Raw genomic sequence first — 350,646 nt, forward strand, 5'->3', positions numbered from 1 at the left:
GCCAGCGTCAGCACGAAGCCCGCAGGCAGAGCGCCCTTGGCCGCGATGTCGGAGAGGTTCACCCGCAGCGCCTTGCGCGCCAGCGTGTCGGGCGGATCATCGGGGAGGAAATGCACGCCCTCGACGATGGCATCCGTGGTGACCACGATGTCCTCGCCGGCCGCCCGCAGCGCGGCGGCATCATCGTCGAGACCGAACGCGCCCGGATCAGTCGCCAGCGGCTTGAAATAGCGCGCGATCAGGGAGTCTTCGCCGGAGGGATTATCGTGACGCTCTGCCATATCGTGCGCCTTACCCTCAGCTGTCATCGCCCGGCTTGACCGGGCGATCCAGTACGCCGCGGAAGCCGTTGTTGCCAATAACCGCCGCGGCGTACTGGATCGCCCGCATGCGCGGGTGATGACGACGGAAAATGTGGTTCAGTTCCGCACAAACTCGTCGCCGCGGAACTGGCGCGCGATCTGGTCGAGCACGGCATTGACCATGCCGGTCTCGTCCTTCTCGACAAAGGCATGCGCGACGTCGACATATTCGGACACCACCACGCGGCCCGGCACGTCCTTGCGATGTTCGAGCTCGTAGGATCCTGCGCGCAGCACCGCCCGAAGGATCGCGTCGATCCGCTTCAGCGGCCAGCCCTTCGACAGCGCCTCGTCGATCAGGGGATCGAGCTTGGCCTGGTCGCGCACCACGCCGGAGACGACGTCGCGGAAGAACGCGGCTTCCGCCGGCAGATATTTGTCACCCTCGACCTCGTTGCCGAGCCAGTGGCTCTCGAACTCGGCGAAGATGTCGTTGATCCCGGCGCCGCCGATGTCCATCTGGTACAGCGCCTGCACAGCAGCGAGCCGCGCCGCGCCGCGCCGGTTGGCTTTCCTGTCAGCGGGTTTGCCGGGTTTGTTGTTCTCAGCCATGGTCAGGCCTTTGCCAGGCGGCGTTTGATCCGCAGCATCGCGATCGCCGCGCGCGCGGCGTCGCCGCCCTTGTTCAACTCGCTGGCGCGCGCCCGCGCCCAGGCCTGCGCCTCGGTGTTGACGGTGAGGATGCCGTTGCCGAGCGGAAATTTTCGGCTCACGGCCAGATCCATCAAGCCGCGCGAGGACTCCATCGAGACGATCTCGAAATGGATGGTGTCGCCGCGCACCACGCAGCCCAGCGCGATCGCCGCGTCATAGGGCTTGCCGTTCGCTTCAGCGGCATCGATCGCAATCGCGATTGCGGCCGGAATCTCAAGCGCGCCGGGCACCGTGATGACGTCGTGGCTGGCACCGGCCGTCTTCAGCTCGGCGAGCGCGCCTTCCAGCAGCGCATCCTGGATGTCGTCATAAAACCGAGCCTCGACGATCAGCACGCGAGCGCCTGTGATGTCGGTCTGGTCCTTCAGGGGTGCGCGCCGCGCGTCAGCCATTTTCGTTCCATATGTTCTGCATGTTGACAGTCAACGCCCATGTAATTTGTCAACGGGCGTGTTTGTAGTCGCCGCGAGGCGGTATTCCAAGCACGAATGCGCCTGACGCCGTCATTCCGGGGCGATGCGAAGCATCGAACCCGGAATCTCGAGATTCCCCGATGCACAATTGTGCATCTGCGGTCTGGTCCTTCGGACCATCCCGGAATGACCGCTGCGTGACGGCTACGCCGTCATTTCATCTCCGACAGCCGCGCGGCGTAGCGGGCCATCAGATCGACCTCGATATTGACCTCGCTGCCGGCCTTCCAGCCGCTCAGGGTCGTGACGCTGAGCGTATGCGGGATGATCAGCACCGAAAACGTGACGTCATCGACCGTGTTCACGGTCAGCGACACGCCGTCCAGCGTGACCGAGCCCTTTGCCGCGATGAAACGCGCCAGTTCGCGGGTGGTTCTGAGCTCAAAGCGCGCCATGTCGGGCAGATCGTCGCGCTTGACGATGGTGGCGATGCCGTCGGCATGCCCGGCCACGATGTGACCGCCGAGCTCGTCGCCGATCTTGAGCGCGCGCTCGAGGTTGAGCTTGCCGCCCTGCGCCCAATGCTTGGCGGTGGTCATGCCGAGCGTCTCGGCCGCGGCATCGACGTCGAACCAGGTCTTGCCGTCGGCGGTGCCGGAGGCGACCACGGTGAGGCAAACGCCGTTGCAGGCGATCGAGGCGCCGTCGGCGATCGTAGTCTGGTCGTAGTCGCAGGCAATCCGCAACCGGTGCAGCTGCCCCTGCGCCACTGGCTTCAGGCTGGTGATCTCACCGATATCGGTGACAATTCCGGTAAACATTACGCACGCTCGTAGATATTGAGACTGTCTTTGCCGAGGGTTTCGCTAGCACGAAGGCGGAAGGTCGGCGACTGCGTGATTGCGTCGAGCGGCATTGCGTCCAGCGCGGGAACGCCGTCGGCGCCGATCGCATCAGGTCCGCGCAACAGCCAGATTTCATCGACGAGGCCCGCCGCCACGAAAGAATTTGCCACGCGAGACCCGCCCTCGACCAAGAGCCGCGTGATTCCCTTCTCCGCCAGCGCATGCAGAACGGCGGGCAGATCGAGCCCCGCAGGCGTGCTGGCGGCAACGCGGATCACCTTAGCACCGGCAGCGCCGAGCTTCACCGCGGCGGGGGCTTCCGCCATGTCTGAGGTCATCACCCAGAGCGGCGTCTCGCGCGCGGAATGCACCATTCGGCTGTCGCCCGAGATCCGCAGCGCACGATCCAGCACCACACGCACCGGCGAACGCGCCGCCATGCCGGGCAGCCGGCAGGTCAGAAGCGGATCGTCGGCCTTGACCGTGCCGATCCCGACCAGGATCGCATCGCACTGCGCGCGCAGCAGATGCACGCGGGTCCGCGCCGCCTCCCCTGATATCGCAACCGGCTTGTGCCCGTGCGCCGCGATCTTGTCGTCGGCGGATACCGCGAGCTTGAGGATCACATGCGGGCGCTTGTCCGTGATGCGACGGAAATGTCCGGCATGGTCGCGCGCGGCCTCCGCCTGGCACAGCCCGACATCGACCGCGATGCCGGCGGCGCGCAGTTTCGCGTGCCCCTTCCCGCCGACCTCCGGATTGGGGTCCTCGATCGCCGACACCACGCGGGCGAGCCCCGCCGCGACCACGGCGTCCGCACAGGGCGGCGAGCGGCCGAAATGCGAGCAGGGTTCGAGCGTGACATAGAGCGTGGCGCCGCGGGCCGCGTCGCCCGCGCGGCGGAGCGCCTCGACCTCGGCATGCGGCCGGCCGCCTGCTTGCGTCCAGCCGCGGCCGACAATCACGCCGTCCTTGACGATCACGGCGCCGACCGCCGGATTGGGCCAGGTGCGCCCGAGCCCGCGGCGGCCGAGCGCCAGCGCGAGCTGCATGAAGCGCAGATCGGCGGCTTTGGCCTCTTTGGATTTCTGCGCGAACTGGTCTTCGAGAATGCGAAAGATCATTTTCGCAACGTTGCGAGCCGCGGGTCCTCTTCGCCGGTCAACTCGTCGAGCACAGCCTCGAAGTCCTTGGCCTCGCGGAAATTGCGATAGACCGAGGCGAAGCGCACATAGGCGACGTCGTCGAGCTGGCGCAGATGCTCCATCACGATCTCGCCGATCGCCTCGGATGAAACCTCCGCCTCGCCGCCGCTTTCGAGCTCGCGAACGATGGTGGACACCATCTTCTCGACCCGCTCCGACTCCACCGGGCGCTTGCGCAGCGAGATCTGCAGCGAGCGCACCAGCTTGTCGCGGTCGAACGGCACGCGGCGGCCGTTGCGCTTGATCACGGTGAGCTCGCGCAGCTGCACCCGCTCGAAGGTCGTGAAGCGGAAGTTGCAGGCCATGCACACACGCCGCCTGCGGATGACGGCGGAGTCCTCGGTCGGACGCGAGTCCTTGACCTGCGTATCGAGAGAATTGCAGCTCGGGCAGCGCATCCGACGGGACCTTTATTTGCGCATGATCTATTCGGAAAACCGGTACCCACTTTTCCGGATCATGCGACCCCTTCTTACTGGTAGATCGGGAAGCGATCGGTCAGCGCCTTGACGCGCTCCTTGATCGCTGCCTCGACCAGCGGCGCCTTGCCGTCCGGCGACTGCGCCAGCGCGTTCAGCACTTCCGCGATCATGCCGCCGACCTGCTTGAACTCGGCGACGCCGAAGCCACGCGTGGTCGCAGCCGGCGTACCGAGCCGCAGGCCCGAAGTGACGAACGGCTTCTCGGGATCGAACGGGATGCCGTTCTTGTTGCAGGTGATGGCGGCGCGCACCAGCGCCTTCTCGGAGATGTTGCCTTTCAGGCCCTTCGGCCTGAGGTCGACCAGCATCAGATGGTTGTCGGTGCCGCCGGACACGATGTCGAGGCCGTGACTGCGCAGCGTCTCGGCCAGCGCCTTGGCGTTTTCGACCACGTTCTTGGCGTAGACCTTGAAGTCCGGCCGCAGCGCCTCGGCGAACGCCACCGCCTTGGCCGCGATGACGTGCATCAGCGGGCCGCCCTGCAGGCCGGGGAAGATCGCCGAGTTCAGCTTCTTGGCGAGCGTCTCGTCATTGGTCAGGATCAGGCCGCCGCGCGGACCGCGCAGCGACTTGTGCGTCGTCGTCGTGGTGACATGGGCGTGCGGCACCGGCGAGGCATGCACGCCGCCGGCGACGAGGCCCGCGAAATGCGCCATGTCGACCAGGAGATACGCACCGACCGAGTCTGCGATCTCGCGGAAGCGCTTGAAGTCCCAGGCGCGCGAATAGGCCGAGCCGCCGGCGATGATCAGCTTCGGCTTGACCTGCTCGGCCTGCTTCTGGACCTCGTCCATGTCGATGATCTGGTCCTCGCGGCGCACAGTGTAGTGCGCGGCCTTGAACCACTTGCCGGACATGTTGACCGGCGAGCCGTGGGTGAGATGGCCGCCGGCGGCGAGGTCGAGACCCATGAAGGTGTCGCCGGGCTGCAGCAGCGCCAGAAACGCCGCCTGGTTCATCTGGCTGCCGGAGTTCGGCTGGACGTTGGCAAAGCCGGCGCCGAACAGCTTCTTGGCGCGCTCGATCGCCAGGTTCTCGGCGACGTCGACCCACTCGCAACCGCCGTAGTAGCGCGCGCCCGGATAACCTTCCGCGTATTTGTTGGTCATCACCGAGCCCTGCGCCTCCAGCACGGCGCGGCTGACGATGTTCTCGGAGGCGATCAGCTCGATCTCATGGCGCTGCCGGCCGAGTTCGCCCTTGATCGCGGCGGCGATCTCGGGATCGGCCTCGGCGAGGGTCGCCGTGAAGAAGGAATCGGGCGCGGAAGCGGTCTTGGAGGATGAGGTCATCGGCGAAATATCTCCACCGCCGCAAGCCTTTACTTAGGATGCGGACGGTCACGAGTGGCGGTCGAAGCTGGTTTCAGAGGGTTATCACATCGCCCCAAAATGGCCAAGCGGTTGCGGTCCCCGGCGGTCAATTATGCCAGATATGGTGGGGATGGCGGGGATTGCCAGCCAGCCGGGGCCTGCCCCGGGGGCTCGGTTCCGGCCGGCTCAGGGCGCGCGCGACTGTCGTGGCCGGCAGACTTAGCACTCACTTACGATGAAGTACTTCCTTACGATGAAGTACTTCGTCGGCCGCCCGGATAAGATCATCAACCTTCGCTTGTTCCGATGAACTTAGCTCGTTTCTGTCCTGAGCCCGGATGCTCTTGAGCGCAGCCGCCAACTCACCCCAACCGTCGGTCATGCCGTTGAAGGCAAGGAATGGACTAAGGATGCGCGATAGAGGCGAGAGCAATCGTCGCTCACACCAGCCATCGATCAGGCCCTTCAACTCCGCAGAAAATTCATCGCTCGATCTGTAAGCCATCGCCGAACCTGCATTAGGACGCTCTGATGATCAACATGGGCGGCAGGACTGTATCCCTTTTTCGACGCGAGCCAATGTGTTCGCTCGATCATGATCCATCGGATTACGAGACGAATTTTGAATCGTTCTTTGAATCGTTCAACACTGGATTGATTCAAGCGTCTCACGCGAGGCGTGCAATTGCGCGTCGTACTCCGTTGTCGCACAGTCACACACGCGAGCTTAGCGCACGGCTTAAATAGCTTCTAACCGCGCGCAGGCTGTCAACGAAGATCACCGTGATAACGACGCCGAAGAAAATTCTCTTCGGGGGCGTTGAATGACGGACGGATGGATTCGGCCGCAGCGGTTTGCTGCTTCGGCGTTGGTGGTGTTTTCGGTTGCTGCAGCGGACGAGGTGTTCGCGCAGACGCAGTTGCCGTCGGTGACGGTCGATGCGCCGTCGCATCGGCAAGCGGCGCGATCGCAGCAGCCTTCGCAACGGACCACGCGCGCGCGGAGCGCCTCACGCCGCGCAACAGTCGCCCCGGCGGGAGCGCAGCCGCAGGCCACGCAGCAAGCCGCCCGCACAGGCGGCGGACACGAGCGCGCCAACGGTCCGGTCGCCGGCTATCTGGCGCGGCAGAGCGCTGTTGGCACCAAGACCAGCACGCCGATCATCCAGACGCCGCAATCGGTGACGGTCATCAGCGCCGAGCAGATCCGCGACCAGAAGGTCGTCAGCAAATTCGACGAGGTGCTGCGCTACACGCCCGGCGTCGTCGGCGGTACCTTCGGCGCCGATTTCCGCAATGACTGGTTCCTGATCCGCGGCTTCCCCGCGCAGAACGAGTCGCTGTTCCTCGACGGCCTGCAGCTGTTCTACACCTCCTATGCGAGCTGGAAGCTGCAGCCCTTCAACCTCGAGCGCGTCGAGGTGCTGCGCGGCCCATCCGGCATCCTGTATGGCGGCTCGGCGCCGGGCGGCCTCGTCAACGCGGTGAGCAAGCTGCCGTCGGCCGAGCCCGTTCGCTACATCGAGACCGGCGTCAATAATTTCGGCAACGCCTATACCCAGTTCGACATCGGCGGCGCGACGGCACCGCCCGGAGGCGGCCAGGTGCAGTATCGCCTCGTCGGCCAGGCCCAGGGCGGCGGCACGCAGACCGATTATGTCTACGACAACAATTTCTTCTTCGCCCCGTCAGTAACCTGGCGGCCCGATGCCGACACCAGCCTCACCGTGTTCGGCCTGGCCTCGCACAGCAACACCCGCGCAGTGAACTTCCTGCCCTATGTCGGCACAGTCACCAACGCGCCGTTCGGCCGGATTCCAACCAGCCTGTTCGCCGGCGATCCCGGCGTCGATCAGTTCCGCCGCGATCAGGAGATGGTCGGCTACCAGTTCCAGAAGAGCGTGACCGACAGCGTCGACTTCCGCCAGAACGCGCGCATGGCCCATGTCGACGTCTATTATGCCGGCCTCTACGGGCTCGGCTACGCGACGACGCCGGCGGCCGCCGACATCAGCCGCGGCAATTTCTACACCCGCGGCATCGCCACGCAGCTTAACCTCGACAATCAGCTCGAATATCGCTTTGCGACCGGCGCGCTGCAGCACACCGCGCTGGTCGGCGTCGATCTGAAATATTACGGCATCGACGACCGCCAGGGTTTTGGCGCGGGCACCAACCTGAACGTGCTCAATCCGGTCTACGGCAACAACCTGCCGTTCAGCGGGGCGCTGTATCAGAACGGCTATCTCACCCAGGGCATGGCCGGGCTCTATCTGCAAGATCAGGTCCAGCTCGACCGCCTGACGGTCGTGCTGTCGGGGCGTCAGGACTGGGTCGATCTCACCAACAACAACCGGATCGGCGCCTCGCAGGGCCGCGACGACAGCAAGTTCTCCGGCCGTGTCGGCGCGATTTACAATTTCGACAGCGGCGTTGCGCCCTACGTCTCCTACATGACCGGCTACAATCCGGTGATCGGCACCAACGCCGCCGGCCAGTTGCTGCTGCCGGAAACCTCCGCGCAGACCGAGGTCGGCGTCAAGTACGAGCCGGCCGGGCTCAACGCGCGGTTCGGCGTCGCGTATTTCGATCTCAAGCGCAAGAACGCGTTAACGACAGATCCGAACAACACCCTGTTCCAGACCCAGAATGGCGAAGTCACCTCGCGCGGCGTCGAGCTCGAGGCGGTCGCGAACATCACGCGGGATTTCAAGCTGGTGGCGAGCTACACCAATTACGAGCTGTTCGTCAGCAAGGACCTCAATCCCGCACTGATCGGCACCGTGCCGACCAACACGCCTCGAGAGCTCGCCTCGGTCTGGACCGACTACACCTTCCGCGAGGGTCCGCTCACGGACTTCGGCCTCGGTGGCGGCGTGCGCTATGTCGGCTCGTCCTTCGCCGACACCGCGAACACCGCGCGCGTTCCGAGCGTCGTGCTCGGCGACCTCGCCTTGCACTATGAATGGGACAACAATTGGCGCGCGGCGCTCAATGTCGTGAACGTGACCGACAAGATCTACGTCGCAAGCTGCGCCACCATTGGCTCCTGCTATTACGGCGACCGCCGGCGCATCACGGCAAGCATCGCCTATAAATGGTGAGCACGCCGCGAAACATTTCGTTCACAAAACTATAATCGAGAGGCGGCGTTCGGCCGTCTCTCCTTTTTTCAGCGCCGTCAGGGTGGTGTCAGCATGTCGCGCTAGGTTTGCGCTGCGGCAACGCTTTGCCGCGCCCAGACTGGCCCGCTCCGAAATGCGAGCCCCGGAGCGGGCCTTTTACGTGCCGAGGTTCCCGCTGCCGCCGAGCGCGGGTCGACGTCAGAAGGCATTCCTGAACTGCGCGACATAGTCGGGGCTCCCATAGACCCACATCGGCTCGTCGCATTGTTGCGATCCAAGATCGTTCGTGCAGGCCGCACTCCACGGCGGCGCTGCGATCTGGCGGCCGACGATCCCGTATCCCTGCGATCGGCTGCCGATGATCGGTTGCGCGCCGGCGCGCGCGAGATGGCCGCTCTTGTCGGTTCGCACGTGCGCCACGGCTTGGGGCATCAGAACCTGGGTCGTGAGCGATGGCGCCAGCAGCAGCGCCGCCAGAAGGTATGTGGTCTTCATCGTTCAGCCGCCTTGATTGAGCCTCGCGGAGCGAGGCATGTACGTTGCTGAACGGAAGACTGGGACCGCAGTCCGGATATTTCCGGATCACGCGAATGTTTTGGCGGTGTCGCACCGCGCGCTAATCCTCGTTGGCCTTGAACCGCCCGAGTCCCCTGAGCACGAACGGCGCCAGCAACGCGATCAGCGCGATGCCGAGCAGCGTCGCCGACATCGGGCTTTGCAGCAGCACCATGGGATCGCCGAGGCTGATCGCCAGCGCGCGGCGCAGCTGGCTTTCCGCGATCGGCCCGAGGATCAATCCGATCACGACAGGTGCGATCGGGAAATCGAACCGCCGCATCAGGAAACCCATCACGCCGAACGCCGCCAGCATCGACAATTCGACGACCGACGGTTTTGCCGCGATCGTACCCATGGTTGCGAACACCAGGATGCCGGCATAGAGCCATGGCTGCGGGATCGCGAGCAGCCGCACCCACAAGCCGACCAGCGGCAGGTTGAGCACCAGCAGCATGCCGTTGGCGATGAACAGGCTCGCGATCAGACCCCACACCAGATCGGGCCGCTCGGCGAACAGCAGCGGCCCCGGATTGAGGCCATATTGCTGGAAGCCCGCCAGCATCATCGCCGCGGTGGCCGAGGTCGGCAGTCCGAGCGTCAGCAGCGGCACCAGCGTGCCGGCGGCGGAGGCGTTATTGGCGGCTTCGGGTCCAGCGACGCCCTCGATCGCGCCCTTGCCGAATTCCTCCGGATGTTTGGTCAGCCGGCGCTCGGTGGAATAGGACAGGAACGTCGGGATCTCGGCGCCGCCGGCCGGCAGCGCGCCGATCGGAAAGCCGAACAGGGTGCCGCGCAGCCACGGCTTCCACGAGCGTCGCCAATCCTCGCGCGTCATCCACAGCGAGCCGCGCACCGGCTCGAGCTTCTCCTCGGCGTGATGGCGGCGCGAGGCGACATAGAGCGCCTCCCCCACCGCGAACAGGCCGACCGCGAGCGTCGTCACCTCGACGCCGTCGAGCAGCTCCGGAATACCGAACGCAAGCCGCGCCTGACCGGTCAGCTTGTCGATGCCGACGAGGCCGAGCGTCAGCCCGATGAACAGGCTGGTGAGGCCACGGACCGGCGAGTCGCCGAACGTCGCCGACACCGTGACGAAGGCGACGCACATCAGTGCGAAATAATCCTCCGGCCCGAACCGAACCGCGAAATCGACCAGCCAGGGCGCGAGGAACGCGAGCCCGATGGTGGCGATGGTGCCGGCTACGAACGAGCCGATTGCCGAGGTCGCCAGCGCCGGGCCGCCGCGGCCGGCCTTGGCCATCTTGTTGCCCTCGAGCGCCGTCGCCATCGACGCGCTCTCGCCCGGCGTGTTGATCAGGATCGCGGTGGTCGATCCGCCGTACATGCCGCCGTAATAGATGCCGGCGAACATGATCAGCGAGCCGCCAGGATCGAGCTTGTAGGTCACCGGCAGCAGCAGCGCGACCGTCAGCGCCGGGCCGATGCCCGGCAACACGCCGACCGCGGTGCCGAGGAACACGCCGATCAGGGCGTAGAGCAGATTCATCGGCTGCATGGCGACCGCCATGCCATGCGCCAGCGCGGCGAAGGTGTCCATCACAGCAGTCGCTCCAGCGGGCCGGCAGGAAGGCTCAGCGTCAACAGTTTGTCGAACGCGAGGTAGATGAGCGTCGTGATGACGAGCGCGATGGCGGAGTCTGCCAGGACGGCGCGTCGGCCGAACGCGGCCGACGTGGTGACGAACAGCGCCGAGGTGGCAAGGATGAAGCCGCCGCCGAAGCCGATGATGCCGATTAACAGCGCCAGGCCGCCGATGATCAGCCACACCGGCATCGGATCCATGCTCTCGCGCGGCGGCAAGTTGCCGCGCAACGCGTCGATCAGATTGCCGACCGCGAGGATGACGAGGCCGATCGCGATGACGACAGGCATCGCTTCCGGCCCCATGCCGTACATCGTGGTGGACGGCAGCTTGCTCGCGTCCCACACCAGCACCGCGGCGAGCACGGCCAGCGCGGCCGCGATGACGACGCCGACGCGATCGAGGCGCCGAACCGGCGCGCGCGGCAGGTTTTCGGAAGCCGTGTCCGGCGTCATGACTTCACGAGGCCGACCGACTTCAGCACCTCGGTGACGCGCGCGATTTCCTTCTTCAGGAAATCCGCGAACGCGTCGCCGCCGAGATACGCATCATCCCAACCCTTCTGCTTCAGGATCTCCTTCCAGGCATCGGACTTCACCATCTTCTCGACGGCATCGCTCAACACCTTGCGCTGCTCCGGCGTGATGCCAGGCGGCGCCACCACCGAGCGCCAGTTCGCCAGCACGAGATCGATGCCCTGCTCCTTGAAGGTCGGGATGTCGACGCCGGGCAGACGTTGCGCAGAGGTCAGGCCGAGCGCCCGCAGCTTGCCGGCCTTGATCTGGCCCTCGTATTCGCTGAGGCCGGAAATGCCGGCCGTGACCTTGCCGCCGAGAATCGCGGCAAGGGATTCACCGCCACCGGAGAACGGAATGTAGTTGATCTTCTTCGCGTCGGCCCCGACCGCGCCCGCGAACAGCGCCGCCATCACGTGATCGACGCCGCCGGCCGAGCCGCCGGCAAAGGTCACCTTCGCGATATCGGCCTTGACCGCGGCGGCGAGATCCTGCGCCGTCTTCAGCGGTGAATTCGCCGGCACCACGATGACCTGGATCTCCTCGGTGAGGCGCGCGATCGGCGTCACCTGATCCAGCGTCACCGGCGACTTGTTCATGGCGAGCGCGCCGACCATGACGAAGCCGTTGACCATCATCTGGTTGCCGTCGCCCTTGGCGCCGTTGACGAACTGCGCGATGCCGACGCTGCCGCCGGCGCCGGGAACATTGGTGACCTGGACGCTGCGCGCGACGCCGGCGGCGACCAGCGCCTGCTGCATCGAGCGCGCGGTCTGATCCCAGCCACCGCCCGGCGCCGCCGGCGCCATCAGCTTGAGCTCGAGCTGCTGCGCGGCCGCCGGGCCGCTCGCCCCAACAAGCAGCGCGACGACCGCGCCGAACAGGCGCATGCGGGACGAGATCATGGGGCTTCCTCCTGAAATTTTCAGATGCAGCCCGCCGATCGCTGGCCGCATCCGGTCATGTGGTCGCATCGCCAGCCAGAAGCGTGGTCCCATCGGGTATGGAATCGCTCGTCGGTCGCGCGTCTGCGTACCCCTAGCGACCATTCGCCTCAGCATTCGGCAAGCCGGGCAGCGCAGCCAAGCCGTGCAGCAAATCGCCGCACCTCGCCGGTCCGTTTTCGCTTGCCTTGACTGGAGTCGTACGGCGGCAGGACGCCCGCCGGCTCCGGCGCGTTGCTAGGAATGTCCGTTCAGGCGGCTTCGCCGCGGCCGACCGCCTGGATCTTCTCCCAAACGTGGTCAGGCTTGGGAACGTCGATGTTGAAGATCGTCTTGAACGTATCGGCGAGATGATCCGCGCTCGTGATGCGTTGTTCGCTCACGCTGTCTGCCGTCACGCGACATAGGCAGTCGTTCTTCAAGGCAACATAGCCATTCTCGGTATGCAGAATGAGCGCCAGCGCGCTTGTGAACGGCGAGCCGGGATCCTGCGTCAGCCAGCAAAGCGTAGCAGCCATCTTGGCCTCATCGCTGTAATCGGGCTGAAAATCGAAACTGTGCGCCATGCCGCGCGCATGGTTCTTGAAGCGTAGCCAGCCATCGTCTGTCGGTACGATCGAAAACTCGAAACCACGGTCGCTGATCGGTCCGGCGGCGAGAGGCACCGGTTCGACAATGGCGTCCCCCAAGCCGACATCGGCAAGGTACGGCCGGTCGAGATCGACACGCAGAGCCAGATGATTGCCGATGACGAGGTCGCCCATGACCTCACGGTCGACGGCGCCGCACAGGCGGGTCACGCGGAAACCGAGCGCGGTGAGCGCCGCGCCGAACAGACCGTTCATCTCGTAGCACCAGCCGCCGCGCCTGCCCTCCACCATTTTGGCGAAGGCTGTGGCCGGGGCGATCGAGCACGGCCATCCCATGAAAGCATCCAGCGCGTCCCAGGTGAAGGCCATCAGATGGGCGCGGTGAAGTCTCGACAGGCTGTCGACATCGAGAGAGACCGGCCGGCCGACCCCGATCCTCGCGAGATAGGCGTCCAGTTGGCCGGACGTCAGGGTCATTCCATTTTCGCTTGAAGAGACGTGTGTCATCCTTCGGTTTCCTCTCGATGGACCGATTTCGAGGTTTCAGCCTCGATCAGCTTGTGCCAATCACGCAGCGGACGGAGCTCCCTGGGAAGACCTCAGTACGAAGTCTTCGATTTCTGCGACGAGCCGTGCAGGCGCCGGGCCTTCCGCAGCGATGGCACGCGCAAGAACCACCGCCCGCTCTGCAAAGCTCGGCTCGGAAAGGACGCGCCGCACGGCCTCGCCGATCATTTGCGGAGTTGCTGAAAGATCGAGGCGCAGACCCGCGCCGTGATAGTCGACGCGCGCGGCGTTGTCGTTCTGATCGCGCCCCATCGGCAGAACGACGAGAGGGACGCCGTGGCTCAGCGATCGCATGACCGTTCCGTGCCCGCCGTGGGTGACGACGACGCGGGCTTTGGTCAGGATGTCCTCATGCGCCGCACTGGGAAGAATGGTGACATTCGCCGACGATTGAAGGCGTAGTCCCTCGAGGGCTTTGCCAAGGGTGACGACCACCTCGACCGGCTCGTCCGCCAAACCGGATATCACCCGCTGCAGCACATCGGCCTGCCGCTGATTGGTGGTGCTGAACGACACGAGCACGAGAGGCCGCCTCTCGCGCGCCGGCGGGCTCGTCCAGCGTTCGCGGGCCCAGCTCGGCATCTCCAGCAGCGGCCCCACATAGCGCACATGATCCGGCAGGCGCTCGGTGGGAAAATCGAAGCTGCTGCTAGTGGCAAGGAGATGGCGGCCGGCGCTCAAGGGCTGTTCGTGGACATGGGCCAGGGGCGCGAGGCCGAAATGGGCACGGGCAGCGTTGAGGCTCGGCAGGAAGCCGTCCCATAATTGCTCGGCCGTGGCCGAGGCCTCGGCGTCGCGCGCTCTGTCCGCCGCCGAGCGGGCGGGCTGAAAGCCCGGACCGAACGGTGGATGTCCGGGGAGAGGCCAAAGCGAGATGTTGCTTGCGAGCAAGGCCGTCGGAACCTTGGCAATTTCGCCCGCCAACATGCTGCCGAACAGCATATCCGTGCCGAGAAGGATATCGGACGGCTCCGCTGCCAGCGCTTCGAGAATATCCTCGGCATGGGATCGCGCTGGTCCGACGAAGACCCGTTCGCACCCTCTTTGAAAGCCGGCCAGGGGATCGGTGGTTTCCCAATCGCGCACGTAGCAGCTTTCGGGTGCGCGATCGCGACGGTTCGGCGCGCGCTTCCAGGGCAGGAATCGAGCCCCCGCCTCGATCGCCTCCGCTCGCATCGTGTCGTCGGCGATCAGCCGTACGTCGTGGCCCCGAGCGACGAGGGCGCGCACGGCCTCGAGCGTCGGCGGCACGTTGCCGCCACCTTCCCAACTGACCGCCACGATGCGCAGATGCGGCCCCGCATCCGTCGTTTCCGTCATTGCGTTGGTCCTTCTCGATGCAGACCGGATCAGTTCGCCCTGCCCTCACGCAGCAGGCGCTCGATCGCCTGCGTCATGAGCCGGTGGGTCTTCGCCGCCGAATGTCCTTGCGCCCGACGCAGCAGATGCCAGATCCAAACATCGGTCTGGACCAACAACTGCGCGAGCCGATCGCCTCGAGCCTGGCCATCGAGCTTGTCGAGCCATGCCCCGAATACGTCCTCGATCCACTTGCGATGAGCTTTGCGTCCGCGATCGAGGATGGCAGCGAACTCGGGAATGCGCGCTTCCTGGCTGAGGGTTCGCACGATGATGTCGCCGGTGCGTTCGTAATCGTCCGTCAGGAGCCTGACGATGTCCGCCACGCTTTGGGCCGGCGTGCTCCAGCGTTGGGCCTGGATCGAGACGTCCATCTGGGCAGCCATGGCGCTGAGCACGCCGGTCTTGGAGCCGAAGCGCCGTATCACGGTCTGGCGGGTGGTGCCGGCCGCCGCAGCGATGTCGTCGAGAGTGATCTCGTCGAACCAGCGTTCTTCGAGGAGCGCTCTCAATGCGTCGACGATCTGCCGCTCGGTATCCTGAACTGCATCGGCGCGCGCCGACTGGCGATAGGCTCGCGGAGACATGCGTCGATCCTTCAAAGCAATCACTTGGTCGCCCGGTACACCATGCAACTCCCGCGTTCGAGCTTCCAGTTCAAATTGATCATACCGCGCGCGTTCTGCGGTGAGCATGACGAAAAGCGCTTCATGAACTTCGTCCTGTCATTGGCACGCGATGCTCACATATGCCGGCCGGGCTATTCGATGGGAGCGTTGATCATGCTGCATTGGATTTTGACCGCCAGCATGTTGTCCGGTTTCGTGTCCTGCGGTGGGACCACCGCGACAGCGGCCTCAGCCTCCGCTTTGGGCATGCCTACGCCGCCGACCAGGATATCGAGGGCCATCTTCTTGCTGCTGTCGATCAGGCTGGGGTCGTGTTTGAAGGCGCTGCACAGCTGACCGGCTTGGACGAGTCCTAAGGCATACTCTTTGATCATCGCCTTTTTCTCTTCAGGCGTGAATTCCGGAATCTTCATTCCAGTCTGCCTTTCGATCTGTTTGGCTCTCTCTTGCGCCTGGCGCAACACGTCGCTGTGGCCGTCGGTCTGCTGGGCGTGAAGCAGCTGCGCGCCAGGGGTGAGCGCCGCTGTGACAAGCAGGGCAAGAAGGCCACCGCGAGCTATCAGGATCGTCCGCATTTGATACCCTCGCGGTGTGTCGTCCTTCCGGGAGCCGTCAGAATCCCCTCCGCCGTCGCTCCGCCTGCCATGCCTTGTCTTCCCTGCTGCCTGGAACATAAGGAGACACAAGAATCCCGCCGATCATCGTTCCGCCTCGCTTCATTTCAGCGATGCGTCGCGCTCGTTCCGCCGGCGAAACAAAATTCCGACCGGCCTTGTATGGCTGTCCGGGACCATCATGGGTGGTCATACAAAGCGGCTCACCGCTCCTCGAGCGGCCGACCACTTTGCAGGCACTGGCGGAATCCATCTGGAGCGCAAACAGCGGCGCCAGAGCGAAGAGCAAGACGTATTTTCTGGTCATGACTTTTCCCTTTTCAAGGAGCCGCACCTTCAGTCGATCAAGGCACCGAATGTCGTCGCGCGCCGCGTAATGAGTGCGCTTCGCTTCCGCGACGTTGGCGATCTCGTGTCTTGTTCGGCATGTCCGTCAGCCCGACCATGGTCAGGCCGCCGGAGATGCGTTGTGACGGCGTACCGTCGTCATGGCCGACACGCTTCACCGCCAGCCGCCGCCATAGCTGTCGTCGCTATAATGGCGGCCTCTGGAGCCCCAGCCTCCGGAGCTTCGGTTTCCATAGCCTCCGCCCCAACCCCCAGCATCCCGTCGGCCGTAGCGTCCGCCGGATTCCCAGCCGCTATCGGAGCCGTAATGCCGACCACCGGAGCCCCGACCGCCCCAGCCGTCGTCGGTCCGGCGGCCGTACTGTCCGCCGCCGGAGCCCCAACCGCCGGAGTCCCCGCCGCCATAGCCGCCGGAGGTGGAACGGGAGCCGGATTGACCCCAGCGTCCAGCACCCTGGCCGGGCCCGCCACCGACCCTACTGGAGGTCCAGCCCCCTTCACCACCGGAACCCCAGTTGCTGGAATTCGTGCCGCCGCCCCAGCCGGTCCCGGAGGAAGGGGCGGTACCCCAATGGCCTGAGCCCCAGCCCTCCGCCTTGGCGCCGATGGGGATCAATGACACGCAGCCAGCGAGCAAGGCGGCCGCAAACCCCGTACGCAAAGTCCTGTTCATGATCATTCTCCTGTCTCAGTCTTTCCTAAAAAAATCGCGCGTTCTGCCCGGACGTCCGCAGGGTGATGTCGTCGCCGCTGCGCGCGACGATGCCGGCTGCAGCAGCGATGTCGTCGAGAGTGATCTCGTCGAACCAGCGCTCTGCGCGGAGCGCGATCGAGGCGTCGACGATCTGCGGCTCAGTATCGTGAACCCCATTGGCGCGCGCCGATTGGCGGCCATCTCGCGGAGACATCGTGTTCACCCTCAATTTCGTGTTACATTAAGTAACCCCAAATAGAACGGGTGTCAACGGGGCTCCGACGCGCGGCGTTGCAATGTTGGGCTGTGCTCGGTTGTGATGCCGGGAGAACCGCTGCTGCGACCATTTTCGTTTGGAGAGATGTATGACGTGAAGGCCGGGCAACACACTCGGTGTCGTCCCTGCGAAAGCAGGGATTAGGCAGGGACGACGCGCGGGCAGAGTTGTGTACGCACTCCGGTGTCATCGCCCGGCTCGACCGGGCGATCCAGTACGCCGCGGCCATCAGTTCAATAACGACTGTCTCTGGAATACTGGATCACCCGCATGCGCATGCGCGGGTGATGACATGGAGCAAGCTCGATGGCCGCGCAACATGCTCGCTGTCGTCCCTGCGGAAGCAGGGACCCATAACCACGGATGGTTATTGTTGCGCGATGCTGGAACGACGAGTCTCTTCCACTACATCTGCTGCGGCGTATGGGTCCCTGCTCCCGTGCGCAATTGCGCACTAGGCGCGGACGACGCGCGGGCAGAGTTGTGTACGCACTCCGGTGTCATCGCCCGGCTCGACCGGGCGATCCAGTACGCCGCGGCCTCTCGGTTCAATAACGACTGCCTCTGGAATACTGGATCACCCGCTTGCGCGGGTGATGACACCGGACAAGTTGTTTGACAGTTGAATCAGAAGCCCTACCCGTCTCATTGCGAAGCAAATGAGGTGCGGAGCGACGTTCTACAGCCCGGTATACCCGGCCTTCACATGGTCGGTGCTGCCGTCGAGCTGGCGCAGATAAGTCAGGCCGCACACCGTCAACCGATGCGTGTCGCGCTCACCCGCATCGAACAGCGTTTGCACGTACTCTGTCACCTTCGCGCGCGCCTCGTCGCTTGCAGCGGACGTGCGGTTGAGCAGCAGATCATACGTCTGCATGATCCGATCGATAGCGGCTTCCATTGAAGTCTCCGGGTTGACGCTCAGGCGACCACCAGCGTCTCGGCCTCGAACTTCGCGATCGCCTTGTTGGCGAGGCGAAGCCGGTTCAGCTCACCGCGCTGGTACAGCTTCACGATGATGCCGAGCAGGCGCTCATTGGTGGCGAAGGTGTCGGGAATGGCGCCGGATTTGCGCAGATAGTTCGAGGCGATCGCGTAGGCGTCACCGACGACCTCGACATTCAGCACCTCGATCTCGCGCTCGACCAGCATGTCCTGCTTCTCCGTTGGGAGACGGAATAAAGCGCTGGGAACGTCTTGGTTCCTCGCGAGGCCCCATTTATTTTCGCAGGTGCAACATGAAAAACGCATCGGCCGGGCATGACCGATGCGTTGGTTGAAGCAAGGTTGGACTGGAGGAGGCTGCCGGTCTTCTAGGTGGCCGGCTTGGCCATCAGGCGAAGAGAGGAAGGCTCAGAGGCGATACAGGATCTGGTCGGTCCAGAAGCGCTCGAGGCGATGCAGCGACTTGTTGAGGCTCGCGAACTCCTCGTTCGAGATACCGCCGACCTGCTCCACCGTCTTGACGTGCTTCTGATAGAGCGCATCGACGATGCGGCGCACTTCCTGGCCCTGCGGGGTCAGGCGGATGCGGACCGAGCGGCGATCGACGCGCGAGCGCTGATGATCGAGGAAGCCGAGCTCGACGAGCTTCTTCAGATTGTAGGAGACGTTGGAGCCGAGATAGTAGCCGCGGGTGCGCAGCTCGCCGGCGGTCAGTTCCTTGTCGCCGATATTGTACAGGAGGAGTGCCTGCACCGAGTTGATGTCGGCGCGGCCGCGACGGTCGAATTCATCCTTGATGACGTCGAGGAGCCGGCGATGCAGCCGCTCCACCAAAGTCAGGGCTTCGAGATAGAGCGGCTGCACCGGAGCTTGACCGGTAGCGCGATCAGCGGCATCCGCCGCCGTTGTCGCAACGGCTTTCATCATGACACTTCCCCTGTTTGTCGTTTTTATCGACTTTATTCGACGAAACTTGTGTCCCGCCTGATAGGTCCAACGTAAGGGGGCCGTTTGAATATCCGCTTAAATAAGAGAATAAAGAGATCATGAATTTAAGACAGTGAATCGTGGATTAAGCCCATGGATCAAAGGCTTTTCGCAACTTTTCATTGACGGTGGCAGACCCTTTGTTCACGCTTCGTCTGCCCCTCCTGTCACATTCGGAAACAGCACCGTCTGAATTCGAAACGACGGCGTAACGAGTGTGAGGGAACCCTTTACGGTGACCGATCGGTTACCGGAAAATTCTTTGAAAATTTTATCGGAGTGCATCGCGGCGGAACACGCGCGATACGCAAGCCGCCAACATCGGGTACGGGGTGAGACCGGCTCCGCCGTCGGCCCGCGCAAAGCCGGCCGGCACACGCACCGAGATCCGGTGAAATGGATCCCGACGGCAGGTCCCGTGGAGATGCTCCGAAAAACGGGGCGCCTCGAAAGGGATGCGATCTGTCGGCATCCACCTAGCAGAACCAGCGAAGCTGTCTTCTCGTTGCGCGCACGACTGCCGGATATCGACAGCCGCCGTCAGCAATTCATCGCGCTGTCGCGGCAGGGCAACAGTGCATCGGGCCGTCCCTGCACGCGGCCTATGGCGGGCGTTCGCGCGCCGACATCCAGGCCAGCGCGAGATAGGCGGCAAGCATCACGGCCTCGAGCCCGACCACGGTGAGGCTGCCGCCATAGATGCCCGGAAACATCAGCTCGATGACCGCCATCGACACCACGGTGGTCAACCACACCACGGCGCCCCAGGGCGTTGCAAGCCAGAGCCCGACCGCGGCGACGAGCTCGATGACCGCGAAATAGATCGTGGCGGTCTGCCAGGCCATCGACTGGTTCTCGAAGGCCTCCTCCTCGCCGCCGACGAAGCCGGTCACCTGGGCCCAGTGATAAAGACCCTTGGCGACCGAGACGACGGCCATGATGCGCAGGAAGATGACAAGGCGCCGCGTCCACGCATTGTCGTCCGGCTCGATCCGGTCGGACGAGATCGCGCTGACCGAGATGGCGTTGTCCCGCGCCTGATCGCGTGCAGAGGTGTCAGACATCCGAATCGCCGCATGACGGCTGCAAAATGGGGTTCATGGCGCAGTCTTGGCCCGCCGGGGACGCAAAATCAATTGCCGTTGCGGCAAATCAAGGGCGCTTCGGGCGCAAGGGCGGCGCAATGACGGCGCCCCTGTGAGGTGCTAGAACCGGACCTATATCAGGTCCAAACCAGCCGTCCGTCGAGGAGAACAAGACATGGCGATCAAATTCGGGCGCCCGATCGAATTGCGCGACACACCGCGGCGCCAGACCGATGCCCTCGCCGCCCCCTCGCTCGACCTTGCGATCCGGATGCGCCGCAACCGAAAGTCCGAATGGGCCCGCCGCCTGGTGCGTGAGAACGTGCTGACGACAGACGACCTGATCTGGCCGATGTTCGTGGTCGACGGTCACAACACCCGCACGCCGGTGGCCTCGATGCCCGGCGTCGACCGGCTCACCGTCGACCAGATCGTCCGCGACGCCGAGCGTGCCGCAAAACTCAACATCCCCTGCATCGCGCTGTTTCCCTTCACGGAGCCGGCGCTGCGCGACGAGCAAGGCTCGGAGGCGCTCAATCCCGACAATCTGGTTTGCCAGGCGGTGCGCGCCATCAAGAAGGAGTTTCCCGATATCGGCGTGCTCTGCGACGTCGCGCTCGATCCCTTCACCAGCCACGGCCATGACGGGCTGATCGAGGATGGCAAGATCCTCAACGACGAGACCGTCGCGGTGCTGGTGAAGCAGGCGCTGACCCAGGCCGAGGCCGGCTGCGACGTGATCGCACCGTCGGATATGATGGACGGCCGCATCGGTGCGATCCGCGAGGCGCTCGATGACAACGGCTTCGGCGACGTGCAGATCATGTCCTATGCGGCGAAATACGCCTCGGCGTTCTACGGCCCGTTCCGCGACGCGATCGGCTCGGCCAAGACGCTGACCGGCGACAAGCGCACCTATCAGATGGACAGCGCCAATTCCGACGAGGCGCTGCGCGAGGTCGAGCTCGACATCGCCGAGGGCGCCGACATGGTGATGGTCAAGCCCGGCATGCCCTATCTCGACATCGTGCGCCGCGTGAAGGACCATTTCGCGATGCCGACCTTCGTGTACCAAGTGTCCGGCGAATACGCGATGATCGCGGGTGCCGCCGCCAATGGCTGGATCGACGGCGAACGCGCGATGATGGAAAGCCTGGTCGGCTTCAAGCGCGCCGGCGCCGACGGCATCCTGACCTATTTCGCGCCGAAGGCCGCCGAGAAGATCAAGGCGGAGACTTGAGCTAGGTCCGGCCCGCGGCCGGCGTTGCCGGATGCGGGCCGCACAGCGGGCGCAGTGCATCGCGCTGCTGTTGCGTCAGCACGGTCAGCGGATAGATCGGCTCACCGGTCTCGCGCCTGAAGAACGGATGCGGCCACGCCTTTCCGCGCAGGCGCCAGCCCAGCACCTTGCCGATGGCGCGCGCGATCAGCGCCAGGTTCAATCCGGTCGAGCCCTTCGGCGCCTCGCCGACCGCGTATTTCCCTTGGATCGCGCCGATCGGCTTGCCGAACGCTTCATCGGCGCGCGGCGCGCCGCCGTCGAACGCCTGCGCGACAATTCCGACGAACGGGACCTGTGGCGTCAGCGTATTGCCGACCGGCGTGTTGCAGCACGTCGTGTGCCAGCGGAACAGCCCCTTCGGCGTCAGCCGCACGCCCGCGATCTTGTCCTGGCCCTGCACGAAACTGAGCGAGGACGGCGCGACCTGGACGATATCGGTGCCGCCATGCGCATCGAGCAGATCGGCGCGGCCGAGCTGGTGCATGAACGCCTGGCAGTCGTCGCAATAGCAGACCACGCGGTTGGCGGACTGCGGCGCGGCGTTGCTGACCGTGCCTCGCACGGCCCCGCAGCGGCAGCGCAGTTCCAGCTGTGCGCTCATTGCGTCCTCCCGTTGCAGCTCGGCGACGCAAACGTGCAGCCGTCGGCCCGCAGCGCCTCGCCTGATGCCCGACAGTAGCGGGCGGGCGGTGCGAAAGCCATCTGGGGGCGACCGGTTTGGCCGCCGAATCGCCGGAATATTTCGGCTAGTTAATGTTCGCGCAGACTTGGCAGGCGCCCGTCCTGTTCCCATGTCCTGCGCGGGAGTTTCTTCGGAGGTTGGTCGTGTCTTACGGCAGTGACGGTGGTGCTTGGCGCAACGAGGCTTGGCGCAATGACGGCGGCGTTCCCCCGCATGCGTTCGATCCGTTGATGCAGCCGGAACTGTTCCGCGGCGTGCTGACGCGGCGCGTGTTCGCGTTCCTGATCGATCTCTTCGTGCTGTCGGTGCCGGTGATCCTCGCCGTGATCTTCATTGCCGTGTTTGGCCTCGTCACGCTCGGCCTCGGCTGGGCGCTGTTCTGGCTGGTGTCGCCGGCGTCGATCGTCTGGGCCATCGTCTATTACGGCGCCTCGATCGGCGGCCAGCACTCGGCCACGATCGGCATGCGCATGATGGATCTGGAACTGCGCACCTGGTACGGCGCGCGCGGCTATTTCGTGCTCGGCGCCACCCACGCGGTGCTGTTCTGGGTCACGATCTCGTTCCTGTCGCCGCTGGTGCTGCTGGTCGGGCTCGTCAACGGCCGCCGCCGGCTGCTGCATGACATCATCCTCGGAACCGTCATTATCAACAGCTCGGTCCGGACCCAGGTATCTCCGGCCGCGCGGGCCTCCTATTAGGCTCGCCTAAACCAATTGACCGTTAGCCTCCGGGGGGCGATGCTAACTCGGCTGCCTGTACTGTTTGTGGAGCCCGACGATCAGACGTGACCCAGCACTCGCGTGATACCCCTCAGTTCTATCTGACGGCGCCCTCACCCTGCCCTTATCTGCCGGGCCGGCACGAGCGCAAGGTTTTCACGCACCTGGTCGGCGACAAAGCGGGCGATCTCAACGACTTGCTGACCCATGGCGGCTTCCGCCGCAGCCAGTCGATCGCCTACCGCCCGGCCTGCGACCAGTGCCGGGCCTGCGTCTCGGTCCGGGTCGTCGCCAACGAATTCCGCCCCTCCCGCAATTTCCGCAAGGTTCTGGCCCGCAACGCCGACGTCATCGGCGAGCAGCGCACCGCGGTGCCGACCTCGGAGCAATATTCGGTGTTCCGGGCCTATCTCGACCGCCGCCACCGCAACGGCGGCATGGCCGACATGACCGTGCTGGACTACGCGATGATGGTCGAGGACAGCCATGTCGAGACCCGGATCATCGAGTACCGCAAGCGCAACGCCGACAGCGCCATCACCGGCCGCGGCGACGAGCTGATGGCGGTGGCGCTGACCGACGTGCTCAGCGACGGGCTGTCGATGGTCTATTCCTTCTTCGAGCCCGGGCTGGAGGCCCGCTCGCTCGGCACCTTCATGATCCTCGATCACATCGCCCGCGCCCGCCGGCAGGGCCTTCCTTACGTCTATCTCGGCTACTGGATCGAAGGCTCCAAGAAGATGGACTACAAGGGCCGCTTCCTGCCGCAGCAGCGGCTCGCGCCGTCGGGCTGGCTGCGCGTCGACGCGTCAGGCGAAGGGCTGGCCGAGCCGCAGGACTGATCTGGTGAGTTTTCGGGATCGTGCCGCGCACAGCGGCGCCTTGGTCGCATCGCTCCTCGTGACGATGATGACGAGCCCCTCGGCCTTGGCCTGCGATACCGGTCAGGAGGACTACTACGGACGTTGCGTCAAGGACGAGTCCGCACCTGCCAAGCTCCTCACGTTCCTCAATGGCTACGGTCGACGCGCAAATGCGGTCGGCGACGTTGCCGATCTCTTCGCTCCCGATGTTCCCTTGTTCGACAAGCTCGAGCTGGGCCGCAAAGTCGTCCACACCTGGAAGCGTCCGAATGCTGACGTCGAATCCGAAGCCAGGATCGAGAAGGTCCTGCCGGATTTCTACTATGTCACCGTGAGCATTTATGAGGGTCCGACCTCGTGCGGCATCGAGGAATACAAGCTCAAGGGACCGAAGACCACGCTGCGAGGTTACGTGCCCAAGACCAACCCGCAAGGTGTGCCGTCGCTCTGGATGTTCCGGCACATGACCGGGCTCTGTTAGCCAGCCAGTGTCGCTGCCGGCTTCTTCAGCCGAAGATCGTGTCGTAGAGCAGCTTCACGTTCAGGATCACGATCAGGCCGGCGACGATCCACGCCGTCACCGCAACCGGCATTGAAATCGCGAACGCGCCCATCTTGCGCTTGTCGGACACGAAGCGCACCAGCGGGATCACCGCGAACGGCAGCTGCATCGACAGCACGACCTGGCTGAACACCAGGAGTTGCGCGGTGCCGCTCTCGCCATAGAGCGCCGCGACCACGATGACCGGGACGATCGCGATGCCGCGCGTCACCAGCCGCTGCAACCAGTCGGGCAGCTTGAGGTCGAGAAAGCCCTGCATCACGATCTGGCCGGCCAACGTCGCCGTCACGGTCGAGTTGAGGCCGGAGGCGAGCAGCGCCACGGCAAACAGCGTCGAGGCGATGCCGAGGCCGAGCAGCGGCGACAACAGCTCGAAGGCCTGAGCGATCTCGGCAACATCGGAATGGCCGCTCTTGTGGAAGGTCGCGGCCGCCAGCACCAGGATCGCGGCGTTGACGAACAGCGCCAGCATCAGCGCGATGGTGGAATCCGTCGTCGCCCATTTGATCGCGTCGCGCCGGCCCTCCTCGGTGCGCGGATAGGCGCGGGTCTGCACGATCGAGGAATGCAGATAGAGATTATGCGGCATCACGGTGGCGCCGATGATGCCGATCGCGATGTAGAGCATCTCCGGATTGGTGACGATCTCGCGCGACGGCATGAAGCCGCCGAGCACGCCGGCGATCGGCGGCGCGGCGGCGGCGATCTGGACCACGAAGCAGACCGCGATGACGATCAGCAGCGCAATCACGAAGGCCTCGAGGAAGCGGAAGCCGCGGTTCATCAACAGCAGCAGCAGGAACGCATCGAGCGCCGCCAGCAGCGCGCCGGCGATCAGGGGAATACCGAACAGCAGCTTCAGCGCGATCGCGGTGCCGATTACCTCGGCGAGGTCGCAGGCGATGATCGCGGCCTCGCAGGCGAGCCACAGCAGCAAGTTCACCGGCCGCGGATAGGTCGCGCGGCAGGCCTGCGCCAGGTCGCGGTCGGTGGCGATGCCGAGCCGTGCGCTGAGCGCTTGCAGCAGGATCGCCATCAAATTGGAGAGCAGGATGACCGACAGCAGCGTGTAGCCAAACTTCGATCCGCCCGCGAGATCGGTGGCCCAATTGCCGGGGTCCATGTAGCCGACCGAGACCAGATAGCCCGGGCCCGCGAAGGCCAGCAGCCTGCGCCACCACACGCCCGTGCTCGGCACCGCAACGGTCGCATTCACCTCGGGAAGGCTGCGCGCGTGTCCGGCATCGCCCCGCCAGCCGCTAGGCATGGCGTCGGGAACGGAAACGGAAGACATTTCAGGAGTTCGAGCGTCCATACGACGAGGATGGCCGATCTCTCCCGTTATTGCAACTCATTTGCAACTGCATCTAGGCTCACGAAAATGATACCAGTCGCGCTGCTTGTAAAGCACTGAGGAAGTGCTTTACGTTAGATGCATGATCAAGCTGCCTGTCGAGACGCCGACCGCAACGCTGCGCTACGCCCTCGCCCCCGACCCGTCGGGCATCGAGGCGATCGAGGCGACCTTTGCGGCCTATGACCGGATGATGGCGATCCTTGCCGAGGTCGCTCCCGTCGGCGCCAATCTCGTGTCGCTGCACGCCCAGGCCTATGAGCGGATCCGCAAGGAAACCGGCCTGCCCGCGCGCCTCGTGACGCTCGGCCTGCGCGATCGCGCCAACTACGTCGCGGGCGCCGCCGTCCGCCGGATACCGCTCGACGACAAGTTGTTTGCGATCAAGGGTCCAACTTCACTGACCATTAGCACTGTCAGCGGACGCGTCTTGGTGCCGTTCGACGTGCCGGGATATGTCTCGGGCTGGGAAAGCCCCTTCCCGGCGCATTTGATCTCGGATGGCCGCGGCTACGAAATCCACATCGCCGTCAAATCGAAATCAGCACAACCGGAGGAGAAGACCATGCTTCACGAAGGCATCCTTGCGCGCATGGGCCGGCTTCTTGCCGCCATCGCGAGCCAGACCATCGACAATGTCGAGAGCAACAACAAGGTCGCGCTGGTCAAGCAGGCGATCCGCGAGATCGACGCCGGCGCCGATGAAGCGCGCTATGCGCTCGGCAAGTCGCGCGCCGAAGAATTCCGTTTGAAGAAGCGGCGTGAAGAACTGGATACCGAAACCGCTGGGCTCAACGAGAAGATCCGTCTCGCACTTGCGGAAAATCGCGAGGATCTCGCGCGCGCCGGTGTCGCACGGCAAATCGACCTGGAGTCGCAGGTGATCGCGCTGGAACGCGCGATGGATTTCATCGAGCTCGAAATCGACGAGCAGACCAAGGCGCTGCAAGCCATGCTCGGTGCGCGCCGCGAGGCGGAGGCGCGATTGGCCGATCTCGAACAAAGTCTGATCCGCGAGGCCAAGGACGAAACCAGCCGGGGCCCATCGACGACCAATACATTGAGTGCTGAACGCGCCATGGCGGCGATCGCCCGGGTCACCGGTGTTCCCGCTTCCAGCGTGCTCGGCGACAAGGAGCTTGACGAACTCGATCGCCTGCACCGCGAAAAGGAAATCGCGGCGCGGCTTGAAAGGATCAAGTCAGAAAAATGAGTGCAGTTGGCGACATCCTGCTCGCCCCCGACGTACGGCCCTTCGCGGTCGCGGCTGCGATCATGGTGGCACTTGGCGGCATCGAGCTGCTGACCACCATGGTCGGACTTTCGATCAGCGAACTCATCGGCAAGGAGTTCGCGGTCGAGGCCGAGAGCCACAATGCTCTCAGTGGCCTGTTTCTCTGGATCAACGCCGGGCGGCTTCCCCTCCTGATCCTGATCATCCTGATACTCGGCATCTTCTCGATCGGAGGCTTTCTGCTTCAGGGGCTGGCGCATGCCATAGGCGCCGCCATCCCGGTCTCGATTGCCGCGGTGGTTGCTGCTGCCGGCAGCCTCCCCGTGATCAGAAACACCAGCCGCGGCCTCGCCCGCATCATTCCGCGCGACGAGAGCTATGCGGTCAACGACAGCGACTTTGTCGGCAAGGTCGCAACCGTGTCGGTCGGCCCGCTCGATCAGGGCCTGCCCGGCCGGGTCCGTCTCAAGGATGTCTTCGGCAACTGGCACACCGTGTCGGCGCGTGCCAGCGCAGAGTCCGGGGCATTGCCGGTCGGCGCCAGCGTGCTGCTGGTCGATCGCGATGCCAAAGGCTTCATCGCGATTGCCGCTCCCTCCGATCTCGTCGAACAACAATCTTCCAACAGGGCATAACACATGTGGGAACTTGCTATACCCGTCTTTATTGGCGTCCTTGCCATTCTCGTTATCGGTCTGCTGTTCGCAAAACTCTACAAGCGCTCGACGCGCGATGAGGCCTATGTCCGCACCGGCCTCGGCGGCCAGAAGGTGGTGCTCGACGGCGGCTCGCTGGTGCTGCCGATCTTCCACTCCACCGCTGCGGTGAACCTGAAGACGCTGCGGCTCGAGGTCGCGCGCGGCGGCCCGGACTCGCTGATCACCAAGGACCGCATGCGCGTCGACATCGGCGCCGAGTTCTACCTCCGCGTCAAACCCGATAGCTCGTCGATCGCCCTCGCCGCGCAGACGCTCGGCAACCGCACCAATGACGCAGCCGAGCTGCGCGAGCTGGTGGAAGCCAAATTCGTCGACGGCCTGCGCTCGGTCGCTGCGACCATGAACCTCGAGGAGTTGCAGGAGCAGCGCGCGACCTTCGTCAAGGCGGTGCAGGACGCGGTCGGCGCCGACATCCAGAACAACGGTCTCGAGCTGGAATCGGTCTCGCTGACCAAGCTCGACCAGAGCGACATCAAGCACTTCAACCCGAGCAACTTCTTCGACGCGCACGGCCTCACCACGCTGACCAAGATCACCAAGGAGCGCGAGCAGGAGCGCAACCAGATCGTCCGCACCACCGAGGTCAATATCGCCCAGCAGGACCTGGTGGCGCGGCAGACCACGCTGACGATCGAAAGCACCAAGCGCGAGGCCGAGCTGGCCCAGCAGCGCGACATCGCCAACAAGACCGCTGCGATGCGCGCGCAGACCGCGCAGGTCGAACAGACCGCGTTGCAGAACGAGGCCGAATACCGCATCCAGCAGGAGCTCGCGGTCGCCAACAAGCAGACCGAGGCCAACCAGGCCCGCGACACCCGCAAGATCGAGGCCGATCTCGCCGTCAAGCGCCGCAACACCGAGATGGAGCGCGACCTGCAGATCGTGGCGCAGGAAAGCGCGATCGCGGTCGCGGCCAAGAGCAAGGAGCAGTCGGAAGCCCAGACCATCGCCGAGACCGCGCGCGCGGTTGCGATCGCCGCGGAGGAAAAGGTCACCACCGCCCGCGCCACCGAAATCGCCGAGCGTGACAAGATCATCAACGTGATCGCGGCTCGCAAGGCGGCCGAGACCGATGCGATGCCGATCACGGTCATGGCCGAGGCGGAACGCCAGGCCGCCGCCAACAAGGCGGAAGCCACCAACGTGCTCGCCAAGGCCGATGCGGCCGCCGCCACCACCCGCGCTGCCGGCGTCAAGGCACTCGGCCAGGCCGAGGCCGAAGTCGCGACGATGAAGGCGGAGGCGCGCAACAAGCTCAGCGCCGAGATGATCGACTACGATCTCAACCTGGCGCGGATCAACGTGATCCCGAGCGCGCTCGCCGAGGCGGTGAAACCGATCGAGAAGATCTCCGATATCCGGATCTTCGACACCGGCAGCATGCTCGGCCGCGGCGGTACCAACGGCCATGCCAATGGCAATGGCGGTCTCGGGCTCGGCGACGGGCTCGCCGCGCAGTTGCTGTCGGTCTCGGCATTCAAGCCGATGATTGACAAGATCCTCTCGGAGGCCGGCTTCCCGGCAGGATCCGACGCCCTCACCAGCCTGACCAGCGCGCTGGCGCAGCGCAAGGCCGAGGTCGCCGCGGAGCCTGCGGTGAGCAACGATACACGGCCGGCCACCTTGGTCGGCACCATCACCGGCCAGCTCGCGCCCACGCCGCAATGATGTGAGCGCGCATTGAGATCAGCGACAAGGCCCGCCCCTCCGGCGGGCCTTTCTTTTGACGTTGTCGGGAAACGGGTGGGATCGGACGTCTTCCAACCACACACTATGGCCAGATCGAATTTTCCTTGAGGATTCTGCCATGTCTGCCGATACGCCTCGCCTGCCAAGCACCTTCAATCGCCTGGCCTGGTCCAACCTCGCCGCGCAATCGGCCGAACAGATCGCGCTCGCGGCCGCGCCCATCGTCGCCGTGCTGGTGCTCGGCGTCGGTGAAGGCCAGACCGGCCTGTTGCAGACCGCGCTGACGCTGCCCTTCATCCTGTTTGCGATTCCGGCCGGCCTGCTCGCCGACCGCGTGTCGCGGCGCTGGGTGATGGCCGGCTCCGAAGCGCTGCGCGCGGCGGCATTGGCCGCGATCCTGCTGCTGCTCTGGCTCGGCGCGATGACCTTGCCGTTGCTCGCCTTGCTCGGCTTCATCGCGGTCTGCGGGACGGTGGCCTATAGCGTCGCTGCGCCCGCTTTGGTCCCGTCGCTGGTGACGTCGCAGCAATTGCCGGCAGCGAACGCCCGCATCGAGCTCGCGCGCACCGTCGCCTTCGCCAGCGGTCCCGCGCTCGGCGGCGTGCTGGTCGGCTGGGTCGGCGCCGCGCCCGCATTCGGCTTCGCCGCGGCGCTGTCGGCGATCGCGGTGGTGCTGCTCGCCGGCCTCTATGAGCCGGCACGTGCGCCCGCCCCGCGGCGTCATCCGTTGCAGGACATCAAGGAAGGCGCGGCCTTCGTGATGCATCACGCCCTGCTGCGGCCTGTTTTCATCACCCAGTTCATCTTCAACACCGCATCCTTCCTGCTGCTCGCCGTGTTCGTGCCCTATGCCGTGCGCCATCTCGGGCTCAGCGCCACCGGTGTCGGCACGACGCTTGCGATGTACGGGGTCGGCATGGTGGTCGGCGCGCTGTTCGCAACCCGGGTGATGAAGCGGCTGGCGTTCGGCACCGTGATCGGGCTCGGCCCGGTCACCGGCCTCGTCGCCTCGCTGGTGATGGCGCTGACGACCTGGATTGCGACGCCGCTGCTCGCCGGCCTCGGCTTCTTCCTGCTCGGCGTCGGCCCGATCCTGTGGGTGATCTCGACCACCACGCTGCGCCAGTCGGTGACGCCGCCCTCGCTGCTCGGCCGCGTCTCGGCGATCAACATCATGAGCTACGGCGCCCGCCCGCTCGGCTCCGCGCTCGGCGCCATCGTCGGTGGCTTCTACGGCGCCGAAGCATGCCTGTATCTTGCCGCCGCGATCTTCGCCGCGCAGGCGCTGGTGATCCTGCTGTCGCCCGCGGTGTCGCTGACCCGGCAGCCCGACATGGTCGGCGAGCCGGCGCGCTGCTAGCGTTCGTCATTGCGAGCCAACGGGTCGCGCGAACGCGCGCCCAATGACAGGCTCCACGAAGCAATCCATTTTTCCGCATATGCGGGACGATGGATTGCTTCGTCGCTCCGCTCCTCGCAATGACGGTGAGAGAGTCTAGCTCGCCAGATAGCGCTCGTATTTCCCACCGACGACTTCGTCGGCGGCAACGGCCGGATCCAGCGTGTAAAGATCCTGCGCATGGCCGATGCCGCGCAACACGAAGCGGCCGGTGGAGACCAGATAGTTGCGGCCGGCGGCGTCGAGCCCGGCGCGGAAGGCGGTCGAGGTCAGCAAGTCGCGGTCGACCGAGGCGCACATCGAGGCGATCCGACTGACCTCGTTGACAGCAGGCCCGACCACCGTGAAGTCCAGCCGGTCCTCGCTGCCGATATTGCCGTAGAACACTTCACCGACATGAAGGCCGACATAAGCTGTCGTCGTCGGCTGTCCGTCGGCGGCGCGACGCTCGTTCAACGCATCCATGTTGCTGCGAAATTTGTGCTCGGCCCGCAGCGCCGCGCGCTTGGCACCCGCCAGGTTTTCGCCGGTGAACATCGCCAGCACGCCGTCGCCGATCAACTTCAGCACCTCGCCGCCGGCGTCATGGATCGCGTCGATCGAGGCCTGGGCATAATCGTTGAGGAACGGAATGATCTCGTCGGGGCCGATGCGCTCGCTGATCGCGGTCGAGCCGCGCACGTCGGAGTACCACAGCACGGCCTTGATCTTCTCGGTGATGCCGCGCTGCATGCGCCCGCGCAGCACCTGCTCCGCCGTCTCGCGGCCGAGATAGACCCGGCCGAGCGTGCGGGCGATCTCGACCTGCGCGGCGGATTTGATCGCGAGCCCGAGCACGGGCACCAGGTCACGCAGCGACGCCATGTGGTTCTCACCGAAACCGTCCGAATGCCGGGTGGTGTAGTAGGAATAGAAGCAGTCCATCTCGCCGATCGTGCCGGCCTCGCCGAAGCGGTGCACGAAGGCGGCAAAATGCTTGTGGCCCTTCTCGGCGAGGTCGCCGATCATCGAGAAATCGTGTGGCGCGGCGAGGTCGATCACCATCTCGTCATGGCCGTTTTCGAGCATGTGATGGAACGCCGACTGCCGCCACTTCTGGCCGGCTTCGCCGGTGCTGGTCGAGCCGTATTCGAAGATGTCGGCCTCGTTGCTCTCGCCGTCGTTCCAGCGGAAGCCGCGCCCCTCGAAGATCGGATGCAGGGTGTCGATGAAGACGATGGCCCGCGACAGCGGCATGCCGGCGGCCCGGCAGCGCTCGCAGAAGCCGCGCAGCAGGTCGTTTTCCGGCAGGCCGGTCAGACCCTGGCGGACCAGCCAATTCATGAGGCGCAAACGGGGCGTCAGTTCCATACGTTGGATTATGCCGGGCAATTGGTGCGGGAGGAAGGGCTGGTCGTCGCGTGACAGATGCGGATGCCCATGCGGCATTGCAAGGCCGCCCGGCCGCATCGTTTCACCGGGAACAGCGCCGCGGGAGCCGGCGATTCCGCTTTCCTTTGCCCCTGGCTTCGCGCACAAGGAGCGCATGGACAACACTGCCGGCCCGCAAAATCCGATCCGACGCCTCATGAAATGGGCGATCACTCCGCCGCAATCCTATGGGGTCTATCTTGGCGGCATCATCCTGGTCTACGCCCTGTCGTTCTACGCCGGCACGCTGAAGCCGAAGCACGTGCCTGGCCCGCCGGTGACCGCGCCGTCCACCCCGCACAGCTGATCAGGCCGGCTTGGCCTCCGACGTCGCGATCCAGATTCCGGCGCAGACCGCGATCAGGCCAACGACCAGACTGACCGTGATCGGCTCGCCGATCAGCTGCTTCGCCAAAAGCCCGGCTGCGATCGGGTTGACCGTCATGGTGTTGGCGACACGGGTCGGCGAGGCCCGCTCGAGCGCCAGCACCCACAGGATGAAGGCCAGCGCACCGCCGGCAATTCCGAGATAGAGCCCTGCGATCCATTGCGATGCGCCGAATTCGCGCAGCGTCGCCGGGCTGCCGGTGAACGCACCGACCGCCACCAGCACAGATGCCCCCGCCCCCATGCCGACCGCTAGGAAGCCGAGCGCGCTGGAGCGGCGGATGAATGGTCGCGACAGCACGTTGTAGAACGCCATGCAGAGCACCGCGGCGGCCATGATCAGCTCGCCGCGCCATGCGCCCGGTGGCGCCGCCGACAGCCCGGATGCGAGCGCGGCGGCGACGCCGAGCACCGCAATCGAGACCCCGGCCGATTTGCGCAGCGTCAGCGGCTCGATGCCGAGCACGGCCCCTACCACCATGGTGGACAGCGGCAATGTCGCCAGCGCCAGGCTGGCGCGCGCCGCCGTCGTGTAGGACATCGCGAGATTATAGAGCACGAAGAACACGCCGAAGAAGGCGATGCCGAGCGCCGCGACCGCCGGCCAATCCTCACGCCGCGGCCACTTCGCCCCGAGCAGGACCGCAACGGGAAGCACGCAGAGGAAACCGATCGCCCAGCGCAGGATCGCAAGCGTGATCGGGTCGGCATTGCCCGCGAGGTAACGCGTGATCGCCGCCGCCGTGCCGCCGAGGCAGCTCGAGACCAGTGCAATCGCAACGCCGATCCACTCGCCCATCCTGCTCCCCATGCGTTTCGTGCCCGCTTGTGGCATCTTGCCCGGCGAGATTGTTTCGACAACTACCTGACAGGTACTCATGTCACAGCGCGATTTTGCAGCCAGCCTGCGCTGGTGGCGGCAGCGCAAGGGCCATTCGCAGCTCGAGCTCGCCGGGCGCGCGGATATCTCGCAGCGCCATCTGAGCTTCCTCGAGCTCGGCCGCGCGGCACCGAGCCGCGACATGGTGATCCGGCTCGCCGCGGCGCTCGACGTGCCGCTGCGTCAACAGAACGCGCTATTGGTCGCGGCGGGCTTCGCACCGGTGTGGCGGCAAACCGACCTCGCAGCGCCTGAGCTCGCGCAGGTCCGTTACGCGCTGGATTTCATCCTGGCGCAGCAGGAGCCCTTTCCGGCGGTCGTGGTCGACCGGCACTGGAATCTGCTGCTTGCGAATGCCGGCGCCGCGCAGCTGGTGGAATTCCTGGTCGGGCCGCTGTCGCCCGGCACGCCGGTCAATCTCGCCGACGCACTGGTCGCGCCCGGCGTGCTGCGGCCCTATCTCACCAACTGGACCGAGGTCGCCAGCTACTTCGTGCGCAGCGTCGAAGCCGACGCCGCGAGCGACGGCACCACCGCGACGGCGGAGTTGCTCAAGCGCCTGATGGCCTATGACGGGGTCGAGGCTGCGTTGGCCACGCCGCCAGCAGGACCTGCGTCGGGACCCGTGCTGCCGATGCTGTTCCGCAAGGGCGACGTCCGCCTGCAGCTGTTCACGACCATCGCAACGCTGGGGACGCCGCAGGACGTCACGCTGCAGGAGCTGCGGATCGAGAGCTTCTTTCCGATGGACGAAGAGACCGCGCAGATTTTTCGAGGCTGGTCGAAAGCGCGCAGTCCCAAAGCGGCTCAGTCATAGAACTCCGGCGACATTTTCAGCCCGTCGCGCTGCGCCTTGTCGTGGTTGATCCAGAGCTGCGCCTTCTCTTTCGTCAGCGTGTCGGCGATCTTCTGCATCGAGGCCAGCGTCTGCTCCTTGCTGGCGTTCAGGCTCGGTACGCGCCGATTGTCCCAATTATCCTTGAAGTGAACGGCATCGCCGGTCAGCACGACCGCGCCGCTATTCGGCAGCTTCACCAGCAGCGACTGGTGGCCGGGCGTGTGGCCCGGCGTCGAGAGGATGGTGATGCTGCCGTCGCCGAACACGTCGCGGTCGCCCTCGAGCTTGGTGACGGGATGCTCGGGCTTGAAGCGCGGCCCGTTGTTGACGCCGGGCCATTCATACTCGGCCTTCTGCACATACAGCATCGCGGCCGGGAACAGCTCCACATTGCCGATGTGATCGGGATGGGTGTGCGAGACCGCCATCGCCTTGATGTCCGACGGCTTGACCCCGAGCTGGTCGAGCTGCGCGGCGAGCGTCTTCGGCCGTCGCCACGTGATCGCCTTGGGATCGGCCGGCGCAAGGCCGTTCGGCATCGCAGCGACCGCGTCGGGGATGCCGGTGTCCCACAGGAACCAGCCCTGCGCGTGCTTGATCAGGTAGCAATTGTCGACGAAGTCCATCGACTTGCCTTCGTTGACGCCGGGCGACCAGCGCGAGATGTCGCCGGCAACACCCTCACCGCAGTTGAGGATATAGAGCCGCTCGACGCCTGATTTCGCCGGCTGGGCGTCCGCCTGCGGGGTCGTGCCGACGACCCAGAGCAACATTGCAAGACTGATTGCCTTCCTCACATTGCCCTCCATCGATCGAGCCCGTCATTGCAACGCGCGCGGTCGCAATCTGCCGTCTTGTCGCCGACCGTGGAAGACGTGGAGATCGGCTTAACCGATCAATTGAATGCGAGTGCGTGAGGCGCCGGCTAGACCATTTCCGCCGGGGCCAGCCGGCAGGTCTCGCTGCTGATCTCGACCTGCAGCGTGGCGTGGTGGATGCTGAACCGCTCCGACAGCTCGCCGCAGACGCGATGCAGGAAGACATCGTCATGTCCTCCGGGCCGCACCAGATGCGCGGTCAAGGCGGTCTCGCTCGTGCTCATCGCCCAGATGTGCAGGTCGTGCACCTCGGTGACGCCTTCGAGCGCGGCGAGATAGTCCCTCACCCGCTTGAGATCGATCCCCTTCGGCACCGCGTCGAGCGCGAGGTTGACGCTGTCACGGGCAAGCTCCCAGCCGCTCAGCAGCACGGCCACCGCGATGACGAGGCTGATCGCCGGATCGAGCCACTGCCAGCCGGTCGCCATGATCAAGAGCGCGGCGATCACGACGCCGAACGAGACGCCGGCATCCGCCGCCATGTGCAGGTAGGCGCCGCGGACGTTGAGGTCGCTGTCGCGGCCGCGCATGAACAACAGCGCGGTGCCGCCATTGATCAGGATGCCGAGCGCCGCGACCCAGACCACGGTCCAGCTTGCGACCTCCGCAGGCTCGCGGAAGCGGTTGAGCGCCTCGACCGCGATGCCGCCGACCGCAATCAACAGCAGCCCGGCGTTGAACAGCGCCGCCAGGATCGAAGCCCGGCGGTAGCCATAGGTGTGGGTGTCGGTCGGGCGCCTGCCGGCGAGCCACGCCCCGCCCCAGGCCAGCAGCAGCGCGATGACGTCGGAGAGATTGTGAACGGCGTCGGAGACCAGCGCGAGCGAGTTGGCGGAATAGCCGAAGATCAGCTCCGCGACGACGAACGCGGTGTTGAGCGAGGCGCCGATCGCGAACGCCGTGCCGAAGCTGGCGGGCGCGTGGCTGTGCCCGGCGTGGGAATGTCCCGCGTGGGAATGTCCGCCGTGAGAGTGCCCGTGAGAATGACCGCCGTGGTCATGGTCGTGGTCGTGATTGTGCGCCATGGCAACCGTCGCCCGTGATCGTTGGCGACGGTTATAGCGCGGTGAAATGTGGATACTATCACACCGCGCTGTTCGTAAGCGTAGCCCGGATGGAGCGAAGCGCCGTATGGCGGATTAGCCAACGGCGTAATCCGCCGCGCCGCGACGAGAACGGCGGGTTACGGCTGCGCCTAACCCGCCTTACGCAGCACTACTCCACGCCGCGGTTGAACTTGTTCGACTTCGGCAGGCCATGGGCGAGCCGGCCGGCGTCGGCGCGGTTGCCGCGCCAGTCGGCCAGTTCCTTCATGGTCATGCTGTGCTCGCGGCCGGCCGAATCCTTCCAGGTCAGGCCGGTCTTGGAGTCGAACACCGCAACATCCGACAGCTCCGAGCTGGTGTATTTCTGCAGCCGCACGCCACGGCCGCGCGCCATCTCCGGCACCTGATCGAGACCGAACAGCACCATCTTGTGGTTGGTGCCGATCACCGCGACGGTGTCGCCGTTCACGGTGGTGATCGCACGGGCCTCGTTCGGCATCTCGACATTGAGCACCTGCTTGCCCTTGCGGGTGTTGCCGACGCAATCCTCTTCCTTGACGATGAAGCCCTGGCCCTCGCTGCTCGCGATCAGGAACTTGCGCTCGCCCTTGTTGACGAACAGCGAGATGATCGCGGCGTCCTGTTCGAGGTCGATGAACATGCGGATCGGCTCGCCATGGCCGCGGCCGCCCGGCAGCTTGGCAACGTCGAGCGAATAGAACTTGCCGTTGGTCGCGAACAGCAGCAGCTTCGAGGTGGTCTCGGCAAAGAACGAATGCTCGAGCTTGTCGTCGGTCTTGAAGGCGAGCCCCGAGAGATCCTCGACATGGCCCTTCAGCGTGCGCACCCAGCCTTTCTCGGAGATCACGACGGTGCACGGCTCGCGCTCGACCAGGGCTTCCTCGATCGCGGCGAGATCATGCTCGGGCGCATCGGCGAAGGTGGTGCGGCGCTTGCCGAGCGGCGTCTTGGGCCCGAAGATGTCGCGGACCTTGCGCACCTGCTCGCCGACCTTGGCCCATTGCTCGGTCTCGGAGCCGAGCAGGCCCTCGATGCCCTTCAATTCCTTGCGAAGATCCCTGTCCTCGGTGCGGATCTCCATCTCCTCCAGGCGGCGCAAATTGCGCAGCCTCATGTTGAGGATGGCTTCGGCCTGGATCTCGGTGAGCTTGAAGGTCTTGATCAGGACCGGCTTCGGCTCGTCCTCGGTGCGGATGATCTTGATCACCTTGTCGAGGTTCAGATAGGCGACGAGGTGGCCGCCCAGCACTTCCAGGCGATGCTCGATCTGCGTCTTGCGGAAGTTGGAGCGGCGGACCAGCACGTCGCGCAGATGGTCGAGCCATTCGCGCAGGCACTCGGCGAGGCCGACCACCTTCGGGATGCGGCCCTTGATCAGCACGTTCAGATTCAGCGAGATCTTGCTTTCCAGCTCGGTCAGCCGGAACAGCGACTCCATCATCAGCGCCGGATCGACGGTGCGCGATTTCGGCTCGATCACGAGCCGCACATCCTCGGCCGACTCGTCACGGACGTCGGCGACCAGCGGCAGCTTCTTCTCGTTGATCAGTTCGGCGATCTTCTCGACGATCCGCGACTTCTGCACCAGCCACGGAATCTCGGTGACGACGACCACCCAGGTGCCGCGCGCGCCCTCCTCCTGGGTCCAGCGCGAACGGGTGCGGAACGAGCCGCGGCCCGTGGTGTAGGCCTCGATGATCGCTTCCTTGGAATCGACGACGATGCCGCCGGTCGGGAAGTCCGGACCCTTGACCCATTTGAGAAGAGCCTTCGACTTGGCGTCGGGCTTCTCGATCAGATGCAGCGCGGCGTCGCAGAGTTCGGCCGCGTTGTGCGGCGGGATCGAGGTCGCCATGCCGACCGCGATGCCTTGCGCGCCGTTGGCGAGCAGGTTCGGGAAGCCGCCGGGCAGCACCACCGGCTCTTTCGACTGGCCATCGTAGTTCAGGCGGAATTCGACGCCGTCCTCATCGATGCCGTCGAGCAGCAGCCGCGCGACCTCGGTCATGCGCGCTTCGGTGTAGCGGTAGGCGGCCGGATTATCGCCGTCGATGTTGCCGAAATTGCCCTGGCCGTCGACCAGCGGGTAGCGCGAGGAGAAATCCTGCGCCAGGCGCACCATGGCGTCATAGATCGCCTGGTCGCCGTGCGGATGGAACGAGCCCATCACGTCGCCGACGATCTTGGCGGATTTCTTGAATGCCGCGCGCGGGTCGAGCCCGAGCAGGTCCATGCCGTAGAGGATGCGGCGGTGCACCGGCTTCAGCCCGTCGCGGGCATCCGGCAGTGCACGATGCATGATGGTCGAGAGCGCATAGGCGAGATAGCGCTCCTCGAGCGCGTCACGCAGCGGCACCTCATGAATTTCGGCCGGCTTTTCCGGCGGTATCTGACGTTTTCCCATGGGGAGGCGTTAAACCTTGGCGGTGAATCGGGCAAGCCGCGAATCAGCGGGAATTTAGGGCCCGAATCGGCCTTACGGAACCGCCGTTCGGCTCCGCCGCCTGGTCACGGCGTTGATGAACCCGTCGCGGGCATCGGAATGGCCCTGACCGCGGGGCTCCAGCACGTGGCGGAGCAGGAACAGGCCGGTGATCGTAAAGCCGTCGCGCAGGTCCTGGTCCGACCAGCTGTTGGCGCCACCCTCGCCTTCGCGCAGGAACGCGGGCAACGGCAACAGCCGGTCGCGCCACGGCTCGCCCGCGGCCCGCGACACGGCGCCGCCGGATTTCGGCGACACGTAGATCAGGTCCGTGGTCTCCCCGGTGGCGGCGCAGTTCTCGAGGTCGAGCCCGAACCCGAGCTCGGTCAGCATCGCGAGCTCGAACCGGATCAGGTGCACGGCGGCAACGCCCGCGTCGTCGAAATCGTCGAGCGTCCCCTGCAGCATCCCGTAGATGTCTTCATGCGGATCGCGCTCCGGCAGCAGCCGTGCCAGCGCAGCAAGATGGGTGACGCCGTAGACGGCATGCGACGAGGCGAGCAGCGTCGCCGCGCGCAGCCGGGTGCCCTCCAGGGTGTACATGCCGAGATGCTCGTCGAGCCGCGCCCGCCACACCGCGGTGACGCTGTTGCCGGGTTGCAGCAGCGGCCGCATCCGCGAGCTGGCGCCGCCGCGCACCAGGCCAAGATGGCGGCCGTGCTCGCGCGTCAGGAGCTCGACGATGGCGGAGGATTCGCCATGCCGCCGCACGCCCAGCACGATGCCTTCGTCGGTCCATTCCATGGTCGCGATCTTACAAGATTTCGGCCTTCCGCGCAGTCATCGTGCACTGTCATTCCGGGGCGATGCGAAGCATCGAACCCTCAGGTGCGCAATTGCGCACCGAGAATCTCGAGATTCCGGGTCTGGTCCTGCGGACCATCCCGGAATGACAGCAAAAGGCTACGCGTTGAACCAGCCCTGTGCGTCGCCGGTGAAGGAATAATACAGCCCGGCCGTGGTCAGGATGCAGGACACCACCTCGATGGCGCTGTCGAGCTCCAGGCCCCTCTCGCCGATCACCTGTACCAACGACAGCACCGATATCACCAGCATCGCGGCCAGCACCCAGCGCGGCCAGTTCTTGCGGTGCTGCGCGGCGAGCCGGACGAAATACACCAGCAACAGGATCATGCAGCCGGCCGTCAGGGTCTCGCCCGTGATGATCTGCTCGGTTCTCTCGAAGGTCGGCGTGCGGTCCTGGAATGCCACCGACAACGCATCGAGCGTCAGCGACAGATAGAGCAGCACCTCAAACCACAGCACATTTCTGGGCACGTTCATTGCGACGCCGGCTGTTATTCCTTGGGGAAGTCCAGTCCCATTTCCTTGTAGCGGTCGGGATCGTCGCCCCAGTTCTCGCGCACCTTGACGAACAGGAACAGATGCACCGGCACGCCCATGATCTCGGCGATCTCGGCGCGCGCCTGCGCGCCGATCGACTTGATGGTGGCACCGCCCTTGCCGAGCACGATCTTGCGCTGGCTCTCGCGCTCGACAAAGATCGTCTGCTCGATGCGGATCGACTTGTCCTTGCGATCGGTCCAGCTGTCGGTCTCGACCGTCGACTGGTACGGCAATTCCTGATGCAGGTGGCTGTAGATCTTCTCGCGGGTGATCTCGGCCGCCAGATGCCGCATCGGTGCATCCGACATCTGGTCCTCGGGATAGAGGAACGGTCCCGCCGGCACCATCTTCGCCAGCGCCTGGCGCAGATCGTCGACGCCGTCACCCGACAGCGCCGAGATCATGAAGGTGTGCTCGAAGCGCATCCGCTCGTTGGCGGCCTGCGCCAGGGCCAGCAGCTTCTCGCGCTGCACGAGATCGACCTTGTTGAGCACCAGTATCTTCGGATGCGCGACGGTTTCGAGCTTGGCCAGGATCGCGTTGGCCTCCTCGTCGATCCCCGACTTGGCGTCGAGCAGCACGCAGACCAGATCGGCATCATGGGCGCCGCTCCAGGCGGTCGACACCATGGCGCGGTCGAGCCGGCGCCGCGGCGCGAAGATGCCGGGCGTGTCGACCAGGATGATCTGCGCGTTGCCTTCGATCACGATGCCGCGGATCAGCGCGCGCGTGGTCTGCACCTTGCGCGACACGATGGTGACCTTGGAGCCCACCAACGCGTTGACCAGTGTCGACTTGCCGACATTGGGCGCACCGATCAGCGCGACGAAGCCACAGCGCGTCGCGTCCCCCTGCCCTTTGGCTTCGTCAGTCATTGGTACCGACGCCTTCACGCTCGATCATCGCGGATGCTGCTGCCTTCTCTGCCGCGCGCTTGTTGCCGCCGAGGCCCTCGGCGGAGGCGAGGCCCGGCAGGTCGACCGCAACGCGGAATTGCGGATCATGGTGCGGGCCGGTGCGCTCGACCTCGCGATAGACCGGCGTCGGCAATCCCTTGCCCTGCGCCCATTCCTGCAACACGGTCTTGGGATCGCGCAGCGGCCGGCGCAGCTTGTGCATGCGCTCGGTCCAGTTGCGCTCGACGAACTGGCGCGCGGCCTCGTAGCCGCCGTCGAGGAAGATCGCCCCAATCACCGCCTCGCAGATATCGCCGAGCACGGACTTGCGCAGCCGTGCGCCCTCGACCGCCTTCACCATTCCGAGCTTGATGTCCTCGAGCAGCCCGAGCGACTTGGCGACATCGGCGCAGCTCTCCTTGCGCACGAGATCGGCGAGCCGCTTCGACAATTCGCCCTCGTCGGCCTTCGGGAACGCCCGGAACAGCATGTCCGATACGATCAGCCCGAGCACGTGGTCGCCGAGGAATTCCAGCCGCTGGTAGCTGTCGGCGCGGTTGCGGGTCGCGGGCTTCAGCGCGGACACGTGGGTGAACGCAGTGGTCAGCAGCGCGGCATCCGAGAACGTATAGCCGATGCGCGCCTCGGTGCCGGCGATCGCCGCCCTCTCTTCAGCCGCCTTGGCAGCCTTGCTGCGCCGCTTCTTCGGCGCGGCTGTGCTTTCGGCGGCAGGCGTCTGGCTCGGCTCGCCGGTCGGCGCTTGATCGTTGATGGCTGCGGTATCGTCGTTCATCGCACGATGGAGAATAGGCGATTCCACCGCACCGCGAACGGCCAGCGCCAGACCATCCAGGCCTGCTCACCCTCGGCGATCGAGAAGAAGATCATCTGGGCACGCCCGATGATGTTCTCGAACGGCACGTAGCCGACCTGCGACAGGAAGCGGCTGTCGGTGGAGTTGTCGCGGTTGTCGCCCATCATGAAGAAATGCCCGGGCGGAACGGTGTAGACGATGGTGTTGTCCATGTAGCTGTTGTCGGTGCAGTCCAGCGACTCATAGCTGACGCCGTTCGGCAGCGTTTCCTTCCAGCGCTTGACGCGGGCGGTGGCATCCGCCGAGCCGCAGGGATCCTCGCCGACGAAATCGCTCAGCCGCTCGCGCTTGATCGGCGCATCGTTGATGTAGAGCAGCCCGCCCCTCACCTCGATGCGGTCGCCCGGCAGCCCGATGACGCGCTTGATGTAATCGGTGGAGTCATCGCGCGGCAGGCGAAACACCACGATGTCGCCGCGGTTCGGCTCCGAGCCGAAGATGCGGCCCGAGAAGATGTTCGGCGAGAACGGGATCGAATAGTGGCTGTAGCCGTAGGAATATTTCGAGACGAACAGATAGTCGCCGACCAAAAGTGTCGCCTTCATCGACCCCGAGGGGATGTTGAATGGCTGGAACAGGAAGGTGCGGATGACGAGCGCGATCAGAAGGGCATGGATGACGACGCGGATGGTCTCGCCGAAGCCGCTTTCAGTTTTGGTCCCGGTGGTCACGCTCATTGCTTTCCCAATTCCCGTGGGCCGATGTCCACGCGGTGGCAGAACGTTCTCTTCGCGCGAAGCGTCAGGCCCTCGCGTGAGGAAAATGGCCTTGATTCTGATCTTGAGGGCAAACTCCGGCCTAAACCCGGAATCCGCGTCTCGATTTACCCTGCGGCGTTTTAGACGGTTGTTTGCGGAGGCGCAATCAATCGTCGCCTCAAAACTTCGCAATTCATTGAAATATCAATGATTTTTTAGTTTTCTGAAGTTTTCCGGCAGATTCCGGCGCCGCGCGCTCATCTGGCGGGGGCAACCGCCGAAATTATGACGAAGGCCTGCGCCAGCGGCCAATCGTCCGTGATCGAAAGGTCGATCTGCGCCTGCATGCCCTCGGGCGTCAGTTCCTGGAGCCGGGCCAGCGCCCCGCCGGTCAGCCGCATCGACGGCCGCCCTCCGGGCAGGTTCACCACCCCCATGTCCTTCCACCACACTCCGCGCCGGATACCGGTGCCGAGCGCCTTGGAGCAGGCCTCCTTGGCAGCGAAGCGCTTGGCGTAGGTTGCGACCACCATCTTCTCGTTGTTGGCGCGGCGCAGCGCCTTGGCGCGTTCGGCGTCGGTGAAGATGCGATCGAGGAAGCGCTCGCCGTGCCGCTCGATCACCTTGGCGATCCGGGTGATGTCGATCAGGTCGGAGCCGATGCCGATAATCATGCGCCGGCCGCACCCTGCGCCTTGGCCCGGCCGCGGTCCATTGCCGCACGCATCTCGCGCACCGTCCCGGCGATGCCGACGAACAGCGCCTCGCCCATCATGAAATAGCCGATGTTGAGCTCGCGGATTTCGGGCAGCGCGGAAATCGTCTCCGCGGTCTCATAGTCGAGCCCGTGGCCGGCATGGACCTCGAGCCCGGCCGCCTGCGCGAGCCTCGCGCCGGCGACGATGCGCTTCCATTCGGCCTCCGCCTTGTCCTTGTGACCGTCGACCACGGCATCGCACCAGCCGCCGGTGTGGATCTCGATCACGGGCGCTTTGAGCTTGGCGGCCATCTCGATCTGCCTGGGATCGGCGGCGATGAACAGCGAGACCCGGATGCCGGCATCGCTGAGCCGCGCGATGAACGGCGCCAGCGCATTGTGCTGGCCGACCACGTCGAGGCCGCCTTCGGTGGTGAGCTCCTGGCGCCGTTCGGGTACCAGGCAGACCGCGTGCGGCTTGGTCGCGAGCGAAATTCGCAGCATGTCGTCGGTCGCAGCCATCTCGAAATTCAGCGGCTTGGAGATCTCGGCCTTCAGCCGCGCCATGTCCTCGTCGCGGATGTGACGGCGATCCTCGCGCAGATGCGCGGTGATGCCGTCGGCACCGGCCGCGATCGCGGCAAGCGCCAGCCGCACCGGATCGGGCCGCGCCCCGCCCCGCGCATTGCGCAGGGTCGCGACGTGATCGACATTGATACCAAGACGGAGCGGAGCAGCCTTCGACATTTCACCAACCTGCAATTCTAGCCTGTCATGCGCGGGCGCGTTTCCGCTCGCCGATGCCCAGCCATCCTACCCGTTGACGCGCTCGACCTTTGCGACAACGGCCTTGGCGCGCAACTGCGCAATGATAGCGCTGAGATGCTTGAGGTCATAGACCTCAAGGTCGATGGTCAGCTCCGTGAAATCGGGCGATTGGCGCGACATGTGGATGTTGTCGATATTGCCGTCGTGCTCTGCGATCACGGTTGCGATCTGGGCAAGGCTGCCGGGCTCGTTGACATTGTGGACCAGAATGCGCGCCGGAAAGCGCTGCGGCATGGTCTCGTCGATATCCCAGCGCACGTCGAGCCAGCGCTCAGGCTCCTCCTCGAAATCCTTCAGCGCCGGCGCCTGGATCGGATAGATCGTGATCCCCTCGCCCGGCGTGACGATGCCGACGATGCGGTCACCCGGCACCGCGCCGCCATTCGGCGCGAACTTCACCGGCAGGTCGGAATTGATGCCGCGCACCGGGATCACCGAGGTGGCGCGGGCCGGATGCGGCGGGTTCTGCGTCTTGAGCTTCGCGGTGAGGCTCTTCTTGGCGCCGTAGCGCACCAGCCGCTCTTCCTTGTAGTCGGGATACATCGCACGCGCGACGTCCGAGGCCTTGATCTCGCCGCGCCCGACCGAGGCCATCACCTCCTCGATCGAGGTGCGCGCGAGCCGCGGCAATGCGCCCTTCAGCTTGTCGTCGGCATATTCGATCTTGGCGCGGGCAAACAGGCGGTCGACGATACGGCGGCCGAGACCGGCATACTGGTCGCGCACCGCATCGCGGGTGGCGCGCCGGATCGCGGCGCGCGCCTTGCCGGTGCGGGCGAGCGCCTCCCAGGCCGACGGCGGCGCCGACTGCGCCTTCGAGGTTAGCACCTCGACCTCGTCGCCATTCTGCAGCTCGGACGACAGCGGCGCGAACTTGCCGTTGATCTTGCAGCCGACCGCGCTGTTGCCGACGCCGGTGTGCACTGCATAGGCGAAATCGATCACGTTGGCGTTGCGCGGCAGCGCGATCAATTTGCCTTTCGGCGTGAAGCAGAACACCTGGTCGTGGAACAGCTCGAGCTTGGTATGCTCGAGGAACTCCTCCGGATTGGAGCTCTCCGAGAGGATGCCGATGGTGTGGCGCAGCCAGGCGAAGGCGTTGGACTCGTGCTTGAGCCGCTCGTGCGGTGAGCCCGCCCCGTCCTTGTAGAAGGCATGCGCGGCGATGCCGAACTCGGCGATCTGGTTCATCTCCTCGGTGCGGATCTGCAGCTCGACGCGCTGCTTGCCCGGGCCGATCACGGTGGTGTGGATGGACCGGTAGTCGTTCTGCTTCGGGGTCGAGATGTAGTCCTTGAAGCGACCCGGCACGACCGGCCAGGTGGTGTGGACGATGCCGAGCGCGCGATAGCAGGCGCCGACATCGTCGAGGATGACGCGGAAGCCGTAGATGTCGGACAGCTGCTCGAAGCCGACCGACTTGCGCTCCATCTTGGTCCAGATCGAAAACGGCTGCTTGCGGCGGCCGAACACCCGCGCGGTGATGCCGTTCTTCTGCAGGTTCTTGGAGAGCTGGGTTTCGATCTCGCCGATCAGGTTGCGGTTGCGCTCGGCCAGCGAATCGAGCCGCTGCTTCACCACGGCATAGGCCTCGGGATCGAGCACGAAGAACGACAGGTCCTCCAGTTCCTCGCGCATCTCCTGCATACCCATGCGGCCGGCCAGCGGCGCATAGATATCCAGTGTCTCCTCGGCGATGCGGCGGCGCGAGGCCGGCGGCATGAACTCCATGGTCCGCATGTTGTGCAGGCGATCGGCGAGCTTGATCAGCAGCACGCGGACGTCGTCGGCGATCGCCAGCAGCAGCTTGCGCAGATTCTCGGCCTGCTTGGCCTCGCGCGACACCAGTTCCAGCCGCTTCAGCTTGGTCAGGCCCTCGACCAGCGCGCCGATCTCGTGGCCGAACACATGATCGATCTCGGCCCGCGTCGCCTCGGTGTCCTCGATCGTGTCGTGCAGCAGCGCCGCCACGATGGTGGCGTCGTCGAGCTTGAGGTTGGTCAAGATCGCCGCGACCTCGAGCGGATGCGAGAAATAGGGATCGCCGGAGGCGCGCGTCTGCGTGCCGTGCGCCTTCATGGCGTAGACATAGGCGCGGTTGAGCAGGTCCTCGTTGGTGTCGGGGTTATAGGAACGGACGCGTTCGACGAGGTCATATTGTCGCATCATGCGCGTCCGCGGCTTGACCGGCCTCTCCGCTGCGGACGACGCCGGCGCCACCGCGACCGTTTCGGTTGCAGCCTGCATCTGGATGGAACTGCGGCGTCGATACGCCATGAACTCGCTGCCTCTCGCGCGGGACCCTAACGTCCCCTTTTCCTCAATCTAGTGCGCTTTCGAATGAAGCTGCACCCCGCACGGGCCCTGGAACCATTCAATTTCCCGCGCCCGCATAGGACGCACCGTAACAGCAAAATTGTCAACAAAAGCAAAGGCCCGGAGCAATGTCCGGGCCTTTTTCAAATCCGTTCGAACCGGGAGCTGAAAGACGAGCCTACTCGTCTTCCTCGGGCTGCTCTTCCGGGGGCGCGAGGCCCTCGAGGCCCTTCAGCAGCTCTTCCTCGGTCATGCGCTCGACCGCGACCTCGGTGTCGTCGGCGTCGACGCTGGCACCAGCGGAACCGATCAGCGGCACAGTGTCCGGCTCGGGCTCGTCCACCTCGACGAACTTCTGCAGGGAGTGTACCAGTTCCTCCTTCAGATCTTCCGGCGAGATCGTCGAATCGGCGATCTCGCGCAGCGACACGACCGGGTTCTTGTCGTTGTCGCGATCAACCGTGAGTTGCGATCCCGACGAGATCATCCGGGCGCGATGCGCAGCCAACAGGACGAGGTCGAAACGATTGTCGACCTTATCAATGCAATCTTCGACGGTGACGCGAGCCATCTCGAGGCGCTCCGTGGTAAAAGGGACCGAACATGTAGGTTATGAGGGTTAGTTATAGGGCTAGCCCCCGTTTCGCAAGGTAAAATTTGTGATTTGCCTTCCCAACAGGCTCTGATAACCCGGTCTGCCGGGGCCAGAAGGGCCGGAGCGTCTGACGACATGGCTAGGTTGCTGTCCCAGACAAGTAAATCTCTTCATTGCAATGTCAAAGGTCTAGGCTTTTTGCCCTCGCCTCACCATAATTGCGGTGGTGACTGTCGTGGGGAAAGACTCACTGTACTTTAGGCAGCAACGCCGGAAATTGCGCGCGGTTGATCACCGCCGCACTAAGAACACTAACAACCACGCGAGAACACTTTGATGTCGTCACCTGTTTCCAACAAGATCGCGCTCTTCATCGACGGAGCGAATCTTTACGCCACCGCAAAGACGCTGGGCTTCGACATCGACTACAAACGCCTTCTGAAGGAATTCCAGAGTCGCGGCACGCTGCTTCGCGCGTTCTACTACACGGCGATCATCGAGGATCAGGAGTATTCGTCGATCCGTCCGCTGATCGATTGGCTCGACTACAACGGCTACACCGTCGTCACCAAGGCGACCAAGGAATTCATCGACGCCAGCGGCCGCCGCAAGGTGAAGGGCAACATGGACATCGAGCTCGCGGTCGATGCCATGGAACTCGCCGAGCACATCGACCAGATGATTCTGTTTTCCGGCGACGGTGACTTCCGCTCGCTGGTCGAGGCCGTGCAGCGCCGCGGCGTTCGCGTCACCGTCATCTCCACCATTGCCAGCCAGCCGCCGATGATCGCCGACGAGCTGCGCCGCCAGGCCGACGTCTTCACCGACCTCGTCGAGCTGCAATCCAAGCTTGGCCGCGATCCGTCGGAACGCCCGGCCCCGCGCGAACCCCGCGAACCGCGCCATCACTCCCCGCAATTCCTGCAGCGCGCGACCACCATGGCCCCACGGGGAGCCGATGACGATTTCGACGAGTAATCTCGTCGCCGCATCTCAGCGTCCCGACAGCAACTGTCAGCTCTGCGTCAGGCTGGCCGACTTTCGCGCACAGGCGCGCGCACTCCATCCGGACTGGTTCAACTCGCCGGTGGAATCCTTCGGCGATCAGAATGCGCGGCTGTTGATCGTCGGGCTCGCGCCGGGCATGCAGGGCGCCAACCGCACCGGCCGTCCCTTCACCGGCGACTACGCCGGCGACCTGCTCTACGCCACCCTGCTCGAATATGGCTTCGCCAGCGGCGTCTATCAGGCGCGCCCGGACGACGGCATGAAGCTGGTCGACGCGCGGATCAGCAACGCGGTGCGCTGCGTGCCGCCGCAAAACAAGCCGCTGCCGGCCGAGATCAACACCTGCCGGCAGTTCCTCAGCGCCACCATCGCTGCGATGCCGAAGGTGCGGGCCATCGTGCTGCTCGGGCGCATCGCCCACGAATCGACCCTGAAGGCATTGGGGGTTCGTCTGGCCGCAGCGCCGTTCGTGCATGGCGCCGTGCATAGCGTCGGCAAGTACAAGCTCTACGACAGCTATCACTGCTCGCGCTACAACACGAACACCGGCGTGTTGACGACCGAGATGTTCCGCAAGGTCTTCGCGACGGTGCGCAAGGAACTGGGCTAGCGCCCTTTCCGGTATCCGCTTTGCCAACCGCTATCCGAAGCCCGCAAACGCCGCAGGACGCTCGCGAACTTCGGAGTAACAGAAAATACTCCTGAGTTGCCCGACGTGTCAAGTTTGTCTGGAGGAATGCCGGCCGCCGCCGGCTCCTTTGCATGGGGTTGTTTTCGATATTTTGGCAGCCCCTGCGACGGCTGCTCCAGCTAGTCCTTCCGCGGATTGTCCTTCAGCCATTCCAGCACGTCACCAGCGTTCCGGTCGGGTGGGAACACCGGATAGAACACGTGCGTGATGCGCGCATCGTCGATCACAAGCGCCAGCCGCTTGATCAGGGTCAGACCCGCCACCGACATCGTCGGCAATCTCAGCGTGTGCGTCAGTTCCAGCGCTTCGTCCGACAGCACCGGGAACGGCAGGTGCAGGCGCGACGCCATCTCGGTCTGATAGTCATTGCTTTGCGTCGACAGCCCGAACACCTGGGAAGCACCGGCCGCCTTCAGCTCGGCGAACAGGTCGCGGAAGGCGCAGGTCTGCGGCGTGCAGCCGCGGGCGCCGGGGATCATGTCCCAATCGTCGACCAGCCCGATCTTGCCGGGCTCACCGGTTCGCGGATAGGCGAACACCACGGTGCGGCCCTCGAGCGCCGACAGCGTCACGGACGTGTCGTTGGTGGCCCGCAAGGTCACCGGCGGGATCGTCATGCCGGCGAGGTGCGCCGCGCCGCCATCATCGGTGGGCGCCGGGATCTTGCTCCAGTCGACGTCGGTGAGGCTGCTCTGGGTCATGGCCTGCATCTCCATCCGTCGTCATCGCAATGACGGCGCGCTATCCCCGCGCCCGCATCAGGCGGCCCTTTTCGCGGGACCAGTCGCGCTTCTTCTCGCTCTCGCGCTTGTCGTGCAGCTTCTTGCCCTTGGCGACCGCGAGCAGCAGTTTGGCACGGCCGCGCTCGTTGAAGTACAGCTTTAGCGGAATGAGCGTCATGCCCTCGCGATCGACCGCGCCGAGCAGCTTGTTGATCTGCTTGCGATGCAGCAGCAGTTTGCGCGGCCGCTTCGGCTCGTGGTTGAAGCGGTTGGCCTGCAGATATTCAGGGATGTTGGCGTTGATCAGCCACAGCTCGCCGTTCTTGGAATCCGCATAGGACTCCGCGATCGTGCTCTTGCCGCTGCGGATTGACTTCACCTCGGTGCCGGTCAGCGAAATACCGGCCTCGATGGTGTCCTCGATTGCATAGTTGAAGCGGGCCTTTCGGTTTTCGGCGACAACCTTGATCGGGCGTTCGTTCTTCTCGGCCACTTTAGCTCTTCTTGAGGAGGTCGCGGATTTCCGTCAGCAGCACGACTTCGGCCGACGGCTTCGGCGGCTCGGCGGGCGCAACCGCTTCCTTGCGCTTGAACTGGCTCATCAGGCGGATCACCATGAACAGCACGAAGGCGACGATGACGAAATTCACGATCAGCGTGATGAAATTGCCGTAAGCCAGCACTGCTCCCTGCTTCTTGGCATCGGCCAGATTGGTGGCAGTCACGTTCTTGGCAAGCGGGATGAAGTAATTGGAGAAGTCGAGGCCGCCGATCATGCCGACGATGGGCATGATGATGTCGCCGACCAGCGAGGTGACGATGGCGCCGAAGGCCGCGCCGATGATGACTGCGACGGCGAGGTCGACGACATTGCCCTTCATGGCGAAATCGCGGAATTCCTTCAGCATTCCCATCCCCTTCTGTTCGACACTGCGCACGGCATTATTCACGACAGTACGGCCCCGGTCAGTTGATCAGGCCGGCATGCACCATGGCGCTGCGGACCGCCTGGCGGGTGGATTCGGCGACCGGCACCATCGGCAGGCGCAGCTTCTCGTCGAGCTTGCCGAGCAGCGACATCGCATACTTCACCGGCGCCGGATTGCTCTCGATGAACAGGTTGGTGTGCAGCGGCATCAGCTTGTCGTGGATCTTGAGCGCGGTGGTGACGTCGCCCTTCTGCCAGGCGGTCTGGAACTCGGAGCACAGCCGCGGCGCGACGTTCGAGGTCACCGAGATGCAGCCATGGCCGCCATGCGCCATGTAGCCGATGATAGTCGCATCCTCGCCGGACAGCTGATTGAAGTCCTCGCCCATCGCGGCGCGCTGCTGCGAGACCCTCACCATGCTGGCGGTCGCGTCCTTGACGCCGGCGATGTTCTTCAGCTCGAACAGCCGCTTCATGGTGTCGACGGACATGTCGATCACCGAGCGCGGCGGGATGTTGTAGATGATGATCGGAATGTTGATCGCATCGTTGATCGCCTTGAAGTGCTGGTACATGCCTTCCTGGGTCGGCTTGTTGTAGTACGGCGTCACCACCAGCACGGCATTGGCGCCGGCCTTCTCGGCGTGCTCGGCGAGCTCGATCGCCTCCTTGGTCGAATTCGAGCCGGCGCCGGCGATCACCGGCACCCGCCCCTTGGCCTCTTCGATGCACCACTCGACCACCCGTTTGTGCTCGTCGTGACTCAGCGTCGGGCTCTCGCCTGTCGTGCCGACCGGCACCAGGCCGTGCGTGCCCTCGGCGATCTGCCAGTTCACGAGACCGCGGAACGCCGCCTCATCGACCGAGCCGTTTTTGAAGGGCGTCACCAAGGCAGTGAATGATCCCCGGAATTTTGTCTTGGCTGCCATGGACTTCCTCCAAACGCTTCAGGCTAAAGGCTAGGTCGACGGACCCTTGTTGTTGTCGTGCTTTACGTCCGTGCAACCGGCACCCGGTTGATGCGAAACGCCATGAAAGGCAATTCATATCGGGTCTGGCCGACAGGCGAAAGGGCCGTACCGTACCTATTCCCAACGGTAATCTGCGGCGCGCGAAACCGCTCCCAGCCGCGATTTTGCCGTTGTGCTGGCGCAAACAGCCGCACCGGCAGGCTTCTTAGTATTTTGTCTACGTTTTCAATCAAATAAGAACCCAGGGCCCAAACGACCAGATGATTCGGGGCCGCAGAGGACTTCTGTGATCCGTTCCGTTCGCGCAGGCACATTGCGATCGACGGCGTTGGCGACGAGCCTGGCGCTCGTTGTCGGCCTTGCCGCCATCACGCCCGACGCCCAGGCCGCCGAGGATGTTCCAACCGCAAAGCCGGCGGCCCAGGACACGGCTTCCAAATCCAATGCTGCGAAGCCTGCCGCCCCGAAGACGGCGGCTTCCAAGAGCGCCACTCCCAAGGCCTCTACTTCGAAGCCGGCAGCTTCCAAGCCAGCCGCGACCAAGAGCGGCGAAGCCAAAAGCAGCGAAACCAAGCACAGCACAGCCAAGACCGACGCTGCCAAGACGGTTGCTTCCAAACCGGTCGCTTCCAAGTCCGGCACGCCCAAGACAGACGGAACCAAGGCCGCCCCTCCCAAGACCGAGGCGCACAAGACAACAGCTCCGAAGTCCACCGAACCAAGGACCACCACGTCCACAACGTCAAACCACGCCTCGCCGGCGGCAACGGGTACGGTCTCGAGCAGGTCAGTGGCCGCCCCCGCGCTGGTTCCGGCGACCCGCCAGCATGCCGCGCCGATCGCGCGCAAGCCGGTGCAGCCTGCGGCCGTGGCCGCAACGTCGTCGACCTCGCAGTCGGACAAGGAAGCGCTCGCCAGCGTCGTCGAACTGCTGCGCAAGCGCAGGCCCTCTGACGCGACCGATGCCGAAGCCTCGATCTCCGATCCCGTCGCGCGCAAGCTCGCCGAATGGCTGATCCTGCGCAGCGAGGACAATGGCGCCTCGGCCGAGCGCTACCGCGCCTTCCTCGACGCCAATCCGAGCTGGCCCTCGCAGACCTTCCTGCGCCGCCGCATCGAGGCCTCGCTATGGGACGACCATCGCGACGACTCCGCGGTCTGGGCCTGGTTCCAGAATGAATCGCCGGTCTCCGCCAAGGGCCGGCTCGCGCTCGCCAAGGTGATGGTCGGACGCGGCGATCGCGGCAATGCCGAGCGCCTGGTCCGCGAGGCTTGGCGCAATGACGGGATGAGCGAGGAGACTGAAGCCACCGCGCTCGAGATGTTCGGCTCGTTCCTGACCGCCGCCGACCACAAGGCGCGCATGGACACGATGCTCTACGGCACCGACAACGAGGCTGCCGGTATCCGCGAGGCCAGGCGGCTTGGCTCCGGCTATCTGGCGCTCGCCAAGGCGCGCATCGCCGCCAACCGCAAGGGCTCGAACCTGCGCGCGCTGCTGGAAGCAGTGCCGAGCGAACTGTCCGGCGACACCGGCTATCTGTTCGCCAAGATCCAGCTGCTCCGCCGCGAGGAGAAGTTCGCCGAGGCCGCGCGGCTGATGCTGAGCGCGCCGCGGGACGCCGCGCGCCTCTACAACGTCGACGAATGGTGGGTCGAGCGCCGCCTGCTGGCGCGCAAGATGATCGACGTCAACGAGTTTCGTACCGCCTATCTGATCGCGCGCGATGCTGCGCTGCCGGCCCGCGACATCTACAAGACCGAGCAGGAATTCACCGCGGGCTGGATCGCGCTGCGCTTTCTCAACGATCCCGCCCTCGCCGCCCAGCATTTCGCGCGGATCGGCGTCGGCAGCGCCAACCCGACGGCGCTCGCGCGTGCCGGCTACTGGCAGGGCCGCGCCGCGGAAGCCGCCGGCCGCGGCCAGGAGGCGCGTGCGGCCTATGCGCGCGCGGCCGAGCAATCCACCAGCTATTACGGCCAGCTCGCGCGCGCCAAACTCGGCCTGCCGCAGATCGAGCTGAACAGCGCGCCGCGCGGCCGCGGCGCCGATCGGCTGGAGATCGTGCGGGCGGTCGGGCTGCTCTACGAAATCGACGCGCGCGAGCTCGCGATCCCGATCTTCGGCGACATGGGCGACAACGGCGATCCGGAAGCGCTGGCCGGCCTCGGTGAGCTCACCGCACGCCATGGCGATGCCCGCGGCATGCTGCTGATGGGCAAGTCCGCCCTCAACCGCGGACTGCCGTTCGACCACTATGCCTATCCGGTGAACGGCATCCCGTCGTTCCGCCAGGTCGGGCCGGAAGTCGAGCAGAGCGTCGTCTACGCAATCGCGCGCCAGGAGAGCGCATTCAATCCGGCGGTGGTGTCGCCGGCGCAGGCCTACGGTCTGATGCAAGTGACGCCGGACGCCGGACGCTATGTCTGCAAGCGGGCCGGCATCGGCTTCGATCTCAACCGGATGAAGACCGACCCGGTCTACAATGCGATGCTTGGCGCGGCCGAGCTCGGCGGCCTGCTCGAGGACTATCGCGGCTCCTACATCCTGACCTTCGCCGCCTACAATGCCGGCCGCGGCAGCGTGAAGAAGTGGATCGAGCGCTACGGCGACCCGCGCGATCCCAAGGTCGACGCGGTCGACTGGGTCGAACTGATTCCGTTCTCGGAAACGCGGAACTACGTCCAGCGCATCATGGAGAACCTGCAGGTCTACCGCGCCCGCTTCGGCGGCGGCACCAAATTGCAGATCGAGGCCGACCTGCGCCGCGGCGCCAGCGTCGAGTGAGCCGGCGCAAGGCGGTTTTCAACAGCCTTGCGACAGGCCGCTTCCGATTCCGGCCAAATATCGATCCAACTAATTGTTATTACTTATCTTTCTGACGAAAGACCGGGCCAGAGCCGCCAAACCGCCGCGCAATATAAAGGCTCGGCGCCTGCTTCGGGGCGGCTCGCGACCGAGCTGCCACCAAATCACGTTGTCGCAATCTGAATCTGCCGCTTGCGGCTCAGCCCCCACTCGGGCATATCGGCGCCATTGGAGAGGTGGCCGAGTGGCTGAAGGCAACGCTTTGCTAAAGCGTCATACGGTCTCAAGCTGTATCGAGGGTTCGAATCCCTCCCTCTCCGCCAGCCCCACCACAACCGGCTACCCAATCAATGCTGGTCCCTGGGGATCTCCGTAGAGACATTCGGGCGTCGGCCCGCCCGGTATGAACCGCCAGTCACCTCCGCGTGAATGAAGCATCATTCCCGGCGCCACGAAGCGAACGCGCAACAAACCGCGCGCAGCATCCCCGCATTGCTTCTTTCACCTGAACAATTCCGGGGTAAAGCCATGCAGCACGACGATGGCATTCAATTCCAGGATCTCGACCAGGTTTTGCGTAACGCCCAGCTTCGTCGCTCCTCCGATTTAGGCCTCTGGTTAGGGCAACGCTTCTCAGCCACAGCAGGCAGGATCGTCATCGCAACGTCGTTGGCCTGCATGGTTGTCGCGCTGGCAATGGCTGCTGCGCCGCGGCCCGTCTCGAGCGCTGCGCTCGGCAGCGAGTGGCAATGCAGCAAGGCGGCGTTTGTCTTGACGACCTGTCGTCAAGCCGACCCTGCGCGCTCATAGCAAGCGGCCTCATCCCTTCAGGGAGCGTCGCCCGTTGCAGGCACTGCGTATGCTCGCAACGTCAATTTGCCGGTGAAACCATGTGCCCGGCAACTCCGTAGCTGGAGCGCCGACCCATTTCTTCCATTTTTGGTCCTACGGGCCGGCTGGGGCCGTTCGGTCTTTTCCCAGTCTCGAACGGCCTCATCTTTGTGTCCGTCTGTGAACTATGTCAGCGGCAGCGTGGTCGATGTGCGAACCTTTCGCGCCAGAGGTCGCGGCAGGCTTCCCGTCGGTGTGATTATTTGGCATCAAATGAACAGGAAGCCCGCACGAAGAAGCCGCCGATTAGCGAGATCGGGCTGAAGGCGAAGAACCAAGATGGATGGCTCAAGCCGCGGTCTCAGGTTAGCGATCCGCTTCGCATTGGTACTCGTGCTGCCGGCCGCGCAGACGCCGCCGACGGTGCATTCGCGGGACGAGCGGCGTGTGGTTGGCAAGGAATGTCGCGATGTCTTGCCTGCGCAGGCAAAGATACGGGCATGCCTCAACCTGCTGAGCGATCGACGACTCTCGACCGCCTATCTTGCGCCGATCAACGGCGAGATATCGGGCACGTTCCAGAGCTTGCGGGACTACGACAACGCCATAAAGTATAAAAAGATCGAAATCGAACGCGCGAACACCGCCGGGAAGCAACCTTCTTCGTCGGACGAAGCACTTCCTGCAAGTCTCGGCGCGATGTCGCTGCGGTACATGGAGCTCGGCTCACTCCAGTCGCTCAATCGCCTCACCAACTTCAACAGCCAGTCGGATGAAGCGCGCCGGGTCGCCATTGAGGAGCAAAGCAACTACAATCAGGCGCTTTCATATAACCCGATGAACTACAGGGCCTATCGATACCGGGCTGAAATTTACAGCCTGTTCTGCGACAGCGCGTCCGCCGCCCAAGACATGGAGGCCGCGGTCAGGTTTGCCGAACAGGCCGGCGATCAGGACGCCGCCCGCGACTACAAGCACGTCACGCTCGGCGCCTGCATTCCGGCGTGGCGTCGCGACTAGTCTGCGAGACCGGTCAGGCTGTGCCCCCGGTGGCTCACCCCGCGCCAGACCGTCCCGACCGTATTGTTACGGAGCCGCGACTGGCAGGTTATTTGCGATGCATCCGTGAATAGTTCGGCGCCGGCGGTTCTCGGTGTGCCGAACTCAGACATTCGGAGCACGCATATGAACATGCACCATCGTTTTGAGACAGCTCGCGGACACGCCGGACGAGAGTCGACGATCAGCAAGATGCTGTCCGATCTTGTCCTGGCCTGCCAGCAGATCGAAGCCGACATCGCGACCGAAGAAGCGCGCGCGGGAATTCATGACCGGTCGGACGCCAGGTACCCGATCTTGGCAAGGTCGCTCAACGAGCGGTACGCCAATCTCAAGGGAACCATCGCCACGCTCGAGAAGCGAGTCACCGAGAGATCTCAGCACAGGCTGGTCACCGACGCTGCATAGCCGATCCGTTTGACCGACGTCCGGTTCGATGGAGAACGGTTTCGTCCGCCTCCGCCAGCCGCACTGAAATCAGCACCTGAGTCCTGGAAACAAAGGGGCCCGCTGCGAGCGGGCCCCTGCTTCCCTACTGAATTCCGAAGCACTGCCGCTTGCCGTCGTTCGGGCAGTAGAAGCAGGCCTTCGAGGAACAACCCGACAGGTCGCCAGCCTTGTTCAGGGTGTAGTTGCATCCTGCGGTTCTGTCGCACGCCTTCACGACTGCCCCGATCGGGGCGGCTGAGGCCGACTGACCGAACGTGAATAGAGCAATCGCAGTTGCAACGGCGAAGCTCAGCGAAATTGAGCGCATGATTTACCCTCCTCCACAATTGGGCCGACGCACCATTGCATCACCCAGGCGAGACTCTTGCAGGACTGTTCAGCAATTGATGTGAGGCGGGTCACTCAGGCATTTCACCTACATGCGGCGGTGCAGCGCTGACCGACGTCAACCGCTGCCGCGGGTCGATGGATCGAGGTTGCGGTTCTCGCCCGGCGGGATCGGCCCGAAGCCTGGATACACGTAACGGTCCGGAGCGACGACCGGTTCAGTTGGACGGAAGATGAGATGCTGTCGCACGCGGCGATGATGCACAGTTGCGGCGTCAGCGGCGCCGCTGCTCAGGATCACAACGGGCAACGTCAGGGCCAGGGAAACTCGCAAGCAAATACGTAAGGCGACACGCATCGCGATCACTCCGTTTCAGTGAACAGATGATCGCCGATCACGGCGTTCTATTCTGCCCTCACCTCTCACGTGCGATCAAAACCGCGAGATCACCGGGCTGCGACGTGCCGCGTATCACGCCTCGCGCGCGGTCTTCAGCGGTCGTGGAAACGCCTGTGCGCAGGCGACACCGAGCAGCGCAAGGCCGCCGCCGATGACGTGGAATGACCTGACCGGCTCGCCCAGCATCACGATCGCGGCCGCGGCGGTCAGCACCGGCAGCAGATTTATGAAGATCGCGCAGCGGTTCGGGCCGAGTTGGGCGACACCGCGGATCCAGAGGAACGGCAGCACCACCGAGGCCAGCGCGCCGGCATAGACGATGAGCGGCCAGGTTTCGGCATTGACCTGACGCAGCGGCGCCGGCGTCGCGAGGAATGCAGGAAACATCACCGCCAGCGCGCACAGCGCCTGCATGTAGGTCGACTGCCATCCGGTGATCGGCAGATTCCAGCGCTTCAGCAGCACGCCGTACAGCGCATAGACGATCGCGGCCAGCAGCATCAAGGTGTCGCCCGCATGCACACCGTTGTGCAGCAGCGACGGCACGTCGCCGCCGCTGACGAGATAGATGAGGCCCGCAAATGACAGCGGTGCGCCGCAGATCATGCCAAGCGTCGGCTGCTCGCCGAGCAGCGCGGCACTCAGCGCGACGGTCAAGAGCGGCGTCAGCGCGGTGAACACGGCCATGTTGGTCGCGGTGGTGGTCTCGGCCGCGAGATATGACAGGCTCTGGAACAGGCACATCGCCAGGAAGCCGAGGATCGCGAGCGGCCCGAGATGCGGCCAGATCGCGAGGCGATTGCGCCATGCGGCGCGCGCCACGAACGGCGACATCAAGAGCACTGCGACCAGCAGGCGATAGAAGGTGATCGCCTGCGGACCGATCGTGTGCGCCGAGAGACGCGAGACGATGACGTTGCCGGCCCACAGCACGATGGCAACGAAAGGGTAGAGAAGTGCAGCATTCTTCCTGAGCATGATTTGGCAGCGTGTTGGTGAAGGACCCACCAGCAACTACCTGTCGCGTCAGCGTCCGTCTCACGCTAGAATGACCTCACCTAGCGAGATTGGGACATCCAAGAGACGTGTTGGACGAGCTGATCACACGGCACCTCGACTATCACGCCACGGCGCGGCCGATGGCGGCGATGGAGATCGACTATCCGAGCGGCGCGTCGACCGGCCTGCATGCGCATCCGCGCGGCCAGCTGCTGTACGCGATCGAGGGCGTGATGATCGTGCGCTGCGTCGAGGGCACCTGGGTGGTGCCTCCCAATCGCGCGGTGTGGCTGGTCGCCGGACTTGAGCACGAGGTCCGCATGTGCGGCGCGGTCAAGATCCGAACCGTGTTCGTCGATCCCGCCGCGGCACCCAATCTGCCGCGGACAAGCTGCGTGTTCACGGTCTCGCCGCTGCTGCGCGAGTTGTTCGTCGCCGCGATGCGCGTGCCGCTGGACTATGCGCCCGGCACCTCAGACGAACGCCTGATGCGCGTGCTGCTCGACCAGCTGCGCGAAGTCGACGTGCTGCCGCTGCACCTGCCGATGCCGCACGACCAACGGCTCGCACGGATCTGCGCGGCGCTGCTGGCCCGCCCGGATGACGCCTCGACCGCCGAGCAGTGGGCGCGCCGGCTGAAGCTGACGTCGAAGACGATCCACCGCCTGTTCACCAGGGAAACCGGCATGACGTTCGGCGAGTGGCGTCAGCAGGCACGCCTGCTGTTCGCGCTCGAACGGCTCGCGCGCGGCGCGCGGGTGGTCGATGTCGCGCTCGATGCCGGCTATGCCAGCCAGAGCGCCTTCACGGCGATGTTCCGCAAGCATTTTGGCGTGCCGCCCAACGCGTTCTACCGATAGACGGTCACCGCGGCGGACTAACGCTCCGCAGGCTGAGACTGCGCCGCCGGCCCCAGGATCCATTCCCTGAACGCTGCGATCTTCGGAAGCCCCTGTCTGTTGTCGGGGCAGACGAGATAATACGCGAACTCCTCCAGATGCGCGGTCTCGAGCAGCTGGATCAGCTCGCCGTTCGCGATCTCGTTTGCGACCATCGCCGCCGGCAGCAGGCCCGCGCCCTGCCCGGTCAGCACAGCCTTCAGCAGCAGGCCGCTGTCGTCGAACGACGGACCGCGCGGCGCGCGAACCTCCGCGATGCCGTTGGCCTGAAACCACAGGCTCCAGCCCTTGCGATCGGCGTCATGCACCTGCGGCCAGCCTGCGAGTTCGCCGGGAGATGCCGGCCGCCCGAGACGCGCGACCAGCGACGGCGATGCGACCGCCACCATCTCGACCGTGACGACACGGTCGCTGCGCAGCCCCGGATAACGGCCAAGGCCATGGCGCACCGCGACGTCGATTCCGCTGCGCGAGAAATCGACCAGCGTGTTGCTGGTGACGATCTGCAGATCGATCTCCGGATGCGTGCTCTGAAACGACGCCATGCGCGGCACCAGCCAGGCCGATGCAAAGAACGGCGTGACGCTCACCGTCAGCGTGCCGACATCGACAGATGCAGCGACGCGGCGCGACGCCTCCGCGATCTGCCGAAACGCATTGCGGATCGACGGCAGATAGTCGCGTCCGGCGTCGGTGAGATAGATGCCGCGCGGCACCCGCTCGAATAGCTTGACGCCGAGATGGGCCTCCAGCGTCTTGAGCATCTGGCTGACCGCGCCCGGCGTCACGTACAGCTCCTCGGCCGCGAGCTTCACCGAAAGATGGCGGGCGGCGGATTCGAACGCCTTGAGCGCGTTCAGGGGCGGAAGCCTGCTTTCCATGATTTAGATTTTCTAATCCTTACTGCGCAGCAAATCTGGTTTGCCAAGCCAGTTATCTGAGCGCTCTATCAGCCTATCTTAATGCTGGTAGCCGCGTCAACGCAGAGAAAGCCGAACCAAGAAGATTAGATTATCTAATCTTTATCTCCAGCGCTGCGGGCGGCTTTCGGCTCCTTGATGAAGCCAGGACTGATGGAACCAAGACATGATTGAGGCCACACATAGACTCGCTCTGCACGAGGTCGGTGCGGACGGGCATCCCAGCCAACTCGTCGATCGCATCAACGCATCGCAAGCCGGCAGCCTGCCCGGCCTGCTCGACTTTCAATGGCTCGAAGCCGGACGCGGCCACGTCAGCGGTCGCTTCGAGATCGCCGCGAAGCACTTCTCGCCGCACGGGCTGTTGCACGGCGCCAGCATCGTCGCCCTGGCGGACACCGCATGCGGGTTCGGCTGTCTCGCCTCCTTGCCGGACGGCGCCATCGGCTTCGCGACCGGCGAACTGAAGACGAATTTCATCGGCGCCGCGCGCGAAGGCGGCGTGAGCTGCGCGGCGCGCCTCGTGCACGCCGGGCGCACCACCCAGGTGTGGGACGCGGAGATCAAGAGCGAGGTGACGGGCAAGACCATCGCGCTGTTTCGCTGCACGCAGATGCTGCTTTACCCGCCGGCCAAGGCTGGCGGTCGCGCGACACAGGGAGAACGAACATGAGGGACACCGTCATGCACGCCGGTTATCAGAGAGCAAAGCCGTTCTACGGCTGGGTCGTCGTCGCTGCGGCGTTCATCGTGACCTTCATCGGCTTCGGCAGCGCCTACACCTTCTCGTCCTTTGTCGAGTCCTTGCAGCGCGAGTTCGGCGCCTCGCGCGGCTCGGTCTCGCTGGTATTCTCCTTTGCGGGCTTCCTGTATTTCGGTCTCGGCATCGTCTCCGGCCCGCTTGCCGATCGCTGGGGCGCGCGCAGACTAGCGGCCATTGGAATGGCGCTGGTCGGTCTCGGCATGGTGCTGGCGGGACAGGCGCAGACCATCCTTCAGGTCTATGCCGCCTACAGCATCGGGATCGGCGCCGGCGTCGGCTGCGCCTATGTCCCGACGCTCGGCGCCGTGCAGCGCTGGTTCGTGCGGCGGCGTGGTTTTGCGTCGGGCCTCGCGGTCAGCGGAATCGGCGTGGGGACGCTGGTGATGCCGCCGCTCGCGACTTGGCTGATCACGAGCCTCGGCTGGCGCGATGCCTACGTGGTGCTTGGCGTCGTTGCTGTCGCCGCCGGGATTGGCGCATCGCTGCTGATCGCCGACGACCCGCGCCGCTACGGCACCGGACCGGACGGCGATCCGCTGGAGGCAGTCTCCAGCGCGCCACTCCGCCAGGGCGTCTCGATCCGCGGCGCGGTCAGGACCGCCCGCTTCGCCGGGCTCTATGCGGCCTGCCTGATCAGCGCATTCGGGGTGTTCGTGCCGTTCGTGCATCTGGTGCCGTTTGCGGTCGATCATCAGGTCGCGCCGACGCTTGCCGTGTTGCTGCTCGGGATGATCGGTGTCGGCAGCACCGCCGGCCGCTTCTTCCTCGGCGGCATCGCCGACCGCGTCGGCCGCGACGCATTCCTGATCGCGATGTATCTCGGCATGGCGGTCTCGCTGGCGATCTGGGCGATCGCCGGCAGCTTCTGGTCGCTTGCGGTGTTCGCGCTGCTGTTCGGTGTGTTCTATGGCGGCTGGGTGGCGATCCTGCCCGCCGTGGTCACCGACCATTTCGGCGGCCGCAATGTCGGCGGCATCATCGGCATCCTCTACACCAGCGTTGCGTTCGGTACGCTGCTGGGTCCGAGCGCCGCAGGCTTCGCCTACGACGTCAGCCACAGCTACTTAATTCCGGTGGCAATCAGCGCAGCCGCCAACGTTGTCGCCGCCCTGATCGCTGTCGCGACGATACGAACGGCTTCGCCGATCGCCTCGGTCGCGCGGCCATGACGCCTCATGACGGTCGGTGACGTCAGTGCTACGCTTCGCCATGACCAATGGCTGGACTTATCGGCGAGCCGACCATGACGACATCGTCGAGCTGGCATCGTGGCGCGGAGCCGGCTCGCTCGGCCTCAGGCCGCATTTCCATGACGAAAGCCAGCTCGTGCTGGTGCTGTCGGGGTCGCGTAGCTTTCGCATCGATAGCGAGACCATCACCGTGCCTGCCGGCCATGCCGCGCTGATCCCGGCGGGGATGATGCATGCGCCGATGCCGACGCCGGACGAGGAGACGGTTTGCCTGAACGCCTACGTTTCGGCGAGCCGCGCCTGCTCGTCGCTCCGGGTCGTCAGCTTCGGGGCTCGCTGGCAGCGCGTCGGCGAGATCTCGCCCGAGCACATCCTCGAGATCGCGGACGACATCCTGTCGCGCGCGCCGTCTGCTTCGATCGGGCGCTCCGGCCGGTCCAAGCTCGGCGCCGCCCTGACGGAGAGCCTCGCGCCGATCGGCGCAGTTGCCGCAGGCTTCGGGCGAAGCCGGGAAGGGTTCAGCCGCATGGTGAGCCGCGAGCTCGGCGTCGCGCCGCATGCGTTCCGCCTGCTCGCCCGGCTCAACCTTGCGCGGCAGTTGCTGCGCGCCGGCGAGCCGATCGCAGCCGTAGCAGTCGACGCGGGCTTCTCCGACCAAAGCCACCTCACCCGGCTGTTCCGCCGCACCTTCGGCACGACGCCGGGCGTCTATTGGCGCGACTGAGGCGACGTCACAGACGTTCCAGACGGACCGCGGCTCCGCCCGCTAGCCTGCTCACCCTCGAATCGGGTGACGCATGGATATCCAGACAAGTCTTCTGCTGCTCGCCGCCGGTATCGCGGGAGGCATCATCAATGCCCTGGCGGGCGGCGCGACGCTGATCACGTTTCCGGCGATGCTCGCGGCAGGCTTGCCCGCCGTCTCCGCCAACGCGTCGAATGCGGTGGCGATCTCGCCGGGGCATCTGATCGCAGCGCTCGCCGATCGCGGCAAGTTGCCGCCGCCGACGCGGCGTACGATCAGCTTCGTCCTGGTCTCGACGCTCGGCGGCGCGATCGGCGCCGGCGTCCTACTGCTACTTCCCGAGCGGCTGTTCGTCCTGCCTGTGCCGGCTCTGATCGGCTTCGCGACGCTGTTGTTTGCCTTCGCGCCGCAGATCCAGACACCGCAAGCCAAGACCTGGACCATCGGGCAGCAGAAGACCGCGGCTTTGCCGTCGACCGCTGCAAGCGCCGCCGTCCTCGGACTGGCGTGTGTCTATGGAGGGTTCTTCGGCGCCGGTCTTGGCGTCATCCTGACCGCGGTGCTGTCGGTCACCGAGCCCAACGACATCAGGGCGATCAAGGCGTTGAAGAACCTGCTCGCGACCTGCGTGTCGCTCGCCGCCACACTGATCTTCATCGTGCAGGAAGCGGTGCGTTGGCCGGAGACCTTGGCGATGCTGCTCGGCGCCATGGCCGGCGGCTATGCGGGAGGTCACCTGATCCGGGTTCTTCCCGCGCCCGTGGTCCGCCAATTCGTCATTGTGGCCGGAGCGGTGATGACCGTGATCTACGCCGCGCGATACTGGTTCTAGATGGAGCGAGGGAGCCGAGGCTCCCGGCTCGATAGCTGTTGGGCTGGAGGTTTTCGAGCGAAGCGGATACCGGTTCGCGCGAAGAAACCGCGCCAAACGAAACCTAATGCGTCGTCATCCAGGCGCGGGCTTCGCGCTGGGCAGCCGCGATCTCGACGTCGGACATCTGCTCGGCGACTTCGCGGCGGTGCGCGATCGCGTCGGTACGTCCCTTGAGCGCCGCCAGGTTGAACCATTTGTGCGCCGCGACGAGGTTGACCACGCCCGACCGGCCGCTTGCCCAATACATGCCGCGCTCGAACAGCACATCCTGGATTGCGGTCGCAGCAACCGGGACAGCGCTTTCCTGATCGATGACCCCCTGAAACATTGTCGTCATTCCCCTTTTTGTTGTTGGCCGCCCTCCCCCGAGCGCGGCCCCCGTCCACTGTTGAACTACCCTGTTATTCGCTCGCCGTTTGCCGGCTTGTTGGGATGATCATGGCCCATCAAATTTGAAGAGCGGTTTAAGTATCGCGATGAACGGGATGTAAACCGGCGCCGCCGGGGGCGCGGCGCGAAATCGCAGAAGTGCCTGTGCCGCAGGCACTTCCTTGCATTCGTGAACGCCGGTTTACCCTGGTATTTCGGACAACGATAACCATCGCGGACAATGGCCGCGCCTGCCGGCCGGCCCGCGCCGGCGATCAGTCTCGAAATTGACGGAGGGGTGCGAGGCCCGGCGGACGATCCGCGGACGGCGCGCGCACAAAAGCAACGCGAGGCCGTCAGGCCCAACGTCGATCCAGAACTGGGATGTTGGAAAGTGGCGCCGGGCGCGGACTGCGCGGGCCGCCGGAACGAGGGGGTCGGCGAACACGTCAGGACCAGATTTCAACTCGGCATTCTCGCCGGTGAAATTGCGGAACCAAGCGGGTCCCGCACCGAACGAAGAAATCTCTGTTTCTTCTGCCGGACCGGTTTTGGGAAGGTCACCCTCTCCGAAATTCGATCCAGCCGTTTGACCTGATGTCTCGCCGACACCCTCTTTCGTCAACCAGAGCCTTGGGGTGGGATGTGCCTCTCAGCAGTCCGTCCGCTGGCTCTCGCGACGTGCCGGCGTCAAGCCGCCGGCAATCCTCTCAAGGCGAGAGGCTTACTTCTTCTTGGCGACCTTGCGGGTCTTCTTCGCAGTCTTCTTCACTGCGCTCTTCGCCTTCTTCGCCTTCTTCGCCTTCTTTGCCTTCTTAGCCATGTTGCCCTCCAGTATGTGAGATGGCTCTTACTTCGCTGCGTGCACTCGGGAATCGATATGCACTACTTCCCGAATACACCAACAGACCGAAAAAAACAGTGTCCCGCTTAAGGAAGTGTTGACGCAGCGATGGCAGTGCGCACAGCGCGCGCCGCCGATCAAATCGACGATGCATTCGCGCGACGATGCAAGAAGTGCAACGGCTGCCGACATCGGCATTTGTCAACGTTGCAGGAAATGCCTTGTATTGTAGCCTTTTCTTGAATTCGCATTAAAGCGATCGACGCGCGATCGTCGTTGCGCTGAGTCGCGCGCGACGACGAAAAGCGGCGCGTCGCCGACGCCGAGTCGTAGTTTTTGGCAACGAAAAAATTTTCGTGGGAAAGACCGCTTTTGCCTCGTTTGCGGTCATCCGAGCCGGTTTCGCGAACGAATCGCAGTTCCGGCGATTCGGCGCCGAGAGGCATCGTCATGCCCGTCGAGGGAGGGTGTGAGGCAGGATCACGCCGCGTTCACGCGCGCGCGACGACGCCAAAGGTGATCGCGCGGGAGCATGATCCGGTTGGATCATGCTCCAAGGACAACATCATTGTCCTGTTCGTCAGATGCCGAGCTTCGACTTCAGGAGATCGTTGACCGCTTGCGGGTTCGCCTTGCCGCCCGACGACTTCATCACCTGACCGACGAACCAGCCGACCAGTTGCGGCTTCGCCTTGGCCTGCTCGACCTTGTCGGGGTTGGCAGCGATGATGTCGTCGACCACCTTCTCGATCGCGCCGAGGTCGGTGACCTGCTTCATGCCGCGCGTCTCGACGAGCGCGCGCGGATCGCCGCCTTCCTGCCAGACGATCTCGAACAAGTCCTTGGCGATCTTGCCGGAAATCGTTCCCTCGCCGATCAGATCGACGATCGCGGCGAGCTGCTGCGCCGACACCGGCGATGCAGCGATCGCAACGCTCTCCTTGTTCAGCCGGCCGAACAGCTCGTTGATCACCCAGTTGGCGGCGAGCTTGCCGTCGCGCGCCTTGTCGGCGAGGCCTGACAGCACCGTCTCGTAGAATTCGGCGCTCTCGCGCTCGGCGACCAGCACGCTCGCATCATAGGGTGACAGGCCAAAGCCCGTAATAAAACGGGACCGCTTCTGATCGGGCAGCTCCGGCAGCTGCGCCTTGAGGCCGTCGACGAAGGCCTGGCTGAACTCGAGCGGCAGGAGATCGGGATCCGGGAAGTAACGGTAGTCGTGCGCCTCTTCCTTGGAGCGCATCGAACGGGTCTCGCCCTTGTTCGGATCGAACAGCCGGGTCTCCTGGTCGATGGTGCCGCCGTCCTCGATGATCTCGATCTGACGCCGCGCCTCGTACTCGATCGCCTGGCCGATGAAGTTGACCGAGTTCATGTTCTTGATTTCACAGCGGGTGCCGAACGCGGTCTCGCCGTAGCGGCGCACCGAGACGTTGACGTCGGCGCGCAGATTGCCCTTCTCCATGTCGCCATCGCAGGTGCCGAGGTAGCGCAGGATCGAGCGCAGCTTGGTGACGTAGGCCTTGGCCTGCTCAGCATCGCGGATGTCGGGCTTGGAGACGATCTCCATCAGCGCGACACCGCAGCGGTTGAGGTCGACATAGGACATCGTCGGCGACTGATCGTGCAGCAGCTTGCCGGCGTCCTGTTCCAGATGCAGCCGCTCGATCCCGATCGTGACGCTGCGGCCGCCGTCGAGCTCGAGCGACACCTCGCCCTCGCCCACGATCGGCGACTTGTACTGGCTGATCTGGTAGCCCTGCGGCGAGTCCGGATAGAAATAGTTCTTGCGGTCGAACACCGAGCGCAGGTTGATCTTCGCATTCAGTCCGAGGCCGGTGAGCACCGCCTGGCGGACGCACTCCTCGTTGATGACGGGCAGCATGCCCGGCATCGCGGCATCGACCAGCGAGACATGGGAGTTGGGCTCGCCTCCGAACGCGGTCGACGCGCCGGAGAACAGCTTGGAGTTCGAGGTGACCTGGGCATGGACCTCCATGCCGATCACGACCTCCCAATCGCCGGTGGCGCTCTTGATCAGTCTATGCGGGGCGGCAGATGCGGTCATGGATCTCGGTTTCCGGACAAGTGATATCTGGGATGGATTGGGCTTCGCGCAACCGACCGCGCCAGTCAAGCCGCCTTGCTGTCCCCTTGCCGCCCCTTGCGGCCTGTAGCGGCGCATTGAGGCGCGGATCAGAGCCCGCGCCGGAACTGCTGGTAGGCCTTGCTCGAGCGCAGCGCGTCCGCGCCGCCCGCAATCAGCTGATCGACCTGCTCGGGCGGCAGCGACAGCCGCGTCGGGATGGCGTTCAGGATACCGGCGCGGTCCGGTCCCAGCCGGTCGAAGCGGAGCCGCTCGACATAGATCGCGACGTCGCCGCACTTCCAGCCGGCGCCGACGCCAAGCCGGCTCCGATCCGCCGCCGACAGGCCGCAGCGCCAGCGCTTCAGCTTGCCGGACCAGTCGCTGGCGAGCGACGTGAAGGCGGCGTAGCTCGAACGCACGCTGGCATCGATTGCGGTGTCGGCGGCCGCGGACACCAGCTCGACGCCGTTCGGTCCTTCGAGCGTCTGCACAAAGTCGCCGGAGACGCCGCGGCCGGCATCGACCACCAGGAACAGGATGCGCTTCAGCTTGGCCGCCTGCCGCTCGTCGAGCGGCTCGTAAGGACGCTGCGCGGCGAGCAGACCGATGCTGAGCGCCGACAGTCCGTAATTGTCGACCAGCCCGCCATCGAGCAGCTTGACGTAGCGCATCGAGCCGTCGCGGTAGCGCGCCTGGGCCTCGGCGTAGGAGCGCAGCAAAGGTTGCGCGTTCGGATCGTTGCGCATCCGATCGTACCAGGGCGGCAGCGGCGCGGCGCAGCCGCCGGGATAGGTCTGCAGCACGATCGGCGCAAATGCCAGCGGCACCGCGGCCGACGCCGCCACCGCTTCAGCGACGCGATAGGAGCGGATATCGCTGCACAGCGCGTCGAAAGAGGTCTTGCCGAACACGAACGGCGTACGGTTGTAGATGTCGGAGGCGTTGATCCACACCCGCGGCCGGCGGTCGTCGGGCAATGCCTCGAACCGCGCGCCGTCGAACAGATTCTGGTCGAGCCAGTCGGTGAACTGGCTGTCGTTGACGCCGCCGCCCAGCGCGCGCCCGATATTGCCGAGCGAGATCCTGGTCTTCAGTCCCTCCTCGGCATTGCGCAGCAGGAATCGTTCGCGGAAATCGGCAAGCGCCGCGCGCCGCTTCAATCCAAAATAAGCGGCGGTGACCGATCCGCCGGAGACGCCGGAGACGAAATCGACGCGATCGAGCAGCGTCCTGCTGCCGGCGGCGCTGGAGTGCACCCGGTCGAGCTCTTCAAGCACGCCGAACGAAAACGCCGCCGCGCGCGTGCCGCCGCCGGAGAACGACAGCGCGAGCAACAGATCATCTTCATAAGTCGGATAGTCGCGGGCGCTGCTGTTGTCGGCGAGCGCGGCACCGAGCGGCACGTTGCCGGGCAGATTGTACACGGAGGCGCAGCCAGCAAGGCCCGCTCCCACCACGGCCACCAGCAGCGCTGACAGCCATCCCCCTATGCCCGACCCACGCACGAATACTCTCTTTGCCACTGGCCCCCGCCCGGTTCCACCAGCCTATCACGGTCAATCTGGGCGGCGGCATGGCGGCCGAAACACGGTTAATGCTCGCGGTGTCAAGACACCAGCAGCTGCGCGGTAGTTCAAGCTGAAAGTGCGGACACAATCCGCTCCCACTCGGCCTCGAGCGTGTCCTTTGCGACCGGCTGTCCGGCCCGGCGATACCAGTAGCCGGCATTGCCGAGGTCGCCCTCGACGCGATGCAGATGGGCGTGCACCCAGGCAGAGTTGGCGTCGCTCTCGTCTTGCACGATGCGGTGCGCCTGGTCCCAATCGCCCTTCTTTGCCCACCACAATGCGGCGAGCGGCGGCGATAGCGCCGCATCGGGCGCTGCGTCAGCGAGAGTGGCGCGGAAGTCCGCCATCGCTCACCACCATTTGGGCGCCGTGAAGCGGCCGGCCGCCTGCTCGATCACCTCGCCGAGCGAGAACAGCGTATCCTCGTCGAACGGACGGCCGATCAGTTGCAGGCCGAGCGGCAGGCCCTGAGTATCCTTGCCCGCGGGCACCGCGATGCCCGGCAGGCCCGCCATGTTCACGGTCACCGTGAAGATGTCGTTGAGATACATCTCGACCGGATCGGCGCCGCCCTTCTCGCCGATGCCGAACGCCGCCGACGGCGTCGCCGGGGTCAGGATCGCATTCACGCCCTTGGCGAAGCAGTCTTCGAAATCCTTCTTGATCAGCGTCCGCACCTTCTGCGCACGCAGATAATAGGCATCGTAATAGCCGGCCGAGAGCACATAGGTGCCGATCAGCACGCGGCGGCGCACCTCGTCGCCAAAGCCATCGGCGCGGGTGTTCTCGTACATCTCGATGATGCTCTTGCCCGGGTCGCGCAGCCCGTAGCGCACACCATCATAGCGCGCGAGGTTCGACGAAGCCTCCGCCGGCGCCACGATGTAATAGGCCGGCAGCGCGTATTTGGTGTGCGGCAGCGACACCTCGACGAGCTCGGCGCCAGCGGCCTTCAGCCACTGCGCGCCCTCGCTCCAGAGCTTTTCGATCTCGGCCGGCATGCCGTCGAGCCGATACTCTTTGGGAATACCAATCTTCATGCCCTTCACGGACTTGCCGATCGCGGCCTCGTAGTCCGGCACCGCGATGTCGACCGACGTGGTGTCCTTTGGGTCGTGACCGGCCATCGAGCGCATCAGGATCGCGGCATCGCGCGTGGTGCGCGCGATCGGGCCGGCCTGGTCGAGCGAAGATGCGAACGCCACGATGCCCCAGCGCGAGCAGCGGCCATAGGTCGGCTTGATGCCGACGGTCGCGGTGAACGCGGCCGGTTGGCGGATCGAGCCGCCGGTGTCGGTCGCAGTCGCGCCCATGCAGAGCAGCGCCGCCACCGCCGAGGCCGAGCCGCCCGATGAGCCGCCCGGCACCAGCGTGGTGTTGGAGCCCTCGCGGCGCCACGGGTTGGTGACCGGACCGAAGCACGAGGTCTCGTTCGATGAGCCCATCGCGAACTCGTCATTGTTGAGCTTGCCGAGCAGCACGGCGCCGTCACGCCAGAGCTGCGAGGTCACCGTCGACTCGTAGGGCGGGATGAAATTGCCGAGGATCTTCGAGCACGCCGTGGTCCTGATATCGCGGGTCGCGAACAGATCCTTGATGCCGAGCGGAATGCCTGCCAGCGGTCCGCCCTCACCCTTTGCAATTTTCTCGTCGGCGACCCTGGCCATCTCGCGCGCCCTGTCGGGCGTCTCGAGTACATAGGCATTGAGCACGCGCGCGGCTTCGATGGCGGCGAGATGCGCGTCAGTCAGTTCGCGGGCGGTGAAAGACTTGCTCGCCAGGCCCTCGCGGGCCTCGGCGATCGTCAGCGATGTCAAATCGGTCATTTATTGATCGGGCTGCAGAAGAACGGAGACAAGGTTTTGTCGTTGGCGGGGTCGTCTTGGCGCGCTTTGGCATTTTCCTTGGCGCGGGCGGCATCGAGCGCCTCGAGATGGTCGAGCACGGCGTCCATCGCCGCGTTGGGATCGGCGACCTTCCCCTTGCGCTCCATCGCATCGAGGAAGTCCATATAGGCCTTGTAGGCCTTCTCATCGTCGCAGAGCAGACACATTGGACTTATCCGATCGGGCTCTTTACTCGACCACCTTCGGCACCAGGAAGAAGTCGTTCACGGTGTCGGGCGCATTGCGGACGATGATTTCGGCGATCTCGCCGTCATTGACCACATCGGCGCGCTTCTTCATCTCCATCGGCGTCACCGAGGTCATCGGCTCGACGCCGTCGATATTCACCTCCGACAACTGCTCGACAAAGGCCAGCATCGCGTTCAGCTCGCCCTGGAGATGGGGAACTTCGGCGTCGCTGACCGCGATCCGCGCCAGATGCGCGATGCGGCGGACAGTCGTGGCATCTACGGACATTATATAGGGCCTCGGGTGGTCAGGCTGAAAGGTCAGCCTGCCGTATAGCAGAGGCCGGTTTTGCGCCGCAACCGCGGCCCCGGGGGCTTAACCGACCCCGCCGGCCCCCGGCGAGACATTCCGGGCGCTCATTGAGGGCTGCAAAACCCCACGACGAAACCACTTCCTGCCCGCCACGAAGTGGTCCGGAAACATTGCCGGCGCCTACTGTCTCCAAACAGAAAAGTTCGGAGCGCGTCATGTCAATGCTCGAAAGCCGCCCCCGGTCGGAGGGCTGGGACCCCGCCTTGTGGTCGATCGGCACAGTGCTGGGGATTGCGATCCTTTACGTGGCCTGCCTGGTCTGAGCGAGGCAAGCCATGGCCATCTCCCAGGCAAAGGCTCTGCAGGAAAAGGCCGAGATGTTCGAGCGCCGCGCCGAAAGCGCCGCGGATCCGATCTCCCGCCAGCATTACAAGGAAATGGCGGCGCATTATCGCAGGCTCGCGACCGAGCATCTGGAGATCATCCGGGACGAGCCGGCGCGTCAGGCCTGAGACAGCGCCCCCATCCGCGCCAGCGCCGCGCCGGCGAGTGCGCGGGTCAGCTCCGCGGCCGGCATCTCCTTGCCCATCCGGACCGCCTGGCCAGCCCAAAGATTGGTGAAATCGACCTTGCCCTGCTTTTCGGCAGCCGCCTTCAGGGGTCCGAGGGCGGTCGCCGCATGCGGGAATGCCGGCGCGTCAGGCGAGATCGGGCCGACCTCGCGCATCACGCGATTGGCGACGCCGCGCGCCGGGCGACCCGTCATCACATTGGTGATAACGGTCGATTCATCGCTGGCCTGCGCCAGCGCGATACGGCCCGGTGCGGTCACCTTGGACTCCGGACAGCGCAGATAGGCCGTGCCGATTTGTACGGCTGATGCGCCGAGCGCGAAGGCCGCCGCGATGCCGCGTCCATCGGCGATGCCGCCGGCCGCGACGACCGGTACCTTCACCGCATCCACCACCTGCGGCAGCAGCGAGAATGTGCCCGGCTGCTCGGCAATGGTTTCGGTGAGGAACATGGCGCGATGGCCGCCGGCGTCGGCGCCCTGCGCGATGATGACGTCGGCGCCGTTCTCCTCGAGCCAGATCGCCTCCTTCACGGTCGTCGCCGACGACATCACGATGGCGCCCGCTCCCTTCACCCGCTGCAACAGTTTTGGCTCCGGCAGACCGAAATGGAAGCTGACGACCTCGGGCTTCAGCTCCTCGACCACCGCGCAGAACGCCGCATCGAACGGCGCGCGGTTCGCCGCGCTGATCGGTGCGTTGGGATCGAGGCCATGCTCGTGGTAGTAAGGCGCCAGCCGCTGCCGCCATGACGCCTCGCGCGCCGGATCGGCGTCGACCGCCTTGTGGCAAAAGAAGTTGAGGTTGACCGGCGCGGAGACGCGCTGGCGGATGATGTTGACTTGCTCGCGCGCCTTCTCGGCCGACAGCATCGCGCATGGCAGCGAGCCGAGCCCGCCGCCCTGCGCCACCGCGATCACCAGCTCCGCATCCATCACGCCGGCCATCGGCGCCAGCACGATCGGGAATTCGGTCTTGAAACGATCGATCAATCGACGGTCCGGCCACATGGTGTGCCTCACACTTGTTCAGATCAAAGAGGAAAGAGAGTTGCGCCGGCCCTGCAACGACTGCTCGGCTTCGGCAACGATGCGGCCGACGATTTCGGCCGCGGGAACGATATCATGGATCAGGCCGACGGACTCGCCGGCAAACACTGCGGCAATGTCGAAATTGCCCGCTTCCCGCGCAGCGGCATACTCCACAGCGATCTCGTCTGCGCGCTGCATCAGCTCGATCTCGCGGCCAGACCACCGCCGCAAATGATCGTTGGCAAGCGAGCGCGCGGTGAATGGCGCCGGCCACATCAGCTTGCGCGACCAGTCCATCACCACGCCGCGCACCGTCTCGCCGCTCTTCGTCGCGCGGATCAACTGCTTCGCCTGCTCGGGCGCGCCGGCCTCGACGCTGGCATAGAAACGCGTTCCCATCAGCACGCCGGCGGCGCCGAGCATCATCATCGCAGCCAAGCCGCGGCCATCAGCGATGCCGCCGGCCGCGACGACCGGCACACGCCCTGCCGAAAAATCGATGATCGCCGGTACGATATCGAGCGTGGTGCGCGACGCACCGTGACCGCCCGCCTCAGTCCCCTGCGCAATCAGGATGTCGGCGCCGCAATCGAGCGCCGCTTGCGCCATCTCCTCATTCTGCACCTGGCAGATCAGCAGCGCGCCGGCGGCTTTGATATCAGGCACGAACGGCGCGGGATCGCCGAATGACAGCATCACGGCGCGTGGCCGCGCCTGTAGCGCGATATCCATCAGCTCGGGTTGCTTCGCGAGACTCCAGGTGATGAAGCCGATGCCGAACGGACGGCGAAATCCGCTGAGCGCTGCAGTCTCCGCCTCGAGCCACGCTCTGTCGCCGTAGCCGCCGCCCAGAATGCCGAAGCCGCCCGCCTCGCTCACCGCCTTCACCAGCCGGCTCCCCGTGATCATGGCCATCGGCGCCGCCAGGATCGGATGTTCAATGCCCAGACGCGCCGTCAATTCGGTGCTGATCGGCATGCGCTTGCTCCCTGTTCTGGACTTGCTGTTCTGGACTTGCAGCCTAAGCGGGCCTATCATTCTCGGATAATGAATACTAGAGAACGCAGCCATCTCTAAATTGAAACGGTGGTCCAGATGGAATTGACCGACCTGCTCACCTTTTCCACGGTCGCCCGGCTCGGCGGCATCACCCGGGCCGCCGACGAGCTGAATACCGTGCAGTCCAACGTCACCCAGCGCATCAAGGCGCTGGAGGCCGAGATCGGCACTGCGCTGTTCGAGCGGCACAGCCGTGGCATGTCGCTGACCGGCGCCGGCCGCCGCCTGCTGCCGTATGCGCAGCGGATGGCGGCGCTGTCGCGCGAAGCCGTGCTCGCCGCGCGCGACGATGGCGAGCCGAGGGGACCGCTGTCGATCGGCTCGATGGAGACGACCGCCGCCGTTCGGCTGCCAACACTGCTTGCCGAGTTTCACCGCCGTTACCCGGCGGTGCGCCTGACGCTACGCACCGCGCCGACCACCGATCTCGTCGCCGCCGTGCTTGACGGCTCGCTCGATGGCGCCTTCGTCGCCGGTCCGATCGAGCACGCCGAACTGTCAGCGACATCGGCCTTCACCGAGGAACTGGTGCTCGTCACCGCGCAGCGCTGGAAATCGCTCGCCGCCTTGCGCGCCGGCACACCGGAGTCTGGTCCGACCGCGCTGGTGTTCCGCACCGGCTGCACCTACCGGCAGCGCCTCGAACAGGTGTTCACCGAGTTCGGCTGGCCGTCGGCCGCGCGCTTCGAACTCGGCACGCTCGACGGCATGGTCGGCTGCGTCGCCGCCGACATGGGCGTGACGCTCTTGCCGCGCGCGGTCGTCGAACGCGACCACGTCCAGCGCGACGTGAATATCCACAAGCTCAATCCGCAGCATGCTCAGGTCGAGACGCTGTTCATCCAGCGCCGCACCGCGCACCAGTACAGTCCGTTGCAGGGGCTTGTCGCGTGCCTCGGCGGCGACGATCGGGTGATCGCCGCCTGATCGGCGTTTTCGCATGGACGGCCGCCCGCATCCGGGCTTTGCCTCGGCGCGCGGCTGCGTGCTAAGCGCAAGGCCATGCCCGCCCTCATCCTTCCCCTGATCGAAGCCGCGCCGCACTGGCCCGACCGTGGCGCGCTCGTCGGCCTCGACCTCGGCACCAAGACCATTGGCGTTGCCGTCTCCGATCCAGACCGGCGGCTCGCGACCGGCGTCGAGACCATTCAGCGCAAGCAGTTCAAGGTGGACGCGGCGCGGCTGCTCGCGATCGCGGCCGAGCGCAACGCCGCAGGCTTCGTGCTGGGCCTGCCGATCAACATGGACGGCAGCGAAGGCCCGCGCGCGCAATCGACCCGGGCCTTCGCCCGCAACCTCTCAAACCTCACCGTGCTGGCAATCGGACTATGGGACGAGCGCCTGTCGACCGCGGCGGTCGAACGCGAGTTGATCGGCATGGATGTCAGCCGCGCCCGCCGTGCCGAGGTGATCGACGAGCACGCAGCGATCTTCATCCTGCAGGGCGCGCTCGACCGGCTCGCGAAGCTGCGCGGAGACCGCTGACCATGGCCGTGGTGATCGCGGCGTTGTTGCCGGTGTTCCTGCTGATCGTGCTCGGTTTCGTCCTGAAGCGCACGCTGATGCGGCTCGACACGCAATGGCACGGGCTGGAGCAGCTCACTTACTACGTCCTGTTCCCGGTGCTGCTGGTGCAGACGCTGGTCAAGGCCGACCTGACCAAGGTACCGGTCGCTGGTGTCGGCGGCGCGCTGTTGCTCGCGGCGCTCGTGATGTGCCTGCTCTGTCTTGCGCTGCGGACCGCGCTCGCCCGGGCCGGCGTCGACGGCCCCGCCTTCACCTCGATCTTCCAGGGCGCGACGCGCTGGCAGACCTATGTCGCGCTGTCGGTGTCGCGCAATCTCTTTGGCAGCACTGGACTTGCGCTGGCCTCCGTTGCGATGGTCGCCATCATCCCGCTGGTCAACGTCTTCAGCGTCGCCGTGCTGGCGAAATATGCCTCCTCGAAGAAGCGCTCTGCCGGCGCCATCGTGATGACGATCGTCAAGAACCCGCTGATCTGGGCCTGCGTGATCGGGCTCGTCATCAACGTCGCGCACATCCCGCTGCCGCAGATCTGGCACGATGTCGCCGACGCGCTCGGCGGCTCGTCGCTGGCGATCGGCCTGCTGGTAACCGGCGCCGGGCTGCATCTGGAAGGCATCTTCCGCCCCAGCCTCGCGGCCAGCATCGCGCTGGTGCTGAAGCTGGTCCTGATGCCCGTGCTCACCGTTGCGCTCGCGGTGTGGTTCGGCGTCACCGGCGCCAATCTTGCCATCGTCGCCGCCTGCGCCGCGGTGCCGACCTCGCCGTCGGCCTATGTGCTGGCGCGCCAGATGGGCGGCGACGCCCCGCTGCTCGCCCAGATCATCACGCTGCAGACGATCCTCGCTGCGATCACGATGCCGATCGTGATCGCAGCGGTCGGGCCCTAGGCGTGTTGGGGCGGGGCTAGCGTCGTAACCAGATTGGGCTGGACCTGGACCGAGCTGCCGCCATGGCCGTCGCTGGAGACCGCGAAGGTTGAGGCCATGTAGTTGCCGAGCAGCGCAATCTGGGCCGTGTTCGCACCATCGGTGATGCTCAACGTCCCCTGCGAGCCATCGCCGGAATAGCTCGCCTTGGTCGTCGAACCGAACCCGATGTCCCTGAGGTCCAGCGTATCGGTCCCGCTCATGCCGGCCACCGTGCCGCTGAAGCCGGCAAAATGGTCGATCTGCAAGGTCCCGGCATCGCCGGCAAAGATCGCATGCCCGGCATAGGCGTTGGCGAGCTCGACCGTCGTCCCCTGCGCGATCGTCACGGGATCGACCACCGTGAACGACTGCCAGCCGGTTGCGGTCCCGTTGTTCAGGATCAGCTGCGCCCACAATGTATCGGTGTTGCCGGTCGTGCCCTCGTTGAACACCACGTTACCGACATTGGCCGGGCTGACGTCGATCGCATGGCCGCCGGTCTGCGTCACGTTGTTGACCACGAACTGGCCGGTGGCAGCCGTACCGTCAGAGTCCCACAGCTCGAGCTTCTGATAGCCGACGTTGCCGGGATCCGAGATCGTGACCAGGTTCGACAGCGCGATGGTCTGCCCCGGAGTTGCGGTCGTATAATTGTGCACGGCCACCGTTGGGTTCGGCACCGTGACCGAGAACTGCTGCCAGCCGCTTGTCGTGCCGTTGCTCTCGACGAGCTGCGCCCACAGCGTGTCGGTGCCGGCGCCGGTGCCGGCATCGAAGACCACGGTGGCGCCGCTCGGCACGTTGATCGCATGGCCACCGGTCTGCGGCGTGCCGTTGATCAGGAACTCGCCGCCCGCGGCTGACCCGTTCGAGTCCCACAGCTGCAACTGGTACGTGGCATTGCTGGGATCGGAGACCGTCACCAGATTCGACAGCGCGATCTGCGCACCAGCCGTGGCCCTGGACACACTGGTCGTGCTGAGCGTCGGGGTCGGCACCGTGACCGAGAACTGTCGCCAGCCGCTTGGCGTGCCGTTGCTCTGAATGAGCTGCGCCCACAGCGTGTCGGTGCCGGCGCCGGTACCGGCATCGAACACCACGGTGGCGCCGCTCGGCACGGTGATGGCATGGCCGCCGGTCTGCGGCGTACCGTTGATCAGGAACTCGCCGCCTGCGGCTGACCCGTTCGAGTCCCACAGCTGCAACTGGTACGTCGCATTGCTGGGATCGGAGACCGTCACCAGGTTCGACAGCGCGATCTGCGCGCCGGCCGTCGCATTGGACACGCTCGCCGTGCTGAGCGTCGGCGCCGGCACCGTGACGGTGAACGCCTGCCAGCCGCTTGGCGTACCGTTACTCTGAATGAGCTGCGCCCACAGCGTGTCGGTGCCGGGGCCGGTGCCGGCATCGAACGCCACGGTGGCGCCTGACGGCACGGTGATCGCATGGCCACCGGTCTGCGGGGTGCCATTGATCAGGAACTCGCCGCCCGCGGCTGACCCGTTCGAATCCCACAGCTGCAACTGGTACGTGGCATTGCTGGGATCGGAGACCGTCACCAGGCTCGACAGCGCGATCTGCGCGCCGGCCGTAGCATTGGACACATTCATCGTGCTGAACGTCGGCGCTGCCACCGTGACCGTGAACGGCTTCCAGCCACTGGGCGTGCCGTCGCTCTGAATCAGTTGTGCCCACAGCGTGTCGGTCCCTGAGCCGGTGCCGGCATCGAACGCCACGGTGGCGCCAGACGGCACGGTGATCGCGTGGCCGCCGGTCTGCGGCGCGCCGTTGATCAGGAACTCGCCGCCCGCGGCTGACCCGTTCAAGTCCCACAGCTGCAGCTGGTACGTGGCATTGCTGGGATCAGAGACCGTCACCAGGTTCGACAGCGCGATCTGCGCGCCGGCCGTCGCATTGGACACACTCATCGTGCTGAACGTCGGCGCTGCCACCGTGACCGTAAACGGCTGCCAGCCAGTTGTCGTGCCGTCCTTCTGAATGAGCTGCGCCCATAGCGTGTCGGTGCCCGAGCCGGTGCCAGCATCGAACACCACGGTGGCGCCTGACGGCACGGTGATCGCATGGCCGCCGGTCTGCGGGGTGCCGTTGATCAGGAATTCCCCGCCCGCGGCGGTGCCGTTCGAATCCCACAGTTGCAGCGACTGGTAGCCGAGGTTGCTCGGGTCGCTGATCGTGACAAGGCTCGACAGGTTGATCGCCTGGCCGGCGGTCGCACTGGCGATGCTGTTCACGGCCAGGGTTGGAGGCGCGCGATAGACCGTCGCCGTGAAGTAATGCGGGACGCCGTGCGTGCCGTACAGGTTCACGGCGGAGTCGTAGTAAATTCCGATGAGGTCGCCGGCATCGTTGACGCGTTCGAGAAACGTGCCATTTGCACTCTGGCTCGCAGTCTGGGCAGCCCCCGGTTCATCGATCGTGGTATAGACGCCGTTCAAATAGGTGAAGCCGTGGTAGACGCCCGCGGTCTGGTAATAGCCGACGACCTCCCCACTATTGTTCATCGACGTCGCGACGGTCGTCCCCGCAGTCGCGTTCGGATCAACGATGGAAACGAAGTTTCCGCCGGTATCGAGAAAATAGGTCGCGCTGGTGTTGCTGGTGAAGCGGCCGAGGATCTGGCCCGCATTGTTGATCGACATCAGATACGTGTTGTTGCCGGTACTCGCAGCGGGGTCGTCGACCGTGACCACCGTGGGATTGACGGCGTTGGGATCGTAGAAGAAGCCGTGGCTGATGTTGCTGGAATCCGTGTAGTCGCCGACGATCTGATCGGAATTGTTGAGTGCGACAGCAGAACGATTGAAAAGCGGAGTGAGCAGGGTCGTCGCGCCGTTCGAATAGAGGAACGGAAAGAATCCGGCGTCATCCCGAAATGCCCCCAGGATCGTGCCGGAATCGTTCACCGCGTAGGCATAGGTGAAATTCGAGTACCCATTCGGCGGATTAGGAGCATTGGGCGGAATGGTCGGGCTGAAATCGCTCGCCGCGGGAGAGCTGCCGACATAGCCGATGAAATAGGGATCGTTGCTCTGTTGAGAAACGGTCCCAATCACCTCGCCCGCATTGTTGAGATAAATGCCAGACTGGGTGGTTTGGCCCGACGGGGCAGCGACGGTCGTCAACACACCATTCGCGTAGACGCCGCCAAAGGAAAACAGCGCCACGTCTGCGTTGTTGAAGCCTGTCAGTTGGTAGTAGCCGGAGGTTTGGTAGCTCGAAAGAATGGTCGTGTACGTATACCCTGCCATCTGCCCCTACTCTTCAAAATGGAGGGGTCTTCACCGCCGCTGCGGCGAGAACCCGTTTGAAAAAAGCGCTCACGGAATCGTCATTGACGCGTGAAATTGTCGCGCAATATGAATCAATGTCTACCCTTTATGTGACTTAGTTGCAACAGTCACACATAATCTCACACTTTAGCACAATGAACTTCGGCCGCTGCTGGTATGCCAGATGGGCAGCCACGCCCCTGCTCGCCCAGGTCCTTGCCGCTGCGGATCATGCTGATCGCGGCGATCAGGTCGGGCCGCAGGCTTACCCGCGGGCATCACCACTCCGGCTGTGGACTCCCTGCCCGCCACGGCGCGATCGGCTGGAACAACAGGCGCCCGACGAGCTTCAGGCTCGGAATGACCGAGTAGAAGGCAAGCGCGCCGATCACGAACCCGATCAGCACGGAGAATGTTTGCGTCCGAATGGTCGGATAGAACACGACCAGGAGAAGCACGACTTCCGCGAAGTAGAGCGGCACCGACGAAAGCCCCGGATTGGGCCGAAAGCCCGCATTGTTGAGCGCGATGTGCGAGAACCAGCCGTCCGACAGCCGGCACCCGATGATTGCGCCGAGGCAGCCGAACGCAAGCGGCGTTTGCCAGAGCACCGTACCGGCAATGCCGAGCAGCCCGACGATCCACAGCGCGATGGTCAGACCGCCGAAGAACGAGATCTGACCGAAAGCATCGGGTATCTTCACCCCGGCGATCGCGCCGAAGTAGCGCCACAGCCGGCCTTTGCGCTCCTGCAACGAATGCAGCAGCGTCAACGCCAGGTCGATGATCTGCAAGACCGCTAAGGCAACGACCGTAGCGCTTGAACCAAGTATCCAGATGTTCTGCAAATTCTCGTCCATCTGCATCACCCTGCGAAAGAGCCAAGTGAAGGATAAGAATCGCGGCGTGTCGCCGAGCCATCCGCCGCGCGGTAGTTGGACAACGTAGCGCGAAGCCTCGCGTGGAGTTTGGATTTTGTGAAGGTCCGAAACGGTCATCAACCGGTTCGATCGGGCCACCATTGGTCGCCGGGAGCGCTGTCCTGATCAGGACGTGCAGCTACAAAATAGGACGCGCGCGAGTTGCAGGAATCAGCAATGATCGTTCCGGTACGGAGCGTGACCGATGCGTGCCAACAGATTCAAGAGCTGGACCGAGAACGAAGAGCGCCTGCTGGTTGCGCTGCACGAATCCGGGATGAACCACCGGCTGATCGCGCTCAAGCTGCGCCGGACCGAGGCCGGGGTCGATAACCGGCTCGCGCAAATCATCCACCGGCCGAGACCAGTTGAGGACGCGTCTCGCGCCTGACCATCGTCGCGCTGCCCGGTGACAGCTATTTGCTGCGCGCGTCGGTGAACGCCGTATCGAGCACATCGCCGATCGGCTGCCAGCTGCGGCCGTCGAATTGAAGCAACCGCAATTGCTCGACCGGTCGAAAGTGACCGGTGTTGATCCTGATGCCCGGGAGCAAGGCGGATGCCTGATAATCCCTGATCGCCGCCGCCTGCTTCATGACGTTTTCGCGCGACAGATCGTTGCCGCATTGCTTGAGCACCTGGACCATCGTTTCGGCGGCAGCATAGCCGTAGACGGCGGCAGCGTCGTCCTTGCCGCCGGCTTTGGTATATTTGTCCAGGAAGCTGTGCCAGGCGCCCTGATCTTCCCTCCAGGCCGGATCGCTCGCATCCTTCAGGAAGGTGGCGGTGATGACGCCGGTCGCATTCTCCGTGCCGGCCGGCTTGAGCACCGTCTCGATCGATGCCGCCATCTGGTTCAAGACAAATACCGGCCGCCAGCCATGATCGGCCGCCGCCCGGATCACCTTGGCAGCATTTTCCGGCACGCCGGCAAACACGAAGACCTCGGCGCCCGATTGCTTCAGGATCGATATGTGGCCGTCCAGATGCTGATCGTCGACGTCATAGGCGATGTCGACCCTGATGTTGTGGGCGACGTCGCCCAGCCCTTGCACCAGCCCCTTGAACAATTCACGGCCGAACTGGTCATTCTCCCAAAGCGCCACGATCTTCTTTCCGGGATAGAAGGCCTGGATGTAGTTGGCGTAGATCCGCCCCTCCTCGCGGTATGAAGGCTGCCAGCCCATGGTCCACGGATAGGCCGACGGCTCGCTGAAGTCCTGATCGCCGGAGGCGACGAAAAGCTGGGGGACCTGCCGTTCGTTGAGATACTTCCGCACGGCGAGATTGTCCGGCGTCCCGAACGAACCGAACATCAGGAGCACATTGTCGGTCTCGACCAGAATGCGCGTGAGGTCCATGGCATTGGAAGCATCGGACAGATCGTCGTAGGACATGAAGCGGATCTTGCGGCCGCCAACTCCACCGCGTTCGTTGATCATGTCGAAATAAGCAGCTTCCGCCTTGCCGATCTGGCCGAAGATCTCCAGCGTGCCGCTATACGGCATGAGATTGCCGATCCGGATTTCGGTATCGGTGACGCCCTGGTCGCGCACCTGCTGCGTGATGGCGCCGAGCGACACCAGCGCGACGACGCCGGCCAAAAAAGTTCGGAATAACGTAGCCATGGGAAGAGCTCGCACGACGGCAGCCGCCGCTGCCTGGTTTCCATCCGGCCCGCGCTCGTTCATTGATTTAGATCATAGCACTTTGACCCGATCGCCACCTAGCGTGGATATCTGTGGCCGTAGACCGAAAGTACGCGCGCCTACGCGACTGGCTTAGTTTCTGGCCAGATTACCAAGTCGGAAGTTGCGGCGCGCGTTGAAATGAGATGGGAGGGAGCGTTCGCTCGTCGAGGGGATGCCATGGTCGAGGAACTCTTTGGCTTGATAGAAGAATATCCAACCATACGGCTTCGTGATCGTGGCTTCGCGCACAATGCGAGCTCGCCCCTCGCAACAAATGTCCACCCACGCAATTGCTAGTGCAGCCGCCTGATCGAAATCCATCGCGTCAGTGTTCCAAGGACCTTGAGAACGTCTGTCACGCTCAGGATATGGTCCGAGCGCAAAAGCACGATTGACCGAATGGCCTTAGGAACACAAGGCTGTGACATCTTTCGTGCAGAGAAAGTGACCAGCCTACTGCCCCGCCAGCCACCAGGTCTGGATCGTCGCCGCCAAATTATTCAGCCCATGCAGCAGGATGGTCAGCCAGGTCGAGCCGGTGCGGAAACGCAGATAGCCGAACAGGAGGCCGATCGTCAGCACCTGGCAGAGAAAGAACCAGTCGTACTGCAGGTGCATGATCGTCCAGACCAGCGATGACAGCAGGATCGCGCCATACGGGCCGAGCGCGGATTCCGACCAGCCGCGATAGAGCCAGCCGCGCGCGAACAGTTCCTCCCAGAGCGGCGCAGCCACGGCGAAGGCGATCACCAGAAGCCACAGCGCGCTGTGCTCCTGCGCCGATTTCAGCACGTCGCCCATGAAGCCCGGCGTCACCTCGCGGCCGGCGGCGCGGGACACCATGTCCCAGGCGCCGACCAGCACGATGAGCGAGACGATACCGATGATCACGTTCTTCCACGACGTCCCGCGCAGCCCGAGGTAATCGGCGAACGAGATCCGGGTCCGGCGGATCGCGAACCACAGCACCAGCAGCACCATCGGCAGGCCGGCGAGGACCGAGAGCGAGATCGTCAGGCCGTCGGCAACCACATGGGTGATGCCGGCGGCCGACAATTCGCCGCCCTGCGCGATGATGCGATAGACGATGACGGCGACCTGGCCGAGGAACATCGCGGCGAAGATCAAAAAGCCCCACAGCGCGGTGCCCCAGAACTTCCAGACCCGCGGGGGACGTGGCGCCGGATCGATAGCGGCCGGTGGAGTGTCGGGATTGAGTGCGTCCATCAGTAAACCTTCATGGCAACGCCCGCGCCAGCAGCGCGCGCTGATCGGCATCGGACAGGTCCACCGCGCCGTACATGCCGGCGTGGCGTTCGGCAAGCCGTGTCGCCGCGAACAGTTCGGCATTGTCAGGCGAGACCTGGTTGAGCGCCGCGGCCGCCGCCAGCAGCGCCAGCTTCTCGACTGCAAGCCGCGCGATGCGCTCGCTGTCCGGACGGCGGAACGATTGTCCGATCGACGCGACAGCCTCGGCCGCGCCCGGCAGGCCCTTGGTCTCGTCGGCGAGTGCACCCAAGACGGCGAGCGCGGCGTCGGCCTCGCGGCCGAGCGCGCGCAACACGTCGAGGCACATCACGTTCCCTGAGCCTTCCCAGATCGCGTTGACCGGCGACTCCCGGTAATGCCGCGCCAGAATGCCCTCCTCGACATAGCCGTTGCCGCCGAGGCATTCCATCGCCTCATAGAGGAAGCCGGGCGCGCTCTTGCAGGTCCAGTATTTGATCGCCGGCGTCAGCAACCGCATGTAAGCGGCCTCGCCTGCGTCGCTGGGCGCGCGATCGAAGGCGCGGCAGAGCCGCATTACCAGCGCGATGGACGCCTCGACATGCAGCGCCATGTCCGAGAGTACCGCCTGCATCAACGGCTGGTCGGCGAGATGCTTCTGAAACACGCTGCGATGCCGCGCGTGATTGAGCGCATGCGCCAGCCCCGAGCGCATCAGGCCAACGGATGCGATCGCGCAATCCTGCCGCGTCAGTTGCACCATCTGGATGATGGTGCGGATGCCCTTGCCCTCCTCGCCGATCAATTCGGCATACGCGCCGTGGAATTCGACCTCCGAGGAGGCATTGGAGCGGTTGCCGAGCTTGTCCTTCAGCCGTTGGAAGTGGATCGCGTTGACGGTGCCGTCGGGCGCAAAGCGCGGCATGAAGAAGCAGCTCAGGCCGCCGTTGGCCTGCGCCAGCACCAGGAATGCGTCGCACATCGGCGCCGACATGAACCATTTGTGGCCGGTGATGCGCCAGGCGCCGCCATCGGGCTCGGCGCGCGTCGTGTTGGCGCGCACATCGGTGCCGCCCTGCTTCTCCGTCATGCCCATGCCGAGCGTCATGCCGCGCTTGGTCCACCACGGCGCAAAGCTCGGGTCATAAGCGCGCGTGCCGATGACCGGCATCGTCTTCGCCAGGATCTCCGGCTGCGAGGCCAGCGCCGCGACCGAGGCACGCGTCATCGTGATCGGGCAGAGATGGCCGGTCTCGACCTGGGAGGCGATGTAGAATTTCGCCGCGCGCACCACCTCGGCCGCGCCACCGGCCGGCTTGCCGTCCATGGTCCAGGTCGAATTGTGCACACCGGCATGGGCGGACTGCGCCATCAGCTCGTGATAGGCCGGATGAAACTCGACCTCGTCGCGGCGATTGCCCCTGGCATCGAAGGTGCGCAGCTTCGGCGTGTTCTCGTTGGCGACGCGGCCGCGTTCCGCCATCACGGCGGAGCCCCAATGCTTGCCGAAATCGGAGAGTTCAGCTGACGCCGACGCCCCGCCATTGGCGGCCACCGCGGCCGCGAGCGGTGCGTCCGCTGTGAAGAAGTCGACGTCCTCAAAGGGCGGCGACTGGTTGAGGACGTCGTGCGTGGCAAACGGAGCCTGCGTCATGGTCTCCTCGAGAGCGATCTCGCGTCGCCGATGCGGCCCGGACGACAGCCGCTTCGGCCGGGATCACGAGCCAATCGTGGCGCAATGGAATCGGGGGATCATAGGCCTGCGCACCGGCGCCGGGCAGCGAAAAATGCGTCATCGCTCGATGCTTCAGCGGCGATGGCGATCAAGCCGTAAGGGCCCGGGCACATGATTGAACTCCCGTCCAGCCGAACCGTCGTGACGGTCAGGTCAGACGCGTCCTGTCCACCTTGGTCCTGGAAGCCAGTACCGGAAGCAGGTCGCCGGCGTGCAGCGGCTGGCCGCAGGGGAAGGACGACATCCGCAGCACCGACTGATGCGTGACCCCGTCGACCGGCGAGACATAGACGACGCGCAGCTCGATCTTGTGCCTTACGTTGTAGCCCTGCCACTTCGGGTTCTCTTTCCGCAGCAGTTCGGCACCGTCACAACGGACCATGCCGGAGGTCCACTTCGTTTTGCTGAAGATCCCGCGCTCGACTTTTTCCAGATAGCATTGGTCGTTGACGCCGCTGACGCGCGCATCGACGCGCTTGTAGTTGGTGGTCTTGTCGTACTGGTCGTAGGCCACGATGCCCACGGCACTGGCCAAAATGATCGCAAGGCCTGCCAGACGCATGTTCCGTGCTCCCGCTCTGTCCGCCATGATAGGCGGGGCAATTAAGGAGTGTTGAACGCGCGCGCCGCTACCTTTGCGAGGGCAAGCAATGTGTTGCGAACATGCTTCGGATTTGAGGAAAATCCCGCGCTATCGTGCCCGCACGATCGGGAAGTCGTAGGCCGCTGCGCCCGCCCCCGGCAACGAAAAGTGCCACCATTCCTTTGAATAATTGGCAAATCCCTGCCGGGCCATCGCCGTGACCAGCATGGTCCGCCAGCGCCTCTGCGCCGGCGTGATCGAGCCCGCAGCGGTATGCGCCTTGACGTCGGAACAGTCATAGCCGGTGCCCATGTCGACGCTGCCTTCCGGAGCGCGCGCGGCGACCGGCGCAGTGCAGTCGGCATAGTCCTTGGCCGGATCGAACTTGCGCGAATTGTCGGCGCCAAGATCGACCAGCGTGAGATCGACCGCGGCGCCGGTCGAATGGCCGGAATGGGTGGCGATATAGCCGAGGCGGAACAAATCCGCCTTCGAGAACGCCGGATTGTAGCGCCGTTCGGCGGCGGTCTCCTTGCCGTTCCTCGACCACGCCACCATGTCGGCGACCGCGCGGGCCGGCCGGTAGCAATCGAACATTTTCAGCGACAGTCTTTGTCGCGCCAGTTCCCGCTGCACGGCCTTGAGGCGAAGGCCCACGTCCCGCTTCACCACGCATTCCGCCGCGTCATAGCCCGCGATCGGCCGGCCCATGAAGTTGTTCGCGCCGGCGTAGCGAATGTCCTGGATGATGGTCGGATCGATGTCGCGCAGAAACGCGAAGTCGCCCGGAAGGCCCTGGGCAAGGACCGGCGAGACCAAGCCCGCAACAGCGACGAGGATCCCGACAATTTGCAAGCTCTCGCTCCAGCGCAGCCGCCGGGCTGGTCCCGGCCGTCCCCGTCTTGTTCCGGAAAGACCAGCAAAAGCAAGCCATCGGTGGCCCGCCAGGCGCGGAGCATGGCGGCCGAGAAGGCGGCCCCATCTTACTCGGGGAAAACTCATCTGGCCCCTCTTCGCGCTTGCCCCACCGGCCATCCGCGCCTATAGCTCTGGCTTTAATGACCCCATCATTGAAATCGACTTTTGTCCTCGGTCACCGGCATCTGCTGGGCATCGAGGGCCTTTCCGCTGACGACATCACGGGCCTGCTCGACCTCTCCGAGGAGTATGTCGAGCTCAACCGCCAGGTCGACAAGAAACGCGCCAGTCTGCGCGGCCGCACCCAGGTCAATCTGTTCTTCGAGGCCTCGACCCGGACCCAGTCCTCGTTCGAGATCGCCGGAAAACGCCTGGGCGCCGACGTCATGAACATGTCGGTGTCATCGATGTCGACCCGAAAGGGCGAGACCTTGATGGACACCGCGGTGACGCTGAACGCGATGCACCCCGACATCCTGGTGGTGCGCCATCACGCCTCCGGCGCGGTCGAGCTCCTGGCGCGCAAGGTTGACGGTTCCGTGATCAATGCCGGTGACGGCAGCCACGAGCATCCGACCCAAGCGCTGCTGGACGCGCTGACGATCCGCCGCAACAAGGGCCGGCTCGAAGGGCTGACGATCGCGATCTGCGGCGACGTGCTGCATTCGCGCGTTGCGCGCTCCAACATCATCCTGCTCAACACGATGGGCGCGCGCGTCCGCGTCGTGGCCCCCTCCACCTTGCTGCCGCCCGGGATCGAGCGGATGGGCGTCGAGGTCGCGCGCGACATGCGCGAGGGGTTGAACGGCGCCGACATCGTGATGATGCTGCGGTTGCAGCGTGAGCGCATGAACGGCTCCTTCGTGCCGTCGTCGGGCGAGTATTTCCACTATTTCGGCCTCGACCAGAAGAAACTCGGTTACGCCAAGCCGGACGCGCTCGTGATGCATCCGGGCCCGATGAACCGTGGTGTCGAGATCGACACCTTCGTTGCCGACGGCGCGCAGTCGCTGATCCGTGAACAAGTTGAAATGGGTGTGGCAGTGCGCATGGCGGTGCTGGAAGCGCTCGCCCGCAACCTGCCGAACGCGTGAGACCGATGCTGACCGATCGCCGCCCCATCCTGCTCGCCAACGCCCGCGTCATCGATCCGTCGCGCGACTTCGACGGTCCGGGCGATGTCCTGATCGCCGACGGCGTAATCCGTGACGCCAAGCGCGGCATCGGCGCCGCCGGCGTCCCCGAAGGCACCGACATCGTCAATTGCGCCGGCAAGATCGTGGCCCCAGGCCTGATCGACATGCGCGCCTTCGTCGGTGAACCCGGCGCCAGCCACCGCGAGACCTTTGCGTCCGCGAGCCAGGCCGCCGCCGCCGGCGGCATCACCACCATCATCTGCCAGCCCGACACCTCGCCGGTGATCGACAATTCGGCGACCGTCGACTTCGTACTGCGCCGCGCCCGCGACACCGCGATCGTCAACATCCACCCGATGGCGGCGCTGACCAAGGGCATGCAGGGCCAGGAGATGACCGAGATCGGTCTCTTGAAGGCTGCCGGCGCGGTGGCCTTCACCGATGGCGACCGCAGCGTCACCAACGCCCAGGTGATGCGGCGCGCGCTGACCTACGCCCGCGATTTCGACGCGTTGATCGTGCATCACACCGAGGACCCGCATCTGGTCGGCGAAGGCGTGATGAACGAAGGCGAGTTCGCCACAAGGCTCGGCCTTGCCGGGATTCCGACCGCCGCCGAGTCGATCATGCTCGAGCGCGACATGCGGCTCGCGGGCCTGACCGGCGGGCGCTATCACGCGGCCTCGCTGACCTCGACCGAGTCGCTGGAGATCCTCAAGCGTGCCCGCGACGCCGGTCACAATGTCTCGGCCTCGGTCTCGATCAACCACGTGACCTTGAACGAGAACGACATAGGCCCCTACCGCACCTTCCTGAAGCTGGCGCCACCGCTGCGCACCGAGGAGGACCGCAAGGCGCTGGTCTCAGCGCTAGCCTCCGGGCTGATCGACGTCGTGATGAGCGATCACAATCCGCAGGACGTCGAGGTCAAGCGGCTGCCGTTCGCGGAAGCGGCGAGCGGGGCGGTCGGCCTGCAGACCATGCTGCCGGCAGCGCTGCGGCTGATCCACAATGGCGAGATGGACTTCAAGACGCTGATCCGGGCGATGTCGACGCGGCCGGCGGAACTGCTCGGCCTGCCGGGCGGCACGCTGCGCGCCGGTGCGCCGGCCGACGTGATCGTGATCGACGCCGACACCCCTTGGGTGCTCGATCGCGACGACCTCAAATCGCTGTGCAAGAATACGCCGTTCGACGACGCCCGCTTCTCGGGCCGCGTGACGCGGACGATCGTCGGCGGACGCACCGTGTACGAACACGTCTAAATCGGAGTGGAACCTAACGCGCCGCGAGTTGCGACATCGCCTCCATCGTCGTTCCAACGACGATAGCCGCGACGTAAACGACAAACAAAGCCTGCTCCAGCCGCCTGCGAACAGAAGCCATGATAAGCTCCCTCATTTCCACGGCCATGGTGCGGATCGATGGTTAATATTTCATTGATGGATTCGTCCAAATTGGACCGGACCGGCCGTCCAGGGAGCCACCGCGATGTCTGCTGACGCGTTCCTGCCGGTCGCCTTGCTGATCGGCTATCTCCTGGGCTCGATCCCGTTCGGCATGGTCCTCACCCGCCTCGCCGGCACGCAGGATCTGCGCACCATCGGCTCCGGCAATATCGGCGCCACCAACGTGCTGCGCACCGGCCGCAAGGGCCTCGCCGCGGCAACGCTGATCGGCGACATGCTGAAGGGCACGGTCGCCGTTATCATCGCGGGCACGATCGACGGCCCGAACGCGGCAATGCTGGCGGCGCTGGGAGCGTTCCTTGGTCACCTCTTCCCGGTCTGGCTGAAATTCCGCGGCGGCAAGGGTGTCGCGACCTATCTCGGCGTGCTGCTCGGGCTGTTCTGGCCGGCGGCGCTGATCTTTGCCGTGATCTGGCTCGGCACCGCCTACACCACACGCTACTCGTCGCTGTCAGCGCTGATCGCCGCGTTCGTGACGCCGCTATTCCTGTGGTGGTTCGGCCACAACGCCCTCGCCTCGCTGTTCGCCGTGCTGACGCTGCTGTTGTTCTACATGCACCGCGAGAACATCAAGCGCCTGCAGGCCGGCACCGAAGGCAAGATCGGCGAGAAGAGGTAGTTTGCCGTCATTCCGGGGCGATGCGCAGCATCGAACCCGGAATCTCGAGGTTCCGGACTCGCTTCGCGCCCCGGAACGACGGTGATCATCCCCTCAGCGCATCCTCGACAAAGCTCGCCGCGGCCAGCGCCTTGGCGTCGTCGCCGAAGCCCGCAACCACGGTCACGCCGACGGGCAATCCGCCCTCGGCGGTCAGCGTCGGCACGTTGACGCAGGGCACACCCATCAAGGTCCAGAGCCGGTTGTAACGAGGATCGCCGGTCGACGTCAGGCCCTTCGGCGCCGCTCCCGGCGCCGACAGCGTCAACAGCACGTCGACCTCGGTGAGAACAGTGGCGAGCGCCTGCCGCGCGCGCAGCGTAACATCCATCGCCGCGTCGTATTCCGCCGGTGTGCCGCCCTTGCTCTCGTCGAGCCGGCCGCGCAGCAGCGGCGGCATCGCATCGTAGTTCTGCCGGTATTCCCAGGCGAGCGACTGGTGCGCCTCGAACTCCTGCACGTCAGGATGGATCCGCCACGCCTCGGCGATGACGTCAGACACGGCAATCTCCCGCACCGTCGCGCCCGCCTGCTCCGCAGCGCGCGCGGCCCTCCGCAACGCCTCCGCGCCGGATGGTTCAGGCGCGCCGGCGAATGCCTGCGTCACCACGCCGATGCGCGGCGCCGCGAGCTGCGATGGCACCACGAGGTCAGGCCGCCTCGTCATCGCAGCCAGCCCCAGCGCGACATCGCGCACGCCGGCGCCAAACAGCCCGACAGTATCGAGCGTCCATGAAAAGCACTTCACGCCGACGGTCGGCAGCAGCCGGTAGCTCGGCTTGATCGCGGCGACGCCGCAGAACGAGGCCGGCCGGATCACGGAGCCGCCGGTCTGCGTGCCCAGTGCCAGCGGGATCATGCCGGCGGCGACCGCGGCCGCCGAGCCCGACGACGACCCGCCCGGGGTGTGCGCGTGATTGTGCGGATTGACCGTCGCGGTCGGATCGTTCGCCGCGAACGCGGTCGTCGTGGTCTTGCCGATGATGGTCGCACCGGCCTGCTTCAACGCCATCACGACCGGCGCATCGGCGCGCGGCTGATGGCGGCGATAGATCGCAGAACCCATCTCGGTCGGGAAATCGGCGGTATCGATGATGTCCTTGATACCGACTGCAATACCGCGCAATGGCCCGGCAGTTTGCGCTCGGGCGCTCTTGTCATGGCAAACAAAGGCGCCGATCGCCTCGTCCTGTGCACCAATCGCCTGCAGCGATTGATCAATGGCCGCTTCAGGCGACAGCGTACCCTGCTCGATACGCGCTTGGAGGTCGGCAAGTGAGATCATGGGCAGCTTCCCTGGCATTGGCGGCTGCTTTTAGCGCGTTGCGCCGAGCTGCGCCAATGTCGCAGTTGATCACAATCTCAGGTTGGGCGAAGCTGCACCCCGCATGCATGACCGGTCCCCCAGCGCACCAAAACTCACCGACGCCGAACGGCTCAACCGCCTGCGGCTGATCCGCTCCGACAATGTCGGCCCGCGCACCTTTGCATCGCTGCTCCGCCATTTTGGCGATGCGGCGCACGCACTGGAGCGCCTGCCGGATCTCGCGCGCCGCGGCGGCGCGTCAGGCCCCTCGCGCATCTGCACCGAGGCTGACGCGGCCGCGGAGCTTGCGGCCTGCCGCAAATTCGGCATCGACCTTGTCGCGCCTGAAGAAGCGCACTATCCGGCGCGGCTTGCCACCATCGACGACGCGCCGCCGCTGCTCGGCGTGCGCGGTGACCGCGGCAGTCTGATGCGGCCGATGATCGCGATCGTCGGCTCGCGCAACGCCTCCGGCGCCGGGCTGAAATTCGCAGGCCAGCTCGCGCGCGATCTCGGCGACGCCGGCTTCGTCGTGATCTCGGGCCTTGCCCGCGGCATCGACCAGGCGGCGCATCGCGCGACGGTCGCAAGCGGCACGGTCGCCGTGCTCGCCGGCGGCCACGACAGGATCTATCCGCCGGAGCATGAGGATCTGCTGGCCGCTTTGCTCGCGCGGGGCGCGGCGATCTCGGAGATGCCGCTCGGCCACGTGCCGCGGGCGCGCGACTTCCCCCGCCGCAACCGGTTGATCTCGGGCGCCTCGCTCGGCGTCGTGGTGGTGGAGGCCGCGCATCGTTCGGGCTCGCTGATCACGGCGCGAATGGCGGCCGAACAGGGCCGCGAGGTGTTCGCGGTGCCGGGCTCGCCGATCGATCCGCGCGCCGCCGGCGCCAACGATTTGATCAAGCAAGGTGCCACGCTGGTGACCGAAGCTGCCGACGTCATCAACGCGGTGACGCCGATCATGGAGCGGCCGATCATGCTCGCCGCGCGCGAAGACGACGAGCCGATGGACTTTGCGACTGATGGCGGCGATCGTGCCCGCATCATCAATCTGCTCGGGCCGAGCCCGATCAGCCTCGACGATCTGATCCGGATGGCGGACGTCTCACCCGCCGTCGTCCGCGCCGTGCTGCTGGAGCTTGAATTGGCGGGCAAGCTGGAGCGTCACGGCGGCGGGCTGGTGTCGATGATTTAGCCGGCGAGTTGGCAGGCTCAAATGTCAGTCCGTCATCCTGAGGAGCGCGTAGCGCGTCTCGAAAGATCGACGGCCGTGCATCCTGGCCACCGGTCGGGCCGTGCATCCTTCGAGGCTCGCTCCGCTCGCAGGATGACGGATAACGATCACTCCGCATTGCGCGCATCAAAGTCGTTCCGCGCGCCCTCGATCTCCGGCAGATGCGTGAACGCCCACTGGCCGAGCGCCTTCACCGGCTCTGCCAGCCCGCGGCCAAGATCGGTCAGCTCATAGTCGACCCGCGGCGGGATGGTCGGGAACACCGTGCGGGTCACCAGCCCGTCGCGCTCCAGGCCGCGCAGCGTGAGCGTCAGCATCCGCTGCGAGATGCCATTGATCATGCGCTTCAATTCGTTGAACCGCTTCGGCCCGTCGATCAGCATCATGATCACGAACACGCTCCATTTGTCGCCGACCCGCGCCAGCACGGAGGCCACCGCGCGGCAATCGCTGTGGTCGGGACTGGGCCGCGGCGGCGGAGCAGTTACATCAATGTTCTCGGGTCTCATCGGTGTGCTCGGGTTTCAAAAATGTGCGTTCTTGCGGAGATTTAGGGCGGTCACTCATATAGCGCCAGTTACAAACCTATACCAAAGGTGACCCTGCCATGAAACTTCTGCACATCGACTCCTCGGTCCTCGGCCCTCACTCCGTCAGCCGCCAGGTCTCCGCCGCCGCCGTCGAGCGGCTGCGCCAGGCCAATCCCGGCCTCGTCGTCAGCTACCGCGACCTCACCCAGACCCCACTCGCCCACCTCTCCGGCCTGCACCTCGCGGCCAGCCAGGGCGCAGCACCCGATCCGTCGGTGCGCGACGACATCGCGACCGGCCAGGCGGTCCTGGACGAATTCCTCGCCGCCGACATCGTCGTGATCGGCGCTCCCATGTACAATTTCACCATTCCGAGCCAGCTCAAGGCCTGGATCGATCGCGTCGTGGTCGCGGGCAAGACCTTCAAATACGACGCCGGCGGCGTTGAGGGATTGGCCGGCAACAAGCGGGTCATCATCGCGATCTCGCGCGGCGGCTATTACGGCGCCGACACGCCGATGGCCGCGCTCGAGCACCTCGAGACCTATCTGCGCGGCGTGTTCGGCTTCATCGGTGTCAGGAATCTCGAATTCATCCCCGCCGACGGCATCCAGGTCGGCCCCGAGCATCGCGAGAAGGCGGTCGCAGGCGCGCTGCAGGCCGCCGGCAGCCTGAACGCCGCCTAGCTCCGGAGAAGCTGCCGTCACCCGCGAAAACGGGTGACGCGCTGTTCCAGAGGGGTCGTGATTGAACCGATGGGCCGCGGCGTACTGGATACCTCGCATCCGCGGGGTATGACGGATGTGGACGGAGCCTCAGAACCAGACGCCTTGGATGCCGCAGATGACGGCGACGAGCGAAATCAACAGGCCGATGCCGGAAAACAGCGCAACCGTCACAAGCTGTGCCGAGTCTGACGAGTCTGAATTGTCGGACGCAGACGAAACCTTGATCGGGGTCGCAATACGAACTGCTTTCGGCATGACAGCACTCCAAATGATTCCGTGGTGAAAAAAATCCCAGCCCTGTTCAAGAGTCCCGGGAACACGTCAAAGGTTCAAGCATGGTCCGGAAAAGTGCGAAGCGGTTTTCCGAAGAGATCATGCTGAGACAACGAAGCAATGATAGTCGCGCACGACAGCGGCCGGCGTGATCCGTTTCACACCGGCCGCTCCGTACAATGAGAAACAAATCAGAGCGCTTTCGAGCGAAGTGGGCACCGGTTCGCGTGAAGAAAACGCGTCAGAACAAGATCGAGAGCCCCGTTCCGATTTTAATCGGAACGGAAAGGCTCTACCCGCGATAGATCGGCGCGCCGGCGGGCGACGCCGTTGAGCCGCCATCGATGAACAGTTCCTGACCCTGCACATGCGCCGCGTCGTCGGACGCGAGGAACAGCACGGTCTTCGAGATGTGATCGGGTTCACCGATCCGCCCGAGCGGGGTGGTCATACCGATTCGCTGCTCGAAGGCCTTCTCGGCCTCGGGCGTTGCGATCGCAGCGCCCCAGATCGGCGTCCGCACCGCGCCCGGCGCCACCACGTTGACACGGATGTTGCGCGGCGACAGTTCTGACGCCATCACCCGCGCCATCGCGCGCACACCGGCCTTGCTCGCGGCATAGGCCGAGTACCCGGGATTGCCGAGCACCGAAATCACCGAGCCGTTGAGGATGATCGACGCGCCGTCGTTGAGATGAGGCGCGACCGCCTGCACGGTGAAGAATACACCGGTGAGATTGGTGCGGATCACATTTTCGAATGCGGCGAGCGTGGTGCCGCCAACCGGCGTCTGGCCGGGAATGCCGGCATTGGCGAACAGCACGTCATATTTGCCGAACTTCTCGGCGCCCTGCTTCACTGCGGCCTCCAGCGCCGCAACGTCGGTGGCGTCGGCCACCACCGCGAGCGCGTTCGGCCCGAGTTCCTTCGCCGCCACCGCCAGCCTCTCCTTGTTGCGCCCGGTGATGACGACCTTGGCGCCTTCGGCCACGAACAGCTTTGCTGTCGCGAGCCCGATGCCGCTGTTGCCGCCGGTGATCAACGCTGTCTTGTTTGCCAGTCTCATGTCCGCCTCCAACGTGGTTGCATTATTAAACTTCGTTGCCTACCTAGGGCATCAGGTTTAATATTGCAACCACACAAGGTCGTGATGCCCGAAATTCCTGGAGACGGTCGGTGAAGAGAACCAGCCTTGCAGGCGACAGTTGCCCGGTGGCACGCGCGCTCGACGTGTTTGGCGACTGGTGGTCGCTTTTGATCATCCGCGATGCCAGCCTTGGCCGGCGCCGCTTCGGCGAATTCCAGGCCAGCCTCGGGCTTGCAAAGAACATCCTCGCCACGCGGCTGCGCACGCTGGTCGAGCGCGGCATTCTGAAGACAGTCCCCGCCTCCGACGGCAGCGCCTATCAGGAATATGTGCTGACGCCGAAGGGCCACGGCATCTTTCCGATCCTGGTCGCGCTCCGGCAGTGGACCGAGGAGTTCGACGAGCATCCGGACGAGATCGCGACCATCATGGTCGACCGCGACAAGGGCAAGCCGGTGAAGAAGCTTGCTCTCTATTCGCAGGACGGCCGCGTGCTTGGCGCGGCGGATACGACGCTGAAGCTGAGGCCAGCTCGGAAGACGGCGCGGCGCCTCGCGACTGCGTAGCTTGCGTGGAGCGCGGGCGATGACCGTCAATGATATCCGCGGAAGGGAATTGATGGGTTTTGCGAAGCTGCGTCCCTACTAAAACTGTCATCGCCCGGCTCGCCGCCTCCGCTAAAGCTTCGGCGCGCCTGGGATGCATGGCCTCGTCGAAGCCTTGGCGGAGACGGGACCGGGCGATCCAGTACGCCGCGGCCTCTCTGCTCACGCACCGCTGCCTCTGGAATACTGGATCACCCGCGAAAGCTTTCGCGGGTGATGACACCGCATGTTTGGCGGCTTGAATCGAGAACCATGCACCGCCGTCGTCATGGCGCAAGCCAGGACGACGGACGGAGAGTGCCCAGCACGCGAGGCCGGACCTATCGTCCCGAGCCTTCACCTCACGACAGCTTCCGTCGGCTGCGCGCGCGCAGTTGCTCGTCGGCCTCCAGGCGGGTCATCGCGAGCAGATGGTCCAGGACTTCGAATTTGTGGCGCTGAGCGAGTTTGGCGAGTTCGGACGCTGCGGCTGCGATCAGGATCAGGGCGTCATCCGGGCCGCCCTCCCCACCTGTCTCGTCGCTTGCCGGTCGCCGCCGGCCGGGCGGCTTGCGCTTCCGGCCGCCCCCTATGGTGCTCAAAAGGCCTAATCCGATTCCCACCCCATATATAAAGAGATACGCCCTTTCCGGGCGCAACTCTAGGACGCATTTTTCAACCTTTGAGATAGGAACTCCACAGTTTGAGCCCCACCTCCAATATCTGGCGATTTGACACCGACCGCCCCAGCACCCATGTTCGCCCCGACACGGCGGGCCGCGAGTCTAGCGGATGCCACCTTCAAGTTTTCCCGTAAGCTATTGGAATGACATGAATATCGTCATTGTGGAGTCGCCGGCCAAGGCCAAGACGATCAACAAATATCTGGGGTCCTCCTATGAGGTCCTGGCGTCGTTCGGCCATGTTCGCGACCTCCCGGCCAAGAACGGTTCCGTCGATCCGGACGCCAATTTCCAGATGATCTGGGAGGTCGATGCCAAGGCCGCGAGCCGGCTCAACGACATCGCCAAGGCGCTCAAGGGTGCCGACCGCCTGATCCTCGCAACCGACCCTGATCGCGAGGGTGAGGCGATCTCCTGGCACGTGCTGGAGGTGATGAAGGAGAAGCGCGCGCTGAAAGACCAGAAGGTCGAGCGCGTGGTGTTCAACGCCATCACCAAGCAGGCCGTCTCCGAGGCCATGAAGGCGCCGCGCCAGATCGATGGCGCGCTGGTCGATGCCTATATGGCGCGCCGCGCGCTGGACTATCTGGTCGGCTTCACCCTCTCCCCCGTGCTGTGGCGCAAGCTGCCCGGCGCCCGCTCCGCCGGCCGCGTGCAGTCGGTCGCGCTGCGGCTGGTCTGCGACCGCGAGCTAGAGATCGAGAAGTTCGTGCCGCGGGAGTACTGGTCGCTGGTCGCGACGCTGCTGACGCCGCGCGGCGAAGCCTTCGAGGCGCGGCTGGTCGGCGCCGACGGCAAGAAGATCGCCCGGCTCGACATCGGGTCCGGCGCGGAAGCCGAGGACTTCAAGAAGGCGATCGAGGCCGCGCTGTTCAAAGTCGCGACCGTCGAGGCCAAGCCGGCGCGGCGCAACCCGCAGGCGCCCTTCACCACCTCGACCCTGCAGCAGGAAGCGAGCCGCAAGCTCGGCTTCGCGCCGGCGCACACCATGCGCATCGCGCAGCGGCTCTATGAAGGCATCGACATCGGCGGCGAGACCACCGGCCTCATCACCTATATGCGAACCGACGGCGTGCAGATCGCGCCCGAGGCGATCACGCAGGCCCGCAAGGTGATCGGCGAGGACTACGGCAACGCCTATGTGCCGGACGCGCCGCGCCAGTACCAGGCCAAGGCCAAGAACGCGCAGGAAGCGCACGAAGCGATCCGCCCGACCGATCTGTCGCGCCGCCCGGCCACCATCGGCCGCAGGCTCGATGCCGATCAGGCGCGGCTCTATGAACTGATCTGGAAGCGCACGATTGCGAGCCAGATGGAGTCAGCCGAGCTCGAGCGCACCACCGTCGACATCGAGGCCAAGGCCGGCGCCCGCGTGCTGGAGCTGCGCGCTTCCGGCCAGGTCATCAAGTTCGACGGCTTCCTCGCGCTCTACCAGGAAAGCCGCGACGACGAGGAGGACGAGGACTCGCGCCGCCTGCCCGCAATGAGCGAGGGCGAAGCCGTGAAGCGCCAGAGCCTTGCCGTCACCCAGCATTTCACCGAGCCGCCGCCGCGCTTCTCGGAAGCGTCATTGGTGAAGCGGATGGAAGAGCTCGGCATCGGCCGTCCCTCGACCTATGCCTCGATCCTGCAGGTGCTGAAGGACCGCGGCTACGTCAAGCTCGAGAAGAAGCGGCTGCACGGCGAGGACAAGGGCCGCGTCGTGGTCGCGTTCCTCGAGAATTTCTTCTCGCGCTATGTCGAGTACGACTTCACCGCCGATCTCGAGGAGCAGCTCGACCGCATCTCAAACAACGAAATCGCCTGGCAGCAGGTGCTGCAGGATTTCTGGCGCGGCTTCATCGGCGCGGTCAACGACATCAAGGACCTCCGCGTCGCCGAGGTGCTCGATGCGCTCGACGAGATGCTGGGTCCGCATATCTATCCGCCGCGCGCGGATGGCGGCGACGTCAGGCAGTGCCCGACCTGCGGCACCGGCCGGCTCAACCTCAAGGCCGGCAAGTTCGGTGCATTCGTCGGCTGCTCGAACTATCCGGAATGCCGCTACACCCGCCCGCTCGCGGCTGATAGTGCCGAGAGCGCCGACCGCGTGCTCGGCACCGATCCCGACACCGGGTTCGACGTCACGGTGAAGGCCGGCCGCTTCGGCCCCTACATCCAGCTCGGCGAGCAGAAGGATTACGCCGAAGGCGAGAAGCCGAAGCGCGCGGGGATTCCCAAGGGCACCTCGCCTGCCGATGTCGATCTCGAACTGGCGCTGAAACTGTTGTCGCTGCCGCGCGAGATCGGCAAGCATCCGGAAACCGGGCAGCCGATCACCGCCGGCCTCGGCCGGTTCGGGCCGTTCGTCAAGCACGAGAAGACCTATGCCAGCCTCGAGGCCGGCGATGAGGTGTTCGACATCGGCTTGAACCGCGCCGTGACGCTGATCGCGGAGAAGATCGCCAAGGGCCCGAGCGGCCGCCGCTTCGGCGCCGACCCGGGCAAGCCGCTCGGCGATCATCCGACGCTCGGCGCCGTCGCGCTGAAGAACGGCCGCTACGGCGCCTATGTCGCGGCCGGCGGCGTCAACGCGACGATCCCGAGCGACCGCACGCCCGACGAGGTCACGCTCGCGGAGGCGATCGCGCTGATCGACGAGCGCGCGGCCAAGGGCGGCGGCAAGAAGGTCAAGAAGGCGGCAAAGCCTGCCAAGGCCAAATCCGAAAAGAAGGCCGACACAGCCGACGGTGACGCCGAGGCCAAGCCCGCCAAGAAGGCTGCGAAGAAAGCCGCCGCGAAACCGAAATCGGATGCGACCAGCAAGGCGCGCGCGCCGGTCGCTTCGGGGGCCAAGACATCGCCCGCAAAGTCATCGACGTCAGCGAAAGCGCCCGCGAAGAAGAGCGCCGGTAAGGCACGAGGATAAGTGAAACGAAAACCCGACCATGGCTTTCCGGGCCGGGACGCCATCGTCGCCTTCATCCGCGCCAATCCAGGCAAGGTCGGCACCCGCGAGATCGCGCGCGAGTTCGGCCTGAAGAACGCCGACCGCATTGAGCTGAAGCGGATCCTCCGCGAGCTCGCCGACGACGGCACGGTCGCCAAGCGCGGCCGCAAGATCCACGAGCCGGCGGCGCTGCCGCCGACCGTGCTCGCCGACATCACCGGCCGCGACAGCGATGGCGAATTGATCGCAACGCCCGCCGAGTGGGACAGCGAAGAGAACGGCACCGCCCCGAAGATCCGCATCGAGACGCCGCGGCGGCCGAAACCCGGCACCACCGCCGGCGTCGGCGACCGCGCACTGCTGCGCGTCGAGGTGACCGACGAGCAAGACGGCACACCCTATCGCGGGCGTGTCATCAAGGTGATCGATCACGGGCGCACGCGCATCCTCGGCATCTTCCGCCACAACCCGGATGGCGGCGGCCGGCTAATCCCGGTCGACAAGAAGCAGGCCGGCCGCGAGCTCAACATCGCCAAGCCGGATACCGGCGGCGCCGAGGACGGCGACCTCATCAGCGTCGATCTGATCCGCACCCGCAGCTTTGGGCTCGCCTCCGCCCGGGTCAAGGAGCGGCTTGGCTCGATCGCGAGCGAAAAGGCGATCAGCCTGATCGCGATCAACACCCACGACATCCCGCAGGTGTTTTCGTCGTCTGCGCTCCGCGAGGCCGAAGACGCGCAGCCCGCGACATTGCAGGGCCGCGAGGACTGGCGCGACGTGCCGCTCGTCACCATCGATCCGCCCGACGCCAAGGACCACGACGACGCCGTGCATGCGGAGGTCGACACCGATCCGAACAATGCGGGCGGCTTCATCGTCCACGTCGCGATCGCGGACGTCGCCTACTATGTGCGGCCTGGTTCGGCGCTCGACCGTGACGCGCTCCAGCGCGGCAATTCGGTGTACTTCCCCGACCGCGTGGTGCCGATGCTGCCCGAGCGGATCTCCAACAATCTCTGCTCGCTGGTGCCGGGCGAGCCGCGCGGCGCGCTCGCGGTGCGGATGGTGATCGGCGCCGACGGCCGCAAGCGCTCGCACACTTTTCATCGTGTGCTGATGCGTTCGGCCGCGAAGCTCGCTTACGCGCAGGCGCAAGCCGCGATCGACGGCAGGCCCGATGACACCACCGGCCCCCTGCTCGAGCCGATCCTCAAGCCGTTGTGGTCGGCGTACGAGTTGGTCAAGCTCGCACGCAACGAGCGCGATCCGCTCGATCTCGATCTGCCCGAGCGCAAGATCCTGCTGAAGCCGGACGGCACCGTCGATCGCGTGATCGTGCCGCAGCGGCTCGATGCGCACCGGCTGATCGAGGAGTTCATGATCCTCGCCAACGTCGCCGCGGCGGAGATGCTGGAGAAGAAGGCGCTGCCGCTGATCTATCGCGTGCATGACGAGCCGAGCCAGGAGAAGGTGCACAACCTCCAGGAATTCCTGAAGACGCTCGACCTGCCCTTCACCAAACAGGGCGCGCTGCGTCCCGCGCAATTCAATCGCGTGCTGGCGCAGGTTGCGGGTGAGGATTACGAGCCGCTGGTCAACGAGGTGGTGCTGCGTTCGCAGGCGCAGGCCGAATACTCCGCCGAGAACTACGGCCATTTCGGCTTGAACCTGCGCCGCTACGCGCACTTCACCTCGCCTATCCGCCGCTACGCCGATCTGATCGTGCATCGCGCGCTGATCCGCGCGCTCGGCCTTGGCGAAGGCGCCTTGCCGACCGACGAGAGCGTGGAGACACTGGCCGAGATCGCCGCGCAGATCTCCGTCACCGAGCGCCGCGCGATGAAGGCGGAGCGCGAGACCACCGACCGGCTGATCGCGCATTTCCTTGCCGACAAGGTCGGCGCCTCGTTCCAGGGGCGCATCTCCGGCGTGACGCGCGCCGGCCTGTTCGTGAAGCTCGACGACACCGGCGCCGATGGCCTGATCCCGATCCGCACCATCGGCAGCGAGTATTTCAACTACGATGAGACGCGCCATGCGCTGATCGGCACGCGCAGCGGCGCCATGTATCGGCTCGGTGACGTCGTCGACGTGCGGCTGGTCGAGGCAGCACCAGTGGCGGGCGCACTGCGCTTTGAGCTATTATCCGACGGCCAGGCAATTCCGCGTGACAGAAAACGCGACGGCAAGAGAGCCGAGCGCCGCGCCGCGGGATTCGGCAAGGGCCCGAAGGGATCGGGCAAGAAAGCGCACAAGGAGCGGAAATCGCGCAACAAGAAGGACCGCAAGCCGGCGAAGTCGAAGCCCGGCAAATCGAAGCGAGGCAAGTCATGGAAGTGACACCGCCGACGGTGGTCTGGACCCGCGATGCGGCCGAGTCCGAGAAGCGCGACGTGTGGAGCGCAATGAAGCGCGGGTTCCGCAGCTGCTGTCCGCGCTGCGGAAAAGGCAGGCTGTTCCGCAAGTTTCTGAAATGCGACGGCCACTGCCCGGTCTGCGATCTCGATTTCTCACCGCATCGCGCCGACGATCTGCCCGCCTATCTCGTCATCGTCATTGTCGGCCATATCGTGGTACCGACCGCGCTATGGATCGAGACCAACTATTCGCCGCCGGTGTGGCTGCAACTTGCGATCTATCTGCCGCTCACGCTGTTCGCATCGCTGGCATTGTTGCAACCGGTGAAGGGAGCCGTGATCGGCTTGCAATGGGCCCTGCGCATGCATGGCTTTGACGAGAATCCCCCTAGCGACATCCCGCCGGTCTAGCTAAACCGGACGATAAGAAGAAATGAAAGGGATGAAATGACTGAAGCCGCCGCCCCTGCCGCCGTCGTCCACCAGGGCGAAAAAGAAGCCGATCATCACGCGTATTTTCGGCCGAAGGATGCCGCGACGCTGATCCTGATCGATCGCTCCGGCGCCAAGCCGAAGGTGCTGGTCGGCAAGCGCCACGACAAGGTCGTGTTCATGCCCGGCAAGTTCGTGTTTCCCGGCGGCCGCGTCGACAAGGCCGACAACCGCGTGCCGGTCGCAGCCCCGATCACGCCGGAGCTCGAAGCCAATCTGTTGAAGGGCAGTCCGAAGATCACACCCGGCCGCGCGCGCGCACTCGCCAATGCCGCGATCCGCGAAGCCTGCGAAGAGACCGGGCTTTGCCTCGGCCGCAAGGTCGAGAAGAGAGCGAAGCTCGACGGCCCGTGGGCGCCGTTCGCCGACGCTGGCCTCTTGCCCGATCCGTCCGGCCTGTTCCTGATCGCGCGCGCGATCACCCCGCCCGGCCGCGTTCGCCGCTTCGACACCCGCTTCTTCACGGCAGACGCCTCGACAATCGCGCATCGCGTCGAGGGCGTGGTGCATGCCGATGCCGAACTGGTTGAGCTCGTCTGGGTCGAGATCGGCTCCGAGCCGCTCGCGGACGCGCATGCCATGACCAAGAACGTGCTTGCCGAGCTCGACCGCCGTCTTGCCACCGGCCCGCTCCGCCACGACGCGCCGGTGCCGTTCTTCCATTTCTACGGCGGCAAGATGCAGAAGGACGTGCTGGGGGCGTAGGCCAGCCCCGTCATTGCGAGCGAAGCGAAGCAATCCATCTCACCGCTTGTTGATCTATGGATTGCTTCGTCGCTTACGCTCCTCGCAATGACGATCAGGGGATCGACTGCAGACTTATCCTCCCGCCGTCCCTCAAATTGCAAAAATCTTCTGGCGCTGTCGGGATGGCGCGCCGCAAAGCGCCTCCCTATCTGTTCCGCTAACGACATCAAGAACGGAACGGGGCAATGGCGAAGCGTCAACTCAAGCTCGGCGCATTCATGCGGCCGATCAGCATCCACACCGGCGCCTGGCGCTATCCCGGGGCCTGGCCCGACGCCAATTTCAACTTCGACCACATCAAGACGCTGATCCGCAAGCTCGAGGCCGGCAAGTTCGACGCGTTCTTCATGGCCGACCATCTGGCCGTGCTCAACATGCCGATCAATGCGCTGAAGCGCAGCCACACCGTGACCTCGTTCGAGCCGTTCACGCTGCTGTCAGCACTCTCCGCCGTGACCGAGAATATCGGCCTGATCGCGACCGGCTCGACCACCTTCGACGAGCCCTATCACGTCGCCCGGCGCTTCGCTTCGCTCGATCACATCTCCGGCGGCCGGGCGGGGTGGAATATCGTCACGACATCCAATCCGGATGCGGCGCTGAATTTCGGCCTCGACGATCACATGGAGCATGCGGAGCGCTACAAGCGCGCCCGCGAGTTCTACGACGTCGTCACCGGCCTGTGGGATTCCTTCGCCGATGACGCCTTCGTGCGCGATGTCGAGTCCGGGCTGTTCGTCGATCCCGACAAGATGCATGTGCTCAACCACAAGGGCAAATACCTCTCGGTCCGCGGCCCGCTGAACATCGCCCGTCCCGTTCAGGGCTGGCCTGTCATCGTGCAGGCCGGCGCTTCCGACGACGGCAGGCAGCTTGCGGCCGAGACGGCGGAAGCCGTGTTCACCGGCGGCGGCAGCTTGGCCGACGGACAGAAGCTCTATGCCGACATCAAAGGCCGCATGGAGAAGATCGGACGCGATCCCGAGCATCTGAAGATCCTGCCCGGCGCCTTCGTCGTGGTCGGCGACAGCGTCGAGGAAGCCAAGGAGAAGCGCGCGCTGCTCGACAGCCGCGTGCATTACGACAGCGCGATCGCCTCGCTATCCGTGATCCTCGGCACCGATGCGTCCGGCTTCGATCCCGACGGTCCATTGCCGCCGATCCCGGAAACCAACGCCAGCAAGAGCGGGCGGCAGCGCCTCGTCGATGTCGCCGCGCGCGACAAGCTCACCGTGCGCCAGCTCGCCCAGCGCGTTGGCGGCTATGGCGGGCTCGCTTTCGTCGGCACGCCGCAGACCATCGCCGACCAGATGGAGGAATGGCTGACGAGCCGTGGCAGCGACGGCTTCAACATCATGTTCCCCTATCTGCCGCAGGGCCTGTTCGAGTTCGTCGACAAGGTGGTCCCGGAACTGCAGAAGCGCGGAATCTTCCGCAAGGAGTATGAAGGGCGGACGCTGCGCGAGAATCTGGGCCTGCCGCGGCCGAAAAACCAGTTCTTCGAGGGCTAATCGGCCGGAATCGGGATGATTTCGGCCCGGAAATCCTTGACTTTGAGCGGTTTGTGGCTAGTTTCCGGGCCAAACGCGGGCCGATTTGGCCGGCTCCCGATACCCCTTCATTTTCGAGGATTTGCATATGGCCAAAGCGGTCACCATCAAGGTCAAGCTCGTGTCGACGGCCGATACCGGCTTCTATTACGTCGCCAAGAAGAATTCGCGCACCATGACCGACAAGCTGGTCAAGAAGAAGTACGACCCGGTCGCGCGCAAGCACGTCGAGTTCAAGGAAGCCAAGATCAAGTAAGATCGCCTGCTTCTGACGTTTCGAACGGGGCCCTCGCGGCCCCGTTTTTGCTTTGTGGCCTAGCGTCGTCCCTCATGTCTTTCGGGCACGTCCCGGGCGCAGGGCTCACATGATCGCAAGCTTGGACGAGGGAAACGTCGGCGGCTACTCGGTCGCCTACGGCCGCGAGGACATCTACTTTCCGGTCTATGTCACGGCCGCGCTTGCCGCGGTCTTCCTGACAGCGACGTGGATCACGGGCGCGATCTACTGGCTGACGCTGGCGGCCGCCGCCGCGGGCTTCACCTACTACAACATTCCGCTGCTGGAGGCCGGTCGTCCGACCATCGGGGCCAACCAGTACGGCATCTTCATCCAGGCCTTCGGGCTGATCCGCTGGCGCGCTATCAAGCAGATCGACCTCGTCGAGATCGCAGAGCGCGCGATGACCGTCCACGAATTGCAGATCGCGCTCAATGTGCCGCTCGGCAGCGCGCTGGTGGCTGACTGGCGCAAGCGGCCCGCCTATCGGCTGCTGATGCGCTTGCCGTGGCGCATGGACCATCGCGGCGTGGTCCGCGTCAATCTCGAGCCATTCGACCGGACGCCCGACGAGATCCACCGGACGTTCCTGAGGATGTGGCGCTACTACCGGAGCTAGCCTTTGAACGCCTCATCCGGCAGATGCGCATCCGCGATCTCTGCATCCGGATTGTGTGTGATGGTCATGAACCAAACGAGGCTGAAGAACAGCGACCACGCTGTGTTCCAATAGAACCAGTTCATCGGATCACCTCGAACAGCTTTGATCCGTGCCAGCCGGCAACGATCGCCGGCCGGCGCGGAATGCCGCCAAGTCTACTGCACGACCTCGCCGTGCAGCGCCAGATCCAACCCTTCGCGCTCGATGTCGCGCGTCACGCGAAGCCCGACGAAGAGATTGATCACGAACAGGATGATCAGGCTCACGACGGCATCATACACGAAAACCGTCGCGACGCCGATGCATTGATTGAGGAACTGCCCGGCATTTCCCTCCAGAACGCCAGCCGTTCCACCATACTGCTCGACCGCGAACACGCCGGTCAGCAGCGCTCCGACGATGCCGCCGAGGGCATGAACGCCGAAGCAGTCCAGCGCGTCATCGTAGCTGAACATGCGCTTCAAGCCGGTGCATCCCCAGTAGCAGCAGACGCCGGCGGCGATGCCGATCGCGAAGGCGCCGACCGGCCCGACGAAACCGGAGGCCGGCGTGATCGCGACGAGACCTGCGACAGCGCCCGAGCAGATGCCGACGACCGTCGGCTTGCCCTTGAGTGCCCACTCCACCAGCATCCAGGTGAAGCCCGCCACTGCGGTGGCGATCTGGGTCACCAGCATCGCCATGCCCGCCTGCATTCCGGCGGTGACGGCGGAACCGGCGTTGAAGCCGAACCAGCCGACCCACAGCAGCGAGGCGCCGATGAAGGTCAGCACCATGTTGTGCGCCGGCCCCGTCTCGACGCGCTTGCCGAGCATGATCGCGCACATCAGGCCGGCGACGCCGGCATTGATGTGCACCACGGTGCCGCCGGCGAAATCGAGAACCTTGACATACGCAGCGTCGTTGCCCGCGGAGAAGATGCCATCGGGCCCCCAGACCCAATGCGCGATCGGCGCATAGACGAAGATCGCCCACAGCCCGATGAACCAGAGCATTGCCGAGAACTTCATCCGCTCGGCAAACGCACCGGCGATCAGCGCCGGCGTGATGATGGCGAACGTCATCTGGAAGCAGATGTAGACGGCCTCAGGGATGGTCGCGGCGAGCGGATTGGGATTGCCGATGCCACCCTTGCCGATGTCGCTCAGGATGTCCTTGAGGAACATGCGATCCAGGCCGCCGATAAACGGCGTGCCGGCACGAAACGCCAGGCTGTAGGTGATGACGGCAAACAGGATCGTGACCAGGCAGGTCACCGCGAAGCTGGTCATCACGGTATCGCCGACGTTCTTCTTGCGCACCATGCCGCCGTAGAACAGGCCGAGCCCCGGCACCGTCATCATCAGGACGAGCGCGACTGACGTGAGCATCCAGGCGGTGTCGCCGGAATTCGGCGTGCACTTCTCAAGGATCTTGCCGCCGCAGGCCGGCGGCGCCGCCGCATCCTCAGCCAGCGCAAGGTCACTGAATAGCAGGCAAAGAAGCGCTACCCCCAGCAGAGCAACCACGATTCTCACGAGCTTCGGGCGCGTGTATGTCGCAGACTCCATCATCGTCCTCCCATCACAAGAAATGCTGGTGTTCGGAATCGGCGCGGCGCGTTCGGAGCGCGAACGCCGAAAGACAGCGCGTGCTCGGCTGTCGGGATCTCTCGAAGTGCCGTGCGGCGGATGGCGCGATACAGCGAAGACGCAGCGGCGTCGGGCCGGGCGTGAGGCACAACGGTCTCCTGCTCGGCGGCGCGGCGAAGGCCGTGGTGCGCGGATGGCTGGAGAATGACGGCGACTAGCCTCATCGCGGCCAGCCCTTCCCATGGGTCCCCAAGCCGGAAAACCTCTGCAACGGCTTCCGGCACGATTTCTAGCCAAATTCAATCAAGATTCGTGCCACCGGCGCGCGCCGAGCAACACGTTGAAGACACTGCGAATTCAATCTACGCGCGCAACGGCTTCGCGCTCCACTGCACGTTCCCGCAGCAAGTGATCGCTGGAAAAATAGGCAGCAATCGGCGGCTGCCCTCGTATGCGGCAGCCGCCGATTTACTGGATCGGAAGCTCAGGCGGCCTTGAGCAGCGGCGGCTGCGCCGGCCGGATCAGCGCGAAGGCAAGCTGGATGATGCCGCCGGCAAGCCCGAGCGCGACGCCGATGCGCCAGGCCATGGTGTAGGAGCCGAGTGAGTCGTAGATCACCCCTCCTCCGTAAGCACCGAGGAAACTGCCAACCTGATGGCTCATGAAGGCAAGGCCCTGGATCATCGCCTGCCAGCGCAGCCCGAACATCTCGGCCACCGCGCCCGCGACCAGCGGACCGACGCCCATCCAGAGGAAGCCCATGATGGCGCCGAACAACAGCGTCGAGCCAGGCGTTGCCGGCAGCATGAAATACCAGGCAAGCGCCAGCGAGCGCAGGATGTAGATGCCGCCGAGCAGCGCGAGCTTGTTCCAGCGCTGGCCGGCCCAGCCGAAGAACAGCGAGCCCAGCACGTTGAAGCCGCCGATCATGCCGAGCGTCTGCGCGCTCAGCATCGGGTCGAGCCCGCAGATCGCCAGATACGACGGCAGATGCGTGGTCAGGAAGACGAGCTGCATGCCGCAGACCATGTAGGCGCAGGTCATCACCACGAACGACGCGTTGCCGAACGCGGTCTTCGCCGCAGTCGCGGCCGTCGCGTTGCCGATGTCGTCGCCCGCAGGCTTCGGCAACGGGATCTTGTCGACGCGCCCGGCGTACAAGGCTGCTGGAATCATGAAGACCGAGAGGATGACGAAGCCGGCAAGCCCGACGCGCCAGCCGAACCCTTCGTTGAGCATCTGGCCGATCGGTGCCGACAGCAGCGCGCCGAGCGAGCCCGCGGCGGAGACCATGCCGAGCACGGTCGAACGCACCGTCTCAGGCACCGCGCGCGCCGCGACCGACATGGCGATCGCATTCGCGGTGCAGGCGAGCGAAAGGCCGATCAGCACACCGGCGCCGATCATGATGCTGACGAGGCCATGCGCCGTCGTCATCAGCACGAGGCCCGCGATGTAGGCCAGCGCACCGACCACCATGATCGGGCGGAAGCCGTAACGCACCGTCATCGCGCCAGCGAACGGCTGCAGAAAGCCCCAGGCGAGGTTCTGCACCGCCAGCGCCAGCGTGAAATGGGACACCGAGATGCCGATGTCGTGCGTCAGCGGCTGCATGAAGATGCCGAGGCTCTGCCGCAGCCCCATGCTCAGCGTGAGCATGATGGAGGCGCCGATCAGAATGGGAAGCGTGGGACGCAGGACCTGCAGCAGGGGCATTGTTCTTGTTCTCCCAAAGGGCGCGGCGCGAGTGCCGCAGCCTGCGAATCCCGCTTATTTTAGGTACACAGACCTGTGTAATTAGGCTATACGGAGGCGGTGCTGTCAAGCGAAGAGGATCACGGCCGGCGCATGGCTTCCCCGCCTCCCAAACAGACCATGAAAGAGCGGATCCTCGAGACCGCCGACAGACTGTTTTACCTGCGGGGCATTCGCGCCATCGGCGTCGACACCATCGCGGCCGAGATCGGCATCAGCAAGCGCACGCTCTACAATCACTTCCCCTCGAAGGATGCGCTGATCGAGGCCTATCTGCAGCACCGCTTCGTGCAGCCCCGCCCCTCCGACAAGCCGCCGGCCGAGCAGATCCTCGCAACCTTCGATTCGCTGGAGCGGCGCTTCGCGGCGAAGGATTTTCGCGGCTGTCCGTTCGTGAACGCGGTGGCCGAGCTCGGACCGGAGGACGAAGACCGTACCATCAGAAACATCGCGGTTGCCTTCAAGGAAAGCCGCCGGATCTGGTTTCGCGATCTGCTCCGGCAGCTCGGTGTCGCCGATGCCGAGGGACTTGCGACCCAGCTCACGCTGCTGGTCGACGGCTCGATCGCACAGGACCTGGTGCGCGACGATCCCGCGATGGCGCGCGCGGCCAGGGAAGCGGCGCGCGTGCTGCTGGCAAGCGCAGGCGTCAAGGTCGCAAGCTCCACAGACAAGAAGCGCGGCGGATAAATCCGGTTGCGCAAACAGGTTCCGTTTGGTTGGTAGCGCGAACCACGCGCGACGGCCCGAGCGGATATTCCGTCACGCGAGATGGCCGACGACCGCGCGAACGGCGCGGCGCAACAGGGGAACGACCATGGAAGATCTGAAGGTGACGGCCACCGGCTACGATTTCGCGCCGGCGCGCGCCGCCATGCAGCGCTACATCGACAACAATCTCCTGTCCGGCATCTCGTCTGCGGTGATGGTGGGTCGCGACCTCGTCGATGTCTCCTGCGTCGGTTGGGCCGACAAGGAAGCGCAGATCCCGCTGCGCACCGACCATATCTTCCGGGTGTTCTCCAACACCAAGCTGGTCACCTCCTGCGCGGCACTGCTGCTGTTCGAGGAAGGCCGCTTCCGGCTCGACGATCCGATCGAGACCTACATCCCGCAGCTCGGAAACCGGAAGGTGCTGCGGCCCGGTGCGACGTCGATCGGCGACACCGAGCCGGCGCGGAGCTCGATCACCATCCGCCAATTGCTGAGCCACAGCGCCGGCCTGAGCTACGGCTTCTTCGATCCCGGCACCGTCATCTTCAAGGCGCTCAACGAGCGCGGCGTGCACAATCCCAACACGACCCTGGCCGAGATGGTCGATGTGCTGGCCGGTCTGCCGCTGATCTATCAGCCGGGCACGTCGTGGGAATACTCGCTCGCGATCGACGTGGTGGCGCGCCTCGTCGAGGTGGTCAGCGGCCAGAGCTTCGACAAGTTCATCAAGGCGCGCATCCTCGATCCGCTCGGCATGGTCGATACCGGCTTCGTCGTTCCCGAGCAGGATCAGGGGCGCCTGGTCGCATACTACGCCGGTGCCGATCTCATGGAGCCGATGAAGCCGGGTCTCACCCGCACCGACAATGCGCCCTTCCCCGGCGCCTATCTGCGTCCGGTCGCGCGGCTCAATGGCGGCGGCGGCCTGGTGTCGACGCTGCCCGACATGGTCGCATTGATCCGCAGCCTGCTGCCGGGCGGACCGACGCTGCTGAAGCCGGATACCATCGCAGCGATGATATCCAACCAGTTGCCCGACGGACAATGGATCCGCTTCGCGATGATGGGCGAGCAGCCCGGCAAGGCGCATGGGCTTGCCGGTGGCCTGATCCTCAACCCCTCGCCGATCGATCATCCCGATGCCGCCGGCGAGTTCTACTGGGGCGGCGTCGCGGGCACCCAGTGGTGGATCTCGCCCAAGAAGGGCATCGCCGGCGTGATGATGGCGCAGCGCCAGATGGCGTTCGTCCATCCGTTCTCGTTCGAGTTCAAGCGGATGGCCTATGACGCGGTGAAGCGCGGCCGTTAGGCCGCCGCCGAGACCACGCGGTTGCGGCCGTCGTGCTTGGCGCGATAGAGCGCTGTGTCGGCGCGCTTGAGCACGTCGGAAACCGGCTCGCCCTTGCGCTCCAGCGTGGTGAGACCGATCGAGATCGTCACGGTGATCCGCTTGCCGCCCTTGTCGACGGCAAAGGGCTCGCCCGCGACCGAGCGGCGCAGCCGCTCGGCAACCATGCCGGCGACATGAAGATCGGTCTCCGGCATCACGATCACGAACTCCTCGCCGCCGTAGCGGCAGGCGAGATCGATGCCGCGGATCGACTTGCGGATACGGACGGCGAATTCGCGCAGCACGTCGTCGCCGGCATCGTGGCCGTAGGTGTCGTTGATCGCCTTGAAGTAGTCGATGTCGAGGATCATCAGCGCCAGCGGCTTGCCGCGGATCGAGGCCTGCTCCGCGAGCGTCGCGAGGTGGCTCTCCATGTAGCGCCGGTTGTTGAGGCCGGTCAGCGCATCCGTGATCGCCATCTCGATCGAGTTCTGCACATTGTCGCGCAGATGATCAGTGTAGCGGCGGCGGCGGATCTGGGTACGCGCCCGCGCCAATAGCTCGTTCTTGTCGACCGGACGCAGCAGGTAGTCGTTGACGCCGATCTCGAGCCCGCGCATCAGCCGCGTGTTGTTGTCGGCATCCGAGATCGCAAGGATCGGCACCTGACGCGTTCGCTCCAGCGAGCGGGCCTGGCTGCACAGCCGCAGGCCGTCGAAATTGTCGAGGCTGAGCGACACGATCAGCAGGTCGTAATTGCCCTCGGCGGCATGGAACAGCGCTTCAGACGGATTGGTCTCGACGTCGACGGTATGTTCGGCGGAGAGGATCGGCGCCAGCTTCTCGTAGGACGACGGCCGGTCATCGACCAAGAGGATGCGGCCGCCGGTACCACGATCCGCGATCGCGCTGCGCTCGGGCGCCTGCATGCCGATCTCGAGCGAGGTGATGGCGCGCATCCGCAGCTCGTCGGTCATCATCTTCAGCCGCGTCAGCGAGCGCACGCGCGCGATCAGCACGACGTCGGATACCGGCTTGGTCAGGAAATCATCGGCGCCGGATTCAAGTCCGCGCACGCGATCGGCCGGACTGTCGAGCGCGGTGACGATCACCACCGGAATGAAATGCGTCGCCGGATTGGACTTCAGCCGGCGGCAGACCTCGAAGCCGTCCATGTCAGGCATCATGACATCGAGCAGGATGATGTCGCATTCGGCGCGCGCGCAGATTTCCAGCGCCTCGCTCCCGTTGGAAGCGGTCAGCACATCGAAATATTCGGCCGACAGGCGGGCTTCCAACAGCTTGACGTTCGCCGGAACGTCATCGACGACGAGGATACGCGCGGACATTGCACCACAACTCCCCTATCCGATAAAGCGTCGGACAGTCTCAATAAATTTGCCGACCGAGATCGGCTTGGACAAATAGGCTTCGCAGCCGCCCTCGCGGATGCGTTCTTCGTCGCCCTTCATGGCGAAGGCGGTGACCGCGACCACCGGAATCGTGCGCAGATCGGGATCGTCCTTGATCCAGCGCGTGACCTCGAGGCCGGAAACCTGGGGCAGTTGAATATCCATCAGGATGAGATCGGGCCGCAGCTTGCGGACGAGATCGAGCGCTTCGAAGCCATTGCTGGTGCCCGAAGTCTGATAGCCATGCGCTTCCAACAGATCGCGAAAGAGCTTCATGTTGAGCTCGTTGTCCTCCACGATCAGGACGGTTTTGGCCATCCCGTCCCTCCCAAACCCAGGAGACGGGCCCTGCTGCGGCGCCTCACGCACCGCGCTCGGGACGCGTCGAAAATGTGAATTCAAACTAGCGCCAGAATCGCTCTAACCCGTTAACCCGTTAGTCCAACTTCCGCAGCGTGGTTTCCGTTGCTTGAACACATGCGGAAGACTCGGGCATGATGGGCCTCTCAATAGAGACCATAAGTTAACGGAAAGGCAAACCGGCGCGTTGAAAAAGCCTGTTCACAACCCCCGGGAAGTTGCTGAAATCGTTGCGATTCAGGCGCTCGGTTTCATTGCCGGCGATCCCGAGCGGCTGGGCCTGTTCCTGGCCGAAACCGGAATCGGTCCGGAGACACTGCGGAACGCGGCGTCCAATCCTCAATTTCTTGCGAGCGTGCTCGATTTCGTGATGCGCGACGATGCCACAGTGAAGGCGTTCGCAGCCGCCTCCGAATTGCATCCGACCAACATCGCCGCCGCCCATCAGGCGCTGGGTGATCCGAGATGGGAGCGCGACGTGCCGTGACGACGGCAGCGGCAGCTTCCGACGGCCCCCTCAGTTTCTGCCGAGACTGCCTCGGCGATCTCGACATCAAGGTGAAGCGGTGCAGCCATTGCGGCTCGCCGCGGCTGGTGCGGCATCGCACCCTGCCCGCGCTCGCGCTGGCGCATATCGACTGCGATGCGTTCTATGCCACCGTCGAGAAGCGCGACAATCCTGAGATCGCCGACCGCCCCGTCATCATCGGCGGCGGCAAGCGCGGCGTGGTGTCGGCCGCCTGCTACATCGCCCGCACCTACGGCGTCCGCTCGGCAATGCCGATGTTCAAGGCGCTGGAACTCTGCCCCGACGCCACCGTGATCCCACCCGACATGGCGAAATATGTCCGGGTCGGCCGCGAGGTGCGCCAGGCGATGCAGGCGCTGACGCCGCTGGTCGAGCCGCTGTCGATCGACGAAGCCTTCCTCGATCTCTCCGGCACGCAGCGCGTTCACGGCATGATCCCGGCCAAGGTGCTCGCCAAATTCGCCCGCGAGATCGAGCGCGATATCGGCATCACGGTGTCGGTCGGGCTGTCCTGCAACAAGTTCCTCGCCAAGATCGCCTCCGATCTCGACAAGCCGAGGGGTTTTGCCGCGCTCGATCAGGACGAGGCGCGCGAGATGCTGGCCAGCAAGCCGGTCGGCTTCATCTACGGCGTCGGCCCGGCGACGCAGGAGAAGCTGGTGCAACGCGGGTTCCGCGTCATCGCGGACCTGCAGCGCGCCGACGAGAACGAGCTGATGAAGCAGTTCGCGAGCGAGGGCCGCAGGCTGTGGCGGCTGGCGCGCGGCATCGACGACCGCAGCGTGGTGCCCGATCGCGGCGCCAAGACGATCTCGAGCGAAACCACCTTCGAGACCGACATCCGCGATTTTGCAATCCTGGAAAAACTGCTCTGGAAGCTGTCGGAGAAGACCTCGGCGCGGCTGAAGAGCAGCGATCTCTCAGGCTGCACCATCACGCTGAAGCTGAAGACCGCGGACTTCCGCCAGCGCACCCGCTCGCAATCGATCCAGACCCCGACCCAATTGGCCGCAAAGATCTTTGCAGTGACGCGCGAGATGCTGGCGAAGGAGATCGACGGCACCGCCTTCCGCCTGATGGGCGCCGGCGTCAGCGCGTTGCGCCCGGGCGCGCAGGCCAACGATTCCGACATGCTCGACCGCCGCTCGGCCCACGCCGAACGCGCGATGGACAATCTGCGCAAGAAATTCGGCAATGCCGCGGTGATCCGGGGCATCGCCTATGAGGGGCCGGCGAAGAGCGTCGAGGAGTGAGAGACTGTCATTCCGGGATGGTCCGAAGGACCAGACCGCAGGTGCGCAATTGCGCACCGGGGAATCTCGAGATTCCGGGTTCGATGCTTCGCATCGCCCCGGAATGACGACGCGCTGAATCAATCCGCGACCGCAATCGCCTCGATCTCGATCAGCCATTCCGGCGCGGCGAGCGCGGTGACGCCGACCAGCGTCGAGGCCGGCGGCTCCATGCCCTCGAAGAACGCCGAGCGCGCCTTGCCGATGATCGGGCGCAGCTCCGGCTTGTAGCCGACCACAAAGGTCGTGATCTTGACGATGTTGGAATAGCTGGCGCCGGCGGCCTTCAGCGCCGTGCCGAGGTTCTGCATTACCTGCGTCGTCTGCGCGGCGAGATCGCCTGCGCCGACCACCCGGCCCTCCTCGTCCGTGGACACCTGTCCCGAAATGTAGATCGTGCGCGCGCCCGAGGCGACCACGACGTGGGAGTAAGCCGGATTGTGATGCAGGCCGCTGGGGCGAAGATGGTCGCGCTTGCTCATGATGTGCCTCCCTGACACGCGTGTTTCGGGAAGCGTACTCGTGTCTGACGCATTCGACCAGCGACACCGTCATTCCGGGATTGTCCGAAGGACCAGACCCGGAATCTCGAGATTCCGGGTTCGATGCTGCGCATCGCCCCGGAATGACAACTGCGTTGTCACTTACACGGCTTGGAATCCCTGACGTCGAACTTGTCGAGCGCGCCGGAGATCACGAAATCGTTGTAGTCCAGCACCAGCGCGCGGGAGACGCCGTTCTCGTAGAGCTCAAACGACATCGCGTAGACCGGCGTCTGCTCGCCGTCCTTGGCGCGCGCGTCGCTGTCGTAATAGCTCACCGTCACCGGCCAGCGCGTCATGGTCTTCATCGCATCGCTCGCCGTCGACGGATCGGGCGATGACGGCGCGCGATCGCCTGCAATCGGGCGGCCGATGACGGTCAGCGTGTTGTAGATCTTCTCGCCATTGTCGGACCCGTCATAGACGGTCTGTTCGAGCACCGACTTGCCGTCACGGGCGGCGGCGATGATGTGCTGGATCTGCTCGGTCGGGAACACGATCTTGCCGTCGATATTGAACGTCTTCTTCACCGGCTGCGTCAGCTTCACGGTGATATGATCGCCGACCCGCTCGGCGATGCCGTCGACCGGCGACGAGGCACCGTCGTTCATCCGCGTGTCGATCTTGAAGCGGTAGCTCTTGCCCGACGCGTCCTCCCAGGACGTGGAACGCAGATCGGACAGCGTCACCTTGCCCTCGCCGCTGTCGAGCTCGGACACCTGGCGGAATTCGGAAGTGTAGCCTTCGCAGGAACTGCCGGAGAAATTGTAGAGGATGCGCCCGCGCGCATCGCTGACCGAATTGGAGCCGCGCGATTTCACGAGGCTCAGATCGTACAGCGCCTGGTGCGCGAGGAACGGCCCGCTTGCCGCCGCAGCGGCCGACCCTTGAGCCAAAGCGGATCCTGCGGCAACGGCGATCGAGAGCACCAGGGCACGCGACGGAGTCCGGAACAGCAAGGTCATGGCTTTTCCTCGGGGAGGCAGGGATTCGCCACAATAGTGACGGTGGTATTGCGCCGCAACTGGGGCAAGTCTGACAAAATCGCAATGTACGCCGCGAAATTGCCGGCGTTTTCAGCAGTTTTCCATGCGATTTGGCACGCCATGGCCGCCCGGCCCTCACGTGACCGTCGCTTGCAACCGGCGGCACGATGCGCGAAACAATCGAAACAAACTTGGCCCTGACCGCGTTTCAGGCTTCGTGCAATCCAATTGGGGGACAAAAAATGGCGGGTACCGTCGAACAGAAACTGGCGTCACAGGGCATCACACTTCCCGAGCCGACCTCCCCGGTCGCAAACTACGTCCCCTTCGTCCGCAGCGGAAACCTGCTGTTCATCTCCGGCCAGGTTTGTTTCAACGCCGAAGGCAAGCTGATCGCCAAGGGCAAGCTCGGGGCCGGCGTCACGCTGGAGCAAGGCGTTGCCGCGGCGCAGGGCTGTGCGATCAACCTGCTCGCCCAGATCAAGGCCGCGCTCGGCGACCTCGACAAGGTCGTGCGCGTGGTGCGATTGGGCGGCTTCATCAACTCCGCGCCTGACTTCTTCGACGGCCCGAAGGTGCTGAACGGCGCGTCCGACCTGATGGTCGCAGCCTTCGGCGACAAGGGCCGCCATGCCCGGACCACCGTCGGTGTCGCCTCGCTGCCGGCAGATGCCGCGGTCGAAGTCGAAGGCGTGTTCGAAGTCGCCTGATCGATGCGCGCCCCTGATTGGCTGACGAAACGGCCGGTCGCCCATCGCGGCCTGCATGATGCCGCACGCGGTGTCATCGAGAACATGCCGGCCGCGGCCACCGCCGCGGTCGCCGGCAACTTCGCAATCGAGTGCGACATCCAGCTCACCGCCGACGGCGAGGCGATGGTGCATCATGACGATGCGCTCGGCCGCCTCACCGAGGGGTCGGGCCTGCTGGCGACCAAGACGGCAGCCGAGCTGAAGGCGGTCAAGTTCAAGGACACCTCCGAGCAGATGATGACGCTCGGCGACCTCTGCGCGCTGGTCGCCGGCCGCGTCCCGCTGGTGGTCGAGGTGAAGAGCCATTTCGACGGCGACCGCAAGCTGGTAGCCCGGATGGCCGAGGTGCTGTCGTCCTACTCCGGCCCCGTTGTCGGCATGTCCTTCGATCCCGACCAGGTGCTGGCGCTGCGCGAGGCCATGCCCAATTTGCCGCGCGGCATCACCGCCCAACGCACTTACGACGACAGCTCATGGACCAAGCTGACGCCGGCCCAGCGCGACAGCATGCTGTATCTGCGCCACGGCTTCAGGACCGAGCCGCATTTCGTTGCCTTCTGGGTCAACCAGTTGCCCGCGCCGGCGCCCTGGATCGCCCGCAATGTGTTCGGGTGCCCGCTGCTGGCCTGGACGGTGCGGACGGCGGAACAGCGCGAGCGCGCGGCCCGCTACGCCGACCAGATGATCTTCGAGGGCTTTGTGCCGGGAACCTGACATGCCGCAGAGAGCCGCGTTGCAGTCTTGAACTCGTCGCTGCGACGCACGATGTTGTCGGGAGTTGGTCGTCATCGGCGATGGCGGAATGCGGAGCATGATCCGGAAATGGAGCCAGCTGTTCCGGAAAGATCATGCTCAAAAGAGACACCGGTCTTCACTCTCGATGGCGTCGTCTGAAATCACCCTAGAGGCTGTGGCTGACATCGGCGGCGTTCCGGCCGCCGAGTGGGATGCCTGCGCCAATCCAAAGCCGGACGCGGACAGCATTCACACCCTCGACACGCTGGCCTCGCCCGCCGCCTCAGGCGATTGCCAGACCGCCGCAAGTTCGAGCTATAACCCGTTCGTTTCCCACGCTTTTTTCTCCGCCGCGGAAGCCTCCAATTCGGCCTGCCCGCGCACCGGCTGGGGCCCACGGCATCTGATCGCGAAGCTCGACGGCCGGATCGTCGGCGTAGTGCCCTGCTATCTGAAATCGCACTCGCAGGGCGAATACGTGTTCGACCGCGGCTGGGCCGAGGCCTATCACCGCGCCGGCGGCAGCTACTATCCGAAGCTCCAGGTCTCCGTTCCCTTCACGCCGGCGACCGGACCAAGGCTGTTGATCCGCGACGGGGTCGACCGCGAGGTGATCGGCTCCGCGCTGGCGCGGGGCCTGCGGGCACTCTGCAACGCCACTGAAGCTTCCTCGGTGCATGTGACGTTTGCCCGCGAGGGCGAGGCAAGGTTCCTCGGCGCGCACGGCTTCCTGCAGCGAACCGACCAGCAGTTCCACTGGCACAATGACGGCTACAAGACCTTCGACGATTTTCTGGGATCGCTGAACTCGCGCCACCGCAAGGGCATCAAGCGCGAGCGCCGCGAAGCCGTTGCGGCCGGCATCACCATCCACTGGCTGACCGGCTCAGATATCACCGAAGACGCCTGGGATGCCTTCTTCGAGTTCTACATGGAGACCGGCTCGCGCAAATGGGGTCGGCCGTATCTGACTCGAGAGTTCTTCTCGCTGATCGGCGAGAGCATGGCCCGCGACGTGCTGCTGGTCATGGCCAAGCGCAACGGCCGCTGGATCGCCGGCGCGATCAACTTCATCGGCTCGGACACGCTGTTCGGCCGCAACTGGGGCGCGATCGAGCATCACCCGTTCCTGCATTTCGAGGTCTGCTACTACCAGGCGATCGATTTCGCGGTTCAGCGCGGGCTCAAGGTGGTCGAGGCCGGCGCACAGGGCGAGCACAAGCTGGCACGCGGCTACCTGCCGCAGACCACCTACTCGGCGCACTTCATCGCCGACACCGGGCTGCGCCGGGCGATTGCCGATTACCTCAAGCGCGAGCGCGACTATGTCGCCGAGGTCGGCCGCGAGCTCACCGAGGCCGGCCCGTTCCGGAAGACCGTCGAGGACGACGCTTGACGTTTCGGCCGTGACCTAGACATTAGAGTGTTTTCGAGCGAAGTGGATACCGGTTCGCGTGAAGAAAACGCGTCAAAACAAGAGTCTAGAGCCCCGTTCCGATTCAATCGGAACGGAGTAGGCTCTAGCGCAATAAAATTGAGGAGCCGCCGCCATGCCCGCCTACGACAACAACAATCCCTTCGCAAAAATCCTGCGCGGCGAGTTTCCGTCCTACAAGGTCTATGAGAACGAGCACGTGCTGGCCTTCCTCGACATCATGCCGCGCTCGCCCGGGCACACGCTGGTGATCCCGAAGGCCCCTGCCCGCAACATCCTCGACATCACGCCGGATGATTACGCCCATGTCGCGCGCGCGGCGCACAAGATCGCCGCCGCCGGTATGAAGGCGTTTGAGGCCGACGGCATCACCGTGCAGCAATTCAACGAGCCCGCCGGCGGCCAGGTGGTTTTCCACCTGCACATGCACGTGATGCCGCGCAAGAACGGCGTCGCGCTGCTGCCGCCTGCCAGCCACAAGGAGGACGGCAAGGTGCTGGAGGCGCATGCCGCAAAGTTGATTGCGGCGCTGAAGTGACGCCGAAGGCGTCATTCCGGGATGGTCCGCAGGACCAGACCCGGAATCTCGAGATTCTCAGGTGCGCAAGTGCGCACCATAGTTCGATGCTTCGCATCGCCCCGGAATGACGGCCTACTCCGTCTCGAAATCCCCGGCCTGCGGCGGAGCCAGCGGGGTGAACTCGCAGCGGTCGGGCTTGACGTCGATCAGCGGCGTCTCGTCGAGGCAGTCGAGGCCGCGCACCAGGATGACGTTGCCCTCGACGCCGACCAGCTTGACGATCGAGCTGCCGATCGGATTGGGCCGCACCGGCGAGCGCAGCGAGAAGGTGCCGCGGGTGTTGCCGTTGTTCTTCGGGCTTTGCAGCACGATGTCGCGGCGCGACTGGTGCAGCCAGTACAGCACTTCGAGGTTCGAGTAGAAATCGACGCCCTTGATCGCGGCGACCCAGGGCTCGAAAATCTCGAGCCGGCACACCGGGCCGTCATGCCGCCCCTGCCGCGGCGTCGCCAGCCGCGAAGTCCAGGGCGTGCGGATGCGGCCGATGAACACGAGCCCGGCATCGCGCGGCGCCGGCATGTCGACAGCGACCTCGCCCTGGCGCAATTCCATTTCACGTACCATGTGTCAGTCCAGCGATATGTTGAGCGCTTTGACCACGCCCGCCCACCGCGCGCGATCGGTATCCACGAACTTGTCGATCTCGGCCTGGCTCTTCGCACGCAGCGGCGGGAAACCGATCTTGACCAGCGAAGCGCGGAACGCCTCGTCGTTCAAGGCCCGGTCGAGGCTCGTCTTGATCTTGCCGGCGATCTCGTCAGGCACCTTCGACGGCGCTGCAATACCATACCAGACGCTGACCGCATAATCAGGGTAGCCGCTCTCGGCGATCGTCGGCAGGTCAGGTAAATCCGGGATGCGCGCGGTTGAGCTGACGCCGAGCGCGCGCAGCATGCCTGATTTGACCGGCGGCAGCGCGGTGCCGAGCGTGTCGAACATCAGCTGGATGTTGCCGGACAGCAGATCCTGCAGCGCGGGTCCGGCGCCCTTGTACGGCACGTGGGTCATCTCGACGCCGGCCATCTGCTTGAACATCTCGCCGGCGAGATGAACCGTGCCGCCGGTGCCGGCCGATCCGAAATTGAGCTTGCCGGGATTCTTCTTGGCGTAGGCGACGAACTCGGCGATCGTCTTGGCAGGTACGGACGGATTCACCTCCATGATCATCGGCGCATCCGTGATGACGGACAGCAGCCGAAAATCCGTGGCCGGATCGTAGGGCAGCTTCTTGTAGAGCAGCGGATTGAGCACGAAGATCGAGGCCGCCGTCACGAACAGCGTGTAGCCGTCGGGATCGGAGCGCGCCACGGCCTCGGCGCCGATCGCGCCCTGCGCACCGGCCTTGTTCTCGACCACGACCACCTGCTTGAGATCGCGCCCGAGATATTCGCCGACGATGCGGCCGAGCACATCGGTCGGTCCGCCCGCGGCATAGGGCACCACGAGCTTGATCGGACGCGTCGGATAGTCCGCGGCATGCGCCGGCTGCACCGCCGCCAGCAAGGCCGTCAGAGCAACAATGAAGAGCGATGATGCGCGCCGCTGCATGCCGTTTCCCCGTTGTTTTGTTCTTGGGAACGAGAGTAGCGGATAATGCGCTCGCCGCAATCAGCCGAGCCAGTATTTGCCCGCGATCATCACGACTTCGCCGACGATCACGCCGGCGAAGATCGACTTCCGCGCCAGCATGAACGCGACAAAGCCCGCCGCGACGGCACCGTAGCGCAGCCAGTCCGGCACGCTGGCGAGCGCGCCCGGCGGCTGCACCACGATCTGCGCGATGATGCCGGCCAGGATCGCGGTGGCGACCGCCCTCACCCAGACCAGCAGTTCCGAGTTCTCGTCGATGCCGCCGCCGAACCACAGGCCGAGCATGCGCCAGATCTGGTTGGGGATGACGCCGGCCACGAACAGGATCGCGAGCGCGTGCCAGTCGCCGATGAAGGTGCTCATGCGCGCGCCCTCACGATGCCCGCCCGCGCCCGGTGGACGCCGTAGGCAATCGTTCCCGCGACGACGCCGCTGACCAAGATGTCGACGCCGCTGTTGAGCATCGCCGCCAGCGGAAACAACAGCAGACCGAGCACCAGCGCGATGACGTCGGCGAGCTCGCGGCAGTTGCGCGCGGTGGAGAACAGGAACGCGAGCGGCGTCAGCATCAGCATGCCGGCGGCGAGCAGCGGCGTCAGGTTGGCCGCGAGCGTATAGCCGATCGTGTTGGCGATCAGGCAGACCGAGACCAGCCCCAGGCCGAGCCCGTGGATGAAGGCGATCCGCCGGTTGCGTGGCACCTGCGGCAGGAAGCGGTAGCATTCGACCCACAGCGTCACGGCCGTGAGATGCGCCACCAGGATCAGATGCCGGCGTTTGGTCTGTTCGGTGCGCATCAACGGCAACACCGAGACCACCATCGGAAACAGCCTGATCGCGCTGACGGTGACCGCGATCGCCGATTGCAGCACGGTGGCGCCGGAGCCGAGCGTCGTGATCACGATGATCTGCGCGGGGCCCGCCCAGACGAACGCCGTGCTCGCGAGGGTCCAGCCCAGCGAGAAGCCGGAATCATGCGCCAGCGCGCCGATCCCGAGATAGGTCGCAAACAGCACCAGCGTCAGCACGGTCGCGCCGATCGACCGCGCGCCCCACAGGAAGGCGCGGAACGAGGTCTGCCATTGCGGAGAATCGAGCGGAGGAAGCGCCACGGTGAACCGGATGGTTTTGCAACCGCGGCGGCTTAGGGCGCTGACAACGTAGGGTCAAGCAAGAGACGGCACAGCGCTGCTATGCAGCGGCGATAGCCCCACTCGTCATTGCGAGCGGAGCGAAGCAATCCATTGCTCCGCTTGCTCGGCCAGATGGATTGCTTCGTCGCTTCGCTCCTCGCAATGACGTGGAGAAGTCGGTGGCTCACGCCCTGTTCTTCAGCACAAAACATGCACCGCCCGCCTTGCGGATGCGGTTGCACAGGCCGTCGGCCTCGGGACGGGTGTCGGCGCCGATCCGCACCTGGTAGAACGTCGCGCTGCCGCGGCTGCGCAGTCGCGAACCGAGCAGGCTCGGATCCTGATCGCCGATCACGTTCGACAGCCGCTTCATCGCGCGGGCGTACATCGCAAGCGCCTTGTCGCGGCTGAAGCCGGCGGCGAGCTGCACGCCCCATACCTTGGCCGCCGACAGCGTGATGTGCTGCTCGAGCCCGGCCACGAACGGGTTGGGTGCGCGCTTCAACAGCGCCATCAGCTCGCGGCAGCTCTTGGCCGGCGGACGTTCCGGCATCTTGCCGTTGTTGCGGGCGGCAGCGGCCCAGTCGTCGACGCTGGAGCCGGTGATCGCGGAGACGTAATTGCGCGTCTCCTGCGGCATGTAGCCGGTGCCGGCAAGCCAGTCCAGCACCCGGCGCGGGCCGGCATTGTAGGCGGCGGCCGCAAGGCCGAGATTACCGAACTGGTTGCGCAGCTCGCTGAGGAATTCGGCCGACTTCGGCAGCGCCTGCACGGGATTGAAGGGATCAAGCAGCCCCCGCTCATTGGCGGTGCCCGGCATGAACTGCGCGATGCCCTGCGCGCGCTCACCGCTGCGGGTTATCGGACCGACCGCATCGGCCTGGAAGCGGCTCTCCTGCCAGATCACGCGCGCGAAGAACTCGAGCGGCAAATCGTTGGCCCGCGCCGCCGACTCGATCATCAGGCACATCGCCTCGCGGGTGTCGCTCTCGCGCGCATCGTCCGCGGGCTTGTCGGTCGCGGCCGCGGGCTTCCCGGACGTATCGCCCGGTGCCGCAGCAGGCTTGTCGGCAGGCGCTGCGGGGGTGTCCGCTGGAGGCGCGGCAGGTTTCTCGGCCTGCTCTCCCGGAGGCGTTGCAGACGGCTCCGCCGGCGCGGCCGCTGGTTTCTCGGCGGGCGTTGCGGGCGGCTCGGCGGCTGGCGGCGTCGGCGGGGCTGCGGCGGGCGTGTCCTCCGCGCCGGCGCCGAGCGTCGGCACCAGCATCACAAGCAGGACCAATGCGGCGCAAAGACCTGTTCGCATGGCAAATCTGTTCCCGCGCTGGCGCGGCTTGACACCGCAAGCTCGTGGTCTAGCTATGGACTGAAATGATGGCGCGCAAAAGGGAGCGCAAAATGGCCGCAGCTACGGACGACCAACTCGGCTTTGCCCCCGACGACGACGCCCCGATCGGCTACATGAAGCGGACCCGCGATTATTACGCGGCGATCGGCTACACCACCCCCTACCGCTGGGCGCATTACACCTCCGCCGCGTTCCAGCCCCTCAAGAAGCCGCTGAACCAGTCGCGCGTCGCCATCATCACGACGGCGGCGCCGTTCGATCCGGCCAAGGGCGACCAGGGTCCCGGCGCGAAATACAATGGCGGCGCAAAATTCTATTCGGTCTATGACGGCGACACGTCGCAGCAGCACGACTTAAGGATTTCGCACATCGCCTATGACCGCACGCATACCACGGCGACCGACAGCGGCACCTGGTTCCCGCTGGCGCAACTCAAGCGCCTCGCCGCTTCAGGCACAATCGGCGAAGTCGCGCCGCGCTTCTTCGGCGCCCCGACCAACCGCAGCCATCGCGTCACCATCGAGACCGACGCGCCCGAAATCCTCAAGCGCTGCCGCGACGACAAGGTCGACGCTGCGGTGCTGGTGCCGAATTGCCCGGTTTGCCACCAGACCGTCAGCCTGGTCGCACGACACCTCGAGGCCAACGGCATCCCGACCGTGGTGATGGGTTGCGCCAAGGATATCGTCGAGCACGCCGCGGTGCCGCGCTTCCTGTTCTCCGATTTCCCGCTCGGCAACTCCGCCGGCAAGCCACATGATGTCGCCTCGCAGGCGCTCACGCTGGAGCTCGCGCTGCGCGTGCTGGAGTCTGCGCCGGGTCCACAGACCACGGTGCAGTCGCCGCTGCGCTGGAGCGAGGATGCGTCCTGGAAGCGCGATTACAGCAACGCCGACGCGCTGAGCGCCGAGGAGCTGGCCCGCCTGCGCCGCGAGTTCGATGCACAGAAGGAAATCGCCAAGGGCCTGCGCGTGGCGTAGCGCTGGGCGTTTGCGACCGTCGCTCGCCAATCTGACGGCGTCATCGCCCGGCTCGACCGGGCGATCCAGTATTCCAGAGACGCCGGTCAGTCACGGAGAAGCCGCGGCGTACTGGGTCCCGCGGTCAAGCCGGGGGACGACACTGGTGGTGAATGCCTACGCGTGCAGGGGACGGCATCACGTGACGTCTCTTGCTCAGCCCCTGCATAACGGCGCGCGAGCGCGGCGCAGGTCATCAGCTGGATCTGGTGAAACAGCATCAGCGGCAGCACGATCAGGCCGACCGACTGCCCGGCGAGCAGCACGCTCGCCATCGGCAATCCGCTCGCCAGCGACTTCTTCGAGCCGCAGAACATGATCGCGATGCGGTCGGCGCGCGAGAAGCCGAGTAGCTTGCTGCCGAAACTGGTGATCAGCAGCACGATTGCCAGCAGCACCGCATCGAGGCCGAGCACGATAGCCATCTGCGTTGCATTGACCTGATGCCAGATGCCGTGGCTGACGCCATCGCTGAACGCCGTGTAGACGATCAAGAGGATCGAGCCGCGATCGACCAGGCCGAGCATCGCATGGTGCCTGGCGACGAAGCCGCCGATCAGCGGCCGCGACAATTGCCCCGCAATGAACGGCAGCAACAGCTGCACGACGATGTCGAGCGCGGCATTGCCGGAGAACCCGCCATGGCTCGAGAGCAGCACGCCCGCCAGCAGCGGCGTCGCGACGATGCCGAGCAGATTGGACGCGGTCGCCGAGCACAGCGCCGCCGACACATTGCCGTGCGCGATCGAGGTGAAGGCGACCGACGACTGCACCGTCGACGGCAGGATGCAGATCAGGATCACGCCCGCCCACAGCGCCGGCGTCAACAGATGCGGCGCCAGCGCGTGGGCGGCGAGCCCAAGCAGCGGGAACAGGGCAAAGGTCGACAGGAAGATCACGAGATGCAGCTTCCAGTGCCGCGCACCGACCAGCGCCTCGGTCGTCGAGAGGCGCGCACCGTGCAGGAAGAACAGCAGCGCGATCGCTGCGTCGGTGGCGTAGCCGCCGATCACGGTGCCCTGTCCGTGCAGCGGCAGCAGCGTGGCAAGGCCGACCATGCCGACGATGGCGGCGATGTAGGGGTCGACGGACACGAATGATCGGAGGCGGTTGAGGGTCATGGCGGGTTCCTTTCCTTGGCTGAAAGGTGCTCTCCGCGAGGCTGATTGTGAACTGCGCTTACCAATGTTACTGTCATTACGTTATGTAATTATGGATCGCTGCATGCTCGACCCGACCCAGCTAGAGACCTTCCTCACCGTGGTGCAGACCCAGAACTTCACCGAGGCCGGCCGCCGCCTCGGCCTGAAGCAGTCGACGGTGAGCCAGCACATCCGCAAGCTCGAGGCCGCGGCCGGCCGCCGCCTGTTCGTGCGTGACACCCATTCGGTCGTGCTCACCGCCGACGGCGAGGCGATGACCGGCTTCGCGCGGCCGATCCTCGAGGCCAATGCGCGCGCCCGGGATTACTTCGCCGGCTCGCAGGTGCGCGGCAAGGTCCGGTTCGGCGCCGCGGAGGATTTTGCCAGCTCCCGCCTGCCAGATCTTTTGCGCGATTTCGTCCGCCGCCACCCGCAGGTCGATCTCGAGCTGACGATCGGCCTCAGCGCCGTGCTGTACCAGCAGCTCGATGCCGGCGAGCTCGACCTCGTGCTCGGCAAGCGCCGCCCCGGCGACGCGCCGGGGCAGCTGGTGTGGCAGGACCGCCTGGTGTGGACCGGCGCGCCGGGCATGCGGCTCGATCCCGAGCAGCCGTTGCCCCTGATCCTCTACGCGCCGCCGAGCGTCAGCCGCAGCGTCGTGCTGGAGGCGATGGAGCGGTTCGGACGGCCGTGGCGCATCGTCTGCTCCAGCGGCAGCCTCAGCGGGCTGCGCGCCGCGGCGCTCGCCGGCCTCGGCATCACCCCTCAGGCGCAGGGCCTGATCCCGGACGGACTGGAAGCGATGCCGGCGTCAGGCCTGCCGCCGCTCGGCAGCGTCGAGTTCGTGGTCCGCACCGCGCGGCGGACCAGACGCGGCCCGGCCGTGGAGCTGGCACAGGCCATCACGACGCATGCCGGCCGGTTGCGTCCGTAGTCACGGCAGTGTGGATCGGTCCCGCGGCAAACTCGCTGCACCTCTCCCGCTTGCGGGGGAGGTCGGATCGCATCGACAGATGCGATCCGGGTGGGGGCTCTCTCCGCGACACGACTCGCGGAGAGAGCCCCACCCTGGCCCTCCCCCGCAAGCGGGAGAGGGAATGCACTTCCAACGCGGCCAGCGCTCGGGCGATCCGAGCAAGTCGAACGTCAGGCAGATTGATCTGCCGCCGCGAGCTGCACCGCGCCCAGCATGCCGGTCCGGTCGTGGCAGCCGAGATATTCGAAGAACTGCTCGTCGGCGGCGGCGACGGTGACCTCGTGATACAGCCTGAGCTTCGCGGCCGGCCCCAGCGTCGACAGATACTTCATCGCCGCGCCGAAGATCCTGACATGGGTCGGGTGCGATTCCGCCCAGCGCTCCAGCGCCGCGAGGCTCTTCCACCAGCTCTGGCCGTAGGATTTTTCGGTCGGCCTTCCGTCCGCATCGACCACGCGCATATAGCGGTTGGCGTAGCAGCCGATCGGCAGGCCGTCGTCGCGCAGGAAATCCATGCCCTCGCGCAGCACCGGCTCGACGTCGTCGAGATACATCTTGCGCTCCGACGCCTCGGTGTCGCTCCAGTCCTGTCCGGAGCGGATCAGGCAGAGGTTGTCATGCGCCACCACACGGATGCGTGCGCCGTCGCGGATCAGGCGCGGCTCGCCGCCCGGCGTCATCGCATCGGTCTGCGACAGCGGGATGCGGTCGCGCATGCCGCCCCAATAGGCGTGCTCCTGCACCTCGGCGCTCATGCCGTCGGCGAGCACGGCGACGCCTTCCAGCCGGCCGAGCGAGGAGAACAGCGTCTCGTAGCGCGCAACATGCGGTCGCAGCACCTCGATGAAACGGCCGACGCCATCGCTGGCGCTGCTGCCGGTCCAGGCCTCGCGCGCACCGCCGAACCAGGCGTCGAAGCGCCCGGCATCGTCCCAATAGGCAACCGAGACGACATTGGTGAAGCCGGCCTGGTCGACATATTGCGCGCGGTCCCAATGGGTCGGGCCGTTCTCGCCGGCAAAGCGTTTTGCGGTCTGCGCCAGCGCCGCGGTCGCGGCGGCGGTCGGCTCGCCGCGAAACTGCACGCCGAAATAGGCCATGATCACGCTTGCGACCGCGGGCTTGTGGCGCGCGACGAAGGACGGATAAGGCGGCGCATAGTCGTCAGGCACACGACGATGACGAGAGCGCGCCGTCTGCAAATGAGGAGGAATCGCGGATTCCATGGCAGTCACCTCCGGTTGGATGTTGCCTTGAAGCGTTAGCTCGCGGCCGCGTCGATCTCCTCGAAGCTGTCGAGCGGCAGTGCGAAATGCTCGACGCGTTTGGATGGCTTCTTGTTCAGCAGCAGGCGCGTGACATCGGGCCGCGAATAGTGCCCGGCCGGATCGGCGGCGTTCTTGGCGATCCCGATCGCGCCGAGATCGATATCGGCGAGCAGCAGGCCTTCCTGATCGGGCGGCAGCTTCTCGGCGATCGAGCTGCCGTCGGGCCCGTAGATCGCGGCGTGGCCGCCGCCGACATGCAGCAGCGCGTGCTTGTCGTCGCGGTCGCACATCTCGTCGACCATCGCCTGCGAGACCGTGGCGCAGGGCGCCAGCACGAAGCACGAGCCCTCGACGGCATAGACGCGCGAGGCCGCGTTGTTGACCTCCCAGCCCAGCGCCGGCGCGAACGGGTCGTACAGCGAGAAGCTCGGCCAGGCCGCGACGTGCACCTGCTCGTTCTGGGCATACATCGCGTATTTCGACAGCGGCTGCAGATGCTCCCAGCAGCACAGCGCGCCGAGCCGGCCGATGCCGGGGCGGTCATGCACCGCAAGGTCGCTGCCGTCGCCCTCGCCATAGACGGTGCGCTCGGCATGGGTCGGCCGCAACTTGCGTCGCTTGGCGATGGTCTCGCCGTCGGGTCCGATCAGCCATTGCGCGAGATAGAGGCTGCCGCCGTCGCGCTCGGACAGGCCGAGCACCGCGGTCATGCCGGCCTTCTTCACCGCGAGCCGCAGCTGCTCGGCCTGCGGGCTGTCGTAGCTCAGCGAATTGTCGAAATAGCGCTGCACGAAGCCGCGCCCGATCGCCCAGGCCGGCGAGTCCAGCCAGATGTACCAGGGATAGCCGGGGATGAACGCCTCCGGGAACGCGATCAGCTTGGCCCCCTTGGCGGCGGCCTCCTCGATCAGCGCAATGGACTTGGCGATGGACGCGTCGAGATCCAGCCAGGCCGGCGCGGCCTGCACCACCGCAACGCGATATTTCGGGTGTTCGATGCCCATGATGTCCTCCTCGCAGCCGGCCGCTGCGGCCGGTTCGGTCTTGATCGGGCCTAGCGGCCTCTGACATCATGCTGCCCCGGGACCGGGACCACCGTTCGACCAGGACGGAAGGAAAATTCGACTGCGGAGGAGATTCCCCCAGCGGTCTCCGGTACAAAGCTTGCTTTGTTTGTGCGGCCAGCGTTTGCACTCGTGAAGGGAGGAAATCATGCCGGCCCTGTTCACCACGGACAACGCGCCCACGCATCGACGCCTCGCGCTCTGGCAGGACATCGTCTGCGACGTGTTCGTGCAGCTGGATTGCAAGTCCGACCTCGGCTCCGCCTTCCACGGCGCCATCACCAGCACGCAGCTGGGTCCGGCGAAGTGCTCGGTCGTATCATCGAGCCGGCAGCGCGTGCTGCGCACACCGTCGCGGATCGCGCGTGCCAGCGAGGATTTCGTTCTGTTCGCGCTCGGCCGCAGCGGCTCGGGCGGCGTGGTGCAGGACGGCCGCGAGACCGTGATCCAGCCCGGCGAGTTCGCATTCTACGACACCACGCGGCCCTATGAGCTGCGCTTCAACGACGACTTCACGCAGACCATCTTCCAGGTGCCGCGCGCAATGCTGCACCGGCGCTTTGCCGGCACTCAAGGTCTGACGGCGACGACGTTCACGTCGGATCGTCCGGTGCAGCGGCTCGCCTGGCAGTTCATCTCGGGACTCGCTGATATCGCCGACAGGCTCGATCCGGACAACGCGATCCGCCTTGCCGATCAGGCCGCGGACCTGCTCGCGATGGCGATCAGCGAGCGCATCGGCGGCGCCGCGCTGCCGGCCTCGACCCACCGCTCCGCCCTGCTCTACCGGCTGAAGGCGCACGTGCTCGCGCATCTGCCGAACCCTGAGCTTGGCCTCACCGAAACCGCAGCGGCGCTCGGCATCTCGCCGCGCTATGTCAACAGCCTGCTCGCCGACGAGGACACCTCATTCCAGCGCTTCGTGCTGGCGGAGCGGCTGGAGCGCTGCAAGCGCGACCTTGCCTCGCCGGCACATGCGCATCGCCACATCAGCGAGGTCGCGTTCGCCTGGGGCTTTAACGATCTCTCGCATTTCGGCCGCGTGTTCCGCGATCATTACGGCCTGTCGCCGCGCGAGTGGCGGCAAAGCCGGCTGCCGAACTGACGAGTACCGCTTCATCCGACAAGTTGATGGCGAGCACGATGAGCAAGCGCGGCTCTTTTACCGCAATATTCTTTCTTGCGTGTGTTGCAGCCCTAGATCGTTGCCCGTAACGGTCGTACCCATACCCATCCTGGATACCTCGTTAGCGCGATCGGGGCGACCGTCGATTGGCGTTCGGCTGGGCAGCGACCAGCAAGGACGCCCGGCAGTTGTCTTCGGCCAGACAGGGTGCCCTCCCCCAGCCGCGCGTCATGCCTCCAGGACGGGCGAAGGGATACTGTGGCGGGCGAGCGTGTCCGTCGGGCGGGATCTCTTAATCAACCGAGAGTTTTCGCCTTGGCGCCGCACATCTTCCCGAACATCCGGCATTGGCAGGAGCGAGCCGGAGGGATAGGCTTGGTCTTATTGTAGCGAAAACACTTTCAGTTCGTCTCACAGGAGGAGTGCGGTGAGGCTGATTTATATTTCCGTCGGACTCTTGATTGGATTCAGTTGTTCCTCTATTTCCGCGGCCGAGAAGCCAATCGTTGAACTTCTAGCAGCCTGCGATCAAGTTGCGGCTCATCCATTTGATAGGACGCGACCAGCGGGAGTCGCTGGCGTCAGTTCTGAAAAGATCGTCGCACAGGTCGCAATCGATGCATGCGAACGCGCAGCGAAGGTCGCCGCAAAAGATCCCAGGATTGCCCTGCAGCTAGGTCGGGCATATCAGGCCGCAAAGAACGTTGATGCGGCTCGGCTGCAATACGCCAAGGCGTTCGAGGGTGGCAGCGTTCAAGGCGCGGCCAACCTGGCGTCGCTCTATCTGATTGGAGAGGGCGGCATCCCGAAGGATGACGCCGAAGCGCTCCGCCTCTCGAAATTCGCTGCAGATCACGGGAACGCGCAAGGTCAAAACGACCTTGGAGTTCTTTATCTAGCGGGACGTGGCGGGCTTGCCCAAAGTGATAGTGAAGCCGCCCGTCTTTTCAGGCTTTCCGCAGATCAGGGCTTCGCGCCGGCGCAATATAATCTCGGCAGATTGTATCAAACGGGACGGGGCGGCTTAGCCAAGGATGAGTACACGGCCGCCCGTCTATACAGAACGGCAGCAGAGCGCGGTAACGCCTTCGCGCAAGTCTATCTCGGGATCTTTTATCTCGAGGGACGTGGCGGAGTCACCAAAGATGAACGCGAAGCGGGCCGACTGTACAAATTATCGGCCGACCAAGGTAATGCTCTCGGAGAGGCTTATCTCGGGCTTGCCTACGCGCGAGGTCACGCAGGGGTATCAAAAGACGAGCGTGAAGCCGTACGACTTTTCAAGCTTTCGGCTGACCAAGGTAACGCCGTTGGCCAGGTGAACCTCGGGTTTGCCTATGAGCATGGAGCGGGCGGGCTAGCAAGAGACGAGCGTGAAGCTGTGCGTCTCTACAAGCTGTCAGCGGAACAAGGCAACGATCAGGCGCAAAATAACTTGGGCGCTGCGTATTTGCACGGCTCCGGTGGGTTAACTAGGGACGAGACCGAAGCTGTACGGCTTTATAAGCTCGCAGCAGAACACAGGAATGCGCAGGCGCAGGCGAATTTAGGACTTGCCTATTTGGCTGGGGCGGGAGGACTGCCGAAAGATGTTGTAGAGGCTGTACGGTTTTTCAAAATGTCTGCAGAGGGTGGCAACGCTCAAGGTCAGGCAAATCTAGGATCTGCATACGAGCGCGGCGATGGCGGGTTAGTAAAAGATGAGCGCGAAGCCGTCCGCCTGTACAGGCTAGCCGCAGATCATGGAAATCGTTTTGCCCAATCGGCGTTGGCCCGTCTCATTGGAGTTCGGCCCGCGGCAACTCAGATAGTGACCGAACTATCCGAGGGCGACGCGCGCGTGAGGATGGTTTCAGGCAATGGGACCTTTTACGTGCCCGCTCTCATAAACGACACCCTGAAGTTAAACTTCGTTATTGACAGTGGAGCCTCTGACGTTTCGATCCCAGCCGATGTTGCTCAAACCTTGATGAGGACCGGCACGATCAACGAAAGCGACTTTACTGGATCGGCGAACCATCGCCTTGCTGATGGTTCGATTGTCTCATCGAGGACATTTATCATCAGATCTTTGAAGGTTGGGGATCGAACGGTGACCAATGTTCGCGCCAGCGTCGCACGCGCCAATGCCCCTTTGCTGCTTGGACAGTCCTTTTTGAAACGGTTCAGGTCTTGGTCGCAAGACAACGTAAACCACGAACTTGTCCTTCAATAAGGTCTCACACTCGCGGGTGATCTCATCGATGTCCTGACTGATCAAGTCACGCCCGAACCCTACACCCTCCCCGTCCAGTGGTAGAGCCATGCATCAAACGATTCGCACCAAACATTCTGCAGCGCGACATACATGGGTGCTGTCGGTCGTCGTCTTCGCGCTGTCAACATCGGTTCCTCTCGCTGAAACGGTCGATGTCAAATATCGCGGCGCGGTCGACCTCAAATCGTTCGCGTGCACCGACATTACCCGTAGCAGCTTTATTCAGCGTGCCTGCTACGACAAGGCGCAGAGCTATAATCGCGCCTTCCTCCAACAAGCCCGGACGCGCGTCACATGGACATAAGGAAAAATGTGCCGAAGGCGAGCAAACCGAAGGATGCCACGACTACGCCGTCGAACACCGCACAGAGAAGGTCGAGTTCGCGTTCGTCCATCTGACAATCCTATTTGCTCGCGGACTGTTTCTCCCAATTTAATACACCCAGCTTAAGCTCATCCCCCAGCGGCTAAGGGTGGTACCGTAATCACACGGGGCGCAGTCCCGCGCCTGAGATTTGAGGACCGCTAGGTTGGAGCGGCAGGCGTCGTCGGTACCAACCTCCCGGCGAGCACCAGCCCCGGGCACCGGCGCTAAACGCACCATCGGCACGCTGAACCAAAGCTTGCCGAATGGCTTGTGTGTGAGAAGCGTCACAGATCGCCAAGCTCAAGGTCGACCGCCTGCACCGCCAACTAGAGAAACCAGAGGTTCAGATCCCCTCACAGGCTTTGCCCAGCCGCGCGTTACGGTGTCCTTATGGCCACCAGGCATGAGCCTCCGGGACTGGATCGGGATGAACCCGAGCTCCCGCATGATTGTCGCCAAGCGGCGGCTATTCTGGGTGGTTCTACGGGTCCCTACGATATCCAAGAGCGCGGCCGTGGACATGGCCTCCATACCCTTTAGAACTCGAACAGGTAGTATTGGACGAGATTTAAGTCCAGCGCGAGGACTGGCAAATGTTCAAAATCGCGATGGTCCCGGATTGGCCGCGCAATTCAGATGGGGATGTGCTTCGCAGCATGGCGAAGCGCGGATTTGACTTTTCTCTGCCCCACGAAATCGATTTCAATATCGACTTTCAAGCATGGCCACCGCCCGCTGAAGCTACCCAGCTCCTTCGGTCAAAGTGTCAGGACGTCAAAATCTATGACGAAGGCCAGTACGTGCAGCTTAGAATCAATGCGCACGTCACCTATGAATTCGTTATCCGGACCCAAGCCGACTTATCGGAACAAATGAAAGCCTTCGGCGGCGTCTGTGAGTCATGGGGAGTGTTCTACATGCCATTTAAGCCGGAGGCGTAAGGGCTTGTGGCGTTTGCGCCGTAATGCCGCGTTTTCGAGCGAAGCGGGTACCGGTTCGCGTTAAGAAAACGCGTCAAGACAAGGCGCCGGAAGCGCTTTGCGGCGCAAAATAGCCGGGAATCCGGGCCTTCACAGGTGCAAACAATTTACACTAACTGCAACGGGTTCCGTTCGTGCCCTTCTTTTCGCAGGTCCGGACCGGTACAGTTGTGCCGTTCATTTGAGGAGGATTTCCCATGCAGGACCGGCGCCAGAGCCCACGCGACAAGGTGTTTTACGGTGCGGTTGCGGAGATCAATGAACGCGGCTCGACGATGGATTGCGTCGTCCGCAACATCAGCGAAGGCGGTGCCTGTGTCGAATTTGGCGATGCCGCACAGCTGCCCGAAGAGATGAATCTCAGCGTCGCGCGCAAGGGCCGCTCGTTCCTGGCGCGCCTGATCTGGCGCCAGGCCAACAAGGTCGGCCTCGCCTTCCGGATCATGACCTCGGACACGCCGGTCAGCGACCTCGACGAGCGGGTCCGCCGCAGCGAGATCAAGAAGCGGCAGCTGCAGCGGCGCATCAAGGAACTGCTCGGCCAAGGCTAACGAGCAAGGCTAACGATCGAGGTTGAGCCCTTTCCGGTGTTCCCCGGCCTCGTTTTCGGTGCACCCGGAGCGAACATTTCGGGGGTTGCAAAGGTCAGGTTAATCCAGCATCCGATAGGCCCGCCAAGCTGGAACCGAGAGCAACCTCACGACATGTCGTCCGCGATTATTGAGCATCCCGACGGGCTGCCGCAGCCGCAGCGCAATTGGGCCATTCTCACGATCGCGCTCGGCCTCGTGATGGCCGTCGTCGACGGCTCGATCGCCAATGTCGCGCTGCCGACCATTGCCCGGGATCTTAACGCCAGTCCCGCCTTCTCGATCTGGATCGTCAACGGCTATCAGCTGGCGATCACGATCTCGCTGCTGCCGCTGGCCTCGCTCGGCGAGATCATCGGCTATCGCCGAGTCTATTTGGCGGGCTTGCTGCTGTTCACGCTGGCGTCGCTGTTCTGCGCGCTGTCGCATACGCTGCCGCTGCTGACGATCGCCCGCATCCTGCAAGGGTTCGGTGCCGCCGGCATCCTCAGCGTCAACTCCGCGCTGGTCCGCTTCATCTATCCGCATTCGCTGCTCGGCCGCGGCATCGGCGTCAACGCGCTGGTCGTCGCGATCTCGGCTGCGGCCGGCCCGACCATCGCCTCGTTCATCCTGGCAGTCGGCACCTGGCCCTATCTGTTCGCCATCAACGTCCCGCTCGGCATCGTCACGCTGGCGCTGGGCTGGCGCTTCCTGCCGCACACCAGGCCCGCCGTGCACGCCTTTGACTGGCTGAGCGCCGGCATGAGCGCGATCGCGTTCGGGTTCGGCATCAGCGCGATCGACAGCGCCGGCCATGGCGAGGCGCTCTATGTCTGCGCCCTGGAATTCGCCATCGCCGTGGTCGCCTCGCATCTGCTGTACCGGCGACAGCTGAATCTGCCATCGCCGCTGCTGCCGGTCGACCTGTTGCGGATCCCGATCTTCGCGCTCTCGATCGGCACCTCGATCGCCTCGTTCTGCGGCCAGATGCTGGCCTTCGTCGCGATGCCGTTCTACCTCGAAAACCATTTCGGCTATTCGGCGGTGCAGATCGGCCTCCTGATCACGCCGTGGCCGATCGCGGTCGCCTTTGCCGCGCCGATCGCGGGCTGGCTGGTCGAGCGCTATCCGGCCGGCCTGCTCGGCGGCATCGGCCTGCTGCTGTTCGCGCTGGGATTGGGCACGCTGGCGTTCATGCCTGCCAATGCCGCGCCAATCGACGTGATCTGGCGCATGGCGCTCGCCGGTGCCGGCTTCGGCCTGTTCCAGACCCCGAACAACCGCACCATGATCGCGGCCGCCCCGCGCGAGCGCTCGGGCGGCGCCAGCGGCATGCTGGGCACCGCGCGCCTGCTCGGACAGACCATCGGCGCCGCCTTGGTGGCGATGCTGCTGGCGCGCTATCCGGCCGACGGCACCAGGATCTCGCTGATGGTCGGCGTCGGCTTTGCCGTCGTCGGCGCCGTGCTCAGCACGCTGCGGCTGTCCTCCGCCGGCAGCCGCGGCGCCGAGCGGGTGCGGGTCCAGGAGGGGCAGCGTTTGAAGGGCGAGTGAGGCGCGATCCGTCGGGCAACAATCCGTAATACGATGGGGCGCGACGGTCCCCGGAACAGCCCCTTCCCCGCTGGTTCGAGCTTGGTAGCGAGCCACAGGTACGCAGCGATGCAGAACTTCAATCGAAGCGAGTATGCGCAGCTCAAGAATTTCTTTTCGTTCTACGTTGAACGATACATGCCGATGGAATCTTTGCCGCCGGAGAAGCATCCTCTGGCTGTCTTGGAGGCGATCGAAAAGAAGAGTCCCCGACTGGCCTTCCAGGGGTTGCGTCAAGCGATTAATGATTGTGTGGAGCGATCCTCGTCTTTTGATCCAGCTGAAGTTGCAAATTTGGATGCCGAGCTGATCAGCCGCGGGATCATCACGCTCTCCGAATTGCGCAAACGCTACTCGCGAGGTTACGCCAATATCCTCAAGCGAGGGAGGATCAAGAACGATACCGAGTTCTATTTGCTTCAGAACGTCATCAATGATCCGACCGAAAAATCCCCTGACGAACTTGAACTGCTTGCAAAGCTGCTGTCCGATTATGAGGGAGCTTAAGCAGCGGCTCAGCTAGACTAAAGCCTGATGAGATTAGGTTGAGCTGGAACGGCGTCGAAGGTTCACCTCTCCCTTGGGAGAGGTCGATTTGCGCAGCAAATCGGGTGAGGGGTTGCGGTCCATCGAGAGAGCAAGAGCCCTCACCCGGATTGCTTCGCAATCCGACCTCTCCCCAACGGGGAGAGGTGAAGCAAGACGGCGCCGAGCCAATTCAACCAAAAACTCATCCCAGTTTAGCTGCCTGTACTCCGGCCGTACGATCGCAAACAAAAAGGCCGGCTGTTAAGCCGGCCTTTTCAATTCATAGCGCTTTCGCCTCAGACCTTGACCATCGGCCCCTTCGAGACCGGCCCCTTGGTGCCGCCTCCGCCACCGTTGTTCGGGCCACCTTTCGGCGGCTTGCGCTTGCGCGGCGGCAGGTTCTCGGGCTTCGGCGTGACCGGGCCCTCGACATATTCGAAGCCGATCTTGTCCTTGGCGGTCGCCTCGTCCTTGACCAGGATGACGCGGACGTGGCCGCCGCCCTTCAGCTGGCCGAACAGCACTTCATCCGCGAGCGGCTTCTTGATGTGCTCCTGGATGATGCGCGCCATCGGACGTGCGCCCATCTGCTCGTCATAGCCGTGCTCGATCAGCCAAGCCTTGGCGGGCTCGGACAGCTCGATCGTGACGTCGCGGTCGGCGAGTTGCGCCTCGAGCTGCAGCACGAACTTCTCGACCACCATGCCGATGACGTCGGCATTGAGGTGCGCGAAGGAGACGATCGCATCCAGCCGGTTGCGGAACTCGGGCGCGAACTGCCGGTTGATCGCCTCGTGGTCGTCGCCTTCCCGCTTAGAGCGGGTGAAGCCGAAGGCCTGCCGCGCGAGATCGGCCGCGCCCGCATTTGTGGTCATGATCAGGATCACGTTGCGGAAGTTGACCTGCTTGCCATTGTGGTCGGTGAGCCGGCCATGGTCCATGATCTGCAGCAGCACGTTGTACAGGTCCGGATGCGCCTTCTCGATCTCGTCGAGCAGCACCACGCAATGCGGATGCTGGTCCACGCCATCGGTGAGCAGGCCGCCCTGGTCGAAGCCGACATAGCCGGGAGGTGCGCCGATCAGGCGCGACACGGTGTGCCGCTCCATGTATTCGGACATGTCGAAGCGCAGCAGCTCGACGCCGAGCGTCGCCGCCAGTTGCTTCGCCACCTCGGTCTTGCCGACGCCGGTCGGACCCGAGAACAGGTAGCAGCCGATCGGCTTCTCCGGTTCGCGCAGGCCGGCACGCGCCAGCTTGATCGACGCCGACAACGACTCGATCGCCTTGTCCTGGCCGAACACCGTACGCTTCAGGGTCTGCTCGAGATGCTTCAGCACCTCGGCATCATCCTTCGACACGCTCTTCGGCGGAATCCGCGCCATGGTCGCGATCGTGGTCTCGATCTCCTTGATGCCGATCGTCTTCTTACGCTTGCTCTCGGCGACCAGCATCTGCGCCGCGCCGGACTCGTCGATCACGTCGATCGCCTTGTCGGGCAGCTTGCGGTCGTGGATGTAGCGCGACGACAGCTGCACGGCCGCCTCGATCGCCTCATTGGTGTATTTCAGCCGATGGTAATCCTCGAAATAGGGCTTGAGGCCCTTGAGGATCGCGATGGCGTCTTCCACCGTCGGCTCGTTGACGTCGATCTTCTGGAAGCGCCGCACCAGCGCGCGGTCCTTCTCGAAGTGCTGACGGTATTCCTTGTAGGTGGTCGAGCCCATGCAGCGGATCGTGCCCGAAGCCAGTGCCGGCTTCAGCAGGTTGGACGCATCCATCGCGCCGCCGGAGGTGGCGCCGGCGCCGATCACGGTGTGGATCTCGTCGATGAACAGGATGGCGTTCGGATGCGCCTCCAGCTCCTTCAGGACCTGCTTCAGCCGCTCCTCGAAATCGCCGCGGTAGCGGGTGCCTGCGAGCAGCGTGCCCATGTCGAGCGAGAACACGGTCGCGGCCGCCAGCACCTCAGGCACGTCGCTGTCGACGATGCGCTTGGCGAGGCCTTCGGCGATCGCGGTCTTGCCGACGCCGGCTTCGCCGACGAACAGCGGATTGTTCTTCTGGCGGCGGCACAGCACCTGGATCGCACGGTTGATCTCGGCATTGCGGCCGATCACCGGATCGATCTTGCCGTCGCGCGCCTTCTTGTTGAGGTTGACGCAATAGGTCTCGAGCGCCTCGCCCTTCTTCTTGGAGTCCTCGTTGCCCTTGGTCTCGGTCTCCTCGTCGACGCCGCGCACCGGCCGCGCCTCGGAGACGCCGGGCCGCTTGGCGATGCCGTGGCTGATGTAGTTGACGGCGTCGTAGCGCGTCATGTCCTGCTCCTGCAGGAAATACGCAGCGTGGCTCTCGCGCTCGGCGAAGATCGCGATCAGGACATTGGCGCCGGTCACCTCCTCGCGACCGGACGACTGAACGTGAATCACCGCGCGCTGGATCACGCGCTGGAACCCGGCGGTCGGCTTCGCGTCATCCGCGCCGTCCGTCACCAGGTTTTCGAATTCGGTCTCGAGATAGTTGACGAGGCTCGTCCTCAGCTTGTCGAGATCGACACTGCAGGCCCGCATCACCGCCGCCGCATCCGAGTCGTCGATCAGCGACAGCAGCAGATGTTCGAGCGTCGCATATTGATGGTGACGCTCGTTCGCGATCGCCAATGCACGGTGCAGCGATTGTTCAAGGCTTTGAGAAAAAGTTGGCATTCGCGTCCTCTATGGCCCCCGGCCATCATGATCGCCATTACCGGGTCAGGCAATAACAACCTTCGTGATCGCCATTGATATAGTTACGACGGATCGTGGCGAAAGACCGGTCCCGCGGTGATGGTTTTCTTCTAAATTTCGGGCGCTCGAACGTCGCCCGGCCGCGCCCGTGGTCATACGGGAACGCGGTTCGCCACCGTCACAAAACGCGATGCAAGACCCGTTCCGCTCCCCGCGGCAGGTCACTCGTTCCCGCCGACTACTTCTTTTCCATCACACATTGCAGTGGATGCTGATGCTTGCGCGCGAAGTCCATGACTTGTGTCACTTTGGTCTCGGCGATCTCATAGGTAAACACGCCGCACTCACCGATCCCGTGATGGTGAACGTGCAGCATGATCGTGGTCGCGGCCTCGGCGTCCTTGTTGAAGAATCGTTCCAGCACGTGAACGACGAACTCCATCGGCGTGTAGTCGTCGTTCAGGATCAGGACGCGATACAGGTTCGGGCGCTTGGTCTTCGGCTTGACCTTGGTGATGACCGAGGTCGACGGGCCGCTGCCCGCGCCATTGCGGTTGTCGTCATTGCTCATTTTCGGCACCGGCGCGGCGGGCACCGCCGGCATGGACGAAACCGGCTCGAAGATCGGGACTGTCAACGTGGGTCGCAACATGGCTCAGGCGTTCGAATTCCCCAAGGGAGACCGGCGGAAACCGGATGGCGATTGGCTGGGTGGTCGCGATTGCCGCAGGACTGATCGCGGAACCCCAGCAATGCTTTCCAGATTGCCGCTCCCGGTCCGATCCGGCGGCCGGATCGGTCTCCCGAATATGGGCCTCACGACGCCCTGCCGCAAGCGCAGACCCGCCGTAGCCCACCGGTCCGATTCCCGGCGCGGCAACCCTCGGAAGGTTAATCATTTCTGCCTGATTTGACAAAGGATCGGGGCAGCCAATTTAGAGGGCATTGAGGATAGCGCGTGCTTTTGCCCTGCTTTTGACCGCCACCGGCGCCCCCGTGCGGGTTTGCCCGACCCGATTCATCATCTGTTTAGCTGCGCGCGTAGACATGGCCGCGCATTCCACTTCGACGAGAGCGCCAATGCTTGGTTCAACCATTTCCAATCGCGTCCGCGCGGCCGCCCGCCGGTTTTCCGGGTCAAGGAGCGGCAACGTCGCGGTGATGTTCACCTTCGCGATGCTGCCGATCCTCGCCTTCGTGGGGGCCGCAATCGACTATACCCGCGCCAACAGCGCCCGCTCCTCGATGCAGGCGGCGCTCGATTCCACCGCGCTGATGCTGTCCAAGGACCTGACCATGGGCAACATCACGGCCGCGCAGATCCCGAGCAAGGCCCAGTCCTATTTCAATGGCCTCTACACCAACAAGGACGGCCAGGGCCTTGCGGTCTCGGCCACCTATACGACCCCGACCTCGAGCGCGGCGGCGACCATCCTGCTGAGCGGGTCCGGCTTCGTCAAATCCGATTTCATGCAGCTTGCCGGCTTTCCGAAGCTGAATTTCAGCAGCTCGACCACGACCACTTGGGGCAACGCCAAGATGCGCGTCGCCCTCGCCCTCGACAACACGGGATCGATGGCCGACAACGGCAAGATTGTCGCGCTGCGAAACGCGGTGGCCGGATCCGGCGGCCTGATCGACCAGCTCAGCGCGCTGAGCAAGAACAACGGCGACGTCTACATCTCCGTCATCCCGTTCGCCAAGGACGTCAATGTCGGCTCCAGCAACTACGGCCAGAGCTGGATCGATTGGACCGACTGGCTCAATCCGCCCACCACCCAGCCCAACAACGGACAGAGTGTCGCGACGCTTCCCATCAACTGGCATGCCGTGGGACCTGGTGCGAGATGCCCGTTCACCAACACCACTGGCAACACCAATGGCGCCGCGAACGGTGGCTTCGTTTGTAAAACAGGTCCCACGGCAAGCGACAGTTCGACCACGTCATGGATCCCGTCGACGACTGTCACAGTGAACGGCGCATCCGTCAAAAACCCAATTTGCCCGACCGCCGATACCAACACCCAGACAAAGTACAACGGCTGCTGGAGCAGCGAACCAACCGGCCTCCAGGAGAAATTCTGCAGCGGAAGCTCGAACTGCAGCTGCCCAAAGAACGCCTCTGGCTCCAGCGTCTCGGGTTGCACTTGCAGCGGCACCGGCAGCGGCAAGTACTGTACCGGATGGACCTATGTTCACAACTGGACACAGCCTGGGCCTAACGACCTGACGGACAATCCGAACCAACCCAGGGTTTCCGCCATCGTCGGTTTCAAGGATAACAGCAATACCCCGAACAAGGACCACGTCTGGACCCCCAACGCTGTGGGGGTCGCAAATGACTGGCGCCAGCCCTCCACCAACCCGATCAGCACCTGGACCGGCTGCGTCGCAGACCGCACCCAGCCGAACGATGCGACGGGCGCGCTGCCGGTGTCGTCGGACGTTACGACGCTGTTTCCGGCCAACGAGTATTTCGACACCTGGGGTGGCAACGCCTTTTGCAGCAGCAGCGCATCTCCACCGCTCGAGCCGGTCATTCCGCTAAGCTACAATTGGAGTGCGCTCAAGACCGCCGTCAATGCGATGCAGCCGACCGGCGGCACCGACCAGTCGATCGGATTGGCCGTGGCGTGGCAGTCCCTTCTGGTGGGCGGTCCGCTGAACACACCGGCCGAGGACTCCAACACCACCTACAACCGGGTCATCATCCTGCTGTCCGACGGTTTGAATACCCAAGACCGCTGGCCCGATTACGGCGACGGCAGCTCGCAGGCCTCGGGCAATCCGATCGACGCCCGGCAGACCCTGCAGTGCCAAAATCTGCAAGCGGCGAAGGACGCCAATGGCGCGCCGATGTACACCATCTACACGATCCAAGTGAACACGAGTTCGCCCGCCGATCCGACCTCGACCGTCCTGAAGAACTGCGCCAGCAGCCCCGACAAATTCTTCATGCTGACCAGTTCGACCCAGATCGTGACGACCTTCAACACGATCGGCACGGCCCTCAGCAAGCTGCGACTGGCGAAGTAACCGCCCGCCTCCCGCCCAACAAAAAAGCCCGGCCGAAACGGCCGGGCTTTTCGTTTGGCTTGGTCAAAGCATGATCCGAAAAGTGCGAAGCGGTTTTCCGAAAAGATCGTGCTCAAACAAGGAGCTAAAGCGCGATAACGATTCAATCGAATCTTATCGGGCTTGAGCAGCGCTTACTGAGCGGGCGCGAACTTGGAGACCAGACCCTCATAGGGCTTGAAGGTCTGCTTGGCGCAGTCGCTGTACAGGCCGGCGATCTTCTGCGATTCCGCGACGAAGGTCTCGTAGGAGGAGCGCAGGTATTCGGTCTGCGCCTCGAGCGCCTTGTCCAGCGACTTCACGCCCGACAGCTTCTCGACGAACGACTTGGTGTCCTCAAACGACTTCTTGGCGTAGTCGCCGTAAGCGGTGGCGATCGCCTGGACGCCGCTCTGCAGGTTGTTCGCAGACGCGGTGACCGACTCGAAATGCTCTTTACCGTAGTTCTGAATGTCTTCGATCTTGACCATGGATTGGAATTCCTTTTCCCAGACTTGAAGGCGCAAATTCCCATTGCCGGGAAGCTCCCGGCCCCCTGACTTGATTAGAATACCGCATCGCACAATAAAGTCAACAAATATTGTGCAACGCACAATCAGACAGCGCGAATCCGAGGCATTTGCGCTAAACCCCGGGGGACTACGCAACGGTTGCTTAATCTTTTGGAAACTCGGTCCGCCTAACCTGATTCCCGGACTTTGTTCGCCTTCCGACGGGCAGCCTTGAAAGCTGTTTGTGAACAACACCTTAGCTAGAAGAGCGACCTGAGCCGCCACGAGGGCCGATGGTTCTGCCCGAAGTGGTCTGTTGCGCAGGCAAGGATCGACGGCCGCCGGGCACAATTTCGCCTCACGGGCCAGTGATCTAGATAGAAATTGGGACGGGGAAGTAGATGCTTCGAACAACCTTTGCCTCCTCGCGGGCGCTGCGAGTTGGTGTTCTTGGGCTCGTGACCGTCACGACGGCGATCCTGATCACCAGCGATAGCGCGGAAGCGCGCCGCCACCGGCGCCACACCGCCCGCCACCACCACAGCGAGGAAGCGCGCGAAAGCTACAGCCCGCAATTCGCGTCGATCATCGTCGACGGCAACACCGGCTCGGTGCTGACGGCAAACAGCCCGGACGGCCTGCGGCACCCCGCCTCGCTCACCAAGATCATGACGCTCTATTTGCTGTTCGAGCGCCTCGATTCCGGAAAGATGAAGCTCGACACCGAGATGCCGGTTTCCGAGCATGCTTCCGAGCAGGACCCGACCAAGCTCGGCCTGCGGCCCGGCCAGACCATCAAGGTCGAAGACGCCATCAAGGGCCTCGTCACCCGCTCCGCCAATGACGCGGCAGTCGTGATCGCCGAGGCGATCGGCGGCAGCGAAGACGACTTCGCCCGCATGATGACCCGCAAGGCCCGTGCGCTCGGCATGAGCCGGACGGTCTATCGCAATGCCTCCGGTCTGCCCAACGACGAGCAGGTCACCACGGCGCGCGACCAGTCGACGCTCGGCCGCGCCATCCAGGACCGCTTCCCGCGCTATTACCGCTACTTCTCGACGACCGCGTTCAATTTCCGCGGTCACACCATCACCGGTCACAATCATCTGCTCGGCAGCGTCGAGGGCGTCGACGGCATCAAGACCGGCTACACCCGCGCCTCCGGCTTCAACCTCGTGACCTCGATCCACCGCGGCAATCGCTTCCTGGTCGGCGTGGTGCTCGGCGGCCGCAGCGGCGGCTCCCGCGACGCCATCATGCGCAACCTGCTGGCCGAGAACATCGGCAAGGGCGCTACCAACCGCACCGTCGCTGCGATCACCGAGCGCAACCCGGCGGACGCCAATGTCCAGGTCGCCGATGCCGACGATGCGCGCCAAGCGGATAGCTCGCCGGTTGCCGCGTCCGAGCCCGCCCCCGCTCCGTTGCCCGCGCCGCGCCCGGCCAGCAAGCCTTCGCTGATGGCCGCCGCCGCAGCCGCGCTGCCGCCGGCCCCAGCAAAGCCGGAGCCGCAGGCCAAGCCCGAACCGGCGCCGCTGACCTCAGGCGTGATCCAGACCCAGCAACTCGCCGCGATCCCCGGCTCGGCTGAACCGATGAAGCCGGTCAAGGTGAAGACCGTGCAGGTCAAGGCCGGCCAGATCAAGCTCGCCGCCGCCGGCCCGGCACAGTCCGCGCCGCCGATCACCAACACGATCCCGTCGCGCGGCGAGATCCCCGAGACCTCCAACGCGATGATGGCGCGGGCCGCCGAGACCTCGAGGCCCGAGATGCCGCCGCAGCCGGCCAATTTCGGCACCGGCAACGGCATCCTCGGCGTGCTGCCGGCTTCGTCGGTGCATGCACCCGCCGCAGCCCCCGCCCCCCAGGCCGTAGCCTCGATCGAACCGACCCGCAGCCTCCCGGCCGCCCCGCAGACCAGCACCGTCAAGCCGGGCGCCGCGCATTCCGGCTGGATCATCCAGGTCGGCGCGCTGGAGTCCGAGGGCGAAGCCAACAAGCGTATCGACCTTGCGCGCAGCTCGGCCCGCGGCCTGCTCAGCAAGGCTGACCCGTTCACCGAGGTCGTCGCCAAGGACAATCGCAAGCTCTACCGCGCCCGCTTTGCCGGTCTCGAGCGCGATCAGGCCGAAGCGGCGTGCAAGACGCTGAAGCGTGCAGAGATCTCCTGCATCACCGTTCGCAACTGATCGACACGATCGATTGATCTCAAAGGGCCGGCGCCGCAAGCGCCGGCCCTTTTGCTTTGCGTGCAGCGCGCAAGATCGACTGGCCCATCCGCACGCGGCGCCGCCATGAAAACTTCTCGTCAAGATTTTACGGTTAAGTTTTCACGAAAGAACGATCGGCCACGCCGGACAGCGGCGGGCCAGACGGGGCATCAATCAGAAACGGAAGGCAGCTCTCGGCTGTGGCGTCAGTCGCGTAGCCGGAGTTAGAGATGCGTGCGAAGCAGAGTATCCTTGGCCTCGTTCACACGGGCAGCGAGATACGTCGAGCCCCCCTGGTCGGGATGCAGTTTCTTCATCAGGGTGCGGTGAGCCCGGCTGATGTCGTCGCGCGACGCCCCCGGCTGCAGGCCAAGGATCTGATAGGCCTCCTCGTTCGTCATTTTGCCGCTCGTCGCCGTACGGCCTTGCCCCCCTGCCCGGTCGCCCTGTGCGTCCTGACGCCAGGCGGGAAAGCGGCGGTCCAGATAGCTTTCAAGTAGCGCAACGCTTTCGGCGTCGAAGCTCGGCACCATCGCAAGCAGCTGCGACAGGTCGAACTCGTCGAGCATCCGGCCGGCCTGCGGTCCCGCCACGATCTGCCCGGTGAGCACGCCGCTGCCGTGATCGAGGCTCATGTCGAGATAATGCGAGCGCACCCGCGAGCTTTGTCCGGGGCTGCGCGAACCGCCGAACATGCCGCCGAAATTGGGAAGCCCGGTGTTCCCGAACGGCGACCAGCCGAGCAGTCCGGCGCCGAAGATGCCGAGCGGGATGGCCACCGCCAGTTCGCCGCGCACGCCGGTAAACGCCGCGACCGCCAGCGCGAGCACCCCGCCGCCGATCTTGATCGCACGCGCAAGCACGGCGGGATTGGCCGCACGAAACATCTGCAGCGCTGAGTAAAGGACGACAACGGCGACGACGCCGGCGATCAGGGTTGGCATGCGCGGAATATAAGCGGCCCGGCGGCAAAAAGCATGCGAAGCTTCGTCTCACCGGAGCGTGAAGCACACCGCGTGGCGCCGCCCCCTGCGATTGAGTAGCCTGCGGCAACCGCGCTGGAGCAAACCTGATGGCGATTGACGGACTGATCAGCCTTCGTAGCAATGTCGGGCCGAGGGAGACTGCCGATCGGCTCAAGGCCGAACTTCAGGCCAGTGGGCTGACCTTGTTTGCGCAGATCGATCATGCTGCGGGCGCCGCCGGCGCCGGCCTCGCGCTCCGTCCGACCGAGCTGTTCGTGTTTGGCAATGCGAAGGGCGGCACGCCCTTGATGCAGGCTGCGCAGACGATCGGGATCGATCTGCCGCTCAAGGCGCTGGTCTGGCAGGACGACGCCGGTGTGTGCTGGTTCTCCTACAACGATCCGGTCTGGCTCGCCGAACGGCACGGCGTCGCCGAAGCGGCCAAACAGGTCACGGCCAACATGTCGACGCTGCTCGGCGCAATCGCAAAAGCCGTGACCGCCGGCGGAACCTGATCCGACGGGCCGCCTATTTCATCTGCCCGATCAATTTGGCCGCGCCGCTCGTCGTCTTCGCCAATTGCAGCAGCGCCTCGCGGCCGCCGGCCGCATAGGCCGCGGCGGCACGCAGCAATTCGCGGAGCTGTGCAGCCGCGCCGGGATCGAACCTGCACCAGGCGCCGCCGGTCAGCCGCGCGATCTCGCGAAACGTCTGCTCGGCGGTGGCGTCCGCGCCCTCCTGGAACATGAACACCGGCACCTTGAGCAGGCCGAGCTCACCGGCGCTTGCACACAGCGCGTCGGCGTTCTCCTCCATCGCATCACCTACGAACACCAGCGCGCGCACGCCTGCCGCAACCGCCTCGCGGCGCGTCTCCGACAGCACCTTGCCGATCTGGGTATTGCCGCCCTGGCAGTCGATCTTGCTCATCAGCCGCGCAAGCTGCGCGCTGTCGGAGATCCAGCCCGAGGCACGGCACTCGTTGAAGCCGCGATAGTAGACGAGGCGGACGTCGAGGCTGCCGAGCGCGCCGGCCTCGCGGAACATGTCCGCTTGCAGCGTGCACGCCAAGTCCCATGTCGGCTGCCGGCTCATCGTGGCGTCGAGTGCGAACACCAGCCTGCCGCGCGCGCCGGCGCGATGCGGCGACATCGCCCGTGCCTTCGCCACGAACGCGGCGATGTCGTTGGAACTCGACGTCGGCACGCCAGGCGCATTGGCCGGGCGCACCTCGCTTCCGGATGTCGGTTTGATCGTCTTGCCAGCCATCAGCGCTTGCCTCGTACAGCAAACACTATGTGGGCCGCAGCATCGGATTGGTCAACGTGACGAGCCCGCCTGCCCGGATCGGATCCCGGGCGGCCTGTCAGTTCGTAACCGACGGACCCTTCTTGGTCTCGGTCTTGGTCAGCGAGAGCGACTTCTTGAGCTTCTCGCCGAAGGTCTGGGGCGGCTTCTCGACCGGCACGTAGAGCGAGACCGGGCCGGGCTCCAGGATCTTCGGCGGCGAATTGCGCGTGTCGACCGGCGCGACGGCGCTGTCGGTGTCGGCCAGGAATTTATCGAGCATGGCCTGGATCGAATCCTTGGCCTTCTCGGGTCCGGTGTCGCGCATGTCGTTGTGCTGGAAGTTGGTGTTCACGACAGTGATGCCGGCCTTCTCGCACTCCTCCTCGTCCGGCACCACGCCGGGATCGGGCTTGAACTGCTGATCATGCGAACGGAACGACAGAATCTTGAACTTGCCGTCGGTCATGAACGGCACACGCAGATTGTCCAGCGTGACGACCTTCTTGATCTCGTCCGGATACTGCTTGGCGAAATACATCGCGATGTCGCCGCCATTGGAATGGCCGACCATCGTCAGCTTGCTGTAGTCGGCGTTCGGCTGACGCTTCTTCATCTCCTCGATCGCGAATTTGATGTTGGTGATGCCGCGCTGATACTGCGGCAGACGGCCGACATAGAGCTCGCCGACCTTGGTCACCATCGGTCCATCCGACGGCAGATCGTTCTGAATGCTGATCGTCAGATAGCCGCGCGCCGCGAACACGTTCGCGAGGAAGGAATATTCGGTGAATTTGACGGTATTGCCATGATTGAGGATCGCAACCGGAAGCTTGATCATGCCAGCGTCGGCCTGCATCTCCTTGTCGAAGCGCACGGCAACGTCGACCGCGACCGGCCGCTCATCGCGCGTCGGATCCTTGAACATGATGGTTTCGTGACGGATCGCCCACTTGCTCGCGGTGAAATACGCACCCGTGATCACCACGGAGAGCGAAAGCAGAACGAGAATTCCACGCTTCATGACGTCCTCGAGGTGCCCGCCTTGAAAGGGCGATTTTGGCCGGAGGCTCTTCGGCCTCCTTTTGAGAATATATGTCACAGCGCCGTGACAGGAAGTCCAAATATTGTGGCTTCCGTGGCATAACGTTGTGCGTTGCACCTATAGTTTGTGCAGATGCACACCACCAACGCGACGGCTCGCACTCTCCTCTTACCCCTTTGACGTGAGTTTCCAAGGTTGTGTTCGAGCCACGCTCGTACCTTGGATCGACGTTGAGGGGAAACCGGATTCCGGCACCTTTGTTCCGGCTTTTTGGCCGCTCTGTGACAAAAATCACCGGAAAACCACGGATTTCAACGGATTTCGGTGTAAATGATCAGTTTTAGGCCCGGATCGTCATTTGCCTGGAAAGTGGCATATTCGAAGGTCAGCCGGCCACGCTTGGGGTGATTGAGCATCTTTGTTCCCGCGACGCTGACGCTGACGTCGTGGGTTCCCCACCAGCCGTCGAACTCCGGACAGCCTGCGCGAAGTCGCGCCTGCAGATCGACGAAGGCCGGATCGCCGGCCCAGAGGTCGTGCGTCCGGCGGAACTGGGTCACGATGCGCCGTGCCTCTTCGGTCCAGCTTGCGCCGAACAGCTGCCGGCTCTTGGGATTGGTCAGCACGAAGAGCAGCGTATTGCGCGCGTCCTCGGGCAAGCGGCCGAACGCGAAGACCTCTTCCGCGGCAGCGTTCCACGCCAGCACGTCCCATCGCCGCCCGGTGACATAGGCCGGCTGGTTGAGGCTTTCGACGACGCGCCGGATCGCAGGCGGCACGGTCTCGGCCGCAAATGGCCGGCGGTCGCCATCCTTTGCAAGCGCCCGCAGATGCGCGTGCTCGGCCTTGCTGAGGCGCAGCGCCCGCGCCAGCGCGTCGATCGTGGTGGCGGACGGGCTGACGGAGCGGCCCTGCTCGAGGCGGATGTACCAATCGACCCCGATGCCGGCGAGCTCGGCCACCTCCTCGCGGCGCAGGCCGGGCGTTCGGCGCCGCCGCCCGGCCTGAGCGCCGGTGAGCTTGGGCGTCAGCTTCTGCCGCCGCGATCGCAGGAAATCGCCAAGTTCGCTTTGCCGCGCAGTGGCCATCACCGGGCTCCCGAGTAGGACTGTCAATCCTAGGATAATACCAGGTCTTCCTGGCTGCAACGGAGCGCGGGATGATGCCGATCTCAGCAAGGGATGAGATCAGATGAAAGCAGCAGTTCTAAAGTCATTCGGCTCGCCGCTCGCGATCGAGGAGATCCCCGCACCGGTGATGGGAACGGGCGAAGTCCTCGTCGACGTGGCCGCAACACGCGTGCTGTCCTACACCAACGAGGTGTTCAGCGGTGACCGCCGCTACCTGCTCGAGTTGCCGGCCGTTCCGGGTCTCGGCGCCATCGGACGGGTTCGCGCGGTGGGGCCCGACGCAACCCACCTCGCCGCCGGCGATTGGGTGTACTGCGATCCGACTTTCCGCTCGCGCGACGACAGCATCTCGCCGGACATCACCTTGCAGGGCTGGAGCGCGCGCGGCGAAGGCGGGCTGCGCCTGCAGCGGCACTTCCGTCACGGCACGTTTGCGGAGCAGACGCTGCTGCCGACCGAGAACGCCAAGCGGATCGGCGCGATCGATCCGGCCGACGCGCCGTCATGGTGCGCGCTCGGCACCTGCCTCGTACCCTATGGCGGATTCCTGGCCGCGCGCCTGCAGCCGGGCGAGACCGTGCTGGTGAACGGTGCGACCGGCAATTTCGGCAGTGCCGCGGTTGCCGTCGCGCTCGCGATGGGCGCCGCCTGCGTGGTCGCGCCCGGCCGCAACGAGAAAGTGCTGGCCGATCTGGTCCGCAGGTTCGGACCGCGCGTGCGCACCGTGACGCTCGGCGGCAACGAGGACGACGATCGCGAACGCATGCGGCGCGCCGCCCCCGGTCCCATCGATTGCGTGCTCGACCTGATGCCGCCATCGGTGACGACACCGACCGTCCGCGCGGCGATTATGACGGTGCGTTCCTATGGCCGGGTCGTCTTGATGGGCGGCGTCGGCATGCTGGGCGGACCGGGGCTCGACCTGCCCTATCCCTGGATCATGCGCGAATGCATCACCATTCACGGCGTCTGGATGTATCCACCGGAAGCCGCATTCGGCCTCGTCAACCTCGCCCGCGCCGGGCTGTTGCGGCTCGATCAGTTCGAGGTCACGACATTCGATCTCGACCACGCCAATGACGCGGTCGCGCATGCCGCCGCCAATAGCGGGCCGTTCAAGATGACGGTGCTGACGCCGAACTAGCTAGGCCGTGGACTCATTACGGGCAGCCAGCCATATCCGGATGGATGCGAGTTGGACGAAGGCAAAGTAGTTTGCCGCAAGCTTGTCGTAGCGTGTCGCGACCCGGCGACATTGCTTGATCCGATTGAAGAACCGTTCAACCCTGTTGCGGGCGCGGTAGAGATAAGGGCTAAAGCAGATCGGATCGTTGCGATTGCGTTTGGGTGGGATGTTGGCCCACGCGCCCTTCTTCATGGCAAGCTCTCTGATCCAGTTGGCATCATAGCCACGATCAGCAAGCAGCATTGACCCGGATTTCAGACGAGACAGCAGTTTTCCGGCATGTCGAATGTCGTGGGCCTCACCGGGGCTCAGCGCCAGCCGTACCGGCAGACCGTTGCTATCGACCAACGCATGAATTTTGCTGGTCAATCCGCCGCGTGACCTTCCCATCAACTGGCGCTCGTTCCTCGTTATGCACGATCCATGCTGATGCACGCGGACCATGGAAGTATCGATCATCTGGACAGCGGCATCATGGGCGGCGGCAAATGCATCTATGATGCGGCTCCAGACGCCGGCCCGCCTCCACCGAACGAAGCGGTTGTAGCAGGTCGTGTAGGGTCCAAACGCCTCCGGTAGATCGCGCCAGGGGGCTCCGGATCGTAAGACCCAGAAGATGCCATTGAGGACACGACGGTCATTTACCCGGGGAACGCCACGAGGCTTGTTGGGCAGCATCGGCTTGATTGCAGCCACTCTTCGTCAGTGAGTTCGTACCGCATGATTCGGCCCCTCGATCAGAAGCTTGAATCACAGCTCGGAGCTTGGCTCAACTTGGCCGACCAAGGGATGGGTCGGTCGGTATGCACCGAAAGTAGACCTATTATGCTCACCTTGAGTTTTGTCGTTCATGAGCGGTGGCGGACATGCCGACCTTGGCAACAGGCCGCCGATTTTGCATAGCGGTGTGCCCTTTGCTCTCGCTAACATTCAGGCGCGCCAAGGTGCCTTGGCTTTCAAGCTTACAACGGGGGCGAGTATGAGCTCAGCAGCTATTGTAATGGACGGCCGGGCCGACATAACGCCAACAGCACTTAGTTGGAAGTTCATCCGTTGGGGTCTGGGGCTATTTATCACGGGATTTCTGACCGGCTTTATTCCCATCGCCCACTACATGGTTGGCGCCATAGCCGGAGACGTGGGTCCGGACTTTCTGAGAAACATCACGCTCTGGTGGGGCTGCCCGGCAGTCTTGGCAGAGTTGACTCTCAAGACAGGCGGCCTCGGCATGGTTGCCATCGGCTTTTGTTATCAGGCAATCCATCGGCAGGGTGGGTCACTAGATATTTCGAGCAACGAGCGGATTGCGCCTTTGCTTTGTGCGTTCGGATTAGTTTGCACGCTCGTATCTGCAGCCGCTGGCTACGTAATTTGCAACTATTTCTGGCCCAACTTTTATTATCATGCCATTCCGACCGGAAAGAATGTGTGGCTTGCGGCGCAAGGGCTGAGCATAGCGGTCTACGTGGTTGGCGTTTGCTATTCCTTCGCCGGCATTCGTAGGGCGTCGGTACACTTTCGATGACATCCTGTTCAGGCGATTTTTCAACCGAGAGCGGTTCGCCACGAAGACGGTCACGGTTTCCGCGTTGGTCGTGGCACGCAGGGGGCTGGTCGGTCATCGGATGGCTGTGTGGGATCGCAACGGGTGCACTGTGGATTTATTCCGGTATGCCTATGATTTGTCATTGAGCGACGGTGTTTCTGCTGCGACGTCGGGCCATGTCCGCTATTCCGCCGCGGTTGGGGGTTGAGCGGACATCAGTCAATTGCCTTAGTGAGTACACGCCCTAGGCCGGAGGCGAAATCCCTTGCAGGACGTCCTTGAAGACCCCGTACTGCGCTTGAAACGCCCGCGGGCTGTAGTCCTGGTAGTATCCCCCGGTGACGACGACGACGAGATCGAGCTCCGGGACGACGCGGATCGATTGCCCGCCGCGACCCAACGCGCCGATCCACTGGATCGCACGCCCATTGAACTGGGCGCGACCAAGCCACCACAGGTATCCATAGGATTGATGGTCCGTGGCCTTGAGTTTCGATTGCGTCGAGCTCTCGATCCATGCCTTTGGGACGATCTGGCGACCGTTCCAGCGGCCGCCTGCGAGGACAAGCTGGCCGATCTTGGCCATGTCGCGAGGTCGCAGGCGCAAGCCGCCACCGGCATCGCTGTCCCCTTTGAACCGGTTCCATTCGAAGTGGGTAATGCCCAGGGGCTCGAGCAATTCGGTGCGCGCAAATTCATCGAGCGGATGTCCGGTCGCCTTGCGGACAATGGCCGATATCAGCGTCAGCGCGCCGGTGTTGTAGAAGAAAGCCTCTCCCGGCGCGGTCGTTGCAGCAAGACCGAGCACGTAACGGCACGCATCCGGTGCCAGATGCATGCGCACCTCGTCGTTGTCGTCTCCGGTCGCAGGCGTCGCCTCGACCCACGCCAATCCCATCGACATGGTGAGGGCGTGCACGAGCTGGATGCGGTCCTTTTCGGGGGATCGCAGGTCTGACAATTCCGGGAAGAAGCTGAAGATCGGCTCGTTGATGCTGCGTATCAGCCCCCGATCGATCGCGATCCCGACGGCGAGCGACGCGACGCTCTTCGAGACCGACTTCAAATTGTGCAGTGTATCGGCATTGAAGGTGACGTCTTCGACCCGGCTGCCGTAGAAGCGGCCCGGGACCTCGTCGTGGCCCCTGAAGTAGCGCTCGAACTGCAGTTTGCCACCACGAACCACCAGCACGGAATGGATGTTGCCGTCGCTCGTGGCCGCGATCCGATCGGCCATGGCGCACAGCGCCTGGCGATCAATGAGCTTGTCCTCAGTCACGGTGGCGACGGGCCAGCCGTCGTCTCGCCCGACCGGAACGCTGCAGCCGTCGGCGGGATCCGCATAGACCGGCAAGCTGGAGAGCGGTGCCAACGCAGCTCCGCCGAGAAGTGACATGAATTGGCGCCGTTCCATTCAATCCTCGCTTCGCAGCTTGCGACCGCCCAAACCGATCGTTCGGAAAATCTGCCCGAAAACGTCAGTCCACGCCCGCCGGCTTCAGAATTCGGCTGGCCGATTCCTCAGCTCGGTTGGCCGATTCCTGGGCGGTCGTCCGTTTGCCTGGATCGGGAGCCACCTTGGCCAGCGCAAGCTGCCTGAATTCGGTCGGGGTCAGATCGGTGGCCGCCTTGAAGGCCCGGTTGAACGGCAGGACGTGTCTGGACGTTCAGCGGCAACGATCATAATGACTGCCGCGGTGATCGCCAGCAAACCGATTTCGTTGCGACGGCCGGCCAGCACATTACGGAAGCATGCGAATGCCCCATGCCCTCTCGGGACGAGCGCCCGCACGCAATTTCGGAATATTAGAAATATACCTGTGAGTTGCCCGACGTGTCAAGTAACCTGGCCGAACGCTGGCCACCACCGGCTACTTTGCATGGGGTTGTTTTCGATATTTTGGCCACGCACCTCCCGCGCGAGCGATGCTGAGGGCTGCCCCTGTGACTTCACGATCGCTAGCTGCCGATGATGTCGTCGACTTCGAGCGGCTTGTCGACCTGGCTGAACCATTCGGCCCGGTTGGCGGCGCGGCGGCGGCCGCGTTCGTCGAGCGGCAGCTTGAGCTGACGCAGCAGGCTCATCACCTCCTCGCGGGCGGTGACGTGGCCGAGGTTCGGGCGGGTGCCCAAAGTCGCCTCGTCGATCTCGTCGAGCGCCGTCAGCCCGCGGGGGAAGAATTCGCGATAGACCACCCGTTCGGCAAAGCCGTCGACCGCCCGGAACCCGAGCCGGAGCGACAGCTGCTTCAAGCCGTCGGCGACCAGCTGCTTGTTGCGCGAGCCGAGCATCGACAGCCGGTTGCGCACCACGATCCAGTCGGTCGAGGCGCCGTCGAGCTGGCGGCGCTTGCGTCTAGTGTCGCGCACCATCTCGGCATAATGGCTCTCGCCGATCACCGAATAGGTCGCCGGATCGACGGTGCCCAGCACGTCGAAGTCGAGGAAGCTGTCGTTGATCGGCGTCACCAGCGTGTCGGCCATCGAATGCGCGAGCCGCATCAGGTAGCTGTCCGAGCCGGGGGTATCGATGACGATGAAATCATAGGCACGTTCGACCGCGCTCACGGCGGCCATGAACTGCTGGAACTCGGCGTTCTCGTTTTCCTCGATCTGCATCGTCTCGCCGTACTTGATGCAGTGGTGTGCGGGGAGTTCGAGATCGAGCCCGGAGCGGCGCGCCCAGGCCTGGCGATTGCTGATATAGCGGGTGAAGCTTTGCTGGCGGCAGTCGAGATCGATGGTGGCGACGCGCTGTCCGGCCTTCAGGAGCGCAACGGCGATATGCAGGGCGGTGGTCGACTTGCCCGAACCACCCTTCTCGTTGCCGAGCACCACGACATGTGCGGAGCCGGATTGACCCTGACTAGCCTGCACCAACATGATTCAATCCCCGCGATGATCTTCAAATCGTGCACGGCTGCGGTCAAGTGAAATGCATCACTGCGAGAGGAAATCAATTGCAGCCGACCTTAATGATGAATCGAACGAGCAGGCCGGCTGCGTCGATCGGCGGCACGAGGCCCGCGATCCATGCGCGTTCGAGATCGGGCAATGCTTGTACGGCGGTTTGCCGATAGCGGTTCGGACTTGGTAAGCTGCGCTACCTGCCGAACACCAAACACCCCACCCGGATTGCCCCACGAGTCGAGACCAGATGCCGAGAAATCCCACCGTTGTCCGTACCGTCCCCGCCCTGCGTCGCGCCGTCGACACCCTGCGCGCCAAGAAGGCGACCGTCGCGCTGGTCCCAACCATGGGTGCGCTCCATGACGGCCATGTGTCGCTGGTGCGGCTCGCCAAGCGCCGCGCCAAGCGGGTCGTTGTGTCGATCTTCGTCAACCCGACCCAGTTTGCGCCGACGGAAGATTTCGGTTCGTATCCGCGCACCTGGAAGGAAGACGTCGCCAAGCTTGCCGCCGAGGGCGTCGACCTGATCTGGCACCCCGAAGTGAAGGCGATGTACCCCGACGGCTTCGCCACCCGAATCGTGCCGGAGGGACCGGCGACCGCCGGGCTCGAGGATCGCTTCCGGCCGCATTTCTTCGGCGGCGTCGCCACCGTGGTCGGCAAGCTGTTCACCCAGGTCCGGCCCGATGTTGCGATCTTCGGCGAGAAGGACTTTCAGCAGCTCCGGGTCGTGACCCAGATGGCCGCGGACCTCGACCTCGGCGTCAAGGTGATCGGATCCAAGACGGTGCGCGAACGCGACGGCCTCGCGATGTCCTCGCGCAACGTCTATCTCTCGCCGGAGGAACGGCGCGCGGCCCCCGCGCTCAACCGCGTGATGAAGGAAGCCGCAGGCCGCCTGCGCGCCGGCGAGGACACCGCAACCGCAATGGCCGCCGGCGCCGCTGACATCACCAAGGCCGGCTTCGTACTGGATTATCTCGAGGTCCGCCACGCCGCCACCCTGGCGCCGATCGGATCGCTGAAGGACGGCCCGATGCGGATGCTGGTGGCGGCTAGGCTCGGCAGCACGCGCCTGATCGACAACATCGCGGTCTAGACCGGGATCCGTAAAGTGTGATGCGGTTCACGCGCAGACAGGCTGCGAACCTGTAATGAAGGCCCGGGCCTCATCTGCGCGGCCGGGTCGTGCTTGCGCCACGCTCGCGACGCAGGGATGATCGCGCCTTTCACAGGCGGTCGGAATGAGCAGGTATTTCAGGCAAGGCATTCTTCTCGGCATCGCGCTATTGGCCGCTGGCCCGGCGCAGGCGCAGACCCGGCCGCCGGTCGGCGGGGTTAATTCGGTGCCCGGCGCGATGATCTTCTATGTTGCGCATGGTGGGTCCGATGCCTGCGGCCCAGGCTGCTCGGACTGGATCGCGGCCGAAGGCTCCGTGCAGTGGGACACCTACAAGCGCCTGCTGGCGATCCTCGACCGGCAGAACGGCCGCAAGCTCCCGGTGGTGATCAACATCAAGGGGAACTCCAACCTCAACGTCGCCGCCAGCCTCGGCCGCATCCTGCGCGATCGCAGCATCGATGCCGTGGTCGCGGCGACCGAGGTCGAGGCCTGCAGCGGAAAATCCGAGGAGGAATGCTTCGCCCTCAAGCGGCCCGGCGGCCCGCTGGATGCGAAGGAGAAGCTGTCCGGCATCGCCTGCGATTTCGCCTGCGTGCTGATGCTGTCGGGCGGCGTGCACCGCAGCCTGCTGGCGGGCAGCCACGTCGTGCTGAGCGGCATGGCGATCCAGAACCGGCTCGCGCCCAACGTCTCGGCCGAGCATCGCGAGAGCCTGACCTCGATCTTCACCGACCAGTTCCGGCGCTATCTCGGCGAGATGGGAATAGATCACGCGCTGCTCGATGTCGCCGTCAGCAATGCCGGCGGCGGCCGCTATGTCGAGATTCCGGCGTCCGAATGGAGCCGGCTGCATCTCGTCACTCAGTAATTGCTCACAGCAATCCGATTGCTCAGAGCAATCCGAGGTCGCGCAGCTCGCGGCGCATCGGCTCCGGCATCGACGCCACGCTCGCCGCGCTCGACTTGGTGAGATCTGATGGCGCGGAGTCCGCGGTCAGATAGCGCCAGCCCTGGAACGGCCGCATCGGCCGCGGCGAGACGGCGATCACCTTGGGCTGCATCACGATGCGGCAGCGCCCGATGCCGTCCTTGTCGCGGAACGGCTCGATCGCGATGATCTTCTCGCGCGCCGCGATCTCGCCGCGGATCACCCAGTACAGCGAGCCGCCGGCGAGGATCTCCTCCTCGCGCTTCGGCGTCATCCGCGTGATGTGGACGTGACGGAGCGGCAGGCCCTTTTTCTTGGCGGTCGCCATCCGTTCGGCGACCCAGCCCTTGAGTTCCTTGACCGAGTCGCAACCGACGGCGAGCTTGATGAGATGAAGCGGCATACGGCGGATGTAGCGGCCGGCGCGCGCTTTGGAAAGGGAGCGATCGAAGCGGCAGTGGATATCGGGATTAGCGCCGGGAACAATGCAATGACGGCGGCTCAGGCCGCCGTCATCACGCGCAGGCCCGCGCTTAGTCCTGGCTCGCGGCCGCCGGCGCGCTTGCCGCGGCCGGGGATGCCGCCGGCGCCGGCGCCGGGGCGATCTGGACCGGACGCTTCGCGGCAGGCGGCCGCTTCGGGGCAGCGGGCGGCGCGGCGGCAGCGCGCGCGGCCGGCGCCGCAGCCGACGGCTTCGCCGGTACGGGCGTCATGATGCTGACCGGCGGGGTGTCCGCCGAGCTTGGAAACTCCGCATTGGTCGGCTTGCCCGTGGGCATCGACGGCGGCAGCGCCGCGACCAGGCCGGCAGCAGACGGCTGGGCGGCCATGGCAGTCGCGTTCCAGGACGACGCGTAGCGCGTGACCAGGTTCTCGTAGGTCCGATCGTTCATGTTGGCGACGATCTGATGGTTGTCGCCGAGCGAGCGGAATGCGGGGCACGCCGTCGGCGTGCAGTGGTCGCGCGCCATCAGCGCATACGCCACCAGGCCGTACCGGTCGTGCTCGATGGCGCGGCGCAGCGCCTGCAACTCGGTGGTCGAATTGCGCTCCGCGGTTGCGAGGTCGCCGAGCGCCGTCAGTCGCGAGATCTGCGCCGCCGCGTAGCTGACCGCCGCCGCGGCCGTATCGGACGACCCGAACAGCACCTTCTCGCAGGCATTGAGAACGGCGTCTCCGGCGAGGTCGTCGACGCAGGCCAGCGCCGGCACCGTCTGGCTGGTCAATTGCGCGGTGCGAGTCTCGCTTGGCGCCGCCGCCTGCCCGCCCGGCCCGAAGCCGCGGATCGTCGCGGCGACCGCGACCGCGATCGACAGCAGCGTGATGACGGTCAGCGCGCCGTTGGCGACGGATTTTTCCGCGCGCAGCAGCGTGACCAGAACAACGATCCCAAAGAACCCCGCGGCGGCCAGCGTCAGCCACATCGGGAAGGTCGGTGAGCGCCAGATCTGATCCAGCGAGGAAGCCCAATTCATGCGCGATGTCCCTCAACGCAGCGTAAGCACAATCGGCGACGGCCAACGTCGCCACCCCGACGTCCAACCTTCAGCACAATGGGTCTGCGAACAGGGCCTTTTGACGGCGGCGGCGGGAAACCCGCTCCAGCTGCCGGCTTGCGCACAACTCGTTCAGGACAGCGCGAGCTGGCTCTCCTTGGCCACCCGTTCGAAAGCTTCGGTCGAGCTCTTGATGCGGTACTGGCAGTCGTCCCCCTCGGTCGGCAGCAGGCGGATCACCTCATAGGTGCCGCTCGCAGCGGGGCGCGCCACGTTGCTGGCCGTGAAATAGACGATCTCGCCAATCGAGTACTTGTGCTTCAACGCCCTCTCCATTTTCTTAGAGATTGCTGGCCGAGCTGACAGTCCCGATAGCTCTGGCCGGCATTTTGAGAACCCTGCGGCAAGCTAGCACATCGCCCTGCCCCAAATCCAGCAAGATTGGGGCATGGCGAACGCGCTATTTTTGCAGGTTTTTCAGGGTGATAGACAGCAATTTACGTGCCAGCCGGAAATTGCCGCCCGGGCCTCGGCGGGAACCCGGTTCCACCGGCTCAGGCCGTGTGCGGCAGCTTGCCGTTCGGGCTCGCGCTATCGACCGCACCCGGAAGCTGCTGGGCCAGCACCTGGGACAGCTGGTCGACCGGGATGTTGAACCTGGCGGCGAGTTGCTTGACCGTGTCGCTGCCCAGCACCTGCTGGAGCTGCTCGGCCGTGATCGGCAGGTTCTGGCCGGTGCCGATCCAGGACTTGACCTGCTCGCCGAGGCCGGCCTGCTCGAGCTTGGCCACGATCGCGGACAAGCCGCCCTGCCCGCCGTTGCCCATCACCTCGCCGAGCACGACGGGGATCACGGCCGCGCCGAGCTGGCCGAGCATGCCCTTCAGCTCCGGCGAATTCTCCAGGGAATCCAGAATGCCCATGGTCTAAGTCCTTTCACGACTTGCGAAACCAGCCTGTCGGATTCGACGCCTTCGGCCCCGCGGCGTCAAGCCGCGATCTTTGTGAGTGCTGTCACAATTCGGAAGTGCAGCGTCAGGCGTCCTCGAATCGGTCGATCCGCAGCGTCTCGGCAAGGCCATCACGGGTCCACTCCTGGAACGCCGGCAGCTGCATCATGGCATCGACATAATGCTGCGCCTCCGCCTTCACCGGGATCGCGTAGGTGCGGAAGCGATGCACCACGGGGGCGTACATCGCGTCCGCGCCCGTGAATGCCCCGAACAGGAACGGGCCCTGCTTGCCGTAGCGCGCGTGGCAATCGGCCCAGATGTCCTGGATCCTGGTCACATTGGCCTTTGCATCGTCCGACAGCGCGATGGCACGGATCGGCCGGTGCAGGTTCATGCCGCATTCGCTGCGCAGCGGCACGAAGCCGGAATGCATCTCCGCCGAGATCGCGCGAGCGTGCGCGCGCGCAGCGCGATCGGCCGGCCACAGCTTCGCCTCGGGAAACCTCTCGGCGAGATATTCGATGATCGCCAGCGAATCCCACACCGTGAGGTCGCCATCGATCAGCGTCGGCACCTTGCCGGCCTTGCTGAAAGAGAGGATGCGGTCCTTGTCGGCCTGGTCCGTGTAGAGCGGGACGAAGACCTCTTCGAACGGGATGTTGTTGGCGCGCAGCGCCAGCCATGGCCGCATCGACCATGACGAATAGTTCTTGTTGCCGATGACGAGCTTGAGCATGTCCGGGGAATCCTGTTGCTCGCATAGTTTGCCATAGTGCATTGCACGCGTTCAACCTGTACATGACGCGGGATGCAACGCGGCGCGGATTGGCGCACCGCGCGTTCACGAAGGAAGGCACCATGACCGGCTATTGGGTCGACATCCTAGCGGTCAGCTTCTTTGCGCTGGAATGGCTGGTCTATGCCATCACGCTGGAGCACACCGCCTATGGGCGCGACAGCCTGTCGGCGCGGATGCACGTCTATCGCGAGATCTGGGTGCGGAACCTGCTCCACCGCGACGCGCGGATGGTCGACATGCAGATCATGGCGAGCTTGCAGAACGGCACCGCGTTCTTCGCCTCGACCAGCCTGATCGCGATCGGCGGCGCGCTGGCGCTGTTGCGCGCCACCAACGACGCGCTCGCGGTGCTCGGTGCGCTGCCGGTCAACCTGACGCCCTCGCCCGCGCTCTGGGAGGTCAAGTGCATCGGCTTGATCCTGATCTTCATCTACACCTTCTTCAAATTCGCCTGGGCCTATCGCCTGTTCAACTATGTCGCGATCCTGTTCGGCGCGATGCCGCCGGCTGGCCAGCGCGATACGCCCGAGGCGGAGGCCCATGTGATCCGCACCACGCGGCTGTTCGAAACCGCGGGCCGGCATTTCAACCGCGGTCAGCGCGCGTTCTTCTTCGCGCTCGGCTATCTCGGCTGGTTCGTCAGCCCGTGGGTGCTGTTCGTCACCACCGCCGCGGTCGTGATCGTAATCTGGCACCGGCAGTTCGCCTCCAACGCCTGGCAGGCGATGGGAAGCTGAACAAGCCGCCTGTCATTGCGAGGAGCGAAGCGACGAAGCAATCCATCTATCCGTTTCGCGGAGGCATGGATTGCTTCGCTTCGCTCGCAATGACGCCTCCACTCACGACGCGAAATCGCGCGGCGTGAAATCGAGGTCGAGCACCTTCCATTCGCCGTAGCGATCGCGCGGCAGCATCGCATAGGGCTGGCAGGTTTGCAGCGCGTCGGTTGCGCTCTTGAGCAGCAGCGGACCCTTTTCCGATGCGGTGGCTTCGATCAGCAAAGGCGATGCGGCGAGCTTGCCGTCGGGCTTCATGAACACCCGAAGCTTGATCTTGACGTCATCGCTCGTGCTCAACGTCGCCGGAAGCTTCATGCAGGTCTTCAGATGGCGGCGGAATTCGGCGACCACGCTGGAGCCGACGTCGGCCTGCTCGGTGGCCGCGGCGTCGAAATTATCCTTGCCGGGGCCCGGACCGGACGGCGCTTCGGCCGGCGGCTTCACGGAGATGTCGGGCGGCAAGCCAAGCATGACATTGTATTTGACGGACAGGTCCGGCTCCGGCTGCGTATACGCAGGCGGTGACGCCGCCGCCTGTTGCTGCGGCACCGGCGGCGTCTGAGACGCGGGCGGCTCTACCGCAGCATGTTGCGGAGCCGGGCTGGGCTTGGGCGCCGGTGTCGCCTGCTTCTGCGCGGGCTGCTGCGGCTGCGGTGGGGGCGCTTGCGCTGCCGGCTCGGGCTTGGCGGTGTCCACCGGCTTGTCGAGTGACGGCAACTGCAATTCGGGCGTCGGCGATGGGCTCGGAACCGGATCGGGTTCGGGCTTGATCTCCGCCTTAATCTCCGCCTTGGCGACCTCCTGCGGCGTCACGATCTCGACCGGCACCGTGTCAGCGGCGACGGGATCGAACTGATGGACCTCCGAATAAAGGAAAATCAGCGCGAGCAGCATCAGGTGCACGAACACCGACGCCATCATATCCGCGTTTGGCCGAAACTTCATCCCGCTCGATCACATCGGTGTCGTCTCCCCACCGGCTACAATACCGGCTGGAACCCGCCTGCCTCAATCCCCCATTCGCGATCCAAAACCGCGATCCGCCCGCGGGCAATAGCACGATCCGGACCGGTGCCTAGCCATTTTCCGCGACGCGATGCTCAGGCCAGGATCCGATGGGCCATCAGGCCGTCAGCGCGCCGCCGTGCTCCCCATCGCCGTAATCTCGCGCATGTCCTCATCCGACAGCTCGAAATCGAAGATGTCGATATTTTCCTGGAGCCGCTCGAGCTTCGAAGTGCGCGGGATCGCCGAGACATTCTGCTGCACCAACCAGCGCAGGCAGATCTGGGCAGCCGTCTTGCGATAGCGGTCGCCGATCCGCGCCAGCGCACGGTCGCCCTTGGCGCGCCCTTTCGCGATCGGGCTGTAGGCGACGAACGCCATGCCATGGCGTATACAGGCCTCGATCACATCGGCCTGGCCGAGATAGGGATGGTACTCGACCTGATCGCAGGCGAGCGGTTCGGGACACGCCGCAACTGCCTCCTCGATCTGCGCCTCGTTGAAGTTCGAGAGCCCGATATGCCGCGCCAGTCCGGCCTGCTTGACCCGCGCCAGCGCACCGAGCGTCTCGGTAAGCGGCACGTGCGGATTGGGCCAGTGCAACAGCAACAGATCGACCTCGGTCAAACGCAGCCGCGCCAGGCTCTCCTTGGCGGAACGTTCGAGATCCTTCGCCATGAAATGCGTGGTCCAGACCTTGGTGGTCACGAACACATCGTTGCGCTTGATGCCGGAAGCGCGCAGCCCCTCGCCGACCTCGCGCTCATTGTCGTAGATCTGCGCGGTGTCGATGTGCCGGTAACCCAGACGCAGCGCCTGCTCGACGATGCGGGCGCAGGTTCGCCCGCGCAGCTCCCATGTACCGAGCCCGATTGCGGGGATTCTTGCGCCGTTGCCTTCGACGACATGCATCCGCCCATTATGCGCCCATGCCGATGACCTGCCAACTGACGTGTCGGTTCCACGACGGACGGTGGCAAGCCGCTCACCGCTCCGGCTGGTAGCCGTCGGTCAACGTCTTCAGGAAGGCGATGATGTCGGCTTCATCCTGCGCCGTCATCGCAGGCGTATCGCCCAGATGGCGCTCGAACGGCGGATCGCTGACGTCGACATTGCCGTGATATTTTTCCGGCAGGTCGTCGTATTTCCGCACCGTTCCGTCGGCCGCGCGCGGATACACCTTGTCCGGATTGGTATCGCGGAAGTTATAGAAATCGAGCACCTGCTCGAGGCTGGTGAAGACGCCGTTGTGGAAGAACACGCGGCGCCTTGCCGCGTTGCGCAAGGTCGGCGTCAGAAACATTCCGCAATACTGCGTCTGCTCGGCAATGTCGGTGCGGTACGGGCCGCAGACCCCGAGATCGAAATAGTTGGGATCGCGGTTGCTGCCGAGCGCGGCGTTGCGCGGCGCGCCGAGCGCCTCATACTGATGGTCGGTGAACAGCGGCGGCAGGCCGTCGCGGGTCGGCGCCGAGGTGTGGCAGCCGGCGCAATTGGCCTTGTCCGGATCGTTGAACAATTGCAGGCCGCGCATCTCGCTCTCGCTCAAGCGAGCCTTGCCCTCCAGCCAGTAGTCGAACTTGCTGGTGTAGGGATGGAAGCTCGGCTCCTCGACCTGATAGCGTGCGACCGCAAACATCGCCTCCGCGACCAGCAGCCGCGTATTGTCGAAGACGCCGGCGCCGAACAATTCGGCAAAGCGCGGGGCGTAGCTCGCCTGGCGCAGCTTCTGCGCCACCACCTCGATGCTGCCGCCGTCCATCTCATTGGGATCGAGCAGCGGGAAGATCGCCTGGTCCTGCAGCGTATCGGCGCGGCCGTCCCAGAACAGTCCCCCCTGTGGCACGATGTTGACCGCCGACGCGGCGGTCCCGGTCGCAACCTTCTTGGCGCGCGCGGCCTGTTGGCCCGCCGCCGCCAGTTGCGCGAAGTCGACGACGTTGTCGTCCTCGTCCTTCTCGGGCCCGATGCTGAAATTGGGTTGACGCTCGAGATAGGTCAGGCTTGGCACGGCGCGCGTCCCTTGCCGGGACTGCGTGGGCCCGCCGAGCATGACCGCCGCATCATTGGGCGGGCCGTAGGCGTGGTCCGGACTGTGACAGGACGCGCATGACAATGCGCCGGACGACGACAGCGACGCGTCGAAGAAGATTTTCTGGCCGAGCTGCGCCATTCCGGACAGCGGAGCCACAGGCGGACGCCTGAGCTGCACCGGGTTCGGATTGGTGCCCGGAAGCCCTTGCGCCTCGACTGCCACAACGGCGCCGGCCATGCAAAGCAGGCCGGCGCCGAGAAGCCACAACATACGGCCGTTCATATGACGTCCGGTGATCCCAAGGGCGCCAGTCCCAGTGCGTTAATGATGGTGATGATCGTCAGCGCTGACGACCACCGTGCCCGCCGTCGGATCGAGGAACAGCTTGTTCTGCCGATCGTCATCGTCACGATCGTGACCGTGATCGAAATCGAACATGTCCGTGATCGATTCGACGCTGTCGTCGAACGAGCCGCCGCCGAGACGCTGGCCGCGCAGCCAGTTGTCTTCGATGAAGCGCACGACCGACGCCTGCGAGATACGGGTGTGGCTGACGAAGTTCTTCTTGGCGTAGGGCGAGATCACCAGGAACGGGACGCGGGTACCGGGACCGCAGCGGCCGTTCACCGGCTGGCCGTTGAGGCCGTTCGGCTGGGTCTGCTTGCCGACACCGCGGCCGCACTGGCCGGGACCGTTGACCTGATCGGCGGTCGGATCATACGAGGCGCTGGTCGGCGCGATGTACTGGTGGTCGTACCAGCCGTCGCTGTCGTCATAGGTGATGATGACAGCGGTCTCGCGCCACTCCTTCTGCGTCTGCAGGAAGTTGATCAGCTCGACATTGCCCGCCTGCTCGTCGAGCGGATCGGAGTTGCCGGGATGACCGTCCTGATAGGCCGGCATCTTGATGTAGGAGACGGCCGGGAAGTTGCCGGCTTTCACCGAGGCGTAGAAGTCCTCGAGATCGTAGGCATGATTGGCCGGGTCGACCGTCTTGCTCCCGGGAACGTAGGTGTGGCCGATCGCGTTCACCGAGCTCGGCCGCGCATGGGTCGGGTTGGCGGTCGACTTGTAGTACTGGAACCAGGCGTGGTGCGGGATGTAGTCCACGATGGTGCCGTTGACGTTGCTCGAGAAGGTGCTGCGGCCGCAATTGGTGGTGCCGTTGCTGTTCTTGAGCGTCAAGTCGAAGCCGCCCATGAAGCTGCCCCAGCTGATGTGCTCGGCGTTGAGCAGGTCGCCGATGTTCTTGCTGGTCATCAGGACCTGGCTGGACGTGCTCGAGCAGGAATCGTAAGCCGGATCGGTATCGCCGATCAGCGTCAGGCCGCCCTGGCCGTCGGCGATCGAAGACGACGTGCCGACGATGTTCTGCGCGCCGTTGGTCTGGCCGGAGACCACTTCGAGCGCGCCGGGCGTCGACGGACCGAAAGTGTCGGTCCAGTTGTTGTCGCTCATCGCGAAGTTCTGGGCGTAGTTCCAGAATGCGGTGACGGTGTTGCCGTCGAAATAGCCCATCACCTGGCCGTTGGTGCCGAACGCGCCGACGCCGCCGGCGGTGCCGCGACCCGTGAACTTCGGAAACAGGTCTTCGCTGCCGTTGTCGACCGCCTGCTGCTCGGGCGTGTAGGCGTGGTTCTGCGAGCGCGTGTTGGCCTGGGTGCGATCGAGGCGGAACGGATTGGTCGCGCCGGTGCCGTTGGCCGGATTGAGGTTCGGGTTGTTGGTCAGCAGATTGGCGTTGGCGAGGTTGTTGACCTTCGGCGTATGCGGCTTCGCCGTGAACGGAATCGAGCCGGTCGGGTTGGCTGCGTTGGGATAGGTCGCGAAGTAATGATCGAACGAGCGGTTCTCGTTGAAGATCACGACGAGATGCTTGATCGGCGTTGCGGTGTGGATGTCGTGCGGATGACGATGATCGTGATCCCTGTCGTCCTGAGCGGCGGCGCTGCACGCAATTGCAGCGGCGGCGACCAGACAGACTCCGACCGTCGAAAGAAATTTGGCTTTCACCGTAGTGCCCCTTGATTTTACAGATTTGTGACGTCGACCTGCGACAAGTTATCCATTGCCGATGACAGCCCTGTGTAAGATTTGTGCGAGCAACATTTCGTCACAACGATTCATCATCGCGCGTTCGACTCACGCGTCGGTTGCAGCGCTTGCAACGATGCTGGATTGATCGTTATGACGCACGCGCGTCACGAATCGATCTGCTCTCGCGCGTATTGCGCGGCGACGATCCGACATGACGGAGTGCGCGAAGAAATTGGCGGAAATGGACGAGGCACCAGAGTGTGCCGCAAGCAACAATCCGGTTGGCTGATCGCGCACGAGCATTTGAGCAAGGGGCAATGGAGCCCCTCGCATTCTCACGCAAGCCGCTGCCGATGAGTACGCACCCTAAAGCCTGATGAGATTTAGGTTGAGCTGGAACGGCGTCGAAAGTTCACCTCTCCCTTGGGAGAGGTCGATTTGCGCAGCAAATCGGGTGAGGGGTTATGGTCTATCGAGAGGGCAAGAGCCCTCACCCGGATTGCTTCGCAATCCGACCTCTCCCCAACGGGGAGAGGTGAACCGAGACCGCGCCAAACCGATTCAACCAAAACTCATCCCGCTTTAGTCCTTCATCCCCGTGATCGAGGCACTCACGGCACGGGGATCGCGCTGCGGCCAGCGGCCGCTTTCGACCTGGGACAGGAATTCGCCGACGATCCGGTTGTACTCGTCAGGCTCCTCGATGTTGATGGCGTGGCCGCAATTCGGCATCACCGCGAGCGCGGCGGACGGGATGCTCTGCTTCATCAGGATGCCCGGTAGCAGGCACGGCCAGTCCTCGTCGCCGGTGATGATCAGCGTCGGCACGTTGATGCGCTTCATCTCGTCGACCAGCGTGTAGAGCGAGGGCCGCTCCTTCTGCACACCCTGCTGGGTGTTGGCCGATCCGACCGCCGAGTGCTCGGCCAGCATGCGCTTGAACTCGGCGTGGCCGCGCGGGTCCTTGTTCTCGTACTGCACGCGGGTCGGCCCATAGGCATAGCGCTCGGCGAAGGCCGGCATCCCCTCTTTGCGGATCATGGCAGCGATCACGTCGGCCTCGGCGCGGAACGTCTCGCGCTTGTCGAGCTCGGCGCCGTAGCCGCAACCGCCGATGCACAGCGACAGCGCCCGCGCCGGGTGACGCAATCCGAAATGCAAGGTCGCGAAGCCGCCCATCGACAGGCCGACGACATGCGCCTTCGGCGCGCCGATGTGATCGAGCACCGCCAGGATGTCGTCGGCGGCGCGCGCCTGCGAGTAGGACGAGACCTGGTCCGGCACATCGGACGGCGGAAAGCCACGGGCATTATAGGCGATGGTGCGGAAGCGCTTGCCGAAATGCCGCATCTGCGGCTCGTAGCTGCGCAGGTCGCCGGCGAATTCGTGGACCAGAATCACCGGATGACCGGATCCGGTCTCCTCGAAATAGAGCCGCACGCCGTCATCTGTTGTCGCGTAGGGCATGGTGGTCTCCTGCCTTCTTGCTTTGGGTGTTACGGGATGGTCGCTCCCGCCGGAGGTTTGGCACGCGGCAAATATGTGCCGTGCTCCTTGCTGCCGACAAGGGTGCCGTCATCAACGACCACCTTGCCGCGCACCATGGTCAGCACCGGCCAGCCGGTGACCTCGAGGCCTTCATAGGGCGTGTAGTCCGAGCCGTCATGGATCAGCTCGTGGCGGATCGTCACCTTGCGCTTGGGGTCCCACAGCGCGATGTCGGCATCGGAGCCGACCGCGATCGTGCCCTTGCGCGGATAGAGGCCGTAGATCTTGGCGTGGTTGGTGGCGCTGAAGGCGACGAAGCTGTTGAGATCGATGCGGCCCTTCACCACCCCCTCGGAGAACAGGATCGGCAGCCGCGTCGCGACGCCGGGGATTCCGTTCGGCACCCAGCGGAAGCTGGTGCGCCCTTTCGGCGCGAGCTTGCCTTTCGGATCGTCGTAGCGGAACGGGCAATGGTCCGACGAGAACACCGAGAATACTTTCTGCTGCAGGCCCTCCCAGCACGCCTGCTGGCTGGCGACGTCGCGCGGCGGCGGCGAGCAGACGTACTTTGCTCCCTCCATGTTGAGCTGGTCGAGATCCTTCTCGGTCAGCATCAGATACTGCGGACAGGTCTCGCCCATCACCCGCAAGCCGCGCTGCTGCGCGCGCCGGATTTCGTCCATCGCCTCGCGGTTCGAGACGTGCACGATCATGATCGGCACATCGACGAGCTCCGACAGCGAGATCGCGCGATGGGTGGCCTCGCGTTCGACCGGGATCGGCCGCGAGGTCGCGTGGAAGCGTGGCGCGGTATTGCCGGCGCGCTCCAGCCGGTCGGTGAGGAAACGGATGGCGTCGAAGTTTTCCGCATGCACCATCAGCATCGCGCCGGTCTCGCGCGCGACCGACATGGTCTCGAGCAATTCGCGGTCCGAGAGCGCCAGCCCCTCATAGGTCATGAAGACCTTCAGCGAGGTATAACCGTCCTCGACCAGCGCCGGCAGCTCCTGGCCCAGCACATGCTCGGTCGGGTCGGTGACGATCAGATGGAAGGCGACGTCGACATGGCATTCGCCTTCGGCCAGCGAATGGTAATGCTTCAGCGCCTCGCGCAGCGTCTGGCCCTTCTCCTGCAGGCAGAACGGCAGCACGGTGGTGTTGCCGCCGAACGCCGCCGAGCGGGTGCCAGAGGCAAAGCCGTCGGCCATCACGATGCCGTCGCCCGACGGCTGGGCGAAATGGACATGACTGTCGATGCCGCCGGGCAGCACCAGGCGGTCGGTGGCGTCGATGATCGTGGTCGCATTGCCGAGATCGTGACCGAGCGCCGTGATCTTGCCGTCGCGGATTCCGACGTCGCAGGCAAAGGTGTCGGCAGCGGTGACCACGGTGCCGCCGCGGATGATGGTGTCGAAGGACATCAGTTTGTCCCCTCTTTCGGTGAGCGATGTTCGATGATGGCGGCCAGCGGCTCGGCCAGCCCGATCGTCGGTTTCGGATCGGGACGGCGGAAGGTACCGGCCACCGCCTTACGCGGCTTGAGTACGGCAAGCGTCTCGGCCTGGCGCACAGCAGCCGCGACCGGATCGACCACCGGCACCGGAATACGGTCGCGGACCTTTGCGGCAAGTCCGGCGAGCGGCGCGCCTGAGAGAATGACGACGTCGGCTCCATCCTGCGCGACCGCCTGATTGGCGAGCGCGACGAGGAGCTCTTCCTTCTCGGCCTGCACGTCGGAGATGGACTGGAAGCTGCCGTCGAGGGTGCGGATGCCGGCGCAGCGCGCGCTGAGGCCGTGCATGGCGACGCATTCCTCGTACCAGGGCGCCAGCGCGCCGGCGAAGGTCACGATCGCAAACCGCCGGCCGAGCATGCAAGCGGTGAGCATCGCCGCCTCGGCCAATCCGACGACCGGAAACGCGAACAGCTCGCGCGCGCCGAACAGGCCGGGATCGCCGAACGCGGCGATGATGGCGGCATCGATCCCGGAACCGGCTTCCGCCAACATCTCCAGCGCGATCGCGCCGCCGATCTGCGCCTCGGCACGGGTCGCAATATAAGGCACGCCGCGCGCCGCGGTGACCGGCACGAGCTCGGTACCGGCCGAGGCGACCTTGCTGCCGGCGGCATGCAGCAGATCCGTCACATCCGCCGTCGTGTTGGGATTGAGCAGCAGGATCTTCATGACACAACGTTCCTCGCCTTGCGGCCGCGCGGCTTGGCGGGTGCGTCCGGCACTCCAGCCTCATCTCCCTTGCCATCCAGCGTCTCGGCGACGATCTCGCCGGTGCGACGGACGTGATGGGCCAGGATCTGCCCGGCCAGCGCTGCATCGCGGCGCCTGAGCGCGGCCAGGATCTCCTGATGCTCGCGCACCGATTCATCCCAGCGCCCGAGCACCGAGAGCGCGAAGAAGCGCGCACGCTCGGCCCGTGCCAGCAGCGCTTCATGGGTCGCCTTCAGCACCGCGTTGCGGGCGAAGCCGACGATCGCCGAATGGATCTGCTGGTTGGCCTGGAAATAGTCGCGCAGCTCGCCGCGGCCGTGATGCCACTCGATCTTGTCCTGCAGCGCCTCGAGCCGTTCGAAATCGGCGTCCTCCATGCGCAGTGCGGCGAGCTCGGCGGCGCAGCGCTCGATGCCGCTGACGGCCTCGAACAATTCGGCGAGCTCGGCGCGGCGGAACGGCGTGATCACGGCGCTGTGGTTGAGCCTGAGCTCGACCAGGCCCTCGTTCGCCAACTGCTTCAGCGCCTCGCGCAACGGGGTGCGCGAAATGCCGAGCGCGTCGGACAAATCAGCCTCGCCCAGCGATTGTCCCGGCGCCAGCTCGCCGCGCACGATCATGGTGCGCAGCCGCGTAGCCGCCTGCTCGTGCAGCCCGACCCGCGGCACGCGCAGACGGCGCCGTTGCAGCGCCGTCATCGCGCGCTTGGGCTCCTTGCTACGTCGGGTCGGCTTGGTTTCGCTCTTGGCCTCAGTCACTGCACGCCTTCATTGTCTTGATCGGAGATCGCGCTCGCCGCGCGCAGATCGGGGTTCGTGAACAGGCTGCCCCAGCCATGCACCCGCGACGGATCGCCGCCCGTCTTGGCGAGGCACGCCCACAGCGTCACCGCAATCGAGTCCAGCACCGGCACGCCAAATCCGCGCTCCAGCCGTTCGGCCGCGCCGGCGCCGCGCATATTGGTGCAGAGCACGACGGCGGCATCGCAGCCCTCGCGCACGACCTCCTCGATCATCCCTGCAACCTCGGCCTCGCGGACCTCGGCAAAGGAGAAATTGTCCTGCAGCGACAGATGCCGCTCGGCGAAGCAGTGCAGCCCTTCCGAATTCCAGTTGGCGATGATCCTGTCCTGCACATCCCGGCGATACGGCGTCACCAGCCCGATGCGCCTGGCGCCGATCCGCCGCAGCAGGTCGCGATAGGCCAGCACCGTGGTGCAGGCCTTGATCCCCGTCGCCGCCGTGATCTGCTCGCACAGGCTCTCGTCGCGATCGAAGCCGAGCCAGCTTGCCGAGGTGCCGTTCCAGGCGATCACGTCGACCTTGGCATGGGCGAGCAATTCTGCTGCGCGCAAAATCTCGCTGGCGTCGAACTGGCGCAGCGCCTGCTCCGACAGCGCGATCTCCGTCACCTTGAAGCGCGAGAAATGCGCCGAGACGCCGTCGATCCCGGCCAGCATCGCGCAGGTGATCGGCTCGAGTGCGGTGTTCGACGACGGCGTCAGCATGCCGAGCCTGATGGGACGTGTCATTCGCGAGGCCTCATCAACCGGCCGAACCCTTGACGGGCTCGGCCGCACTTCGATTCTAGACCGGGAGCTTGCGGCTGTAGTCGATCAGGGTCGAACAGATCAACAGCGCAATGCCCGCGGCAGCGAAATACATCAGGGCGAGGAAGTAAGAACCGGTGGCCTGCACGATGAAGCCGACGATCAACGGCGTCGTGATGCCGGCGATGTTGCCGCCGAGATTCATGCAGCCGCCGAGGAAGCCGGACTTGCCGCGGCCCGCCAGCGCCGAGGGGATGGCCCAGTACATGCCGCACCAGCGCAGGAAGAACAGCGTCGTCGACAGCAGTACCACCACCGCAACCGCATTGGTGACGTAGGCGACGAGGAAGATCGAGACGGTCGCCATGATCGCAGCGATGCCGAACAGCGTGCGGAACACGGTGTTGGGCGCCCCGCCCCGCGCGCGCCAGCCATCGCCGATCCAGCCGCCGACCAGTTCGCCGACGAAGCCCGCGAAGAAGATGATGAAGGAGGCGCCGCCGAGCGCCTTGATGTCGAAGCCGTGCACCTTGAACAGATAGGTCGGCATCCAGGTCAGCAACCCATAGAAGGTGGTGTTGAAGAACATCCAGCCGAGGCACATGCACCACACCGAGCGGAAGCGGAAATAGGCCATCCCGCTCGCGCCTGACGAGGGCGGCGTCGCCGCGTCCTCGATCGCATGCGCCTCCTCGAGATAGCGCGCCTCGGCTTCATTGACCGACGGATGCTCGCGCGGCACGTTGCGGATGTAGTACCAGGCCCACAGCCCGCACAGCATGGTGCCGATGCCGGCGACGACGAAGGCGACGCGCCAGGAACTGAATGCCGCCATCAGCCAGGCGATCACGATCGAGCCGAGCGCAGCGCCAAGCGGCGCACCGCCGTCCAGCAAGGTCGCGCCGCGGCCGCGTTCGGTCTGCGTCATCCAGATCGCGTTGAGCTTGCCGCCGGCCGGATAGATCGGCGCTTCCGACGCGCCGAGCCCGAGCCGGGTCATGAGCAGCAGCATCCAGCTGGTGGACAGCGCCGCCAGCGCCTGGAAGAAGCCCCAGAACAATGTCGCGAGCGCGATCACGATGCGCGGCTTGAAGCGATCGGCAAGCATGCCGCCCGGCACCTGCATCAGCGCGTAGGTCCAGAAGAACGAGCTCAGGATCAGGCCCTGCATCGCCGGATCGATATCGAACTCCTTGGCGATGACCGGCATCGCGACCGACAGCGAGGCGCGATCGATATAGTTGATCGAGATCAGGAACAACATCAGCAGGAAGATCTTCCAGCGCACGCCGCTGGGCTTCGCCGTATCTGCCATTGCGATGGTGGACACCTGATCGCTCATTGCTCGCTCCTCTGCCGGCAGATTGCTTTTTGCCCTGGCGTGCCCTCGTCCCTGAAGGTCACTGGCCTCTCCTGCCCCGCAAGAAGTCTGCTTCAACCGAGGTGAAGCGACAAGCACATTTTGTATTCTGCATACAATTTTCTATATCATATTGATAATACTATGTATTACGTATTCTTTGCCTCGATATTGATCCGGTCATGGCGAGGAATTGGGCGCCAGTTCACCTGCCGCGCCGGGATTTCTTCAGCGACTTGGCCCGGCGTTGCGGCTACGGCAATCGCGCTCAACGGTGGCCTTCATCGATACGGTGCGGCGGATGAAGAGCAGCGACAGCAGCAAGTGACGGCGCCCGTCGCAGGCTATGCGTCCTCGTCGAAGCGAGCCAATGCTGCCTCGATGAGTTCGATCTCCTCGCGGAGCGTGTCATTCACGACCGTTGGCCTGAAGCCCGGGACGCTGTGTGCTCGAACGCCGTCCAACAGGCGTTGGCGATGGTCCCTGAGCTCTTCCAGCGCTTGACGATTCTTCAGCGACACGTAGCCGGCAATAATTTGCTCGATGGCGTTCATTGGAAATCCACGATTCTAAAAATAGCGTGCTGTAATCCCTCGATTAAAGCGGGCAAACCGCTTTCCTGGCAAGCCCCGCGACGCTGTGCGGGGAGCGTTAATGCCGGCGGCCGGCTCACCCTGAAATCGCCAATCACTGAGTTGCCCAACGGCGCAAGCCCCCGCCGCACCCTCAACTGTCATCGCCCGGCTCGGCCGGGCGATCAGTACCCCGCGGCCTATCCGCTCAAGCACAAACGTCTCTGGAATACTGGATCGCCCGCTTGCACGGGTGATGACTGCGCGTGTTTGACATCTTGAATCGAGAACCATCCTCACCGTCGTCCTGGCGAAAGCCAGGACCCATTACCCCAACTGCGCATTGTTGCGCGACGCTGGGGCCGCTGTCTCGCTCATCATCCGCTGCGGTGGTTATGGGTCCCGGCTTTCGCCAGGACGGCGGCAGTGGATGCAGCGCATAAGCATGATCTATCGGCTGACAATGACGGCGAAGCGCGCGGTATCGGCTCAAGCCGCGGTCGGCTCGCTCGACAGCGCGGCGAACACCGTTTCCGGCGAATGCGCGATCACTGCGAGCAGCGCGCGGGCAGGTCCCCGCGGGGCGCGCTTGCCCTGCTCCCAGTTGCGGATGGTCTCGACGGGAACGCCGAGCTTGGCGGCGAATTCGAGCTGGGTCAGCTGGGCGCGGCGGCGCAGATCGCGCACTGCGGGTCGCGCGGCCGCAGGGTGCATCGCCGCCTCGGCCGGATGTGCCGGCCCGAGCGGGATTTCCTGCCCGTCGCGCAATTCGACGATCCGTCCGTCCGCCTTGAGCCGCAACCGCTGCATGATGGCCCCCGTGATGGCCCCCTTGAAGATAGGAGCATCATCCGCCAACCCCGTTAAGGCGCGATTAACGATAAACCGGCCGTCAGGCCCCCCTCTCAGCATGATCTCTTTCGAAAAACCGCTTCGCACTTTTTCGGATCATGCTCTATTTCAGCCCGAACCACAGCGTGGCGATGCCGAGGAACGAGAAGAAGCCGACCACGTCGGTGACGGTCGTGACGAAGGTGCCGGAGGCAACCGCGGGGTCGGCGCGCACCCGTTCCAGCACCATCGGAATCAGGATGCCGCCGAGCGCGCCGGCGACCAGGTTGCAGATGATCGCAAGCCCGATCACGATGCCAAGGCCCGGGATCTTGAACCAGGCCACCGCGGCGATGCCGGTGATGACGGCAAAGGCGATACCGTTGACGAGCCCGACCATGGTCTCGCGCAGCACCACGCGCATCGCGTTGAACGCGCCGAGCTCGCGGGTGGCGAGCGCGCGCACCGCGACCGTCATGGTCTGGGTCGCGGCATTGCCGCCCTGGCTCGCCACGATCGGCGCCAGCACCGCGAGCGCCACCATCTTCTCGAGCTGTCCCTCGAACAGGCCGAGCACCGACGAGGCCAGGAAGGCGGTGGCGAGATTGACCAGGAGCCAGTTGAAGCGGCCGCGGGCGATCGTCCAGACCGTGTCGGACAGCTCTTCGGGATGGGTGACGCCGCCGAGCGCCTTGAGGTCCTCGTCGGCCTCCTCCTCGATCACGTCGACGACGTCGTCGATGGTGATCACGCCGACCAGCCGGTCGATGGTGTCGACCACGGGAGCTGCGACCAGATTGTACTTGCCGAACACCCGCGCGACCTCTTCCTGGTCCTCCAGCGCGGAGACCCGGCGACGGTCCTCATCGATCAGGTCCGCGATCGGAACCGGGCGGCGCGTGCGCAGCAGCACGTCGAGCGGCACCGCGCCCAGCAGGTGCTTGTCGGCGTCGACCACATAGATCTCGTAGAAGCGGTCCGGCATATCCGGCGTATCGCGCATGTAGTCGATCGCCTGCCCGACGTTCCAGTCCGGCGTCACCGCGATGAACTCGGTCTGCATCCGCCGGCCGGCGGAATTCTCTGGATACAGCAGGCTGCGCTCGATGTCCTCGCGCTCGGCCGCCGGCAACTTCTCCAGGATCTCTTCCTGGTCCTCCTCGTCGAGGCTTTCCAGCAGCTCGACGGCGTCGTCGGATTCGAGCTCGCGGACGCCCTCGGCCACGGTCTCCGGCTCGAGTTCCTCGAGGATCTCCTCGCGGACCGTCTCATCGACCTCGTTGAGCGCCGAGAAGTCGAAGTCGGTGCCCGTGATCTCGACCAGAGTGACGCGGTCGTCCGGCTCCAGCGCCGCGATCAGGTCGCCGAGATCGGCCTCGTGCAGTTCCGCCACCACCTCGCACAGCAGGGGCCGATCGGCGGCATGGATGGCTCGGGTGATGCCAGCGACGAATTCGGGGCGGAGTTGGCCCTCCTCGTCCCGCATCGGCATCCGGGCCAGCGGATCGCCCTCGGCGGGTTCGGCAACGTCGAAATTCTCGGCCATGCCGTGTTTCGCCGGTTTGACAGGAGGGGAAAAACTGGTTGGATGAGTGCGGAACGGATTACCTAATCGGTGGGGCCCTGTGCAATGAGAAAGAAGTCGAGCGCACCGCGACCGATCCTCAACGTTGTCGCGGCGCTGATCGCGCTCGCACCTTGCGCGCTGACCGGCGCGGCGAAGGCCGCCGAGTGCACGCGTAAGGATGCGCTCGGCACCTCACGTGTGCTCGAGGTCGATCCTGCGACCTATCCGCGCGTCGGGCTGAAGAGCTTTCCGCAGACCCTGCCGCTCCGGGATGGCGAAGTGGTGCTGACCTTCGACGACGGGCCGACCCCCGGCGTCACCGACAAGGTGCTGACGGCGCTGGCGACCGAATGCGTGCAGGCCACCTTCTTCATGGTCGGCCGCAACGCGGCCGATCATCCCGATATGGTCCGCAAGATTGCGCGCCTCGGCCACACCATCGGCTATCACAGCTGGGACCATCCGCACCTCAACAAGATGCCGCTGGATCAGGCCGAGGCGAACATCAACCGGGGGATCGAAGCGGTCGGGAAGGCCCTGCGCGGCACCGTGAGCACGGTCCCGAGCACGCCGTTCTTCCGGTTCCCCTATTTCGAGTCGACGCCCGCCCTGCTCGAGCGTCTGGAAAAGCGCGGTATCGCGGTGTTCGGAGCCGATTTCTGGGCCAGCGATTGGAACAAGATGACCCCCGATGAGGAACTCAAGCTGCTCACCGGGCGGCTCGAAGGCCACCGCAAGGGAATTATCCTGCTGCATGACCCGCAAATGCGGACAGCCGAGATGCTGCCCGCCTTTCTAAGGTATCTGCAGCAGCATAATTATCACGTCGTCCACATCGTCCCGGCAGCGATGAAGACCGTGTCTGACCGGACACATTGAACCCGGCACCCAAGGTGGATTACAGACCGTTAAGGCGGCATTCATGGGGCCGCCCTTAAGGATTCGTCAGTGCGTTTGGACTGCGGCCGAGATTCGATGATTGCAAACGTCCTGGTGATGATCCGGAAGCGGTCGCGGACCGTGATCGGCGCGGCACTGCTGGGCTGTTGCTTCATGACGCCGCAGGCCGCCCTCGCCGCGGATTGCCCGGGTAACCCCAACGCGCTCGGCACCTCGCGGACCATCGTCGTCGATCCCAGGGAGCATCCGCGGATCGGCACCATGCAGTATCCGGAGACGCTGCCGCTCGCCGACCACGAGGTGGTGCTGACCTTCGACGACGGGCCGCTGCCGAAATACAGCAACCAGGTGCTGGCCATCCTCGCCAGCCAGTGCGTCAAGGCGACCTTCTTCACCATCGGCTCCCAGGCCCGGTTCAATCCGGAGGGCGTGCGCAAGCTGATCGCCGCCGGGCACACCGTCGGCACGCACAGCCAGAACCATCCGCTCACGATGAACAAGATGCCGCTCGAGAAGGTGCGGCAGGAAGTCGACGACGGCATCGCCTCGACGCTTGCCGCGCTCAACGGCGACAAGAGCAAGCTCGCGCCGTTCTTCCGGATTCCCGGCCTGATGCGCGCCGAGATCCCCGAGGCCTATCTGGCGTCGCAGGGCATCCAGGTCTGGAGCGCCGACTTCCCGGCCGACGACTGGCGCCACATCTCGCCGCAGCGGGTCTATGACCTCGCGATCCAGCGGATCGAGGCCAAGCACAAGGGCATCCTGCTGCTGCACGACATCCAGCCGCGCACCGTGGCGGCGCTGCCGCGCATCCTCAACACGCTCAGGGAGCGCGGCTACCGCATCGTCCATGTCGTGCCCGCGACCGCCGACCGCCCGGCCACGCCGACCCAACCGCAGCAATGGTTCATGCATCCGCCGACCGAGACGGTGGCAACCACGCGCTGGCCGAGAATCCCGAACTTCGTGTTCACCGCGACGCGGACGCTGCCGGCACCTGTCTTTGCCGACATGGATTGGCGTGATGCGGACGTTCTCGACCACGCGCAGCGCGCACGCGTCGGTGTGCCCGTCCGCACGCTGTGGCCGCAGCCGCAGGTCGCGCAGCTCGCACCGGTCTCGACATTGCCGATACCAGCAGCCGACGTCTTTCGCGTTCCCGAAGCGCTCGACCTGACCCTGCTTGCGGCGCGCTCGGCGACGAATCGCCGCGTCGCAGCCGCCGGCGCACCGCGCGCGCAGGCGATCTCGGCGCGCCAGGCCAGGCACCCGAAGCAGGCCGCGCATCAGGTCCCCGCGGCGGCGCATGGCAGAAGCCGCGGCGCGCCCCTGCATGTCGCGCCGCCGGCTGCGAGCAACGCGGCAGTCCACGTCGCCAAACGCACTCCGCGCGCTGAAGCCTCGGCGGCCGGCAAGCGCGTGCCTGACTAGAGCGCTCTAGCTGGCCACGATCTTGGCGACGCAGAGCAGGATCACCAGCGCCAGGAAGAAGATGTCGATATAGGATTTGATCTCGCCGGCATGCCTGAGCTCGGTGACATCGGCGACGATCTGCTTGCGCGAGGCTGCGGCATTGGGCCCCTCGCCGGCCGCAGCGGCCAGCCGCCGTGTCTCACCTTCGAGGCGCTCGATGCGCTGGAAGAAATAGAACGAGCGCAGGCCGGACAGTGCATGCATCACCGCATAAACCAGGACCAGGATCGCGACAGTCGCGCGCTGCTCGTATTTCTCCAGCAGGTTCAGCGTGAAATAGACCAGCCCCAGGAACACGAAGTTGGAGACGGCGCGGTAGACGTAGCTGGCAAAGATCATCGGGAGCTCCGGGTGGGGCAGGCTTGGGCCGCGTGATCGAAAGATGCGGCCTGCAGTCGGCAGCGCCATACCAGCGAGGCCATCCATCCGCCACTCTACCCGACCGGTGTTACAGGATCGCATCGACCGCACCTCCACGTCACACACCGGCTCGAGCCGGTACGGCCGGCGCATCGTTATATTCCGCCGCACCAGTCGCCCCATTGACGCGGCGCGCCCGGCTTGCGATGTAATCCGCCCCGGACATCCCAGGGTGGTCAATGCACGTCGTTCGCTCGGTTCGCCTCTGGATGAAGGAGGGCAGATCCGACAAGCTCTATGAAGTCGATCTCGTCGATCTGGAACGCGCCGACGACGACGCACGGTATCTGGTCAATTTCAGATATGGCCGTCGCGGCACCTCGCTAAGGGATGGAACCAAGACCCCATCGCCGGTCACCCGCGCGAATGCCGAAAAGCTGTTCGATAGTGTCGTGGTGTCCAAGATCAACGACGGCTATCGCCGCATCGACGGCGATGCACCGCCGCTGACCGTTTCTGATACCGATGTCGATACCAACGGACGCGACACGGAATTGCTCAGGAAGCTCGCGGTCTGCGCGCGCAGCGCGTGGCCAGAGAATGAGCGCGACCGCCTGTTCTGGCGCCTCGGTGTGATCCGGCTCACAGCCGCCTATCCCCAGCTCGCCGCCATCGCCGAGAAGACCGGCGCGGCGAACGCGAGCTACAGCCTCGTCTATGCGCTGGCGCGCTGCGGCGGCGCCGACGCCGCCGATCTGCTGCGCCGCTGTGCCGACGTCAATGTCAGCCTGATGACGCGGGACTACGCGGCCTATGCCCTCGCAAGTGAACTGATGGGCGCGCGGCGAGCGTCGCCGCGGCTGTCGCTGCCGCGAACGACGGATGCCGCGGCGACCCGCGACATCGAGATGGCGCTGGCGAACGGCAACGGCGCGGGCCTGATCCAGGCCCTGCTGGCGGCGAATTCGGTTCAGCCGGGTTTCGCCAATCAGTTCCTCATTGCGCTCGCCCACCATGCGCTCGCAGACAGCGCTGCGCGCAAGACGCTGCTCGCGGCTGTGCACGCGATGAGCCCGCGACCGCCCTATGTGCAGGTGCTGCGGCGGCTGTTCAAATATGCCGATCTCACCGACGACGGCCCGCTGTTCGCTGCAACCGCGCGGCAGTTCGAGCTGGCGACGCCGATGTATTATCGCGGCCGGGTCTACAACGACCGCGTCTGGCTGCCCGGTTCGCGCCAGGCGCTGAAGCTCAGCGAGGAACTGCAGAGTGCGGCTCCGCGCGTCGCGCTGTCCGACCAGACCCTGCTCTACTTCAAGCGGCGCGCCTGGCGCATGCTGCGCAAGCGCGCCGAGCTCGGGCAGGACGCGTTCACGGCGATGGCGAGCGAGCTGCTCCTCGCCTTCACCGACGCCGACGGCATCAAGCCGGCGACGTGGACCGAGCATATCCGGATCGAACGCAGCTATCGTCCTGTCCCTCATGCCGCCGAGGCGCTCAGCCGGGTTTGGAGCGTCAGCCACCTGCTGCATGCCGCGGCCCCGACCAGCCACTTCAATACCAGGGCTCTCACGCATCGCCATGTCGGCGACCGTGCGCCGGCGCAGCGCGAGGAAGCCTTCCCCACGCTATGGGATGCCCGGCCTGAGCGGCTGCTGCGCATCGCGACACTGGCGCGCAATCACGCGGCAGCGCGCTTCGCGGCCGAGGCGCTGCGGCAGGGCCCGCCGCGGCCCGAGACGATGGACGTGGCCGCGATCGGCGGCCTGCTCGCCTCGCCCTATCCCGAGGTCACCACACTTGCGGCCACGATCGCACGGCGCCTGATCGATGCCGGCAAGGCCGATGCGGCATTGATCGCCGCGCTGCTTGAGACCACCGCACCTGAGATGCGCGATTTGGCCATCCGCGCCATTGACGACCGCGCCGATTGGCCGTGGGCCGACCCCGCCCTTGCGCGCGCCGCGCTGACCAGCCCGCACGACCACGTACAAGCCCGCACGCGCGGCTGGCTGCGCGACCGCACGCCCTCGCGGGAGCAACGCGCCCGCGCGACGGAAGCGTTTGCGGCCTGGCTCGCGCACTTGCCGTCACAGCTTGACGAGCTGCAGCGCGCCGGCCTCACGTCGGCTCTCGCGCTGCTGCCGCAGCTCTGGCCGGATCGCGACTGCCCGCTGCAGCCGGAGGTGATCGAGAGCCTGACCGGCCACGCCAGCCCCGACGTCCAGGCAGCCAGCATCCAGCTCATCGCGGTGACCCCGACACGGCCCGGCGACCTGCCGGAAGCGTTCTGGCAGGCGATCCTGCAGGCTGATGCGCCGGAAATCCGCATGGCTTCGATGAGCCTCTTGGCGCGGCTCGACGACGCCGCGCTCGCGCAACATCGCGATGGCATCGTGCTGGCCGCCACCGGCGACCATGCCGGGCTGCGCGCGGCCGCGCGGCCACTCGTCACGCGCCTTGCGGCGAGCGACGAGGCTTTCGCCATCCGGCTGCGCGACATGCTGATGGCCGGCTTCTTCCGCGCCGAACCTATCGAGGGCCATGCGGCCGACATGGTCACGCTGTTCGTCGAAGCGTTGCCGCAAGCCGCGGCCGCCATCGACGACGGCACGCTGTGGCGCCTGTTGCAGGCGCGCGCATCCGGCGCCCGCATGCTCGGCGCCAAGCTTTTGGAAAGCCGCGCCCCGTCGCGCTTCTCGGTCCGCCAGCTCGCCCGCCTCGGCAACCATCCGTTCGCCGCCGTGCGCCGCTTCGCACTTGATGCGTTCACGGCTGACGAGCCCCGCTTCCGAGCCGACCCGCAGAATGCGGTGCTGCTGGTCGAGAGCGAGTGGGATGATGTCCGCACGACCGCGGTGAACCGCCTCACGGCATGGCCCAGCGATGCGCTGCCGGCGGCGGCGCTGGCTGTGATGGCCGACTCGACCGTGCCTGCGGTGCAGGACGGCGCCCGCCTGCTGCTGCGGCGCAGCCTCGCCGACAGCGATATCGCCGAGGTGTTGGGGCGCGTGCTGGAGCATCCCTCCGGCAGCTTCCATCTCTTCGTCACCGAGCTGATCACAGGCGAGTCGCTGGCGGATGCGGCGATCTTCGCCAAATTCCTCACCCAGGCCCGCGTCATCCTGATGCAGATCAACCGCGGGCGCATCGCCAAGGACCGGATCTTCACGGCGCTGCGCAATGAGGCGCTGGCGCACCGGGACCGCGCAGCGGCGATCGCGCAGCTGCTGCACGACTTCACGCTCAGCGTAACCCTGCGTGACAAGGCGCCCGCGCTGATCATCCTGCGCGACATCGCGCATGCCTGGCCGGATCTGCCGCTGCCCGTCACCGTGGCCCGCGCCGGCCGCACGCCGCCGGGCGGCGGCTCGCAAACCAGCGGGACCGCCGCATGAATTTCGCATATCGATTTCTCGGCAGCACCAGCGCCTCGTCCGACGCCGCCTCGTCGTCGTTCGCCTTCGCGCCGGACACGCTGCGCCAGCCGACCTTCTTCACCGGCAAGGTGGCGCGTCATCTCGCCTTCCGCGAGGCAATCTCCGCGCTGCATCACGTCGTGGTGTCGGACCTGCGCTTCAAGCCGCGCGATCGCACCGCCTATTTCGAGTGGCTGAAGCAGAACGAGGCCAATTTCCTCGCCGAGGCCACGGCGCAGTCGGCGGCGCTCAAGCCGCGCATCGCGGACTTGCAGGACCGCATCCGTGGCTTCGACCGCGAGCGCGATCGGCAGATGAAGCCGTTCTGGGCGGCGCGGCAGGCTTATTTCAACTACGTCTACAAGCAGAACCGCGATGCCTGGATCGTGCTCGATCCGGTGATCACGGTGCACCCGGACGAGATCTTCTTCGAGTGCTTCAGCCTCGACGAATCGAGCTACGGACGGCTGTCCTGCGACCACGACGTGTTCGAGAGCCTCGGCGAGATGGCGTTCGGCACCACCAATATCGACTACAGCCACGCCCTCTACGACGAATTCCAGAAGATCCGCTCCTATCGCGACACCACCCTCACCATCGATCCCTCTGGGTTCGAGGTGCAGACCGGCGACGATCTCGACTTCCGCGAGGAGAAGATCGACCTGCCGGACAGTTGGGTGCGCGGCTTCCTGCAGGTGTCGAGCGCGATGACCCTGCCGGCGCATGTGTTCGAGCTGCATCCCGTGGACATGGCCAACATCCTCACCCGCCTCGCGCAGAAGAAGGAAAAGGCCGGCCCGCGCTCGCTGCGGTTCGTGCTGAAGCCAGACGCGCCGGTAGAGGTGGTGATCGAGCCGTGGCACGAACGGCTGACCTTCCGCCGCTCGATCTATCGAGGCACGGCCCCCGCCGAGATCCGCATCTGGGGCCGGCGGCGGCTTGGGATCCTCGAGCGGGCGCTGCCGCTGGCGCGATCGGTGCGGGTGCATCTGACCGGGACCGGCCTGCCGTCGTTCTTCGTCGTCGACTTCGGCGGCCTGCGCTTCACGCTCGGCCTGTCCGGCTGGACCGCGAACGACTGGTCATCCGCCGGGCAATTCGACCTGCTCGCGCCGCGCCACAAGGTCGACAACGACACCGCGCAGCGCATTTTCGCGGCACTCGGCAAGTCGCATGCGGCGACCGCCGCTGAGCTCGCGCGGCAGACCGGCGTCGACCAGACGCTGGTGCATGCGGCGCTCACGGCCTACACCCAGGCCGGCCGCGTGATGTTCGACCTCGACAAGTCGCTCTACCGCCTGCGCGAGCTGACGCGCGAGCCGCTGTCGTCGGCCCAGCTGCGCTTCGCCAGCCCGCAGGAGGAGAAGGCCGATCGCCTCATCAACGCCAACCTCGTGACGATCGGCAACATTGATCGCAACCAGGGCGTTCGCAAGATCAACGGCAGCGTGCTCGACAACGCGCGCACCGAGCAGGTGAGCCTCGTCATCGACGACGACGACCGGCTCGTCGAGGCGCGATGCAGCTGTCATTTCTATGGCCACAACAAGATGATGCGCGGCCCGTGCGAGCACATCCTGGCACTGCGCCGGATCTTTCATTCGCAAGTCGAGGGCGTCGCCCAGGATGGGCCCGCCATCGCATGAGTGACATGAAACCCTTGATCCGCAGAGCCGGCTTGTGCCGGCGACGGCAATTCGCGTATCACTGCATTCGGAAGGGCGCAGGCCGGTCAGGACCTTGCAACCCGGGCGGCGTATCGCCGTCCTTGCACCATGACCACGCATGCGTCACTGGCCCGATCTTCACTGGGCCGGGGCAGTCCACCCCTACGCAATCGCAGAATGGGTTCCTTGAACCCAATTGCGTAGGGGTGGACGCCCCGGCGTCGAGTGGATCGATCCAGTTCTTAGAAGAGACGAAGGCAATCCGGCCTGCGCCCTTTCCGATCCCCCTCCGCAAGGCCGCCGCACTCCTGACCGGAGGGCTGGCCGCGTGAACGAGACCGTTGCTCCCGGCACGTTGACGCGCCAGGAACTCTACGACCGCATCCGCCAGTCGTCGAAGGACGAGGTCATCCTCGAGGAGATGATCCGCCTCGGTTTCTGGCCCGATGGCGAGGATGCGCCGGCGCCCGCCGCGGACGCGATCCGCGGCCGCGCAGAGGCGATGCGCGAGCTCACCGAACTGCAGCGCCAGAACGCCACGCTCGCCGATCCCGAGCGCGCGCTGAAGGAAATGCACAAGCGCCGCAAGGCCGAGGCGATGGCGCGGCGGCAGGAGACCAAGCGCCGCAACGCGGAGGCGCGCCAAAGCCGGGCCTTCGCCTGGTACGACCGGCGCAAGCGCGACGTGCTCTATCTCGGCGAGGACGTCTCGCGGGGCCTTCATACCCGTACGACCACGACGCCCTTGCGCGACGGCCTGCCCCCGCTCGCCGATGCCAAGGCGCTGGCCGACGCGATGGGCGTGCCGCTGGGCGAGCTGCGCTTCCTCGCCTTCAACAGGAAGGTGGCATCGGTCAATCACTATCAGCGCTTCACGATCCCGAAGAAGAGCGGCGGCGAGCGGTTGATCTCGGCGCCGATGCCGCGCCTCAAGCGCGCGCAGTATTGGGTGCTGGACAACATCCTCGCGCGGGTGCCGCTGCATGATGCCGCGCACGGTTTTGCTCCTCAGCGCTCCATCCTGACCAATGCGCGCAACCATGTCGGCCGCGACGTGGTGATCAATCTCGACCTCAAGGATTTCTTCCCGACCTTGACCTACGCCCGCGTCAAGGGCCTGTTCGAGGCGCTGGGCTATGCCGAAGCGGCCGCGATCCCGCTCGCGCTGTTGTGCACCGAACCGATGGTCGACGAAGTGGCGCTCGACGGCGAACGCCACTTCATCGCAGACGGCCCGCGGCTGCTGCCGCAGGGCGCGCCGACCAGCCCCGCGATCACCAACCTGATCTGCCGCAAGCTCGACCGACGCCTTGTGGGGCTCGCGCGCACACTTGGTTTCGTCTACAGCCGCTACGCCGACGACCTGACCTTCTCCGGCTCGGGCGAAGCGGTGAGAAAGATCGGCACCTTGCTCAAGGCCGTGCACGGCATCGTCGCCTCCGAGGGGTTCACGGTCCATCCGGACAAGACGCGCGTGATGCGCCGCTCGACGCGGCAGGAGGTCACCGGCCTCACCGTCAACGAGGCGGTGGCGGTGCCGCGCGACCTGCTGCGCCGTTACCGCGCCGTGCTGCAGCAGGTCGAGCGCCATGGACCGGAAGGCAAGCACTTCGGCCCCGGCAAGGACGTGATCCGGTCGCTGCTCGGCTTCGGCCATTTCGCTGTCATGGTCGATCCGGAAAGCGGCGCGCCCTTGCTGCAGCGAGCGCTGCACCTCGCCGCGCAGTACGCTCCCGCCCCGTCCGCGCGGCGCCCGACCCGCGCTGCATTCCGTAAGGCTGCGGCCGCCGGCCAGACACCGCCCGGCCGGCAACGGACTCCCGCGGAGCGACCGCCGCCAGCACCGGACCCGGTCTTGGTCGCGCTGGCGCGACAGGACGCAAAGAAGCGGGCTGCGCAAGCCCGCACTGCTGCGCCCAGTCCGTCGCGCCCGCCCAATGTTCCGCCACCACCGGCAGGCGTCACGCGCCCGGATGGCCCGCCGCCCGCACCCGCGGCGGGACCGGCGACGGCACCGAACAGGAAACGGCCGTGGTTCGTCACGGCACTGGTAATCCTGTTGGCGCTTGCCTTGCTGCCGCTCCCTGGCGGCCCCGCCATGGCTGGTGCGTTGCTGTTTCTTTACTTCAGCCGATGGTGGAAGCGGTAAGCGGCCGGAGCTTTCGCGTGAGAGCCAGCTAACGCACTAGCTCTGAGGTTTGGACAGGAACGAGTCCTGTGTCCAGCCAGCGCCACCCATCGCTACAGCGATCGAACCGCCACCGGCTCGACCAGAGCTACTTGCCAGATACTGGTTCAGAAGCGCAAAGCTGCTGCCAGCTTGAGATGCGGCGGTCGTGCCTTGATCTCCCCACCCAGAAGTTGCCTGCGGCGCGGCGGCTGCCAACGAGGTCGGCTGCGCAAAATCCTGGTTTGCCCAGCTTCCAGTGCTTGCGCCGGTCGTGCTCGCCGACCAGCCGGACGATGATGTCGGCGCCAGTCCCATGGCGGCTAGCATCGCTCCCATGGGGCCGGGGTCGGTCGTTGCAGCGGTCGGCGATGGGTCGACCGCCGCGGCCACCGGCGAAGTGGTGTCCGGGATGACAGTTGGCGCGACAATGGCGGTTGTCGAATCGGTCGCGGCCGGGTTGGTCGCAACTGGGGTCGTCGTCGTGGTCGGCTGGGTGGGCGGTGTGGTCGGGTCTGTCGAGGCAGTGACGTTGGCACCGGTGACGGTGTTACCGCTGCCGGACGGCTGATAGAGCTGGACCTCGGCGATCTGCATCGGCATCGACGATGGGGTCGAACTGTCCAGCGCAGTATGCCATCCGGCCGCGTTTGAGTTCGCGACCTGATTGCTCATGATCAGCTGCATCGGCTCGTTCGGAATCGGGACCTGCGCGCTGGTCGCCGTCGCAATCTGCTTGCCGTCGAGATACCAGGTGATCGATTGGCCGGGCACCCAGTTGATGCCGTAGGTATGGAAGCCGGCCGTGAGGTCGATGCCGGTGTCGACCGTGCCGCCGACCGTCCCTGAGGGCGTGTGAAGATGCCAGGTGAAGGCCTGGTTGGCCGGCCCATTGCCGGTATATCCCCCCTCCTGGATATCGATCTCGAAATTGTCGCCGCTGCTCGAGCCTGCGCCGGGCATCAACCAGAGTCCCGGCCATGCACCGTCGCCGCTCGGCGCCTTCATGCTGATCTGAAGATAACCGCCGTCAAATTCGAAGTTGCCATAGCTGCTGACGGCACCGGACGTGATCGGAAACGTTTGTGCGGTGCCCTGATTGATGCCGCTGACCTGCTGCGTGGTCGCCGTGAGATCGAGAATGCCGTTGCTCACGCTCACCTGGCTCGGCATGTCGTAGTCGGCGTCGTACGGGCCGCCCGGCCCGCTGCCGCCTGATCCATTGCTATTCCACGCCGAACCATTGGCGGCGTTGCTCGTGATGTAGTTGTGCCAGTAACTGTCTAGCGTCGTTCCAGAGAAGCTCTCCTGGTAAACGAGATTGCTCGACGTGAAACCTGCTGGCGCGGCAAGTGCCATTCCATGTTCCTTCCAGAGATTGAACGAAGAATTCCACTGTCGCGAACTGCGCGACCATTCCACTGCCGCGAACCGCGCGACATACCACATGCCCGGCGCGCGCGCGGCGCGGGCACATTCCAACGCAGAGGAGATTTCGAGGTACGCTCCCTCGACTGCTCGTCGATTGGCTAAAGATCAAGTATGGCGAAAAATGGCTTCAAAATGATCTTCACATGGGCGGTTGCGCAGCGGCTCGCCTTATTCGCACGAGACTTTCGCACGTGGGCTTCCGATTGGTTGAGATTTAATTCGCGACTGCGCTCGCGACGATGCCTTTGAAGGCGTGGCCGCGCATGCGCGCTACGGCCTGATCAGGGGCCGCGTGCGCAAGCTCAGTCGCGACACCGCCGCCAATCCGACCGCGGCTCCCGGCAGTGCCGCTACGCTGATCACGCAAATGAAAATCCACGTCCGAGTGTTCGCCGGCAAAGTCGTGCGCGGGCGAGTCCGGCCGATAAACAAGGCATGGGCGGCCACAAGTTCAAGAAGTACGCGGTCCTGGCCGGCGTCAACGAGGCAGAGTTGCCATGGTGTGCGCAAGGGCTCGTGCCGAAGTGGCTACCTACGCCGACTGCACCAAGAGCCGGATGATAGCGACGTTCGGCCGGACCGCCCCGAAAATGCCCGTCCATTACATCGCGCAGGCGAATCGAGTGAGGCTTGGCATCAGTGGAATGGAGAAAATCGCCACGTTCGATCGGGGCCAGTCACTGGACGGCCGGCTGGCGGTGCCGCAAGCGAATAGTGCGCCGGAACGGCGTGGTCCCATTCCCAGAAAAAAATCCTAATTATTTCAATGGGAAATGTTAATTAATGGTGCGCTCGGAGGGACTCGAACCCCCACGGTGTTACCCACTGCCACCTCAAGGCAGCGCGTCTACCAATTCCGCCACGAGCGCTAAGGATGTCGGATGGAACCCTAAGGCGCCGCCGCATCGACGGGGCCATGTAACAAATCACGGATGCAGGGACAAGGCGATTAATGCGCGAATTAACTGCGAACCCCGGGAGATTTCGGCAGCATCTGCTTGACCTCGACCGCAATCCGGTTGCGGTCGACCAGGACCACGCCGCTGGCGACCGGCAGGTTGTTGGCGAGGATCTTGACCTCGTCGGCCTCGGTGGCATCCAGTTCGATGATGGCGCCGCGGGACAGCCGCATGACCTGATGAATCGGCATGGTGGTGGTACCGAGAACCACCATGAGATCGACGCTGACTTTATCGAGCGTGGGCACTTCTGAACCGCCGAACGGGAACTAAATTGTGGGTTCACCTGACCACGTTAGGGTTAGCTAATGGTTAACGACCGCCAAAGCCTCGATTTGACGACCTTTGCGCGCCCTTCGGGCGGCGAAGCGGTCGAGTGGCTGATTGCCGACCGTCCGGTGCCCTACCCCGATTCTCTCGCCGCCATGGACGCCCGGGTGGCGGCGATCGCCGACGGCGCGGCGCCCGAACTGGTGTGGCTGCTGGAGCACCCGCCGCTCTATACCTCCGGCACCAGCGGCAAGGCCGACGATTTGCTCGATCCGCGCTTCCCGACCTTCCAGAGCGGCCGCGGCGGCCAGGTCACCTATCACGGCCCCGGCCAGCGCGTGGCCTATGTGATGCTCGACCTGAAGCGGCGCCGACCGGATGTGCGCGCCTATGTCGCCTCGCTGGAAGAGTGGATCATCCGCACGCTCGCCGCCTTCAATGTCCGCGGCGAGCGCCGCGAGGACCGCGTCGGGGTCTGGGTGAAACGCCCGGACAAGGGAGCTGGCTTTGAGGACAAGATCGCCGCGATCGGAGTGCGGCTGCGCCGCTGGGTCTCGTTCCACGGCATCGCGATCAATGTCGAGCCCGACCTCTCCCACTTCCAGGCGATCGTGCCCTGCGGCGTGGTCGATCCGCGCTACGGCGTGACCTCGCTGGTCGATCTCGGACTGCCGGTCACGATGGCCGATGTTGACATCGCGCTCCGGCAGGCCTTTTCCGAGGTGTTCGGCGACACCGCGGCGCGCCTGCCGGAAGCGACTGGTTAGAACTCACGCCGCCTTCTGCGGCGCGACGTCGAGCTTGCCGGCGATGTAGCGGCGCTCCTGGGTCAGGCCGCCGAAGCCGTAGGCATCGCCCTTCACCTCGTCGACATGAGCGTAGCTCTCGGTGTGGAGCGGGCCGAGCAATTCGCCCATCCGCTTGAACAGCGCGGCGAGATAGGCGGCCTTCTCGTCCTTGGTGTTGGTGCCCTCGCTGACGTGGACGTCGAGCCAGTAGCTTGCGAGCCCCTGCTCGGCGAGCGACTTGCCGCCGGCGAACCAGTCGGCGGCGTCTGCGGACTTCGCGATGACAGCGGTGACCTTGGGATCCTTGTGCAGAATCCGTGCGGTCAGCTCCGACACCGCGGCGGCGATGTCAGACTTCAGCGACGGCGACTGGCGCGAGGTCGCGTAGGTGACGGTGATGAGCGGCATGATCGGTCTCCTTGAATTCGGTTGGCGCGGTCAATAGCGCCTCCTCTAGCTAGACCTTCCCGCATCATCTTGGTATCTTATCCATACGGATAGCAATGATAACGATTACTGATCATGACCACCACACTCGACATCGACACCGTGCAGGCCTTCCTCCTCGTCGCCGAGCTGCAGGGTTTTACCCGCGCCGCCGAGGCGCTCGGCACCACGCAGGCGGCGATCAGCATGAAATTACAGCGGCTCGAAGCCGTGCTGGGCAAGCGGCTGGTCGAACGCTCGCCGCGCGCGGTGCGCCTGACCGCCGACGGCGCTTCCTTCCTGCACCACGCCCGCGCGCTGATCGAGGTGCACGACCGTGCGCTGTCGGGCGAGAAGCCGGCGCGGCAGCAGCTGACGCTCGGCATCAGCGATCACGCCGCCGGCCCCGAGCTGGTGCCGCTGCTGGAGCAACTGCACGCGATGGCCTCGCAGCTTGCGCTCTCGGTGACCATCGGCTTCTCGCGCGAAATGCTCGATGCCTACGATGCCGGCGAGCTCGACGCGGTCATCGTGCGCCAGGAAGGCAGCCGGCGCGGCGGCGAGAAGCTGACCGAGGATGAATTCGGCTGGTTCGCCGCCAAACGCTTCGTCTGGCCGCGTGGCGATGCGCTGCCGCTGGCGACCCTCGCGCCGCCCTGCGGGGTGCGCGCCCTCGCGGTTCGCGCGCTCGACAAGGCCGGCATCGCGTGGAGTGAAAGCTTCGTTGGGGGCGGCGTCACTGCGGTCGTGGCCGCCGCGCTCGCTGGCCTTGCGGTCGCTCCCCTCGTCCGCCGCATCGCGCCACCTAGCCTGATCGATATCGGTCCCGCCCACAAACTGCCGCGGCTCGGCGCGTCAAAGGTGATGCTGCATTCGAAGGTCAGCGATCCCGCGAAGCTCGCGGCGCTCAGGACGCTGGCTGCGACGTTTCGGAGCGTGGCGTCTGCGGCCTAACGCGAACGACGCACATGGGCTCACGAGGTACACTCGCCGGCCTCGAGCTCTCGCACGACAAACCAGTAGGTCAGACCTGCGACGAATCCGGCTATGGCGAACAGACAGCCAAATCCCGATGTCCAGACTGCCGGAGATCGCAGCAGCAGGCTGATGCTCAACACTCCGATCACGGTGCCTGCGCAGCCGAAGAACACGGCCGATCCAATCAGAAGCCGATCGCCCAGCCAGATGACGATCGCCGCAGGAATCGCGGTCAGTAAACACGTGACGGCGAAAACCAGGAATGAGGGAAGGAGAAGCGCGACGATGCCTCCCAGCAGCCTCGTCATATCACCGCCCGACGCGATCATCAGAAGGGTCTGGGCGACGCCGGACAGCACCGCAGTCGCGGCGCCACAGCCCGCCAACCAACCTCCGAATGCACGTGAACAGGCGCTGGACATCGTGCCCTCCTCTATAGGATCGCCTCGAACGCGCTGCGCAAGGTTTCGTGCCGGAACACAAAGCCGTTGCTGAGTGCCTTATTCGGCAGCACGCGCTGACCGCCAAGCAGCAGCTCGTCGGCGAAATCGCCGCCGACGGCGCGGAGCAGCGCGGCCGGCACGCGGAAGACCGCTGGCCGGTGCAAGCGGCGCCCCAGCTCCTCGGTGAATTTCGTGTTGGTCACCGGGATCGGTGCGGTCGCGTTGATCGGCCCCGAAAGCTCGGGCTTCGCGATCACGTGGGCGATCAGGCGCACCAGATCGTCGCGCTCGATCCACGACATCCACTGCCTGCCCGAGCCGAGCGGCCCGCCGAGACCGAATTCGAACGGCGTCAGCATCCGCGTGATGAAGCCGCCATCGGTGCCGACCACGAGACCGATCCGCAAATACGCGACGCGCACGCCGTGCTCGGCGGCGGGCTTGGCCGCATTCTCCCAGGCCTCGCATAGTTCGTGACTGAAGCAGGCATGGGACTTCGCCGACTCGGTCAGCACCTGGTCCTGCCAGAGCCCGTACCAGCCGATCGCGGAGCCGCTCACGAGTACCGACGGCTTGCGCTCGAGGCGCGCGATCAGCTTGACGACATCAGCCGTCATGTCGATCCGCGAGACGATGATCCTGCGGCGCTTGGCCTCGGTCCACAGGCCGTTGCCGATCGGCTCGCCTGCGAGATTGACGATGGCGTCGATCCTGGTCTGGGCGGGCAACTGGTCGAGGCTGGTGATCAGCGTCACCGGCGGCGCCAGCATCTCCGCTTTCGCCGGATTGCGGATCAGCGCAATCACCTGGTGGCCTGATGCTGTGAGGCTTGCAACCAGACGGCTGCCGATGAAGCCGGTCGCGCCGGTGACCAGCACGGTCTGCCGCGGCGGCAATTTCTCGACCAGCGTTGCGGCCGGCCGGCTTGCCATTCGTCCGAGGCGGCTCGCCGCGGCAAAGTCCCGCGCGCCGAACAGCGCGGCGCCGGAGGCCGCAGCCGTTGCGAACAGGCTGAGGAGACCCGCATAAGCCGGCACAACAGCGGTCGGCAGCATCGCCCGGCCGATCAGGACCGGCACCAGCAGCACGAGGATGGCGCCGTAGTTGATCGCGAGCAGCGTGTGGTTGATTCGCTCGCTCGGCGGAAGCTTGCGGCTCAGATCCTCCTCGACGAAATCCATCAGCGTGATCACGACTTCGACCACCAGCACGGCCAGGATGGCGATCGCAAGAATGCCGTGGACCTCGAGCCAGCCGAGCACGAGGAACAACAGCGCATAGAGCATGTTCCGCACGCTGTGCAGCTGAAGCTCATGGCGCTGCGACGGACGCCAGGCCAGCCGCTCGGTGAATTCGTGGTGATAGAAGGTGTCGAATGCGCCCATCGCGATCTGGATGGCGACCAGGGTCCACAGCAGCGGCGTCATGACGAGGCCTCCCTGAACACGGCAGACTGACGGATCAGCCGGCCGAAACGCGGGTGGATGATCTCCAGCGTGAAGCGGAAGTCGCCGCACCCGAGATCGGAATGGGTCACTGTGAGATCGCCCGGCGTGAGCCATTCGGGCAGCGGCAGGCGAAACGGACCAAGCCGCAGCGAATAACCGACACTGCGAAACACCAGCGCCTCGTGCTCGACCGCGATCGTCAGCGCCATGCTGACGCCGAAGCCGACATACTCCTCGAGCCCGGTCGGCCCGGCAAAGCGCTTGGCGGAATGGATCACCTGCGGGAAGCCGTCGCGGCGCGCGCAGATCCGGGTCCAGACCTGACCGCCGCTGGCGGCGTCCTCGGTGACCGTGACGATCATCGGCACGCCGGTCTCGCGGCCGGTCGGGAGCGGTCCGCCGATCAGCCGTGCGGCCTGTGCCAGCCACCAGCCGGCGCGGCTGCTCGCGGCCTCCTCGACCTCGCCGACATAGACGACGGTGTTGCCGTCCTCGAACCGCTTCGAGAAGCGCCGCCAGATCGCGACCGGCAGGCGGCCCCAATCCTCGTCCGACAGCAACGCGCGGAAGCGATGGTCGTCGAGCAGTTTGGTATCGGAAGCAGGAGCTGTCTTTAAGGTGGATATCCTTGCTGACGCCATCGTACACTCCCGTTACGCCGTGGCCCCTATTTGGCCCTGCCTGTGGGCAAGAAACTCACGATCTTCTCGCCGAGCTTGATCAGCGCGACCAGCCGCGGCCGCGGCACGTTCAGCATCTGCGTGTACCAGCGGTCGACCAGCTCGGTGAATGTCAGCATCTCCTTCAGCCGCTTGCTGGCGAGCGGAGAGATGGCGGGATCGTCGGCCGCGTCGGAGACGCAGGCGCGCAGCGCCGCGAGCGCAGGATCGATCTCGCGCTCCTTGCGCCCGGCCGCAATCTTGGCGGCGACCTCCCAGATGTCGGTCTCGGCCTCGAAGTGGTCGCGGCGGTCGCCGAGGATCGGCACCCGCCGGATCAATCCCCAGGACAACAATTCTTTGATCGAGTTGGAGACGTTGGAGCGCGCCATACCGAGCGTGTCGGCGATGTCTTCCGCGGTCATCGGCGCCTCGGCGAGGTAGAGCAGCCCGTGGATCTGGCTGACCGAGCGGTTGACGCCCCATTCGTCGCCCATGTCGCCCCAATGCAGGATGAAGCGCTCGACGACGGCGGGAAGTTTTCTCTTGGCTGTTATTTCTGTCATAACAGAAATATCAGACTGTTCGGAGCAGAAGTCAAGGGCCGCGATCGGTGCCGCGGAATTGGGTTACGACACCATTCGAGGCGTTGGCGCGGACGGATCGCTGGTCCATACTTCGAACGCGGCTTCTGCCCGTGACGGCCATCTGCTTTTTGCGAAGGAATGCATGATGACGGCCCCCCTTTCCGACAAGGTATTCGCGGGCTCGGTCCCGCAGCTCTACGACCGGCTGATGGTGCCCATGATCTTTGCGCCGTACGCCCGTGACCTCGCGCAGCGCATCAAAGGCCATCGGCCGCGCGACCTGCTGGAAATCGCAGCCGGCACCGGGGCCGTCACATCAGTCCTGGCTGCCGAATTGCCCGATACAAATATCACCGCGACCGATCTCAACGAGCCGATGCTGGCGCAGGCGAAGACGCGCCTCGCAGGCAAGCCAAACATCCGATGGCAGCAGGCCGACGCGCTGTCACTGCCGTTTGGCGATGCCAGCTTCGATATCGTCGCCTGCCAGTTCGGCGCAATGTTCTTTCCCGACCGCGTCAAGGGTTACGCCGAGGCGCGGCGTATGATCAGGTCCGGCGGACACTATTTCTTCAACGTCTGGGACAGGATCGAGGAGAATGATTTCGCCGACGTGATGCAGCAGACGATGTTCAAGGTATTTCCCAACGACCCGCCGCAATTCATGGCGCGGACACCGCACGGCTATCACGATCCCGAGCGCATTCGCGCCGATCTGACCGCTGCAGGCTTTCGCGACATCGCCATCGAGGTGGTCACCCTTCGCAGTCCCGCGGCTTCACCAGAGGATGTCGCCATCGCCTATTGCCAGGGCACACCGATGCGCGGCGAGATCGAGGCGCAGGGCCAACCGACGCTCGAGGCTGCAACACAGCGCGTGGCTGAGGCGCTGGCGCGGCGCTTCGGCAACGGTCCTCTCGACGGCAAGATTCAGGCGCTGGTGATCTCGGCCGCTTAGACCGTCGGCAGGAACGCGAACCGCTCGCCTGCCCCGCGCAGGTTCAAAAGGTCTGATGTGCCGTCATCGGCCTGTACGCTGCCGACGCGCGCCGAGATCGGCCCGCGGCCGCACGCTTTGATCATGTCCGCAACGATATCTTCGGGGCCGGCGAACACCGCCTCGACGCTGCCATCACGACGGTTGCGGACCCAGCCTTCGAGACCGCGTGCATTGGCGTTTTCGTGAACCCAAGCGCGATAGCCGACGCCCTGGACGCGTCCAGTGATCGTAACGTGGCGGATCACGCCGCTCACTTCTTCAAGCCGAGGAATTCGCCGCTGCGCGCCTTGGTCTCCGCCTCGCGCATCACGCGGCTGGTGAGTTCGGACGAAGCGATACCCTTGAGGTTCTTCGGCGAGGTGCCTTCGCGCAGCGCCTTCAACGTCTCGTAGACCGCCTGGGTCGCGGCCGCGAACGGCGCGTGGCCCTGCAACGCGATCCTGACGCGTTGGCTTGCCAGATAGTCCAGCGCGGTCATCTCTTCCGGCGCGCCGCCGAGCACGATCGGCAGCGAGGTCGCGGCCGACAATGCCTCCAGTTCGCCACGCGATTTGATGCCGGTGAAGAACAGGCCATCGACGCCCACTGCCTGGTAGGCCCGCGCGCGTGCGATCGCATCGTCGAGATTGGTGATCGAGACGGCGCCGGTCCGGCCCAGGATGACGAGCGACGGATCGCTGCGGCCGTCGAGCGCGGCCTTCATCTTGCCGACGCCCTCCTCGAGCGAGATCAGATGCGTCTTGCCCTCGCCGAACGCCTGCGGCAGCAGCGTGTCCTCGATGGTGAGTCCGGCGGCACCTGCGGCTTCCACCTCCTGGACGGTGCGGCGGACATTGAGCGCGTTGCCGTAGCCGTGATCGGCATCGACCAGCACCGGCAGCGTCGATGCGCGCGACATCCGCCGGATCTGCTCGGCGAACTCAGTCAGTGTGATCAGCGCAATGTCGGGATCGCCGAGCACGGCGAGCGAGGCGACCGAGCCGCCGAACATGCCGAGCTCGAAGCCGAGGTCCTCCGCAATCCGGATCGAGGTCGCGTCGTAGACAGAGCCCGGACAAATGCAGGTCGATCCGTTGAGGATGGATCGCAGTGCTTCGCGGCGTTTGCGGAAAGCCATAAGGACACCCTTTCTCAACGTCATTCCGGGGCGATGCAAAGCATCGAACCCGGAATCTCGAGATTCCCCGATGCGCAACGCATCTGAGGTTCGCGCGTGCCGCATCGCCCCGGAATGACGGTGCTATGCGAACTCCAGGATCAGCGCATCGACCGCAAGCGTGGCGCCGGCGGCGGCGTGGATCTTCTTCACCGTGCCGTCGCGCTCCGCGCGCAGCACGTTCTGCATCTTCATGGCTTCCACGACCGCCAAGGTCTCGCCGGCCTTGACCTCCTGGCCCTCGGTCACCGCGATCGAGACCACGAGGCCCGGCATCGGGCACAGCAGCTTCTTGCCGGTGTCGGCCGCCGAGACCACCGGCATCAGCTGCGCCGAGGTCGCCTCGGTCTCGGTGAAGACATAGACCGGCACCTCAAAACCCTGATGCGCGAGGCGGAAGCCGTTGTTGATCGCCCGCACCTGCACGGCGACGAAGTTGCCGTCGATGGTGCCCTGCCAGACCGGCTCGCCCGGCACCCAGCTCGACACCAGATTGTGCGGATTGCCAGGCAGCCCGTCGTCGCCGATGAAGCGCACCGCAATGGCGTCGGCCTCGCGCGCGACGTCGAGCGCGATCTCGGTCCGCTCGAGCCAGACCGCGCGGCGGCGCTCGCGGAGCACCACGCGGCCGCCCATCTGGCCGGAGATCTGCCGCTTGCGCTCGCCGAGCACATGATCGATGGCGGCACCCACGGCCGCCAGTCGCCGCGCGATCTCGCCCTCGGGCGCGCGCGCGGAAAATCCCTTGGGGAATTCCTCAGCGATGAAGCCGGTCGAGAGCCGGCCCTCGCGCCAGCGCGGATGGTTCATCAAGGCCGATAGGAACGGAATGTTGTGCCTGATGCCGTCGACATAGAAGGCGTCGAGCGCAGTCGCCTGCGCCTCGATCGCGGCGGCGCGCGACGGAGCATGGGTGACGAGCTTGGCGATCATCGGATCGTAGTGGATCGAGATCTCGCCGCCCTCCTGCACGCCGGTGTCGTTGCGGATAGTGATGCCGTCATGGCTGGCTTCGGCCGGCGGACGGTATTTCACCAGACGGCCGATCGAGGGCAGGAAGTTGCGGAACGGGTCCTCGGCATAGACGCGGGATTCCACCGCCCAGCCGGTCAGGGTGACGTCCTTCTGCGCGATCGCGAGCTTTTCGCCGGCGGCGACGCGGATCATCTGCTCGACGAGGTCGATGCCGGTGATCAACTCAGTGACGGGATGCTCGACCTGCAGGCGGGTGTTCATCTCCAGGAAGTAGAAGCTCTTGTCCTGGCCGGCGACGAATTCCACGGTGCCCGCCGAATCGTAGTTCACCGCCTTGGCCAGCGCGACGGCCTGCTCGCCCATCTTGCGGCGGGTCTGCTCGTCGAGCAGCGGCGACGGCGCCTCCTCGATGACCTTCTGGTTGCGGCGCTGGATCGAGCACTCGCGCTCGCCGAGATAGATCACATTGCCATGCTTGTCGCCGAGGATCTGGATCTCGATGTGCCGGGGATCGACGATGAACTTCTCGATGAAGACGCGGTCGTCGCCGAACGACGATTTCGCTTCGGCCTTGGCGAGGTTGAAGCCTTCGGCGACCTCGGCCTTGGAATGCGCGATGCGCATGCCCTTGCCGCCGCCGCCGGCCGAAGCCTTGATCATCACCGGATAGCCGATCTCGTCGGCGATCTGGACCGCGTGCTTGTCGTCCTCGATGACGCCGAGATGACCGGGCACGGTCGAGACCTTCGCCTTCGCGGCGGCCTTCTTGGATTCGATCTTGTCGCCCATCGCGGCGATGGCGCCGGGGTTCGGGCCGATGAAGACGATGCCGGCCGCTTCCAGCGCGCGCGGAAACGCTTCGCGCTCGGACAGGAAGCCGTAGCCGGGATGCACGGCCTGTGCGCCGGTCTTGCGGCAGGCCTCGACGATCTTGTCGATCAACAGATAGCTCTCGGCCGCGGCGGGCGGGCCGATCAGCACGGCCTCGTCTGCCATCTCGACATGCAGCGCGTCGCGGTCGGCCTCGGAGTAGACGGCAACCGTCTCAATTCCCATACGGCGCGCAGTCTTGATGACCCGGCAGGCGATCTCGCCGCGGTTGGCGATCAGGATTCGTTTGAACATGCTCTTCTTGCTTGGGCTTCTTCGGAATTGGGCTTTGGCAGGATTTCCTCCCCGCGCAATCCGGCACGGGCGTAACCACTCCGTTGGTACAGCAAATTACCCCGGAGGCAACGGTCTAATGCGATCCCTGCCGGCGCTTGGCCGATCCTTGGCGGTAGCCCGAGGGGGACTTCAGCCCGAATAGGTCTTGAAGCGGCCGCGGGAATGGGCCTTGGCAACGGCTTTCATCAGCTCGCTGACCTCATTCTCCAGAAATTCATTGGCCACGATCAACGCCCGGATGGTCGCGCGCAGATTCCCGCCGCAGGCGGAAATGGCCTGCTCGACAGCCGCTTCCAGCCCGTCATCGTCGTCAGATTCGGGCCGTGCAGACATCATGATGTATCCGGGATTCAAGCGGCGCATCATGTTCCCATTTTGTTCTCATCAAGTCAATCGGATCTTTGATCGGATGCCGCCACTTCGGCGGCCTGTTTCTTCCGCCGCCAGCGCGCGAGACATTGCAGGGTCCAGATGTCGGTCACGACGTCGACGATGACGTTGATGATGAACTCGGCCATGTCAGCATCCCTTCAATGACAATGGACCTCCGTTCTACGCCGCGGAAAGCCGGCCAGGATGTGACGGCGCGCACGCACCGTTCGCGAACAGTCCTTGGTTGGATCGTACCGGCCTGTGCTAGAAGTCCGGTTGCCCGCCAAAGATCTGAAGTGAGAAAATGCGGTTTCGAAATCCGGTCATCACGACGCTTCTCCTGACATGCCTGTCCGCGAACCCCGTCCCGTCTGCGACGGCCGGCCCCGCGGTCACCGCGGTCATCAAGGACGCCGGCACTGTTCAGCTCGGCAACACGACCTATCGGCTCGACGGCGTCGACGCGCCGGCGGTCGACCAGCTCTGCATCGACGAGCACGCCGACGTCTGGACCTGCGGAATGGAAGCGCGCGACCAGCTCACCAAGCTGATCGACGGCAAGCCTGTTCACTGCGACGATATCGGCGTCGATCCGAGCTTCAAGAAGCGCCGCCTCGGCGTCTGCAAGATCGAGGGCGACCCGACGAGCCTCAGTCAGGTGCTGGTGCAGAAGGGCTACGCTCTCAATCTTGAGGGGTCGGCCACCGGCCGATTCAAGCCGGATGAAGCCACGGCCAAGGACAACCGCGCCGGGCTGTGGAAGGGCTGCTTCGTGGCGCCGCGCGATTTCCGCACCGCCAGGAAGGATGGCGCCCTGTTCGGCAACGCCTGCCCGGCCGATCGCGACACCCAGATCCGCGACGCGCTCTTCCCCGCCGACCTGCCGATGCCGGCGAGTTGCAACATCAAGGGCAAGTACGCGGTGCGCGCCCGCGTCACCGGCAATATCGGCATCTATCATTTGCAGGCGTGCCGCAGTTATCCGGGCCTCGGCAATCCGGATCGCTGGTTCTGCTCCGAAGAGGATGCGCAGGCCGCCGGGTTCCGCAGGGCCTATAATTGCCGTCCGCCCAAGAACAAGTAATGCGCAAGTGATGGCAAGTGACGAGCAAGTGAGCGCCGTAAATCACGCTGGCAAAGCCGCCTCGTCCTGTGTGAGACTGCGCCAAGAGGTTGCCGGCGCGAATGACCCCACCCGATCCCTCTGATGTGCTTCCCGAAGCTGCGGCAGCCGAACGGCTGCGGCAGCACCTCGAGGAGATCGCGCGCGAACGCGATCGCGCGCATCGCGAGCTTCAGGAGCGCGAGGCCGAGCTGGCGCGGATCCAGCGCATTGCGCGGGTCGGCGGGCTCGAGATCGATTTCCGCGACGGCGTGCGCAACCGCCGCTCTCCCGAATATCTGCTGGTGCACGGCCTGCCGCCCGAGGAGGTCAACGAGACCTATGAAAACTGGGTCGCGCGCATCCACCCCGACGATCGCGAACGCACGATCAAGCACCTGTTCGAAGTACTCAAGGCCGGCGGCGAGGATTACACGGCCGAGTACCGCATCATCCGCCCGAACGACGGCGAGAGTCGTTGGATCCGCGTCGTCGCCAAGATCGAGCGCGACCGTAGCGGCCGCGCGCTGCGGCTGGTCGGCGCCGATCTCGATGTCACCGATCAGATGCTGGCGCAGGAAACCTTGCGCGAGAGCGAGGAACGCTTCCGCCTGATCGCCGACAGCGCGCCGGTCCCGATCTGGGTGACCAAGCTCGACCGCACCCGCTCCTTCGCCAACCAGGCCTATCTCGACTTCCTCGGACTGCCGTTCGAGGAAGCGATCGTGTTCGACTGGCGCAAGGCGCTGCATCCAGACGACCTGCCGCAGATCCTGCAGGAGCAGATCACCGGCGAATTGTCGCTCAAGCCGTTCGTGCTCGAGGCACGCTACCGGAACGCCAAGGGCGACTGGCGCTGGCTGCGTTCGGAGTCGCAGCCGCGCTGGGACCCCAACGGCAAGCATATCGGCTTCATCGGCGTCGCCCACGACATCACCGCGGCCAAGGAAGCCGAGATCGAGCTGCGCAAGCTCAACGAATCGCTGGAGCGGCGCATCCTCGAGCGCACCGCCCAGCTCGAGTCCCGCGAGGCGCAGACGCGCGCGATCCTGGAAACCAGCCATCAATATCAGATGCTGCTCAACCGCGATGGCGGCCTGCTCTACACCAACCAGACTGCGCTGGCCGGCATCCGCGCCGAGGCCACTGACGTCGTCGGCAAGCCGTTCTGGGACACGCCGTGGTTCACTGCGACCGACGGCGTGCCGCGGGTGATCCAGAATGCGTTTGCGACCGCGATGCGCGGCGAAGAGGTCAAGATCGAGCTGCAGCTGCAGCTGCCGATCGGCGAGCGCTATTTCGATTTCGCGATGCGGCCGCTGCAGGACCAGCACGGCACGATCGTCGGCGCCGTGCCCGAGGCCGTCGACATCACCGAGCGGCGCCTCGGCGAGGAAGCCCTGCGGCAATCGCAGAAGATGGAAGCGGTCGGCCAGCTCACCGGCGGCGTGGCGCACGACTTCAACAACCTGCTCACCATCATCCGCTCCGCGACCGACTTCCTGCGCCGCCGCGAGCTGCCCGACGAGCGGCGCCGCCGCTATATCGACGCGATCGCCGAGACCGTCGAGCGCGCCTCCAAGCTGACCGCGCAGCTGTTGGCGTTCGCGCGCAGGCAACCGCTCAATCCCGAAGTGTTCAATGTCGGGACCCAGGTCGATAGCGTGACGCAGCTGATCCGCCCGCTGGTCGGCGCGCGGATCCACATCGAGGTCAGGATCGAGGACCCCGACTGCTTTGCGATCGCCGATATCGGCCAGTTCGAGACCGCGATGATCAATCTTGCAGTCAATGGCCGCGATGCCATGAACGGCGAAGGCCAGCTGACGATCGGCGTCAGGAAGGTCAAGCACATCCCTGCCCTGCGCGCGCAGGCCTCGCGCAGCGGCGACTTCGTCACGGTCTCGATCCAGGATACCGGCACCGGCATCTCGCCGGAAAACCTCGACGCGATCTTCGAACCATTTTTCACAACCAAGGAGGTCGGCAAGGGAACGGGCCTCGGGTTGAGCCAGGCCTTCGGCTTCGTCAAGCAATCCGACGGCGACATCGAGGTCACCTCTACGCCGGGGCAAGGCGCGACCTTCACGATCTATCTGCCGCAGGCGATGCGCCCGGTCGACGCCAAGGTCGCGACCAGCACGGGTACCGAGCAGGCCTCGATCGGCCGCGGCTATCGCGTCCTCGTGGTCGAGGACAACGACGATGTCGGCCAGTTTTCCACCGAGCTGCTCGAGGATCTCGGCTATTCGGTCAAGCGCGCAGCGAATGCCAACGCCGCGCTGTCGATCCTCACCGAGAACGAGTTCGCCGCCGACCTCGTGTTCTCCGACGTGATCATGCCCGGCATGAACGGCGTCGAGCTGGCCGGCGTCATCCGCGATCGCTTTCCCGGCCTGCCGGTGGTGCTGACCAGCGGCTACAGCAACGTGCTCGCCGAGAATGCGCATAGCGGCTTCGAACTGATCCAGAAGCCCTATTCGGTCGAGGCGCTGTCGCGCACGCTCCGCAAAGCGATCGCCGAGCAGCGGGCGACCGCCTCCAAGCCCTGACCTAACGTCCAGCGCGCGCTACTCGATCACCACATGCGCGACGCCGAGCTGCAGGATGCCGAGCGCACGGGCCGCGGTGGTCGACACATCGATGATCCGTCCGCGAATGAACGGGCCACGGTCGTTGACGCGGCAGCGGATCGATTTGCCGTGATAGGACACGATGATCATGCTGCCGAACGGCCGCCTGCGATGCGCGCAGGTCATCTCGCCGCTTCTGCCGATGCCATGATAATAGGACGCAAGGCCACTCTCTGCGTTCGCCATGCACGAGGTAAACAGCAGCATGGCCGCGGACGTTATTGCGGTCTTCATTGATTGCCTGCCGGTCGAGCCCCGCATTGGAACGCGGTTCCACGATTTCGGTTCCGCGTCAGGCGCATCTGCAGGTCGATTTTTTGGAACTTTTCGGCTGGAAGCTTACGGCGGCCGAGTTCCCTGCAATGGAATCGGCGCCCCCTCAGGCGGCGTCCTCGACCCCTTCGCCCGCAAGCAGCGTCCGAACGTCCTGCGCGGGAACCGGCTTGCTGAACAGATAGCCCTGCATCTGCGTACAGCCGAGCATCTGCACGGTGTCGCGCTGCTGATCAGTCTCGACGCCTTCGGCTGTCGTGATCATGTTGCGGTCGGCGGCGATCGAAACCACCGCGCGGATGATCGAGGCCGAGCCCGAGTTGCGGGTGACTTCCTTGACGAAGCTGCGGTCGATCTTGATCTTGTCGAACGGGAAGCGCTGCAGATATTGCAGCGACGAGTAGCCGGTGCCGAAATCGTCGAGCGCGATATGAACGCCGAGCGCACGGAGTTGGCCGAGCGTGACCAGCGCCGCGTCGTCATCGGCGATCAGCACCGCCTCGGTGATCTCGAGCTCGAGCCGGCGCGGGTCGAGCCCGCTCTCGGCCAGCGCGCTCGCAACCTTGAGCGCCAGCGTCTCCGACTTGAACTGGATCGGCGAGACGTTGACCGCGAGGCGCACATGCGCCGGCCAGGCTGCCGCCTCGATGCAGGCGGTACGCAACACCCACTGCCCGATCTCCTCGATCAGCCCGGTCTCCTCGGCAAGCGGGATGAACTCCGCCGGCGAGATCATGCCGCGCACCGGATGACGCCAGCGCAGCAGCGCCTCGCAACCGGTCACCTCATCGCTGCGCAGATCGACCAGCGGCTGATAGTGCAGTTCGAAGCCGCCCTCGGCCAGCGCGGTGCGCAGATCGGATTCCAGCGCGCGCCGCAGATTGGCCTGCTTCTCCATCGCCGGGTCGAAGAAGCGATAGGTCCTGCGGCCGGCCGCCTTGGCCGCGTACATGGCGAGGTCGGCGCATTTGAGCAGGCCGAACAAATCGGAGCCGTGGCGCGGGGCGATCGCAATCCCGATGCTGGCATCGCTCGACAGCCAATGGCCGAGGCAGTCGAACGGCGTACGCAGCGACTGATAGACCCGCGCCACCAGATCGCTGACGTCGTCGTCCGAGGTGATGTCATGCTGGACGATCGCGAACTCATCGCCGCCGAGGCGTGCGATGAAGTCGTTCAATCCGACCGACTGGCGCAGCTTCTCGGCCACGCGCCGCAGGAATTCGTCGCCGATCAGATGGCCCAGCGTGTCGTTGATCCGCTTGAACTCGTCGATGTCGATGTAGTGGATCGCGAATTCGCGGACGATGGTCTCGCGCAACAATTCTTCGGCGTGGCGCTGGAACAGCGTCCGGTTGGGCAGATTGGTCAGGGCATCGTAGTGCGCGAGATACTCGATCCGCGCCTGCGCGCGACGCCCGTCGGTGACGTCCTCGAGTGTGGTGGCCCAGCCGCCATCCGGCGCACGCTTGTAGATCAGACGGATACTGCGGCCGTCGGGCGTCATGATCACGGAGTCCCGGATCTCGTCACCCCTGGGATTGGTGAAGCGGGCGCAATATTCATCAACGTCGCCGACGAATGAACCGATCGCCTGGCGATGCAGGATCAGGTCGCGCAGATGGCACCCGGGCCTCACGACATCGGCCGACAGGCCGAACATGTCGATGTATTGCTGGTTGCAGATCACGAGCCGCGCCGAGGCGTCGAACAGCAGCAGCCCCTGCGTCATGGTGTTGATCGCGGTGTCGAGGTGCTGGCTCTTCTCCGACAGCCGCCGCTGCGCCGCGTCGTGCTGCCGTTGCAACTGACGGACGATCTGGAAGATCGTCATGACGACAATCAGCACCGCAAGCACCGCGGCGCAGAACTGCAGCTTGGTCTGGGCACGCCAGTCCTCCAGCGCGCTGGAGGTCTTGGTGGTGGCAAGGATCATGATCGGAAAGTGCGACAGCGATCGCACCGCGCCGACATTCTCCTCGCCTGAGGCGCCGACGAACCGGCCCGACGTGTTGCCGCCGAGGCCGATGACCTTCCGAAACAACGGCTGGTCGCTGATGTTGCGGCCGACCACGCCGGCATCCTGCGGATAGCGCGCGATGATCGTGCCGTCGCGATGGATCATCGAGATCACGGTGTCGCCGTTCAGCGCCAGCGAGGCCACGAAATCCTCGAAATGGCTGGGTTCGACACCGCGGCTCGCAAAGCCGATGATCTCGCCGTTGCGTCCGGTGATCTTGCGCGCAAAGATCGTGGTCCAGTTGCCGGTCACCTTGCTCATCGCGGGTTCGACGATCACGGGCGATGTCGGCCGCCCCGAGGTGAACTCCTGGAAATAGCGCCGGTCCGCAATGCTGATATCGGGCACCGGCCACATCTCGGACGAGTTGATCAGCCACCCCTTGGCATTGAACAGATTGAGCCCGCCGACATGCGGCAGCGCCGCCAGCCGCGTGCGCAGCATCTCGTGCGCGCTCAGGAGCGACATATTCTTCTCGAACTGGTCGGCAGTCTCGACCTGCTCCGACCGCAGATAATTCAACACGTCGTCGTGGACGTGCTGGAGGTCGCTGAGCTGCTGGTCGAAATGCCGCGAGAGCAGCAGTGCGGTGTTGTTGAGCTCGCGTTCGGACGTCTCCAGCGTGCGCTCGCGAAACTGCAGCGCGAGATAGCCGGTGCCAAGCGCAATCGCGAGCACCAGCAGCGCGGCACTCAGGACGAGCCACTGAATGGCGCCGAACCTGGCCGCACGCAACACACCTTTGATCGACAGCCGCCGGTGTTCCGGCATCATGCTGTTCGTTGAGACAACCGACATTTTCCTGCCCCTGCGCGTGCCCTTCTACGGGAACACAACCCAAGGGGTCGTTAGGAAAATCAGTTATCGGACGGTTAAGGCGGATACACACATGAACGCGAGCGGCAGGAAGATCGTCAGGAGGCTGCCGCCGGCGCCGCCGTCTCCTTCAGGCTGCACTCGATTAACGCGCCCTCGATGGTGAATTTCGAGAATGGTGACATCGGGGTCACGGCCTTGAGCGCAGCGAAGAATTGCGCGTCACCGGGGCTCTTCAGGAGAAACCTGATGTGGTTGGCCGACAGCGCATCACGCGACAGCCAGACGACGCCGGAGAACAGCGCAACAAGCATCTGCGCATAATCGCCGATAGCAGCGAGGCCGAGATCGTAGATCGGAGACACATTGACGAAACGCGCGCTGAGCGCCGGCGCCGAATATCGGCTCATCAGGAGACGCCTGATCTGGCAGACCGCATGGACCCGTTCGCCATCGGTCAGGTGATACAGCCCCTGACCGTCGCCCTCCCTCGCCGTCAGCGCCTCAAACGCGCTCATGCCGCCGAAGGTGGCAAAGTCCTCTCCGACGCCTTCAGCGTCCTTCTTCCATTGTGCCTTGATCTGACGCCAGGACCGCTCAGGATCCTTGAGTGGCAAAAGCCGCATGGTTAAGGGGCTGTTAGCGCGGAGGGAAGTCGTCGTGGGATAATATGTCGCAGGCATTAAGCCTTTGCTTACGGCGGTAGCCGGTTGCGCCGACGCCGCGGCTGCCCTGGCTGCCCCTTAGCGCTGCGTAGCCCGGATGGAGCGAAGCGCAATCCGGGGAGCTGTATCAGCGGTCGGCGCGCTCCCGGATTTCGCTGTGCTTCATCCGGGCTACCAGAACTTTTTGGCCGCTTGGCGTTGATGTGTTCGGCCGCCGCGGACTCACAACGGCGACGTGAACATGCATGCGCTTCATGGGACAGCCCCCTTCGGGCGGCGACGCTGCATGGACATTCCATCCCAAGCGCGCTCAGATATCAACATTGTTGCAACAGGAGTTCTACTTGCGGAATGGATGCGCTGACGCTGTTCGGATTGTTCGCCGTGACCATGATGCTCGTCTGCTACGCGGCCGAAGATCGCAGCCCCTGGTTCATCCTGATCTTCGCGGTCTCGTGCGCGCTGGGCTCCGCCTACGGTTTCCTGCAGGGCGCCTGGCCGTTCGGCCTGGTTGAAGCAATCTGGGCCGTCGTCGCGGCGCGCCGATGGCTGATGCGCCGATCCGCGGACAGCGTGTAACGTTATAGTATCCACGGCCAATCTGTCGCGGCGCCGAACTTGAATGCGCGCGCTTGCGGCGCTAAGTAGGCCGCATGGCCGCTTCGCGCACCATGATTCAGTCTTCCGCTCATGCAACGAGGCCGCGCCGCTGGCGCAGCCTGCTTGCGGGACTGATCTCGCTTGCGCTGGTGCTGTCGTTCTTCCACGGCTGGACCTCCGACCGTGATGACGACGCAGCTCCCGTCGCCTCGATCGCACAGTCGATCAACGACACCGGCGGCAAGGCTCCGGCGCATCCGGCCTCGCTTCACGGTGATCATTGCCTGACGCACGTCGCCTCGGTGACCCCGCAGGAGACCGCGTTCCCCATCGCCTATGCGCCGCATAGCTATGGCGACAGCCGCATCGAGCTGCCGGCGTCGGCCGATCGCCTCTCTCCATTCAAACCACCCCGCGCCTGATCCGGTCGGCATGACCGGCCGTGTGCCGCTGCCATCAGGCCGCGCGCACGCTTCCGCACAGATCGATGTCGCGACAGCGCATGGCCATCCGCCTGCGCTGCGGAGAGGCGCATATGAAACGGGTTGTTCTATTCTTCGCCGGCATGGCCGCCGGCATTACATTGGTCGTTCTGGCGGCCGGATGGATCGGCTGGCCGGTCAAGTTCCCGGCCACGACGCAGGAAACTGCGACCGCGAGTCCAGAGAAAGCCGAGGCCGAGCATGAGGCCCCCGGACATATCGAGCTGAGCGAAGATCAGATTCGCGAGGCCGGCATCACGCTGACGCAGGCCGGCGGCGGCATGCTGAAGCGGCATTTCCTTGCGCCGGGATCGCTGATCCCCGACGCCGACCATATCGGCCGCGTCTCGGTGCGCGTGCTTGCGACCGTCACGGAACTGCGCAAGCGCCTCGGCGACGTCGTCGAGAAGGGCGAAATCGTCGCAGCGATCGAGAGCCGCGAGGTCGCCGACGCCAAGAGCGAATACCTCGCCGCACGACTCACCAACGATCTGCAGCAGACCCTCTACGCGCGGCAAAAGACGCTGGTCGAGACCCGCATCGTGTCAGAAAACGAATTCCTGCGCACGCGGCTGACCGCGAACGACGCCCAGATCAAGCTCGACGGCGCGCGGCAGAAACTGTTCGCGCTCGGCCTGTCGGAAAGCGAGATCGCCGACCTGCCCAACCAGCCCCCCGAAAGCCTGCGAACCCAGTTCCTGCGTGCGCCGATCAGCGGCCGGGTCTCCGAACGCCGTGTCGATCTCGGCGGATTGATCGGACGCGAGGGCCAGGAAAGCGAGCTCTATGTCATCGTCAATCTCGACGATATCTGGGTCGAACTGGCGGTTTCACCCGAGGACATCAACGCAGTCCGCGAAGGTGTTTCGGTGAAGATCCGCGCCATCGGCACCGAGGATGAAGCCAGCGCCGGCGTGATCTTCGTCAGCCCCCTGCTCGACCGCGAGACCCGCAACGCCCGGGTGATCGCCACCATGCCCAACAGGGATCACCGCTGGAAGCCGGGCACCTTCGTCACCGCGGAGGTGCCGCTGTCCGGCGCGCCGTCGACCGTCATCGTGTCGAAGAAGGCGCTTCAAACCATCAAGGGAACGCCGACCGTGTTCGTGCGCGATGCCGACGGCTTCGAGGCAAGGTCCGTGCGGACCGGCCGCGAGGACGACGACGATATCGAGATCGTTTCGGGTCTCGCCGCCGGCGAGACCATCGCGGTGCAGAACACCTTCACGCTGAAGGCGGAGGTCGAAAAGGACGAGGCGGAGCACGGCCATGATTGAGCGCATCATCGGTCTTGCGATCCAGCGGCGCTGGGTTGTCGTCACCCTGGCGGCAATCCTGATGTTCCTCGGCGGCCTCGCATTGACGAAGCTGCCGATCGACGCGGTGCCCGACATCACCAACAAGCAGGTCCAGATCAACACCGTGGCGCCGGCGCTGTCGCCGGCCGAGATCGAGAAGCAGATCACCTTCCCGATCGAAACGGCGCTTGCCGGCGCGCCGGGGCTGGAGAGCACGCGCTCGCTCTCCCGTAACGGCTTCTCGCAGATCACGGCGGTGTTCAGCGAAGCAACCGACATCTATTTCGCCCGCCAGCAGGTCGGCGAGCGCCTGACCGAAGTCCGCGCGCGCCTGCCGCAGGGCATCGAGCCGCGGATCGGGCCGACCTCGACCGGTCTTGGCGAAATCTACATGTGGACCGTGCATTACTCCGGCGAGACCGTGCAGAGCGACGGCGCGCCGGGCCTGCAAAGCGACGGCCGTTTCCTCACGGCGGACGGCCAAACGTTGCAAAGCGAGGTCGAGAAGGACGCCTATCTGCGCACGGTGCAGGACTGGATCATCAAGCCGCAGATCAAGATGGTGCCCGGTGTCGCCGGCGTCGATTCAATCGGCGGCTACCTCAAGCAGTACCAGGTGCATCCCGATGCGGCGAAACTGATCGCGCTGGGTCTGACCTTTGCCGACGTTGCCAAGGCGATCGAAACCAACAATGTCAGCCGCGGTGCGCGCTATATCGAGCGCAACGGCGAAGGCTTCGTGGTCCGCTCCGGCGGCCGCCTGGAGAACATCGAGGAGTTAGGTGCCGTCGTCGTCACCACCCGCGGCGGCGTCCCGGTCCGGATCCGCGACCTCGCGACGCTCTCGATCGGCGGCGAAACGCGCACCGGCAGCGCCAGCGAGAACGGCCGCGAGGTCGTGGTCGGCACCGCGCTGATGCTGATCGGCGCCAACAGCCGCACCGTGTCGGCCGCGGTCGACGCCAAGCTGCGGGCGATCACGCCGTCCCTGCCGGCCGGCGTCAAGGTCGAGACGGTGCTGGATCGTACCCAGCTGGTTGATGCGACCATCGGCACGGTGGCGCGGAACCTCTCCGAAGGCGCGCTGCTCGTGATCGCAGTGCTGTTCGTGCTGCTCGGCAATTTCCGGGCGGCATTGATCACGGCGCTGGTGATCCCGATAGCGATGCTGATGACCGCGATCGGCATGTGGCAAGGCCGCATCAGCGCCAATCTGATGAGCCTCGGTGCGCTGGACTTCGGCCTGATCGTCGACGGCGCCGTCATCATCACCGAGAACAGCCTGCGTCATCTCGCCGAGAAGCAGCACGCGCTCGGCCGCGTGCTGACGCGCGACGAACGGCTGGCGACGGTGCGGGCGTCCGCTGTCGAGATGGTACAGCCGAGCCTTTACGGCCAGGCCATCATCCTGCTGGTCTATCTGCCGCTGCTCACCTTCACCGGCGTCGAAGGCAAGATGTTCGAGCCGATGGCGCTGACCGTGATCCTCGCGCTCGCCTCAGCCTTCGTGCTGTCGCTGACGCTGGTCCCCGCGCTGATCGCGATCGGCATCACCGGTCGGGTCCAGGAAAAGGAGAACTGGCTCGTTGCCGCGTTGAAGCGCTGGTACAGCCCGCTACTCCGGCGCGCGGTTGCAACGCCCCTGCCCGTTATCGCGGCGGCGGTCGTGCTGTTCGCCGCCGCCCTGTTCGGGTTCTTCCGCCTCGGCCAGGAGTTCATCCCCTCGCTCGACGAGAAGAACATCGCCATGCATGCGCTCCGGATTCCGAGCACGGCGCTGTCGCAGTCCCAGGCGATGCAGCTGTCGGTCGAGAAGGCGGTCAGCCACTTTCCGCAGGTGTCGTTCGTATTCTCCAAGACCGGCACCGCCGAGGTGGCAAGCGACCCGATGCCGCCGAACGCGTCCGACACCTTCATCATCCTCAAGCCCCGCGCGCGGTGGCCGGATCCATCGCTGACCAAGGAGCAGCTGATCGAGGACATCTCGAAGGCGGTCGGCCGGCTGCCCGGCAACGTCTATGAATTCACCCAGCCGATCCAGATGCGCTTCAACGAACTCCTCGCCGGCGTTCGCGGCGACATCGCGGTGAAGGTGTTCGGCGACGAGTTCGAGCCGATGCAGAAGGCCGCCAACCAGATCGCAGCCGTGCTGCGCGGCGTACGCGGCGCGACCGACGTCAAGGTCGAGCAGGCCGGCGGGCTGCCCGTGCTCGAGATCAAGGTCGACAAGGCGGCGATCGCCCGGCGCGGCCTCAGTGTCTCCGAGGTCCAGGACGTGATCGGTGCCGCGGTCGGCGGCCAGGACGCCGGTGTCGTCTACGAGGGCGATCGCAGCTTCGACATCGTGGTGCGGTTACCGGAGAGCGTGCGCTCCGATCTCGAGGCGCTGAGCAATTTGCCGGTCGCCTTGCCGAAGGCAACGCCGAGTTCGCCGGTGCAGAGCTTGCCGCTCAACCGCGTCGCGCAATTCTCCTTCACCGAAGGGCCGAACCAGATCAGCCGCGAGAACGGCAAGCGTCGCATCGTGGTGACCGCCAATGTCCGCGGCCGCGATCTCGGCTCTGTGGTCGAGGAAGCGCAGGCCAAGGTCGTGCAATCCGTGGCGCTGCCGCCCGGCTACTGGATGACCTGGGGCGGCCAGTCCGAGAATCTCGCCGCGGCGCGCCAGCGCCTTGCCGTCGTGGTGCCGGCCTGTTTTGCGATGATCTTCCTGTTGCTGCTGGCGGCGATGGGCGCGGTGCGCGATGCGCTATTGGTGTTCAGCGCCGTGCCGCTGGCGCTGACTGGCGGCATCGCGACGCTATGGCTGCGCGGCATGCCGTTCTCGATCTCGGCCGCAGTCGGCTTCATTGCGCTGTCCGGCGTTGCGGTGCTGAACGGGCTCGTGATGCTGAGTTTCGTCAGGCAATTGCGCGAGCAAGGCGTACCGATGCGGGAAGCCATCGAGCAAGGCGCCCTCACCCGCTTCCGGCCCGTGGTGATGACCGCGCTGGTGGCTTCACTCGGTTTCGTACCGATGGCATTCGCCACCGGTACCGGCGCCGAGGTGCAGAAGCCGCTCGCCACCGTCGTGATCGGCGGCCTGATCAGCGCGACCCTGCTGACGCTTGCCGTGCTGCCCGCGCTCTATGCAAGGTACGGGCATGCCGGCAGCGCTGCGCGCAACGAGACATCAGCGATTCAGCCTGCGGAATGACCGCGCGCTGGCCGGCAGTCCGCGCGAAAAAACGGCAGTTACAGCGCCGAACCAGCGCTGTAACATTTCTGTCATATGGCAAAACTAAACGAAGGCAGCGGCGGGCTGCCGCAGGGCTTCATCAGGGGGAGTAACAAAATGCGCCGTGCCATTACATTGTTGTCCGCGAGCATGATCGCGCTTTCAGCCGGCGCCGCCTCCGCGCAAAATGCAAAACCCCGCAACCTGATCCTGTTCGTCCCCGACGGCTTGCGCGGCGGCATCGTGACGCCGCAGACGGCCCCCGCGATGGCCCAGATCCGCGACAAGGGCGTCCACTTCAAGAACTCGCACTCGCTGTTCCCGACCTTCACGATGGCGAACAGCTCGGCGCTGTCGACCGGCCACTATCTCGGCGACACCGGCACGTTCTCCAACACGATCTTTACCGGCTACACCTCGGTGCCCGCCGGCGACACCGTGGTGCCATTCATCGAGAACGACGCCGTGCTCGCCGACATCGACGATCACTTCAATGGCGACTACCTCAACGAGGAGACGCTGCTGAAGATGGCTCGCGGCCAGGGTTTTAGCACCGCCGCCATCGGCAAGGTCGGCCCGACCCTGCTGTTCGATCACACCGATCGTGGCAAGAACACGATCGTGGTCGACGATTCCACCGGCGGCAAGACCGGCGTGCCGCTCTCCGACGAGATGAAGGACGCGCTGACCAAGGCCGGCCTGCCGCTCGCGACGCCGAGCCGCGGCGACAACGCCAAGGCAGGCGATGCCAAGACGCCCGGCACCACGGTCGCCAACATCGCGCAACAGGCCTACATGGCCGATGTCGCGACCAAGGTCGTGCTGCCGATGTTCAAGGCGCGCAACAAACCGTTCGTGCTGGTGTTCTGGTCGCGCGATCCGGACGGCAGCCAGCACAACACCGGCGACAGCCTCAACACCATCACCCCCGGCATCAACGGCCCGACCTCGATGGCCGGCATCAAGAATGCCGACAACAACCTCGCCCAGCTCCGCAAGGCGCTCGACGAGCTCGGGCTGTCCGCCACCACCAACATCATGGTCTCCTCCGATCACGGCTTCTCGACGATCTCGAAGGAGAGCAAGACCAGCTCCTCGGCCAAGATCGCCTACGACGACACGCCGAAGGATTTCCTGCCGATGGGCTTCCTGGCGATCGATCTCGCCAAGGCGCTGAACCTGCCGCTGTTCGACCCCAACGACAAGAATGCCAAGGTCGCCGACAACGCCCATCCGAAGGCCGGCAACGGCGTGCTCGGCCAGGACCCGGCCAAGCCTGACGTCGTGGTCGCGACCAATGGCGGCTCGGACCTGATCTACCTGCCGAACCGCGACAAGAAGCTCGCCGACCGCGTGATCAAGGCGCTGCTCGAGCAGGACTATGTCAGCGGCCTGTTCGTCGATGACAAGCTCGGCACCTTCCCCGGCACGCTGCCGATGTCGAATCTCAACCTGAAGGGCAAGGCAGTGACGCCGAACCCGTCGATCGTGGTCAACTTCCGCTCCTGGTCGAGCGGCTGCGAGATCCCGACCAACTGCTCGGTGCAGATCGCCGACACCGTGCTGCGTCAGGGCCAGGGCATGCATGGCAGCTTCAGCCGTGGCGACACCTACAACTTCACCGCGGCGATCGGCCCCGACTTCAAGGCGGGCTATGTCGATCCGCTGCCGGTCAGCAATGCCGATGTCGGCATGACCGCCGCCCAGCTGCTCGGCCTGCGCACCCCGAACAATGGCGGGTTGATCGGCCGGGTGATGTCGGAAGCGCTGCCGAACGGCATCGTGCCGAAGATGGCCGAGGGCACCCTCATGTCGAAAAAGCCGTCCGCCAACGGCCTGCGCACCGTGCTGAAATTCCAGCGCGTGCTCTCGACCCGCTATTTCGACGTCGCCGGGTTCCCGGGGCGGACGCTCGGGCTCGAGGAGACCGACGGCAAACAGAAAACGGCGGGGAAGTGATCCCCGCCGCTCTCGCCTGAAGCCTTTTCGTTCGGGACGATGCACGCATCATCCCCGGTGATCACATCACCTGGGATGAAGGTCACATCATCCCGATGTCGAACACGTTGGGCAGCTGGGTCGCGAGCGGCAGCGCGGCCGCGCCGACCAGCGTCGCCACCATCGCCGCGAGCGCACGGCCGGTGCGGCGCTGACCGCGCATCCGGCCGGCGATCCACTCCAGAACCTTGGTGTCGATCTTCGTTCCCTGGGTCGGCGCCCAGCGATCGATCTCGGTGTCCGCCGACAGCGCCACCGTGCGCGGCGGCACCGGCAGGCCGGACTCGGACGCGGCGTGGTGGGCGATCGCCTTGGCGAGCAGATCGTCGAACCGGCCGCCATCGCTGCGCTCGGCAGCCGCCTCGTTGATCGCGAGCAGCGCCTCGATCTCGGCCCGGCTGACCGGCTGATGCTCGACCGCGGCCGCCGTCAGGATGCGCGCGCACCAGGCAGCGTCATCGGCATCGAGTGACCGGGAGAAATGGATACGGCCCTTGGTGGTCGGGCCTTCGCCTGTGATGACCCCGTCGCGCACGATGGTCAGCGCATGGGCGGCGGTCTTGCGGCAGGACGGATGCAACGCACCGCTGAGAGCCTCAGCGGTCTTGGTACTTGGGGTAGACATTGTGGGAGCTTTCAATTCCTATCTCAGGCCAGCTTTTCCATGCGGGCGTAAACGAGTGGTTAATGATTCGGAACTTGAGTTCCGAGATTTTTAGATGGTTGCTATTTGGTCGCTTTGGAAGCTGTCACGGTTCAGTCCTATAGCAGCCGGGGCCGGCGTGATGACGGCGATAAGCGGCTTTATCTGGGCATTTCCAAGCTTTTGTGCCGCATCTGATATTTCGTCGCACAGGATTGGATCAAAACAAGTTGCATGGAATTCCGCGCTCAAGGAGAAATGTTTCACCTTTTTTCAGAACCCGTTCACTTAAGCCTTTTCCAGTCCTATACTGGAACAGACCACCTCAAATACAAATTTTGCAGCAACTTCAAAGCGATGAGGTAAAATCATGGCACTTCAGATTGGCGCCGTCGCCCCCGACTTCGAAGCCGAGACCACCGAAGGAAAGATCAAGTTCCACGACTGGATCGGCAGCAGCTGGGTGCTTTTATTCTCCCATCCCAAGGACTTCACCCCCGTCTGCACCACCGAGCTCGGCGCACTCGCCCGCCTGAAGCCGGAATTCGACAAACGCGGCGTCAAGCTGATGGGCCTGTCGGTCGATCCGGTCGACCGCCACGCCAAATGGTCGGAGGACATCAAGGAAACCCAGGGCGCCGCGCCGAACTATCCGATGATCGGCGATACCGACTTCAACGTGTCGAAGCTGTACGACATGCTGCCGGCCTCGACCTCGGGCGATCCCCTCACCCGCACCGCCGCCGACAACCAGACCGTCCGCAACGTGTTCGTGATCGGACCGGACAAGAAGATCAAGCTCGTGATGGTCTATCCGATGACCACCGGCCGGAACTTTCAGGAGATCCTGCGCTCGATCGACTCGCTGCAGATGACCGCCAAGCATCGCGTCGCCACGCCTGCCGACTGGAAGCAGGGCGAGGACGTGATCATCGCGGGCTCGGTCAGCGACGACGAGGCCAAGACGATCTACCCGCAGGGCTGGAAGGCGCCGAAGCCCTACATCCGCATCGTGCCGCAGCCGAAGTAACGGCAGGTACGCAGCGTCCGGGTGGCCAACGCGCAGCCTGTCATCGTCTGGTTCCGCGACGATCTGCGGCTGTCGGATCACCCGGCTTTGCATGAAGCGGCCAGCCGCGGCGCGCCAGTGGTTGGCCTTTATGTCCGCGACGAACAGAGCCACGCCCTGAAACCTCCAGCCGCGCGCCCCCTCGGGGGCGCGACGCGCTGGTGGCTTGCGCAATCGCTGCGCGCGTTCGGCAAGAGTCTCAATGCCATCGGTGGAACGCTGGTGCTGCGCACCGGGCCCGCCGCCGCCGTGATCGCCACCCTGGCGCGCGAGACCAATGCGCAGGCCGTGTTCTGGAACGACATTGCGCAGGCGCCGTATCAAGCTGTCGCTGAAGAGGTTGAATCCGCGCTCGCAAATGACGGCATAGCTTCGCAGATTTTCCCCAGCGACCTCCTGGCCGAACCCAAGGCAATCCGCAACAAGGACAACCGCGGTCTGCGCGTGTTCACGCCGTTCTGGCGGCGTGTGCAGGGCCTCGGCGATCCGCCAAAACTTTTACCGGCTCCGAAGAAGCTTGCTTCGGTCAGCGGCGTCGCGAGCGAAGCCCTCAGCGATTGGAAGCTCGAGCCGACGCGGCCGGATTGGGCCGGCGGCCTGCGCGAGAGCTGGACACCCGGTGAAGCCGCGGCGCAGGTCCGGCTGAGGGCGTTCCTCGATGAGACCATTCGCGGCTATTCCGACGACCGCGACCGGCCCGACCGCGACGGCACCTCGCGCCTGTCGCCGCATCTGCGCTTCGGCGAGATCAGCCCGCGGCAGGTCTGGCACGCGGCCCGCTTCGCCGCCGCCGAGCACCCGCGCCTCGCCGGCGACATCGAAAAATTCCTGAGCGAACTCGGTTGGCGCGAATTCTGCCGCCATCTGCTGTTCGACGTTCCTGATCTGGCTGAGCGGAATTTGCAGGCGCAGTTCGACGCCTTTCCGTGGCAGCGTGATGCGCGTGCGCTGAAGGCCTGGCAGCGCGGCCTCACCGGCTATCCGATCGTCGATGCCGGCATGCGCGAGCTCTGGCACACCGGCGTGATGCACAACCGGGTGCGCATGGTGGTCGCCTCGTTCCTGGTCAAGCACCTGCTGATCGATTGGCGCGCCGGCGAACGATGGTTCTGGGACACGCTGGTCGATGCCGATGCCGGCTCCAATCCGGCGAACTGGCAATGGGTCGCCGGCTCCGGCGCCGATGCCGCGCCCTATTTCCGCGTGTTCAATCCGATCCTGCAGGGCGAGAAGTTCGATCCCGACGGCGCCTATGTCCGGCGCTGGGTGCCGGAGTTGGCGCGGCTCTCCAACAATGTGATCCATCAGCCCTGGACCGCGACGCCGATCGAGCTCGCCAGCGCCGGCGTCGAGCTCGGCAAGACCTATCCGCAGCCGATCGTCGATCACAAGCAAGGCCGCGAACGCGCGCTCGCGGCCTACGCCAAGATCCGTGGCAAGGACTAAGCGCGGCGGTTGACCAGCAGCACCGCGGCGGCACAGGCCGCCATGCCGGCAATCGCGACGGTGTCGAGCTTCTCGCCGAACAGCATATAGGCCATCAGCGCGGTCGTTGCCGGCACGAGATAGAACAGGCTCGCGACCGAGGTCGCGGCATGGTGACGGATCAACCAGTACAACAGCCCGATCGAGCCGATCGAGAGTGCGAACACCAGCCAGGCGATCGCCAGCACGAACTCGGTGGTCCAGTGCACGACATTGGTTTCGAACAGCCAGGCGCCGATGCCGAAGAAGATCGTCACCGCGACGTACTGCACCAGATTGCCGGCGCGCCAGTCGATCCGGTTGCAGTAGCGGCGCTGATAGAGCGTGCCGAGCGTGATGCTGATCAGCGAGACGCCGGAGGCAAGCCAGCCCCATCCGGCGTCGCCGGTCATCGGCCGCTCGTGCAGGATCAGGACGACGCCGGCGAGGCCGAGCACCAGCCCGCCCCATTGCAGCGGCGTGACACGCTCCCCTAACCAGCGGTTGGCGATGGTCGAGGTCAGGATCGGCTGCAGCCCCGGGATCAACGCCGACAAGCCTGCGGGAATCGAATGCGCGATCGCGATCGCGGTGCCGCCGAGATAGAAACCGTGCACCAGGATGCCGGCCACCGCGCTGTGAAAGACGCCGGTGCGGTCCGGCCATTTCGGCCGCGTCACCGCGGCGATGACCGCCATCACCACCACAACGAACGCCATCCGGATCGCCAGATAGGTCAGCGGCTCCGCACTGTTGATGACGTATTTGGTGCCGATGAATCCCGTGCTCCACAGCACGACAAAGATCGCCGGCGCCAGACGAGCGGCAGTTTCCTCGAAGCTCTTGTTCATTGCAGGCCGTCATTGCCTGAAGATGCGGCAGCCGGCAATCGCGATTTTCGCCGGGGTTGCTAAGGCGATGCTTCATCTACGCTGTCGTCCCTGCAAAAGTAGGGACCCATAACCACAAGCGTTGATTGTTACGCACCACCGCAACGACGAGCCCCGTTGGCGACATCGGCCGCGGAGTATGGGTCCCTGCTTTCGCAGGGACGACACCGAGGATGGCTCTCGATTCAAGATGCCAGACAACCGGTGTCATCGCCCGGCGAAAGCGGGTGATCCAGTATTCCAGAGGCAGCAGTGCGTGAATCGAGAGGCCGCGGCGCACTGGATCGCCCGGTCGAGCCGGGCGATGACAGCTTTAGTGGGGACGCAGCTTCGCGTGGTCGCGAAGGAGCTGCATCGCCGCAATCACGGCGATTTGTCCTCAACGATGCCATGCAGGTTTGTCGGATGCGGCATCCAGTCCTCGCGGATACGCTTCAACGCAACTTCGCAGCCGCCGGTTGCGGCGTGTTCCGGCTCGCGCCGGGATCTGCCGTCGCCGAATACCGGCGGCCAAAAAACACTGCACAAGAAGAGCCGGCCACGAGCCGGACAAGAAAAAGAAAATGGACCAGGTGACATCGGTCGTCGTTCGGGCCGTCGAGAGCGGCGCGACGACGACAAAGGAAATCATCGGCGCGACCGGATTGTCCCGTCTCAAGGTCGAGCGCGCGCTTGGCACGCTGGAGAAGCAGAAGTTGGTGTTCCGCGAACGCCAGGGCTCGTGGACCCTCGGTATTCCAGTGGCACCGACGGTCCGGCAATGCGGATCATGCACCCTGTGCTGCAAGGTGCTTGAGGTGACCGATCTCGGCAAACCGGTGAACACCGTCTGCAACCACATCCTGGCGGGCGGCGGATGCGAAATCTACCACGAGCGTCCCCGGCAATGCCGATCCTTCAGTTGCGCCTGGCTGCAAGGCCATCTCGATGATGACTGGTTTCCCGAGGCCGCGGGCATGGTGCCGCATTTCGGGCTCGACGCGCTGAATGTGCAGGTCGACCTCGATGATCCCGACCGCTGGCGCAAGGAGCCCTGGTTCAGCAGGCTGTGCGAACTCTCGCTGAAGGGCCTCAGGGTCAGTGCGGGACGCCCCTATCCCACCCTCGTCATCGTCGGCGACGAGCGCTACTTGCTGCTCGGGCGGACCATCGTGCCCGATCCAACGCTGTTCGGCACTGCCTTCGTGCCGATCACCCATGACACCTTCCGCTACTGGAAGGCCAGATCGCTCGAGCATCTGCAGCGGTTGAACGATCGCGTGAGGGAGATCCAGCGCGTCCAGCAGGAGTTCGGCCATTGCGCCATCCCCGACGACGACGACCCCTCCCCGCCTTACCGGCCGACGCTTCTCGAGCTGTCGAAGGAAATCGGCGTGATACGCACGACGTGACTGTAACCGGACACAACGCACGTCGACTCGCGGGTTCAAGGAGCAAGCGGCCGTGATCCGTCAACCGGTGAGACCCGCCTTGCGCAATCCGTCGAGGAAATGTTCGCGATCGCAGGGATTGCGATATCGGTCGGCCCTGGCCTGCGCGAGCTCGAGGGTACTCGCGGGCACGGCGCGGCCATTCGCCTTCAATTCGCGACATCGCTGGCTGACGAACGCGTCGGCCTCGGCCTGCGCCTCGTCGATCCGTCCGATCTGCGCATAACAGGCTGCAAGGAGGCCGTGCGACCACCTGTCGAACGACCGCGCTTCCATCACCGCCCTGACCGCCTGCTCGTACTCGCGCCCCGAATAGAGGGCGAGCGCGTGATACCAATGGTACAAATTGGGCGGAAACGGATTAAGCCGCTTGGCTGTCCCGATCCACGTCAGCGCCTCGCGCCAGCGTCCCCAGTAGACCAGGATGTTGGCGAAGACCGCAGCGACGTCGGCATCGTTTGGATTGAGCGCAAGCGCGCGGCCGAAATGGATTTCGGCCTTGGCGTCATCCCTGCTCAGGAACAGCAGCTGCGCAAACACGCCATGGGACCAGGCGTCGCCATCCTCGATATCGAGCGCGGTCTCGATCTCGCTCCGCGCCTCTTCGAGCGTCGCAGTGGTGGGCGATTCGAGAAACACGTCACAGACGATGGTCCACGCGATGTTGACGTGGGCGCGGGCATAGTGCGGGTCGAGCGCGACGGCGCTTCGAAAATAGTCCCTGGCCTGCGCCATCGCCGTCACGGTCAGCTGACGCCATCGCTCGTTGCCGAGCAGGACCAGATCGTAGGCGGTAATGCTGGAGGTCGGCTTGCGCCTTGCGATCTCGCGACCGGCGTCCTCCATCCTACCCGGCAGCGCCGCGACGATCGCCCGGACAATCTCGTCCTGCAGGGCGAAGATGTCCTCGAGATCGCGGTCGTAGCGCTCGGTCCAGAGACTGTAGCCGCTCGCGGCATCGAGCAGCTGGATGACAACCCGCATACGGCTGCCGATCGTGCGCACGCTGCCTTCGGCCACGTAGCGGACCCCGAGCTCGCGCCCGACCCGTTTGATCTCGGGTGTCCTGCCCTTGTAGGCGAAGCTGGAGTGACGGGCGACGACGAACAGCGACCTGAAGCGCGACAGTTCGGCGATGATGTCTCCCGTGATCCCGTCGGAAAAATAATCCTGCGCGGGATCGCCGCTCAGATTCGACAACGGCAGCACCGCGAGCGACGGCTTGTCGGACAGCGCCGGCGCTGACGATACGGGCGAGCCCGGATCGGACACGCTCGCAACCGGCGGCCCGACATAGCGATAGCCGCGGCGCGGCAGCGTCTCGATCCAGGTCGCGCCGCCGTCGAGGTCAGCAAATGCCCGCCGCAGCGCGGCGATCTGCACCGTCAGATTACTCTCCTCGATCACAAGCCCCGGCCAGGCCGCCTCCATCAACGCGTCCTTGGAAACGGGCGATCCGGCCCGCTCGACGAGCAGCCGAAGCAGCACCACCGCGCGTCGTCCGAGCGCCACCGGTTCGGACTCCCTGAACAGCGTCTCGGCCCCTGCGTCGAGGCGGAAAGGACCGAACTGGTGGATCGTCGCCATGGCTCTGCAGACTACATTTTTTGCAACTTTTTCGGAACGGATTCAGGACCTGCGGAAAGCGGACGATCATGCTGCGGGTCGAACAATGTCGAGGATTGCACGATGCGCGATTCATCCCATGCGGTGGAGACGGACGAGCCGACGGCTCGTTCCGGTTCGAACGTGATGGCCGGTGCCCCGGACCGGGGGCACCGCGAGCTTGAAGCCGTCCAGGCGCTGGCCCCGCTGATCGCTGCGCAGCGCAACGCGTGCGACCGCGAACGGCGGTTGCCGGACGCGGTTTTCGCCGCGCTGGCTGATGCCGGCCTGTTCCGCCTGTGGCTGCCGCAAGCCCTCGGCGGACCTGAGCTATCTCCCTTCGCGTTCGTGCGCGTCGTCGAAGCCGCCTCGGCGGTCGATGGCTCGGTCGGCTGGCTGGTCGGCAACGGCGCCGGCATGAGCCGGATTGGAGGTTACCTCGACCAGTCCGTCGTGCGCGAGTGGTATGCCGACCCGCGCGCCTTTGTCGCAAGCGCGACCGGTGCGGTCGGCACCGCGACCGCCGTCGCAGGCGGCTATCGCCTGTCCGGGCACTGGCCGTTCGGCAGCGGCGCGCATCACGCGACGCGCTTCATGGTGCTGGCGAGCGTCAAACCCGACGATCCGGCTTCGCCGCTTCTCTGCTGCTATCCCGGGCGGGAGGATGCGACCATCCTCGACAATTGGCACGTGTCCGGACTGCGCGGCACCGGCAGCTGCGATTTCGAGGTTCGGGACATCTTCGTCCCGGCCGCGCACGTCCATCCCTTTCTCGGACTGCGACCGACCCAACCCGGACTGCTCTATCGCATGCCGCCGTCATCGGTGTTCGCCTGGAGCATTTCCGGGGTGCCGCTCGGCATCGCGTCCGGCGCCATTACCTCGTTCGCGGAGCTCGCCACAGGCCGGCCCGGAAGCCGAGCCGCGCTCCGCGATCGCGAAATCGTTCAGGCGATGGTCGGGCGGACTCGCGCGATGCTTCGCGGCGCCCACGCCTTTCTGATCGATGCCATGACCGAATTGATGGCGGCCACCGACACGGGCGGCCAACGGCTGGTGCAGGCACGTGCGGACATCCGGATCGCCAACGCCCATGCCGCGGAGACTGCGACGTCGATCACCGAGATGCTGGCCGCCAGCGCGGGCGCCGTCGCCATCTTCGAGACCTGCGCCCTCGAGCGGACGGTCGGCGATGTGCGCGCCGCGGCGAAGCATATCGCGATGAGCCCGAACAATTACGTCACCGCCGGCCGGCTGGCGCTCGGGCTCGATCCCGACACCGCGAGGTTCTGAAAATACCCGGCCAGCTACGGAGTTACCGATGTCAGTGGTTTGCCGGCCGGCGCGTCCGGATGATCTGGAATTCGCCGACGCCCTCGTCGTCGCCAGCATCAACGATCTGACCGAACGGCACGGCTTCGGCCCGATGGCGGCTCCGTCTCCGCCCAAATTCCAGCTGTTCTCCATGAAGGAGGATCCCGATGGTCTCTGGGTGGCGGAGGAGAACGGGCGGATCCTCGGCTTCGCCTGGAGCTGGGTGTGCGGCGACATCTGGTTCCTGGCGCAACTGTTCGTGTCGCCCGATCAGCAGGGGCGAAACATCGGGAACGAACTGATCAAGCGAACCATCGCGCACGCCGAGAAATCAGGCGCATTCAACCGCGTGCTCATCACCTTCAGCTTCAACACGGTCTCGCAAGGGCTCTACATCCGTCACGGACTGCTTCCGCGATTTCCGATCTACAGCGTCGGTGCATCGCGCGAACAGCTGCTCGCTCACTTGCACGGTCCGCGATATGCCGTCACGCCGCTCACGCTGGAGGCCGCGACCTTGCGCCGCCTCGTGCAAGCGGACGAACGGATCCTCGGCGTCTCGCGCGAAAAGCATCATCGCTATCTGATCGGTGGCGGCGCGGCGACCGGGTTCAGTCTCCACGATGGAAACGATTGGATCGCTTACGCCTACGTGGATGCCGGCGGTCATATCGGACCGCTCGCAGTCGCGGAGCCGCATGCCATGGCTCCCGCCCTGAGAACAGCGCTGTACCTGGCGGCCGAGAGCGGCGCGTCACGGATATCGGCATTCCTGCCCGGCGCAGGCAAGACGGCGCTCGATACCGCGATGGCGCTGGGAATGCGGATCAAATGTCCGATGCTGCTGATGTCGTCACAGGAGTTCGGCAATTGGGGGCAGTATCTGCCGCGCAACCCGGGCTTCATGTGACCGGCGCGGGCCTCGATTCGACCGCCACGCAGCGCCGATCGTCATCTGAGGTGATACTTCCTGCCGTTCGTGTTCGGATCGGTATTGTCGCTTGTCGAGAACAGCAGGACGGGACCGAAAAAGCTCTTGTTGTCCCGGAAAAGCTGGAATCGGCCGCCGCCCTTGGTGGCGATCTCCTGCCGTTCGCTGTTTGCCGGGCCGAGCAGCTTGTCATCTTCATACAGCCGGGCAGCACCGAGCTCGCCGTCCAGAAATTTGACGGGAATTTGGTACGCATGCCCCTCCAAGAAATAGAAGGTACCGCGGAGCAGGTTCCTGTCGATCGGACTTGGCGGAAGCAGATAAAGGAACGCACTCGACGCCAAGGCAAAAAGAGTCGATCCCATCACGATGCCGGTATTGGCGGATATCCTCAACGACGTGTGTCCCATGTTCTTGCTTGCGAGGCGTCTCTGTAGCGCGCGTCTTCGTCGCATACAACCGACGGGCATCCGCCAAGCACCGTTCACAGCCGGCGACAGCCGCGGGACCGATGCGGCAGGGACGCGGATCCGCCTGCGGCATCTCTCAGCGACTTCGTGCAAGGCCACGGCCCGGCTTTCGCGGCGTGATGCATACCGGCGCAGCCCTCCGATGATAGGAACGCCTGCCCGGCACAGGCGTTTCCAAATGATCGGAGGCGCACCGCATGCGAGCCCAATGCGGGGTCATCGCGACGTCACACAGCGAGCTGGCGCGTCACCGAACCAGACCAACAATTTGGGATGAGCGCATGGTCGAAACCGGCAAGATCTTTCGTGTTCGCTGCGTCGACAACACCTTGCAGCGGGACACGCTCTCGCTCGGCCATGTCTACGACGTGACGCAGGATAACGAACGTGACGGCTATTACGAGCTCAGTGGACTGGGTCGCTTCAGCCGGTCCAGATTCGAGGTCGTAGAGGCGCCAAACGCTACCGAGACCCGCGGGAAGTCAGGGTCGAGATAGCCTGGGAGTCTGTGCCGGGCATCGTCACACCAGCCGGAAGGCATGACCGGGCGTCTGAGGCGGCGCCTCGCGAACGCGTGATCGGGCGCCGCCCCCGGTTGCCTTCATTTGGGCACCGATCGGGAACAGGCTTGCCGGGCGAGAAGCAAAAGCGGCCGCCGCAGGGGGTGCCTGCAATTGACCTATCGATCCCAGAGCAGCTGGCAGGACGTGGATCTGCGCAATCTCGTCCGGGTCATCTCGGCCTGTACCCTCGGTCTTTGGGCATTTGCGGCCGGCCTGCTGATCGGGACCTTCCTGTTTTGACGGTTGGTCCGGCGACACTCGCCGGCCCTACCCGCCGCTCAGATGATGGGCGGCGACGAACAAAGCGAGCGCGCTCAGCACCAGCGCTGACGTAGCGCCGGCGACGCTGCGCGCAAGTTCAGCCTTCGAAAGATTGGATCTGGTTGCCATCACAACCTCCTGTGCGTGCGAGTCGAGGCCTGACCGCCTCGGCGGTGAGGCTCGCGCTCGGGCTCACTCTTGGGACCACAATCGCATCACGAGGATGAACGCATCATGAGTGAAACGAACGGCCGGAGCCCCGGTTCCAAAATCTGACCGTGTGGATCGCTTTCGGAACCCGGGCGTTGACCGCTTGCGGCAAACGGGCCGGGCCGCGCTGGAATTTGGCAATCGGAGACGCAATGCTGATCCGCTGGGGGCGGCTTCAACCGACGATCTGGGCGGTCGTCATGCTGCTTGCGACCGTCACCGCAGCCGACGCCGCCGGCGACGAGGCAGCGAAACCTTCCGAGTTCATCCTGCTCGCCCAGATCGCGCTGCTGATCGCGGTCGGACGCGGCCTCGGCGAGGTGATGCAACGGATCGGCCAGCCCTCAGTGATCGGTGAACTGCTCGCTGGCCTGCTGCTCGGCCCGTCGCTGTTCGGCTGGCTGTGGCCGTCGGCGCACAGTGTCGTCTTTCCGCCGTCCAGTGAGCAGAAGGCACTGATCGACGGAATCGCGCAGTTCGGCATCCTGCTGCTGTTGCTGTTGACCGGCATGGAGACCGACCTCAAGCTGGTGCGCAAGGTCGGCCGCGCCGCGGCGACGATCTCGGTTGTGGGCATCGCGGTGCCGTTCGCCTGCGGCTTTGCGCTCGGCGAATTCTTGCCCAACAGCCTGTTGCCGCATCCCGAAGCGCGGCTGATCGCATCGCTGTTCCTCGGCACCGCGCTGTCGATCTCGTCGGTGAAGATCGTCGCGGTCGTGGTGCGCGAGATGAACTTCATGCGCCGCAATGTCGGCCAGATCATCGTCGCCTCCGCGATCATCGACGACACCATCGGCTGGATCATCATCGCTGTGATCTTCAGCCTCGCCTCGCGCGGCACCCTGGATGTCGCCTCGGTCGCCCAGGCGCTGTTCGGCACGCTGGCTTTCCTCGTGGTCAGCTTCACGATCGGCCGCCGGCTGGTGTTCCGGCTGATCCGCTGGGCCAACGATAATCTGGTCTCGCCAGCCGCTGTGATCACCGTGATTCTGCTGCTGATGAGCGCGATGGCTGGCATCACGCATCTGATCGGCGTGCATACCGTGCTCGGTGCCTTCATCGCCGGCGTGCTGGTCGGGGAGTCCCCGATCCTGACCCGGCAGATTGACGAGCGGCTGCGCGGGCTGATCTCCAGCCTGTTCATGCCCGTGTTCTTCGGCCTCGCCGGCCTCGCCGCCGACCTCACCGTGCTCAGGGATACTCAACTCCTGCTGCTGACCGCGGCGCTGATCCTGATCGCGAGCATTGGCAAGTTCGGCGGCGCCTTCGTCGGCGGCGCGCTCGGCGGGCTGACGAGGCCGGAATCCTATGCGCTGGCGAGCGGCATGAACGCACGCGGCTCGACCGAGGTGATCATCGCCACCATCGGCCTCTCGATGGGCGTGCTGAGCCAGACCATGTTCTCGATGATCGTGACCATGGCGATCCTGACCACGATGGCGATGCCGCCGATGCTGCGCAGCGCGCTGGCGCGGCTGCCGCTCGGCAAGGACGAGAAGGAGCGGCTGGAGCGCGAGGAAGTCGAGCAGCGCGGCTTCGTCGCCAATATCGAGCGATTGCTGCTCGCGGTCGACGAGAGCAACAACGCGAAATTCGCCGCCCATGTCGCTGGCCTGCTCGCCGGTGGACGCGGCCTGCCCATCACGGTGCTGCATGTCGGCGCCAATGCCAAGCTGCAGGAAAAGAACCGCGCCGACGAGGAGAGCCCCGAGGCCGCAGTCATCAAGGCCGCCAAGGCGAGTGCAAGGGCCGAGGCCGACGGCGGCGGCGGCGGCGACAATGTCGACGTCATCAGCCGCGCCCGCGAGGAGACGGCGGCGGAGGCGATCGTGGAGGAAGCCAGGAAAGGCTTCGACCTGCTCGTGGTCGGCATGGACAAGGTCGCCGGCCCCGACGGCGGCTTCGACCGGCGGATCGACGAGCTGACCTCCGGCTTCGACGGTCCGCTGGCGATCGCGGCCGCCAAGGGTGTGCATGAGAAGGAGCCGACGGCGAATGCGCGGAAGATCCTGGTGCCGGTCTCGGGCAGCAACGTCTCGCGGCGCGGCGCCGAGGTCGCGATCGCGCTGGCCCGCCTCAGTGCCGAGCCGCTGCAGGTGGTCTACGTCTCGACCACACGCGACAAGGGCGCCCGCCGCTCCAGCCCGAGCATGTCGCTGGCGAGGGAGGAAGCGATCCTGAAGGACATCGCGGCAACCGCCGCGCGCTATGACATCAATGTCGCGACGCGGCTGCGCGCCAGCACCGCCCCTGAGGTCGCCATCCTGCAGGAGATCACGGCAAGCCGGGCCGATCTCGTCGTGGTCGGCGTCGACCGCATCCAGGGCGACAGCCTGAATTTCGGCAGCGTCGCGGCCGCCGTGCTCGGCAAGTCGACGGCGTCGGTATTGCTGGTGTCGGATGGCGACGTCAGACCGAAAACCTGACGACAGGACCTGAGGCGGGAACGGCTCGCGCCTACCACTCTTCCGGACAGGGATCGACGATCTTCCAGAGATCGACCCCGTTCTTGATCTTCTTCATTTCGGTGGTCAGCCCGCCATTGCGGCGGATCCAGTCCTTCACCGTATCGGGGTAATAGGACATCAGGTCGGAGGTGCCCTCGAGGCTGGTGACCTTGATGCCGAAGGTGAAGGCCTTGTCGTAGTAGGCCTGGTGGAAGCCGATGCTGGCCTTCGGCGTCACGCAGATCTTGTTCAGCGGCACGATGCCGAACACCAGCGTGCAGGCCGAGTTGCAGATGCCGTCGATCACGACGCGCTCGCGGCGGTCGCGGATCAGCTTGTACTTGGCCTTGTACTCCTCCACATAGCCGCCATGGTCGCGCGTGATGTGCAGCACGGCCCGCGCTGGCGTGACCGCCAGGACCGAGAGCAGCGAGGCGACAAGGGGCGTGATGCGCATGAAATGTTCTAAACCGAGGGAAAGGCGGCCCGGGCGGACCTGACCGCAAGACTCTGGCCGGACTGTGTTGGCAATCCGTTAAGCATCCGCAAAAAGGCAAAATTTGGCGCGCTGTGACTGAATTCCCGCAGCTTTTGGCCGGATTCCGGGTTAAATGAGTCGCTACAGGACCTTGGAGCGGCCGGTGACGCCGATTCCAGCGTGAATGCCCGGAGGCCGCCAATGACCAAGACCAAGCTTTTCGCCGCCCTCGCCCTGACGATTTCCTTGGCCGTCCCGGCCGCTGCGGCCGATCTCACGGCCACCCCGCACCACCGGCATCACCATCACCGGCACGCCTATTGGGGCCTGCCCTACCACATCAGCTATCTGCACAATTACGGCCCGGGCTCGGCGGCCGGCAGCTTCGCCTATTACGACGGCCCCTCGACCAACAAGTGCTACCAGAGCTCGGCCGCCTATATCGGCCAGGACCGCCGCCGGCATCCCTGCTTCTGAAGGCCGGCGGGCCAACGGCCGGCGCTCGGCGCCGACACCTCCCGGTGCCGCGCAAGGCTGCTGGCCCTGTCCGCCCAAGTCTGATAATCGACCCCCGCGGCGCTCGTAGCTCAGCTGGATAGAGCATCGGATTTCGATTCCGAGGGTCGGGAGTTCGAATCTCTCCGAGCGCGCCACTGGCACACCACCCAGACAGTTTTGACCTGTCGCGTGGACTTGCTTCGTCTCCTGCCCCGGCCGGCGAGCTGGAGCGTGCCGGTTCGTGTTCCCGCTTAACTGTCCCGTTTAACGCCGCCGCCGTTTGGGCTTTCCTTCCTATTGACGCCGTCCGGAGCCGAGGTGATAGGCTACCGGCATTTCAGGGCGGCCATTTTGAATGCGCGATCTATTGGGATTGAACCAGCTCTTGCTGGCGGTTTTGATCTTCGTGCCTTTCGAGCGACTGTTCGCTGCGAGGCCTCAGAAGATTCTCAGGCGTGGCCTGCTGACTGATATGGCCTTCCTGTTCATCAACGGGTGGCTGGTGCTGGCCGGCGTGATCGCCATCACGACGGTGGCCATTCTGGTCAATCGGTCGGTCCTGCCTGCGGCGGTGACGCAGACGATCGGTAATCTTCCGTATCTGGTCCAGGTGCCGATCGTGATCCTGCTCGCGGACCTCGGCATCTATTGGACGCACCGCATCCTGCACATCGTTCCCGCCATGTGGCAGATCCATTCGGTTCATCATGCGGTCGAGGAACTGGACTGGCTCGCTGCCATTCACCAGCACCCGCTCGACGTGATCTTCATGAAGGCCGGCGCGCTGTTTCCGCTCTACGCGCTCGGCTTCTCCACGGAAGCGATCGGCACTTACCTCCTCGTCTATTTCTGGCAGACCTGGCTGGTCCACGCCAATGTGCGCCTGAGCTACGGACCACTGCGCTACATCCTGGTGTCGCCGGAATTTCACCACTGGCACCACAGCAGTGAAGCCGAAGCCAGGGACAAGAACTTCGCCGGATTCATCTCGTTCTACGATGTGCTGTTCGGGAGCGCCTACCTTCCGACGGCGCAGAAGCCGAAGACGTTCGGCGTCGATCATCCAATGCCGTCAAACTACCTGGCGCTGCTTGCCTACCCGTTCATCGCGTGGGCCTCGAAGCGAAAGCGCAACGATCCCTCGGTCGTCCAACCTCAGTTGTCGAACGGCAGCGAGCCTGCGCAGGCGCGCCACAGTGCGCCGCTGCGCTAACCCCGCATCCCCTTCGCGCCGAACCAGCGCCGGCAGGCCCGGCTGAAGCTCGTCGCATCGGTGTAGCCGAGCGCGGCCGCCATCTCGTCGCGCGACTGCGTGCGTTCCGCGAGCATGGCCCGCGCCCGCTCGCGCAGCACGCCATCGAGCAGCGGGCGGAAGGCGCAGCCCGCCTCCGCCAGCCGCCGCACCAGCGTCCGCCGCGAGGTGCCGACGAGGCGCGCGGCTTCCTCCTCAGCCAGGCGATGCGGCAGCCGCGCCGCGATCAGGCTCTCGACCATCCGCGCCAGCGCCGCAGTGTCCGAGCGCGGCCTCTCGACCGCGTCTAGGGCTTCGATCGCCTTGGCGTGCAATTCCGGATCGGCAAACGGCGAAGGCCGCGCGCACAGCTCGTTCGGCACGTCGAAGATGAAGGCCGCCGCGTTGAACTCCACGGCGCATGAATAATGCTGCACGAGCCGCTCCGCGCCCGCAGGCGGCCGCCAGGGAAACTTCAGCGTCGCCTGTCCGATCGCATCCTCGAGCAGCTGCGCATAGGCGGCGTGGATGTTGAGACTGACGGCCAGCGCCACGGCGCGCCACAACGCGCCTTCCATGGGCACAGCCGGAGCGATTTCAATCTGGATCGAGCGCGCGGTCTTGCGCAGCTGGTTGCGGATGAAGGGTGCGCGGGTCGACCCGAAGCGCGCGCCGATGTTCAGCGCATCCGCGATGGTCGGCGCCGTCCTGGTCGCGACATCGAGCGCACCTTGCAGCGACGTCGACCAGACTGCCGCAGCCGACAGCGGCCACAGCTCGCCATGCGCCCGGGTGATGTTGGCGGCCAGCATCACCAGCGCGGAGACCGGCATGTGGGCACCCGGCTGGTCGAGCAGCTCCTGTTCGACGCCGGTGCCCTTGAGCAGTTCGTCGCGCTCGCCCCGCGTCTTGCCGAACGCCCGCACCAGCGCCCGCGCATAGCTCGCGGACACCGGCACGCGAAGGGCATCCGTCTCCGATCCCTGCATGGCGTTGGCGCCCTCCCGAGCGTCCGGCCGAATGGCTTGGCGCAAAATGCCACAAAATTGGCCTATTGGGAACTGGCGGCGCAGGCTCGCCTCGCGGCATTCTTGGCGAAACAACGGCGAATGCCGCCTCGAAAGAGCAGCTGGAGGGAATGCGATGATCTTCACGGGCACCAACGCCGCTGGCGAAACCATCACCTATAAGGACGGCAAGCGCTATCTCTGGATGCTCTCGTTCATCCCGCCGATGATCCCGCTGTTGTCCTATTGGCTCTTCCTGCGGACGCACAATCCGCTGGTGACGCTGATCCCCTTCGTCTTCATCTTCATCCTGATCCCGCTGCTCGACGTCCTTATCGGCGAAGATACCCACAATCCGCCGGCGGAAGTGGTCGCGGCGATGGAGGCCGATCCGTATTACCTGCGACTTGCACGCATCACCGTGGCGTTTCCCTGGATCAACTACGTCGCGCTGATCGCCTTCTTCGGCACGCAAGAGCTGCCGTGGTGGTCCTATGTCGCGCTGCTGCTCGGCGTCGGCACCATCAATGGCGGCGCGCTGTTGATCGGGCACGAGCTCGGCCACAAGTCCGATCGGCTCAACATCTTGTTCGGCATGCTCGCCAATTGCGCGGTCGGCTACGCGCATTTCCGCGTCGAGCACAATCGCGGCCACCATACCTGGGTCGCAACGCCCGAGGATCCCGCCAGCGCGCGGTTCGGTGAATCGATCTATGCGTTCGCAACGCGCGAGCTCCCCGGCGCCTTCAAGCGCGGCTGGCGCAATGAGGCCGAACGGCTGACCCGGCGCGGCGAGCCGGTCTGGTCGGTCAACAACGAGATCCTGCAGGGCTTTGCACTGACGCTGGTCGTCGCGGCCATCCTGATTGCAGCGTTCGGCTGGAAGGTCGCACCGTTCATCGTCGCGCATCACTTCCTCGGCTGGTACGCGCTGACCCAGGCCAATTATGTCGAACACTACGGCCTGCTGCGCGAGAAGTTGCCGAATGGCCGCTACCAGGCGGTCGAGCCGCGCCACTCCTGGAACACCAACCATATCGTCTCGAACCTGATGACGTTCCACCTGCAGCGTCACTCGGATCACCACGCCAATCCCATGCGCCCCTACCAGTCGCTGCGCGATTTCGACGACATCCCGCGGCTGCCGAACGGCTACACCGGCATGTTCGGGCTGGCCGCGATCCCGCCGCTCTGGTTCCGCGTGATGGACCCGAAGACATTGGCGTGGGCCGGTGGCGACAAGAGCAAGCTGAACCTGGGCGAGCGGCCGGCGGATGCGTGATCGCGACAAGCGCCGGCGTCCGTTCCTACGCCTGCGCTGACCGCCGCTTCATCGCGCCGATGCCGAGGAACGAGCCGTTGACGGACGGATACTGGCTGGTGAATTCGAACGCATCGAAGCTCGGTGCTTCGAATTCCCTGAGCGCCTTCCAGAGCCATGTCGTATCCGGACAGGCTTGGGAGTGGATGTCGTGATGAACGATGATGCTGGCATTGGCGCGCACCAGGAGGTGATCCTGCATCGCACCGCGCAGGCTGTGATCGCCGTCGATGAAGACGAAGTCGGGCTTCAGCCGGTCGACATGCGCGGCGACCCGCGGCGAGGTTGAAAACGCCTGCATGTAGATCGGCTCGATCCGAGCCTGCTCCTGCAGCAGTTCGAAATAGGTCGCGATGAACGGCGTCGGCGCGATCGGATCGAGGGCAATCACCCTCTTGAGGTCGGCGCCGCCGGTCCTGAGCCACTCCGCGACCAGGATGAACATGCCGCCCCAGCGACAGCCGATTTCCATGTACGAGGTGATGCCGGCCGCGTTGCGCGCAAGCCAGGCGAGATAGGGCGCGAGCTGGTTCGGATACCGCCAAAGGTGCAGGCCCTTGCCACAGCTCGGCGCCAGCTCCGGCGGCTGCTCGTGCAGCAGCTCGTCATTAAGTCCCAGCCCGTTCGAGGAAGTCCACATCGACCCGCTGGGCCGGGCTCAACGCGGCGATGGTGTCGATCGCTTCACGGACGAACGGCGCAAGATCGGCGAAACGCTGGTATCGGTCGTCTGGAGCCTGCCGGGCGTTGAGCATCGGTGCGATCGGGCCGGCCGGTTGGACACGCCGGAGACCTGCCGGCTGTCAGTGTCCCCGATGCTTCAACGGCGCAAGCGCCCGTCTCGGGCGCTGAATCTTGCTTTCCGCGGCAGTTGCTGTGTCCGTCCGCCGCGCGCCGTCCGCCGTGTTGCCTGCCTTCAGCCGCTCGGGATCTTCCGGCGCACCGCCTCCATGCCGGCATCGGTGACGCGATATCGCCGCCCCAGCTCGGGGACGATCCAGCCCTTGTCGATCATTCCGGCAATGGTGCTCGGGCCGACGCCCGCGGGAAACGAGCGGCGGTTTCGGATCGCGTCGATCGCCACTCTTTCGAGATGGGTGGCGACATGCGAGGGGCGCGCGCGAAACGCCTTCGCCATGATGAGCACCGACAGGACCTCGGCGCGTCGCCGCACCGCCGAAGCGCTGCGGGTCAGTTCGTTGCTGATCTCGAGAGCATTCTTGCCGGCCCTGGCGAGTTCTCTGAGCTTCTCGTCCTCGTCAGAGCTCCAGCGCCGTACGATCCCCATCTGCCCCTCACCGCCTGGATACCCATCTCTAACGATCGATGCATACGCAGGCGGCGCTGATTTGCCATGTGACTTTTGGCACCTCTTGATGTGACGTTGGAGACTGTCGCCATCAGGAAAGGCCGATGCGGTGCCGCCCGGTGCGGCACTCGGAGCATGGTCCGATCGAATCGGATCATGCTCTCAATCCCCTGATCCGGTCGCATTCTCCTTGCGCGAACCCGAAGCGCTTCAGTGCTTGCTGGGTTCAAGCATGATGAGCACGCCGGTCGGCTCGGGCTCGTGCGGCCGAAGCGAGGTCAGCTCCGGATCGCTCCATTCGGCAAGGCTCACCACCTCGCCGGTCTGTCCCGGCATGTCGGAGCTCTGCGCCGGTTCGAGGACCTTGAGTCCGCTGGTATCGACGAAGAATGTGTGCTCGCCAAACACGCTGTTCAGTTGCGCCACCGCCGGATGATCGTCCGGAAGCACCTGGGCGTTCATTTGCGACATGGTCTGTTTGACTTGCGTGGAATTAAGCTTCATCCGCTGCTCCTTCTTGTTGGTTCCGGCCGTGACCGCTTCCCTGGCTGGTTCCTCCCCGCCCGCACCTCTCGCCGGGGGCTTCAAAGTCTCGAACCGATCAGGCAACGAAACGTTCCGCGCGCGCGACGCATTGACCGCCCGCGCGCGGGTTCCACATCCACATCTCTGCGTGAAGGAGCCGCGCGGCGTCGCGCGCACCCGCTCATGACGCGGCGGAAGGCTTCTTCTTCCTGACGAGCCCTTCAAGATGCACGCGGCGCGCGGCGGATTTACGCACGCGTTCCCTGGTGCGGCAGGCGCGGCAGCGCGCGGCCTTGGTGAACACGTCGCCCTTCGCGGCCTCGTACCACCATTTCTGCTGCAACGGTGTCCAGACCTCGGCGACACCGCAATCCTTGCAGACGAAAGGCTCGGGCCGATAGGTTCCGCGTTCGACGAAATCAGGAATCGAATAACTGTTCGAGGGTGCGAGCCGGCTCGTCACCACCGGAACCTCGTCGCGCGCCAGCGCGATCTTGTAGTCGCGCAGGCGTTGTCGCTCGGCGGCGCGTTGCGCCAGCGTGTGGTGCCATGCCGCAGCCTTGCGCTGCTTGGCCTCCATCTCCCGGCGTGTCTGCTTGCTGCGCTTCACGTCCGCACCATCCGCCCTGCACCTCATCGGCGAACTTGCTGCCCGTTCAAGGACGATGTCATTGATGCGCTGCAGTTCGGCCGCAGGCTCGCCATACTAGCTGCGGCATTGCGCGGCGACCAGATCGACGACCAGCGATCGGTGCGGCGCCTATGTCCGCGCCTGCTCCACGGGGCGCATGTGGATCAGCGCGTCGAGCACGAGGACGAGCACGGGACGCTGCTCGTCGTTGACGAGCTCGGTCTTGAAGATCACGACGGCGTCGCGCCGCTCCGGCCTGATGGTGATCTTCTGGATCTGGGATTGGCCGGTCAGCGTCGTTCCCGGGCGGACCGGGCTCGGCAGACGGATCTCGAAGCTTCGCCCGACAATGCCCGCCACCTTGCTCCAGATCGCCTCCACGACGAGCCGCTGATAGATCGCAATGGTGTTGAAGCCGCTTGCGATCAGCCCTCCGAACGGGCCCGCCGCAGCGGCGACGGGATCGGTATGGATCGGCACCGGATCATACTTTCCGGCGAACTCCAGGATCTCGGCCTCGCCGATCGTGTAAGTCCCGAGCTTGAATGTCTGGCCCTCGGTGAGATCTTCCGCATACAGCATCGCACGCCTCCGTCTGTCGCAAGACGATAGCCGAACGCTGCGGGCTTTCCATTACCTCCGAGGTCATGAACTTCGCGCACCGCACGCGAGCGGCACCGGCCGCTCGCATCTCGCCGCGGGCGTCCCGCGCTATTGCAGCCGGGCCGCCCTCGCCTTGGCGGCCTTCACGGTGTTCTCCATCAGGCAGGCGATCGTCATCGGTCCGACGCCGCGCGGCACCGGCGTGATCGCGCCGGCAACGTGCACCGCCTCGTCGAAGGAGACATCGCCGCATACCGCGTAGCCGCCTTCCGGCTTCTCGACGCGCGTGGTGCCGACATCGATCACGATCGCCTGCGGCTTGATCCAGTCACCGCGCACGAGGCCCGCCTTGCCCACCGCGCTGACCAGGATGTCGGCCTGACGGCAGAGGTTGCTGATGTCGCGGGTGTGGATGTGGGTCTGCGTCACGGTCGCCTGCTCCTGCAGCAGCAGCGCGGCCATCGGCTTGCCGACGATGTTGGAACTGCCGATCACCACGGCATGCGCGCCGGTGAGATCCGATCGGATCGACTTGATTAGCCTGAGACAGCCGAGCGGCGTGCATGGCACCAAAGCATCGTCGCCGTGAAACAGCCGGCCGGCATTGAGCGCGTGCAGGCCGTCGACATCCTTGGCAGGATCCACCGCCGCCATCACGCGCAGGGCGTCGATATGCGCCGGCAGCGGCAGCTGGATCAGGATGCCGTCGATATCGTCGCGCGCGTTGAGCGCCGCGATCCTGGCAAGCAGATCGGCCTCGCTGGCGTCGTCCGGCAGGCGCTCGACCTCGCCGCGCAAGCCAAGCCGCTCGGCCATCCTGACCTTGCTCTGCACATAGATCTGGCTGGCCGGGTCGTCACCGACCAGCACGACCGTAAGCCCGGGCGCGCGGGGCAACCGGTCCAGTTCACTTGCAACCTTGTCGATGACAATTTGGGCATGTGCATGCCCATCAAGAATGTTCGCCGTCATGGCACCTCCGTTTCGAAGCGGTGCCCAGGCGCGCGGCGTTCAGTCTCTGCGCTCCCCGATGGTGGTCCATCCAAGCGCCAGTCGCGCAGATGGCGCCGTGATAGCCGGTGGGCCCCGCAAAGGCAAATCACGCTCGGTTGCGGTCGAACCGGCGACGAATTGCCCCTGTTTTTGCCGGTGGATCGGTGTCGGGTGGGTCGTCTCTGGGGGTAGGATTCGGGCAGAACTTGCGATAAGCCTCGGCGCTTGCCGGGCTTTTCCGATCCCCGGCGCCATCCTTCCGGTCATCACGCCATTTCGGACAATTTCAACATGAGACATATCATCATCGCGCTGGCGCTCCTCTGCCCGGCTGCCGCGCTTGCCCAGGGCACGGCTCCAGCCACCACGCCACCGCCGGCGGCCGACAAGCCGGCGGCGGCCTCACAGCCGATGGTCGGCGACAAGCCGCTGGTCCAGGTCGGCAAGAAGTCGGCGGCCAAGAAGGGCGAGAAGGCTGCCGCTCCCGGCAAGCCGCAATCGGTCGCGCAGAAGCTCCAGGCCTGCCAGGACATCGACGACGCCACCAAGGAGCGGCTGATGTGCTACGACGAGATCTTCAAGCCGCAGCCGAAGCCGAAGGCCGCCCCTGCCAAGGGCGTCAACGAATGCCGGTTCGTGAAGGAAGAGGACGAGCGGCTGACCTGCTACAACGGCTTCGCCGACAAGATTCCGCGCCTGCCGCGCTAACCGGCGTGAATGGCCCGTACGACTATTTGCGTCCGGTTGCCGGCTGATCTCGCGGACATGAAAATGCCGCCGCAAGCATTTGCGGCGGCGTGCTGGTTGCCGGCTGCGTCGCGACCCTGCCTACCAGGTGCCGAAACCGCCGAAGAAGCCCATGCGCGGCTGCTGCTGCGCGACGCGATAGGGCTGATACATGCCGGGCTGCGCCAGCCGCATCGGCTGCTGCGGATGGGCATGGTAACGCGCAACCTTGTGCTTCTTCGGAGCCGGCGGCTGAGCCTGGGCCGGCTGGTCGGCCGGTTTCGCCTCGGCCACGGCCTTCTGCGCGTCAGCCTTCTCGGGAATGAACTGGGCAAACGTGTTGCGGACGCGGGCCTGTGCCGACGCGTCGCCCGTTGCCGGCGGGACGGCCGCGGCAACCGCGTTCACCTGCGCCGGAACGATGATCGGCTGGCTGGTATCGTATACCACCCGCTCCGGCAATTTCTGCGTCGACCTGATGCGGACCATGGTCTTGTCGGCGCCCGGCGATGAGATGGCCTGGCTTTGGCCGGGAACCGGGGCCTCCTGCGGCACGATGGCACTGACGACGAAGAGCAGCGCGAGCAGCACTCCACCAACGAACAGGAAATAACGCGCCACAGGCATTTTGGTAGCTCCCCCCGCGCACGGGCGCGGTTCATCTCGGCGCGACGACATCAGTCATCGCGCAGCGAATTCATCGTCTGCGCATGATCACCCGGACAGTCGCCATCCCGCGCTTCCGGGTCGTTCTCTAACGGTCGGCTTATTAGTTAGTTCCTGCCTGGCCGTTACGGTTCACCCGGCAAGTCAATTCCTGCTCACTTTTTCGAGATGCAGGGTTTAGGCGCGGCTGGCGGTCACGACAGAGCATTTCGCCTTGTTTGCGTTAACATTTACGAAGCCGATCAGCATCTGCGAGTAGGTCTTGCGGCTCTTCATGGCGATGGTGTCCGGGATCAGGCGCTTGCGCTCGGTCATCGGGCTGCCGTCGCGGCGGATGAAGGCGCAGGCGATCTCGATATCCTTGACCGCGAAATCATTGGCGTTGCGCAGCGTCAGGGTGACCAGCACCTTGGACCCGAGCCCGCCGCGGCGCCACGATTGCGAGGCGATCCGCACCCGGTCCAGCGGCGATCGTTCGGCGCCCGGCTGGGACGACCTGGCCTCCTCGGCCGGCTGCGGGGCGGTGGCCATGCCAACCGTGGCCGGCTCGTCTGCCGGTGCGGCCAGCGCCTCCTTCCTAGGGGCCTGGGCAGGCTGCACCCCGGTCGGCACATCCTGCGCGGTGCGGATGACGGCCGAAGACACCGGCCAGATATCCTGGTCTCCGGCGTCGCTCGGCTCGGGGAGCATGAACCAGGCGGCGATCCCGGCGATTGCGATCAACGACAGCAGCAGGCTGGCGTAGAAGCCGCCGTCACCGAGACGTCCGGCGGCAACATTTCGAAACGACGCCAAGCCGATCCGCATCGTCGTGCCCTCACCCTCAACGCCCGACCAGATCCCGCCAGCACAGAGACCGCAGCCATCGCCGCATGCGGCATCCGGGACGACCGCAGGTCGAGCGGCCACGCGAGAACAATCGCCATCGGCCGGAATGGTTTCATTCCGGGACGACAATCTTGCGACGTGCAGCACGGGATGGCATCACAGCCGGCCGATCGCTAGATTTGCACCGCGCGAGAGCGAGTGCCGCGCGCCGACGCGGCGCGAGAACAACAAGGAGATCGCAATGCCTGTCGTCACCTGGGACCACGTCCATCTGCGCAGTCCCGATCCGGAAGCCACCGCGACCTGGCTGCGCGACATTCTCGGCGGCGAGATCATCCGTGGCCCAGGCCGCATCGACGTCCAGCTCGGCGGCGCCAAGGTGTTCATCGCGGAGGTGACGCAGGGCGACGGCGTCAACGCACCGCCGGCGACGCCGTATCAGGGGCTCGACCATTTCGGACTAACGGTGAAGGACATCGATGCGGTTGCGGCCGAAATCAAGGCCAAGGGCGTCGAGTTCACCAAGGAGCCGACCACGATCCGCCCGGGCGTGCGGATCTGCTTCATCCGCGGCCCGCAGGGCATCTCGATCGAACTGCTCGAGCGCGACAAGAAATACGTGTGAGCGACTGTCGCGCTACGTCATGCTGCCGGGCATGAAGCAGCGGATCGTCACGCCCATGTAGCTCTTGATCGGCCACACCATCGCGCGGCCGGCCCGGTTGGGCTCAGTGACCACGGCCTCGTCGGGGACGTCGATCCAGATCCCCTCGAGGCGCACACGGTAGTGCCCGTCCTTCGACTCCCAATCGACATCGCTGACCGCAGTGCCGTCGGCATCGGAGCAGCACGGCCCCTTGCCGCTGCGCAGACCGTCGAACCACTCCTTCAGCGGCGAATTAGCGTAGCGGCCGTCGGGATCGCGGGCCTGCGCTAGCTGCGCAGCCGCCACCGACACGAGCACGACGAGGCCGAGCGGCAGGTACACCCGCATCCGGCTCCTGCGATGGCCGGCCAAGGTTTCGGAATCGTCGTCGGGGCCCGCCAAGCGGCCGCCAGCTTCTATCCTGTCTGTCATGTGTGTTGCTCCAGCACTCACCGGCCAGTGCAACCAGAGCTATGCATTTCGCGGGCCAGTTCGAGTCGCGCGCACGGTCCGCTGTCATCGCGCCGTCACACCGCCTGGCAGGAACCGAGGGTTCACGGCCACTCCGGACACCCGGAATCAACCTGCCGCATTGCACGAGGTTGCTCGCTTTGGCATAAAAAACCAATCCGGATTGCTGCGGGCGCGGCAGCCGGTCCATGGGACGTTATGAAGAACGGGCTGTACTCAATCCACGTCACCCTGCTGGACGGACGCGTCGGCAAGGGCAGCGGAGTGATTCTCTTCCGCGACGGACAGATTCTCGGCGGCGATGCCTATCTCTATTACACCGGCAGCTACACGGTGAAGGGTGACGCATTCAAGGGCGAGGTCCTTGTGCAACGCCACACCACGCCGCGCGACACCGACAACCCGCTGTTCGGCGGGCCCGCGCCGGTCGGCATCGGCGTCTCCGGCACCTTCACCGACACCCGCGGCACCATGAGTGGAACCGCGCTGGTCGGCAAGGCGAGCCTGATCTTCGGCGCCACGCTGCACAAGCTCGCGGATATCAATTAGCGCACGATAAGGTTGCGCTTGAATCGTGTTTGAGCGCTTTCGGACCGTCATACTGAGGTGCGAGCGCAGCGAGCCTCGAAGGATCGACGGCCACCAGCCGGGCCGTGCACCCTTCGAGACGCGGCTTCGCCGCTCCTCCAGCGACAAAGGCGAAGCCTTTGCGCGGGGATGACGGTGCTGGCACATGTTTCTGCCGTTCTCCCTATTCACGTCGCGCCGTGCGCGTCGACGTAGAGCGCGTAGATCGAATGGCAGGACGCCATGTAGAGGCGGTTGTTCTTGGGTCCGCCGAAGGTCAGGTTCTCGCAGCGCTCCGGCAGGCGGATGAAGCCGAGCGGCTTGCCCTGCGGGTTGAACACCATCACGCCGTCGAGATCCTCAGACCGGCCCTTGAGCTGATAGACCTTGCGGCCGTTGACATCCACAGGCTCCGATTGCAGCGCGCCGTTGCTGCCCCAGCCGCACCACAGATTGCCGTCGCGATCGACGCGGAAGCCGTCGAGCGATCCCTGGTCGGCGGCGTCGATCAGCTTGCTCTTGTTGCGGACGCTGCCGTCGGGATTGACGTCGTAGCTCCAGATGCTGCGGCTCGGCGTGCCCTTCCACTCGACGACGTAGAGCTTCTTCTCGTCCGGCGAGAACGCCAGCCCGTTCGGATTGACCAGATCGGTGATGACGGCCGTCAGCTTGCCGTCGGTGCCGATGCGGAACACGTTGGTGTTGTCCTGCTCGCGCTTGGCCTTGAAGCCCTCCCACTCGCCGGCGATGCCGAACACCGGATCGGTGAACCAGATGGTGTCGTCGGACTTCACCACGATGTCGTTCGGCGCATTGAGCCGTTTGCCCTCGAAATTGTCGGCGAGCACGGTGATCTTGCCGTTCTTCTCGGTGCGCGTGATCCGCCGCGTCACCGAATGCTCGCAGGTGACGAGCCGGCCCTGGCGGTCGCGGGTATTGCCGTTGGCGAAATTGGCGGGGCTTCTGAAGACGCTGAGGCTACCGTCCTTCTCGCTGTACTTCATGATGCGGTTATTGGGGATGTCGCTGAACAGCAAATAGCCGCCCTCGGGGAAATAGGCCGGCCCTTCCGCCCAGCGCAGGCCGGTCGCGACCTGCTCGAGCGTAGAACTGTAGAGCCGGTACTTGGCAAAGCTCGGGTCGAGGATTTCGACCGCCGGATCCGGATAGCGCTGATTGGGCTTGAACGGGAACGACTGCGCCATGGCGCGGCTGGCCGCTGCGCTCGCCATGCCCGCGCCGATGCCGGCCACCAGATTGCGCCGTGAGATCATGTCTTCCTCCCCTGCTCGCACCGCCCGCTGATCGCTGGATCGGTTGAGCGAGCCGTAGGAGCGTTGTCGCGGACGGTCCAATGCCGTTCGCGCATCGATCGATACTGATCGAATATCGATCGTCGGGCCCGTGATCGCGAGGGCGCAACACGACCGTCTCGAAGAATCGACGGCCGCCATCGGGGCCATTGATCCTCAAGGCTCGCTTCGCAAGCGCCGCAGGAGACGCCGATGCAGCCCGGCTATCCGGGCTGCTGATTTCGTCTCATGATCTTGAGCACGAGCAAGACGGCACCCAGCACCAGAAGCAGGATGCCGATAACGGTCGTATCGGTAGACTCGAACGTCACACCCACCGCTGTCAGCAGGCATCCGGCTATGATCGCGAACAGGCCGCCAAGCTTCTTGAACAGGAACAGATGTCCGTCACTTGTTTGCGCCACCATGGTACATCTCATTGCTACGGTTGATGCCCCGCGCCTCCCACACTCACTTCGGCTCGCACGCACGCGCCGCAATCGTACTCCCTCAAACGAAAACGTTGCAATCGGTCGTTGATTGCGCGCCGCAGCGACGTCCGCCGTTTGATTCAAACTGAAGCGATTGCGGATGCGTCGGCAGTTGAAAAGAAATCGCGTCAGCCTCACTGACTTGAACATCACCTCAGGTGAATTGTTCGCAAATGTTGATAGCTGGATTGCAGCACCAGGCTCCGGTTGTAGGTTGACTCAACTAAAACTTTGGCGCTGACTGTCCGGACGCATCGTGTTCTAGAATGGAACCGGCCACCGTTGGGTCCGTTCGGACGGAGAGATGCGATGGCGTCGCCTTCGGTCGATCAGCGAGAGCAGGCCTACATCTCGACCGGTCATCTACCCGGTCCGGAGATGGTGCAGGCGCTTGTCGAAGACGCGTACCGGCGATTCAAGTCGAACACCGATGGAGCGACGTCGCAGGTTTACCCGGCACTCGCACGGGTTCCGGCGGAGCTGTTCGGTGTTTGTGTCGTCGGAACCGGTGGCCGTGTCTATGGCGCTGGAGACGTCGACCACGAATTCTCGATCATGAGCGTCTCGAAGCCGTTCCTGTTTGCGCTGATCTGCGAGACGATCGGCCCGGAGGCAGCACGCGAAAAGCTTGGCGCCAACGCCACCGGTCTTCCCTTCAACTCGCTCGGTGCGATCGAGCAGGGAAACGGGCGCACCAATCCGATGGTCAACGCCGGCGCCATTGCTGCGACCAGCCTCGCGCCGGGCCGGTCCGTCGAGGACCGCTGGCAATTCATCCACGACGGGTTATCACGCTTCGCCGGCCGGCCTCTCTCGCTCAACGAGGAGGTCTATGCATCCGCCTCCGAGACCAATTTCCGCAATCGAAGCATCGCGCGTTTGCTGGAGAGCTACGAGCGGATCTACAGCGACGCCAGGCAGGCGACTGATCTTTACACGCGGCAATGTTCGCTGAATGTCAGCGCCAGGGATCTGGCCGTAATGGGCGCGACCTTGGCCGACGGCGGCGTGAACCCGGTGACCAGGCAACGGGTGGTCGACGCAGCCGTATGCCACTACACCCTGGCAGTGATGGTCACCGCCGGATTGTACGAGACATCGGGCGATTGGCTCTACGATATCGGCCTGCCGGGAAAGAGCGGCATCGGCGGCGGCATCGTCGCGGTATCCCCGGGCAAAGGGGGCTTCGGCACGTTCGCCCCGCCGCTGGATGCCGCCGGCAACAGCGTGAGGGGCCAACTCGCCGCAAAATTCCTGTCACAGCGACTCGGGATGGATCTGCTCGTGTCGCAGCCGGACGGCTGAGCGGTCGTCGCAAGATCGGCATTGCCGCGGGCGGGCCGATCGTAGAAGCCGAGAAGATCGGAGGACGCCATGGCGCAGACAATATCGATCGGCGGCATCCACCAGGAGGAGCGCGCATCTTGGGTTCCGATGATTGCGATTGCGCTCGGCCAGATGATCATGTCGTTCAATGTCGCATCGCTCCCGGTTGCCATGGGCGGCATGGTGACAAGCTTCGGCGTGCCCCCCACCACGGTGGCGACCGGCATAGTGGCCTATTCGATGCTCGTGGCCGGCTTCGTCATGCTTGGCGCGAAACTCGCGCAAAGATTTGGCGCGCTGCAGGTGTTCCGCCTTGCAGTTGTCCTGTTCTTCGCATCGCAGCTCCTGATGACATTCAGCCCCACGGCCACCACCATGATCTCGGCGCAGGCGCTTTGCGGTGCCGCCGGAGCGGTGATCGTGCCTTCGCTCGTCGCCCTGATCGCCGAGAATTATGCCGGGCGCCAGCAGGCCACGGCCCTCGGCGCGCTGGGCTCGGCGCGTGCCGCTGCCGGCGTGCTCGCATTCGTGATCGGCGGAGTGTTCGGAACCTATATCGGCTGGCGGCCGGCGTTCGGAATCCTGATCGCGGTGTCGGCGATCGTCTTCCTGCTGAGTTTTCGCTTGAAGCCCGACCGCGGCCGCCCCGACATCGAGATCGATCTGGTTGGCGTTGCCCTCGCCGCCAGCGCGATCATTCTGATCAGCTTCGGATTCAACAATCTCAACGGCTGGGGGCTGGCCCTCGCCCGTCCCAACGCGCCGTTCGATCTGTTGGGCGTTTCGCCGGCGCCGATCATGATCGTGATCGGCATCGTGCTCGGACAGGCATTTCTGAGCTGGACGCACCGGCAGCAGGCCGCGGGAAAAACCCCGCTGCTGGCACTGGAGGTGATCGACTCGCCCGAGGAGCGCTGCGCGGTCTATGCGCTGTTCGCGGTGGTCGCGCTGGAGGCTGCACTGAACTTCACGGTGCCGCTCTACATCCAGATCGTGCAGGGACGCTCGCCGATCGCCACCGCGATCGCGATGATGCCGTTCAACCTCACGGTCTTCTTCTCGGCGATGCTGATCGTCAATCTCTACGACAGATTGACACCTCGCCAGATCGGACGTTTCGGCTTTGCGCTCTGCACCGTCGCGCTGCTGTGGCTCGCCTTCGTCGTACGCAACGATTGGAGCGAGATTCCCGTTCTGCTTGGTCTCGTCCTGTTCGGCATCGGCCAGGGCTCCCTGGTGACGCTGCTGTTCAACGTCCTGGTGACGGCCTCGCCCAAGGTGCTGGCGGGAGACGTCGGGTCCTTGCGCGGGACCACGCAAAACCTCGCGGCCGCGGTAGGTACGGCGGTCGCCGGCGCCCTTCTCGTTGGTCTGCTGAGCACTATCGCCCTCGGCAAGATCACGGCCAGCCCGGTGCTGACGAAGGAGCTGCAAAGCCAGGTTGACCTCAACAACATCACTTTCGTCAGCAATGACCGGCTGCGCAGCGTGCTCGAAGCCACGAGCGGCACGCCACAGCAGGTCGAGGAAGCGGTCCGGGTCAACACCGAAGCCCGGCTGCGGGCACTGAAGATCGGGCTGTTGATCATGGCGGGCCTCGCCCTCCTCGCGGTCATTCCGGCGGGGCAGCTGCCGAACTACCGGCCGGGAGAGATTCCGGATGACAACGCGGCGGACAACCGCGAACGAACCAGCTGATCCGCGCCGGCCGGACCGGCCGATCCATGCGCATCACCCGCTGGAGCAAGACAACGACGTCCCGGCAACAACGGAAGGAGCAAGCCATGCATGACATCGATCGCCGGACGGCACTGCGGAGCATACTCGGCGGTGTCGTTGTCGCAGGCCTGGGTACAAGTCTGTTGGCAGAGAGCGCGAAGGCGCTGCCGCTCGCGCTGGAAAAGGACCTCGTCACCAGGGCGGACGATGCCGGGCCGAATGTGCATAGAGTTGCCACCAGCCGGCGACCGCGGCCACGGCCGCCACCGCGACCACCCCACCGCCGTCATTGGCATCGCCGGCGACGCTGGTCCTGCTGGTGGCACCGCGGCCGTCGTCGCTGCGGGTGGCGCTGGTAATCCCAGGCGCGGCTTCCCGCTCCGCTCGAACGGCACGGATCGCCGCGCCGGCCAATCCGCGACGCGTTTCCCGGCCCGGGAATTGAGGAGGATAACATGGCGACCACCGACAACAGTTCCGCGTTAGGTCTCACCGGCATCGCGCCGCCGCCGCTATGGATGTGCGTCCTGCTCGGGATCGCCATGATCGTCGCGGGCGTCCTCGTCCTCGGCGATGTCGTGCTCTTCACCGTGGTCAGCGCGATCTTCATCGGCTGGACGGCGATTTTCGCTGGCGGCTTCGAGATCGTGCACGCCTTCTGGACCAAGGGGTGGGAGGTTTCCTGTGGCAGCTGCTGCTCGGAGCCCTCTACATTGCATCCGGAATCGTGCTGTTGAGCCAGCCGGTGACCGGCGCGCTGATCCTGACCTACGTCCTCGGCCTGATGCTCCTGGTGTCCGGGCTCGTCCGCGTGACGATCGGCATCGGCCATTGGCGGCAGTCCGGCTGGGTCCTGGCGGCCTCCGGGGTGTTCGGCGTCCTCGCGGGCCTCATCATTTTGAGCGGATTTCCGGCAACCGGGCTCTGGGTGCTTGGACTATTACTGGGCATCGACCTGATGTCCCACGGCATCGGCTGGTTGACCTATGCCTTGCGGCCCGCCGACCGGCCGGCGTAGCAGCATTTTGGGGGGAGACCGAACGTGTCAGGTGTGAGAATAAAGAGCGGGATCGTCCGGATTTCCGTGCTGCTTGCGGCGATCGGCATGAGCCTCGGCGTTTTGCCGGCGGCGCAGGCACAGGATTCCGCGGTCCTGTTCCAGAACGTCCGCATCTTCGACGGCAACAACAGCACACTGTCCGCGCCATCGAATGTGCTGGTCCGCAACAACAAGATCGAGACGATCTCGACCTCGGCGATCACGGCCGATGCGCAGGTGATCAATGGCGGCGAGCGCGTCCTGATGCCCGGGCTGATCGACGCGCATTGGCATGCGATGCTGGTGCGCCCGACGCCGGCGGCTGCGATCGCGGGTGACGTCGGCTACAACAATCTGCTCGCCGCGGCGGAAGCGACCGACACATTGATGCGGGGCTTCACCACCGTTCGCGACATGGGCGGGCCCACCTTCGGGCTCAAGCGGGCCATCGACGACGGACTCGTGGCCGGGCCCCGCATCTACCCGTCAGGCGCTGTAATCACCATCACGGGCGGCCATGGCGATTTCCGGCAGCTGTCCGATCTGCCGCGAACGATCGGCGGCATGCTCAGCCGCATGGAGAAAATCGGCGGCAGCATGATCGCGGACAGTCCAGACGAGGTTCGCGTGCGCGCGCGCGAGCAGCTCATGCAGGGGGCCTCGCAGGTCAAGCTCACCGCGGGCGGTGGTGTCGCATCGCCGTTCAGTCCGCTCGACGTATCGACATTCACCGAACCGGAGCTGCGTGCCGCCGTCGAAGCCGCCGCGAATTGGGGCACCTACGTTGCCGTGCACGCCTATACGCCGGTTGCGATCCAGCGGTCGATCGCGGCGGGCGTCAAGTGTATCGAGCACGGTCATCTCATGGACGACGCAACGGCCCGCCTGATGGCCGAGAAGGGAATTTGGCTGAGCACGCAGCCCTTCCTCGATCTGGCGGGCGCCAGCGCACTGGGGCCCGCGGAACAGGACAAGATGCGGCAAGTGGTTGCCGGGACCGAACGGGTCTATGCGCTGGCGAGGAAATACCGGATCAAGACGGCATTCGGCACCGATGTCCTGTTCTCGAAGGCGCTGGCCGATCGGCAAGGCACTATGCTGGCCGACCTCACCCGCTGGTACACGGCGGCCGAAGCGCTGACGATGGCGACATCGACCAACGCTGAACTGCTCAGTCTGTCCGGGCCGCGAAATCCATATCCCGGCAAGCTTGGCATGGTCCAGGAAGGCGCGCTGGCCGACCTGCTGCTGGTCGACGGCAATCCGATCGAGAACATCAGGCTGATCGAAGATCCCGCAAAGAACTTCCTGGTCATCATGAAGAACGGCAAGATCTACAAGAACCTGCTTGCCGGCGAGATGAAGAAGTAACGGCAGTCCTCGAGATGACGAAGCCCGAGCCGGAGCCCGCCTACTCCGCCGCCTGCTCCAGCGGGGCGACGCGCGGCAGGATCATCTGGATGCGCGTGCCGTTGCCCGGCGCGGAATCGAGCGAGAGCCGGCCGCCGAGCCGCGTGGTGACGATGCTGTAGACGATGTGCAGCCCGAGCCCGGTGCCGCCCTGGTCGCGCCGCGTCGTGAAGAACGGATCGAAAGCGCGGCGTCGCACGTCGAGGCTCATGCCGCAGCCGTTGTCGGCGAAGATCACCTCGACATAGTCATTGCCTGAGGCGTGGACCTGAATCTCGACCTCGCCGGCCTTGCCGTCCGGGAAGGCATGCGCGACCGCGTTGAGGAACAGATTGGTCAGCACCTGGCCATACGGTCCGGGATAGGAATTCATCATCAGGTTCGGCTCGCAATCGACGTTGAGCGTCAGATTGTGCTTGCGCAGGCCCGGCCGCAGACTCATCACCACCTGCTCGGTGAGATCGCCGAGATCGAAGGTGCGCTGGTCGGAATAGTTGCGGTCGGCTGCGACCTGCTTGAACGACTGGATCAGCTCCGCGGCGCGGTTCAGATTGGCGACGAGCTGCGAGGAGGCATCCCGCGCCGTGCTCAGGAAATCGTTGAGGCTGGAGCGGCGCAAATCTCCGCGCTCGACCTGGGCCTCGAAGTTCGCGGTCTTGCGCTCCAGCGCGGAGGCCACCGTGAGGCTGATGCCGACGGGATTGTTGACCTCGTGGGCGACGCCGGCCACCAGGCGGCCGAGCGCGGCGAGCTTCTCGGCCTCGATCAGCGAATTCTGGGTTTCCCGCAGGTTGCGCAGCGCGGCCTCGGCGGAATCCCTCGCCTTGCGCATCTCCTGCTCGGACCGCTTGCGCTCGCCGATGTCGAGCGCCACCGTGACGATGTTCTCGATGTCGCCCTGCGCATCGAGGATCGGCAGCTTGTTGACAAGCCATTGCCGCATGTTGCCGGCTGCGTCCTTGTACTCTTCCTCATAGAAGCCGAGCTCGCGCCGCACCGACAGCACGCGCTTGTCGTTCTCGTCGGTCTTGGCGGCGCCATAGCGCTGCATCAGCTCCGCGGTGGTCCGTCCGATCGCGTCCTGCGGCTCGACGCCGAAGATGCCCGCCATGTAGCGGTTCATCAGCACGTAGCGCAGATTGCGCTCCTTGACGTTGATGACGGCGGGCACCGTGTCGATCACCATCTGCAACATACGGCGGCCTTCGGCGACGGCATCTTCGGCGCGCTTCTGGTCGGTGATGTCGCGCACCGTGCCCTCGTAGCGGATCACCTCGCCCTCGTCGTTGCGCACCACGGTCGCGGAATCGGACAGCCACAGCACGGTGCCGTCGCGCGAGCGCACCTGGTACTCGTAGTCACGCACCGTGCCGTCGCGCGCCATCAATTGCTGGTACTGCTCCCGCGCCGCCGGATCGACATAGACGGTGGAGGCGATGTCGCCGATGCCGTTGATCAGGTCCTGCGGCGTGGCATAGCCCATCATCCGCGCCAGCGCCGGATTGGCGTTGAGCAGCGTGCCGCCCGGCGTCGTGACGTAGATCCCGTCGACCGATGCCTCGAACAGCTTGTGGTAGCTCTCCTCGGCGAGCCGCTGCTCGGCGAGCGCGCGCAGTGCGGCCTCGCGCGCGCTGTCGGCGTCGACCAGGGTCTGGCGGAATACCTCGGCGGCGCGCGCGATGTCGCCGATCTCATTGTCGAGGTCGGCGCCGGGGATGAACGCGCTCTTCTCGCCGCCCGCGACCTTGCGGATCGAGCCCGCGATCCTGGCCAGCGGGCGGACGGTGCGGCGCACCACCAGCACGGAGGCGAACAGGCCGATCAGCACGCCCGCCGTTCCGAGCACGATGCTCTGCCATTTTGCCTCAGCCAGCGTCCGGGCAAAATCGCGCGACAGCACATGGCCGCGGCGCGAGCTGAGCTCGCGCAACAGCTCGGTGACCTTCTGGATCAGGCGGCCTTCGGCGCCGAGCACCTCGCGGTCGATGTCGGCGATCTGGCCCTCGCGCACCGAAATCGCGCTGATCGCCTCGGCATAATTGTCGACCGCGCTGCGCAGGCTGGGATCGGCGATCGTCATCGCCCGCATGCTTTGCGCGGCCTGCTCGGCGGCCGACGTGTTGTGCGCCAGCAGCGCGGTGGCGATGCGGCTCTGGATCTGCGACAGCGTGTTCGCAAGCGTGGCGTCGTTGCTCTCGGCGACCGCCTTGTCGAAGGCATCGCGCAGCGGCGGCAGCCCGGCGACGATCTCGGCGCGGCGGCTGAGCAGCGCCGAGATGCGCTCGATCCCGCTGCGATAGGTCGCCAGCCGCTGGGTGACGCCGTCGATCATGTCCTGCTGCTCAGGCGCCAGCTCGATCCGGGTCTTCTTCAGGATCTCGCTCAGCGACTGGGCCGCCTGCGCGACCTGGGCGGACTGGTTGCCTGGCTCGGTGACGAAGTCCCGCGCCGCCAGCCGCAGCTCGTTGGTGCGGCGGTCGATATCCTCGGCGATGTCGCCGACGCTTTGCAGTCGCTGCAGCTCGGCAAAGGTCGTATCGATGTGCCGGATCGCGATCACGCTGGCCGTGGATGTGATGATGATAACAGCCAGAACCAACAGGAAGCTGCCGAACGTGAGCTGGCCAATCGAGAGGGAGAACGCACGCGGCGCTTGCGAATTCGGCGGCAATTCAGCGGTCATGTCATCAAGGCCGGGGTCCAATGCACCCCAATATACGAGAAATTACGGGCGTTGGGGAAACATGCTGCGGGCTTGGGCGTGCCGGCGGTGTGACCTCTGTCACCCGGCCAGGCACAGGTGGCCGATTCCGGTACAAGGCAGCGCCGGGCCAGTCCGGCGGGATGCCGGCCCCCTCCACCGCCCTGGCCCGGATCGCGCAAGCCATGGCGGTCTTTCGTGCCGGAATCGTCATCCCGGGCGATGGCCTCAGGCCGTGGCGATCTTTCGCGCCGGCATCGTCATGGCGGCGACGCCGATCACGACGCAGGCGAGCCCGACCCACGCCGTCGGGCTCAGCCGTTCGCCGAGGAATGCGACGCTGAGCGCAACCCCGATCGGTACCCGCAGGTAAGCCTGCGCGGTGGTGCCGACCGAACCGAGGGTCTGAATCAGGCGGAAGTAGATCACGAACGCGATTGCGGTCGAGAACACCGCAAGCGCCAGCAACGCCAGCAGCGACGTCGTCGACGGTGTCAGCGTCCATGGCCGTTCGACGGCGAGGCTGAGCGGGATCAGGATCGCAGCGCCCGCGAGCAGCGAGCCCGCCGCCGGCGCCATCGGATCGAGGCCCTTGAAGCCGCGGCTGAAGATCGCGGCGCAGGCGTAGCAGATCGTAGCGACGACAATCGCCACCTCGGCCACGATGCCCTGCCCGAGATCGCGGAAGGCATCGACGCCGACGATCAGGCAGATGCCCGCCATCCCGGCAATCACCCCGACCAGCTTGCGCGGGCTCGCGGCCTCATGGCGGGTGATCGCGGCGGTGAACAGGAAGGTGAAGATCGGCGAAGCCGAATTGAGGATGGTGGCGAGCCCGGCGTCGACGAAGCGCTCGCCCCAGGCGATCAGGGTCCACGGGATCACGCTGTTGAGGCAGGCCTGGAAGATAAAGCGCCGCCAGGTCGCCCCGTCCGCCGGCATCGTCACGCCGCGCATCCGCATGATGACGAGCAGCAGCAGGCCCGCGATCGCGGTGCGCGCCGCGATCAGCGTGATCGGCGGAATGGTGGCGACGCCGAACTTGATGAAGGTGTAGGAGCCGCCCCAGAGGGTGGCGAGCGCCAGCAGCAAGGCGAGCTCGAAGGCCATGTTGGGCTGGTGCGAGGTGGTGGTCATGGGCTGGGATTCCGTCTCGAAGATCGAGCCGGAAGCTACCTTGGCGAGAGGCAATGATACTTCGCTACAGGCCGAAGTATGGAGAAGCGTTTCTCCCTCGTCGTCCCGGCGAAAGCCGGGACCCATTGCCACAGGGTTGTGTTGTTGGAAAAATGTGCGGCCCCGGCGTCGCGCAACAATGAAGATCGGTGGTTATGGGTCCCGGCTTTCGCCGGGACGACATCGAGTGTGTTTGCGCCACTCGTAGATCGTGCACCCTCGACATCCCGGGGTGATGGAATCACCCCATCGCGCCGACGTCGAACACTTCGCCGTCGTAGCCCGCTTCCTTGGGGATGCGGAGCTGGCGGCCGGTGGCGGTCTTGGTCATCACGGGCATCACCGTGACGATCGACTTGCCACGGCTGTCGGCGAGCGCGGCGCCGACATTCGGCTGCTTGCCGAGCCGGATCAGATTGCGCGTGGTCGGGAACGGCAGCTTGAAGCGCCCGGTCTCGCCGCCCTCCAGCGCCTCGCGCGTCGAGACCCAGATCGAGTCGGTCGATTCCTTGCCGTCATGGGCACCGAGCTGTTCGGGCGGCGCGGCCGCCAGGAAGAACCAGGTGTCGAAGCGCTTCGGCATGCCCTCCGGCGTGATCCAGTGCGCATACGGCACGAGCTCGTCAAGCGCGAGCACCATGCCGTTGTCCGTGAGCACCTTGAGGAACGTGATCTTGCCTTCGTTCAGCGCCGCACGATGCGCGGTCGCGATCTCGTTCGCACGCTTCGCATCGACCAGCTCCTTCGAGCCTTGCGGCCGCGCCAGCAGGATGCCGCTCTCTTCAAACGTCTCGCGGATCGCCGCGATCCTAAAACCCAGCGCGTCGCCATCGAGCTCTGCCCCGCCCGAATAGAGCGCGGGGTCGGCGGCGATCTCCTTGTCGTTCTTGTCGACACTGCCGCCGGGAAACACCAGCGCGCCCGAGTTGAACTCGATCTGGTGATGGCGGACCATCATGAAGACTTCGATCTCGCGGCTGCTGCCGTCACGCAGCAGCAGCACGGTCGAGGCAAGGCGCGGAGCAACGATCTCGGTCATTATTATCCTGCTGCACTGGATTGCGGTTGCAGATTGGCGCGGCGGTCGACGCGCGCCACGCGGGAGAGCAGATAGTCGACCTCCGCCTTCGCCTGCGCCGTGATGACCGCACCGGGCTTGCGCTGGGCGCTGGAGGAGATGATGCCGCGCTTCTGCAGCACGTATTTGCGCACGGTGAGACCAACGCCCGGCTGCTGCTCGTAGCGGATCAGCGGCAGGTGCGCGTCGAACAGATCATGCGCGGCGTCGCGCTTGCCCGCCTTCGACAGATTGACGACGTCGATCAGGAGTTCGGGGAATGCGTAACCCGTCATCGCGCCATCGGCACCGCGCTCCATCTCGAAATCGAGGAACAGGCCACCATTGCCGACCAGGATCGACAGCGGCCGCAACGAGCCGTCCTTCTGGAAGTTGCGCAAGGTCGAGATCTTCTCCAGGCCCGGCCAATCCTCGTGCTTGAGCATCACGCAGGACGGCGAATCCATCACGATCTTGCGGATCACCGCGGGCGTGAACACGACGGTGAGCGTCAGCGGATAGTCCTGCAGCACCCACGGAATATCGTCGCCGATGGCTTCCTGCGCCTGCTTGAAATAGCCTGTTATCTGGTCGTCGGTGCGCAGATGCGGCGGCGGTGCGATCATGACGCCGGCGGCGCCCGCATCCATCGACTTCTTCGCCAGCGAGCGCATGGTGGCAAAGCCCGGCGCCGAGACGCCGACGATCACCTGCAGCTTCTTGGCGCGCTTGACGAAGCGCAGCGCGACTTGCTCCGCCTCGGCGGCATCGAGCTTCGGCGCCTCGCCGAGAATGCCCAGCACCGTGACGCCGTCGCAGCCGACCTCGGTGTAGAAATCGGTCAGCCGGTCGATCGATGCTTCGTCGATCCGGCCGTCCTCATGGAACGGGGTCGGTGCGATCGCAAAGGTTCCTGCGGCCTGGGCGGTGAGTTTGGTCATTTGTGCCTCATCTGTTTCCGCCCTCTATACAGCGTCATTCCCCGGTGCGCCATTGCGCACCGGGAAGCTCCGCCCCCGGGGGGCGGCTCATCAATTCCGGTCCGATGACGCACTTCGCATCGAAGCGGCATTTGCCAGGCCTACTTGAACCGCCGCGCCGACTTCTTGATCTCTTCTTCGGAGAAGAAGATCTCCTTGGCGTGGGTCACGATATCCTCCGCCTTCCATCCCGTGAACGGGGGCGTCCAGCCCTCCATTTCCATCATCCGCATCTCGCGGACGCCGCGCGGACCGGAGACGCCGAGCACCTTGCCGGTCTGGTCGCCCGAGAGATCGCTGACCATGTAGAGCACGGCCGGCGCGATGCCGTCAGGACCGAGCGCCGCACCGGGGTTCTCCTTGTAGCGGGGCAGGTCCGCTGTCATGCGGGTCAACGCACCCGGCGCCAGCGTCCAGATCCGGATGTTGTACTTGCGGCCCTCGATCGCCAGCACGTTGGAGAGGCCCCAGATGCCGCCCTTGGCCGCGCCGTAATTGGTCTGGCCGAAATTGCCGATCAGGCCTGAGGTCGAGGAGGTGTTGACGATAACGCCGCCGCCATTGTCGCGCATCCATTTGAACACCGGCTGGGTGCAGCAGAAGGTGCCTTTGAGATGCACCTTCATCACCTTGTCCCAGTTCTCTTCCTTGGCCTTGTGGAAGGTCTCGTCGAGCAGGATGCCGGCATTGTTGACCAGGATGTCGGCGCTGCCGAAATGCTTGATGGCGTCGTCGAACACCGACTGGCCGCCGGCCAGTGTCGAAATGTCGGCGCCGTTGGCGACCGCACGGCCGCCCTCGGCCTTGATCGCGTCGACCACCTTGTCGGCCATCGACTTGTCGGAGCCCGAGCCATCGCGCGGGCCGCCAAGATCGTTCACCACCACAGCCGCGCCCTCGCGCGCGAACAGTTTTGCGTAGGCCTCACCCAGTCCGCCGCCCGCGCCCGTGATCAGCGCCACCTTGCCGTCGAGTAATCCCATGGTTGTTTCTCCGTTGTTATTGATTGCCGTCATTCCGGGCCGCGCGCAGCGCGAACCCGGAATCTCGAGATTCCGGGTTCGATGCTCCGCATCGCCCGGAATGACGGAGTATTACGCCAGCACCGTCCTGCCGCTCTTGATCACGGTGACGCCGCGCGACTTCACCTTGGCTTCGAACGACACCACATTGCCGTCCTTCCACAGCTCCATCGTCACTGTCTCGCCGGGAAACACCGGCGAGGAGAACCGCGCCGCGTGCTGCTTGAAGGCCGTGGGGTCATAGTCGGCATAGGTCTGCAACACACCGCGGCAGGTGATGCCGTAGGTGCACATGCCGTGCAGGATCGGCCGCGGGAAGCCGGCCTTCTTGGCGAATTCCGGATCCGAGTGCAGCGGGTTGCGGTCGCCGCACAAGCGGTAGATCAGCGCCTGGTCGGGCCGCGTCGTGATGTCGACCACCTTGTCCGGCGCGCGCTCCGGCACCTTGTGCGGCTCGGGCTGGCCGTCGGACGGGCCGCCGAAGCCGCCATCGCCGCGAGCGAAGCGCGAGGCGACGAGCGTTGCAAGCTTGTCGCCCTTCTCATCCCTGAGCACGGTCTGGTGGCGGATCACCGCGCCCTTGTCCTTGCCCTTGTCGAACACGTCGAGCACGGTGGAGTCGGCCGTGATGTGGGCCGCGGTCGCGAACGGCTTGTGGAAGGTGATGTCGCGCTCGCCGTCGACCACCATCACGCGGTTGAGGTTCATCTCGCCGGGACCGGCGCCCCAGGCCGCGACCGACGCGAAGGTCGGCACCACCTTCAAGGGGCGAGGCGTCAGCACGCCCTCATTGACGAAGGCGAGCTCCTTCTCGTCCATCGGATCGGCGCCGAGACCGATGCCGTAGGCATAGAGCATCACGTCGCGGTCGCCGTAGCTGTATTTCTGGCCGAGATTCTTCAGGGCCATCAGCTGTTCGTACACGATTGGCATTGTTGTTTTCTCCCCAAACATCTTCTCTGGCACGGTGCCCATTGCAGCGCCCTCTCCCCTTGTGGGAGAGGGCTACACCGGCATCAGTCACAAACTCACTTGGGAGAGGGATTGCCTCCGCAGGGAGACTCGATCCGTGGAGAGACACCCCTCTTCCGGCAGCTTCCATAGCCGATGCAGGGCATCGGCGTTAGTTGAACGGCGGCCGAAGGCCGCCTACGCACCTTCCCCCGCAAGGGGGGAAGGTACTTTTTAGGCCGGCGTGAAGAACGGCAGCGGAGCGCCGTCGGTCGGCTTCCACACCACCTTGACCTTCTGGCCGATCTTCACCGTCTCCAGGTCGCAATCGACGATGTTGGTCTGCAGCGACGGGCCTTCCTTCAGCGTCACATAGGCGATCGCATAGGGACCGGTCGGCGACTTCCGCATCAGGCTGAAGGTGTAGACCGTGGCCTCGCCGCTCGACTCTTCCCACACCGTCTTGTCGGAGAAGCAGAACGGGCAGATCGCGCGCGGGAAGTAATGCGCCTCGCCGCAGGTGGTGCAGCGCTTGATCATGAACTTGCCGGCTTTCGCCGCTTCCCAGAACGGCGCGGTCTCCGGATTGGTCACCGGGGCATTGTACTTCTTGGCTTCAGACATCACGCACGCTCCAGAATACAGGTTGACGCGGCGTGGCGAACGCCGAGCAGGCCGCCGGTGCCGTGGGCGATCGCGAGGTCGCAGTTCTTCACCTGCACCTTCGGATGCGCTTCGCCGCGCAACTGGCGGACGGCCTCGAGGATCTTGGTCATGCCGCCGCGATTGACGGGATGGTTGCTGCACAGGCCGCCGCCATCGGTATTGAACGGCAGCTTGCCGACACCCGAGATCAGATTGCCGTCGGCGACGAACTTGCCGCCCTCGCCCTTCTTGCAGAAGCCGAGATCCTCGAGTTGCATCAGCACCGTGATGGTGAAGCTGTCATAGATCGAGGCGTATTTGATATCCTTCGGCGTCACGCCCGCCTCTTCGAAGGCGCGCGGGCCGGACCACACGCCGGCGGAATAGGTCAGATCGAGATCCTTGCCGCCGCGCGGGCCCTTCGCCGCCTCGCCATGGCCGATCAGGCGCACCAGCGGCTTCTTCAGGCTCTTGGCGATCTCCGGCGTCGTGACGATCATCGCGCCGCCGCCGTCGGTGACGACGCAGCAATCCATCCGGTGCAACGGTTCCGAGATCATCGGCGAGTTCAGCACGTCCTCGACGGTGACGACCTCCTTCAGCATCGCATGCGGATTGTATTGCGCGTGATGCGAGGCGGCGACCTTGATCCAGGCAAGCTGCTCGGAGGTGGTGCCGTAGTCGTGCATATGGCGCATGGCACACATGCCATAGGCATTGTGCGTGGTAGCCCCGTAGGCCAGTTCGAAATCGGCCTCGGCGCCGGAGGCGCGCGGCGGCATCGGACCGGTGCGCGGCTTGCCTGCCAACGTCACGAGAGCGACCGAGCACTTGCCCGCGGCGATCGCCTCGGCGGCGTGGCCGAGATGGATCAGGTAGGAACAGCCGCCGGTCTCGGTGGAGTCGACGTGACGCAGCTTCTTGGTGTTCAGGCCGAGATAATCGACCATCGGCCACAGCCCGCCCGGCGCATCGCCGGCGCAGAAATAGCCGTCGATGTCGTCCTTGGTGAGCCCGGCGTCCTCGATCGCGCCCTTGGCGACCTCGGCGTGAAGCTGTGCTGTTGATTTATCGGGTGCATGCCGGGTGGGATGCTCGTAGATCCCGGCAATGTAGGCCTTGCCCTTGATGGTCAAATCGCTCTCCGCTGGCGTTTTTCGCTCCAGCGTTTTTCTGAACCGGCGACGCGACCTTGGCAAGCGCGGAAATATTCCGTCAGGCGAGACTGCAATTGATGCGCGATATGCGCGCCCCAAAAACCGGTGTCGTCCCGGCGAACGCCGGGACCCATAACCACCGCTGTTCATCGTAGCGCGACGCTGGGACCGCAGCTCGATCCAACAACTCGACCCTGTGGTTATGGGTCCCGGGTCGCGCTTCGCTTGCCCGGGACGACGTTGAATTTGCGACGACGCTTACTCCGCCGCCATCTGCCGCGGCGCGGGCGGCGGGTTGGCGAGGTCGGCGGCGAGTTGCGCGTAGCGAACCTTTGCCTGCTTGATCGCCTGCTCCTTCACCGGGCCGTAGCCGCGGATGCGCTCCGGCAGCGACAGCAGTTCGACCGCGATGTCGTGATTGAGCGGCGACAGCACGCTGAGCACCGTCGCGACATCCTTCTCGTAGCCCGCGATCAGATCGCGCTCGAGCCTGCGGTCGGCGTTGTAGCCGAAGATGTCGAGCGGCGTGCCGCGCAGGAAGCGGAATCGCGCTATCACCTTGAACACAGACATCATCCACGAGCCGAAGGCGCGCTTCTTCGGACGGCCCTGCGCGTCGAGCCCGCCGCCGAGGATCGGCGGCGCCAGATTGAAATTGAACTTGAAATCGCCCTCGAATTGGTCGCGCAGCTGCTTCTCGAAGCGGCCATCGGAGAACAGCCGCGCCACCTCGTACTCGTCCTTGTAGGCGAGCAGTTTTGCGTAGTTGATCGCAACGGCGCGCGGCAGCGCTTCGCCATAGCCACCCTTGGTGGCGGCATCGCGGACCTGGTCAACAAGCTTGCGATAACGTTTAGCCAGACGCGTGTTCTGATAGTCGGTCAGAAGCCCCATTCGGTGGGTGATGATCTCGTCGAGCGACATCGCATCCAGCAACTTGACCGGGGCAGCGTCGTCATCCTGCCCCTTCATCATCGCGGCAAGTCGCGCCGGATCGGCCGCGGCCAGGCGCCCGAGCTGGAATGCCTGCGTGTTCATCTTGATCGAGACGCCGTTGACCTCGATCGCCTGCTGGATCGATTCCGCCGACAGCGGCAGCAGCCCGCGCTGATAGGCAAAGCCCATCATCATGATGTTGGTGGCGATGGAGTCGCCGAGCAGCGCCTCGGCCGGCTTGGTGAAGTCGAAGAAAGCGGAGTCCTTGCGCAGCTCGGTCTCCAGCACGCCGGTGACCTTGCGGCTCTGGAAATTGAAGTCGCGGTTCAGGATGAAGTCCGCGGTCGGGATGATGTGGCTGTTGATGATGCCCACCGTGCGGCTCGCCTCGCACAGCGTCATGGTATCCTTCGACACCGCCACGACCTCGTCGGCTGCGAGCACGAGATCGGCCGTTCCGGTGACGATGCGTGAGCAAGTCACGTCGGCAGTATGCTCGGAGAGCCGAACATGACTAAGTACCGCGCCGCCCTTTTGCGCGAGGCCGGACATGTCGAGGATCATCGAGGCCTTGCCCTCGATATGCGCGGCCATGCCGAGCAGCGCGCCGATCGTCAAGACGCCGGTGCCGCCGACACCGCCGACCGCGATGTTGTAGGGCCGGTCGAGCGCGGGTTTCGAAGCCGGCTCCGGCAAGGCGCCGATGTCGCCAAGTTCAGTCGGCGCGCGACGCTTGAGGGTGCCGCCATCAACCGTGACGAAGGACGGGCAAAAGCCCTTCACGCAGGAATAATCCTTGTTGCAGGTCGACTGGTTGATGGTGCGCTTGCGTCCCAGTTCCGTCTCCAGCGGCTCGACCGAGATGCAGTTCGACTGCACCGAGCAATCGCCGCAGCCTTCGCAGACGGCCGGATTGATCAGCACGCGGCGCGCCGGATCCTCCATCAGGCCGCGCTTGCGGCGACGGCGCTTTTCAGCGGCGCAGGTTTGCACGAACACGATCGCCGAGGTGCCCTTGGTGTCGCGGCACATCTTCTGGACGTTCTCGAGCTCGTCGCGATGGAACAGCTTGACGCCGGGCGCGATGGTGTCGGCCGGATAGGCGCCGGGATTTTCCGAGACCAGATAGATCTCGCGAATGCCTTCGGCGTGGAGCTGGAAGGTGATCTGCTGCGGCGACAGATCGCCGTCGTGGCGCTGGCCGCCGGTCATCGCGACCGCGTCGTTGTAGAGGATCTTGTAGGTGATGTTGGCCTTCGAGGCGATCGACTGGCGGATCGCGAGAATGCCGGAGTGGAAGTAGGTGCCGTCGCCGAGATTGGCGAAGATGTGGTTCTCGTTGGTGAACGGCGCGATGCCGACCCACGGCACGCCCTCGCCGCCCATATGGGTGAAGGTCTCGGTCGAGCGGTTCATCCACAGCGCCATGAAGTGGCAGCCGATGCCGCCGAGTGCACGGCTGCCTTCCGGCACCTTGGTCGAGGTGTTGTGCGGGCAGCCCGAGCAGAAATACGGAGTGCGGCTGACCGGCGCCGTCGCCTGCATCTGGGTCGACTGGCGGCCGTTGAACCAGTCGGCCTTGGCGCGCAGCATCTCGGCGATTTCAGGATTGAGATTAAGTCGAAGCAGCCGCTCGGTCAGCGAGCTCGCAAGCGAGGCCACGCTGAGCTCGGCGGCGAAGGTCAGAAAGCGCTTGTCGTGATCATCCATCTTGCCGACGATGCGCGGGCGCACGTCGTCGCGCCAGTTGAACAGCTCCTGCTTGACCTGGTTCTCGACGATCTCGCGGCGTTCTTCGACGATGAAGATCTCCTCGAGGCCAACAGCGAAGTTGCGCACGCCCTCCGGCTCCAGCGGCCAGGGCATGCCGATCTTGTAGAGGCGGATGCCGATCTTGGCGGCGATCTCCGGCGTGATGCCGAGTTCGCGCAGTGCCTGGCGGATGTCCTCGTAGCTCTTGCCCGAAGCCATGATGCCGTAGCGCGCGTTCGGCGAATCCATGGTGACGCGGTTGACCTTGTTGGCGCGGGCAAAGGCGATCGCGGCAAAGCCCTTGTAGTCCTGCAACCTGCGGTCCTGCTCGAAACGGTCGTCGGGCCAGCGGATGTTCAGCCCGCCCGGCGGCAGCTCGAAATCGGCCGGGATGATGAACGGCGTCATCTCATCGGTGAGGTCGATCTCGGCCGTGGTCTCGACCGTCTCGGTGATCACCTTCATGCCGACCCAGCAGCCGGAGTAGCGCGACATCGCGATACCCAACAGGCCCATCTCGATCATTTCGTGGATGCTGGAGGGATAGAGGTAGGGCATCAGCGCGGAGATGAAGGCGTGGTCGGACTGATGCGGGACGGTGGAGGACTTTGCGCCGTGGTCGTCGCCGGCAAGACAGAGTACGCCGCCATGTTTGGCGGAGCCCGCCGCATTGCCGTGGCGGAACACGTCGCCGCAGCGGTCGACGCCGGGGCCCTTGCCGTACCAGATGCCGACCGCGCCATCATATTTGGCGCCGGCCGACAGCCCGAGCTGCTGCGAGCCCCAGATCGCGGTGGCCGCGAGGTCCTCGTTCACGCCGGGCTGGAATTTAATGTTGTACTGCTCGAGATGCTTGCGGGCGGCGAACAGCTGCTGGTCGTAGCCGCCGAGGGGGGAACCGCGATAGCCGGAGATGAAGCCTGCCGTATTGAGGCCTGCGGCGCGGTCGCGTCTGATCTGCGCCATCGGCAGGCGGACCAGCGCCTGGATGCCGGTCATGAAGACGTGGCCGGTGCCTTGGGTGTATTTCTGGTCGAGGCTGATAGGCCCTTGGTTGATTCCCATTTAGCCCTCTTTTCGCTGGTCGCGACGGCTGCTTTTTAGCTAGTCATCCGAACTTGTTAGAACCAGTCTATGTCGGATTTTCCGGCCCGCGCAGCACAATTCTGGGCGACCGAGCCCGTCGCTCAAAAATCGCAATATCGTGCCGGGAATATCAGAGGGCCGTTTCGGTTTCTGTCGCAGGATCGGCTCGCGGCGAAATGGCGTAACGCGTCTTGTGGACCGGAAGGTGCGGAAGGTGAATGGATGCGGCGACGATTTCGAACGACCGGTGCGATTCTGGTCGTAGCGCTGTTGTGCAGTGCGTTCGCGGCCCGCGAATGCTCCGCTGCGCCGACCGACGACATCATCGCCCGCGGCAAGGCGCTCACGATCGCCGGCGACTGCGCGAGCTGCCACACGGCCGATCCGGCAAAGCCCTTCGCCGGAGGCAAGCGGATCGACACGCCGTTCGGTACGGTGTTCTCTGCGAATCTCACGCCCGACCGCGATACCGGCATCGGCGGCTGGAGCGACGACGATTTCCTCCGCGCGCTACGCAGCGGCGTCTCGCCGAACGGCAAGCATTATTATCCCGCCTTCCCGTACCCCTCCTTCACGAAACTGATCCGCGACGACATCCTGGCGATCCGCGCCTATCTCGCGACGCTGGCGCCGGTCAGCGACAGGGCGCCGCCAGCGCAGCTGCGCTGGCCGTATTGCTACCGCGTGCTGATGCGGGCGTGGAATGCGCTGTTCTTCACGCCGGGCATCATCCAGCCGGACCAGAGCAAGGGCGCGGACTGGAATCGCGGCCGCTATCTGGTCGAGGCGCTCGCCCATTGCGGCGCCTGCCACACGCCGAAGAATGCCTTCGGCGCCGACAGGCGCGACCGGGCCTTCGAGGGCAGCATGGTCCAGGGCATGTTCGCACCACGGCTCGATGGCGCCGCGCGCGGCGGGCTGAAGTCATGGAGCGCTGACGACATCGCCGAATATCTGCAGAGCGGCCGCAATGGGCACAGTCATGCCGGCCCGCTGATGTCCGAGGTGGTGGTCAACTCGACCTCGAAGATGAGCGATGCCGATGTGCGCGCTATCGCCACCTATCTGAAGAGCCTGCCAGCCGGCGCACCGGAGCCGCAGGTCACCCCGCCCTCGCCGGCACAGATGAGCAACGGCGAGCGGATCTATCGCGGCGCCTGCGTCGCCTGCCATGAACTCGACGGCACAGGCAGCCCGCGAATTTATCCGCCGCTGCCCGGCAACGCCAATCTGCAATCGGCCAATCCGGCGAGCACGCTGCGCATCATCCTCGACGGCGCGCAGACCTTGACCACGCCGCGCGCGCCCAACGCCGGCTCGATGCCGGCCTACCCGAAACTGACCGATCAGGAGATCGCGGACGTTGCGACCTATATCCGCAATTCCTGGGGCAATGCGGCGCCGGCCGTGACCGCGGACGAGGTCGCCGAAGCGCGGACGGCGAAATAGCGCTCACCGCTCCTCGTCAGAGAACACGAATTTCGGCATCTCCCATCTGTAGCGGATCGCGAGCATCCGGAAGCTCAGGCCGAGCGCGAAGGTCAGCAGGGTCCAGACCGGTGGGTTGAGGTTCAGTCCGAACGCGGTCGCATAGAACAGCCCTGTCACCACGGAGACGCTGGCGTAGAGCTCGCTGCGAAACAGCAGCGGCACCTCGTTGCAGAGGATGTCGCGCAACACGCCGCCGGCGCAGCCGGTGATCATGCCGGAGACGATCACGATCGGCAGCGAGGCGTCGACCTGCCAGGCCACGTCGCAGCCGGCCATGGTGAACACCACGAGCCCGATCGCATCGAGCACGAGGAATGCGAGATTGAGCCTGACCACCAGCCGCGCCAGCAGGATGGTCGCGAAGGCGCCGGCCGCCGCGACCGCAAGGTAGATCGGGTTCGCGACCCAGAGCAGCGGATAATGCCCGAGCAGCACGTCGCGGATGGTGCCGCCGCCGAGCGCGGTGATCGCGCCTAACATGCAGACGCCGGCCCAATCCATGCTGCGCCGGCCGGCCGCCAGCGCCGCCGTCATCGATTGCGCCGCAACGGCAATGAACGAGAGCACGTGCAGCACCGAATCGGTGGGCGGCATGGTCCACATTGAAAAGGCCTCATGGAACAGGTTTGGAACCGCTGGGAATCGCCGGTTCCTGGATGGACTGGTTGCAACATTGGCGCGGAACATCCGAACGCGCCAGCCATTGTCCCCTGTGTTTAGCTTTGAGGTGCTAACGGAGGAACTTTGCAATGGCTTACAACCCTGACGATCCGTATCGCGCCAACCTGACCGATGACGAAATCCGCCGTCAGGCGCGCTTCAACAGCCTGGACAACGAGTTGCAGCCGGACCCGGAACTGCGGGAGGGATCGGCAAGCAGCACCAAGATCGCGATGTTCGCAGTTGCGGTGGCCGTGGTGCTCGGCGCGCTGTTCTACGGGTTGAACAACACGTCGGTCCACGAGGCGGGCACGACGCCGTCGACGCAGACAGCCCAGCAACAGCCGGCCAATCCGGCCGGGGCGCCTCCGGGCATGCGCGACGTGACGCCGAAGCCCAACAGCCAGCCCGGCGTGACCACGGGCGCGGCACCGGCGCAGCCGGCCAGCCCGCCGTCGGACATGAACAAGTCTGACATGAACAAGCCGGCCGCCCCGCCGGCCGAGAATTCGAAGCAATAACTGACGACACTGACCAGGCGCGAGCAGCGGGCCCAAGCGGTCCGCTGCTTTTTTGCACGCAAGGTCTACTTGAACATCTTGTTGAGCTCACCGCCGGGATAGCCGTTGGCGAATTCGGTGAAGGTGCCTTTCTCGGCCATTTCCTTCGCCGCCTTCATGACGCCGGTCCAGGCCATCCGCGCCAGCGCGCCGCCGACACTGATCCGCCGTACGCCGAGATCGGCCACCACTTGCAACGTCAGCTCCGACGCGCCGCCGATCAGGAGATTGACCGGCTTCGGCGCCACCGCCTTCACGACTGCGGTAATTTCCTCTTTCGTCGAAATGCCCGGCGAATACAAAACATCCGCGCCGGCTTCCGAGTAGGCCTGCAGCCGTTCGATCACCAGGTTGAGGTCCCTCTTCCCCCACAGGAACGCCTCGCAGCGGCCGGTGAGCAGCACGCCGCTGTTGTCGGCATCGATCGCCTTGCGCGCCGCTTTGATCCGCTCGACCGCGAGCTTGTGCTCGAACAGCGGATTGGCCGCATCACCGGTGGAGTCCTCGATCGACAGCCCGGCGACGCCGGTCTTGACGCCGCGCGCGACATTGATCGCGACCTTCTCGGGCTCGACGGCGAAGCCGCCCTCGAAATCCGCATTGACGGGAATATCGACGGCCGCGCAGATCGCCGTCAGGTGATCGCAGACGTCGTCGACGGTAACGCGGTTATCGGCCTTGGCGATGGTCCAGGCGAAGCCCGCGCTGGTCGAGGCCAGCGCCTTGAAGCCGAGATGTTGCAAGGCGCGCGCGCTGCCGGCATCGAACGGGTTCGGAATGATGAAGCACCCGCTCTCGTGCAGCTTCTTGAAGGCGGCTCGTTTGTCAGCAGTTGTCAGTGGCATGGTTCGCTCCCTGGCGTCGTTGGCCGCGCACAGATAGGCACGCAGGCTGCGCGGTGCTAGTGCGGCTCATGCACCGCGCGACTATCTTTCGGTGCCTGCTCGCGCTCGTTCAGTCCGTAATCCCGGATCACGCTTGCCACACGCAGGCGATAGTCGTCAAAAATCCGCGCGCGCCCCTTGGCCTGGGTGCGACGGTGCTCGATGGTGTTGCGCCAGGCTTCCACCGCGGCCTCGTCGCGGAAGAATGACAGCGACACGAACTTGCCCGGCTCGGTGAGGCTCTCGAACCGCTCGACCGAAATGAAGCCGTCGATCTCCTGCAGGATCGGCTTCAGCTCGGCGGCGAGGTCGAAATACAGATTCCGGTGCTCCGGCTTCGGCCAGACTTCGAAGATCACGGCGATCATGGGCGCCTCCGCTCATTGTTGTCGTCGAGCGACTATAGCTCGACTTTGCGCAGAAATGTGCGCTCCTCGGCAAGGATGAAGCGGTTTTGTTCGGCGAAGTTGAAGTTCGCCACGCCCTCGCTGTCCTGGCGCAGCCGCGCGCGATAGGCCTCGTAGGCGGCAAGGCTCTCGAACGAGATCAGCGCGAAGCCGATGTTGTTGGTGCCCTCATGGGGCATCCAGTAGCCGAGCAGATCGCCGCCGCAGCGCGGGATGATCGACAGCCAGTTCCGCGAATACTCCTCGAACATCGCGCGCTTGAACGGATCGAGCTGGTAGCGGATGAAGACGGTGATGGTCATTTATGGCCTCCTGCTGGTTCCGTCATTGCGAGCGTCAGCGAAGCAATCCATCGCTCCGCATATGCGGGAAGATGGATTGCTTCGTCGCTTCAGCGCAAAATTGCTTCGCAATTTTGTCGCGAGCTCCTCGCAATGACGAGGTGGTGAGACACTATCGCCTTGCCCGACCTCGATGCTTCGGCTATCATCGAACTATGAAAGCAGGACCCGACATCTCCCGGATCGCCGCCCTGGTCGGCGATCCCGCACGCTGCAACATGCTGACCGCGCTGATGACCGGCCGCGCGCTGACCGCGAGCGAGCTGGCGCAGGAAGCCGGCATCACGCCGCAGACGGCGAGTTCGCATCTCGCCAAGCTCGAGGCCGGCGGGCTGATCGAGCCCGAGAAGCAGGGCCGCCACCGCTACTATCGCCTCAGTGATCCCGACGTCGCCGACGTGCTGGAAGGCCTGCAGGGCATCGCCGCCCGCGCCGGCCACATGCGCGTGCGCACCGGGCCGAAGGATCCGGCACTGCGCCGCGCCCGCATCTGCTACGACCATCTCGCCGGCGATCTCGGTGTGCAGATGCTCGACAGCATGAAGCGACAGAAGCTGGTGCGCCAGAGCAAGCAGGCGATCGAGCTGACCGGCGAAGGCAAGCGCTTCATGGCCGAGGAGCTGCAGATCGACGCCGATGCGCTGACCCATCCGCGCCGTCCGGTGTGCAAGGCCTGCCTCGACTGGAGCGAGCGGCGGCACCACCTCGCCGGCACGCTGGGCGCTGCGATGATGGACCGCTTCACCGAATTGAAATGGGCCGCGCGCGACGCGACGCCCGGCAGCCGCGTCGTCAATTTCTCGCGCAACGGCGAGAAGCGGTTCGCGGCGCTGTTCGGCGCAGGCGAGTAACATCGCGCGTTCAAGTCAGCCGTGGCGCGGTCATTCGCGAAGCCCCGGTCTCGCTTGTCTCGCTCTCCGATACATTTGGCACCCTCGCCGCTGCGCGCTTCGTGCTGCTCGCGCCCTTGCGAAATATTTTGAAACGATACTGAGCATGCTTGCGACGCACTGACGCAGCTGTGACGCGCAACATTCATGTCGCATTCAGTCCGCAACATTATGGTCGACGACATCGGGCACGGCTTCTGCAATGATCCCGCCGGGCGAATCGGTAATCTAAACGTTTGTTGCGGTGCCGCAGCGCGGCCCAAATAAAGGAGAAGTCATGAAGTATCTTTTTGCAGCAGCAGTTTTGGTGACGACCGCATTCGCCGGCATCAGCGCCGCTGACGCGGCTGGTGGCTGCGGCCCCGGCTGGCATCGTGGTCCCTATGGCGGCTGCGTCAGGAATCGTGGTCCCGTCGTCGTTGCCCCCGGCCCGGTCGTGGTTGAGCGCCCCGTCGTCGTCGCGCCCGGCGCGGTCGTGGTGGCGCCGCGCGTCCGCGCCTGCCCCTATGGCTTCGCCTGGCGTTACGGCCGTTGCCGCCCGATCTGATCGCGGCGCATCTCGAGTAAACAAAACCCCGCCTCGCGCGGGGTTTTTCTTTTTCGACATGGAGTCGATATCACCAGCGGCGCCAGTGATGACGGCGCCAGTGACGGCGCCAATGACGGCGGCGCCAACCCCAATGCCTGTGGTGCCAGCGCCGATGATGCCAACCGCGATGCCAACGCACCTGCTCGGGCTTCAGGCGATTGACCTCGTCGCCCGTGGTCACGGCGGGATGCGCATCGTTGGTCGCCGGCGAGCGTGCATCCTGGTTGAGGGGAAGCGGCGCGAGCGGCGCCGCCTGGGCCGTCGCTGCGAAAGCGGCTGCACCGGCGGCCGCACCGAAGGCGATCTTCAGAAAATCCCTGCGTTCCATGAGCGTTTCCCTTTGTTGCTGAGTTGGACCAACCGCCCCCCTTGAGTTTTTGCGCCCCGACCTGAACGTTCGCTGAACCGCACGATCACGTTTCGCGGAACTCGACGTCTCGCTGCGGCATCCACAACGCCGTGACGTCACGCAACAATCACGATCCGACGGCCTCGTCCGCGCGCATCGGTCATGCTCGTTCCGCCGGTTTCGTGAAACGTCGAACCGAACTAGCATCGCAGCACAACGACATCTCCGGGAGGCCGCCATGAAGTCAGGACAACCGCTCAAGGATGCCAGCCACCTCTACGAAGTCGAACGCCGTGCCCTGCACGCCGCCCGCCCCGGCTTTCGCATCATGGAGTTGCAGCTCTCGCCGACCCAGAAAGTGCCGTGGCACACCCACAGCAACATCTCCGACACGTTCTACGTGCTGGAGGGCCAGATGCGGCTGTTCCTGCAGGAGCCGAAGGAGGAGCTGAACCTGAAGGTCGGCGAAGTCTACGCCGTGCGCCCCACCCGCCCGCACCTCGTCACCAACGCCGGCACGACGTCGCTGACGTTCCTGATCCTCCAAGGCGTCGGAGAGTACGACTACGTGCCGCTGGCGTCTGAGTAAGGAGCGCGTGACTTTCTCCGATTGTCGTCCCTGCGAAAGCAGGGACCCGTAACCACGGATGCATGTTGCGAGAGGGATCGTCGCTCCAGCGTCGTGCAAAAATCGGCAATTGGGGTAATGGGTCCTGGCTTTCGCCAGGACGACGAGGAGGATGGCTTTCGATTCAAGATGTCGAAGAGCGCGGTGTCATCACCCGCGAAAGCGGGTGATCCAGTATTCCAGAGGCAGCAGTGCTTGAGCCGAGAAGCCGCGGCGTACTGGATCGCCCGGTCGAGCCGGGCGATGACAGCTGTAGGTGCGGATCGAGCTTCGCGTTCTCGCGACATGAATCGTCCGAGCTTTGCTCTTCGTTTCCGCCCGCTTGAAGAGAGCGCGGCAAAAGCCGGGTGCCGATTGACTTGCACGCCCCCAAATCAGCGCGCGGCTGAGCGCCTCACATCAGCTTCAGCGGCGCATCGTGCACCAGGCGCAGGTCGATATTGCCAATCAGCCGCGCACGGCGCGCCTCGGCGGTGCTGATGGCGGCCTCGGTTTGCCGCAAGGTGCTGACGTTCGATCCGAGCGACACGATGCCGCCGAGCACCAGCGCAATCGACCCGAGCGCCGCGGTTTCTCCTGAGCCCAACAGGCCGAGCAGCGTGACGAGCAGCAGCACGAACCCGCCGGCGATTGCCACCTTCGATCCGAGAATGATCCGCCGCGACCGTTCGGCGCTCTCGGCAAGCTCCTCGATCTGCGCCTCGATCTCGGAGATCTCGTCGGCCGGCTCGTCTTCGGTCATGACTTCTAACTCTAGAGAGGATTAGGCGACTGCGTCCTCCGTAGCTCAACGAGCGAACGCGGACGCCGTGACGCGCCGCCGATCGTGCCGGAGGTGGTGGATTACGCTTGGGCTAACCGTCTCGCTCGCTACTCGCTCGCTCATCACGGGGAATATCCGGGCCTTCGTTCTTACGCTTCTTAACGAATTCGGACGAAATTGAGAGCGGCATTCGATCAATTCCTGGCTTCCCACAATACTTCTCCCGCAGCTCCGCACTCTCACGCTCCGAAACAAGGCTGTACTTTAGTAAAGGCGGTGATCATGGCCCGCGAGTGGAAATTGCGAATCGCGCGAATGGATCGAACGATGAAGCGCGCAACAGCGTCCATCCCCTCACCTATATCACCCCGCCGCGCACGCTCGAAGATTGGTCGACTTAGTATCTCCTCCGAGAACTCAAACAACGTCACACCGGACATCCGGCCCAAAATCATGCGGAGCGGATGACTTCCGTCCAACTTGTCTAGTGATTCTGCAGCAAATTTCGCGTCATAGTGAAACGACATCGTGTTTCTCTGTATGCGGGCCCAATCTCCGGCTTTTAGGCTCGTGGCAATCTGCTCGTATTCCTTCTTCAAATCTCTATGAAACTCGTCAGACATCATATCCTGCCGAAAGAACTTTTGGCAAAGATCATGGTATTCGACGATCTTCGACACAATAATCCGATCAATAGTATATCTCCGCGCCAAAATAAGAGCTGACTCGACATCATTTGTGCTCTCAAGCGACTGCTCAAAAACGATGTAGGGCATTAGCGACACGAGCTCGTTGCAACAATGACTGGACGCGACTAGAAATCCGAGAGCTTGGCGCTCAATCTTTCTCAGATCGCCGGCAGTGAAGCGGAAGACGAATACCTCCATCGATTCCTCACAATGGCAAATGTTGCACGCAATCCGGCGTCTAGACCTACTTACCTTTCACCCATCAGCTTCGAAATTGCGAGACTCTTGATCGCGTCGGGACTTCTGCCATCCCGCCCGCGTGTCACCTGGAAGCGGACTTCTTGGCATGCCGCAGCAAAATTGGGACCGCGTCCTCTAACCTTAGTAAGCGCCCATCTGCGGAGCCCTTTGCCTTTCGCCACAAGTCTTGGGCTGCAGACTTCAGTACGCGCCTATCTCGTGCCGACAGTCTGTAGCCGAAGCCATCATCCCTCGAACCCAGCACATAGGTTATGCTCGTCTTCTCACCGTCTGCAATGATTGGCCACGCCTTCTTCGTGTTGAAAGTCCGACAATGGTAGATGTCGGTGAACGTACGGCCCTTGATACGACAGCTAATGAGGAAGGTGTCTGCGGGCAATTCCGGCCAGTTCGAAAACCAATCCAGCCTTCGAAAATCCCTCCTATCGATCTTGAGGGTCTCCTCTAGCGTCTCCGCGCTCTCCCTGAAATGGCGCCGCGCTTCTCCATTCTCAGCCTGCGAAGTGTAGTCAGTCCAAAGTGCGAAGGATATCTTCTGCTGCTTAAATTCCTGGGCGGCATTGTCCTCCAGGGCCTCGATGAAGCTACGCCGAACCCTCGGCTTTCCCCATACTTTCACTAATCGAGCTTCTCTGGCCTTGCGAAGATCCGTAGCGCTAATTCGCTTGGCAGCTTTGTACTGCCGATCGAACCAAGCCGCGATCTGAACAAGCTGACCAGCGTCAGTAACCATGAGGCCGGCCTCAATAAGACCACCGGCGCCTTCCTCTTCCTCTGGCAAACCGTTCGAGGAGATATTGGCCGAGCTCACGATGGCTTGCCGCTCGGTCCAAATTACCTTGGCGTGCAAGAAATCATTCTGACGGGCTCGAGCACCAAATTTCCTGATGACATCGGGATCGGAAGCTCCACCGCTTAAGCAGCAGATAAGCCTTACGCTGCGCTGCTGAGGTCTGAGCCGAGTGAGCTTGAGGGCATCCTTTCCCCAATATGCGACCGCGAGATTTATTCGACCCTTAGTGCTACAAATTTTCTGGATTTCGCGAGTTAGAGCTCTTCCGTGCAAAAACTTCATGGCTTTGGTTCACCTTGGAAATTGGCAGCAAGACAACCCGCCACAACCGCCAAATCGGTTGGTCGACCAGGCATTGTGCAGCGCAGCAAACGTCATTATTGCCCACCACTTCAATTTCGACCAAGGGTAGCATGGTCACTGATTCTCGCACTTTCATTTTGGGAATTTTGGTCATAAGGGTAAGAGATGCCACCTACCTCGAAGTCGTCAGACCGTAGCTGCGAGCTGTCGACATTCGGACCGCGCATCGAGATAAACGGACATTACGACATCACTCAGTTCCGCCGGTTGGTGGGAGCGATCCGCGAACTAGCCGTTGATCGCGGATATATGGATATAATTCTAGACTTCTCAAACTGCACCTTCACGCACGCGCCACCGATGTTAGCGTTGGCGGCCGCTACCGAATACTATCGAGATAATAAGATCGACTTTGAACTCCGGTTACCGACAGACGATAATCTCGGCAGACTTTTTCGTAATTCGAATTGGGCTCATATCATAGAACCGGACAAGTACGCTCACTCTGAGTTTACGAGTCCGATCCACTTACCGGCGCTGCGATACCGCACTTCGGACGAACAACATCGGATCGTAGACGACATCCTGAACAAGATACTCGCAAGCATAACCGATTTTAATCGCTCTCATTTCAAGGCGATCGAGTGGTCCATCAATGAAATAACCGACAATGTATTGGTTCATTCTGAATCGCAGCGGGGAGGCTTGATCCAACTCACCTCACTTAGAAGTAAGAAGCGAGTTGAGTTTGTGGTCTGCGACAGCGGCATTCCAAAGTCTTTGAAATCGTCCGGCCTCAGGATCGGTTCTGACGTAGACGCTCTAGCAAAGGCGATCGAGCAAGGCGTTACGAGAGACAAGTCAATCGGTCAGGGCAATGGGCTCTATGGAAGCTATCAGATTGCCGTACGGAGCGGCGCAAACTTCAGCCTCCACTCCGGGAATGCTACACTCTACTACGCTCCGAAAACCGGTATGCACACGCGAAAAGAGCCCGTCTACTTGCCGGGGGCAGTTGTTGTTTGCGCCATCGACTATACTCAACCGCTGCTTCTCGAAGAGGCTCTCAACATACGGTCACGCGGCCATACGCCGGTAGACATGATTGAACTAAAGTACGAGTCAACAGCAGATGGAAATATCCTGTTTGTGTTGAGGAATGAAAGCGCTTCATTTGGCTCGCGGCCGGCCGGAACTCCGGTTAGGAATAAGCTCAAAAATCTGATCAGCTTCCTCGAAGGAAACAAAGTTGTCGTTGACTTCGCGGACATTCACCTCGTATCGAGTAGTTTCGCCGATGAGGTCTTCGGAAAGCTTTTTTTGGAGCTTGGGCCTGTCGAGTTCTCCACTAAGCTCGAGCTCAAGAGCATTGACCCAACGGTCAAGCTCCTAATCGAAAAGGCGATCGTCCAACGCATAGCCGCCGGAAAGTAATCCAGCTTCCATGCCGTCGATTATTGCCTGTCGCCACAAGCCGCTTGCTCACACACCAGCCGGACGTAGGGCCGGAGTTAGCGTGCCTCATCAGCGCTCCCTATCGTGACAGTCGGGTGCGTTACACCACCAAAGCCGTAACCCGCCACTGAATCATGCCGGACGAAGGTGGAGGGTTACGCTTGCGCTAACCCACCCAACGACGTTTCTATAACGGCAGATTGTCGTGCTTCTTCGCCGGGATCTCGACCTTCTTATCCCTCAGCATCGCCAGCGCCCGCGCGATCCGCCGCCTGGTCGAATGCGGCATGATGACGTCGTCGATGTAGCCGCGTTCGGCGGCGATGAAGGGGGACAGGAAGCGGTCTTCGTATTCCTTGGTGCGGGCGGCGATCTTGTCGGGGTCGCCGATGTCGGAGCGGAAGATGATCTCCACCGCGCCCTTGGCGCCCATTACGGCGATCTGGGCGGTCGGCCAGGCGTAGTTCATGTCGGCGCCGATTTCCTTCGACGCCATGACGTCGAAGGCGCCGCCATAGGCCTTTCGGGTGATGATGGTGACGAGCGGCACCGTGCACTGCGAATAGGCGAACAGCAGTTTCGCGCCGTGCTTGATCAGGCCGCCATATTCCTGCGCGGTGCCCGGCAGGAAGCCCGGCACGTCGACGAAGGTGACGATCGGGATGTTGAAGGCATCGCAGAAGCGGACAAAGCGCGCGGCCTTGCGTGACGCGTCGCTGTCGAGCACGCCCGCCAGCACCATCGGCTGGTTGGCGACGAAGCCGACAGTGCGGCCGGCGATGCGGCCGAAGCCGGTGACGATGTTCCTGGCGAAGGTCTCGGAGATCTCGAAGAAGTCGCCCTCGTCGACGACCTTCAGGATCAGCTCCTTCATGTCGTAGGGCTTGTTCGGATTGTCGGGGATCAGCGTGTCGAGCGACATGTCGACCCGGCCGATATCGTCGAAGCTGGGCCATTCCGGCACGCCGTCGGTGTTGTTCGACGGCAGGAAGTCGATCAGCCGGCGCATCTGCAACAACGCATCGACGTCGTTCTCGAACGCGCCGTCGGCGATCGAGGAGCGCGTCGCGTGCACCGAGGCGCCGCCGAGCTCCTCCGCGGTTACGACCTCGTTGGTGACGGTCTTCACCACGTCGGGGCCGGTGACAAACATGTAGCTGGTGTTCTTCACCATGAAGATGAAGTCGGTCATCGCCGGCGAATAGACGTCGCCGCCGGCGCAGGGGCCCATGATGACGGAGATCTGCGGGATCACGCCCGAGGCCTGCACGTTGCGGCGGAACACATAGGAATAGCCCGCGAGCGCGGCGACGCCCTCCTGGATGCGCGCGCCGCCGGCGTCATAGAGGCCGATGATCGGCGCCCTCGCCTTCATCGCCATGTCCTGAATTTTTGTGATCTTCAGCGCATGGGTTTCCGACAGCGAGCCGCCGAACACCGTGAAGTCCTTGGCAAAGACAAACGTCTTGCGGCCGTTGACCGTGCCCCAGCCGGTGACGACGCCGTCGCCGGGGATCTTGCTCTTCTCCATGCCGAACTCGATCGAGCGGTGCTCGACGAACATGTCGAATTCCTCGAACGAGCCCTTGTCCAGCAGGAGCTCGATCCGCTCGCGGGCGGTGAGCTTGCCGCGGGCGTGCTGCGCCTCGATGCGCTTTTCGCCGCCGCCCAGCCTGGCCCCGGCGCGCCGCTCTTCAAGGGTATCGAGGATATCTTTCATTTGTTTCCGCCCGTGTTAGCTACAGTCCGCGTCCCGGTGCGAGCCGGGTCCGCTTCGTTCGGAATGGCTTTAGCACGGCCATTTCGGAACCGGAAAGGCGCTTGTGGGCGGTATTGAGCGCCAAAACGGTAGGATTTTCCGATATCTGGGGAGACTGCAATGACCGACATGACGACTGAAGCGACTGGCGCCGCGACCGGCGGGGTGCGCACCCTGCTCCGGCTGGAGGGGCTGGTGCTGTTCGTCGGGATGACCGTGCTCTACTACAAGTGGGAGGGTTCCTGGCTGGTCTATGTCCTGCTGTTCCTGGTGCCGGACTTGAGCTTTGCCGCTTACCTGATCAGCCCGCGGGTCGGCGCGATCGCCTACAACGCCGCCCACACGTATCTCGCGCCGGTGGCGCTGATGACGCTCGGTTTTGCCGGCGAAGGACCCTTGGTGCTCTCGATCGCGATGATCTGGCTCGCCCATATCGGGATCGACCGCGCGCTCGGCTATGGGCTGAAATATTCGAGAGGGTTCGGCTACACCCATCTCGGGCGGATCGGGAAAGCGCAGGAGCCGGCCTAGGGCTCGCTTTCTCGTCCTGGTGCCGGCAATTGCGGATTTCACAAACCCGGGTGTGGATTGCTTGAAAAAAGGCCGGACGTCGGAGCCGGACTCGGGCAGCGTGGGCATCGAAGGGAACCTACCGATGCCTACGCACCATCCTCTCCATAAGGTTCACGCTAGTTCCGCTACCGCTCGGATATTGCCTGAGACGCCGAACAAGGCGCAGCTGATGCTTTGCTCGTGAACGGAGATTTCCTTTCGGTCGAGCTTTCTCGGCTCGAATTGAAGCGATTAGTTGCGAGCGCTGAGCGCGCAATGAGCGAAGTTCCGCCGCTATCTCGACGCGCGTCAGGCGGGAGCCGTCCGGCCATTTCCCGGAGCAAATGATGCAAGGGCAAGTGCGATCCATACCCTAGGAACGAAGGGTAGTCCCATTACTTGTCCCTCCCACAAGGATTCCCGCGTCGAGCTCGGCCCGCATGTCGGCGGCAACCCGGCCACCGCGCTTGAGGCCCGCAAGGCGGTGAGCGATTTCCCGCAAGCGCTGTTCAAGCTGGGCTGACTGACACCAATGCTTTGTACTACCGTCATTGCGAGGAGCGATAGCGACGAAGCAATCCATTTCTCCGCGTGCGGAGCGATGGATTGCTTCGCTTCGCTCGCAATGACGTGGCTGGGATCGCGTGCCGCCTCCATCACCTCTGAGGAGTAGTCAAGCAAAACGCCGCGCGAACACCACGCAGACGACGATGAGCATGGTCGCTGCGATCATCGACCAGGCGACCGGCTCGCGCAGCAGCAGCCCGGCCAGCGCGAGGCCGAAGAACGGCTGCAACAGCTGCAACTGGCCGACGCTGGCGATGCCGCCGAGTGCAAGGCCGCGATACCAGAACACGAAGCCGACCAGCATGCTGAAGATCGAGACATAGGCGAGCCCGAGCCAGGCCGGCGCGCCGATGCCCTGCCAGCTCGGCGGCAGCGTCATGATCGTCATCAGCAGCACCACCGGCGCCGAGAACACCAGCGCCCAGGAGATCACCTGCCAGCCGCCGAGCCGCCGCGACAGCGCCGCGCCCTCGGCATAGCCGAGGCCGCAGACGATGATGGCGGCAACCATCAGCAAGTCGCCGGTCAGCGACGCCGATCCGTCGCTCGACAGGGCGAAGGCTCCGACCGTCGCGCTGCCGACGCAGGAGAACAGCCAGAACAGCGGCTTCGGCCGCTCGCCGCCGCGCAGCACGCCGAAGATTGCGGTCGACAGCGGCAACAGCCCGACGAACACGATCGAATGCGCCGAGGTGATGTGCTGGAGCGCCAGCGCGGTCAACAGCGGGAAGCCGATCACGACGCCGAGCGAGACGATGGTCAGCGACACCAGGTCGCGCCGCTGCGGCCAGGGCTGCCGCAGCACCGCGAGCAGCATGGCGCCGAGCAGTGCCGCGATCGCGGCGCGCGCCGAGGTCAGGAACAGCGGCGAGAAGCCGGCCACCGCGACGCGGGTCGCCGGCAGCGAGCCGCTGAAGATAATCACGCCGAGCAGTCCGCTGCCCCAGCCGTCGATCGAAGCCTTGTCCATCGCACCTCACCTTCCGAACGCGGAACATAGCGATCGGAGGCTCGCCAAGGCAGCTACAGATCAGTACAATACGGCCAAACTGTATGGGCAAAGGTAGGCATACACTTGCAACAGCAATCCGATCCGCCGAAGGCGACGCGGACCACCGACGTGATGAATGCAATCCGCACCAAGATCGCGAGCCGCGCGCTGGTCGCCGACGACCGCCTCCCCTCGATCCGCGGCCTTGCCGCCAGCATGGGCGTGTCGCCCTCCACCGTCGTCGAAGCCTATGACCGGCTGGTGGCCGAGGGCCTGATCCGCCCCCGGCCCGGCTCCGGCTTCTACGTTTCTTCCGCGGCGCTGCCGCCGCTGGCGCTGACAAAGGACCAGCCGCAGCGCGACCGCGCCGTCGATCCGTTCTGGGTGTCGCGGCAATCGCTCGATGCCGAAACGGGCGCGCTGAAGCCGGGCTGCGGCTGGCTGCCGGCCGAGTGGATGCCGGCCGAAGCGCTGCGGCGCGCGTTGCGCGGCCTGGCGCGGGCCGACGATGCCGTGCTCGCGGACTATGGCGCGACGCGCGGCTCGCTCGTGCTGCGCCGGATCCTGATGGCGCGGTTTGCCGACGAGGGATTGGAGGTGCCGCCGGAGCAACTGCTGCTCACCGCGTCCGGCACCCAGGCGATCGACCTGATCTGCCGCTTCCTGCTGCGGCCGGGCGACACCGTGCTGGTCGACGATCCCTGCTACTTCAATTTCCGCGCCCTGCTGCGCGCGCATCAGGTTCGCATCGTCAGCGTACCCTACACCGCGTCGGGTCCCGACGTCGCAGGCTTCGAGGCGGTGCTCGCCGCCGAGCGGCCGCGGCTCTATGTCACCAATTCGGCGCTGCATAATCCGACTGGTGCGACGCTGTCGCCGCAAACCGCGCACCGCGTGCTCAATGCCGCCGCGGCCCACGATCTCACCATCGTCGAGGACGACATCTTCGCGGATTTCGAACCCGAGCCGTCGGCCCGGCTGGCGGCGCTCGACGGGCTCAACCGCGTGATCCGGATCGGCAGCTTCTCCAAGACGCTGTCGGCATCGGTGCGTTGCGGCTTCATCGCCGCGCGGGCCGACTGGATCGAGGATCTCGTCGATCTCCAGGTCGCGACCGGCTTCGGCGGTCCCAGCGCGGTCGCAACCGAGATCATCGCGAGCGTGCTATCGAGCGGCTTCTATCGCAAGCATGTCGAGGAGCTGCGTCGGCGGCTTGCCCGCGCCCGCCGCGACGTCGGCGAGAAATTGCAGCGCATCGGCATCGAGCCCTGGCTGATGCCGCGCGGCGGCTTCTATCTGTGGTGCCATCTGCCCGACGGCCGCGACTCCGCCAACGTCGCGCGCGCTGCGCTATCAGACAACATCGTGCTGGCGCCCGGCAATGTGTTCAGCGCCTCGCAGACCGCTGCGGCCTTCATGCGCTTCAACGTCGCGCAATGCCGCGATCCGAAGCTGATGCCGGCCTTGCAGCGGGCGATTGCGCTTTAGCTCGCGCCGGCCGCGGAACCGCTTTTGCGATGCGGTTCCAGGGTAAGAACCTTCGGAACCTTGCCGCGTTAAGAGGCATCAACCGCTAGAGGAGGCCAAGATGTCTCGATCAACACTCGCGAAGACCAGCCTCGTGCTGCTGTCGCTCGGCGTATTTGCATCGCCCTCGCAGGCCGCGCCTGCCTCGCCTTTGCTCGCCATGGCGGGCTCATGGTCCGGCGGAGGCACGCTGACGACATCGGACGGCATGCAGGAGCAACTGCGCTGCCGCGCCAAATACGACGTCGACGGCACCGGCGCCGAACTTCGCCTGTCGCTCAAATGCGCCAGCGCGAGCTATAATTTCGATCTCACCAGTGACGTCGAATATCGCGGCGGCGCGATCTCCGGTGCATGGACCGAGGCGAGCCGGAATGCGTCCGGAACGATCTCGGGGCGCGCGACCGGCGATCGCGTTGAAGCTGCCGCGCGCGGCAACAATTTCTCTGCCGACCTCTCGCTCACCACGCGTGGCGGCAAGCAATCCGTGTCGATCCGTCCGCAGCAGAGCAACGTGACGGCGGTTTCGCTGGCGCTCGCGCGGCACTAGCGCGTGATGAGACCAGGTCGAGCGGCGACGGCACTGCGCTGCCTCGCCCCGCTCTTTACGGGCGAGGTGAAGCGCAGTGCGCGTCGCTACTTCTCGCCAATCTTGAACGGCTCTTCCTTACCCGGCGGCACGGTCTCCTCGGCCATCGCCAGGATCATCGCCACCATCACGTAATTGCCGGCGAGCGCGGTGAGATCGACGATCTGCTGATCGTTGAAGATCGTCTTGGCCCGCGCATAGGTCGCGTCCGAAACCTTCTTGGTCGTGGTGAGCTCGGTGACGAAATCGTACACCACAGCCTCATCGTCGGCCATTTTCGACGGACGGTTGCCGGCCTTCAGCTCGGCGATCACGTCGGCCGACAGCCCGGCCTTGGCCGCGAGCGGCGCATGCGCGAACCATTCGACCTGCGAGCGCCACTGCCGGCCGATGATCAGGATCGCGAACTCGTTCAGCCTGGTCGGCACCGAGGTCTGCCAGCGCAGGTAATAGAACAGATCATAGAGACGCTGGCCGAGCACCGGGCTGCGGATGATCGGATTGTAGGGCCCGCCGATGCCGACGCTCGACACCTTCATGATCTGCTCGCCGAGCGGCTTCTGCAGGTCGTTGAGCTGATCCATCGTCAGCTGCGGGAAGCGCGGCTCCTTGCTGGTGGCCGGCACTGATGACACCGTGGCCGCAAGCCAGCCGCCGGCCGCCGCCAGCGTGAGCGACGAGAGCCAGACTGTTGCTGAACGCATGATTCCTCCGCTTTTTGATTTATCGGAGGATGCTAGTCGAGCTGCGCGACGCCAACCAGAGATGATCGCGCAGATCAGATGATCACAGCGCGACGATATCGGTGAGGCATTGCTGCGTGACGCTCATCCGCGCGTCGATCTGCGCCTGCGTCTTGCAGTCCATGTTCATCGCGAACACGGTGATGTCGCTGCCCTTCTCGGACCAGCCGACCAGCCAGCCGAGCGAGCCGTGTTCCTTGTCGGTGAGGCCGGTCTTGGCGCGTATGACGGCATCGCCGACTTTCGTCACCGGGAGGATGTCGCACACCAGCTGCTGGCTGCGCTTGCCGACCGGCAGCACGCCGCGGCGCAGCCGGTCGAGGAAATCGATCTGCTGCACCGGATCGATCCGCAGGTTTCCCTTGACCCAGAACTGGTCGATGCCGCCGCCGATGTCGCGATTGCCGTAGTCGATCGTATCGAGATACTTCTTCATCCGCTCCTCGCCGATCCGGCGGGCGATCTCCTGGAACACCGGGAATGCCGACACCGCGATCGCCGAGCGCAGCGTGTGGTCCTTGTTCCAGGCCTCGATGCTGCGGGTGACGCCGTCCCACTTGAAGACATCCTTGTCGGGATCCTGCACCACGTCGGTGTCGAGCGCGATCAGCGCGTTCGGGATCTTGAAGGTCGAAGCCGGCAGCCTGCCCTCACCCGAACGGACCTTGTCACTCGCGATGATGAGATAGTCGTCGATCTTGTAGCCGACGAAGGTGCCTTCGGTGCCGAGATCGAAGAACCGCTTTTGTAGGTCCTCGCGAAACTCGCTGCGCTGGTACGACACATTCGCAAAACTGCGCGTCGGCAGGACGGTGGCGGCAGCAAACAGACCGAGCGCATGGCGGCGATTGATCACGACGAGACCTGAACAGTTTCGGGTTGACGACGATGCTGATGCCATCGTGGTAAAAGGATGGCAATGAAGCCTTACTTGTTTGACGCGTTTTCGTCACGCGAACCGGTGCCCGAAAACGCTAGCGCTACCGCGCCCGGCCCGACATCCGCAGCACGAACACCAAGACCTCGGCGACGGCCTTGTAGAGCTCGGCCGGGATCTCGTCGCCGAGCTCGACATTGGAGAGCGCGCCGGCCAAGACCTCGTTCTCCTCGATCGGGATGTCGTTGGCCTTGGCGACCTCGATGATCTTGGCGCCGATCGCGCCCCTGCCTTTGGCCACCACGCGCGGCGCGCCGGCGTGATCGTAGTGCAGCGCGACCGCGAGCTGGTTCTGTGGCTCGCTCATGATGCGCGGTCCAGGAAATGGCCGGCGCGTGCGGGCGCAGGTTGCGGCGGGCTGCCGTCGCGGATCTCGATATCGCCGGGCAAAAGCTCAGCCCTGGTCAGCGCCTGGCTCAGTTCGGACGCGCCGGCGCGCAATTGCGCGGCGGTCGAGGGGCGCTCGGCCCACATCCGCACCGAGGTGCGCTCGCCGTTCAGCGAGACCAGCGCGTGCACCGGGCCGGCCGGCTCGACGTCGAGCGTGAAGCGCGCCCGCCACACCCGCTTGGCGGCCTCGACTTCATTGCCTCCGCCGTCGCGGGAAATCTCGAACTGCGCCATCGCCGTACCCTGCTGAGTCAGGAACGGGATCTCGAAATTCCAGCGCGGCACCATCGCGTCGAGCTGCGGACGCGTGCCATCGCCGTGGCCCGGCAGCGAGGCGACCTGCAGCAGTGTCTGCCGCGCCAGCGCCGCGTCGGTGTTTTCCAGCAGGCGATGCGCTGTGGTTGCGAGCGGCGCGCCCGGCGCGATCGAGGCCTCGGCGACGGCCTGGGCCGACGGCAGCGCGCCGTGAAACGGCGGTGGCGGCGCGTTGCTGCGAACGGTCACGTCGCCGGGCAGCATCTCCCGCGGCGCGGCGCCTTGCCGTGCCGGGTTGCCGAGCTCATGCAGCGCTTCCTGAATGAGGTTGAGCGCGCCACCCGAAGACGGGCCGGTATCGAGCGCATCCGCGAGCGCGCCTGCGAGGCTCATGCTGCCGCGGGTCAGATCCTCGGCCACCGGTACGCGGGCCTGCGGCAGCAGGATTTCCTGGACCTCGAGGCCGGGCGTGCCTGATGGTACGAGGCTCGGCGCCGCTCCGGCGCTGGGTAACGCCGGTTGCTGCGGCGGCGTGGACGCAGGCCTCGCGGCATCGCCCGCGCCGAGCGAAGTCAGCGCCTGGCGCAGCACGATCAGCGCGGCCTTCAGGTCAGGCGCATTGCCGCTCGCCGGCGCGACGCCCGATGCCAGCGTCGCCTCCATCAGCAGGCCGGACTTCCGGAAGCCGGCCTTGACGGCATCGCCGCTCAAATTCTCGTCGAGACCGGTCTGCTGCGCCAGCACCTGCGCGACGGCAGCCTGCAGCTTTGGCGGCAGATTAGCCGAGGCGACCGCGGTCAGATTGGCAAACAGCGGGGCCTGACTGCCCTGCACCGCCGCCGCATGCTGCGCCGTGGCGGTGATGGTGACGCGCTCGAGCGGCGTCAGCGCGGTCTTCGGCGCCGCGGCGACAGGTTGCGGTGCGGCAGTGGCGTTGGCCGCGCCCGGCGACAGTTGCACCGCATCGCCGGTGTCCGCGCCCGATCCAACCAGTTGCAGGCGGATGCCGTCATTGCTCTGCGACACCGCAAGCTGCAGGTTCTGACCCTGCTGCAGCGGCACCTCGGTCTGGACATCGATCGACAGGCTCGCGATCGCGATCCGCACCAGATCGGCGGACAGCACCTTCAGGACCTGCGCATTGATGACACTGCCGGCCTCGAGCGTGAGGTCCGGCGCGACGCCGTCCGCCTCCTTCGAGGCGAGCACCGGCAGCACGGGATTGACGGCGAGTGCCATGTCGGAGGTCTCGGCCAAGCGCGAGGGATGTGCCGCAAGCTAGCCCGGCGCCGTAAAGGTCTCGTTAACCCGGCCTGAACTCCCTGAGGACGCCGGCGGCGGCCTTGAAATCGACCTGGCGGGCGGCGCGGCGGGCGGCGACCTCCTCGTCGACGCCCCATTTCTCGATATTCCAGTCCTCGTCGACATGGGCGGCGGCCCAGATCTCGTCCTCGTCACGGACGCCGTGGGCCAGCGCCAGCGCCAGCAGCGCCGAGCCGGTCAGCGTCGTCACCACATGGAGCGCGGCGACCGGCCAGGGATCGGTCGGGAACGCGGCGCGCGCTGCCTTGATCGCGGGCTCGGGCTGGCCGACATGCATGACCCCCTCGGCCATCACGAAATGGGCGCCGAGCGTCTCGGCGGCCCAGAACAGGATCGGGTCCCAATGCTGGGCCTCGCGCGCCACCAGCGTCTCGGGATGGCCGGCGCGGTAGAACAAGAGATCGCTGCCGAGGAATTTGGCTGCGTCATCGGCGACCTCGTCGACGCGGTCGATCACCCCCTCGACCACGCTGTTGGCGAGGCGCGTCAGCGGCATGGTCACGGGATCGATGGTCTCGCCCTGCGCGTTCCATTCGGCCGCGACCGCATCTGCAATGGCGCGGGTCGGCACCATGATCGGCTTGCCGGACGGCGAGCGGATCTGCTTGCCGTCGAGCGTGATCGAAAATCCGCCGTCGGCCTCGGCGACGCCGGCGCTGGTGTAGAACCGCTTGCGCTTGGGCGTGCGGATGTGGCGCCGCACCGCCTCCTGCGGATCGAGCGGAGCTTGTTCAGGGATATCGTCGAAGAGTTCGCGCATCGCGCCGGCCGGCTTTCGTTTCCAGGGATTTCCCTGCAAGATATGTCAGGGACTACGGCAAATAAAGCTGATGGAACGCGCCCAAATCCTCGCCGGTTCTCTGCTCGTTGCGGCCTTTTTCGGGGCCGCCCGCGCCGACGCCGGGTTCCGCTCGCCGGAATCGCTGATCCGCAACGTCTACGCCTTCTATGGGAAAGGCAGCCCCGCGTTTTCCAACGGCCTGCCGCGCGACGACGAAACGGCCCGGCAATTCTTCGATCCCGGCCTGCGCGGCGCCTGGACCGCCCTGCACGATGCGCCGTACGATTTCCTGGTGCAGAGCCCGACCTGGCGGATCGGCCCGATTGCGATCGCAACGCCGCGCCGCCAGTTCGACAAGACCGACGTGACCGTGAGCTTCGACAATGAGGGCCGTCCGGTCACGCTCAACTTCATCGTCGTCAACGGCCCCGACGGCTGGGTGATCGCGGATGTCGAGAGCCCGCACGATTCATTGCGCATGTTTCTGACGCAGTTCAGGCGCTGATCTCACTTGTCGGCACGACGGCAGATGACAGGATCGGCGACACCGAAAAAATTTCTGCCGATTGCCTGCGCGTCTCCGTATCTCCGCAATTCAGTTCGTGAATGCGCCATCCGATTGATCGCTCAGCAGGTTTGAACGCTGCGCACGCCGCTGCGTCGAAGTGCCGCAAATTCCTGTCATCCGCGCGTTAAAAACCTGCCAGATTTCGGCAACAACGCGCGGCTAGCGTCCCGATACCAAACAGAAGCATTTGCCGACCATTGCGGTCGCAAGACGTGAACTGACGTCACGCGTGGCGTCGGTTGCGCGCTTGCGCGCGCGTGGCGGCGTATAAGCGGGGCGGCGTGGCACGACGACTTTCGACCGTTTGTTGTGTCATCGCCGCAGCTTGCCTCGGGCTTGCTGCGAGCGGCATGACGACCTGGCTCGCCGCCGCAAGCTTGCAGGATGCGCCGCGAACGCAGCAGGACGTTTGTGCCCGGCCCGCTCCCGGAAGCGCGATCGACGAACCCGCCGAACTGCACAGCCGCGAGGGTGTGCTCGAAACCGACCTCAGCATCCATGACCAGAAGCTGCCCGACGGAACGAGCCGCTACTGCTACCTGACGCCGGACGGCAAGCCGTCGCCGACCCTGCGGCTGAAGCCTGGCGATCAGCTGGTGATCCACTTCAAGAACGACCTCGTCGATCTCGATACGGCAACGCCCGCGATCGACCGTCCACTCGCCGGCGCGCCGATCTGCACGACGCGGAAGCAGGCCGAGATTTGCGAGAGCGGCGCGATGACGCCGATCTCGACCAATCTGCACTTCCACGGGCTGACCGTGCCGCCGGTCTGCCATCAGGATGATGTGCTGAAAACCTCGATCCAGCCCGACGATGCGCCGTTCGAGTATCGTTTGCGGATTCCAGACGACGCAGCACCCGGCCTCTATTGGTATCACCCGCATCTGCACGGCTTCAGCAAGACGCAGGTGCTCGGCGGTGCCTCCGGCGCCATCATCATCGAGGGCATCGAGCGCGCCGACCCACAGCTCGCCGGCCTGCCCGAGCGCGTGCTCGTGATCCGCGACCAGGATCTCGTCAATCCGGACGCACCGCCGTCGAAATCCGAGCCGGTCATGACCAAGAGCCAGCTCGACAATGACGGCGACGTCGCCAACTCCGGCACCGGCTTCGGCAAGCCGTCGAAGGATCTCTCCGTCAACTTCGTGCCGGTGCCCTATCCGAACTATCCGCCGGCCAGGCTGACGATGAAGCCGGGCGAGCGCCAGCTCTGGCGCGTGCTGAACGCGTCCGCGATCACCTATCTCAACCTCGCGCTGCTGGTCGGCCGCGCGCCGCAGCAGATCGGCATCGTCGGGCTCGACGGCGTGCCGCTGCAATTCCAGGACAGCCCGTCGCCCTCGGTGCAATGGGTCAACCATATCGGCCTGCCGCCGGGCTCGCGCGCCGAGTTCATCGTCGAGGGACCGCCGGCCGGCGCATCGGCTTTGCTGGTGACGCGCGCGGTCGACACCGGCCCGGCCGGCGAAAACGACCCCAACCGCGCGCTGCTCGCCATCACGTCTTCGACCACTGCGAGCGAGCCGCAATCCGCGCTGCCCGCTCACGCCGAGCCGCTGCCGCGACCTGAGCGGCCGTGGGTCGGCAACGTCGCACCGGTGCGCGTCAGAAAGCTGTTCTTTTCCGAGCAACCGGAGAACCCGAACGACCCGAACAGTCCGACCAAGTTCTTCATGACCCTGGACGGCGAGACGCCGAAGCCGTTCGATCCGCAATCGGACATTCCCGACATCACCGTGCGGCAGGGCGACGTCGAGGACTGGATCATCGAGAACCGCTCAATGGAGCTGCATGATTTCCACATCCATCAGCTTCACTTCCAGCTGCTCGACTGGTCCGGCATCGCGGTCAACGAGCCGTTCCTGCGCGATACCGTGAACGTGCCTTACTACAACACCCGGATGCTGAAATATCCGAGCGTGCGCCTGCGCATGGATTTCCGCGATCCCAACATCGTCGGCACCTTCGTCTACCACTGTCACGTCCTCGAGCATGAGGACGGCGGCATGATGGGGCGGATCAAGGTCGTGCCGCGAGACACTGCAAGTTCTACCAAGCCGCTCAACCAGCAAAAAGGAGAGCTTTAATGCGCGACAAGCGGAAGTCACGTTGGCTGCAGAGTTGCCGCCTCACCCTCAGCGCATTGGCGCTGGGCCAGTTCACCGCCGGCCCCGTCCTTGCGCAGGACTGGGATCACCACGGTGGACACGAGACCCGTTCGCCGATCAAGCACGTGATCGTCATCATCGGCGAGAACCGCAGCTTCGACCACGTGTTCGCGACCTACGTGCCCGAGCGACACGGCGAGAGCGTGTTCAACCTGCTCTCGCAGGGCATCGTCAAGCTCGACGGCAACAAGAATGCGATCCCCGGGCCGAACTTCGAAAAGGCGCATCAGCACGCGGCGATGGATAACGGCCCGAACGATGCGTTCCTGCTGAGCCCGCCGAAGCAGAACTTCCCGAAGGATCAATTGCCGGCTCCGCTGGTCGGCGGCCCCAAGGTCTCCTACATCCCGAACAAGTGCGGCAGCTCGCCCATCACCACCTGCGAGGCCTCGCTGGTGCTGGCGCAGCAGTCGGAATCCGGCCTGCCGTCCGACTACTACCAATTCCTGCTTTCCGGCGGCACCGGTCAGTCCTCACAGACCCCCGATCAGCGCATCACCAATGTCAGCACGCTGCCGGCCGGTCCGTTCCAGCTGACCAACAGCGATGCGATGCCCTACGACTCCTATTCGGCGAGCCCGGTGCATCGCTTCTACCAGATGTGGCAGCAGCTGAACTGCAACCACTCGGCGGCCAGCCGCGACAATCCGTCGGGCTGCGGCGCCAATCTGTTCGCCTGGGTCGAAGTGACCGTCGGCGCCGGCGCCAACGGCGCGGCGCAGCCCTCGAACTTCTCCACCGACTATTCGCCGACGGCGACGACCACGGGTGAAGGCTCGACGGCGCTCGGCTTCTACAACGTGCAGAAGGGCGACGTGCCCTACTTCACATCGCTGGCGCAGAAATATGCGATGAGCGACAACTTCCATCAGTCCGTCAACGGCGGCACCGGTGCCAACCACATCATGTTCGGCCACGCCGACATGCTCTACTTCAGCGACACCTACGGCAACGCCGCCGTCCCGCCGAACGGCACGCAGGTGTTCGGTGGCACGCCGAATGCCGGCATCGTGCATGAAATCGAGAATCCGAATCCGGCCGCGGGCACCAACAACTGGTACACCGAAGACGGCTACGGCGCCGGCGGCAATGGCGGCTTCCCGCCGCCCTTCCAGACGAGCCCGGTGTCCGGCGGCGGCTCCTACAGCGACTGCTCCGATCCGACCCAGCCCGGCGTCAAGCCGATCCTGGACTACCTGAAGAACATCCGGATCAATGCGAATTGCGAGCCGGGCCACTATTACCTGTTGAACAACTACAACCCGGGTTACTTCGGCAACGGCAAGAACGCCTACACCGACACCAATCCGTCCAACACGCCGTTCACGATCCCGCCGTCGACCCGCAAGAGCATCGGCGACAGCCTGAACGAGCGCAATATCTCCTGGAAGTATTACGGCGACCAGTGGAACAACTACGTCAACGATCCCTACCAGCTCAACTGGGGCGTAGCCGGTCCGACCGCCGACGAGTACTGCAACATCTGCAATCCGTTCCAGTACGACACCTCGATCATGTCGCATCCGGAACAGGTCGCAGCCCATATCAAGGACTCGGTTGATCTGTACTCCGACCTCTCCAAGCACTCGCTGCCGGCGGTTTCCATCGTCAAGCCGAGCGGCTTCACCGACGGTCACCCGTCGTCGTCCAAGCTCAACCTGTTCGAAGGCTTCGCGAAGAAGATCATCGACCAGGTCCAGGCCTCGGACTACGCCAAGGATACCGCGATCTTCATCACGTTCGACGAAGGTGGCGGCTACTTCGACTCCGGCTACGTGCAGCCGCTCGACTATTTCGGCGATGGCACGCGCATTCCGCTGATCGTGGTGTCGCCGTACGCGCGGCAGGGCCACATCTCGCATGAATATGCCGATCACGTCTCGATCATCAAATTCATCGAGCGGAACTGGCGCCTGGAGCCGATCACCCATCGCAGCCGCGACAACTTCCCGAACCCGGTTGCGGCGCCCGGCAATCCCTACGTTCCGGTCAACAGCCCGGCGCTCAGCGACCTGTTCGACTTCTTCGACTTCGACGGCGGCGGCCATCACCACGGTGGTGACGGCGACGATCAGGGCGGCAACGGGAACAACTGACGACCGCTTTTGACGACGCACCAATCCGCCGGCCCGCAAGGCCGGCGGATTTCGTTTGTGCCAAGCTGGATGTCCTTCTCCTTCGCGAGCCTGTAACGTGCCCGGTGACACCGATCCCGTCCCGTGGAATCCCGTTCAATGACATCCATCGCCTTCCGCCAGGCCCAGCCCGCCGACCTTCCGGCGATCATTGCGCTCCTCGCCAACGATGTGCTGGGGGTGCAGCGGGAGGATGCGAGTTCGCCACCGAACCAGCGGTATGTCGCTGCGCTCGAAGCCATCCTCGCCGATCCCAACCAGTTGCAGGTCGTTGCGACCCTGGACGATGCGGTGATCGGCTGCTTGCAGCTCACCTTCATCCCCGGACTGGCGCGCATGGGGTCATGGCGCGGACTGATCGAAGCGGTCCGAATTGCCGAAACGCAGCGGAGTTCAGGCGTTGGACAGCAGATGTTCGAATGGGCGATCGCGCAATGCAGGGCAAGAGGCTGCGACCTGGTGCAGCTGACCACCGACAGAGCGCGCCCCGATGCGCACCGCTTCTACGAACGGCTCGGATTCGTCGGCAGCCACATCGGCTACAAGCTGAAGCTCTGACGTCCGCTGGCAATCAGTCACGCGTGTTGGCGCAGGATCGCGAATAGGCGGCGCGGTCGCTCTGGTTCAGGCCGCTGGCTGCGGCGTCGTCGAGACACCGGCTGACACGGTCGCCGAACGAGCTGCGCGCGGGAGCACGCAGGTTCGGCTGCGTGACCGCGTCCATCTTGGGGATCGGAGGCACCTCGATCTTGGGCGGCGGAGGTGGCGGTGGCGGCGGCGGCAGAGTTGGATTGTAGATCGAACCACCGGGCCCGAGGATTATCTGCTTTTGCGCAAAGGCGCTCGGCGCGCCGATGACGCAGAGCAAAGTGCAGGCAACAATCAAGGATCGCTTCATGGCCTATATCTCGTGACGGCGCGGCACTGGTTCAAGTGATTGCCAGATGCGTCAACGCCGCCCTTGATATGCGAGTTCCCCGGCCCGGCGTTCACGGCTTCTGATAGATCACGTGACCTGCGCGGATGGTGCTGCTCACTTTCGCGAGATTGGCGACGTCGCTGAGCGGATCGCCGTCGAGCACCACGAGATCGGCGTCGAAGCCCTGCTCCACCCTGCCCTTCTTCGCAGCCTTGAAGTACCGCGCCGGATTGGTCGTCAGCGAGGCCAGCACCTGGCGCTCCGACAATGCGCGGTGCATCAGCTGATATTCCTGCGTGGTGTCGTACAGCTTGGTGAAGCCGACATCGGTGCCGAACAGCACCGCCCCGCCATTCTCCGAGAACTGCTTGAGCTGGTTGACGGTCGCGGCCAGCAGCCGGTTGGTCACGGCGGGATCCAGGACAACGGTCGTGAACAGCGACAGCGTCGGGATCAGTGCAATGCCCTGCGCCTTGAACCGCGCCAGCTGCTCCGGCGTATATCCGGCTTCGCTCGGGTCGGTGTGCGCCATGATATCGACGCCGGCGGTGATCACCGTCTCGACGCCGGTCTTGTTCTGCGGATGGGCAAACGCCGGCTTTCCCTGCGCATGCGCCACGTCGACCGCGGCCCTGGCGATCGCCGGGTCCATGTTCACGACCGGCTTGTTTCCCTTGTAGACGCCGGTGAACAGCTTCACGCCATCGAGGTTGAGGTCCATGTAGCTGCGCGCCAGTTGCGTGGCCTCGTCCGGCGTCGATGCCTCGGGCAGCTGCATGTCCGCGGGCAGATAGGCCGGATGGCCGTCCTTCGGGAAGATGCTGGCGGCGAGGAAGATGTTGGGACCGGCGACCTCACCCGCGGCGATGCGCTTGCGCAGTGGCAATATGTTCCGCGGATCGGAGCCGAGGTCCCAGACCGTCGTGAAGCCCCACCGCGTCAGCATCTCCTGCATGTGCTGCGTCAGCGGCGCGGCCGGCGTCTCGCCGGCGTTGTGCCAGACATGCTCGGTGAAATGCACATGGCTGTTCCAGAACCCGGCAACCACGGTCTTGCCGCTGCAATCGATGACGCGCGCGTCCGCGGGCGCCTTGACGTCGCCGGTCTTGCCGACCGCGCTGATGACGCCGTCCGAGATCACGATCACAGCATCCGGCAGCGCAGCCGCGTCGGCCGATGCGTAGAGCGTGCCGCCGCGGAGCACCACCGTCTCGGCATGCGCCGCCACCGAGGCAACGGCTGAGCCGATGAGAAAGAGCGCGATGCGTAGCCAGGTCCCGGTCATGGACAGCCTCTTTGATGATGGCATGCCGGCAACCACCGGCGCGCGGCAACATAGAGGTTGTGCGCGGCGCGGTTTGATCGTTCTTGCTGTCCGCGACGGCCCGGCCCGTCACTCCTCGGGCGCGTTCTCGATCGGGTCGAACCGGTCGGCCTCGAGCCCGAGCAGATTCCAGGATTGCAGCATGTGCGGCGGCAGCGGCGCGCTGACATCGATCACGCCGCCGCGCGGATGCGGAATCACGATGCGGCGGGCGAGCAGATGCAGCCGGTTCTGCAGGCCGCCCGGCAGCTGCCAGTTCTCCTTGTTGAAATATTTGGGATCGCCGACGATCGCGTGATCGATATGTGCCATGTGGGCGCGCAATTGATGGGTGCGGCCGGTCACCGGCTTGAGCGAGACCCAGGCGAGCTTGGTCGCGGAAGCCTCGACCACGGCGTAATAGGTCACGGCATGGCTTGCGCCCTCGTCACCATGCTCGGCGATCCGCATGATGCTGTCCTCCTCGCTCTCCTCCTTGGCGAGATAGGTCGAGATCCGGCCCTGCTTCGGCTTCGGCACGCCGGCGACCAGCGCCCAGTAGATCTTGCGCGCGGAGCGATGACGGAACGCGCCGGTGAGGAACGATGCAGCGAAACGCGTCTTGGCGATCAGCAGGCAACCGGAGGTCTCCCGGTCGATACGATGCACCAGGCGCGGCTTCTGCCCCTTAGCGTCGCGCATCACCTCAAGCATCTGGTCGACATGGCGCGTCATGCCGGAGCCACCCTGCACGGCGAGACCGGCGGGCTTGTTCAGCACCAGCACGTCGTCGTCCTCGTACAGCGTCATGTCCTTCAGCGCCTGCAGCGTCTTCGCCTCGGCCTCCGAGAGCGTGCCTGAAGTCTTCGGCGTGTCGAGCCGCAGCGGCGGAATCCGGACGCTCTGGCCCTCCTCCAGCCGGTCCTTGGAATCGGCGCGCTTGCCGTTGACCCTGAGCTCGCCCTTCCGGACGATGCGCTGGATATGGGAGAACGACAGGCCGGGAAACCGCGCCTCGAGGAAGCGATCGACGCGCATGCCGTTTTCGTCGGTCGTGACGACGACGGTCTGCACCTTGGTCGGCAATGGCTGCTCGGCCGCCTGCTTTTCAGCGGCGGGCTCAGGCCGCTCGTTGCGGTCGCGGCGCGGCTCGGCAAAGCGCGGCGGCTTTCCGGGCGCGCGGTGCGCGAACGGACGGTCGCCGGACTTGCGCTCACCGGACTTGCGCTCACCGGATTTGCGCTCGTCCGGCTTGCGGCTGCGTTGCGCCGATCCGCCCTTGCCACGATCGCCGTCACGGCTCTTGTCGCGTCCCTTGGCGCGCTCTTTGGCGCGATCGCCCGGCGATGTGGTTCTCTTGATACGGCGGCTCATGGTGGTTTTTCGGCTCCAGACCTGCATTGTGCCTAGCGCAAATGCCGCGAATCGTCACGGCGAAATCGGTGTGAATCCTGCGCGACTCGGCCATGTTGGGCCGCTTGCGGCAATCGAGCAGAGCCTCGGAAGGAGCTTTGGAATGAGCCTTGGAATGAGACTGCCGATGGCGGCTTTGGCGGCGGCCCTGATGCTCACGGGCCCGGCGCTGGCCCAGCAAAGCCCGATGCCGGAAGACTTGGCCTGGAAGCTCCTGGAACTCGGCCGCGTCGTCGACCCGCCCAAGACCGCGGCGCTCTACGCGCCGCTGCAGCAGAAGGAGCCCTATCAGGGCGTCAAGGTCGAGCGCGACGCCAAGTATGGCCCTGCCGACCGCCATCTGCTCGACGTCTTCACGCCGGACACCACGGCACCGCCGCGGCCGGTGCTGATTTACATCCATGGCGGCGGCTTCACTGCCGGCAACAAGCGCAACCCAGGCAGCCCGTTCTACGACAACATCATGCTGTGGGCCGTGAAGAGCGGCTTCGTCGGCGTCAATGCCACCTACCGCCTCGCGCCGGCCTTTCCATGGCCGGCAGGCGCCGAAGACGTCGGCGCGATCGTGCAGTGGGTCTCGGAGAACATCGCCAGCCGCGGCGGCGAGCCCAGACGCATCTTCCTGATGGGCCAGTCGGCCGGTGCGGTCCATGTCGCGAGCTATGTCTCGCACGGCGAATTCCACAAGGTGAAGGACGGCGGCCTGGCCGGCGCGATCATGGTGTCGGGCATCTACGATCTGACGGCCTCGCCGGCCGGCGACGCCGAGCGCGCCTATTACGGCTCAGACCCGTCGCGCTACACCGAGCGCTCCTCGCTGCAGGGCCTGATGGCAAGCCCGATCCCGTTCCTGATCACCGCGGCCGAGCTCGACCCGCCGCGCTTCGTCGAGCAGTTCGAGCTGTTGAAGCAGGCCACCTGCAAGCGGCCGAGCGGCTGCGCGCGCAGCTTCATGCTGCCGCAGCACAGCCACATGTCGGAGGTCTATGCGATCAACACTCAGGACACGCGGCTGACCGACGAGATCGTGGAGTTCGTGAAGAGCGTGAAGTGAATGAAGTTAGGAGCCGTCGCAGCGGGCGCCGCCAAAATATCGAAAACAACCCCATGCAAAGGAGCCGGCGGCCGGCGCTCGACCAACCAACTTGACACGTCGGGCAACTCAGGGATATTCTTCTATTATTCCGAAATATCGTCACAGCCCAAGACTACCGCGTATGGCATTTGCGGGCTTCGGCAACTGACGCTTCCACGCCGCAAACAACGGATTGCGCGCTATTCGCGGCCACAGCTTCGTCTCGTCTTGCTCTAAAGCATGATGAGATTAGGTTGAGCTGGAACGGCATCGAAGGTTCACCTCTCCCTTGGGAGAGGTCGATTTGCAAAGCAAATCGGGTGAGGGATTATGCTCTATCGAGAGAGCAAGAGCCCTCACCCGGATTGCTTCGCAATCCGACCTCTCCCCGGCGGGAGAGGTGAACCAAGACCGCGCCAAGCCGGTTCAACCAAAACTCATCCCGATCTAGCTCCCGCCCCGCTCCTTGCGGAGCCGCGCCCAGTAATCCAGCCGCTTGCGGATCTCGCGCTCGAAGCCGCGGTCGGGCGGATCGTAGAAGGTCTGGCGGCCCAGCGCTTCCGGGAAATAGTCCTGGCCGGAGAACGCGTCGGGCTGATCGTGATCATACTGATAGCCGGAGCCATAGCCCTCCGACTTCATCAGCTTGGTCGGCGAATTCAGGATGTGCTTCGGCGGCAGCAGCGAGCCGCCTTGTTTTGCACTCTGCATCGCCGCGCCAAACGCGGTGTAGACCGCGTTCGATTTCGGCGCTGTCGCCAGATAAACCACGGCCTGCGCGATCGCGAGCTCCCCTTCGGGCGAGCCCAGGAAATCATAGGCATCCTTGGCGGCGTTGCAGACCGCGAGCGCCTGCGGATCGGCAAGGCCGATGTCCTCAACCGCCATGCGCACCACGCGGCGCGCCAGGAACAGCGGATCCTCGCCGGCATCGAACATCCGCGCGAGGTAATACAGCGCCGCATCCGGATCGGAGCCGCGAACCGACTTGTGCAGCGACGAGATCAGGTTGTAATGGCCGTCAGCCGACTTGTCGTAGATCGGCGCGCGGCGCTGCAGGATGGCCTGCAACTGCTCGGCGTTGAACACCTCGCCCTTGCGCGCGGCGCGCCAGACCTCTTCGGCCAATGTCAGCGAGGCGCGGCCATCGCCGTCGGCCATCCGCACCAGCACGGCGCGCGCTTCCGCATCGAGCGGCAGGGCCTTGCCCTCGATCTTCTCGGCATTGGCAAACAGCCGTTCGATCGCAGCCGTATCGAGTGAGTGAAACACCAGCACGCGGGCGCGCGACAGAAGCGCCGCGTTGAGCTCGAACGACGGGTTCTCGGTGGTGGCGCCGACCAGCACCACCGTGCCGTCCTCCATCACGGGCAGGAAGGAATCCTGCTGCGCGCGGTTGAACCGATGCACCTCGTCGACGAACAGCAGCGTGCCCTTGCCGGTCTCGCGGCGGGCACGTGCAGCATCGAATGCCTTCTTCAGATCGGCGACGCCGGAGAACACCGCGGAGATCTGCTCGAAATGCAGCTCGGTGGCATCGGCCAGCAGCCGCGCCACCGTGGTCTTGCCGGTGCCGGGCGGGCCCCAGAACACCAGCGAGCCCAGCGTGCGCGTCTCCAGCATGCGGGTCAGCGCGCCGTCGGGGCCGAGGATGTGATCCTGGCCGACGACGTCGGCCAGCGTGCGCGGGCGCAGCCGGTCCGGCAGCGGGTGTGGCGCGTCCTGCTCCATCCCCGCGGCGGCGAACAGGTTGCTGGCCTCGCGCGGTTGTTTCGGGCTCATCCGCCGAGCGTCACGTTGATCTGCTGGCCGCCGCGCACCAGCGTGACGCGCCAGATCCGCGAGCCCGCCTTCGATACCTTGTCGAGGTCACTGGTTCGCACGATCTTCTCGTTGTTGACCGCCAGGATGATGTCGCCCTTCTGGAAGCCGACATTGGCGGCGGTGCCGTCATCGGCGAGCTCGGTCACCACCACGCCCTCCGCGCCAGCGTCGAGATGCAGCTCATCGGCCAGCGCCGGCGAGATGTTGGCGACCCTCGCGCCCTGGAACGGCGAGCGCGCGGTCAGCACGATCTCGTCGCGGTTGGTGTCCGGCGCGGTCTCCAGCGGCACGGTCAGCTTCACCGGCTTGCCGGCGCGCTGCACCTCGATCTCGGCGTTGCCGCCGAGCGGACGGGTCGCGAAGCGGTAGTCGAACGCGTTGGGATCGTCGATCGGCGTGCCGTCGATGCCGATGATCAGGTCGGACAGCTTCAGCCCGGCCTTCGCCGCGGGGCTGTTCGGTGCCACGTTGGCGACCAGCGCGCCGGTCGGCAGCTTCAGTCCCAGCGTCTCCGCGATCTCTGGCGTCACCGCCTGCAGCCGCGCGCCGAGCCATGGCCGCTTCACGGCCTTGCCGCCGCTCTTGGCGGAGGCCACCACCACCCGCACCATGTTGGCGGGAATCGCAAAGCCGATGCCCTGCGAGCCGCCGGAGCGCGAGAAGATCGCGGTGTTGATACCGGCGAGCCGTCCGGTCATGTCGACCAACGCGCCGCCGGAATTGCCGGGATTGATCGCGGCGTCGGTCTGAATGAAGAATTGATAATCCGTGATCCCGACTTGAGTACGCGCCAGGGCCGAGATGATGCCGTGCGTCACGGTCTGGCCGACGCCGAACGGGTTGCCAATCGCCAGCACCACGTCGCCGACCTGCAGCTGATCGGAATTGGCGAAGTCGAGGGTCGCGAATTTCTCCTTGTTGGTGCCCTTCAGCCGCAGCACCGCAAGATCAGTGCGGCTGTCCTTCAACACGATCTCCGCCTCGTATTCGCGCTTGTCGGCGAGCGAGACCTTCACCTGGTCGGCGCCCTCGATCACGTGATTGTTGGTGACCACGAGGCCGGAGCCGTCGACCATCACGCCGGAGCCGAGCGAGCGCTGCATCTGCTCGGGCTGCTGGCCCGGCGCGCCGAAGAAGCGGCGGAAGAACGGATCGTCCATGAACGGGTTGCGGTTCTGCACCGTCTTGGCGGCGTAGACATTGACCACCGCGGGCTGCACCCGCTGCACGATCGGCGCATAGGACAGCTGGAGCTCAGCCTGCGACGACGGCACGCGACGATCCTGGGCCGCGGCCGGGGACGGATTCCCTATGAAAGCCAAGGCGCACAGAGCGAATATTGCAGCGAATCGGACGGGTTGGAGCATTCTCACCTCTCGTGGAAACGCCGGAATATAGGCGTGTTCGCCGGGCAAATGAAGGGCGCCGGGGCGGATAACTGGTCCCCGCCGGACCGGTGCAAAACCCCTGGCCGCCGCGTTGAAGCGCACCGCCAAGCATCTATGATGGCTGTCATCTCACTGCGCCGCTCCGCTTGTTGCCCGCGGACAACAAGCGGAACTGCGAAGCCTGGAAGCACTGTCGTGCGTCAGTCACGTTCGACTCCTAGGACGTCTCAGTGAGTGAGTGGGGACTTCAAACACAACAGGGGTGCACAATGGGTGCGACAAAAGTTGGTGCAATCGCCATCGGGCTGGCAGGGGCGCTCGCCGCCTCACCGGCCTATGCGCAATCGGCCGGAGGCGGCAGCGACGCGGAGATCGCGCTGCTGAAGCAGCAGCTGAAGATGCTCGAGCAGAAGCTCGACAAGCTGCAGAAGCAGACCAATGCCAACACCGCGACCGCAGCCAGTGCAAACGCCAACGCGAAGGCGGCGGATGCCAAGGCCGCGCGCGTCGCAAGCGCCAATGCCGCGATCCCAGTGAAGGGTCCGGTCGCACCGTCCGGCGTCGTGGTGACGATGCCGAACAACCGGCCGACGATCTGCACCGCCGACGAACAGAACTGCGTTGCGATCACGAGCCGCGTGCATTGGGATGTCGGGGGCTACGACTATCGTCCGAACACCGCGAACACCTCGCCACAGAAGCTCGACAGCGGCGAGAACCTGCGCCGCGCCCGCATCGGCATCGTCGGCAAGTTCTTCGGCGACTGGAATTACGCGCTGATCTACGACTTCGGCGGCTCGGCCGATGGCTTCGGCGGCGCGGCACCGGGATCGCTGCCAGGCGGCGGCACCTCGGGCGTCGAGAATGCCTATCTGAGCTACACCGGCTTCAAGCCGTTCGGCGGCAAGATGGCGATCGAAGGCGGCATCATGGACATCCCGTGGACGCTGGACGAATCGACCAGCTCCAACGACATCCTGTTCATGGAGCGCGCCTCGGTCGGTATCATCGCGCAGAACATCGCCGCCGGTGACTTCCGTTCGGGCGCCGGCACCCGCTGGTGGAACGACCAGCTCTGGATCGGCGGCTATGTCACCGGACCGACGACAGGCGCGATCCACTCCGCATCCTCGGTCACGCCGGCCGGCACGTCCGAGCAGTATGGCGGCGTCGTCCGCGTTGCCGGCAATCCGATCAGCGGCAAGGACTATTCGGTGCATATCGGCGCCGACGCGGAATGGCTGGTGCAGCCGCCGCGCAACCAGCTGACGCAGGCGCAGACGCTGACGCTGAGCGACCGGCCCGAGCTGCGCATCGACCCGACGACGCTGATCTCGACCGGCACGATCGCCAACGTCTCCGGCGCGCAGGTCTACGGCGTCGAGGCGGCGGCGACCTACGGCCCATTCATCGCGCAGGGCGAATACTACTGGTTCAATGTCGACCGCTCCGCGAATACCGGGCTGCCGCCGTTCGGCGCGCCAAGCCTGAAATTCGACGGCGGCTACGCGCAGGTCGGCTACGTGCTGACCGGCGAGAACCACGCCTACAACCCGGCAACGGCCTCCTATGGCGGTATCAAGCCGCACGATCCGGTATCGCTCGCCGGCGGCGGCTGGGGCGCCTGGGAAATCGCCGGCCGCGTCAGCACGATGAACCTCAACGACCAGGTCGGCCAGGCGGTCGGCGTCGCGGGTGGACGGCAGACCGTCTACACCGCCGCGCTGAACTGGTACGTCAACAACAACGTCCGCTTCATGCTGAACTACCTGCACGGCGACATCGCCAAGCAGGTCTCGACGACCTCGCCTGCCGACGCCGGCTCGAAGTTCGACGCGGTCGCGCTGCGCACGCAGGTTGCGTTCTGAGGCGACTTACCTCTCCCCAACGGGGAGAGGTCGAATTGCGAAGCAATTCGGGTGAGGGGTGCCGCTTCCTCGATGGAGCGTAATCCCTCACCCGGATCGCATCTTGCGATGCGATCCGACCTCTCCCTCCGGGAGAGGTGAAGCGCGAGTGCTGATCAGGCCGCGCGCTTCTTCTTCACAACGACCTCCGGCGCCGGCGCACAGGACAGCCGGTCCTGATGGCCCTCGCCCCAGGCTTTCAGAATATCGATCACCGGACGCAGGCTCTCGCCGAGTTCGGACAGCGTGTATTCGACCCGCGGCGGCACTTCGGCGTAGACCTTGCGGATCACGAGACCGTCGTCCTCGAGCGCCCGCAGCTGCTTGGTCAGCATGCGCTGGGTGATGCCGGGCATCCGCCGCCGCAGCTCGCCGAACCGCTGCGTGCCGGCCTGCAGGTGGTACAGGATCACGCCCTTCCATTTGCCGTCGATCAGGTCGAGCGCGGCCTCGACCGCGCAGCCCGGCCGGCGGGCAAAATTCTTCCGTTTCATCGGCAATTTCCCAATAGTATACAAACAGGGACTAGTTCCCTGATTTTACAGTACTTGCCAAAAGGACGCCAGCGCGACAGGTAAGACGGCAGGCAATCGCCCACCAGGGAGACCAGGCATGAAGGCCGTCGGATACCAAAAATCGCTGCCGATCGAGGCGGCGGATTCGCTCGTCGATTTCGAGATCGCCAAGCCCGAACCCAGGGGGCGCGACATCCGCGTCGCGGTGAAGGCCATCTCGGCCAACCCGGTCGACTACAAGGTGCGCAAGCGTGCGGCGCCGACCGATGGCGGCTACAAGATCCTCGGCTTCGATGCGGCCGGCGTGGTCGACGCGGTCGGGCCCGACGTGTCGCTGTTCAAGCCCGGCGATGAGGTGTTCTACGCGGGCTCGATCCTGCGCCAGGGCACCAACTCGGAATTCCATCTGGTCGACGAGCGCATCGTCGGCAACAAGCCGGCGTCGCTGTCCTTCGCGCAGGCCGCCGCCCTGCCCCTGACCTCGATCACCGCATGGGAGCTGCTGTTCGACCGGCTCGGTGCGGTGCCGGGCAAGAGCCTCGATCCGCGCACGCTGCTGATCACCGGCGGCGCCGGCGGCGTCGGCTCGATCCTGATCCAGCTCGCGCGCCGCCTCACCGGGCTGACCGTGGTTGCGACCGCGACGCGGCCGGAGTCGCAGAAGTGGTGCCTCGATCTTGGCGCACACGCGGTGATCGATCACTCGCAGCCGATGAAGGAGCAGATCGAGAAGCTGAAGCTGCCGCCGGTCGGCCTCGTCGCCAGCCTCACCTTCACCGACCAGCACTACAAGTCGATCGCCGACTTCATCGCACCTCAGGGCAAGTTCGGCCTGATCGACGATCCCGCCGAATTCAACGTTGCCGCGTTCAAGGGCAAGGCGGTGTCGATCCATTGGGAGTCGATGTTCACCCGCTCGTCGTTCCAGACACCCGACATGATCGCGCAGCATCATCTGCTCAACGACGTTGCCGACCTGATCGACAAGGGCGTGCTGCGCACCACGCTCGACCAGACCTTCGGTACCATCAACGCTGCGAATCTCAAGCGCGCCCATGCGCTGCTCGAAAGCGGCAAGTCGCGCGGCAAGATCGTGCTGGAGGGGTGGCAGACGATTCCGTAGGGTGGATTAGCCGACCACGTCCGCCGTAGCTCAACGAGCGAAGGCGGAAGGCGTAATCCACCGCGCCGCGCGCAAAGGCGGCGGGTTCGCTACGCTAACCCGCCCTACGCACCAACCGCCCTACGCACCTCCCAAGATATCCCCACAGGCCGGCGCGGCGCTTTTGCCAAAGCCACCACGGCCTGTATGATCCGCGGCAACGATCACCCCGTCCTCAATCCGGCCGTGCAGGACACGGCCGGAACGGTGGTGACGCCCCAAGGGGATACAGGGGATGGGAGGAAACCGATGAGTTTGCTCACGGCCGATCCGTCGCGGATCGATCCGGAGTGGATGACGCGGGCGCTGCGCGAAGCCGGCCTGATCGACCAGGCCAGGGTCGTCGGTCTCGTCTGCACGCCGGTCGGCAATGGCCTCGTCGGCGACAGCTATCGGTTTCATCTGACCTATGACGGCAACGAGCCGCGCGCGCCCGCAAGCGTCGTCGGCAAATTCCCTGCTGCGGATCCCGACAGCCGGCGCTCCGGATCCGCGCACACGCTTTACGTCCGCGAGGTCGCGTTCTATCGCGAGCTGGCTGCAACCGTTGCCATTCACACCCCGCGGCCGATCTTCGCCGAGATCGATCCGGCGACCGACGACTTCACGCTGATCCTGGAGGACCTCGCGCCCGCGCGCCCCGGCGATCAACTCGCCGGCTGCTCGATCGAGGATTGCCGGACGGCGCTGATTGAGGCGGCCGCGCTGCATGCGCCGCGATGGAACGATCCGACGCTCGACACGGTGCAATGCTTCACGGTTGCCGCCAGCCGGCGCAGAGACCTTCGCGCGGTGCTGCCCGGCATTATCGGTCACTACAAGGAGCGCTATCGCGGCGTGATCGAGTCGGAATTTCTTGATCTGATCGACAAGCTTCCGGACGCGATACCGCGCTACCAGTCCGATCGATCAGTGCCGCGAACGCTGCAACATGCGGACTTCCGGCTCGACAACATCCTCTTTGACGTCCGCGGCAACACCCGTCCGATGGCGACGCTGGATTGGCAGACGCTGACGGTGGGGCCTGGGATCGTCGACGTCGCCTATTTCCTGTCGGCCGGCGTCGATCCATCCGAGCGGCGATTACATGAAATTGACCTGGTGCGATTCTATCATTCGGAGCTGATCCGCCGCGGCGTGCGGGACTATGGCTGGGATCAATGCTGGCGGGATTACCGGCGCTACACGCTGCATGGAATCATGATGGGCGTCGTCTCCGCGCTCAGCGTCCAGCGCTCCGAGCGCGGCGATGCGCTGTTCCTGAAAATGACCCGCGGCGCCTGCGCGCAAGCGTTGAACCACGACAGTTTCTCATACTGGCGGGACTAACATCGAAAGGGATCGGCGTGCTCAACAAACTTGACGACTTCCCCATCCACCAGACGCCGGAGCCGATCGCGGTTCCCTCGACCAGCGACCGCAATGTCTATGACCGGACCTGGTTCAATGGCTATACCGCCGACGGCGCGTATTATTTCGGCATCGGGATCGCGATCTACCCTCACCGCAAGATCCTCGACTGCGCCTTCAGCGTGGTGGAGCGCGGCGGACGGCAGCACTGCTTCTACGGCTCGCGGCGCGCGCCGCTCGAGCGCACCGAGACGCAGGTCGGTCCGTTCCGGCTCGAGGTGCTCGAACCGATGTTGCGGACCCGCGTCGTGCTCGACGACAACGCGACCGGCCTTGCCTGCGACCTGACCTTCTCCGCGCGCACGGCGGCGATCCAGGAAGCCCGCCAGACGCTCTGGTTGGGCGACCGCCGCGCGATGGATTCGACCCGGTTCGACCAGTTCGGTCGCTGGAGCGGAGTCGTGCATCACCCCGACGGCGGGATCAAGGTCGACGATCGCACCTGCTACGGCACCAAGGATCGCTCCTGGGGCGTGCGCAATGTCGGCGAGCGCGATGTCGGCGGCGCGCCGATGCCGCCACCGAGCGTGTTCTTCCTGTGGGCGCCGCTGGTCTGGGACGATCACATCTCGCACGCCATCTTCTTCGACGGCACGCAGGGCGAGGCACTGGTCCGCGAGGGCATCACCGCGCCGCTCTACCGCAGCGAGGCTGAGATCCCCGGCGTCGTTGACGGGCTCGACCGCCGCATGGCGACCGCGCGGCACCGCGTCAAATACGTGCCGAACACCCGGCTGGCGCAGTCGGCCGAGATCGACCTCGTCGATATCGACGGTCACACCACGACCATCGCGCTCGACCCGATCCTCAAATTCCAGATGAAAGGCCTCGGCTACGGCCATCCTCAATGGGGCCAGGGCATGTGGAAGGGCGAGCTCGAGATCGGCGGCGAGTCGTTCGATCCTGCGACGCTCGACCCGCTCGCCCGCGAGAACGTGCACGTGCAACAGGTGGTCCGCGCCCGCCAGGGCAGCCAGACGGGAATTGGCGTGCTGGAGCAGATATGCTTCGGCCCCTACCGTCCGGCAGGGTTCAGCGAGTTCCTGGACGGCGCCAAGGGATAGTTAGCTTGGCGGCACACCCTCAACGAACAGCAGCCGGCGTTCGAGCGCAGTTGCGCGATGCTTCAGCGCTTCGGCGTACTCCGCAGATGCGTACCATTCGCGCAGACGCACCATGGTCGGAAACTCGACGATGACGATTGCGTTCGGCGATGGACCGCCCTCCACCACCTCGGCGGCGCCACTGCGCACGATGTAGCGACCGCCATACTGTTCGATGGTTTTCGCCGCCAGCGTTCGATAGGCCTCGAATGCCGCAGCGTCCCGCATCTCGACCTCTGAAATCACATAGGCCGCCATGCACCCTCACGCGATGGTATTGACGATGCCGCCCTCGGCGCGCAGCGCAGCGCCGTTGGTCGCAGACGCCTGCTTCGAGCAGGCATAGACCACGAGGTTGGCGATCTCCTCGGTGCTGGCGAAGCGCTGCAGCAGTGAGGTCGGCCGGTGCTGCTTGACGAAGTTGGCGGCCGCCTCCTCGACCGACTGGCCGTTCTGCTTGGCGAGATCCTTGACGAAGGTCTCGACGCCTTCGGACATCGTCGGTCCGGGCAGCACCGAGTTGACGGTGACGGCGGTGCCGCGGGTCAGCTCCGCGAGCCCGCGCGCGATTGCAAGCTGCGCGGTCTTGGTCATGCCGTAGTGGATCATCTCGGTCGGGATGTTGAGGCCCGATTCCGATGAGATGAAGACGATGCGGCCCCAGTTGCGCTTCAGCATGCCCTGCATGTAGCCGCGCGACAGCCGCACGCCCGACATCACGTTGACCTCGAAGAAGCGGCTCCAGTCCTCGTCCGGAATCTCGAAGAAGCCCTTCGGCTCGAAGATCCCGGCATTGTTGACGAGGATGTCGACCTCGGGAAGCGCCGCGAGCAGCGCCTTGCAACCGGCCGCGGTCGAGACGTCGGCGGCTACGCCGCGCACCTTCGCACCCGATACCGCCTGCGCGATCGCGGCGACCGCGGCATCGACCTTGGCCCGACCGCGGCCATTGACCACGACCTCGGCGCCGGTTGCCGCCAGCCCCTTGGCAATGGCGTTGCCGATACCCGCGGTCGAGCCGGTCACCAGCGCAGTCTTTCCGGAAAGGTCGATTTTCATGAGAGGTCTCCTGTGAAGCGTACCGGACATATTTGGATGCGCGCGCGCCGATGCAACCGGGGTGCGAGCAGGCGCATGCGCAAATTCGCGGCAGTGCGGACCGGCATCTCGGCACCGCCGGCGACCGACGGCAACCATGTCGCGCGGATGACGCGTCAGGCACGGCGCGCATTTTCGTCGCGAGTCAAATCGTCGCGCAATTTGGTTGATGCATCGTCACTGCGACCTTCATCCAATCTTCATATGAAACATCGCGCGCACGCGGGTTGCTTTCACACATTGTCAATTCGCCGCCGCTAAGCGTCGCCGCAAACAGCGCGAGCTGTTGTGTTGGCAACCGGACGCGACCTGCTCTTCAACAACGACGTCCGGATCTCTGCGACTGAACAGGAATGCATCAGATGTTCGTTGTGTCCAGGATCAAGCCGTTCGCCGCTGATATCCTGAAGCGATTTCGCCCCAGCCTCAAAAGCCAGATCGCGATGCTCGGGATCGGCGGCGTCGCCATCATCAGCGTCACCTGCCTCGGCGGCCTCGACTACGCCGCCAATGTTCAGCGCGAGTCGGACGAGAACATGCGCTTCAGGGCGCAGCTGTCCGAGCTCTCGGACGGCTTCCTGGAGACGCAGCAGATCGCGGCCCGCTTCCTGAAGTCGCGCGATGAGGGCCTGGCGAAGCAGCTCGCCGCGCGCGTCGCCGATGAGATCGCCCTACTCGACAAGCTCGAAGCCTTCGCGATGGCCGCGCCGGAGGGTGATCCGATCCGGCAGGTCGCCTCGCTCCGGAGCGGAATCAATCTCTACGCGACGCGCTTCCAGAACATCGTCGGCGCCCAGCGCGTCCTCGGCATGACTGCGAACGACGGCTTGCAGGGCAAGCTGCGCAGCGCGGTCCAGCAATTCGAAGCCAAGGTCGGGCAAGCCGATCAGCCGCCCCTGACCGTCCTGCTGCTGACGATGCGTCGTCTCGAAAAGGATTTTGCGCTGAGTGGCGAGGAGCGGTTCGGCGACCAGCTCAACGCGCGCGAGGACGAGTTCGAGACCGCGTTGGCGGCATCCGCGCTCCCCTATGAGGTGAAGACCGAGCTGCTCGGTCTTGCCCGCGCCTACAAGCTTGCCTTCGCCGGCTTCCTGGTCTCGCGCCAGACGCTCGACGATCAGCTCGACGACCTCAGCCAGATCTTCGACCGCACCCGCCCAGTGCTGGTCAAGGTCGCGGACGCCGCCAACGTCCGTGCCGAGCTCGCGCAGCGCAAGGCCGACGCGTTCAGGCAGACGTTCAGCTGGCTGATCGGGATCGTTGCGTTCGTCCTGACGCTGCTTGCGATCCTGTTCGGCCGGCGGGTCGCGGGCCTGATCAGCCGGATGAGCGCGGCGATGCGGCAACTCGCCGAAGGGCAGTTCGACGTCGTGCTGCCCGGCCTCGAGCGCAGCGACGAGATCGGCGGCATGGCGCGGGCGGTCGAGAGCTTCAAGACCATGGCACAGGACAAGGCGCGCGCCGAGCTCGACGCCCGGCTCGAGGAAGACCGCCGCGCCGCGGGTCGGCACAGGGCCGAACTGGCGCGGCTCGCGGCGGCGTTCGAGGCCAGCGCCGGCAACGTCATCGCGACGGTATCAGCGGCCTCCGAGGAGCTTGCGGCGTCGGCGCGCGATCTGAGCGACACCGCCCATCACACCCAGGACCTCTCCGCCAATGTCGCGGCCGCCTCCGAGGAGGCCTCCGATAATGTCAGGCGGGTTGCGGCGGCGACCGAGCAGATGATCGCATCGGCCTCCGAGATCGGCCGCCAGGTCGGCGAATCGGCCAGCTTCGCCAGCGACGCGGTCGCACAGGCACAGCAGACCGACGCGCGGATGGCCCAGCTGGCATCGGCCGCAGACCGCATCGGCAACGTGGTGCAGCTGATCGCCGCGATCGCGCGGCAGACCAATTTGCTCGCGCTCAACGCGACCATCGAGGCCGCGCGCGCCGGCAACGCAGGCTCGGGCTTTGCCGTGGTCGCGCAGGAGGTCAAGACGCTCGCCAGGCAGACCGCCGAGGCCACCGAGGACATCCGCGCGCAGATCGCCGATATCCAGGCGGCAACGCGGGAGTCCGCCGGCGCGATCAGCGATATCGCAGGGATCATCCAGCGGATCGCGCGGATCGCCACCGATGTCGCCAACGCCATCGATACGCAAGGCAGCGCGACGCGGAGCATCGCGGAAAACGTTCGGATCGCCTCGGAGCGAACCTCGCAGGTCGCCGTCAGCATCGGACAGGTGGCCAGCGGCGCCTCGAGGACCGGCAGCGCCTCCTCCAAGGTGCTGAGCTCTTCGCGCCTGCTGTCCGACGGCAACGTCCGCTTGAGGCAGGAGCTCGACAATTTCATCGCGACGATTCGCGCGGGTTAGCGCAACAAAACAAAAACGGCGCCCGAAGGCGCCGCTTTCAAATCCTTGGCTCGAAGCCGGCTTACGCCGCCTCGGCTTCCTTGTCCTGGGCGGGACCGGAGTCCCGGCCCTTGGCGTCGACGTCGCGGTCGACGAACTCGATCACGGCCATCGCCGCGTTGTCGCCGTAGCGGAAGCCGGCCTTGATGATGCGGGTGTAGCCGCCCTGGCGGTCCTTGTAGCGGGTCGCCAGCGTGTCGAACAGCTTCTTGACCTGGTCCTGGTCGCGCAGCTCCGAGATCGCCTGGCGGCGCAGGGCGAGGCCGCCCTTCTTGCCGAGGGTGACGAGCTTCTCGACGATCGGCCGCAGCTCCTTGGCCTTCGGCAGCGTGGTGACGATCTGCTCGTGCTTGATCAGCGCGGCCGCCATGTTGGCGAACATCGCACGCCGGTGCTCGGCGGTGCGGTTGAGCTTCCGATGAACCTTGCCGTGACGCATTGACTTCTTCCTTCTTCAATTCTGTCGCGGTGGTTCAGCGACAAGTGCAGGCGGGCATCCTGCGTTCGCCCTGGGACGTCATTCCGGGGCGGCTCGCAGAGCCGAACCCGGAATCTCGAGGTTCCGGGTTCGATGCTTCGCATCGCCCCGGAACGACGAATTCTTAGTAGTGATCCTCAAAGCGCTTGGCGAGCTCGTCGATGTTCTCCGGCGGCCAGCCCGGCACTTCCATGCCGAGGTGCAGACCCATCTGGGCCAGCACTTCCTTGATCTCGTTCAGCGACTTGCGGCCGAAGTTCGGGGTGCGGAGCATTTCCGCTTCCGACTTCTGCACGAGGTCGCCGATGTAGACGATGTTGTCGTTCTTCAGGCAGTTTGCCGAACGCACCGACAGCTCGAGCTCGTCGACCTTCTTGAGGAACGCCGGGTTGAACGCGAGATCGGGGATGATCTCCTGCGTGACTTCCTTGCGCGGCTCTTCGAAGTTGACGAACACGTTGAGCTGATCCTGCAGGATGCGCGCGGCATAGGCCACCGCGTCCTCCGGCGTGATCGCGCCGTTGGTCTCGATCGTCATGGTCAGCTTGTCGTAGTCGAGGATCTGGCCCTCACGGGTGTTCTCGACCTTGTAGGAGACCTTGCGGACCGGCGAGAACAGGCTGTCGACCGGGATCAGGCCGATCGGGGCGTCCTCGGGACGGTTGCGCTCGGCGGCGACATAGCCCTTGCCGGTCGTGACCGTGAATTCCATGCGGATCTCGGCGCCGTCGTCCAGCGTGCAGAGCTGCAAATCGGGGTTGAGCACGGTGACGTCGCCGACGGTCTGGATGTCGCCGGCGGTGACGGCGCCCGGGCCCTGCTTCTTCACGACCATGCGCTTCGGGCCTTCGCCCTGCATCTTGATAGAGATGTCCTTGATGTTGAGGACGATGTCGGTGACGTCTTCACGGACACCGGCGATCGAGGAGAACTCGTGCAGCACGCCGTCGATGTGCACCGACTGCACCGCCGCGCCCTGCAGCGAGGACAGCAGGATGCGGCGCAGCGCGTTGCCGAGGGTCTGGCCGAAGCCGCGCTCGAGCGGCTCGGCGACCACGGTGGCGAACCGGCTCGCGTCCGAGCCCGGCGTCACCTGCAGCTTGTTCGGTCGAATGAGTTCTTGCCAATTTTTCTGGATCGTCACTTTTTCACCCTTTGCCGGTCATCGGGCCAATCGATCGGCCAAACCTGGCGTTGGAGATCGCGGATCAGTCCGCGCGGTCAATTCCAAAAACCATCGCGGGGCGGCAGATGCCGCCCGCGACTTACAGATCAAACGCGCCGACGCTTGCGCGGACGGCAGCCATTGTGCGGGATCGTGGTCACGTCGCGGATCGAGGTGACGGTGAAGCCCGCAGCCTGCAGCGCGCGCAGCGCCGACTCACGGCCCGAACCCGGGCCGGCCACTTCAACCTCCAGCGTGCGCATGCCGTGTTCCTGCGCCTTCTTGGAGACGTCTTCAGCCGCAACCTGCGCGGCATAGGGGGTCGACTTGCGCGAGCCCTTAAAGCCCATCGTGCCGGCCGACGACCAGGCGATGGTGTTGCCCTGCGCGTCGGTGATGGTGATCGTCGTGTTGTTGAACGACGAATTCACGTGCGCGATGCCGGAGGCGATGTTCTTGCGTTCGCGGCGGCGTACGCGGGTGGCTTCCTTGCCCATTTCAAACCTTTCCTGTGATCTCAACGCCGCCGTAGTGCCAGCGGCTACACCTCAAAACGCAAATGGCGAGTAGCGAATTTCGATTCGCTACCCCCCACCTGCAATTCGCAAAACTTACTTCTTCTTGCCGGCGATCGCCTTGGCCGGCCCCTTGCGCGTGCGCGCATTGGTGTGGGTGCGCTGGCCGCGCACCGGCAGACCGCGGCGATGACGCAGGCCGCGATAGCAGCCGAGGTCCATCAGCCGCTTGATGTTGATGCCGACCTCGCGACGGAGGTCGCCCTCAACCAGATAGTCGCGGTCGATGACTTCGCGGATCTGGAGGACCTCCTGGTCGGTCAACTGGTTGACACGACGATCCACGGGGATCTTCACCTTCTCCATGATGTCGGCAGCGTTCTTCTGGCCGATGCCATGGATGTACTGAAGCGCGATCAGGACGCGCTTGTTGGTCGGGATGTTGACGCCGGCAATACGGGCCACGGACTTCTCTCCTGTCGCCGCTCCATCACGGATACGGGCTTCTCAAGTTCTTGCTACCTGCGGGCTTGTGTCCACAAACGCGAACACGACGCCCACCCCTCGTGTCCTTTGGGGCCCGGCATCGTCATAAAACTATCCGACTTGGATGCGGGGCTTATTAAAGGATTCATGTCGGTTTCGTCAACCGCTCCTAGCGTTTAGCTCGCTTTTTCGTGAGCTTTTTTGCTGCCTTTTTGGGCGCTTTTACCCCCTTCCGGGCATTCGCAGCGCTGGCGGCCTTCTTTCCAGCCTTCTTGGCGGCTTTCTTCGTCCCCCTGGTGTTGGAGACCGCCTTGGTGGCCTTCCGGGCTGGTTTGGCGGCCTTCTTGACCGATTTAGCAGCCTTCTTGGCCGCCTTCTTCGCGGTCTTCTTGGCCGTCTTGGAGGCCTTCGACGCGCTCTTGGCAGCCCGCTTGGGCTCCTCGTGCTCCTTCGGCTCCAGCGCGCCGAGCGCGGTCAGGATCCGGTTGATCTCGCGGGTGACGTGCTCGATGGTCATCATGCCATCGACCGTCAGCAGCTTCCGCCGTTCCGAATAATAGTGAATCAGCGGTTCCGTCATGGAACGGTACTGCGCCAGGCGCTTGGTCAGCACTTCCGGCGTGTCGTCGAGGCGCACTTCCTCGCCGCGCGCACGGGTTTCCTCGGCACGCTTCTCGACTCGGGCGAGCAGCGCGCTCTCGTTGACGCGCAGCTCAACGACGGCATCAAGCTTCAGGTGCTTCTTCTTGAGCAGTTCGTCGAGCGCTTCGGCCTGCGGCACGGTGCGCGGGAAGCCGTCGAGAATGAAGCCCTTCTTGGCATCCGCCTCCTCGATTCGGTCGGCGATGATTCCCACCACGACCTCGTCGGGAACCAGGCCGCCATTGGCCATGATCTCCTTGGCCTGCAGGCCGACCGGGGTGCCTGCGGCAACCGCCGCGCGCAGCATCTCGCCGGTCGAGAGCTGAACGATGCCATGCCGGTGCACCAGCCGCTGCGCCTGGGTTCCCTTGCCCGAGCCCGGCGGCCCCAAAAGGATCAATCTCATATCTGTTTCGCCCCCCGGCTAGGTGGGCGACGTCCGCACACCTGTGTTTTGAGTTCGAAGCCGCGCCGCAATCAGCGGCGGCGGCCTCCCCTGAGCTTCGACTTCCTGATCAGCCCTTCATACTGATGAGCGAGCAGATAGCCTTGCACCTGCGACACCGTGTCCATCGTCACGCTGACGACGATCAGGAGCGAGGTGCCACCAAAGTAGAACGGGACCGAGGCATAGGAAATCAGAATTTCCGGAATCAGGCAGACGATCGCCAGATAGATCGCGCCGAGCACCGTGATGCGCGACAGCACGTAGTCGATATATTCCGCCGTGCGCTCACCGGGCCGGATGCCCGGGATGAAGCCGCCATGCTTCTTGAGATTGTCCGCGGTCTCGGTCGGGTTGAACACGATCGCGGTGTAGAAGAAGGCGAAGAACACGATCAGCGCCAGATAGAGTAGCAGGAACAGCGGACGGCCGTGGCTGAGCTGGGTGGTGAGCCACTGGAACCACTCCGGTCCCTTGCCGGCGTTGAAGTTCGCGACCGTGGTCGGCAGCAGCAGCAACGACGAGGCGAAGATCGGCGGAATCACGCCCGAGGTGTTGAGCTTGAGCGGCAGATGCGAGGACTGGCCCTCGAACATCTTGTTGCCGACCTGGCGCTTCGGATACTGGATCAGCAGCCGGCGCTGGGCGCGTTCCATGAACACGATGAAGGCGATCACGGCGACCGCCATCACGATGACGATCAGGATCAGGCCGGTCGACATTGCGCCCTGGCGGCCGAGTTCCAGCATGTTGGCGAGCGCCGACGGCAGCTCGGCGACGATGCCGGACAGGATGATCAGCGAAATACCGTTGCCGATGCCGCGCGAGGTGATCTGCTCGCCGAGCCACATCAGGAACATGGTGCCGCCGGTCAACGTGATCGCGGTCGAGATCCGGAAGAACATGCCGGGGTCGCTGACGACGTTGCCGGCGCCTTCGAGGCCGATCGCGATGCCGTAGGACTGGAACAGCGCCAGGATCACCGTCAGATAGCGGGTGTACTGGTTCAGCGTCTTGCGGCCCGCCTCGCCTTCCTTCTTGAGCGCCTCGAGCTGCGGTGACACGGTGGTCAGCAGTTGCACGATGATCGATGCCGAGATGTACGGCATGATGTTGAGTGCGAAGATCGCCATGCGGTGGATGCCGCCGCCGGCGAACATGTTGAACATGCCGAGGATGCCGCCGGACTGGCTGCGGAACACCTGCTCCCAGATGTTGGGATCGATGCCGGGCAGCGGGATGTAGGTGCCCAGCCGATAAACAAGCAGCGCACCCAGGGTGAACCAGATGCGCTTCTTCAGCTCGTCGGCTTTCGCCAGCTGTCCGAAATTGAGGTTGGCGGCAAGTTGTTCGGCTGCTGAGACCATGTTCGGCTTTCTCCCGGAGCCCGCTTCGCCGACGCCCCAAGAACTCGTTCTATCGGGGCAATCGGCAGACACCGGACATTATCTGGTGCTCGGCCTCGATAAGTCCATCATTCGATCTGCGGATTGCCCGCGCCGTGCGCGGGCAATGACGCAGATGTTACGCCGCCTCGCCTTCTTCCTTGGCGGGGGCCAGGATCTTGACCGAGCCGCCGGCCTTTTCGACCGCGGCAATGGCCGACTTGGAAGCGCCATGCGCTTCGATGGTCAGCTTGGTCTTGATCTCGCCGCGGCCGAGCAGCCGCAGGCCGTCCTTGGCGCGGCGCAGCACGCCGGCCTTGACCAGCGTCTCGACGGTCACGGTCTCGCTGGCGTTGACCAGCTTGTTGTCGATCGCTTCCTGCAGACGGTCGAGATTGATCTCGGCGAAGTCGAGCCGGAAGATGTTGTTGAAGCCGCGCTTCGGCAGACGGCGATGCATCGGCATCTGGCCGCCTTCGAAACCCTTGATGCGGACGCCCGAACGCGCGGTCTGGCCCTTGCCGCCGCGGCCCGAGGTCTTGCCCTTGCCGGAACCGATGCCACGGCCGACACGCATGCGCTTCTTGCGCGAGCCGGCGTTGTCGGCGATATCGCTGAGCTTCATCGCCCTTCTCCTTATCTCTGCTTACTCGCCGACGACGCGGACGAGATGCTGAACCTTGCTGATCATGCCGCGAACTTCAGGAGTGTCCTGCAGCTCGGCAACCCGGCCGATCTTGTTGAGCTTGAGGCCGATCAGCGTCGAACGCTGCGAGTGATGGCGGCGGATCGCGCTGCCGGTCTGCTCGACCTTGATCGTCTTGCTGGCCTTGGCCATGACAGTAACTCCGAATAGCGCTTCGAAAAGCGCGCGTTGTTATTCCGCCACCACTTCGGCGTCGCCGCCGACGCGGCGCGACTGCAGGGTGGAGACCTTGATGTTGCGGCGCGCAGCCACCGAGCGCGGCGAATCCTGATGCTTCAGCGCGTCGAAGGTGGCGCGAACCATGTTGTAGGGATTCGACGAGCCGATCGACTTCGCCACCACGTCCTGGATGCCGAGCGTCTCGAACACCGCGCGCATCGGGCCGCCGGCGATGATGCCGGTACCCGCCGGAGCGGTGCGCAGATAGACGCGGCCGGCGCCGTGACGGCCGGCGACGTCGTGATGCAACGTGCGGCCTTCGCGCAGCGCGACGCGGGTCAGGTTGCGCTTCGCCGACTCGGTCGCCTTGCGGATCGCTTCCGGAACTTCGCGCGCCTTGCCGTGGCCGAAACCGACCCGGCCCTTCTGATCGCCGATCACGACCAGCGCCGCAAAGCCGAAGCGCTTGCCGCCCTTGACGACCTTCGCCACGCGATTGATGTGGACGAGCTTGTCGACGAACTCGCTGTCGCGCTCCTCGCGCTCCCTGCTCCGTTCGCGTCCGCCGCGTTCGCGTTCACCTGCCATGGTGTTTTCCAATCTCTAGGAGGCTTGCGCCTCTTTCCTCGTAATCGTTCAAATTCGGTTAGAAGCTGAGCCCGCCTTCGCGCGCCGCATCCGCGAGCGCCTTGACGCGCCCGTGATAGATGTAGGCGCCGCGATCGAACACGACTTCCTTGACACCCTTCTGCGCCGCGCGTTCCGCCAGCAGCTTGCCGACGGCCTTCGCCGCATCGATGTCGGCGCCGGTCTTGCCGGCGTCGCGCATGGTCTTCTCCAGCGACGAAGCGGAGGCGAGCGTCTCGCCCTTCTGGTCGTCGATGACCTGGGCGTAGATGTGCTTGGACGAGCGGAACACCGACAGCCGCGGACGGCCGCCTGCCGAGCGGCGAAGCGCAAGGCGCACGCGCTGCTTGCGCCGGGCATTCGTAACCTTGAGTGACATGACCGGCTCCGTTACTTCTTCTTGCCTTCCTTGCGGAAGATGAATTCGTTGGCGTACTTCACGCCCTTGCCCTTGTAGGGCTCCGGCGGACGGTAGGCGCGGATCTCTGCGGCGACCTGGCCGACGCGCTGCGGATCGTTGCCGGTGATCGTGATCTCGGTCGGCTTCGGCACCGCGATGGTGATGCCTTCCGGGATCGCGTAGACCACGTCGTGGCTGTAGCCGAGCGCGAGCTGCAGGTTCTTGCCCTGCATCGCGGCGCGGTAACCTACGCCGGTGATCTCGAGCTTCTTCTCGAAGCCCTTGGTGACGCCCTCGACGAGGTTGGCGACCTGCGCGCGCGCGGTGCCGTACATCGCCTGCGCACGGTTGGTCTTGACGCGCGGAGCGACCTTGACCTGGCCGTTCTCGAACTTCACCTCGACGTCGTCATGCACGACGAACTGAAGCGCGCCCTTCGGCCCCTTCACCTTCACCGTCTGGCCCTCGACAGTCGCCGTCACACCCGACGGGATCGTCACCGGCCGCTTGCCGATACGTGACATCGCAATATCCTTCCTCAGAACACCGTGAAGAGAACTTCGCCGCCCACATTGGCGTCGCGCGCCTCGTGGTCAGCCATGATTCCCTTCGGCGTCGACAACACCGAAATGCCGAGACCGTTGTTCACGCGCGGCAGGTTCTTCACCGAGGCGTAAACGCGGCGGCCCGGCTTCGACACCCGCTCGATCTCGCGGATCACGGGCTCGCCGTCGAAATACTTCAGCTCGATCTCGAGCTCGCTGCGGCCCGAGGCATGCTCGACGCTGGCGTAGCCGCGGATGTAACCCTCGGACTTCAGCACTTCGAGCACGTTGGCGCGCATCTTCGAGCCGGGGCTCGAGACCTTGGACTTCGAACGCATCTGCGCGTTGCGGATGCGGGTGATGAGATCGCTGATCGGATCGTGCGTAGACATTGTTCCGACCCTCCCCTTACCAGCTCGACTTCACGAGGCCGGGAACCAGGCCCTTGGAGCCGAGTTCACGCAGCGCGATGCGCGAGAGCTTGTTCTTGCGATAGTTCGAGCGCGGACGCCCGGTCAGCTCGCAACGGTTGCGGATGCGCGTCGGCGACGAGTTGCGCGGCATCTCGGCGAGCTTCAACGTCGCCGCGAAGCGCTCTTCCATCGGCTTGGTCTTGTCGGCGATGATCGCCTTCAGCTTCTCGCGGCGCGGGCCGGCGTTCTTCGCCATCCGCTTGCGCCGGTTGTTCTTCTCGACTGAACTCTTCTTTGCCATGCTTGGCTCCTGGGTATCCGCGTTTGAGTGGCTTTGGCTCAGCTACTCACTGCCGGAACGGGAAATTGAAAGCGGTCAACAAGGCACGTGCCTCGTCGTCGGTCTTGGCGGTGGTGCAGACCGTGATGTCCATGCCACGCGCTTCCGAGACCTTGTCGAAGTCGATCTCGGGGAAAATGATGTGCTCCTTGATGCCGAGCGAATAGTTGCCGCGGCCGTCGAAGCTCTTCGGGTTCAGGCCGCGGAAGTCGCGGACGCGGGGCAGCGCCACGTTCACCAGGCGGTCGATGAACTCGTACATATGGGCCTTGCGCAGCGTGACCTTGCAGCCGATCGGCTGGTTCTCACGCAGCTTGAAGGTCGCGATCGCGATCCGCGAATAGGTCACGATCGCCTTCTGGCCGGCGATCTGGGTCAGCTCGGCGGCGGCGGTCTCGGCCTTCTTGCGGTCGTTGACGGAGTCGCCCACGCCCATGTTGAGCACGACCTTGTCGAGGCGCGGCACCTGCATCACGTTGGCATAACCGAACTTCTCGGTCATCATGCCGCGGATCTTCTTGTCGTACTCCGCGCGCAGACGCGGCGTGTAAGCTGTATCAGCCATCGATCTCTGCTCCCGAGCTCTTGGCAACACGAACCTTCTTGCCATCGGCCTGAATCTTGAACCCGATGCGGGTCGGCTTTCCGTCCTTGCCGACATACGCAATGTTGGAAAGGTCGATCGGCATCTCCTTGGAGATGATGCCGCCTTCCTGGGTCTGGGTCTGCTTCTGGTGACGCTTCACCATGTTGATGCCGCGGACGAGAGCCTTGTTCTCGTCCGGACGCACCTCGAACACCTCGCCGGTGCGACCCTTGTCGCGGCCGGTGAGCACCATCACCTTGTCGCCCTTGCGGATCTTGGCAGCCATCACAGCACCTCCGGCGCGAGCGAAATGATCTTCATGTGGTTCTTGGCGCGCAGCTCGCGCGGCACCGGCCCGAAGATACGGGTGCCGACCGGCTCGGACTGATTGTTGATTAGCACGGCGGCGTTGCGGTCGAAACGGATGACCGAACCGTCGGCGCGGCGGATGTCCTTGCGGACCCGGACCACGACGGCCTTCATCACGTCGCCCTTCTTCACCTTGCCACGCGGAATGGCTTCCTTGATCGACACAACGATAACGTCGCCCACGGTGGCATAGCGGCGCTTGGAACCTCCAAGAACCTTGATGCACATGACACGGCGTGCGCCAGAATTATCGGCCACGTCGAGGTTGGTCTGCATCTGAATCATTGATGCACCTCGTCCTCTTTCTGCGCTTTAGCGCGCTCAAAATTTCCCTGAATGACTTCGGCCAGGCCGAGGTAATCAGGCCGTTTTCTTGTGTTCGCCCCGGACCACGGTCCAGCGCTTCAGCTTCGAGATCGGCTTCGATTCCTCGATCCAGACCATGTCGCCCGGCTTGAACTGGTTGTTCTCGTCGTGCGCGTGGTAGTTCTTGGAACGGCGGATCGTCTTCTTGTAGATCGGGTGGGTGAAGCGGCGATCGACGCGCACCACGATGGTCTTGGCTTGCTTGTCGCTGACGACCACGCCCTGCAGAGTACGTTTCGGCATAGCTGGCCCCTTACTTCTTCTTCGCGCGCAGCTGCGCGGCGATGGTCTTGATACGAGCGATGTCGCGGCGGGCTTCCCGCATCCGCGACGTGTTCTCCAGCTGCCCGGTGGCGCGCTGGAAACGCAGGTTGAAGCGTTCCTTCTTCAGGTTCAGGACCGCGTCTTCCCGCTGGTCGTCGCTCATCGCGCGAATGTCTTCAACTTTCATCTCGGCCATGGCGATTACTCCGCAATGCGCGCGACGAAGCGCGTCTTGATCGGCAGCTTGGCGGCGGCCAGCGACAGCGCTTCCTTAGCGGTCTGCACCGGCACGCCGTCGATCTCGAACATCACGCGGCCCGGCTTGATCCGGACCACCCACAATTCCGGCGCACCCTTGCCGGAGCCCATGCGGACTTCGGCGGGCTTCTTCGACACCGGCACGTCCGGGAACACGCGGATCCAGACGCGGCCGGCGCGCTTCATGTGACGGGTCAGCGCGCGGCGGGCGGCTTCGATCTGGCGGGCGGTGACGCGCTCAGGCTCCATCGCCTTCAGGCCGAACTGGCCGAACGCCAACGTCGCGCCAGAGGTCGCAACGCCGTGGATACGGCCCTTATGCGCCTTCCGGAACTTCGTTTTCTTAGGTTGCATCATGGCTTTAAGCCCTCAAATTCCTGCTTTGCCTCAAGCGGCGTCGCGGCGCGAACGCGGCGTGCTGTCGCCCTCGGCCATCTTCTTGTCCTGGGCCATCGGATCGTGCTCGAGGATCTCGCCCTTGAAGATCCAGACCTTGACGCCGCAGGTGCCGAAGGTCGTGAACGCGGTGGCAACGCCGTAGTCGACGTCGGCGCGCAGCGTGTGCAGCGGCACGCGACCTTCGCGATACCACTCCATGCGCGCGATTTCGGCGCCGCCGAGACGGCCCGAGCAGTTGATGCGGATGCCCTCGGCGCCGAGACGCATCGCCGACTGCACGGCGCGCTTCATGGCGCGGCGGAACGCGACGCGGCGCTCGAGCTGCTGGGCGATCGATTCAGCGACCAGGGTCGCGTCGAGCTCCGGCTTGCGGATTTCGACGATGTTGATCACGACGTCCGACGAGGTGATGTCGGCCACCTTCTTGCGCAGCTTGTCGATGTCGGCGCCCTTCTTGCCGATCACGACGCCCGGACGGGCCGAGTGGATCGTCACGCGGCACTTCTTGTGCGGACGCTCGATCACGATGCGGGCGACGGCCGCCTGCTTGAGCTCCTTGTGCAGGATCTCGCGGATCTTGACGTCTTCGTGCAGGAGCTTGCCGTATTCCTGCTTGCCGGCGAACCAACGGGAGTCCCAGGTCCGGTTGATGCCGAGACGCAGCCCGATTGGATTGATCTTTTGACCCATCGTCTTCTCCTGCGCCCTTCTTAAGCGCTTGCCTCGGCCTCGACCTGACGAACCACGATCGTCAGGTGCGAGAACGGTTTGAACACACGGCCCGAACGGCCACGGCCGCGCGGAGCAAAACGCTTCATCACGATGCCGTTGCCGACATGCGCCTCGGCGACGATCAGATCGTCGACCTCGAGGTCATGGTTGTTCTCGGCGTTGGCGATCGCCGATTCCAGGCACTTCTTGACGTCGACCGCGATCCGCTTGCGCGAGAACTGCAGGTCGGCGAGCGCAGCGGACGCCTTGCGGCCGCGGATCAGCTGCGCCACCAGGTTCAGCTTCTGCGGGCTGACGCGCAGCATGCGGGCGACGGCCTTGGCCTCATTGTCCGCGAGGCTACGTTCGCGCTTTGGTTTGCTCATCGTCTATTCCTCAAGCCTTCTTGGCTTTCTTGTCGCCCGAGTGGCCGTGGAAGGTCCGGGTCGGCGAGAACTCGCCGAACTTGTGACCCACCATTTCCTCGTTGATCGCCACCGGCACATGCTTCTGGCCGTTGTAGACACCGAAGGTCAGGCCGACGAACTGCGGCAGGATGGTGGAGCGGCGGCTCCAGATCTTGATGACGTCGTGACGGCCGGACGCGCGGGCGGCATCTGCCTTCTTGAGCAGAGAACCCTCGACGAACGGGCCTTTCCAGACTGAACGAACCATGTCCGGCGTTCCTTACTTCTTCCGCTTGTGGCGGCTGAGGAGAATGAATTTGTTGGTCGACTTGTTGGTGCGGGTCTTCTTGCCCTTGGTCGGCTTGCCCCACGGAGTAACCGGGTGACGACCGCCCGAGGTACGACCCTCACCACCGCCGTGCGGATGGTCGATCGGGTTCATGACGACGCCGCGGTTATGCGGACGCCAGCCGAGCCAGCGGGTACGACCGGCCTTGCCGATCGAGATGTTCATGTGATCCGGGTTCGAGACTGCACCGATCGTGCCGCGGCAACGGCCGTGCACGAGACGCTGCTCGCCCGAGTTCAGGCGGACGATCACGTAATCCTGGTCGCGGCCGACGATCTGGGCGTAGGTGCCGGCGGAGCGCGCCAGCTGGCCGCCCTTGCCGATCTTCAGCTCGATGTTGTGCACGATCGTGCCGACCGGCATGTTGCCGAGCGGCATGACGTTGCCCGGCTTCACGTCGACGTAGTTGCCGGCGACGACGGTGTCGCCCGCGGCCAGACGCTGCGGCGCCAGGATGTAGGCGAGCTCGCCGTCCTGGTACTTGATCAGCGCGATGAACGCGGTGCGGTTCGGATCGTACTCCAGCCGCTCCACGACCGCCGGCATGTCCACCTTGTCGCGGCGGAAGTCGACGGTCCGGTAGGCCTTCTTGTGGCCGCCGCCGCGGAAACGCACGGTGATGCGACCGGTGTTGTTGCGACCGCCATTGCCGAGCTTGCCCTCGGTCAGGGTCTTCACCGGCTTGCCCTTGTAGAGCGCCGAACGATCGACCATGACCAGCTGGCGCTGGCCCGGCGTCGTGGGATTGTAGGTTTTCAATGCCATCGTCGTTGCGCCTTATAGTCCGGTAGTCACGTCGATGCGGTGGCCCTCTTCCAGGGTCACGATCGCGCGCTTGGTGTCCGACTGCGAGCCGAGATTGCCGCGGAACACCTTGGTCTTGCCCTTGCGAACGAGCGTGTTGACGCTCTTCACCTTGACGTCGAACAGCTTCTCGACCGCTTCCTTGATCTGCGGCTTGGTCGCCTTGCCGGCGACCTTGAACAGCACCTTGTTGTGCTCGGAGGCGAGCGTCGCCTTTTCCGTCACGACCGGCGAGATGATGACGTCGTAGTGGCGCGGATCGATGTTCTTCATTTGAAGCGCGCCTCCAGCGCATCAACCGCAGCCTTGGTCAGAACCAGCTTCTGGCGGCGGAGAATGTCATAGACGTTGATGCCCTGGATCGGCAGCACGTCGATGTTCGGGATGTTGCGGGCCGCGGTCGCGAAACCGGCGTTCAGCTCGGCGCCGTCGATGATCAGCGCGTTGGTGAGCCCGAGGCCGGAGAAGTGACCGAGCAGCGCCTTGGTCTTGGCGGCCTCGAGCTGCGCATTGTCGATCACGATCAGCCCGCCGTCCTTGGCCTTGGCCGACAGCGCATGCTTCAGCGCGAGCGCACGCACCTTCTTCGGCAGGTCGGTCGCATGGGAGCGAACCACCGGACCGAACGCACGGCCACCGCCGCGGAACTGCGGCACGCGAGCCGAGCCGTGACGGGCGCCGCCGGTGCCCTTCTGCTTGTACATCTTCTTGCCGGTGCGCCAGACGTCGGCGCGGCCCTGGGCCTTGTGGGTGCCGGCCTGACGCTTGTTCAGCTGCCACTGCACGCAGCGCTGAATGATGTCGGCGCGGGGCTCGAGACCGAAGATCGCATCCGAGAGCTCGACGGATCCGGCGTCCTTGCCTTCAAGGGTCGTGACTTTCAGTTCCATCTCACGCGCCCTCCTTCTCGGCGGCAGCCTCGGCAGCTTCGCCGCCGGCAACCTTGAACTTGCCGGGCTTCGGGGCTTCCTTCGGCAGCGGCTTCTTGACCGCGTCGCGCACCGAGATCCAGCCGCCCTTGGAGCCGGGAACGGCGCCTTCGACGAGGATCAGGCCGCGCTCGACGTCGGTCTGCACCACGCGCAGATTGAGCGTGGTGATGCGGTCGACGCCCATGTGGCCGGGCATCTTCTTGTTCTTCCAAGTCTTGCCGGGGTCCTGACGGCCACCGGTCGAACCGATCGAGCGGTGCGAGATCGACACACCGTGGGTGGCGCGCAGACCGCCGAAATTCCAGCGCTTCATGCCGCCGGCGAAGCCCTTACCGATCGAGGTGCCGGTCACGTCGACGAACTGGCCGACCACGAAATGGTCCGCCTGGATTTCCGCGCCGACCGGGATCAGCGCGTCCTCGGACACGCGGAACTCGGCGACCTTGCGCTTCGGCTCGACCTTGGCAACTGCGAACTGGCCGCGTTCGGCCTTGGGCATGTACACGGTCTTGCGGGCGCCCGAACCGAGCTGCAGAGCGACATAGCCGTTCTTCTCGGTCGTGCGGTGGCCCAGCACCTGGCAGTTGCCCAACTTCAGCACGGTCACAGGGATATGCTCGCCGGTCTCCGTAAAGACCCGCGTCATCCCGACCTTTTGTGCGATCACTCCGGAGCGCATCGGCGTGCTTCCTGTCTTTCTGTCCGCAAGCGGCGGACGTAAAAATCCAAAACCTTAGAGCTTGATCTCGACGTCGACACCGGCGGCCAGGTCGAGCTTCATCAGCGCATCGACGGTCTGCGGGGTCGGATCGACAATGTCGAGGAGGCGCTTGTGAGTGCGCATCTCGAATTGCTCGCGGCTCTTCTTGTCAACGTGCGGCGAACGGTTGACGGTGAACTTCTCGATGCGGGTCGGCAGCGGAATCGGTCCGCGAACCTGCGCACCGGTGCGCTTCGCCGTGTTCACGATCTCGCGGGTCGACGTATCGAGGATTCGATGGTCGAACGCCTTGAGACGGATGCGAATATTTTGGCCGTTCATTGCCGTATTCTTTCTTTAGTGAGTGGCGAGTAGCGAATAGCGAATGGTGCCCCACCCGCTACTCGCCATTCCCTATTCGCGTACTTACTCGATGATGGCGGCGACGACGCCGGCGCCGACGGTGCGGCCGCCTTCGCGGATCGCGAAGCGCAGCTTCTCTTCCATCGCGATCGGCACGATCAGGTGCACTTCCATCGCGATGTTGTCGCCCGGCATCACCATCTCGGTGCCTTCCGGCAGATGCACGACACCGGTCACGTCGGTGGTGCGGAAGTAGAACTGCGGACGGTAGTTGGTGAAGAACGGGGTGTGACGACCGCCCTCTTCCTTGGTGAGGATGTAAGCCTCAGCCTTGAACTTGGTGTGCGGCTTGACCGAACCGGGCTTGCACAGCACCTGGCCACGCTCGACTTCCTCGCGCTTGGTGCCGCGAAGCAGCGCACCGATGTTGTCGCCGGCCTGGCCCTGATCAAGCAGCTTGCGGAACATTTCGACGCCGGTGACGATGGTCTTCTGGGTGTCGCGGATACCGACGATTTCGATTTCCTCGCCGACCTTGATCACGCCGCGCTCGACACGGCCGGTGACGACGGTGCCGCGGCCCGAGATCGAGAACACGTCTTCAACCGGCATCAGGAACGGCTGGTCGATCGGACGCTCCGGCTGCGGGATGTATTCGTCGACATTGCGCATCAGCTCGAGGATGGCGTCGTGGCCGAGCTTCTTGTCCTTGTCTTCGAGGGCGGCGAGCGCCGAACCCTTGATGATCGGAATGTCATCACCCGGGAACTCGTACTTCGAGAGCAGCTCGCGAACTTCCATCTCGACGAGCTCGAGCAGCTCCGGATCGTCGACCATGTCACACTTGTTGAGGAACACGACGAGCGCGGGCACGCCGACCTGGCGGGCGAGCAGGATGTGCTCGCGGGTCTGCGGCATCGGGCCGTCAGCAGCCGACACCACCAGGATCGCGCCGTCCATCTGCGCGGCGCCGGTGATCATGTTCTTCACGTAGTCGGCGTGGCCGGGGCAGTCGACGTGAGCATAGTGGCGGTTGGTCGTCTCGTACTCGACGTGAGCGGTCGAGATCGTGATGCCGCGCGCCTTCTCTTCCGGCGCCTTGTCGATCTGGTCGTAGGCGGTGAACGTCGCGCCGCCGGTCTCTGCAAGCACCTTGGTGATCGCTGCGGTCAGCGAGGTCTTGCCATGGTCGACGTGACCGATGGTGCCGATGTTGCAGTGGGGCTTGTTACGCTCGAATTTTGCTTTGGCCATTTGACTCTCCGTTCAGTCGTTAGCTGCTAACCAACGACAATCAAGCAAACTTTTTCTGGACTTCAGCCGACACGTTCGCCGGAGCTTCGGCGTAGTGATCGAACTGCATGGTGAAGGTCGCGCGACCCTGGCTCATCGAGCGCAGGTTGTTCACGTAACCGAACATGTTCATGAGCGGCACCATCGCGTTGATGACGTTGGCATTGCCGCGCATGTCTTGGCCCTGGATCTGGCCGCGCCGGGAATTCAGGTCGCCGATGACCGAACCGGTGTAGTCTTCCGGGGTCACCACCTCGACCTTCATGATCGGCTCGAGCAGAACGGACTTGCCCATCTGCAGCGCCTCGCGGAAGCAGGCGCGCGTGGCGATTTCGAAGGCCAGCGCCGACGAGTCGACGTCGTGGAACTTGCCGTCGATCAGCTGCACCTTGACGTCGACGATCGGGAAGCCCGCGACCACGCCGGAGGACAGCACGCTCTCGAGACCCTTTTCGACGCCGGGGATATATTCCTTCGGCACCGCGCCGCCGACGATCTTCGATTCGAACTCGTAGCCCTTCCCGGCTTCGTTCGGCTCGACGATGATCGTCACGGCCGCGAACTGACCGGTACCGCCGGTCTGCTTCTTGTGGGTGTAGCTGTGCTCGACCCGCTTGGTGACACGCTCACGGAACGCCACCTGCGGCGCGCCGATGTTGGCGTCGACCTTGTAGGTGCGCTTGAGGATGTCGACCTTGATGTCGAGATGCAGTTCGCCCATGCCCTTGAGGATGGTCTGGCCGGACTCGTGGTCGGTCGACACGCGGAAGGACGGATCCTCCGCGGCGAGCTTGGCCAGCGCCACGCCCAGCTTCTCCTGGTCGGCCTTCGACTTCGGCTCGATCGCGATCTCGATCACCGGCTCCGGGAATTCCATCTTCTCGAGGATGACAGGCTTGTTGGGATCGCACAGCGTGTCGCCGGTGCGCGCTTCCTTCAGGCCGGCCAGCGCGACGATGTCGCCGGCATAGGCTTCCTTGATGTCTTCGCGGTTGTTCGCATGCATCAGCAGCATGCGGCCGATACGTTCCTTCTTCTCGCGGGTCGAGTTCACGACGCCGGTGCCCGAGGCAAGGATGCCCGAGTAGATGCGGCAGAAGGTGATGGTGCCGACGAAGGGGTCGTCCATGATCTTGAACGCGAGCAGCGCCAGCGGCTCCTTGTCGTCCGCCTTGCGCACGACCTCGTTGCCATCCTCGTCGGTGCCCTTGATCGCGGGCACGTCGATCGGCGACGGCAGGTAGTCGACGACGGCATCGAGCAGCGGCTGCACGCCCTTGTTCTTGAACGCCGAGCCGCACAGCACCGGATAGAACGCACCGGTCAGCACGGCCTTGCGGATCAGGCGCTTCAGGGTCGCCTCGTCCGGCTCCTTGCCGTCGAGGAAGGCGGCCAAAGCGTCGTCGTCGAGCTCGACGGCGGCCTCCACCATCTTCTCGCGATATTCCTTGGCCTGCTCGACCAGATCTTCCGGGATGTCGACATAGTCGAACTTGGCGCCGAGCGATTCATCGTTCCAGATGACGCCCTTCATCTTCACGAGGTCGACGAGACCCTTGAAGTTGCTCTCGGCGCCGATCGGAAGCTGGATCGCGATCGGCTTGGCGCCGAGGCGGTCGACGATGTCGGACAGGCACTTGAAGAAGTCGGCGCCGGTCTTGTCCATCTTGTTGGCGAAGACGATGCGCGGAACCTTGTACTTGTCGCCCTGGCGCCAGACGGTCTCGGTCTGCGGCTCGACGCCCTGGTTTGAGTCGAGAACGCAAACGGCGCCGTCGAGCACGCGCAGCGAACGCTCGACTTCAATGGTGAAGTCGACGTGGCCGGGGGTGTCGATGATGTTCAGGCGCTTGCCGTTCCAGAACGCGGTGGTCGCAGCCGAGGTGATCGTGATGCCACGCTCCTGCTCCTGCTCCATCCAGTCCATCGTCGCGGCACCTTCGTGCACTTCGCCGATCTTGTGGCTCTTGCCGGTGTAATACAGGATGCGCTCGGTGGTCGTGGTCTTGCCGGCGTCGATATGCGCCATGATACCGAAGTTGCGGTAGTCCTCGATGGCATGTTGGCGGGGCATGAGACTGTTCCTTAGATTCCGTTGTTCGCCTTACCAGCGATAGTGCGAGAACGCGCGGTTGGCTTCCGCCATCCGGTGCACGTCTTCACGCTTCTTGACCGCGTTGCCGCGGTTGTTCGAGGCGTCGAGCAGCTCCGCCGAGAGGCGCTCCGTCATAGTCTTCTCGTTGCGCTCGCGGGCAGCCGAGATCAGCCAGCGGATGCCGAGCGCCTGACGGCGCACCGAACGGACTTCCACCGGAACCTGGTAGGTCGCGCCGCCGACGCGGCGGGAGCGAACCTCGATGGTCGGCATCACGTTCTCGAGCGCCTGCTCGAACACGCCGAGCGGGTTCTGCTTGGTCTTGGTCTCGATCATGCCGAGCGCACCGTAGACGATGTTTTCGGCAACCGACTTCTTCCCGGCGTACATCACCGAGTTCATGAACTTCGTAATGATGATGTTCCCGAACTTCGGATCCGGAAGAACTTCACGCTTCTCGGCAGAATGGCGACGCGACATCTGATCGTTTCCCGCTTACTTCGGACGCTTCGCGCCGTACTTCGAACGACGCTGCTTACGGTTCTTGACGCCCTGGGTATCCAGCACGCCGCGGAGGATGTGGTAGCGCACGCCGGGCAAGTCCTTGACGCGGCCGCCGCGGATCATGACCACCGAGTGCTCCTGAAGGTTATGGCCTTCACCCGGGATGTAGCCGATCACCTCGAAGCCGTTGGTCAGGCGCACCTTGGCGACCTTACGAAGCGCCGAGTTCGGCTTCTTCGGGGTCGTGGTGTAGACGCGCGTGCACACGCCGCGCTTCTGCGGCGACTGCTGCAGCGCCGGCACCTTCTTACGCGACTTCTGCACTTCTCGCGGTTTTGCGATCAGCTGGTTGATCGTCGGCATGCAGCCTTCACCCTTTAGTTCGCGCGAAAACCTTGAATGGCTCCGCAAATTTCTTCTCGGGACTAGCCGCCCCGCACGGCCCGCTCGACGCGAATCAAATACCCGCGCAAAGCGAAATCGCGCCAACCACTCATCGCTGAGCGGAAAGCGCATCGACGCCACAGAGGACCGCGATCCCGAACCGTTCAGCGTTCGCTGTCCGGTCCGCCACCGAGGTCATGCATCCGAATTCACTCTCAAGAGGACGTGCTCAAGAGAACCAAAATCGTCCTGGCATTGCCTAGCTATCATCGACAGCGTTTGAGCGGCATTCGTCGAGGTTGGTGCCCGTCCGGCTCCTGAAAAAGGGCCTTCGGGTGTTCCGTTCCGACGCTGGCGTAGCTCACCGCCTGTCGTTAAGTGGGCGCCTTGTATAATCGAGAGATAGTGAAGTCAAGCAAAACGACAAGCAAAGAAACGCCTCTGCCGCTTGCGGATTTCGCATTCCGCCGACGCCCGCCGGGCGACGAAATATGACAGCTTCCATGCCTCCCCTCGCCCAATCCGAATCGTCGGCACGACAACGGGCTCATGTTTCACCCGGGTAAAATATGAATAGAAACAATTCTCCCCAGTTTCGGCCTGAAGGCAAATTTCGAAACTAAGCCTTTATTTGCCATTCGCAGCGCAAAAATCGCGACTACGGCCACGGAAGCTCTCATGCGGTACACCGACATCGCGATCATCGGCGGAGGTCTTGCGGGCTCGATCGCAGCCGCCATGCTCGGCCGTGCCGGAATACCGACCGTGCTGATCGACCCGCACCGGGTCTATCCCTTCGATTTCCGCGTCGAAAAGATCGGCGGCGACCTCCAGCTCGAGCGATTCGCCAGGACCGGCCTTGCCGAATCCGTGCTCCGCTCGGCGACACTGGACGGCGAGAACTGGATCGCGCGATTCGGCTTTCTGCTCGACCGGCAGCCCAGCCGGCAGTACGGCATCATGTACGACGCGCTGATCGCGGCGATTCGGGACGAAATCGCGGGGCCGGCGGAGTTCATCTGCGACAAGGTCGTCGACGTCGCGACCAGCTCCGAACGGCAGAAGGTCGTGCTTTCCAACGGCGAGGAGATCTCGGCACGCCTCGTGGTGCTCGCCAACGGCCTGAACGTCGGGCTGCGCCGGATGCTCGGCATCGAGCGGCTGGTCACCAGCAATTGCCACTCGATCTCGCTCGGCTTCGATTTCGTCCCCGTCGGCCGGCCCGCCTTCCCGTTCGCGGCCATGACCTATTTCTCGGAGCGGCCGAGCGACCTCATCCCCTACATCACGCTGTTTCCGATCGGAAACCGGATGCGCGCCAACCTCTTCACCTACCGCCAGGCCGACGACCCCTGGCTGCGGACGATGCGGCGCAATCCGGTCGAGACCCTGAACGCCGCGCTGCCGCGGCTGCGCCGGCTCACCGGCGAATTCGGCGTCGCCGGCGACATCAAGGTCCGGCCCGCCGACGTCTATGTCAGCACCGGCTATCGGCAGGCCGGCGTCGTCCTGGTCGGCGACGCCTTCGCCAGCACCTGCCCGGTCACCGGCACCGGAACCGACAAGGTGTTCACCGACGTGTCCCAGCTCTGCAACGTCCATATCCCGGCCTGGCTTGCCACCGACGGCATGGGCGAGGAGAAGATTGCCGCGTTCTACGACGATCCGGTCAAGACCGAATGCGACGCCTGGTCGAACGCCAAGGCCTTCAGCTTCCGCGAGGTATCGATCGGCAGCGGCCCCTACTGGCAGGCCCAGCGCTGGGCGCGCTTCCTCGGCTATCTCGGCCGCGGCACGCTGCGCCGGCTGCACCGCCCGCAGGCGGCCTCGGCAACACGGACGGCCAATCAGTTCCGGCAACGTCCGCAGGCGGCGGACAGGGCGTAGCGACCGGAGGTCACGAGCCACGAGGCGCGGGCGTCACGCCTCCTCGTCTTCGTCCTCATCCTCGTCGTCTTCATCCTCGTCGTCTTCGTCATCGTCGTCATCGTCGTCTTCGTCGTCCGCATCGTGATGCACGTGTCCCTGGTCGTCCCACAGCTTGCGGTACACGCCATTCCGGGACAGCAGCGCCTCATGCGAGCCGCGCTCGATCGCCCTGCCGCCTGAGATCACGATGATCTCGTCCATCTCGACCACCGAGGTCAGGCGGTGCGTCGACCAGATCATGGTGCGGCCCTCCGCGACCTTGAGCAGCGTGCGGTTGATCGCGGCCTCCGTCGTCTGATCCAGCGCCGAGGTCGCCTCGTCGAGCAGCAGCACCGACGGATTGCGGATCAGCGCGCGCGCGATCGCGATGCGCTGGCGCTGGCCGCCGGACAAGGTATCGCCGCGCTCGCCGACCGACGTGTCGTAGCGCTGCGGCAGGCTCATGATGTAGCGATGGATCTCGGCCTTCTTCGCGGCCTCCTCGACCTCCGCGTCGGTGGCCCCTTCCTTGCCGAGCCGGATGTTCTCGCGGATCGACATGTTGAACAGCATGTTCTCCTGGAACACGACCGCCATGTTCGCCCGCAGCGACTCGCGCGTCACCCGGCGGATATCGACGCCGTCGATGGCGACGCGGCCCTCGTCCGGCACGTAGAGCCGCAGGATCAGGTTGATCAGCGTGCTCTTGCCGGAGCCGCTGGGACCCACGATCGCAATGCTCTTGCCGGCATTGAGCTTGAGGCTGAGATTGTCCAGCACCGGCGTCTGCGCCCCCTCATACTGGAAGGTGACGCGCTCGAACGAGATGTCGTTGGTGATCCGCGGCAGGTCCGGCGCACCGGGACGGTCGGCGCCGCGGGTCGGCTCGTCGAGCAGTTCCTGGATGTGCCGCACCGCCGCCGCCGACGAGATCGACACCGGGATGAAATGCATGAGATGGGCGATGTTGTACGACACCTCCCAGAACGCGCTCTCGAAGGTCACGAAGGTGCCGACCGTGATCTGCCCCTTGGTGGCGAGATAGGCGCCGATCGCCAGCACCACGAGGTGGAGCAGCAGCACCGCGATGGTGACGGTGCGCTCCACCATGGTCGACAGGAACATGGCCGAGGCGGCCTTGGCCCGGACGTCGCGGTTGCGCAGCGTGAACCAGCCGAGCGCCCGGCGCTGCAGGTTGAACGCCTTCACCACCGCCTGCGCGGCGACGTTCTCCTGCACGGTTCCGAGCAACGCGGCTTCGTTCTGTTTCTGCTCGTAATTGGCCTGCACCGCCTTGGGCGTCAGGATGCGCGGCCCGATCAGCGTGATCGGAAACACCAGCAGGGCGACCGCGGCCAGCTGCCAGTTCAGGAACAGCATCAGGATGATGCCGGCGATCAATTCGAAGCCCGGCAGCGCCGCGCTGTTGGCGAAGGTCTTGACCGAGCCCTCGAAGGCCGACAGGTCGATCGAGAAGCGCGACAGGATCTCGCCGCGCTTGGTGCGCGCGAAATAGGCCGACGGCAGGTTCTGGACGTGCTCGAAGATGCGGGTCCGGACGTCGGCGATGATGCCGGCGCCGAGCCGCGCATCCCAGCGCTCGTACCAGACCGCGATGATCGAGGTGACGATGCCGGCGACCGCGAGCACGCCGAGGATCTTGTAGAGCGCCTGGAAATCCTCTTCGCCGAGCGCGTCGTCGATCAGGAATTTCAGGCTGAGCGGCATGATGACGTTGAACAACGTCTCGACCAGCACGCCGATGGTGACGAACGCGAGCGGCTTCTTGTAGTTGGTCAGGATCGGCTTGATGAAGCCATAGATCGTCGACAGCGCGCCGGCGGCTTCCCTGGCGGTGAAGACGACGAGATCCTCGTCATCATCATCGTCAAGCTCGAACTCGTCCTCCTCCTCGTCGTTCTCATCTTCGTCGTCGGCCGGTGCCGCGGCCGGCTTCGCCGAGGCTGCCGCTGCAGGCGGACCGGCCACCGGCGCCGGCTTCTTCTTCAGCTCGGGATCGTCGGCCGCCGATCTCGTCGGATCGTCTGATGCAGGAGGTCTTGATGCAGGAGGTCTTGGCGCCATGAAACCAACCGATGCTCCACGGCCGGCATGACCGCAAATCGAACCCGCAGCTGACAACGCTGCGGCCGCAATTCTATGCGATCACAGAGAATTCGGCAAAGCGTTTGCAACAGCGCGACGCGCAGCGACACCCTCCCGTGGATTCGGGATCACAGGTTGGGCCGTCGTTCGACAATTGGTTGGCGCAAGGCCGATCGCCTTGCATCGCACCCTGCTTGTCTTGTCGCTAGTCGTCGAGGTCGGCCTCGACCTTGTCGAAGAACGAATAACGCAGGCTGTCGGAGTCGGCGTACCACTGCCCCGGCCCCTTGTTGGCGGCGAGCGTCAACGTCCACAGCGCATCGGTGCAGTCGCGGCGGTGCATCGACAGGTCGAAGCCGTTGCCGAAGAACAGTTCCGACCATTCCCACCAGGTGCCGAGCTTCTTCACGCCGCGCAGCAGATCGTAGCGATCGATCACCGCCGGCGCCATGTCCGAGGTCACCGACGCGAATACGACGCCGGTCTTGACCACGCGGTTGAGCTCGCGCACCCCGCGCACGACCTGCTTCTCGCCGAGATGGCACAGCGAGGTCTCGAACACGAAGTCGAACTCATTGTCCTTGAACGGCATGTCGGCGATCGAGCCGAGCTTGTTGTACTTCTTGAGCGCCTTCGGCGTCTTGCCGTGGATGTAGCGGTTGTTCTCGATGCCCCAGGCATCGATGCCGCGCTCGCGCAGCGCGCCGACCAATTCGCCGCTGGCGGAGCCGGCGATCAGCAGCTTGTAGCCCTTCGCCCTGCCCCAGACCGTCTTGATCAGGTCGGTCAGATAGGCCGGGTCGGTGAAGTTGCGCCAGACTTCGCCGTAGGGACCGGCGCCGCGATAATTGTCGAAATAGGCGCGGTCGATCTTGTCGGACAGCGTGCCTTCGTCCTGCGCGCGGGCGCGGCGCAGCCGCATCATCTCGGTGACGACGATGTCGGTAGCGGCATCGGAGGAATCGAGCAGCCCGTTCAGCGTCGAATCGAACAGATAGTCGCCGACTACCACGAGGCCGGGGTGCTCCTTCGGCTCGGGACGATGGTTGGTCATGACGTCGCGCACCGGCAGGCCACCCGGCAGCGCATTGACCGACGACAGCCAGCGGTGGGTCTTGCCCTCGAGGAAGTGTTCGCGGGCATCGCCGAGCGAGGCCGGCAGCGACTTCAGCGCGGCGTCGATCAGTTCCTCGTCGCTGAGATTGGCGTAGGCGAGCGCGTCGGAGCCGGCGATCAGCCAGTTCAGCACGCCGTGCTTGCCGACGTCGTGGCGCGCGCCCTCATTGTAGACGCAGCAGCCGCCGAACGCCTCCGACATGAACCAGGCGCCTGGGATCTTCTCGCCCCAGAACGGCTCGTCGAACAGGATCGAGACACGCAGATAGTGCGCGGGCCGGTCGAAATAGGCGACGTGCTTGACCATCGACTTGCGCAGCTGCTCGCCGTCCCAGCGCATGGTCGCGAGCCAGGAGTGCGGCAGGCAGACCAGCACGAGGTCGAAGTCGCGCGTCTCCGGCCCCTTGCCGTTCATCATGTTGAGCTGGTAGCGGCCGGCCGCGGTCTTGCCGACCTTGAGGACGCGATGGTTGAGCTGGATGTCGGCGCTGACCTCCGAGCGCAGGCAATCGATCAGCTGCTCGTTGCCGTTCTGGATCGAATACAGGCCGATATAGCCGTCGACGTCCATCACGTAGTTCTTCAGCGCGTTGAGGCCGTTGGTGTTGTGGCTCTCGGTCGCGATGTCGGAGCGCGCCATCACCTTGAAGAACCGCTTGGCGGTCGCGTCCTCGACCTCCTCGTCGAGGATCTGCTCGGCGGTCTTGTAGGCCCAGGGATGCTCGTTGTCGTGGGCGCCGATGCCCTCGTAGTACTCGTGCGGCGACACCAGGTCGGCGCAGCGCTTGCGGAATGCCTCGATCGCGGCCGCGGTCTTCGCGCCGTATTTGCGGCGCATGCCCGGGACGTCGGCGAGCAGCTCGCCGTCGAGGTGCACCTGCTCGGCATCCATGGGGATCGTCTGCAGGCCGAAATGCTGGATCAGCTCGCGCAGCGGGTCGGGTCCCGTCATCGAGTAGTCGTAGATCTCGGCAACGCCGGCCTCGTACATCGCCGGCGCGCTGTCGAATTTGCGCGTGACGATCTTGCCGCCGAGGCGGTTCGACGCCTCGAAGATGGTCACGCGGCAGAGGTCGCCGAGTTTGCGCTTCAAATACCAGGCGCTCATCAGCCCCCCGGGGCCGCCGCCTACGATAGCCAAGTCGAGCATATGGATTCCGTCGCTTCCGGCAGCCAAACGGCCGGTCTAAGTCACCCTAGCAAAAGCACTTTTTTGCCTGAAGGGAAGATGAACAAACTGCGTCCCAGCACCGCAGCAGGGAAAGAAAGCAGCAAAAAGGCCGGCAAAACGCCGGCCTTCTCGCCATTACCGTAGTCTTGCGGAGGCCTATTCCGCGGGCGGCAGCGCCAGCGGCTCCGCTTCCGGAGCCGTCGGCACGATCGCCGCCTGCTGCTTCTCGCGCTCGTCGAGGATCAGCTTGTCGCGCTTGACCGCGACCTCGCGGATCCGCGCCATCGAGGCGCCGGTGCCGGCCGGGATCAGGCGGCCGACAATGACGTTCTCCTTGAGGCCTTCGAGCGGGTCGATCTTGCCGTTGACGGCAGCCTCGGTGAGCACGCGCGTGGTCTCCTGGAACGACGCCGCCGAGAAGAACGAGCGGGTCTGCAGGCTCGCCTTGGTGATGCCGAGCAGAACCGGCGTACCCGTGGCGGGCTTCTTGCCCTCCTCCTTGGCCTTGGTGTTGAGCGCGTCGAACTCGATCTTGTCGACCTGCTCGCCCGAGATCATGTCGGTGTCGCCCTGGTCGGTGACTTCGACCTTCTGCAGCATCTGACGGACAATCACCTCGATGTGCTTGTCGTTGATGAGCACGCCCTGCAACCGGTAGACCTCCTGGATTTCGTTGACCAGATAGGCAGCGAGTTCCTCGATGCCCTTGATCGCCAGGATGTCGTGCGGCGCCGGATTGCCTTCGACGATGAAATCGCCCTTTTCGACGATGTCGCCGTCCTGAAGGTGGATGTGCTTGCCCTTCGGGATCAGGTACTCGCGCGGCTCCTCGGTCTTGTCCATCGGCTCGATCGAGATGCGGCGCTTGTTCTTGTAGTCGCGGCCGAAGCGGATCGTTCCCGCGGTCTCCGCGATGATCGCCGCATCCTTCGGCTTGCGAGCCTCGAACAGTTCCGCCACCCGCGGCAGACCGCCGGTGATGTCACGCGTCTTGGCGCTCTCGGTCGAGATACGCGCCAGGATGTCGCCGGGCATCACCTTCGCGCCGATATCGACCGACAGAATGCCGTCGACCGACAGCATGTAGCGGGCATCGCCGCCACGCGCGAGCTTCAGCACCTTGCCGTCCTTGCCCTTGACCACGATGGCCGGACGCAGGTCCGAACCGCCGCGCGTCGTGCGCCAGTCGATGACCACGCGCTTGGCAATACCGGTCGATTCGTCGAGCGTTTCCGAGATCGACTGGCCTTCGACCAGATCCTCGAAACCGATCGTGCCCTCGACTTCGGTAAGCACCGGGCGGGTATAGGGATCCCACTCCGCGATGCGCTGGCCGCGCTTGACCATGTCGCCTTCGTCGACGTGCATCTTCGAACCGTACTGAATACGGTGGGTTGCACGCTCGGCGCCGTCGGCATCGACGATCGCAACGACCATGTTGCGCACCATCGCGATCAGGCTGCCTTCGCTGTTGCGGGCGATGGCCTTGTTCTTGATCACGATCTTGCCGTCGAAGTTCGATTCGACGAATGACTGCTCGTTGAGCTGGGCGGCGCCGCCGATGTGGAACGTGCGCATCGTCAGCTGCGTACCGGGCTCACCGATCGACTGCGCCGCGATGACGCCGACGGCCTCACCGTGGTTGACCGGGGTGCCGCGGGCCAGATCGCGGCCGTAGCACTTGGCGCAGATGCCGTTGATCAGCTCGCAGGTCAGTGCCGAGCGGATCTTCACCTCCTGGATGCCGGCCTGCTGGATCGCGTCGACATGGCTCTCCTCCATCAAGGTGTCGCGCTTGACGACGACCTCGTTGGTGGCGGGATCGCGCACGTCATCGCAGGCCGTGCGGCCCAGGATGCGCGAGCCGAGCGAGGCGACCACGGTGCCGGCATCGACGATGGCGCGCATCTTGATGCCGAGCTTGGTGCCGCAATCGGTCTGCGTGATGATGCAGTCCTGCGCGACGTCGACCAGACGACGGGTCAGGTAGCCGGAGTTCGCAGTCTTCAACGCGGTGTCCGCGAGGCCCTTGCGGGCGCCGTGGGTCGAGTTGAAGTACTCGAGCACCGACAGACCTTCCTTGAAGTTGGAAATGATCGGCGTCTCGATGATCTCGCCCGACGGCTTGGCCATCAGGCCGCGCATGCCGGCGAGCTGGCGCATCTGCGCCGGCGAACCACGCGCACCGGAGTGCGCCATCATGTAGATCGAGTTGATGTCGGCATCGGCTCCCGCCGCCGTCTTCTTGGTCGACGAGATCTCCTTCATCATCGCCTTGGCGACTTCTTCACCGGCCTTCGACCAGGCGTCGACGACCTTGTTGTACTTCTCGCCATGGGTGATCAGGCCGTCATTGTACTGCTGCTCGAAATCCTTCGCCAGCGTACGGGTCTGGTCCACGATCTTCCACTTCGACGCCGGCACGACCATGTCGTCCTTGCCGAACGAGATGCCCGCCTTGAAGGCGTTGTAGAAGCCGAGCGCCATGATGCGGTCGCAGAAGATCACCGTCTCCTTCTGACCGCAGTGCCGGTAGACCTGGTCGATCACGCCGGAGATCTCGCGCTTGGTCATCAGCTTGTTGATGATGTCGTACGAGATCTTGGTGCTCTTCGGCAGCAAATTGCCGAGCATGACGCGGCCGGCGGTGGTCTCGATCCACCGCTTGGTCAGCTTGCCTTCGTCGTCGAGGCTTTCCCACCGGTACTTGATCTTGGTGTGGAGGTGGATGACCTTCGAATGCAGGGCGTGCTCGAGCTCGGCCATGTCACCGAAGATCTTGCCCTCGCCGGGCAGGCCTTCGCGCATGATCGAGACGTAGTAGAGGCCGAGCACGATGTCCTGCGACGGCACGATGATCGGCTGGCCGTTCGCCGGATGCAGGATATTGTTGGTCGACATCATCAGGACGCGCGCTTCCAGCTGCGCTTCGAGCGACAGCGGAACGTGCACGGCCATCTGGTCGCCGTCGAAGTCGGCGTTGAACGCTGCGCAGACCAGCGGATGCAGCTGGATCGCCTTGCCCTCGATCAGCACCGGCTCGAACGCCTGGATGCCGAGGCGATGCAGCGTCGGCGCGCGGTTGAGCAGCACCGGATGCTCGCGGATCACCTCATCGAGGATATCCCAGACCTCCGGACGCTCCTTCTCGACCAGCTTCTTGGCCTGCTTCACCGTGGTGGACAGACCCTTGGCGTCGAGCCGCGAGTAGATGAACGGCTTGAACAGTTCGAGCGCCATCTTCTTCGGCAGGCCGCACTGATGCAGGCGCAGCTCGGGACCGACCACGATCACCGAACGGCCCGAATAGTCGACGCGCTTGCCGAGCAGGTTCTGACGGAACCGGCCCTGCTTGCCCTTCAGCATGTCGGCGAGCGACTTCAGCGGGCGCTTGTTGGCGCCCGTGATGACGCGGCCGCGGCGGCCGTTGTCGAACAGTGCGTCGACGGCCTCCTGCAGCATGCGCTTTTCGTTGCGGATGATGATGTCCGGCGCACGCAGCTCCATCAGCCGCTTCAGGCGGTTGTTGCGGTTGATGACGCGGCGATACAGGTCGTTGAGGTCCGAGGTCGCGAACCGGCCGCCGTCGAGCGGCACCAGCGGACGCAGGTCCGGCGGGATCACCGGCACGACCGTCATGATCATCCATTCCGGCTTGTTGCCGGAGACGCGGAAGGCCTCGACGATCTTCAGACGCTTGGCGAGCTTCTTGTGCTTGATGTCGGAGTCGGTCTCCGCCATGTCGGCACGCAGCGTCGCCTCGAGCTTCTCGAGCTCGAGACCCTTGAGCAGCTCGCGGATCGCCTCGGCGCCGATCATGGCGGTGAAGCTGTCCTGGCCGTACTCGTCCTGCGCCTTCAGATACTCGTCTTCAGACAGCAGCTGACGGTCCTTCAGTGCGGTCAGACCCGGCTCGAGCACGACGTAGTATTCGAAGTACAGGATTCGCTCGAGATCCTTCAGCGTCATGTCGAGCAGCAGGCCGATGCGCGACGGCAGCGACTTCAGGAACCAGATGTGGGCGACCGGGGCCGCCAGCTCGATATGGCCCATGCGCTCGCGCCGGACGCGCGACAGCGTCACCTCGACCGAGCACTTCTCGCAGATGATGCCCTTGTACTTCATCCGCTTGTACTTGCCGCACAAGCACTCGTAGTCCTTGATCGGCCCGAAGATGCGTGCGCAGAACAGGCCGTCGCGCTCCGGCTTGAAGGTGCGGTAGTTGATGGTCTCCGGCTTCTTGATCTCGCCGTACGACCAGGACAGAATCTTCTCCGGAGACGCGATCGAAATCCGGATCTGGTCGAAGACCTGAGCCGGCGTCGTCGGATTGAAAAGATTCATAATCTCTTGATTCATGGTCTTCTCCTCGCGTGCCGATCGTCACCGGCAGCAAATTCGAAAGTTTTAGTCAGCGCGCGCCCCACTCAACGTCCGAGCAGAGCGCGAAGGCCCGGCGCGTCTCGCGCCGGGCATCAATCACAGCGTTACTCGGCCGCTTCCGACGTCGGCGCCGGTCCCACCTTGGAATTGTGCAGGTCGACGTTGAGGCCGAGCGAGCGCATTTCCTTGACCAGCACGTTGAACGATTCCGGAATACCGGCCTCGAAGGTGTCGTCGCCGCGCACGATCGCCTCGTACACCTTGGTACGGCCGGCGACGTCGTCCGACTTCACGGTCAGCATCTCCTGCAGCGTGTAGGCGGCGCCGTAGGCTTCCAGCGCCCAGACCTCCATTTCGCCGAAGCGCTGGCCGCCGAACTGCGCCTTGCCGCCCAGCGGCTGCTGGGTGACGAGCGAGTACGGACCGATCGAACGCGCGTGGATCTTGTCGTCCACGAGATGGTGCAGCTTGAGCATGTAGATGTAGCCCATCGTCACCTTGCGATCGAACGCATCGCCGGTGCGGCCGTCATAGACGGTCGACTGGCCGGAGGCGTCGAAGCCCGCGAGCTTCAGCATCTCCTCGATGTCGGCTTCCTTGGCGCCGTCGAACACCGGGGTGGCGATCGGCACGCCGTGGCTCAGATTGCGGCCGAGCTCCAGCAGTTCGTTGTCGTTCAGCGACTTGATGGTTTCATCCTCGCCGTAGATCTTCTTCAGGGTCTCGCGCAGCGGCTTGAGATCCTGCCTCTGATAATAGGCGTCGATGGTCTGGCCGATGCGCTTGCCGAGGCCGGCGCAGGCCCAACCGAGATGGGTCTCAAGGATCTGACCGACGTTCATGCGCGAAGGCACGCCGAGCGGATTGAGCACGATGTCCGCGTGGGTACCGTCCTCGAGGAACGGCATGTCCTCGATCGGCACGATCTTCGACACCACGCCCTTGTTGCCGTGACGGCCGGCCATCTTGTCACCGGGCTGGATCTTGCGCTTCACCGCGACGAAGACCTTGACCATCTTCATCACGCCGGGCGGCAGCTCGTCGCCACGCTGCAGCTTCTCGACCTTGTCGAGGAAGCGCTGCTCGAGGCCCTTCTTCGACTCGTCGTACTGCTTCCGCATGGCCTCGATCTCGGCCATCAGCTTGTCGTTCGGCGAGGCGAACAGCCACCACTGCGACTTCGGATACTCGTCGAGCACCGCGCGGGTGATCTTGGTATCCTTCTTGAAGCCCTTCGGGCCGGCGATGCCCTGGCGGTTCTCCAGGAGCTCGGCAAGGCGGTTGTAGACGTTGCGGTCCAGGATCGCCTGCTCGTCGTCGCGGTCCTTGGCCAGACGCTCGATCTCTTCCCGCTCGATCGCCAGCGCACGCTCGTCCTTGTCGACGCCGTGGCGGTTGAACACGCGGACTTCCACGATGGTGCCCTGCACGCCCGGAGGCACGCGTAGCGAAGTATCGCGGACGTCGGAGGCCTTCTCGCCGAAGATGGCGCGCAGCAGCTTCTCTTCCGGCGTCATCGGGCTCTCGCCCTTCGGCGTGATCTTGCCGACGAGAATGTCGCCGGCGCGGACTTCCGCACCGATGTAGACGATACCGGCCTCGTCGAGGTTCTTCAGCGCTTCTTCCGAGACGTTCGGAATGTCGCGGGTGATTTCCTCAGGGCCAAGCTTGGTGTCGCGGGCCATCACCTCGAATTCTTCGATATGGATCGACGTAAACACGTCGTCCTTCACGATCCGCTCGGAGAGCAGGATCGAGTCCTCGAAGTTGTAGCCGTTCCACGGCATGAACGCGACCAGCACATTGCGGCCGAGCGCGAGCTCGCCGAGATCGGTCGACGGACCGTCAGCGATGATGTCGCCCTTCTTGACGATGTCACCGACCTTCACCAGCGGACGCTGGTTGATGCAGGTCGACTGGTTGGAGCGCTGGTACTTCATCAGCCGGTAGATATCGACGCCCGACTTGGTCGGATCGAGATCCTCGGTGGCGCGGATCACGACGCGGGTGGCGTCGATCTGGTCGATCACGCCGGAGCGGCGGGCGGCGATCGCAGCACCGGAGTCACGGGCGACCACGCCTTCCATGCCGGTGCCGACGAACGGCGCCTCGGCGCGAACCAGCGGCACCGCCTGGCGCTGCATGTTCGAGCCCATCAGCGCGCGGTTGGCGTCGTCGTTCTCGAGGAACGGGATCAACGCCGCGGCGACCGAAACCAGCTGCTTCGGCGACACGTCCATGTAGTCGACCTTGTCCGGCGTGACCGGCAGCACTTCGCCGGCATGACGGCAGACCACCAGATCGTCGGTGAAGCGGCCCTTGGCATCGAGCGGCACGTTGGCCTGCGCGACGCGGTAGCGGCCCTCTTCCATCGCCGACAGATAGACCACCTCGTCGGTGACCCGGCCGTCCTTGATCTTGCGATAGGGTGTCTCGACGAAGCCGTACTTGTTGACGCGCGCGAACGTCGCCAGCGAGTTGATCAGGCCGATGTTCGGACCTTCCGGCGTCTCAATCGGGCAGATACGGCCGTAATGCGTCGGATGCACGTCGCGGACTTCGAAGCCGGCACGTTCGCGGGTCAGACCGCCCGGGCCAAGCGCCGACAGGCGCCGCTTGTGGGTGATCTCCGACAGCGGGTTGGTCTGGTCCATGAACTGTGAGAGCTGCGAGGAACCGAAGAACTCGCGCACCGCGGCGGCCGCGGGCTTGGCGTTGATCAGGTCCTGCGGCATCACGGTGTCGATATCGACGCTCGACATACGCTCCTTGATGGCGCGCTCCATGCGGAGCAGGCCGATCCGGTACTGGTTCTCCATGAGCTCGCCGACCGAGCGCACCCGGCGGTTGCCGAGGTGGTCGATGTCGTCGATCTCGCCCTTGCCGTCGCGCAGGTCGACCAGCGTCTTGATGACCGCCAGGATGTCTTCCTTGCGCAGCGTGCGATGGGTGTCGGGCGCATCGAGCTCGAGGCGCATGTTCATCTTGACGCGGCCGACCGCGGAAAGGTCGTAGCGCTCGGCATCGAAGAACAGCGACTGGAACATCGCCTGCGCCGAATCCAGCGTCGGCGGCTCGCCCGGACGCATCACGCGGTAGATGTCGAACAGCGCGTCCTCACGCGTCATGTTCTTGTCGGCCGACAGCGTGTTGCGGATGTAGGCGCCGACATTGACGTGGTCGATGTCGAGCAGCGGCAGGTCCTTGTAGCCCTGCTCGTTCAGCACCTTCATCGACTTCTCGGTGATCTCCTCGCCGGCTTCGGCGTAGATTTCACCGGTCTTCGGGTTGACGAGATCCTCGGCAAGGTAGTTGCCGACGAGCTCCTCGTCCGACATGCGCAGCGCCTTGAGGCCCTTCTCCTGCAGCTGGCGCGCCTGACGCACGGTCAGCTTCTTGCCGGCCTCGAGCACCACCTTGCCGGTGTCGGCGTCGATCAGGTCGTTGACGGTCGAATAGCCGCGGAAGCGGTTGGCGTCGAACGGCACGCGCCATCCGTCCTTGGTCCGCTTGTAGGTGATCTTCTTGTAGAAGGTCGACAGGATCTGCTCGCCGTCGAGACCGAGCGCGTACATCAGCGAGGTCACGGGCAGCTTGCGGCGGCGGTCGATGCGCGCGAACACGATGTCCTTGGCGTCGAACTCGATGTCGAGCCAGGAACCGCGATACGGAATCACGCGGGCGGCAAACAGCAGCTTGCCGGACGAATGGGTCTTGCCCTTGTCGTGGTCGAAGAACACGCCGGGCGAACGGTGCATCTGCGAGACGATGACGCGCTCGGTGCCGTTGACGACGAAGGTGCCGTTCATCGTCATGAGCGGGATGTCGCCCATGTAGACGTCCTGCTCCTTGATGTCCTTCACCGACTTGGCGCCGGTTTCCTCGTCGATATCGAACACGATGAGGCGCAGCGTCACCTTGAGCGGCGCAGCGAAGGTCATGCCGCGCTGGCGGCACTCGTCGACGTCGTACTTCGGCTGTTCGAATTCGTAGCGGACGAATTCGAGCATCGAGGTGCCGGAGAAATCCGAGATCGGGAACACCGAGCGGAACACCGCCTGCAGGCCCTCGTCGAGGCGACCGCCGGCCGGCTCGTCAACCATCAGGAACTGGTCATACGACGCCTTCTGAACCTCGATGAGGTTCGGCATCTCGGCGACTTCCTTGATGTGACCGAAAAACTTGCGTACGCGTTTGCGACCGGTGAATGTCTGCTGCGCCATCGTGGCCTCTCATTTTCGTCGCCTTTGTGGGGCGAACCTTCCGGGACACGACTGCCGTCGGCCCCCGGGTTGAATTTCGAATCGTCTCGAAGGAACGAAGCGCAAAGTCAGGAATTAAATCCCCGTCCCGGCCCCAACCACCTCCAAAACGCAAAACAACGCGCGGGGCGCATCACTGCACCCGCTCGTCCAAACGCTCCGCTTTACGGACTGAAAAAGCCCGAAATCTGACTGTCTCCCAACGGCTTCCGCCAGGGACCCTGCCGCCCCCGCCGCCTACCGTGTTTTTCCGCTGCCAACCCGATATGGGATGGCAATAAAGGAGATTCGAGGGTTAAGTCCACGGATCCCCACACTTTTTTGTGTCCAGTATGCCACGCGACAACCTGTCGCATGCCGTTTGCATGGCCCGGGAGCGCCCTGCGGCGCTCCCGGATCGCGCATTACTTGAGCTCGACCTTGGCGCCAGCCTTCTCGAGCTGGGCCTTGATCTTGTCGGCTTCTTCCTTGTTGACGCCTTCCTTGACGGGCTTCGGAGCGCCTTCGACGAGGTCCTTGGCTTCCTTCAGGCCGAGGCCCGTGATGGCGCGGACTTCCTTGATGACTTCGATCTTCTTGTCGCCGGCAGCAGCCAGCACGACGGTGAAGTCGGTCTTCTCTTCAGCCGGAGCAGCGGCAGCACCGCCGGCAGCCGGGCCAGCAACCGCGACGGCGGCAGCGGCGGACACGCCCCACTTTTCTTCGAGGAGCTTGGCGAGTTCGGCCGCTTCGAGCACGGTGAGGCTCGAGAGGTCGTCGACGATTTTCTGCAGATCAGCCATTGTTCAGTTCCTTAAACGTTTGGTTCGAACCAGGTTTGAGATTAGCGAAGGGGTCAGGCCGCTTCGCCCTTTGAGGCATGAGCCTGAATGACGCGCGCGAGCTTGGCCGCGGGCGCATTCGAGAGCTGAGCAAGCTTGGTCGCCGGCGCCACGATGAGGCCAACGATCTTGCCGCGCAGTTCGTCGAGCGACGGCAGTGAGGCAAGCGCCTTCACGCTGTCGACATTCAGGACGGTTTTACCCATCGAGCCGCCGAGGATGACGAACTTCTCGTTCGCCTTGGCGAATTCGATGGCAACCTTTGGCGCCGCAACCGGATCGTTCGAAGTAGCGATCACGGTCGGTCCCTTCAGCAGGGAGCCGATGGCAGCGACGTCAGTGCCTTCAAGAGCAATTTTGGCGAGACGGTTCTTCGAGACCTTCACCGATGCGCCCGCCTGCTTCATCTGCATGCGCAGCTTCTGCATCTGGGCCACGGTGAGGCCGGAATAGTGAGCAACGATCGCAACCGACGTGGTCTTGAAGACCTCGTTAAGTTGTTCGACCGACTCTTTTTTTGCCGCTCGTTCCACAGCAAGCTCTTTCCGGTTGGCGGCCTTTCCGCGAAGGCCAGGACCGCCGGGTTGCACCCATCGTCCCGCCCTAAACCTGATCCAGAGGGTTGCTAAGACCCTTCGGACATGCCGGGCAAGACGACATCTAGAAGCCTGCCCTCCCAGAGCCTTGCGGCCATGGGCTGTCGAGGTTCGAACCAAACCAGCCTCCCAGCCGCGACAAATCGCGACGTGGAGGGCAAAATCCGGTCTTCACCCGTCTATGCAGGCCATGCGATTAAGCCGTTGAAAACACGAAGTTCTCGCGGGCGCCTGCAGTCTTGGACAGGATCGAGGCACTTCAGCACGCTGAAGGCCCCTGCTCTCATTCCGTTCCGAGGCGACGGGTCTCCTTCCTTTCGAGCATCCTTGCGGGCATGCGGAAAGGAATGATCTCCTATCAATTCAGGTTTTCGGATTGCGAGCACGGACATGCCAGCAAGTGCCAGCACGCCCGGAAGGCGCTATGTAGCCGGTCCTGCCGTACTTGCCAAGAGCAAATATTGGACCAGTTTTAATATGACGGCTCGATACCGGTTCCGAGACGGGAACCGGCAGGCGCTCAGGCGCCGGTCACCTTATACGGCAGCGGCGTGCCTGCAAAGAACGCATCGAGATTGGCGAGCACGCAGTCCTGCATCGCCACATGCGATTCCAGGGTATGGCCGCCGACATGCGGCGACAGCACCACGTTCGGCAGCGCCGTCAGCGCGTCAGGCGCATGCGGTTCCCTCGCGAACACGTCGAGGCCGGCGCCGGCGATGACCCCGTCGGTCAGCGCCGCAACCAGCGCCGGCTGGTCGATGACCGAGCCGCGCGAGATGTTGACCACAAAGCCGTCGCTGCCGAGCCGGCGCAGGATATCGGCGTTGACTGCGTGCTCGGTCTCGGCACCGGCGCGCACGGCGATCATCAGCACGCTGCACCAGTCGGCGAGCGCCTCCAGCGTCGGAAAATACTGGTAGGCCACGTCATGCTTCGAGCGGCTGAAATAGCCGACCTCGGTCTCGAAGGCGGCGACGCGGCTCGCGATCTTGCGGCCGATCTCGCCCATCCCGTAGACGCCGACCTTGCGGCCGCGCATGCCCGCCTGCGGCCGCATCATCGGCGACGGCTTTGCACCGGCCCAGTCACCGCTCCGCACGTAGTGATCGGCCACCAGCAGGCGCCGCACCGATGCCAGCATCAGGGTCACCGCGGTGTCGGCAACCGATGCCGCATTGGCACCCGGACTGTGGCCGACCGCGATGCCGCGCTTGGCGGCAGCCGCAAGATCGACGCCGTCATAGCCGGTGCCGTAGCAGACGATCGCGCCGAGCTTCGGCAGCAGGTCCATGGCGTCGGCGCCGAGCGCCGTGCCGCCCGCGGTGATCATGGCGCGGATCTCGGCGAGTTCGGCCGCCGGGAATGCGTCGTCCAGCCGCTTGCCGGCTGCATTGAGCATCTCATAGCGCTCGCCGAAGCGGATCAACTGGGCCTTGGGAAAGCGCGAATAAACCAGGACCTTATCGGGCATTGTTCTTCTTTCCTGCGAGAGGCTTCAGGGTCTTGTTTGACGCGTTTTCTTCACGCGAACCGGTCACCACTTCGCTCGAAAACGCTTTGGCAAAACAAAAAGGGCGGAACCGGTTGCCCGATCCCGCCCCTCTTTATCTCGTCACGGCCAAGGATATCAGCCGAGGATCGTGCCCGGCTCGACCTTCACGCCCGGGCCCATGGTGGAGGAAACCGCCACGCGCTGGATGTAGGTGCCCTTGGAACCGGCCGGCTTCGCCTTGGAGACCGCATCGGCGAGCGCCTTGACGTTCTCGACCAGCTTGTCCTCGGAGAACGAGGCCTTGCCGATGCCGGCCTGCACGATGCCGGCCTTCTCGACGCGGAACTCGACCGAGCCGCCCTTGGCGCCCTTCACGGCGTTGGTGACGTCCATGGTCACGGTGCCGATCTTCGGGTTCGGCATCATGCCGCGCGGGCCGAGCACCTTACCGAGGCGGCCGACCAGCGGCATCATGTCGGGGGTCGCGATACAACGATCGAAATCGATCGCACCGCCCTGCACCTTCTCGACCAGGTCTTCAGCACCGACGACGTCGGCGCCGGCGGCCTTGGCTTCCTCAGCCTTGGCGCCGCGCGCGAACACGCCGACGCGGAGCGTACGGCCGGTGCCGTTCGGCAGGTTGACGACGCCGCGGACCATCTGGTCGGCGTGGCGCGGGTCGACGCCGAGATTGATCGCGATCTCGATCGTCTCGTCGAACTTCGACTTGGCGCGCTCCTTGACCATCTTGATGGCGTCCGCGAGCGGGTAGAGCTTCTCGCGATCGACACCCTCACGGGCCTTCTTCAGACGCTTTCCGATTGTCATGGCCCGTTACCCCGCAACTTCCAGACCCATCGAACGGGCAGAGCCCTCGACCATCTTCATGGCCGATTCGATGGTGTCGCAATTCAAGTCCTTCATCTTCTTCTCGGCGATCTCGCGCACCTGCGCCTTGGTCACCGCACCGGCCTTGTCACGGCCCGGCGCCTTCGATCCGGACTGGATCTTGGCGGCCTGCTTGAGGAAGTAGGACATCGGAGGGGTCTTCATCTCGAAAGTGAAGGACCGGTCCGCATAGATCGTGATGATCACCGGAATCGGGGTGTTCTTCTCTTCCTTCTGGGTCTGGGCGTTGAACGCCTTGCAGAACTCCATGATGTTCAGACCGCGCTGACCAAGCGCGGGACCGATCGGGGGCGAAGGATTCGCCGCACCGGCCGGGACCTGAAGCTTCAGGTATCCGGTCACTTTCTTTGCCATTTATCACTCCTGTTGTGCCGGACGGTGCCGGCGGTTTCAGGTTCCGTGGTTCGGTTGAAGGGGCTGGCGACCGCCTCCTCCCTCCCACGGCCTCTTACTTGACGCGAGGCATATACCCCGCGCCGTCCGGTCAGACCACCTTTTCGACCTGACCGAATTCCAGTTCCACGGGGGTCGCGCGGCCGAAGATCGACACCGCGACCTTCACGCGCGAGCGCGCCTCGTCGATTTCTTCCACCACGCCGGAGAACGAGGCGAACGGGCCGTCGGCCACGCGCACGTTCTCGCCGATTTCGAACGACACCGACGCCTTCGGACGCTCCACGCCCTCCTGCACCTGGTGCAGGATCCGCATCGCCTCGGCTTCCGAGATCGGCATCGGCTTGTTTTCCGCGCCGAGGAAGCCGGTCACCTTCGGGGTGTTCTTGATCAGATGGAACGCCTCGTCGGTCAGCTTCATCTTCACCAGCACATAGCCCGGGAAGAACTTGCGCTCGGCGTCGATCTTGCGGCCGCGGCGCACCTCGGTGACCTTTTCGGTCGGCACCAGAATCTGCTCGAACAGCTCTTCCAGCCCGCGCTGCTTGGCCTGCTCGCGGATCGATTCCTGAACCTTCTTCTCGAAATTCGAATAGGCGTGAACGATGTACCAGCGCTTGTCCATCAATTGAGTTCCCATGCTCATCAGTGGATGCCCAGTATCAGGGTGATCAGATAACGGATGATCTGATCTGCGGCGAAGAAGAAGATCGAGGCCAGCGCCACCATCACGAACACCATGATGGTGGTGATCGTCGTCTCGCGGCGCGTCGGCCAGGTGACCTTGGCGGTCTCCGAGCGCACTTCCTGAAGGAATTTGAACGGGCTGAAAGCCATCGTGAGATCCGCGTCCGTCTCCGGACGATTGCAACGTTTCAAGGAATCCGAACAGCCGACCTTGCGGACCCAGCCCTCGTTTGGAAGGTTGAGCCGATAAACGAGCTCGAATGTTCGGGGAATTAGGCCGCGCCGGATATCCGCCATCAAAGCGGGCCGGCTGCGAGTGCCGGGTATCTACTGCGAGAGGAGCCAAACGTCAAGATCGGCGCCGTCGCACCCGGCCCCAGCCGCGCCTGCGGCGGACCGGGACAGAACCCCTTAAATCAAGCACTTAGGCGCACGGACGGAGGGTCCATTGCCCCGGCCATCGATCGCGGCGGCCGGGTCGATTACCCGGCAAAGCTCTTCTGGACGGCCTGATCCAGCGTCGCGCCGCCGACATAGCGCTGCCGCAGCTCGCGCTTGAGCAGCTTGCCGCTCGGGTTCTTCGGCAGGGCATCGACGAAGATGACCCGTTTCGGCACCTTGAAATGGGCCATCGACGCCGCGCAGTGCTTGATGACGCTCTCGGCATCGAGGTCCTGGCCGGCCTTGACCACGACGATCGCGGTCACCGCCTCGATCCAGCGCGGATCGGGCAGTCCGACCACCGCAACCTCCGACACCGCAGGCAGCCGGTAGACCATCTCCTCGACCTCGCGGCTCGCGACATTCTCGCCGCCGCTCTTGATCATGTCCTTCACGCGGTCGACGACGGTGATGTAGCCATCGGCGTCGACGGTCGCGAGATCGCCGGAATGAAACCAGCCGCCGGCAAACGCGGCCGCAGTCTTGGCCGGATCGTTGTAGTAGCCGGACAACAGATGCGGCGAGCGATGCACGATCTCGCCGACTTCGCCGACCGCAACGTCGGTCATGTCGGGCTTGACCACCCGCGTCTCGACATTGATCGCGGGCTTGCCGGCCGAGCCGGCCTTCGGCAACTGATCCTGCGGCGTCAGCACAGTCGCGAGCGGCGCGATTTCGGTCTGGCCGTAGAAATTCCAGAACTTCACGTCGGGCAGCCGGCGCTGCAATTCGAGCAGCACCTCGACCGGCATGATCGAGGCGCCGTAATAGCCCTTGCGCAGCGTCGACAGGTCGGTGCGGTCGAACGCGCCCGAGCGCAGCATTGCGATCCAGATCGTCGGCGGCGCGAAGAACGAGTTGATCTTGTGGGCTGCGATCAGCGCCAGAACGTTATCGGGCACCGGCTTGCCGGTGATGAGGCTGGTGGCGCCGAGATAGATCGCAGGCCCGAGAAAGACGTCGAGCTGCGCGCAATGATAGAGCGGCAGCGCATGCAGCACGGTGTCGTCGCTCGCCATGCCGCCGTCGATGATGCAGCTGACATACTGCCACATCACGGCTTCATGGGTGAGGATCGCACCCTTCGGCAGCGACTCCGTGCCGCTGGTGTAGATGATCTGCGCGGGATCGCGGCTGTCGACCGAGACATCCGGCGCCGAGGCGTCGCTGTGCAGCAGGCTATCGAAGGTCGTGATGCCCTCGGGCGCGGTGGCCGGATCCTCGCCGGGCAGCCAGATCAGGGTTTCGACCGCCGATCCCTTGGCCGCGGCGGCGTGCGCGGTCTCGACGAAATCGGGGCCGACCGCGAGCAGCTTGGCGCCGGAATTGGCGAGGATGAAATTGATCTCGTCGGGATTGAGCATGAAGTTGATCGGCACCAGGATCGCGCCGATCCGCGCCACCGCGAAGCGCAACGCGGCGAAGCCGTGCGAATTGCGCGACAGCACCGCGACACGGTCGCCCTTCGCGACGCCGAGGCCGAGCAAGCCGCGCCCGAGCCGATTGCAGATCGCATCCATCTCCGCGAAGGTCCAGCTGACCTCGCCGCAGATCAGCGCGGTCTTGGCTGGATAACGCTTCGCGGACCGGCGCAGCAGGTCGCCGATGCTGTGCTCGCGGGCGCGCTGGATGGTTGCTGCGATGTTGTCGCTCATTTGTCCCTCCCGAATGTGCTTGTTGTCGTTGTCTTGTTGTCGCCCGCGCCGTGGCTATTGCCGCGCGGCGTAGGCGTGTTCCATGTAGGTGTGCTCGACCGAGCGATCGAGCGAGGCGATCTTCTCGAAGCCGCGCCGCCAGTCCTGCAGATGCCGCCGCGTCCACAGCACGCCGGCCTCCTTGTCGCGCTGCTTGATCGCATCGAGGATGTGGCGATGCGCCTCGATGAGGCGCGCGCCGCCTTCGGGCACGCCGCCGACGATCATCTCGGTGGTCGGAAAGAACAGCTGCGCGGCCGGCTCGCGGGCGAGCTGCAGCACGCGGTTCTGCGAGGCCTTGGCCATCAGCACGTGGAACTCCGCATCGAGCTCGGCAAGCTCGGCGGGATTGCCGACCACGGCAGCGCTGCGCTCGAGATTGCCGGCGAGCTCGGCGATGTTCTCGTCGGTCGCACGCTCCACCGCGCCCTCGACGCTCGCGACCTCCAGCGTCATCGAGGTCTCGAACAATTCGCGGAACGTGACCTCGTGCAGGATCAGCGCGCGCGACAGCCGGGTGGCGAGCTTGTTGTAGCGCGGCAGGCAGGCCTGCAGGCGGCGGCTGGAATCGCGACGGATCAGCCCGCCCTCCTCGAGCACGCGAATGCCTTCGCGCACCGTCGAGCGGTTGACGCCGAACTGCGCGACCAGCTGCTGCTCGGTGCCGATCGGCTCGCCCGGCTTGATGCGGCCGTTGATGATCTCGCGTTCGATGGCGTCGGCGACCTTCTGGTAGGCCGGCGCGACGTCGATGCGGCGGAACAGCGGCGTGGCGGCCACTCTGGGCTCCCGATTGTCGTTTGTCGGACAAAGTGTAGGCCATGGCCTTTGGAGCGTCAAATGGGCCATTCCTGGCCGGATTGTCGCACCCTGCCAGCTGGAATTGACACTGGAACCGGGCAAATCTAGCTTTGTCGGACAAACCGATAAGAACACCCTGGGAGGACGCATCACCATGAAATCCATCGCCACGAGTCTGTCCGCCGCCGGCCTGCTCGCCGCGGCGTGGGCCGGACCCGCGCTCGCACAACAGACGCCGCTCAAGATCGGCGTGCTGACCGATTTCCAGTCGGTCTATTCCGACATCGGAGGCGCCGGGAATGTCGAGGCCACCAAGATGGCGATCGAGGAGTTCGGCGGCTCGATGTTCGGCAAGCCGATCGAGCTCGTCACCGCCGATGCCCTCAACAAGGCCGACGTCGCCGCCACCATCACCCGCAAATGGTACGAGGCCGAGAATGTCGACATGATCATCGACATGCCGACCTCGGCGACCGCGCTCGCCGGCATGGAGATGTCGAAGCAGTTCGAGAAGATCATGATCGTGACGGATGCGGCGAGCTCCGACATCACCGGAAAATCCTGCTCGCCCTACACGCTGCACTGGACCTACGACACCTACGCCAACGCCCACACCGTCGGCAGCGCGATCGTGAAGAACAGCGGCGACACCTGGTTCTTCATCACCGCCGACTATGTGTTCGGCCATTCGATCGAGCGCGACACCGGCGACGTGGTCCGCGCCGCCGGCGGTAAGGTGCTCGGCAGCGCCCGCCACCCGCTCAACACGCCGGACTTCTCCTCCTTCCTGCTGCAGGCGCAGTCGTCGAAGGCGAAGATCGTCGGCCTCGCCAACGGCGGCGGCGATACCATCAACGCGATCAAGCAGGCCGCCGAATTCGGCATCGTCGCGGGCGGACAGAACCTGGCCGGGATCGTGATGTTCATCTCTGACATCCACAGCCTCGGGCTGAAGCTCGCCCAGGGCCTGATCATCACCGAGGCCTACTATTGGGACCTCAACGACCGCACCCGCGCCTTCGGCAAGCGCTTCTTCGAGCGCATGAAGCGGATGCCGACCATGAACCAGGCGGCGACCTACAGCGCCACCCTGCACTACCTCATTGCCGTGAAGGCCGCCGGCACCAAGGAGACCAAACAGGTTTTGGCGAAGATGCGCGCGACCCCGGTGCGCGATGCCTTCACCGACAACGGCGTGGTCCGCGAGGACGGCCGCATGGTGCACTCGATGTTCCTGTTCGAGGTCAAGAAGCCCGAGGAATCGAAGGCGCTGTGGGATTACTACAAGGTGCTCGCCGAGGTGCCCGGCGACCAGGCGTTCAGGCCGCTGAAGGACGGCGGCTGCCCGCTGATCAAGTAAGTCAAAATGATCATGGCCGTGTTCCAGGACCTCGGCCAAGACATTCAAATTGTTGGCTAAAAGCTGGCAGGAGTGGCAGGGCTCGAACCTGCGACCCCCGGTTTTGGAGACCGGTGCTCTACCAATTGAGCTACACTCCTGCAGGGAACCTGCGTCGCCGCCGGTTCGCGCCGTTTCAAGCACAGGGCATGGCCGGTTTGCAAGGGCGAAGCAGCGAAGCTTCTGTTCATTGCAAAACTTCTGCGCCAGACTTCGGCCATCACCCCCGTCGGCACCTCGCCGCAAGAATCAAGAACCAGGGAGAGACCATGAACGCCCAGACCGCCGCCAAGCACGCCCCCAGCCAGACCACCCCGTCCCTCCCCCTCGCCAAGCCCGAATCGATCGGACTGTCGAGCGCGCGGCTGCAGGCGCTGTCCGACACCTTCAAGCGCGAGGTCGACAAGGGAACCGCGCCCGGCTTCACGGTGCTGGTGGCGCGGCGCGGCCAGATCGGCTGGTTCGACGCGATCGGCCGGCAAAGCCCGGCGGCCGCTGCGCCGATGGCGCATGACACGATCTTCCGCATCTTCTCGATGACCAAGCCGATCGTCTCGGTCGGCATCATGCAGCTGCTGGAGGACGGCCACTTCCTGCTGAGCGATCCCGTCGCGAAATTCATTCCCGAGTTCGCCGAGACCAAGGTCGGCGTCGAGCACAACGGCAAGCTTGAGCTCGTTCCCACCCAGCGGCAGATGACGATCCAGGACCTGCTGCGCCACACGTCGGGTTTGACGTATGACCACACCGGCAACGGCCCGGTGCAGGAGCTCTACAAGCAGTCGCGGCTGCGCAGCCGCAAGATCACCAATGCCGAGCACGCCACCATGCTCGCCGCCATGCCGCTGGTCTGCCAGCCCGGCGCCGAGTGGAACTACAGCCGCTCCACCGACATCCTCGGCCGCATCATCGAGGTCGTCAGCGGCAAGACGCTCGGCGAGTTCCTCACTGAGCGGATTCTCGCGCCGCTGCAAATGAACGAGACCGCCTTCCATACCGGGGAAGCCAATGCCGGCCGGCTCGCCGAGGCGTTTGCGAACGATCCCTGGACCAATGAGAAGGTGCAGCTGTTCAACATGCTGGAGAAGCCGGCGATGGAATCCGGCGGCGGCGGGCTGGTGTCGACCACGATGGACTATGCCCGCTTCGCGCAGATGCTGCTCAACGGCGGCGCGCTTGACGGCACCAGGATCATCGGCCGCAAGACGCTCGAATTCATGGCCTCCGATCACCTCGGCGCCGGCGTCAAGGTTCAGGGCACGCTGGTGTCGCCAGGCCACAGCTTCGGCCTCGGCTTCGCGGTGCGCATGCAGCAGGGCATCGCGCCGTTCTCCGGCTCGGTCGGCCAGTATTTCTGGAGCGGCATGGCCGGCACGTTCTTCTGGATCGATCCGAGCGAAGACCTGATCGCGGTCTTCATGATGCAGGGCCCGGGCCAGCGCGAGTATACCCGCTCGCTGGTGCGCAACGGGGTTTACGCGGCGGTGGAGTAATCCGTCATTCCGGGGCAGCCCGCAGGGCTGAACCCGGAATCTCGCGCAACGAGATCGAGATCCCGGGTTCGCGCTAACGCGCGCCCCGGGATGACGCTTCGCGTCAGCTGATCGTCGCGCCGCCGTCGATCACCACGGTCTGGCCGGTCATGAAGTCACCGGCGCGCGAGCCCATGAACACGGCGGCACCGGCGATCTCGTCGGGCACACCGATGCGCAGCAGCGGCGAGCGCGCGGTCGAGGCCTTCAGGTTGTCCGGGTTGTCCCACAGCGCCTTGGCGAAGTCGGTCTTGATCAGGCCCGGCGCGATGCAGTTCACGCGGATATTGTGCTTGCCGTATTCGCAGGCGAGGTTGCGCGCGAGCTGCATGTCGGCGGCCTTGGAGATCGCGTAGGCGCCGAGGATGGTCGAACCCTTCAGGCCACCGATCGAGGAGACGATGATGATCGAACCGTCCTTGCGCTCGATCATCTGCGGCACCACCATCGAGATCAGCCAGTTGTTGGCGACGATGTTGTTGTCGAGGATCTTGCGGAACTGATCGTCGGAGATGCCGGCGAGCGGACCGTAATACGGATTGGACGCCGCGTTGCAGACCAGCACGTCGATCTTGCCGAAGGCACGATTGCTCTCGTCCACGAGGTTCTGCAGATTTTCCTTCGACGAGATATTGGCTGCGATCGCGACCGCGGTGCCCTTGCCGTAGCTGGCGTTGATCTCTTTGGCCACCTCTTCGCAGACATCGGCCTTGCGCGAGGAGATCACGACCTTGGCGCCGTGCTCGGCCATCCGCTCGGCAATGGCGCGTCCGATGCCGCGCGTCGAGCCGGTGATGACGGCAACTTTTCCCTTCATGTCGAACAAGGTCATGGTTCTCTCCCTGATGTAAGGTGTTTGAATTCTGTGTCGAGCTTAGGCAGTGGTGCGGTGTTGCGATAGCGCAATCACGCAAGCTTGCTCGCCGGCCGCACCTCTGGCCCGGACGGCTGATGCATTGCGGCGTGGCGGGGATCGGCGATCCAGGGCTGCTGATTCACCATCGGCAACCGCCAGGTCGACACATTGGGCGCCGCGATGTGATCGAGCCGCGTCACCGAGACATTGTCGATGTCGAAAGACAGACCGCGGTCCGGCTGGCCGCCAAGCGCAAGACCGACCGCGGCCCGGATCACGCCGCCATGGCCGACCGCGATGATGTCCCGGCCGGCTTCCGCGACCGTGATCCGCACGATGGTGCGACAGACGCGGGTGTAGAGATCCATGAAACTCTCGCCGCCGGGTGCCGGCTCGTTGACGTCGGCGAACCAGAGGTTGCCCGGCGGGCGGCTGGCGAGAAACGTGGCGCGGTTCATGCCCTGCCACCGGCCGAGATGCAGCTCGGCGAAGTCGCGTTCCTGCGTCATGCTTTCGGGCTTCGGATAACCGGCGGCCCAGATCGCTTCCGCGGTCTTGTGCGTGCGCTTGAGATTGCTCGAATACCACACGGCGTTGCGCGGCAGCATTTTTGCGACCGCCTCGAACACTTCGACATCGCCGGTGTCGCAGTCGATATCCTCCTGCCCGTAGATGTTGCCGCCGTCGCTGCGCACCGGCGCATGACGAACCCACCACCACCGCGTCACCGTCACGTTAGGCTTCTCTGGATTGGACATCGGATGAGCCCTTCAATAGTGTCCCGTCACGCTGTACGTCACGCCGCACATCGTCTCAAGTGCTTCTGACGTTTGAAATTTTGTTTGAATTCCGTCGCGCGGCAGGCGTGCCACGGATCATGTGAACAGGGAGAAAATCATGGGCCGCCTCGAAGGCAAATCCGTCATCATCACCGGCGCAGGCAGCGGCATCGGCCGCGCGGCCTCGCTGCTGTTCACCAGGGAAGGCGCCAAGCTGATCGCGGTCGATCGCACAGATGGCGTCAACGAGACCGCCAAGCTGGTGCGCGATGCCGGCGGCACGGTCGAATCCGTCACTGCGGACGCCGGCTCGGAGAGCGACGTGAAGGCCTTCATCGAGAAAGCGGTTTCGAAGTACGGCAAGCTCGACGCGATCTGGGCCAATGCCGGCGTCAGCGGCGGCCTCGTTCCGCTCGCCGACCAGACTCCGGAACATTGGCAGGAGGTGCTGCGCGTCAATCTGATCGGCCCGTTCCTCGCGATCAAGCATTCGATCCCGCACATGACCAAGCAGGGCCACGGTTCGATCGTCTGCACCGCCTCCGTCGCGGGCCTGAAGTCCGGCGCCAGCGGTCATCCCTACGGCGCGAGCAAGGCCGGCGTCATCAGCCTGGTGCAGACCACCGCCTACTCGCTCTCCGGCACCGGCGTGCGCATCAATGCAATCTGCCCGGGCCTGATCGAGACCGGCATGACCAAGCCGGTATTCGATCGCGCCAAGGAGCGCGGCACCCAGGACAAGATCGGCCAGCTCAATCCGCTGAAGCGCCCCGGCCAGCCCCATGAGCTCGCCGCGATGGGCCTGTTCCTGGCGAGCGACGAGGCGTCCTACGTCAACGGCCAGGCGATTCCCGTCGACGGCGGCCTGACGGCATCGATGCCGTATACGGGCAAGCCGATTTAGCAACGGCGGTCTCCATTCGCCGTCCGGGCAACTGCCCGGACAGTGCCACCTCCACCGA

Annotated in this window: 348 protein-coding genes, 4 tRNA genes, 1 pseudogene and 1 riboswitch (1 of these 354 cut by a window edge); of the genes and pseudogenes, 125 read left to right on the forward strand and 228 right to left on the reverse strand. The window is 64.7% G+C overall.

The genetic code is table 11. From position 1 onward, the window contains the following. The 8 genes from thiL to QDT69_RS09905 all read right to left on the reverse strand — a co-directional run. Positions 1 to 281 carry the 5' end (the start) of a thiamine-phosphate kinase gene (gene thiL, locus QDT69_RS09870; protein WP_279706388.1) on the reverse strand. 721 nt of this gene lie to the left of the window's left edge, so the window shows 281 of its 1,002 coding nt (coding positions 1-281); it begins with the start codon at positions 279 to 281; its stop codon lies off the left edge, out of view. 138 nt (positions 282 to 419) lie between these two features. After that, positions 420 to 914 (reverse strand): transcription antitermination factor NusB, encoded by a 495-nt coding sequence (nusB, locus tag QDT69_RS09875; protein ID WP_279706389.1) that lies wholly within the window; start codon positions 912 to 914, stop codon positions 420 to 422. A gap of 2 nt (positions 915 to 916) precedes the next feature. Then, positions 917 to 1,408, reverse strand: a complete 492-nt coding sequence (ribH, locus tag QDT69_RS09880) for a 6,7-dimethyl-8-ribityllumazine synthase (protein WP_279706390.1) — start codon at positions 1,406 to 1,408, stop codon at positions 917 to 919. A gap of 233 nt (positions 1,409 to 1,641) precedes the next feature. Beyond that, the gene (locus QDT69_RS09885) at positions 1,642 to 2,250 is read right to left on the reverse strand and encodes a riboflavin synthase (RefSeq protein ID WP_279706391.1); all 609 of its coding nucleotides are present in this window, start codon (positions 2,248 to 2,250) and stop codon (positions 1,642 to 1,644) included. Then, positions 2,250 to 3,398, reverse strand: coding sequence for a bifunctional diaminohydroxyphosphoribosylaminopyrimidine deaminase/5-amino-6-(5-phosphoribosylamino)uracil reductase RibD (ribD, locus tag QDT69_RS09890; RefSeq protein ID WP_279706392.1), 1,149 nt, complete (start codon positions 3,396 to 3,398; stop codon positions 2,250 to 2,252). The genes QDT69_RS09885 and ribD overlap by 1 nt, the downstream gene beginning before the upstream one ends. Continuing rightward, positions 3,395 to 3,877, reverse strand: coding sequence for a transcriptional regulator NrdR (nrdR, locus tag QDT69_RS09895; protein ID WP_016844999.1), 483 nt, complete (start codon positions 3,875 to 3,877; stop codon positions 3,395 to 3,397). The genes ribD and nrdR overlap by 4 nt, the downstream gene beginning before the upstream one ends. A gap of 74 nt (positions 3,878 to 3,951) precedes the next feature. After that, positions 3,952 to 5,253: a serine hydroxymethyltransferase gene (gene glyA / locus QDT69_RS09900; protein ID WP_279706394.1), complete on the reverse strand. Its 1,302-nt coding sequence runs from the start codon at positions 5,251 to 5,253 to the stop codon at positions 3,952 to 3,954. Positions 5,254 to 5,500: 247 nt separating this feature from the next. Then, positions 5,501 to 5,779, reverse strand: a complete 279-nt coding sequence (locus QDT69_RS09905; protein WP_279706395.1) for a hypothetical protein — start codon at positions 5,777 to 5,779, stop codon at positions 5,501 to 5,503. A gap of 319 nt (positions 5,780 to 6,098) precedes the next feature. Between QDT69_RS09905 and QDT69_RS09910 the strand changes: the two genes are divergently transcribed. After that, on the forward strand, positions 6,099 to 8,378 hold the full coding sequence (locus QDT69_RS09910) for a TonB-dependent siderophore receptor (RefSeq protein WP_279706396.1): 2,280 nt from the start codon (positions 6,099 to 6,101) through the stop codon (positions 8,376 to 8,378). Positions 8,379 to 8,597: 219 nt separating this feature from the next. On the opposite strand, the gene QDT69_RS09915 is transcribed toward QDT69_RS09910, so the two are convergent. The 14 genes from QDT69_RS09915 to QDT69_RS09980 all read right to left on the reverse strand — a co-directional run bounded on the left by QDT69_RS09915 (position 8,598) and on the right by QDT69_RS09980 (position 20,093). Then, positions 8,598 to 8,894 carry a hypothetical protein gene (locus QDT69_RS09915; protein ID WP_279706397.1) on the reverse strand — a complete coding sequence of 99 codons (297 nt, stop codon included), beginning with the start codon at positions 8,892 to 8,894 and terminating at the stop codon, positions 8,598 to 8,600. Between the two features lie 121 nt (positions 8,895 to 9,015). Then, complete coding sequence (locus QDT69_RS09920; RefSeq protein WP_279706399.1) at positions 9,016 to 10,515, reverse strand: tripartite tricarboxylate transporter permease; 1,500 nt, start codon at positions 10,513 to 10,515, stop codon at positions 9,016 to 9,018. Next, complete coding sequence (locus tag QDT69_RS09925) at positions 10,515 to 11,015, reverse strand: tripartite tricarboxylate transporter TctB family protein (protein WP_279706401.1); 501 nt, start codon at positions 11,013 to 11,015, stop codon at positions 10,515 to 10,517. Before QDT69_RS09925 ends, QDT69_RS09920 begins: the two co-directional genes overlap by 1 nt. Further along, the gene (locus tag QDT69_RS09930; RefSeq protein WP_279706677.1) at positions 11,012 to 11,965 is read right to left on the reverse strand and encodes a tripartite tricarboxylate transporter substrate binding protein; all 954 of its coding nucleotides are present in this window, start codon (positions 11,963 to 11,965) and stop codon (positions 11,012 to 11,014) included. Before QDT69_RS09930 ends, QDT69_RS09925 begins: the two co-directional genes overlap by 4 nt. A gap of 305 nt (positions 11,966 to 12,270) precedes the next feature. Next, the gene (locus QDT69_RS09935; RefSeq protein ID WP_347952029.1) at positions 12,271 to 13,086 is read right to left on the reverse strand and encodes an arylamine N-acetyltransferase; all 816 of its coding nucleotides are present in this window, start codon (positions 13,084 to 13,086) and stop codon (positions 12,271 to 12,273) included. A 90-nt stretch (positions 13,087 to 13,176) separates the two neighbouring features. After that, positions 13,177 to 14,496, reverse strand: coding sequence for a glycosyltransferase (locus tag QDT69_RS09940; RefSeq protein ID WP_279706403.1), 1,320 nt, complete (start codon positions 14,494 to 14,496; stop codon positions 13,177 to 13,179). Between the two features lie 29 nt (positions 14,497 to 14,525). Further along, the gene (locus QDT69_RS09945; RefSeq protein WP_279706404.1) at positions 14,526 to 15,230 is read right to left on the reverse strand and encodes a helix-turn-helix domain containing protein; all 705 of its coding nucleotides are present in this window, start codon (positions 15,228 to 15,230) and stop codon (positions 14,526 to 14,528) included. 65 nt (positions 15,231 to 15,295) lie between these two features. Continuing rightward, complete coding sequence (locus QDT69_RS09950) at positions 15,296 to 15,739, reverse strand: hypothetical protein (protein ID WP_279706405.1); 444 nt, start codon at positions 15,737 to 15,739, stop codon at positions 15,296 to 15,298. Between the two features lie 37 nt (positions 15,740 to 15,776). Next, positions 15,777 to 16,085 carry a hypothetical protein gene (locus QDT69_RS09955; RefSeq protein WP_279706406.1) on the reverse strand — a complete coding sequence of 103 codons (309 nt, stop codon included), beginning with the start codon at positions 16,083 to 16,085 and terminating at the stop codon, positions 15,777 to 15,779. 739 nt (positions 16,086 to 16,824) lie between these two features. After that, positions 16,825 to 17,034: a hypothetical protein gene (locus QDT69_RS09960; RefSeq protein ID WP_279706407.1), complete on the reverse strand. Its 210-nt coding sequence runs from the start codon at positions 17,032 to 17,034 to the stop codon at positions 16,825 to 16,827. Between the two features lie 742 nt (positions 17,035 to 17,776). Beyond that, a complete protein-coding gene (locus tag QDT69_RS09965; RefSeq protein ID WP_050422593.1) occupies positions 17,777 to 17,998 on the reverse strand; it encodes a hypothetical protein in 222 nt (73 codons plus the stop codon). 20 nt (positions 17,999 to 18,018) lie between these two features. Beyond that, the gene (locus tag QDT69_RS09970; RefSeq protein ID WP_279706408.1) at positions 18,019 to 18,249 is read right to left on the reverse strand and encodes a hypothetical protein; all 231 of its coding nucleotides are present in this window, start codon (positions 18,247 to 18,249) and stop codon (positions 18,019 to 18,021) included. Positions 18,250 to 18,450: 201 nt separating this feature from the next. After that, entirely contained in the window at positions 18,451 to 18,969 is a 519-nt protein-coding gene (locus QDT69_RS09975) for a MarR family winged helix-turn-helix transcriptional regulator (RefSeq protein ID WP_028333857.1), read from the reverse strand. Positions 18,970 to 19,631: 662 nt separating this feature from the next. Continuing rightward, a complete protein-coding gene (locus QDT69_RS09980) occupies positions 19,632 to 20,093 on the reverse strand; it encodes a DUF6163 family protein (RefSeq protein WP_050422596.1) in 462 nt (153 codons plus the stop codon). Positions 20,094 to 20,289: 196 nt separating this feature from the next. On the opposite strand from QDT69_RS09980, the gene hemB reads away from it, so the two are divergent. Next, complete coding sequence (gene hemB / locus QDT69_RS09985) at positions 20,290 to 21,354, forward strand: porphobilinogen synthase (RefSeq protein WP_279706410.1); 1,065 nt, start codon at positions 20,290 to 20,292, stop codon at positions 21,352 to 21,354. A gap of 1 nt (position 21,355) precedes the next feature. Here hemB and QDT69_RS09990 read toward each other — a convergent pair whose 3' ends face one another. Further along, on the reverse strand, positions 21,356 to 21,997 hold the full coding sequence (locus tag QDT69_RS09990; protein ID WP_279706411.1) for a DUF6151 family protein: 642 nt from the start codon (positions 21,995 to 21,997) through the stop codon (positions 21,356 to 21,358). 224 nt (positions 21,998 to 22,221) lie between these two features. On the opposite strand from QDT69_RS09990, the gene QDT69_RS09995 reads away from it, so the two are divergent. The 3 genes from QDT69_RS09995 (at position 22,222) to QDT69_RS10005 (ending at position 24,144) form a co-directional block, all read left to right on the forward strand. Next, positions 22,222 to 22,779, forward strand: a complete 558-nt coding sequence (locus tag QDT69_RS09995; RefSeq protein ID WP_279706412.1) for an RDD family protein — start codon at positions 22,222 to 22,224, stop codon at positions 22,777 to 22,779. Between the two features lie 86 nt (positions 22,780 to 22,865). Further along, a complete protein-coding gene (locus QDT69_RS10000; RefSeq protein ID WP_279706413.1) occupies positions 22,866 to 23,642 on the forward strand; it encodes an arginyltransferase in 777 nt (258 codons plus the stop codon). Between the two features lie 4 nt (positions 23,643 to 23,646). After that, positions 23,647 to 24,144, forward strand: a complete 498-nt coding sequence (locus tag QDT69_RS10005) for a hypothetical protein (protein WP_279706414.1) — start codon at positions 23,647 to 23,649, stop codon at positions 24,142 to 24,144. A 25-nt stretch (positions 24,145 to 24,169) separates the two neighbouring features. On the opposite strand, the gene QDT69_RS10010 is transcribed toward QDT69_RS10005, so the two are convergent. Further along, positions 24,170 to 25,540, reverse strand: coding sequence for an Nramp family divalent metal transporter (locus QDT69_RS10010; protein ID WP_279706415.1), 1,371 nt, complete (start codon positions 25,538 to 25,540; stop codon positions 24,170 to 24,172). Between the two features lie 121 nt (positions 25,541 to 25,661). On the opposite strand from QDT69_RS10010, the gene QDT69_RS10015 reads away from it, so the two are divergent. From QDT69_RS10015 to QDT69_RS10030, 4 genes are all read left to right on the forward strand, one after another. Beyond that, positions 25,662 to 26,792 carry a PspA/IM30 family protein gene (locus QDT69_RS10015; protein ID WP_279706416.1) on the forward strand — a complete coding sequence of 377 codons (1,131 nt, stop codon included), beginning with the start codon at positions 25,662 to 25,664 and terminating at the stop codon, positions 26,790 to 26,792. Beyond that, entirely contained in the window at positions 26,789 to 27,448 is a 660-nt protein-coding gene (locus QDT69_RS10020) for an OB-fold-containig protein (protein ID WP_279706417.1), read from the forward strand. The genes QDT69_RS10015 and QDT69_RS10020 overlap by 4 nt, the downstream gene beginning before the upstream one ends. Before the next feature lie 3 nt (positions 27,449 to 27,451). After that, positions 27,452 to 29,200: a flotillin domain-containing protein gene (locus QDT69_RS10025; protein ID WP_279706418.1), complete on the forward strand. Its 1,749-nt coding sequence runs from the start codon at positions 27,452 to 27,454 to the stop codon at positions 29,198 to 29,200. A 139-nt stretch (positions 29,201 to 29,339) separates the two neighbouring features. Then, the gene (locus QDT69_RS10030; RefSeq protein WP_279706419.1) at positions 29,340 to 30,581 is read left to right on the forward strand and encodes an MFS transporter; all 1,242 of its coding nucleotides are present in this window, start codon (positions 29,340 to 29,342) and stop codon (positions 30,579 to 30,581) included. A gap of 135 nt (positions 30,582 to 30,716) precedes the next feature. Here the strand turns inward: QDT69_RS10030 and QDT69_RS10035 are convergent, their stop codons facing one another. Then, positions 30,717 to 31,970: an adenylate/guanylate cyclase domain-containing protein gene (locus QDT69_RS10035; protein WP_279706420.1), complete on the reverse strand. Its 1,254-nt coding sequence runs from the start codon at positions 31,968 to 31,970 to the stop codon at positions 30,717 to 30,719. A gap of 175 nt (positions 31,971 to 32,145) precedes the next feature. Here QDT69_RS10035 and QDT69_RS10040 point away from each other — a divergent pair, with 175 nt between their 5' ends. After that, on the forward strand, positions 32,146 to 32,337 hold the full coding sequence (locus QDT69_RS10040) for a hypothetical protein (RefSeq protein ID WP_279706421.1): 192 nt from the start codon (positions 32,146 to 32,148) through the stop codon (positions 32,335 to 32,337). Here QDT69_RS10040 and QDT69_RS10045 read toward each other — a convergent pair whose 3' ends face one another. Further along, entirely contained in the window at positions 32,338 to 33,216 is an 879-nt protein-coding gene (locus QDT69_RS10045) for a DMT family transporter (RefSeq protein WP_279706422.1), read from the reverse strand. It lies immediately after the preceding gene. Positions 33,217 to 33,295: 79 nt separating this feature from the next. On the opposite strand from QDT69_RS10045, the gene QDT69_RS10050 reads away from it, so the two are divergent. Beyond that, on the forward strand, positions 33,296 to 34,114 hold the full coding sequence (locus tag QDT69_RS10050; protein WP_279706423.1) for a helix-turn-helix domain-containing protein: 819 nt from the start codon (positions 33,296 to 33,298) through the stop codon (positions 34,112 to 34,114). Here the strand turns inward: QDT69_RS10050 and QDT69_RS10055 are convergent. The 12 genes from QDT69_RS10055 to rpoZ all read right to left on the reverse strand — a co-directional run bounded on the left by QDT69_RS10055 (position 34,105) and on the right by rpoZ (position 46,789). Continuing rightward, positions 34,105 to 34,908 (reverse strand): N-acyl homoserine lactonase family protein, encoded by an 804-nt coding sequence (locus QDT69_RS10055; protein ID WP_279706678.1) that lies wholly within the window; start codon positions 34,906 to 34,908, stop codon positions 34,105 to 34,107. The genes QDT69_RS10050 and QDT69_RS10055 overlap by 10 nt on opposite strands. A 152-nt stretch (positions 34,909 to 35,060) precedes the next feature. Next, entirely contained in the window at positions 35,061 to 36,038 is a 978-nt protein-coding gene (locus tag QDT69_RS10060) for a cation diffusion facilitator family transporter (RefSeq protein WP_279706424.1), read from the reverse strand. Between the two features lie 190 nt (positions 36,039 to 36,228). Next, complete coding sequence (gene parC / locus QDT69_RS10065) at positions 36,229 to 38,484, reverse strand: DNA topoisomerase IV subunit A (protein ID WP_279706425.1); 2,256 nt, start codon at positions 38,482 to 38,484, stop codon at positions 36,229 to 36,231. A 72-nt stretch (positions 38,485 to 38,556) separates the two neighbouring features. Continuing rightward, on the reverse strand, positions 38,557 to 39,306 hold the full coding sequence (gene recO / locus QDT69_RS10070; RefSeq protein WP_279706426.1) for a DNA repair protein RecO: 750 nt from the start codon (positions 39,304 to 39,306) through the stop codon (positions 38,557 to 38,559). 159 nt (positions 39,307 to 39,465) lie between these two features. Then, positions 39,466 to 39,846: a hypothetical protein gene (locus QDT69_RS10075; RefSeq protein ID WP_279706427.1), complete on the reverse strand. Its 381-nt coding sequence runs from the start codon at positions 39,844 to 39,846 to the stop codon at positions 39,466 to 39,468. 14 nt (positions 39,847 to 39,860) lie between these two features. Next, positions 39,861 to 40,784 carry a GTPase Era gene (gene era / locus QDT69_RS10080; RefSeq protein WP_050422612.1) on the reverse strand — a complete coding sequence of 308 codons (924 nt, stop codon included), beginning with the start codon at positions 40,782 to 40,784 and terminating at the stop codon, positions 39,861 to 39,863. Next, complete coding sequence (gene rnc / locus QDT69_RS10085) at positions 40,777 to 41,598, reverse strand: ribonuclease III (RefSeq protein WP_279706428.1); 822 nt, start codon at positions 41,596 to 41,598, stop codon at positions 40,777 to 40,779. Before rnc ends, era begins: the two co-directional genes overlap by 8 nt. Then, positions 41,595 to 42,356 carry a signal peptidase I gene (gene lepB, locus QDT69_RS10090; protein WP_279706429.1) on the reverse strand — a complete coding sequence of 254 codons (762 nt, stop codon included), beginning with the start codon at positions 42,354 to 42,356 and terminating at the stop codon, positions 41,595 to 41,597. Before lepB ends, rnc begins: the two co-directional genes overlap by 4 nt. 278 nt (positions 42,357 to 42,634) lie before the next feature. Then, complete coding sequence (gene acpS, locus QDT69_RS10095; protein WP_279706430.1) at positions 42,635 to 43,051, reverse strand: holo-ACP synthase; 417 nt, start codon at positions 43,049 to 43,051, stop codon at positions 42,635 to 42,637. Beyond that, positions 43,048 to 43,821: a pyridoxine 5'-phosphate synthase gene (locus QDT69_RS10100; protein ID WP_279706431.1), complete on the reverse strand. Its 774-nt coding sequence runs from the start codon at positions 43,819 to 43,821 to the stop codon at positions 43,048 to 43,050. The genes acpS and QDT69_RS10100 overlap by 4 nt, the downstream gene beginning before the upstream one ends. Positions 43,822 to 43,887: 66 nt before the next feature. Next, positions 43,888 to 46,179, reverse strand: coding sequence for a bifunctional (p)ppGpp synthetase/guanosine-3',5'-bis(diphosphate) 3'-pyrophosphohydrolase (locus tag QDT69_RS10105; RefSeq protein ID WP_279706432.1), 2,292 nt, complete (start codon positions 46,177 to 46,179; stop codon positions 43,888 to 43,890). A gap of 217 nt (positions 46,180 to 46,396) precedes the next feature. Then, positions 46,397 to 46,789, reverse strand: a complete 393-nt coding sequence (gene rpoZ, locus QDT69_RS10110) for a DNA-directed RNA polymerase subunit omega (RefSeq protein WP_016844003.1) — start codon at positions 46,787 to 46,789, stop codon at positions 46,397 to 46,399. Between the two features lie 360 nt (positions 46,790 to 47,149). On the opposite strand from rpoZ, the gene QDT69_RS10115 reads away from it, so the two are divergent. Further along, on the forward strand, positions 47,150 to 47,791 hold the full coding sequence (locus QDT69_RS10115) for an NYN domain-containing protein (protein WP_050422617.1): 642 nt from the start codon (positions 47,150 to 47,152) through the stop codon (positions 47,789 to 47,791). Next, complete coding sequence (locus tag QDT69_RS10120) at positions 47,772 to 48,431, forward strand: uracil-DNA glycosylase (RefSeq protein ID WP_279706434.1); 660 nt, start codon at positions 47,772 to 47,774, stop codon at positions 48,429 to 48,431. The genes QDT69_RS10115 and QDT69_RS10120 overlap by 20 nt, the downstream gene beginning before the upstream one ends. A 200-nt stretch (positions 48,432 to 48,631) precedes the next feature. On the opposite strand, the gene QDT69_RS10125 is transcribed toward QDT69_RS10120, so the two are convergent. From QDT69_RS10125 to QDT69_RS10145, 5 genes are all read right to left on the reverse strand, one after another. Next, positions 48,632 to 49,213, reverse strand: a complete 582-nt coding sequence (locus QDT69_RS10125) for a peroxiredoxin (RefSeq protein ID WP_279706435.1) — start codon at positions 49,211 to 49,213, stop codon at positions 48,632 to 48,634. 40 nt (positions 49,214 to 49,253) lie between these two features. Then, positions 49,254 to 49,727 (reverse strand): SsrA-binding protein SmpB, encoded by a 474-nt coding sequence (gene smpB, locus QDT69_RS10130; protein WP_050422619.1) that lies wholly within the window; start codon positions 49,725 to 49,727, stop codon positions 49,254 to 49,256. A gap of 1 nt (position 49,728) precedes the next feature. Next, the gene (gene mscL, locus QDT69_RS10135) at positions 49,729 to 50,142 is read right to left on the reverse strand and encodes a large conductance mechanosensitive channel protein MscL (RefSeq protein WP_279706679.1); all 414 of its coding nucleotides are present in this window, start codon (positions 50,140 to 50,142) and stop codon (positions 49,729 to 49,731) included. A 58-nt stretch (positions 50,143 to 50,200) separates the two neighbouring features. Then, complete coding sequence (gene dapA, locus QDT69_RS10140) at positions 50,201 to 51,091, reverse strand: 4-hydroxy-tetrahydrodipicolinate synthase (protein WP_279706436.1); 891 nt, start codon at positions 51,089 to 51,091, stop codon at positions 50,201 to 50,203. Positions 51,092 to 51,358: 267 nt separating this feature from the next. Next, the gene (locus tag QDT69_RS10145) at positions 51,359 to 51,796 is read right to left on the reverse strand and encodes a hypothetical protein (RefSeq protein WP_279706437.1); all 438 of its coding nucleotides are present in this window, start codon (positions 51,794 to 51,796) and stop codon (positions 51,359 to 51,361) included. Positions 51,797 to 51,923: 127 nt separating this feature from the next. Between QDT69_RS10145 and QDT69_RS10150 the strand changes: the two genes are divergently transcribed. The 5 genes from QDT69_RS10150 (at position 51,924) to QDT69_RS10170 (ending at position 56,240) form a co-directional block, all read left to right on the forward strand. Continuing rightward, entirely contained in the window at positions 51,924 to 53,921 is a 1,998-nt protein-coding gene (locus QDT69_RS10150) for a lytic transglycosylase domain-containing protein (RefSeq protein WP_279706438.1), read from the forward strand. 251 nt (positions 53,922 to 54,172) lie between these two features. Then, positions 54,173 to 54,265: transfer RNA gene (locus QDT69_RS10155), tRNA-Ser, on the forward strand. Between the two features lie 106 nt (positions 54,266 to 54,371). After that, on the forward strand, positions 54,372 to 54,752 hold the full coding sequence (locus QDT69_RS10160; RefSeq protein ID WP_279706439.1) for a hypothetical protein: 381 nt from the start codon (positions 54,372 to 54,374) through the stop codon (positions 54,750 to 54,752). A gap of 360 nt (positions 54,753 to 55,112) precedes the next feature. Next, the gene (locus QDT69_RS10165) at positions 55,113 to 55,793 is read left to right on the forward strand and encodes a hypothetical protein (protein ID WP_279706440.1); all 681 of its coding nucleotides are present in this window, start codon (positions 55,113 to 55,115) and stop codon (positions 55,791 to 55,793) included. Positions 55,794 to 55,958: 165 nt separating this feature from the next. Beyond that, complete coding sequence (locus QDT69_RS10170) at positions 55,959 to 56,240, forward strand: hypothetical protein (RefSeq protein ID WP_279706441.1); 282 nt, start codon at positions 55,959 to 55,961, stop codon at positions 56,238 to 56,240. Between the two features lie 124 nt (positions 56,241 to 56,364). Here QDT69_RS10170 and QDT69_RS10175 read toward each other — a convergent pair whose 3' ends face one another. The 3 genes from QDT69_RS10175 to QDT69_RS10185 all read right to left on the reverse strand — a co-directional run bounded on the left by QDT69_RS10175 (position 56,365) and on the right by QDT69_RS10185 (position 57,987). Next, positions 56,365 to 56,589, reverse strand: coding sequence for a hypothetical protein (locus QDT69_RS10175; protein WP_279706442.1), 225 nt, complete (start codon positions 56,587 to 56,589; stop codon positions 56,365 to 56,367). A 138-nt stretch (positions 56,590 to 56,727) separates the two neighbouring features. After that, positions 56,728 to 56,967, reverse strand: a complete 240-nt coding sequence (locus QDT69_RS10180) for a hypothetical protein (RefSeq protein ID WP_279706443.1) — start codon at positions 56,965 to 56,967, stop codon at positions 56,728 to 56,730. 114 nt (positions 56,968 to 57,081) lie between these two features. After that, on the reverse strand, positions 57,082 to 57,987 hold the full coding sequence (locus tag QDT69_RS10185) for a DMT family transporter (protein WP_279706444.1): 906 nt from the start codon (positions 57,985 to 57,987) through the stop codon (positions 57,082 to 57,084). Positions 57,988 to 58,094: 107 nt separating this feature from the next. Between QDT69_RS10185 and QDT69_RS10190 the strand changes: the two genes are divergently transcribed. Beyond that, entirely contained in the window at positions 58,095 to 58,868 is a 774-nt protein-coding gene (locus tag QDT69_RS10190) for a helix-turn-helix transcriptional regulator (RefSeq protein ID WP_279706445.1), read from the forward strand. 17 nt (positions 58,869 to 58,885) lie between these two features. Here QDT69_RS10190 and gcvA read toward each other — a convergent pair whose 3' ends face one another. Beyond that, positions 58,886 to 59,788: a transcriptional regulator GcvA gene (gene gcvA, locus QDT69_RS10195; RefSeq protein ID WP_279706447.1), complete on the reverse strand. Its 903-nt coding sequence runs from the start codon at positions 59,786 to 59,788 to the stop codon at positions 58,886 to 58,888. Between the two features lie 205 nt (positions 59,789 to 59,993). Here gcvA and QDT69_RS10200 point away from each other — a divergent pair, with 205 nt between their 5' ends. The 4 genes from QDT69_RS10200 (at position 59,994) to QDT69_RS10215 (ending at position 63,357) form a co-directional block, all read left to right on the forward strand. After that, positions 59,994 to 60,500, forward strand: a complete 507-nt coding sequence (locus QDT69_RS10200; protein ID WP_279706448.1) for a PaaI family thioesterase — start codon at positions 59,994 to 59,996, stop codon at positions 60,498 to 60,500. Then, positions 60,497 to 61,759 carry an MFS transporter gene (locus tag QDT69_RS10205; protein WP_279706449.1) on the forward strand — a complete coding sequence of 421 codons (1,263 nt, stop codon included), beginning with the start codon at positions 60,497 to 60,499 and terminating at the stop codon, positions 61,757 to 61,759. Before QDT69_RS10200 ends, QDT69_RS10205 begins: the two co-directional genes overlap by 4 nt. Positions 61,760 to 61,775: 16 nt before the next feature. Further along, positions 61,776 to 62,504, forward strand: coding sequence for a helix-turn-helix domain-containing protein (locus QDT69_RS10210; protein WP_279706450.1), 729 nt, complete (start codon positions 61,776 to 61,778; stop codon positions 62,502 to 62,504). A gap of 73 nt (positions 62,505 to 62,577) precedes the next feature. Then, positions 62,578 to 63,357, forward strand: a complete 780-nt coding sequence (locus QDT69_RS10215; RefSeq protein WP_279706451.1) for a sulfite exporter TauE/SafE family protein — start codon at positions 62,578 to 62,580, stop codon at positions 63,355 to 63,357. Positions 63,358 to 63,460: 103 nt separating this feature from the next. On the opposite strand, the gene QDT69_RS10220 is transcribed toward QDT69_RS10215, so the two are convergent. The 8 genes from QDT69_RS10220 to gatC all read right to left on the reverse strand — a co-directional run bounded on the left by QDT69_RS10220 (position 63,461) and on the right by gatC (position 70,632). After that, positions 63,461 to 63,727, reverse strand: a complete 267-nt coding sequence (locus tag QDT69_RS10220) for a hypothetical protein (protein WP_021078341.1) — start codon at positions 63,725 to 63,727, stop codon at positions 63,461 to 63,463. A gap of 1,022 nt (positions 63,728 to 64,749) precedes the next feature. Next, positions 64,750 to 65,064: a hypothetical protein gene (locus QDT69_RS10225; protein ID WP_279706452.1), complete on the reverse strand. Its 315-nt coding sequence runs from the start codon at positions 65,062 to 65,064 to the stop codon at positions 64,750 to 64,752. 128 nt (positions 65,065 to 65,192) lie between these two features. Then, on the reverse strand, positions 65,193 to 66,680 hold the full coding sequence (gatB, locus tag QDT69_RS10230; protein ID WP_279706453.1) for an Asp-tRNA(Asn)/Glu-tRNA(Gln) amidotransferase subunit GatB: 1,488 nt from the start codon (positions 66,678 to 66,680) through the stop codon (positions 65,193 to 65,195). 128 nt (positions 66,681 to 66,808) lie between these two features. Next, positions 66,809 to 68,170 (reverse strand): patatin-like phospholipase family protein, encoded by a 1,362-nt coding sequence (locus QDT69_RS10235; RefSeq protein WP_279706680.1) that lies wholly within the window; start codon positions 68,168 to 68,170, stop codon positions 66,809 to 66,811. 164 nt (positions 68,171 to 68,334) lie between these two features. Continuing rightward, positions 68,335 to 68,616 carry a hypothetical protein gene (locus tag QDT69_RS10240; RefSeq protein ID WP_279706454.1) on the reverse strand — a complete coding sequence of 94 codons (282 nt, stop codon included), beginning with the start codon at positions 68,614 to 68,616 and terminating at the stop codon, positions 68,335 to 68,337. A 3-nt stretch (positions 68,617 to 68,619) separates the two neighbouring features. Beyond that, entirely contained in the window at positions 68,620 to 70,095 is a 1,476-nt protein-coding gene (gene gatA, locus QDT69_RS10245; protein ID WP_279706455.1) for an Asp-tRNA(Asn)/Glu-tRNA(Gln) amidotransferase subunit GatA, read from the reverse strand. Continuing rightward, a complete protein-coding gene (locus QDT69_RS10250; protein ID WP_279706456.1) occupies positions 70,092 to 70,322 on the reverse strand; it encodes a hypothetical protein in 231 nt (76 codons plus the stop codon). Before QDT69_RS10250 ends, gatA begins: the two co-directional genes overlap by 4 nt. A gap of 22 nt (positions 70,323 to 70,344) precedes the next feature. Then, positions 70,345 to 70,632: an Asp-tRNA(Asn)/Glu-tRNA(Gln) amidotransferase subunit GatC gene (gene gatC / locus QDT69_RS10255; protein WP_279706457.1), complete on the reverse strand. Its 288-nt coding sequence runs from the start codon at positions 70,630 to 70,632 to the stop codon at positions 70,345 to 70,347. Positions 70,633 to 70,991: 359 nt separating this feature from the next. Here gatC and QDT69_RS10260 point away from each other — a divergent pair, with 359 nt between their 5' ends. Beyond that, positions 70,992 to 71,168, forward strand: coding sequence for a hypothetical protein (locus QDT69_RS10260; protein WP_279706458.1), 177 nt, complete (start codon positions 70,992 to 70,994; stop codon positions 71,166 to 71,168). Here QDT69_RS10260 and QDT69_RS10265 read toward each other — a convergent pair. Next, on the reverse strand, positions 71,159 to 72,238 hold the full coding sequence (locus QDT69_RS10265; protein WP_279706459.1) for a nitronate monooxygenase family protein: 1,080 nt from the start codon (positions 72,236 to 72,238) through the stop codon (positions 71,159 to 71,161). The two genes, QDT69_RS10260 and QDT69_RS10265, sit on opposite strands and share 10 nt — an antisense overlap. A gap of 18 nt (positions 72,239 to 72,256) precedes the next feature. Then, positions 72,257 to 73,237, reverse strand: coding sequence for a nitronate monooxygenase (locus QDT69_RS10270; RefSeq protein WP_279706460.1), 981 nt, complete (start codon positions 73,235 to 73,237; stop codon positions 72,257 to 72,259). A 117-nt stretch (positions 73,238 to 73,354) separates the two neighbouring features. Here QDT69_RS10270 and QDT69_RS10275 point away from each other — a divergent pair, with 117 nt between their 5' ends. The 3 genes from QDT69_RS10275 to QDT69_RS10285 all read left to right on the forward strand — a co-directional run bounded on the left by QDT69_RS10275 (position 73,355) and on the right by QDT69_RS10285 (position 75,732). After that, complete coding sequence (locus tag QDT69_RS10275; RefSeq protein WP_279706461.1) at positions 73,355 to 74,245, forward strand: LysR family transcriptional regulator; 891 nt, start codon at positions 73,355 to 73,357, stop codon at positions 74,243 to 74,245. A 75-nt stretch (positions 74,246 to 74,320) separates the two neighbouring features. Further along, entirely contained in the window at positions 74,321 to 74,803 is a 483-nt protein-coding gene (gene ruvX / locus QDT69_RS10280) for a Holliday junction resolvase RuvX (RefSeq protein ID WP_279706462.1), read from the forward strand. Between the two features lie 2 nt (positions 74,804 to 74,805). Then, complete coding sequence (locus QDT69_RS10285) at positions 74,806 to 75,732, forward strand: AEC family transporter (RefSeq protein WP_279706463.1); 927 nt, start codon at positions 74,806 to 74,808, stop codon at positions 75,730 to 75,732. Here the strand turns inward: QDT69_RS10285 and QDT69_RS10290 are convergent. Further along, positions 75,729 to 79,022, reverse strand: coding sequence for a hypothetical protein (locus QDT69_RS10290; RefSeq protein ID WP_279706464.1), 3,294 nt, complete (start codon positions 79,020 to 79,022; stop codon positions 75,729 to 75,731). The genes QDT69_RS10285 and QDT69_RS10290 overlap by 4 nt on opposite strands. Before the next feature lie 299 nt (positions 79,023 to 79,321). After that, the gene (locus QDT69_RS10295) at positions 79,322 to 80,041 is read right to left on the reverse strand and encodes a hypothetical protein (RefSeq protein WP_279706465.1); all 720 of its coding nucleotides are present in this window, start codon (positions 80,039 to 80,041) and stop codon (positions 79,322 to 79,324) included. Between the two features lie 127 nt (positions 80,042 to 80,168). On the opposite strand from QDT69_RS10295, the gene QDT69_RS10300 reads away from it, so the two are divergent. Next, entirely contained in the window at positions 80,169 to 80,354 is a 186-nt protein-coding gene (locus tag QDT69_RS10300; protein WP_279706466.1) for a hypothetical protein, read from the forward strand. 25 nt (positions 80,355 to 80,379) lie between these two features. On the opposite strand, the gene QDT69_RS10305 is transcribed toward QDT69_RS10300, so the two are convergent. The 6 genes from QDT69_RS10305 to QDT69_RS10330 form a co-directional block, all read right to left on the reverse strand. Further along, a complete protein-coding gene (locus tag QDT69_RS10305) occupies positions 80,380 to 81,591 on the reverse strand; it encodes an ABC transporter substrate-binding protein (protein ID WP_279706467.1) in 1,212 nt (403 codons plus the stop codon). Between the two features lie 153 nt (positions 81,592 to 81,744). Beyond that, on the reverse strand, positions 81,745 to 81,975 hold the full coding sequence (locus tag QDT69_RS10310) for a hypothetical protein (protein ID WP_279706468.1): 231 nt from the start codon (positions 81,973 to 81,975) through the stop codon (positions 81,745 to 81,747). Between the two features lie 132 nt (positions 81,976 to 82,107). After that, positions 82,108 to 82,881, reverse strand: a complete 774-nt coding sequence (locus QDT69_RS10315) for a CPBP family intramembrane metalloprotease (protein ID WP_279706469.1) — start codon at positions 82,879 to 82,881, stop codon at positions 82,108 to 82,110. Positions 82,882 to 82,891: 10 nt separating this feature from the next. Continuing rightward, the gene (locus QDT69_RS10320; RefSeq protein WP_279706470.1) at positions 82,892 to 84,535 is read right to left on the reverse strand and encodes an acyl-CoA dehydrogenase family protein; all 1,644 of its coding nucleotides are present in this window, start codon (positions 84,533 to 84,535) and stop codon (positions 82,892 to 82,894) included. A 229-nt stretch (positions 84,536 to 84,764) separates the two neighbouring features. After that, complete coding sequence (locus QDT69_RS10325; RefSeq protein WP_279706471.1) at positions 84,765 to 85,178, reverse strand: hypothetical protein; 414 nt, start codon at positions 85,176 to 85,178, stop codon at positions 84,765 to 84,767. Between the two features lie 129 nt (positions 85,179 to 85,307). Beyond that, positions 85,308 to 86,054, reverse strand: coding sequence for a M15 family metallopeptidase (locus tag QDT69_RS10330; protein WP_279706472.1), 747 nt, complete (start codon positions 86,052 to 86,054; stop codon positions 85,308 to 85,310). Positions 86,055 to 86,257: 203 nt separating this feature from the next. Here QDT69_RS10330 and QDT69_RS10335 point away from each other — a divergent pair, with 203 nt between their 5' ends. The 3 genes from QDT69_RS10335 (at position 86,258) to plsY (ending at position 89,341) form a co-directional block, all read left to right on the forward strand. Then, positions 86,258 to 87,211 (forward strand): aspartate carbamoyltransferase catalytic subunit, encoded by a 954-nt coding sequence (locus QDT69_RS10335; protein ID WP_279706473.1) that lies wholly within the window; start codon positions 86,258 to 86,260, stop codon positions 87,209 to 87,211. Positions 87,212 to 87,216: 5 nt separating this feature from the next. Continuing rightward, the gene (locus QDT69_RS10340) at positions 87,217 to 88,518 is read left to right on the forward strand and encodes a dihydroorotase (RefSeq protein ID WP_279706474.1); all 1,302 of its coding nucleotides are present in this window, start codon (positions 87,217 to 87,219) and stop codon (positions 88,516 to 88,518) included. Between the two features lie 226 nt (positions 88,519 to 88,744). Beyond that, positions 88,745 to 89,341, forward strand: a complete 597-nt coding sequence (gene plsY, locus QDT69_RS10345; RefSeq protein WP_279706475.1) for a glycerol-3-phosphate 1-O-acyltransferase PlsY — start codon at positions 88,745 to 88,747, stop codon at positions 89,339 to 89,341. 85 nt (positions 89,342 to 89,426) lie between these two features. Here the strand turns inward: plsY and QDT69_RS10350 are convergent, their stop codons facing one another. Then, entirely contained in the window at positions 89,427 to 90,665 is a 1,239-nt protein-coding gene (locus QDT69_RS10350) for an amidase (protein ID WP_279706476.1), read from the reverse strand. Between the two features lie 103 nt (positions 90,666 to 90,768). Between QDT69_RS10350 and dprA the strand changes: the two genes are divergently transcribed. Beyond that, complete coding sequence (gene dprA, locus QDT69_RS10355; protein ID WP_279706477.1) at positions 90,769 to 91,884, forward strand: DNA-processing protein DprA; 1,116 nt, start codon at positions 90,769 to 90,771, stop codon at positions 91,882 to 91,884. Positions 91,885 to 92,030: 146 nt separating this feature from the next. Here the strand turns inward: dprA and QDT69_RS10360 are convergent, their stop codons facing one another. Next, a complete protein-coding gene (locus QDT69_RS10360) occupies positions 92,031 to 92,432 on the reverse strand; it encodes a helix-turn-helix domain-containing protein (protein ID WP_279706478.1) in 402 nt (133 codons plus the stop codon). A gap of 98 nt (positions 92,433 to 92,530) precedes the next feature. Here QDT69_RS10360 and QDT69_RS10365 point away from each other — a divergent pair, with 98 nt between their 5' ends. Beyond that, positions 92,531 to 93,139 carry an FMN-dependent NADH-azoreductase gene (locus QDT69_RS10365; RefSeq protein ID WP_279706479.1) on the forward strand — a complete coding sequence of 203 codons (609 nt, stop codon included), beginning with the start codon at positions 92,531 to 92,533 and terminating at the stop codon, positions 93,137 to 93,139. Between the two features lie 129 nt (positions 93,140 to 93,268). Here the strand turns inward: QDT69_RS10365 and QDT69_RS10370 are convergent, their stop codons facing one another. Further along, positions 93,269 to 93,436, reverse strand: coding sequence for a hypothetical protein (locus QDT69_RS10370; RefSeq protein WP_279706480.1), 168 nt, complete (start codon positions 93,434 to 93,436; stop codon positions 93,269 to 93,271). 310 nt (positions 93,437 to 93,746) lie between these two features. Further along, the gene (locus QDT69_RS10375) at positions 93,747 to 94,520 is read right to left on the reverse strand and encodes a glucose 1-dehydrogenase (RefSeq protein ID WP_279706481.1); all 774 of its coding nucleotides are present in this window, start codon (positions 94,518 to 94,520) and stop codon (positions 93,747 to 93,749) included. Between the two features lie 110 nt (positions 94,521 to 94,630). Between QDT69_RS10375 and QDT69_RS10380 the strand changes: the two genes are divergently transcribed. After that, on the forward strand, positions 94,631 to 95,107 hold the full coding sequence (locus QDT69_RS10380; RefSeq protein ID WP_279706482.1) for a helix-turn-helix domain-containing protein: 477 nt from the start codon (positions 94,631 to 94,633) through the stop codon (positions 95,105 to 95,107). Positions 95,108 to 95,487: 380 nt separating this feature from the next. Here QDT69_RS10380 and QDT69_RS10385 read toward each other — a convergent pair whose 3' ends face one another. After that, complete coding sequence (locus tag QDT69_RS10385) at positions 95,488 to 95,727, reverse strand: hypothetical protein (RefSeq protein WP_279706483.1); 240 nt, start codon at positions 95,725 to 95,727, stop codon at positions 95,488 to 95,490. 229 nt (positions 95,728 to 95,956) lie between these two features. On the opposite strand from QDT69_RS10385, the gene topA reads away from it, so the two are divergent. The 7 genes from topA (at position 95,957) to QDT69_RS10420 (ending at position 104,779) form a co-directional block, all read left to right on the forward strand. Beyond that, complete coding sequence (topA, locus tag QDT69_RS10390) at positions 95,957 to 98,716, forward strand: type I DNA topoisomerase (RefSeq protein WP_279706484.1); 2,760 nt, start codon at positions 95,957 to 95,959, stop codon at positions 98,714 to 98,716. After that, positions 98,717 to 101,077, forward strand: a complete 2,361-nt coding sequence (gene rnr / locus QDT69_RS10395; protein ID WP_279706485.1) for a ribonuclease R — start codon at positions 98,717 to 98,719, stop codon at positions 101,075 to 101,077. Then, positions 101,068 to 101,505, forward strand: a complete 438-nt coding sequence (locus QDT69_RS10400) for a DUF983 domain-containing protein (protein ID WP_279706486.1) — start codon at positions 101,068 to 101,070, stop codon at positions 101,503 to 101,505. Before rnr ends, QDT69_RS10400 begins: the two co-directional genes overlap by 10 nt. 36 nt (positions 101,506 to 101,541) lie before the next feature. Next, entirely contained in the window at positions 101,542 to 102,291 is a 750-nt protein-coding gene (locus QDT69_RS10405) for an NUDIX domain-containing protein (protein ID WP_279706487.1), read from the forward strand. A 227-nt stretch (positions 102,292 to 102,518) separates the two neighbouring features. Further along, positions 102,519 to 103,844 (forward strand): LLM class flavin-dependent oxidoreductase, encoded by a 1,326-nt coding sequence (locus QDT69_RS10410; RefSeq protein ID WP_279706488.1) that lies wholly within the window; start codon positions 102,519 to 102,521, stop codon positions 103,842 to 103,844. A 127-nt stretch (positions 103,845 to 103,971) separates the two neighbouring features. Beyond that, the gene (rpmG, locus tag QDT69_RS10415; protein ID WP_018271988.1) at positions 103,972 to 104,139 is read left to right on the forward strand and encodes a 50S ribosomal protein L33; all 168 of its coding nucleotides are present in this window, start codon (positions 103,972 to 103,974) and stop codon (positions 104,137 to 104,139) included. Positions 104,140 to 104,248: 109 nt separating this feature from the next. After that, positions 104,249 to 104,779 carry a hypothetical protein gene (locus QDT69_RS10420; protein WP_279706489.1) on the forward strand — a complete coding sequence of 177 codons (531 nt, stop codon included), beginning with the start codon at positions 104,249 to 104,251 and terminating at the stop codon, positions 104,777 to 104,779. Here QDT69_RS10420 and QDT69_RS10425 read toward each other — a convergent pair. The 3 genes from QDT69_RS10425 to QDT69_RS10435 all read right to left on the reverse strand — a co-directional run bounded on the left by QDT69_RS10425 (position 104,776) and on the right by QDT69_RS10435 (position 108,109). Beyond that, positions 104,776 to 104,904 (reverse strand): hypothetical protein, encoded by a 129-nt coding sequence (locus tag QDT69_RS10425; RefSeq protein ID WP_021078305.1) that lies wholly within the window; start codon positions 104,902 to 104,904, stop codon positions 104,776 to 104,778. The genes QDT69_RS10420 and QDT69_RS10425 overlap by 4 nt on opposite strands. A 72-nt stretch (positions 104,905 to 104,976) precedes the next feature. Further along, on the reverse strand, positions 104,977 to 106,374 hold the full coding sequence (locus tag QDT69_RS10430; RefSeq protein ID WP_279706490.1) for an ammonium transporter: 1,398 nt from the start codon (positions 106,372 to 106,374) through the stop codon (positions 104,977 to 104,979). Between the two features lie 502 nt (positions 106,375 to 106,876). Continuing rightward, entirely contained in the window at positions 106,877 to 108,109 is a 1,233-nt protein-coding gene (locus QDT69_RS10435) for an MFS transporter (protein WP_279706491.1), read from the reverse strand. Positions 108,110 to 108,241: 132 nt separating this feature from the next. Here QDT69_RS10435 and QDT69_RS10440 point away from each other — a divergent pair, with 132 nt between their 5' ends. Both QDT69_RS10440 and QDT69_RS10445 read left to right on the forward strand, forming a co-directional pair. Next, a complete protein-coding gene (locus QDT69_RS10440; protein WP_279706492.1) occupies positions 108,242 to 108,838 on the forward strand; it encodes a TetR/AcrR family transcriptional regulator in 597 nt (198 codons plus the stop codon). A 127-nt stretch (positions 108,839 to 108,965) separates the two neighbouring features. After that, positions 108,966 to 110,171 (forward strand): serine hydrolase, encoded by a 1,206-nt coding sequence (locus QDT69_RS10445; RefSeq protein WP_279706493.1) that lies wholly within the window; start codon positions 108,966 to 108,968, stop codon positions 110,169 to 110,171. Here QDT69_RS10445 and QDT69_RS10450 read toward each other — a convergent pair. After that, positions 110,168 to 111,541, reverse strand: a complete 1,374-nt coding sequence (locus QDT69_RS10450) for a PleD family two-component system response regulator (RefSeq protein ID WP_279706494.1) — start codon at positions 111,539 to 111,541, stop codon at positions 110,168 to 110,170. The genes QDT69_RS10445 and QDT69_RS10450 overlap by 4 nt on opposite strands. Before the next feature lie 15 nt (positions 111,542 to 111,556). Beyond that, positions 111,557 to 111,922, reverse strand: a complete 366-nt coding sequence (locus QDT69_RS10455; protein WP_016845968.1) for a response regulator — start codon at positions 111,920 to 111,922, stop codon at positions 111,557 to 111,559. 229 nt (positions 111,923 to 112,151) lie between these two features. Between QDT69_RS10455 and QDT69_RS10460 the strand changes: the two genes are divergently transcribed. Together QDT69_RS10460 and QDT69_RS10465 are read left to right on the forward strand one after the other, a co-directional pair. Further along, positions 112,152 to 112,451: a DUF3572 domain-containing protein gene (locus QDT69_RS10460; protein ID WP_076858046.1), complete on the forward strand. Its 300-nt coding sequence runs from the start codon at positions 112,152 to 112,154 to the stop codon at positions 112,449 to 112,451. Beyond that, a complete protein-coding gene (locus QDT69_RS10465) occupies positions 112,430 to 113,746 on the forward strand; it encodes a DNA polymerase IV (protein ID WP_279706495.1) in 1,317 nt (438 codons plus the stop codon). The genes QDT69_RS10460 and QDT69_RS10465 overlap by 22 nt, the downstream gene beginning before the upstream one ends. Positions 113,747 to 113,865: 119 nt before the next feature. Here QDT69_RS10465 and QDT69_RS10470 read toward each other — a convergent pair whose 3' ends face one another. Together QDT69_RS10470 and QDT69_RS10475 are read right to left on the reverse strand one after the other, a co-directional pair. Next, the gene (locus QDT69_RS10470) at positions 113,866 to 114,267 is read right to left on the reverse strand and encodes a RidA family protein (protein WP_279706496.1); all 402 of its coding nucleotides are present in this window, start codon (positions 114,265 to 114,267) and stop codon (positions 113,866 to 113,868) included. A 158-nt stretch (positions 114,268 to 114,425) separates the two neighbouring features. Beyond that, complete coding sequence (locus QDT69_RS10475; protein ID WP_279706497.1) at positions 114,426 to 115,292, reverse strand: cell envelope integrity EipB family protein; 867 nt, start codon at positions 115,290 to 115,292, stop codon at positions 114,426 to 114,428. A gap of 263 nt (positions 115,293 to 115,555) precedes the next feature. Here QDT69_RS10475 and QDT69_RS10480 point away from each other — a divergent pair, with 263 nt between their 5' ends. The 4 genes from QDT69_RS10480 (at position 115,556) to QDT69_RS10495 (ending at position 118,773) form a co-directional block, all read left to right on the forward strand. Continuing rightward, positions 115,556 to 116,023: a RidA family protein gene (locus tag QDT69_RS10480; RefSeq protein WP_050425560.1), complete on the forward strand. Its 468-nt coding sequence runs from the start codon at positions 115,556 to 115,558 to the stop codon at positions 116,021 to 116,023. A gap of 3 nt (positions 116,024 to 116,026) precedes the next feature. Further along, positions 116,027 to 116,779, forward strand: a complete 753-nt coding sequence (locus QDT69_RS10485) for a glycerophosphodiester phosphodiesterase (protein ID WP_279706498.1) — start codon at positions 116,027 to 116,029, stop codon at positions 116,777 to 116,779. 166 nt (positions 116,780 to 116,945) lie between these two features. Further along, positions 116,946 to 118,196 carry a GNAT family N-acetyltransferase gene (locus QDT69_RS10490; RefSeq protein WP_279706499.1) on the forward strand — a complete coding sequence of 417 codons (1,251 nt, stop codon included), beginning with the start codon at positions 116,946 to 116,948 and terminating at the stop codon, positions 118,194 to 118,196. Between the two features lie 154 nt (positions 118,197 to 118,350). Continuing rightward, positions 118,351 to 118,773 (forward strand): HIT family protein, encoded by a 423-nt coding sequence (locus QDT69_RS10495; protein WP_050425558.1) that lies wholly within the window; start codon positions 118,351 to 118,353, stop codon positions 118,771 to 118,773. 114 nt (positions 118,774 to 118,887) lie between these two features. On the opposite strand, the gene tsaA is transcribed toward QDT69_RS10495, so the two are convergent. The 5 genes from tsaA to QDT69_RS10520 all read right to left on the reverse strand — a co-directional run bounded on the left by tsaA (position 118,888) and on the right by QDT69_RS10520 (position 122,841). Next, positions 118,888 to 119,379 (reverse strand): tRNA (N6-threonylcarbamoyladenosine(37)-N6)-methyltransferase TrmO, encoded by a 492-nt coding sequence (gene tsaA / locus QDT69_RS10500; protein WP_279706500.1) that lies wholly within the window; start codon positions 119,377 to 119,379, stop codon positions 118,888 to 118,890. 3 nt (positions 119,380 to 119,382) lie between these two features. Further along, entirely contained in the window at positions 119,383 to 120,363 is a 981-nt protein-coding gene (locus QDT69_RS10505) for a tripartite tricarboxylate transporter substrate binding protein (RefSeq protein ID WP_279706501.1), read from the reverse strand. Between the two features lie 60 nt (positions 120,364 to 120,423). After that, the gene (locus tag QDT69_RS10510) at positions 120,424 to 120,768 is read right to left on the reverse strand and encodes an AzlD domain-containing protein (protein WP_279706502.1); all 345 of its coding nucleotides are present in this window, start codon (positions 120,766 to 120,768) and stop codon (positions 120,424 to 120,426) included. Next, entirely contained in the window at positions 120,765 to 121,517 is a 753-nt protein-coding gene (locus QDT69_RS10515) for an AzlC family ABC transporter permease (RefSeq protein ID WP_279706503.1), read from the reverse strand. Before QDT69_RS10515 ends, QDT69_RS10510 begins: the two co-directional genes overlap by 4 nt. A 205-nt stretch (positions 121,518 to 121,722) precedes the next feature. Continuing rightward, the gene (locus QDT69_RS10520) at positions 121,723 to 122,841 is read right to left on the reverse strand and encodes a lytic transglycosylase domain-containing protein (RefSeq protein ID WP_279706504.1); all 1,119 of its coding nucleotides are present in this window, start codon (positions 122,839 to 122,841) and stop codon (positions 121,723 to 121,725) included. Positions 122,842 to 122,933: 92 nt separating this feature from the next. Between QDT69_RS10520 and QDT69_RS10525 the strand changes: the two genes are divergently transcribed. Next, positions 122,934 to 123,863: a glycine/sarcosine/betaine reductase selenoprotein B family protein gene (locus QDT69_RS10525; RefSeq protein ID WP_279706505.1), complete on the forward strand. Its 930-nt coding sequence runs from the start codon at positions 122,934 to 122,936 to the stop codon at positions 123,861 to 123,863. 86 nt (positions 123,864 to 123,949) lie between these two features. Here the strand turns inward: QDT69_RS10525 and QDT69_RS10530 are convergent, their stop codons facing one another. After that, on the reverse strand, positions 123,950 to 125,023 hold the full coding sequence (locus QDT69_RS10530) for a bile acid:sodium symporter (RefSeq protein ID WP_279706506.1): 1,074 nt from the start codon (positions 125,021 to 125,023) through the stop codon (positions 123,950 to 123,952). Between the two features lie 103 nt (positions 125,024 to 125,126). Here QDT69_RS10530 and QDT69_RS10535 point away from each other — a divergent pair, with 103 nt between their 5' ends. Continuing rightward, on the forward strand, positions 125,127 to 125,978 hold the full coding sequence (locus QDT69_RS10535; protein ID WP_279706507.1) for a LysR substrate-binding domain-containing protein: 852 nt from the start codon (positions 125,127 to 125,129) through the stop codon (positions 125,976 to 125,978). A gap of 212 nt (positions 125,979 to 126,190) precedes the next feature. Here the strand turns inward: QDT69_RS10535 and QDT69_RS10540 are convergent, their stop codons facing one another. Next, positions 126,191 to 127,246 (reverse strand): phenylacetaldoxime dehydratase family protein, encoded by a 1,056-nt coding sequence (locus tag QDT69_RS10540; RefSeq protein ID WP_279706508.1) that lies wholly within the window; start codon positions 127,244 to 127,246, stop codon positions 126,191 to 126,193. A gap of 35 nt (positions 127,247 to 127,281) precedes the next feature. Next, on the reverse strand, positions 127,282 to 128,292 hold the full coding sequence (locus tag QDT69_RS10545) for a carbon-nitrogen hydrolase family protein (protein WP_279706509.1): 1,011 nt from the start codon (positions 128,290 to 128,292) through the stop codon (positions 127,282 to 127,284). 208 nt (positions 128,293 to 128,500) lie between these two features. Here QDT69_RS10545 and QDT69_RS10550 point away from each other — a divergent pair, with 208 nt between their 5' ends. The 7 genes from QDT69_RS10550 (at position 128,501) to QDT69_RS10580 (ending at position 135,754) form a co-directional block, all read left to right on the forward strand. Then, positions 128,501 to 129,457, forward strand: coding sequence for a helix-turn-helix domain-containing protein (locus QDT69_RS10550; protein ID WP_074132066.1), 957 nt, complete (start codon positions 128,501 to 128,503; stop codon positions 129,455 to 129,457). A 448-nt stretch (positions 129,458 to 129,905) separates the two neighbouring features. Beyond that, positions 129,906 to 131,693, forward strand: coding sequence for a retroviral-like aspartic protease family protein (locus QDT69_RS10555; protein ID WP_279706510.1), 1,788 nt, complete (start codon positions 129,906 to 129,908; stop codon positions 131,691 to 131,693). Positions 131,694 to 131,829: 136 nt separating this feature from the next. Next, positions 131,830 to 132,039, forward strand: a complete 210-nt coding sequence (locus QDT69_RS10560) for a hypothetical protein (RefSeq protein WP_143202124.1) — start codon at positions 131,830 to 131,832, stop codon at positions 132,037 to 132,039. Between the two features lie 656 nt (positions 132,040 to 132,695). Further along, positions 132,696 to 133,043, forward strand: a complete 348-nt coding sequence (locus tag QDT69_RS10565) for a ribonuclease E inhibitor RraB (RefSeq protein WP_279706511.1) — start codon at positions 132,696 to 132,698, stop codon at positions 133,041 to 133,043. 236 nt (positions 133,044 to 133,279) lie between these two features. Next, complete coding sequence (locus QDT69_RS10570; protein ID WP_279706512.1) at positions 133,280 to 133,633, forward strand: PilZ domain-containing protein; 354 nt, start codon at positions 133,280 to 133,282, stop codon at positions 133,631 to 133,633. 153 nt (positions 133,634 to 133,786) lie between these two features. After that, the gene (locus QDT69_RS10575; protein WP_279706513.1) at positions 133,787 to 135,208 is read left to right on the forward strand and encodes an MFS transporter; all 1,422 of its coding nucleotides are present in this window, start codon (positions 133,787 to 133,789) and stop codon (positions 135,206 to 135,208) included. Positions 135,209 to 135,316: 108 nt separating this feature from the next. Next, positions 135,317 to 135,754, forward strand: coding sequence for a hypothetical protein (locus QDT69_RS10580; RefSeq protein ID WP_279706514.1), 438 nt, complete (start codon positions 135,317 to 135,319; stop codon positions 135,752 to 135,754). A 317-nt stretch (positions 135,755 to 136,071) separates the two neighbouring features. Here QDT69_RS10580 and clpA read toward each other — a convergent pair whose 3' ends face one another. Both clpA and clpS read right to left on the reverse strand, forming a co-directional pair. After that, the gene (clpA, locus tag QDT69_RS10585) at positions 136,072 to 138,480 is read right to left on the reverse strand and encodes an ATP-dependent Clp protease ATP-binding subunit ClpA (protein ID WP_279706515.1); all 2,409 of its coding nucleotides are present in this window, start codon (positions 138,478 to 138,480) and stop codon (positions 136,072 to 136,074) included. Positions 138,481 to 138,739: 259 nt separating this feature from the next. Next, entirely contained in the window at positions 138,740 to 139,072 is a 333-nt protein-coding gene (clpS, locus tag QDT69_RS10590) for an ATP-dependent Clp protease adapter ClpS (protein WP_050421723.1), read from the reverse strand. A gap of 509 nt (positions 139,073 to 139,581) precedes the next feature. Here clpS and QDT69_RS10595 point away from each other — a divergent pair. Beyond that, positions 139,582 to 141,537, forward strand: coding sequence for a pilus assembly protein (locus tag QDT69_RS10595; protein ID WP_279706516.1), 1,956 nt, complete (start codon positions 139,582 to 139,584; stop codon positions 141,535 to 141,537). Positions 141,538 to 141,710: 173 nt separating this feature from the next. On the opposite strand, the gene QDT69_RS10600 is transcribed toward QDT69_RS10595, so the two are convergent. Further along, complete coding sequence (locus QDT69_RS10600) at positions 141,711 to 142,046, reverse strand: phasin family protein (RefSeq protein WP_021078275.1); 336 nt, start codon at positions 142,044 to 142,046, stop codon at positions 141,711 to 141,713. Between the two features lie 422 nt (positions 142,047 to 142,468). On the opposite strand from QDT69_RS10600, the gene QDT69_RS10605 reads away from it, so the two are divergent. Continuing rightward, complete coding sequence (locus QDT69_RS10605; RefSeq protein ID WP_279706517.1) at positions 142,469 to 144,256, forward strand: D-alanyl-D-alanine carboxypeptidase; 1,788 nt, start codon at positions 142,469 to 142,471, stop codon at positions 144,254 to 144,256. 245 nt (positions 144,257 to 144,501) lie between these two features. Here QDT69_RS10605 and QDT69_RS10610 read toward each other — a convergent pair whose 3' ends face one another. Then, entirely contained in the window at positions 144,502 to 145,221 is a 720-nt protein-coding gene (locus QDT69_RS10610; RefSeq protein ID WP_279706518.1) for a DnaJ domain-containing protein, read from the reverse strand. A 128-nt stretch (positions 145,222 to 145,349) separates the two neighbouring features. Between QDT69_RS10610 and QDT69_RS10615 the strand changes: the two genes are divergently transcribed. Then, a complete protein-coding gene (locus QDT69_RS10615; protein WP_279706519.1) occupies positions 145,350 to 145,757 on the forward strand; it encodes a DUF302 domain-containing protein in 408 nt (135 codons plus the stop codon). A 13-nt stretch (positions 145,758 to 145,770) separates the two neighbouring features. On the opposite strand, the gene QDT69_RS10620 is transcribed toward QDT69_RS10615, so the two are convergent. From QDT69_RS10620 to QDT69_RS10630, 3 genes are all read right to left on the reverse strand, one after another. Continuing rightward, the gene (locus QDT69_RS10620) at positions 145,771 to 146,511 is read right to left on the reverse strand and encodes a VWA domain-containing protein (RefSeq protein WP_279706520.1); all 741 of its coding nucleotides are present in this window, start codon (positions 146,509 to 146,511) and stop codon (positions 145,771 to 145,773) included. Between the two features lie 97 nt (positions 146,512 to 146,608). Continuing rightward, a complete protein-coding gene (locus QDT69_RS10625; RefSeq protein ID WP_279706521.1) occupies positions 146,609 to 147,553 on the reverse strand; it encodes an alpha/beta fold hydrolase in 945 nt (314 codons plus the stop codon). A 332-nt stretch (positions 147,554 to 147,885) separates the two neighbouring features. Further along, positions 147,886 to 148,662, reverse strand: a complete 777-nt coding sequence (locus QDT69_RS10630; protein WP_279706522.1) for a helix-turn-helix transcriptional regulator — start codon at positions 148,660 to 148,662, stop codon at positions 147,886 to 147,888. 103 nt (positions 148,663 to 148,765) lie between these two features. On the opposite strand from QDT69_RS10630, the gene QDT69_RS10635 reads away from it, so the two are divergent. Further along, positions 148,766 to 149,848: a zinc-binding alcohol dehydrogenase family protein gene (locus QDT69_RS10635; RefSeq protein WP_279706523.1), complete on the forward strand. Its 1,083-nt coding sequence runs from the start codon at positions 148,766 to 148,768 to the stop codon at positions 149,846 to 149,848. On the opposite strand, the gene QDT69_RS10640 is transcribed toward QDT69_RS10635, so the two are convergent. After that, a protein-coding gene (locus QDT69_RS10640) for an IS5 family transposase (protein WP_279706524.1) occupies positions 149,849 to 150,612 on the reverse strand; the annotation gives its coding sequence in 2 pieces (ribosomal slippage) (positions 149,849 to 150,582 and positions 150,582 to 150,612; 765 coding nt in all). 128 nt (positions 150,613 to 150,740) lie between these two features. On the opposite strand from QDT69_RS10640, the gene QDT69_RS10645 reads away from it, so the two are divergent. Then, positions 150,741 to 151,415, forward strand: coding sequence for a hypothetical protein (locus QDT69_RS10645; protein ID WP_279706525.1), 675 nt, complete (start codon positions 150,741 to 150,743; stop codon positions 151,413 to 151,415). A gap of 265 nt (positions 151,416 to 151,680) precedes the next feature. On the opposite strand, the gene QDT69_RS10650 is transcribed toward QDT69_RS10645, so the two are convergent. Both QDT69_RS10650 and QDT69_RS10655 read right to left on the reverse strand, forming a co-directional pair. After that, positions 151,681 to 152,832 (reverse strand): serine hydrolase, encoded by a 1,152-nt coding sequence (locus QDT69_RS10650; protein ID WP_279706526.1) that lies wholly within the window; start codon positions 152,830 to 152,832, stop codon positions 151,681 to 151,683. Between the two features lie 563 nt (positions 152,833 to 153,395). After that, positions 153,396 to 154,319: a division plane positioning ATPase MipZ gene (locus QDT69_RS10655; protein WP_074131982.1), complete on the reverse strand. Its 924-nt coding sequence runs from the start codon at positions 154,317 to 154,319 to the stop codon at positions 153,396 to 153,398. Positions 154,320 to 154,593: 274 nt separating this feature from the next. On the opposite strand from QDT69_RS10655, the gene panC reads away from it, so the two are divergent. Together panC and QDT69_RS10665 are read left to right on the forward strand one after the other, a co-directional pair. Further along, entirely contained in the window at positions 154,594 to 155,445 is an 852-nt protein-coding gene (panC, locus tag QDT69_RS10660) for a pantoate--beta-alanine ligase (protein WP_279706527.1), read from the forward strand. 145 nt (positions 155,446 to 155,590) lie between these two features. Next, the gene (locus tag QDT69_RS10665; RefSeq protein WP_279706528.1) at positions 155,591 to 156,337 is read left to right on the forward strand and encodes a hypothetical protein; all 747 of its coding nucleotides are present in this window, start codon (positions 155,591 to 155,593) and stop codon (positions 156,335 to 156,337) included. Positions 156,338 to 156,359: 22 nt separating this feature from the next. Here QDT69_RS10665 and QDT69_RS10670 read toward each other — a convergent pair whose 3' ends face one another. From QDT69_RS10670 to QDT69_RS10690, 5 genes are all read right to left on the reverse strand, one after another. Then, positions 156,360 to 156,800, reverse strand: a complete 441-nt coding sequence (locus QDT69_RS10670) for a DUF1489 domain-containing protein (protein WP_279706529.1) — start codon at positions 156,798 to 156,800, stop codon at positions 156,360 to 156,362. Positions 156,801 to 156,930: 130 nt separating this feature from the next. Continuing rightward, positions 156,931 to 157,872, reverse strand: a complete 942-nt coding sequence (locus QDT69_RS10675; RefSeq protein ID WP_279706530.1) for a hypothetical protein — start codon at positions 157,870 to 157,872, stop codon at positions 156,931 to 156,933. 153 nt (positions 157,873 to 158,025) lie between these two features. Then, the gene (locus QDT69_RS10680; protein WP_094194249.1) at positions 158,026 to 158,229 is read right to left on the reverse strand and encodes a hypothetical protein; all 204 of its coding nucleotides are present in this window, start codon (positions 158,227 to 158,229) and stop codon (positions 158,026 to 158,028) included. Between the two features lie 218 nt (positions 158,230 to 158,447). Further along, the gene (locus tag QDT69_RS10685) at positions 158,448 to 158,816 is read right to left on the reverse strand and encodes a YidB family protein (protein ID WP_050421692.1); all 369 of its coding nucleotides are present in this window, start codon (positions 158,814 to 158,816) and stop codon (positions 158,448 to 158,450) included. 112 nt (positions 158,817 to 158,928) lie between these two features. Next, on the reverse strand, positions 158,929 to 159,582 hold the full coding sequence (locus tag QDT69_RS10690) for a glutathione S-transferase family protein (protein WP_279706531.1): 654 nt from the start codon (positions 159,580 to 159,582) through the stop codon (positions 158,929 to 158,931). A gap of 122 nt (positions 159,583 to 159,704) precedes the next feature. On the opposite strand from QDT69_RS10690, the gene QDT69_RS10695 reads away from it, so the two are divergent. Then, on the forward strand, positions 159,705 to 160,382 hold the full coding sequence (locus QDT69_RS10695; protein WP_279706532.1) for a DUF599 domain-containing protein: 678 nt from the start codon (positions 159,705 to 159,707) through the stop codon (positions 160,380 to 160,382). Positions 160,383 to 160,484: 102 nt separating this feature from the next. Here the strand turns inward: QDT69_RS10695 and QDT69_RS10700 are convergent, their stop codons facing one another. From QDT69_RS10700 to mgtE, 13 genes are all read right to left on the reverse strand, one after another. After that, complete coding sequence (locus QDT69_RS10700) at positions 160,485 to 161,369, reverse strand: hypothetical protein (protein ID WP_279706533.1); 885 nt, start codon at positions 161,367 to 161,369, stop codon at positions 160,485 to 160,487. 186 nt (positions 161,370 to 161,555) lie between these two features. Continuing rightward, a complete protein-coding gene (locus QDT69_RS10705; RefSeq protein WP_279706534.1) occupies positions 161,556 to 162,341 on the reverse strand; it encodes an aldo/keto reductase in 786 nt (261 codons plus the stop codon). A gap of 73 nt (positions 162,342 to 162,414) precedes the next feature. Further along, entirely contained in the window at positions 162,415 to 163,734 is a 1,320-nt protein-coding gene (locus tag QDT69_RS10710) for a cytochrome c peroxidase (RefSeq protein WP_279706535.1), read from the reverse strand. 51 nt (positions 163,735 to 163,785) lie between these two features. Beyond that, positions 163,786 to 165,477, reverse strand: coding sequence for an alkaline phosphatase family protein (locus tag QDT69_RS10715; RefSeq protein ID WP_279706536.1), 1,692 nt, complete (start codon positions 165,475 to 165,477; stop codon positions 163,786 to 163,788). Between the two features lie 606 nt (positions 165,478 to 166,083). Next, complete coding sequence (locus tag QDT69_RS10720) at positions 166,084 to 166,968, reverse strand: alpha/beta hydrolase (protein WP_279706537.1); 885 nt, start codon at positions 166,966 to 166,968, stop codon at positions 166,084 to 166,086. A 29-nt stretch (positions 166,969 to 166,997) separates the two neighbouring features. After that, positions 166,998 to 168,410, reverse strand: coding sequence for a dihydropyrimidinase (gene hydA, locus QDT69_RS10725; protein WP_279706538.1), 1,413 nt, complete (start codon positions 168,408 to 168,410; stop codon positions 166,998 to 167,000). Next, positions 168,410 to 169,174, reverse strand: a complete 765-nt coding sequence (locus tag QDT69_RS10730) for an aspartate/glutamate racemase family protein (RefSeq protein ID WP_279706539.1) — start codon at positions 169,172 to 169,174, stop codon at positions 168,410 to 168,412. The genes hydA and QDT69_RS10730 overlap by 1 nt, the downstream gene beginning before the upstream one ends. After that, positions 169,171 to 169,974 (reverse strand): GntR family transcriptional regulator, encoded by an 804-nt coding sequence (locus QDT69_RS10735; RefSeq protein ID WP_279706540.1) that lies wholly within the window; start codon positions 169,972 to 169,974, stop codon positions 169,171 to 169,173. The genes QDT69_RS10730 and QDT69_RS10735 overlap by 4 nt, the downstream gene beginning before the upstream one ends. Continuing rightward, positions 169,971 to 170,747, reverse strand: coding sequence for an aspartate/glutamate racemase family protein (locus tag QDT69_RS10740; RefSeq protein WP_279706541.1), 777 nt, complete (start codon positions 170,745 to 170,747; stop codon positions 169,971 to 169,973). The genes QDT69_RS10735 and QDT69_RS10740 overlap by 4 nt, the downstream gene beginning before the upstream one ends. Positions 170,748 to 170,802: 55 nt before the next feature. After that, positions 170,803 to 172,107, reverse strand: a complete 1,305-nt coding sequence (locus QDT69_RS10745) for an MFS transporter (RefSeq protein WP_279706542.1) — start codon at positions 172,105 to 172,107, stop codon at positions 170,803 to 170,805. Positions 172,108 to 172,469: 362 nt separating this feature from the next. Then, positions 172,470 to 172,679, reverse strand: coding sequence for a hypothetical protein (locus tag QDT69_RS10750; RefSeq protein WP_146985479.1), 210 nt, complete (start codon positions 172,677 to 172,679; stop codon positions 172,470 to 172,472). Between the two features lie 507 nt (positions 172,680 to 173,186). Then, complete coding sequence (locus QDT69_RS10755) at positions 173,187 to 173,507, reverse strand: helix-turn-helix domain-containing protein (RefSeq protein ID WP_279706543.1); 321 nt, start codon at positions 173,505 to 173,507, stop codon at positions 173,187 to 173,189. A 145-nt stretch (positions 173,508 to 173,652) separates the two neighbouring features. Then, complete coding sequence (mgtE, locus tag QDT69_RS10760) at positions 173,653 to 175,074, reverse strand: magnesium transporter (protein ID WP_279706544.1); 1,422 nt, start codon at positions 175,072 to 175,074, stop codon at positions 173,653 to 173,655. An 84-nt stretch (positions 175,075 to 175,158) separates the two neighbouring features. Between mgtE and QDT69_RS10765 the strand changes: the two genes are divergently transcribed. Together QDT69_RS10765 and QDT69_RS10770 are read left to right on the forward strand one after the other, a co-directional pair. Beyond that, positions 175,159 to 175,974, forward strand: coding sequence for a polysaccharide deacetylase family protein (locus tag QDT69_RS10765; protein ID WP_279706545.1), 816 nt, complete (start codon positions 175,159 to 175,161; stop codon positions 175,972 to 175,974). 96 nt (positions 175,975 to 176,070) lie between these two features. Then, positions 176,071 to 177,426, forward strand: coding sequence for a polysaccharide deacetylase family protein (locus tag QDT69_RS10770; RefSeq protein ID WP_279706546.1), 1,356 nt, complete (start codon positions 176,071 to 176,073; stop codon positions 177,424 to 177,426). Between the two features lie 6 nt (positions 177,427 to 177,432). Here QDT69_RS10770 and QDT69_RS10775 read toward each other — a convergent pair whose 3' ends face one another. Beyond that, positions 177,433 to 177,807 (reverse strand): hypothetical protein, encoded by a 375-nt coding sequence (locus QDT69_RS10775; RefSeq protein WP_021080572.1) that lies wholly within the window; start codon positions 177,805 to 177,807, stop codon positions 177,433 to 177,435. Positions 177,808 to 178,067: 260 nt separating this feature from the next. On the opposite strand from QDT69_RS10775, the gene QDT69_RS10780 reads away from it, so the two are divergent. The 3 genes from QDT69_RS10780 (at position 178,068) to QDT69_RS10790 (ending at position 185,063) form a co-directional block, all read left to right on the forward strand. Further along, entirely contained in the window at positions 178,068 to 181,226 is a 3,159-nt protein-coding gene (locus QDT69_RS10780; RefSeq protein ID WP_279706547.1) for a hypothetical protein, read from the forward strand. Next, positions 181,223 to 182,893, forward strand: coding sequence for an SWIM zinc finger domain-containing protein (locus tag QDT69_RS10785; RefSeq protein ID WP_279706548.1), 1,671 nt, complete (start codon positions 181,223 to 181,225; stop codon positions 182,891 to 182,893). The genes QDT69_RS10780 and QDT69_RS10785 overlap by 4 nt, the downstream gene beginning before the upstream one ends. Before the next feature lie 349 nt (positions 182,894 to 183,242). Continuing rightward, positions 183,243 to 185,063 (forward strand): reverse transcriptase family protein, encoded by a 1,821-nt coding sequence (locus tag QDT69_RS10790; protein ID WP_279706549.1) that lies wholly within the window; start codon positions 183,243 to 183,245, stop codon positions 185,061 to 185,063. Between the two features lie 36 nt (positions 185,064 to 185,099). Here the strand turns inward: QDT69_RS10790 and QDT69_RS10795 are convergent, their stop codons facing one another. The 3 genes from QDT69_RS10795 to QDT69_RS10805 all read right to left on the reverse strand — a co-directional run bounded on the left by QDT69_RS10795 (position 185,100) and on the right by QDT69_RS10805 (position 187,719). Then, positions 185,100 to 186,440, reverse strand: coding sequence for a glycoside hydrolase family 16 protein (locus QDT69_RS10795; RefSeq protein WP_279706550.1), 1,341 nt, complete (start codon positions 186,438 to 186,440; stop codon positions 185,100 to 185,102). 856 nt (positions 186,441 to 187,296) lie between these two features. Then, positions 187,297 to 187,381: transfer RNA gene (locus QDT69_RS10800), tRNA-Leu, on the reverse strand. 92 nt (positions 187,382 to 187,473) lie between these two features. Continuing rightward, a complete protein-coding gene (locus QDT69_RS10805; protein ID WP_021080574.1) occupies positions 187,474 to 187,719 on the reverse strand; it encodes a FliM/FliN family flagellar motor switch protein in 246 nt (81 codons plus the stop codon). A gap of 60 nt (positions 187,720 to 187,779) precedes the next feature. On the opposite strand from QDT69_RS10805, the gene lipB reads away from it, so the two are divergent. After that, complete coding sequence (gene lipB / locus QDT69_RS10810) at positions 187,780 to 188,508, forward strand: lipoyl(octanoyl) transferase LipB (RefSeq protein ID WP_279706551.1); 729 nt, start codon at positions 187,780 to 187,782, stop codon at positions 188,506 to 188,508. A 3-nt stretch (positions 188,509 to 188,511) separates the two neighbouring features. On the opposite strand, the gene QDT69_RS10815 is transcribed toward lipB, so the two are convergent. Then, a complete protein-coding gene (locus tag QDT69_RS10815) occupies positions 188,512 to 188,937 on the reverse strand; it encodes a 4-oxalocrotonate tautomerase family protein (protein WP_279706552.1) in 426 nt (141 codons plus the stop codon). A gap of 114 nt (positions 188,938 to 189,051) precedes the next feature. Between QDT69_RS10815 and QDT69_RS10820 the strand changes: the two genes are divergently transcribed. Next, positions 189,052 to 189,909 (forward strand): LysR family transcriptional regulator, encoded by an 858-nt coding sequence (locus tag QDT69_RS10820; protein WP_279706553.1) that lies wholly within the window; start codon positions 189,052 to 189,054, stop codon positions 189,907 to 189,909. Positions 189,910 to 189,929: 20 nt separating this feature from the next. Here QDT69_RS10820 and QDT69_RS10825 read toward each other — a convergent pair whose 3' ends face one another. From QDT69_RS10825 to QDT69_RS10840, 4 genes are read right to left on the reverse strand one after another with little or no spacing between them, the layout of a single operon-like run. After that, the gene (locus tag QDT69_RS10825; protein WP_279706554.1) at positions 189,930 to 190,355 is read right to left on the reverse strand and encodes a hypothetical protein; all 426 of its coding nucleotides are present in this window, start codon (positions 190,353 to 190,355) and stop codon (positions 189,930 to 189,932) included. 11 nt (positions 190,356 to 190,366) lie between these two features. Further along, a complete protein-coding gene (locus QDT69_RS10830; protein WP_279706555.1) occupies positions 190,367 to 191,803 on the reverse strand; it encodes a TIGR01777 family oxidoreductase in 1,437 nt (478 codons plus the stop codon). Next, a complete protein-coding gene (locus tag QDT69_RS10835) occupies positions 191,800 to 192,465 on the reverse strand; it encodes a DUF4166 domain-containing protein (RefSeq protein WP_279706556.1) in 666 nt (221 codons plus the stop codon). The genes QDT69_RS10830 and QDT69_RS10835 overlap by 4 nt, the downstream gene beginning before the upstream one ends. A gap of 26 nt (positions 192,466 to 192,491) precedes the next feature. Next, positions 192,492 to 193,049, reverse strand: coding sequence for a MarR family transcriptional regulator (locus QDT69_RS10840; protein ID WP_050421614.1), 558 nt, complete (start codon positions 193,047 to 193,049; stop codon positions 192,492 to 192,494). Positions 193,050 to 193,215: 166 nt separating this feature from the next. Between QDT69_RS10840 and QDT69_RS10845 the strand changes: the two genes are divergently transcribed. Next, on the forward strand, positions 193,216 to 194,028 hold the full coding sequence (locus tag QDT69_RS10845; protein ID WP_279706557.1) for a class I SAM-dependent methyltransferase: 813 nt from the start codon (positions 193,216 to 193,218) through the stop codon (positions 194,026 to 194,028). On the opposite strand, the gene QDT69_RS10850 is transcribed toward QDT69_RS10845, so the two are convergent. The 5 genes from QDT69_RS10850 to QDT69_RS10870 form a co-directional block, all read right to left on the reverse strand. Next, entirely contained in the window at positions 194,025 to 194,324 is a 300-nt protein-coding gene (locus QDT69_RS10850; RefSeq protein ID WP_279706558.1) for an acylphosphatase, read from the reverse strand. The genes QDT69_RS10845 and QDT69_RS10850 overlap by 4 nt on opposite strands. Beyond that, positions 194,321 to 195,187, reverse strand: coding sequence for an isocitrate lyase/PEP mutase family protein (locus QDT69_RS10855; RefSeq protein ID WP_279706559.1), 867 nt, complete (start codon positions 195,185 to 195,187; stop codon positions 194,321 to 194,323). Before QDT69_RS10855 ends, QDT69_RS10850 begins: the two co-directional genes overlap by 4 nt. A 123-nt stretch (positions 195,188 to 195,310) precedes the next feature. Beyond that, positions 195,311 to 197,326, reverse strand: a complete 2,016-nt coding sequence (locus QDT69_RS10860) for an acetyl/propionyl/methylcrotonyl-CoA carboxylase subunit alpha (protein WP_279706560.1) — start codon at positions 197,324 to 197,326, stop codon at positions 195,311 to 195,313. A 171-nt stretch (positions 197,327 to 197,497) separates the two neighbouring features. Then, positions 197,498 to 197,704 (reverse strand): hypothetical protein, encoded by a 207-nt coding sequence (locus QDT69_RS10865; RefSeq protein ID WP_279706681.1) that lies wholly within the window; start codon positions 197,702 to 197,704, stop codon positions 197,498 to 197,500. A 53-nt stretch (positions 197,705 to 197,757) separates the two neighbouring features. Beyond that, positions 197,758 to 197,886, reverse strand: coding sequence for a hypothetical protein (locus QDT69_RS10870; protein ID WP_279706561.1), 129 nt, complete (start codon positions 197,884 to 197,886; stop codon positions 197,758 to 197,760). 158 nt (positions 197,887 to 198,044) lie between these two features. On the opposite strand from QDT69_RS10870, the gene QDT69_RS10875 reads away from it, so the two are divergent. Next, positions 198,045 to 198,824 (forward strand): thermonuclease family protein, encoded by a 780-nt coding sequence (locus tag QDT69_RS10875; protein ID WP_279706562.1) that lies wholly within the window; start codon positions 198,045 to 198,047, stop codon positions 198,822 to 198,824. Between the two features lie 101 nt (positions 198,825 to 198,925). After that, positions 198,926 to 201,394, forward strand: coding sequence for a PAS domain-containing protein (locus tag QDT69_RS10880; protein WP_279706563.1), 2,469 nt, complete (start codon positions 198,926 to 198,928; stop codon positions 201,392 to 201,394). An 18-nt stretch (positions 201,395 to 201,412) separates the two neighbouring features. On the opposite strand, the gene QDT69_RS10885 is transcribed toward QDT69_RS10880, so the two are convergent. The 3 genes from QDT69_RS10885 to QDT69_RS10895 all read right to left on the reverse strand — a co-directional run bounded on the left by QDT69_RS10885 (position 201,413) and on the right by QDT69_RS10895 (position 205,210). Continuing rightward, a complete protein-coding gene (locus QDT69_RS10885; protein ID WP_279706564.1) occupies positions 201,413 to 201,709 on the reverse strand; it encodes a septal ring lytic transglycosylase RlpA family protein in 297 nt (98 codons plus the stop codon). Positions 201,710 to 201,854: 145 nt separating this feature from the next. Beyond that, positions 201,855 to 204,566 carry an EAL domain-containing protein gene (locus QDT69_RS10890; protein ID WP_279706565.1) on the reverse strand — a complete coding sequence of 904 codons (2,712 nt, stop codon included), beginning with the start codon at positions 204,564 to 204,566 and terminating at the stop codon, positions 201,855 to 201,857. A 116-nt stretch (positions 204,567 to 204,682) separates the two neighbouring features. Next, positions 204,683 to 205,210, reverse strand: coding sequence for a hypothetical protein (locus QDT69_RS10895; RefSeq protein WP_279706566.1), 528 nt, complete (start codon positions 205,208 to 205,210; stop codon positions 204,683 to 204,685). 390 nt (positions 205,211 to 205,600) lie between these two features. Here QDT69_RS10895 and QDT69_RS10900 point away from each other — a divergent pair, with 390 nt between their 5' ends. The 5 genes from QDT69_RS10900 to QDT69_RS10920 all read left to right on the forward strand — a co-directional run bounded on the left by QDT69_RS10900 (position 205,601) and on the right by QDT69_RS10920 (position 212,805). Further along, the gene (locus QDT69_RS10900) at positions 205,601 to 205,828 is read left to right on the forward strand and encodes a hypothetical protein (protein ID WP_279706567.1); all 228 of its coding nucleotides are present in this window, start codon (positions 205,601 to 205,603) and stop codon (positions 205,826 to 205,828) included. Between the two features lie 74 nt (positions 205,829 to 205,902). Next, complete coding sequence (locus tag QDT69_RS10905) at positions 205,903 to 206,271, forward strand: hypothetical protein (protein WP_279706568.1); 369 nt, start codon at positions 205,903 to 205,905, stop codon at positions 206,269 to 206,271. A 113-nt stretch (positions 206,272 to 206,384) separates the two neighbouring features. Continuing rightward, on the forward strand, positions 206,385 to 207,608 hold the full coding sequence (locus QDT69_RS10910) for an efflux RND transporter periplasmic adaptor subunit (RefSeq protein ID WP_279706569.1): 1,224 nt from the start codon (positions 206,385 to 206,387) through the stop codon (positions 207,606 to 207,608). Continuing rightward, positions 207,601 to 210,825, forward strand: a complete 3,225-nt coding sequence (locus QDT69_RS10915; protein WP_279706570.1) for a CusA/CzcA family heavy metal efflux RND transporter — start codon at positions 207,601 to 207,603, stop codon at positions 210,823 to 210,825. The genes QDT69_RS10910 and QDT69_RS10915 overlap by 8 nt, the downstream gene beginning before the upstream one ends. Before the next feature lie 138 nt (positions 210,826 to 210,963). Further along, positions 210,964 to 212,805, forward strand: coding sequence for an alkaline phosphatase family protein (locus QDT69_RS10920; RefSeq protein WP_279706571.1), 1,842 nt, complete (start codon positions 210,964 to 210,966; stop codon positions 212,803 to 212,805). A gap of 82 nt (positions 212,806 to 212,887) precedes the next feature. On the opposite strand, the gene QDT69_RS10925 is transcribed toward QDT69_RS10920, so the two are convergent. Next, positions 212,888 to 213,469 carry a hypothetical protein gene (locus QDT69_RS10925; RefSeq protein ID WP_279706572.1) on the reverse strand — a complete coding sequence of 194 codons (582 nt, stop codon included), beginning with the start codon at positions 213,467 to 213,469 and terminating at the stop codon, positions 212,888 to 212,890. A 388-nt stretch (positions 213,470 to 213,857) separates the two neighbouring features. Here QDT69_RS10925 and QDT69_RS10930 point away from each other — a divergent pair, with 388 nt between their 5' ends. Both QDT69_RS10930 and QDT69_RS10935 read left to right on the forward strand, forming a co-directional pair. After that, entirely contained in the window at positions 213,858 to 214,517 is a 660-nt protein-coding gene (locus tag QDT69_RS10930; RefSeq protein WP_074128706.1) for a peroxiredoxin, read from the forward strand. Between the two features lie 21 nt (positions 214,518 to 214,538). Beyond that, a complete protein-coding gene (locus tag QDT69_RS10935) occupies positions 214,539 to 216,002 on the forward strand; it encodes a deoxyribodipyrimidine photo-lyase (RefSeq protein ID WP_279706573.1) in 1,464 nt (487 codons plus the stop codon). Here the strand turns inward: QDT69_RS10935 and QDT69_RS10940 are convergent. After that, positions 215,999 to 216,871: a DMT family transporter gene (locus QDT69_RS10940; protein ID WP_279706574.1), complete on the reverse strand. Its 873-nt coding sequence runs from the start codon at positions 216,869 to 216,871 to the stop codon at positions 215,999 to 216,001. The two genes, QDT69_RS10935 and QDT69_RS10940, sit on opposite strands and share 4 nt — an antisense overlap. A gap of 602 nt (positions 216,872 to 217,473) precedes the next feature. Here QDT69_RS10940 and QDT69_RS10945 point away from each other — a divergent pair. Beyond that, positions 217,474 to 218,301, forward strand: coding sequence for a YkgJ family cysteine cluster protein (locus QDT69_RS10945; protein WP_279706682.1), 828 nt, complete (start codon positions 217,474 to 217,476; stop codon positions 218,299 to 218,301). Between the two features lie 60 nt (positions 218,302 to 218,361). Here QDT69_RS10945 and QDT69_RS10950 read toward each other — a convergent pair whose 3' ends face one another. Continuing rightward, entirely contained in the window at positions 218,362 to 219,927 is a 1,566-nt protein-coding gene (locus QDT69_RS10950; RefSeq protein WP_279706575.1) for a winged helix-turn-helix domain-containing tetratricopeptide repeat protein, read from the reverse strand. 102 nt (positions 219,928 to 220,029) lie between these two features. Between QDT69_RS10950 and QDT69_RS10955 the strand changes: the two genes are divergently transcribed. Both QDT69_RS10955 and QDT69_RS10960 read left to right on the forward strand, forming a co-directional pair. Beyond that, the gene (locus QDT69_RS10955) at positions 220,030 to 221,238 is read left to right on the forward strand and encodes an acyl-CoA dehydrogenase family protein (RefSeq protein ID WP_279706576.1); all 1,209 of its coding nucleotides are present in this window, start codon (positions 220,030 to 220,032) and stop codon (positions 221,236 to 221,238) included. Between the two features lie 28 nt (positions 221,239 to 221,266). Then, a complete protein-coding gene (locus tag QDT69_RS10960; RefSeq protein ID WP_279706577.1) occupies positions 221,267 to 222,169 on the forward strand; it encodes a GNAT family N-acetyltransferase in 903 nt (300 codons plus the stop codon). Positions 222,170 to 222,210: 41 nt separating this feature from the next. Here the strand turns inward: QDT69_RS10960 and QDT69_RS10965 are convergent, their stop codons facing one another. Beyond that, positions 222,211 to 222,600: a hypothetical protein gene (locus tag QDT69_RS10965; protein ID WP_279706578.1), complete on the reverse strand. Its 390-nt coding sequence runs from the start codon at positions 222,598 to 222,600 to the stop codon at positions 222,211 to 222,213. A 341-nt stretch (positions 222,601 to 222,941) separates the two neighbouring features. Here QDT69_RS10965 and QDT69_RS10970 point away from each other — a divergent pair, with 341 nt between their 5' ends. Together QDT69_RS10970 and QDT69_RS10975 are read left to right on the forward strand one after the other, a co-directional pair. Next, a complete protein-coding gene (locus QDT69_RS10970; RefSeq protein WP_279706579.1) occupies positions 222,942 to 223,157 on the forward strand; it encodes a hypothetical protein in 216 nt (71 codons plus the stop codon). 177 nt (positions 223,158 to 223,334) lie between these two features. Continuing rightward, positions 223,335 to 223,463: a hypothetical protein gene (locus QDT69_RS10975; protein ID WP_279706580.1), complete on the forward strand. Its 129-nt coding sequence runs from the start codon at positions 223,335 to 223,337 to the stop codon at positions 223,461 to 223,463. A gap of 27 nt (positions 223,464 to 223,490) precedes the next feature. Here the strand turns inward: QDT69_RS10975 and QDT69_RS10980 are convergent, their stop codons facing one another. Further along, on the reverse strand, positions 223,491 to 223,613 hold the full coding sequence (locus QDT69_RS10980) for a hypothetical protein (protein WP_274613371.1): 123 nt from the start codon (positions 223,611 to 223,613) through the stop codon (positions 223,491 to 223,493). A gap of 281 nt (positions 223,614 to 223,894) precedes the next feature. On the opposite strand from QDT69_RS10980, the gene QDT69_RS10985 reads away from it, so the two are divergent. Continuing rightward, positions 223,895 to 226,120 (forward strand): cation:proton antiporter, encoded by a 2,226-nt coding sequence (locus QDT69_RS10985; RefSeq protein WP_279706683.1) that lies wholly within the window; start codon positions 223,895 to 223,897, stop codon positions 226,118 to 226,120. Between the two features lie 31 nt (positions 226,121 to 226,151). Here QDT69_RS10985 and QDT69_RS10990 read toward each other — a convergent pair whose 3' ends face one another. After that, positions 226,152 to 226,598 (reverse strand): hypothetical protein, encoded by a 447-nt coding sequence (locus QDT69_RS10990; RefSeq protein ID WP_279706581.1) that lies wholly within the window; start codon positions 226,596 to 226,598, stop codon positions 226,152 to 226,154. 222 nt (positions 226,599 to 226,820) lie between these two features. Here QDT69_RS10990 and QDT69_RS10995 point away from each other — a divergent pair, with 222 nt between their 5' ends. From QDT69_RS10995 to QDT69_RS11005, 3 genes are all read left to right on the forward strand, one after another. Beyond that, positions 226,821 to 227,096: a hypothetical protein gene (locus tag QDT69_RS10995; protein ID WP_279706582.1), complete on the forward strand. Its 276-nt coding sequence runs from the start codon at positions 226,821 to 226,823 to the stop codon at positions 227,094 to 227,096. A gap of 99 nt (positions 227,097 to 227,195) precedes the next feature. After that, positions 227,196 to 227,272 (forward strand) — tRNA-Arg (locus QDT69_RS11000). A 200-nt stretch (positions 227,273 to 227,472) separates the two neighbouring features. Next, positions 227,473 to 228,330 carry a sterol desaturase family protein gene (locus QDT69_RS11005; protein WP_279706583.1) on the forward strand — a complete coding sequence of 286 codons (858 nt, stop codon included), beginning with the start codon at positions 227,473 to 227,475 and terminating at the stop codon, positions 228,328 to 228,330. Here the strand turns inward: QDT69_RS11005 and QDT69_RS11010 are convergent. After that, complete coding sequence (locus tag QDT69_RS11010; protein ID WP_279706584.1) at positions 228,327 to 229,337, reverse strand: AraC family transcriptional regulator; 1,011 nt, start codon at positions 229,335 to 229,337, stop codon at positions 228,327 to 228,329. The two genes, QDT69_RS11005 and QDT69_RS11010, sit on opposite strands and share 4 nt — an antisense overlap. Before the next feature lie 154 nt (positions 229,338 to 229,491). On the opposite strand from QDT69_RS11010, the gene QDT69_RS11015 reads away from it, so the two are divergent. Continuing rightward, on the forward strand, positions 229,492 to 230,637 hold the full coding sequence (locus QDT69_RS11015) for an alkane 1-monooxygenase (protein ID WP_279706585.1): 1,146 nt from the start codon (positions 229,492 to 229,494) through the stop codon (positions 230,635 to 230,637). A 25-nt stretch (positions 230,638 to 230,662) separates the two neighbouring features. Here the strand turns inward: QDT69_RS11015 and QDT69_RS11020 are convergent, their stop codons facing one another. From QDT69_RS11020 to QDT69_RS11050, 7 genes are all read right to left on the reverse strand, one after another. Beyond that, entirely contained in the window at positions 230,663 to 231,316 is a 654-nt protein-coding gene (locus QDT69_RS11020) for a class I SAM-dependent methyltransferase (RefSeq protein ID WP_279706586.1), read from the reverse strand. Beyond that, positions 231,285 to 231,431: a hypothetical protein gene (locus QDT69_RS11025; RefSeq protein WP_279706587.1), complete on the reverse strand. Its 147-nt coding sequence runs from the start codon at positions 231,429 to 231,431 to the stop codon at positions 231,285 to 231,287. The genes QDT69_RS11020 and QDT69_RS11025 overlap by 32 nt, the downstream gene beginning before the upstream one ends. Positions 231,432 to 231,592: 161 nt before the next feature. Continuing rightward, on the reverse strand, positions 231,593 to 231,964 hold the full coding sequence (locus QDT69_RS11030; RefSeq protein ID WP_279706588.1) for a hypothetical protein: 372 nt from the start codon (positions 231,962 to 231,964) through the stop codon (positions 231,593 to 231,595). A 231-nt stretch (positions 231,965 to 232,195) separates the two neighbouring features. After that, positions 232,196 to 232,489, reverse strand: coding sequence for a hypothetical protein (locus QDT69_RS11035; protein ID WP_050420464.1), 294 nt, complete (start codon positions 232,487 to 232,489; stop codon positions 232,196 to 232,198). 202 nt (positions 232,490 to 232,691) lie between these two features. Beyond that, positions 232,692 to 233,120 carry a zinc-ribbon domain containing protein gene (locus QDT69_RS11040; RefSeq protein WP_279706590.1) on the reverse strand — a complete coding sequence of 143 codons (429 nt, stop codon included), beginning with the start codon at positions 233,118 to 233,120 and terminating at the stop codon, positions 232,692 to 232,694. A gap of 150 nt (positions 233,121 to 233,270) precedes the next feature. Then, positions 233,271 to 233,723, reverse strand: a complete 453-nt coding sequence (locus QDT69_RS11045; protein ID WP_279706591.1) for a MaoC/PaaZ C-terminal domain-containing protein — start codon at positions 233,721 to 233,723, stop codon at positions 233,271 to 233,273. Between the two features lie 129 nt (positions 233,724 to 233,852). Beyond that, positions 233,853 to 234,716, reverse strand: coding sequence for a tetrahydrofolate dehydrogenase/cyclohydrolase catalytic domain-containing protein (locus QDT69_RS11050; RefSeq protein ID WP_279706592.1), 864 nt, complete (start codon positions 234,714 to 234,716; stop codon positions 233,853 to 233,855). A gap of 15 nt (positions 234,717 to 234,731) precedes the next feature. Beyond that, positions 234,732 to 234,811, reverse strand: a riboswitch (ZMP/ZTP riboswitch). A gap of 217 nt (positions 234,812 to 235,028) precedes the next feature. On the opposite strand from QDT69_RS11050, the gene QDT69_RS11055 reads away from it, so the two are divergent. Continuing rightward, complete coding sequence (locus tag QDT69_RS11055; protein ID WP_279706593.1) at positions 235,029 to 235,445, forward strand: hypothetical protein; 417 nt, start codon at positions 235,029 to 235,031, stop codon at positions 235,443 to 235,445. A 120-nt stretch (positions 235,446 to 235,565) separates the two neighbouring features. Here QDT69_RS11055 and QDT69_RS11060 read toward each other — a convergent pair whose 3' ends face one another. Further along, the gene (locus tag QDT69_RS11060; protein WP_279706594.1) at positions 235,566 to 236,090 is read right to left on the reverse strand and encodes a hypothetical protein; all 525 of its coding nucleotides are present in this window, start codon (positions 236,088 to 236,090) and stop codon (positions 235,566 to 235,568) included. Between the two features lie 216 nt (positions 236,091 to 236,306). Next, a complete protein-coding gene (locus tag QDT69_RS11065; protein WP_279706595.1) occupies positions 236,307 to 237,104 on the reverse strand; it encodes a hypothetical protein in 798 nt (265 codons plus the stop codon). A 94-nt stretch (positions 237,105 to 237,198) separates the two neighbouring features. Between QDT69_RS11065 and QDT69_RS11070 the strand changes: the two genes are divergently transcribed. Next, positions 237,199 to 237,582: a VOC family protein gene (locus tag QDT69_RS11070; protein ID WP_279706596.1), complete on the forward strand. Its 384-nt coding sequence runs from the start codon at positions 237,199 to 237,201 to the stop codon at positions 237,580 to 237,582. Positions 237,583 to 237,594: 12 nt separating this feature from the next. Here the strand turns inward: QDT69_RS11070 and QDT69_RS11075 are convergent, their stop codons facing one another. Then, complete coding sequence (locus tag QDT69_RS11075; RefSeq protein WP_279706684.1) at positions 237,595 to 237,951, reverse strand: hypothetical protein; 357 nt, start codon at positions 237,949 to 237,951, stop codon at positions 237,595 to 237,597. Between the two features lie 321 nt (positions 237,952 to 238,272). On the opposite strand from QDT69_RS11075, the gene QDT69_RS11080 reads away from it, so the two are divergent. Next, entirely contained in the window at positions 238,273 to 238,623 is a 351-nt protein-coding gene (locus tag QDT69_RS11080) for a GrlR family regulatory protein (protein WP_026192881.1), read from the forward strand. A gap of 206 nt (positions 238,624 to 238,829) precedes the next feature. Here QDT69_RS11080 and QDT69_RS11085 read toward each other — a convergent pair whose 3' ends face one another. After that, positions 238,830 to 239,915 (reverse strand): SMP-30/gluconolactonase/LRE family protein, encoded by a 1,086-nt coding sequence (locus tag QDT69_RS11085; RefSeq protein WP_279706597.1) that lies wholly within the window; start codon positions 239,913 to 239,915, stop codon positions 238,830 to 238,832. 242 nt (positions 239,916 to 240,157) lie between these two features. Continuing rightward, entirely contained in the window at positions 240,158 to 240,361 is a 204-nt protein-coding gene (locus QDT69_RS11090; protein ID WP_050420457.1) for a hypothetical protein, read from the reverse strand. Positions 240,362 to 240,733: 372 nt separating this feature from the next. On the opposite strand from QDT69_RS11090, the gene glsA reads away from it, so the two are divergent. The 5 genes from glsA to QDT69_RS11110 all read left to right on the forward strand — a co-directional run bounded on the left by glsA (position 240,734) and on the right by QDT69_RS11110 (position 245,879). Further along, on the forward strand, positions 240,734 to 241,729 hold the full coding sequence (gene glsA, locus QDT69_RS11095) for a glutaminase A (protein ID WP_279706685.1): 996 nt from the start codon (positions 240,734 to 240,736) through the stop codon (positions 241,727 to 241,729). Positions 241,730 to 241,798: 69 nt separating this feature from the next. After that, positions 241,799 to 243,448 (forward strand): MFS transporter, encoded by a 1,650-nt coding sequence (locus tag QDT69_RS11100; RefSeq protein WP_279706598.1) that lies wholly within the window; start codon positions 241,799 to 241,801, stop codon positions 243,446 to 243,448. Positions 243,449 to 243,924: 476 nt separating this feature from the next. Further along, positions 243,925 to 244,206 (forward strand): DUF308 domain-containing protein, encoded by a 282-nt coding sequence (locus tag QDT69_RS37200; protein WP_347952030.1) that lies wholly within the window; start codon positions 243,925 to 243,927, stop codon positions 244,204 to 244,206. Further along, on the forward strand, positions 244,203 to 244,487 hold the full coding sequence (locus tag QDT69_RS37205) for a DUF308 domain-containing protein (RefSeq protein WP_347952031.1): 285 nt from the start codon (positions 244,203 to 244,205) through the stop codon (positions 244,485 to 244,487). Before QDT69_RS37200 ends, QDT69_RS37205 begins: the two co-directional genes overlap by 4 nt. Positions 244,488 to 244,511: 24 nt before the next feature. Further along, positions 244,512 to 245,879, forward strand: coding sequence for an amidohydrolase family protein (locus QDT69_RS11110; protein WP_279706599.1), 1,368 nt, complete (start codon positions 244,512 to 244,514; stop codon positions 245,877 to 245,879). A gap of 40 nt (positions 245,880 to 245,919) precedes the next feature. On the opposite strand, the gene QDT69_RS11115 is transcribed toward QDT69_RS11110, so the two are convergent. The 9 genes from QDT69_RS11115 to QDT69_RS11155 form a co-directional block, all read right to left on the reverse strand. Next, positions 245,920 to 248,601 (reverse strand): PAS domain S-box protein, encoded by a 2,682-nt coding sequence (locus QDT69_RS11115; protein WP_279706600.1) that lies wholly within the window; start codon positions 248,599 to 248,601, stop codon positions 245,920 to 245,922. A gap of 246 nt (positions 248,602 to 248,847) precedes the next feature. Continuing rightward, positions 248,848 to 249,756, reverse strand: coding sequence for an EamA family transporter (locus tag QDT69_RS11120; RefSeq protein ID WP_279706601.1), 909 nt, complete (start codon positions 249,754 to 249,756; stop codon positions 248,848 to 248,850). Positions 249,757 to 250,036: 280 nt separating this feature from the next. Continuing rightward, entirely contained in the window at positions 250,037 to 250,834 is a 798-nt protein-coding gene (locus tag QDT69_RS11125) for an NUDIX hydrolase (RefSeq protein ID WP_279706602.1), read from the reverse strand. A 2-nt stretch (positions 250,835 to 250,836) separates the two neighbouring features. Then, positions 250,837 to 251,793: a dihydrodipicolinate synthase family protein gene (locus QDT69_RS11130; protein ID WP_279706603.1), complete on the reverse strand. Its 957-nt coding sequence runs from the start codon at positions 251,791 to 251,793 to the stop codon at positions 250,837 to 250,839. 140 nt (positions 251,794 to 251,933) lie between these two features. After that, a complete protein-coding gene (locus QDT69_RS11135; RefSeq protein ID WP_279706604.1) occupies positions 251,934 to 252,815 on the reverse strand; it encodes an SDR family oxidoreductase in 882 nt (293 codons plus the stop codon). Positions 252,816 to 252,926: 111 nt separating this feature from the next. Then, the gene (locus QDT69_RS11140; RefSeq protein WP_279706605.1) at positions 252,927 to 253,787 is read right to left on the reverse strand and encodes a MaoC family dehydratase; all 861 of its coding nucleotides are present in this window, start codon (positions 253,785 to 253,787) and stop codon (positions 252,927 to 252,929) included. Positions 253,788 to 254,039: 252 nt separating this feature from the next. Continuing rightward, the gene (locus QDT69_RS11145; protein ID WP_279706606.1) at positions 254,040 to 254,429 is read right to left on the reverse strand and encodes a Zn-ribbon domain-containing OB-fold protein; all 390 of its coding nucleotides are present in this window, start codon (positions 254,427 to 254,429) and stop codon (positions 254,040 to 254,042) included. Beyond that, positions 254,429 to 255,586 carry a thiolase domain-containing protein gene (locus QDT69_RS11150; protein WP_279706607.1) on the reverse strand — a complete coding sequence of 386 codons (1,158 nt, stop codon included), beginning with the start codon at positions 255,584 to 255,586 and terminating at the stop codon, positions 254,429 to 254,431. Before QDT69_RS11150 ends, QDT69_RS11145 begins: the two co-directional genes overlap by 1 nt. Before the next feature lie 279 nt (positions 255,587 to 255,865). Continuing rightward, a complete protein-coding gene (locus QDT69_RS11155) occupies positions 255,866 to 259,360 on the reverse strand; it encodes an indolepyruvate ferredoxin oxidoreductase family protein (protein ID WP_279706608.1) in 3,495 nt (1,164 codons plus the stop codon). 243 nt (positions 259,361 to 259,603) lie between these two features. Here QDT69_RS11155 and QDT69_RS11160 point away from each other — a divergent pair, with 243 nt between their 5' ends. Next, positions 259,604 to 260,830, forward strand: a complete 1,227-nt coding sequence (locus QDT69_RS11160; RefSeq protein ID WP_279706609.1) for a cytochrome c — start codon at positions 259,604 to 259,606, stop codon at positions 260,828 to 260,830. A gap of 3 nt (positions 260,831 to 260,833) precedes the next feature. On the opposite strand, the gene QDT69_RS11165 is transcribed toward QDT69_RS11160, so the two are convergent. Beyond that, the gene (locus QDT69_RS11165; RefSeq protein ID WP_050420447.1) at positions 260,834 to 261,475 is read right to left on the reverse strand and encodes a trimeric intracellular cation channel family protein; all 642 of its coding nucleotides are present in this window, start codon (positions 261,473 to 261,475) and stop codon (positions 260,834 to 260,836) included. A 146-nt stretch (positions 261,476 to 261,621) separates the two neighbouring features. On the opposite strand from QDT69_RS11165, the gene QDT69_RS11170 reads away from it, so the two are divergent. Next, positions 261,622 to 262,053 (forward strand): hypothetical protein, encoded by a 432-nt coding sequence (locus tag QDT69_RS11170; RefSeq protein WP_279706610.1) that lies wholly within the window; start codon positions 261,622 to 261,624, stop codon positions 262,051 to 262,053. 65 nt (positions 262,054 to 262,118) lie between these two features. Here the strand turns inward: QDT69_RS11170 and QDT69_RS11175 are convergent, their stop codons facing one another. The 3 genes from QDT69_RS11175 to QDT69_RS11185 are packed head-to-tail and all read right to left on the reverse strand — an operon-like array spanning position 262,119 to position 263,685. Beyond that, positions 262,119 to 262,937 (reverse strand): isocitrate lyase/phosphoenolpyruvate mutase family protein, encoded by an 819-nt coding sequence (locus tag QDT69_RS11175; protein WP_279706611.1) that lies wholly within the window; start codon positions 262,935 to 262,937, stop codon positions 262,119 to 262,121. A 56-nt stretch (positions 262,938 to 262,993) separates the two neighbouring features. Further along, positions 262,994 to 263,344: an antibiotic biosynthesis monooxygenase gene (locus QDT69_RS11180; protein ID WP_279706612.1), complete on the reverse strand. Its 351-nt coding sequence runs from the start codon at positions 263,342 to 263,344 to the stop codon at positions 262,994 to 262,996. Positions 263,345 to 263,376: 32 nt separating this feature from the next. Next, complete coding sequence (locus QDT69_RS11185; protein ID WP_279706613.1) at positions 263,377 to 263,685, reverse strand: NIPSNAP family protein; 309 nt, start codon at positions 263,683 to 263,685, stop codon at positions 263,377 to 263,379. A 194-nt stretch (positions 263,686 to 263,879) separates the two neighbouring features. Between QDT69_RS11185 and QDT69_RS11190 the strand changes: the two genes are divergently transcribed. Together QDT69_RS11190 and QDT69_RS11195 are read left to right on the forward strand one after the other, a co-directional pair. Next, positions 263,880 to 264,575, forward strand: coding sequence for a metalloregulator ArsR/SmtB family transcription factor (locus QDT69_RS11190; protein ID WP_208763976.1), 696 nt, complete (start codon positions 263,880 to 263,882; stop codon positions 264,573 to 264,575). A gap of 316 nt (positions 264,576 to 264,891) precedes the next feature. Further along, entirely contained in the window at positions 264,892 to 265,161 is a 270-nt protein-coding gene (locus QDT69_RS11195) for a hypothetical protein (protein WP_092114950.1), read from the forward strand. A 70-nt stretch (positions 265,162 to 265,231) separates the two neighbouring features. Here the strand turns inward: QDT69_RS11195 and QDT69_RS11200 are convergent, their stop codons facing one another. Next, complete coding sequence (locus tag QDT69_RS11200) at positions 265,232 to 265,531, reverse strand: twin-arginine translocation signal domain-containing protein (protein ID WP_279706614.1); 300 nt, start codon at positions 265,529 to 265,531, stop codon at positions 265,232 to 265,234. A gap of 259 nt (positions 265,532 to 265,790) precedes the next feature. On the opposite strand from QDT69_RS11200, the gene QDT69_RS11205 reads away from it, so the two are divergent. Further along, a complete protein-coding gene (locus QDT69_RS11205; RefSeq protein WP_279706615.1) occupies positions 265,791 to 266,141 on the forward strand; it encodes a cupin domain-containing protein in 351 nt (116 codons plus the stop codon). A 433-nt stretch (positions 266,142 to 266,574) separates the two neighbouring features. Here the strand turns inward: QDT69_RS11205 and QDT69_RS11210 are convergent, their stop codons facing one another. From QDT69_RS11210 to QDT69_RS11220, 3 genes are all read right to left on the reverse strand, one after another. Continuing rightward, positions 266,575 to 266,922 (reverse strand): hypothetical protein, encoded by a 348-nt coding sequence (locus tag QDT69_RS11210; RefSeq protein WP_279706616.1) that lies wholly within the window; start codon positions 266,920 to 266,922, stop codon positions 266,575 to 266,577. A gap of 260 nt (positions 266,923 to 267,182) precedes the next feature. Continuing rightward, positions 267,183 to 267,830, reverse strand: a complete 648-nt coding sequence (locus tag QDT69_RS11215; protein ID WP_279706617.1) for a hypothetical protein — start codon at positions 267,828 to 267,830, stop codon at positions 267,183 to 267,185. A 124-nt stretch (positions 267,831 to 267,954) separates the two neighbouring features. Then, complete coding sequence (locus QDT69_RS11220; protein ID WP_279706618.1) at positions 267,955 to 268,743, reverse strand: hypothetical protein; 789 nt, start codon at positions 268,741 to 268,743, stop codon at positions 267,955 to 267,957. Positions 268,744 to 269,154: 411 nt separating this feature from the next. Between QDT69_RS11220 and QDT69_RS11225 the strand changes: the two genes are divergently transcribed. Next, positions 269,155 to 270,423, forward strand: a complete 1,269-nt coding sequence (locus QDT69_RS11225) for an STAS-like domain-containing protein (protein ID WP_279706619.1) — start codon at positions 269,155 to 269,157, stop codon at positions 270,421 to 270,423. A gap of 208 nt (positions 270,424 to 270,631) precedes the next feature. Here the strand turns inward: QDT69_RS11225 and QDT69_RS11230 are convergent, their stop codons facing one another. Next, complete coding sequence (locus QDT69_RS11230; protein WP_050420436.1) at positions 270,632 to 272,164, reverse strand: acyl-CoA carboxylase subunit beta; 1,533 nt, start codon at positions 272,162 to 272,164, stop codon at positions 270,632 to 270,634. A gap of 159 nt (positions 272,165 to 272,323) precedes the next feature. On the opposite strand from QDT69_RS11230, the gene QDT69_RS11235 reads away from it, so the two are divergent. Both QDT69_RS11235 and QDT69_RS11240 read left to right on the forward strand, forming a co-directional pair. Next, positions 272,324 to 272,734: a DUF4260 domain-containing protein gene (locus tag QDT69_RS11235; protein WP_279706620.1), complete on the forward strand. Its 411-nt coding sequence runs from the start codon at positions 272,324 to 272,326 to the stop codon at positions 272,732 to 272,734. A gap of 427 nt (positions 272,735 to 273,161) precedes the next feature. Then, a pseudogene (locus QDT69_RS11240) lies at positions 273,162 to 273,278 on the forward strand (carboxymethylenebutenolidase); the annotation flags it as partial. A 150-nt stretch (positions 273,279 to 273,428) separates the two neighbouring features. On the opposite strand, the gene QDT69_RS11245 reads toward QDT69_RS11240, so the two are convergent. Then, complete coding sequence (locus QDT69_RS11245) at positions 273,429 to 274,292, reverse strand: DMT family transporter (RefSeq protein ID WP_279706621.1); 864 nt, start codon at positions 274,290 to 274,292, stop codon at positions 273,429 to 273,431. A gap of 153 nt (positions 274,293 to 274,445) precedes the next feature. Here QDT69_RS11245 and QDT69_RS11250 point away from each other — a divergent pair, with 153 nt between their 5' ends. Both QDT69_RS11250 and QDT69_RS11255 read left to right on the forward strand, forming a co-directional pair. After that, entirely contained in the window at positions 274,446 to 275,801 is a 1,356-nt protein-coding gene (locus QDT69_RS11250; RefSeq protein WP_279706686.1) for a PLP-dependent aminotransferase family protein, read from the forward strand. 100 nt (positions 275,802 to 275,901) lie between these two features. Continuing rightward, positions 275,902 to 276,390, forward strand: a complete 489-nt coding sequence (locus tag QDT69_RS11255; protein ID WP_279706622.1) for a hypothetical protein — start codon at positions 275,902 to 275,904, stop codon at positions 276,388 to 276,390. Positions 276,391 to 276,476: 86 nt separating this feature from the next. On the opposite strand, the gene QDT69_RS11260 is transcribed toward QDT69_RS11255, so the two are convergent. The 5 genes from QDT69_RS11260 to QDT69_RS11280 form a co-directional block, all read right to left on the reverse strand. Further along, entirely contained in the window at positions 276,477 to 277,133 is a 657-nt protein-coding gene (locus QDT69_RS11260) for a carboxymuconolactone decarboxylase family protein (RefSeq protein ID WP_279706623.1), read from the reverse strand. Between the two features lie 82 nt (positions 277,134 to 277,215). Beyond that, positions 277,216 to 278,028 (reverse strand): class D beta-lactamase, encoded by an 813-nt coding sequence (gene blaOXA / locus QDT69_RS11265; protein ID WP_279706624.1) that lies wholly within the window; start codon positions 278,026 to 278,028, stop codon positions 277,216 to 277,218. Positions 278,029 to 278,152: 124 nt separating this feature from the next. After that, a complete protein-coding gene (locus tag QDT69_RS11270; RefSeq protein ID WP_279706625.1) occupies positions 278,153 to 278,416 on the reverse strand; it encodes an EscU/YscU/HrcU family type III secretion system export apparatus switch protein in 264 nt (87 codons plus the stop codon). Next, a complete protein-coding gene (locus QDT69_RS11275; protein ID WP_279706626.1) occupies positions 278,413 to 279,993 on the reverse strand; it encodes a flagellar hook-length control protein FliK in 1,581 nt (526 codons plus the stop codon). Before QDT69_RS11275 ends, QDT69_RS11270 begins: the two co-directional genes overlap by 4 nt. A gap of 64 nt (positions 279,994 to 280,057) precedes the next feature. After that, positions 280,058 to 280,837, reverse strand: a complete 780-nt coding sequence (locus QDT69_RS11280; RefSeq protein ID WP_279706627.1) for an ATP12 family protein — start codon at positions 280,835 to 280,837, stop codon at positions 280,058 to 280,060. A 70-nt stretch (positions 280,838 to 280,907) separates the two neighbouring features. Between QDT69_RS11280 and QDT69_RS11285 the strand changes: the two genes are divergently transcribed. From QDT69_RS11285 to QDT69_RS11300, 4 genes are all read left to right on the forward strand, one after another. Further along, entirely contained in the window at positions 280,908 to 281,363 is a 456-nt protein-coding gene (locus QDT69_RS11285; protein WP_279706628.1) for a hypothetical protein, read from the forward strand. Between the two features lie 413 nt (positions 281,364 to 281,776). Beyond that, positions 281,777 to 283,516, forward strand: coding sequence for a multicopper oxidase domain-containing protein (locus QDT69_RS11290; RefSeq protein ID WP_279706629.1), 1,740 nt, complete (start codon positions 281,777 to 281,779; stop codon positions 283,514 to 283,516). Next, positions 283,516 to 285,693: an alkaline phosphatase family protein gene (locus QDT69_RS11295; protein ID WP_279706630.1), complete on the forward strand. Its 2,178-nt coding sequence runs from the start codon at positions 283,516 to 283,518 to the stop codon at positions 285,691 to 285,693. Before QDT69_RS11290 ends, QDT69_RS11295 begins: the two co-directional genes overlap by 1 nt. A gap of 138 nt (positions 285,694 to 285,831) precedes the next feature. Further along, positions 285,832 to 286,290 (forward strand): GNAT family N-acetyltransferase, encoded by a 459-nt coding sequence (locus QDT69_RS11300; RefSeq protein WP_279706631.1) that lies wholly within the window; start codon positions 285,832 to 285,834, stop codon positions 286,288 to 286,290. Between the two features lie 13 nt (positions 286,291 to 286,303). Here the strand turns inward: QDT69_RS11300 and QDT69_RS11305 are convergent, their stop codons facing one another. The 3 genes from QDT69_RS11305 to QDT69_RS11315 form a co-directional block, all read right to left on the reverse strand. Next, positions 286,304 to 286,630 carry a hypothetical protein gene (locus tag QDT69_RS11305; protein WP_279706632.1) on the reverse strand — a complete coding sequence of 109 codons (327 nt, stop codon included), beginning with the start codon at positions 286,628 to 286,630 and terminating at the stop codon, positions 286,304 to 286,306. A gap of 91 nt (positions 286,631 to 286,721) precedes the next feature. Next, entirely contained in the window at positions 286,722 to 287,936 is a 1,215-nt protein-coding gene (locus tag QDT69_RS11310; RefSeq protein ID WP_279706633.1) for an amidohydrolase family protein, read from the reverse strand. Positions 287,937 to 288,044: 108 nt separating this feature from the next. Beyond that, positions 288,045 to 289,328 carry an RluA family pseudouridine synthase gene (locus tag QDT69_RS11315; RefSeq protein ID WP_279706634.1) on the reverse strand — a complete coding sequence of 428 codons (1,284 nt, stop codon included), beginning with the start codon at positions 289,326 to 289,328 and terminating at the stop codon, positions 288,045 to 288,047. Between the two features lie 142 nt (positions 289,329 to 289,470). On the opposite strand from QDT69_RS11315, the gene QDT69_RS11320 reads away from it, so the two are divergent. Continuing rightward, positions 289,471 to 290,421 carry an alpha/beta hydrolase gene (locus tag QDT69_RS11320; RefSeq protein WP_279706635.1) on the forward strand — a complete coding sequence of 317 codons (951 nt, stop codon included), beginning with the start codon at positions 289,471 to 289,473 and terminating at the stop codon, positions 290,419 to 290,421. 468 nt (positions 290,422 to 290,889) lie between these two features. Here QDT69_RS11320 and QDT69_RS11325 read toward each other — a convergent pair whose 3' ends face one another. Further along, positions 290,890 to 292,224 carry a replication-associated recombination protein A gene (locus QDT69_RS11325; RefSeq protein WP_279706636.1) on the reverse strand — a complete coding sequence of 445 codons (1,335 nt, stop codon included), beginning with the start codon at positions 292,222 to 292,224 and terminating at the stop codon, positions 290,890 to 290,892. Further along, complete coding sequence (locus QDT69_RS11330; protein WP_279706637.1) at positions 292,221 to 293,633, reverse strand: DegQ family serine endoprotease; 1,413 nt, start codon at positions 293,631 to 293,633, stop codon at positions 292,221 to 292,223. Before QDT69_RS11330 ends, QDT69_RS11325 begins: the two co-directional genes overlap by 4 nt. Before the next feature lie 290 nt (positions 293,634 to 293,923). On the opposite strand from QDT69_RS11330, the gene QDT69_RS11335 reads away from it, so the two are divergent. Further along, positions 293,924 to 295,522 (forward strand): OprO/OprP family phosphate-selective porin, encoded by a 1,599-nt coding sequence (locus QDT69_RS11335; RefSeq protein ID WP_279706638.1) that lies wholly within the window; start codon positions 293,924 to 293,926, stop codon positions 295,520 to 295,522. Positions 295,523 to 295,677: 155 nt separating this feature from the next. Here the strand turns inward: QDT69_RS11335 and QDT69_RS11340 are convergent, their stop codons facing one another. Continuing rightward, positions 295,678 to 296,055: a helix-turn-helix domain-containing protein gene (locus tag QDT69_RS11340; protein ID WP_279706639.1), complete on the reverse strand. Its 378-nt coding sequence runs from the start codon at positions 296,053 to 296,055 to the stop codon at positions 295,678 to 295,680. 118 nt (positions 296,056 to 296,173) lie between these two features. On the opposite strand from QDT69_RS11340, the gene QDT69_RS11345 reads away from it, so the two are divergent. From QDT69_RS11345 to QDT69_RS11355, 3 genes are all read left to right on the forward strand, one after another. Next, positions 296,174 to 297,199, forward strand: a complete 1,026-nt coding sequence (locus QDT69_RS11345; RefSeq protein WP_279706640.1) for a zinc-binding alcohol dehydrogenase family protein — start codon at positions 296,174 to 296,176, stop codon at positions 297,197 to 297,199. 288 nt (positions 297,200 to 297,487) lie between these two features. Continuing rightward, positions 297,488 to 298,567, forward strand: a complete 1,080-nt coding sequence (locus tag QDT69_RS11350; protein WP_279706641.1) for a phosphotransferase — start codon at positions 297,488 to 297,490, stop codon at positions 298,565 to 298,567. A gap of 17 nt (positions 298,568 to 298,584) precedes the next feature. Continuing rightward, positions 298,585 to 299,712, forward strand: coding sequence for a hypothetical protein (locus QDT69_RS11355; RefSeq protein WP_279706642.1), 1,128 nt, complete (start codon positions 298,585 to 298,587; stop codon positions 299,710 to 299,712). Here the strand turns inward: QDT69_RS11355 and QDT69_RS11360 are convergent, their stop codons facing one another. Together QDT69_RS11360 and QDT69_RS11365 are read right to left on the reverse strand one after the other, a co-directional pair. After that, a complete protein-coding gene (locus QDT69_RS11360; RefSeq protein WP_279706643.1) occupies positions 299,713 to 300,009 on the reverse strand; it encodes a DUF1330 domain-containing protein in 297 nt (98 codons plus the stop codon). Positions 300,010 to 300,015: 6 nt separating this feature from the next. Next, complete coding sequence (locus QDT69_RS11365) at positions 300,016 to 300,810, reverse strand: SDR family NAD(P)-dependent oxidoreductase (RefSeq protein ID WP_279706644.1); 795 nt, start codon at positions 300,808 to 300,810, stop codon at positions 300,016 to 300,018. Between the two features lie 401 nt (positions 300,811 to 301,211). On the opposite strand from QDT69_RS11365, the gene QDT69_RS11370 reads away from it, so the two are divergent. After that, positions 301,212 to 303,206: a HAMP domain-containing methyl-accepting chemotaxis protein gene (locus QDT69_RS11370; protein WP_279706645.1), complete on the forward strand. Its 1,995-nt coding sequence runs from the start codon at positions 301,212 to 301,214 to the stop codon at positions 303,204 to 303,206. Between the two features lie 61 nt (positions 303,207 to 303,267). Here the strand turns inward: QDT69_RS11370 and rplQ are convergent, their stop codons facing one another. The 31 genes from rplQ to rpsL form a co-directional block, all read right to left on the reverse strand. Beyond that, positions 303,268 to 303,684, reverse strand: coding sequence for a 50S ribosomal protein L17 (gene rplQ, locus QDT69_RS11375; RefSeq protein WP_279706646.1), 417 nt, complete (start codon positions 303,682 to 303,684; stop codon positions 303,268 to 303,270). 163 nt (positions 303,685 to 303,847) lie between these two features. Further along, the gene (locus tag QDT69_RS11380; protein ID WP_018272129.1) at positions 303,848 to 304,867 is read right to left on the reverse strand and encodes a DNA-directed RNA polymerase subunit alpha; all 1,020 of its coding nucleotides are present in this window, start codon (positions 304,865 to 304,867) and stop codon (positions 303,848 to 303,850) included. A 128-nt stretch (positions 304,868 to 304,995) separates the two neighbouring features. Continuing rightward, positions 304,996 to 305,385: a 30S ribosomal protein S11 gene (gene rpsK / locus QDT69_RS11385; protein WP_006021048.1), complete on the reverse strand. Its 390-nt coding sequence runs from the start codon at positions 305,383 to 305,385 to the stop codon at positions 304,996 to 304,998. Positions 305,386 to 305,499: 114 nt separating this feature from the next. After that, on the reverse strand, positions 305,500 to 305,868 hold the full coding sequence (gene rpsM, locus QDT69_RS11390) for a 30S ribosomal protein S13 (protein ID WP_016843766.1): 369 nt from the start codon (positions 305,866 to 305,868) through the stop codon (positions 305,500 to 305,502). A gap of 190 nt (positions 305,869 to 306,058) precedes the next feature. Next, positions 306,059 to 306,937 (reverse strand): adenylate kinase, encoded by an 879-nt coding sequence (locus tag QDT69_RS11395; RefSeq protein ID WP_279706649.1) that lies wholly within the window; start codon positions 306,935 to 306,937, stop codon positions 306,059 to 306,061. Between the two features lie 71 nt (positions 306,938 to 307,008). Next, positions 307,009 to 308,343 carry a preprotein translocase subunit SecY gene (gene secY, locus QDT69_RS11400; RefSeq protein WP_024578584.1) on the reverse strand — a complete coding sequence of 445 codons (1,335 nt, stop codon included), beginning with the start codon at positions 308,341 to 308,343 and terminating at the stop codon, positions 307,009 to 307,011. A 157-nt stretch (positions 308,344 to 308,500) separates the two neighbouring features. Beyond that, positions 308,501 to 308,986: a 50S ribosomal protein L15 gene (gene rplO, locus QDT69_RS11405; RefSeq protein ID WP_050625745.1), complete on the reverse strand. Its 486-nt coding sequence runs from the start codon at positions 308,984 to 308,986 to the stop codon at positions 308,501 to 308,503. Between the two features lie 21 nt (positions 308,987 to 309,007). Next, positions 309,008 to 309,199 carry a 50S ribosomal protein L30 gene (gene rpmD, locus QDT69_RS11410; protein ID WP_024578582.1) on the reverse strand — a complete coding sequence of 64 codons (192 nt, stop codon included), beginning with the start codon at positions 309,197 to 309,199 and terminating at the stop codon, positions 309,008 to 309,010. A 39-nt stretch (positions 309,200 to 309,238) separates the two neighbouring features. Continuing rightward, a complete protein-coding gene (gene rpsE / locus QDT69_RS11415; RefSeq protein WP_021081649.1) occupies positions 309,239 to 309,814 on the reverse strand; it encodes a 30S ribosomal protein S5 in 576 nt (191 codons plus the stop codon). Positions 309,815 to 309,872: 58 nt separating this feature from the next. Further along, complete coding sequence (gene rplR, locus QDT69_RS11420; RefSeq protein ID WP_016843760.1) at positions 309,873 to 310,232, reverse strand: 50S ribosomal protein L18; 360 nt, start codon at positions 310,230 to 310,232, stop codon at positions 309,873 to 309,875. Positions 310,233 to 310,243: 11 nt separating this feature from the next. Then, on the reverse strand, positions 310,244 to 310,777 hold the full coding sequence (gene rplF, locus QDT69_RS11425; RefSeq protein ID WP_021081650.1) for a 50S ribosomal protein L6: 534 nt from the start codon (positions 310,775 to 310,777) through the stop codon (positions 310,244 to 310,246). A 14-nt stretch (positions 310,778 to 310,791) separates the two neighbouring features. Continuing rightward, positions 310,792 to 311,190, reverse strand: coding sequence for a 30S ribosomal protein S8 (gene rpsH / locus QDT69_RS11430; protein ID WP_021081651.1), 399 nt, complete (start codon positions 311,188 to 311,190; stop codon positions 310,792 to 310,794). A 16-nt stretch (positions 311,191 to 311,206) separates the two neighbouring features. Continuing rightward, on the reverse strand, positions 311,207 to 311,512 hold the full coding sequence (rpsN, locus tag QDT69_RS11435; RefSeq protein ID WP_016843757.1) for a 30S ribosomal protein S14: 306 nt from the start codon (positions 311,510 to 311,512) through the stop codon (positions 311,207 to 311,209). Positions 311,513 to 311,558: 46 nt separating this feature from the next. Continuing rightward, entirely contained in the window at positions 311,559 to 312,116 is a 558-nt protein-coding gene (gene rplE / locus QDT69_RS11440; RefSeq protein ID WP_050420398.1) for a 50S ribosomal protein L5, read from the reverse strand. Further along, entirely contained in the window at positions 312,109 to 312,423 is a 315-nt protein-coding gene (gene rplX, locus QDT69_RS11445; RefSeq protein ID WP_016843755.1) for a 50S ribosomal protein L24, read from the reverse strand. Before rplX ends, rplE begins: the two co-directional genes overlap by 8 nt. Beyond that, a complete protein-coding gene (gene rplN / locus QDT69_RS11450) occupies positions 312,423 to 312,791 on the reverse strand; it encodes a 50S ribosomal protein L14 (protein ID WP_011473865.1) in 369 nt (122 codons plus the stop codon). The genes rplX and rplN overlap by 1 nt, the downstream gene beginning before the upstream one ends. A 75-nt stretch (positions 312,792 to 312,866) precedes the next feature. Continuing rightward, positions 312,867 to 313,115, reverse strand: a complete 249-nt coding sequence (gene rpsQ, locus QDT69_RS11455) for a 30S ribosomal protein S17 (RefSeq protein ID WP_016843754.1) — start codon at positions 313,113 to 313,115, stop codon at positions 312,867 to 312,869. Between the two features lie 10 nt (positions 313,116 to 313,125). Next, positions 313,126 to 313,332, reverse strand: a complete 207-nt coding sequence (gene rpmC / locus QDT69_RS11460; protein WP_021081654.1) for a 50S ribosomal protein L29 — start codon at positions 313,330 to 313,332, stop codon at positions 313,126 to 313,128. 5 nt (positions 313,333 to 313,337) lie between these two features. Further along, the gene (gene rplP / locus QDT69_RS11465; protein ID WP_016843752.1) at positions 313,338 to 313,751 is read right to left on the reverse strand and encodes a 50S ribosomal protein L16; all 414 of its coding nucleotides are present in this window, start codon (positions 313,749 to 313,751) and stop codon (positions 313,338 to 313,340) included. A 30-nt stretch (positions 313,752 to 313,781) separates the two neighbouring features. Continuing rightward, positions 313,782 to 314,483, reverse strand: coding sequence for a 30S ribosomal protein S3 (gene rpsC, locus QDT69_RS11470; RefSeq protein ID WP_097675076.1), 702 nt, complete (start codon positions 314,481 to 314,483; stop codon positions 313,782 to 313,784). 20 nt (positions 314,484 to 314,503) lie between these two features. Then, positions 314,504 to 314,890 carry a 50S ribosomal protein L22 gene (rplV, locus tag QDT69_RS11475; RefSeq protein WP_050420397.1) on the reverse strand — a complete coding sequence of 129 codons (387 nt, stop codon included), beginning with the start codon at positions 314,888 to 314,890 and terminating at the stop codon, positions 314,504 to 314,506. A 10-nt stretch (positions 314,891 to 314,900) separates the two neighbouring features. Continuing rightward, on the reverse strand, positions 314,901 to 315,179 hold the full coding sequence (gene rpsS, locus QDT69_RS11480) for a 30S ribosomal protein S19 (RefSeq protein WP_018272137.1): 279 nt from the start codon (positions 315,177 to 315,179) through the stop codon (positions 314,901 to 314,903). A 12-nt stretch (positions 315,180 to 315,191) separates the two neighbouring features. Then, positions 315,192 to 316,025 (reverse strand): 50S ribosomal protein L2, encoded by an 834-nt coding sequence (gene rplB / locus QDT69_RS11485; protein ID WP_021081655.1) that lies wholly within the window; start codon positions 316,023 to 316,025, stop codon positions 315,192 to 315,194. Positions 316,026 to 316,037: 12 nt separating this feature from the next. Continuing rightward, positions 316,038 to 316,337: a 50S ribosomal protein L23 gene (locus QDT69_RS11490; RefSeq protein ID WP_016843746.1), complete on the reverse strand. Its 300-nt coding sequence runs from the start codon at positions 316,335 to 316,337 to the stop codon at positions 316,038 to 316,040. Continuing rightward, complete coding sequence (rplD, locus tag QDT69_RS11495) at positions 316,334 to 316,954, reverse strand: 50S ribosomal protein L4 (RefSeq protein ID WP_050420396.1); 621 nt, start codon at positions 316,952 to 316,954, stop codon at positions 316,334 to 316,336. Before rplD ends, QDT69_RS11490 begins: the two co-directional genes overlap by 4 nt. 1 nt (position 316,955) lies before the next feature. Next, positions 316,956 to 317,675: a 50S ribosomal protein L3 gene (rplC, locus tag QDT69_RS11500; RefSeq protein ID WP_279706650.1), complete on the reverse strand. Its 720-nt coding sequence runs from the start codon at positions 317,673 to 317,675 to the stop codon at positions 316,956 to 316,958. Between the two features lie 54 nt (positions 317,676 to 317,729). After that, positions 317,730 to 318,038, reverse strand: coding sequence for a 30S ribosomal protein S10 (gene rpsJ / locus QDT69_RS11505; protein WP_002712302.1), 309 nt, complete (start codon positions 318,036 to 318,038; stop codon positions 317,730 to 317,732). 84 nt (positions 318,039 to 318,122) lie between these two features. Continuing rightward, a complete protein-coding gene (tuf, locus tag QDT69_RS11510; RefSeq protein WP_146991522.1) occupies positions 318,123 to 319,313 on the reverse strand; it encodes an elongation factor Tu in 1,191 nt (396 codons plus the stop codon). Between the two features lie 40 nt (positions 319,314 to 319,353). After that, entirely contained in the window at positions 319,354 to 321,426 is a 2,073-nt protein-coding gene (fusA, locus tag QDT69_RS11515) for an elongation factor G (RefSeq protein WP_279706651.1), read from the reverse strand. Between the two features lie 30 nt (positions 321,427 to 321,456). Further along, positions 321,457 to 321,927, reverse strand: coding sequence for a 30S ribosomal protein S7 (gene rpsG, locus QDT69_RS11520; protein WP_050625739.1), 471 nt, complete (start codon positions 321,925 to 321,927; stop codon positions 321,457 to 321,459). Positions 321,928 to 321,942: 15 nt separating this feature from the next. Continuing rightward, positions 321,943 to 322,314 (reverse strand): 30S ribosomal protein S12, encoded by a 372-nt coding sequence (gene rpsL / locus QDT69_RS11525; RefSeq protein WP_028168167.1) that lies wholly within the window; start codon positions 322,312 to 322,314, stop codon positions 321,943 to 321,945. Positions 322,315 to 323,013: 699 nt separating this feature from the next. Between rpsL and QDT69_RS11530 the strand changes: the two genes are divergently transcribed. Further along, the gene (locus tag QDT69_RS11530; RefSeq protein ID WP_279706652.1) at positions 323,014 to 324,222 is read left to right on the forward strand and encodes an NAD(P)/FAD-dependent oxidoreductase; all 1,209 of its coding nucleotides are present in this window, start codon (positions 323,014 to 323,016) and stop codon (positions 324,220 to 324,222) included. A gap of 33 nt (positions 324,223 to 324,255) precedes the next feature. Here QDT69_RS11530 and QDT69_RS11535 read toward each other — a convergent pair whose 3' ends face one another. The 13 genes from QDT69_RS11535 to QDT69_RS11595 form a co-directional block, all read right to left on the reverse strand. Next, the gene (locus QDT69_RS11535) at positions 324,256 to 326,328 is read right to left on the reverse strand and encodes an ABC transporter ATP-binding protein (RefSeq protein WP_279706653.1); all 2,073 of its coding nucleotides are present in this window, start codon (positions 326,326 to 326,328) and stop codon (positions 324,256 to 324,258) included. 226 nt (positions 326,329 to 326,554) lie between these two features. After that, positions 326,555 to 328,615: an FAD-dependent oxidoreductase gene (locus QDT69_RS11540; protein WP_279706654.1), complete on the reverse strand. Its 2,061-nt coding sequence runs from the start codon at positions 328,613 to 328,615 to the stop codon at positions 326,555 to 326,557. 177 nt (positions 328,616 to 328,792) lie between these two features. Continuing rightward, positions 328,793 to 332,995, reverse strand: coding sequence for a DNA-directed RNA polymerase subunit beta' (gene rpoC / locus QDT69_RS11545; protein WP_279706655.1), 4,203 nt, complete (start codon positions 332,993 to 332,995; stop codon positions 328,793 to 328,795). Between the two features lie 128 nt (positions 332,996 to 333,123). Further along, positions 333,124 to 337,242, reverse strand: a complete 4,119-nt coding sequence (gene rpoB / locus QDT69_RS11550; RefSeq protein ID WP_279706656.1) for a DNA-directed RNA polymerase subunit beta — start codon at positions 337,240 to 337,242, stop codon at positions 333,124 to 333,126. Between the two features lie 443 nt (positions 337,243 to 337,685). Further along, the gene (rplL, locus tag QDT69_RS11555) at positions 337,686 to 338,063 is read right to left on the reverse strand and encodes a 50S ribosomal protein L7/L12 (protein ID WP_050402243.1); all 378 of its coding nucleotides are present in this window, start codon (positions 338,061 to 338,063) and stop codon (positions 337,686 to 337,688) included. Positions 338,064 to 338,116: 53 nt separating this feature from the next. Continuing rightward, positions 338,117 to 338,635 carry a 50S ribosomal protein L10 gene (gene rplJ, locus QDT69_RS11560; protein ID WP_146991572.1) on the reverse strand — a complete coding sequence of 173 codons (519 nt, stop codon included), beginning with the start codon at positions 338,633 to 338,635 and terminating at the stop codon, positions 338,117 to 338,119. Between the two features lie 583 nt (positions 338,636 to 339,218). Beyond that, positions 339,219 to 340,172 (reverse strand): 2-hydroxyacid dehydrogenase, encoded by a 954-nt coding sequence (locus QDT69_RS11565; RefSeq protein ID WP_279706657.1) that lies wholly within the window; start codon positions 340,170 to 340,172, stop codon positions 339,219 to 339,221. A 156-nt stretch (positions 340,173 to 340,328) separates the two neighbouring features. Next, complete coding sequence (rplA, locus tag QDT69_RS11570) at positions 340,329 to 341,021, reverse strand: 50S ribosomal protein L1 (protein WP_021081669.1); 693 nt, start codon at positions 341,019 to 341,021, stop codon at positions 340,329 to 340,331. 6 nt (positions 341,022 to 341,027) lie between these two features. Beyond that, complete coding sequence (gene rplK, locus QDT69_RS11575; RefSeq protein WP_050420385.1) at positions 341,028 to 341,456, reverse strand: 50S ribosomal protein L11; 429 nt, start codon at positions 341,454 to 341,456, stop codon at positions 341,028 to 341,030. A gap of 130 nt (positions 341,457 to 341,586) precedes the next feature. Further along, positions 341,587 to 342,120 carry a transcription termination/antitermination protein NusG gene (gene nusG, locus QDT69_RS11580; protein WP_021081670.1) on the reverse strand — a complete coding sequence of 178 codons (534 nt, stop codon included), beginning with the start codon at positions 342,118 to 342,120 and terminating at the stop codon, positions 341,587 to 341,589. A gap of 20 nt (positions 342,121 to 342,140) precedes the next feature. After that, positions 342,141 to 342,332, reverse strand: a complete 192-nt coding sequence (gene secE, locus QDT69_RS11585) for a preprotein translocase subunit SecE (protein ID WP_016840554.1) — start codon at positions 342,330 to 342,332, stop codon at positions 342,141 to 342,143. Positions 342,333 to 342,664: 332 nt separating this feature from the next. Then, the gene (locus QDT69_RS11590) at positions 342,665 to 344,278 is read right to left on the reverse strand and encodes an acyl-CoA synthetase (RefSeq protein ID WP_279706658.1); all 1,614 of its coding nucleotides are present in this window, start codon (positions 344,276 to 344,278) and stop codon (positions 342,665 to 342,667) included. A 54-nt stretch (positions 344,279 to 344,332) separates the two neighbouring features. After that, complete coding sequence (locus tag QDT69_RS11595) at positions 344,333 to 345,097, reverse strand: FCD domain-containing protein (protein ID WP_279706659.1); 765 nt, start codon at positions 345,095 to 345,097, stop codon at positions 344,333 to 344,335. 175 nt (positions 345,098 to 345,272) lie between these two features. On the opposite strand from QDT69_RS11595, the gene QDT69_RS11600 reads away from it, so the two are divergent. Beyond that, a complete protein-coding gene (locus tag QDT69_RS11600) occupies positions 345,273 to 346,478 on the forward strand; it encodes an ABC transporter substrate-binding protein (RefSeq protein ID WP_279706660.1) in 1,206 nt (401 codons plus the stop codon). Positions 346,479 to 346,542: 64 nt separating this feature from the next. Here the strand turns inward: QDT69_RS11600 and QDT69_RS11605 are convergent. Continuing rightward, positions 346,543 to 346,618 (reverse strand) — tRNA-Trp (locus tag QDT69_RS11605). Positions 346,619 to 346,786: 168 nt separating this feature from the next. Between QDT69_RS11605 and QDT69_RS11610 the strand changes: the two genes are divergently transcribed. Continuing rightward, complete coding sequence (locus tag QDT69_RS11610; protein WP_279706661.1) at positions 346,787 to 348,010, forward strand: serine hydrolase; 1,224 nt, start codon at positions 346,787 to 346,789, stop codon at positions 348,008 to 348,010. Positions 348,011 to 348,113: 103 nt separating this feature from the next. Here QDT69_RS11610 and QDT69_RS11615 read toward each other — a convergent pair whose 3' ends face one another. Together QDT69_RS11615 and QDT69_RS11620 are read right to left on the reverse strand one after the other, a co-directional pair. Further along, positions 348,114 to 348,881, reverse strand: coding sequence for an SDR family oxidoreductase (locus QDT69_RS11615; RefSeq protein WP_279706662.1), 768 nt, complete (start codon positions 348,879 to 348,881; stop codon positions 348,114 to 348,116). A 74-nt stretch (positions 348,882 to 348,955) separates the two neighbouring features. After that, positions 348,956 to 349,663: a histidine phosphatase family protein gene (locus QDT69_RS11620; protein WP_279706663.1), complete on the reverse strand. Its 708-nt coding sequence runs from the start codon at positions 349,661 to 349,663 to the stop codon at positions 348,956 to 348,958. 139 nt (positions 349,664 to 349,802) lie between these two features. Here QDT69_RS11620 and QDT69_RS11625 point away from each other — a divergent pair, with 139 nt between their 5' ends. Continuing rightward, a complete protein-coding gene (locus QDT69_RS11625; RefSeq protein WP_279706664.1) occupies positions 349,803 to 350,588 on the forward strand; it encodes an SDR family NAD(P)-dependent oxidoreductase in 786 nt (261 codons plus the stop codon). Positions 350,589 to 350,646: the final 58 nt, after the last annotated feature.

Origin of the sequence: Bradyrhizobium sp. CER78, from assembly GCF_029846235.1 — a bacterium.
Lineage (GTDB): Bacteria > Pseudomonadota > Alphaproteobacteria > Rhizobiales > Xanthobacteraceae > Bradyrhizobium.

Excerpts from the sequence above, each read along its gene's own strand:
- nusB (WP_279706389.1), bottom strand. The coding sequence starts at position 914 with ATGGCTGAGAACAACAAACCCGGCAAACCCGCTGACAGGAAAGCCAAC.
- ribH (WP_279706390.1), bottom strand. The coding sequence starts at position 1,408 with ATGGCTGACGCGCGGCGCGCACCCCTGAAGGACCAGACCGACATCACA.
- QDT69_RS09885 (WP_279706391.1), bottom strand. The coding sequence starts at position 2,250 with ATGTTTACCGGAATTGTCACCGATATCGGTGAGATCACCAGCCTGAAG.
- ribD (WP_279706392.1), bottom strand. The coding sequence starts at position 3,398 with ATGATCTTTCGCATTCTCGAAGACCAGTTCGCGCAGAAATCCAAAGAG.
- nrdR (WP_016844999.1), bottom strand. The coding sequence starts at position 3,877 with ATGCGCTGCCCGAGCTGCAATTCTCTCGATACGCAGGTCAAGGACTCG.
- glyA (WP_279706394.1), bottom strand. The coding sequence starts at position 5,253 with ATGACCTCATCCTCCAAGACCGCTTCCGCGCCCGATTCCTTCTTCACG.
- QDT69_RS09905 (WP_279706395.1), bottom strand. The coding sequence starts at position 5,779 with ATGGCTTACAGATCGAGCGATGAATTTTCTGCGGAGTTGAAGGGCCTG.
- QDT69_RS09910 (WP_279706396.1), top strand. The coding sequence starts at position 6,099 with ATGACGGACGGATGGATTCGGCCGCAGCGGTTTGCTGCTTCGGCGTTG.
- QDT69_RS09915 (WP_279706397.1), bottom strand. The coding sequence starts at position 8,894 with ATGAAGACCACATACCTTCTGGCGGCGCTGCTGCTGGCGCCATCGCTC.
- QDT69_RS09920 (WP_279706399.1), bottom strand. The coding sequence starts at position 10,515 with ATGGACACCTTCGCCGCGCTGGCGCATGGCATGGCGGTCGCCATGCAG.
- QDT69_RS09925 (WP_279706401.1), bottom strand. The coding sequence starts at position 11,015 with ATGACGCCGGACACGGCTTCCGAAAACCTGCCGCGCGCGCCGGTTCGG.
- QDT69_RS09930 (WP_279706677.1), bottom strand. The coding sequence starts at position 11,965 with ATGCGCCTGTTCGGCGCGGTCGTCGCGCTGCTTGTTGGGGCGAGCGGC.
- QDT69_RS09935 (WP_347952029.1), bottom strand. The coding sequence starts at position 13,086 with ATGACCCTGACGTCCGGCCAACTGGACGCCTATCTCGCGAGGATCGGG.
- QDT69_RS09940 (WP_279706403.1), bottom strand. The coding sequence starts at position 14,496 with ATGACGGAAACGACGGATGCGGGGCCGCATCTGCGCATCGTGGCGGTC.
- QDT69_RS09945 (WP_279706404.1), bottom strand. The coding sequence starts at position 15,230 with ATGCTCACCGCAGAACGCGCGCGGTATGATCAATTTGAACTGGAAGCT.
- QDT69_RS09950 (WP_279706405.1), bottom strand. The coding sequence starts at position 15,739 with ATGCGGACGATCCTGATAGCTCGCGGTGGCCTTCTTGCCCTGCTTGTC.
- QDT69_RS09955 (WP_279706406.1), bottom strand. The coding sequence starts at position 16,085 with ATGACCAGAAAATACGTCTTGCTCTTCGCTCTGGCGCCGCTGTTTGCG.
- QDT69_RS09960 (WP_279706407.1), bottom strand. The coding sequence starts at position 17,034 with ATGTCTCCGCGAGATGGCCGCCAATCGGCGCGCGCCAATGGGGTTCAC.
- QDT69_RS09965 (WP_050422593.1), bottom strand. The coding sequence starts at position 17,998 with ATGGAAGCCGCTATCGATCGGATCATGCAGACGTATGATCTGCTGCTC.
- QDT69_RS09970 (WP_279706408.1), bottom strand. The coding sequence starts at position 18,249 with ATGCTGGTCGAGCGCGAGATCGAGGTGCTGAATGTCGAGGTCGTCGGT.
- QDT69_RS09975 (WP_028333857.1), bottom strand. The coding sequence starts at position 18,969 with ATGATGAAAGCCGTTGCGACAACGGCGGCGGATGCCGCTGATCGCGCT.
- QDT69_RS09980 (WP_050422596.1), bottom strand. The coding sequence starts at position 20,093 with ATGTCTGACACCTCTGCACGCGATCAGGCGCGGGACAACGCCATCTCG.
- hemB (WP_279706410.1), top strand. The coding sequence starts at position 20,290 with ATGGCGATCAAATTCGGGCGCCCGATCGAATTGCGCGACACACCGCGG.
- QDT69_RS09990 (WP_279706411.1), bottom strand. The coding sequence starts at position 21,997 with ATGAGCGCACAGCTGGAACTGCGCTGCCGCTGCGGGGCCGTGCGAGGC.
- QDT69_RS10010 (WP_279706415.1), bottom strand. The coding sequence starts at position 25,540 with ATGGACGCTCGAACTCCTGAAATGTCTTCCGTTTCCGTTCCCGACGCC.
- QDT69_RS10015 (WP_279706416.1), top strand. The coding sequence starts at position 25,662 with ATGATCAAGCTGCCTGTCGAGACGCCGACCGCAACGCTGCGCTACGCC.
- QDT69_RS10020 (WP_279706417.1), top strand. The coding sequence starts at position 26,789 with ATGAGTGCAGTTGGCGACATCCTGCTCGCCCCCGACGTACGGCCCTTC.
- QDT69_RS10025 (WP_279706418.1), top strand. The coding sequence starts at position 27,452 with ATGTGGGAACTTGCTATACCCGTCTTTATTGGCGTCCTTGCCATTCTC.
- QDT69_RS10030 (WP_279706419.1), top strand. The coding sequence starts at position 29,340 with ATGTCTGCCGATACGCCTCGCCTGCCAAGCACCTTCAATCGCCTGGCC.
- QDT69_RS10035 (WP_279706420.1), bottom strand. The coding sequence starts at position 31,970 with ATGGAACTGACGCCCCGTTTGCGCCTCATGAATTGGCTGGTCCGCCAG.
- QDT69_RS10040 (WP_279706421.1), top strand. The coding sequence starts at position 32,146 with ATGGACAACACTGCCGGCCCGCAAAATCCGATCCGACGCCTCATGAAA.
- QDT69_RS10045 (WP_279706422.1), bottom strand. The coding sequence starts at position 33,216 with ATGGGCGAGTGGATCGGCGTTGCGATTGCACTGGTCTCGAGCTGCCTC.
- QDT69_RS10050 (WP_279706423.1), top strand. The coding sequence starts at position 33,296 with ATGTCACAGCGCGATTTTGCAGCCAGCCTGCGCTGGTGGCGGCAGCGC.
- QDT69_RS10055 (WP_279706678.1), bottom strand. The coding sequence starts at position 34,908 with ATGTTGCTCTGGGTCGTCGGCACGACCCCGCAGGCGGACGCCCAGCCG.
- QDT69_RS10060 (WP_279706424.1), bottom strand. The coding sequence starts at position 36,038 with ATGGCGCACAATCACGACCACGACCATGACCACGGCGGTCATTCTCAC.
- parC (WP_279706425.1), bottom strand. The coding sequence starts at position 38,484 with ATGGGAAAACGTCAGATACCGCCGGAAAAGCCGGCCGAAATTCATGAG.
- recO (WP_279706426.1), bottom strand. The coding sequence starts at position 39,306 with ATGGAATGGACCGACGAAGGCATCGTGCTGGGCGTGCGGCGGCATGGC.
- QDT69_RS10075 (WP_279706427.1), bottom strand. The coding sequence starts at position 39,846 with ATGAACGTGCCCAGAAATGTGCTGTGGTTTGAGGTGCTGCTCTATCTG.
- era (WP_050422612.1), bottom strand. The coding sequence starts at position 40,784 with ATGACTGACGAAGCCAAAGGGCAGGGGGACGCGACGCGCTGTGGCTTC.
- rnc (WP_279706428.1), bottom strand. The coding sequence starts at position 41,598 with ATGAACGACGATACCGCAGCCATCAACGATCAAGCGCCGACCGGCGAG.
- lepB (WP_279706429.1), bottom strand. The coding sequence starts at position 42,356 with ATGAGCGTGACCACCGGGACCAAAACTGAAAGCGGCTTCGGCGAGACC.
- acpS (WP_279706430.1), bottom strand. The coding sequence starts at position 43,051 with ATGATTATCGGCATCGGCTCCGACCTGATCGACATCACCCGGATCGCC.
- QDT69_RS10100 (WP_279706431.1), bottom strand. The coding sequence starts at position 43,821 with ATGTCGAAGGCTGCTCCGCTCCGTCTTGGTATCAATGTCGATCACGTC.
- QDT69_RS10105 (WP_279706432.1), bottom strand. The coding sequence starts at position 46,179 with ATGGCGTATCGACGCCGCAGTTCCATCCAGATGCAGGCTGCAACCGAA.
- rpoZ (WP_016844003.1), bottom strand. The coding sequence starts at position 46,789 with ATGGCTCGCGTCACCGTCGAAGATTGCATTGATAAGGTCGACAATCGT.
- QDT69_RS10115 (WP_050422617.1), top strand. The coding sequence starts at position 47,150 with ATGTCGTCACCTGTTTCCAACAAGATCGCGCTCTTCATCGACGGAGCG.
- QDT69_RS10120 (WP_279706434.1), top strand. The coding sequence starts at position 47,772 with ATGACGATTTCGACGAGTAATCTCGTCGCCGCATCTCAGCGTCCCGAC.
- QDT69_RS10125 (WP_279706435.1), bottom strand. The coding sequence starts at position 49,213 with ATGACCCAGAGCAGCCTCACCGACGTCGACTGGAGCAAGATCCCGGCG.
- mscL (WP_279706679.1), bottom strand. The coding sequence starts at position 50,142 with ATGCTGAAGGAATTCCGCGATTTCGCCATGAAGGGCAATGTCGTCGAC.
- dapA (WP_279706436.1), bottom strand. The coding sequence starts at position 51,091 with ATGGCAGCCAAGACAAAATTCCGGGGATCATTCACTGCCTTGGTGACG.
- QDT69_RS10160 (WP_279706439.1), top strand. The coding sequence starts at position 54,372 with ATGAAGCATCATTCCCGGCGCCACGAAGCGAACGCGCAACAAACCGCG.
- QDT69_RS10165 (WP_279706440.1), top strand. The coding sequence starts at position 55,113 with ATGGATGGCTCAAGCCGCGGTCTCAGGTTAGCGATCCGCTTCGCATTG.
- QDT69_RS10170 (WP_279706441.1), top strand. The coding sequence starts at position 55,959 with ATGAACATGCACCATCGTTTTGAGACAGCTCGCGGACACGCCGGACGA.
- QDT69_RS10175 (WP_279706442.1), bottom strand. The coding sequence starts at position 56,589 with ATGCGCTCAATTTCGCTGAGCTTCGCCGTTGCAACTGCGATTGCTCTA.
- QDT69_RS10180 (WP_279706443.1), bottom strand. The coding sequence starts at position 56,967 with ATGCGTGTCGCCTTACGTATTTGCTTGCGAGTTTCCCTGGCCCTGACG.
- QDT69_RS10185 (WP_279706444.1), bottom strand. The coding sequence starts at position 57,987 with ATGCTCAGGAAGAATGCTGCACTTCTCTACCCTTTCGTTGCCATCGTG.
- gcvA (WP_279706447.1), bottom strand. The coding sequence starts at position 59,788 with ATGGAAAGCAGGCTTCCGCCCCTGAACGCGCTCAAGGCGTTCGAATCC.
- QDT69_RS10200 (WP_279706448.1), top strand. The coding sequence starts at position 59,994 with ATGATTGAGGCCACACATAGACTCGCTCTGCACGAGGTCGGTGCGGAC.
- QDT69_RS10205 (WP_279706449.1), top strand. The coding sequence starts at position 60,497 with ATGAGGGACACCGTCATGCACGCCGGTTATCAGAGAGCAAAGCCGTTC.
- QDT69_RS10215 (WP_279706451.1), top strand. The coding sequence starts at position 62,578 with ATGGATATCCAGACAAGTCTTCTGCTGCTCGCCGCCGGTATCGCGGGA.
- QDT69_RS10220 (WP_021078341.1), bottom strand. The coding sequence starts at position 63,727 with ATGTTTCAGGGGGTCATCGATCAGGAAAGCGCTGTCCCGGTTGCTGCG.
- QDT69_RS10225 (WP_279706452.1), bottom strand. The coding sequence starts at position 65,064 with ATGACGATGCCTCTCGGCGCCGAATCGCCGGAACTGCGATTCGTTCGC.
- gatB (WP_279706453.1), bottom strand. The coding sequence starts at position 66,680 with ATGACCGCATCTGCCGCCCCGCATAGACTGATCAAGAGCGCCACCGGC.
- QDT69_RS10240 (WP_279706454.1), bottom strand. The coding sequence starts at position 68,616 with ATGGCGGACTTCCGCGCCACTCTCGCTGACGCAGCGCCCGATGCGGCG.
- gatA (WP_279706455.1), bottom strand. The coding sequence starts at position 70,095 with ATGACCGATTTGACATCGCTGACGATCGCCGAGGCCCGCGAGGGCCTG.
- QDT69_RS10250 (WP_279706456.1), bottom strand. The coding sequence starts at position 70,322 with ATGTGTCTGCTCTGCGACGATGAGAAGGCCTACAAGGCCTATATGGAC.
- gatC (WP_279706457.1), bottom strand. The coding sequence starts at position 70,632 with ATGTCCGTAGATGCCACGACTGTCCGCCGCATCGCGCATCTGGCGCGG.
- QDT69_RS10260 (WP_279706458.1), top strand. The coding sequence starts at position 70,992 with ATGGCCATCTCCCAGGCAAAGGCTCTGCAGGAAAAGGCCGAGATGTTC.
- QDT69_RS10265 (WP_279706459.1), bottom strand. The coding sequence starts at position 72,238 with ATGTGGCCGGACCGTCGATTGATCGATCGTTTCAAGACCGAATTCCCG.
- QDT69_RS10270 (WP_279706460.1), bottom strand. The coding sequence starts at position 73,237 with ATGCCGATCAGCACCGAATTGACGGCGCGTCTGGGCATTGAACATCCG.
- QDT69_RS10275 (WP_279706461.1), top strand. The coding sequence starts at position 73,355 with ATGGAATTGACCGACCTGCTCACCTTTTCCACGGTCGCCCGGCTCGGC.
- ruvX (WP_279706462.1), top strand. The coding sequence starts at position 74,321 with ATGCCCGCCCTCATCCTTCCCCTGATCGAAGCCGCGCCGCACTGGCCC.
- QDT69_RS10285 (WP_279706463.1), top strand. The coding sequence starts at position 74,806 with ATGGCCGTGGTGATCGCGGCGTTGTTGCCGGTGTTCCTGCTGATCGTG.
- QDT69_RS10290 (WP_279706464.1), bottom strand. The coding sequence starts at position 79,022 with ATGGCAGGGTATACGTACACGACCATTCTTTCGAGCTACCAAACCTCC.
- QDT69_RS10295 (WP_279706465.1), bottom strand. The coding sequence starts at position 80,041 with ATGACCGTTTCGGACCTTCACAAAATCCAAACTCCACGCGAGGCTTCG.
- QDT69_RS10300 (WP_279706466.1), top strand. The coding sequence starts at position 80,169 with ATGCGTGCCAACAGATTCAAGAGCTGGACCGAGAACGAAGAGCGCCTG.
- QDT69_RS10305 (WP_279706467.1), bottom strand. The coding sequence starts at position 81,591 with ATGGCTACGTTATTCCGAACTTTTTTGGCCGGCGTCGTCGCGCTGGTG.
- QDT69_RS10310 (WP_279706468.1), bottom strand. The coding sequence starts at position 81,975 with ATGGATTTCGATCAGGCGGCTGCACTAGCAATTGCGTGGGTGGACATT.
- QDT69_RS10315 (WP_279706469.1), bottom strand. The coding sequence starts at position 82,881 with ATGGACGCACTCAATCCCGACACTCCACCGGCCGCTATCGATCCGGCG.
- QDT69_RS10320 (WP_279706470.1), bottom strand. The coding sequence starts at position 84,535 with ATGACGCAGGCTCCGTTTGCCACGCACGACGTCCTCAACCAGTCGCCG.
- QDT69_RS10325 (WP_279706471.1), bottom strand. The coding sequence starts at position 85,178 with ATGCGTCTGGCAGGCCTTGCGATCATTTTGGCCAGTGCCGTGGGCATC.
- QDT69_RS10335 (WP_279706473.1), top strand. The coding sequence starts at position 86,258 with ATGACCCCATCATTGAAATCGACTTTTGTCCTCGGTCACCGGCATCTG.
- QDT69_RS10340 (WP_279706474.1), top strand. The coding sequence starts at position 87,217 with ATGCTGACCGATCGCCGCCCCATCCTGCTCGCCAACGCCCGCGTCATC.
- plsY (WP_279706475.1), top strand. The coding sequence starts at position 88,745 with ATGTCTGCTGACGCGTTCCTGCCGGTCGCCTTGCTGATCGGCTATCTC.
- QDT69_RS10350 (WP_279706476.1), bottom strand. The coding sequence starts at position 90,665 with ATGATCTCACTTGCCGACCTCCAAGCGCGTATCGAGCAGGGTACGCTG.
- dprA (WP_279706477.1), top strand. The coding sequence starts at position 90,769 with ATGCATGACCGGTCCCCCAGCGCACCAAAACTCACCGACGCCGAACGG.
- QDT69_RS10360 (WP_279706478.1), bottom strand. The coding sequence starts at position 92,432 with ATGAGACCCGAGAACATTGATGTAACTGCTCCGCCGCCGCGGCCCAGT.
- QDT69_RS10365 (WP_279706479.1), top strand. The coding sequence starts at position 92,531 with ATGAAACTTCTGCACATCGACTCCTCGGTCCTCGGCCCTCACTCCGTC.
- QDT69_RS10370 (WP_279706480.1), bottom strand. The coding sequence starts at position 93,436 with ATGCCGAAAGCAGTTCGTATTGCGACCCCGATCAAGGTTTCGTCTGCG.
- QDT69_RS10375 (WP_279706481.1), bottom strand. The coding sequence starts at position 94,520 with ATGAGACTGGCAAACAAGACAGCGTTGATCACCGGCGGCAACAGCGGC.
- topA (WP_279706484.1), top strand. The coding sequence starts at position 95,957 with ATGAATATCGTCATTGTGGAGTCGCCGGCCAAGGCCAAGACGATCAAC.
- QDT69_RS10400 (WP_279706486.1), top strand. The coding sequence starts at position 101,068 with ATGGAAGTGACACCGCCGACGGTGGTCTGGACCCGCGATGCGGCCGAG.
- QDT69_RS10405 (WP_279706487.1), top strand. The coding sequence starts at position 101,542 with ATGACTGAAGCCGCCGCCCCTGCCGCCGTCGTCCACCAGGGCGAAAAA.
- QDT69_RS10410 (WP_279706488.1), top strand. The coding sequence starts at position 102,519 with ATGGCGAAGCGTCAACTCAAGCTCGGCGCATTCATGCGGCCGATCAGC.
- rpmG (WP_018271988.1), top strand. The coding sequence starts at position 103,972 with ATGGCCAAAGCGGTCACCATCAAGGTCAAGCTCGTGTCGACGGCCGAT.
- QDT69_RS10420 (WP_279706489.1), top strand. The coding sequence starts at position 104,249 with ATGATCGCAAGCTTGGACGAGGGAAACGTCGGCGGCTACTCGGTCGCC.
- QDT69_RS10425 (WP_021078305.1), bottom strand. The coding sequence starts at position 104,904 with ATGAACTGGTTCTATTGGAACACAGCGTGGTCGCTGTTCTTCAGCCTC.
- QDT69_RS10430 (WP_279706490.1), bottom strand. The coding sequence starts at position 106,374 with ATGATGGAGTCTGCGACATACACGCGCCCGAAGCTCGTGAGAATCGTG.
- QDT69_RS10435 (WP_279706491.1), bottom strand. The coding sequence starts at position 108,109 with ATGCCCCTGCTGCAGGTCCTGCGTCCCACGCTTCCCATTCTGATCGGC.
- QDT69_RS10440 (WP_279706492.1), top strand. The coding sequence starts at position 108,242 with ATGGCTTCCCCGCCTCCCAAACAGACCATGAAAGAGCGGATCCTCGAG.
- QDT69_RS10445 (WP_279706493.1), top strand. The coding sequence starts at position 108,966 with ATGGAAGATCTGAAGGTGACGGCCACCGGCTACGATTTCGCGCCGGCG.
- QDT69_RS10450 (WP_279706494.1), bottom strand. The coding sequence starts at position 111,541 with ATGTCCGCGCGTATCCTCGTCGTCGATGACGTTCCGGCGAACGTCAAG.
- QDT69_RS10455 (WP_016845968.1), bottom strand. The coding sequence starts at position 111,922 with ATGGCCAAAACCGTCCTGATCGTGGAGGACAACGAGCTCAACATGAAG.
- QDT69_RS10465 (WP_279706495.1), top strand. The coding sequence starts at position 112,430 with ATGGGAGCGCGACGTGCCGTGACGACGGCAGCGGCAGCTTCCGACGGC.
- QDT69_RS10470 (WP_279706496.1), bottom strand. The coding sequence starts at position 114,267 with ATGAGCAAGCGCGACCATCTTCGCCCCAGCGGCCTGCATCACAATCCG.
- QDT69_RS10475 (WP_279706497.1), bottom strand. The coding sequence starts at position 115,292 with ATGACCTTGCTGTTCCGGACTCCGTCGCGTGCCCTGGTGCTCTCGATC.
- QDT69_RS10480 (WP_050425560.1), top strand. The coding sequence starts at position 115,556 with ATGGCGGGTACCGTCGAACAGAAACTGGCGTCACAGGGCATCACACTT.
- QDT69_RS10485 (WP_279706498.1), top strand. The coding sequence starts at position 116,027 with ATGCGCGCCCCTGATTGGCTGACGAAACGGCCGGTCGCCCATCGCGGC.
- QDT69_RS10490 (WP_279706499.1), top strand. The coding sequence starts at position 116,946 with ATGGCGTCGTCTGAAATCACCCTAGAGGCTGTGGCTGACATCGGCGGC.
- QDT69_RS10495 (WP_050425558.1), top strand. The coding sequence starts at position 118,351 with ATGCCCGCCTACGACAACAACAATCCCTTCGCAAAAATCCTGCGCGGC.
- tsaA (WP_279706500.1), bottom strand. The coding sequence starts at position 119,379 with ATGGTACGTGAAATGGAATTGCGCCAGGGCGAGGTCGCTGTCGACATG.
- QDT69_RS10505 (WP_279706501.1), bottom strand. The coding sequence starts at position 120,363 with ATGCAGCGGCGCGCATCATCGCTCTTCATTGTTGCTCTGACGGCCTTG.
- QDT69_RS10510 (WP_279706502.1), bottom strand. The coding sequence starts at position 120,768 with ATGAGCACCTTCATCGGCGACTGGCACGCGCTCGCGATCCTGTTCGTG.
- QDT69_RS10520 (WP_279706504.1), bottom strand. The coding sequence starts at position 122,841 with ATGCGAACAGGTCTTTGCGCCGCATTGGTCCTGCTTGTGATGCTGGTG.
- QDT69_RS10525 (WP_279706505.1), top strand. The coding sequence starts at position 122,934 with ATGGCCGCAGCTACGGACGACCAACTCGGCTTTGCCCCCGACGACGAC.
- QDT69_RS10530 (WP_279706506.1), bottom strand. The coding sequence starts at position 125,023 with ATGACCCTCAACCGCCTCCGATCATTCGTGTCCGTCGACCCCTACATC.
- QDT69_RS10535 (WP_279706507.1), top strand. The coding sequence starts at position 125,127 with ATGCTCGACCCGACCCAGCTAGAGACCTTCCTCACCGTGGTGCAGACC.
- QDT69_RS10540 (WP_279706508.1), bottom strand. The coding sequence starts at position 127,246 with ATGGAATCCGCGATTCCTCCTCATTTGCAGACGGCGCGCTCTCGTCAT.
- QDT69_RS10545 (WP_279706509.1), bottom strand. The coding sequence starts at position 128,292 with ATGGGCATCGAACACCCGAAATATCGCGTTGCGGTGGTGCAGGCCGCG.
- QDT69_RS10550 (WP_074132066.1), top strand. The coding sequence starts at position 128,501 with ATGCCGGCCCTGTTCACCACGGACAACGCGCCCACGCATCGACGCCTC.
- QDT69_RS10565 (WP_279706511.1), top strand. The coding sequence starts at position 132,696 with ATGTTCAAAATCGCGATGGTCCCGGATTGGCCGCGCAATTCAGATGGG.
- QDT69_RS10570 (WP_279706512.1), top strand. The coding sequence starts at position 133,280 with ATGCAGGACCGGCGCCAGAGCCCACGCGACAAGGTGTTTTACGGTGCG.
- QDT69_RS10575 (WP_279706513.1), top strand. The coding sequence starts at position 133,787 with ATGTCGTCCGCGATTATTGAGCATCCCGACGGGCTGCCGCAGCCGCAG.
- QDT69_RS10580 (WP_279706514.1), top strand. The coding sequence starts at position 135,317 with ATGCAGAACTTCAATCGAAGCGAGTATGCGCAGCTCAAGAATTTCTTT.
- clpA (WP_279706515.1), bottom strand. The coding sequence starts at position 138,480 with ATGCCAACTTTTTCTCAAAGCCTTGAACAATCGCTGCACCGTGCATTG.
- clpS (WP_050421723.1), bottom strand. The coding sequence starts at position 139,072 with ATGAGCAATGACGACAACCGCAATGGCGCGGGCAGCGGCCCGTCGACC.
- QDT69_RS10595 (WP_279706516.1), top strand. The coding sequence starts at position 139,582 with ATGCTTGGTTCAACCATTTCCAATCGCGTCCGCGCGGCCGCCCGCCGG.
- QDT69_RS10600 (WP_021078275.1), bottom strand. The coding sequence starts at position 142,046 with ATGGTCAAGATCGAAGACATTCAGAACTACGGTAAAGAGCATTTCGAG.
- QDT69_RS10605 (WP_279706517.1), top strand. The coding sequence starts at position 142,469 with ATGCTTCGAACAACCTTTGCCTCCTCGCGGGCGCTGCGAGTTGGTGTT.
- QDT69_RS10610 (WP_279706518.1), bottom strand. The coding sequence starts at position 145,221 with ATGCCAACCCTGATCGCCGGCGTCGTCGCCGTTGTCGTCCTTTACTCA.
- QDT69_RS10615 (WP_279706519.1), top strand. The coding sequence starts at position 145,350 with ATGGCGATTGACGGACTGATCAGCCTTCGTAGCAATGTCGGGCCGAGG.
- QDT69_RS10620 (WP_279706520.1), bottom strand. The coding sequence starts at position 146,511 with ATGGCTGGCAAGACGATCAAACCGACATCCGGAAGCGAGGTGCGCCCG.
- QDT69_RS10625 (WP_279706521.1), bottom strand. The coding sequence starts at position 147,553 with ATGAAGCGTGGAATTCTCGTTCTGCTTTCGCTCTCCGTGGTGATCACG.
- QDT69_RS10630 (WP_279706522.1), bottom strand. The coding sequence starts at position 148,662 with ATGGCCACTGCGCGGCAAAGCGAACTTGGCGATTTCCTGCGATCGCGG.
- QDT69_RS10635 (WP_279706523.1), top strand. The coding sequence starts at position 148,766 with ATGAAAGCAGCAGTTCTAAAGTCATTCGGCTCGCCGCTCGCGATCGAG.
- QDT69_RS10645 (WP_279706525.1), top strand. The coding sequence starts at position 150,741 with ATGAGCGGTGGCGGACATGCCGACCTTGGCAACAGGCCGCCGATTTTG.
- QDT69_RS10650 (WP_279706526.1), bottom strand. The coding sequence starts at position 152,832 with ATGTCACTTCTCGGCGGAGCTGCGTTGGCACCGCTCTCCAGCTTGCCG.
- QDT69_RS10655 (WP_074131982.1), bottom strand. The coding sequence starts at position 154,319 with ATGTTGGTGCAGGCTAGTCAGGGTCAATCCGGCTCCGCACATGTCGTG.
- panC (WP_279706527.1), top strand. The coding sequence starts at position 154,594 with ATGCCGAGAAATCCCACCGTTGTCCGTACCGTCCCCGCCCTGCGTCGC.
- QDT69_RS10665 (WP_279706528.1), top strand. The coding sequence starts at position 155,591 with ATGAGCAGGTATTTCAGGCAAGGCATTCTTCTCGGCATCGCGCTATTG.
- QDT69_RS10670 (WP_279706529.1), bottom strand. The coding sequence starts at position 156,800 with ATGCCGCTTCATCTCATCAAGCTCGCCGTCGGTTGCGACTCGGTCAAG.
- QDT69_RS10675 (WP_279706530.1), bottom strand. The coding sequence starts at position 157,872 with ATGAATTGGGCTTCCTCGCTGGATCAGATCTGGCGCTCACCGACCTTC.
- QDT69_RS10680 (WP_094194249.1), bottom strand. The coding sequence starts at position 158,229 with ATGGAGAGGGCGTTGAAGCACAAGTACTCGATTGGCGAGATCGTCTAT.
- QDT69_RS10685 (WP_050421692.1), bottom strand. The coding sequence starts at position 158,816 with ATGGGCATTCTGGATTCCCTGGAGAATTCGCCGGAGCTGAAGGGCATG.
- QDT69_RS10690 (WP_279706531.1), bottom strand. The coding sequence starts at position 159,582 with ATGCTCAAGCTCGTCATCGGCAACAAGAACTATTCGTCATGGTCGATG.
- QDT69_RS10695 (WP_279706532.1), top strand. The coding sequence starts at position 159,705 with ATGACCGGCTATTGGGTCGACATCCTAGCGGTCAGCTTCTTTGCGCTG.
- QDT69_RS10700 (WP_279706533.1), bottom strand. The coding sequence starts at position 161,369 with ATGAAGTTTCGGCCAAACGCGGATATGATGGCGTCGGTGTTCGTGCAC.
- QDT69_RS10705 (WP_279706534.1), bottom strand. The coding sequence starts at position 162,341 with ATGCATGTCGTCGAAGGCAACGGCGCAAGAATCCCCGCAATCGGGCTC.
- QDT69_RS10710 (WP_279706535.1), bottom strand. The coding sequence starts at position 163,734 with ATGTTGTGGCTTCTCGGCGCCGGCCTGCTTTGCATGGCCGGCGCCGTT.
- QDT69_RS10720 (WP_279706537.1), bottom strand. The coding sequence starts at position 166,968 with ATGCCCTACGCGACAACAGATGACGGCGTGCGGCTCTATTTCGAGGAG.
- hydA (WP_279706538.1), bottom strand. The coding sequence starts at position 168,410 with ATGTCCTTCGACACCATCATCCGCGGCGGCACCGTGGTCACCGCTGCC.
- QDT69_RS10730 (WP_279706539.1), bottom strand. The coding sequence starts at position 169,174 with ATGAAGATCCTGCTGCTCAATCCCAACACGACGGCGGATGTGACGGAT.
- QDT69_RS10740 (WP_279706541.1), bottom strand. The coding sequence starts at position 170,747 with ATGACACGTCCCATCAGGCTCGGCATGCTGACGCCGTCGTCGAACACC.
- QDT69_RS10745 (WP_279706542.1), bottom strand. The coding sequence starts at position 172,107 with ATGAGCGATCAGGTGTCCACCATCGCAATGGCAGATACGGCGAAGCCC.
- QDT69_RS10750 (WP_146985479.1), bottom strand. The coding sequence starts at position 172,679 with ATGAACGCCATCGAGCAAATTATTGCCGGCTACGTGTCGCTGAAGAAT.
- QDT69_RS10755 (WP_279706543.1), bottom strand. The coding sequence starts at position 173,507 with ATGCAGCGGTTGCGGCTCAAGGCGGACGGACGGATCGTCGAATTGCGC.
- mgtE (WP_279706544.1), bottom strand. The coding sequence starts at position 175,074 with ATGGCCGAGAATTTCGACGTTGCCGAACCCGCCGAGGGCGATCCGCTG.
- QDT69_RS10765 (WP_279706545.1), top strand. The coding sequence starts at position 175,159 with ATGAGAAAGAAGTCGAGCGCACCGCGACCGATCCTCAACGTTGTCGCG.
- QDT69_RS10770 (WP_279706546.1), top strand. The coding sequence starts at position 176,071 with ATGATTGCAAACGTCCTGGTGATGATCCGGAAGCGGTCGCGGACCGTG.
- QDT69_RS10775 (WP_021080572.1), bottom strand. The coding sequence starts at position 177,807 with ATGATCTTTGCCAGCTACGTCTACCGCGCCGTCTCCAACTTCGTGTTC.
- QDT69_RS10780 (WP_279706547.1), top strand. The coding sequence starts at position 178,068 with ATGCACGTCGTTCGCTCGGTTCGCCTCTGGATGAAGGAGGGCAGATCC.
- QDT69_RS10785 (WP_279706548.1), top strand. The coding sequence starts at position 181,223 with ATGAATTTCGCATATCGATTTCTCGGCAGCACCAGCGCCTCGTCCGAC.
- QDT69_RS10795 (WP_279706550.1), bottom strand. The coding sequence starts at position 186,440 with ATGGCACTTGCCGCGCCAGCAGGTTTCACGTCGAGCAATCTCGTTTAC.
- lipB (WP_279706551.1), top strand. The coding sequence starts at position 187,780 with ATGGTTAACGACCGCCAAAGCCTCGATTTGACGACCTTTGCGCGCCCT.
- QDT69_RS10815 (WP_279706552.1), bottom strand. The coding sequence starts at position 188,937 with ATGCCGCTCATCACCGTCACCTACGCGACCTCGCGCCAGTCGCCGTCG.
- QDT69_RS10820 (WP_279706553.1), top strand. The coding sequence starts at position 189,052 with ATGACCACCACACTCGACATCGACACCGTGCAGGCCTTCCTCCTCGTC.
- QDT69_RS10825 (WP_279706554.1), bottom strand. The coding sequence starts at position 190,355 with ATGTCCAGCGCCTGTTCACGTGCATTCGGAGGTTGGTTGGCGGGCTGT.
- QDT69_RS10830 (WP_279706555.1), bottom strand. The coding sequence starts at position 191,803 with ATGACGCCGCTGCTGTGGACCCTGGTCGCCATCCAGATCGCGATGGGC.
- QDT69_RS10835 (WP_279706556.1), bottom strand. The coding sequence starts at position 192,465 with ATGGCGTCAGCAAGGATATCCACCTTAAAGACAGCTCCTGCTTCCGAT.
- QDT69_RS10840 (WP_050421614.1), bottom strand. The coding sequence starts at position 193,049 with ATGACAGAAATAACAGCCAAGAGAAAACTTCCCGCCGTCGTCGAGCGC.
- QDT69_RS10845 (WP_279706557.1), top strand. The coding sequence starts at position 193,216 with ATGACGGCCCCCCTTTCCGACAAGGTATTCGCGGGCTCGGTCCCGCAG.
- QDT69_RS10855 (WP_279706559.1), bottom strand. The coding sequence starts at position 195,187 with ATGGCTTTCCGCAAACGCCGCGAAGCACTGCGATCCATCCTCAACGGA.
- QDT69_RS10860 (WP_279706560.1), bottom strand. The coding sequence starts at position 197,326 with ATGTTCAAACGAATCCTGATCGCCAACCGCGGCGAGATCGCCTGCCGG.
- QDT69_RS10865 (WP_279706681.1), bottom strand. The coding sequence starts at position 197,704 with ATGATGTCTGCACGGCCCGAATCTGACGACGATGACGGGCTGGAAGCG.
- QDT69_RS10870 (WP_279706561.1), bottom strand. The coding sequence starts at position 197,886 with ATGGCCGAGTTCATCATCAACGTCATCGTCGACGTCGTGACCGACATC.
- QDT69_RS10875 (WP_279706562.1), top strand. The coding sequence starts at position 198,045 with ATGCGGTTTCGAAATCCGGTCATCACGACGCTTCTCCTGACATGCCTG.
- QDT69_RS10880 (WP_279706563.1), top strand. The coding sequence starts at position 198,926 with ATGACCCCACCCGATCCCTCTGATGTGCTTCCCGAAGCTGCGGCAGCC.
- QDT69_RS10885 (WP_279706564.1), bottom strand. The coding sequence starts at position 201,709 with ATGAAGACCGCAATAACGTCCGCGGCCATGCTGCTGTTTACCTCGTGC.
- QDT69_RS10890 (WP_279706565.1), bottom strand. The coding sequence starts at position 204,566 with ATGTCGGTTGTCTCAACGAACAGCATGATGCCGGAACACCGGCGGCTG.
- QDT69_RS10895 (WP_279706566.1), bottom strand. The coding sequence starts at position 205,210 with ATGCGGCTTTTGCCACTCAAGGATCCTGAGCGGTCCTGGCGTCAGATC.
- QDT69_RS10900 (WP_279706567.1), top strand. The coding sequence starts at position 205,601 with ATGGATGCGCTGACGCTGTTCGGATTGTTCGCCGTGACCATGATGCTC.
- QDT69_RS10905 (WP_279706568.1), top strand. The coding sequence starts at position 205,903 with ATGGCCGCTTCGCGCACCATGATTCAGTCTTCCGCTCATGCAACGAGG.
- QDT69_RS10910 (WP_279706569.1), top strand. The coding sequence starts at position 206,385 with ATGAAACGGGTTGTTCTATTCTTCGCCGGCATGGCCGCCGGCATTACA.
- QDT69_RS10915 (WP_279706570.1), top strand. The coding sequence starts at position 207,601 with ATGATTGAGCGCATCATCGGTCTTGCGATCCAGCGGCGCTGGGTTGTC.
- QDT69_RS10920 (WP_279706571.1), top strand. The coding sequence starts at position 210,964 with ATGCGCCGTGCCATTACATTGTTGTCCGCGAGCATGATCGCGCTTTCA.
- QDT69_RS10925 (WP_279706572.1), bottom strand. The coding sequence starts at position 213,469 with ATGTCTACCCCAAGTACCAAGACCGCTGAGGCTCTCAGCGGTGCGTTG.
- QDT69_RS10930 (WP_074128706.1), top strand. The coding sequence starts at position 213,858 with ATGGCACTTCAGATTGGCGCCGTCGCCCCCGACTTCGAAGCCGAGACC.
- QDT69_RS10940 (WP_279706574.1), bottom strand. The coding sequence starts at position 216,871 with ATGAACAAGAGCTTCGAGGAAACTGCCGCTCGTCTGGCGCCGGCGATC.
- QDT69_RS10945 (WP_279706682.1), top strand. The coding sequence starts at position 217,474 with ATGGACCAGGTGACATCGGTCGTCGTTCGGGCCGTCGAGAGCGGCGCG.
- QDT69_RS10950 (WP_279706575.1), bottom strand. The coding sequence starts at position 219,927 with ATGGCGACGATCCACCAGTTCGGTCCTTTCCGCCTCGACGCAGGGGCC.
- QDT69_RS10955 (WP_279706576.1), top strand. The coding sequence starts at position 220,030 with ATGCGCGATTCATCCCATGCGGTGGAGACGGACGAGCCGACGGCTCGT.
- QDT69_RS10960 (WP_279706577.1), top strand. The coding sequence starts at position 221,267 with ATGTCAGTGGTTTGCCGGCCGGCGCGTCCGGATGATCTGGAATTCGCC.
- QDT69_RS10965 (WP_279706578.1), bottom strand. The coding sequence starts at position 222,600 with ATGGGACACACGTCGTTGAGGATATCCGCCAATACCGGCATCGTGATG.
- QDT69_RS10970 (WP_279706579.1), top strand. The coding sequence starts at position 222,942 with ATGGTCGAAACCGGCAAGATCTTTCGTGTTCGCTGCGTCGACAACACC.
- QDT69_RS10980 (WP_274613371.1), bottom strand. The coding sequence starts at position 223,613 with ATGGCAACCAGATCCAATCTTTCGAAGGCTGAACTTGCGCGCAGCGTC.
- QDT69_RS10985 (WP_279706683.1), top strand. The coding sequence starts at position 223,895 with ATGCTGCTTGCGACCGTCACCGCAGCCGACGCCGCCGGCGACGAGGCA.
- QDT69_RS10990 (WP_279706581.1), bottom strand. The coding sequence starts at position 226,598 with ATGCGCATCACGCCCCTTGTCGCCTCGCTGCTCTCGGTCCTGGCGGTC.
- QDT69_RS10995 (WP_279706582.1), top strand. The coding sequence starts at position 226,821 with ATGACCAAGACCAAGCTTTTCGCCGCCCTCGCCCTGACGATTTCCTTG.
- QDT69_RS11005 (WP_279706583.1), top strand. The coding sequence starts at position 227,473 with ATGCGCGATCTATTGGGATTGAACCAGCTCTTGCTGGCGGTTTTGATC.
- QDT69_RS11010 (WP_279706584.1), bottom strand. The coding sequence starts at position 229,337 with ATGCAGGGATCGGAGACGGATGCCCTTCGCGTGCCGGTGTCCGCGAGC.
- QDT69_RS11015 (WP_279706585.1), top strand. The coding sequence starts at position 229,492 with ATGATCTTCACGGGCACCAACGCCGCTGGCGAAACCATCACCTATAAG.
- QDT69_RS11020 (WP_279706586.1), bottom strand. The coding sequence starts at position 231,316 with ATGTGGACTTCCTCGAACGGGCTGGGACTTAATGACGAGCTGCTGCAC.
- QDT69_RS11025 (WP_279706587.1), bottom strand. The coding sequence starts at position 231,431 with ATGCTCAACGCCCGGCAGGCTCCAGACGACCGATACCAGCGTTTCGCC.
- QDT69_RS11030 (WP_279706588.1), bottom strand. The coding sequence starts at position 231,964 with ATGGGGATCGTACGGCGCTGGAGCTCTGACGAGGACGAGAAGCTCAGA.
- QDT69_RS11035 (WP_050420464.1), bottom strand. The coding sequence starts at position 232,489 with ATGAAGCTTAATTCCACGCAAGTCAAACAGACCATGTCGCAAATGAAC.
- QDT69_RS11045 (WP_279706591.1), bottom strand. The coding sequence starts at position 233,723 with ATGCTGTATGCGGAAGATCTCACCGAGGGCCAGACATTCAAGCTCGGG.
- QDT69_RS11050 (WP_279706592.1), bottom strand. The coding sequence starts at position 234,716 with ATGACGGCGAACATTCTTGATGGGCATGCACATGCCCAAATTGTCATC.
- QDT69_RS11055 (WP_279706593.1), top strand. The coding sequence starts at position 235,029 with ATGAGACATATCATCATCGCGCTGGCGCTCCTCTGCCCGGCTGCCGCG.
- QDT69_RS11060 (WP_279706594.1), bottom strand. The coding sequence starts at position 236,090 with ATGCCTGTGGCGCGTTATTTCCTGTTCGTTGGTGGAGTGCTGCTCGCG.
- QDT69_RS11070 (WP_279706596.1), top strand. The coding sequence starts at position 237,199 with ATGCCTGTCGTCACCTGGGACCACGTCCATCTGCGCAGTCCCGATCCG.
- QDT69_RS11075 (WP_279706684.1), bottom strand. The coding sequence starts at position 237,951 with ATGCGGGTGTACCTGCCGCTCGGCCTCGTCGTGCTCGTGTCGGTGGCG.
- QDT69_RS11080 (WP_026192881.1), top strand. The coding sequence starts at position 238,273 with ATGAAGAACGGGCTGTACTCAATCCACGTCACCCTGCTGGACGGACGC.
- QDT69_RS11085 (WP_279706597.1), bottom strand. The coding sequence starts at position 239,915 with ATGATCTCACGGCGCAATCTGGTGGCCGGCATCGGCGCGGGCATGGCG.
- QDT69_RS11090 (WP_050420457.1), bottom strand. The coding sequence starts at position 240,361 with ATGGTGGCGCAAACAAGTGACGGACATCTGTTCCTGTTCAAGAAGCTT.
- glsA (WP_279706685.1), top strand. The coding sequence starts at position 240,734 with ATGGCGTCGCCTTCGGTCGATCAGCGAGAGCAGGCCTACATCTCGACC.
- QDT69_RS11100 (WP_279706598.1), top strand. The coding sequence starts at position 241,799 with ATGGCGCAGACAATATCGATCGGCGGCATCCACCAGGAGGAGCGCGCA.
- QDT69_RS37200 (WP_347952030.1), top strand. The coding sequence starts at position 243,925 with ATGGCGACCACCGACAACAGTTCCGCGTTAGGTCTCACCGGCATCGCG.
- QDT69_RS11115 (WP_279706600.1), bottom strand. The coding sequence starts at position 248,601 with ATGACCGCTGAATTGCCGCCGAATTCGCAAGCGCCGCGTGCGTTCTCC.
- QDT69_RS11120 (WP_279706601.1), bottom strand. The coding sequence starts at position 249,756 with ATGACCACCACCTCGCACCAGCCCAACATGGCCTTCGAGCTCGCCTTG.
- QDT69_RS11125 (WP_279706602.1), bottom strand. The coding sequence starts at position 250,834 with ATGACCGAGATCGTTGCTCCGCGCCTTGCCTCGACCGTGCTGCTGCTG.
- QDT69_RS11130 (WP_279706603.1), bottom strand. The coding sequence starts at position 251,793 with ATGACCAAACTCACCGCCCAGGCCGCAGGAACCTTTGCGATCGCACCG.
- QDT69_RS11135 (WP_279706604.1), bottom strand. The coding sequence starts at position 252,815 with ATGGGATTACTCGACGGCAAGGTGGCGCTGATCACGGGCGCGGGCGGC.
- QDT69_RS11140 (WP_279706605.1), bottom strand. The coding sequence starts at position 253,787 with ATGCCAATCGTGTACGAACAGCTGATGGCCCTGAAGAATCTCGGCCAG.
- QDT69_RS11145 (WP_279706606.1), bottom strand. The coding sequence starts at position 254,429 with ATGTCTGAAGCCAAGAAGTACAATGCCCCGGTGACCAATCCGGAGACC.
- QDT69_RS11155 (WP_279706608.1), bottom strand. The coding sequence starts at position 259,360 with ATGGGAATCAACCAAGGGCCTATCAGCCTCGACCAGAAATACACCCAA.
- QDT69_RS11160 (WP_279706609.1), top strand. The coding sequence starts at position 259,604 with ATGCGGCGACGATTTCGAACGACCGGTGCGATTCTGGTCGTAGCGCTG.
- QDT69_RS11165 (WP_050420447.1), bottom strand. The coding sequence starts at position 261,475 with ATGTGGACCATGCCGCCCACCGATTCGGTGCTGCACGTGCTCTCGTTC.
- QDT69_RS11170 (WP_279706610.1), top strand. The coding sequence starts at position 261,622 with ATGGCTTACAACCCTGACGATCCGTATCGCGCCAACCTGACCGATGAC.
- QDT69_RS11175 (WP_279706611.1), bottom strand. The coding sequence starts at position 262,937 with ATGCCACTGACAACTGCTGACAAACGAGCCGCCTTCAAGAAGCTGCAC.
- QDT69_RS11180 (WP_279706612.1), bottom strand. The coding sequence starts at position 263,344 with ATGATCGCCGTGATCTTCGAAGTCTGGCCGAAGCCGGAGCACCGGAAT.
- QDT69_RS11185 (WP_279706613.1), bottom strand. The coding sequence starts at position 263,685 with ATGACCATCACCGTCTTCATCCGCTACCAGCTCGATCCGTTCAAGCGC.
- QDT69_RS11190 (WP_208763976.1), top strand. The coding sequence starts at position 263,880 with ATGAAAGCAGGACCCGACATCTCCCGGATCGCCGCCCTGGTCGGCGAT.
- QDT69_RS11195 (WP_092114950.1), top strand. The coding sequence starts at position 264,892 with ATGAAGTATCTTTTTGCAGCAGCAGTTTTGGTGACGACCGCATTCGCC.
- QDT69_RS11200 (WP_279706614.1), bottom strand. The coding sequence starts at position 265,531 with ATGGAACGCAGGGATTTTCTGAAGATCGCCTTCGGTGCGGCCGCCGGT.
- QDT69_RS11205 (WP_279706615.1), top strand. The coding sequence starts at position 265,791 with ATGAAGTCAGGACAACCGCTCAAGGATGCCAGCCACCTCTACGAAGTC.
- QDT69_RS11210 (WP_279706616.1), bottom strand. The coding sequence starts at position 266,922 with ATGACCGAAGACGAGCCGGCCGACGAGATCTCCGAGATCGAGGCGCAG.
- QDT69_RS11215 (WP_279706617.1), bottom strand. The coding sequence starts at position 267,830 with ATGGAGGTATTCGTCTTCCGCTTCACTGCCGGCGATCTGAGAAAGATT.
- QDT69_RS11225 (WP_279706619.1), top strand. The coding sequence starts at position 269,155 with ATGCCACCTACCTCGAAGTCGTCAGACCGTAGCTGCGAGCTGTCGACA.
- QDT69_RS11230 (WP_050420436.1), bottom strand. The coding sequence starts at position 272,164 with ATGAAAGATATCCTCGATACCCTTGAAGAGCGGCGCGCCGGGGCCAGG.
- QDT69_RS11235 (WP_279706620.1), top strand. The coding sequence starts at position 272,324 with ATGACCGACATGACGACTGAAGCGACTGGCGCCGCGACCGGCGGGGTG.
- QDT69_RS11245 (WP_279706621.1), bottom strand. The coding sequence starts at position 274,292 with ATGGACAAGGCTTCGATCGACGGCTGGGGCAGCGGACTGCTCGGCGTG.
- QDT69_RS11250 (WP_279706686.1), top strand. The coding sequence starts at position 274,446 with ATGAATGCAATCCGCACCAAGATCGCGAGCCGCGCGCTGGTCGCCGAC.
- QDT69_RS11255 (WP_279706622.1), top strand. The coding sequence starts at position 275,902 with ATGTCTCGATCAACACTCGCGAAGACCAGCCTCGTGCTGCTGTCGCTC.
- QDT69_RS11260 (WP_279706623.1), bottom strand. The coding sequence starts at position 277,133 with ATGCGTTCAGCAACAGTCTGGCTCTCGTCGCTCACGCTGGCGGCGGCC.
- QDT69_RS11270 (WP_279706625.1), bottom strand. The coding sequence starts at position 278,416 with ATGAGCGAGCCACAGAACCAGCTCGCGGTCGCGCTGCACTACGATCAC.
- QDT69_RS11275 (WP_279706626.1), bottom strand. The coding sequence starts at position 279,993 with ATGGCACTCGCCGTCAATCCCGTGCTGCCGGTGCTCGCCTCGAAGGAG.
- QDT69_RS11280 (WP_279706627.1), bottom strand. The coding sequence starts at position 280,837 with ATGCGCGAACTCTTCGACGATATCCCTGAACAAGCTCCGCTCGATCCG.
- QDT69_RS11285 (WP_279706628.1), top strand. The coding sequence starts at position 280,908 with ATGGAACGCGCCCAAATCCTCGCCGGTTCTCTGCTCGTTGCGGCCTTT.
- QDT69_RS11290 (WP_279706629.1), top strand. The coding sequence starts at position 281,777 with ATGACGACCTGGCTCGCCGCCGCAAGCTTGCAGGATGCGCCGCGAACG.
- QDT69_RS11295 (WP_279706630.1), top strand. The coding sequence starts at position 283,516 with ATGCGCGACAAGCGGAAGTCACGTTGGCTGCAGAGTTGCCGCCTCACC.
- QDT69_RS11300 (WP_279706631.1), top strand. The coding sequence starts at position 285,832 with ATGACATCCATCGCCTTCCGCCAGGCCCAGCCCGCCGACCTTCCGGCG.
- QDT69_RS11305 (WP_279706632.1), bottom strand. The coding sequence starts at position 286,630 with ATGAAGCGATCCTTGATTGTTGCCTGCACTTTGCTCTGCGTCATCGGC.
- QDT69_RS11310 (WP_279706633.1), bottom strand. The coding sequence starts at position 287,936 with ATGACCGGGACCTGGCTACGCATCGCGCTCTTTCTCATCGGCTCAGCC.
- QDT69_RS11315 (WP_279706634.1), bottom strand. The coding sequence starts at position 289,328 with ATGAGCCGCCGTATCAAGAGAACCACATCGCCGGGCGATCGCGCCAAA.
- QDT69_RS11320 (WP_279706635.1), top strand. The coding sequence starts at position 289,471 with ATGAGCCTTGGAATGAGACTGCCGATGGCGGCTTTGGCGGCGGCCCTG.
- QDT69_RS11325 (WP_279706636.1), bottom strand. The coding sequence starts at position 292,224 with ATGAGCCCGAAACAACCGCGCGAGGCCAGCAACCTGTTCGCCGCCGCG.
- QDT69_RS11330 (WP_279706637.1), bottom strand. The coding sequence starts at position 293,633 with ATGCTCCAACCCGTCCGATTCGCTGCAATATTCGCTCTGTGCGCCTTG.
- QDT69_RS11335 (WP_279706638.1), top strand. The coding sequence starts at position 293,924 with ATGGGTGCGACAAAAGTTGGTGCAATCGCCATCGGGCTGGCAGGGGCG.
- QDT69_RS11340 (WP_279706639.1), bottom strand. The coding sequence starts at position 296,055 with ATGAAACGGAAGAATTTTGCCCGCCGGCCGGGCTGCGCGGTCGAGGCC.
- QDT69_RS11345 (WP_279706640.1), top strand. The coding sequence starts at position 296,174 with ATGAAGGCCGTCGGATACCAAAAATCGCTGCCGATCGAGGCGGCGGAT.
- QDT69_RS11350 (WP_279706641.1), top strand. The coding sequence starts at position 297,488 with ATGAGTTTGCTCACGGCCGATCCGTCGCGGATCGATCCGGAGTGGATG.
- QDT69_RS11360 (WP_279706643.1), bottom strand. The coding sequence starts at position 300,009 with ATGGCGGCCTATGTGATTTCAGAGGTCGAGATGCGGGACGCTGCGGCA.
- QDT69_RS11365 (WP_279706644.1), bottom strand. The coding sequence starts at position 300,810 with ATGAAAATCGACCTTTCCGGAAAGACTGCGCTGGTGACCGGCTCGACC.
- QDT69_RS11370 (WP_279706645.1), top strand. The coding sequence starts at position 301,212 with ATGTTCGTTGTGTCCAGGATCAAGCCGTTCGCCGCTGATATCCTGAAG.
- rplQ (WP_279706646.1), bottom strand. The coding sequence starts at position 303,684 with ATGCGTCACGGCAAGGTTCATCGGAAGCTCAACCGCACCGCCGAGCAC.
- rpsK (WP_006021048.1), bottom strand. The coding sequence starts at position 305,385 with ATGGGCAAGGAAGCCACCCGCGTACGCCGCCGCGAACGCAAGAACATC.
- QDT69_RS11395 (WP_279706649.1), bottom strand. The coding sequence starts at position 306,937 with ATGAGATTGATCCTTTTGGGGCCGCCGGGCTCGGGCAAGGGAACCCAG.
- secY (WP_024578584.1), bottom strand. The coding sequence starts at position 308,343 with ATGGTCTCAGCAGCCGAACAACTTGCCGCCAACCTCAATTTCGGACAG.
- rplO (WP_050625745.1), bottom strand. The coding sequence starts at position 308,986 with ATGAAGCTCAGCGATATCGCCGACAACGCCGGCTCGCGCAAGAAGCGC.
- rpmD (WP_024578582.1), bottom strand. The coding sequence starts at position 309,199 with ATGGCCAAGGCCAGCAAGACGATCAAGGTCGAGCAGACCGGCAGCGCG.
- rpsE (WP_021081649.1), bottom strand. The coding sequence starts at position 309,814 with ATGGCAGGTGAACGCGAACGCGGCGGACGCGAACGGAGCAGGGAGCGC.
- rplR (WP_016843760.1), bottom strand. The coding sequence starts at position 310,232 with ATGTCACTCAAGGTTACGAATGCCCGGCGCAAGCAGCGCGTGCGCCTT.
- rplF (WP_021081650.1), bottom strand. The coding sequence starts at position 310,777 with ATGTCACGTATCGGCAAGCGGCCGGTGACGATCCCGTCGGGTGTGACG.
- rpsH (WP_021081651.1), bottom strand. The coding sequence starts at position 311,190 with ATGTCTACGCACGATCCGATCAGCGATCTCATCACCCGCATCCGCAAC.
- rpsN (WP_016843757.1), bottom strand. The coding sequence starts at position 311,512 with ATGGCAAAGAAGAGTTCAGTCGAGAAGAACAACCGGCGCAAGCGGATG.
- rplE (WP_050420398.1), bottom strand. The coding sequence starts at position 312,116 with ATGGCTGATACAGCTTACACGCCGCGTCTGCGCGCGGAGTACGACAAG.
- rplX (WP_016843755.1), bottom strand. The coding sequence starts at position 312,423 with ATGGCTGCCAAGATCCGCAAGGGCGACAAGGTGATGGTGCTCACCGGC.
- rplN (WP_011473865.1), bottom strand. The coding sequence starts at position 312,791 with ATGATTCAGATGCAGACCAACCTCGACGTGGCCGATAATTCTGGCGCA.
- rpsQ (WP_016843754.1), bottom strand. The coding sequence starts at position 313,115 with ATGCCGAAACGTACTCTGCAGGGCGTGGTCGTCAGCGACAAGCAAGCC.
- rpmC (WP_021081654.1), bottom strand. The coding sequence starts at position 313,332 with ATGGCCGAGATGAAAGTTGAAGACATTCGCGCGATGAGCGACGACCAG.
- rplP (WP_016843752.1), bottom strand. The coding sequence starts at position 313,751 with ATGATGCAACCTAAGAAAACGAAGTTCCGGAAGGCGCATAAGGGCCGT.
- rpsC (WP_097675076.1), bottom strand. The coding sequence starts at position 314,483 with ATGGGTCAAAAGATCAATCCAATCGGGCTGCGTCTCGGCATCAACCGG.
- rplV (WP_050420397.1), bottom strand. The coding sequence starts at position 314,890 with ATGAGCAAACCAAAGCGCGAACGTAGCCTCGCGGACAATGAGGCCAAG.
- rpsS (WP_018272137.1), bottom strand. The coding sequence starts at position 315,179 with ATGGTTCGTTCAGTCTGGAAAGGCCCGTTCGTCGAGGGTTCTCTGCTC.
- rplB (WP_021081655.1), bottom strand. The coding sequence starts at position 316,025 with ATGGCATTGAAAACCTACAATCCCACGACGCCGGGCCAGCGCCAGCTG.
- QDT69_RS11490 (WP_016843746.1), bottom strand. The coding sequence starts at position 316,337 with ATGAAGAACATCGATCCGCGCCACTACGACGTCATCATCTCGCCGGTC.
- rplD (WP_050420396.1), bottom strand. The coding sequence starts at position 316,954 with ATGGAACTGAAAGTCACGACCCTTGAAGGCAAGGACGCCGGATCCGTC.
- rplC (WP_279706650.1), bottom strand. The coding sequence starts at position 317,675 with ATGCGCTCCGGAGTGATCGCACAAAAGGTCGGGATGACGCGGGTCTTT.
- rpsJ (WP_002712302.1), bottom strand. The coding sequence starts at position 318,038 with ATGAACGGCCAAAATATTCGCATCCGTCTCAAGGCGTTCGACCATCGA.
- tuf (WP_146991522.1), bottom strand. The coding sequence starts at position 319,313 with ATGGCCAAAGCAAAATTCGAGCGTAACAAGCCCCACTGCAACATCGGC.
- fusA (WP_279706651.1), bottom strand. The coding sequence starts at position 321,426 with ATGCCCCGCCAACATGCCATCGAGGACTACCGCAACTTCGGTATCATG.
- rpsG (WP_050625739.1), bottom strand. The coding sequence starts at position 321,927 with ATGTCGCGTCGCCATTCTGCCGAGAAGCGTGAAGTTCTTCCGGATCCG.
- rpsL (WP_028168167.1), bottom strand. The coding sequence starts at position 322,314 with ATGCCGACGATCAACCAGCTGATCGCAAAACCGCGAGAAGTGCAGAAG.
- QDT69_RS11530 (WP_279706652.1), top strand. The coding sequence starts at position 323,014 with ATGCGGTACACCGACATCGCGATCATCGGCGGAGGTCTTGCGGGCTCG.
- QDT69_RS11535 (WP_279706653.1), bottom strand. The coding sequence starts at position 326,328 with ATGGCGCCAAGACCTCCTGCATCAAGACCTCCTGCATCAGACGATCCG.
- QDT69_RS11540 (WP_279706654.1), bottom strand. The coding sequence starts at position 328,615 with ATGCTCGACTTGGCTATCGTAGGCGGCGGCCCCGGGGGGCTGATGAGC.
- rpoC (WP_279706655.1), bottom strand. The coding sequence starts at position 332,995 with ATGAATCAAGAGATTATGAATCTTTTCAATCCGACGACGCCGGCTCAG.
- rpoB (WP_279706656.1), bottom strand. The coding sequence starts at position 337,242 with ATGGCGCAGCAGACATTCACCGGTCGCAAACGCGTACGCAAGTTTTTC.
- rplL (WP_050402243.1), bottom strand. The coding sequence starts at position 338,063 with ATGGCTGATCTGCAGAAAATCGTCGACGACCTCTCGAGCCTCACCGTG.
- QDT69_RS11565 (WP_279706657.1), bottom strand. The coding sequence starts at position 340,172 with ATGCCCGATAAGGTCCTGGTTTATTCGCGCTTTCCCAAGGCCCAGTTG.
- rplA (WP_021081669.1), bottom strand. The coding sequence starts at position 341,021 with ATGACAATCGGAAAGCGTCTGAAGAAGGCCCGTGAGGGTGTCGATCGC.
- rplK (WP_050420385.1), bottom strand. The coding sequence starts at position 341,456 with ATGGCAAAGAAAGTGACCGGATACCTGAAGCTTCAGGTCCCGGCCGGT.
- nusG (WP_021081670.1), bottom strand. The coding sequence starts at position 342,120 with ATGGACAAGCGCTGGTACATCGTTCACGCCTATTCGAATTTCGAGAAG.
- secE (WP_016840554.1), bottom strand. The coding sequence starts at position 342,332 with ATGGCTTTCAGCCCGTTCAAATTCCTTCAGGAAGTGCGCTCGGAGACC.
- QDT69_RS11590 (WP_279706658.1), bottom strand. The coding sequence starts at position 344,278 with ATGAGCGACAACATCGCAGCAACCATCCAGCGCGCCCGCGAGCACAGC.
- QDT69_RS11600 (WP_279706660.1), top strand. The coding sequence starts at position 345,273 with ATGAAATCCATCGCCACGAGTCTGTCCGCCGCCGGCCTGCTCGCCGCG.
- QDT69_RS11610 (WP_279706661.1), top strand. The coding sequence starts at position 346,787 with ATGAACGCCCAGACCGCCGCCAAGCACGCCCCCAGCCAGACCACCCCG.
- QDT69_RS11615 (WP_279706662.1), bottom strand. The coding sequence starts at position 348,881 with ATGACCTTGTTCGACATGAAGGGAAAAGTTGCCGTCATCACCGGCTCG.
- QDT69_RS11620 (WP_279706663.1), bottom strand. The coding sequence starts at position 349,663 with ATGTCCAATCCAGAGAAGCCTAACGTGACGGTGACGCGGTGGTGGTGG.
- QDT69_RS11625 (WP_279706664.1), top strand. The coding sequence starts at position 349,803 with ATGGGCCGCCTCGAAGGCAAATCCGTCATCATCACCGGCGCAGGCAGC.